The organism is Citrobacter sp. Cpo142 (assembly GCF_030332425.1).
Lineage (GTDB): Bacteria > Pseudomonadota > Gammaproteobacteria > Enterobacterales > Enterobacteriaceae > Citrobacter > Citrobacter portucalensis.
Genome location: NZ_JAOWHW010000142.1, coordinates 57,464 through 500,325, shown reverse-complemented (window position 1 = coordinate 500,325; position 442,862 = coordinate 57,464). Strand labels below are relative to the sequence as shown.

The 442,862-nt window shown below is 52.9% G+C and carries 400 protein-coding genes, 4 tRNA genes, 4 pseudogenes, 1 riboswitch and 1 other annotated feature (1 of these 410 cut by a window edge); of the genes and pseudogenes, 175 read left to right on the top strand and 233 right to left on the bottom strand.

The features are described 5' to 3' along the window. Positions 1-145 precede the first annotated feature (145 nt). The gene (gmhB, locus tag OGY18_RS23555) at positions 146-712 is read right to left on the bottom strand and encodes a D-glycero-beta-D-manno-heptose 1,7-bisphosphate 7-phosphatase (protein WP_126319180.1); all 567 of its coding nucleotides are present in this window, start codon (positions 710-712) and stop codon (positions 146-148) included. A gap of 189 nt (positions 713-901) precedes the next feature. On the opposite strand from gmhB, the gene metN reads away from it, so the two are divergent. The 6 genes from metN (at position 902) to proS (ending at position 6,496) form a co-directional block, all read left to right on the top strand. Next, positions 902-1,933, top strand: coding sequence for a methionine ABC transporter ATP-binding protein MetN (metN, locus tag OGY18_RS23550; RefSeq protein WP_149384432.1), 1,032 nt, complete (start codon positions 902-904; stop codon positions 1,931-1,933). Next, the gene (locus OGY18_RS23545; RefSeq protein WP_003018471.1) at positions 1,926-2,579 is read left to right on the top strand and encodes a methionine ABC transporter permease MetI; all 654 of its coding nucleotides are present in this window, start codon (positions 1,926-1,928) and stop codon (positions 2,577-2,579) included. Before metN ends, OGY18_RS23545 begins: the two co-directional genes overlap by 8 nt. A 44-nt stretch (positions 2,580-2,623) precedes the next feature. Then, positions 2,624-3,439 (top strand): methionine ABC transporter substrate-binding lipoprotein MetQ, encoded by an 816-nt coding sequence (metQ, locus tag OGY18_RS23540; RefSeq protein WP_003829145.1) that lies wholly within the window; start codon positions 2,624-2,626, stop codon positions 3,437-3,439. Positions 3,440-3,555: 116 nt separating this feature from the next. Beyond that, the gene (gene rcsF, locus OGY18_RS23535; RefSeq protein ID WP_003018477.1) at positions 3,556-3,960 is read left to right on the top strand and encodes an envelope stress sensor lipoprotein RcsF; all 405 of its coding nucleotides are present in this window, start codon (positions 3,556-3,558) and stop codon (positions 3,958-3,960) included. After that, positions 3,957-4,664, top strand: coding sequence for a tRNA (N6-threonylcarbamoyladenosine(37)-N6)-methyltransferase TrmO (tsaA, locus tag OGY18_RS23530; protein WP_003829147.1), 708 nt, complete (start codon positions 3,957-3,959; stop codon positions 4,662-4,664). The genes rcsF and tsaA overlap by 4 nt, the downstream gene beginning before the upstream one ends. A gap of 113 nt (positions 4,665-4,777) precedes the next feature. After that, positions 4,778-6,496 carry a proline--tRNA ligase gene (proS, locus tag OGY18_RS23525; RefSeq protein ID WP_003829149.1) on the top strand — a complete coding sequence of 573 codons (1,719 nt, stop codon included), beginning with the start codon at positions 4,778-4,780 and terminating at the stop codon, positions 6,494-6,496. Between the two features lie 44 nt (positions 6,497-6,540). Here the strand turns inward: proS and nlpE are convergent, their stop codons facing one another. Genes nlpE through OGY18_RS23510 form a run of 3 tightly spaced genes read right to left on the bottom strand, consistent with a single transcriptional unit; the run spans position 6,541 to position 8,234 of the window. Further along, on the bottom strand, positions 6,541-7,239 hold the full coding sequence (gene nlpE / locus OGY18_RS23520) for an envelope stress response activation lipoprotein NlpE (RefSeq protein WP_085951559.1): 699 nt from the start codon (positions 7,237-7,239) through the stop codon (positions 6,541-6,543). Between the two features lie 30 nt (positions 7,240-7,269). Next, the gene (gene arfB, locus OGY18_RS23515; RefSeq protein WP_032942412.1) at positions 7,270-7,692 is read right to left on the bottom strand and encodes an alternative ribosome rescue aminoacyl-tRNA hydrolase ArfB; all 423 of its coding nucleotides are present in this window, start codon (positions 7,690-7,692) and stop codon (positions 7,270-7,272) included. After that, positions 7,689-8,234 carry a YaeQ family protein gene (locus OGY18_RS23510; RefSeq protein WP_286554569.1) on the bottom strand — a complete coding sequence of 182 codons (546 nt, stop codon included), beginning with the start codon at positions 8,232-8,234 and terminating at the stop codon, positions 7,689-7,691. Before OGY18_RS23510 ends, arfB begins: the two co-directional genes overlap by 4 nt. 188 nt (positions 8,235-8,422) lie before the next feature. On the opposite strand from OGY18_RS23510, the gene OGY18_RS23505 reads away from it, so the two are divergent. Then, positions 8,423-8,623, top strand: a complete 201-nt coding sequence (locus OGY18_RS23505) for a YaeP family protein (protein ID WP_003018499.1) — start codon at positions 8,423-8,425, stop codon at positions 8,621-8,623. Continuing rightward, a complete protein-coding gene (gene rof, locus OGY18_RS23500) occupies positions 8,610-8,870 on the top strand; it encodes a Rho-binding antiterminator (protein ID WP_003018503.1) in 261 nt (86 codons plus the stop codon). The genes OGY18_RS23505 and rof overlap by 14 nt, the downstream gene beginning before the upstream one ends. A gap of 42 nt (positions 8,871-8,912) precedes the next feature. On the opposite strand, the gene tilS is transcribed toward rof, so the two are convergent. From tilS to rpsB, 20 genes are all read right to left on the bottom strand, one after another. Then, positions 8,913-10,208 carry a tRNA lysidine(34) synthetase TilS gene (gene tilS, locus OGY18_RS23495; protein ID WP_286554567.1) on the bottom strand — a complete coding sequence of 432 codons (1,296 nt, stop codon included), beginning with the start codon at positions 10,206-10,208 and terminating at the stop codon, positions 8,913-8,915. Between the two features lie 61 nt (positions 10,209-10,269). Beyond that, positions 10,270-10,659, bottom strand: a complete 390-nt coding sequence (locus OGY18_RS23490) for a VOC family protein (protein WP_008786273.1) — start codon at positions 10,657-10,659, stop codon at positions 10,270-10,272. Positions 10,660-10,725: 66 nt separating this feature from the next. Then, a complete protein-coding gene (gene ldcC / locus OGY18_RS23485) occupies positions 10,726-12,864 on the bottom strand; it encodes a lysine decarboxylase LdcC (RefSeq protein ID WP_191235746.1) in 2,139 nt (712 codons plus the stop codon). Between the two features lie 99 nt (positions 12,865-12,963). Beyond that, positions 12,964-13,923 (bottom strand): acetyl-CoA carboxylase carboxyl transferase subunit alpha, encoded by a 960-nt coding sequence (gene accA / locus OGY18_RS23480; RefSeq protein WP_003829164.1) that lies wholly within the window; start codon positions 13,921-13,923, stop codon positions 12,964-12,966. Positions 13,924-13,935: 12 nt separating this feature from the next. Then, the gene (dnaE, locus tag OGY18_RS23475) at positions 13,936-17,418 is read right to left on the bottom strand and encodes a DNA polymerase III subunit alpha (RefSeq protein ID WP_008786271.1); all 3,483 of its coding nucleotides are present in this window, start codon (positions 17,416-17,418) and stop codon (positions 13,936-13,938) included. Between the two features lie 24 nt (positions 17,419-17,442). Further along, positions 17,443-18,039, bottom strand: coding sequence for a ribonuclease HII (gene rnhB, locus OGY18_RS23470; protein WP_003018518.1), 597 nt, complete (start codon positions 18,037-18,039; stop codon positions 17,443-17,445). Beyond that, entirely contained in the window at positions 18,036-19,184 is a 1,149-nt protein-coding gene (lpxB, locus tag OGY18_RS23465) for a lipid-A-disaccharide synthase (RefSeq protein ID WP_286554564.1), read from the bottom strand. Before lpxB ends, rnhB begins: the two co-directional genes overlap by 4 nt. After that, positions 19,184-19,972 (bottom strand): acyl-ACP--UDP-N-acetylglucosamine O-acyltransferase, encoded by a 789-nt coding sequence (lpxA, locus tag OGY18_RS23460; protein ID WP_003018525.1) that lies wholly within the window; start codon positions 19,970-19,972, stop codon positions 19,184-19,186. The genes lpxB and lpxA overlap by 1 nt, the downstream gene beginning before the upstream one ends. A gap of 3 nt (positions 19,973-19,975) precedes the next feature. Next, a complete protein-coding gene (fabZ, locus tag OGY18_RS23455; RefSeq protein WP_003018528.1) occupies positions 19,976-20,431 on the bottom strand; it encodes a 3-hydroxyacyl-ACP dehydratase FabZ in 456 nt (151 codons plus the stop codon). Between the two features lie 103 nt (positions 20,432-20,534). Further along, the gene (gene lpxD, locus OGY18_RS23450) at positions 20,535-21,560 is read right to left on the bottom strand and encodes a UDP-3-O-(3-hydroxymyristoyl)glucosamine N-acyltransferase (protein ID WP_003018531.1); all 1,026 of its coding nucleotides are present in this window, start codon (positions 21,558-21,560) and stop codon (positions 20,535-20,537) included. Positions 21,561-21,563: 3 nt separating this feature from the next. Continuing rightward, complete coding sequence (skp, locus tag OGY18_RS23445) at positions 21,564-22,049, bottom strand: molecular chaperone Skp (protein WP_003018533.1); 486 nt, start codon at positions 22,047-22,049, stop codon at positions 21,564-21,566. A 122-nt stretch (positions 22,050-22,171) separates the two neighbouring features. Beyond that, complete coding sequence (gene bamA / locus OGY18_RS23440) at positions 22,172-24,583, bottom strand: outer membrane protein assembly factor BamA (RefSeq protein ID WP_003829172.1); 2,412 nt, start codon at positions 24,581-24,583, stop codon at positions 22,172-22,174. Between the two features lie 29 nt (positions 24,584-24,612). Beyond that, positions 24,613-25,965 carry a sigma E protease regulator RseP gene (gene rseP, locus OGY18_RS23435; protein WP_003829173.1) on the bottom strand — a complete coding sequence of 451 codons (1,353 nt, stop codon included), beginning with the start codon at positions 25,963-25,965 and terminating at the stop codon, positions 24,613-24,615. Positions 25,966-25,976: 11 nt separating this feature from the next. Next, positions 25,977-26,834: a phosphatidate cytidylyltransferase gene (cdsA, locus tag OGY18_RS23430; protein WP_003829174.1), complete on the bottom strand. Its 858-nt coding sequence runs from the start codon at positions 26,832-26,834 to the stop codon at positions 25,977-25,979. A 12-nt stretch (positions 26,835-26,846) separates the two neighbouring features. Beyond that, positions 26,847-27,605 (bottom strand): (2E,6E)-farnesyl-diphosphate-specific ditrans,polycis-undecaprenyl-diphosphate synthase, encoded by a 759-nt coding sequence (ispU, locus tag OGY18_RS23425; protein ID WP_008786266.1) that lies wholly within the window; start codon positions 27,603-27,605, stop codon positions 26,847-26,849. Between the two features lie 187 nt (positions 27,606-27,792). Next, positions 27,793-28,989 (bottom strand): 1-deoxy-D-xylulose-5-phosphate reductoisomerase, encoded by a 1,197-nt coding sequence (gene ispC / locus OGY18_RS23420; protein WP_003829176.1) that lies wholly within the window; start codon positions 28,987-28,989, stop codon positions 27,793-27,795. 183 nt (positions 28,990-29,172) lie between these two features. Then, on the bottom strand, positions 29,173-29,730 hold the full coding sequence (gene frr / locus OGY18_RS23415; RefSeq protein WP_286554561.1) for a ribosome recycling factor: 558 nt from the start codon (positions 29,728-29,730) through the stop codon (positions 29,173-29,175). Between the two features lie 139 nt (positions 29,731-29,869). Then, positions 29,870-30,595, bottom strand: coding sequence for a UMP kinase (gene pyrH / locus OGY18_RS23410; protein WP_003018549.1), 726 nt, complete (start codon positions 30,593-30,595; stop codon positions 29,870-29,872). A gap of 145 nt (positions 30,596-30,740) precedes the next feature. Next, a complete protein-coding gene (gene tsf / locus OGY18_RS23405; RefSeq protein ID WP_003018551.1) occupies positions 30,741-31,592 on the bottom strand; it encodes a translation elongation factor Ts in 852 nt (283 codons plus the stop codon). A 136-nt stretch (positions 31,593-31,728) separates the two neighbouring features. Then, on the bottom strand, positions 31,729-32,454 hold the full coding sequence (gene rpsB / locus OGY18_RS23400) for a 30S ribosomal protein S2 (RefSeq protein WP_003018553.1): 726 nt from the start codon (positions 32,452-32,454) through the stop codon (positions 31,729-31,731). Positions 32,455-32,903: 449 nt separating this feature from the next. Here rpsB and map point away from each other — a divergent pair, with 449 nt between their 5' ends. From map to OGY18_RS23380, 4 genes are all read left to right on the top strand, one after another. After that, positions 32,904-33,698, top strand: a complete 795-nt coding sequence (gene map / locus OGY18_RS23395; RefSeq protein ID WP_003829182.1) for a type I methionyl aminopeptidase — start codon at positions 32,904-32,906, stop codon at positions 33,696-33,698. Positions 33,699-33,811: 113 nt separating this feature from the next. Further along, positions 33,812-36,484: a bifunctional uridylyltransferase/uridylyl-removing protein GlnD gene (gene glnD, locus OGY18_RS23390; protein ID WP_003829184.1), complete on the top strand. Its 2,673-nt coding sequence runs from the start codon at positions 33,812-33,814 to the stop codon at positions 36,482-36,484. A gap of 31 nt (positions 36,485-36,515) precedes the next feature. Continuing rightward, positions 36,516-37,340 (top strand): 2,3,4,5-tetrahydropyridine-2,6-dicarboxylate N-succinyltransferase, encoded by an 825-nt coding sequence (dapD, locus tag OGY18_RS23385; protein ID WP_003829186.1) that lies wholly within the window; start codon positions 36,516-36,518, stop codon positions 37,338-37,340. 109 nt (positions 37,341-37,449) lie between these two features. Beyond that, positions 37,450-37,836, top strand: coding sequence for a DUF3461 family protein (locus OGY18_RS23380; RefSeq protein WP_003018562.1), 387 nt, complete (start codon positions 37,450-37,452; stop codon positions 37,834-37,836). A 93-nt stretch (positions 37,837-37,929) separates the two neighbouring features. On the opposite strand, the gene cdaR is transcribed toward OGY18_RS23380, so the two are convergent. The 3 genes from cdaR to dgt all read right to left on the bottom strand — a co-directional run bounded on the left by cdaR (position 37,930) and on the right by dgt (position 42,316). Further along, positions 37,930-39,087, bottom strand: coding sequence for a DNA-binding transcriptional regulator CdaR (gene cdaR / locus OGY18_RS23375; RefSeq protein WP_003829189.1), 1,158 nt, complete (start codon positions 39,085-39,087; stop codon positions 37,930-37,932). Between the two features lie 148 nt (positions 39,088-39,235). Then, on the bottom strand, positions 39,236-40,669 hold the full coding sequence (degP, locus tag OGY18_RS23370) for a serine endoprotease DegP (RefSeq protein WP_003018567.1): 1,434 nt from the start codon (positions 40,667-40,669) through the stop codon (positions 39,236-39,238). Positions 40,670-40,798: 129 nt separating this feature from the next. After that, positions 40,799-42,316, bottom strand: a complete 1,518-nt coding sequence (dgt, locus tag OGY18_RS23365) for a dGTPase (protein WP_148362425.1) — start codon at positions 42,314-42,316, stop codon at positions 40,799-40,801. Between the two features lie 83 nt (positions 42,317-42,399). Here dgt and mtnN point away from each other — a divergent pair, with 83 nt between their 5' ends. From mtnN to OGY18_RS23350, 3 genes are read left to right on the top strand one after another with little or no spacing between them, the layout of a single operon-like run. After that, a complete protein-coding gene (gene mtnN, locus OGY18_RS23360; RefSeq protein ID WP_003829195.1) occupies positions 42,400-43,098 on the top strand; it encodes a 5'-methylthioadenosine/S-adenosylhomocysteine nucleosidase in 699 nt (232 codons plus the stop codon). Next, positions 43,091-43,891 carry a vitamin B12 ABC transporter substrate-binding protein BtuF gene (gene btuF / locus OGY18_RS23355; RefSeq protein ID WP_003829197.1) on the top strand — a complete coding sequence of 267 codons (801 nt, stop codon included), beginning with the start codon at positions 43,091-43,093 and terminating at the stop codon, positions 43,889-43,891. The genes mtnN and btuF overlap by 8 nt, the downstream gene beginning before the upstream one ends. Before the next feature lie 36 nt (positions 43,892-43,927). After that, a complete protein-coding gene (locus OGY18_RS23350) occupies positions 43,928-44,551 on the top strand; it encodes a TRIC cation channel family protein (RefSeq protein ID WP_003829199.1) in 624 nt (207 codons plus the stop codon). Between the two features lie 119 nt (positions 44,552-44,670). On the opposite strand, the gene erpA is transcribed toward OGY18_RS23350, so the two are convergent. The 3 genes from erpA to clcA are packed head-to-tail and all read right to left on the bottom strand — an operon-like array spanning position 44,671 to position 46,518. Beyond that, the gene (erpA, locus tag OGY18_RS23345) at positions 44,671-45,015 is read right to left on the bottom strand and encodes an iron-sulfur cluster insertion protein ErpA (RefSeq protein ID WP_286554558.1); all 345 of its coding nucleotides are present in this window, start codon (positions 45,013-45,015) and stop codon (positions 44,671-44,673) included. Then, positions 45,008-45,073, bottom strand: a complete 66-nt coding sequence (yadW, locus tag OGY18_RS23340) for a small protein YadW (protein ID WP_122973801.1) — start codon at positions 45,071-45,073, stop codon at positions 45,008-45,010. The genes erpA and yadW overlap by 8 nt, the downstream gene beginning before the upstream one ends. Positions 45,074-45,096: 23 nt before the next feature. Continuing rightward, positions 45,097-46,518, bottom strand: coding sequence for a H(+)/Cl(-) exchange transporter ClcA (clcA, locus tag OGY18_RS23335; protein ID WP_126319194.1), 1,422 nt, complete (start codon positions 46,516-46,518; stop codon positions 45,097-45,099). 168 nt (positions 46,519-46,686) lie between these two features. Here clcA and hemL point away from each other — a divergent pair, with 168 nt between their 5' ends. Then, complete coding sequence (gene hemL, locus OGY18_RS23330; RefSeq protein ID WP_286554556.1) at positions 46,687-47,967, top strand: glutamate-1-semialdehyde 2,1-aminomutase; 1,281 nt, start codon at positions 46,687-46,689, stop codon at positions 47,965-47,967. A 113-nt stretch (positions 47,968-48,080) separates the two neighbouring features. Here hemL and fhuB read toward each other — a convergent pair whose 3' ends face one another. From fhuB to hrpB, 6 genes are all read right to left on the bottom strand, one after another. Next, positions 48,081-50,120: a Fe(3+)-hydroxamate ABC transporter permease FhuB gene (gene fhuB / locus OGY18_RS23325; protein ID WP_166465564.1), complete on the bottom strand. Its 2,040-nt coding sequence runs from the start codon at positions 50,118-50,120 to the stop codon at positions 48,081-48,083. A gap of 14 nt (positions 50,121-50,134) precedes the next feature. Continuing rightward, positions 50,135-51,025 carry a Fe(3+)-hydroxamate ABC transporter substrate-binding protein FhuD gene (fhuD, locus tag OGY18_RS23320; protein ID WP_063941132.1) on the bottom strand — a complete coding sequence of 297 codons (891 nt, stop codon included), beginning with the start codon at positions 51,023-51,025 and terminating at the stop codon, positions 50,135-50,137. Next, complete coding sequence (gene fhuC / locus OGY18_RS23315) at positions 51,025-51,822, bottom strand: Fe3+-hydroxamate ABC transporter ATP-binding protein FhuC (protein ID WP_003829206.1); 798 nt, start codon at positions 51,820-51,822, stop codon at positions 51,025-51,027. The genes fhuD and fhuC overlap by 1 nt, the downstream gene beginning before the upstream one ends. Before the next feature lie 47 nt (positions 51,823-51,869). Then, positions 51,870-54,119, bottom strand: a complete 2,250-nt coding sequence (gene fhuA, locus OGY18_RS23310; RefSeq protein ID WP_166465562.1) for a ferrichrome porin FhuA — start codon at positions 54,117-54,119, stop codon at positions 51,870-51,872. A 304-nt stretch (positions 54,120-54,423) separates the two neighbouring features. Continuing rightward, positions 54,424-56,964: a bifunctional glycosyl transferase/transpeptidase gene (mrcB, locus tag OGY18_RS23305; protein WP_048214900.1), complete on the bottom strand. Its 2,541-nt coding sequence runs from the start codon at positions 56,962-56,964 to the stop codon at positions 54,424-54,426. 135 nt (positions 56,965-57,099) lie between these two features. Next, positions 57,100-59,529 carry an ATP-dependent helicase HrpB gene (gene hrpB / locus OGY18_RS23300; RefSeq protein ID WP_286554553.1) on the bottom strand — a complete coding sequence of 810 codons (2,430 nt, stop codon included), beginning with the start codon at positions 59,527-59,529 and terminating at the stop codon, positions 57,100-57,102. A gap of 73 nt (positions 59,530-59,602) precedes the next feature. On the opposite strand from hrpB, the gene thpR reads away from it, so the two are divergent. The 18 genes from thpR to OGY18_RS23210 all read left to right on the top strand — a co-directional run bounded on the left by thpR (position 59,603) and on the right by OGY18_RS23210 (position 75,269). Beyond that, a complete protein-coding gene (gene thpR, locus OGY18_RS23295) occupies positions 59,603-60,133 on the top strand; it encodes an RNA 2',3'-cyclic phosphodiesterase (protein WP_126319202.1) in 531 nt (176 codons plus the stop codon). A gap of 15 nt (positions 60,134-60,148) precedes the next feature. Next, on the top strand, positions 60,149-60,853 hold the full coding sequence (gene sfsA, locus OGY18_RS23290; protein ID WP_003829219.1) for a DNA/RNA nuclease SfsA: 705 nt from the start codon (positions 60,149-60,151) through the stop codon (positions 60,851-60,853). A 177-nt stretch (positions 60,854-61,030) separates the two neighbouring features. Further along, positions 61,031-61,486 carry an RNA polymerase-binding protein DksA gene (gene dksA / locus OGY18_RS23285; protein ID WP_003829221.1) on the top strand — a complete coding sequence of 152 codons (456 nt, stop codon included), beginning with the start codon at positions 61,031-61,033 and terminating at the stop codon, positions 61,484-61,486. 70 nt (positions 61,487-61,556) lie between these two features. Next, complete coding sequence (gene gluQRS, locus OGY18_RS23280) at positions 61,557-62,453, top strand: tRNA glutamyl-Q(34) synthetase GluQRS (protein WP_286554550.1); 897 nt, start codon at positions 61,557-61,559, stop codon at positions 62,451-62,453. A gap of 71 nt (positions 62,454-62,524) precedes the next feature. Next, positions 62,525-63,922 (top strand): polynucleotide adenylyltransferase PcnB, encoded by a 1,398-nt coding sequence (gene pcnB, locus OGY18_RS23275; protein ID WP_204192014.1) that lies wholly within the window; start codon positions 62,525-62,527, stop codon positions 63,920-63,922. 51 nt (positions 63,923-63,973) lie between these two features. Next, positions 63,974-64,465, top strand: coding sequence for a 2-amino-4-hydroxy-6-hydroxymethyldihydropteridine diphosphokinase (gene folK / locus OGY18_RS23270; RefSeq protein WP_148362432.1), 492 nt, complete (start codon positions 63,974-63,976; stop codon positions 64,463-64,465). Positions 64,466-64,585: 120 nt separating this feature from the next. Continuing rightward, positions 64,586-65,377 (top strand): 3-methyl-2-oxobutanoate hydroxymethyltransferase, encoded by a 792-nt coding sequence (gene panB / locus OGY18_RS23265; RefSeq protein WP_057066628.1) that lies wholly within the window; start codon positions 64,586-64,588, stop codon positions 65,375-65,377. A gap of 11 nt (positions 65,378-65,388) precedes the next feature. Then, positions 65,389-66,243 carry a pantoate--beta-alanine ligase gene (gene panC / locus OGY18_RS23260; protein ID WP_126319210.1) on the top strand — a complete coding sequence of 285 codons (855 nt, stop codon included), beginning with the start codon at positions 65,389-65,391 and terminating at the stop codon, positions 66,241-66,243. A 94-nt stretch (positions 66,244-66,337) separates the two neighbouring features. Next, positions 66,338-66,718, top strand: coding sequence for an aspartate 1-decarboxylase (gene panD, locus OGY18_RS23255; protein ID WP_126319212.1), 381 nt, complete (start codon positions 66,338-66,340; stop codon positions 66,716-66,718). A 316-nt stretch (positions 66,719-67,034) separates the two neighbouring features. Then, positions 67,035-67,643, top strand: coding sequence for a fimbrial protein (locus OGY18_RS23250; RefSeq protein ID WP_126319214.1), 609 nt, complete (start codon positions 67,035-67,037; stop codon positions 67,641-67,643). A gap of 81 nt (positions 67,644-67,724) precedes the next feature. Continuing rightward, positions 67,725-68,468, top strand: a complete 744-nt coding sequence (locus tag OGY18_RS23245; RefSeq protein ID WP_126319216.1) for a fimbrial chaperone — start codon at positions 67,725-67,727, stop codon at positions 68,466-68,468. 69 nt (positions 68,469-68,537) lie between these two features. Then, positions 68,538-71,123 (top strand): outer membrane usher protein, encoded by a 2,586-nt coding sequence (locus OGY18_RS23240; protein WP_126319218.1) that lies wholly within the window; start codon positions 68,538-68,540, stop codon positions 71,121-71,123. Between the two features lie 27 nt (positions 71,124-71,150). Beyond that, entirely contained in the window at positions 71,151-71,747 is a 597-nt protein-coding gene (locus OGY18_RS23235; protein WP_126319220.1) for a fimbrial protein, read from the top strand. A 25-nt stretch (positions 71,748-71,772) separates the two neighbouring features. After that, a complete protein-coding gene (locus OGY18_RS23230) occupies positions 71,773-72,318 on the top strand; it encodes a fimbrial protein (protein WP_126319222.1) in 546 nt (181 codons plus the stop codon). A gap of 71 nt (positions 72,319-72,389) precedes the next feature. Further along, positions 72,390-72,989 carry a fimbrial protein gene (locus OGY18_RS23225; RefSeq protein ID WP_286554546.1) on the top strand — a complete coding sequence of 200 codons (600 nt, stop codon included), beginning with the start codon at positions 72,390-72,392 and terminating at the stop codon, positions 72,987-72,989. 25 nt (positions 72,990-73,014) lie between these two features. Continuing rightward, positions 73,015-73,578: a fimbrial protein gene (locus OGY18_RS23220; protein WP_286554544.1), complete on the top strand. Its 564-nt coding sequence runs from the start codon at positions 73,015-73,017 to the stop codon at positions 73,576-73,578. 18 nt (positions 73,579-73,596) lie between these two features. Further along, entirely contained in the window at positions 73,597-74,187 is a 591-nt protein-coding gene (locus OGY18_RS23215) for a fimbrial-like protein (RefSeq protein ID WP_286554542.1), read from the top strand. An 8-nt stretch (positions 74,188-74,195) separates the two neighbouring features. Then, positions 74,196-75,269, top strand: coding sequence for a fimbrial protein StkG (locus OGY18_RS23210; protein ID WP_286554540.1), 1,074 nt, complete (start codon positions 74,196-74,198; stop codon positions 75,267-75,269). A gap of 1 nt (position 75,270) precedes the next feature. Here the strand turns inward: OGY18_RS23210 and OGY18_RS23205 are convergent, their stop codons facing one another. The 4 genes from OGY18_RS23205 to OGY18_RS23190 all read right to left on the bottom strand — a co-directional run bounded on the left by OGY18_RS23205 (position 75,271) and on the right by OGY18_RS23190 (position 78,799). Continuing rightward, a complete protein-coding gene (locus OGY18_RS23205; protein ID WP_286554538.1) occupies positions 75,271-76,500 on the bottom strand; it encodes a polysaccharide deacetylase family protein in 1,230 nt (409 codons plus the stop codon). A gap of 61 nt (positions 76,501-76,561) precedes the next feature. After that, entirely contained in the window at positions 76,562-77,002 is a 441-nt protein-coding gene (locus OGY18_RS23200) for a PTS sugar transporter subunit IIA (RefSeq protein WP_286554535.1), read from the bottom strand. Between the two features lie 103 nt (positions 77,003-77,105). Continuing rightward, positions 77,106-77,876, bottom strand: a complete 771-nt coding sequence (locus OGY18_RS23195) for an ABC transporter permease (protein ID WP_003829467.1) — start codon at positions 77,874-77,876, stop codon at positions 77,106-77,108. Further along, complete coding sequence (locus OGY18_RS23190; RefSeq protein WP_003829469.1) at positions 77,873-78,799, bottom strand: ABC transporter ATP-binding protein; 927 nt, start codon at positions 78,797-78,799, stop codon at positions 77,873-77,875. The genes OGY18_RS23195 and OGY18_RS23190 overlap by 4 nt, the downstream gene beginning before the upstream one ends. A gap of 108 nt (positions 78,800-78,907) precedes the next feature. Here OGY18_RS23190 and can point away from each other — a divergent pair, with 108 nt between their 5' ends. Further along, positions 78,908-79,570 (top strand): carbonate dehydratase, encoded by a 663-nt coding sequence (gene can, locus OGY18_RS23185; protein ID WP_003018654.1) that lies wholly within the window; start codon positions 78,908-78,910, stop codon positions 79,568-79,570. A gap of 93 nt (positions 79,571-79,663) precedes the next feature. Here the strand turns inward: can and hpt are convergent, their stop codons facing one another. The 3 genes from hpt to cueO form a co-directional block, all read right to left on the bottom strand. Next, complete coding sequence (gene hpt, locus OGY18_RS23180; RefSeq protein WP_003018658.1) at positions 79,664-80,200, bottom strand: hypoxanthine phosphoribosyltransferase; 537 nt, start codon at positions 80,198-80,200, stop codon at positions 79,664-79,666. Positions 80,201-80,451: 251 nt separating this feature from the next. Next, positions 80,452-82,107: a methyl-accepting chemotaxis citrate transducer gene (gene tcp, locus OGY18_RS23175; RefSeq protein ID WP_286554531.1), complete on the bottom strand. Its 1,656-nt coding sequence runs from the start codon at positions 82,105-82,107 to the stop codon at positions 80,452-80,454. 184 nt (positions 82,108-82,291) lie between these two features. Continuing rightward, the gene (gene cueO, locus OGY18_RS23170) at positions 82,292-83,911 is read right to left on the bottom strand and encodes a multicopper oxidase CueO (RefSeq protein ID WP_286554530.1); all 1,620 of its coding nucleotides are present in this window, start codon (positions 83,909-83,911) and stop codon (positions 82,292-82,294) included. Between the two features lie 153 nt (positions 83,912-84,064). On the opposite strand from cueO, the gene OGY18_RS23165 reads away from it, so the two are divergent. Next, a complete protein-coding gene (locus OGY18_RS23165) occupies positions 84,065-84,412 on the top strand; it encodes a YacC family pilotin-like protein (protein WP_003018667.1) in 348 nt (115 codons plus the stop codon). A gap of 33 nt (positions 84,413-84,445) precedes the next feature. Here the strand turns inward: OGY18_RS23165 and yacL are convergent, their stop codons facing one another. Beyond that, the gene (gene yacL / locus OGY18_RS23160) at positions 84,446-84,808 is read right to left on the bottom strand and encodes a protein YacL (protein ID WP_003018670.1); all 363 of its coding nucleotides are present in this window, start codon (positions 84,806-84,808) and stop codon (positions 84,446-84,448) included. 174 nt (positions 84,809-84,982) lie between these two features. Continuing rightward, positions 84,983-87,580 carry a bifunctional aconitate hydratase 2/2-methylisocitrate dehydratase gene (gene acnB / locus OGY18_RS23155; protein ID WP_148362442.1) on the bottom strand — a complete coding sequence of 866 codons (2,598 nt, stop codon included), beginning with the start codon at positions 87,578-87,580 and terminating at the stop codon, positions 84,983-84,985. A gap of 448 nt (positions 87,581-88,028) precedes the next feature. Between acnB and OGY18_RS23150 the strand changes: the two genes are divergently transcribed. After that, positions 88,029-89,633, top strand: coding sequence for a DUF3300 domain-containing protein (locus OGY18_RS23150; protein WP_286554527.1), 1,605 nt, complete (start codon positions 88,029-88,031; stop codon positions 89,631-89,633). 10 nt (positions 89,634-89,643) lie between these two features. Further along, the gene (locus OGY18_RS23145; protein WP_286554525.1) at positions 89,644-90,438 is read left to right on the top strand and encodes a DUF2950 family protein; all 795 of its coding nucleotides are present in this window, start codon (positions 89,644-89,646) and stop codon (positions 90,436-90,438) included. Between the two features lie 121 nt (positions 90,439-90,559). Here OGY18_RS23145 and lpdA read toward each other — a convergent pair whose 3' ends face one another. The 4 genes from lpdA to pdhR form a co-directional block, all read right to left on the bottom strand. After that, positions 90,560-91,984 carry a dihydrolipoyl dehydrogenase gene (gene lpdA / locus OGY18_RS23140; protein WP_003829486.1) on the bottom strand — a complete coding sequence of 475 codons (1,425 nt, stop codon included), beginning with the start codon at positions 91,982-91,984 and terminating at the stop codon, positions 90,560-90,562. A gap of 175 nt (positions 91,985-92,159) precedes the next feature. Further along, entirely contained in the window at positions 92,160-94,049 is a 1,890-nt protein-coding gene (aceF, locus tag OGY18_RS23135) for a pyruvate dehydrogenase complex dihydrolipoyllysine-residue acetyltransferase (RefSeq protein ID WP_063941114.1), read from the bottom strand. Positions 94,050-94,063: 14 nt separating this feature from the next. Further along, positions 94,064-96,727 (bottom strand): pyruvate dehydrogenase (acetyl-transferring), homodimeric type, encoded by a 2,664-nt coding sequence (aceE, locus tag OGY18_RS23130; RefSeq protein ID WP_048214932.1) that lies wholly within the window; start codon positions 96,725-96,727, stop codon positions 94,064-94,066. 163 nt (positions 96,728-96,890) lie between these two features. Further along, positions 96,891-97,655: a pyruvate dehydrogenase complex transcriptional repressor PdhR gene (gene pdhR, locus OGY18_RS23125; RefSeq protein ID WP_003018699.1), complete on the bottom strand. Its 765-nt coding sequence runs from the start codon at positions 97,653-97,655 to the stop codon at positions 96,891-96,893. 564 nt (positions 97,656-98,219) lie between these two features. Between pdhR and aroP the strand changes: the two genes are divergently transcribed. From aroP to OGY18_RS23110, 3 genes are all read left to right on the top strand, one after another. Continuing rightward, positions 98,220-99,593: an aromatic amino acid transporter AroP gene (gene aroP, locus OGY18_RS23120; protein WP_008786209.1), complete on the top strand. Its 1,374-nt coding sequence runs from the start codon at positions 98,220-98,222 to the stop codon at positions 99,591-99,593. Positions 99,594-99,751: 158 nt separating this feature from the next. Next, positions 99,752-101,158 carry a glycoside-pentoside-hexuronide (GPH):cation symporter gene (locus OGY18_RS23115; RefSeq protein WP_003829494.1) on the top strand — a complete coding sequence of 469 codons (1,407 nt, stop codon included), beginning with the start codon at positions 99,752-99,754 and terminating at the stop codon, positions 101,156-101,158. Further along, a complete protein-coding gene (locus OGY18_RS23110; protein WP_126319236.1) occupies positions 101,158-102,108 on the top strand; it encodes a glycoside hydrolase family 43 protein in 951 nt (316 codons plus the stop codon). Before OGY18_RS23115 ends, OGY18_RS23110 begins: the two co-directional genes overlap by 1 nt. Before the next feature lie 92 nt (positions 102,109-102,200). Here the strand turns inward: OGY18_RS23110 and ampE are convergent, their stop codons facing one another. Continuing rightward, positions 102,201-103,055, bottom strand: coding sequence for a beta-lactamase regulator AmpE (gene ampE, locus OGY18_RS23105; protein WP_128611342.1), 855 nt, complete (start codon positions 103,053-103,055; stop codon positions 102,201-102,203). Further along, a complete protein-coding gene (ampD, locus tag OGY18_RS23100) occupies positions 103,052-103,615 on the bottom strand; it encodes a 1,6-anhydro-N-acetylmuramyl-L-alanine amidase AmpD (protein ID WP_126956884.1) in 564 nt (187 codons plus the stop codon). The genes ampE and ampD overlap by 4 nt, the downstream gene beginning before the upstream one ends. An 87-nt stretch (positions 103,616-103,702) precedes the next feature. Between ampD and nadC the strand changes: the two genes are divergently transcribed. The 4 genes from nadC to hofC all read left to right on the top strand — a co-directional run bounded on the left by nadC (position 103,703) and on the right by hofC (position 107,861). Further along, on the top strand, positions 103,703-104,596 hold the full coding sequence (gene nadC, locus OGY18_RS23095; RefSeq protein ID WP_003837454.1) for a carboxylating nicotinate-nucleotide diphosphorylase: 894 nt from the start codon (positions 103,703-103,705) through the stop codon (positions 104,594-104,596). Positions 104,597-104,839: 243 nt separating this feature from the next. Then, positions 104,840-105,277: a prepilin peptidase-dependent pilin gene (ppdD, locus tag OGY18_RS23090; RefSeq protein WP_286554521.1), complete on the top strand. Its 438-nt coding sequence runs from the start codon at positions 104,840-104,842 to the stop codon at positions 105,275-105,277. Positions 105,278-105,286: 9 nt separating this feature from the next. Further along, a complete protein-coding gene (gene gspE / locus OGY18_RS23085; RefSeq protein WP_286554519.1) occupies positions 105,287-106,672 on the top strand; it encodes a type II secretion system protein GspE in 1,386 nt (461 codons plus the stop codon). After that, the gene (gene hofC, locus OGY18_RS23080; RefSeq protein ID WP_286554514.1) at positions 106,662-107,861 is read left to right on the top strand and encodes a protein transport protein HofC; all 1,200 of its coding nucleotides are present in this window, start codon (positions 106,662-106,664) and stop codon (positions 107,859-107,861) included. The genes gspE and hofC overlap by 11 nt, the downstream gene beginning before the upstream one ends. A 60-nt stretch (positions 107,862-107,921) precedes the next feature. Here hofC and OGY18_RS23075 read toward each other — a convergent pair whose 3' ends face one another. Then, positions 107,922-108,965: a GMP reductase gene (locus OGY18_RS23075; protein ID WP_003829510.1), complete on the bottom strand. Its 1,044-nt coding sequence runs from the start codon at positions 108,963-108,965 to the stop codon at positions 107,922-107,924. Positions 108,966-109,190: 225 nt separating this feature from the next. Here OGY18_RS23075 and coaE point away from each other — a divergent pair, with 225 nt between their 5' ends. Genes coaE through yacG form a run of 3 tightly spaced genes read left to right on the top strand, consistent with a single transcriptional unit; the run spans position 109,191 to position 110,758 of the window. After that, the gene (coaE, locus tag OGY18_RS23070; protein WP_003829511.1) at positions 109,191-109,811 is read left to right on the top strand and encodes a dephospho-CoA kinase; all 621 of its coding nucleotides are present in this window, start codon (positions 109,191-109,193) and stop codon (positions 109,809-109,811) included. Beyond that, positions 109,811-110,554, top strand: coding sequence for a cell division protein ZapD (gene zapD, locus OGY18_RS23065; protein ID WP_003829513.1), 744 nt, complete (start codon positions 109,811-109,813; stop codon positions 110,552-110,554). Before coaE ends, zapD begins: the two co-directional genes overlap by 1 nt. Before the next feature lie 9 nt (positions 110,555-110,563). Continuing rightward, the gene (gene yacG / locus OGY18_RS23060) at positions 110,564-110,758 is read left to right on the top strand and encodes a DNA gyrase inhibitor YacG (protein WP_003018740.1); all 195 of its coding nucleotides are present in this window, start codon (positions 110,564-110,566) and stop codon (positions 110,756-110,758) included. A 173-nt stretch (positions 110,759-110,931) separates the two neighbouring features. On the opposite strand, the gene mutT is transcribed toward yacG, so the two are convergent. From mutT to leuO, 23 genes are all read right to left on the bottom strand, one after another. Next, positions 110,932-111,321: an 8-oxo-dGTP diphosphatase MutT gene (gene mutT / locus OGY18_RS23055; protein ID WP_063941107.1), complete on the bottom strand. Its 390-nt coding sequence runs from the start codon at positions 111,319-111,321 to the stop codon at positions 110,932-110,934. A gap of 56 nt (positions 111,322-111,377) precedes the next feature. Then, positions 111,378-114,083: a preprotein translocase subunit SecA gene (secA, locus tag OGY18_RS23050; protein ID WP_003829517.1), complete on the bottom strand. Its 2,706-nt coding sequence runs from the start codon at positions 114,081-114,083 to the stop codon at positions 111,378-111,380. A 60-nt stretch (positions 114,084-114,143) separates the two neighbouring features. Next, positions 114,144-114,650: a secA translation cis-regulator SecM gene (gene secM, locus OGY18_RS23045; protein WP_003829520.1), complete on the bottom strand. Its 507-nt coding sequence runs from the start codon at positions 114,648-114,650 to the stop codon at positions 114,144-114,146. Between the two features lie 283 nt (positions 114,651-114,933). Continuing rightward, positions 114,934-115,851, bottom strand: a complete 918-nt coding sequence (gene lpxC / locus OGY18_RS23040; RefSeq protein WP_006686706.1) for a UDP-3-O-acyl-N-acetylglucosamine deacetylase — start codon at positions 115,849-115,851, stop codon at positions 114,934-114,936. Positions 115,852-115,951: 100 nt separating this feature from the next. Then, complete coding sequence (ftsZ, locus tag OGY18_RS23035; protein WP_003018753.1) at positions 115,952-117,103, bottom strand: cell division protein FtsZ; 1,152 nt, start codon at positions 117,101-117,103, stop codon at positions 115,952-115,954. Positions 117,104-117,165: 62 nt separating this feature from the next. Beyond that, positions 117,166-118,428 (bottom strand): cell division protein FtsA, encoded by a 1,263-nt coding sequence (ftsA, locus tag OGY18_RS23030; protein WP_003018755.1) that lies wholly within the window; start codon positions 118,426-118,428, stop codon positions 117,166-117,168. Next, positions 118,425-119,258 (bottom strand): cell division protein FtsQ, encoded by an 834-nt coding sequence (ftsQ, locus tag OGY18_RS23025; protein WP_003018758.1) that lies wholly within the window; start codon positions 119,256-119,258, stop codon positions 118,425-118,427. Before ftsQ ends, ftsA begins: the two co-directional genes overlap by 4 nt. Before the next feature lies 1 nt (position 119,259). After that, positions 119,260-120,180, bottom strand: coding sequence for a D-alanine--D-alanine ligase (locus OGY18_RS23020; RefSeq protein WP_286554512.1), 921 nt, complete (start codon positions 120,178-120,180; stop codon positions 119,260-119,262). Next, positions 120,173-121,648, bottom strand: coding sequence for a UDP-N-acetylmuramate--L-alanine ligase (gene murC, locus OGY18_RS23015; RefSeq protein ID WP_048236139.1), 1,476 nt, complete (start codon positions 121,646-121,648; stop codon positions 120,173-120,175). The genes OGY18_RS23020 and murC overlap by 8 nt, the downstream gene beginning before the upstream one ends. A gap of 51 nt (positions 121,649-121,699) precedes the next feature. Then, complete coding sequence (gene murG / locus OGY18_RS23010) at positions 121,700-122,767, bottom strand: undecaprenyldiphospho-muramoylpentapeptide beta-N-acetylglucosaminyltransferase (protein WP_003829528.1); 1,068 nt, start codon at positions 122,765-122,767, stop codon at positions 121,700-121,702. Further along, complete coding sequence (gene ftsW / locus OGY18_RS23005) at positions 122,764-124,008, bottom strand: cell division protein FtsW (protein WP_003829529.1); 1,245 nt, start codon at positions 124,006-124,008, stop codon at positions 122,764-122,766. Before ftsW ends, murG begins: the two co-directional genes overlap by 4 nt. Beyond that, on the bottom strand, positions 124,008-125,324 hold the full coding sequence (murD, locus tag OGY18_RS23000) for a UDP-N-acetylmuramoyl-L-alanine--D-glutamate ligase (protein ID WP_003829532.1): 1,317 nt from the start codon (positions 125,322-125,324) through the stop codon (positions 124,008-124,010). Before murD ends, ftsW begins: the two co-directional genes overlap by 1 nt. Before the next feature lie 2 nt (positions 125,325-125,326). Beyond that, positions 125,327-126,409 carry a phospho-N-acetylmuramoyl-pentapeptide-transferase gene (gene mraY / locus OGY18_RS22995; protein WP_003018774.1) on the bottom strand — a complete coding sequence of 361 codons (1,083 nt, stop codon included), beginning with the start codon at positions 126,407-126,409 and terminating at the stop codon, positions 125,327-125,329. Continuing rightward, positions 126,403-127,761, bottom strand: a complete 1,359-nt coding sequence (gene murF, locus OGY18_RS22990) for a UDP-N-acetylmuramoyl-tripeptide--D-alanyl-D-alanine ligase (protein ID WP_191219574.1) — start codon at positions 127,759-127,761, stop codon at positions 126,403-126,405. The genes mraY and murF overlap by 7 nt, the downstream gene beginning before the upstream one ends. Then, on the bottom strand, positions 127,758-129,245 hold the full coding sequence (gene murE, locus OGY18_RS22985) for a UDP-N-acetylmuramoyl-L-alanyl-D-glutamate--2,6-diaminopimelate ligase (RefSeq protein ID WP_003829536.1): 1,488 nt from the start codon (positions 129,243-129,245) through the stop codon (positions 127,758-127,760). The genes murF and murE overlap by 4 nt, the downstream gene beginning before the upstream one ends. Next, positions 129,232-130,998: a peptidoglycan glycosyltransferase FtsI gene (gene ftsI / locus OGY18_RS22980; RefSeq protein WP_003829538.1), complete on the bottom strand. Its 1,767-nt coding sequence runs from the start codon at positions 130,996-130,998 to the stop codon at positions 129,232-129,234. Before ftsI ends, murE begins: the two co-directional genes overlap by 14 nt. Positions 130,999-131,013: 15 nt before the next feature. After that, positions 131,014-131,379: a cell division protein FtsL gene (gene ftsL, locus OGY18_RS22975; protein WP_000625651.1), complete on the bottom strand. Its 366-nt coding sequence runs from the start codon at positions 131,377-131,379 to the stop codon at positions 131,014-131,016. Next, positions 131,376-132,317: a 16S rRNA (cytosine(1402)-N(4))-methyltransferase RsmH gene (gene rsmH / locus OGY18_RS22970; RefSeq protein WP_003018789.1), complete on the bottom strand. Its 942-nt coding sequence runs from the start codon at positions 132,315-132,317 to the stop codon at positions 131,376-131,378. Before rsmH ends, ftsL begins: the two co-directional genes overlap by 4 nt. A gap of 1 nt (position 132,318) precedes the next feature. Then, positions 132,319-132,777, bottom strand: a complete 459-nt coding sequence (mraZ, locus tag OGY18_RS22965; protein ID WP_003018792.1) for a division/cell wall cluster transcriptional repressor MraZ — start codon at positions 132,775-132,777, stop codon at positions 132,319-132,321. Between the two features lie 612 nt (positions 132,778-133,389). After that, the gene (cra, locus tag OGY18_RS22960; RefSeq protein WP_003018794.1) at positions 133,390-134,394 is read right to left on the bottom strand and encodes a catabolite repressor/activator; all 1,005 of its coding nucleotides are present in this window, start codon (positions 134,392-134,394) and stop codon (positions 133,390-133,392) included. Between the two features lie 264 nt (positions 134,395-134,658). Further along, positions 134,659-135,150: an acetolactate synthase small subunit gene (ilvN, locus tag OGY18_RS22955; protein ID WP_003829566.1), complete on the bottom strand. Its 492-nt coding sequence runs from the start codon at positions 135,148-135,150 to the stop codon at positions 134,659-134,661. Between the two features lie 2 nt (positions 135,151-135,152). Next, positions 135,153-136,877, bottom strand: a complete 1,725-nt coding sequence (gene ilvI / locus OGY18_RS22950; RefSeq protein WP_020996230.1) for an acetolactate synthase 3 large subunit — start codon at positions 136,875-136,877, stop codon at positions 135,153-135,155. Positions 136,878-137,195: 318 nt separating this feature from the next. Further along, the gene (gene leuO / locus OGY18_RS22945; protein WP_020996231.1) at positions 137,196-138,143 is read right to left on the bottom strand and encodes a transcriptional regulator LeuO; all 948 of its coding nucleotides are present in this window, start codon (positions 138,141-138,143) and stop codon (positions 137,196-137,198) included. Positions 138,144-138,797: 654 nt separating this feature from the next. Between leuO and leuL the strand changes: the two genes are divergently transcribed. From leuL to leuD, 5 genes are all read left to right on the top strand, one after another. Further along, positions 138,798-138,884 (top strand): leu operon leader peptide, encoded by an 87-nt coding sequence (gene leuL, locus OGY18_RS22940; RefSeq protein WP_048998978.1) that lies wholly within the window; start codon positions 138,798-138,800, stop codon positions 138,882-138,884. Between the two features lie 90 nt (positions 138,885-138,974). Next, positions 138,975-140,546 (top strand): 2-isopropylmalate synthase, encoded by a 1,572-nt coding sequence (gene leuA / locus OGY18_RS22935; RefSeq protein WP_003829569.1) that lies wholly within the window; start codon positions 138,975-138,977, stop codon positions 140,544-140,546. Beyond that, a complete protein-coding gene (leuB, locus tag OGY18_RS22930; protein WP_003829570.1) occupies positions 140,546-141,637 on the top strand; it encodes a 3-isopropylmalate dehydrogenase in 1,092 nt (363 codons plus the stop codon). Before leuA ends, leuB begins: the two co-directional genes overlap by 1 nt. Before the next feature lie 2 nt (positions 141,638-141,639). After that, the gene (gene leuC, locus OGY18_RS22925; protein ID WP_063941101.1) at positions 141,640-143,040 is read left to right on the top strand and encodes a 3-isopropylmalate dehydratase large subunit; all 1,401 of its coding nucleotides are present in this window, start codon (positions 141,640-141,642) and stop codon (positions 143,038-143,040) included. Between the two features lie 10 nt (positions 143,041-143,050). Then, positions 143,051-143,656, top strand: a complete 606-nt coding sequence (gene leuD / locus OGY18_RS22920) for a 3-isopropylmalate dehydratase small subunit (protein WP_003829572.1) — start codon at positions 143,051-143,053, stop codon at positions 143,654-143,656. A 45-nt stretch (positions 143,657-143,701) separates the two neighbouring features. On the opposite strand, the gene idnR is transcribed toward leuD, so the two are convergent. The 5 genes from idnR to sgrT all read right to left on the bottom strand — a co-directional run bounded on the left by idnR (position 143,702) and on the right by sgrT (position 148,842). Next, on the bottom strand, positions 143,702-144,694 hold the full coding sequence (gene idnR / locus OGY18_RS22915; protein WP_126956898.1) for a DNA-binding transcriptional regulator IdnR: 993 nt from the start codon (positions 144,692-144,694) through the stop codon (positions 143,702-143,704). Between the two features lie 82 nt (positions 144,695-144,776). Beyond that, complete coding sequence (locus OGY18_RS22910; protein ID WP_286554506.1) at positions 144,777-146,060, bottom strand: MFS transporter; 1,284 nt, start codon at positions 146,058-146,060, stop codon at positions 144,777-144,779. Between the two features lie 58 nt (positions 146,061-146,118). Continuing rightward, positions 146,119-146,883: a gluconate 5-dehydrogenase gene (gene idnO / locus OGY18_RS22905; RefSeq protein ID WP_123268699.1), complete on the bottom strand. Its 765-nt coding sequence runs from the start codon at positions 146,881-146,883 to the stop codon at positions 146,119-146,121. A gap of 278 nt (positions 146,884-147,161) precedes the next feature. Then, on the bottom strand, positions 147,162-148,340 hold the full coding sequence (locus tag OGY18_RS22900) for a sugar efflux transporter (protein ID WP_149281215.1): 1,179 nt from the start codon (positions 148,338-148,340) through the stop codon (positions 147,162-147,164). Between the two features lie 373 nt (positions 148,341-148,713). Then, positions 148,714-148,842, bottom strand: coding sequence for a glucose uptake inhibitor SgrT (gene sgrT / locus OGY18_RS22895; protein ID WP_003829577.1), 129 nt, complete (start codon positions 148,840-148,842; stop codon positions 148,714-148,716). A 99-nt stretch (positions 148,843-148,941) separates the two neighbouring features. On the opposite strand from sgrT, the gene sgrR reads away from it, so the two are divergent. The 4 genes from sgrR (at position 148,942) to thiQ (ending at position 154,024) form a co-directional block, all read left to right on the top strand. Further along, positions 148,942-150,597, top strand: a complete 1,656-nt coding sequence (sgrR, locus tag OGY18_RS22890) for an HTH-type transcriptional regulator SgrR (RefSeq protein WP_191235767.1) — start codon at positions 148,942-148,944, stop codon at positions 150,595-150,597. Positions 150,598-150,644: 47 nt separating this feature from the next. Next, positions 150,645-150,742: riboswitch (TPP riboswitch) on the top strand. 30 nt (positions 150,743-150,772) lie between these two features. Further along, a complete protein-coding gene (gene thiB, locus OGY18_RS22885) occupies positions 150,773-151,756 on the top strand; it encodes a thiamine ABC transporter substrate binding subunit (RefSeq protein ID WP_008786184.1) in 984 nt (327 codons plus the stop codon). Then, the gene (gene thiP / locus OGY18_RS22880) at positions 151,732-153,342 is read left to right on the top strand and encodes a thiamine/thiamine pyrophosphate ABC transporter permease ThiP (protein ID WP_286554500.1); all 1,611 of its coding nucleotides are present in this window, start codon (positions 151,732-151,734) and stop codon (positions 153,340-153,342) included. The genes thiB and thiP overlap by 25 nt, the downstream gene beginning before the upstream one ends. After that, the gene (gene thiQ / locus OGY18_RS22875) at positions 153,326-154,024 is read left to right on the top strand and encodes a thiamine ABC transporter ATP-binding protein ThiQ (protein ID WP_003829583.1); all 699 of its coding nucleotides are present in this window, start codon (positions 153,326-153,328) and stop codon (positions 154,022-154,024) included. Before thiP ends, thiQ begins: the two co-directional genes overlap by 17 nt. 47 nt (positions 154,025-154,071) lie before the next feature. Here thiQ and OGY18_RS22870 read toward each other — a convergent pair whose 3' ends face one another. Together OGY18_RS22870 and araC are read right to left on the bottom strand one after the other, a co-directional pair. After that, positions 154,072-154,839 (bottom strand): DedA family protein, encoded by a 768-nt coding sequence (locus OGY18_RS22870; RefSeq protein WP_286554497.1) that lies wholly within the window; start codon positions 154,837-154,839, stop codon positions 154,072-154,074. A 119-nt stretch (positions 154,840-154,958) separates the two neighbouring features. Beyond that, positions 154,959-155,804: an arabinose operon transcriptional regulator AraC gene (gene araC, locus OGY18_RS22865; RefSeq protein WP_003829586.1), complete on the bottom strand. Its 846-nt coding sequence runs from the start codon at positions 155,802-155,804 to the stop codon at positions 154,959-154,961. 339 nt (positions 155,805-156,143) lie between these two features. On the opposite strand from araC, the gene araB reads away from it, so the two are divergent. From araB to rluA, 6 genes are all read left to right on the top strand, one after another. Continuing rightward, entirely contained in the window at positions 156,144-157,853 is a 1,710-nt protein-coding gene (gene araB, locus OGY18_RS22860) for a ribulokinase (protein ID WP_148362457.1), read from the top strand. Between the two features lie 10 nt (positions 157,854-157,863). Beyond that, positions 157,864-159,366, top strand: coding sequence for an L-arabinose isomerase (araA, locus tag OGY18_RS22855; RefSeq protein WP_003829590.1), 1,503 nt, complete (start codon positions 157,864-157,866; stop codon positions 159,364-159,366). Positions 159,367-159,471: 105 nt separating this feature from the next. Continuing rightward, entirely contained in the window at positions 159,472-160,167 is a 696-nt protein-coding gene (gene araD, locus OGY18_RS22850; RefSeq protein WP_126319269.1) for an L-ribulose-5-phosphate 4-epimerase, read from the top strand. A gap of 90 nt (positions 160,168-160,257) precedes the next feature. Beyond that, positions 160,258-162,609 (top strand): DNA polymerase II, encoded by a 2,352-nt coding sequence (polB, locus tag OGY18_RS22845; RefSeq protein WP_286554493.1) that lies wholly within the window; start codon positions 160,258-160,260, stop codon positions 162,607-162,609. 177 nt (positions 162,610-162,786) lie between these two features. Then, positions 162,787-165,693, top strand: a complete 2,907-nt coding sequence (gene rapA, locus OGY18_RS22840) for an RNA polymerase-associated protein RapA (protein ID WP_286554492.1) — start codon at positions 162,787-162,789, stop codon at positions 165,691-165,693. Between the two features lie 11 nt (positions 165,694-165,704). Next, positions 165,705-166,364, top strand: coding sequence for a bifunctional tRNA pseudouridine(32) synthase/23S rRNA pseudouridine(746) synthase RluA (gene rluA / locus OGY18_RS22835; protein ID WP_003018849.1), 660 nt, complete (start codon positions 165,705-165,707; stop codon positions 166,362-166,364). A gap of 95 nt (positions 166,365-166,459) precedes the next feature. Here rluA and djlA read toward each other — a convergent pair whose 3' ends face one another. Continuing rightward, complete coding sequence (gene djlA, locus OGY18_RS22830; protein WP_003829600.1) at positions 166,460-167,275, bottom strand: co-chaperone DjlA; 816 nt, start codon at positions 167,273-167,275, stop codon at positions 166,460-166,462. Positions 167,276-167,654: 379 nt separating this feature from the next. On the opposite strand from djlA, the gene lptD reads away from it, so the two are divergent. The 6 genes from lptD to apaH are packed head-to-tail and all read left to right on the top strand — an operon-like array spanning position 167,655 to position 174,400. Then, on the top strand, positions 167,655-170,015 hold the full coding sequence (gene lptD / locus OGY18_RS22825; RefSeq protein ID WP_286554491.1) for an LPS assembly protein LptD: 2,361 nt from the start codon (positions 167,655-167,657) through the stop codon (positions 170,013-170,015). Positions 170,016-170,068: 53 nt separating this feature from the next. Then, positions 170,069-171,355, top strand: coding sequence for a peptidylprolyl isomerase SurA (surA, locus tag OGY18_RS22820; protein ID WP_003829603.1), 1,287 nt, complete (start codon positions 170,069-170,071; stop codon positions 171,353-171,355). Next, on the top strand, positions 171,355-172,347 hold the full coding sequence (gene pdxA, locus OGY18_RS22815) for a 4-hydroxythreonine-4-phosphate dehydrogenase PdxA (RefSeq protein WP_126319277.1): 993 nt from the start codon (positions 171,355-171,357) through the stop codon (positions 172,345-172,347). The genes surA and pdxA overlap by 1 nt, the downstream gene beginning before the upstream one ends. Beyond that, entirely contained in the window at positions 172,340-173,161 is an 822-nt protein-coding gene (rsmA, locus tag OGY18_RS22810) for a 16S rRNA (adenine(1518)-N(6)/adenine(1519)-N(6))-dimethyltransferase RsmA (protein ID WP_286554488.1), read from the top strand. The genes pdxA and rsmA overlap by 8 nt, the downstream gene beginning before the upstream one ends. A 2-nt stretch (positions 173,162-173,163) precedes the next feature. Continuing rightward, positions 173,164-173,541 carry a Co2+/Mg2+ efflux facilitator ApaG/CorD gene (gene apaG / locus OGY18_RS22805; protein WP_003018867.1) on the top strand — a complete coding sequence of 126 codons (378 nt, stop codon included), beginning with the start codon at positions 173,164-173,166 and terminating at the stop codon, positions 173,539-173,541. A 10-nt stretch (positions 173,542-173,551) separates the two neighbouring features. Then, complete coding sequence (gene apaH / locus OGY18_RS22800) at positions 173,552-174,400, top strand: bis(5'-nucleosyl)-tetraphosphatase (symmetrical) ApaH (protein ID WP_003829612.1); 849 nt, start codon at positions 173,552-173,554, stop codon at positions 174,398-174,400. A gap of 96 nt (positions 174,401-174,496) precedes the next feature. Here apaH and folA read toward each other — a convergent pair whose 3' ends face one another. The 9 genes from folA to OGY18_RS22755 form a co-directional block, all read right to left on the bottom strand. Then, on the bottom strand, positions 174,497-174,976 hold the full coding sequence (folA, locus tag OGY18_RS22795; RefSeq protein WP_003018873.1) for a type 3 dihydrofolate reductase: 480 nt from the start codon (positions 174,974-174,976) through the stop codon (positions 174,497-174,499). A gap of 198 nt (positions 174,977-175,174) precedes the next feature. Next, positions 175,175-177,037 carry a glutathione-regulated potassium-efflux system protein KefC gene (gene kefC / locus OGY18_RS22790; RefSeq protein WP_149384469.1) on the bottom strand — a complete coding sequence of 621 codons (1,863 nt, stop codon included), beginning with the start codon at positions 177,035-177,037 and terminating at the stop codon, positions 175,175-175,177. Beyond that, positions 177,030-177,560: a glutathione-regulated potassium-efflux system oxidoreductase KefF gene (kefF, locus tag OGY18_RS22785; RefSeq protein ID WP_003829618.1), complete on the bottom strand. Its 531-nt coding sequence runs from the start codon at positions 177,558-177,560 to the stop codon at positions 177,030-177,032. The genes kefC and kefF overlap by 8 nt, the downstream gene beginning before the upstream one ends. 103 nt (positions 177,561-177,663) lie before the next feature. Continuing rightward, on the bottom strand, positions 177,664-177,897 hold the full coding sequence (locus tag OGY18_RS22780; protein WP_286554486.1) for a YgdI/YgdR family lipoprotein: 234 nt from the start codon (positions 177,895-177,897) through the stop codon (positions 177,664-177,666). A 91-nt stretch (positions 177,898-177,988) separates the two neighbouring features. Further along, on the bottom strand, positions 177,989-179,332 hold the full coding sequence (locus OGY18_RS22775) for an MFS transporter (protein ID WP_003829621.1): 1,344 nt from the start codon (positions 179,330-179,332) through the stop codon (positions 177,989-177,991). A 147-nt stretch (positions 179,333-179,479) separates the two neighbouring features. Beyond that, entirely contained in the window at positions 179,480-179,767 is a 288-nt protein-coding gene (gene fixX, locus OGY18_RS22770) for a ferredoxin-like protein FixX (protein ID WP_000203736.1), read from the bottom strand. Next, on the bottom strand, positions 179,764-181,050 hold the full coding sequence (locus tag OGY18_RS22765) for an FAD-dependent oxidoreductase (RefSeq protein ID WP_286554484.1): 1,287 nt from the start codon (positions 181,048-181,050) through the stop codon (positions 179,764-179,766). The genes fixX and OGY18_RS22765 overlap by 4 nt, the downstream gene beginning before the upstream one ends. Before the next feature lie 48 nt (positions 181,051-181,098). After that, on the bottom strand, positions 181,099-182,040 hold the full coding sequence (locus OGY18_RS22760) for an electron transfer flavoprotein subunit alpha/FixB family protein (protein ID WP_286554482.1): 942 nt from the start codon (positions 182,038-182,040) through the stop codon (positions 181,099-181,101). A gap of 15 nt (positions 182,041-182,055) precedes the next feature. Continuing rightward, the gene (locus OGY18_RS22755; RefSeq protein WP_003829693.1) at positions 182,056-182,826 is read right to left on the bottom strand and encodes an electron transfer flavoprotein FixA; all 771 of its coding nucleotides are present in this window, start codon (positions 182,824-182,826) and stop codon (positions 182,056-182,058) included. A 421-nt stretch (positions 182,827-183,247) separates the two neighbouring features. Between OGY18_RS22755 and caiT the strand changes: the two genes are divergently transcribed. From caiT to caiE, 6 genes are all read left to right on the top strand, one after another. Further along, positions 183,248-184,765, top strand: a complete 1,518-nt coding sequence (gene caiT, locus OGY18_RS22750; RefSeq protein WP_003829695.1) for an L-carnitine/gamma-butyrobetaine antiporter — start codon at positions 183,248-183,250, stop codon at positions 184,763-184,765. Between the two features lie 34 nt (positions 184,766-184,799). Further along, a complete protein-coding gene (gene caiA / locus OGY18_RS22745) occupies positions 184,800-185,942 on the top strand; it encodes a crotonobetainyl-CoA dehydrogenase (RefSeq protein WP_003018898.1) in 1,143 nt (380 codons plus the stop codon). 123 nt (positions 185,943-186,065) lie between these two features. Then, positions 186,066-187,283, top strand: coding sequence for an L-carnitine CoA-transferase (gene caiB / locus OGY18_RS22740; RefSeq protein WP_126319874.1), 1,218 nt, complete (start codon positions 186,066-186,068; stop codon positions 187,281-187,283). Between the two features lie 61 nt (positions 187,284-187,344). Next, the gene (gene caiC, locus OGY18_RS22735) at positions 187,345-188,898 is read left to right on the top strand and encodes a crotonobetaine/carnitine-CoA ligase (protein ID WP_286554478.1); all 1,554 of its coding nucleotides are present in this window, start codon (positions 187,345-187,347) and stop codon (positions 188,896-188,898) included. A 54-nt stretch (positions 188,899-188,952) separates the two neighbouring features. Beyond that, positions 188,953-189,738: a crotonobetainyl-CoA hydratase gene (gene caiD, locus OGY18_RS22730; protein ID WP_286554476.1), complete on the top strand. Its 786-nt coding sequence runs from the start codon at positions 188,953-188,955 to the stop codon at positions 189,736-189,738. 55 nt (positions 189,739-189,793) lie between these two features. Next, the gene (gene caiE / locus OGY18_RS22725; RefSeq protein WP_149335412.1) at positions 189,794-190,390 is read left to right on the top strand and encodes a carnitine operon protein CaiE; all 597 of its coding nucleotides are present in this window, start codon (positions 189,794-189,796) and stop codon (positions 190,388-190,390) included. Between the two features lie 76 nt (positions 190,391-190,466). Here the strand turns inward: caiE and caiF are convergent, their stop codons facing one another. The 5 genes from caiF to OGY18_RS22700 all read right to left on the bottom strand — a co-directional run bounded on the left by caiF (position 190,467) and on the right by OGY18_RS22700 (position 197,708). After that, positions 190,467-190,862 (bottom strand): carnitine metabolism transcriptional regulator CaiF, encoded by a 396-nt coding sequence (gene caiF / locus OGY18_RS22720; protein WP_003829705.1) that lies wholly within the window; start codon positions 190,860-190,862, stop codon positions 190,467-190,469. A 277-nt stretch (positions 190,863-191,139) separates the two neighbouring features. After that, the gene (gene carB / locus OGY18_RS22715) at positions 191,140-194,364 is read right to left on the bottom strand and encodes a carbamoyl-phosphate synthase large subunit (RefSeq protein ID WP_003829707.1); all 3,225 of its coding nucleotides are present in this window, start codon (positions 194,362-194,364) and stop codon (positions 191,140-191,142) included. Between the two features lie 17 nt (positions 194,365-194,381). After that, positions 194,382-195,530, bottom strand: a complete 1,149-nt coding sequence (carA, locus tag OGY18_RS22710; RefSeq protein WP_003018918.1) for a glutamine-hydrolyzing carbamoyl-phosphate synthase small subunit — start codon at positions 195,528-195,530, stop codon at positions 194,382-194,384. Between the two features lie 455 nt (positions 195,531-195,985). After that, positions 195,986-196,807 (bottom strand): 4-hydroxy-tetrahydrodipicolinate reductase, encoded by an 822-nt coding sequence (dapB, locus tag OGY18_RS22705; RefSeq protein ID WP_286554473.1) that lies wholly within the window; start codon positions 196,805-196,807, stop codon positions 195,986-195,988. A gap of 268 nt (positions 196,808-197,075) precedes the next feature. Beyond that, entirely contained in the window at positions 197,076-197,708 is a 633-nt protein-coding gene (locus tag OGY18_RS22700) for an alanyl-tRNA editing protein (protein WP_286554471.1), read from the bottom strand. 92 nt (positions 197,709-197,800) lie between these two features. Here OGY18_RS22700 and OGY18_RS22695 point away from each other — a divergent pair, with 92 nt between their 5' ends. After that, positions 197,801-198,709 (top strand): LysR family transcriptional regulator, encoded by a 909-nt coding sequence (locus OGY18_RS22695; protein ID WP_286554469.1) that lies wholly within the window; start codon positions 197,801-197,803, stop codon positions 198,707-198,709. Here the strand turns inward: OGY18_RS22695 and rihC are convergent, their stop codons facing one another. The 7 genes and pseudogenes from rihC to OGY18_RS22660 all read right to left on the bottom strand — a co-directional run bounded on the left by rihC (position 198,710) and on the right by OGY18_RS22660 (position 205,721). After that, positions 198,710-199,624: a ribonucleoside hydrolase RihC gene (rihC, locus tag OGY18_RS22690; protein ID WP_126319298.1), complete on the bottom strand. Its 915-nt coding sequence runs from the start codon at positions 199,622-199,624 to the stop codon at positions 198,710-198,712. 66 nt (positions 199,625-199,690) lie between these two features. Next, positions 199,691-200,641: a 4-hydroxy-3-methylbut-2-enyl diphosphate reductase gene (gene ispH / locus OGY18_RS22685; protein WP_003018925.1), complete on the bottom strand. Its 951-nt coding sequence runs from the start codon at positions 200,639-200,641 to the stop codon at positions 199,691-199,693. A 1-nt stretch (position 200,642) separates the two neighbouring features. Beyond that, positions 200,643-201,092 carry an FKBP-type peptidyl-prolyl cis-trans isomerase gene (gene fkpB / locus OGY18_RS22680; protein ID WP_286554464.1) on the bottom strand — a complete coding sequence of 150 codons (450 nt, stop codon included), beginning with the start codon at positions 201,090-201,092 and terminating at the stop codon, positions 200,643-200,645. Positions 201,093-201,208: 116 nt separating this feature from the next. Then, on the bottom strand, positions 201,209-201,706 hold the full coding sequence (gene lspA / locus OGY18_RS22675) for a signal peptidase II (protein ID WP_003018932.1): 498 nt from the start codon (positions 201,704-201,706) through the stop codon (positions 201,209-201,211). Then, the gene (gene ileS / locus OGY18_RS22670) at positions 201,706-204,522 is read right to left on the bottom strand and encodes an isoleucine--tRNA ligase (protein ID WP_003829724.1); all 2,817 of its coding nucleotides are present in this window, start codon (positions 204,520-204,522) and stop codon (positions 201,706-201,708) included. Before ileS ends, lspA begins: the two co-directional genes overlap by 1 nt. A gap of 37 nt (positions 204,523-204,559) precedes the next feature. Continuing rightward, positions 204,560-205,498 carry a bifunctional riboflavin kinase/FAD synthetase gene (ribF, locus tag OGY18_RS22665; protein WP_003829725.1) on the bottom strand — a complete coding sequence of 313 codons (939 nt, stop codon included), beginning with the start codon at positions 205,496-205,498 and terminating at the stop codon, positions 204,560-204,562. Between the two features lie 7 nt (positions 205,499-205,505). Next, positions 205,506-205,721 (bottom strand): annotated as a pseudogene (locus tag OGY18_RS22660) (DUF2575 domain-containing protein). A gap of 105 nt (positions 205,722-205,826) precedes the next feature. Here OGY18_RS22660 and rpsT point away from each other — a divergent pair. Next, positions 205,827-206,090: a 30S ribosomal protein S20 gene (gene rpsT, locus OGY18_RS22655; protein ID WP_003018940.1), complete on the top strand. Its 264-nt coding sequence runs from the start codon at positions 205,827-205,829 to the stop codon at positions 206,088-206,090. A 58-nt stretch (positions 206,091-206,148) separates the two neighbouring features. Here the strand turns inward: rpsT and nhaR are convergent, their stop codons facing one another. Then, on the bottom strand, positions 206,149-207,048 hold the full coding sequence (gene nhaR / locus OGY18_RS22650) for a transcriptional activator NhaR (protein WP_003829732.1): 900 nt from the start codon (positions 207,046-207,048) through the stop codon (positions 206,149-206,151). 38 nt (positions 207,049-207,086) lie between these two features. Next, positions 207,087-208,253, bottom strand: coding sequence for a Na+/H+ antiporter NhaA (gene nhaA / locus OGY18_RS22645; RefSeq protein WP_079937135.1), 1,167 nt, complete (start codon positions 208,251-208,253; stop codon positions 207,087-207,089). A gap of 248 nt (positions 208,254-208,501) precedes the next feature. On the opposite strand from nhaA, the gene OGY18_RS22640 reads away from it, so the two are divergent. Next, a complete protein-coding gene (locus tag OGY18_RS22640; RefSeq protein WP_191235781.1) occupies positions 208,502-211,831 on the top strand; it encodes a DEAD/DEAH box helicase in 3,330 nt (1,109 codons plus the stop codon). Positions 211,832-211,899: 68 nt separating this feature from the next. On the opposite strand, the gene dnaJ is transcribed toward OGY18_RS22640, so the two are convergent. Both dnaJ and dnaK read right to left on the bottom strand, forming a co-directional pair. After that, positions 211,900-213,033: a molecular chaperone DnaJ gene (dnaJ, locus tag OGY18_RS22635; RefSeq protein ID WP_003829737.1), complete on the bottom strand. Its 1,134-nt coding sequence runs from the start codon at positions 213,031-213,033 to the stop codon at positions 211,900-211,902. 85 nt (positions 213,034-213,118) lie between these two features. Then, positions 213,119-215,041, bottom strand: coding sequence for a molecular chaperone DnaK (gene dnaK, locus OGY18_RS22630; RefSeq protein ID WP_149281234.1), 1,923 nt, complete (start codon positions 215,039-215,041; stop codon positions 213,119-213,121). 383 nt (positions 215,042-215,424) lie between these two features. Between dnaK and OGY18_RS22625 the strand changes: the two genes are divergently transcribed. Together OGY18_RS22625 and satP are read left to right on the top strand one after the other, a co-directional pair. Next, entirely contained in the window at positions 215,425-215,829 is a 405-nt protein-coding gene (locus tag OGY18_RS22625; protein WP_003829741.1) for a DUF2541 family protein, read from the top strand. 364 nt (positions 215,830-216,193) lie between these two features. Continuing rightward, positions 216,194-216,760, top strand: a complete 567-nt coding sequence (gene satP / locus OGY18_RS22620) for an acetate uptake transporter (protein WP_003829744.1) — start codon at positions 216,194-216,196, stop codon at positions 216,758-216,760. Between the two features lie 34 nt (positions 216,761-216,794). On the opposite strand, the gene OGY18_RS22615 is transcribed toward satP, so the two are convergent. The 3 genes from OGY18_RS22615 to tal all read right to left on the bottom strand — a co-directional run bounded on the left by OGY18_RS22615 (position 216,795) and on the right by tal (position 219,878). Next, positions 216,795-218,102 (bottom strand): MFS transporter, encoded by a 1,308-nt coding sequence (locus OGY18_RS22615; protein ID WP_003829746.1) that lies wholly within the window; start codon positions 218,100-218,102, stop codon positions 216,795-216,797. 124 nt (positions 218,103-218,226) lie between these two features. Beyond that, positions 218,227-218,814, bottom strand: a complete 588-nt coding sequence (mog, locus tag OGY18_RS22610) for a molybdopterin adenylyltransferase (RefSeq protein ID WP_286554458.1) — start codon at positions 218,812-218,814, stop codon at positions 218,227-218,229. Between the two features lie 110 nt (positions 218,815-218,924). Beyond that, complete coding sequence (tal, locus tag OGY18_RS22605) at positions 218,925-219,878, bottom strand: transaldolase (RefSeq protein WP_003829752.1); 954 nt, start codon at positions 219,876-219,878, stop codon at positions 218,925-218,927. 273 nt (positions 219,879-220,151) lie between these two features. Here tal and OGY18_RS22600 point away from each other — a divergent pair, with 273 nt between their 5' ends. Both OGY18_RS22600 and yaaA read left to right on the top strand, forming a co-directional pair. Further along, positions 220,152-221,582, top strand: a complete 1,431-nt coding sequence (locus tag OGY18_RS22600; RefSeq protein WP_063941080.1) for an alanine/glycine:cation symporter family protein — start codon at positions 220,152-220,154, stop codon at positions 221,580-221,582. Positions 221,583-221,659: 77 nt separating this feature from the next. After that, a complete protein-coding gene (gene yaaA / locus OGY18_RS22595; protein ID WP_032942329.1) occupies positions 221,660-222,433 on the top strand; it encodes a peroxide stress protein YaaA in 774 nt (257 codons plus the stop codon). Positions 222,434-222,517: 84 nt separating this feature from the next. Here yaaA and thrC read toward each other — a convergent pair whose 3' ends face one another. The 6 genes from thrC to yjjY all read right to left on the bottom strand — a co-directional run bounded on the left by thrC (position 222,518) and on the right by yjjY (position 228,784). Continuing rightward, a complete protein-coding gene (thrC, locus tag OGY18_RS22590; RefSeq protein ID WP_286554456.1) occupies positions 222,518-223,804 on the bottom strand; it encodes a threonine synthase in 1,287 nt (428 codons plus the stop codon). Positions 223,805-223,807: 3 nt separating this feature from the next. Next, a complete protein-coding gene (gene thrB, locus OGY18_RS22585) occupies positions 223,808-224,737 on the bottom strand; it encodes a homoserine kinase (protein ID WP_008786144.1) in 930 nt (309 codons plus the stop codon). Between the two features lies 1 nt (position 224,738). After that, a complete protein-coding gene (gene thrA, locus OGY18_RS22580) occupies positions 224,739-227,201 on the bottom strand; it encodes a bifunctional aspartate kinase/homoserine dehydrogenase I (RefSeq protein WP_149384476.1) in 2,463 nt (820 codons plus the stop codon). A gap of 23 nt (positions 227,202-227,224) precedes the next feature. After that, positions 227,225-227,351: a sequence feature (Thr leader region), on the bottom strand. Continuing rightward, positions 227,281-227,346 carry a thr operon leader peptide gene (gene thrL, locus OGY18_RS22575; protein ID WP_032337689.1) on the bottom strand — a complete coding sequence of 22 codons (66 nt, stop codon included), beginning with the start codon at positions 227,344-227,346 and terminating at the stop codon, positions 227,281-227,283. (Overlaps the previous feature by 66 nt.) 206 nt (positions 227,352-227,557) lie before the next feature. Next, positions 227,558-228,244, bottom strand: a complete 687-nt coding sequence (locus OGY18_RS22570; protein WP_148362470.1) for a tRNA/rRNA methyltransferase — start codon at positions 228,242-228,244, stop codon at positions 227,558-227,560. 399 nt (positions 228,245-228,643) lie between these two features. Next, positions 228,644-228,784, bottom strand: a complete 141-nt coding sequence (gene yjjY / locus OGY18_RS22565) for a YjjY family protein (protein WP_042998021.1) — start codon at positions 228,782-228,784, stop codon at positions 228,644-228,646. A 95-nt stretch (positions 228,785-228,879) separates the two neighbouring features. On the opposite strand from yjjY, the gene arcA reads away from it, so the two are divergent. Further along, entirely contained in the window at positions 228,880-229,596 is a 717-nt protein-coding gene (gene arcA / locus OGY18_RS22560) for a two-component system response regulator ArcA (RefSeq protein ID WP_001194359.1), read from the top strand. A gap of 60 nt (positions 229,597-229,656) precedes the next feature. Here arcA and creD read toward each other — a convergent pair. From creD to creA, 4 genes and pseudogenes are all read right to left on the bottom strand, one after another. Continuing rightward, positions 229,657-231,017, bottom strand: a pseudogene (creD, locus tag OGY18_RS22555) (cell envelope integrity protein CreD). Positions 231,018-231,074: 57 nt separating this feature from the next. Further along, complete coding sequence (creC, locus tag OGY18_RS22550; protein ID WP_126319326.1) at positions 231,075-232,499, bottom strand: two-component system sensor histidine kinase CreC; 1,425 nt, start codon at positions 232,497-232,499, stop codon at positions 231,075-231,077. Next, the gene (gene creB / locus OGY18_RS22545; RefSeq protein WP_003829928.1) at positions 232,499-233,188 is read right to left on the bottom strand and encodes a two-component system response regulator CreB; all 690 of its coding nucleotides are present in this window, start codon (positions 233,186-233,188) and stop codon (positions 232,499-232,501) included. The genes creC and creB overlap by 1 nt, the downstream gene beginning before the upstream one ends. Before the next feature lie 12 nt (positions 233,189-233,200). Continuing rightward, on the bottom strand, positions 233,201-233,674 hold the full coding sequence (gene creA, locus OGY18_RS22540; RefSeq protein ID WP_003018998.1) for a protein CreA: 474 nt from the start codon (positions 233,672-233,674) through the stop codon (positions 233,201-233,203). Positions 233,675-233,885: 211 nt separating this feature from the next. Between creA and robA the strand changes: the two genes are divergently transcribed. Beyond that, complete coding sequence (gene robA / locus OGY18_RS22535; protein ID WP_003829933.1) at positions 233,886-234,755, top strand: MDR efflux pump AcrAB transcriptional activator RobA; 870 nt, start codon at positions 233,886-233,888, stop codon at positions 234,753-234,755. Here robA and gpmB read toward each other — a convergent pair. Then, entirely contained in the window at positions 234,752-235,399 is a 648-nt protein-coding gene (gene gpmB, locus OGY18_RS22530; protein WP_003019006.1) for a 2,3-diphosphoglycerate-dependent phosphoglycerate mutase GpmB, read from the bottom strand. The genes robA and gpmB overlap by 4 nt on opposite strands. A 52-nt stretch (positions 235,400-235,451) precedes the next feature. Between gpmB and yjjX the strand changes: the two genes are divergently transcribed. After that, the gene (gene yjjX / locus OGY18_RS22525) at positions 235,452-235,976 is read left to right on the top strand and encodes an inosine/xanthosine triphosphatase (protein WP_148362472.1); all 525 of its coding nucleotides are present in this window, start codon (positions 235,452-235,454) and stop codon (positions 235,974-235,976) included. Positions 235,977-236,065: 89 nt separating this feature from the next. On the opposite strand, the gene trpR is transcribed toward yjjX, so the two are convergent. Next, complete coding sequence (gene trpR, locus OGY18_RS22520; protein WP_032934222.1) at positions 236,066-236,392, bottom strand: trp operon repressor; 327 nt, start codon at positions 236,390-236,392, stop codon at positions 236,066-236,068. 90 nt (positions 236,393-236,482) lie between these two features. After that, positions 236,483-238,420, bottom strand: coding sequence for a murein transglycosylase (gene sltY / locus OGY18_RS22515; protein ID WP_198579537.1), 1,938 nt, complete (start codon positions 238,418-238,420; stop codon positions 236,483-236,485). A 211-nt stretch (positions 238,421-238,631) separates the two neighbouring features. Between sltY and ettA the strand changes: the two genes are divergently transcribed. Next, positions 238,632-240,299, top strand: a complete 1,668-nt coding sequence (ettA, locus tag OGY18_RS22510; RefSeq protein WP_003829940.1) for an energy-dependent translational throttle protein EttA — start codon at positions 238,632-238,634, stop codon at positions 240,297-240,299. Positions 240,300-240,411: 112 nt separating this feature from the next. On the opposite strand, the gene nadR is transcribed toward ettA, so the two are convergent. The 3 genes from nadR to serB all read right to left on the bottom strand — a co-directional run bounded on the left by nadR (position 240,412) and on the right by serB (position 244,164). Beyond that, positions 240,412-241,641, bottom strand: coding sequence for a multifunctional transcriptional regulator/nicotinamide-nucleotide adenylyltransferase/ribosylnicotinamide kinase NadR (gene nadR / locus OGY18_RS22505; RefSeq protein WP_003829942.1), 1,230 nt, complete (start codon positions 241,639-241,641; stop codon positions 240,412-240,414). An 88-nt stretch (positions 241,642-241,729) separates the two neighbouring features. Continuing rightward, complete coding sequence (radA, locus tag OGY18_RS22500; RefSeq protein ID WP_003829944.1) at positions 241,730-243,112, bottom strand: DNA repair protein RadA; 1,383 nt, start codon at positions 243,110-243,112, stop codon at positions 241,730-241,732. An 83-nt stretch (positions 243,113-243,195) separates the two neighbouring features. Further along, positions 243,196-244,164, bottom strand: a complete 969-nt coding sequence (gene serB / locus OGY18_RS22495; RefSeq protein ID WP_003829946.1) for a phosphoserine phosphatase — start codon at positions 244,162-244,164, stop codon at positions 243,196-243,198. A gap of 115 nt (positions 244,165-244,279) precedes the next feature. On the opposite strand from serB, the gene OGY18_RS22490 reads away from it, so the two are divergent. After that, entirely contained in the window at positions 244,280-244,921 is a 642-nt protein-coding gene (locus OGY18_RS22490) for a YtjB family periplasmic protein (protein WP_003829948.1), read from the top strand. Between the two features lie 37 nt (positions 244,922-244,958). Continuing rightward, positions 244,959-245,975, top strand: coding sequence for a lipoate--protein ligase (lplA, locus tag OGY18_RS22485; protein WP_003829951.1), 1,017 nt, complete (start codon positions 244,959-244,961; stop codon positions 245,973-245,975). A gap of 150 nt (positions 245,976-246,125) precedes the next feature. On the opposite strand, the gene deoD is transcribed toward lplA, so the two are convergent. From deoD to deoC, 4 genes are all read right to left on the bottom strand, one after another. Further along, positions 246,126-246,845, bottom strand: coding sequence for a purine-nucleoside phosphorylase (gene deoD, locus OGY18_RS22480; protein ID WP_000224864.1), 720 nt, complete (start codon positions 246,843-246,845; stop codon positions 246,126-246,128). Positions 246,846-247,049: 204 nt separating this feature from the next. After that, on the bottom strand, positions 247,050-248,273 hold the full coding sequence (gene deoB / locus OGY18_RS22475) for a phosphopentomutase (protein ID WP_286554452.1): 1,224 nt from the start codon (positions 248,271-248,273) through the stop codon (positions 247,050-247,052). Between the two features lie 51 nt (positions 248,274-248,324). Next, complete coding sequence (deoA, locus tag OGY18_RS22470; RefSeq protein WP_286554450.1) at positions 248,325-249,647, bottom strand: thymidine phosphorylase; 1,323 nt, start codon at positions 249,645-249,647, stop codon at positions 248,325-248,327. A 135-nt stretch (positions 249,648-249,782) separates the two neighbouring features. Continuing rightward, positions 249,783-250,562 (bottom strand): deoxyribose-phosphate aldolase, encoded by a 780-nt coding sequence (gene deoC / locus OGY18_RS22465; RefSeq protein WP_003019042.1) that lies wholly within the window; start codon positions 250,560-250,562, stop codon positions 249,783-249,785. Positions 250,563-250,823: 261 nt separating this feature from the next. Between deoC and OGY18_RS22460 the strand changes: the two genes are divergently transcribed. Both OGY18_RS22460 and OGY18_RS22455 read left to right on the top strand, forming a co-directional pair. Next, positions 250,824-252,374, top strand: a complete 1,551-nt coding sequence (locus tag OGY18_RS22460) for a YjjI family glycine radical enzyme (RefSeq protein WP_286554448.1) — start codon at positions 250,824-250,826, stop codon at positions 252,372-252,374. Beyond that, a complete protein-coding gene (locus OGY18_RS22455) occupies positions 252,346-253,209 on the top strand; it encodes a YjjW family glycine radical enzyme activase (RefSeq protein WP_149281244.1) in 864 nt (287 codons plus the stop codon). The genes OGY18_RS22460 and OGY18_RS22455 overlap by 29 nt, the downstream gene beginning before the upstream one ends. Before the next feature lie 130 nt (positions 253,210-253,339). On the opposite strand, the gene OGY18_RS22450 is transcribed toward OGY18_RS22455, so the two are convergent. The 8 genes from OGY18_RS22450 to holD all read right to left on the bottom strand — a co-directional run bounded on the left by OGY18_RS22450 (position 253,340) and on the right by holD (position 259,728). Continuing rightward, entirely contained in the window at positions 253,340-254,116 is a 777-nt protein-coding gene (locus OGY18_RS22450) for a metal-dependent hydrolase (protein WP_126319342.1), read from the bottom strand. After that, positions 254,113-255,186, bottom strand: coding sequence for a patatin-like phospholipase family protein (locus OGY18_RS22445; RefSeq protein WP_003829977.1), 1,074 nt, complete (start codon positions 255,184-255,186; stop codon positions 254,113-254,115). Before OGY18_RS22445 ends, OGY18_RS22450 begins: the two co-directional genes overlap by 4 nt. A 121-nt stretch (positions 255,187-255,307) precedes the next feature. Then, positions 255,308-255,469 (bottom strand): DUF1328 domain-containing protein, encoded by a 162-nt coding sequence (locus tag OGY18_RS22440; RefSeq protein ID WP_003019081.1) that lies wholly within the window; start codon positions 255,467-255,469, stop codon positions 255,308-255,310. Between the two features lie 127 nt (positions 255,470-255,596). Next, entirely contained in the window at positions 255,597-256,214 is a 618-nt protein-coding gene (osmY, locus tag OGY18_RS22435; RefSeq protein ID WP_003829980.1) for a molecular chaperone OsmY, read from the bottom strand. Positions 256,215-256,522: 308 nt separating this feature from the next. Further along, entirely contained in the window at positions 256,523-258,112 is a 1,590-nt protein-coding gene (gene prfC / locus OGY18_RS22430; protein WP_003829982.1) for a peptide chain release factor 3, read from the bottom strand. A 92-nt stretch (positions 258,113-258,204) separates the two neighbouring features. Beyond that, the gene (gene yjjG / locus OGY18_RS22425; protein ID WP_008786125.1) at positions 258,205-258,885 is read right to left on the bottom strand and encodes a pyrimidine 5'-nucleotidase; all 681 of its coding nucleotides are present in this window, start codon (positions 258,883-258,885) and stop codon (positions 258,205-258,207) included. Between the two features lie 14 nt (positions 258,886-258,899). Further along, positions 258,900-259,346, bottom strand: coding sequence for a ribosomal protein S18-alanine N-acetyltransferase (gene rimI, locus OGY18_RS22420; protein WP_286554445.1), 447 nt, complete (start codon positions 259,344-259,346; stop codon positions 258,900-258,902). Further along, on the bottom strand, positions 259,315-259,728 hold the full coding sequence (holD, locus tag OGY18_RS22415) for a DNA polymerase III subunit psi (protein WP_003829988.1): 414 nt from the start codon (positions 259,726-259,728) through the stop codon (positions 259,315-259,317). Before holD ends, rimI begins: the two co-directional genes overlap by 32 nt. A gap of 103 nt (positions 259,729-259,831) precedes the next feature. On the opposite strand from holD, the gene rsmC reads away from it, so the two are divergent. The 4 genes from rsmC (at position 259,832) to OGY18_RS22395 (ending at position 261,403) form a co-directional block, all read left to right on the top strand. After that, positions 259,832-260,863: a 16S rRNA (guanine(1207)-N(2))-methyltransferase RsmC gene (gene rsmC, locus OGY18_RS22410; RefSeq protein ID WP_003829990.1), complete on the top strand. Its 1,032-nt coding sequence runs from the start codon at positions 259,832-259,834 to the stop codon at positions 260,861-260,863. A 221-nt stretch (positions 260,864-261,084) separates the two neighbouring features. Beyond that, a tRNA-Leu gene (locus OGY18_RS22405) sits at positions 261,085-261,171 on the top strand. Positions 261,172-261,199: 28 nt separating this feature from the next. Beyond that, positions 261,200-261,285, top strand: a tRNA-Leu gene (locus OGY18_RS22400). Positions 261,286-261,317: 32 nt separating this feature from the next. Further along, a tRNA-Leu gene (locus OGY18_RS22395) sits at positions 261,318-261,403 on the top strand. Between the two features lie 39 nt (positions 261,404-261,442). On the opposite strand, the gene OGY18_RS22390 is transcribed toward OGY18_RS22395, so the two are convergent. Beyond that, on the bottom strand, positions 261,443-261,679 hold the full coding sequence (locus OGY18_RS22390; protein WP_003019100.1) for a DUF1435 domain-containing protein: 237 nt from the start codon (positions 261,677-261,679) through the stop codon (positions 261,443-261,445). 255 nt (positions 261,680-261,934) lie between these two features. Here OGY18_RS22390 and OGY18_RS22385 point away from each other — a divergent pair, with 255 nt between their 5' ends. Together OGY18_RS22385 and fhuF are read left to right on the top strand one after the other, a co-directional pair. Then, a complete protein-coding gene (locus OGY18_RS22385) occupies positions 261,935-263,011 on the top strand; it encodes a GGDEF domain-containing protein (RefSeq protein WP_003829994.1) in 1,077 nt (358 codons plus the stop codon). Between the two features lie 108 nt (positions 263,012-263,119). Then, positions 263,120-263,908, top strand: a complete 789-nt coding sequence (gene fhuF, locus OGY18_RS22380) for a siderophore-iron reductase FhuF (protein WP_126319346.1) — start codon at positions 263,120-263,122, stop codon at positions 263,906-263,908. Positions 263,909-263,937: 29 nt separating this feature from the next. Here the strand turns inward: fhuF and OGY18_RS22375 are convergent, their stop codons facing one another. Further along, positions 263,938-265,281, bottom strand: coding sequence for a PTS sugar transporter subunit IIC (locus OGY18_RS22375; protein ID WP_166465223.1), 1,344 nt, complete (start codon positions 265,279-265,281; stop codon positions 263,938-263,940). Continuing rightward, entirely contained in the window at positions 265,271-265,414 is a 144-nt protein-coding gene (locus tag OGY18_RS22370) for a hypothetical protein (RefSeq protein ID WP_003829999.1), read from the bottom strand. Before OGY18_RS22370 ends, OGY18_RS22375 begins: the two co-directional genes overlap by 11 nt. A 235-nt stretch (positions 265,415-265,649) precedes the next feature. Between OGY18_RS22370 and OGY18_RS22365 the strand changes: the two genes are divergently transcribed. After that, positions 265,650-266,108 (top strand): YbaK/EbsC family protein, encoded by a 459-nt coding sequence (locus OGY18_RS22365; RefSeq protein ID WP_126319350.1) that lies wholly within the window; start codon positions 265,650-265,652, stop codon positions 266,106-266,108. 57 nt (positions 266,109-266,165) lie between these two features. On the opposite strand, the gene bglJ is transcribed toward OGY18_RS22365, so the two are convergent. Both bglJ and OGY18_RS22355 read right to left on the bottom strand, forming a co-directional pair. Then, positions 266,166-266,843, bottom strand: coding sequence for a DNA-binding transcriptional activator BglJ (bglJ, locus tag OGY18_RS22360; RefSeq protein ID WP_286554441.1), 678 nt, complete (start codon positions 266,841-266,843; stop codon positions 266,166-266,168). Continuing rightward, positions 266,804-267,529, bottom strand: coding sequence for a helix-turn-helix transcriptional regulator (locus OGY18_RS22355; RefSeq protein WP_286554439.1), 726 nt, complete (start codon positions 267,527-267,529; stop codon positions 266,804-266,806). The genes bglJ and OGY18_RS22355 overlap by 40 nt, the downstream gene beginning before the upstream one ends. 463 nt (positions 267,530-267,992) lie before the next feature. Between OGY18_RS22355 and OGY18_RS22350 the strand changes: the two genes are divergently transcribed. The 6 genes from OGY18_RS22350 to opgB all read left to right on the top strand — a co-directional run bounded on the left by OGY18_RS22350 (position 267,993) and on the right by opgB (position 273,721). Next, positions 267,993-268,769 carry a threonine/serine exporter family protein gene (locus OGY18_RS22350; RefSeq protein WP_286554437.1) on the top strand — a complete coding sequence of 259 codons (777 nt, stop codon included), beginning with the start codon at positions 267,993-267,995 and terminating at the stop codon, positions 268,767-268,769. Then, entirely contained in the window at positions 268,760-269,233 is a 474-nt protein-coding gene (locus OGY18_RS22345) for a threonine/serine exporter (protein ID WP_003019127.1), read from the top strand. Before OGY18_RS22350 ends, OGY18_RS22345 begins: the two co-directional genes overlap by 10 nt. Before the next feature lie 124 nt (positions 269,234-269,357). Next, complete coding sequence (dnaT, locus tag OGY18_RS22340) at positions 269,358-269,897, top strand: primosomal protein DnaT (protein WP_149281667.1); 540 nt, start codon at positions 269,358-269,360, stop codon at positions 269,895-269,897. A 2-nt stretch (positions 269,898-269,899) separates the two neighbouring features. Continuing rightward, a complete protein-coding gene (gene dnaC / locus OGY18_RS22335; RefSeq protein WP_003019133.1) occupies positions 269,900-270,637 on the top strand; it encodes a replicative helicase loader DnaC in 738 nt (245 codons plus the stop codon). A gap of 70 nt (positions 270,638-270,707) precedes the next feature. Then, complete coding sequence (locus OGY18_RS22330; protein WP_003830016.1) at positions 270,708-271,199, top strand: YjjA family protein; 492 nt, start codon at positions 270,708-270,710, stop codon at positions 271,197-271,199. A gap of 230 nt (positions 271,200-271,429) precedes the next feature. Then, entirely contained in the window at positions 271,430-273,721 is a 2,292-nt protein-coding gene (opgB, locus tag OGY18_RS22325; RefSeq protein WP_286554434.1) for a phosphatidylglycerol--membrane-oligosaccharide glycerophosphotransferase, read from the top strand. A gap of 105 nt (positions 273,722-273,826) precedes the next feature. Here the strand turns inward: opgB and OGY18_RS22320 are convergent, their stop codons facing one another. Further along, entirely contained in the window at positions 273,827-275,272 is a 1,446-nt protein-coding gene (locus OGY18_RS22320; RefSeq protein ID WP_286554432.1) for a tagaturonate reductase, read from the bottom strand. A 13-nt stretch (positions 275,273-275,285) separates the two neighbouring features. Beyond that, positions 275,286-276,308 carry a zinc-binding alcohol dehydrogenase family protein gene (locus tag OGY18_RS22315; protein WP_079937173.1) on the bottom strand — a complete coding sequence of 341 codons (1,023 nt, stop codon included), beginning with the start codon at positions 276,306-276,308 and terminating at the stop codon, positions 275,286-275,288. A 137-nt stretch (positions 276,309-276,445) separates the two neighbouring features. Here OGY18_RS22315 and OGY18_RS22310 point away from each other — a divergent pair, with 137 nt between their 5' ends. From OGY18_RS22310 to OGY18_RS22300, 3 genes are all read left to right on the top strand, one after another. Beyond that, on the top strand, positions 276,446-277,360 hold the full coding sequence (locus tag OGY18_RS22310; RefSeq protein ID WP_003830023.1) for a GntR family transcriptional regulator: 915 nt from the start codon (positions 276,446-276,448) through the stop codon (positions 277,358-277,360). A 213-nt stretch (positions 277,361-277,573) separates the two neighbouring features. Next, the gene (locus tag OGY18_RS22305; RefSeq protein ID WP_003845612.1) at positions 277,574-278,935 is read left to right on the top strand and encodes an MFS transporter; all 1,362 of its coding nucleotides are present in this window, start codon (positions 277,574-277,576) and stop codon (positions 278,933-278,935) included. 52 nt (positions 278,936-278,987) lie between these two features. Beyond that, positions 278,988-279,503, top strand: coding sequence for a GNAT family N-acetyltransferase (locus tag OGY18_RS22300; protein WP_148362485.1), 516 nt, complete (start codon positions 278,988-278,990; stop codon positions 279,501-279,503). Between the two features lie 105 nt (positions 279,504-279,608). Here the strand turns inward: OGY18_RS22300 and tsr are convergent, their stop codons facing one another. Beyond that, entirely contained in the window at positions 279,609-281,270 is a 1,662-nt protein-coding gene (gene tsr / locus OGY18_RS22295; RefSeq protein ID WP_198579528.1) for a methyl-accepting chemotaxis protein, read from the bottom strand. A gap of 191 nt (positions 281,271-281,461) precedes the next feature. Between tsr and OGY18_RS22290 the strand changes: the two genes are divergently transcribed. The 4 genes from OGY18_RS22290 (at position 281,462) to yjiA (ending at position 285,714) form a co-directional block, all read left to right on the top strand. Next, positions 281,462-282,004: a hypothetical protein gene (locus OGY18_RS22290; RefSeq protein WP_003830032.1), complete on the top strand. Its 543-nt coding sequence runs from the start codon at positions 281,462-281,464 to the stop codon at positions 282,002-282,004. A 289-nt stretch (positions 282,005-282,293) separates the two neighbouring features. Further along, complete coding sequence (btsT, locus tag OGY18_RS22285) at positions 282,294-284,444, top strand: pyruvate/proton symporter BtsT (protein WP_003830033.1); 2,151 nt, start codon at positions 282,294-282,296, stop codon at positions 284,442-284,444. Positions 284,445-284,550: 106 nt separating this feature from the next. Further along, entirely contained in the window at positions 284,551-284,745 is a 195-nt protein-coding gene (locus OGY18_RS22280; protein ID WP_003830038.1) for a YbdD/YjiX family protein, read from the top strand. 12 nt (positions 284,746-284,757) lie between these two features. Next, positions 284,758-285,714: a GTPase gene (gene yjiA / locus OGY18_RS22275; protein ID WP_123268645.1), complete on the top strand. Its 957-nt coding sequence runs from the start codon at positions 284,758-284,760 to the stop codon at positions 285,712-285,714. A gap of 112 nt (positions 285,715-285,826) precedes the next feature. On the opposite strand, the gene OGY18_RS22270 is transcribed toward yjiA, so the two are convergent. After that, a complete protein-coding gene (locus OGY18_RS22270) occupies positions 285,827-286,129 on the bottom strand; it encodes a BrnA antitoxin family protein (RefSeq protein WP_003830041.1) in 303 nt (100 codons plus the stop codon). Continuing rightward, complete coding sequence (locus OGY18_RS22265; RefSeq protein WP_003830043.1) at positions 286,116-286,403, bottom strand: BrnT family toxin; 288 nt, start codon at positions 286,401-286,403, stop codon at positions 286,116-286,118. The genes OGY18_RS22270 and OGY18_RS22265 overlap by 14 nt, the downstream gene beginning before the upstream one ends. A gap of 353 nt (positions 286,404-286,756) precedes the next feature. On the opposite strand from OGY18_RS22265, the gene OGY18_RS22260 reads away from it, so the two are divergent. The 4 genes from OGY18_RS22260 (at position 286,757) to OGY18_RS22245 (ending at position 294,656) form a co-directional block, all read left to right on the top strand. Beyond that, positions 286,757-289,102, top strand: a complete 2,346-nt coding sequence (locus OGY18_RS22260; protein ID WP_286554428.1) for a type I restriction-modification system subunit M — start codon at positions 286,757-286,759, stop codon at positions 289,100-289,102. Continuing rightward, positions 289,102-290,409 carry a restriction endonuclease subunit S gene (locus OGY18_RS22255; protein ID WP_286554426.1) on the top strand — a complete coding sequence of 436 codons (1,308 nt, stop codon included), beginning with the start codon at positions 289,102-289,104 and terminating at the stop codon, positions 290,407-290,409. Before OGY18_RS22260 ends, OGY18_RS22255 begins: the two co-directional genes overlap by 1 nt. After that, the gene (locus OGY18_RS22250) at positions 290,406-293,663 is read left to right on the top strand and encodes a type I restriction endonuclease subunit R (RefSeq protein ID WP_286554424.1); all 3,258 of its coding nucleotides are present in this window, start codon (positions 290,406-290,408) and stop codon (positions 293,661-293,663) included. Before OGY18_RS22255 ends, OGY18_RS22250 begins: the two co-directional genes overlap by 4 nt. A gap of 69 nt (positions 293,664-293,732) precedes the next feature. Further along, positions 293,733-294,656: a DUF5655 domain-containing protein gene (locus OGY18_RS22245; RefSeq protein WP_181509595.1), complete on the top strand. Its 924-nt coding sequence runs from the start codon at positions 293,733-293,735 to the stop codon at positions 294,654-294,656. A 178-nt stretch (positions 294,657-294,834) separates the two neighbouring features. Here the strand turns inward: OGY18_RS22245 and OGY18_RS22240 are convergent, their stop codons facing one another. The 4 genes from OGY18_RS22240 to OGY18_RS22225 form a co-directional block, all read right to left on the bottom strand. Then, entirely contained in the window at positions 294,835-295,899 is a 1,065-nt protein-coding gene (locus OGY18_RS22240) for a DUF2955 domain-containing protein (protein WP_286554421.1), read from the bottom strand. Then, positions 295,889-296,956: an HlyD family secretion protein gene (locus OGY18_RS22235; protein WP_286554419.1), complete on the bottom strand. Its 1,068-nt coding sequence runs from the start codon at positions 296,954-296,956 to the stop codon at positions 295,889-295,891. The genes OGY18_RS22240 and OGY18_RS22235 overlap by 11 nt, the downstream gene beginning before the upstream one ends. 6 nt (positions 296,957-296,962) lie before the next feature. Beyond that, positions 296,963-297,427 (bottom strand): MarR family winged helix-turn-helix transcriptional regulator, encoded by a 465-nt coding sequence (locus OGY18_RS22230; RefSeq protein WP_286554417.1) that lies wholly within the window; start codon positions 297,425-297,427, stop codon positions 296,963-296,965. Between the two features lie 148 nt (positions 297,428-297,575). Continuing rightward, complete coding sequence (locus tag OGY18_RS22225) at positions 297,576-297,740, bottom strand: DUF1127 domain-containing protein (protein WP_008786105.1); 165 nt, start codon at positions 297,738-297,740, stop codon at positions 297,576-297,578. Positions 297,741-297,917: 177 nt separating this feature from the next. Here OGY18_RS22225 and OGY18_RS22220 point away from each other — a divergent pair, with 177 nt between their 5' ends. After that, positions 297,918-299,330, top strand: a complete 1,413-nt coding sequence (locus OGY18_RS22220) for an aminotransferase-like domain-containing protein (protein WP_103285806.1) — start codon at positions 297,918-297,920, stop codon at positions 299,328-299,330. A 51-nt stretch (positions 299,331-299,381) separates the two neighbouring features. Here the strand turns inward: OGY18_RS22220 and OGY18_RS22215 are convergent. Next, positions 299,382-300,319 (bottom strand): annotated as a pseudogene (locus tag OGY18_RS22215) (Rpn family recombination-promoting nuclease/putative transposase). Between the two features lie 230 nt (positions 300,320-300,549). Here OGY18_RS22215 and OGY18_RS22210 point away from each other — a divergent pair. From OGY18_RS22210 to mdtM, 3 genes are all read left to right on the top strand, one after another. Beyond that, a complete protein-coding gene (locus tag OGY18_RS22210) occupies positions 300,550-301,365 on the top strand; it encodes an AraC family transcriptional regulator (protein ID WP_286554413.1) in 816 nt (271 codons plus the stop codon). Positions 301,366-301,413: 48 nt separating this feature from the next. Continuing rightward, positions 301,414-302,064, top strand: coding sequence for a LysE family translocator (locus OGY18_RS22205; RefSeq protein ID WP_063941056.1), 651 nt, complete (start codon positions 301,414-301,416; stop codon positions 302,062-302,064). Positions 302,065-302,388: 324 nt separating this feature from the next. Next, positions 302,389-303,630: a multidrug efflux MFS transporter MdtM gene (gene mdtM, locus OGY18_RS22200; protein ID WP_286554411.1), complete on the top strand. Its 1,242-nt coding sequence runs from the start codon at positions 302,389-302,391 to the stop codon at positions 303,628-303,630. A 79-nt stretch (positions 303,631-303,709) separates the two neighbouring features. Here mdtM and metC read toward each other — a convergent pair whose 3' ends face one another. Continuing rightward, on the bottom strand, positions 303,710-304,900 hold the full coding sequence (metC, locus tag OGY18_RS22195; protein WP_149384493.1) for a cystathionine beta-lyase: 1,191 nt from the start codon (positions 304,898-304,900) through the stop codon (positions 303,710-303,712). Positions 304,901-304,930: 30 nt separating this feature from the next. Continuing rightward, entirely contained in the window at positions 304,931-306,163 is a 1,233-nt protein-coding gene (locus OGY18_RS22190; RefSeq protein WP_286554409.1) for a dicarboxylate/amino acid:cation symporter, read from the bottom strand. A 219-nt stretch (positions 306,164-306,382) separates the two neighbouring features. Here OGY18_RS22190 and OGY18_RS22185 point away from each other — a divergent pair, with 219 nt between their 5' ends. The 8 genes from OGY18_RS22185 to OGY18_RS22150 all read left to right on the top strand — a co-directional run bounded on the left by OGY18_RS22185 (position 306,383) and on the right by OGY18_RS22150 (position 313,290). Continuing rightward, positions 306,383-307,309, top strand: a complete 927-nt coding sequence (locus OGY18_RS22185; protein WP_003845596.1) for a LysR family transcriptional regulator — start codon at positions 306,383-306,385, stop codon at positions 307,307-307,309. A gap of 75 nt (positions 307,310-307,384) precedes the next feature. Beyond that, positions 307,385-308,665 carry a DUF445 domain-containing protein gene (locus OGY18_RS22180; RefSeq protein WP_286554407.1) on the top strand — a complete coding sequence of 427 codons (1,281 nt, stop codon included), beginning with the start codon at positions 307,385-307,387 and terminating at the stop codon, positions 308,663-308,665. A 13-nt stretch (positions 308,666-308,678) separates the two neighbouring features. Continuing rightward, positions 308,679-309,143, top strand: a complete 465-nt coding sequence (locus tag OGY18_RS22175) for a GNAT family N-acetyltransferase (protein WP_286554405.1) — start codon at positions 308,679-308,681, stop codon at positions 309,141-309,143. A 95-nt stretch (positions 309,144-309,238) separates the two neighbouring features. Beyond that, positions 309,239-310,390, top strand: coding sequence for a double-cubane-cluster-containing anaerobic reductase (locus OGY18_RS22170; RefSeq protein ID WP_003830073.1), 1,152 nt, complete (start codon positions 309,239-309,241; stop codon positions 310,388-310,390). A 9-nt stretch (positions 310,391-310,399) separates the two neighbouring features. Next, positions 310,400-311,167 carry a putative 2-hydroxyacyl-CoA dehydratase activator YjiL gene (gene yjiL / locus OGY18_RS22165; protein WP_003830076.1) on the top strand — a complete coding sequence of 256 codons (768 nt, stop codon included), beginning with the start codon at positions 310,400-310,402 and terminating at the stop codon, positions 311,165-311,167. After that, the gene (locus OGY18_RS22160; protein ID WP_003830079.1) at positions 311,164-311,415 is read left to right on the top strand and encodes a putative Se/S carrier protein; all 252 of its coding nucleotides are present in this window, start codon (positions 311,164-311,166) and stop codon (positions 311,413-311,415) included. Before yjiL ends, OGY18_RS22160 begins: the two co-directional genes overlap by 4 nt. 94 nt (positions 311,416-311,509) lie before the next feature. Next, positions 311,510-312,697 (top strand): MFS transporter, encoded by a 1,188-nt coding sequence (locus OGY18_RS22155; protein ID WP_286554402.1) that lies wholly within the window; start codon positions 311,510-311,512, stop codon positions 312,695-312,697. Between the two features lie 191 nt (positions 312,698-312,888). Next, positions 312,889-313,290 (top strand): hypothetical protein, encoded by a 402-nt coding sequence (locus OGY18_RS22150; protein WP_032942287.1) that lies wholly within the window; start codon positions 312,889-312,891, stop codon positions 313,288-313,290. A gap of 62 nt (positions 313,291-313,352) precedes the next feature. Here the strand turns inward: OGY18_RS22150 and OGY18_RS22145 are convergent, their stop codons facing one another. The 5 genes from OGY18_RS22145 to uxuA all read right to left on the bottom strand — a co-directional run bounded on the left by OGY18_RS22145 (position 313,353) and on the right by uxuA (position 319,081). Then, complete coding sequence (locus OGY18_RS22145; protein ID WP_286554400.1) at positions 313,353-314,360, bottom strand: porin; 1,008 nt, start codon at positions 314,358-314,360, stop codon at positions 313,353-313,355. A 193-nt stretch (positions 314,361-314,553) separates the two neighbouring features. Continuing rightward, positions 314,554-314,763, bottom strand: a complete 210-nt coding sequence (locus OGY18_RS22140) for a hypothetical protein (protein WP_079937193.1) — start codon at positions 314,761-314,763, stop codon at positions 314,554-314,556. Positions 314,764-315,390: 627 nt separating this feature from the next. Next, complete coding sequence (gene uxuR / locus OGY18_RS22135) at positions 315,391-316,164, bottom strand: Uxu operon transcriptional regulator (RefSeq protein WP_008786090.1); 774 nt, start codon at positions 316,162-316,164, stop codon at positions 315,391-315,393. 176 nt (positions 316,165-316,340) lie between these two features. After that, positions 316,341-317,816, bottom strand: a complete 1,476-nt coding sequence (locus OGY18_RS22130) for a fructuronate reductase (RefSeq protein ID WP_003830089.1) — start codon at positions 317,814-317,816, stop codon at positions 316,341-316,343. 80 nt (positions 317,817-317,896) lie between these two features. Beyond that, a complete protein-coding gene (gene uxuA, locus OGY18_RS22125; protein ID WP_003830090.1) occupies positions 317,897-319,081 on the bottom strand; it encodes a mannonate dehydratase in 1,185 nt (394 codons plus the stop codon). Between the two features lie 261 nt (positions 319,082-319,342). Between uxuA and gntP the strand changes: the two genes are divergently transcribed. After that, on the top strand, positions 319,343-320,686 hold the full coding sequence (gene gntP / locus OGY18_RS22120) for a gluconate permease GntP (RefSeq protein WP_003033260.1): 1,344 nt from the start codon (positions 319,343-319,345) through the stop codon (positions 320,684-320,686). A gap of 49 nt (positions 320,687-320,735) precedes the next feature. Here the strand turns inward: gntP and OGY18_RS22115 are convergent, their stop codons facing one another. The 4 genes from OGY18_RS22115 to dld all read right to left on the bottom strand — a co-directional run bounded on the left by OGY18_RS22115 (position 320,736) and on the right by dld (position 325,353). Continuing rightward, the gene (locus OGY18_RS22115) at positions 320,736-321,431 is read right to left on the bottom strand and encodes a LutC/YkgG family protein (RefSeq protein ID WP_286554398.1); all 696 of its coding nucleotides are present in this window, start codon (positions 321,429-321,431) and stop codon (positions 320,736-320,738) included. Further along, positions 321,424-322,851, bottom strand: a complete 1,428-nt coding sequence (locus OGY18_RS22110; protein WP_003830092.1) for a LutB/LldF family L-lactate oxidation iron-sulfur protein — start codon at positions 322,849-322,851, stop codon at positions 321,424-321,426. The genes OGY18_RS22115 and OGY18_RS22110 overlap by 8 nt, the downstream gene beginning before the upstream one ends. 10 nt (positions 322,852-322,861) lie before the next feature. After that, entirely contained in the window at positions 322,862-323,581 is a 720-nt protein-coding gene (locus OGY18_RS22105; RefSeq protein ID WP_001102107.1) for a (Fe-S)-binding protein, read from the bottom strand. Between the two features lie 74 nt (positions 323,582-323,655). Then, the gene (gene dld, locus OGY18_RS22100) at positions 323,656-325,353 is read right to left on the bottom strand and encodes a D-lactate dehydrogenase (protein ID WP_286554396.1); all 1,698 of its coding nucleotides are present in this window, start codon (positions 325,351-325,353) and stop codon (positions 323,656-323,658) included. A 436-nt stretch (positions 325,354-325,789) separates the two neighbouring features. Here dld and OGY18_RS22095 point away from each other — a divergent pair, with 436 nt between their 5' ends. Further along, the gene (locus tag OGY18_RS22095; RefSeq protein WP_000545263.1) at positions 325,790-327,343 is read left to right on the top strand and encodes an L-lactate permease; all 1,554 of its coding nucleotides are present in this window, start codon (positions 325,790-325,792) and stop codon (positions 327,341-327,343) included. A 500-nt stretch (positions 327,344-327,843) separates the two neighbouring features. Here OGY18_RS22095 and pdxY read toward each other — a convergent pair whose 3' ends face one another. The 8 genes from pdxY to OGY18_RS22055 all read right to left on the bottom strand — a co-directional run bounded on the left by pdxY (position 327,844) and on the right by OGY18_RS22055 (position 338,490). Further along, positions 327,844-328,701, bottom strand: coding sequence for a pyridoxal kinase PdxY (gene pdxY, locus OGY18_RS22090; protein WP_286554393.1), 858 nt, complete (start codon positions 328,699-328,701; stop codon positions 327,844-327,846). A gap of 11 nt (positions 328,702-328,712) precedes the next feature. Then, positions 328,713-329,978, bottom strand: coding sequence for an aromatic amino acid transporter (locus OGY18_RS22085; protein WP_003830097.1), 1,266 nt, complete (start codon positions 329,976-329,978; stop codon positions 328,713-328,715). Between the two features lie 190 nt (positions 329,979-330,168). After that, a complete protein-coding gene (locus OGY18_RS22080) occupies positions 330,169-331,539 on the bottom strand; it encodes a tyrosine phenol-lyase (protein ID WP_003830098.1) in 1,371 nt (456 codons plus the stop codon). Between the two features lie 819 nt (positions 331,540-332,358). Then, complete coding sequence (locus OGY18_RS22075; RefSeq protein WP_286554390.1) at positions 332,359-333,369, bottom strand: Ldh family oxidoreductase; 1,011 nt, start codon at positions 333,367-333,369, stop codon at positions 332,359-332,361. Positions 333,370-333,380: 11 nt separating this feature from the next. Then, on the bottom strand, positions 333,381-334,982 hold the full coding sequence (locus OGY18_RS22070) for an APC family permease (RefSeq protein WP_048227169.1): 1,602 nt from the start codon (positions 334,980-334,982) through the stop codon (positions 333,381-333,383). 11 nt (positions 334,983-334,993) lie between these two features. Further along, on the bottom strand, positions 334,994-336,601 hold the full coding sequence (locus OGY18_RS22065; protein WP_286554574.1) for an aldehyde dehydrogenase (NADP(+)): 1,608 nt from the start codon (positions 336,599-336,601) through the stop codon (positions 334,994-334,996). Between the two features lie 14 nt (positions 336,602-336,615). After that, a complete protein-coding gene (locus OGY18_RS22060) occupies positions 336,616-337,536 on the bottom strand; it encodes a dihydrodipicolinate synthase family protein (RefSeq protein ID WP_003830108.1) in 921 nt (306 codons plus the stop codon). Positions 337,537-337,674: 138 nt separating this feature from the next. After that, complete coding sequence (locus tag OGY18_RS22055; RefSeq protein WP_008786078.1) at positions 337,675-338,490, bottom strand: AraC family transcriptional regulator; 816 nt, start codon at positions 338,488-338,490, stop codon at positions 337,675-337,677. A 308-nt stretch (positions 338,491-338,798) separates the two neighbouring features. Between OGY18_RS22055 and OGY18_RS22050 the strand changes: the two genes are divergently transcribed. The 5 genes from OGY18_RS22050 (at position 338,799) to OGY18_RS22030 (ending at position 343,708) form a co-directional block, all read left to right on the top strand. Beyond that, positions 338,799-339,740, top strand: a complete 942-nt coding sequence (locus OGY18_RS22050; protein WP_286554388.1) for a 4-hydroxyproline epimerase — start codon at positions 338,799-338,801, stop codon at positions 339,738-339,740. Further along, a complete protein-coding gene (locus OGY18_RS22045) occupies positions 339,737-340,840 on the top strand; it encodes an NAD(P)/FAD-dependent oxidoreductase (RefSeq protein WP_286554386.1) in 1,104 nt (367 codons plus the stop codon). The genes OGY18_RS22050 and OGY18_RS22045 overlap by 4 nt, the downstream gene beginning before the upstream one ends. After that, positions 340,837-341,091 (top strand): (2Fe-2S)-binding protein, encoded by a 255-nt coding sequence (locus OGY18_RS22040; protein WP_286554385.1) that lies wholly within the window; start codon positions 340,837-340,839, stop codon positions 341,089-341,091. The genes OGY18_RS22045 and OGY18_RS22040 overlap by 4 nt, the downstream gene beginning before the upstream one ends. Further along, positions 341,078-342,334, top strand: a complete 1,257-nt coding sequence (locus OGY18_RS22035) for an NAD(P)/FAD-dependent oxidoreductase (protein ID WP_286554383.1) — start codon at positions 341,078-341,080, stop codon at positions 342,332-342,334. The genes OGY18_RS22040 and OGY18_RS22035 overlap by 14 nt, the downstream gene beginning before the upstream one ends. A gap of 501 nt (positions 342,335-342,835) precedes the next feature. Further along, positions 342,836-343,708 (top strand): phosphorothioated DNA-binding restriction endonuclease, encoded by an 873-nt coding sequence (locus OGY18_RS22030; protein ID WP_286554378.1) that lies wholly within the window; start codon positions 342,836-342,838, stop codon positions 343,706-343,708. A gap of 545 nt (positions 343,709-344,253) precedes the next feature. Here OGY18_RS22030 and OGY18_RS22025 read toward each other — a convergent pair. The 5 genes from OGY18_RS22025 to OGY18_RS22005 are packed head-to-tail and all read right to left on the bottom strand — an operon-like array spanning position 344,254 to position 347,957. Next, positions 344,254-346,587: a primase-helicase zinc-binding domain-containing protein gene (locus OGY18_RS22025; RefSeq protein ID WP_286554375.1), complete on the bottom strand. Its 2,334-nt coding sequence runs from the start codon at positions 346,585-346,587 to the stop codon at positions 344,254-344,256. A gap of 14 nt (positions 346,588-346,601) precedes the next feature. After that, positions 346,602-346,922 carry a DUF5375 domain-containing protein gene (locus OGY18_RS22020; protein WP_103283441.1) on the bottom strand — a complete coding sequence of 107 codons (321 nt, stop codon included), beginning with the start codon at positions 346,920-346,922 and terminating at the stop codon, positions 346,602-346,604. Further along, positions 346,919-347,146, bottom strand: coding sequence for a hypothetical protein (locus OGY18_RS22015; RefSeq protein ID WP_001216599.1), 228 nt, complete (start codon positions 347,144-347,146; stop codon positions 346,919-346,921). Before OGY18_RS22015 ends, OGY18_RS22020 begins: the two co-directional genes overlap by 4 nt. Next, positions 347,143-347,694: a host cell division inhibitor Icd-like protein gene (locus tag OGY18_RS22010; protein WP_103283440.1), complete on the bottom strand. Its 552-nt coding sequence runs from the start codon at positions 347,692-347,694 to the stop codon at positions 347,143-347,145. Before OGY18_RS22010 ends, OGY18_RS22015 begins: the two co-directional genes overlap by 4 nt. After that, a complete protein-coding gene (locus tag OGY18_RS22005; RefSeq protein WP_181022907.1) occupies positions 347,691-347,957 on the bottom strand; it encodes a helix-turn-helix transcriptional regulator in 267 nt (88 codons plus the stop codon). Before OGY18_RS22005 ends, OGY18_RS22010 begins: the two co-directional genes overlap by 4 nt. A 539-nt stretch (positions 347,958-348,496) precedes the next feature. Here OGY18_RS22005 and sid point away from each other — a divergent pair. From sid to OGY18_RS21985, 4 genes are all read left to right on the top strand, one after another. Continuing rightward, positions 348,497-349,240, top strand: a complete 744-nt coding sequence (gene sid / locus OGY18_RS22000; protein WP_286554351.1) for a capsid size-determining scaffold Sid — start codon at positions 348,497-348,499, stop codon at positions 349,238-349,240. 3 nt (positions 349,241-349,243) lie between these two features. Further along, the gene (locus OGY18_RS21995; protein WP_000468231.1) at positions 349,244-349,483 is read left to right on the top strand and encodes an STY4826 family bacteriophage gene regulatory protein; all 240 of its coding nucleotides are present in this window, start codon (positions 349,244-349,246) and stop codon (positions 349,481-349,483) included. A gap of 15 nt (positions 349,484-349,498) precedes the next feature. After that, on the top strand, positions 349,499-350,065 hold the full coding sequence (locus OGY18_RS21990; protein WP_286554349.1) for a phage polarity suppression protein: 567 nt from the start codon (positions 349,499-349,501) through the stop codon (positions 350,063-350,065). A gap of 342 nt (positions 350,066-350,407) precedes the next feature. Next, positions 350,408-353,161, top strand: a complete 2,754-nt coding sequence (locus tag OGY18_RS21985) for a TrlF family AAA-like ATPase (RefSeq protein ID WP_103283436.1) — start codon at positions 350,408-350,410, stop codon at positions 353,159-353,161. Positions 353,162-353,207: 46 nt separating this feature from the next. Here OGY18_RS21985 and OGY18_RS21980 read toward each other — a convergent pair whose 3' ends face one another. After that, positions 353,208-354,479, bottom strand: a complete 1,272-nt coding sequence (locus tag OGY18_RS21980) for a tyrosine-type recombinase/integrase (protein WP_103283435.1) — start codon at positions 354,477-354,479, stop codon at positions 353,208-353,210. A 163-nt stretch (positions 354,480-354,642) separates the two neighbouring features. Next, positions 354,643-354,727, bottom strand: a tRNA-Leu gene (locus OGY18_RS21975). Positions 354,728-354,957: 230 nt separating this feature from the next. Here OGY18_RS21975 and ahr point away from each other — a divergent pair. Beyond that, complete coding sequence (gene ahr / locus OGY18_RS21970; RefSeq protein ID WP_111466188.1) at positions 354,958-355,977, top strand: NADPH-dependent aldehyde reductase Ahr; 1,020 nt, start codon at positions 354,958-354,960, stop codon at positions 355,975-355,977. Between the two features lie 147 nt (positions 355,978-356,124). Then, a pseudogene (locus tag OGY18_RS21965) lies at positions 356,125-357,628 on the top strand (helicase HerA-like C-terminal domain-containing protein). Between the two features lie 102 nt (positions 357,629-357,730). Here the strand turns inward: OGY18_RS21965 and lptG are convergent. From lptG to OGY18_RS21950, 3 genes are all read right to left on the bottom strand, one after another. Next, complete coding sequence (gene lptG, locus OGY18_RS21960) at positions 357,731-358,813, bottom strand: LPS export ABC transporter permease LptG (RefSeq protein WP_003025875.1); 1,083 nt, start codon at positions 358,811-358,813, stop codon at positions 357,731-357,733. Further along, positions 358,813-359,913 carry an LPS export ABC transporter permease LptF gene (gene lptF, locus OGY18_RS21955; RefSeq protein ID WP_043018253.1) on the bottom strand — a complete coding sequence of 367 codons (1,101 nt, stop codon included), beginning with the start codon at positions 359,911-359,913 and terminating at the stop codon, positions 358,813-358,815. Before lptF ends, lptG begins: the two co-directional genes overlap by 1 nt. Positions 359,914-359,975: 62 nt before the next feature. Continuing rightward, positions 359,976-360,026 carry a hypothetical protein gene (locus tag OGY18_RS21950; protein ID WP_212723231.1) on the bottom strand — a complete coding sequence of 17 codons (51 nt, stop codon included), beginning with the start codon at positions 360,024-360,026 and terminating at the stop codon, positions 359,976-359,978. 153 nt (positions 360,027-360,179) lie between these two features. Between OGY18_RS21950 and pepA the strand changes: the two genes are divergently transcribed. The 4 genes from pepA to OGY18_RS21930 all read left to right on the top strand — a co-directional run bounded on the left by pepA (position 360,180) and on the right by OGY18_RS21930 (position 365,819). Beyond that, positions 360,180-361,691, top strand: a complete 1,512-nt coding sequence (gene pepA / locus OGY18_RS21945; RefSeq protein WP_003025870.1) for a leucyl aminopeptidase — start codon at positions 360,180-360,182, stop codon at positions 361,689-361,691. A gap of 119 nt (positions 361,692-361,810) precedes the next feature. After that, on the top strand, positions 361,811-362,254 hold the full coding sequence (gene holC / locus OGY18_RS21940) for a DNA polymerase III subunit chi (protein ID WP_003830256.1): 444 nt from the start codon (positions 361,811-361,813) through the stop codon (positions 362,252-362,254). After that, positions 362,254-365,109, top strand: a complete 2,856-nt coding sequence (locus OGY18_RS21935; RefSeq protein ID WP_008786064.1) for a valine--tRNA ligase — start codon at positions 362,254-362,256, stop codon at positions 365,107-365,109. The genes holC and OGY18_RS21935 overlap by 1 nt, the downstream gene beginning before the upstream one ends. Positions 365,110-365,315: 206 nt before the next feature. Next, positions 365,316-365,819 carry a GNAT family N-acetyltransferase gene (locus tag OGY18_RS21930; protein ID WP_275397725.1) on the top strand — a complete coding sequence of 168 codons (504 nt, stop codon included), beginning with the start codon at positions 365,316-365,318 and terminating at the stop codon, positions 365,817-365,819. 26 nt (positions 365,820-365,845) lie between these two features. On the opposite strand, the gene OGY18_RS21925 is transcribed toward OGY18_RS21930, so the two are convergent. The 3 genes from OGY18_RS21925 to rraB all read right to left on the bottom strand — a co-directional run bounded on the left by OGY18_RS21925 (position 365,846) and on the right by rraB (position 368,077). Beyond that, a complete protein-coding gene (locus tag OGY18_RS21925) occupies positions 365,846-366,676 on the bottom strand; it encodes a topoisomerase II (RefSeq protein WP_286554342.1) in 831 nt (276 codons plus the stop codon). A gap of 165 nt (positions 366,677-366,841) precedes the next feature. After that, the gene (gene miaE, locus OGY18_RS21920; protein WP_286554340.1) at positions 366,842-367,600 is read right to left on the bottom strand and encodes a tRNA isopentenyl-2-thiomethyl-A-37 hydroxylase MiaE; all 759 of its coding nucleotides are present in this window, start codon (positions 367,598-367,600) and stop codon (positions 366,842-366,844) included. Between the two features lie 51 nt (positions 367,601-367,651). Continuing rightward, the gene (gene rraB, locus OGY18_RS21915) at positions 367,652-368,077 is read right to left on the bottom strand and encodes a ribonuclease E inhibitor RraB (protein ID WP_003025845.1); all 426 of its coding nucleotides are present in this window, start codon (positions 368,075-368,077) and stop codon (positions 367,652-367,654) included. A gap of 98 nt (positions 368,078-368,175) precedes the next feature. On the opposite strand from rraB, the gene argL reads away from it, so the two are divergent. Both argL and argF read left to right on the top strand, forming a co-directional pair. Next, positions 368,176-368,271 carry a putative translational regulatory protein ArgL gene (gene argL, locus OGY18_RS27585; RefSeq protein WP_370867251.1) on the top strand — a complete coding sequence of 32 codons (96 nt, stop codon included), beginning with the start codon at positions 368,176-368,178 and terminating at the stop codon, positions 368,269-368,271. Further along, positions 368,241-369,245 carry an ornithine carbamoyltransferase gene (argF, locus tag OGY18_RS21910; RefSeq protein ID WP_003830265.1) on the top strand — a complete coding sequence of 335 codons (1,005 nt, stop codon included), beginning with the start codon at positions 368,241-368,243 and terminating at the stop codon, positions 369,243-369,245. The genes argL and argF overlap by 31 nt, the downstream gene beginning before the upstream one ends. Before the next feature lie 106 nt (positions 369,246-369,351). On the opposite strand, the gene OGY18_RS21905 is transcribed toward argF, so the two are convergent. Then, positions 369,352-369,804, bottom strand: coding sequence for a YhcH/YjgK/YiaL family protein (locus tag OGY18_RS21905; RefSeq protein ID WP_048215052.1), 453 nt, complete (start codon positions 369,802-369,804; stop codon positions 369,352-369,354). A gap of 238 nt (positions 369,805-370,042) precedes the next feature. Here OGY18_RS21905 and pyrL point away from each other — a divergent pair, with 238 nt between their 5' ends. The 5 genes from pyrL to ridA all read left to right on the top strand — a co-directional run bounded on the left by pyrL (position 370,043) and on the right by ridA (position 372,054). Then, a complete protein-coding gene (pyrL, locus tag OGY18_RS21900; protein WP_003025819.1) occupies positions 370,043-370,144 on the top strand; it encodes a pyr operon leader peptide in 102 nt (33 codons plus the stop codon). Continuing rightward, positions 370,125-370,178: a pyrBI operon leader peptide gene (locus tag OGY18_RS27385; RefSeq protein ID WP_106875647.1), complete on the top strand. Its 54-nt coding sequence runs from the start codon at positions 370,125-370,127 to the stop codon at positions 370,176-370,178. The genes pyrL and OGY18_RS27385 overlap by 20 nt, the downstream gene beginning before the upstream one ends. A gap of 2 nt (positions 370,179-370,180) precedes the next feature. Beyond that, positions 370,181-371,116, top strand: a complete 936-nt coding sequence (gene pyrB / locus OGY18_RS21895) for an aspartate carbamoyltransferase (RefSeq protein ID WP_003025818.1) — start codon at positions 370,181-370,183, stop codon at positions 371,114-371,116. 13 nt (positions 371,117-371,129) lie between these two features. Continuing rightward, positions 371,130-371,591, top strand: a complete 462-nt coding sequence (gene pyrI, locus OGY18_RS21890) for an aspartate carbamoyltransferase regulatory subunit (RefSeq protein ID WP_003025816.1) — start codon at positions 371,130-371,132, stop codon at positions 371,589-371,591. 76 nt (positions 371,592-371,667) lie between these two features. Next, positions 371,668-372,054, top strand: a complete 387-nt coding sequence (gene ridA / locus OGY18_RS21885) for a 2-iminobutanoate/2-iminopropanoate deaminase (protein WP_000047544.1) — start codon at positions 371,668-371,670, stop codon at positions 372,052-372,054. Between the two features lie 34 nt (positions 372,055-372,088). Here the strand turns inward: ridA and OGY18_RS21880 are convergent, their stop codons facing one another. From OGY18_RS21880 to mgtL, 8 genes are all read right to left on the bottom strand, one after another. Then, on the bottom strand, positions 372,089-372,457 hold the full coding sequence (locus tag OGY18_RS21880) for a hypothetical protein (protein ID WP_149281805.1): 369 nt from the start codon (positions 372,455-372,457) through the stop codon (positions 372,089-372,091). Then, a complete protein-coding gene (locus OGY18_RS21875) occupies positions 372,454-372,873 on the bottom strand; it encodes a hypothetical protein (protein WP_286554337.1) in 420 nt (139 codons plus the stop codon). Before OGY18_RS21875 ends, OGY18_RS21880 begins: the two co-directional genes overlap by 4 nt. After that, positions 372,866-373,540, bottom strand: a complete 675-nt coding sequence (locus OGY18_RS21870) for a hypothetical protein (protein WP_286554335.1) — start codon at positions 373,538-373,540, stop codon at positions 372,866-372,868. Before OGY18_RS21870 ends, OGY18_RS21875 begins: the two co-directional genes overlap by 8 nt. Before the next feature lie 191 nt (positions 373,541-373,731). Then, on the bottom strand, positions 373,732-375,018 hold the full coding sequence (locus OGY18_RS21865) for a TRAP transporter large permease (RefSeq protein WP_003830349.1): 1,287 nt from the start codon (positions 375,016-375,018) through the stop codon (positions 373,732-373,734). A gap of 30 nt (positions 375,019-375,048) precedes the next feature. Beyond that, positions 375,049-375,558 carry a TRAP transporter small permease gene (locus OGY18_RS21860; RefSeq protein ID WP_043018240.1) on the bottom strand — a complete coding sequence of 170 codons (510 nt, stop codon included), beginning with the start codon at positions 375,556-375,558 and terminating at the stop codon, positions 375,049-375,051. 62 nt (positions 375,559-375,620) lie between these two features. Then, positions 375,621-376,598 carry a TRAP transporter substrate-binding protein gene (locus OGY18_RS21855; RefSeq protein ID WP_048215053.1) on the bottom strand — a complete coding sequence of 326 codons (978 nt, stop codon included), beginning with the start codon at positions 376,596-376,598 and terminating at the stop codon, positions 375,621-375,623. A 375-nt stretch (positions 376,599-376,973) separates the two neighbouring features. Further along, positions 376,974-379,682, bottom strand: a complete 2,709-nt coding sequence (gene mgtA / locus OGY18_RS21850; protein ID WP_063941632.1) for a magnesium-translocating P-type ATPase — start codon at positions 379,680-379,682, stop codon at positions 376,974-376,976. A 144-nt stretch (positions 379,683-379,826) separates the two neighbouring features. After that, positions 379,827-379,880, bottom strand: coding sequence for a mgtA regulatory leader peptide MgtL (mgtL, locus tag OGY18_RS27380; RefSeq protein ID WP_223240846.1), 54 nt, complete (start codon positions 379,878-379,880; stop codon positions 379,827-379,829). 191 nt (positions 379,881-380,071) lie between these two features. On the opposite strand from mgtL, the gene treR reads away from it, so the two are divergent. The 5 genes from treR (at position 380,072) to nrdG (ending at position 387,429) form a co-directional block, all read left to right on the top strand. Continuing rightward, positions 380,072-381,019 carry a trehalose operon repressor TreR gene (treR, locus tag OGY18_RS21845; RefSeq protein ID WP_286554332.1) on the top strand — a complete coding sequence of 316 codons (948 nt, stop codon included), beginning with the start codon at positions 380,072-380,074 and terminating at the stop codon, positions 381,017-381,019. A gap of 157 nt (positions 381,020-381,176) precedes the next feature. After that, on the top strand, positions 381,177-382,595 hold the full coding sequence (gene treB / locus OGY18_RS21840) for a PTS trehalose transporter subunit IIBC (RefSeq protein ID WP_048215055.1): 1,419 nt from the start codon (positions 381,177-381,179) through the stop codon (positions 382,593-382,595). A 49-nt stretch (positions 382,596-382,644) separates the two neighbouring features. Further along, positions 382,645-384,297, top strand: a complete 1,653-nt coding sequence (treC, locus tag OGY18_RS21835) for an alpha,alpha-phosphotrehalase (RefSeq protein ID WP_286554331.1) — start codon at positions 382,645-382,647, stop codon at positions 384,295-384,297. A gap of 408 nt (positions 384,298-384,705) precedes the next feature. After that, positions 384,706-386,844, top strand: a complete 2,139-nt coding sequence (gene nrdD, locus OGY18_RS21830; protein WP_003830363.1) for an anaerobic ribonucleoside-triphosphate reductase — start codon at positions 384,706-384,708, stop codon at positions 386,842-386,844. 120 nt (positions 386,845-386,964) lie between these two features. Continuing rightward, on the top strand, positions 386,965-387,429 hold the full coding sequence (gene nrdG / locus OGY18_RS21825; RefSeq protein ID WP_148362526.1) for an anaerobic ribonucleoside-triphosphate reductase-activating protein: 465 nt from the start codon (positions 386,965-386,967) through the stop codon (positions 387,427-387,429). Positions 387,430-387,462: 33 nt separating this feature from the next. Here the strand turns inward: nrdG and OGY18_RS21820 are convergent, their stop codons facing one another. The 11 genes from OGY18_RS21820 to pmbA form a co-directional block, all read right to left on the bottom strand. Beyond that, positions 387,463-389,376 (bottom strand): BglG family transcription antiterminator, encoded by a 1,914-nt coding sequence (locus tag OGY18_RS21820; RefSeq protein ID WP_191221897.1) that lies wholly within the window; start codon positions 389,374-389,376, stop codon positions 387,463-387,465. 21 nt (positions 389,377-389,397) lie between these two features. Then, positions 389,398-390,138: a 2-dehydro-3-deoxy-phosphogluconate aldolase gene (gene dagF, locus OGY18_RS21815; RefSeq protein ID WP_191235831.1), complete on the bottom strand. Its 741-nt coding sequence runs from the start codon at positions 390,136-390,138 to the stop codon at positions 389,398-389,400. Continuing rightward, positions 390,135-391,253, bottom strand: a complete 1,119-nt coding sequence (locus OGY18_RS21810) for a DgaE family pyridoxal phosphate-dependent ammonia lyase (RefSeq protein WP_286554325.1) — start codon at positions 391,251-391,253, stop codon at positions 390,135-390,137. Before OGY18_RS21810 ends, dagF begins: the two co-directional genes overlap by 4 nt. After that, positions 391,237-392,370, bottom strand: coding sequence for an amidohydrolase/deacetylase family metallohydrolase (locus tag OGY18_RS21805; protein ID WP_286554323.1), 1,134 nt, complete (start codon positions 392,368-392,370; stop codon positions 391,237-391,239). The genes OGY18_RS21810 and OGY18_RS21805 overlap by 17 nt, the downstream gene beginning before the upstream one ends. 81 nt (positions 392,371-392,451) lie before the next feature. After that, positions 392,452-393,096 carry a DUF4310 family protein gene (locus tag OGY18_RS21800; RefSeq protein ID WP_003830379.1) on the bottom strand — a complete coding sequence of 215 codons (645 nt, stop codon included), beginning with the start codon at positions 393,094-393,096 and terminating at the stop codon, positions 392,452-392,454. A gap of 11 nt (positions 393,097-393,107) precedes the next feature. Continuing rightward, the gene (locus OGY18_RS21795; RefSeq protein ID WP_043018215.1) at positions 393,108-393,884 is read right to left on the bottom strand and encodes a DUF4311 domain-containing protein; all 777 of its coding nucleotides are present in this window, start codon (positions 393,882-393,884) and stop codon (positions 393,108-393,110) included. 22 nt (positions 393,885-393,906) lie between these two features. Next, entirely contained in the window at positions 393,907-394,206 is a 300-nt protein-coding gene (locus OGY18_RS21790) for a DUF4312 family protein (RefSeq protein WP_191235834.1), read from the bottom strand. A gap of 2 nt (positions 394,207-394,208) precedes the next feature. Continuing rightward, a complete protein-coding gene (locus OGY18_RS21785; protein WP_003830384.1) occupies positions 394,209-394,571 on the bottom strand; it encodes an SFCGS family glycine-rich protein in 363 nt (120 codons plus the stop codon). A gap of 10 nt (positions 394,572-394,581) precedes the next feature. Continuing rightward, complete coding sequence (locus OGY18_RS21780; protein WP_003025758.1) at positions 394,582-394,890, bottom strand: glycine dehydrogenase; 309 nt, start codon at positions 394,888-394,890, stop codon at positions 394,582-394,584. Positions 394,891-395,222: 332 nt separating this feature from the next. Continuing rightward, entirely contained in the window at positions 395,223-395,609 is a 387-nt protein-coding gene (gene cybC, locus OGY18_RS21775) for a cytochrome b562 (RefSeq protein ID WP_003025756.1), read from the bottom strand. Positions 395,610-395,695: 86 nt separating this feature from the next. Next, entirely contained in the window at positions 395,696-397,048 is a 1,353-nt protein-coding gene (gene pmbA / locus OGY18_RS21770) for a metalloprotease PmbA (protein ID WP_003830385.1), read from the bottom strand. A gap of 96 nt (positions 397,049-397,144) precedes the next feature. Here pmbA and yjgA point away from each other — a divergent pair, with 96 nt between their 5' ends. The 3 genes from yjgA (at position 397,145) to OGY18_RS21755 (ending at position 398,890) form a co-directional block, all read left to right on the top strand. Further along, a complete protein-coding gene (gene yjgA / locus OGY18_RS21765) occupies positions 397,145-397,696 on the top strand; it encodes a ribosome biogenesis factor YjgA (RefSeq protein WP_079939075.1) in 552 nt (183 codons plus the stop codon). A gap of 199 nt (positions 397,697-397,895) precedes the next feature. Then, complete coding sequence (locus tag OGY18_RS21760; protein ID WP_079939074.1) at positions 397,896-398,339, top strand: DUF2628 domain-containing protein; 444 nt, start codon at positions 397,896-397,898, stop codon at positions 398,337-398,339. A 185-nt stretch (positions 398,340-398,524) separates the two neighbouring features. Further along, positions 398,525-398,890 (top strand): hypothetical protein, encoded by a 366-nt coding sequence (locus tag OGY18_RS21755; RefSeq protein ID WP_286554321.1) that lies wholly within the window; start codon positions 398,525-398,527, stop codon positions 398,888-398,890. 31 nt (positions 398,891-398,921) lie between these two features. Here OGY18_RS21755 and mpl read toward each other — a convergent pair whose 3' ends face one another. Then, a complete protein-coding gene (mpl, locus tag OGY18_RS21750) occupies positions 398,922-400,298 on the bottom strand; it encodes a UDP-N-acetylmuramate:L-alanyl-gamma-D-glutamyl-meso-diaminopimelate ligase (protein WP_003830388.1) in 1,377 nt (458 codons plus the stop codon). A 175-nt stretch (positions 400,299-400,473) separates the two neighbouring features. Here mpl and fbp point away from each other — a divergent pair, with 175 nt between their 5' ends. Next, positions 400,474-401,472 (top strand): class 1 fructose-bisphosphatase, encoded by a 999-nt coding sequence (gene fbp / locus OGY18_RS21745; RefSeq protein WP_003830390.1) that lies wholly within the window; start codon positions 400,474-400,476, stop codon positions 401,470-401,472. Positions 401,473-401,548: 76 nt separating this feature from the next. Here the strand turns inward: fbp and OGY18_RS21740 are convergent, their stop codons facing one another. The 5 genes from OGY18_RS21740 to ytfQ form a co-directional block, all read right to left on the bottom strand. Continuing rightward, positions 401,549-402,661, bottom strand: a complete 1,113-nt coding sequence (locus OGY18_RS21740) for a methyl-accepting chemotaxis protein (protein ID WP_126319429.1) — start codon at positions 402,659-402,661, stop codon at positions 401,549-401,551. 103 nt (positions 402,662-402,764) lie between these two features. Then, positions 402,765-403,766 (bottom strand): galactofuranose ABC transporter, permease protein YjfF, encoded by a 1,002-nt coding sequence (gene yjfF / locus OGY18_RS21735; RefSeq protein WP_063941641.1) that lies wholly within the window; start codon positions 403,764-403,766, stop codon positions 402,765-402,767. After that, positions 403,753-404,775 carry a galactofuranose ABC transporter, ATP-binding protein YtfT gene (ytfT, locus tag OGY18_RS21730; RefSeq protein ID WP_008323019.1) on the bottom strand — a complete coding sequence of 341 codons (1,023 nt, stop codon included), beginning with the start codon at positions 404,773-404,775 and terminating at the stop codon, positions 403,753-403,755. Before ytfT ends, yjfF begins: the two co-directional genes overlap by 14 nt. 13 nt (positions 404,776-404,788) lie before the next feature. Continuing rightward, positions 404,789-406,291, bottom strand: a complete 1,503-nt coding sequence (gene ytfR / locus OGY18_RS21725; protein ID WP_016149467.1) for a galactofuranose ABC transporter, ATP-binding protein YtfR — start codon at positions 406,289-406,291, stop codon at positions 404,789-404,791. Between the two features lie 121 nt (positions 406,292-406,412). Then, complete coding sequence (gene ytfQ / locus OGY18_RS21720) at positions 406,413-407,369, bottom strand: galactofuranose ABC transporter substrate-binding protein YtfQ (protein WP_003025728.1); 957 nt, start codon at positions 407,367-407,369, stop codon at positions 406,413-406,415. Between the two features lie 309 nt (positions 407,370-407,678). On the opposite strand from ytfQ, the gene ppa reads away from it, so the two are divergent. From ppa to OGY18_RS21705, 3 genes are all read left to right on the top strand, one after another. Continuing rightward, the gene (gene ppa, locus OGY18_RS21715; RefSeq protein WP_003025726.1) at positions 407,679-408,206 is read left to right on the top strand and encodes an inorganic diphosphatase; all 528 of its coding nucleotides are present in this window, start codon (positions 407,679-407,681) and stop codon (positions 408,204-408,206) included. Between the two features lie 198 nt (positions 408,207-408,404). After that, complete coding sequence (gene yncE, locus OGY18_RS21710; protein WP_003830402.1) at positions 408,405-409,475, top strand: 7-bladed beta-propeller protein YncE; 1,071 nt, start codon at positions 408,405-408,407, stop codon at positions 409,473-409,475. A gap of 84 nt (positions 409,476-409,559) precedes the next feature. Then, positions 409,560-411,569, top strand: a complete 2,010-nt coding sequence (locus OGY18_RS21705) for a TonB-dependent receptor domain-containing protein (protein ID WP_148362535.1) — start codon at positions 409,560-409,562, stop codon at positions 411,567-411,569. A 57-nt stretch (positions 411,570-411,626) separates the two neighbouring features. Here the strand turns inward: OGY18_RS21705 and OGY18_RS21700 are convergent, their stop codons facing one another. The 3 genes from OGY18_RS21700 to tamA are packed head-to-tail and all read right to left on the bottom strand — an operon-like array spanning position 411,627 to position 417,480. Beyond that, a complete protein-coding gene (locus OGY18_RS21700) occupies positions 411,627-411,971 on the bottom strand; it encodes a gamma-glutamylcyclotransferase family protein (RefSeq protein ID WP_003025723.1) in 345 nt (114 codons plus the stop codon). Between the two features lie 2 nt (positions 411,972-411,973). Further along, positions 411,974-415,750: an autotransporter assembly complex protein TamB gene (gene tamB, locus OGY18_RS21695; protein WP_148362536.1), complete on the bottom strand. Its 3,777-nt coding sequence runs from the start codon at positions 415,748-415,750 to the stop codon at positions 411,974-411,976. Then, positions 415,747-417,480, bottom strand: a complete 1,734-nt coding sequence (gene tamA, locus OGY18_RS21690; protein WP_003025718.1) for an autotransporter assembly complex protein TamA — start codon at positions 417,478-417,480, stop codon at positions 415,747-415,749. Before tamA ends, tamB begins: the two co-directional genes overlap by 4 nt. A gap of 212 nt (positions 417,481-417,692) precedes the next feature. Here tamA and msrA point away from each other — a divergent pair, with 212 nt between their 5' ends. Together msrA and paeA are read left to right on the top strand one after the other, a co-directional pair. Beyond that, positions 417,693-418,331, top strand: a complete 639-nt coding sequence (msrA, locus tag OGY18_RS21685; RefSeq protein ID WP_003830412.1) for a peptide-methionine (S)-S-oxide reductase MsrA — start codon at positions 417,693-417,695, stop codon at positions 418,329-418,331. Between the two features lie 150 nt (positions 418,332-418,481). Further along, positions 418,482-419,822, top strand: coding sequence for a polyamine export protein PaeA (gene paeA, locus OGY18_RS21680; RefSeq protein WP_003830418.1), 1,341 nt, complete (start codon positions 418,482-418,484; stop codon positions 419,820-419,822). A gap of 66 nt (positions 419,823-419,888) precedes the next feature. Here paeA and OGY18_RS21675 read toward each other — a convergent pair whose 3' ends face one another. Next, positions 419,889-420,095 carry a DUF1107 domain-containing protein gene (locus OGY18_RS21675; RefSeq protein WP_003025710.1) on the bottom strand — a complete coding sequence of 69 codons (207 nt, stop codon included), beginning with the start codon at positions 420,093-420,095 and terminating at the stop codon, positions 419,889-419,891. 328 nt (positions 420,096-420,423) lie between these two features. Between OGY18_RS21675 and OGY18_RS21670 the strand changes: the two genes are divergently transcribed. From OGY18_RS21670 to OGY18_RS21655, 4 genes are all read left to right on the top strand, one after another. After that, the gene (locus tag OGY18_RS21670) at positions 420,424-420,981 is read left to right on the top strand and encodes a YtfJ family protein (protein ID WP_187259202.1); all 558 of its coding nucleotides are present in this window, start codon (positions 420,424-420,426) and stop codon (positions 420,979-420,981) included. A gap of 119 nt (positions 420,982-421,100) precedes the next feature. Then, positions 421,101-421,457 carry a DUF2207 domain-containing protein gene (locus OGY18_RS21665; RefSeq protein ID WP_286554318.1) on the top strand — a complete coding sequence of 119 codons (357 nt, stop codon included), beginning with the start codon at positions 421,101-421,103 and terminating at the stop codon, positions 421,455-421,457. Further along, positions 421,400-421,993: a TIGR04222 domain-containing membrane protein gene (locus tag OGY18_RS21660; protein ID WP_353622751.1), complete on the top strand. Its 594-nt coding sequence runs from the start codon at positions 421,400-421,402 to the stop codon at positions 421,991-421,993. Before OGY18_RS21665 ends, OGY18_RS21660 begins: the two co-directional genes overlap by 58 nt. Before the next feature lie 6 nt (positions 421,994-421,999). Then, positions 422,000-423,052, top strand: a complete 1,053-nt coding sequence (locus OGY18_RS21655) for a radical SAM/SPASM domain-containing protein (protein ID WP_087879117.1) — start codon at positions 422,000-422,002, stop codon at positions 423,050-423,052. 48 nt (positions 423,053-423,100) lie between these two features. Here OGY18_RS21655 and cysQ read toward each other — a convergent pair whose 3' ends face one another. Further along, the gene (gene cysQ / locus OGY18_RS21650) at positions 423,101-423,841 is read right to left on the bottom strand and encodes a 3'(2'),5'-bisphosphate nucleotidase CysQ (RefSeq protein WP_003830423.1); all 741 of its coding nucleotides are present in this window, start codon (positions 423,839-423,841) and stop codon (positions 423,101-423,103) included. Between the two features lie 188 nt (positions 423,842-424,029). Between cysQ and cpdB the strand changes: the two genes are divergently transcribed. Beyond that, a complete protein-coding gene (gene cpdB, locus OGY18_RS21645; RefSeq protein ID WP_286554315.1) occupies positions 424,030-425,973 on the top strand; it encodes a 2',3'-cyclic-nucleotide 2'-phosphodiesterase in 1,944 nt (647 codons plus the stop codon). A 47-nt stretch (positions 425,974-426,020) separates the two neighbouring features. On the opposite strand, the gene OGY18_RS21640 is transcribed toward cpdB, so the two are convergent. Next, on the bottom strand, positions 426,021-426,401 hold the full coding sequence (locus tag OGY18_RS21640; protein WP_032934267.1) for a winged helix-turn-helix transcriptional regulator: 381 nt from the start codon (positions 426,399-426,401) through the stop codon (positions 426,021-426,023). A gap of 90 nt (positions 426,402-426,491) precedes the next feature. Here OGY18_RS21640 and OGY18_RS21635 point away from each other — a divergent pair, with 90 nt between their 5' ends. From OGY18_RS21635 to OGY18_RS21625, 3 genes are all read left to right on the top strand, one after another. After that, the gene (locus tag OGY18_RS21635; protein ID WP_286554314.1) at positions 426,492-427,340 is read left to right on the top strand and encodes an SDR family oxidoreductase; all 849 of its coding nucleotides are present in this window, start codon (positions 426,492-426,494) and stop codon (positions 427,338-427,340) included. An 81-nt stretch (positions 427,341-427,421) separates the two neighbouring features. Continuing rightward, positions 427,422-428,246: an AraC family transcriptional regulator gene (locus tag OGY18_RS21630; protein ID WP_286554313.1), complete on the top strand. Its 825-nt coding sequence runs from the start codon at positions 427,422-427,424 to the stop codon at positions 428,244-428,246. Between the two features lie 76 nt (positions 428,247-428,322). Further along, positions 428,323-429,288 (top strand): DMT family transporter, encoded by a 966-nt coding sequence (locus OGY18_RS21625; RefSeq protein WP_063941648.1) that lies wholly within the window; start codon positions 428,323-428,325, stop codon positions 429,286-429,288. 68 nt (positions 429,289-429,356) lie between these two features. Here the strand turns inward: OGY18_RS21625 and OGY18_RS21620 are convergent, their stop codons facing one another. Further along, entirely contained in the window at positions 429,357-430,928 is a 1,572-nt protein-coding gene (locus tag OGY18_RS21620) for a methyl-accepting chemotaxis protein (RefSeq protein ID WP_003830435.1), read from the bottom strand. 244 nt (positions 430,929-431,172) lie between these two features. On the opposite strand from OGY18_RS21620, the gene ytfE reads away from it, so the two are divergent. Further along, entirely contained in the window at positions 431,173-431,835 is a 663-nt protein-coding gene (ytfE, locus tag OGY18_RS21615) for an iron-sulfur cluster repair protein YtfE (protein WP_286554310.1), read from the top strand. 158 nt (positions 431,836-431,993) lie between these two features. On the opposite strand, the gene cycA is transcribed toward ytfE, so the two are convergent. Both cycA and bamJ read right to left on the bottom strand, forming a co-directional pair. Then, positions 431,994-433,403 carry a D-serine/D-alanine/glycine transporter gene (gene cycA, locus OGY18_RS21610; RefSeq protein WP_003830438.1) on the bottom strand — a complete coding sequence of 470 codons (1,410 nt, stop codon included), beginning with the start codon at positions 433,401-433,403 and terminating at the stop codon, positions 431,994-431,996. 308 nt (positions 433,404-433,711) lie between these two features. Next, the gene (bamJ, locus tag OGY18_RS21605; protein WP_032934269.1) at positions 433,712-434,332 is read right to left on the bottom strand and encodes a BamJ family beta-barrel-assembly machinery protein; all 621 of its coding nucleotides are present in this window, start codon (positions 434,330-434,332) and stop codon (positions 433,712-433,714) included. A gap of 219 nt (positions 434,333-434,551) precedes the next feature. On the opposite strand from bamJ, the gene OGY18_RS21600 reads away from it, so the two are divergent. Further along, the gene (locus OGY18_RS21600; RefSeq protein WP_148362537.1) at positions 434,552-435,202 is read left to right on the top strand and encodes a LysM-like peptidoglycan-binding domain-containing protein; all 651 of its coding nucleotides are present in this window, start codon (positions 434,552-434,554) and stop codon (positions 435,200-435,202) included. 64 nt (positions 435,203-435,266) lie between these two features. On the opposite strand, the gene OGY18_RS21595 is transcribed toward OGY18_RS21600, so the two are convergent. The 6 genes from OGY18_RS21595 to OGY18_RS21565 form a co-directional block, all read right to left on the bottom strand. Then, positions 435,267-436,190 (bottom strand): DMT family transporter, encoded by a 924-nt coding sequence (locus OGY18_RS21595; RefSeq protein ID WP_148362538.1) that lies wholly within the window; start codon positions 436,188-436,190, stop codon positions 435,267-435,269. A gap of 142 nt (positions 436,191-436,332) precedes the next feature. Then, the gene (gene rplI, locus OGY18_RS21590) at positions 436,333-436,782 is read right to left on the bottom strand and encodes a 50S ribosomal protein L9 (protein WP_003025676.1); all 450 of its coding nucleotides are present in this window, start codon (positions 436,780-436,782) and stop codon (positions 436,333-436,335) included. A 41-nt stretch (positions 436,783-436,823) separates the two neighbouring features. After that, positions 436,824-437,051: a 30S ribosomal protein S18 gene (gene rpsR / locus OGY18_RS21585; protein ID WP_000135199.1), complete on the bottom strand. Its 228-nt coding sequence runs from the start codon at positions 437,049-437,051 to the stop codon at positions 436,824-436,826. Between the two features lie 4 nt (positions 437,052-437,055). After that, a complete protein-coding gene (gene priB / locus OGY18_RS21580) occupies positions 437,056-437,370 on the bottom strand; it encodes a primosomal replication protein N (protein ID WP_003025674.1) in 315 nt (104 codons plus the stop codon). Positions 437,371-437,376: 6 nt separating this feature from the next. Then, entirely contained in the window at positions 437,377-437,772 is a 396-nt protein-coding gene (gene rpsF, locus OGY18_RS21575; RefSeq protein WP_003025672.1) for a 30S ribosomal protein S6, read from the bottom strand. Positions 437,773-437,930: 158 nt separating this feature from the next. Next, complete coding sequence (locus OGY18_RS21565) at positions 437,931-438,695, bottom strand: TSUP family transporter (RefSeq protein ID WP_003830447.1); 765 nt, start codon at positions 438,693-438,695, stop codon at positions 437,931-437,933. A 299-nt stretch (positions 438,696-438,994) separates the two neighbouring features. Between OGY18_RS21565 and yjfY the strand changes: the two genes are divergently transcribed. Beyond that, positions 438,995-439,270 carry a DUF1471 family protein YjfY gene (yjfY, locus tag OGY18_RS21560; protein WP_003025668.1) on the top strand — a complete coding sequence of 92 codons (276 nt, stop codon included), beginning with the start codon at positions 438,995-438,997 and terminating at the stop codon, positions 439,268-439,270. Between the two features lie 131 nt (positions 439,271-439,401). On the opposite strand, the gene OGY18_RS21555 is transcribed toward yjfY, so the two are convergent. The 6 genes in view from OGY18_RS21555 to ulaA are tightly spaced (at most 15 nt apart) and all read right to left on the bottom strand, a layout consistent with a single transcriptional unit that may run on beyond the window. Continuing rightward, the gene (locus OGY18_RS21555; RefSeq protein WP_286554307.1) at positions 439,402-440,088 is read right to left on the bottom strand and encodes an L-ribulose-5-phosphate 4-epimerase; all 687 of its coding nucleotides are present in this window, start codon (positions 440,086-440,088) and stop codon (positions 439,402-439,404) included. Then, the gene (locus OGY18_RS21550; RefSeq protein WP_003830452.1) at positions 440,088-440,942 is read right to left on the bottom strand and encodes an L-ribulose-5-phosphate 3-epimerase; all 855 of its coding nucleotides are present in this window, start codon (positions 440,940-440,942) and stop codon (positions 440,088-440,090) included. The genes OGY18_RS21555 and OGY18_RS21550 overlap by 1 nt, the downstream gene beginning before the upstream one ends. Before the next feature lie 9 nt (positions 440,943-440,951). Then, positions 440,952-441,602, bottom strand: coding sequence for a 3-keto-L-gulonate-6-phosphate decarboxylase UlaD (ulaD, locus tag OGY18_RS21545; protein WP_286554306.1), 651 nt, complete (start codon positions 441,600-441,602; stop codon positions 440,952-440,954). Between the two features lie 12 nt (positions 441,603-441,614). Next, positions 441,615-442,082 (bottom strand): PTS ascorbate transporter subunit IIA, encoded by a 468-nt coding sequence (gene ulaC / locus OGY18_RS21540; protein ID WP_003830454.1) that lies wholly within the window; start codon positions 442,080-442,082, stop codon positions 441,615-441,617. 10 nt (positions 442,083-442,092) lie between these two features. After that, positions 442,093-442,398 (bottom strand): PTS ascorbate transporter subunit IIB, encoded by a 306-nt coding sequence (ulaB, locus tag OGY18_RS21535; protein ID WP_003025655.1) that lies wholly within the window; start codon positions 442,396-442,398, stop codon positions 442,093-442,095. Positions 442,399-442,413: 15 nt separating this feature from the next. Beyond that, positions 442,414-442,862, bottom strand: partial view of a PTS ascorbate transporter subunit IIC gene (gene ulaA, locus OGY18_RS21530; protein WP_003830456.1) — the end only. Its footprint extends 949 nt past the window's final position; the window shows 449 of its 1,398 coding nt (coding positions 950-1,398); its start codon lies off the right edge, out of view — the gene reads right to left on this strand; the stop codon is at positions 442,414-442,416.

Here is a 442,862-nt window from a genome sequence, read left to right as displayed (position 1 = left end):
GTTTTTCTCTTCAACCGAACCGGCTGTTTGTGTGAAGTGATTCACATCCGCCGTGTCGATGGAGGCGCATTATAGGGAGTCGACTCAGGAAGACAAGCGGAAAAATGCATTTTTGTTTCAACCGCTCACCTTTTATCCACAACGCTTACTTTTGCTGCTTTTTTATCGCCATTGGCAGGTCTGCCAGACTATTTATGACCAAATCTGCCGCATTTTCTGCTTCCGGCGTGACGGGTTTGCCTGTGCGGACCAATACCTTCGTGCCAACATTCGCAGCTGCCGCCGCCTGCATATCTTCAATTTTGTCGCCTACCATATAAGAAGCGGCCATATCGATGTGCAAGAAGTCTCGGGCGGAGATAAACATGCCAGGATGCGGTTTACGGCAGTCGCAGGCCTGACGATACTCTTCTACAGTACCCTGCGGGTGATGCGGGCAGTAGTAGATACCATCCAGCTCAACGTCGCGATCGGCCAGCGACCAGTCCATCCATTCGGTCAACGTTTCAAACTGCGCCTCAGTAAATTTACCACGCGCGATACCAGACTGGTTCGTCACGATAATAAGGGCGTAACCCATCTTTTTAAGTTCACGCATGGCATCAATAACGCCGTCGATAAACTCAAACTCGTCGATCTCATGTACATAACCGTGGTCCACATTAATGGTACCGTCACGGTCGAGAAAAATTGCGGGTACAGACTTTGCCACCTTTTATAGCTCCTGAATAAGGCATGTGACTCTAGTATCGCATGTTTCAGCGGGCAAGAAAGTGCTCATCGTGCAAAGCCCGATTGATTTAGACGTCTGGATGCCTTAACATCCATCTTGTTGACGGCTTCGACCGTACCTGACAGACGAAAATGCCACGGCTAACTTAATTACGATAATAAATAACCAATGATTAAACTTTCGAATATCACCAAAGTGTTCCAGCAGGGGACTCGCACCATTCAGGCGCTAAATAATGTCAGCCTGCATGTTCCTGCCGGGCAGATTTATGGCGTTATTGGCGCCTCCGGTGCCGGTAAAAGTACGCTAATCCGCTGCGTTAACCTACTCGAACGCCCTACCGAAGGCAGCGTTCAGGTTGGCGGTCAGGAGCTGACCACGCTTTCTGAGTCGGAGCTGACTAAAGCTCGCCGTCAAATCGGCATGATTTTTCAGCACTTTAACCTGCTCTCTTCCCGTACGGTGTTCGGTAACGTCGCACTACCGCTGGAACTGGATAACACGCCAAAAGAAGAGATCAAACGCCGCGTAACAGAGCTGTTGAAGTTGGTTGGTCTTGGAGACAAGCACGATAGCTACCCGGCCAACCTTTCCGGTGGACAAAAACAGCGTGTGGCGATCGCCCGTGCGCTGGCAAGTAATCCCAAAGTGTTGCTGTGCGATGAAGCTACCAGCGCACTCGATCCGGCAACGACCCGCTCAATTCTGGAATTATTGAAAGATATTAACCGTCGTCTGGGACTCACCATTCTGCTGATTACCCACGAAATGGACGTTGTAAAACGTATTTGTGACTGCGTGGCGGTCATCAGTAATGGTGAACTGATTGAGCAGGACACCGTCAGCGAAGTTTTCTCTCATCCGAAAACGCCGCTGGCACAGAAATTTATCCAGTCCACGCTGCACCTGGATATTCCGGAAGATTATCTGGAACGTTTAAAAGCGGAGCCGGAAGCCGACAGCGTGCCGATGCTGCGTATGGAATTCACCGGCCATTCGGTCGATGCACCGCTACTTTCTGAGACGGCCCGTCGCTTTAATGTGAATAACAACATTATTAGCGCGCAGATGGATTACGCCGGCGGCGTGAAGTTCGGCATCATGCTGACTGAAATGCACGGCACACAGGAAGATACACAAGCAGCCATTAGCTGGTTGCAGGAACACCATGTAAAAGTAGAGGTACTGGGTTATGTCTGAGCCGATGATGTGGCTGCTGGTTCGCGGCGTATGGGAAACGCTGGCAATGACCTTTGTGTCCGGTTTTTTTGGCTTTGTGATTGGTCTGCCGGTCGGCGTGTTGCTGTACGTAACGCGTCCGGGGCAAATTATTGAGAACGCGAAGCTCTACCGTACGCTCTCTGCGCTGGTGAACATTTTCCGTTCCATCCCGTTCATCATCTTACTGGTATGGATGATTCCGTTCACCCGCATGATCGTAGGCACCTCTATCGGACTGCAGGCAGCTATCGTTCCGCTGACCGTCGGTGCCGCGCCGTTTATCGCCCGTATGGTGGAAAACGCGCTGCTCGAAATCCCGACCGGGCTGATAGAAGCCTCTCGTGCGATGGGCGCCACGCCGCTGCAAATTGTACGTAAGGTATTACTGCCAGAAGCGCTGCCAGGACTGGTCAATGCGGCCACCATCACCCTTATCACGCTGGTTGGTTACTCCGCGATGGGCGGTGCCGTCGGTGCCGGTGGTCTTGGACAGATTGGCTATCAGTACGGCTATATTGGTTACAACGCTACCGTAATGAATACAGTACTGGTATTGCTCGTCGTTCTGGTTTATTTAATTCAGTTATCCGGCGATCGCATCGTCCGGGCTGTCACGCACAAATAACGTTGCACACAACACTAAAAACTCATTAAGAAAAGGAAATAAGCATGGCGTTCAAATTCAAAACCTTTGCGGCAGTTGGAGCCCTGATCGGTTCTCTGGCACTTGTGGGTTGCGGTCAGGATGAAAAAGATCCTAATCACATCAAAGTGGGCGTTATTGTTGGCGCAGAGCAGCAGGTTGCAGAAGTCGCGCAGAAAGTGGCAAAAGAAAAATACGGTCTGGACGTTGAGCTGGTCACGTTTAACGATTACGTTCTGCCTAACGAAGCGCTGAGCAAAGGCGATATCGATGCTAACGCCTTCCAGCACAAACCATACCTGGACCAGCAGATCAAAGATCGTGGTTACAAGCTGGTTGCTGTAGGCAATACTTTTGTTTACCCGATTGCGGGCTACTCAAAAAAAATCAAATCACTGGATGAGCTGCAGGACGGTTCCCAGGTCGCGATTCCAAACGACCCGACTAACCTTGGCCGTTCCTTGCTGCTGCTGCAAAAAGTGGGCTTAATCAAACTGAAAGACGGTGTTGGCCTGCTGCCAACCGCGCTGGACGTGATTGAAAACCCGAAAAACCTGAAGCTGGTTGAACTGGAAGCACCGCAGCTGCCGCGTTCCCTGGACGATGCACAAATCGCACTGGCGGTCATCAACACCACCTACGCCAGCCAGATCGGCCTGACTCCGGCAAAAGACGGTATCTTTGTTGAAGATAAAGATTCCCCGTACGTAAACCTGATTGTAACTCGTGAAGACAATAAAGATGCTGAGAACGTGAAGAAATTCGTTGAAGCATACCAGTCTGACGAAGTGTACGAAGCAGCAAACAAAGTCTTCAACGGCGGTGCTGTTAAGGGCTGGTAATTTTAGGCTGTTTACAGAATCTGTAATATCATCAGGACGGGCGCTTGCCCGTCTTGTCATTTATGCAAGCACCTGATTCAATATCTGACGTTTAGATCATTCATTGAGGAAATATTATGCGTGCTTTACCGATCTGTTTAGTAGCACTCTTGCTGAGCGGCTGTTCTATGTTAAGCAGATCCCCTGTTGAACCCGTTCAAAGCACCGCAACCCCGCCGAAAGCGGAGCCGGAAAAACCGAAAGCACCGCGCGCTACGCCGGTAAGAATCATTACTAACGCTGAAGATTTAGTAGGCAAACCGTTCCGCGATCTTGGCGAAGTTAGCGGTGAATCCTGCCAGGCTTCAAACCAGGATTCCCCTCCGAGCATTCCAACCGCACGCAAACGCATGCAGATTAACGCATCAAAAATGAAAGCTAATGCGGTATTGCTGCACAGTTGCGAAGTGACCAGCGGAACGCCGGGTTGCTATCGCCAGGCGGTTTGCATCGGTTCTGCACTGAACATTTCGGCGAAATGAGCCATTTTCAGTTCGAGCAAATAGGCGTTATCCGCTCACCTTATAAAGAAAAGTTCGCCGTTCCACGCCAGCCCGGTCTGGTGAAAAGCGCCAGCGGTGAACTGCATTTGCTCGCACCTTATAACCAGGCCGATGCCGTTCGCGGCCTGGAAGCCTTCAGTCATTTGTGGGTGATTTTTGTTTTTCACCAGACAATGGAAGGTGGATGGCGTCCGACCGTGCGCCCTCCCCGCCTTGGCGGCAACGCCAGAATGGGTGTCTTTGCCACGCGTTCAACGTTTCGTCCTAACCCTGTTGGCATGTCGTTGGTTGAGCTACGGGGCATCCGCTGCCATAAAGAGCACGTGATCCTCGAACTCGGTGGGCTGGATCTCGTTGATGGCACGCCAGTCGTAGATATAAAACCGTATCTGCCGTTTGCCGAATCGTTACCCGATGCTCGTGCCAGCTATGCTCAGGATGCCCCCCAGGCCAGCGTAGACGTGACGTTCAGTGAAGATCTCGCGGAGCAGCTACCGAAGCTCGAACAACGTTACCCGCATCTTCGTCAGTTTATTGCCGAAGTGCTGGCGCAGGATCCGCGTCCTGCCTACCGTAAAAACGAGGAAGAAGGCAAAACCTACGCCGTCTGGCTGCTGGACTTTAACGTCCGCTGGCGCGTCACGCCGTCAGGATTTGAGGTCTTTGCTCTGGAAGCCCGCTAATTTGCGTCGCGTACTCTTTTGACATCCCTTTCTCGCTGGTAAACTAAACCACTTTTGTTTTGTGCCAGGCTCGTTTTGAGCCTGTTCGATCGTTCAACTGGAACCGTAACAACATGCGTACTAGCCAATATCTGCTCTCCACTCTGAAGGAGACACCTGCCGACGCCGAAGTCATCAGCCACCAGCTGATGCTGCGCGCCGGGATGATCCGCAAGCTGGCCTCCGGGTTATATACCTGGCTGCCGACCGGCGTGCGCGTCCTGAAAAAAGTCGAAAACATCGTGCGTGAAGAGATGAACAACGCCGGTGCGATCGAGGTGTTGATGCCGGTCGTTCAGCCTTCTGAACTGTGGGAAGAGAGCGGCCGTTGGGAACAATACGGCCCGGAACTGCTGCGTATTGCTGACCGTGGCGATCGTTCGTTCGTCCTCGGCCCAACGCATGAAGAAGTGATCACCGACCTGATCCGTAACGAGCTGAGCTCTTACAAACAGCTGCCGCTGAACTTCTATCAGATCCAGACCAAATTCCGTGACGAAGTCCGTCCGCGCTTCGGCGTGATGCGCTCCCGCGAATTCCTGATGAAAGATGCATACTCTTTCCACACCTCTCAGGAATCCCTGCAGGAAACCTACGACGCGATGTACGCTGCGTACAGCAAAATCTTCAGCCGTATGGGGCTGGATTTCCGTGCAGTACAAGCGGATACCGGTTCTATCGGCGGCAGCGCCTCTCACGAATTCCAGGTGCTGGCGCAGAGCGGCGAAGACGATGTGATCTTCTCCGACTCCTCTGACTATGCGGCGAACATCGAATTTGCCGAAGCCGTTGCGCCGAAAGAGCCGCGCGCGGCAGCAACCCAGGAAATGACGCTGGTAGATACGCCGAACGCTAAAACCATCGCCGAACTGGTTGAGCAGTTCAACCTGCCTATCGAAAAAACCGTGAAAACCCTGCTGGTGAAAGCGGTTGAAGGCAGCAGCTACCCGCTGGTCGCCCTGCTGGTTCGTGGCGATCACGAGCTGAACGAAGTCAAAGCAGAAAAACTGCCGCAGGTTGCCAGCCCACTGACCTTTGCCACCGAAGAAGAAATTCGTGCGCTGGTAAAAGCAGGTCCTGGCTCGCTCGGTCCGGTGAATATGCCAATTCCGGTGGTTATCGACCGTACCGTTGCAGTAATGAGCGATTTCGCTGCCGGTGCCAACATCGACGGTAAACACTATTTCGGTATCAACTGGGATCGCGATGTGGCCACCCCGGAAGTTGCTGACATCCGTAACGTGGTCGCCGGCGATCCTAGCCCGGACGGCAAAGGTACGCTGATGATCAAACGCGGTATCGAAGTCGGCCACATCTTCCAGTTGGGTACCAAGTACTCTGAAGCGATGAAAGCCGCTGTTCAGGGCGAAGATGGCCGTAACCAGACGCTGACTATGGGCTGTTACGGTATCGGGGTCACTCGCGTGGTTGCCGCGGCTATTGAACAGAACTTTGACGATCGTGGCATCGTATGGCCAGATGCCATTGCCCCGTTCCAGGTCGCTATTCTGCCGATGAACATGCACAAATCCTACCGTGTGCAGGAGCTGGCTGAAAAGCTGTACGCTGAGCTGCGCGCGCAGGGTATCGAAGTGCTGATGGACGATCGTAAAGAGCGTCCGGGCGTGATGTTTGCCGATATGGAACTGATCGGTATCCCACACACCATCGTGCTGGGCGACCGTAACCTCGATAACGACGATATCGAATACAAATACCGTCGTAACGGCGAGAAAGAGCTGATTAAAACCGGCGACATCGTCGACTTCCTGGTCAAAGCCATTAAAGGCTAATACCAACAAAAAGGCCCTGATTATCAGGGCCTTTTTTCTATCGATTAATTACACGCTTTACCAGGGATAAATTTCGCGTCTTTATCCGCCATCAACGTTTTCACTTTCTCACCCGTATCCGGGTTTGACTCCAACGTGAAATGCGCCTCAAGCGTCAGCAGTACGGACTGTCCGTTTTCCGCACGAGCGGCTAAATAGTCGCGTTCAAGCTGAGCGTTATTCGCCACCGGCATCCGTTTACCCGTTGCGCAGTCGGTAAAGATTGCCGCGTCAGCCATATAGAAATACATGCCTCGCATCGGCATTGGCGTCACCGGTAAGCTGGCGGAAACCGGCTGGAGCGTGTAATTAAACTGTGACTCAATCGGGTTACCTTCACGATCGAGCATTTCCAGCGCCTCGCCTTTAGCCCGGTAGTACGACTTCTCACCTTTGCTGTCGGTCAGCACCAGTTTGTCGGCTGTACGCGCCCATGTGCCATAAGAGGCAAATGAAGACGGTTCATCCCGCACGCCCTGATAGCGTTCGTTCATCACCCATGTGCCGTCTTTTTCCAGAAACAGAGAGGTTTCAATCCCTTCGCAGTCCGCACAAGGTAAGATGCCACGCCAGCTTTGCTGCATCGGTTTTAATTCTGCCGCCCGCGTCGGCTGTAGTACTTCAACTTCAGTACGGTTATTACAGCCAATCAAGGAAAAAAGCGTGCATGCAGCGACCACGGACAATATTGCTGTTTTCACTATCAATTCCTTATTTATTTTTATTCCCGCTCGTCAGTCTTGCGTTCGACGAACTCTCCCGCGCAGTGCTTTCACTGTGGATTTTTGCGCCTTCGATGACAACCTGCGCTCTTTCGAGGCGCGCGTAGGGCGAGTTGCCTGTCGGCTTTTTTGCACCGCGGTTAATTCTTTTATCACCGCCACCAGTCGGGAGATTGCCGCTTCCCGATTGAGCTCCTGGCTACGGTATTCCTGCGCCTTAATGATAATAATGCCATCGCCGCTAATCAGATGATGGCTGGCAGCCAGCAGGCGTTCCTTGTAATACTCTGGCAGGCTCGAGGCCCGAATGTCAAAGCGCAAATGGATAGCCGTCGAGGTCTTGTTAACGTGCTGACCACCCGCGCCTTGTGCCCGAATCGCCGTGATTTCCAGCTCATTATCAGGGATAGAGACGTTTCGGGAGAGAACAATCATGAACGCGGCTGCCACGCGGTCAGATGAATTTCCAGATTGTTCTGAGAGTCGGACAGCCAAATAGCGCCGTCCTGAATAGTCGCCTGCAGCGCCATTGTACGACCAGTAAAATCACTCAGTTGCGCCAGCTGTTCATCATCCAGATACCACACGGTGAGATTTTTAAACTGCGCACATTTGTTCTGGTTTTGCTGCCACCAGATCTGAGCCGCACGGCTGTTGTAGGCAAACAGAGCAACCTCACCAGACTGGGTACAGGCTTTCTTGATACGGCGCTCATCCGGCAGACCCAACTCAATCCAAAGATCGATGCCCAGATGGTCGTTACGCAGCCATGCTTCAGGCTCGTCTTCCGCGCTCAGGCCACGCGTGAACTGCAGCCGCTCATCGGCATATTTAATCCAGGCAAGCAGGCGCAGCATCATGCGCTCCTGGGTTTCAGAGGGGTGACGCGCCAGCGTCAAGGCCGAGTCAAGAAACTGGTTGCGGTCAAGATCCGCTACGTTGACGACGGCTTTATAAATTGTCGCTTTAAGCGCCATGGGAGAACTCCTTTCGAATCAGGCGCACATTGTAGCGAAAACTGCGGCAAAAGGCTGCTAACTGCTCATCTATCAAGACGCTGATATTGCTTGAATGAGTATGGTATAGTCACCTTGCTAAACAGAGTTTATCTTCGTAGGCTTAGACTTGCATCCACGGTTAAGTCAGAGTGCTGACAGGAGGGCATGTGGAAAAATATTGTGAGTTAATACGCAAGCGGTACGCGGAAATCGCCAGCGGAGACTTAGGGTATATCCCGGATGCGCTGGGTTGCGTATTGAAGGTGCTTAATGAAGTGGCGGCAGACAGCGCCCTTCCAGAGTCGGTCAGGGAAAAAGCGGCCTATGCTGCCGCGAACTTACTGGTGAGCGATTATGTCAATGAATGAAACGTATCAACCCATCAACTGCGATGATTACGACAATCTTGAACTCGCCTGCCAGCACCATTTGTTACTGACGCTGGCGTTAAAAGATGGCGAAGTTTTGCAGGCGAAAGCGAACGACCTGGTTTCACGCAAAAACGTGGAGTATCTGGTCGCAGATGTCGCAGGTGAAACCCGGGAGCTTCGCCTCGACAAAATTGCCAGCTTCAGCCACCCGCAGATCGGTACTGTGGTGGTCAGCGAATCCTGATTATTTTGGTGCCGGATGACGGTGCAAAGCATCTTATCCGGCCTACTTTCCACGCCAAACCAGACTCACGCCTTCTTCATCTTCCGCCGCTCCCTCACGCGTCACGAAAACACCCGCAGCCGCAATCAACGTTTCGCCGTAAAACAGCAGCGGTGTGGTATCTCGTCGCCAGGGCGGGATCCCCTGCTCCTGCCAGATTTTCTTTAATTTCCGTCCACCGTTACGCCCGACAATATGCAATAAGCCTGGTGCTTTGAAACGAATGCTGACGGCTTCATCCTCTTGCGGCATGCGCAATTCACCCGCAGAGATTAACTGAACCGAACCCAATCCGGCAGGCAGCGCCAACGGTGTTTTCCACTCTAACCATGGGATAACGGTTTCGCTTTGCCCATCGACTGACTTCACCCACCACAGCTGTGACTGATAACGACGGACCTCGTACTCCCCAAGGCGAAAACAGGGTGAGGCATCTTCCCGCGCCAGCGCCACTTCCTGCCAGATACGTTCCAGTCCATCACGAGAAGGCATCGGCGCATTTAACCCCGCCAGCCAGCGACGAAGCAGCGCGGCACGACGCACGTCGCTCACCATCATTAACGGTACCAGTAACAATGTGCCGTGGGCTGTGATGCAATCGGCTAAATCGCTGGCCAGCAGTTCATCCAGTAAACTCTCCTGCTCAGCACACAGCGCGGCGCTGCGAGCTACGGCTTGCGCGAAGTGCGGCCAGCGCTGTTGCAGCAATGGGGTAACGCGCAATCTGAGGAAATTGCGATCGTAGGTATCATCCTGATTGCTTTCATCTTCAATCCAGCATAATTCATGCTGCCGCGCCCATGCTTCTAGCGCCTCTCGCGTTTGCGCCAGCAGCGGTCGAATCAGCTGGGTTCCGGCGAACGGTGAGTTTTCGCCCATGGCGGAAAGTCCGGCAGGACCACTACCGCGCTTAAGCGCCAGCAAAAAGGTTTCACACTGGTCATCGAGATGCTGGGCGGTCATCAGCACCTCGCCCGGTAGTAAGGTCTGCGCAAATGCCTGATAGCGCGCGCGTCGTGCCTGAGCTTCGATGCCCAGACCATCATCCTCAAGGTGTACCCGCTCAACCACCAGCGGCACCTGCCACTGCATACATACTGACTCACAGTGCTGCACCCAACTGTCTGCATGTGGGCTTAATCCGTGATGAATATGGATTGCGCGTAAAACGACCTCAGGATGCTGCGCTCGCCACTGCACCAGCTGATGCAGGAGTACGGTTGAGTCCAGCCCGCCGCTAAAGGCGACCAAAATCGATTGAAAATTCAGCAGTGAAGTGTTCAGCGTGAGTGTCGTCATGATGGTTACTTACAATGGCATTGCCCGGCACGTTACCGGGCTAACACCACAATGACAAGCCTTACATCTCGTACAGTTCGAGGGGCAATCCGTCCGGATCGTTGAAAAACGTAAAGCGTTTACCGGTAAATGGATCGATACGTATGGATTCACACTTCACGTGGTGTGCTTCCAGATGCGCGATCGACTTTTCCACATCCTCCACACTGAACGCCAGATGACGCAAACCGCAGGCTTCCGGTCGGCTCGGACGGCAAGGTGGAAACGGGAAAGAAAAAAGCTCAATCACATACTGGCCGTTCAATGCCAGATCGCCTTTCCACGAGTCTCTCTCTTCCCGATAGGCTTCGCTCATCAGTGTAAAGCCAAGCACATCGCAGTAAAATGCCTTACTCGCCGCGTAGTCCGTCGCAATAATGGCAATATGGTGAACCTGTTTTAATCCCAGCATAGCGTCATCGCCTCTTTCATTTTTCTGTCAGCACGTTACTCGTACGTCTTAGGGTCAGGCAAGTCGTTATGCCATTTTTAAGACTCTCACGCGATACACACCATCCTCGCCCAGTTTAGCGCCATGGATATCGGTTTCAAATCCCGGGTAGCGCTGCCCCACTGAACACAGCATCAGAAGAAAATCGAGGACAGCCCGGCTTTTGGCAGTGATCATTTCCCCGGGCATCAAGAGCGGCACGCCGGGAGGATAAGGCAGGATCATATTGGCGGACACGCGTCCTACCAGTTGATCAAGCGCCACGGTTTCCACCTCACCTTTGATCTGCCGCTGCCAGGCCTGGTGCGGTGTCATTTTCATTTCCGGCAAGGTATCAAATGCCCGCAGCATCAGTCCGGAGAGATCGTGCTGGCGGATCAGCTTATGGATCCCCTGTGCCAGATCCTGAATACGCATATTGCGATAGAAATCGGGATCTTCAGCATACAGATCCGGCAGCATATTTTTCACGCGTAAATTCAGATCGTACGAGCGCTTAAATTCCGTCAGGCCACGTAGCAGCCCCATCGCCCGGGTTTTATCAATGCCAATACTGAACAGGAACAACAGGTTATACGGTCCCGTTTTTTCGACGACGACGCCGCGTTCATCAAGGAATTTCGCCACCAGCGCCGCGGGGATCCCCTCTTCGCTCATATTTCCCTGTTCATCCATTCCCGGCGTCAGAATCGTGACCTTCACCGGGTCGAGGAACATGTGGTCGGCATCAGCATCAATAAATCCGTGCCAGTCTTCACCTGGTGCTACCGGCCAACATTCTGCTTCATCGACCTTTTCCGGCTGCCAGATATCAAAGAACCAGCCATCCGACTCTTCGCGCAGACGCTGCACTTCTTTACGGAAATGCAACGCCCGTTCCACCGAACGATTGATTAACCGCTTGCCGGAATTGCCACGCAGCATTGCCGCCGCCGTTTCTATCGACGCCACAATCGGATAGCTCGGAGACGTGGAGGTGTGCATCATAAAGGCTTCGTTAAACGTGTCTTCATCATAGTCACCCTTAATGTGGATCAGCGAAGCCTGTGACAACGCCGCCAGCATCTTGTGGGTGGACTGGGTTTCAAAAATCAGCTTTCCCGGTACCCGTTCGCCGCTCATCCCGCTTTTTCCCTGATAGATCGGATGAAAATGGGTATACGGCACCCAGGCTGAATCAAAATGGATGGAGGGCACATCCAGGGTTTGCTTGATCCAGTTGGTGTTATAAAGCAGCCCGTCATAGGTGGAGTTGGTGATCACCGCGTGTATCGGCCATTGCGCCTGAGTCGTCTCTTCTACCTTGCGTTCAATACTTGCGCGGGTAAATTCCCGACGGGGTATACCGCCGAGGATCCCCAACGCGTTACGCGTAGGCTTCAGCCAGATTGGCACCACATCGCTCATCATCAGCAAATGCGCCAGCGACTTATGGCAGTTGCGATCAATCAGTAGCGTACTGCCTGCAGGCGCAGCATACATGCCGACAATCTTGTTCGATGTCGAGGTACCGTTGGTCACCATATAGCTCTGCTCAGCACCAAAGGTGCGAGCGATGTACTCCTCCGCTTCGAGGTGTGGTCCGGTATGATCAAGCAATGAACCCAGTTCGGTTACGGAAATGGACACGTCGGCTTTCAGCGTATTGCCGCCAAAGAAATCATAGAACAGGCAGCCGACCGGGCTTTTCTGGTACGCCGTACCCGCCATGTGCCCGGGCGTACAGAAGGTATACTTTCCTTCCTTCACATAGGTAAACAGCGCCTTGGTGAACGGAGGCGTGATGTTATCGAGGTATTCGCTGGTGTACTGGCGAATGCGGGTGGCAATGTCTTCAGACTGACCCAGCGCATACTCAAAAAACCACAGCGCCATGCGCAGGTCGTGCGCACTGACATCCATCGTCGAATGGGTATTAATAAAGGCGTAGAGCGGGAGATACTCGTTGAGCTGGTTGATGTCACTGCACAGCTCCAGGCTATATTCATCCCAGTCAAAAATGACGCCGCAAATTCGCGGGTTGTGTTCGATAAACTTCAGCAGGTCAACGCTATTCTGCGGCCAGATAATCTGAAATCCCTGCTGTTGCAGCGCACGTTCAAGTTCCTTGATGGGCTCATCTTTATAAAAGACGCCATGCGGTCCCATGATGGCAATGATATTCATTCGTTCCTCCTGGAAAAACCTTAGTTAATCATAGCCTGGCCAAACCACAGGTAAAAAAAAGGGCCACAACGTTGTGGCCCTTTTCGGAATTAATGCAGTTTACGCGTAACCGTAGCTCATCAGACGCTGGTAACGACGGTTTTTCAGATCGTCTTTGCTTAACACGTCGAGATCGGCGAGATCGGCCAGCAGCTGTGCTTTCAGGGACGCAGCCATCACTTCCGGATTGCGGTGTGCGCCGCCTAACGGTTCCGGAATGATAGAGTCGATAAGCTTCAGCTCTTTCAGACGCGGGGCAACAATTCCCATCGCTTCTGCGGCCAGCGGTGCTTTGTCGGCGCTTTTCCACAGAATTGAAGCACAACCTTCCGGGGAGATAACGGAATAGGTGCTGTATTGCAGCATATTCACTTTATCGCCTACACCGATCGCCAGCGCGCCACCGGAACCACCTTCACCGATAACGGTACAGATTACCGGTACGCTCAGACGCGACATTTCACGCAGGTTGCGTGCGATCGCTTCTGACTGACCACGCTCTTCCGCGCCCACGCCCGGGTAAGCCCCTGGGGTGTCGATGAAGGTAATGATCGGCATGTTGAAACGCTCGGCCATTTCCATCAGACGCAGCGCTTTGCGATAGCCTTCCGGCGCTGGCATGCCGAAATTACGGCGAATCTTTTCTTTGGTCTCACGGCCTTTCTGATGACCAATGATCATCACCGGACGGCCATCAAGACGCGCGATACCGCCGACAATAGCTTTATCATCCGCATAGGCACGATCGCCCGCCAGCTCATCAAATTCATCAAACGCCAGGCGGACATAATCCAGGGTGTACGGACGCTGTGGATGGCGCGCCAGTTGGGCTACCTGCCATGCGCCAAGATCGGCGAAGATTTTACGCGTCAGTTCTACGCTTTTTTCACGCAGACGATGCACTTCTTCATCGATGTTAATATCCAGTTTCTCATCCTGACGGCTAACCGCAGTCAAAGAATCGATTTTTGCTTCCAGCTCTGCAATCGGCTGTTCAAAATCAAGGAAATTCAGACTCATAGTATTCCTGTATTAGTCAAACTCCAGTTCCACCTGCTCCGAACCAATAAGGCCACGGAGATCGTTTAGCAAACGATCGCTCGGAGAGACACGCCACGTCGCGCCAAAACGCAACCGCGCACGTGCATCCGCCCTCTGATAGTAGAGATGTACTGGAATTGTCCCCGAGCGGTGGGGTTCCAGAGACTGACGGAGTCGGTTTAAAAGCTGGTCATCAATTTGCCTGTCCGTCAGCGAGATAGCAAGCCCGCGAGCATATTTTTCCCGGGCTTCGTCAATATCCATGACTTCACGGGCCATCATTTTAAGCCCGCCGCTGAAGTCATCAAAGCTGACCTGTCCGCTGACGATAAGTATGCGGTCTTTTTCCAGCAATTGCTGGTATTTATCCAGAGCATCGGTAAACAACATAACTTCCAGACGTCCGGAACGGTCATCCAGTGTACAGATGCCGATACGATTGCCGCGCTTGGTGACCATTACCCGCGCAGCAATGACGAGCCCCGCAGCCGTGGTGACTTTACCACGTTCTGTCGGATGCATGTCTTTCAGCCTGTAGCCTCCGACATAGCGCTCAATTTCTTTTAAATACTGGTTGATGGGGTGTCCCGTCAGGTAAAGCCCCAACGTTTCACGCTCACCATCTAATACCACCTGCTCCGGCCACGGTTGGCAACTGGCATAGGATTGTTCAATTTGCTCCGGTTCTTCCGCCAGCACGCCAAACATATCGGCCTGACCGATGGCTTCGGCTTTTGCATGCTGATCGGCGGCTTTTAGCGCATCGTTGAGCGAATTCATCAACGCCGCACGATGCGGGCCAAGGCGATCAAACGCCCCGGACATAATTAACTTTTCCAGCACCCGGCGGTTAAGTTTTTTGATATCCGTGCGCGCACAGAGATCAAACAGCTCACGGAAGTAACCGCCTTCGTTACGCGCCTCAATAATAGCTTCAATTGGTCCTTCACCCACGCCTTTTATCGCGCCGATGCCATAAACAATCTCGCCATCATCATTCACGTGAAAATGGTAAAGCCCGGAGTTGATGTCCGGCGGCAGGATTTTGAGCCCCATACGCCAGCATTCATCTACCAGCCCGACCACTTTCTCAGTGTTATCCATATCGGCGGTCATTACCGCCGCCATAAACTCAGCAGGATAATGCGCCTTCAGCCACAGCGTCTGGTAAGAGACGAGCGCATAGGCTGCGGAGTGCGATTTGTTAAATCCGTAACCGGCGAATTTCTCCACCAGGTCAAAGATTTTCATCGCCAGTTCGCCGTCTACGCCGCGCTTTTTCGCCCCTTCTTCAAAGGTGCCGCGCTGCTTAGCCATCTCTTCCGGCTTTTTCTTACCCATCGCACGACGCAGCATATCCGCGCCGCCAAGGGTGTACCCGGACAACTCCTGGGCAATCTGCATAACCTGTTCCTGATACAGGATAATGCCGTAGGTCGGCTCCAGTACCGGTTTCAGACACTCATGCTGCCATTGTACGTCCGGGTAGGAAATCTCTTCGCGACCATGCTTACGGTCGATAAAGTTATCTACCATCCCCGACTGTAGCGGACCAGGGCGGAACAGAGCCACCAGTGCGATCATGTCTTCGAAGCAGTCAGGCTGCAGACGTTTGATCAGGTCTTTCATACCGCGGGATTCAAGCTGGAAGACAGCCGTGGTCTCCGAGCGTTGCAGCATATCGAAGCTTTTCTTGTCATCCAGCGGGATAGCCGCAATATCCAGCGGCGGCTCACCGTTCTTTTCACGGCGCGCGTTGATCATTTCCAGCGCCCAGTTGATGATGGTGAGCGTACGCAGGCCGAGGAAGTCGAACTTCACAAGACCGGCATATTCCACGTCGTTCTTATCAAACTGAGTAACCGGGTGCAGCCCCTGTTCATCGCAGTACAGCGGCGCAAAATCAGTAATTTTTGTCGGTGCGATAACCACACCACCGGCGTGCTTACCGGCGTTACGCGTGACGCCTTCCAGCTTACGCGCCATATCGATCAGCGCTTTAACCTCTTCATCTGCCTCATAGATTTCCGGCAGTTGCGGTTCGGCTTCAAAGGCTTTTGCCAGCGTCATGCCCGGATCGGGCGGCACCAGTTTCGAAATACGGTCAACGAAACCGTACGGATGCCCCAGCACGCGGCCCACGTCGCGGATAACTGCTTTTGCAGCCATCGTACCAAAGGTAATAATCTGCGAAACCGCATCACGACCGTACATTTCCGCCACGTGCTCGATAACCTGGTCGCGTTTCTCCATACAGAAGTCAACGTCGAAGTCGGGCATTGAGACACGTTCCGGGTTAAGGAAACGTTCGAACAGCAGGTCAAATTCCAGCGGATCGAGATCGGTAATTTTCAGCGCATAGGCGACAAGTGAGCCAGCGCCGGAACCACGTCCCGGGCCTACCGGTACGCCGTTATCTTTCGACCACTGGATAAATTCCATAACGATCAGGAAGTAGCCAGGGAATCCCATCTGGTTGATAACTTTAAGTTCAACTTCCAGACGTTCATCGTAAGGCGGGCGCTTCTGCGCACGAACTTCAGGGTCAGGGAACAAAAATTCGAGACGTTCTTCCAGACCTTCGCGTGATTTCGCCACGAGGAAATCCTCGGTGGTCATATCGCCGGTCGGGAACTGCGGCAGGAAATATTCGCCCAGACGCACCGTCACGTTGCAGCGTTTGGCTATCTCGACAGTGTTTTGCAGTGCTTCCGGAATATCGGAGAACAGCTCGCACATCTCATCTTCGCTGCGCATGTATTGCTGCGGCGAATAGTTACGCGGGCGTTTCGGGTCATCAAGGGTGAACCCGTCGTGGATCGCTACGCGGATTTCATGCGCGTCGAAATCTCCGGTTTCCAGGAAGCGGACATCGTTAGTCGCCACCACCGGTAGACCACGCGTTTCGGCCAGTGCTACGGCTGCGTGCAGATAATTTTCTTCATCTTGCCTGCCGGTGCGAATCAATTCGAGGAAATAGCAATTGGGAAAATGTTCTTCGTAAAACGCCACGCACTCGTCAACCAGTGCGCTATTGCCGCGCAGCAGGCTGCGTCCGACATCGCCCATGCGACCGCCGGAGAGCAAAATCAAACCTTCTTTTAGCTCGACCAACCAGTCCCGGTCGATAACCGGTCCTTCTGCGCCATAGCCGCGCTGATAGGCTTTCGAAATCAACAACGTCAGGTTCTGATAGCCGGTATTATTTGCGGCCAGCACGGTGAGCTGCGTGAGTTCATCGCCCAACAGCTCACTGCGGACATGAAAATCTGCGCCAACTATCGGCTTGATACCCGCGCCGTGACCCGCTCCGTAAAACTTCACCAGACCACACAGGTTGGTAAAATCGGTGATCGCCAGCGCAGGCATGCCTAACGCGGCCGCCTTTTTTACCAGCGGCCCGGTTTTCGCCAGCCCATCGATCATGGAGTAGTCGCTGTGCACCCGTAGGTGGACGAAACGTGGTTCAGACATCTTCAGATTCCTTCGACACAAGAATCAGGACGAGAGTCCCAGTGCGCGTTTGACGGGGCCAAAGCTGCGGCGGTGGTGCTCAGTCGCACCATGCAGTGCCAATTTTTCCAGATGAAATGCGGTTGGATAGCCTTTGTGCTGTGCAAAACCATACTGTGGAAAAACCGTATCCAGCGCCGCCATTTCAGCGTCACGGGTCACTTTTGCCAGAATCGATGCGGCGCTAATCTCCGCCACGCGGCTATCGCCTTTGACCACCGCCATCGACGGTACCGGTAATGCCGGGCAACGATTGCCGTCAATCAGCACGTATTCGGGCGCAATATGCAATCCCGCAACCGCACGCTGCATGGCCAGCATGGTGGCATGCAAAATGTTCAGCTCGTCGATTTCATGCGGTTCCGCCCGCCCCAGGCTCCAGCTTAACGCTTTTTCTTTAATTTCATCAAACAGCGCCAGGCGACGTTTTTCTGACAGTTTTTTGGAGTCATTAAGACCGATAATAGGGCGAGCCGGATCCAGAATGACGGCAGCAGTGACGACCGCACCGACCAAAGGGCCGCGCCCGACTTCATCCACACCCGCCACTAAATGCGTATGCGGATACACAAATTCAATCATTGCGCTAACTCCAGGACCGCATCCGCCGCCTGCTCATCAGCATTGCAACGGATCTGCTGGTGCAGTTCACGGAATGTGTCGTGCATCGCATGGCTGGTTTTACCATTTGCCAGCAACGGCAACAGCGCTTGCGACAGCGCCTGCGGTTCACACTCTTCCTGCAACAGCTCTTTAACCAGTTCTCTTCCCGCCAGCAGGTTCGGTAGCGAAACGTAATCCGTTTTCACCAGGCGCTTCGCCAGCCAAAAGGTGAAGGTTTTCATACGGTAGCCAACCACCATCGGGCATTTTGCCAGCATACATTCCAGCGCGGCGGTACCAGAAGCCAGCAGTGCGGCATCGCTGGCCACCATTGCTTCACGTCCCATCCCATTGAGCAGATGTACAGAAAGCTCCGGTGCAACTTCCGCTTTAATGAGTTCAAACTGCTCGCGACGTTTGGCATTCACCAACGGCACCACCACTTCGAGATCCGGATAATGCTGGCGTAATAGCTGCGCCGTTTTCAGAAAATCGGCGCTGAGCATTTCCACTTCTGCACCACGGCTTCCTGGCAGTAGCGCCAGGCAGTGAGCGTCATGAGGAATGCCCAGAACATCACGCGCCGCATTTTTATCCGGGTCCAACGGCATGGCATCTGCCATGGTATGACCGATAAAGCGGCACGGGACGTTAAATTTGTCATAAAACGCCTTTTCGAAAGGCAGAAAGGCCAGCACCATGTTGGTGGATCTGCCTATTTTGAAAACGCGTTTCTGTCGCCACGCCCAAACGGACGGACTGACATAATGAATGGTTTTAATGCCCTGTCTTTTCAAATTCCCTTCGAGGGTAATATTGAAATCAGGTGCATCAATGCCGACGAAAACATCCGGCTTTAAGTCGGTGAATCGGCGAGTGAGGTCGGCACGAATATGCAGTAAACGGCGCAGGCGTCCGAGCACTTCAACAATGCCCATGACCGCCAACTCTTCCATTTCGTACCAGGCTTCACAACCTTCGGCCTGCATCAGCGGCCCCGCAACGCCAACAAAGCGCGCATTGGGAACGCGAGCCTTGAGTGCACGGATTAACCCTGCACCAAGAATATCGCCGGAGGTTTCTCCGGCGACGAGGGCAATCGTTAAAGGACGCTGTTCAGTCATTAACGAATCAGGCCACGCGTTGAGCGCTCAAAGAAGTCGCTGAAAGCCTGAACTTCGGGGTACTGTTTCGCCAGTTCCGCGATTTCTGGTTTCACTTCTTCCAGCGTTTTACCGCTACGGTACAACGCTTTGTAGGCGTTACGAATCGCGGTAATCGCTTCGCGGGTGAATCCACGACGCTTCAGACCTTCGATATTGACGCCAAACGGCGTCGCGTGGTTGCCCTGGGCGATAACGTACGGAGGCACGTCCTGGGCTACACCAGAACAGCCGCCAACCATCACATGCGCACCGATGATGCAGAACTGATGCACCGCGGTCATGCCGCCGATGATAACAAAATCATCAAGCGAAACATGTCCGGCAAGCGTGGCGTTATTCGCCAGAATACAGCGGTTTCCTACCGTACAATCATGCGCGACGTGCGCATTAATCATCAATAAGTTATCGCTGCCCACCTTCGTCACTCCACCGCCCTGCACTGTGCCACGATGAATGGTGACGCTTTCGCGGATGCGGTTGCGATCGCCAATTTCCACACGGGTCGGTTCGCCAGCATATTTAAGATCCTGGTTAACTTCACCGATGGAGGCAAACTGATAGATCTCGTTATCGCGACCAATTTTTGTATGGCCATTCACGACAACGTGAGACTTCAGTACGGTACCCTCACCAATTTCAACATGGGGTCCAACAATACAAAATGGGCCAATGTGAGCATTGGCACCAATGCTGGCGCCCTCTTCTACAATGGCGGTCGGGTGAATAAAGGCGGATTTATCAATCACGTATCAGGCCTCCCGGCTACGGGCACACATCATCGTTGCTTCGCACACAACTTTACCGTCGACCAGCGCAACCCCTTTAAAACGGGTCAGGCCACGGCGCGTTTTCTCGAAAGTCACTTCCATGATCATCTGATCGCCAGGCACGACAGGACGCTTAAAGCGTGCTTCATCAATACCCGCGAAATAATACAGTTCGCCTGGTTCCAGTTTTCCTACGCTTTTAAACGCGAGGATACCGGTAGCCTGTGCCATCGCTTCCAGAATCAATACGCCAGGGAAAATAGGTTTACCCGGGAAGTGGCCCTGAAAGAAAGGCTCGTTAACGGATACATTTTTCACTGCGCGCAGAAAACGACCTTCTTCAAAATCCAGCACGCGGTCAACCAGCAGAAACGGAAAACGGTGCGGCAGAAGTTCTAAAATCTCTTCAATATGCAGAGTATGAGTGTTAGTAGTCAAAATACTCTTCCTGTCAAAATATACTAAAAGGCAATAATAACACGGCCTGTCGCAATCGTATGAATGGGACAGGCCGAAAAGTCAGACATGCAAAAACGGTGCTTTAGTCTTGTTGATTAACCTTGCGCTCAATCGCTTTGAGGCGCTTGCTCATATCATCAATATTCATCACCAGTGCAGCTGTTTTACGCCATACCTTGTTGGGTTGTAGCGGAATGCCTGAGGAGTAGACGCCAGGTTCAGTGATAGGACGCATCACCATACCCATGCCAGTTACCGTAACTTTGTCGCATATTTCCATATGCCCATTGATCACGCTGGCACCGCCAATCATGCAATAACGGCCAATCTTCAGGCTACCCGCCATAATGACGCCACCGGCTACCGCCGTATTGTCGCCAATCACAACGTTATGCGCAATCTGGCACTGGTTATCAATGATAACACCATTACCGATCACAGTATCGTCCAGAGCACCACGGTCAATGGTGGTACAAGCGCCGATCTCGACGCGATCGCCGATAATCACGCGACCAAGCTGGGGGATCTTCACCCAGTTACCACGATCGTTCGCGTAACCAAATCCATCAGATCCAACGACGGTGCTGGACTGGATCAGGCAATTTTCACCGATCTGGATGTCGTGGTAAATCGTCACATTCGCCCACAAGCGTGAACCTGCACCGATTTTGGTATTTTTTCCGACGAAACAACCTGCACCGATAACCACGTTATCGCCCAGTTCTACGCCAGACTCAATGACCGCATTTGCGCCCACAGAGACATTATTACCCAGCTTCGCCGTTGCATCGATCACTGCACTGGGTGCAATGTTCTGTGCAGGCTGAGGCGTGGTATCTAAAATTTGCGCCATACGTGCATAGGTCAGATAGGGATTCTTCACTACCAGCGCCGCACTCTTAGCAAAAGGAAGATCGTCCTGCGTCATCACAACGGCAGACGCCTGGCATACGCCTAAGTGTTCACGGTATTTAGGATTCACCATGAACGTGATATTGCCAGTTTGCGCAGATTGCATGGACGCTACGCCGGTGATGACGATATCGCCATCACCGTGTAATTCTGCATCCAACTGCTCTGCTAAATCAGCCAGTCGAATTGAAGGCATTACTTATTTAACCTGTTTCAGTACGTCAGCGGTGATGTCTTTTACATCGCTGCTGTTGTATGCAACGGTGTTTGCGTCAACGACCAGATCAATGCTCTGGCTGCTGGCGACAGATTTCACAGCTGTCTGGATACGAGTAACCAGTTTGCCACGTTCTTCGTTGGAACGACGTGCACGATCCTGCTCGAAAGCCTGAGCTTTCTGAGAGAAAGTCTGGCGCTGAGCCATAACGTCTTTTTCCAGCTTGGTACGATCGCTACCCGCTTTCATTGATTGCAGACGCTGCATTTTAGATTGCAGATCGGATTCCATACGCTGCAGTTCGCTGGCACGGCCTTTGAACTCGTTTTCCAGCGTAGCAGAAACACCCGTCTTCTGTGCAACCTGTTGGAACAGGCTACCCATATTGACGATTGCAATTTTGTCAGCAGCCTGTGCGGACGTTGCCATCGCTAAACCGAGACCTGCAGCTAATAACCACTTTTTCACAATTAACTCCTTACCATCCCATTTGCACCCGAAGGTGCAGTTCTTTGCGTGGCCAGGCGATCCCATGCAAGATCGCCTAAAGTCATCGCTACACTACCACTACATTCCTTTGCGAAGAATAGTTACCAGGTTTTACCAATGTTAAACTGGAACTGTTCCGCTTTGTCTCCATCGTACTTCTTGAACGGCTGGGCGTAGGAGAAAACCAACGGCCCCAATGGGGACATCCATTGTAACGCGATACCCGCTGACATACGGATATTGCTCGGATCACTATAGTCCGGCACATCCGACGGCGCAGATGACGGATCCCAGTTAGTATCCCAAACGGTACCCATATCCCAGAAGAAGGAAGTACGGACCGAGTTAGCATACTTATCGCTGATAAACGGCGTCGGGGTAATAAATTCCAGGCTGGCGACAGCCATGGCGTTACCACCTACCGCATCATCTGATTTACAGCCTGAATCCTGAGTACATTCTTCGTTATCGCCGTCATTCCAGTCTGTGCTAGCACCCTTTTTATAGACCGCTTTCGGACCAATGGTGTTGGACTGGAAGCCACGCACGGTACTGGAACCACCGGCGTAGAAGTTCTCGTAGAACGGCATCTCTTTGCTGCCAATGCCATCCCCATAACCTACCTTGGTACGACCCAGAACAACCCACTTGTGGTCGTCATCGATCGGCATATAGGTCGCGGTATCCATCGACAGTTTGTAGTATTCGTTGTCAGAACCCGGAATGGTGACTTTACCGTTCAGGTTGACACGCGAACCGTCTGTCGGGAAATAACCACGGTCTAACTTGTTGTATGTCCAACCGTAGTTAAAGGTGAAATCATCAGCGGCAAAACTGCTGGTATCAGCGGATTGTCCCATCGACTCAAGATAACGATCCATTGCGATCTGCGGCTGCATATTGGACAGTTTGTTATGTACATAACCCAGGCCCGCGCGCAACGTGTTGTATTCGTTGACCGGGAAGCCCAGCGTCACGTCTGTACCATAACTTTTGTTGGTATAGTCGGACAGGTCTGCATCATCCGCTTCAAAGTCGTTATAGAAGACGCGGCCACCAAGGCTCACACCATCAACGGTGAAGTACGGGTTAGTGACAGACAACTCAGTATAGGTCTGGTAATCGTTTTTGGTGCCGTTAATCCCGACAGAATAACCGGTACCTAACCAGTTATCCTGCTGAACGCCAGCCTGGAAGCTCACGCCGCTCTCGGTACCGTAACCGACGCCGAAGTTAAAGCTACCGGTGTTACGCTCTTTAACCTTGTAGACTACATCAACCTGATCCGGGCGGCCCGGAACACGCTGAGTATCAGTATCAACGGTTTCAAAGTAACCCAGACGGTTCAGACGCTCTTTACCCTGGTCGACAAGATCGCTGCCCAACCATGCGCCTTCCATCTGACGCATTTCGCGACGCAGAACGGAGTCTTTAGAAGTGTCGTTACCTTCAAAACGGATCTTACGCACATAGAAACGGTTACCCGCATCCACGTTTACACGCAATTTAACGGTTTTGTCAGCGTCGTTGATTTCAGGCTGCGACTGAACGCGCGGATAGGCATAGCCATAGCGACCCAGAAGCTTCTTGATGTCATCTTCCATTTTGGTCACTTTGGTGCCGTTATAGAGTTCACCTGGCTCGATCTTCGTCAGGGTCTCAATTTCGGCGGAGTGCCCGGCCAGGTTACCGCTCACCTGAACCCCAGAAAGCTTGTACTGCTCGCCTTCAGTGATGTTAACGGTGATGTAGATGCCTTTTTTATCCGGCGTCAGGCTGACCTGAGTGGAATCAATATTGAAGCGAGCATAACCGCGATCCAGATAGTAGCTGCGCAGGGTTTCAAGATCGCCCGCCAGCTTCTGTTTCTGGTATTTACGATCGCCCACCACGTTCCACCACGGCACTTCGTCACGCAACTGGAAGTGAGAGATAAGTTCGTCAGTCGAGAAGGCATGGTTGCCGACGATATTGATCTGTTGGATCTTCGCCGAAACACCTTCCTGGAAGACCAGCTTGAGGTCAACACGGTTACGCGGCAACGGCGTCACCACCGCTTTCACACTGGCGCTGTACTTACCGACGCTATAGTAGAAATCTTCCAGGCCCTTTTCGATATCGGCAAGCGTTGTGCGATCCAGAGACTCGCCAACACGCACGCCAGACGCCTCGAGGTTTTGCTTCAGCATGTCATCTTTCACCGATTTGTTACCGGAGAAAGTGATGCTGGCAATCGTCGGACGTTCTTTTACCTGAACCAGAAGGGTATCACCATCGCGCAGGACGCGGACATCCTCAAAGTTACCGGTGGCGAACAGAGCACGAATGGTATTACTGATGTCTTCATCATTAACCGTGTCGCCTGTGCGCACCGGCATACTGAGGAGAGCCGCACCAACGGCGACTCGCTGTAGGCCTTCGAAATGAATGTCCTTCACTACGAACCCTTCAGCACCGTATACGGTGGCGCTGCTAAACAGCAGCGACGCTATGAGCAACTTTTTCATCGCCATCGTTATTATGCGTTCTTCCTAACACTCTCTTACAACCGAGAGAAATCATTGAAAAGTGCAAGCCCCATTAACAACACCAGCAAGATAGAGCCAATGCGATAACTAAAGTCTTGAACCCGCTCGGATACCGGACCGCCCTTCAGCTTTTCAATCGCCAGGAACAGCAGATGCCCCCCGTCAAGAACGGGCAACGGAAACAGGTTGATTATCCCTAAGTTCACGCTGATAAGCGCAAGGAACATCAGGTAATAAATAATCCCGAACTCCGCTGACATCCCAGCCCCCTGGGCGATAGAAATCGGCCCACTGAGGTTGTTCAGTTTTACATCACCGGTAATCAATTTTCCCAGCATACTGACCGTCAGCTTCATCAACTGCCACGTTTTATCCGAGGCTTCGAGGATGGCGCTGAATGGCCCATACTGGCGTACAGTCTTATACTCATCAGGCAGAGGAATAACTTTAGGCACCACGCCCGCAAACCCTTCTGCCTTCCCGTTAACCTGTTTTGAATCTGGGGTTAACGTTAAAGACAAGGAACTTCCTTGTCTTTCAATATCTAGCGCTAACGGCGTATCCGGATTATCGCGCACCAGAGTCACGAACGTCATCCATTGCGTCAGTGACTGACCATTGACTTTAACGATCCTGTCGCCAGCTTGCAAACCTGCCTTACTTGCAGCGGAATTAACCTGCACTTCTGACAGTACCGGTTCAATCTGCGGACCACGCGGACGCATGCCCAAACTAGAGACAGGATCCTCTTTGTCTGGCTCAAATGCCCAATGGCGTAAATCCAGCGTTTTGTCCTGCCGCTGGTTGCTGCCAAACTGCGCCACGCTGAGGGTTGTATGCTCATCGCCGATTTTGGATACCAGTTGCAATCGCACTGCATCCCAATCAGGGGTTTCGATGCCATCAACCGCTTTTAGTTCCGTACCCGGCTGAATTTGCGCCTGTGCAGCAATCGAGTTGGGTGTTATTTCACCAACAACAGGACGAACGCCAGGGACACCAATGATAAACACCAGCCAATAAGCAAAAATAGCAAAAAGGAAGTTTGCAATCGGACCCGCGGCGATAATAGCAGCACGTTGTCCAACCGTTTTATTGTTGAAGGCGTAATGGCGCAATTCCGGTGCGACCGGTTCAGCGCGCTCATCCAGCATTTTGACGTAACCGCCGAGGGGAATCATGGCGATGACGTATTCCGTACCTGATTTATCGGTACGCCGCCAAAGCGCTTTTCCAAAGCCAATGGAAAAGCGTTCGACGCGGACTCCGCAGCGCCGCGCAACCCAGAAATGACCAAATTCATGCACGGTGATAAGCACACCAAGTGCGATGATGAACGCAGCCAAATTCCAGAGAATACTCAGCATAAGACCATCCGTTAGAGCGTCCTGAACACCAGTAACAACAGGCAGGCAAAGACCGGTACCGCAGCCGTCAGGCTATCAATACGATCCAGAATACCACCGTGTCCTGGAATTAAGTGACCACTGTCCTTAATACCTGCTTCACGCTTAAACATACTCTCGGTCAGGTCACCCAGCACGGAGGCCAGGGCTGCAACGATGGAGCAAATGAGCAAGGTGACAGGCGCAACTTCAAGATTCGCCCACATGCCATAACCCCATGAGATCACGGCCGCAGTGGCGAGTCCGCCAATAAAACCCTGCCAGGTTTTACCAGGAGAAACCTTCGGTGCCAGCTTATGTTTGCCAAACAGCTTACCAAACATATACGCACCAGAGTCTGCTCCCCAAACGAGGATCATGACATATAGCAGCCATAGCGCGCCACTATAATGATTCTCATCATAGTGCCATGCACGTAACGCCAGCATTCCCCAAAAGAACGGGACAATGGTTAACACGCCGAAAATTATGCGTAATGTTTTGGAATTACGCCAGACCGACGCAGACCCTGGGTAAAACAATACCAGTAATAGCGCTACGACCCACCAGCCCAGCGACGCCCACAGCGATACTTCAACCAGCGGTTGATGGATATCGCGATGGTATTCTGGCAGCAAAAATAGCATCAGTGCCAGCAATAGCCCGCACAAAACCGCCAGCCAGACTCGCTGCGTACGCGTGGTAAAACCGCTTAACTGTCCCCATTCCCAGGCGGCCAACATACAGACGACCAACGTAACAATGGCGAACCCCACCGGCGGCAGCAAAAACAGCGCCGCGATGACAACGGGTATTAAAACAAAAGCAGAAATCAGGCGATACTTCAGCAAAAGCGACCCCCATCAGGCTTTTTCATCACCGGGTTCGGTGCCGCCGAAACGACGCTCACGATTAGCAAAGGCATGCAGCGCACCTTCAAAGTCTTGTTCATCGAAATCGGGCCAGAGAACATCGGTAAAGTAAAGTTCGGCGTAGGCAATTTGCCACAACAGAAAATTACTAATTCGGTGCTCTCCCCCTGTCCTTATCACTAAATCCACAGGAGCCAGCTCATGCATACAAATTTGCTGCCCAAGCATCTCTTCATCGATTTGCTCAGGATGCAGCACACCGTCCTGCACCTGTTGTGCCAGTTGCCTGACTCCCTGGACAATATCCCACCGTCCACCGTAATTCGCTGCAATATTCAGCGTCAACCCGGTATTCTGGGCGGTAATCGCTTCTGATTTGCGAATCCGTTCTTGCAAACGTGAGTTAAATCGACTGATATCCCCGATAATACGCAGGCGTACGTTATGGCGATGCAGGTTTTTCACTTCGCTATCAAGTGCCCACACAAACAGTTCCATTAACGCGCTCACTTCCTGCGCAGGTCGGTTCCAGTTCTCACTGCTAAAGGCATACAGCGTTAACGCATCAATACCGTTATTTGCAGCAAAAGAGACAGCCCGGCGGACGGATTTTGCTCCAGCCTTATGCCCAAAGGCGCGAATCTTCCCTTGCTTTTTCGCCCAGCGGCCATTGCCATCCATGATAATTGCGACATGGCGACAACCATGTGCTGGCAAATTTTCGCTTAATGGTTTAGTTGCAGACAACATAACGCGTTATTAGTCCCTGAAAGGATTTACGGTACTCAGGAATACTGAAGCCTATCCACAAAAAAGCCGTGTCAAACCACGGCTTACCCGACCGAAAAAAAGCAAATACCCGCGATCGGGTGGCGCAGACTATATCACTGAAGCCCAACGCTAACAAATAGCACGATTCTCCGTAGAGGGATTATCATCAGCTTGAGAGTCGCATCACTTCTTTTCTGGCGACTTCCCGCGCGATGGCATCGACCTTCAACACGTCGTCAACGCTCTGTGGTTCCTGCAAATCCATCTTATCCAGTACGGATAAATTGAGATCGGCAATATCGGTAAATCGGATCTGCTGCGCCAGGAATGCGGCAACGGTAATTTCATTCGCGGCATTGAGTGCGGTCGTCGCCGCCTGACCTTGCTCAAACGCGTCCATCGCCAGTTTCAGGCACGGATAACGCTGGTAGTCAGGTGCGGAAAACGTCAACGCACTGAGTTTGCAAAAGTCGACAGGCTTAACACCAGACGTCACACGTTCTGGCCATGCCATCGTATGGGCAATAGGTGTACGCATATCAGGTTCACCCAACTGCGCCAGAACACTACCATCCTGATAACGGACCATCGAATGAATAACCGACTGCGGGTGGATCAGCACTTCCATCTGGCTTGCACTGGCATTAAATAACCAACGCGCTTCAATGTATTCCAGACCTTTGTTCATCATGGTGGCGGAATCGACAGAAATTTTTCGTCCCATCGACCAATTCGGATGACGACATGCCTGATCGGGGGTCATAGAGACCAGATCGCGCAATGGCGTTTCACGGAATGGGCCACCAGACCCGGTAAGCAGAACTGACATGACGCCGTTTTGCTCAAGGTCAGCGTATCCCAGATTGTGTTGGATAGGTTGCGGTAAACTCTGAAAAATCGCGTTATGCTCGCTATCTACCGGCAAAAGCTGCGCTTTGTGGCGTTTCACGTCGTCCATAAACAGACGACCGCAGGTCACCAGCGATTCTTTATTCGCCAGCAAAATGCTTTTACTCGCACGAATTGCCGCCAGCGTCGGCAGCAAACCCGCTGCGCCGACAATCGCCGCCATGACCTGATCAACATCATCCAGCGCAGCCATATCACAGGCAGCCTGCTGCCCGCTCATCACCTCGGTACGGCTACCCTGTGCCAAAAGAGCAGCTTTTACCTGTGCCGCGCTTTTTTCATCATCCATTACCGCATAGCGAGGCGCAAACTCCAGGCATTGCTCTACCATACGGGCAACATTTTTACCCGCCACCAACGCAGCAACACGAAATTTTTCCGGGTTATGGCGTACTACATCCAGCGTACTGCAACCAATGGAACCGGTTGATCCCAGGATGGTTAATTGCTTCATCGGACATCCAGAAGAATTTTACTCGTCATACTTCAAGTTGCATGTACGTTGGCTTTACTCGGCCTTTGGCGTCACCGCCTTCCTGCAACTTGAAATATTTAGAGTATGTAGACAGAAAAAAGCAAAACGCCGCCATCCAGCCTTCTCAGGCCTTCTAAGCGGCGTTTTTAGCGTACAGGCGAATCAGAACTGCATCAGTTCTGCTTCTTTCTCTGCCAGCGCCGCATCAATTTTCTTGATTGCTGCGTCAGTCAGTTTCTGTACGTCGTCCTGAGAACGGCGATCGTCATCTTCGCTGATCTCTTTTTCTTTCAACAACGCTTTCACTTTGTCGTTTGCATCACGGCGTACGTTACGTACCGCAACACGCGCGCCTTCAGCTTCACCACGTACGATCTTGGTCAGATCTTTACGACGTTCTTCGGTCAGCGGCGGCAGCGGAACGCGGATGTCAGAGCCCGCAGAGCTTGGATTCAGACCGAGGTCGGAAGCCATGATTGCTTTCTCAACGGCTGGACCCATAGAACGGTCAAATACGTTGATTTTCAGGGTACGGGAATCTTCAACCGTTACGCTTGCCAGCTGGCGCAGCGGAGTCGGCGTGCCGTAATATTCCACGACAATACCATCCAGCAGGCTAGGAGAAGCACGACCCGTGCGAATTTTGCTGATTTGGTTTTTGAACGCTTCGACGCATTTGTCCATGCGTACTTCAGCATCTTTTCTGATATCGTTGATCACGTTACGAATCCTTGAAAGCTTGTTTCAGTCAGACCATACCCGCCACGCAAGATGTGACAAGTATAGTCTTGATTAATTTTGAGGGACGTATCCCGCGACATTAAAGCGGAATATTACCTGCATTTAGCCGCAACGGGAATTATTCCGTGATTAACGTGCCTTCTTTTTCACCCATAACAACACGGCGCAGTGCACCTGGTTTGTTCATGTTAAAGACACGAATCGGTAATTTGTGGTCACGAGCCAGCGTGAACGCGGCAAGATCCATTACTTTCAGCTCTTTATCCAGTACTTCAGTGTAGGTCAACTGTTCGTACATAGTCGCCGTTGGATCTTTAGCCGGGTCGGCAGTAAATACGCCATCGACTTTGGTGGCTTTCAGAACCACATCCGCTTCAATTTCAATACCGCGCAGGCAGGCTGCAGAATCGGTGGTGAAGAACGGATTGCCGGTACCCGCAGACAAAATAACAACGCGGTTGTTACGCAGCAGGCTGATAGCTTCAGCCCAGCTGTAGTTATCACACACGCCGTTCAGAGGAATTGCGGACATCAAGCGAGCGTTCACATAGGCGCGGTGAAGCGCATCGCGCATCGCCAGACCGTTCATTACGGTGGCTAACATGCCCATGTGGTCGCCCACAACGCGGTTCATCCCCGCTTTCGCCAGACCAGCGCCACGGAACAGGTTACCACCACCAATCACTACGCCAACCTGAATACCCAGCTCAACCAGCTCTTTGATTTCCTGAGCCATGCGGTCGAGGATGCTTGCATCAATACCGAAGCCTTCTGAACCTTGCAGAGCTTCGCCACTTAACTTAAGCAGAATACGTTTGTAGACGGGTTTTGCATTGGTAGCCATGTTTCTTTCCTGAGACTGTCAACGAATGAGATGAGTTAATTCCGGCGACATTGTATGTCGCTTTTCAGCATGACCACTATAGCGGTTCGCTGAATTTACAAGCCAGACACAAAAAGAAGCCGCCCTCAGGCGGCTCCTTTAAAAATTAAGACTGCTTGGACATCGCAGCAACTTCTGCTGCAAAGTCAGTCTCAACTTTCTCGATGCCTTCACCCACTTCAAAGCGGATGAAACCCGTTACGTCAGCGTTATGCTCTTTCAGCAGCTGACCAACAGATTTGCTCGGTTCCATGACGAAAGGCTGACCGGTCAGAGAAACTTCGCCGGTGAATTTCTTCATGCGGCCTTCAACCATTTTCTCTGCGATTTCTTTCGGCTTGCCAGACTGCATAGCGATGTCCAGCTGAACCTGGTATTCTTTTTCTACCACTTCAGCGGAAACGTCTTCCGGCTTAACAAATTCTGGTTTGCTTGCAGCAACGTGCATTGCCAGCTGTTTAACCAGTTCTTCGTCAGCGCCAGTTGCAGCAACCAGAACACCGATACGAGCACCATGCTGGTAGTTACCCAGAACTTCGCCTTCCAGGGAAGCAACGCGACGGATGTTGATGTTCTCACCGATTTTAGCAACCAGAGCAACACGTTCTTCTTCGAACTGTGCTTTCAGAACTTCAACGTCAGTGATTTTGCCAGCAACGGCAGCGTCCAGTACTTTGTCAGCAAATGCCTGGAAACCAGCATCTTTAGCAACGAAGTCAGTCTGGCAGTTAACTTCCAGAATGAAAGCGATGTTGCCGTCGATTTTGGTTTTGATTACGCCGTCAGCAGCAACGTTGCCTGCTTTTTTCGCCGCCTTGATTGCACCGGACTTACGCATGTTTTCGATTGCCAGCTCGATGTCGCCATTAGCTTCAGTCAGTGCTTTTTTGCAATCCATCATGCCTGCGCCAGTACGCTCACGCAGCTCTTTTACCAGGGATGCGGTAATTTCAGCCATTCTAAAATCCTCGGAAGATTTGATCTGCCCGGCATGAAACCGCACAGATTTAAAAGTGAAAAAGGGGGCCATATACAGGCCCCCTAACCAAACGTGATACTACCTGGTCTATAAGGGCTCTAACGAGCGTGCCTTATTATTCAGCTTCTACGAAGCTTTCTTCCGCCTGGGAAGCCAGATCCTGAGAACGGCCTTCACGAACGGTAGTAGCTACAGCGCCCAGGTACAGGGTCACAGCACGGATTGCGTCGTCGTTACCCGGGATAACGAAGTCAACACCGTCCGGATCAGAGTTGGTATCAACGATAGCAAATACTGGGATACCCAGGTTGTTTGCTTCTTTGATAGCAATGTGCTCGTGGTCAGCATCGATTACGAACAGAGCGTCCGGCAGACCGCCCATGTCTTTGATACCGCCCAGGCTGTTTTCCAGTTTCTCAAGCTCACGAGTACGCATCAGCGCTTCTTTCTTGGTCAGCTTTTCGAAAGTACCGTCCTGAGACTGAGTTTCCAGATCTTTCAGACGTTTGATGGACTGACGAACGGTTTTCCAGTTAGTCAGCATACCGCCCAGCCAGCGATGGTTCACGAAGAACTGGTCGCAGCTGTTAGCAGCTTCTTTCACCGCTTCGCTTGCAGCGCGTTTAGTACCAACGAAAAGGATTTTACCTTTACGAGCAGAGATCTTGTTCAGTTCAGCCAGAGCTTCGTTGAACATCGGTACAGTTTTCTCAAGGTTGATGATGTGAACTTTGTTACGCGCACCGAAGATGAACGGCTTCATTTTCGGGTTCCAGTAACGGGTCTGGTGACCGAAGTGAACACCAGCCTTGAGCATGTCGCGCATGGAAACAGTTGCCATGATTAAAACCTCTATATATAAAAGTTGGGGTTAAGCCTCCACGCATCCCATATTACCGACCCCAAAGGGCACCCCGGAATATGTGCCGATACGTGTGTGTTGTTACACAAAGTGAGATTTGTCGCTCCCGTCCATCGTGTGTAGTCTTCGAATGGATCGGAAGTCCGGCGCGCTTTATACCACAAATACGCCACCGACACCAATAATTGTTGGCGGTCTGTACTGAATGAACGATGAATTTCGTGTTACAGGAAGGCGGCAAAATTTTGAATCCCCGGGAGCTTACAACCAGTAAGTGACTGGGGTGAAAAAATGTAGCCAACGCATTTGTGGCACGAAAGGCGAAGTTCAGAATGATTCTCAATTTGGCAGGGTACACCCCAGACTGATACCATTGACAGCACTTACACAATTATTGTCGAAATAATCGACACTGATGGACAGAATTTATGGCTATCTCAATCAAGACCCCTGAAGAAATCGAAAAAATGCGCGTCGCTGGCCGCCTGGCCGCTGATGTACTGGAAATGATCGCGCCGTTTGTTAAACCGGGCGTCAGCACCGGCGAGCTGGATCGCCTCTGTAATGACTATATCGTGAATGAGCAGCAGGCCATTTCCGCCTGCCTGGGCTATCACGGCTATCCGAAATCCGTATGTATCTCTATTAATGAAGTGGTGTGCCACGGGATCCCGGACGACGCCAAACTTCTGAAAGACGGCGACATCGTCAACATCGACGTAACCGTGATTAAAGACGAGTACCACGGCGATACCTCGAAAATGTTCATCGTCGGCAAACCTACTATTCTGGGCGAGCGTCTGTGCCGCGTCACACAGGAAAGCCTGTATCTGGCGCTGCGAATGGTAAAACCGGGCATTCGCCTGCGCACGCTGGGCGCTGCTATTCAGAAATACGCGGAAGGCGAAGGTTTCTCTGTCGTTCGTGAATACTGCGGTCACGGTATCGGTCGCGGCTTCCATGAAGAGCCACAGGTTCTGCACTACGATGCAGACGACGGTGGTGTGGTACTGCAACCGGGCATGACGTTCACCATAGAACCGATGCTGAATGCCGGTGATTACCGCATCCGCACCATGAAAGACGGCTGGACGGTGAAAACCAAAGACCGAAGCTTGTCTGCACAGTACGAGCATACTATTGTAGTGACGGAAAACGGCTGTGAAATTCTGACGTTACGCAAGGATGACACCATCCCGGCGATCATCACACACGGCGAATAATGTTTTGCCTGATGGCGATGCATTCGCATCTTATCAGGCCTACAAATTGTACTACTTAGTAGGCCGGATAAGGCGTTCACGCCATCATCCGGCTTTTTAATGGGTGGCGCATAATGAATACTCTTCCTGAACAGCACGCAAATACTGCCCTCCCCACCCTGCCTGGCCAACCGCAAAACCCAGGGACATGGCCACAGCAAGATCTCAACTGCTCCGGCATTAAAGCGCATATCGACACCTTCCAGAACTGGTTAGGCGAAGCGTTTGACAGTGGAATTTCCGCAGAACAGCTCATTGAGGCCCGCACCGAATTTATTGACCAACTGCTACAGCGTTTGTGGATAGAAGCTGGGTTCGGGCAAATAGCCGATCTGGCGCTGGTTGCCGTTGGCGGCTACGGGCGAGGCGAATTGCACCCGCTTTCCGATATTGACCTGCTGATCCTGAGTCGTAAAAAGCTGCCTGATGCGCAGGCCGAGAAAGTCGGTGAGCTGTTAACGCTGCTATGGGACGTGAGGCTGGAGGTTGGACATAGCGTGCGTACGCTGGAAGAGTGTCTGCTGGAAGGATTATCAGATTTAACCGTCGCCACCAACCTGATTGAAACTCGCCTGCTGATCGGCGATGTGGCGCTGTTTCTAGAGCTGCAAAAGCATATTTTTAGCGAAGGTTTCTGGCCTTCCGACAAGTTTTACGCCGCCAAAGTGGAAGAGCAGAATCAGCGCCACCAGCGCTATCACGGCACTAGCTACAACCTGGAGCCGGATATCAAAAGCAGTCCCGGCGGCCTGCGCGATATCCATACCCTGCAGTGGGTGGCCCGTCGCCATTTTGGCGCCACCTCACTGGACGAAATGGTCGGTTTCGGCTTTTTGACGCTGGCAGAACGTGCCGAGCTCAATGAATGTTTGCATATCCTGTGGCGGATTCGCTTCGCCCTGCATCTGGTCGTTAGTCGTTACGACAACCGCCTGCTGTTTGACCGCCAGCTCAGCGTGGCGCAACGGCTAAACTACGGCGGCGAAGGCAACGAACCTATCGAGCGGATGATGAAAGACTATTTCCGCGTCACCCGACGGGTCAGCGAACTGAATCACATGCTGTTGCAACTGTTCGACGAGGCGATCCTCGCCATGCCCGCCGATGAAAAACCTCGCCCGATTGATGACGACTTCCAACTGCGCGGCACGTTGATCGATCTGCGCAACGACGATCTGTTTATCCGCAAACCCGAAGCGATACTGCGGATGTTTTACATCATGGTGCGTAACAGCGCGATCAGCGGGATTTACTCCACCACGTTGCGCCATCTGCGTCATGCCCGCCGTCATTTAACCCAACCGCTGTGCTACATCCCGGAAGCGCGATCGCTGTTTCTCAGTATGTTACGCCATCCGGGCGCGGTGAGCCGCGGTCTGCTGCCGATGCATCGCCACAGCGTGTTGTGGGCCTATATGCCGCAATGGTCGCATATTGTCGGCCAAATGCAGTTTGACCTGTTTCATGCCTATACGGTGGATGAACACACCATCCGCGTAATGCTCAAGCTGGAAAGTTTTGCCAACGAAGAGACCCGTCAGCGCCATCCGCTGTGTGTGGATCTATGGCCGCGTCTGCGACAGCCGGAGTTGATTCTGATTGCCGCGCTGTTCCACGATATCGCCAAAGGCCGCGGCGGCGATCACTCGGTGCTCGGCGCTCAGGACGTGCTCAAGTTCGCCGAACTGCACGGCCTGAATTCCCGCGAAACGCAGCTGATCGTGTGGCTGGTGCGCCAGCATTTGCTGATGTCGGTGACCGCTCAGCGCCGCGATATTCAGGATCCCGAAGTGATCAAGCAATTCGCCGAAGAGGTACAAACGGAACACCGTCTGCGCTTTTTGGTGTGTCTGACCGTCGCGGATATTTGCGCCACCAACGAAACACTGTGGAATAGCTGGAAGCAAAGCCTGCTACGCGAGCTGTACTTCGCAACGGAAAAACAACTGCGTCGTGGCATGCAAAATACGCCGGATATGCGTGAGCGTGTACGCCATCATCAGCTTCAGGCGCTGGCGCTACTGCGAATGGACAACATTGATGAAGAAGCGTTGCACCACATCTGGTCACGCTGTCGCGCCAACTACTTCGTGCGTCACAGCCCAAATCAGCTGGCCTGGCATGCGCGCCATCTGCTGCAACACGATCTCAGCAAGCCGCTGATCCTGCTCAGCCCACAGGCCACGCGCGGCGGGACAGAAATTTTCATCTGGAGCCCTGACCGTCCTTACCTGTTTGCCGCCGTCTGCGCTGAACTGGACAGGCGTAATCTTAGCGTCCACGATGCGCAGATTTTCACTACCCGCGATGGGATGGCGATGGATACGTTCATCGTACTGGAACCGGACGGCAGCCCGCTGTCTTCAGACCGACATGAAGCGATCCGTTTTGGACTGGAACAGGCCATCACGCAGCGCAGTTGGCAGCCACCGCAACCGCGTCGCCAGCCGGCAAAATTACGCCACTTTACCGTCGATACTGAGGTCACCTTTTTGCCGACCCATACCGACCGAAAATCATTCCTGGAGCTTATCGCTCTCGACCAGCCCGGCCTGCTGGCGCGGGTCGGGCAGATTTTTGCCGATCTGGGAATTTCGCTGCATGGCGCCCGAATTACAACCATTGGCGAGCGAGTAGAAGATTTATTCATAATCGCCACCGCCGACCGGCGCGCCCTTAATAATGAGCTGCAGCAGGAAGTGCATCAACGGTTGACAGAGGCCCTCAATCCAAACGATAAAGGGTGATGTTTTTATTTATTATGGAAAGAGTTTAACAATGCAGCAGTTACAGAACGTTATTGAGTCCGCTTTCGAGCGCCGTGCCGACATTACTCCGGCAAATGTAGATACCGTAACCCGCGAAGCGGTGAATCAGGTTATTTCTTTACTGGATTCCGGTGCACTGCGCGTCGCAGAGAAGATTGAGGGTCAGTGGGTCACGCATCAGTGGCTGAAAAAGGCGGTCCTGCTCTCTTTCCGTATTAACGATAATCAGGTCATCGAAGGTGCGGAAAGCCGTTACTTCGATAAAGTACCGATGAAATTCGCCAACTATGACGAAGCGCGCTTCCAGAAGGAAGGTTTCCGTGTGGTTCCGCCTGCGGCCGTGCGTCAGGGTGCGTTTATCGCCCGTAACACCGTGCTGATGCCATCTTACGTAAACATTGGCGCTTATGTTGATGAAGGTACGATGGTTGATACCTGGGCGACAGTCGGTTCCTGCGCGCAAATCGGTAAAAACGTACACCTGTCCGGCGGCGTTGGCATCGGCGGCGTACTGGAGCCGTTACAGGCTAACCCGACCATCATCGAAGACAACTGCTTCATCGGCGCACGTTCTGAAGTGGTTGAAGGCGTAATCGTCGAAGAAGGCTCTGTTATTTCTATGGGCGTGTACATCGGTCAGAGCACCCGTATTTACGATCGTGAAACTGGCGAAGTGCATTATGGTCGCGTTCCGGCAGGCTCCGTGGTCGTCTCCGGCAACCTGCCGTCAAAAGATGGCAAATACAGCCTGTACTGCGCGGTGATTGTGAAGAAAGTCGATGCCAAAACGCGTGGCAAAGTGGGAATCAACGAGCTGTTACGCACCATCGACTAACAGCGATTTGAAAAAGCGGGCTTAGCCCGCTTTTTTTACATCTGCGAGTGGCATAAACAAGGCTTTTCGTTAATTATTCAATGGTTATAGTGAGCTTAAGGGTACCGCTATGTATGACAATCTGAAAAGTCTGGGCATTACTAATCCTGAAGAGATCGATCGTTACAGCCTGCGGCAAGAAGCCAACAACGATATCCTGAAAATATATTTCCAGAAGGATAAAGGCGAGTTTTTTGCCAAGAGCGTGAAGTTCAAATATCCCCGTCAGCGCAAAACGGTGGTTGCCGATGGCGTCGGCCAGGGTTACAAAGAAGTGCAGGAGATCAGTCCCAACCTGCGCTATGTGATCGACGAACTGGATCAGATCTGCCAGCGCGATCGCAGCGAAGTCGATCTTAAACGCAAGATCCTTGATGATTTACGTCATCTTGAAAGCGTTGTGACCAACAAGATCAGCGAAATTGAAGCCGATCTCGAAAAACTGACGCGTAAATAAGCCGTTTGTTGCCGGATGGCGGCGTCTTACGCCTTATCAGGCCTACAGGTATATCCTCGTAGGCCTGATAAGCTAGCGCCATCAGGCAATTAATCAATGCTGTTCATCCAGTTGTAACGCCACATACAGCAGCAGTCGGTCGTCAAAGTTCCCCAGATCCAGCCCGGTCAGTTCTGAAATACGATTCAGGCGATATTCCAGCGTATTGCGATGAATAAACAGTGCCTTTGAGGTCGCCAGTGGCTGGACGTTATGACGAAACCATGCCGCCAATGTCCGACGCAGCAACCCGTTGTTATCCATCGCCTTCAGCCTCACCAAAGGACGCGCCAGCTCATTGGCCTGCCAGCCACCGCGCAGGCTGTCCAGCAGCACTGGCAGCATCAAATCCTGATAGAAATAGCTACGGCTTTCCGGCATCCGCTGTTTACCGACCATCATGGTAGTGCGCGCCGTACGATACGAACGGGCAATGCTACCGGGCCCGGTAAAATAGTTGCCCAGCGATACGCGAAACCGCAGCTGTCCGTTCTCTTTCATACGGGCAATAAGCTGCTCAACGCGCTTACGATGATCTTCAGCGTCCCAGCGGCCAAACTGATTGAGCGCCGGTTTCAGCACCACCATCTCAGTCAGAGAAACAATCGCAATCAGATTATTACGTTCGGGCGTAGTCAACGCATTCTGCAATTGCTGTAGCTCCGCCATTGCACTGTCGACGCCAAGCTGGCCACTATCGACCTCCAATACCGCCACCACGCGCGGCTGGTTCAAATCAATGCCTAAACGCTGAGCCCATTCCATCAGCGCTGGCGTATTCTCTTCCGCCTGAATCAGGTTCATCACCAGCTCTTCACGCAGACGGCTATCCTGCGCTAACAGATGCATCAAGCGCGACTGTTCCAGCATCATCTCGGCGGTCATACACACTAACTCTCCGTATTTGCGCAGATGTTCCGGCTCGCCGGTAAGGCCGATAACGCCAACGATTTCGCCTTCCAGACGCAGCGGCAGGTTTATCCCCTGTCGTACACCGTGCAAGTGACGTGCAACCGCATCGTCGATATCGACCACCCGCCCTTGCGAAAGCACCAGCAGTGCGCCTTCGTGCAATTCACCAATACGTTCGCGATCGCCGCTGCCGATTATCCGCCCACGGGCATCCATTACGTTGATATTGGTATCAATGATGCGCATGGTACGCGCCACGATATCCTGCGCCATTTTGGTATCAAGATGCCAACCAGCCATAAAACCCTCCTGTGAGCAGAGCTCAAGCATAGGGAAGATAATAAGCGGCGACATTGTGCAAATGCACAAAGCGAAAGGGAGAAGTATGGAGTTGTGGGAAGTATCACAAAAAGAAACCCCTTCCTGTGCAGGAAGGGGTTCAGGGAGATTACTGCATCAACAGATAGATGGAGCTGTCACCGCGCTGAATGTTCAGCGCCAGCACAGCCGGTTTGCTGTCGAGGATTTTGCGCAGTTCAGCGATGTTTTTCACCGGTTGCTGGTTCGCGCCGATAATCACATCCCCTTTCTTCAGGCCAATCTGTGCAGCCGGAGAATTCGGTTTCACGTCGCTTACCACGACACCTTTGTCCTGGCCTTTGTTGCTCATATCGGCACCTTCGATGCCTTTAAAGATAGAGCTGGAGTCAACCTGAGTCTGGCTGCTCTGCTGCAATTCCAGGTTCACGGTGACCGGCTTACCGTCACGCAGCAGACCCAGGGTGATTTTGCTGCCAACCGGCATCGTACCTACCTGCGCACGCAGGGCGGCGAAGCTGCTGATCGGTTTGCCATTCAGGGAGGTAATCACATCCCCAGCTTTAATCCCCGCTTTCGCTGCGGAAGAGTTCGGCATCACCTGGCTGACGAATGCGCCACGCTGGGCGTCAACTTTCATCGCTTTCGCCAGCTCAGAGCTCAGCTCGGTACCCATAATGCCCAGCTCACCGCGTTTAACCTGGCCAAACTCAACCATCTGCGAGGTCAGGTTTTTCACCATGTTGCTTGGGATCGCAAAACCGATACCGATGTTACCGCCGTCCGGCGCGAGGATCGCGGTGTTAATACCGATCAGCTCACCGTTCAGGTTGACCAGCGCACCACCGGAGTTACCCCGGTTGATCGCAGCATCCGTCTGAATAAAGTTTTCATAGTTCTCCGCATTCAGGCCACTACGTCCCAGCGCAGAAACAATACCGGAAGTCACCGTTTCACCGAGGCCAAACGGGTTACCAATTGCCACGGTGTAATCACCCACGCGCAGCGCATCGGAATCTGCCAGCTTAATCGCCGTCAGGTTTTTCGGATCCTGAATTTGGATCAGCGCGATATCGGAGCGCGGATCTTTACCCACGATCTTCGCGTCAAATTTACGACCATCGCTTAACTGAACTTTAATCACCGTGGCGTTATCTACCACGTGGTTATTGGTCACGACATACCCTTTCGCGGCATCAATAATTACGCCGGAACCGAGTGCCATAAATTTCTGCTGCTGGCCGCCGCCGTTACCAGCGCCCGGTGCGCCGCCCTGGCAGAACGGTGAACTCTGGAACGGAGAACCGTCCTGGCAGAACGGTGAATTATCACCGAAGAACTGCTGGAAATTACGCGGCATGCGCGGCGTATTTACCGTCGTGCTCCCCTCGACGTTAATACTTACCACCGATGGCATCACTTTTTCGAGCATCGGGGCCAGGCTTGGCATCTGTTGGGCGGTCATTGCTGAAGACGACGTCTCAGCCGCTGTAGCAGACAGGGGGGACAACGCCAAACCTAAACTCAGAGCCAGTGCACTCATTGCTAATGTGGTTTTTTTCATGTGTTTCGTTCTCGATTAACAGGTAACGCAAAATTGCTGTATACGTCAGAGTCGTTTTATAACGCTAAGTTCCGGAATTGAGTTTAAGGAAAAAGTAAAATTTTATTGGCCGTCTTTACAAATGAGTATTTATTGTTCTACGGCCATCAAGCGACGATATTCATCCCAGGCATACAAATCTGTCATCCCGCTGATATAATCCTGGATCAACCGGCAGCGATAATAATATTCCAGAACCGAAGACTCGGCGCACCCCGTCGATATTTTACTAACCGCCTCAACATACGCAAGACGATGGCGGGTAGACAACTTCTGAAATAAACGGGACTCGATAGGAAAACGTTTTACTCTTTCATTGTCGACCAGTTCAGAAAAATCTGACTGAGACATTTTCAATAACGGTTGATAGATCTCCAGCAACCCGCTGATCACCCGATAGCCCTGTAATTCCAGTTGCTCAACATCCGGATGGCTAAATACATGTTTTACCGCCACATTTTTATAAACACCCAGTAACTGGCTGAAGCTACTGGCATCTTCTAACAGTGCATGATTAAAGCTGCCTTCATAAATCTGCGGCAAATTATCAATAAACCGCTGGGCCGCATATGGCACCAGTTTATTCAGCGTATTGACGCGTAAATACATAAAGAACTGATCTTCGGTACTCCGGCTTAATGTATTTGAACGTGACTTCTCCCAGGCGTTCTCAACAACCTGGCTAAACAGGGAACCTTTATCATGCTGCCCCCACGCCTCATGCAGGTGGTGATAAAGTTGCTCGACGCTAAAGATTCTTTTCTCAACGGCATCTTCCAGATCCGCCACGCAATAAGAGATATCATCGGCAGCTTCCATAATCCAGGTTAATGGAAAGCGACTGTAAGGCGCTAATGATAATTCTTTACGCAACCGCTCAATATACGGTTCTTCAGAAAGGTAATAACCCGGTTTCTTCATTAAATAGTTGTGCGTCTCGGGTGCACTGCCGCGCCACCACGCCGGACGGGTATATTTTAAAATACCGCCGACCTGCGCCCAGGTAAGGTTCATACGCATCAACGTATGCACAAGGCGAATACCCTGTGCATTGCCTTCAAAATGGCACAGGTCCTGGCGCACCTTGCGGCGAATATCATTCAGCGACTCCTCGCCTTCACGCAATCGTAATGCCGTCACCTGGCAACGGTCATCACTTAGGGGCTGGCTTTCTGCGTCTGCGGGATACAGTCGCTGGCGAAACCAGTCATTAATTGCCGCCTCCCCGAAATGGCCAAACGGCGGATTGCCAATGTCATGCATCAGGCAGGACATTTCGACAATACTCTCAAATGGCCCTGTCAGTTCATCCAGGCCATACTGCTCCAGCAGCTTTAGTTCTTTCAGTCGGCTGAGGATCTCTTTCGCGATATAGCGCCCAACCTGCTGAACTTCCATCGAGTGCGTCAAGCGCGTGCGTACTGCCGCATTACGCTCCAGCGGAAAGACCTGCGTTTTTTGTTGCAGTCGGCGAATGGCCGGTGAATTGATAATACGTCCGCGATCGCTTTCGAAAATACGCAGGATCTCATGCTCAGTCTTCACGCCCTGCGGCGAACGGTAACGACGATGCCAGTTTATTTTTTTTCGGAAATCGATCTGTGCCATGTCCTCTCCCGCCTGAGAAATGCGCTACCCCTTAAGCGCATGATAGACTATGCCCTCAAATCTGGCTTATCGCGAGTAAATCTATGAAAATCGGCATCATTGGTGCAATGGAAGAAGAAGTTACGCTGCTGCGTGACAAAATCGAAAACCGTCAGACCATCGCGCTCGGCGGTTGTGAAATTTACACCGGCCAACTGAACGGTACAGAGGTTGCGCTGCTGAAATCGGGTATCGGTAAAGTGGCTGCGGCACTGGGCGCTACGCTGCTGCTTGAACGCTGCAAGCCGGACGCCATCATTAATACCGGTTCTGCAGGTGGCCTGGCCTCTACGCTGAAAGTCGGGGATATCGTAGTTTCTGACGAAGCGCGCTATCACGACGCCGACGTCACTGCCTTTGGCTATGAATTTGGTCAGCTACCGGGCTGCCCGGCTGGTTTTAAAGCCGATCCTGCGTTGATTGCTGCCGCAGAGTCTTGCATCGCCGAACTCAATCTGAACGCCGTTCGCGGACTTATCGTCAGTGGCGATGCCTTCATTAATGGTTCCGTGGGACTAGCTAAAATTAAGCATAACTTCCCGCAGGCGATTGCCGTTGAGATGGAAGCGACCGCAATTGCGCACGTTTGCCACAACTTTAACGTGCCATTTGTCGTGGTTCGCGCTATCTCTGACGTTGCCGATCAGCAGTCCCATCTCAGCTTTGACGAATTCCTGGTGGTTGCCGCGAAGCAGTCAAGTCTGATGGTTGAAACGCTGGTACAGAAACTGGCGCATGGCTAAATTACTCTCCAGGGCGCTGGTCGCCCTGCTTTTCACTCTCCCGGCGTTCCTTTACGCCGCGCCGCGTGTTGTGACGCTTTCTCCTGCCAATACTGAACTCGCTTTTGCCGCTGGCATTACCCCCGTTGGCGTCAGCAGCTATTCAAACTACCCGCCAGAAGCCAAAAATATTGAGGAAGTCTCAACCTGGCAAGGGATGAATCTTGAACGTATTGTGGCGCTGAAACCTGATTTGGTTGTCGCCTGGCGCGGGGGAAATGCTGAGCGGCAGGTGAATCAACTGACCTCTCTGGGTATTAAGGTCATCTGGGTGGACGCCGTTACCATTGAGCAGGTTGCCGATGCGCTACGCCAATTAGCGGCATGGAGCCCCAAGCCTGAACAAGCTAAACAGGCGGCACAAACCATGCTTGATGACTATGCTTTACTTAAATCTCAGTATGCCAACAAACCTAAAAAACGCGTGTTTCTCCAGTTTGGCGCCAATCCCCTGTTTACCAGTGGAAAAGGTTCTATTCAGCACGAAGTTCTTGAGGTATGCGGCGGAGAAAACATCTTTGCCGGTAGTCGGGTTCCCTGGCCGCAGGTTAGCCGTGAGCAGGTCCTGGCACGAGCCCCCCAGGCTATTGTTGCCACAGGCGGTCCGGGTGAAACTCTGAAAATTGAGCAATACTGGGGAAACCAGCTAAAAATACCCATTATTACACTTAATAGTGACTGGTTCGAACGCGCGAGCCCGCGTATTATCCTCGCCGCAAAACAACTCTGTAATGCGCTTTCACAGATAAATTAGCGCCTGCCCCACCAGGTCTGTTGTGAGGATTTAAAAATGCTCGTCTATTGGCTTGATATTGTCGGCACCGCGGTATTTGCAATCTCTGGCGTATTACTGGCCGGAAAATTACGTATGGATCCGTTTGGCGTCCTGGTACTCGGCGTGGTTACCGCCGTTGGTGGTGGTACGATCCGCGATATGGCGCTGGATAATGGACCGGTTTTTTGGGTTAAGGATCCGACCGATCTGGTGGTGGCGATGATCACCAGCATGCTGACGATCCTGTTGGTACGTCAACCAAGACGCATACCGAAATGGATCCTTCCGGTGCTGGATGCCGTTGGCCTGGCGGTGTTCGTGGGTATTGGCGTCAACAAGGCATTTCTCGCAGGAACAGGGCCGTTGGTGGCGATTTGTATGGGAGTGATTACCGGCGTTGGTGGTGGGATCATTCGCGATGTGTTAGCTCGTGAAGTCCCGATGATTTTGCGCACCGAGATCTACGCCACTGCCTGTATTATCGGCGGGATCGTGCATGCAACGGCGTTTTATACCTTTGATGTTTCACTGGAAAACGCCAGTATGATGGGGATGATTGTCACCCTGCTGATTCGGCTTGCCGCCATTCGCTGGCATCTGAAATTGCCGACGTTTGCGCTGGATGATAACGGGCGTTGATGTGACGATACAGAACATGTAGGCCGGATAAGGCGTTTACGCCGCCATCCGGCACATTGCCCGGTGGCGCTACGCTTACCGGGCCTACACCATCAGACCATCGGTATTACAGACAGCAATCAGATGCTGAAAGAAGAACCACACCCGCAGGTGCTTTTCGCATTCGGGTTAGTCACAACGAAGCGGGAACCTTCCAGACCTTCGGTATAGTCAACCGCACCGCCCACCAAATATTGCAGACTCATCGGATCAACGACCAGACCAACACCTTGTTTTTCAATGGTCATATCACCTTCATTCACCTGGTCATCAAAGGTGAAACCGTACTGGAAACCGCTGCAACCACCGCCAGTGATATACACGCGTAATTTCAGATTCGGGTTTTCTTCGTCAGCGATCAAGCTTTTTACTTTATTGGCTGCTGCTTCAGTAAATTGCAGTGGCAGCACTACGTCATCACTCATATTTTGCTCCAAACGACATCGGCAATTGGGTAAATTTCAACCCAATATTTTGGGCCATTATCTAATACCCTGGTATTTCGTTCAAGTATTCTCGCCAGCGGCAGTCCCCTGGCTTTTCGCCGCCTGCTCCGCTTCCTGTTTTGCCAGCGTACGAGCCAGGATAGTCGAGTATAGCGGCTTTCCGCCCATAAATTGGGCTAATAGTGTTGCGCCAAGACAGGTAATAATCATTGGCAAAATGAGCTGATAGTTATCAGTCATCTCCAGCACCAGCACAATACCCGTGAGCGGCGCACGCACCGAAGCAGCCAACAAAGCCCCCATTCCGGCAATGGCAAAGGTTCCGGCCTCCAGGTGATACTGCGGAAAAGAGGCTGCCGCAGCCATACCGAACGCCGTACCAAGCAACGTGCCCAACGCCAGCATCGGGGCAAAGATCCCACCGGGCGCGCCGGATGAGAAGCACAGTAGCGTGGTGATCACCCGGGTGATAAATATAAACAGCAGTAGACCGACGCTAAAATTGCCTGCTGCGGCAATCGGGATCAGGTTAAAGCCACCGCCTGCCGCTTCAGGTTGAATTAATCCGAGGATCCCGCACAGGCCACCGATCGCGCCGCCCATCAGCACCCATTTTTTAATTTCACCGCCGTGAAAGCGCTGGAACATATCCTGGGTACGCAACACCATAGTGTTGAACAACGGCCCGACACAGCCAAAAATAAGTCCGAGCACCAGATACAGCCACAGTGTATTTACTGGCGCATTAGACAACTTTCCGACTTCAATAATCGGGGCTTCGCCGTTGAAAATACGAAACACAATGCTCGACATTATAACGCCGGTAAACACGGCTTTGATCGACACGAGGTTATAGCGAAACTGCGGGCGCATCTCTTCAATAATGAACAGGATCCCCGCCAGCGGAGCGTTAAACGCCGCCGAAAGACCCGCTGCCGCACCGGTAGCCAATAAGGTATGTCGCGCTTCTGCGCTACGCATACGGAAAATATCCAGCACCATGCGCCCGAGGTTACCACCAATCTGCACGGTCGGTCCTTCTCGCCCAAGCACCATGCCGGCTCCCAGCGTGCCCATGCCGCCAATAAATTTCACCGGCAGAACGCGCCACCAGCGCACCGGTCGCAGCTCTTCCAGCGCGCCTTCAATCTCTGGGATCCCCGAACCACCGGCTTCCGGCGCAAACTTACGCACCAGGAAATAGCCGACCATCGCCAGCAACGCGGAAAGAATAAACGCCAGCGGCCACAGCAGAATGGCATGGTCCGCAACCTGAGCCAGCGCGCCAATGCGCTGATTCTGCACCCAGGTCACCGCTTTCTCAAATGCCACGCCAACAAGCCCTGTCACTGTACCCACTACTGCAGCCATCAACAGGATCGCCAGCGGCGTTTTGTCTCGTTCCAGGAGTCGACGGATTTGATCCCTGCGGCGTAAACGCACAATTTGTTGTGCTTCAAAAGAGGGAGTGTCTGTCTTCATCAGATGATCATTAATTGGTAATACAAATACGGAATCGGCATTCTACTCGCACATTTCACGAAAATCCCCTGCAAATCGTATTGTTTCAAATGCGTAAAACTTTCATAACCTTCTCTGAATAACTAGAATAGCGGGCATTTACTTTTTCTACGAACCAGGACCCCATCCATGAGTAAGTCTGAAAATCTCTACAGCGCAGCACGCGAACTTATCCCAGGCGGCGTTAACTCCCCCGTTCGCGCCTTTACTGGCGTGGGTGGTACTCCGCTGTTTATCGAAAAAGCCGACGGCGCGTATCTGTACGATGTCGATGGTAAAGCCTATGTTGACTACGTCGGTTCCTGGGGACCGATGGTGCTGGGCCATAATCACCCGGCAATCCGTAATGCGGTGATTGAAGCAGCGGAGCGCGGTTTAAGCTTCGGCGCACCGACCGAAATGGAAGTGAAAATGGCGGAGCTGGTCACTGAACTCGTGCCGACCATGGACATGGTGCGTATGGTGAACTCCGGTACGGAAGCGACGATGAGCGCAATCCGTCTGGCGCGCGGTTTCACCGGTCGCGATAAAATCATCAAATTTGAAGGCTGCTACCACGGCCACGCCGATTGCCTGCTGGTTAAAGCCGGTTCCGGCGCGTTAACGCTGGGTCAGCCGAACTCTCCGGGCGTTCCGGCCGATTTCGCGAAACACACCCTGACCTGCACCTACAACGATCTCTCTTCAGTACGTGCGGCATTTGAACAGTATCCGCAGGAGATCGCCTGCATCATCGTTGAACCGGTTGCGGGCAACATGAACTGCATCCCGCCGCTGCCGGAATTCCTGCCGGGTCTGCGTGCCCTGTGCGATGAGTTTGGCGCACTGTTGATCATTGATGAAGTGATGACCGGTTTCCGCGTAGCGCTGGCTGGTGCGCAGGATTATTACGGTGTCGTGCCGGATCTGACCTGCCTCGGTAAAATCATCGGTGGCGGAATGCCCGTTGGCGCATTCGGTGGTCGCCGCGATGTGATGGACGCGCTGGCGCCGACCGGTCCGGTTTACCAGGCGGGGACGCTTTCCGGTAACCCAATCGCGATGGCGGCAGGTTATGCCTGTCTGACCGAAGTCGCTCAGCCGGGTATTCATGAAACGCTGAACGAACTGACGACACGTCTGGCGGAAGGTCTGCTGGAAGCTGCCGAAGAAGCGAATGTTCCGCTGGTAGTTAACCATGTGGGCGGGATGTTCGGGATTTTCTTCACCGATGCAGAAACCGTAACCTGCTATCAGGATGTGATGGCATGTGACGTTGAACGCTTCAAGCGTTTCTTCCACATGATGCTGGATGAAGGAATTTATCTGGCGCCGTCCGCATTCGAAGCGGGCTTTATGTCCGTGGCGCACAGTGAAGACGATATCAATAACACCATCGACGCCGCGCGCCGGGTGTTTGCGAAATTGTAAAAAAGAGAACGTGCAGATATGTAGGCCGGGTAAGGCGAAGCCGCCACCCGGCTTTTTTATTGCCGGATGTCGACGCAAAGCGTCTTATCCGGCCTACATAAAAGGGGTCAACCTCAGCGGCTCTGCTTTCTCAGCAGATAGATAAAGTACGGCGCACCAATAAATGTCGACAATAACCCCGCCGGGATCTGATACGGAAACAGCACCATCCTGCCGCACCAGTCAGCAAAGACCAGCAACACGCCACCCGCCAACGCAGAAATCAGCATATGCGGCATCGCCCGACGAAAACCCATCATACGGGCAATATGCGGCGCCATCAGCCCGACAAAGCTCAACGGTCCAATGGTCATGGTGGCTGTCGCCGTCAACCCTGCCGCCAGCAGCAGTAACCCCACGCGCGACGGCGTGATTGCCATACCCACCGCCCGAGCCGTATCGCCGCCGAGCGGTAAAATTGTCAGCCAACGGCGGCACAGCGGCGTCAGCGCCAGCAGAATCACCATCACAATCCCGGTACGCAGTACCTGCTCTCCGCTCGCGTTATAGGTTGAGCCGGAGATCCAGGTCAGCACGCCCGCCATGCGCGGATCGCCACTGGCCTGCAGCATCATCAGCAGCATAGTAAACGCCGTACTGAGCGCCATGCCGGCCAGCAGCATACGGTGCGGTGAAAAACCACCGCGCCCGGCGGCAATCATAATGATAAGCAGAGTAGCCGCGGCCCCGAGGCTTCCGGCAGGCAGCAGCCAGCCAAAAGCATTTCCGGGGACCAAAAACAGCATGAGCACCACGCCAAATGCCGCACCGGAGCTAATGCCCAGCACTTCCGGACTGGCCATCGGATTGCCCGTCAGACGCTGAATAATACAGCCCGCTACCGCCAGCATCACCCCCGCAATCAGGGCCGCCAGAATGCGAGGCCAGCGCCAGGGCATCAGCTCATCCAGCATCGCACCGCTGGCCCAAGTCCAGCCATGTGCGTCGCGGCCAAACGACAGCGCCACCACAAGGGTTAGCAGTAAAATTACGCCACCTGCCAGCGCAAACATCAGCACATTCTGACGTTCAGCGGCGATGCGATTACTGGCGTTCATATCCGGGGCGCTCATACTCCTTAAGCGCGGCAATAACCACAGCAGCAATGGCGCGCCAATCAGCGCCGTCACCGAACCGGTAGAGACTTCCATCCATACGCGGGTCAACCACAGAATGATTTGGTCGGATAGCCAGAGGATCAACGCACCAATCAGCGGAGCCAGCACCAGACGTGCCAGCAAACGACGCGCACCGAGCATTTTCGCCAGCAGCGGTGCAAACAGGCCAATAAAGCCGATAATACCTACCGCGTTAACCAGCAAGGCGCTGATAACAATGGCCAACGATAACGCCGCCAGACGTGCCAGCGACAGCGCCAGACCGAGGTTACGTGCCACGCCGTCATCCAGTCCCATCAGCGTCATTGGGCGTAATAACAACAGAGTCAGCATCACGCCGCCCAGCAACTGCGGCCACAGACGTTGTACGCCGCTCCAGTCGGTTTGCGTTAGCGTGCCGCTGCTCCATAAAAACATGCTTTGCAGCTGATCGTGATGGAAGATAACCATCAACTGGTTAATCGCCCCGCAGTACAGGCTGACCACCAGCCCGGCAAGGATTAACGTCACCGGAGAAAGGCGCTTGCCCCAGGCAACGCCAAACACCAGCGCCCCAACAACACATGCCCCTGCCAGCGCCGCAAATTGCGTGGTCAGCGCGCCTGGAATAGCCCACAGCGTGGTAACCGTAATGCCCAACTGCGCCCCGGTCGCAACACCCAGCGTGGTTGGCTCCGCCAGAGGGTTACGCAACACCTGCTGAAACAATACGCCGACCAGCCCCAGCCCGGCGCCGACCAGCAGAGAAATCGCCAGCCTCGGCAGCAGGCTATAGTGGAAAACCATCTGCTCAATGATGTCGATATCCGGTGACCAGATAGCCTGTTGCCACTGGCTGCGCGGTAGCGCAACGGAGAAGTTAACCCATGTCAGCCAGCAGGCAGCAACAAACAGCACCAACAACAGCAACGCCGGATGGCGGCTTCGCCTTATCCGGCCTACAAAGCGCCCAAACCGTAGGTCGGATAAGGCGCTTTTTGCGCCGCCATCCGGCATTTCAAGTTTCCTGCTCACGCTTTGCCTCCCAACGCATTATCTAGAATACGGGCAAAATGCATGGCCGATAGCGTTGCGCCATAAAACCAAACGGCAGGCACACGTTGAAAACGTCCGCTACGGACAAACGGCATCGCCTGCCATAATGGCGTAGACATCAGCGCAGCCATCTCTTTATCGTTGCCGTGATCAAAGCACAGCACATCGACATCCTTATAAGCAGCCAGACGGTCAATACTCACGGCAGTGCTACCCCAGAAGTTTGTTTCTCCCTGCCAGGCATTAGGGATCCCATATTCGTCCAGTACGTCCTGGAACAGGCTGTTTGAGCCAAACACCAGCATATGTCGCGAATCAAGCAAGGACGTAAGCAATACGGGGCGCGCGCCACGTTGAATGAAGCGCGGTTTCAGGCTGGCGATAAAACGATCGTACTCGGTCAGATGGCGTTCAGCAGAGGCTTGCAGATTGAACAATTGCGCCATTTCCTGCAGCGATTGTCGCGCAACGGCCAGCGGCTTTTTGCCATCGCTGAAGTTAAATCCCCGGCCAGGTGCAATCCGCGCCAGCTTTTCAGGGGAAGGACCATAGCCTGCCGACCAGAGCAGAAATGAGGGCTTCATTTCGGTCAGCAGTTCGAGATTGGGCTCCGTACGTAGCCCGACGTCAATCACCGAATCAGGCAGAGGAGGTTCACTGACCCACAGCTTGTAGTTAGGGATATCTGCGATGCCGTACGGCGTAATCCCCAGCGCCAGCAGCAGCTCTACCGGCAGCCATTCCAGCGCTACAATGCGCTGTGGATCAACCGCCGCGGCGTGCGCCGTATTCATCCGCCACAGCAGAGGCGACAGCGCCATCGCCGTAAGCAATCGCCGACGGGTAATATGATGTAATCCGATCATTAATAGACAAAACTCACGGGTGCGGCACCGGCCGGATGCGGCAAAATGCCCATCGGGATACCGTAAATTTGTTCCAGAGTTTCACTGCGCATCAGTTCAGCTGGCGTTCCTTGAGAAATCATCTCACCGCCGCGCAGCGCAACGAGGTAATCGCAGTAGCGGGCCGCCATATTGATATCATGCAGCACCGCAACCACCGTCAGCCCTCGCTGCTGGCTTAAGCGGTGCACCAGCGCCAGCACGTCAACCTGATGGGCGATATCCAGCGCGGAAGTCGGTTCATCAAGCAGCAGACAGCGGCTGTCCTGTGCCACCAGCATGGCAATCCACGCGCGTTGGCGTTCACCACCGGACAGGCTATCGACCAGACGGTGCGCCAACGGTTTTAAACCGACCAGCGAAATCGCTTCTTCTACTTTCTCTCTGTCGGCAACGCCAAAACGCCCCAGCGCTCCGTGCCATGGATAACGACCAATCGCCACCAGTTCACGCACTGTCATCCCTTCCGCCTGCGGTAACTGCTGCGGCAGATAGGCGACCTTGCGGGCAAACGCTTTGCTGCTCCAGCTCTCCAGCGGCTGTTCATCGAGCAGGATTTCACCTTCTGACGGCGGCTGATGACGTCCCAGCATTTTCAATAACGTCGATTTACCGGAACCGTTGTGGCCGATAAGACCAGTCACTTTTCCCACAGGAAAAGTTAATGAGAGAGGATGCAATAGCGTGCGGCCAGGCACACGAAAGGAGACATTACGCAACGCAAAAGTGGTGTCGGGATGGGATCTGTTTTCCTGCATAGCAGCCAACTTGTAAAACGGGCACGCAAAGCGTGCCCAAAGAGAAATTAGAAACGGAAGGTTGCAGTTGCAACGACCTGACGTTCTGCGCCCCAGAAGCAGCCATAGGTATTGAAGCAGCTGGCGACGTATTCACGGTCAAACAGGTTGTTCACATGCAGCGCCACGTTGGAGCCAGCCATACCTACACGCGCCAGATCGTAACGCACTAACGCATCTACCAGCGTGTAGCTTCCCACTTTGAAGGAGTTTGCCGGATCGCCATAACTGGAACTAGTATAACGAACACCCGTACCCAACGTCAGCCCGGAAAGCGCACCATCATAGAGGGTGTAATCCCCCCACAGTGATGCCATATGTTTTGGCACCTGGGCAGGCGTATTGCCTTTGTAGTTGGTGTCAGTGGTGTATTCCGCATCGGTATAGGTATAAGAACCAACCACGTTAACGCTGGCTGACAGCGCCGCTTTCGCTTCAATTTCTACACCACGTGAGCGAATTTCGCCGCCTTCAACTGACCAGATCGATCCATTCGGGTCGGCCATCAGGTTGTTGGTTTTGGTCAACTGGTAAACAGCACCGGTCAACACGATCGGACGATCGCTCGGTACGTACTTCACGCCCGCTTCGTACTGCTTACCTTTAGATGGCGCAAAGATATTACCGCTTTCCCCAACCTGAGAATTTGGTTCAAACGATTCGCTGTAGCTGAAATACGGGGTTACACCGTTATCGAACAGATAGTTAACACCGCCACGCCAGGTGAACTGTCGGTCATCACGGGAGTCCAGCACACCAGAAACTCGGTTCAGAGAGTCCTGCTTAGCCCAGTCGTAACGACCGCCCAGAGTGACTAGCACCTTATCCCACTGCATCTGATCCTGAGCGTACAGGCCCGTTTGTTCCTGTTTATTCAGAACGCGATAAGCTGCGCCAGGTCCAGGGTGCGAGCCAAAGTCAAAATCGCTACGGTCAAGATTATAGATATCAGACGGCGCTACCGAACCAGCCCAACCGAACCAGGAGTTGATATCGTTACGCATACGCATATAGTCAACGCCGGTCAGCAATGTGTGATCCAGGGAACCGGTGGCGAATGTGCTCTGCAACTGGGTATCAACAGAGAAATTCTGCAATTTTTCATTATCGTCAACGTACTGACGAGTCAGCGTGTGATCCCAATCAGACTGAGGGATGCTGGCGCAAGGGCTGTTAGCCGGATCTTTGGTATAGAGCGGATCGGAGCACATGCCGTAGCCGTACACGCTTTTCTGCGACACTTTGTTTTGCGCGTAGCGCAGGTTCTGACGTACGGTAAAGGTGTCGTTAAATTCGTGGTCGAAGCTGTAGCCCACCATCTTCTCGTTACGAGAGTAGGTATTGTTGTCCGCACCTTCGTTGAAATCGGTCGGCAGACGTGAACCATTTGGCAGCTTAGACACGGTCCCCTCTTTCGGCAACCAGCCGTAATAACCGGTTTCCGGCTCGTTCTGGAAGTAGGAGAGGAAGGTGAAATTCGTCTTATCATTCGGACGCCATGTGAAAGATGGCGCGATGGCATAACGTTGTTCTTCTGCGCCCTGCTGCTGCGCATTCGCGGAACGCGCCAGGCCGGTCAGACGGTATGAGTACACACCATCGTCATCCAGCGCATCGCTGAAGTCAAAACCGGTCTGGAACAGACTGTCTGTGCCCATTTTGAACTGAACTTCTTTCAGCGGCTCCGTTGTCGGGCGCTTGCTGACCATGTTCAACAACCCACCCGGGTTGCTCTTTCCGTACAGAACGGAAACCGGACCACGCATCACTTCAGCGCGTTCCAGCATATAGGGGTCGATAACCGCATCGTTGTAGAAGTTGCCCTGCATCTTCAGGCCATTCAGATAGTTATTCTGACTTTGGCCGTCGGCGGCAAATCCGCGAATAATCAGGTAGTCATAGGTATTAGAAGCACCACGCGTGCCCACGGCAACGCCCGGGGTGTAGCTGAGTGCTTCTTTAACCGATTTCGGCTGATGCAACGCCATCTCTTCGGCGGTGACCACTGAAATAGACTGCGGAACTTTCTGAATAGGAGTATCTGTTTTGGTCGCCGTAGCAGACTGTCGTGCAGCGATGGTTGCCGCTGGCCCCCATGCGCTTTCCTGCGGAGCAGGTGCAGCAGTTACGGTGATGGTTTCTTCTTTCGGGTCAACCGCCGCCTGTGCATAGACAGACATGCCGCTAACCGCTGTGGCTACCACTACTGCGATTTTACGCAGCGATGAACTTGGCTGAGCAGTTTTAAGACGCGCCATTGGTATTTCTCTGATGAAAGTGAATGATAACGTAAACGAGAATTATTATTATAACGGCAGCATAATATTCGAAACTCTGGCGAGATAGCAAGCAATACGCGTCCCTACTAAAACTGAGGGGTTAAGAAATAACCAGATGAAAAGAAAGGGTTAATAAATTAGGCTGAAATGTTTTAACGGATAACGTACCGGATGGCTGCCTTAATCCCGTAGGCTTGATAAGTGCAGCGCCGTCAGGTAAGGCAAGCTAAAACCAAATAGCGCAAAAAAGAAAAACCCGCCGAAGCGGGTTTTTAGGCAGGCGTTAGTTACCGCCAAACATCTCTTTAATCCAACCGGCCACGCCATCGCCGTCCTTCTTCTCCTGCTGCGGCGGTTGCTGCTGTTGAGGCTGCTGTTGCTGCGGCTGTTGGGAAGATTGATCGAACGGATTACCCGACTGCTGCAACATCTCACCTTGTTGACACAGTGAATCCGGATCGGTGGTCCATACTGGAAGCGTGCGCATACCCCCGCTGCAAACGAAGTTACCGTCGTAGTCTACGCCCATATCCACCACATCCTCCGGTGGCGTCAGCACCAGCGGTGTTGGCGTCTGGTTTGCCAGATAACGCTGATAAATCGACATCGCGCCGCTGGCACCGTACAGCTTGGTTGGCTGGTTGTTATCACGGCCTACCCAGGTGATGGTCACCTGGCTGCCGTCGATCCCGGCAAACCAGGTATCCACGTTGTTGTTGGTGGTCCCGGTTTTCCCTGCCAGATGCAAGCCAGGATATTTCGCGCCGAGCTGGCGACCTGTACCACGCTGAACCACCTGCTGCATAGTCCACAGCGTCATATACGCCGCCTGCGCCGGAACGGCACGCTCGGCCTGTGGGAAGCTCTGGTACAGCACGGTACCATCTTCGGCAATCACCGAACGCAGCGCCGACAGCGGCGCACGGTTCCCGCCGCTGGCGATAGTCTGGAACGCCTGAGCAACTTCGATTGGCGTCAGGTTCAACGCCCCCAGCAGCATGGCCGGAACCGGATTAAGCTGATCTTTCGGCGCGCCCAGCTTCAACCAGGTATCGGTTACAGCAGGCAGGCCCAGCGCCATCCCCAGATTTACCGTTGGCACGTTCATTGAACGCGTTAACGCATCCACCAGCATCACTTTCCCGCTTTCGCTATAGCGACGGTCATCGTTCTGCGGCGACCACACCTGGCCGTTCGGCTGACGCAGCGCAATCGGGGCGTCGGCAATCCAGGTATTCAGGCGGTACAACTTCGGCTGGCTGAGCGCGGTCAGATAGGTCGCAGGCTTGGCCAGAGAACCAATCGAACGACGCGCCTGCATCGCACGGTTATAGCCCGCAAACTGCGGTTCGGCTCCACCGACCATAGCGCGAACTTCACCGCTAAAGCGGTCAACCACCACAATTGCCGTTTCCAGATCGCTCAGCTTACGCTGTTTCTTCAGCACCGGAATACCTTCCACCGCCGCTTTTTCTGCAGCATCCTGCGCCACGGAATCAAAGGTGGTGAAAATCTTCACGCCAGAGAGATCTTTAACTTTATCGCCCAGCTTCGCCTGTAGCTCCTGACGCACCATCTGCATAAAGGCAGGCTGCGGGGAGATAACCCCACCACGCGGCTGTACGCCTAACGGACGCGCGCTCAGCATGTCGTACAGATCCTGGTCGATAATCTGCTGCTGCTGCAGCAAACGCAGAACCAGGTTACGACGCTCCAGCGCCAGTTTCGGGTTACGCCACGGGTTGTAGATCGACGCCCCTTTAACCATCCCCACCAGCAGCGCCTGCTGGTCGAGGCTCAGCTCTTCTACCGGACGGCCGAAATAATAGAGGCTCGCCAGCGGGAAGCCGCGAATCTCGTTATCACCGCTTTGTCCGAGATAGACTTCGTTCATGTACAGCTCAAGAATACGGTCTTTGCTGTAACGCGCATCCATGATCAGCGCCATATAGGCTTCGTTGGCCTTACGCCAGTAGGAACGCTCGCTGGACAGGAACAGGTTTTTCACCAGCTGCTGAGTCAGCGTACTGGCACCCTGTACCGTACGACCCGCCGTCAGGTTCGCCAGCACCGCACGACCAATGGAATAAAGGCTGATACCGTCATGCTCATAGAAGTGACGGTCTTCGGTCGCCAGCAGCGTGTCCACCAGCAGATCCGGGAAGCCGCTACGCGGAACAAACAGGCGCTGCTCGCCGTTAGGTGAAGAGAGCATGGTGATCAAACGCGGATCGAGACGGAAGAAACCGAACTGGCGGTTGTTATCCATATTCTCGATGGTATCCAGATGATCGCCGTCAAAGGTCAGACGCGCACGCACCTGCCCTTCTTTACTGTCCGGGAAGTCAAACGGACGACGAATCATCTCGATGCTCTTCGCCTGCACGGTAAATTCACCCGGACGCGTCATCTTCGTCACCTGACGGTACTGCGTGGCCTCCAGCAGCTTCACCATCTCGTTCTTGCCGATAGGCATTTCTGGCTCAAGGTTAACCATACGGCCATATACTGCCGCAGGAAGCTGCCAGACTTTGCCATCAATACGGCTACGAATTTTTTGGTCCAGATAAACACCATAAATGGCGATCAGCACCAAAAAGACAATCGACAGTTTTACCAGCAGCCAGAACCAGCCGCGCTTACCACGAGGCTTACGCCCTTTGCCTTTACCCTTACGCGGCATCGGTTCTTCATCCTCATAGTCATCATCATCATAATCGTCGTCATACTCTTCATCTCTGAGTTGACGACGGCTCACCTTTTGTTTCACCGGACGCGAGGGTTTCCCTTTACGTCCAATTGGCTCGCGGTCATTCCCCGCCATGCTTTTTCTCCGCAACATTCAGGCGCAAGGGCCCGATTCTCTGTTCTTCCGTCCTGCGACAGAAGAAGAAATCTCTCAATTATTACCGCTCTTTCGCCGGATGCGGCATAACGCCTTATTCGGCCTACCGTTACATTACGAATACTTTTTGGTACGCCGCGTTGGCGCGGTATTCGCCGGATCGTCCGGCCAGACATGTTTGGGATAACGCCCTTTCATCTCTTTTTGCACCTCGCGGTACGATCCCTGCCAGAACGCGCTCAGATCGCTCGTCACCTGTAGAGGTCTTTGGGCCGGAGACAGCAGCTCCAGCACCAGCGGCACGCGCCCCTGGGCAATGGTTGGGGTCTTTGCTTCACCAAACATTTCCTGCATCCGAACTGCCAATACCGGAGGATTATCCTCATGATAGCGAATGGCAATCCGGCTTCCCGTCGGCACAGTGTAATGCGCTGGCAGTTCACTATCCAGACGTTGCAGCATTGACCAATCCAGCAAACCGCGCAACGCCAGCCCCATATTGAGTGCTTTTAATGCACGTAACGAGTGTACACCGCTCATGTGCGGCAGCAGCCAGCTCTCCAGCGTCGCCAGCAGAGACTCCTCATCTACCGCGGGCCAGTCGTATTCTGGCAACCAGTTTGCCGCACATTGCAGACGCAGGCGAAACTGCTCGGCTTCCGGCGTCCAGTTGAGCACACTTAGCCCTTTATCGCGAATGCCGTTCAACATCGCCTGGTGCAACTCCTCTTCCGAAGGTTTGGCCAATGGCTGTACTTTTACCGTGAGCTGACCAATGCGCGACCGACGCAATGCCTTTAACGTTCCCTGGGTTTCATCCCATTCGATGGTGTCGGACTGTTGTAGCAGCTCAGGACATGCCTGCATCAGCGACTCGATATCCAGCGGCAGAGCCAGCAAGATACGCGCGTCTGGAGAAGCGCTGCCCTGCAACAAAAGTGGCGCTATCAACCATTCATGGCGTCCTGAGGCATCATCGGCATCCAGCATTGCGCCCATGCCATTCGCCAGTTGATAGCGTCCTTCCTGCCCACGTCGACGCGCGATCCGATCGGCAAACGCCCGCGCCAGCAACGGGGAGAGCAGCGTGCTGTCCGGCTGTCCGCTGCTAACATTAAGCCGTTTCAGCAACTGTTGACTGCGCTGCTGCCAGGCAGGCTGGTTTCGCGAAAATGCCACGGTTAGATCGGTACTGCCACCGCGCGGCGGCTCTTCCAGAATCGCAGCCAGTTTTGCCGCCGTAGCCGCTTCGGTATTATTTTTGGCACCGACCAGCATCGCCGCTAAACGAGGATCGTTACCCAACGCCGCCATTTTCTGCCCCGTGGCGCTAAGCCTGTCGCCCTCAAGCGCGCCCAGCATCTGCAACAGCCGTTTTGCCGCCTGCAGGTTGATGGCGGGCGGCGTATCCAGCCAGTTCAGTTGCTCAGGGTCGGTACATCCCCATTGCAGCAACTCCATCAGTAGCCCGGACAGATCGCTCTGCAATATTTCCGCTTCACCCTGCGCTGCCGCTCTTTCTGCCTGCTCTTTGGCAAGCAGATGCAGGCAAATACCGGGCTCCAGACGACCTGCACGTCCCGCGCGCTGAGTCATCGAAGCCTGGCTGATGCGCTGGGTAATCAGTCTCGTCAGACCGGTACGCACGTCATAGCGCGCCACGCGCTCCTGGGCGCAGTCCACCACCAGCCGGATGCCTTCGATCGTCAAGCTGGTTTCAGCAATATTGGTGGCCAGCACCACTTTGCGTTTGCCTTGTGGCGCCGGCACAATCGCCTGACGCTGCTCGGAAAGCGTTAACGCGCCATACAGTGGACACAGCACAACATCGCTGCCCACACGCGTAGCCAATTGTTCCTGTACGCGCAGGATTTCGCCCACACCCGGTAAAAATAGCAGCAGTGACCCGCTTTCATGGCGCAATAGCTCCGCCGTCGCTATCGCCACCGCTTCATCAAAACGCAAATGCGCCGCCAACGGCTGATACCGCCGCTCAACGGGAAATGCGCGGCCTTCAGAAACGATCGTCGGCGCATCGGGCAACATCTGCTGCAAACGCCCGTTATCCAGAGTGGCGGACATGATCAACAGTTTCAGATCGTCACGCAGCCCTTGCTGCACATCCAGCAATAGCGCCAGCGCCAGATCAGCCTGTAAACTCCGTTCGTGAAATTCGTCGAGAATCACTAACCCGACGCCCGCCAACTCAGGATCGCGTTGGATCATGCGCGTCAGGACGCCCTCTGTTACTACCTCCAGCCGGGTCTGCGGCCCTACGCAACTTTGTGCGCGCATGCGATAACCCACGGTTTCACCCGGCTTTTCGTTCAGCAATTCCGCTAATCGCTGCGCCACATTACGCGCTGCAAGGCGACGCGGCTCCAGCAAAATAATCCGCCCCTGGATACCGCGATGCTCAAGAAGCCGCAACGGCAACCAGGTCGATTTCCCGGCACCGGTCGGCGCCGTCAGCAGAACCTGCGACGAGGCATCAAGGGCGGTAAGCAGTTCAGGCACTACGGCGGCAACGGGCAACGACGTCACAAATGGCTCCAGAGGGTTAACATTCTTCGCGCTGCATTGTAGCATCGCGTTAATTCATAACCGAGTATCCATCATGTCTGAGCCAAAAAGGCTGTTCTTTGCGATTGAATTGCCAGGCGAGGTTCGGGAGCAGCTAATCCACTGGCGAGCCGCGCAGTTCCCCCCTGAAGCGGGTCGTCCCGTCGCCGCCGATAATCTGCATCTGACACTGGCCTTTTTAGGCGACGTCAGCGACGAGAAGCAACAGGCGCTGTCGCAGCTCGCGGGGCGTATTCGCCAGCCGGGTTTTACGCTCAAATTCGATGATGCCGGGCAATGGCTGCGCTCCAGGGTCGTGTGGCTGGGTATGCGTCAGCCGCCGCGCGGACTGCTGCAACTGGCGAATATGCTGCGGGCACAGGCCGCGCGCAGTGGATGCTACCAAAGCCCGCAGCCGTTTCATCCGCATATCACGCTGCTGCGCGATGCCGGTCACGCGGTGCCAATCCCGCCACCGGGCTTTGGCTGGTCATTTCCGGTCACGGAGTTTGCGCTTTATTCCTCCTCATTTGCACGAGGACGCACGCGTTATACGCCGCTGCAACGCTGGACGCTGACTGAATAATCAAAGGGACTGTTTATGCAATTTTCTCCACCTTTACAACCTGCAACGCTCATTCAGCGCTATAAGCGCTTTTTAGCGGATGTGATCACACCAGCTGGCACAGAGTTAACGCTACACTGCCCAAATACCGGTGCGATGACCGGATGCGCAATGCCAGGTGACACCGTTTGGTATTCGACATCAGAAAATACTAAACGCAAATATCCACATACCTGGGAATTAACGCAAACTCAATCCGGTGAATTTATTTGTGTTAACACGCTGTGGGCCAACAGATTAACGAAAGAGGCGATTCAGCAGGCGTTAATTTCGGAAGTTTCAGGCTACAGCACTTTGAAAAGTGAAGTAAAATACGGCGCCGAAGGGAGCCGCATCGACTTTTTGTTACAGGCAGATTCCCGACCTGACTGCTATATTGAAGTGAAATCAGTCACGTTGGCGGAAAAAGAACAGGGTTATTTTCCCGATGCCATCACTGAACGAGGTCAGAAGCATCTTCGGGAATTGATGAGCGTAGCGGCTGAAGGCAAGCGGGCAGTGATATTTTTCGCCGTGCTACATTCAGCCATTACACGGTTTTCACCCGCGCGCCATATCGATGCGAAATATGCGCAATTATTAGTTGAAGCACAGCTTAAGGGGGTAGAAATTCTGGTTTATAAAGCGGAACTTTCTGCCCACGGTATGACTCTTAAAGAGCCGTTGCCCATTACCTTGTAATGGTGTAAATATCTGGTCAATTAGTATTCCGGGCGCGTGGGCAAATACGCTTTTCCTCACAGGGTTGTCAAGTGTTACGTTTAGATAATTGCTATCCGGAAAAGCATCTGCTATTTATAGCGACCTGATTTTTCCCCCGAACATGGGGATCGATAGTGCGTGTTAAGGAGAAGCAACATGCAAGAAGGGCAAAACCGTAAAACATCGTCCCTGAGTATTCTCGCCATCGCTGGGGTGGAGCCGTACCAGGAGAAACCGGGCGAAGAGTATATGAACGAAGCCCAGCTGTCGCACTTCAGGCGTATTCTTGAGGCATGGCGCAATCAACTTAGGGATGAAGTCGATCGCACCGTAACTCATATGCAAGACGAAGCGGCTAACTTCCCTGATCCGGTGGACCGCGCCGCACAGGAAGAAGAATTCAGCCTTGAGCTGCGTAACCGTGACCGTGAGCGCAAACTGATCAAAAAGATCGAGAAGACGCTGAAGAAAGTAGAAGACGAAGATTTCGGCTACTGCGAATCATGCGGCGTAGAAATTGGTATTCGCCGTCTGGAAGCGCGTCCGACAGCCGATCTGTGCATCGACTGTAAAACGCTGGCAGAAATCCGCGAAAAACAAATGGCAGGTTAATTCCGGTCATTTTTACCACGTTTACTACAGGCGGGAGCTTCTCCCGCCTTATTATTTGTTAGTCCGCAAAATGAGCGATTCACACTATATAGGCCGCTTCGCCCCTTCCCCCTCCGGCGAACTGCATTTCGGTTCACTGATTGCCGCCCTCGGCAGTTACCTGCAGGCCCGCGCACAGCGCGGAATCTGGCGAGTACGCATTGAAGATATTGACCCCCCTCGTGAAGTTCCCGGTGCTGCAAATACGATTCTGCGTCAGCTGGAACATTACGGACTGCACTGGGATGGCGATATTTTATGGCAATCCCAGCGTCATGACGCCTACCGCGAGGCGCTCACCTGGCTGCATCAGCAGGATCTAAGCTATTACTGCACCTGCACGCGGGCGCGTATTCAAAGCGTCGGCGGTATTTACGACGGTCACTGCCGTGAGTTACGCCACGGACCAGAGCAGGCGGCAGTGCGCATCAAGCAACGCCATCCGGTAATGCAGTTTACGGACCAACTGCGCGGTGAGATTCAGGCTGACCCGCCGCTTGCGAGGGAAGATTTTATCATTCACCGTCGCGACGGGCTGTTTGCCTATAACCTCGCCGTGGTGGTTGATGACCACTTTCAGGGCGTAACGGAGATTGTACGCGGTGCCGATCTTATCGAACCCACAGTGCGGCAAATCTCTTTGTATCAGCAGTTTGGCTGGCAAGCGCCTGACTATATTCATCTTCCACTGGCGCTCAACGAACAAGGCGCTAAACTTTCAAAACAAAATCATGCACCTGCGCTGCCACAAGGCGATCCGCGCCCGGTGATTATTGCCGCGCTACGCTTTCTCGGCCAGCGTGCCGATATCCCGTGGCAGGAGATGCGAGTGGACCAGATCCTGACGTTTGCCGTTGAGAACTGGCGTCTGACAACAGTGCCTGAATCGGCGATCTTAAATCCGGCATTCTCAAATGCATCATGCTGAGCTATGATTAGCCGCTATTTTTACACAGCAACACTTGTTCTGATTGAAGTTTGACACTACCGAGGTGCACTATTTTTACCCGAGTCGCTAATTTTTGCCGCAAGGTGCTAAGCCGCGAGGAGCGCGAGGCTGAGCTCGCCGTCGCCCGTCCACATATGACGGTAATTCCGCGTGAGCAGCACTCTATCTCCCGCAAAGATATCAGTGAAAATGCCCTGAAGGTAATGTACAGGCTCAATAAGGCCGGATACGAGGCATGGCTGGTTGGCGGTGGTGTACGCGATCTTTTGCTGGGCAAAAAGCCGAAAGATTTTGATGTCACCACTAACGCAACGCCAGATCAGGTGCGCAAACTGTTTCGTAACTGTCGCCTGGTCGGTCGCCGTTTCCGTCTGGCCCATGTCATGTTCGGCCCTGAAATTATCGAAGTGGCGACGTTCCGCGGTCATCATGAAGGCAGCGAGTCCGATCGCACAACATCGCAGCGCGGGCAAAACGGTATGCTGCTGCGTGACAACATCTTCGGCTCCATCGAAGAAGATGCCCAGCGTCGCGACTTCACGATTAACAGCCTGTATTACAGCGTAGCCGATTTCACCGTACGTGATTACGTCGGGGGAATGCAGGATCTCGAAGAGGGCATCATTCGCCTGATCGGTAATCCGGAAACGCGCTATCGCGAAGATCCCGTGCGCATGCTGCGCGCCGTACGCTTTGCCGCCAAGCTCGACATGCGTATCAGCCCGGAAACCGCGGAGCCTATCCCGCGTCTGGCAACGTTGCTTAACGATATTCCTCCTGCACGCCTGTTTGAAGAAGCGCTCAAGCTGTTACAGGCGGGCTATGGGTACGAAACCTACAAAAAACTGCGTGAGTACAGCCTGTTCCAACCGCTGTTCCCAACCATTACGCGCTACTTCACCGAAGACGGTGACAGCCCAATGGAACGCATCATTGCCCAGGTACTGAAGAATACCGATAACCGCATTCACAATGATATGCGCGTTAACCCGGCGTTCTTGTTTGCTGCCATGTTCTGGTATCCGTTACTGGAAGCCGCACAGAAAATTGCGCAAGAAAGCGGTCTGGCCTATTACGACGCTTTCGCGCTGGCAATGAACGACGTGCTGGACGAAGCCTGTCGCTCATTGGCGATCCCGAAACGTCTGACCTCACTGACCCGCGATATCTGGCAGTTGCAGTTACGTATGTCCCGTCGCCAGGGCAAACGCGCCTGGAAGCTGATGGAGCATCCAAAGTTCCGCGCTGCTTACGACCTGTTAGCGCTGCGTGCTGAAGTCGAACACAATGCGGAATTGCAGCGACTGGCGAAATGGTGGGGTGAATTCCAGGTTTCAGCGCCGCCAGAACAAAAAGGCATGCTGAACGAGCTGGATGAAGAGCCAGACGCACGTCGCCGCCATCGTCGCCCGCGTAAACGCGCGCCACGCCGTGAAGGCTCCGCATGACCTATCACGTATACCCAACAAATTTCGAGTCGCATCAAGGTGGTGACACAGATGAAGCTTGAAAAACGACGGGTATATATCGCCCTCGGCAGTAATTTAGCCTCCCCTCTGGAGCAGGTTAATGCTGCCGTGAAAGCGATCGGTGAAATCCCTGACAGCCGAATCGTGGCTGTCTCCTCGTTCTACCGTACACCGCCATTAGGCCCACAGGATCAACCCGATTACCTGAACGCCGCCGTCGCGCTGGAAACCACCCTCGCGCCGGAAGAATTGCTCAATCACACCCAACACATTGAGTTACAACAGGGTCGGGTGCGCAAAGCCGAACGCTGGGGGCCACGAACGCTGGACCTCGACATTATGCTGTTTGGCGATGAAGTGATTAACACCGAACGTCTGACCGTACCGCACTACGACATGAAAAACCGTGGTTTTATGCTGTGGCCGTTATTCGAAATTGCTTCTGAACTTATTTTTCCGGATGGTACAAGCCTGCATCAGCACCTCACCCAACTTGGTGTTGCAAAACCTGCACACTGGTAAAGTATCCTTTCCCCTTTAGCGTTTACTGCTTTAGCGCCAAACGATTGCTTAAAACAATTGCCCCCCTGAATGTGACTGTTAGAATGCCGATAAATATGACTTTCATCATCAGGAAATGTTATGAAACCCACCACCATTTCACTGCTGCAGAAATGCAAGCAAGAGAAAAAGCGCTTCGCAACTATCACCGCATATGACTACAGCTTCGCGAAGTTATTTGCCGACGAAGGTATCAATGTGATGCTGGTTGGCGACTCGCTGGGCATGACGGTACAAGGGCACGACTCCACCCTGCCCGTGACTGTTGAGGATATCGCTTACCACACTCGTGCCGTGCGTCGTGGCGCGCCCAACTGTCTATTGCTCTCCGACCTGCCGTTTATGGCTTACGCCACCCCGGAACAGGCGTTTGAAAACGCCGCGGTGGTCATGCGTGCGGGCGCCAATATGGTCAAAATTGAAGGCGGCGCCTGGCTGGTCGATACGGTGAAAATGCTCACTGAACGCGCCGTGCCGGTTTGTGGTCATCTGGGATTAACGCCCCAGTCGGTGAATATCTTCGGTGGCTATAAAATTCAGGGCCGCGGCGATGCCGGACAAGTGCTGCTGGATGACGCGCTGGCCTTAGAAGCCGCTGGCGCTCAGTTGCTGGTGCTGGAGTGCGTACCGGTTGAGCTGGCGAAGCGTGTCACGGAAGCGCTGTCGATTCCGGTGATTGGTATTGGTGCCGGTAACGTCACCGACGGGCAAATTCTCGTTATGCACGACGCGTTTGGCATTACCGGCGGCCACATCCCGAAATTTGCCAAGAATTTCCTCAATGAAGCAGGCGACATGCGCGCCGCCGTGCGGCAGTATATGGCTGAAGTGGAGTCCGGCGTTTATCCGGGCGAAGAACACAGTTTCCATTAAGGAGCCTTGTTGTGTTAATTATTGAAACCCTGCCGCTGCTGCGCCAGCATATTCGTCGTCTGCGTCTGGAAGGCAAACGCATCGCATTGGTTCCCACCATGGGTAATCTGCATGACGGTCATATGAAACTGGTCGATGAGGCAAAAGCCCGGGCTGATGTGGTCATCGTCAGCATTTTCGTCAACCCGATGCAATTCGACAGACCGGAAGATCTGGTACGCTATCCGCGCACGCTGCAGGAAGATTGCGAAAAGCTGAACAAACGCAAAGTCGATTATGTCTTTGCTCCAGCCGTTGAGGAAATCTACCCGCAGGGACTGGAAGGCCAGACGTACGTTGATGTTCCGGGACTCTCTACCATGCTGGAAGGTGCGAGCCGCCCAGGCCACTTCCGCGGCGTTTCCACCATCGTCAGCAAACTTTTTAACCTAATTCAGCCGGATATCGCCTGCTTCGGCGAGAAGGATTTCCAGCAACTGGCGCTGATTCGTAAAATGGTCGCCGATATGGGCTACGACATTGAGATTGTCGGCGTGCCGATTATCCGCGCCAAAGATGGTCTGGCACTCAGCTCGCGTAACGGGTACCTGACGGCAGAGCAGCGTAAAATCGCCCCTGGCTTATACAAAGTAATGAGCCGCATCGGGGAAAAATTACAGGCTGGAGAACGCGACCAGGAGGAAATTATTGCCATTGCCGAGCAGGAGCTAAACGAAAAAGGCTTTCGCGCCGACGATATTCAGATCCGTGATGCCGACACGCTGCTTGAACTCACCGAAAACAGCAAACGCGCGGTCATTCTGGTCGCCGCATGGCTGGGACAGGCTCGTCTGATCGATAATCAAAGCGTTACATTAGCCCAGTAGACAGGGGTTAAAAATCGGGCAATACTGCCTGATAATTTCCAAAGCAGGCCACAATCGCCTGCTTAGCCAAGATAAACGACAGGGTATAGAAGTTATGATTCGCACCATGCTGCAAGGCAAGCTCCACCGCGTAAAAGTCACGCAGGCGGACCTGCACTACGAAGGTTCCTGTGCCATTGACCAAGATTTCCTTGATGCCTCCGGTATTCTGGAAAACGAAGCGATTGATATCTGGAACGTGACCAATGGAAAACGCTTCTCAACCTATGCAATTGCGGCTGAACGCGGCTCTAAAATCATCTCGGTCAACGGTGCCGCGGCGCACTGCGCTGAGGTTGGCGATATTGTGATTATCGCCAGCTTCGTCACCATGTCTGATGCAGAAGCCCGGACATGGCGCCCGAAAGTGGCCTACTTTGAAGGCGACAACGAAATGAAGCGCACCGCGAAAGCCATTCCGGTCCAGGTTGCCTGATATTTTTTTTAAGAATTCACTTGGTAAATACATTTATCAAGTGAATTTCAAAAATACAAAATAAAATTCACCTTTATTTTAAATAGCGCACCCATATAAATATATTATATTTAATGCAACCCAGATACCAATGTAACCTTATGTATACTATACAGTATTAGCGACACTTAATATCTATTTTATTTTTTATAACAACACCAGTCATTTCTTTTCATAACGACATTCGATAAACTCTCTTCGAATTAATTTAATTCAAAATACAACACGATACAATATGTGTCGTTTGTTTTTATTTAGCAAAAATATGGATATTAAAATGTCTTTTAAGAAATATAGTCTGGCAGCAGCAGTCGCATTAGTTATAAGCGCAGGTTCTGCAATGGCGGCAGATGTACCATCGGATACCGGTACTGTTACTTTCCACGGACTGGTGTCTAGCAATACCTGTAAAATTTCCGTCGATAACAAAATCGACCAGAACGGTAACGACTTCGACGTTAACCTGGACACCGTGTTTGTGAAAGACTTTGCTAACGCATTGGGCGCCAGCAGCACCTTAGGTGAAAAGAACTTCACGCTGAACCTGACCGAGTGCGATCCCGCAACTGTCACCAGCGCCTCTGCACAGTTTGACTCCTGGGGCGGTTCCAGCTCCACTTCTGAAGGTATGCTGGTGCCACCGGCAAACCTGCAAGATGCTGCTGCCAACGTAAACCTGGTATTGTCTAACAACGGCAATAGCAACACAGATCAGGTAAAAGTTGACCAGACCAATAACACCCAGATCGCGACTGTCACCAACGGCATTGGCAATTTATTCTACCGCGTAGCCTATACCCAAGGTCAGGGCTGGGATACAACAAACAACCCGGTAACCGCTGGTACCGTACAGGCACAGGTAGCATTTACCGTTATCTATAATTAAGTCCTGTTTTTTTAAGTATATAAAATCAACCCCTTAACATTGTTAGGGGGTTTTTAATAACATTCCAACAGGAAGTGGAAAATGATCAGCACAACATTTTATAAGGGATTAAAAACCACCTGCTTTGCCGCAGCAATTTGCGCCTCTCTCCCGGCCAGCGCCGATATCGTCATTTCCGGGACGCGTATTATCTATCCGCAATCCTCCAAAGACGTGATTGTTAACCTCGATAACCGGGGCAATAAGCCGCTGCTGGTGCAAACCTGGCTGGATGACGGGCGTGACGGAACCAATCCACAAGAACTCAAGCTGCCGTTTGTCATTACCCCGCCGGTTTCTCGTGTTGATCCGCAAAAAGGTCAGTCGGTGCGTATTACCTATATGGGTGGCGCTTTGCCGCAGGATCGTGAATCGCTGTTCTGGTTTAACGTTCTGGAGATTCCGCCAAAATCTAAAGCTAAAGAAGGTGAAAGCCTGAACCAGCTGCAGCTCGCGTTTCGTACTCGCATCAAGCTTTTCTTCCGCCCGGACAGCTTAAAAGGCACGCCAGGCGACGCCGCAGAGCATATCAAATGGTCGCAGAAAAAAGAGGGGAATACCCTTTCTCTGGTTGCCCAAAATGACGCGCCTTACAACGTTTCTATTTCCAGCGTCTCGTTTAAAGTCGGCGGCAAGAATTACGAAGTAGAAAGTAAATCTATACTGCCTTTTAGTAATATCAATATGCCGGTTAAAGGTTTAACAAATAACACCGGCGGAACCGTTATGTATTACACCATTAACGATAACGGCGGTTCTGAGAAACGCGAAGCCAAAATTAACTAATCTGAATAATTATTATTTGCGTCGATGTCGTGGGTAAGGAACTACCCACGCTAACTATGCGGGAATGCCATGCTTTTTAAACGTTCGCTATTATGTCTTGCCGTCAGTGCCGCACTTCCATTTTCTGTTTGCGCTGTGGAATCCGTACCGGAAACAGAAGAGACTGTAGAATTTAACGATCAATTCTTATTCAACAGCGGTACAAACATTGATGTCAGCCGTTTTGCGAATGGCAACCCGGTATTAGCCGGGGTTTATCGGGTTAAAATTAACCTTAATAATAATTTAAAAATCACCTCTGAAGTTACTTTCAAAGAAAATGGTACGTATCGCGCCAGCGCCTGTATTACGCCATTATTATTAGCACAAGCCGGCGTTGATACAAAAACAATTAGCAGTGATTACGCTGCTGACGATAATGCATCTTGTATAGATATTAAAAAATATTACCCCGGTGCATCTGCAAATTATGACACAGGTAAACAGGCGCTCGATCTGAACTTCCCCCAGATTTATATCCTGAAACGCCCTGCGGGCTATGTCGATCCCTCCCTGTGGGAAGATGGCGTCCCTGCCGCCCTCGTTTCTTATGATATGAACGCCTGGCATAGCGAAGGCAACGGCAGTACATCCGACACGGCATATATGGGCTTGCGTTATGGTCTGAATATGGGGCCGTGGCGTTTACGCTCACGCGGCAACCTGAACTGGGATAAAGACAACGGCAGCAAATACACCAGCCAGGATATCTATTTACAGCGTGATATTACGCCATTAAGCGCGCAAATGGTGCTCGGCGATTCCTACACCCGTGGCGATGCGTTTGACTCCTTCAGCCTGCGTGGCGCACGGATGTATAACGATGACCGTATGTTACCGATCGGCACCAGCAACTATGCGCCGGTCATTCGCGGTGTGGCGAACAGTAACGCCAAAGTTACCGTTACGCAAAGCGGCAATAAAATCTACGAAACTACCGTACCACCGGGTGCCTTTGAGATAAACGACCTCAGCACCACCGGTTACGGTAACGACCTGTTGGTTACCGTTGAAGAATCTGATGGCAGCAAGCGCACGTTTACCGTGCCCTTCTCCTCCGTGACTCAAATGCTGCGCCCCGGCGCTACGCGCTGGGATATCGGCGTCGGTGAGTTGAACAACGATTCTTACGCTGACAAACCGCAGGTCGGTTACGCCCAGTTTTACTACGGTCTGAATAATACCTTTACCGGCTATATCGGCGCGCAGTATACCGACATGGATTTCTATGCCGGGCTACTGGGGCTGGCCATGAACACCCGCATCGGCGCATTTGCTTTCGACATTACCCAATCTCATGCCGAAGTTGACGAGCTGGGGACGTTAAGCGGGCAAAGCTATCGCCTGACCTACAGTAAAATGGTCGAGGCGACGAATACCTCCTTTAACGTGGCGGCTTATCGTTTTTCAACCGAAGATTATCTCAGCCTGAACGACGCCGCTTCCCTTCGGGATAGCGTTAAGCGGCAGAAATATGAAAACCAGGCTTACCAGTCTAGCGCCGAACTCTATTCCGATTACCAGCGCACTAAAAATCAGGTACAGATCAGTATTAACCAGCCGCTACAGTCCAGCGACTCTACTTACGGATCGGTATACGTCAGCGGGACCTGGCAGGATTACTGGAATGGCGACAGCTCTACCTCCAATTACAGCCTCGGCTACAACAACAGTTTTGCTTACGGCAGTTACAGCCTGTCGCTACAACGTTCCTACGATCAAAACGGTGCCAAAGATGACAGCATCTATCTGAGTCTCAGCATCCCGCTGAACGTCTTCTCGAATAGCTACGATCGTTCAGGCGGGTTCAGCAATATCAATATGGGGCTGCACTCAGATATGAAGGGCGGTGCCAGCTTCAACTCAACGGCCAGTGGCAATACGAAAAATAACGATATCAGTTATTCCGTGAGTGCCTCCTCCAGCGGCGGTGGCAACTACGGCAACCTTAATCAGGTGAGCGGTTTTACCTCGCTGAACAGCAGTTATGGTCCACTGGGCGTTTCAGCATCGTATAGCGATGATAATAGTAAACAGTATTCAGCCACCTATAGCGGCGGTATGGTGCTGCACTCTGGCGGGGTAGCGTTCGCACCGGGCAGTATCGGTGATGCCGATGCGCTGGCGCTGGTGAAGGCCAGCGGCGCAGAGGGTGCTGGCATCGGCTACGGCAACAGTGAAATAGGCAAATCCGGCTACGGCATCATGCCGTATATGTCGGCTTACCGTGAGAACCGCGTATCGCTGGATATCAGCACACTGGAAACTGACGTTGAAGTGAAAAACACCAGCGCCGTGACCGTACCGCGCAGCGGTGCTGTGGTACTGGTGAATTTTGAAACCGATGAAGGCCGTTCACTGATTCTGGAATTACAGCGCAGCGATAAAGGTTTTATTCCATTGGGTGCAGATGTACTGAATGAAAAGAACGAGCCTATCGGCACCGTGGGCCAGGCGGGCCAGGCCTATGTGCGCGGCGTTGAGGATCAGGGCGTGCTGCGTGTGGTTTGGGGCAGCGGCAAAGAAAGTACCTGTACCGTTCATTATCAGGTAACAGGAAATACAACGAAAGCAGGGTTAACGCCGGTTCTGAGTGACCAGGTTTGCCAGATGTAACCTTAGGGAAAATCAGTGAGAGGGAATATGAAAAAAAATATGCTCAGACTGCCTGTTGTCGCTCTCATCGCGATGGCGGCCTCAGGAGCAGCGCTGGCGGGAGGGACTAACCTTGATGTCAACTTTACTGCCTCCGTGAACGAAACCACCTGCAATATGAAGCTACAGGGCGGCAGTGGCTCGGACACCGACCAGACGCTGAAAATCGGCAACGATATTGGCGTGCGGATTAGCGACTTTGGCACATCAGCCAACCGGGCTGGCAACGCAGCCGCACAGGGTAATTTCAAAATCATGATCGTGGAATGCCCGCCGACGCTGACGTCGTTAAAAACGAAAATAACCGGGAGTCAATCAGGTTATTTAACCACGGGCATTCTTAACGCCATTAAAAAAGAAAATGGCGGAGCCGACTATACCGCCGTGTCTATCGCACGTATGACAACGCCAAACGCACCGTTCGTGATCAACTCAACGGCCGCAGGCGAGAGTCTGATCTGGACAAACGATGAAATTAAAGCTGGCGAAGTGCCCCTGGTTGCCGTGTTACAGGCGACACAGGATGGCAGGGTAACCACTGGCACTTTTGAAGCCACCGCTACCTTTGAATTCAGCTACGAATAAATTGCGCAGAATACGGAGCACTATCATGAAATTGACCCCAGCTTTACTCGCGTTATCCGTTTCTGCCGTTCTCTTTTCGGGAGTAGCCAGCAGCGCCGTTATTTCCGGGACCACTTCGGCGAAGATGAAATTTACCTCGACCGTCGTCACCGGAACCTGCACGGCAAAAGTGGTAGACGGCAGCGGTGCCAGCACTGCCGAAATTAAATATGGCGATATTTATCGTTCGGATATCGGCAAAAGCACCGTCCCGCTTTCAATCCAGTTGAGCAACTGCTCCGGCGTGACCAGCGCGACGGTCGCCGCCAAACCGGGCTCAGGCGGTAAGTGCTCCGGTAAATCGTATGACGGCGGCCTGAAAACGGCGTTTGAAATCTGGAGCGGCGCGGTGGATACCGGCGTGCAGCTTTCCTGCACGACACCGCCAGCAGCGCAGGTGGTGACGATATCCAACGGAAGCGGGCAATACCCGATGCAGTCAAGGATTGTCGCTGCCGAGGGGCAAACTGCGGCGACTGTCGAGATGGGTAACGTTTCTGCCCCTGTCACCTTTGTTGTGACCTACCCGTAATTATCTGCCAAAGCTGGAGTGACGCTGTATTAGCAGCCATTTCATTGTGATTTTATGTTTAGGGAAAAACCATGAGAGTAAACAGAAATAAAAGCTATCTCAGCCTGCCTGTTGCCGCCTTTGTGTTAATAGCGGCCTCTGGCACCGCGTTCGCAGAAGAAAGCACCCTGGATGCCACCCTGACCGCCAACATTAAAGAAACCACCTGTGATATGAAGTTGGTGGGTGGGACCGGCAGTGACACCAAAAGAAATATAACAGTATCCATTCCTGGCCGTTCTAACAACTTTATCCCACTTGCTGATGGGCAAGCGGGTAAAGCCTCAGCGACATTTAAACTGGTGATTGTCGAATGCCCGGAGTCATTGACGTCATTAAAAACCACGATTAACGGAACGGCTGACAGCCGGTTAACCACCGGCCTGGCAAATCAAATTGCGAAAGCCGAGGGTGGCGCAGAATATGCGGCCCTTGAGATTGCCCGCAGCATAGCAATAGATTCTCCCTTCACCATTGGCGATAGCTCGGATACTGGCCGTCTGGTGTGGACACGAGACGAAATTGCTCAAAAAGAAGTGTCGCTGACGGCCACCCTGCGAGAGACACAGTCCGGTCTTATGACCATCGGCAAGTTCACGACGATTGCTACCTTCAACTTTAGTTATGAATAAGTTGCGCAGAATACGGAGCGCTTTGATGAAAAATATTAACTTTTTAACCGTCCTGTCTCTTTCTGCCATTTTATTCTCAGCAACGACAACGGCGGCCATTACAGGAACCGATGACGTCGAAATGACGTTTAACGCTACACTTACCAGCACCACCTGTAACGCTCAAATTATTGATATGGCAGGTGCCCCGACCAGCATCATTGACTATGGTGATGTGTTTAAATCAGAGATAGCCAATAAATCGCGGGTGGTACAATTTAAAATTAACTATACCGACTGTTCTGGCGTTGGCAGTATCGACATAAAAGCGAAGCCCGGTGCTGGCGGGACCTGTTCCGGGGTTAATGCCGACGGTAACTCCTATGCAGCTGGTAATAATGCCGCCTTTGAACTCTGGTATGGCAACGTTGACAGAGATGTCGAAATGTTATGCTCAGGAAAATATTATATTATGTCCTGGACTCCTCTCGAAGGAGCATCTTCGATGCTCTTCAGCTCCCGTATCGTCGTCGCCAAAGGAGAAGATATTACCAAGGTGGATCCTGGCGCAGTCTCCGCCCCTATCACCTTTGTTATAACTTATAAATAAAACCCAGGGGCCACACGAATGCACTCACTACCGTTTTTTCTACGCCGACGAGTCCTGACGCTGCTGGCTGGGTTATGTTGCCTGGTGAGTTTCAGCCATGCGGGAGAGTTAGATGCGAACCTCAATGCGACAATTGTTGATACCACCTGTAAATTCAGCGTGGAAAACGGCGATGATGTGTATCTGCCAACCGTAATGCGTAACTGGTTTTATAACGCCGACGGCAGCAACCGCTACACCCCCACCGACGAAGCGGGCGGCACGCCGTTTACTCTCCACGTTGATGAATGCTATGTCAGTAGCGGCATTAAACAACTGACGTTCAGCTTCAGCCCGCAGTCCGGGTTCTGGAACAACCAGAATCAGGTATTTAAAAACGACGCCACGGCAGGCGCGGCGGAAAATGTCGGCGTGGTGATATTTTCCAGCGACTATAAAACCAACGTACTGAACAGCGATGGCAGTTCAGCGGTGATGTACGATGTCTCGAACAAAAGCAGCGCACAGTATTTAACGGATTATCAGTTCTATGCGCGCTATCAGAATATCGGGGCAGTCACCGCAGGCATCGTCACCAGCAATGTCGTTGTAGACGTCAAATACGAATAAAAGGATTTATGATGAAATTGAGTCGTTTATCACTGGCACTGGTGATCCTGGGCGCATCGGGCGCAGCCCATGCGGCCTTTGAGTGTCGTTTCAATGATAACAATGCGCGACAGATTATGACGCCGGGCGTGCAACCGGTAATCACACCGCTGCCGCCGGGAACCATCACTGCGCCTACGCAAATAAGCACCACCATCCTGATGGAGATACAGCCTTCGTTAACGTCTTACTGTGATGTCGGCAATGACGGCGATAACGTTTACCAGAAGACAGATACCTCGCTAGTGTTGGGTTACGTGGAAAATAAAGCCATGTTCAGAACGAACATTCAGGGTATTTATTACGCCATTGCGATCTACCCTGATGATAACCGCATCGCGGCCTGGTTCCCGCCTGGTACAGGGGGATGGACTCTCACCGGTGACATCCATGAAGATGAAGGCATTGTTGACGACCAAATCTGGCGTGCACGGATGGAGATTTACCAGTATCCCGATTTTAACGGCGTACCGAGCGGTACGACCATGCTAACCGCCATCGGCGGCCCGCTGGGGGAAATAGTGCTGGGCAATCCGATGACGGGAACAGTCGATGATCACCCCCGCCCGCTGATCAACATCTCGGAAATGTCGTTTAATATTCCCTTAAACGAGCCGACCTGCGCGTTACGCGCGCCCACCACCGTTGACCTGGGAGACTGGTATCGTTCCGATCTGGAAAACGACAGCACCAAAGAGGTGTCGTTTCAGATTACCGGCACCTGCGTTAATACTATGGCGGTATACTCCACCATTAGCTCCTCGCACACCACGGCGGATAAAGGCTATTTTACTAATGCTATCACCAGCAATTCTGCCATTACCGCCGCGGGTGGCGTTGGGGTACAACTCAGTTCGGAAGCAAGCCATCATCTGTACGCCAATGGCTCCAGATTTACCCTGGCGATGGGTGAAATAGCCTATCAGGATCCGGTCAATATCGTCGATTACACCATGAAGGCGAAACTGGTGAAAACCGGCTCTGAACCGGTGACTGCGGGCGTTTTCGGCACCACGGTGACTTTCCAGGTCACCTACGAATAAGCTACCCCTGCGGCTGATTGCTAATCAGCCGCGACATCGTTTCCAGCGAATCCGTGCGTAAAATATACAGCCTTTTGAGCAGCATCGGATTATCTCCCGGCTTCACCTTCCCTCTCACCGTGGTCACCGCCATGTGGAATCCCGCATCGCCCGCCGCTTTTACCGCCGTGGCGTTATACCCACCAAACGGGTAAGAAAGATACAGAACGTGGGAATTGAACTGGGACAGCGCCCGACGCGAACGGGCAAAATCGAACAGAATATTGTGATAGCTGCGACTCAGCAGGATCGGCCGGTGATTGGCATCCACACGGTGCAGGAAATGAGTATGCGACTGGAAGTCGAACACGTCGCGGATCCCATTCAGTTCAGAGACGCTCATAAACTGTAGCGATTTCGGATCCCACTTCTGCGGGTGGCGCTTAATGCGTGACGAGATAATAAACGCCGTCGCCTTCATACCGTTCTGTTTCAACACCGGATAAGCATAACGACTCACCGACTTCAGGCCATCGTCGAACGTCAGCACCACCGCCCGCGCCGGGAGGTTCATATTGTTGCGTACATAGCCTTCCAGTTGATACATCGTCAGCGTCGTGTAGCCGCGGTCCTGGAGCCAGGCCATCTGGTTACTGAAGGCACGTACGGAGGTCGTCGTGGAGGTGTGGCGAAAGCGGGTGTTCTCTTCATCGCGAAGAATATGGTGATACGTTAACACCGGGATGCCGTTGTCTTCCTGCGCATCCAGAGCACTGATATAAGCCAGTCTGCCGCCAATGCGGATCTGGAACCACGTCTGGTTGAGTCGGTCTTTAAGCTTACTGATAATGGGATAGCGCAGATTATCTGCCAGCACGCCAAACGGCGCGCTACCGACATCTGGGGCATTATAAACCGGTGTATCTTTCCAGGTAATCAGGCTTTGATTGCTGAGCGGTTTATTGAGATCGCCCAGACCATCGTCAACTTTCTGCCGCCCCTGAACAGGCTCCAGATGTCCCTTATCAATAAATCCGGTGCCAAAGCCAAAGGTAAATTCGTAATAGTCTGCCGCGATGGGCTCAACGGCAAGGATCTGCCCGGCGCGAATATTCCCGACCGTCACCATCTTATTGCCAATCTGCGCCCATACGGCGGCCGCTTCGGTGGTTTGCATATAGCGAGCAGGCAAAGCCGCGGCGACGCTGCCAGAGAACAGGAGCACTACAACAAGCAGAACGCGCATAACCATATGAGATAACCGAGGCGAGAAACCTCGGTTATTGTAGCAAAAGCATCATCAATACCAATGATTAATACTCATACAAATCATGCTTCAACACGAAGGGGGGATTTTTTTGTTGTTGATGCCAGAGGCTGGAGACTTCGGGGCCGCCAAGCGCGACGATGCAATCGCGAAACGCAGAACTGCTCAGCGATTCCCGTGACGAAATCATTCGCTCAAGCAATGGATAGCTGATACCTGAAATCACTTCACACTGGGGGTGTTTGTGGCTCATTAACGAGGCCACGCGGTACGGCGCGGCCCCTGCGGTATCCGTCAGGAAGATCACGCCCTCGCCTGAGTCGGTGGCATGCAGGGCATGGCACATCATGCGGCTTAACATATTCGAGCTGAGCCCACGCCAGAAACTTACCGCCTGACATTGCTCCAACGGACCGTACTTTTTCTCCAGACGATGCAGCATATCCTGTGCCTTATCGTCATGACAGGTAATTACCCAACCTAACATTGCCTACCTCCTTAGCAGGCAAGTAGTTTATCAGTGTGATAAATCCATAATGGTGATAAGCATCAAAAGTCTTCCTCTCCCGCACAGAGAGAGGAAGAAAGTATTAGCTGCGCAGGCCGCGTCCACGCTGGATCAGGTACCAGCACAGCAAATAAAACGCCGCAATGAACACCACCAGCACGCCAAACGTGGTGACCAGCGGAACATCATGAATACCCAGGAAGCCGTAGCGGAAGCCGCTAATCATGTAGACAATTGGGTTCAGATGCGACAGTCCCTGCCAGAACGGCGGCAGCAGCGTTAACGAATAGAACACGCCACCCAGATAGGTCAGCGGCGTCAACACGAAGGTGGGGATCAGGCTGATATCATCAAAGGTTTTTGCAAAGACTGCGTTCAACAAACCGGCCAGCGAGAACAGTACTGCCGTTAGCACCAGCGTGAGCGCCACAAAGACCCAGGAATGCACCTGGAACGGCACGAAGAACAGTGAAATAGCCGTCACCAGAATGCCTACGCACAGGCCACGCGCCACGCCGCCGCCGACGAAACCGGCAATAATCACGTGCGTCGGCACCGGGGCGACCAGCAGCTCTTCAATATTGCGTTGAAACTTGGCGCTAAAGAACGACGAGGCCACGTTGGCGTACGAGTTGGTGATCACTGCCATCATAATCAGCCCCGGCACAATAAACTGCATGTAGCTAAAGCCATGCATTTCGCCGATACGCGAGCCAATCAAATTACCAAAAATAATAAAATAGAGCGTCATGGTGATGACGGGAGGCACCAAAGTCTGGACCCAGATACGCATAAAGCGATGGATCTCTTTCGCCCAGATGCTTTTCAGCGCAACCCAGTAAAGCTGCATCATGCGCGATCTCCTTGTTTTTCATGAACCAGAGAAACAAATAGTTCTTCCAGTCGGTTCGCTTTGTTACGCATACTCAATACCTGAATGCCCTGCGCGCTGAGCTGTGAGAAGACGCTGTTGACCCCTTGTTCACGCAGAACCTCCACTTCCAGCGTGGAAGTGTCGACCAGCCGGTACTGATAACCTTCCAGTTTCGGCAGCGGGCTTTTCGGCGCCAGATCGAGGATAAAAGTCTCGGATTTCAGTTTGGAGAGCAGGCTCTTCATCGAGGTGTTTTCCACCAACTCACCATGCTGAATAATGCCGATATTGCGACACAGCATTTCCGCTTCTTCGAGATAGTGGGTGGTCAGAATAATAGTGGTGCCTTTATCGTTTAAATCCTTTAAAAAGCCCCACATTGAACGACGTAACTCAATGTCGACGCCCGCCGTTGGTTCATCCAGGATGAGTAATTTTGGCTCGTGCATCAGCGCACGGGCAATCATCAGACGCCGTTTCATCCCGCCGGAAAGCATGCGCGCACGCTCGTTACGTTTTTCCCATAAATCGAGCTGCTTTAAATATAATTCGCTGCGTTTGACCGCTTCTTTATGCTCAACACCGTAGTAACCCGCCTGGTTGACCACGATCTGCTGCACGGTTTCAAACGGGTTAAAGTTAAACTCCTGCGGCACCAGACCAAGCTGACGTTTAGCATTAACCGTGTCTTTTTCGAGATCGTATCCGAAGACGCTCACCCGTCCGGAGGTTTTATTCACCAACGAGCTGATTATCCCAATGGTGGTGGACTTTCCTGCGCCATTCGGTCCCAAAAGCGCATAGAAATCACCCGCTTCGACTTGCAAATCTATGCCGCGTAGCGCCTGCACGCCACCGGGATAGGTTTTCTTAAGTTGTTGAAGTTCCAGAGCAATGGTCATGGTTTTTTACTTACCTTACGTTCTGACATTTTATATATAGTTTAATTAATGCTGGAGTTACCCTATATTAGCCCATCGAATTTATCTGGCTTCGGGTCGTACAACTCCATGAAAGACATAGATACACTCATCAGCAACAATGCACTATGGTCAAAAATGCTGGTAGAAGAGGATCCCGGATTTTTTGAAACGCTCACGCATGCCCAGAATCCGCGTTTTCTATGGATTGGATGTTCCGATAGCCGCGTTCCCGCTGAACGTTTAACCGGTCTTGAACCGGGTGAACTGTTTGTTCACCGTAATGTTGCTAATCTGGTTATTCACACCGATCTGAACTGTCTCTCAGTCGTTCAGTATGCGGTGGATGTGCTGGAAGTGGAACATATTATTATATGCGGCCACTATGGATGCGGCGGAGTCCAGGCGGCAATTGAAAATAAAGAACAGGGGCTGATTGATAACTGGTTACTGCACATCCGCGATATCTGGTTCAAACACAGCTCACTGCTGGGCGAAATGCCGCAGGAACGTCGCATGGACACCCTGTGCGAACTGAATGTGATGGAACAGGTCTATAACCTGGGCCACTCAACCATTATGCGTTCAGCCTGGAAGCGCGGTCAGAAAGTCACTATTCACGGCTGGGCTTACGGTATTCATGACGGTCTGCTGCGCGATCTTGACGTCACCGCCACCAGCCGCGAAACGCTGGAGCAGCGCTATCGCCAAGGGTTGTCTAACCTTAGTCAGAAACACAGCAACCATAAATAATGTGACATTGCCGGGAGGCGGCTACACCTTACCCGGCCTACAAACCTACGCCGTAGGCCTGATAAGCGAAGCGCCATCAGGCACTCCAGTTAATTACTCATCCAGCAGCACCACTTTGCCAACGTACGGCAGATGGCGATAACGCTGGGCATAGTCGATGCCGTAACCAACAACAAACTCATCCGGAATGGAAAAGCCGATAAACTCGACCGGAACATTCACTTCACGGCGAGACGGTTTATCCAGCAGCGTACAGATAGCCAGGGATTTCGGCTCGCGCAGGCTCAGAATTTCACGCACTTTGGACAGCGTATTGCCGGAGTCGATGATGTCTTCGACAATCAGCACGTCCTTGCCACGAATATCTTCATCCAGGTCTTTCAGGATTTTAACATCACGCGTAGTAGACATTCCGCTGCCATAGCTGGATGCCGTCATGAAATCGACTTCGTGGGAGACATGCACTTCACGGCACAGATCCGCCATAAACATAAATGAGCCACGTAACAGACCAACCAGCACCATATCGCTGCCGCTGTCCTTGTAACGTTCATTAATCTGGCGCCCCAGTTCAGCAATACGCGCTTTGATCTCCGCTTCCGGGATCATCACTTCAACAGTATGTTTCATAAACCCTATAACTCACTGATTTTTATCAGTTGACACATCATGCAGATCGAAAGAAAGCGCTTACGTTGATACACCGACTGACAGACGGCGACCCGCTCTAACCACAAAACTTGCGACAGCATACAAACAATTCAGTTGATGAAGTATACCAGTAAAGAGAGCGGGTTCCTCTGATAGTTCACAGGAGAACCCGTTTGCGGCGTTTTTTGTACGCTTATTAATCAACACCAGGAGCGCACGGCTGACTGTGGCTAAAACGTTTCCCAGTGTGGGTCTTGTGGCGAACTCCCCGCGGAGGTCGCTCGTGGAGTATCCTTAGGTGGTTTTCGATGCTCACTGTTGGAGGCATCGCGAGTGATGCGAAATGCCGCCACGGCCAGGCGTAACTGTTCAGCTTGTTGTTCCAACGAAGCGGCGGCGGCGGCAGACTCTTCTACCAGCGCGGCGTTTTGTTGTGTGACACTGTCCATTTGCGAGACCGCGAGGCTCACCTGCTCAATCCCCCGACTCTGTTCTTCCGAGGCTGAGGCGATTTCCCCCATGATGTCCGTCACGCGGGTAACCGCAGCGACAATCTCTTTCATTGTTTTACCCGCGTCCGACACCTGCTGAGATCCCATCCCCACACTGTGGGTTGAGTTATCAATCAACGCCTTGATCTCTTTGGCTGCCTGAGCGCTACGGCTTGCCAGGGTACGGACTTCGCCCGCCACAACAGCAAATCCGCGGCCCTGCTCTCCTGCTCTGGCAGCCTCAACCGCCGCATTGAGCGCCAGGATATTGGTCTGGAAAGCAATACTGTCGATGACGCTGGTGATCTGCGCAATTTGCTGTGAACTACCGGCAATTTCACTCATTGTATGCACGACAGTATCAACAACCCGTCCACCACGTGCGGCAGTATCAGACGCATTCTTAGCCAGTTGAGTTGCCTGTTTCGCATTGTCCGTATTTTGCTTCACGGTCGCGGTAAGCTGTTCTATGCTGGCGGCTGTCTCTTCAAGTGAAGCGGCCTGCTGCTCGGTACGCGAAGACAGATCGTTGTTACCTGATGAGATTTCCGCTGCACCGCTATGAATCGTTTCTGAGCTGTTACGCACCGACGTGACTGTCGAAATCAGCGACTGTCGCATTTCATCTAAGCCCGTCGCCAAACGCCCCATTTCATTACGTCCCTGGACGTCGAGTTGATGGGTCAAATCACCACGGGTAATAATGCGAATATGCTCCATAATCTGCGCCAGGGGTTTAAGCAGCATATGCTGCAACCCGCTCCAGATCATGCCCAGAACGATGAGCACAGCGACGACAATTGCCCCTAATGTCCATTGCATGCGGGTAAAGCTGTGCTGATTCTCCGCCGCCGCGTGCTGAAGCAGCGCGTTATTTTCGTTACGCCACTGGTCATAGCTGGCTTCCATCTCATCCTGCGCCTTCTGAGCATCAAGATCGCCATAGGCTTGATAGTTATTCGCGCGCAGATACTCTATCGATAACGCCATCACGTCGTGCATCTGCCGATACTGTTTTTCTATTTCAGATGCAATTTGCGGATTCTGCCCCGACACCTGCGGCAATGACTGATAATGCGCGAAGTATCCCTCAGCCTTCTTCATTGACTCACTCGCCGTTTTCAGCAAAGTATCAATTGCCGCCAGTGAGGCCGGATCGCGTTGGTTCTTTAAGAAACGAATTGCTACACGGGTTACCGTTACCCGGGTTTTAATCAGCGTATTGACGCTATCACTCAGATTTTCCTGTTGGGCGTTCAGGGTGCCTGAGTTCTGGAAATTATGGCGATCATTGTTTACCGCAGAATAAAAAAAGCTTCCTGTCACGACCTGTAGCAAACAGAAAATGGCGAGAACCAGAAGAATACCGGTAATAACGCGCACATTTTTAATCATAGTATTTCATCCATTGAACTCACATTGGGTACCCAATGATTATCGGCTTCAAAGGCGATTACTTTATGTGCAATAGCAGAATTTGCAGGAGGAGGGAGTCGTGCGATGAAACGCTGTAAAGAGACTGTGTTTTATCCGGCCTACGAGAGATTTCTGCAGGCCGGATAAGCACAACGCGATTTTTTTAGACAGTGAAGCCGAGCATCATCCCGGTATCTTCATGCTCTAGCAGATGACAGTGCGCCATATAGGCATGCTCTTTTGGCGCGTCGTGGTCAAACTTCACCAGCACCTCGCTCACGCCGCCTTCTACCCGCACCGTGTCCTTCCATCCCGCGCGGTGTGCGGCTGGCGCTTTGCCGTTCTCAGACAGAATGCGGAACTGCGTGCCGTGAATGTGGAACGGATGCAGCATCATGTCGCCCTGACCGGAAATCACCCAGCGTTCATGCTGCCCTTTCGCCGCGGCAAACATCGGTTTATTCATATCAAACGCCTGACCATTAATCCGGTTGGCGTTATGGAAATCAAACGATCCGCCATGCTTCATGTTGCCCATATCACCATGCTGCATATTCCCCATCTCACCGTGGTTCATATTGCCATGATTCATATTGCCGTGGCCCATATTGTCATTATTCATATGGCCCATCATCTTCCCATGATCCATACCCGCCATGGCCTGAGCGCCGTATTTCTTCATCAGCATTTGCATGCCCATCATATCGAGCATCGGATCCATCGACAATTGCAGTTTGCGCACCGTCAGCCCTTCCAGTGACGGCAGCGATGGCATGGATATCAGAGAATCTGGCAGCGTGCCGGAAGCGCTAATCAGCAGCGGCTGAACGCGCATCACCGGGTGCGGCTTATCAAATGGCGCAACTGCCATGCCCATCTGGCTGACTGGCAGAGTGACCAGATCAAAAGCTTTGCCGTCACTGACATCCACCAGCACTTCAAAGCGCTCACCCATCAGCATAGGAAGCTCGGTCGCTTTTACCGGTTCCGCCAACAGTCCACCGTCGCTGGCAATGACGTACAAAGGACGATTGTCGCTGGCCGCAATGTTCAGTGAGCGTGCGTTACAACCATTCAGCAGGCGTAGACGCAACCAGCCACGCGGTGCGGCATGCTGAGGATAAATCGCCCCATTGGTCAGCAGCGTATCGCCAAACCAGCCGACGGCGGCGGTCATGATGTCCAGTTGATAATCAACCTGCCCATCAGCAGAGAACTGTTTGTCCTGAATAATCACCGGTACATCATCAATGCCCCACTGCTTAGGCAGCATCAGCTTGCGAATCTCTTCATCTTCAATCAGCACCAGTCCGGCCAGTCCCATCGCTACCTGACGACCGGTCTTTCCATGCTGATGCGGGTGGAACCAGCATGTTGCCGCCCGCTGATCCGGCGTGAAGGTCACTGAACGTTTCCCGCCCGCCGGGATAATGCCTTGCGGCCCACCGTCGACTTCACCGGGGATTTCCAGACCGTGCCAGTGCAACGTCGTCTCTTCGGCAAGCTGGTTATGGATATCCACGGTCACCGATTGCCCTTTGTTCAGCTTGACCGCAGGTCCGAGTAAATTGCCGTTATATCCCCAGGTCGTCGCTGTTTTACCAGCAAAGCTCGATTTTCCGGCTTGCACCACCAATTGCATACGGTTTGAGGCATCCGCGGTTAGCAGGTCAGGAATGGGCAATGCAGGGCGGTCTGCGGCAAATACGCTCCGGCTCCACAGAGGTAACGCTGACGCGACGCCCAGCGCCACGGAGTACTTTAAAAAGTCACGACGTTGCATAATCACTTCCTTATATTCAGCAGCTTAAGCAGGCTATCTTTTAAGCATAAGCCTTCCCCTTACGGGAAGGTCAAGTGAACGGCTAATAATAAAGGTCGTCGCTTCGCTCGCAGTATGCTAACGTTTAAATTCCGTGATGCAGTGGTAGAAGCAATGAAGACGTTTTTCAGAACAGTTTTGTTCGGCAGCCTGATGGCCGTATGCGCAAATAGCTACGCGCTCAGCGAGTCCGAAGCCGAAGATATGGCCGATTTAACGGCAGTTTTTGTTTTTCTGAAAAATGACTGTGGATACCAGAATTTGCCTAATGGGCAGATTCGTCGCGCACTGGTCTTTTTTGCCCAGCAAAACCAGTGGGACCTGAGTAATTACGACACCTTCAATATGAAAGCGCTGGGTGAAGACAGCTACCGCGATCTCAGCGGTATCGGCATCCCAACGGCAAAGAAATGCAAAGCGCTGGCACGTGACTCTCTGAGCCTGCTGGCCTACGTTAAATAGATAGTTTTGCGGAGCCCTCAGGCTCCGCATGAATTAACGCTGTTGCACAAATTCGCGGTATGCCGCCACAACCTGAAGAAAGTCCTCTACACCACAGAGCGAAAAACTTTCTTCGTCGTAGTAGCTCATCCCCTCTTCCATCTCATCGCCAGAGAACTCCAGCTGATTAGCGCGGACCATCACTTCTTCGCCATCCAGCCAGAGCGTGTATTCATGCCCTGCTCGCTGCCAGGAGCGCTCACTGCCCTTAACCGCACGCGCTGCCTGTTCCACTTCATCAAGTAAGGCCAGGTTTTCTTTCACTTCCTCATTAAACCAGTGCCCCACCACCTCGTGGCCCATGGACATACGCACTTTTACCACTCCGGTAATATCGCGCAGAAATTCGTAATCCATAATGTCTTCCTCTGCTCCCGGCAATGCGCCAATACCGCATTGCGCCTTGCTGTAATTATCGCAGCAGCGCGGCAGAAAAAAAGCGTAGCGGGTATAAGGAATAGAAATAAAAATGCCCGGAGAAGCTGACTTCTCCGGGCATTGATGTGTTTTTACACAAAACGCGTTAGCGCATTACACCGCGGTCTGGAAAATCACACCATCGGCTTTCTCGGTATACTGAGACAGCTGGTCGAAGTTCAGATAACGGTAAGTATCTACGGCCGTTTTATCTACCTGCGCCACATAGGTCTGGTACTCTTCCGCCGTCGGCAGTTTGCCGATCAGTGCCGCAACCGCCGCCAGCTCCGCAGAAGCCAAGTAGACGTTCGCCCCGGTACCTAAACGGTTCGGGAAGTTACGGGTAGAGGTCGACACCACCGTTGCGCCGTCGGCTACACGCGCCTGGTTACCCATGCACAGAGAGCAGCCTGGAATTTCGATACGCGCACCGCTCTTACCGAATACGCTGTAGTAGCCTTCTTCAGTCAGCTGAGCGGCGTCCATACGGGTTGGCGGAGCCACCCACAGACGCGTCGGCAGCTGGCCTTTGTGCGCATCCAGAAGCTTACCAGCGGCACGGAAGTGCCCGATGTTAGTCATGCAGGAGCCGATGAACACTTCGTCAATCTTCTCGCCCTGTACGTCAGACAGCAGACGCGCATCGTCCGGATCGTTCGGTGCACACAGGATTGGCTCTTTGATATCCGCCAGATCGATGTCGATCACCGCCGCGTATTCTGCGTCAGCGTCGGCTTCCAGCAGCTGCGGATCCGCCAGCCATTTTTCCATGCCCTGCACACGACGTTCCAGCGTACGACGATCGCCATAACCTTCTGCGATCATCCACTTCAGTAGAACGATGTTAGAGTTCAGATACTCAACGATCGGCTCTTTGTTCAGCTTGATGGTACAACCGGCAGCGGAACGCTCAGCGGAGGCATCGGTCAGTTCGAACGCCTGCTCCACTTTGAGATCCGGCAGACCTTCGATTTCAAGGATGCGGCCAGAGAAGATGTTTTTCTTACCTTTCTTCTCAACGGTCAGCAGACCCTGTTTGATCGCGTACAGCGGAATGGCGTGAACCAGATCGCGCAGGGTGATGCCCGGCTGCATTTTGCCTTTGAAACGCACCAGAACGGATTCCGGCATATCCAGCGGCATCACGCCGGTCGCCGCAGCAAACGCCACCAGACCAGAACCTGCCGGGAAGGAGATCCCGATAGGGAAACGGGTATGGGAGTCACCACCGGTGCCAACGGTATCCGGCAGCAGCATACGGTTCAGCCAGGAGTGGATAACGCCATCGCCCGGACGCAGGGAGACACCACCACGGTTCATGATGAAGTCTGGCAGCGTATGGTGCGTATTGACGTCCACCGGCTTCGGATAGGCCGCGGTGTGGCAGAAGGACTGCATCACCAGATCAGCAGAGAAGCCCAGGCACGCCAGGTCTTTCAGTTCGTCACGGGTCATTGGGCCAGTGGTATCCTGAGAACCGACGGAGGTCATCTTCGGTTCGCAGTAAGCGCCCGGACGGATACCTTTCACGCCGCAGGCGCGGCCAACCATTTTCTGTGCCAGAGAGAAGCCACGGCTGCTTTCCGCCACGTCTTTCGCCTGACGGAAGACGTCTGAGTGCGGCAGACCCAGCGCTTCACGCGCCTTGGTGGTCAGGCCACGACCGATGATCAGCGGAATACGGCCACCGGCGCGTACTTCGTCGATCAGGACTTCGGTTTTCAGCTCAAAGCTTGCCAGCAGTTCGCCGGTTTCGTGGTTGCGTACTTCGCCTTTGAACGGGTAAACGTCAATCACGTCGCCCATGTTCATGTTCGACACGTCCACTTCAATCGGCAGTGCGCCCGCATCTTCCATGGTATTGAAGAAAATAGGTGCAATTTTGCCGCCGAGGCACAGGCCACCGCCGCGCTTGTTCGGTACATGAGGAATGTCGTCACCCATGAACCACAGCACGGAGTTGGTCGCGGATTTACGCGAAGAACCGGTACCAACAACATCACCCACATAAGCCAGCGGGTAACCTTTTTTCTGCAATTCTTCGATCTGTTTGATCGGGCCAACCGCGCCCGGTTGATCCGGTTCGATACCTTCACGGGCGTTTTTCAGCATCGCCAGCGCGTGCAGAGGGATATCCGGACGAGACCATGCATCCGGTGCCGGAGAAAGGTCATCGGTGTTGGTTTCACCCGTCACTTTAAAGACGGTAACGGTGATTTTTTCAGCCAGGGCAGGACGGTTCAGGAACCATTCGGCATCAGCCCAGGATTGCATTACCTGCTTCGCATATTCGTTGCCCGCTTTGGCTTTTTCTTCTACGTCGTAGAAGTTATCGAACATCAGCAGTGTTGAAGAGAGCGCTTTAGCGGCAATTGGCGCCAGTTTTGCGTCGTCCAGCGCGTCGATCAGCGGATGAATGTTGTAACCACCCTGCATAGTGCCCAGCAGTTCAATGGCTTTTTCTGGGGTAACCAGCGGGGAGGTGGTGTCGCCTTTCGCGACAGCGGCGAGAAAACCAGCTTTAACATAAGCGGCTTCATCTACGCCAGGAGGAACGCGGTTGATCAACAGGTCTAACAGGAATTCTTCTTCGCCCACAGGCGGGGTCTTCAGCAGCTCGACAAGTGCAGCCATTTGGGTTGCGTCTAAAGGTTTTGGCACAATCCCCTGGGCAGCACGCTCAGCTACGTGCTTACGGTATTCTTCTAGCACGACGATATCTCCTCGCTCTCATTGTCATAATGCGGCGCTTTTGTAGATGGGCGATTCTCTTCACGCTCCTGTGAGACAGTAGTTAGTAGGGTAAATGCCCGGTACCGCATAAGGCACAATAACAGGATTTTCACTAAGTGTTAATCCGTTTACAAAAAAGCAACATAAAAAATTGGCTGAATCGTTAAGAATGGTATAGCGACAAGGCGCAACGCAATTTAGGCTGCCTGAAACCTCCCTGAAACGGTTGATTTTTAAGCGCGATCGGCTGAATATTCCAGCGATTTTCCCGCCATCAGATATAATTGTGTAATAAATCTTCACACTCTTTTTCCGGACTTACCGGGCGAATCCCCAATAAAAGTCAAAACTGTCTAACACGGGTGAATAATACTCGCGGCAACAGGAACGCCTCACGGCACAGCGCTTGTCTCGTTGGAGTCATTTTATGAAGTTGCCCCTTAAGCCACATCTGCTTGTCCTTTTGTGCAGTGCCGGACTGTTTGCCGCCTCTGGCGTGATGTTCGTTAAAAGTCGCACAACGGAACCTGCAGCTCCGGCTCCCGTTGCACAGCAACCGTCAGCATTGGCTCCAGCTCCCGTAGCGGCCCCTGCCCCGGCCGACCAAACAGCACCCGCCGCGACACCAACCTACTCGGCAGCACAAATCGATCAGTGGGTTGCGCCTATCGCGCTCTATCCAGACTCGCTGCTGTCGCAAATTTTGATGGCCTCAACCTATCCGGCTAACGTTATCCAGGCCGCACAGTGGTCAAAAGACAATCCCAAAATGCAGGGCGATGCCGCCATTCAGGCCGTTGCCAGCCAGCCCTGGGATCCCAGCGTGAAATCGTTGGTTGCCTTTCCTCAGTTGATGTCGCTGATGGGTGAAAATCCGCCGTGGGTACAAAGTCTGGGCGATGCTTTCCTCGCACAGCCGAAAGACGTCATGGATTCCGTTCAACGTCTGCGCGCGCTGGCGCAACAGACCGGTGCGTTGCAATCAACACCGCAACAGACCGTCACTACCGTGACCAAAGCGGCGCCAGCTAAAACCGTCACCAGCGAGTCGACGACCAGTTCAGCGACCACAACAGCCACGACCACCTCAACAAGCCCAACGGTTATCAAGATTGAATCCGCCGATCCGCAGGTGGTGTACGTTCCAACCTATAACCCGAACACGGTTTACGGTACCTGGCCGAATACCGCCTATCCGCCAACCTATCTGCCACCAACGCCCGGCGAGCAGTTTGGCAACAGCTTCGTTAACGGTTTAGGCTTCAGCCTCGGTGTTGCCACAACCTATGCCATCTTCAGCAACATCGACTGGGATGACGACGATGATCACCATCATAATGATGACTGGGATAACCATGGCGGCTATAACCGTAATGGTGATAACAACATCAACATTAACGTTGATAACTTCAATAAAATCAGTGGGCAACGGCTGACAGATGCCAACCGTACCTGGCAACACAACCCGGCCTATCGTGAGGGTGTGCCATACCCAAATAACCAGCTCAATAACCGCTTCCACTCCACTAACACGGCTACGGGCTTAAGTTCAACCCAACAAAGACCGGTCAACCGTGATAGCCAACGCCAGGCTGCGATGAGCCAGATGGAAAAATCAACGGGGAAAACATTCCCGCAGACAGCGCGCACGGGCACCAAAGACGCCCAGCGTCAGGCATCCAGCCAACAGCTGAAGCAGATTTCCCAGCGTAATAACTACCGCGGTTACGATACCAAACCGCAAACCGCAAAACGGACAAGCACACAGCAACGTGAGAATCGTCAGGCAGCCGCCCAGCGACAGGAGAAACGGGTCACGCAACCGGTGCAGCAACGCAATGTGCAACAGCGCAATCTTCAGCAGCGGACCAGCCAGCCACGCGCCAATGCGCTGAGCGGTAACGACAGCCGCTCCGCCAACTGGCAGGCACAGCAACAGCGAGGTGCCCAGAGCCGGCAGGTCGCCCGTAATCAGCCATCGCGCCAGCCTTCTGGCGGGCGTGCTGAGCACCGTGAATTCCGTCATCGTTAAGGGAACCAACATGAAAAATAAACTACTCAGTGGAATGGTGTTGTTCATGGTTTCGGCCACCGCGATGGCACAACAATCCTTCAGTACACCAGACCAGGCAACCGATGCGCTGGCAAACGCGATCAGTGAGCAAAATGAAAGTGCAATGAGCAATCTGCTCGGGGAAAACTGGCGTGATTTTCTGCCGCCAGAAGGCGTCGATCCTGATGCGGTTGACCGCTTCCTGCGCGACTGGAAGGTTCGCCATAGCACCGTTATCGACGGCAATACGGCGCATCTTGTGGTTGGGGACAGCGACTGGCAACTGCCAATCCCGGTCGTCAAAAACGCTTCAGGCTGGCAATTTGATATCAAGGAAGCGGCCGAAGAGATCCTGACCCGTGAGATTGGACGCAACGAACTTGCTGCCATCGAGGCGTTGCACGCCTATGTGGATGCTCAGCAGAGCTATTTTGCGATGAACCAGAAATACGCGCAAAAGATTGTCAGTTCTGAAGGGAAAAAGGATGGTCTGTACTGGCCTGTTTCGCCCGGCGAAGCGCCAAGCCCGCTTGGCCCAGCCTTCAGTCCACAGGAGCCGGGCATGGGCTATCACGGCTATCACTTCCGAATCCTTCCCGATAAAACCAGCGGTTTTGCCATGGTAGCCTGGCCCGTTAGCTACGATCACACCGGCGTGATGAGTTTTATGATTAACGGTGATGATAAAGTCTATCAGGCCGATCTCGGCGTTAAATCACAGCAGAAAGCACAAGCGTTAACCACATTCCATCCGGATAAAAACTGGCAACCCGTAGCACCGTAAAGCGAGGTTAAGCCGTAGGCCGGGTTAGCACTAGCGCCACCCGGCATGTTGCCCGAAATAACGGGTAGCTTCAGGCAAAAAAAAACGCCTCCGAAGAGGCGTTTTCACAAAAGGGAGAAGATTACTTCTTCTTCGCTTTCGGGTTTGGCAGGTCGGTAATGCTGCCTTCAAAGATTTCTGCCGCCAGACCCACTGACTCGTGCAGAGTCGGGTGCGCGTGGATGGTCAGCGCGATATCTTCAGCGTCACAACCCATTTCGATCGCCAGACCGATTTCGCCCAGCAGCTCGCCGCCGTTGGTACCGACAATCGCACCACCGATAACACGGTGAGATTCTTTGTCGAAAATCAGTTTGGTCATACCGTCTGCACAGTCGGAAGCGATAGCACGGCCAGAAGCAGCCCACGGGAAGGTGGCGGTTTCGTAGCTAATGCCTTTTTCTTTCGCTTCTTTCTCGGTCAGACCAACCCATGCAACTTCTGGTTCAGTGTATGCAATGGATGGGATAACTTTCGGATCGAAGTAGTGTTTCTTGCCGGCGATAACTTCAGCGGCAACGTGACCTTCATGAACACCTTTGTGTGCCAGCATCGGCTGACCGACGATATCGCCGATAGCAAAGATGTGCGGCACGTTGGTGCGCAGCTGTTTGTCAACGCGGATGAAGCCACGGTCGTCAACTTCCACGCCAGCTTTGCCCGCGTCGAGGTTTTTACCGTTCGGTACACGACCGATAGCGACCAACACAGCATCGTAACGCTGAGCTTCGGCAGGGGCTTTTTTACCTTCCATGGAAACGTAGATACCGTCTTCTTTCGCTTCAACGGCGGTCACTTTGGTTTCCAGCATCAGGTTGAATTTCTTGCTGATGCGCTTGGTGAAGACTTTAACCACGTCTTTGTCGGCAGCCGGGATAACCTGGTCGAACATTTCAACCACGTCGATCTCTGAACCCAGCGCATGGTACACGGTACCCATTTCCAGACCGATGATACCGCCGCCCATTACCAGCAGGCGCTTAGGAACAGTTTTCAGTTCCAGTGCATCGGTGGAATCCCATACGCGCGGATCTTCATGCGGAATAAACGGCAGTTCGATCGGACGGGAACCCGCCGCGATGATTGCGTTGTCGAAGTTGATCACGGTTTTGCCGTTTTCGCCTTCAACTTCCAGGGTGTTTGCCCCGGTAAATTTACCCAGACCGTTAACCACTTTCACTTTACGGCCTTTGGCCATACCCGCCAGACCGCCGGTCAGCTGAGTGATAACTTTTTCTTTCCAGGTACGAATCTTGTCGATATCGGTTTTCGGCTCGCCAAAAACGATACCGTGTTCAGCCAGTGCTTTGGCTTCTTCGATAACTTTTGCTACGTGCAGCAGCGCTTTAGAAGGGATACAGCCGACGTTCAGACAAACACCGCCAAGGGTGCTGTAACGTTCTACGATGACGGTCTCCAGACCTAAATCTGCGCAACGGAAGGCAGCAGAGTAACCTGCAGGGCCTGCCCCAAGTACCACGACCTGAGTTTTGATTTCAGTGCTCATCATGACCTCTTAATTTATACCCGTCGTCCAGCGGGTCGTTCTATCCGCCCGTATTTTACAAAATTGTTAACAATTTTGAAACAACAAACGGCAACCGATTTGTCTTTCGCACAATAACCTCACTGACTTCATGAGATTACCAGAAAAAAGCCGGCCGTCGGGCCGGCTTTTTCGCTTACATCACCAGGCGGCGAATGTCAGACAGCATGTTGTTGATGATGGTGATAAAGCGCGCACCATCCGCACCGTCAATTACACGGTGGTCGAAGGAGAGCGAAATCGGCATCATCAGACGCGGCATAAACTCTTTACCGTTCCACACTGGCTCCATAGAGGACTTGGAGACACCGAGGATAGCCACTTCCGGCGCGTTCACAATCGGCGCGAAGTGGGTAGTACCCAGGCCACCGATGCTGGAGATGGTGAAGCAACCGCCCTGCATTTCGCCAGCGGTCAGCTTGCCATCACGCGCTTTCTTGGAGATCACGGTCAGTTCACGAGACAGCTCGGTAATGCTCTTCTTGTTCACGTCTTTGAAGACCGGAACAACCAGACCATTCGGAGTATCAACCGCTACACCGATGTTGATGTATTTCTTCAGGGTCAGGCGCTGACCGTCTTCAGACAGGGAGCTGTTGAAGCGCGGCATCTGTTCCAGAGCTGCGGCAACGGCTTTCATGATGAAGACTACTGGGGTGAATTTCACGTCCAGTTTACGTTTTTCAGCTTCGGCGTTCTGCTGTTTACGGAACGCTTCCAGATCGGTGATATCGGTCTTATCGAAGTGAGTAACGTGCGGGATCATCACCCAGTTACGGCTCAGGTTAGCACCAGAGATTTTCTGGATACGGCCCAGTTCCACTTCTTCGATTTCACCAAACTTGCTGAAGTCCACTTTCGGCCAAGGCAGCATACCCGGGATACCGCCACCTGCTGCTGCAGCCGGAGCCGCTTCAGCACGCTTGATAGCGTCTTTCACGTAAGCCTGAACGTCTTCACGCAGGATACGACCTTTACGGCCAGAACCTTTCACTTTCGCCAGGTTCACACCGAATTCACGCGCCAGGCGACGAATCAGCGGCGTTGCATGAACATAAGCGTCGTTTTCAGCAAACTCAGATTTGCCTTCCGCTTTTGCGGCCGGAGCTGCGGCTTGCGCAGGCGCTGGTGCAGCGGCCGGAGCCGGAGCAACTGCTTGTGCAGGAGCGGCTGCAGGTGCTGCGCCTTCGACTTCGAAGACCATAATCAGAGAACCGGTTTTAACTTTATCGCCGGTGCTGATTTTGATTTCTTTCACGGTACCCGCGAACGGTGCCGGAACTTCCATCGAGGCTTTATCGCCTTCAACGGTGATCAGTGACTGCTCAGCGGCAATTTTATCGCCCACTTTAACCATCACTTCAGTGACTTCAACTTCGTCACCACCGATATCCGGTACGTTAACTTCTTTCGAGCCGGAAGCAGCCGGAGCCGCCGCTGCTGCTGGAGCAGCCGCCTGAGCCGGTGCAGCAGCAGGCGCTGCGCCCGCCACTTCGAAGACCATTATCAGGGAACCGGTAGACACTTTGTCACCCGTGTTGATTTTGATCTCTTTAACGGTACCGGCGAACGGCGCCGGAACTTCCATAGAGGCTTTGTCACCTTCAACGGTGATCAGAGACTGTTCAGCCGCAACGGTATCGCCCACTTTAACCATGATCTCGGTAACTTCTACTTCGTCACCGCCGATGTCAGGTACGTGTACGTCTTTCGCCGCAGAGGCAGCAGGTGCTGCTGCCGGAGCTGCTTCTTTCTTCTCTTCTGCCTGAGCAGGTGCAGCTGCTGCTGCACCGTCGGCGGAATCGAAAATCATGATCAGTTTGCCGGTCTCAGTTTTGTCGCCAACAGAGACTTTGATCTCTTTAACGATACCCGCCTGAGGGGACGGAACTTCCATAGAGGCTTTGTCGCCTTCTACGGTGATCAGCGACTGTTCAGCTTCAACTTTGTCGCCTACTTTGACCAGGATCTCGGTGATTTCAACTTCATCAGCCCCGATGTCCGGTACATTGATTTCGATAGCCATTATTCTTTTACCTCTTACGCCAGACGCGGGTTAACTTTATCTGCATCGATGTTGAATTTGATGATTGCATCTGCAACCACTTTCTTATCGATTTCGCCACGTTTAGCCAGTTCGCCCAGGGCCGCTACAACCACGTAGGAAGCATCAACTTCGAAGTGGTGACGCAGGTTTTCACGGCTGTCAGAGCGACCGAAACCGTCAGTACCCAGTACGCGATAATCATCAGCCGGTACATAAGTACGAACCTGTTCCGCAAACAGTTTCATATAGTCAGTAGATGCTACTGCCGGAGCGTCGTTCATCACCTGAGCGATGTACGGAACGCGCGGAGTTTCCATCGGGTGCAGCATGTTCCAGCGCTCACAATCCTGGCCATCACGCGCCAGTTCAGTGAAGGAGGTTACGCTGTAAACGTCAGAACCTACACCGTAGTCGTTCGCCAGGATCTGTGCTGCTTCACGCACGTGACGCAGGATAGAACCGGAGCCCAGCAGCTGAACTTTACCTTTCTTACCTTCGAGGGTTTCGAGTTTGTAGATACCTTTACGGATACCTTCCTCGGCACCTGCTGGCATTGCCGGCATGTGGTAGTTTTCGTTCAGCGTGGTGATGTAGTAGTAAACGTTCTCTTGTTTCTCACCGTACATACGCTCCAGACCATCGTGCATGATGACCGCAACTTCGTACGCATAAGACGGATCGTAAGAGATACAGTTCGGGATAGTCAGAGACTGAATATGGCTGTGACCATCTTCGTGCTGCAGACCTTCACCGTTCAGCGTAGTACGACCAGAAGTACCACCAATCAGGAAGCCACGAGCCTGTTGGTCGCCTGCCTGCCAGCACAGGTCACCAATACGCTGGAACCCGAACATGGAGTAGTAGATGTAGAACGGGATCATCGGCAGATCGTTGGTGCTGTAAGAAGTCGCAGCAGCCAGCCAGGATGCGCCTGCACCCAGTTCGTTGATACCTTCCTGCAGGATCTGACCTTTCTCGTCTTCTTTATAGTAAGCAACCTGCTCACGGTCCTGCGGGGTGTACTGCTGACCGTTCGGGCTGTAGATACCAATCTGACGGAACAGACCTTCCATACCGAAAGTACGCGCTTCGTCAGCGATGATCGGAACCAGACGATCTTTGATCGACTTGTTCTTCAGCATCACGTTCAGGGCACGAACGAAAGCGATAGTGGTGGAGATTTCTTTGTTCTGCTCTTCCAGCAGCGCACCGAAGTCTTCCAGAGCTGGCAGTTCCAGCTTCTCGGTGAAGTTCGGCTGACGAGCTGGCAGGTAGCCATGCAGTTTCTGACGCTGAGCGTGCAGATAAGTGTGCTCTTCAGAACCTTCCGGGAAGGTGATGTAAGACAGGTTTTCAACCTGCTCATCGGTCACAGGAACGTTGAAACGGTCGCGGATATAACGCACGCCGTCCATGTTCATTTTCTTAACCTGGTGAGCGATGTTTTTACCTTCAGCAGTGTCACCCATGCCGTAACCTTTGATGGTATGGGCCAGGATTACAGTTGCTCTGCCTTTGGTTTCCTGCGCTTTTTTCAGTGCAGCATAGACTTTCTTCGGATCGTGACCACCACGGTTCAGAGCCCAAATCTGCTCGTCAGTCCAGTCAGCAACCAGTGCTGCGGTTTCCGGGTATTTACCGAAGAAGTGCTCACGTACGTATGCGCCATCTTTGGATTTGAAGGTCTGGTAGTCGCCGTCAACGGTTTCGTTCATCAGCTGGATCAGTTTACCGCTGGTGTCTTTACGCAGCAACTCATCCCAACGACCGCCCCACATGACTTTGATAACGTTCCAGCCAGCGCCCGCGAAGATGCCTTCCAGTTCGTTAACAATCTTGCCGTTACCGGTTACCGGGCCGTCAAGACGCTGCAGGTTACAGTTGATAACAAAGACCAGGTTGTCCAGTTTTTCACGGGTCGCGATGGTGATCGCACCTTTAGATTCTGGCTCATCCATCTCGCCGTCGCCCAGGAAGGCGTAAACGGTCTGTTTAGAGGTATCTTTCAGGCCACGGTGTTCCAGATATTTCAGGAATTTAGCCTGGTAGATAGCACCGATTGGGCCCAGACCCATAGATACGGTCGGGAACTGCCAGAATTCTGGCATCAGTTTCGGGTGCGGGTAGGAAGACAGGCCTTTGCCATGTACTTCCTGACGGAAGTTGTTCATCTGCTCTTCAGTCAGACGACCTTCCAGGAATGCGCGTGCGTAGATGCCCGGAGAGATGTGACCCTGGAAGTACACCAGATCGCCGCCATCTTGCTCGTTGCGTGCACGGAAGAAGTGGTTGAAGCAAACATCATATACCGTTGCGGAGGACTGGAAGGATGCCATGTGGCCACCCAGCTCGAGGTCCTTTTTAGACGCGCGCAGTACGGTCATGATGGCGTTCCAGCGGATAGCAGAACGAATACGACGTTCCAGCTCCAGATTGCCCGGGTATTCCGGTTCATCTTCAACGGCAATAGTGTTTACATAATTGCTGGCCCCTGCACCTGCCGCTACTTTCACGCCGCCTTTGCGAGCTTCTGAAAGCAGTTGGTCGATCAGATACTGAGCACGCTCAACACCTTCTTCACGGATGACCGATTCGATCGCCTGTAGCCAGTCGCGAGTTTCGATCGGATCCACGTCATTTGGGAAACGTTCTGACATGGGGGTATTCCTTATCTATCTAATACGTTGAGTTATCTGGAACCTGTCCCATTGCGTTCTCGCCAGAGAACGCAATAAGACAGGTTCTGCGTTTAGTTGCCGCGCACTTTATATGGCGCTTGATTTACAACATCTTCTGGTTAACGTTCTACCAGAAAAATCACTAATTCTTTCGTTGCTCCAGACGGCGTAAGGCGCGTTCACGACGGCTTTCCTCACGGCTTCTGTCCAGCAGGATCTCTTCGATAAACGCCAGGTGACGGTGGGACGCTTCACGCGCCTCTTCCGGCTTCCCGGCAATAATTGCTTCAAAAATACGGGTACGGTGACTGCTAACCAGTGGCAGCATTTCACGACGCGCATACAGCAATTCGAAGTTTTGCCGAACGTTCTGGGCCAGCATCGGCTCCATACACCTTAGCAAATGGAGCAGCACCACATTGTGTGCCGCTTCGGTGACAGCAATTTGATACTGGAGTACCGCATCAGATTCGCCGTCAAGATCGCCGGACTGTTGAGCAAGCTCGATCGCATGGTGGAGTTCACGGATACGCGTTTTGTCTTCATCCGTGCTGCGCAGTGCAGCGTAATAAGCCGCAATACCTTCCAGCGCATGGCGCGTCTCAAGCAGGTCAAACTGGGATTCAGGATGGTCGGAGAGCAGCTCTACCAGTGGGTCGCTAAAGCTCTGCCACAGGCTGCTCTGAACAAAAGTGCCACCGCCCTGACGACGAAGCAGTAAGCCCTTCGCTTCAAGGCGTTGGATCGCCTCGCGTAAGGAGGGGCGGGAGACGTCGAACTGTTTTGCCAGCTCGCGTTCCGGTGGGAGTTTTTCTCCGGGGCGAAGTGTCCCCTCAAGAATTAAAAACTCCAGCTGCTGCTCAATCACATCGGAGAGTTTTGGTTGGCGGATTTTGCTGTAGGCCATGATTTCCTGTCTTAAGCCATTTGCCCGGAGTCAATTGGTCTTACCAATTTCATGTTCTTGACGCTAAAGTAACAAAGTATTCACCTTCTGTCCATACAGGTTTTGATTGAAATCAGTAAAGGAGGCATATTTTAACAACATTACAGAAATAACGTTTCAAACATGTAACTATGCACAAATGTTAAATTTACCCACCCCGGGGTAGTTTTAACGGAATTGAAACGAAAGATTATCTCATCTGAACCGATTCACCTGCTTATTTATCGATATATCAACCACTATTATTGAATAGAAATTCAAAATGGAAATTTTGTGGTAGATAAACTCGCATTTACAAATGGTTTCTTTTTATTCAACTCGTCATCTTCCCCGCATAAAGCAGGTGCATTCGCGCTCGCATATCATTATTCTGATCAAGACAAAAGTATTAAGGCAACATTTCATCAAAAGCATCTGTAAACAAATTAATACAACAAACGGAATTGCAAACTTACACACGCATTGCTGCGTAGTTCAAAAAATAAGCACTCGAAATATGAAGAGTAAAACCACACACGAGGTTTCATGATGGAAAGTCAACAGCATGGCGATCAGCTCAAGCGCGGCCTTAAGAACCGCCATATACAGCTAATCGCGCTGGGTGGCGCGATTGGTACCGGGTTATTCCTTGGTAGCGCATCCGTTATCCAGTCTGCAGGACCGGGTATTATTCTGGGTTACGCTATTGCCGGCTTTATCGCCTTTTTGATTATGCGTCAGCTAGGTGAAATGGTGGTTGAAGAGCCCGTTGCAGGCTCATTTAGTCACTTTGCTTATAAATACTGGGGCGGTTTCGCGGGGTTCTCTTCCGGCTGGAACTATTGGGTGCTGTACGTGCTGGTTGCCATGGCTGAGCTAACTGCCGTAGGTAAATACATCCAGTTCTGGTACCCGGAGATCCCAACATGGGTGTCTGCGGCTGCCTTCTTTGTGTTGATCAACGCCATCAACCTGACCAACGTGAAAGTGTTTGGTGAGATGGAGTTCTGGTTCGCCATTATTAAAGTCATTGCCGTCGTAGCGATGATCCTGTTCGGCGGCTGGTTACTGTTTAGCGGTAACGGCGGCCCGCAGGCCAGCGTCAGCAACCTGTGGGACCAGGGAGGCTTCCTGCCGCATGGCTTCACCGGTCTGGTGATGATGATGGCTATTATTATGTTCTCTTTCGGTGGGCTGGAGCTGGTCGGGATCACCGCAGCAGAAGCGGATAACCCGGAGCAAAGCATTCCCAAAGCGACCAACCAGGTTATCTACCGTATCCTGATTTTCTATGTGGGTTCGCTGGCGGTTCTGCTTTCCCTGATGCCGTGGACGCGTGTCACGGCCGATACCAGCCCGTTTGTCCTTATTTTCCACGAGCTGGGCGACACCTTTGTTGCTAATGCCCTGAACATCGTAGTGCTGACTGCCGCCCTTTCTGTCTATAACAGCTGCGTATACTGCAACAGCCGTATGCTGTTCGGTCTGGCACAGCAGGGCAATGCGCCGAAAGCGCTGATGAACGTAGATAAACGCGGTGTACCGGTGAACACCATTCTGGTTTCCGCACTGGTGACGGCTCTTTGTGTGCTGATCAACTACCTGGCACCGGAATCCGCCTTTGGCCTGCTGATGGCGCTGGTGGTTTCCGCACTGGTGATCAACTGGGCAATGATTAGCCTGGCGCACATGAAGTTCCGCAAAGCCAAACAGCAGCAGGGTGTTACCACCCGCTTCCCGGCGCTGCTCTATCCGCTGGGTAACTGGGTGTGCCTGATTTTCATGGCTGCAGTACTGGTGATTATGCTGATGACGCCGGGCATGGCGATCTCGGTATACTTAATCCCTGTATGGATTGCCATTCTTGGCATCGGCTACCTGTGTAAACAGAAAACGGCCGGCGCGGTTAAAGCGCATTAATCCCCCCTCCCCCCACCTGCGTCAGGTGGGGGTTGTTACCTGTCTCACACTTTCCCACTCACGACTGTTTAGTCCATATCAGCGGCGTTATCCTGCAACGCAAAAACACCAGTGCCGGACAATAATTCTCTCCATATCTCATTAATGGAGAGCAGTTGATGGAAACCAGTAAGCTCACGGTGAAAGAAAAGATCGGCTATGGAATGGGCGACGCCGGATGCAACATCATCTTTGGCGCCATCATGTTGTTTGTTAACTATTTTTACACAGACATTTTTGGTCTGGCACCTGCACTGGTCGGCGTATTACTGCTCTCAGTACGCGTTATCGACGCCGTTACCGACCCTATAATGGGCGCGATGGCCGACCGCACCCGCAGTAAATATGGTCGATTTCGTCCATGGCTTTTGTGGATGGCTTTCCCGTACGCATTATTCAGCGTACTGATGTTTACCACCCCAGAGTGGACCTATAACAGCAAAGTTATCTATGCGTTCGTTACCTACTTCCTGCTCTCTATCACCTATACGGCGATCAACATTCCCTACTGCTCGCTCGGCAGCGTCATCACCAACGATCCGAAGGAACGCGTCGCCTGCCAGTCATATCGTTTTGTGTTGGTAGGCATTGCAACCCTGCTGCTGTCCCTCACCTTGCTGCCAATGGCCGACTGGTTCGGCGGGGAAGACAAAGCCAAAGGGTATCAGATGGCGATGGCGGTTCTGGCTTTCATCGGCATGTGTATGTTCCTGTTTTGCTTCGCTACGGTCCGTGAACGCGTACGCCCTGCTGTCCAGACCAATGACGATTTAAAAGCCGATCTGAAAGACGTGTGGAAGAACGATCAGTGGGTAAAAATTCTGCTGTTAACACTGTGCAACGTCTGTCCGGGCTTTATTCGCATGGCTGCCACCATGTACTACGTGACCTGGGTTATGCAGCAAAGCACGCAGTTCGCAACGCTGTTTATCAGTCTTGGTGTGGTCGGCATGATGATCGGCAGTATGCTGGCGAAGGTATTAACCGATCGCTGGTGCAAACTGAAAGTCTTCTTCTGGACCAATATTATCCTGGCGATTTTCTCTGCCGCGTTTTACTTCTTCGATCCGAAAGCAACCATGATGATTATGGTGCTCTACTTCCTGCTCAACATCCTGCACCAAATTCCTTCTCCGCTGCACTGGTCGCTGATGGCGGATGTCGATGACTATGGCGAGTGGAAAACCGGTAAACGCATCACCGGAATCAGCTTCTCCGGTAACCTGTTCTTCCTGAAACTAGGCCTGGCGATTGCCGGAGCGATGGTCGGCTTCCTGCTCTCCTGGTACGGCTACGACGCTGGGGCGAAAGCGCAAAGCGACTCTGCCATTAACGGTATTATGCTGCTGTTTACCATCATACCGGGCGTAGGCTACCTGATTACCGCAGGCGTGGTTCGTCTGCTGAAAGTTGACCGCGAGTTTATGCAACAAATCCAGACAGATTTAGAAAAGCGCCGCGCCAACTACCGTGAACTGAATGAATACCACGATATAAAAACGACTGAAACCGTAAGGAAAGCCTAATGAATCAGTGGCCAAATCCCTTTATTGAACAGCGTGCCGATCCGTTTATCTTACGTGATGGTAGCCACTATTATTTCATTGCTTCAGTACCCGAATATGACCGCCTGGAGATACGCCGGGCCGACTCGCTGGAAGGGTTGCGCACCGCCGCCCAGGTTGTCGTCTGGCGCAAACCAGAAAGCGGCCCCATGAGCCAACTCATCTGGGCACCCGAAATCCATCATCTGGCAGGCAAGTGGTACATCTATTTTGCTGCCACCCATACACAGTCGCTCGACAAGCTGGGGATGTTCCAGCATCGCATGTTTGCGCTCGAATGTGCCGACGCCGATCCGCTGACCGGCCAGTGGACTGAGAAAGGTCAGATTAAAACGCAGTTTGATACCTTTGCGCTTGATGCCACCACCTTTAACCATCAGGGAAAACAGTGGTACCTCTGGGCGCAGAAGTCTCCCGATATCGCCGGAAACTCCAATATCTATCTCGCAGAGCTGGAAAATCCATGGACGATTAAAGGCGAGCCGATCATGCTAAGCCACCCTGAGTATGACTGGGAATGCCGGGGTTTTTGGGTCAACGAAGGTCCTGCCGTCATGGTTCATGGCGATAAGCTGTTTATCAGCTATTCCGCCAGCGCCACCGATGAGAACTACTGTATGGGATTATTGTGGATTGACCTCAACGCCGATCCGCTCAACCCACAGAACTGGCACAAATCACCGCGCCCGGTCTTTACCACCAGTTATGAAAACCGCCAGTTTGGGCCAGGACACAACAGCTTTACACAAACGCCGGAAGGTGAAGATGTGCTGGTGTATCACGCGAGAAACTACACCGAAATCGAGGGCGATCCGCTGTACGACCCAAATCGCCACACTCGTCTGAAGCTCGTGCGTTGGGACGAAAACGGCATGCCAGATTTTGGCGTGCCGCCTGCTGATACGAACTAAACCGTTGCACTGCCCGGTGGCGCTAACGCTTACCGGGCCTACACGTTTTTTCATTGTAGGCCGGATAAGCGTTAGCGCCATCCGGCACAACGCTATACTAATGCCCCATAAATGGTGAGCACCGCAATAACCACCACCACCACAAACGAGGTTTTCTTCGCCAGCGAAACGGCGGCTTTTGGCGTTTCGACTTTATCGGTGTGCGGTTCACGCGCCAGCGAGAACTGCGCCAGACGCGTAAGCACCTGATATTGCGATGTGTGCAGATCCGCAAGCGAGGCAAACCAGGCCGGCAGCGCTTTCTCGCCGTGTCCCAGCAACGCATAGACCACGCCCGCCAGACGCACCGGGATCCAATCCAGCACATGCAGGATCGCATCAATACCTGATTGCAGACGCTGGTGCGGTGTCTGATAGCGCGCCAGCCAGGACTGCCAGGCACGTAAAAAAGCATAACCAACCAGCGTCACAGGTCCCCACGGACCACCGACAATCAGCCAAAATAACGGTGCCAGATAAAAGCGGAAGTTGTTCCATAACAGCGCGTTCTGCAGTTCGCGCAAGAATTCACGCTCATCGCAGTCCGGCGGAACCCCATGGATAAGCGTCAGCTCGCTGGCCATCGCATCACGGGCGTGAGCATCATCGCGAGCAGCAGCGTTCAGGTAAGCGTGATAGTGAAGGCGCGCCTTGCCAGCACCGATGCACAGCAAGCCAATTAAGATCCACGCCACCAGCAACGGAACATTAAACAACAGCCCATGAAGTGCGCGCAGTAGCAGAAATGTCACTCCCATCGCAATAAGAGTCATGCCTACCGTACGCATCATCGAGAAATGCTTAGTCCGGCGAAAAAAAGCTTCAATCCGGTGATCAAGCTGCCAATGCTCACCCAGCTTAAACAGGCGTTCAACAATCAACACCAATAATGTTGTAAACAGCGTCATGTCATCTCCTTGTGCGACGAGGGGGTGACCAGGGCGCGGAACCTTGCCCAGTCAAAGGACGGCCCGGGATCGGTCTTACGCTCGGGCGCAATATTGCAATGTCCTGTCATGTTGTTAGCAATGGCCGGATAACGCGTAACCAGAGTATTCGTCACGGCAGCCAGTTGCTGATACTGCGCATCGGTATAGGCCAGCGTATCCGTCCCTTCCAACTCAATACCAATTGAAAAATCATTACAGCGTTCTCGCCCTTGATAGCTCGACACACCCGCATGCCAGGCGCGTTTATCAAAAGGCACATATTGCACGATTTCACCGTCACGGCGAATCAAACAATGGGCCGAAACACGCAGATGGGCGATCCCGGCAAAATAAGGATGGGCGTTGGGATCAATCGTGCCCGTAAACAGCGCGTCTATCCACGGGCCGCCAAACTCGCCGGGCGGCAGGCTGATATTATGCACCACCAGCAGAGAAGGGTTTTCGTCATCCGGGCGGCAATCGTAATGCGGAGAGGGAACGCGTCGCGCCTCTGCCAGCCAGCCCTCGTCTAACAACATGCAGAATCTCCTTATTGGTGGTGCTCATATCTGGTTCAGGGTAGCATGTTTCCACCTTATGATTCGTTAGCTATTTGGAGTTTTATCATGCCGCCTCGCCGCTATAACCCTGACTACCGACGTGACGCGCTGTTGGAACGCATAAATCTGGATATCCCTGCCGCTGTAGCTCAGGCGCTGCGTGAAGATTTAGGCGGAGAAGTTGATGCCAATAACGATATCACCGCGCAGCTTTTACCCGAAGACATGCGCTCCCATGCCACCGTAATCACCCGCGAAGATGGCGTTTTTTGTGGAAAACGTTGGGTGGAAGAGGTCTTTATTCAGCTGGCTGGCGATGATGTTAACATCACCTGGCATGTCGAAGATGGCGACAGCATTAAGGCCAATCAGCCGCTGTTTGAACTGGACGGCCCTTCCCGCGTTTTACTGACCGGTGAACGTACTGCGCTGAATTTTGTGCAGACGCTTTCAGGTGTAGCGAGCGAAGTGCGTAAATACGTCGACCTGTTAGCGGGAACCAAGACCCAACTACTGGATACGCGTAAAACACTGCCGGGACTGCGTACCGCGCTAAAATACGCCGTATTGTGCGGCGGCGGCGCGAATCATCGTTTGGGGCTGTCCGACGCCTTCCTGATAAAAGAAAACCACATTATTGCTTCCGGCTCGGTACGTCAGGCCGTCGAAAAAGCCTTCTGGTTGCACCCGGATGTGCCGGTTGAAGTCGAAGTAGAAAGTCTGGATGAGCTGGACGACGCGCTGAAAGCCGGGGCCGACATCATCATGCTCGATAACTTCGAAACTGACCAAATGCGCGAAGCGGTAAAACGCACCAACGGCCAGGCGCGTCTGGAAGTGTCGGGCAACGTCACCCATGAAACGCTGCGAGAATTTGCCGAAACCGGTGTCGACTTTATCTCCGTTGGCGCACTGACCAAACATGTTCGCGCACTCGATCTCTCCATGCGATTTCGCTAATTGCTGATTGTATTGCCCGATGACGCTTCGCTTATCGGGCCTACTACACAAGTTTATTCTGTAAGCCGGATACGGCATTTACACCACCATCCGGCAGTTTCTTCGAGTCTCTTCGCAAATACATTGTCTGACTCTGTAATTTCGTAAAAATCCTCTGAACCCGCTTTCCCGTTTTGTTTTTTGTCTCTCGTCGTCCTCCCGTCGGTTTGCCAAAGTAGCGCCAGCAAACTCAAGGAGCGAACGATGAACAAGCAACGAGGCTTTACACTTATCGAACTTATGGTGGCAATTGGCATTATTGCCATCCTTAGCGCCATCGGCATTCCGGCATATCAAAACTATCTGCGCAAAGCCGCGCTGACAGACATGCTGCAAACCTTTGTCCCCTATCGCACGGCGGTTGAGCTCTGTGCACTGGAGCATGGCGGAACAGATACCTGCGATGCCGGAACGAATGGTATTCCCTCTCCAACAACTACCCGTTACGTCTCAGCCATGAGCGTTGAAAAGGGAGTTGTCAGTCTTAGTGGGCAGGAAAGCCTGAACGGACTAAGCATCACCATGACGCCAGGTTGGGACAATGCCAACGGCATTACCGGTTGGAACCGAAACTGCGTCATCCAGAACGACAGCGCATTGCAGCAGGCCTGTGAAGACGTTTTCCGCTTTGATACCCACTAAGGAACAGAGATGAACACCACCCAACTTACGGCGCTATGCCAACGTTATCAGGCAATATTACTGGATGCAGACAATGAAGTGGTGCATATCGCCGTCGTAGACGCCCCATCACACGAGCTGCTGGATGCGCTGCATTTTGCCACCACCCGGCGCATCGACATTGTCTGCTGGACACGTCAGCAAATGGAAGGCCACACACATACACCGCAGACAATGCTCCCGGCAGTGGTCACGAAAAGCAGCGCCAGCGCAGCAGACTTGCTGAATCAGACGTTTCATTCCGCTCTGACGCAACGGGCTTCTGATATTCATTTTGAACCCGAGGAAAATCACTATCGAATCAGATTACGCGTAGATGGCGTGCTTCACGCTTTACCGGAAGTCACGACCGAGATGGGCATTGCCATCACCGCAAGGTTAAAAGTATTAGGCAGCCTGGATATCGCCGAGCATCGGCTTCCACAAGACGGACAATTTACCGTTGAGATTTCAGGAGAGCCGGTCTCGTTTCGCATCGCCACCCTGCCCTGTCGCTACGGCGAAAAGGTCGTGTTGCGGCTACTTCATCAGGTCGATCAGTCACTGGAGATCGCCGCGCTGGGAATGCAAGACGCGCAGCTGACCGCATTTTCGCAAGCCTTGCAGCAGCCTCAGGGGCTGATTCTGGTTACCGGGCCTACCGGAAGCGGCAAAACGGTCACGCTGTACAGTGCGCTGCAAACCCGAAACACCCCGGATGTGAATCTTTGTAGCGTGGAAGATCCGGTAGAGATCCCGATCGCAGGCCTCAACCAGACGCAAATTCACCCACGTGCCGGCCTGACTTTTCAGGGAGTCTTACGTGCTCTGCTGCGCCAGGATCCCGACATTATCATGGTGGGTGAAATCCGCGATGGCGAAACGGCCGAAATAGCCCTTAAAGCCGCGCAAACCGGCCATCTGGTTCTTTCTACGCTGCATACCAATTCCACCAGTGAAACGCTGGTGCGCCTGCAACAAATGGGTGTCGCACGCTGGATGATCGCCTCCGCGCTGACGCTCGTTATTGCACAGCGGTTGGTCAGAAAGTTGTGCCCCCATTGCCGACAACGTCAGAGTACGCCTATCACGCTCCCAAAAGCTGTCTGGCCTACACCAGTACCGAATTGGCAGGCCCCTGGCTGCAAACATTGTTATCACGGATTTTATGGTCGTGCGGCATTGTTTGAAGTGCTCCCTGTTACTCCGGCATTACGTCAGAGTATTGCCAGTGGCACATCCGTAGACGAAGTGGAGTCTGATGCTCAGCAATCAGGAATGAGAACGCTATTCGAGAATGGCTGTCAGGCCGTCGAGCAAGGGTTAACGACATTTGAAGAGCTGATTCGTGTACTGGGCATGCCTCATGTCCACTAAACAGCTTTGGCGCTGGCAAGGTATTAACAACGAAGGTAAATCGCTGGAAGGCACACTATGGGCCGATACCCGACCGTCATTAATGCTGGCTCTTGAGAAACAACAGATTACGCCGCTGCGCATTAAACGTATGCGTGTCAAAACCTCGCACTGGAGCCGTACAAGAAGTGCCGAAACCATACACCAGTTGGCGACATTACTAAAGGCAGGGTTAACGCTCTCAACAGGGCTAGCTCTGCTTGCTGAACAGCATCCCAGCAGTCAATGGCAGGCGCTACTGCGTACGCTGGCTTACGATATGGAACAGGGCATTACCCTCTCCACCTCGTTATCACAATGGCAACACGTTTTTCCGCCCCTTTACCAGGCAATGATCCGTACCGGAGAACTTACGGGTAAGCTGGACGACTGCTGTTTTGAACTCGCCCACCAGCAAAAGAAACAACAGCAACTTGCTGATAAAGTTAGAAAAGCCCTGCGCTATCCGATCATCATCATAACAATGGCAGTGATGGTCGTATTTGCGATGCTGCAGTTTGTACTCCCTGAGTTTGCCGCTATCTACCAGACGTTCAACACCCCGCTACCGGCGCTCACTCAGTGGATTATTACCATCGCACACTGTAGCAGCCAATGGGGATGGCTGACGGTAGCACTTGTCCTGGTAGCAGTTGCCACACATCATTTGATAAAGCAGAAACCGTACTGGCTCATTCTGCGCCAGAAATTGCTGCTCAGCCTCCCGGTCATAGGGCCGATGGTGAGAGGGCAAAAACTCACGCAGATATTCACTGTTCTGGCGTTAACGCAAAATGCGGGCATTCCCTTTTTGCAGGGTCTTGAGAGCGTTACCGAAACGCTGGCTAACCCTTTCTGGTCGCAACGTTTAGCACTGGTTCAGCAGGATATCAGCGCTGGAAAACCGATCTGGTTAGCGCTTAAAAATAGTGGTGAATTCAGCCCATTGTGTATACAGCTGGTCAGAACTGGTGAAGCTTCCGGCTCGCTGGATGCAATGCTGCGCAATCTTGCGCATCACCATGGCGAGAAAACCCTGGCTCAGGCTGAGAATTTGGCTGCATTACTTGAGCCTGCGTTGCTGATCATTACGGGGCTTATCATCGGTACCCTAGTCGTCGCGATGTATTTACCGATTTTCCATTTGGGAGATGCGATGAGCGGAGTGTGATAAATTCAAATGCCGGATGGCGGCGTAACGCCATCAGGCATTTCACAGAACTAGCTGTTCTTACAGGCTATTGAAAACACGGTTTTCTTGTTCCTGTACACGAATAAACGTTGTACGTTTGGTCAGCTCTTTCAGACGGGATGCGCCCACATAGGTACAAGCAGAACGCAAACCGCCGAGGATATCGCGAGCGGTATTATCAACCGGGCCGCGCAGTGGCAGCTTGACGGTCTTACCTTCTGCAGCGCGGTACTGTGCAACACCACCTACGTGACGCGTCATTGCAGATTCAGAGCTCATACCGTAGAACAGCATGAATTTCTCACCGTTCTCTTCAACAATTTTGCCGCCACTTTCTTCATGACCAGCCAGCATGCCGCCGAGCATCACGAAGTCTGCGCCGCCACCGAACGCTTTTGCCACGTCACCCGGCATTGTGCAACCGCCGTCGCTGACAATCATGCCACCCAGACCGTGGGCTGCATCGGCGCATTCAATAACCGCAGAAAGCTGTGGATAGCCAACGCCGGTTTTTACACGTGTGGTACATACTGAACCTGGGCCAATGCCGACTTTGACAATATCAGCACCGGAGAGCACCAGCTCTTCACACATTTCACCGGTGACCACATTGCCCGCACAGATCGTTTTTGTCGGCCATGCTTCACGCGCTTTCGACACGAACTGAACAAAATGCTCTGAGTAGCCATTGGCCACATCAATGCAGATAAAGTTCAGCGCGGGGTTGAGCGCCAGAATCTGTTTAGTTTTTTCGAAATCTGCATCAGACGTACCGGTTGAAACCATTACGTGTTTGAGCACATCGGCAGAGCTCTCTGCGATGAAGGCGGCCCAGTCTTCAACAGAATAGTGTTTGTGCACAGCGGTCAGGATGTCGAAGGATGCCAGTGCCGTTGCCATGGCAAACGTCCCGACAGTGTCCATGTTCGCGGCAATAATAGGTACGCCGGACCAGGTCTGACCTGAATGCTTAAAGGTAAATTGACGTTCCAGCTCAACATCGGAACGGCTTTTGAGAGTAGAACGCTTAGGGCGGATAAGAACGTCTTTGAAACCTAACTTCAGATCTTCTTCGATACGCATGTGCGGATTCCTGGGGTTAATGGCGAAAAATCGAAACTCACAACTCCAGTGACGCTATCATACGCACTAATCAATGCCGCGCAAGACTGCGAAATTCTCTTTTTTTACGCTACAATCCCATAAATTTACCTGGCGAATAGTAGGTTAATCCTGCAGCAGCCTCGCCTTCGCACGCATAACTTTTAACTGTTTGATAATCAAACTTAAACTCCAGGATCGGCATCTATGAGGTATACGGTAGCCTTAACCGGCGGCATTGGCAGTGGTAAAAGCACCGTTGCAAATGCGTTCGCTGACCTCGGAATAAACGTCATTGATGCAGATATTATTGCGCGCCAGGTGGTTGAACCCGGCACACCTGCTCTTAAGGCGATCGAAGAACATTTTGGTTCCGACGTTATAGCCGCAGACGGATCGTTGCAGCGACGCATTTTACGCGAACGCATTTTTTCCAATCCTGAGGAGAAAAGCTGGCTGAATGCCCTGCTCCATCCGCTTATTCAGCAGGAAACGCAGCGTCAGTTTCAGCAAGCAACCTCTCCTTATCTGCTATGGGTTGTCCCTTTGCTGGTGGAAAATTCGCTGTATAAAAAAGCCGACCGCGTACTCGTGGTGGATGTCACCCCCGAAACCCAGCTCAGACGCACCATGCAGCGTGATGACGTCACGCGTGAGCATGTTGAACAAATTCTTGCTGCCCAGGCAACGCGTGAAGCGCGGCTGGCCGTGGCAGACGATGTTATTGATAATAATGGCGCACCGGAAGCCATCGCCTCGGATGTCGCCCGCCTGCACGCGCTCTATTTGCAATGCGCGTCGCAGTTTGTCTCACAGGAAAAACCGTAATGCACACCCAGGTCCTTTTTGAACACCCTCTCAATGAGAAGATGCGCACATGGCTGCGCATTGAGTTTTTAATCCAACAGCTCTCCGTTAATTTGCCCATTGCTGACCATGCCGGCGCTCTGCATTTTTTCCGCAATATCGGAGATTTACTGGATGTATTTGAACGCGGCGAAGTCCGCACCGAACTCCTCAAGGAACTGGAACGACAGCAGCGTAAACTCCAGGCCTGGGTCGAAGTTCCCGGCGTTGATCAAAGCAGAATCGACTCTTTGCGTCAGCAGTTAAAAAGTGCAGGTAGCATTCTGATTTCTGCCCCGCGTATTGGACAGACGCTGCGCGAAGATCGTCTGATTGGTCTCGTCCGTCAGCGTTTAAGTATTCCTGGCGGGTGCTGCAGTTTCGATCTGCCGACCCTGCATATCTGGTTACACCTGGCACAGTCGCATCGTGACGCGCAGGTTGAAACCTGGCTTGCCAGCCTGAATCCGCTCAATCAGGCGCTGTCGCTGGTACTGGATTTAATTCGCAACTCAGCGCCGTTTCGTAAGCAAACCAGCCTGAATGGTTTTTATCAGGACAACGGCGAAGATGCAGATCTGCTACGCTTGCAGCTGCCGCTTGATTCGCTACTTTATCCGCAAATTTCTGGTCATAAGAGCCGTTTTGCCATCCGTTTTATGCCGCTGGATAGCGAGAATGGTCAGGTGCCTGAGCGCCTCGATTTTGAACTGGCGTGCTGTTAAGGAGTCAACATGTCTGAACAAACCATCGTCAACTGCCCAACCTGCGGCAAGCCTGTAGTATGGGCTGAGGTCAGTCCGTTTCGCCCATTCTGCAGCAAGCGCTGCCAGTTAATCGATCTGGGAGAGTGGGCCGCAGAAGAGAAACGCATCCCAAGCTCTGGCGATCTGTCAGAAAGCGACGACTGGAGTGAAGAACAGAAGTAATTCTGCTAAAACGGTGGGTCGGATTAGGCAACGCCGCATCCGGCATTTTATGTTGTTTTGCCTGATGGCGCTGCGCTTATCAGGCCTACGAACTAAAACGTAGGGCGGGCATGCGTAGCGCCCCCGCCATAATTTGCCGGATGCGGCGTTGCCTTATCCGGCCTACAGCACCATTAGCCAGCTATCAGCTTTTCAATGACCGGTGCATTCGCAGGCGGGAAATCCTGCGCATTCAGAGCATCTTGCGCAATCCACTGCGCCGGTTGCCCCTCTTTTCCCCACGGCTCGCCTTCCCAGCTTTCAACCAGCCAGAACCACAGAGTGATATGCCTGTCCGGAAACTGATACTCCAGCTTTTCGAACAATGAGCTTTGAGTCGGCGTGATCCCCACTTCTTCCTGTAGCTCGCGAATCAGCGCCTGCTCCGGTGTTTCGCCCGCTTCAATTTTCCCGCCGGGGAACTCCAGCTTATTGGCCATGTGGGCATCAGCCGCACGCTGGGTGATAAAAATTTCATGTTGATGATTACGAATAATCCCGACGGCGATTTGCAGTATTTTCATCTTTATCGTCCATAAAAAAGGCGCAGAATTCTGCGCCTTTTCAGTAAGTTATTTTCTTAGCTCAGACGGCCGTGGCACTGTTTGTATTTTTTGCCAGAGCCGCAAGGACACGGATCGTTACGACCCACTTTACGATCGCCAGTTTGTGCTGCCAGCTCTTCTGCCGCGGCAGAATCGTCGCCTTTATGGCTCAATTGCTGCATCTGCGCTAAGCGCTCAGCTTCTTCACGACGCTGCTGCTCCATAGCTTCGACTTCTTCAGGCATACGCACCTGAACTTTGCTCAGGGTGCTGATCACTTCGTATTTCAGTGATTCCAGCATTGACGCAAACATAGAGAAAGATTCACGCTTGTATTCCTGCTTCGGATCTTTTTGCGCATAACCACGCAGGTGGATACCCTGGCGCAGATAGTCCATCGCAGCAAGGTGCTCTTTCCACAGGGAGTCGAGAGTTTGCAGCATCACGCCTTTTTCGAAGTGACGCATCATCTCCGCGCCCACAACTTCCTCTTTACGCTGATAAACTTCGATGGCGTTTGCCAGGATACGTTCACGCAGCGTTTCTTCGTGCAGCTCAGGCTCTTTATCCAGCCACTCTGAAATCGGCATCTCAAGATCGAAGTCGTTTTTCAGACGTTCCTGCAGACCCGGGATATCCCACATTTCCTCCAGAGACTGCGGCGGAATATAGGCATCAATAGTTGCTTTGAAGACATCTTCGCGGATGCTGTTGATGGTTTCGCTAACATCAGTTACGTCCAGCAGTTCGTTACGCTGGGTGTAGATAGCACGACGCTGGTCGTTGGCGACGTCATCATATTCCAGCAACTGCTTACGAATATCGAAGTTGCGGCTTTCCACTTTACGCTGCGCGTTAGCAATTGCTTTGGTCACCCATGGGTGTTCAATGGCTTCGCCAGGCTTCATACCCAGTTTACGCATCATGCCTGACACGCGGTCAGAGGCAAAAATACGCATCAGCGCATCTTCCATCGACAGATAGAAACGGGAAGAGCCCGCATCACCCTGACGGCCCGAACGACCACGCAGCTGGTTATCGATACGGCGAGATTCGTGACGCTCGGTACCGATAATATGCAAGCCACCGGCTGCTAATACCGCGTCATGGCGAACCTGCCACTCGGCTTTAATCTGCGCGATTTGTTCCGGAGTTGGGTTTTCCAGCTCGGCAACTTCCGCCTGCCAGCTACCGCCCAGCACGATATCGGTACCACGACCGGCCATGTTCGTCGCGATAGTCACGGCTGACGGATAACCCGCCTGGGCGACGATTGCAGCTTCGTTGGCGTGGAACTTGGCGTTCAGAACGTTGTGTTTGATACCCGCTTTGCTCAGCTCGTTAGACACTACTTCCGATTTTTCAATGGAGATAGTACCTACCAGTACCGGCTGGCCATTTGCAGTACGCTCTTTAATATCTTCAATGATCGCCTGAATTTTTTCCGCTTCGGTCATGTACACCAGATCCGGTAAATCCTTACGGATCATCGGACGGTTGGTCGGCACAACCACGGTATCCAGTTTGTAGATGGAGCTAAATTCAAACGCTTCAGTGTCGGCTGTACCGGTCATACCGGCCAGTTTTTCGTACAAACGGAAGTAGTTCTGGAAGGTAATAGATGCCAGCGTCTGGTTCTCGTTCTGGATCTCTACGCCTTCTTTAGCTTCAACAGCCTGGTGCAGACCATCGGACCAGCGACGCCCCTGCATGGTACGACCAGTGTGTTCATCGACGATGATAACTTCGCCGTCTTTCACGATGTAATCTACGTCGCGGGTAAACAGCACGTGCGCACGCAGTGCGGCAGTCACGTGGTGCATCAGCATAATGTTACCAGGAGAGTACAGTGACTCGCCCTCGTCCATAATGCCTTCGTTAACCAGCAGCTCTTCAATCAGTACCAGACCACGCTCGGTCAGGTTAACCTGGCGCGCTTTCTCATCAACAGAGAAGTGGCCTTCGCCCTGGAACGTGTCGGAATCTTCCTTCTCCTGACGGATCAGGTGCGGGATGATTTTATTAACTTTTTTGTACATTTCCGAGCTGTCTTCAGCAGGGCCGGAAATGATCAGCGGCGTACGCGCTTCATCGATCAGGATGGAGTCGACTTCATCGACCAGCGCATAGTGCAGTTTACGTTGAACACGCTCTTCCGGACTAAACGCCATGTTGTCACGCAGGTAGTCAAAGCCGTATTCGTTATTGGTACCGTAAGTAATATCGGCGTTATAGGCTTCACGCTTGGCTGGCGCAGGCAGGCCAGACATGTTGATACCAACGGTCATGCCGAGGAATTCAAACAGCGGGCGGTTATTTTCGGCATCACGCTGAGCCAGATAGTCGTTCACGGTAACCACGTGTACGCCCTTCCCGCTTAATGCGTTCAGGTAGGCTGGCAGCGTCGCGGTCAGGGTTTTACCTTCACCAGTACGCATTTCCGCGATGCAGCGATCGTTAAGCACCATACCGCCCAGCAGCTGAACGTCGAAGTGACGCATACCGAACACGCGCTTACTCGCTTCACGCACTACTGCGAACGCTTCCGGGATCAGGCTCTCAACGCTGGCACCTTTTTCCAGACGGGCGCGGAATTCAGCGGTCTTCGCTTTCAGTTCATCATCGGAGAGTTTTTCCATCTCCGGTTCCATCGCGTTGATGACATTGACCACTTTACGCATACGACGCAGCGTACGCTCGTTACGGCTACCGAATACTTTCGTTAATAATTTGATTAGCATAATAAAATCTCAAACGCCCCGCGGTGCGGAGTCAAAAATTATAAGTTGGAAGGTTCTTTTTTAGCTGAGGCGTTGAGGACCAGCGCGGATACCCTGCAGCTGGCTAATCCAGACCGGAACGCTAAACGCGGCCTGAGAGGTAAAGTGTGCGTATGTCACGCGACTTACTGTCGCGGGCGGAGTGCCTTCTTGCGTCAGCATCGCGCTGAGCGTATTCAGTAACGCAAGATGGTGCGCCTGGATTGGCAATGGCTCTTCGGCAACGGGCAACGCCTGAGGTGCCATGGCAAAAGAAAGATGGCGGATAACCGTACGAATGGCATGTTGATGCCAGTAATCGACGGTAAAATTTGGGCGCCGATTGGTCGCTTCCAGCAAAGCAAGCTGGCTAAAGTTAACTTTAGCACCTTGATCGTGATTGCTGGCGGTCGCCTTCGCGGGAGTATTAGGTTCAGCAGCATTACCGAGCGCGGGCAGGCCAAAACTAGCCGCGACCATCCCCAACAGGAGATGCGGCCAGAAGTACCGTCTGCCTAACTGTCGCCAGCGCGTCAGTATTCCACTCACGTTATTGCCACCTGATATACCCTGCGTTTGGGGTTACAAATGCAAAACCATTTTTTGCGCACAAATCTTACCATTAATGCGTTCGCACCACAGCAGTAATGACAGCAAGTCGCGGGTAAATATGCTTAAGAAAGCAGCGATCGAACGGTATTTTAATCTACCTGTGGGGAAAAAGTCGCTTCATATAAGGTGGTTTGCACTCGGAAGATAAAAAAACGACTGGCTCACCTGGCCGGAGAGAGTGCCAGATTTACCAGTCGAATTTATGCGACAGCGTATGTCGTTATGCCAGTACGGTCGATGGTGCTTTGAACGCCAACGGCAGTTCTGCATCGTCCTGGAAGGTCACATATTCCCAGGCTTCCTGTTTTGCCAGGACCGCCTGCAGCAGTTTGTTATTCAATGCATGACCGGATTTATACGCGGTAAATGCACCAATAATGTTGTGACCACACATGAACAAGTCACCGATCGCGTCGAGCATTTTGTGACGAACGAATTCATCTTCAAAACGCAGGCCGTCTTCGTTCAATACGCGATAATCGTCAACAACGATGGCACAATCGAAGCTGCCGCCCAGGCACAGGCCGCGGGACTGCAGATATTCGATATCACGCATGAAGCCGAAAGTACGCGCACGGCTGATCTGACGCATGAACGCATCCGCAGAGAAGTTCATCGCGTAGCGCTGCGTGCTGGAGTCGATCGCCGGATGGTTAAAGTCGATGGTGAAATCCAACGTAAAACCATTATACGGCTTAAACTCAGCCCACTTATCGCCATCTTCGACACGAACGGTCTCTTTGATGCGAACAAATTTTTTGGCGCTGCTCAGTTCTTCAATACCTGCATCAAGCAGCAGATAAACGAACGGAGCGGCACTGCCATCCATGATCGGGATTTCCGGTGCGTTAACTTCAATAACGATGTTATCGATACCTAAACCCGCCAGAGCAGCATTAAGGTGCTCTACGGTTGAAATCCGTACATCATGCTCATTGACCAGACACGTACAGAGCATGGTATCACGCACAGATTTGGCATCGGCCGGGAAATCTACCGGAGGATTCAAGTCGGTGCGACGATAGATGACCCCGGTGTTGGCCGGCGCAGGGCGTAATGTCAGGGTGACTTTTTTGCCGGTATGCAAACCGACGCCAGTCGCCTGAACGATACGTTTAAGAGTCCTTTGTTTGATCATCGTATAATCTCGCCAAATTACCTATCCAACCGAAGTGTACTATACATTCGGTGGGCCAGTTTAGCACAAAGAGCCACAATTCCCAAATTCCAGCTAATTCTTAATCAGCTTGCTTACGCAGGAATGCTGGGATATCCAGATAATCCGGCTCTTTGGTGGTTTGCGGCGTATTGTCGTTAACCACTTTCGCTACCGGTTTCTGCTCTTGCGTCAACGGCGCCATGCCGTGCTGCTGGTAACGATCCATTACCGGCTGCTGTACCTGCTTGTTGGTCACCAGAGTGATTTCAGGACGTTTGTCCATACCAATTCCAGTCGCAACAACGGTGACGCGCAGTTCGTCGTTCATATCCGGGTCCAGGGAGGTACCGATAACCACGGTCGCATTATCCGATGCAAAGGCACGAATCGTGTTACCGACGGTTTCGAACTCATCCAGACGCAGGTCGAAGCCCGCAGTAATGTTGACCAGCACGCCGCGCGCGCCAGACAGATCGATGTCTTCCAGCAGCGGAGAAGAGATAGCCATTTCAGCCGCTTCTTCTGCACGGTCTTCACCGCTTGCCACGCCTGAACCCATCATCGCGTAGCCCATTTCGGACATCACGGTGCGCACGTCTGCAAAGTCGACGTTCATCAGGCCCGGACGAGTAATCAGTTCAGCGATACCCTGGACTGCGCCTTTCAGCACGTCGTTCGCTGCGCCAAACGCATCTAGCAGGGAGATTCCGCGACCCAGCACTTTCAGCAGCTTGTCATTCGGAATAGTGATCAGAGAGTCCACATGTTTGGACAGCTCGGTGATACCCTGCTCCGCGAATGCCATACGCTTCTTGCCTTCAAAGTTGAAAGGCTTAGTCACGACAGCAACGGTCAGAATACCTAAATCTTTTGCTACTTCAGCAACCACTGGCGCTGCACCGGTACCGGTACCGCCGCCCATGCCAGCTGCGATAAACACCATGTCTGCCCCGTCAAGCGCTGCACGCAGAGCTTCACGATCTTCGTCTGCCGCATTACGGCCTACTTCCGGGTTTGCACCCGCGCCCAGACCTTTGGTGATGCCGCTACCAATCTGAATGGTCTGTCCAACCGCCGTTTTACGCAACGCCTGAGCGTCGGTATTCACCGCGAAGAATTCAACACCTTCGATGCGCTCGCGCACCATGTGTTCAACGGCATTACCGCCGCCGCCGCCGACGCCGATGACTTTAATCACCGCGTCATTGGTTAGTTCCATAGGTTCAAACATAGTTTCTCTCTCCGTTGTGCCTGTCGCCTGAGACCGTTAATGTGCGTTGGTCTCTTTAAAAATTAAAACTCTTTTCGCAGCCAGCTATTGAGTCGTTTGATCCACGAGCCAACTGATGCCGTAACGCGTTTTTCAACTTCAGCCTCACCACTCAAATGGGATTCTTTCCCGTAGTGAAGCAGCCCCACTGCCGTTGAATAATAAGGCTCCTGGGCATAATCCGTCAGACCAGTGATATTCAGCGGTGCGCCAATACGTACTTGCGTATGGAACACGCGCTGTGCGCAGGCCGCAAGACCTTCAATTTGCGCAGCGCCACCGGTTAACACAATCCCCGCCGCCAGATGATGTTTCACACCCTGCTGGCGAAGCTGTTCTTGTAATTGCAAAATTTCTTCGTTGACCAGGTTGAGCAGCTCGGTATAACGCGGCTCAATGACCTCTGCCAGGGTCTGACGTTGCAGGCTACGCGGTGGACGACCACCTACGCTTGGCACTTCAACGCTTTCGTCTTTACCCACGATGGAGCCCAGCGCGCATCCATGACGCACTTTGATGGCTTCAGCATCGCTCGGCGGCGTACCAAAGGCATACGCGATATCGCTGGTCACTACATTCCCTGCATAAGGGATCACTTTAGTGTGGCGCAACGCCCCGCCAGTATAAACGGCGATGTCCATTGTACCACCACCAATATCCACCACGCAGACACCCAGCTCACGTTCATCTTCCGTCAACACGGAATAACTGGCTGCCAACCCGGCAAAAATCAGTTGGTCAACTTTCAGACCACAACGTTCAACGGCTTTGACAATGTTCTTCGCCATGTCGTTGTGGCAGGTAATAAGATGGACTTTTGCCTGCATACGCACGCCGGAAAGACCGACCGGATTTTTAATGCCTTCCTGGTAGTCGATGGCGTATTCCTGCGGAATAACGTGCAGAACACGATGTTCATCGCGAACGCGTACGGATTTTGCCGTATGTACTACGTTTTCCACATCTTCCTGCGTCACTTCCTCTTCGGAAATGGGCACCATACCAATTTCATTTTGACAGCTAATATGTTTACCGGAAAGTGCCAGATACACCGAGGAAATCTGGCAATCTGCCATCAGTTCAGCCTGGTCAATGGCGCGCTGTACGCACTTCACCACTGACTCAAGGTCATTCACCCCGCCTTTATCCATACCTCGCGATGGGCAACTGCCCACGCCAATGATATTGACCATACCGTCGGGCAGAACTTCCCCTACTAAAGCGGCTACCTTCGCGGTGCCAATCTCCAGTCCAACTACCAGTTTTCTGTCCGTCGCCTTGATCATTGTTGTTCTGCCTGTGCCTGATTCTGTTGCTGATTAGATTCCTCAGGAGGCAAGGGAACCCAGCCTACTGCCGCTCCTGAGTCATAACGCAAATCAACGTAGCTAATCCGTTTGCCATCGGTTTGCGCCTGCTGCTGTAAAACCGGGTAGAGTTCCACAAAGCGAGCCAAACGTTTTATCGTATCGCCCCTGCCCAGGTTCAGCTTAATATCGTTATTCAGCGTCAACTGCCAGGAACGACGAGCGGTCATCGCCGCTTCCTTCAGGGTGAATCTATCCTTAGCCAGCACCTGCCCCATATCGCGGAACCCTTGCAACACTTCACTTGCGCTGCCTTCCGGTCCATACAACATGGGTAATACCTGCTTATTGGCCCGACCGGTTGGAACACTGAACGTATTTCCTTCAGCATCCACCATATGTTGGTCATTCCAACGCGCAATGGGCACATATTCAACCAGATGAATCTTCAATTCATCGGGCCATTGCTTTCTGACGCTCGCCTGTTTAATCCAGGGGAGGCGTTCAATTTGACTCTGAATGATGTTCACATCCTGAGTCATAAAGGTTCCCGGAGCGCCCAGCGCCAGAATGGACTGACGAATATCGTCATTGCGCGTGTAATGCCGTTCGCCGGTTAACACCAGTTTCGATAAAGGCAAACGTTGCGCATCTTCCATCCATCCCAACACTACCCAGCCGCTGACAAACACGGTGCACAGCACTGTCAGCAGGAACAATATTCCTGCAAGACGCGTTCCATTATTGCGGCGTGAGGAGTTTACTTCTTCTTCATCACCGTTTCGCGTGTTCAGCGCAGCCTGCGACATATCAGTCCGCCAACTCCAGAATTCTTACCACCAACTGCGAGAAGCTCAGGCCCGCCTGACGCGCCGCCATCGGCACCAGACTGTGGCTGGTCATACCCGGAGAGGTATTCGCTTCCAGCAGATAAAACTGGCCATCGCTGTCCAGCATGACGTCAATGCGACCCCAACCTTTACAGCCCAATGCGGTCCACGCTTTCAGGACTAATTCCTGTAAACGTGCCTCTTGTTCGACTTCCAGACCGGCAGGGCAGAAATATTGTGTTTCATCAGAGAGATACTTCGCCTCATAATCATAGAAGGTTCCCGCGGGTTGGATACGTATTGACGGTAAAATTTCTTCACCAAGTATCGCAACTGTAAATTCCGGGCCACTGAGCCATTTTTCGATCAGTACTTCTTCATCATGCTGAAAAGCCAATGCTAATGCACCCTGCAAAGCATTTTCTTCTTCAACTTTTGACATTCCTACGCTTGAGCCTTCACGGCTTGGCTTCACAATCAGCGGCAAACCTAGCGCAGAAATTTTTGTAACTGCTTCATCGCTAAGACCTTTTTCGAACTCAGCGCGGGTCAATGCAACCCAAGGCGCGACGGGTAAACCTGCGCCCTGCCACAGCAACTTGCTGCGCAGTTTGTCCATCGAAATTGCGGAAGCCATGACGCCGCTGCCGGTATATGGCAGGCCAATTTGCTCCAGCATGCCCTGCAACGTGCCATCTTCCCCGCCACGGCCATGCAGCGCAATAAACACCTTCTGAAAACCCATAGATTTCAGAAGAGTGACATCAACCTCTTTAGGGTCAACCGGATGGGCATCGACACCACCTTCGCGTAACCCTGCCAGTACGGCCGCGCCGGAATTCAGCGAAACGTCACGCTCTGCGGAGGTTCCTCCTAACAGGACCGCGATTTTATCAGCCATGTTGTTCTTCCTCCGGGTTTTGCGGCTTCAGTTTGATTTCAGCTAAGGAACGCGCGATTTTGCCGATATTTCCAGCGCCCTGCACCAAAATCAGATCGTTGCCGGTTAATACCGGCGCCAACATGTCTGCCACCTGAGCCGGATCGGATACCAGAATCGGGTCGATCTTACCGCGACCACGGATCGTACGGCACAGCGAGCGACTGTCAGCCCCCGGAATCGCAGCTTCACCCGCGGCGTATACATCCAGCATCAACAGCGCATCGACCTGAGTCAGCACGTTGGCAAAGTCGTCATACAAATCGCGTGTACGCGTAAAGCGGTGCGGCTGGAACAGCATTACCAGATTTTTGTCCGGCCAGCCCGCGCGAGCAGCTTTAATCGTGGCATCCACTTCCGTTGGGTGATGACCATAATCATCCACCAGCATCGCCGTCCCGGTTTTACCGTTTACCGGCTCCAGCGGGAATTCACCGAGGAAGTCAAAGCGGCGTCCGGTGCCCTGGAAACTTTCCAGCGCGCGCAGAATTGCGTCGTCTTCAATGCCTTCTTCTGTTGCCACTGCCACCGCCGCCGCTGCGTTCAGCGCATTGTGACGGCCCGGTGCGTTCAACGTCACGCGTAAATCGGCCATCCCCTGACGCAGCAGCGTGAAGTGCCCTTGTGGGCCAATCTGCTGATAATCTTCGACGCGCACATCAGCATCATCGCTGAAACCATAGGTTGTGGTTTGACGACCAACTCGCGGCAACAACTCGCGGATCACCGGATCGTCAACGCACATCACCGCACGACCATAAAACGGCAAGTTATGCAGGAAATTAATAAACGTCTGCTTTAAATTTTCGAAGTCGCCATGGTAGGTATCCATATGATCGGCTTCGATATTGGTAACAATCGCCACCATCGGCTGCAAATGCAGGAACGACGCATCGCTCTCATCCGCCTCAGCAATTAAATAACGGCTATGACCCAGACGCGCATGGACGCCTGCAGCCTTCACCAGACCGCCGTTGACAAACGTCGGATCCAGCCCCGCTTCCGCGTAGATGCTGGAGACCATCGCTGTGGTCGTGGTTTTACCGTGCGTCCCGGCAATGGCGATACCGTGACGAAAACGCATTAATTCAGCCAACATTTCAGCACGACGGATCACCGGAATACGTGCTTCATGCGCCGCAACAATTTCCGGGTTATCCGCAGAAATCGCGCTGGATACCACCACCACGCTCGCATCACGCACATTTTCAGGGCGATGGTTGAAGAAAATCGTGGCGCCCAGATTCGTCAACTGCTGCGTCACCGGGTTCGGCGCCAGGTCAGAACCACTGATCTGATAACCTTCGTTGGCCAAAACTTCGGCAATACCGCCCATACCAGCACCACCGATGCCGACAAAGTGAATGTGCCGAACGCGACGCATTTCGGGCACGATGGAACGCAGTTTTGCCAGTTGTTGTGTATTCATTCTTTAGCCATTAACTTCTTAGTTCATGCGATGCAAAAGGCATCACCACAATTACGCCCGGGCAGCCCGGCTCACTTCATTAGCAACACGCTCTGTGGCATCCGGTATGGATGCGGCGCGCGCACGTTCTGCCATGGTTAATAAGGTTTCTCGCGACCACCCGGAAAGGGTGTTCGCGACGGCATCCACAGTAAACTGCGGCTGCTCAAGAATTTTAGCGGCGCCCGCTTTCTCAAGCGGCAGCGCATTCCAGTACTGCTGTCGGTCTTTGTGCTGGAAAGGCACAAACAGCGCAGGCAAACCCGCAGCGGCAATTTCGCTTACCGTCAGCGCGCCGGAGCGACAAACTACAACATCCGCCCACGCGTAGGCGGCTGCCATATCATCAATAAACTCAGTGACCTTGTGCTGCGGTTGTCCCGCGTCGGCATACGCCTGTTCAACGGTTTGCTGCGCGCCTTTGCCACTCTGATGCCAGATAGTCACCGCGTCACCAAGCTTTGCGGCAACCTGCGGCATCGTCTGGTTCAATACGCGTGCGCCCTGAGATCCCCCGACGACCAGCACGCGAACCGGGCCTTCACGCCCCGCCAGACGCGCTTCGGGCAACGGCAGCGCCAGAACGTCGGTGCGTACCGGGTTACCCACCACTTCCGCATTCGGGAAAGCGCCAGGAAAAGCCTGCATCACCTTCGTTGCAATCTTCGCCAGCCACTTGTTGGTTAATCCCGCAATGCCGTTCTGCTCATGCAGGACAACCGGGATGCCTAATGACCAGGCAGCCAGACCGCCAGGGCCGGACACATAGCCGCCCATCCCCAGCACCACATCAGGCTTAAACTGCTTCATAATGGCGCGCGCCTGACGCCAGGCATTAAAAATACGCACGGGGGCGGCAAGCAGCGCGTTGACACCTTTGCCACGCAAACCGGAGATGCGAATAAAGTCAATTTCAATGCCATGCTTCGGCACTAAGTCCGCTTCCATACGGTCGGCGGTGCCCAGCCAACGAACCTGCCAGCCCTGGGCCATTAAATGGTGCGCGACCGCCAGCCCCGGGAACACATGCCCACCGGTACCGCCTGCCATCACCATTAACCGCTTCGGTTGACCACTCATCGTGCACCTCGTGTAAACGCCTGGGCTTTTTCCAGACGCGTTTCATAATCAATACGTAACAAAAACATGATGGCCGTCGACATAATCAACAAACTGGAACCACCATAACTGATCAGCGGTAACGTCAGACCTTTTGTTGGCAGCATACCTGCTGCCGCGCCGACGTTTACCAGGGCCTGGAAGCTGAACCAAATCCCGATGGAGCAGGCTAAAAAGCCTGAAAAACGGTGGTCAATTTCCAGTGCTTTGCGACCGATCGACATCGCGCGAAAAGCGACGAAGAATACCATTAAAAGTGCCAATACCACACCGATATAACCCAGCTCTTCCCCAATGATGGCGAAGATGAAGTCGGTGTGCGCTTCCGGTAAATACTCCAGTTTTTGCACTGAATTACCTAACCCCTGACCCCAAACCTCACCGCGACCAAAAGCCATCAGCGATTGCGTTAACTGGTAGCCGCTGCCAAACGGATCTTCCCATGGGTTCCAGAAAGAGGTTACGCGGCGAATACGATACGGTTCGGCAAGGATCAGCAGCACCACCGCCGAAATCCCCATGCCGATAATGGCAATGAACTGCCACAGTTTCGCACCAGCGAGAAACAGCATCGCCAGCGTCGTGACAAACAGCACCACTACCGTACCAAGGTCAGGCTGCGCCAGCAGTAAGACTGCCAGCACCAGAATCACACCCATCGGTTTTAAGAAGCCGCGCAGGTTGTTACGCACTTCATCGACTTTACGCACCAGGTAGTTAGCGAGATAACAGAACAGCGACAGCTTGGTGAATTCCGCAGGCTGAATACGCAGCGGCCCCAGCGCGATCCAGCGCGATGCCCCGTTAACGGAGCTCCCCACCACCAGAACGATCAACAACATGATGATCGAGGCGATCAGCATCGTCGTGCTGTACTTCTGCCAGAACTCCATCGGCAGACGCAGCGTCACCATCGCCAGACAGAACGCGAGGAAGATATACAGCGCGTCACGCTTAGCAAACAGGAAGGGATCGCCCGCCAGACGTTGCCCTACGGGCATTGATGCCGATGTCACCATCACAAAACCGATCGCTGCCAGACCAAAAGTCAGCCACAGCAGCATGCGGTCATACATGATCAGGCTGTCCGCGTCTTTATCACGCGAAGCCATCACCCAGCCTTTAAGTGCCGCGAAGATCCACGCCAGGACACCCAGTCCCGGTACGCGCGGCATTTTCAGACGAGGGAGAGAGAATCGCATCAACCCAACTCCTTCGCTAAACGGGTAAAGACGTCACCGCGTTGCTCAAAGTTCTTGAACTGGTCAAGGCTGGCGCAGGCTGGCGACAGCAGCACCATATCACCCGACTTCACACGCGGTGCGAGCAGACGCATTGCCTGCTCCATGGTTTCAGTGTGTTCCGCAACCTCAGGACGCAGAGCGGCAAGCTGCGCGCCATCGCGACCAAAGCAGTACAGACGAATGTTGTTGCCAGTCAGGTAGCGTTGCAGCGGCGTAAAGTCGGCCGATTTCCCATCGCCGCCCAGCAGCAGGTGCAACGTACCGTCAACGTGCAGACCATTCAGTGCCGCTTCTGTGCTGCCAACGTTGGTGGCTTTTGAATCGTTAATCCAACGCACACCGTTATGATTCAGTACCAACTGGAAACGATGAGCCAGACCGGTAAAGGTAGTCAGCGCTTTCAGGCTGGATGCCCGCGGCAGACCCGCAGCATCCGCCAGCGCCAGCGCAGCCAGTGCGTTGGTATAGTTATGCTGGCCGGTAAGCGTCATCTCTTTCACGTTCAGGACTTTTTCGCCCTTCACCCGCAGCCAGGTTTCACCCTGCTGACGATTGAGATGATAGTCACCCATGTTGATGCCAAAGCTCACGCAGCGCTCATCCGCCCCGCGAATCGGCATGGTCAGCGCATCATCGGCATTAACCACACACACTTTTGCATTCTCATAGACGCGCAGTTTGGCCGCACGGTACTGCTGCAAGCCAAACGGATACCTGTCCATATGATCTTCGGTGACGTTCAAAATGGTGGCGGCTACAGCCTGTAAGCTGGAGGTTGTCTCCAGCTGGAAGCTCGACAGCTCCAGTACATACAGCTCACGTTCGTCATCCAGCAGCATCAGCGCGGGCAGGCCGATATTTCCGCCAACACCCACGTTCACACCAGCCGCTTTCGCCATTTCTCCCACCAACGTGGTGACGGTGCTTTTCCCGTTGGAACCGGTGATCGCGACGATCGGCGCCTGCGCTTCACGACAGAACAGCTCGATGTCACCGACAATTTCGATCCCTGCATCAGCAGCGGCGCTCAGCGAAGGATGCGCCAGGGCAATACCAGGGCTGGCGACGATGAGATCGGCGGCCAGCAGCCAATCATCATTCAGGCTGCCAACATGACGCTCAACCGCTTCCGGCAATTTATCCAGGCCAGGTGGCGTTGCGCGGGTATCCATCACACGCGGCGTCACACCACGCGCCAGAAAGAAATCCACGCAGGACAGCCCGGTCAATCCCAGACCGATAATGACGACTTTTTTACCCTGGTAATCAGCCATGATTAACGTACCTTCAGCGTTGCCAGGCCAATCAGCACCAGCATCAGCGAAATAATCCAGAAGCGCACAATTACGCGCGGTTCCGGCCAGCCTTTCAGTTCATAGTGATGGTGAATCGGCGCCATACGGAAGATGCGCTGTCCGCGCAGCTTAAAGGAGCCAACCTGCAAAATGACCGACAGCGTTTCCACAACAAATACGCCGCCCATGATTACCAGCAGGAACTCCTGACGCAGCAGCACGGCAATAATGCCCAGCGCGCCGCCCAGCGCCAGCGAACCGACGTCGCCCATAAAGACCTGCGCCGGATAGGTGTTAAACCACAGGAAGCCTAACCCCGCGCCGACAATCGCCGTACAGACGATCACCAACTCACCGGCATGGCGTAAATAGGGAATGTGCAGATAGTTGGCAAAGTTCATGTTACCGGTCGCCCATGCCACCAGCGCAAAACCCGCTGCCACGAACACGGTCGGCATAATCGCCAGACCATCCAGGCCATCGGTGAGGTTTACCGCGTTGCCAGTACCCACAATCACGAAGTACGCCAGCAGCACGTAGAACAGCCCCAACTGCGGCATGACATCTTTAAAGAACGGCACCACCAGCTCGGTAGCCGGGGTATCTTTACCGGCGAGGTACAGCGCAAAGGCTACACCCAGCGCAATCACCGACATCCAGAAGTACTTCCAGCGAGCAATCAGGCCCTTGGTATCTTTTCGCACCACTTTGCGGTAGTCATCGACAAAACCGATAATGCCGTAGCCAATCAATACCACCAGCACGCACCATACGTACGGGTTCGACGGATATGCCCACAACAGAACGGAGATAACAATCGCGGTGAGGATCATGATCCCGCCCATGGTTGGCGTACCACGTTTACTAAAGTGCGATTCAGGACCGTCGTTACGTACAACCTGTCCAAAGGACATTTTTTGCAAGCGGGCAATCATGCGCGGGCCCATCCACAAAGAGATGAACAGCGCGGTCAGCAGGCTGACGATGGCGCGAAACGTCAGATAGGAAAAGACGTTAAAGCCTGAATAATATTTGACCAAATGTTCGGCCAGCCAAACTAACATGTCCCAATCTCCTGTAATGCGCGTACTACCTCTTCCATGGCGGCACTACGTGAACCCTTCACTAAAATCGTCATGACCTGATGTTCTGCAATCAATGCTTTAAGATGCGCGGCCAGCGCGCTTTTATCCGCAAAATGTTCGCCAACGCCACTGGCGTCGCTAATTGCCTGACTCAGTTTTCCTGTACTCAGTACACGGTCGATACCTGCTGCTTTCGCAGCAACACCTACCTGTACATGGCATGCTTCACTTTCTGCGCCAAGCTCTGCCATATCGCCAACGACCAGTACGCGATAGCCCGGCATTTCAGACAGCACCTGCACCGCTGCGGTCATCGAACCGACGTTCGCGTTATAGGAGTCGTCCAGCAGCAGCTGATTTTCTGCGAGTTGAATCGGGAACAGACGTCCTGGTACCGCCTGCAGATCTTTCAAACCCGCTTTGATCGCCTCGTGCGTCGCGCCAACCGCCATAGAAAGCGCCGCCGCCGCAAGGGCGTTAGCGATATTGTGGCGACCCGGCAACGGCAGCAGGACATCAATGCTTCCGGTCGGCGTTTGCAGAGAAAATTCCGTGCCATGCGAGGTCACATGAACGTTGGTCGCAGAAAAGTCGCTGTTGGCCGCATTCGGGGAGAAGCGCCAGACTTTGCGATCGCCGATGATGCTTTGCCAGTTCAACCAGTCGTTGTTGTCGGCATTCATAATGGCGATACCGTTCGCAGACAGGCCGGTAAAAATCTCACCTTTTGCCTTCGCAACGCCCGCCAGAGAGCCGAAGCCTTCCAGGTGCGCGGCGGCCAGGTTGTTCACCAGCGCCGCTTCCGGACGCGTCAGGCCGACGGTCCAGGCGATTTCGCCCTGATGGTTGGCGCCGAGCTCAATCACGGCATAGTCGTAATCGTTGTTTAAGCGCAGCAGCGTCATCGGTACGCCGATGTCGTTATTCAGATTGCCCGCGGTATATAGGGTGTTACCACACTGGCTCAGAATGGCAGCCGTCATCTCTTTGACGGACGTTTTACCGGATGAGCCGGTCAACGCGACAACGCGCGCCGGAACCTGAGCGCGAACCCACGCCGCCAGTTCACCAAACGCCAGACGCGTATCTTTAACAATCAGCTGCGGCAGGTTGGTGTCCAACGGGCGGCTGACCAGCAGCGCACCCGCCCCGCTCTCTTGCGCTTTGTCTGCAAAATCATGGGCATCAAAGCGTTCGCCTTTCAGCGCCACAAACAGGCAGCCCGGCGTCACTTTACGCGTATCGGTTGTTACGGCATCAAGGGTCAGATCGGCCCCTTTCAGTTCGCCACGGAGGATCTCCGCCAGTTGGCTGAGCGTTACGCTAATCATGCGATAACCCCCAGCAGACGCGCTGCGGTCACGCGGTCAGAATAGTCGAGACGCTGCGAGCCAACGATCTGGTAATCTTCGTGACCTTTCCCGGCCACCAGCACCACGTCGTTTTCTTTCGCCTGCATAATGGCGTTTGTCACGGCTTCTGCGCGCCCTTCCATCACCTTCGCCTGTCCGGCATCCAGCATACCCGCCAGAATGTCGTTAATAATGGCGCGCGGCTCTTCGGTACGCGGGTTGTCATCGGTCACCACGACAACATCTGCAAACTGCTCGGCGATTGCGCCCATCAACGGACGTTTGCCTTTGTCGCGATCGCCGCCGCAGCCAAAGACGCACCACAGTTTGCCTGTACAGTGCAAACGTGCCGCCTGCAGCGCTTTTTCCAGCGCATCTGGCGTATGGGCGTAATCAACCACCACGGTGGTTTTACCCGGCGCGCTGAACACTTCCATACGTCCGCAAACCGGCTGCAATTGTGTCGCCGTTTTCAGTAAATCAGCTAACGGATAGCCCAGTGCCAACAGCGTTGCCAGCGCCAGCAGAAGATTGCTGACGTTAAACGCCCCCATCAGGCGGCTTTCAATTTCGCCGTCGCCCCATGAGGAGGTAAAACGAATCGTTGCCCCGCTGTCGTGATACTTCACGTCAACCGCTTTTAACCAACGACCATGACAGTTCGGGTTGATGTGGTCTTCCATCGAAACGGCAACCGCATCCGGGAGTTTCGCCAGCCAGCGACGACCGACGTCATCATCCGCATTGACGATGGCCTGACCGCAATGGTGCGTGGAATACAGCAGCCATTTCGCGGCTTCATAATGTTCCATGTCGCCGTGGTAGTCGAGATGGTCACGGCTTAAGTTAGTAAATACTGATGCGGCAAACTTCAGCGCCGCCACGCGATGCTGAACCAGACCGTGTGAAGAGACTTCCATCGCGCCAACCGTTGCGCCCTGCGCTGCCAGCCCCGCCAGCACATGCTGGACATCAACTGCTGAACCGGTGGTATTTTCCGTCGGGATCACTTTGCCCAGCAGGCCATTGCCTACTGTTCCCATTACCGCGCTGGTTTCGCCAAGCAGTTGGCTCCACTGTGCCAGCAATTGGGTGGTGGTAGTTTTACCGTTGGTCCCGGTCACACCGACCAGACGCATTTTCTCAGAAGGCTCATGGTAAAAACGGCCTGCCAGTGCAGATAAACGTTCGTTAAGCTGACTGAGATAGATGACCGGAACGCCGTGCATTTCACGGATTTCACCATCAGTAGCTTCATCTTTTGCTTCTGCAATAATGGCAGCCACACCTTGCGCTATCGCCTGCGGGATATACCGACGCCCGTCCGCCTGATGACCCAATACTGCGACAAAGAGATCGCCCGATGCAGCCACACGGCTGTCAAGCGTCATCTCCCGCAGTGCTCGCTCCGGTGCACCCGGCACCCATGGAGCAAGAAGGTCGCGCAAATTACGATCTGCCACCTGTTGCCTCGCCTTGATTATTCACAAATTCATTTTTATCGCCCGTTGTCAGCGCATCCGGCTCGATGTTCATGGTACGCAGTACGCCGCCCATGATGGCACCAAAGACCGGCGCGGAAACGGCGCCACCGTAGTATTTACCCGCCTGCGGATCGTTGATAACAACAACCAGCGCGAAGCGCGGCTGACTCGCAGGCGCAACACCTGCGGTATAAGCAATGTATTTGTTGATGTAGCGGCCATCTGGCCCTACTTTTTTCGCTGTACCGGTTTTAATGGCGATACGATAGCCTTTAATCGCCGCCTTCACGCCGCCGCCGCCGGGCAGCGCCACGCTTTCCATCATATGCACGACGGTACGCACGGTATCTTCCGGGAAGATACGCTCGCCCGGAACAGGAGGGTCAACTTTGGTAATCGACAGTGGACGATAAACGCCGTAGCTGCCGATCGTTGCATAGACTCGTGCTAACTGTAACGGTGTTACCATTAGCCCGTAGCCGAAAGAGAAGGTGGCCCTCTCTATGTCAGACCACCGTTGTTTTTGAGGATATAAGCCACTGCGTTCTCCGACCAACCCCAAATTGGTCGCTTTTCCCAGCCCAAAACGTGAGTAAGTATCTACTAACGCTGAGGACGGCATCGCTAACGCCAGCTTGGAAACACCGACGTTACTCGACTTCTGCAAAACCCCGGTGAGGGTTAATTCGCTATAACGCGCCACGTCTTTGATTTCGTGACCATTAATTCGGTAAGGGATAGTGTTAAGGACGGTATTTTCGCGTACCACGCCACGCTGCAGCGCGGTCATCACCACCATCGGTTTAACGGTAGAACCCGGTTCAAACACGTCGGTGATGGTACGGTTACGCATCGCGTCTTTTGGCGTACCGGTGAGATTGTTCGGGTTGTAGGACGGACTGTTGGCCATGGCCAACACTTCACCGGTGTTTACATCCACCAGTACCGCACTGCCTGACTCCGCCTTGTTGAACGCCACGGCGTTATTCAGTTCGCGGTAAACCAGTGCCTGTAAACGCTCATCAATGCTCAACGCGAGGTTATGCGCCGCCTGGCTGTCGGTAGAGGAGATATCTTCAATGACGCGGCCATAACGGTCTTTACGTACAATACGTTCACCCGGTTGTCCGGTGAGCCACTTATCGAAGCTCTTCTCAACGCCTTCAATCCCCTGGCTGTCAACGTTAGTAAAGCCTATGAGGTGAGCAGTCACTTCTCCGGAAGGATAGTAACGGCGGGATTCTTCGCGCAGGTGGATACCCGGCAGCTTCAGTTTCTTGATGTAGTCGGCCATGTCAGGGTTTACCTGACGCGCCAGATAGATAAAGCGCCCTTTCGGGTTAGCGTTAATGCGGGAAGCCAGTTGATCGAGCGGGAGATTCAGCGCGGTTGACAGCGCTCTCCAGCGTTCGCCAACGCTCACGCCGCCTGCATCATGTACTTCTTTCGGGTCGGCCCATATAGCTTTAACCGGAACGCTCACCGCCAGCGGGCGACCAGAGCGGTCGGTAATCATTCCGCGTGATGTAGACACTTCCTGGACGCGTAGAGAGCGCATATCACCCTGACGCACCAGCATGTCCGGCGCGATGATTTGCAGCCAGGCAACGCGCCCCAGCAGAAAACCCAGTGCCAGCAAAATACAGCCGCACAGTAACGCAAAACGCCAACTGATAAAGTTGGCTTGTTCTTCCTGGCGTTTTGGTTTGTGCGTTTTTGCCGCTGCTTTCATGCGTCGCGTTTATCCTTATTTTTGTACTACGATATTTTCTTGTGAGGGATCGACATGCTGCATTTGCAGCTTTTCCGTTGCGATCCGTTCAACACGGCTATGGTCGCCGAGCGCGTTCTCCTCAAGGATCAAGTTACGCCATTCGATATCCAGCGCATCTCGCTCCAGAACCAGCTGCTCACGCTGCGCGGTCAGTAACCGCGTATGGTGGGCTGTTGTCACGACGGTAACCGCCGTCAAAATAATGCAAATGAACAGGCAGAGTGGCAGCTTCCCAAACCGCAAAAGATCGTCACCGATCACGCCAGGCAAGGCATGGCGCTCGTTGCTTCCTATCGATCCTTTAACTTTGCTTAGGGCTTCTGTCACTCTGCTGATCATGCGTTCGTCCTCTCTGCAATACGCAGAACTGAACTACGGGCACGAGGATTCTCAGCTACCTCTTCTTCACCCGGCATCATCTTGCCTAGTGCTCTTAACTCACGGCCGCCCAGCTTTTTGATCTGCGCTTCGGTCATCGGTATTCCAGCCGGTACCTGAGGACCACGGCTTTGTTCACGCATAAAGCGTTTCACAATGCGGTCTTCAAGCGAATGGAAACTGATGATCGAAAGGCGACCACCTGGAGCCAGCACACTGAGCGAGCTTTTTAGCGCCTGCTCTATCTCCTCCAGTTCACTGTTCACCCAAATGCGCACCGCCTGGAAGGTACGGGTCGCGGGATGTTTGAATTTGTCCTTCACCGGCATTGCCGCCGCAATGACTTCCGCCAGTTCTTTGGTGCGGGTCATCGGTTCGATGCGGTTGCGCTCGACGATGGCGCGCGCAATGCGTTTGCCGAAGCGCTCTTCGCCAAAGGTTTTAATCACCCAGGCAATGTCTGCTTCATCGGCGGTTTGCAGCCATTCGGCCGCTGACTGACCGCGTGTTGGGTCCATACGCATGTCTAACGGACCGTCACGCATAAACGAGAAACCGCGCTCTGCGTCATCGAGCTGCGGTGAAGAAACGCCCAGATCGAGTAGAATCCCGTCGATCTTACCGGTCAGTCCACGCTCGGCGACATAGTCAGCCAGCGCAGAGAAAGGTCCATGTACGATGGAGAAACGGGGATCGGTAATCGTTTTTGCAACGGCAATAGCCTGCGGATCGCGATCGATTGCCAGTAAACGTCCCTCTTCGCCAAGCTGGGAGAGGATCAGACGTGAGTGACCACCGCGACCAAATGTCCCGTCAATGTAGATGCCGTCTGGACGAATATTCAGGCCGTTTACGGCTTCATCCAGCAACACCGTTGTATGTTTATAATTTTCCGTCATTTTATAGAGACAAATCCTGCAATCGTTCCGACAACGCGCCAGTAACAGACTGCTCAGCGTCGATATCTTCCTTGACCTGTTGATACCAGGTCGTTTCATCCCACAGCTCAAACTTATTGAACTGCCCAACCAGCATCACTTCTTTCGTTAGCCCTGCGTGTTGCCGCAGAATGGGCGCTATCAGTAATCGACCAGCGTTATCCATCTGACATTCGCTGGCATGACCCAGCAATAAGCGCTGTACGCGACGCTCAACTGGATTCATGCTCGACAGACGCGATAGCTTCTGCTCGATTATTTCCCATTCAGGCAGGGGGTACAGCAGCAGGCACGGGTGATGGATGTCAATGGTGCAAACCATTTGACCGGTAGCGCTCTCAAGCAGTTGATCCCGATAACGGGTAGGCACGGATAAGCGCCCTTTACTGTCGAGATTAACTAACGTTGCTCCCCGGAACATGCCAGCCTCCCCCCAATTACCACTTTATCCCACAAATTCCCACTTAAAGGAGTTTACGGAGCGGAGGAAAACCTTGTCAAGCAAGTCACGGCGCTTAGCGGAGCAAAAAACCCATTGTTTACGGCTAATATCAGCGTTGAACAAATTCCGTACAGCAAACGAAGCAAATTAACGTCATGAATATTTGTAAGAAAAAAATCCAACAACTCATCATTGTTTAAAACAACTGAATATCATCCAAAGAAAATATAAAGTGTCAGTTTGCGACGCGAGCGGCATTTTAGGACAATATGCAGCGAGTTAACAGTACCAGTTAATCGGTCTGTACGCCGCGCAGAGTCGAGGTAAGCACCAGATGGCCGCAATACGAGAGCAAAGTGTTTGTTAATTCGGCAAATCCATACAAGCATGTAACAAAATAATACAAGCGTAACGCGTCGTTACGTATCAATAACCCAAAAATGGATAGTTGCATTTTTAATTCGGGGTATTTCAAGAATGAATTTCAGATAATTCTAAAGAATATTCTTAAATATAATGCGGTTATTTCTGAGAATAGAAAAATTGAAGACGTCAGAGGCTTATCCCGCCGACGTCATCAATTGAGGAAACTTAGTTACGGCTGAGAATACCACGACGGTACAGATTACGCCGTATACGCGTTAAACCTGGTTTTGGTTTACGCGGTTCGTCCAGACTTGCCAGTACAATCTCCAGCACGCGTTCTGCGACATCGCGATGGCGCTGTGCCACTGCCAGTACCGGGCACTGTAGGAAGTCGAGCAGTTCGTGATCGCCAAAAGTCGCAATCGCTAAATCAGACGGCAGTTGCCCATCACGACGCAGGGTCACATCCATCACGCCCTGCAACAGGGCAAACGACGTGGTAAACAACGCCTGAGGCATTGGGTGCGTTTCCAGCCATTTATCAAACAACTGCGCAGCTGCTTCCCGCTCATAGCTGTTGGCGTACAGGAAATGGACTTCACGCGGATCGTCCTTCCACGCGGTACGAAAACCCTGCTCGCGCAGGAAACTGACGGATAATTCAGGAAGCGCGCCCAGATAGAGGACGGTTTCAGCAGGGAATTTGCGTAACTCCTCTGCCAGCATTTCCGCATCATCCTGATCCGCACCCACAACGCTGGTAAAATGTTCGCGGTCCAGTGCACGGTCCAGCGCCACAATCGGGAATGAACTGTTTGCCCAGCGTTGGTAGAACGGATGCTCAGGCGGCAAAGAAGTCGACACAATAATGGCATCGACCTGGCGCTGTAAAAGATGCTCAATACAGCGCATTTCGTTATCCGGCTGATCTTCAGAGCAGGCAATCAACAGCTGATACCCACGCTGACGCGCCTGGCGTTCCAGATAGTTTGCGATCCGGGTATAGCTTGTGTTCTCAAGATCCGGGATCACCAGCCCGATAGAACGTGTGCGTCCAGCACGCAGCCCGGCCGCCACGGCATTCGGGTGGTAATTATGCTCACGCACCACCGCCATGACTTTTTCAACCGTTTTGTCGCTTACGCGATATTGCTTTGCTTTGCCATTAATAACGTAGCTTGCAGTCGTTCGCGAAACGCCGGCCAACCGAGCGATTTCATCCAGTTTCACAATTGCCCCTTGCGTAAAATGTACAAACCATAACCTTTTAGATGGCATGGGTTAAACTTCTTAACATCTAAGCGCAGAATAATGACTGCGGCAACCGCTTTTGTCTCTGGTTACTGCTGATTTCGCAAAAAAAAGCGCAGCAGGTAGCATCAGCGCAAACGGGTACGTTACATGTAGGCCGGATAAGACGTTTATGCCGCTATCCGGCATGACCTCCACGATGAGGTCTGATATCGCTGTGCTTACCAGGCCTACGGTTGACGATTAGCGCATAATTTTATCGCCACGGGAGAGTCCCACCACACCGGAACGAGCAACTTCCACAATTTTGGCGACTTCACGTAGGGTTGCCAGAAACGCATCCAGCTTGTCGCTGGTGCCCGCCAGTTGTACGGTGTAGATAGACGGCGTCACGTCGATGATTTGCCCGCGGAAAATCTCCGTGTTGCGTTTCACCTCCTCCCGGCCATAACCGCTGGCCTGGATTTTCACCAGCATGATTTCTCGTTCAACGTGGGCACCCTGCCCCAGCTCGCTAACGCGCAGAACATCCACCAGTTTGTGGAGCTGCTTTTCGATCTGCTCAAGGACTTTCTCATCCCCTACCGTCTGAATCGTCATCCGCGATAAGGTCGGGTCGTCGGTCGGCGCGACGGTCAGGCTTTCAATGTTGTAACCACGCTGGGCGAAGAGGCCAATCACCCGCGATAATGCACCCGACTCGTTTTCCAGCAATACTGATAATATCCGGCGCATAATCAGGTCCTCTCCGTTTTGCTTAGCCACATTTCATCCATCCCACCCCCACGAATCTGCATCGGGTAGACATGCTCACTGCCGTCGACGGTGACGTCGACAAACACCAGGCGATGGTTACGCACATGCTCCAGCGCTTCACCCAGCTTGCTCTCCAGTTCATCTGGATGATTAATCTGGATACCGATATGCCCATAAGCCTCAGCAAGGCGCACAAAATCGGGCAGCGACTGCATGTAAGACTGAGAGTGACGCCCGGAGTAGATCATATCCTGCCATTGTTTGACCATGCCGAGATAACGGTTGTTAAGGTTGAGCACCAGCACCGGCAGTTCATACTGCAGCGCCGTCGACAGCTCCTGGATATTCATCTGAATGCTGCCATCCCCGGTGACGCACACTACCGTTTCATCCGGCAACGCCATTTTCACCCCTAACGCCGCGGGTAAACCGAATCCCATCGTGCCGAGGCCGCCTGAGTTAATCCAGCGACGCGGTTTATCGAACGGATAATAAAGTGCGGCAAACATCTGATGCTGGCCAACGTCAGAGGTCACATACGCCTCCCCTTTCGTCAGACGCCAGATGGTTTCAATCACCGCCTGCGGCTTAATGCTTTCGCTTTGCGTGTCATATTTCAGACACTGACGGGCGCGCCAGTGCTCAATCTGTTGCCACCAGTCGCGGTTATCATCCAGTGGCTGCTGTGATTTCTCCTGCTCCAGCAGTTCGAGCATTTGATCCAGCACCAGACGGGCATCACCCACAATCGGAATATCCGCAGTAACGGTTTTAGAAATAGAGGTCGGATCGATGTCGATATGCAGCACGGTCGCATTCGGACAATATTTTGCCAGGTTATTCGTCGTTCGATCGTCAAAGCGAACGCCGACAGCAAAGATCACATCGGAATGATGCATGGTCATATTCGCTTCGTAGGTACCGTGCATCCCTAACATACCCAGCGCCTGACGATGCGTGGCCGGAAACGCGCCCAACCCCATTAGCGAGGAGACAACCGGCAGATTCAGCGCTTCAGCAATCTGAGCTAACTGCTCATGGCAAGCAGCATTGACCGCTCCACCGCCCACATAGACAACCGGTTTCTTCGCCGCGACCAGCGTCTGTAGCGCCCGTTTGATCTGTCCCTTATGTCCCGTCGTCGTCGGATTATACGAGCGCATACTCACCGAGTCCGGCCAGCTATAAGGCAGTTTCTTCGCCGGATTCAGAATATCCTTCGGCAAATCCACCACCACCGGTCCTGGGCGACCGCTTGCTGCCAGCCAGAAGGCTTTTTTCAGCACCTGTGGGATATCTTCCGTTTGTTTGACCAGGAAGCTGTGTTTTACCACCGGGCGGGATATACCTACCATGTCGCACTCCTGGAAGGCATCGTAGCCAATCAGCGACGTTGCGACCTGTCCGGAGAGGATCACCAGCGGAATGGAATCCATGTAAGCCGTTGCGATTCCGGTAATCGCGTTGGTCGCCCCCGGTCCGGAGGTAACTAATACAACACCCACTTCTCCCGTGGCGCGCGCAAGGCCATCAGCCATATGTACCGCAGCTTGTTCATGGCGAACCAGCACATGATCAATACCGCCGACCGTATGCAGCGCATCATAAATATCGAGAACGGCCCCCCCGGGATAACCGAATACCTGCTTCACACCCTGATCGATGAGCGATCGGACGACCATCTCGGCTCCAGACAACATCTCCATGGCTTGCCTCACTCTTATAATGAATTACGGTTTAACAACACATTAACCGCTGACGATGACGCATGGCAATTGACTCCGAAGGGGTGGCACTGGAGTAAATAAGAATAAAAAGGAGGAAAGACGCGAATAAACGGAGAATTAAACCAGCATAAGCAATCAGTATGATAAAAAATCGCTTAAAAATGGGAGCTTACAGCAATTACTCTATTTTTTGACACTTTTGGACAGACGTAAAAAATAGAGTTCAGCATAAAATTTCAGTTATAAACTTAAAAGCAGAATAAACAGGATGTACCGCCCGGTTTACTCTGCCAAATGCTACTGCTTACAAACGGAGACTAACAGCTCTTCCATCCATTGATGCCCTTTATCCCGGCCTGCGGCTTCATGCCATGAAAGATAGCATGTGCGGCTGTTCAATTTTAACGGTAAAGGCAAGATCTGTAGTTCTAAAGAATCGGCAAATTCTTCTGCTAACCAACGTGGCGCAATAGAGACCAAATGCGTTTGCGACACAATATTAAGAACGCTAATTAATGCCATGCCCTGATAAGCCACGCAGGATTGTTTATCCGGTGTGTCATACCACGGTTGGCTGAATGATGCGAAGCGATCAAGTGACACCACCGCATGCTGTTCATTATAGACATCACTTTCCAGTAAAGGGCCGCTAATGCGCGGATGCTTTTTACTTGCCACTAACACCATTTCGTCATTGAATAACGGAATACTAGTAAATTCAGGACGTCGGAACTCTTCATAGCTAATAACGAATTCAGTTTCCTGGTAACGTAATTGATGCTCTGTATTTTGATTGAGTGAAGATTTAAATACGACATGAATGTTTGGTGCAACTTGCTCAACCCGATTATAAATCAATGACGTCAGGATATTATCCAATGGGCTGCACACGCAAAGATTGAATACGCGTTCGCTGCTGGCTGGTTCAAAGCCCGATCCAGGCAGTTCATTTTGCACTAATTGCAATGCCTGGCGAACAGAACCAAATAGCTGGAAGGCTCTTGCTGTCGGCTGGATACCGCGTCCATAACGAACAAAAAGCTCATCATTAAACATCACTTTCAGGCGCGCGACCGCATTACTGACAGCGGGTTGCGACATCCCCAAAGTATGCGCGGCACGGGTAATGTTTTGTTCTTGCATCACCGCATCAAAGACGGTTAATAAATTAAGATCAACCATGCGAAGCTGTGGCTTCCCCATATCTATAATATTTGTTTTATCTATTATTTTTACTTCTGGCATATTTAACTCCACTGTCACTCTAAACTCCCTTTTCCCAGACGGAGTGAAGAAATAATCTCCGTTAATATGATTTACCATACATATAAGATGAGAAAAAGAAAAAACATTAAAATTAGGAAAACATAAAGGCACAAACCTAAATGAACAAAAGACCAATGCGAGCGCAGTGTGGCAGGTGTCACTGCACGGTGATTCATATGTTTAAATTTCAAAAACAATATAACCATAAGCGCGGCGAATACACAATCATACATACAGTGAATGTATATTTAAGTTTTAATTAAATGTTTATATTATTAATACATTAAAAGTTAACATTAATTTATCAATTATGTGGTATCACACCGTTCCAACCCATTCATAGTCACTATAAAAACAAATAAATCATGAGGATAAAAAATCCCAGAGGCGGAGTTTTCTCCAGTTCGCCGTTACAATAAATGCAAATAATTATGCTCAAATATGTCAAACCATGAAAAACATGTACAACCATCAACTGATTAATTTTATGTACCCAAAAAAATTCAGCACAATTCGCTTAAGTTTTGCCGAAACTTCCCCCCTCAAGTGAGGCATTTGCCAGGGTGAGGGTTGACATCAGTCTTCATATCCAGTACCACTAAAAGCATATCGCATTCGCCTGGAGCTTAATTGATGACTTACATTGCTCGTTTCAACGGTCTACTACTACTAAACGCATCTTCATTGCGCGGTAGACTGGTGGACGACATTCAGCATTAAGTCAGCTCCAGTTAAGACAAAAACCCGCGCCGTTGCGCGGGTTTTTTTATGCTCGAAGCAAGGCGCCCTAAGAAACCAAGGACCTAAACCATGAGCCAGCAAGTCATTATTTTCGATACCACCTTACGCGATGGTGAACAAGCGTTACAGGCAAGCCTGAGTGTGAAAGAAAAACTGCAGATTGCGCTGGCCCTTGAGCGTATGGGCGTTGACGTGATGGAAGTGGGTTTCCCCGTTTCTTCACCGGGCGACTTTGAGTCAGTTCAGACCATTGCTCGTCAGGTTAAAAACAGCCGCGTTTGCGCCTTAGCACGCTGCGTAGAAAAAGATATCGATGTTGCCGCAGAATCGCTGAAAGTTGCTGAAGCTTTCCGTATTCATACCTTTATCGCCACCTCGCCGATGCACATCGCGACGAAATTACGCAGTACGCTGGATGAGGTCATTGAGCGCGCGGTCTACATGGTTAAGCGTGCGCGTAATTATACCGATGACGTGGAGTTCTCCTGCGAAGATGCAGGCCGTACCCCTATCGCCGATCTGGCTCGCGTGGTTGAAGCTGCCATTAACGCGGGTGCCAAAACCATTAACATCCCCGATACCGTCGGTTACACCATGCCTTTCGAATTTGGGGCAATCATTTCTGGCCTGTATGAACGCGTACCAAATATCGATAAAGCCATCATCTCCGTACACACCCATGATGATTTAGGTTTAGGCGTCGGCAACGCACTGGCAGCCGTTCACGCTGGAGCACGTCAGGTGGAAGGCGCGATGAACGGTATCGGCGAACGCGCCGGTAACTGTTCACTGGAAGAAGTGATCATGGCGATCAAAGTGCGTAAAGATATCCTGAATGTACAGACCCGCATCAATCACCAGGAGATCTGGCGTACCAGTCAGTTAGTCAGCCAAATCTGCAACATGCCTATTCCGGCAAATAAAGCCATTGTCGGTAGCGGCGCCTTTGCCCACTCCTCCGGCATCCATCAGGACGGCGTACTGAAAAACCGTGAAAACTACGAAATCATGACGCCTGAATCCATTGGTCTGAACCAGGTACAGCTGAACCTGACCTCCCGTTCCGGACGCGCCGCGGTGAAACACCGTATGGACGAGATGGGATATAAAGAAAATGAATACAGCCTGGACAACCTGTATGACGCATTCCTGAAACTGGCGGATAAAAAAGGTCAGGTATTTGATTACGACCTGGAAGCGCTGGCCTTCATTAATAAACAGCAGGAAGAGCCAGAGCATTTCCGTCTGGATTACTTCAGCGTGCAGTCCGGCTCAAACGACATCGCCACCGCCTCCGTCAAGCTGGCCTGCGGTGAAGAAGTTAAAGCCGAAGCGGCGAACGGTAACGGTCCAGTCGATGCTATTTATCAGGCTATCAACCGTGTAACTGAGTACAACATCGAACTGGTGAAATACAGCCTGACCGCCAAAGGGCACGGTAAAGATGCTCTGGGTCAGGTGGATATCGTTGCCAACTATAACGGTCGTCGTTTCCACGGCGTCGGTCTGGCGACAGATATCGTCGAATCTTCTGCTAAAGCGATGGTGCATGTGCTGAACAACATCTGGCGCGCCGAAGAAGTCGAAAAAGAATTGCAACGCAAAGCTCAGAACAACGAGAACAACAAGGAAACCGTGTGATGTCGAAGAATTATCATATTGCTGTTTTGCCGGGTGACGGTATTGGCCCGGAAGTGATGGCGCAAGCCCTGAAGGTACTGGACGCAATCCGCAACCGTTTTAACATGCGCATTACCACCAGCCACTACGACGTGGGTGGTGCCGCGATCGATAACCACGGTCAGCCGCTGCCACCTGCAACGGTTGAAGGCTGTGAACAAGCTGACGCCATTCTGTTTGGCTCCGTTGGCGGCCCGAAATGGGAAAACCTGCCGCCAAACCAGCAGCCAGAGCGTGGCGCGCTGCTGCCATTGCGTAAGCACTTCAAATTATTCAGCAATCTGCGCCCAGCTAAGCTCTACCAGGGGCTGGAAGCGTTTTGCCCTCTGCGCGCAGATATTGCCGCGAACGGTTTCGACATCCTGTGCGTACGCGAACTGACTGGCGGGATTTACTTCGGTCAACCAAAAGGCCGCGAAGGCAGCGGACAACATGAAAAAGCCTTTGATACCGAGGTTTATCACCGTTTCGAGATCGAACGTATTGCACGTATCGCGTTTGAATCCGCTCGCAAACGTCGCCGTAAAGTTACGTCGATTGATAAAGCTAACGTACTGCAAACGTCTATTCTGTGGCGCGAAATCGTCAATGAAATTGCTAATGAATACCCAGACGTTGAACTGGCGCATATGTACATCGACAACGCGACAATGCAGTTGATTAAAGATCCATCCCAATTCGACGTGTTGCTGTGCTCTAATCTGTTTGGTGACATTCTGTCCGATGAGTGCGCCATGATCACCGGTTCGATGGGCATGTTACCGTCCGCCAGCCTGAATGAGCAGGGTTTTGGTTTGTACGAGCCTGCTGGCGGTTCAGCTCCGGACATCGCCGGGAAAAACATTGCCAACCCTATCGCCCAGATCCTGTCGCTGGCGCTGCTGCTGCGCTACAGCCTGGATGCCAATGATGCGGCAACCGCAATTGAGAGCGCCATCAACCGCGCATTAGAAGAAGGCATTCGCACCGGTGACTTAGCCCGCGGCGCTGCCGCAGTCAGTACCGATGAAATGGGCGACATCATTGCCCGTTACGTCGCAGAAGGGGTGTAATCATGGCCAAAACGTTGTACGAAAAATTGTTTGATGCGCACGTCGTCTTTGAGGCGCAAAACGAAACCCCACTGTTGTACATCGACAGGCATCTGGTGCATGAAGTGACCTCTCCGCAGGCGTTTGATGGACTGCGCGCGCATGGCCGTCAGGTACGCCAGCCAGGTAAAACCTTTGCCACCATGGATCACAACGTCTCTACCCAGACCAAAGACATCAACGCGTCGGGTGAGATGGCGCGCATCCAGATGCAGGAGCTGATTAAGAACTGTAACGAATTTGGCGTCGAGCTGTACGACCTGAACCATCCGTATCAGGGTATCGTTCACGTGATGGGGCCAGAACAAGGCGTGACGTTGCCGGGTATGACCATCGTCTGCGGCGATTCCCACACCGCTACACACGGCGCGTTCGGCGCACTGGCGTTTGGCATTGGCACCTCTGAAGTTGAACACGTTCTGGCGACGCAGACCCTGAAACAGGGGCGCGCCAAAACCATGAAGATTGAAGTCAACGGTAAAGCAGCCCCTGGCATTACCGCCAAAGATATTGTGCTGGCTATTATCGGTAAAACCGGTAGCGCAGGCGGTACCGGACACGTGGTTGAGTTTTGTGGCGAAGCCATCCGTGCATTGAGCATGGAAGGCCGGATGACCCTGTGCAATATGGCCATTGAAATGGGCGCCAAAGCGGGTCTGGTCGCACCGGATGAAACGACATTTAACTATGTTCAGGGTCGTTTACACGCACCGAAGGGCGAGGATTTTGACCACGCGGTTACATACTGGAAAACCCTGAAAACCGACGACAACGCGACGTTTGATACCGTCGTTACCCTGCAGGCAGAAGAGATCGCTCCGCAGGTCACCTGGGGAACAAACCCGGGTCAGGTCATCTCGGTGAACGATAATATTCCCGACCCGGCGTCATTTGCCGATCCCGTTGAGCGTGCATCAGCTGAAAAAGCGCTGGCGTATATGGGGCTGAAACCGGGTATTCCGTTAACGGAAGTGACTATCGATAAAGTGTTCATCGGTTCCTGCACCAACTCGCGTATTGAAGATTTACGCGCCGCGGCAGAAATCGCCAAAGGGCGCAAAGTTGCGCCGGGTGTGCAGGCACTGGTGGTGCCGGGCTCTGGTCCAGTGAAAGCGCAGGCGGAAGCAGAAGGTCTGGATAAGATCTTTATCGAAGCCGGTTTTGAATGGCGTTTACCGGGCTGTTCCATGTGCCTGGCGATGAACAATGACCGCCTGAACCCAGGCGAACGCTGCGCATCCACCAGCAACCGTAATTTTGAAGGTCGTCAGGGCCGCGGTGGTCGCACGCATTTAGTCAGCCCGGCCATGGCCGCCGCTGCCGCCGTAACCGGTCATTTTGCCGACATTCGCAGCATCAAATAAGGAAACTACCATGGCAGAGAAATTTACCCAGCATACCGGCCTGGTTGTCCCACTGGATGCCGCCAACGTTGATACCGACGCAATTATCCCTAAACAGTTTTTGCAGAAGGTTACGCGCACCGGTTTTGGCGCCCATCTGTTTAACGACTGGCGTTTCCTGGACGAAAAGGGCCAACAGCCGAATCCTGAGTTCGTTTTAAACTTCCCGGAATATAAAGGGGCATCAATTCTGCTCGCACGGGAAAACTTTGGCTGCGGCTCTTCACGCGAACATGCGCCGTGGGCACTGACCGATTACGGCTTTAAAGTTGTTATCGCACCAAGCTTCGCCGACATCTTCTACGGCAACAGTTTCAATAACCAACTGTTGCCGGTGACCCTGAGCGACGCGCAGGTAGATGAAATGTTCGCGCTGGTGAAAGCCAATCCGGGCATTAAATTTGAAGTGGATCTGGAAGCGCAGGTGGTGAAAGCAGGCGATAAGTCCTACAGCTTTAAAATTGACGACTTCCGCCGTCACTGCATGCTGAACGGTCTGGACAGCATCGGGCTGACGCTGCAGCATGAAGCGGCCATCACCGAGTACGAAGACAAGCAGCCAGCGTTTATGCAGTAATCTCTTCCGCTGGTCACCGCACTGTGGCCAGCCCTTTCTCTTCGCCTAAAGCGTATCGCCGTAATAGATTTGGTAGCCAAGATTGACGCTGCCCGGCGCAGCTTTCCCGTTCAAACGCTTAATCAGAATATCCGCCGCCGTTTTGCCAATCTCAAAGCGTGGCGTAATCACACTGGCGATTTTTTGCAGCCGCGCACGGCCAATTTCCAGCCCGTGGAAACCGGCAATCGCCATTTTTCCCGGCACATCGTACTGCTGTGCCTGACACTCCAGCAGCGCGCCAACCGCCAGGTCATCGTTGGTACAGAAAATAGCGTCAATATCCGGCTTTTCCCCCATCGCCTGCTGGAACATCTTGCGTCCCAGCGCCACCGACGAAATAGTTTTTGGCGCCAGGTGGTACGCTTCCAGTCCCTGCGCCGCCAGCGCTTTCTCGGTGCCGCGAAAACGGCTGAGGTCTCGGGGGTCATCCATCGAGCCAAAGAAAGCAATGCTGCGTTTACCGCTGTCAATAAAAGCCTGCGTCATTTCAAACGCGGCTTTTTCGTTATCAAACCCAACCTGTATATCAAGATACTGGCCGCTAATATCCATCAGTTCCGCCACCGGTACGCCGCTGGCGCGCACGTACTGGATCATCCGCTCGGTATGCAGCTTTCCCGTGAGGATCAGGCCGTCGATATTGTAAGAGAGCAAGTTCAGCACCTCACGTTCTTCACGCTCGGCATCATATTCGTAGTTGGCGATCAGCGTCTGGTACTGGCAGGCCGAGGTGACGGATTCAATCCCCGCCAGCACGTCGGCAAAGATCTGATTACGAAACGAGGGGATCAGCACACCAATGGTTTTGCTGCGTGCGTTGAGCAGAATTTCCGGGGCGCGGTTGGGGATGTAGTTGTTCTCTTCCATCACTTTCGAAATCAATTCGCGGCTGCGTTGCGACACCTGATTCGGGTCACGCAGATAACGGCTGACCGTCATCTTATTCAGCCCGGCCAGATTAGCGATATCCTGTAATGTCATCCGATTGTTTTTCATGAGGTTCTCTACGACCAACAGCCCATTATGCTCGCAGAGAACCTTATCACAGCCGGTTAGCGACTGCACTCCTCGCTCAACCTTAACGCGTAGCCATCTCAGCCGACGGCGACGTGGTTTCATTTTGCGCACGAACGCAGTACATCAGCACCACCGACGCCAGCAGAGCAATCGCCATGAAGGTGTAGGAGACGCCCGGCCCGCCGGTCACGCCATTGAGGTAACCCACCAGCCACGCGCCGAGGAATGCCCCTAACGCGCCAAAACTGTTGATCATCCCCATCGACACGCCGGAGACGTTGCGTGGCAGCAGTTCGGGGATCAGCGCAAAGAACGGTCCGTAAGGCGCATACATACAGGCGGCGGCCACAACCAGCAGCGCGTAGGAGAGCCAGAAGGACTGGTTGCCCAACAGCCACGAGGCAAAGAACGCGATAGCGGCAATCAACAGCAGCGGCCAGATAAACAGTTTACGGTTCTGGAACTTATCGGACAGCCAGGAGACTGTCAGCATCAGGCAAATCGCCGCCAGATATGGCACCGCTGCCAGCCAGCCCACCGCCACGATGTCCATCTGCGCCGCATTTTTGAGGATTGACGGCATCCACATCATGAAGCCATACACCCCGATGCTCCAAAGCGCATGCACCGCGCAAAGCATAATGACGCTGCGTGAACGCATCGCTTCACCGTAGTTACGCATCGGTTTGATGTCACGCTGCTCGCGATCCATCGCCTGCTGTAATGCCTGTTTCTCCTGCTCGCTCAACCAGCCCGCATCCGCCGGTTTGTCGCGTACCAGAATCACCCAGCAGAACGCCCAGATCACCGCCGGGATACCTTCGATAATAAACATTTCGCGCCAGCCCCAGGCTTCAATCAGATAGCCGGAGACTATCGACATCCACAACACTGTGACCGGGTTACCGAGAATTAAAAAGGTGTTGGCGCGCGAGCGTTCAGTTTTGGTAAACCAGTTGCTGATATAAATCAGCATCGCGGGCATCACCGCCGCTTCGACGATGCCGAGAATAAAGCGGATCGCCATCAGCGTTGGGATATTGCTGACAAAGCCGGTCGCCGCGGCACAAAGCCCCCAAAGGATCAGGCTGTAAAAAATCATTTTGCGCACGCTATGCTTAACGGCGTACATCGCACCCGGCACCTGGAAAAAGAAGTAGCCAAGGAAGAATAACGCGCCAATTAACGATGCAGTTCCCTGAGTAATCCCCAAGTCATGTTCAATACCCGCGGCAGCGGCAAAGCCGTAATTGGCGCGGTCGAGATAAGCTAAGCTGTAGGTAATAAAAATAATCGGCATTAAATACCACCAGCGACGCGCTGGCAGTTTTGCGAGCATATCCATACTCACTCCTTGGATTATTGTTTTATCGCTCAGGCCGCGCGTTGCGGCCCATTATTGTTCAGACCGCAGCCAGCATGCCGCCGTCCACAAACAGAAGATGCCCATTCACAAAGTCAGAAGCGGGCGCGGCAAGATAAACCGCCGCGCCGATCAGCTCCTCCGGGTTACCCCAGCGAGCGGCGGGCGTGCGCTGGAACAGCCAGGCGGAGAATGCTTCATCGTTGACCAGCGCGGTGGTCATGTCGGTGGCGAAATAGCCAGGAGCAATGCCGTTGACCTGAATATTGTATTCAGCCAGTTCCACGCACATGCCACGGGTTAACATTTTGACCGCACCTTTTGACGCCGCGTATGGGGTAATGGTTTTACGACCTAATTCGCTTTGCATTGAGCAGATATTAATAATCTTCCCGCGGCGGCGTTGCACCATGTAGCGGGAAACCTGCTGCGACACCAGAAAGACCGATTTCTGGTTTACATCAATCACTTTGTCCCATTCAGCCTCCGGAAATTCGGTGAAGGGATAACGACGCTGGATTCCGGCGTTGTTAATTAAAATATCAATGGCCCCAACTTCCTTTTCGATTTGCGCGATGGCGCGCGCCACCTCTTCCCCGTTGGTGACATCAAATCCATAGCCAACAGCGCGATAGCCTTCGGCCACCAGTTTGTCCGCCGCCGCCTGCGCCCGCTGCTGGGTGATGTCGTTAATCACAATCTCAGCACCGTGCGCCGCCAGACCGCTGGCCAGCAGGTTACCAATGCCCTGAGCGGAACCGGTAATCAACGCGCGTTTGCCGGTAAGGTCGAATAGGTTTTTCATAAAAAACTCCTTTTTTAATAACTGTTACGCGTAACTGTATACGCGTAACAGTAGAAAAAAGAAGATCCAGGAAGAGGAAAATGATCGTTATGTGATCAACATTACATTTACGTGCAAGATGAAAAAAAGAGGGATAGACCTGATAAGCGTAACGCGATCAGGCCGTAAGGACAGGTTACCGGATGGCGGCGTAAACGCCTTATCCGGCCTACAAAAACGACAAAAGCGAATACGAAATGTCGTCCGGTCGAGCACAGCGACGCCGGGATTGCACCGGACTAAACATCCTTCACCCGCCCGGTCATCCACAGCGTCACCACTGAAATCACCGCAATTACCCAATAGACGGCATAGTGACCGTAGCTTTGCGCAACAGCCCCCTGAATCACCCCTGCCAGAATGACTCCCGTTGAAATACTGTTGGTAAATAATGTGGTCGCTGATCCCGCACGTCCGGGCATCAGATCCTGAAACCACAGCATGCCTATCCCGGCGATAATACCGATAAATACCGCGTTAAACAGTTGCAGCACCAGCAGCGCCGTACGGCTGTGAAAGAAGATCAAACCAAGATAAAACAGCACACCTGCCGCTACGGCCGCGATCATCATTCGCCGTTTGCCAAAGCGCTTCACGTAATAGCCCGCAAGAATCATCGCCGGAATTTCCAGTCCAGCTGCCGTCCCCATTAGAATCCCGGCCAGCTTGTCCGGCAAGCCCAGTTCGAGGCTTATCCACAGCGGCATATCGATGATGTACATGGTGTTGCAGGTCCACATCAGCGTGGAGGCAATAAACAACATACGCACATTTTTGTCCTGCCAACCGCCGGTCTGTTCCAGCGGCACATCTACAGGCTGCTCCACCCGAGCAACTGACGGCAGTATCAGCGCAATCAGCACCAGGCTAATGGCAAAAATCCCTGCGGCAATGGAAAACATCGCCGTAAAGCCGTAATTCAGCGCCAGCATAAAAGCCAGCGGTGGGCCAATTACCCAGGCCAGTGAAAGCTGCGCACGCATCACCGAGCTAAACATCACCACTTCACGCGCGGAGTTATCAGCATATTCCCGCGCCAGCGCAAACAGCTGCGGCATGGCGGTGTTCGCCAGCGAGGCCAGCAGCACACCGCAGGTGATCAGCGTAAGATAGTGACGATTAAAGGCAAACAGCAACGCATTGCCAATTGCCATCAGGCAGCAGAACATGATCAACTTACGTCGATCGCCCTGGTTGTCAGATCGTTTCGCAAGGCCAAGGCTGACTACGATCCCGACAATCGCATTGACGGTGTAAAACAGCCCGACCCAAAATGGCTGCGCCCCGACTTCACGGCTCAGGAACAGACTCAGCGTGGGTGCCTGCAATGCCCCCGCCACGCCCATCATAAAAGCGACCAGCATAAATGCCGCGTAAACGCCGTTGAGGCGCCGTCCCATGGTCATAATCCAGAGCATATCTTTCCTTTTAAGCGCAGCTGAAACGAAAAAAGCCAGCAGATAATACCTGCTGGCGGGTGAACGAGGCTGTATCCTGCCATTATATCTGGCATCGACGCTGGGTAAAAAACGCATAATCCAGGCGGAGGGCGCTGGGTATAGAAATCTATTCCCAAGCCTGACAACGCAGAGTATGCGTTTTTTACACGCGTCCCGGAGGGCTGGGGCCATTTTTTCACATAGCTGTGTTGCTCACACCTTATTTGGTCCACCAAATTTCACTGTTCGCGCCTTGCCATGTGAAAAAATTGCCACCAGCGATGCTCAGAGATAATGGCAGGATACAGCCTGCACCAATACTCAGTCACACATGATGTCTGCAATTTCCAATTCAGGAGTCAGATGTCATCTCCCACTGCATCAGCTCTTCGAGCATCTTTAAGCGCTGCGGGGCACTCGGGCAAGCCAACCAGGACGATTTTTCTGTCGCGGTAAAGTACTTCAACCAGAACTGACGCATAGATGACCCCTTCGTTGTCTCATCGCTTCATCGGAATCTATTATTGGCTTAATATAGGGATTATAAAATTGCTGAGTTTTCCGCAGGAGTTCCCCTTTTATGTCTTCTGGTCGTTTGCAACAACAGTTCATCCGTCTGTGGCAATGCTGTGACGGTAAGACGCAAGACACGACGCTCAACGAGCTGGCGGATCTACTGAGCTGCTCGCGTCGCCATATGCGTACGCTGCTTAATACCATGCAGGATCGTGGCTGGTTGACGTGGGAAGCTGAAGTTGGACGAGGTAAACGCTCGCGACTGACATTCCTCTATACCGGGCTGGCGCTCCAGCAGCAGCGCGCGGAAGACCTACTGGAACAGGATCGTATCGATCAACTGGTGCAGCTTGTCGGTGACAAAACGGCCGTCCGGCAAATGCTGGTCTCCCACCTTGGCCGCAGCTTTCGCCAGGGTCGGCATATCATGCGCGTTCTCTATTATCGCCCGATGCACAACCTGCTCCCCGGTACGGCATTACGCCGCTCCGAAACCCATATCGCCCGCCAAATCTTCAGTGCCTTAATTCGGGTAAATGAGGAAAATGGGGAACTGGAAGCGGACATTGCCCATCACTGGCAGCAAATTTCACCTTTGCATTGGCGATTCTTCCTGCGCCCGGGGATCCATTTTCATCATGGCCGCGAGCTGGAAATGGAAGATGTTATCGCCTCGCTGAGGCGCATTAACACCCTGCCACTGTACTCACACATCACGCAAATAGTTTCTCCCACGGCCTGGACGCTGGATATCCATCTGGCCCAGCCAGACCGCTGGCTTCCCTGGCTATTGGGGCAGGTCCCGGCCATGATCCTGCCGCGAGAATGGGAAACGCTAAACAACTTTTCCAGCCACCCGATTGGTACCGGTCCGTATGCGGTAATGCGCAATACCAATAACCAACTGAAAATTCATGCATTTGATGATTACTTTGGCTACCGGGCGCTGATCGACGAAGTTAACGTTTGGGTATTACCCGACATCGGAGAAGAGCCTGGCGGCGGGTTGACGCTAAAAGGTCCCACAGAGGATGAAAAGGCGATCGAAAGCCGCCTCGAAGAAGGCTGCTACTACCTGCTGTTTGATGCGCGTAGCCACCGTGGCGCTAATCAGGAGGTCCGTGAGTGGGCAAGCCGCGTTCTCTCGCCAACGAATTTAATCTGCCACGCCGATGAACAGTACCAGCGGTTGTGGTTTCCCGCCTACGGTTTGCTTCCCCGCTGGCACCACGCCAAACCTGGCCATGGTGAAAAACCCGCCGGGCTGGAAACGCTGACGATCACCTACTATCGCGATCATATCGAACACCGGATTATCGCGCAGATCATGAAAACGTTGCTGGCGCAGCATCAGGTACAGTTGAATATTCAGGAGATCGACTACGATCAATGGCATGCAGGTGAAATCATCAGCGATATCTGGCTCAACAGCGCCAACTTTACCCTCCCGCTGGACTTCTCACTGTTCGCCCATTTGTGCGAAGTCCCTTTGCTGCAAAACTGTATCTCGCGGGACTGGGAAAACGATGCGGCTCGCTGGCGAACGGGCGAAATGAGCCTGGCAGCATGGTGCCAACAGCTGCTCGCCACAAAGGCCATTGTGCCATTAATCCACCACTGGCTGATCATTCAGGGACAGCGCAGTATGCGCGGGCTGCGCATGAATACCCTCGGCTGGTTTGATTTTAAATCGGCGTGGTTTGCGCCGCCGGATCCATAAGAGCCAGCTCTTAATTGCTGCCCGGCAACAAAATCACTACACTAACGCCGTTCTCAACGGGGTGCTATGCAATATGCTGGCTGAGAGATACCCGTCGAACCTGATCCGGATAATGCCGGCGAAGGGATTTGAGGCTTATCTCAAGTCCTTTGCCACCCAACTCTTGAGGTGCAAAGTGTTTAAAAAATGTCTTCCACTTTTACTGCTGTGCGCAGCGCCTGCCTTCGCTAAACCTGTACTGACCGTCTATACCTACGACTCGTTCGCAGCTGACTGGGGCCCGGGCCCGACAATCAAAAAAGCCTTTGAAGCTGACTGCAACTGCGAGCTAAAACTGGTCGCGTTGGAAGATGGCGTCTCGCTGCTTAACCGCTTGCGCATGGAAGGAAAAAACAGCAAAGCCGACGTCGTGCTGGGTCTGGATAACAACCTTCTGGAAGCCGCCACACAAACCAAACTGTTTGCCAAAAGTGGTGTTGCAAACGACGCCGTTAACGTGCCCGGCGGCTGGAAAAACGATACCTTCGTTCCGTTTGACTATGGCTATTTCGCCTTCGTTTATGATAAGAACAAGCTGAAGAATCCGCCCAAAAGCCTGAAAGAACTGGTAGAGAGCGACCAAAAATGGCGCGTCATTTATCAGGATCCGCGTACCAGCACGCCTGGATTGGGTCTGCTGCTATGGATGCAGAAAGTCTATGGCGATAAAGCGCCAGAGGCGTGGCAGAAACTGGCAGCCAAAACCGTCACCGTCACCAAGGGCTGGAGCGAAGCCTACGGCCTGTTCCTGAAAGGTGAAAGCGATCTGGTGCTCAGCTACACCACCTCTCCGGCCTATCACATCATCGCCGATAAAAAAGACAACTACGCCGCAGCCGACTTTAGCGAAGGCCACTATTTGCAGGTGGAAGTCGCCGCCCGTACTGCGGCCAGCAAGCAGCCGGAACTGGCCGAGAAATTCCTGAAGTTTATGGTGTCCCCGGCATTCCAGAATGCGATTCCGACCGGCAACTGGATGTATCCCGTGACGCAAGTCGCCCTGCCGCCAGGATTCGAGCAACTGAATAAACCGGCCACCGCGCTGGAATTTACGCCGCAGCAGGTTGCGGCTCAACGTCAGGCATGGATTAGCGAATGGCAACGCGCCGTCAGCCGTTAATCCCCGTCTGGTTGGTTCCAGGGCTTACCGCCGCCACGCTGATGGTGGCCGTTGCCCTGGCCGCATTTCTGGCACTGTGGTTTAACGCCCCGCAGGGAGAGTGGCTCTTGCTGTGGCAAGACGACTACCTGTGGCACGTGGTGCGCTTTTCTTTCTGGCAGGCTTTTTTATCCGCTGTGCTGTCGGTTGTCCCGGCGATTTTCCTCGCCAGAGCGCTCTATCGTCGTCGTTTTCCAGGACGTCTGGCGCTACTGCGTCTGTGCGCGATGACGTTAATCCTGCCGGTGCTTGTCGCGGTATTCGGTATTCTTAGCGTCTACGGCCGCCAGGGTTGGCTGGCCTCGCTCTGGCATACATTCGGGCTGGAGTGGACGTTTTCGCCATACGGTTTGCAGGGCATTCTGCTGGCGCATGTCTTTTTCAATCTGCCGATGGCCAGCCGCCTGCTGTTACAGTCGCTGGAGAATATTCCCGGCGAACAGCGGCAGTTAGCCGCTCAGTTGGGTATGCGTGGCTGGCATTTCTTCCGTTTTGTTGAATGGCCGTGGCTGCGTCGTCAGATCCTGCCCGTCGCGGCACTCATCTTTATGCTGTGCTTCGCCAGCTTCGCCACCGTTCTGTCGCTTGGCGGCGGGCCACAGGCCACCACCATCGAGCTGGCTATCTATCAGGCGCTGAATTTTGATTACGATCCTGCCCGCGCAGCCATGCTGGCGTTGATCCAGATGGTTTGTTGTTTGGCGCTGGTGCTCCTCAGTCAACGTCTGAGCCGCGCGATTGCTCCCGGTGCTACCCTGGTACAAGGCTGGCGCGATCCCGACGATCGCCTGCACAGCCGACTGGCTGATGCAATCCTGATTATTCTTGCCCTGTTGCTGTTACTGCCGCCGTTGCTGGCGGTGATTATCGATGGCTTAAACCGCCATGTTCTGGATGTACTGATGCAGCCAGTGCTGTGGCAGGCGCTGGGAACCTCGCTGCGCATCGCATTAGCAGCAGGAGCGTTATGCGTCGTACTCACCATGATGCTGTTATGGAGCAGTCGTGAACTTCGTGCCCGACAGCAACTGCTGGCAGGTCAGATGCTGGAGTTGAGCGGCATGATGATCCTCGCCATGCCGGGCATCGTGTTAGCTACCGGCTTCTTTCTGCTGCTCAATAACACCATTGGGCTTCCCGAATCTGCCGACGGTATTGTTATTTTTACCAATGCGTTGATGGCGATCCCTTATGCACTGAAGGTGCTGGAAAACCCAATGCGTGACGTCACTGCGCGCTACAGTATGTTGTGTCAGTCGTTAGGCATTGAGGGATGGTCGCGCCTGAAAGTGGTTGAACTGCGCGCCCTGAAGCGCCCGCTGGCGCAGGCGATGGCGTTTGCCTGCGTCCTGTCGATTGGCGATTTTGGCGTAGTGGCGTTATTTGGTAATGAGGATTTCCGTACCCTGCCATTTTATTTATATCAGCAGATTGGCTCTTATCGCAGTCAGGATGGCGCGGTTACGGCGTTATTACTGCTGATCCTGTGCTTTACGCTGTTTACCGTTATTGAGAAATTGCCGGGTCGAAATGTTAAAACTGATTGATATCACATGGCTTTATCATCATTTGCCTATGCGCTTTACGCTGTCGGTCGCGCGCGGTGAGCAAATAGCTGTACTCGGGCCCAGCGGCGCCGGGAAAAGTACGCTTTTGAATCTGATTGCCGGCTTCCTCACGCCCGCCAGCGGTACCATGATGATTGACGGTGAAGATCACACCACCACGCCGCCCTCACGCCGTCCCGTTTCCATGTTGTTTCAGGAAAATAACCTGTTCAGCCACCTGAGCGTGCAGCAAAACATCGGCCTGGGCCTGAATCCGGGATTGAAGCTGAACGCATCGCAGCGGGAGAAAATGCACCACATCGCCCAACAAATGGGGATCGACTCACTGCTGGAGCGACTCCCCGGCGAGCTTTCCGGCGGGCAGAGACAGCGCGTGGCGCTGGCGCGTTGCCTGGTGCGGGAACAACCTATTTTACTGCTTGATGAACCATTCTCTGCGCTCGATCCTGCGCTGCGCCAGGAGATGCTAACGCTGGTCGCCGAGGTCTGTCGCGAGAAGCAGTTGACGTTACTGATGGTTTCTCACAGCGTAGAAGATGCGGCGCGAATTGCGTCCCGCTCAATTGTAGTCGCCGACGGGCGCATCGCCTGGCAGGGCAAAACGGACGATCTGTTAAGCGGCAACGCCAGCGCCTCGGCGCTATTGGGCATTAAAGCATAATGCGTTGCCGGGTGACGGCGTGAATGCCTCATCCGGCAAAGGTATCGTCAGTAACCCACCACTTTGCGCAGAATATCGATATACACCGGCATCAGCGGATGACGCAGCAACGCCACCAGCGCAACCACGCCGATCCCGAGCGTCAACGGCGCCAGATACAGCAAACGGCTGCGGGGGAAATACGCCGTTAAGCGATCGACAGCCGCTTTGCCACTGCGCCACAGGCGCCAGCACAGCCAACCACCGACCCATAGCAACACCGCCGTCGCCAGCAGCAACCATTTAAAATCCCCGCTCTGCATATCAGAAGGGATATCAATTGCCGCTCCCGCCAGGATCCCCGGCAGGAAGTAGAACGGTGGCCACAGCACGCAGCCAATAATATTCGGGACGATAAATTTAGCGACAGGCAGATCCAGCATGCCTGCAACCATCGGCACCAGCGGGCGCGTCGGTCCGACAAAACGCCCCACCAGAATAGTAAACATGCTGTGCTGATGCAGGGCGTGCTCGGTTTTATCCAGCAACGCCTTGTTCTTTTTCATGAACGACCAACGGTGCAATGGCTTTTTAAAGCGCCAGCCCAACCAGAAGGAGATCCAGTCCCCCAACAGACAGCCGACGATGCCCGCAAGCCAGGCATGCCAGAAGTTCAGTTCGCCGCTGCCAATCAGCGCGCCCAACCCCGCCATCATCACGGTCCCGGGCAGAATCAGACCAACCAGCGCCAGCGACTCCAAAAAAGCCACCAGAAGTACGGCGATCAGAGAGTACAGGGCGGACTGGAGAATAAAGTGTTCCAGCAATGCTTGCATAATGTGTCCGTCAAATTTACGAAGCAGGGATTTTGATAACCCCTCTCAACTTCGTCAAGCCATCAATTGTCTGAATAAATTGCGAGTTATGACAACTTTCAGGATACATCATTCACTTTTTATTCACATCCTGCACGAAACTCGCTCGGACTGGCACCGGTACATTTTTTGAAAACACGAGAGAAATAGAGCTGATCGTCAAAGCCAACATTGCGACCTACGGTGGCGATAGGCATACGTGTGGTACTCAGCAGTAACTTCGCCTGGCTGATGCGCTGATCCTCGCGCCAGCTCAAAACGCTGATACCCAGCTGCTGACGGAACAGATGCGACAAACGGGAAGGCGACAGGCAGACGTGCTGCGCGACGCTGGCGATATCAAAATTGCTGTCCGCCAGGTGATCGCTGATGTACTGACAGGCATCGCGGACGCGGTTGTCCATGGGAGGGTGTAGCGATTCATTGATGGCTTCCATACGTCGGAGCAACAACTGTTCCAGTAAATTAATCGCCAGCAGTTCGGAATAGCGGCCTTCTCCCTGCCCGGCGTTAATTATCTGCCCAAACAGCTCGTTAAAATGCGGCTGATGTGCTTCATCCGGGCGGAAAAAACCGGTCTGGCCAAAAATGGCCGGCCAGGTCAGCCACTCCTGCCAGTAGGCGCGCGGGCGAAAGTAAACCCACTGGTGATACCACTCGCTGGCATCAGGATGGCGCCCGTAGTGGTGAATTTCTCCAGGTGGAAACAACAGAATATCGCCAGGCCGGCAGACAAACTGCTTGCCCTGATTATTGATAACCCCTTCGCCACGGATGGTGAGATTGAGGATATAACCCTTCATACCCAGCGGCCTGTCGATAAAAAAATCCAGGTATCCGTTCGCCTCAATGGGGGTTAATCCGGCCACCAAATGCGCGTTAAACGAATAACCTGGCAACAGGGGATCGTTTTGCGTTTCAGCCATAATTTCAATACTCCCTACGTCCTGCCAAGAAACAATTTGTCCATATTACGCCAGACATCATCGCTGTCGCCCCTGCGGGCCGCTGTATTTGCGGCAATGGACCACCAACCCCGCTTGTGAAAAGCTCTTTGTAAAAAACATGTACTACGCCAACGTCAAAATCGGCTAACAAAAGTGTCTATAACTACGGCAGAAATGTCCACATTGATTATTTGCACAGCGTCACACTTTGTGATGCAACAGCATTTTAGTCCATAAGATTAGCGGATCCTGCCTGACGGTTTTTATCGCTACTCACTACTGTTTATCCATACCCGTATTTTTGGATGGAGTAAGACGATGGCGATTGCAATTGGCCTCGATTTTGGTAGTGATTCAGTACGCGCTTTGGCGGTGGAATGTGCCACCGGCGAAGAGATCGCCACCAGCGTTGAGTGGTACCCACGTTGGCAGGAAGGGCAATATTGCGATGGCCCAAACAACCAGTTTCGCCATCATCCGCGCGACTACATTGAATCCATGGAAGCGGCGCTGAAAACCGTACTGACCGAACTGAGCGCTGAGCAGCGCGCGGAAGTGGTCGGTATTGGCGTTGACAGTACCGGCTCAACCCCGGCCCCCATCGATGCAGACGGTAATGTACTGGCGCTGCGTCCGGAGTTCGCGGAAAACCCGAATGCGATGTTTGTCCTGTGGAAAGATCACACCTCAGTAGAAGAAGCCGAAGAAATCACCCGCCTGTGCCATACACCGGGCAAGATCGATTACTCCCGCTATATCGGCGGCATTTATTCCAGCGAATGGTTCTGGGCCAAAATCCTGCATGTAACTCGTCAGGACCACGCAGTTGCCGAAGCTGCGGTTTCGTGGATTGAGCTATGCGACTGGGTTCCGGCCCTGCTCTCCAACACCGTACGCCCACAGGATATTCGTCGCGGTCGCTGCAGCGCCGGGCATAAATCTCTGTGGCATGAAAGCTGGGGTGGTCTGCCGCCAGCCAGTTTCTTTGACGAACTCGACCCCATCCTCAACCGCCATCTGCAATACCCAATGTTTACCGATACCTTCACCGCGGATCTGCCGGTTGGCACCCTGTGCGCCGAGTGGGCACAGCGTCTTGGACTACCGGAAAGTGTGGTGATTGCAGGCGGTGCTTTTGACTGTCATATGGGCGCGGTCGGCGCAGGTGCACAGCCTAACACGCTGGTGAAAGTCATCGGCACGTCAACCTGCGACATTCTGATTGCCGATAAGCAAAGCGTTGGCGAGCGTGCGGTGAAAGGCATTTGCGGCCAGGTTGATGGCAGCGTGGTGCCGAATTTTATTGGCCTCGAAGCTGGTCAGTCTGCATTCGGTGATATCTATGCCTGGTTTAGCCGCGTGCTGAGCTGGCCGCTGGAACAGCTTGCCGTACAGCATCCGGAACTGCAGACCCAGATTAAAGCCAGTCAAAAACAGCTGCTGCCTGCACTCACCGAAGCATGGGCGAAAAATCCATCACTGGAGCATCTGCCGGTCGTGCTCGACTGGTTCAACGGTCGCCGTACGCCCAATGCCAACCAGCGTTTGAAAGGGGTGATTACCGATCTGAACCTGGCAACCGACGCGCCAGCGCTGTTCGGTGGTCTGATTGCCGCCACCGCCTTTGGCGCGCGCGCCATTATGGAATGCTTCACCGAACAAGGCATTGCGGTTAACAACGTGATGGCGCTTGGCGGTATCGCGCGCAAGAACCCGGTCATCATGCAGGCCTGCTGTGACGTGCTGAACCGTCCGCTACAGATTGTCGCTTCAGACCAGTGCTGCGCACTCGGTGCGGCTATCTTCGCCGCCGTTGCCGCGAAAGTACACGCCGATATCCCTGCCGCTCAACAGCAGATGGCAAGCGCCGTGGAAAACACGCTGCAACCTCGCCCAGAGCAGGCTCAACGTTTTGAACAGCTTTACCGCCGCTATCAGCAGTGGGCAGTAAGCGCTGAACAGCAATACCTTCCGACTGCCGCTCCGGCGCAACAAGCCCCGGTAGATCTGGCAACCCTGACACATTAAGGACACGACAATGACGATTTTTGATAACTATGAAGTGTGGTTTGTGATTGGTAGCCAGCATCTGTATGGCCCTGAAACCCTGCGTCAGGTAACCCAACATGCCGAGCACGTCGTTAACGCACTGAATACTGAAGCCAAACTGCCCTGCAAGCTGGTATTAAAACCGCTAGGCACTTCCCCTGATGAGATTACCGCTATCTGTCGTGACGCAAATTACGACGATCGCTGTGCAGGGATGGTGGTCTGGCTGCATACCTTCTCCCCGGCAAAAATGTGGATTAACGGCCTGACTATTCTCAACAAGCCGCTGATGCAGTTCCACACCCAGTTCAACGCCGCCCTGCCGTGGGACAGCATTGATATGGACTTTATGAACCTGAACCAGACTGCGCACGGCGGTCGTGAGTTCGGCTTCATCGGCGCGCGTATGCGTCAGCAGCATGCCGTGGTCACCGGTCACTGGCAGGATAAACAAGCGCACGAACGCATTGGCTCCTGGATGCGCCAGGCCGTGTCCAAACAGGATACCCGCCACCTTAAAGTCTGCCGTTTTGGCGACAACATGCGTGAAGTTGCGGTCACCGATGGCGATAAAGTCGCTGCGCAGATCAAGTTCGGCTTCTCGGTAAACACCTGGGCCGTGGGCGATCTGGTGCAGGTAGTGAACGCAATTAGCGACGGCGAAATCAACGCGCTGATCGATGAGTACGAAAGCACCTACACCATGACTGCGGCGACGCAAGTCCACGGTGAAAAACGTCAGAACGTCCTGGAAGCGGCCCGTATTGAACTGGGGATGAAGCGCTTCCTGGAACAGGGCGGATTCCACGCCTTCACTACCACATTTGAAGATTTACACGGCCTGAAACAGCTCCCTGGTCTGGCCGTACAGCGTCTGATGCAGCAAGGCTACGGCTTTGCGGGCGAAGGCGACTGGAAAACCGCCGCTCTGCTTCGCATCATGAAGGTGATGTCAACCGGTCTGCAGGGCGGCACCTCATTTATGGAGGATTACACCTACCACTTCGAGAAAGGCAACGATCTGGTGCTCGGCTCGCACATGCTGGAAGTGTGCCCGTCCATCGCGGTGGAAGAGAAACCGATCCTCGACGTACAGCACCTCGGCATTGGTGGTAAAGACGATCCTGCCCGTCTGATCTTCAACACCAAAACCGGCCCGGCAGTGGTTGCCAGCCTGATCGATCTCGGCGATCGCTATCGCCTGCTGGTTAACTGCATCGACACGGTACAAACGCCGCACTCCCTGCCAAAACTGCCTGTCGCTAACGCGCTGTGGAAAGCTCAACCGGATCTGCCAACCGCTTCTGAAGCCTGGATCCTGGCCGGTGGCGCGCACCACACCGTGTTCAGCCACGCGCTGGATCTGAACGATATGCGCCAGTTTGCTGAAATGCACGATATCGAGATCGCGGTGATCGATAACGATACCCGCCTGCCGGCCTTTAAGGACGCGCTGCGCTGGAACGAAGTGTATTACGGCTTCAAACGTTAACAACTGCCGGATGACGGCGTAAACACCTTATCCGGCCTACAAGAATGTGCGATTTGTAGGCCGGATAAGCGTAGCGCCATCCGGCAAGATTCATCGGAGAGCATCATGTTAGAAGATCTCAAACATCAGGTACTGGAAGCCAATCTGGCGTTGCCTAAGCACAATCTGGTCACCCTGACCTGGGGGAATGTCAGCGCCGTCGATCGCGAGCGCGGCGTGTTTGTGATTAAACCTTCGGGAGTCGATTACAGCGTAATGACCGCCGACGATATGGTGGTAGTCAGTATCGCCACGGGTGAAGTTGTTGAAGGTACGAAGAAACCTTCCTCAGATACCCCAACACACCGTTTGCTGTATCAGGCATTCCCGACCATTGGCGGTATTGTTCACACCCATTCGCGTCATGCAACCATCTGGGCGCAGGCGGGTCAGTCGATTCCGGCAACGGGGACCACCCATGCGGACTATTTCTACGGTTCGATTCCCTGCACACGGAAAATGATCGACGAAGAAATCAACGGCGAATATGAATGGGAAACCGGCAACGTGATCGTTGAAACCTTTGAGAAACAAGGTATTGACGCCGCGCAGATGCCTGGCGTGCTGGTGCACTCTCACGGTCCGTTTGCCTGGGGAAAAAATGCCGAAGACGCGGTGCATAACGCCATCGTGCTGGAAGAAGTCGCCTATATGGGGATCTTCTGTCGCCAGCTCGCGCCGCAATTGCCGAATATGCAGCAAACCCTGTTAGATAAACATTATCTGCGTAAACACGGTGCTAAAGCGTATTACGGGCAGTAACCTCTTCTGAGCATGACAACTGTATAAAATCACAGCTAATCTATCAGAACCAGGCTATAATAATGCCTGGTTTTTTGATGGATACGCAGCGTGGCGCAAGCAGGTTTTATTTTAACCCGGCACTGGCGGGACACCCCACAGGGAACTGAGGTCTCATTCTGGCTGGCTACAGACAATGGGCCGCTGCAGGTCACGCTCGCACCTCAGGAGTCGGTCGCGTTTATTCCCACCAGTCAGGTTCCTCGCGTGACGTCATTATTACGCACTGAAAACGGCTATCGCCTGACGCCGCTGCAATTGCAAGACTTCCACCGCCAACCCGTTTCCGGACTGTATTGCCGCTCACATCGCCAGCTCATGCGGTTGGAAAAATTGCTGCGCGAAAACGCAGTCACCGTCTATGAGGGCGACGTACGCCCACCTGAGCGGTATCTCATGGAGCGCTTTATCACCTCCCCTGTTTGGGTCGAAGGCGACAGACATAATGACATGCTGGTCAATGCCCGCCTGAAGCCGAACCCTGACTATCGACCACCGCTAAAATGGGTATCGCTGGATATCGAAACCACGCGCCACGGCGAACTCTATTGCATCGGTCTGGAAGGCTGCGGGCAGCGTATTGTCTACATGCTCGGCCCGGCAAACGGCGACGCCTCTACGCTGGATTTTGAACTTGAGTACGTTGCAAGCCGCCCGCAGTTGCTGGAAAAACTCAATGACTGGATTGCCCGTCACGATCCTGATGTGATAATCGGCTGGAACGTCGTGCAATTCGATTTACGCCTCCTGCAACAGCACGCCGAACGTTACCGCATTCCCCTGCGTTTTGGCCGTGATAGCAGCGAGCTTGAGTGGCGCGAGCATGGCTTCAAAAACGGCGTATTCTTCGCTCAGGCTAAAGGCCGCCTGATTATCGATGGTATTGAGGCACTCAAATCCGCATTCTGGAATTTCTCGTCATTTTCACTGGAAACAGTGTCACAGGAGCTGCTGGGCGAAGGGAAGTCGATTGATAATCCGTGGGACAGAATGGACGAAATCGACCGCCGATTTGCCCAGGATAAGCCCGCGCTTGCCACCTACAATCTCAAAGACTGTGAACTGGTCACGCGCATTTTTCACAAAACCGAGATCATGCCATTTCTGCTGGAACGATCGACGGTCAACGGTCTGCCGGTCGACCGGCACGGTGGTTCAGTTGCCGCCTTCGGACATCTCTACCTGCCACGAATGCACCGGGCGGGTTATGTGGCGCCGAATCTGGGTGAAGTCCCCGCGCACGCCAGTCCCGGCGGCTACGTGATGGACTCACGCCCAGGCTTATACGACTCGGTACTGGTGCTGGATTACAAAAGCCTGTATCCCTCAATAATTCGTACTTTTTTAATCGATCCGGTGGGGCTTATCGAAGGGATGGCGCAGCCGAATCCGGAACACAGCACCGAAGGTTTCCTTGACGCCTGGTTTTCACGCGAAAAGCACTGCCTGCCTGAAATCGTTACTCAGATCTGGCACGGGCGCGAAGAAGCAAAACGCCGTGGCAATAAGCCACTCTCGCAGGCGTTGAAAATCATCATGAACGCATTTTACGGCGTGCTGGGCACCACTGCCTGTCGCTTTTTCGACCCGAGACTGGCCTCGTCCATTACCATGCGCGGCCATGCGATCATGCGCCAGACCAAAGCGTTAATTGAGGCTCAGGGTTACGATGTCATTTATGGCGATACCGACTCGACCTTTGTCTGGCTGAAAAAGGCGCACTCAGAAGACGATGCAGCCCGAATTGGTCGGGAACTGGTGAGCTATGTCAACACCTGGTGGGCGCAATCGCTGAAGCAACAAAATCTGACCAGCGCGCTGGAACTGGAATTTGAAACCCATTTTTGTCGCTTTCTGATGCCGACCATTCGCGGTGCAGATACCGGCAGTAAAAAACGCTATGCGGGGATGATTCAGGACGGTGCTGAGCAACGTATGGTGTTTAAGGGACTGGAAACGGTACGAACCGACTGGACGCCGCTGGCCCAACAGTTTCAGCAGGAGCTATACCTGCGAATTTTTCGTAACGAACCTTATCAGGAGTTTGTTCGCGAGACTATTGACCGTCTGATGGCCGGTGAAATGGATGAACAACTGGTGTACCGCAAGCGCCTGCGTCGCCCGTTAAGTGAATACCAGCGAAATGTTCCACCACACGTTCGCGCTGCGCGGTTAGCCGATGAGCAGAATGTAAAGCTGGGGCGTCCGCCACAGTATCAGAATCGCGGAACCATAAAATATGTCTGGACGGTCAATGGCCCAGAACCTGTTGATTATCAGCTATCTGTGCTCGATTACGAGCATTATCTGACCCGCCAGATCCAACCCGTTGCCGAGGGAATTCTTCCCTTTATTGACGATAATTTTGCTACACTACTCACAGGACAACTGGGGTTATTTTGACGCGTGACGAAACCGCCGCCATCCAGTACCATAGCGCCCTTTCCATTCCTGGACCCATTTAACACCACTACCACTGATTTATTAGCCTGGTAGCGGGGTCGTATGCTCTCAATAACGGGGACTAGCCCGGAAAATGACGAGTATTGCCTGCAATTAAAGATATAGAGCCGAACATATATGCCTTTTACACTTGGTCAACGCTGGATCAGCGATACAGAAAGCGAATTGGGACTTGGTACTGTTGTCGCCATGGATGCGCGAACCGTCACTTTACTTTTCTCATCGACGGGCGAAAACCGTCTGTATGCGCGCAGTGATTCCCCCGTGACCCGCGTGATGTTCAATCCTGGCGATACGATAACAAGCCATGAAGGCTGGCAACTGCATGTCGATGAAGTAAAAGAAGAAAACGGCCTGCTTGCCTATATCGGAACCCGCCTGGATACTGAAGAAACCGGTGTCACGCTGCGTGAAGTACTGCTCGACAGCAAACTGGTATTCAGTAAACCACAAGATCGCCTGTTTGCCGGCCAGATTGACCGTATGGATCGCTTTGCTCTGCGCTATCGCGCACGTAAATTTCAGAGCGAACAATACCGTATGCCGTGGAGTGGTTTGCGTGGTCAACGTACCAGCCTGATTCCTCACCAGCTGAACATTGCCCATGATGTTGGCCGTCGTCATGCCCCTCGCGTTTTACTGGCAGATGAAGTGGGTTTAGGTAAAACCATTGAAGCCGGGATGATCCTGCATCAACAACTGCTGTCCGGCGCCGCAGAGCGCGTGCTGATCATCGTCCCAGAGACATTACAGCACCAGTGGCTGGTCGAAATGCTGCGCCGCTTCAACCTGCGTTTTGCACTGTTTGATGATGAGCGTTATGCAGAAGCGCAGCACGACGCCTACAACCCGTTTGAAACCGAACAACTGGTCATCTGCTCGCTGGACTTTGCCCGTCGTAATAAACAGCGTCTGGAGCACCTGTGTGACGCCGAGTGGGATCTGCTGATTGTCGATGAAGCCCATCACCTGGTATGGAGCGAAGACGCGCCCAGCCGCGAATATATGGCCATTGAACAACTGGCAGAACGTGTGCCGGGCATCCTGCTGCTAACCGCTACACCGGAACAGCTGGGCATGGAAAGTCACTTCGCGCGCCTGCGCCTGCTGGACCCGAGCCGTTTCCACGATTTCGCCCAGTTTGTTGAAGAGCAAAAAAATTATCGTCCGGTCGCCGACGCCGTCGCGATGCTACTGGCAGGCAACAAGCTGAGTAACAATGAGCTGAACATGTTAGGCGACATGATTGGCGAGCAGGACATTGAGCCGCTATTGCAGGCGGCAAACAGCGACAGCGAAGACGCACAGAGCGCGCGTCAGGAGCTGGTTTCGATGCTGATGGACCGCCACGGCACCAGCCGCGTCCTGTTCCGTAACACCCGTAACGGCGTGAAAGGCTTCCCGAAACGCGAGCTGCACACCATCAAGCTGCCGCTGCCGACCCAATACCAGACGGCGATTAAAGTCTCCGGCATTATGGGCGCGCGTAAAAGTGCAGAAGACCGGGCGCGCGACATGCTCTACCCGGAACAGATTTATCAGGAATTCGAAGGCGACACCGGCACCTGGTGGAACTTTGACCCGCGCGTGGAATGGCTGATGGGCTACCTGACCAGCCACCGCTCGCAAAAAGTGCTGGTTATCTGCGCGAAAGCCACTACCGCGCTTCAGCTGGAGCAGGTTCTGCGCGAGCGCGAAGGTATCCGCGCCGCCGTATTCCATGAAGGGATGTCGATCATTGAGCGTGACCGCGCCGCAGCATGGTTTAGCGAAGAAGATAGCGGTGCCCAGGTAATGCTGTGCTCTGAAATCGGCTCCGAAGGGCGTAACTTCCAGTTCGCCAGCAATCTGGTGATGTTTGACCTGCCGTTCAACCCGGATCTGCTGGAACAGCGTATTGGCCGTCTGGACCGTATTGGTCAGGCGCATGATATTCAGATTCACGTTCCGTACCTGGAAAAAACCGCGCAATCTGTGCTGGTGCGCTGGTACCACGAAGGTCTGGATGCGTTCGAACACACTTGCCCGACCGGCCGTACCATCTATGACACGGTCTATAACAATCTGATCGGCTACCTGGCTGAACCAGAAAATACCGAGGGCTTTGACGATCTGATCAAAACCTGCCGCGACCAGCATGACGCGCTGAAAGCACAGCTGGAGCAAGGTCGCGATCGCCTGCTGGAGATCCACTCTAACGGCGGCGAAAAAGCGCTGGCACTGGCTGAGAGTATTGAAGAACAGGACGACGATACCAGCCTGATCGCCTTCGCCATGAACCTGTTTGATATCGTCGGTATTAATCAGGATGACCGTGGCGACAATTTGATCGTGCTGACGCCGTCCGATCATATGCTGGTGCCGGATTTCCCTGGGCTGCCGGAAGATGGCTGCACCATTACGTTCGAGCGCGATGTCGCCCTGTCGCGTGAAGATGCACAATTTATTACCTGGGAGCATCCGCTGATCCGCAATGGTCTGGATCTGATCCTCTCCGGCGACACCGGAAGCAGCACTATTTCGTTGTTGAAAAACAAAGCATTACCTGTTGGTACACTGCTGGTTGAGCTGGTCTATGTTGTTGAAGCGCAAGCACCGAAACAACTGCAGCTAAACCGCTTCCTGCCACCAACGCCGGTACGCATGCTGCTGGATAAAAACGGCAATAACCTTGCTGCACAGGTGGAGTTCGAAACCTTTAACCGTCAGCTCAGCGCCGTTAACCGCCACACCGGCAGCAAACTGGTCAACGCCGTGCAGCAGGATGTTCATGCCATTCTGCAACTCGGTGAAGCGCAGGTGGAAAAATCAGCCCGCGCGCTGATCGACGCAGCGCGTAAAGAAGCTGACGAGAAGCTGACGGCAGAACTTTCCCGTCTCGAAGCGCTGCGTGCCGTTAACCCGAACATCCGTGATGACGAACTTAGCGCAATCGAAAGCAACCGTCAGCAGGTGATGGAAAGCCTGGATCAGGCGGGCTGGCGTCTCGATGCCCTGCGCTTGATCGTCGTGACGCATCAGTAACGGAGCCATACATGGGGATGGAAAACTACAATCCGCCGCAGGAACCCTGGCTGGTCATCCTGTATCAGGATGAACACATTATGGTGGTCAACAAGCCGAGCGGCTTGTTGTCTGTGCCAGGTCGTCTGGATGAGCACAAAGACAGCGTGATGACGCGTATTCAGCGCGATTATCCGCAGGCTGAATCCGTGCATCGTCTGGATATGGCCACCAGCGGCGTGATTGTAGTCGCGCTAACCAAAGCGGCAGAGCGCGAGCTAAAACGCCAGTTTCGCGAGCGCGAACCGAAAAAGCAGTATGTTGCACGCGTCTGGGGGCATCCCGCTCCGGCCGAGGGTCTGGTTGATTTGCCGCTGATTTGTGACTGGCCAAACAGGCCAAAGCAAAAAGTGTGTTATGAGACCGGGAAATCGGCGCAGACAGAGTATGAAGTCGTGGAGTTCGCAGCGGATAACACCGCCCGGGTGGTGCTCAAACCCATTACCGGACGCTCCCACCAGCTGCGTGTGCATATGCTGGCTTTAGGGCATCCGATCCTGGGCGACCGCTTCTATGCTCCGCCGGAAGCTCTGGCGTTAGCGCCGCGCCTGTTGCTGCATGCAGAGATGTTAACCATCACGCATCCCGAATACGGCAACAGTATGACGTTTAAAGTCCCGGCGGATTTTTAAATTCTGAGCCAATTTATGCCGGGGGCGCTTCGCTTGCCCGGCCTACATTCATTAACGTAGGCCGGATAAGGCGCTAGCCGCATCCGGCAATTCAATCACTTGAATCCTTTTTGATCCTTAATCAGCTCGTAAGCTTTTTGGATTTCCTGCGCTTTTTGCTTCGCCATTTCCATCATCTCTGGCGGCAGACCTTTCGCAACCAGTTTGTCCGGATGGTGCTCGCTCATCAGCTTACGGTAAGCCCGCTTTATGGTAGTCGCATCGTCGGTCGTTTTCACACCCAGCACATTGCAGGCGTCTTCCAGCGTCGGTCCACGTTGCGCCTGCTGCCAGCCACCGCTGCCAGACTGCTGCTGATATCCGCCGCCAAACTGTGCGCCGCCCTGCATCATGCGCAGGAACTGATCAAATTGGGTGCGTGAGATCCCCAACTCCTCAGCAATCACATACAGCACTTCACGTTCGTTAGGATGCAACGACCCATCGGCAAATGCCGCCTGGATCTGAATCTCCAGAAACATGCGGATCAGATCGAATCGACCAAAACAGACGCTGCGAAACTGACGCATCTTTTCACGTAATGGGTAATTATCCGATTTTCCTACCCGGAAGGCATGTTGTGCTGCCGTTCGCGAGTCACCGTGCAAATTCATCCGATCCATCAACTGGCTGGCGATATGAATATCGGCTTCCGTGACGCGACCTTTGGATTTGGTCAGATGTCCCATCACCTCAAAAGTGGTGGCAAAAAACAGCGCCTGGCGTTCACGTTGGTTGGCAAACCACGCCATTTTGCGCATGCGGGCTTTGTCGAACATGTGGCCAACTAACAGCCCCAGAACCACACCCCAGAAGCCGCCGCCCATCATTAAGGCCACGGCTACACCAATTATCTTTCCCCAATACTGCATAGACTCCCCAAATCTTTCCGCTCTCAGCCAGGCTATGTCCCACAATATAAGGTGCTTTTACCGATTTACGGCTGCGGTCAATTGTGGGACATCGCCTATAATTTGCATTATCATACCTGTCATTCAATGCCGTGCCTAACACCACAAACGCTATACCCGTTGGATTTCGAGTTGCAGCAAGGCGGCAACGTAGTGAGTCCCCTGGAGCTTACCCATGTAAGTGACTGGGGTGAACAAGGAAGACAACGAAGATGCAGCTTGAAAGGTGGCAGGTATAAAATGGGCAGGATTAATACTAGCGAAGTGAAGATGAGATAAGTTAGGCTGTGACCGTTTGTCACGCGCGACGCTACTGATGATGGAACAATAAATACAACGTATGAAAAAACGTATTCCCACTCTTCTGGCCACCATGATTGCCAGCGCCCTCTATAGCCATCAGGGCCTGGCAGCCGATCTCGCCTCACAGTGTATGCTGGGCGTGCCGAGCTATGACCGTCCTCTGGTACAGGGCGAGACTAATGAGTTACCCGTCACCATCAATGCCGACAACGCAAAAGGGAATTATCCCGATGACGCGGTGTTTACCGGCAACGTGGATATCGCACAGGGTAACAGCCGCCTGCAGGCCGACGAAGTGCAGCTTCATCAGAAGCAGGCTGAAGGCCAGCCGGAGCCAATTCGTACCGTCGATGCGCTGGGCAATGTCCATTATGACGACAATCAGGTTATTCTGAAGGGACCGAAGGGCTGGTCTAATCTGAATACCAAAGATACCAACATCTGGGAAGGTGATTACCAGATGGTCGGCCGTCAGGGGCGCGGGAAAGCTGACCTGATGAAACAGCGTGGGGAAAACCGTTATACTATTCTGGAAAACGGTAGCTTTACCTCATGTCTGCCGGGTTCCGATACCTGGAGCGTCGTCGGTAGCGAAGTTATCCACGACCGTGAAGAACAGGTCGCAGAGATCTGGAACGCCCGTTTTAAACTGGGTCCGGTTCCGGTCTTTTATAGTCCTTATTTACAGTTACCCGTCGGCGATAAGCGCCGTTCCGGTTTCCTGATCCCGAACGCAAAATATTCCACCAATAACTATTTTGAGTTCTACCTCCCGTATTACTGGAACATTGCGCCCAATATGGACGCCACCATCACGCCGCACTATATGCACCGTCGCGGCGGGATCATGTGGGAGAACGAATTCCGCTACCTCACCCAGGCGGGTGCGGGCTTGATGGAGTTCGACTATCTGAATTCCGATAAAGTGTACGAGGACGAACATCCGAATGATGACAATTCACGTCGCTGGCTGTTCTACTGGCAGCACGCCGGTGTACTGGACCAGGTGTGGCGTTTCAACGTCGACTACACCAAGGTCAGCGACACCAGCTACTTTAACGATTTCGATAATAAATACGGTTCCAGTACCGACGGCTACGCCACGCAGAAATTCAGCGTCGGCTACGCGGTACAAAACTTTGACGCCACGGTATCGACCAAGCAGTTCCAGGTCTTCGACGCACAAAACAGTAATAGCTACTCTGCGCAGCCGCAGTTAGACGTCAACTACTACCAAAACGACGTCGGTCCGTTTGATACCCGGATTTATGGTCAGGCGGTCCATTTCGTCAATACCAATGACAACATGCCGGAAGCCACGCGTGTTCACCTTGAACCGACGATCAATCTGCCGTTGTCGAATAACTGGGGCAGTATCAATACCGAAGCGAAGCTGCTGGCAACGCACTATCAGCAGACCAATCTGGATTGGTACAACAACAACCCGAGTAACGTTAACAAGCTCGACGAGTCAGCCAACCGCGTCATGCCGCAGTTTAAAGTTGACGGCAAAATGGTATTCGAGCGCGACATGCAAATGCTGGCACCGGGCTATACCCAGACGCTGGAGCCGCGCGCGCAGTACCTGTACGTCCCATATCGTGACCAAAGTCATATCTATAACTATGACTCCTCCCTGCTGCAATCTGACTACAGCGGCCTGTTCCGTGACCGTAGCTATGGCGGCCTGGACCGTATTGCTTCTGCCAACCAGATGACGACCGGGGTCACATCTCGCGTTTATGATGACGCAGCCGTTGAACGTTTTAATATTTCTGTGGGTCAAATCTACTATTTCACCGAGTCTCGCACTGGCGATGACAACATTAAATGGGAGAATGACGACAAAACGGGCTCACTGGTATGGGCAGGCGACACCTACTGGCGCATCTCCGATCGTTGGGGTTTACGCAGTGGGATCCAGTACGACACGCGTCTGGACAGCGTTGCAACCAGCAGCAGCAGTATTGAATACCGTCGCGATGAAAACCGGATGCTGCAATTGAACTACCGTTACGCCAGTTCGGAGTATATCCAGGCTACTTTGCCGTCTTACTACTCTACGGCAGATCAGTATAAAAACGGGATTTCGCAGGTGGGCGCGGTAGCAAGCTTCCCGATTGCTGAGCGTTGGTCGATTGTCGGTGCTTACTACTTCGATACCAACGTGAACAAAGAAGCAGATTCAATGTTGGGCTTACAGTACAACTCCTGCTGTTACGCCATTCGCTTTGGCTACGAGCGTAAGCTGAACGGTTGGGATGACAAAATGCAGCACGCGATTTATGACAACACTATCGGCTTTAATATCGAACTCCGCGGCCTGAGCTCAAACTACGGTCTCGGCACGACTCAAATGTTACGTTCGAACATTTTGCCGTATCAAAGCGCTTTATGATCTGATTGATTTACAACGTAATCCGCATTGCGGTTAATTGAAATGGAAAAAGTATGAAGAACTGGAAAACGCTGCTTCTCGGTATCGCCATGATCGCGAATACCAGTTTCGCTGCCCCACAGGTAGTCGATAAAGTCGCAGCCGTCGTCAATAACGGCGTCGTTCTGGAAAGCGACGTCGATGGCTTAATGCAGTCAGTAAAACTGAATGCAGGTCAGGCAGGTCAGCAATTACCGGATGACGCCACGCTGCGTCATCAGATCCTGGAACGTTTGATCATGGATCAAATCCTCCTGCAAATGGGTCAGAAGATGGGGGTGAAAATCTCTGACGAGCAGTTGGATCAGGCTATTGCCAACATCGCCAAGCAGAACAACATGACGCTGGATCAGATGCGCAGCCGTCTGGCACAGGATGGCTTAAGCTATTCAACCTATCGTAGCCAGATCCGCAAAGAGATGACCATCTCTGAAGTGCGTAACAACGAAGTTCGCCGTCGCGTCACTATCCTGCCTCAGGAAGTGGATGCCCTGGCGCAGCAGGTAGGCAACCAAAACGATGCCAGCACCGAGCTGAACCTGAGCCACATTCTGATCCCATTACCAGAAAACCCAACGTCCGACCAGGTTAACGCGGCTGAAAGCCAGGCGCGCTCTGTTGTTGATGAAGCGCGTAACGGTAGTGATTTCGGAAAACTGGCTATTACTTATTCCGCTGACCAGCAGGCGCTGAAAGGCGGTCAGATGGGTTGGGGACGTATTCAGGAGCTGCCGGGTATCTTTGCCCAGGCGTTAAGCACTGCGAAAAAAGGCGATATCATTGGCCCAATTCGTTCCGGTGTCGGCTTCCACATCCTGAAAGTCAACGATATGCGTGGCCAAAGCCAGAGCATCTCCGTGACTGAAGTTCATGCTCGCCACATTCTGCTTAAGCCGTCGCCGATCATGACCGATCAGCAGGCGCGTCTGAAGCTGGAACAAATCGCGGCAGATATTAAGAGCGGTAAAACTACCTTCGCGGCAGCCGCTAAAGAGTTTTCTCAGGATCCAGGCTCTGCCAACCAGGGCGGCGATCTGGGCTGGGCTGCAGCGGATATTTTCGACCCTGCTTTCCGCGATGCGCTGACCAAACTTAACAAAGGCCAGATGAGCGCCCCGGTGCACTCCTCTTTCGGTTGGCATCTGATCGAACTGCTGGATACGCGTAACGTTGATAAAACTGACGCAGCGCAGAAAGACAGAGCTTACCGTATGCTGATGAACCGTAAATTCTCGGAAGAAGCAGCAACCTGGATGCAGGAACAGCGCGCCAGCGCTTACGTTAAAGTTCTGAGCAACTAATGACTCGTGCTCAACGCGTTGTTATCACTCCCGGCGAACCCGCCGGGATTGGCCCGGACCTGGTGGTTCAACTCGCCCAGCGCGAGTGGCCTGTAGAACTCGTTGTCTGTGCGGATGCAGCACTCCTCAATGACCGGGCAGCGATGCTCGGTTTACCGCTTTCACTCCTCCCATACTCTCCAGATACCCCAGCCAAACCGCAATCAGCAGGCACATTGACGCTGTTACCGATTGCGCTGCGGGCACCTGTTGTCGCGGGTCAGTTGGCGGTAGAAAACGGGCAATATGTGGTGGATACGCTGGCTCGCGCCTGCGATGGTTGTCTGCAAGGTGAGTTTGCGGCGCTGATCACCGGCCCGGTTCACAAGGGCGTTATCAATGACGCTGGCGTCCCGTTTACCGGACATACCGAGTTTTTTGAAGAGCGCTCACAGGCAAAGAAAGTTGTTATGATGCTGGCGACCGAAGAGCTGCGCGTTGCCCTGGCAACCACGCATTTGCCGCTCAGAGCCGTTGCCGACGCCATTACGCCCGCCCTGCTTCAGGAAGTGATCGGCATTTTGCATCATGATTTACGCACCAAGTTCGGCATTGCCGATCCGCATATTCTGGTGTGCGGTCTTAACCCGCATGCTGGTGAAGGCGGTCATATGGGAACGGAAGAGATAGATACCATCATTCCGGTACTCGATGAACTGCGTGCGCAGGGAATGAAATTAAACGGTCCGCTGCCCGCAGATACGCTGTTTCAGCCCAAATATCTCGACCACGCGGATGCCGTGCTGGCAATGTACCACGATCAGGGTCTCCCCGTGCTAAAATACCAGGGATTTGGTCGCGGTGTGAATATCACGCTGGGCCTGCCCTTTATTCGCACATCCGTCGATCACGGCACCGCACTTGAACTCGCGGGCCGTGGACAAGCAGATGTCGGCAGTTTTATTACGGCGCTTAATCTCGCCATCAAAATGATTGTTAATACCAATGAATAATCGAGTCCATCAGGGCCATTTAGCCCGTAAACGTTTCGGGCAGAACTTCCTCAACGATCAGTTTGTGATCGAAAGTATTGTCTCTGCTATCAACCCGCAGAAAGGTCAGGCTATGGTCGAAATCGGCCCGGGTCTGGCGGCATTGACCGAACCAGTAGGCGAACGTCTGGACAAGCTCACGGTCATTGAACTCGACCGCGATCTGGCAGCACGCCTACAGACACACCCGTTTTTAGGGCCTAAGCTGACGATTTATCAGCAAGATGCCATGACCATGAACTTCGGCGAACTGGCACAAACGATGGGACAGCCGCTGCGCGTATTCGGCAACCTGCCGTACAACATCTCCACGCCGCTCATGTTCCATCTTTTTTCCTATACTGATGCCATTGCCGACATGCATTTCATGTTGCAAAAAGAGGTGGTCAATCGTCTGGTTGCAGGGCCAAACAGTAAAGCGTATGGTCGATTAAGCGTCATGGCGCAGTATTACTGCAATGTGATCCCGGTACTTGAAGTACCGCCTTCCGCATTTACGCCAGCGCCTAAAGTTGATTCAGCCGTTGTGCGTCTGGTCCCTCATACGACGATGCCGTACCCGGTTAAAGATGTTCGTGTGCTGAGCCGTATTTCCACCGAAGCGTTTAATCAGCGCCGTAAAACGGTACGTAACAGTCTCGGCAACCTGTTTAGCGTTGAAGTACTGACAGAGCTGGGCATTGATCCGGCGATGCGAGCGGAAAATATCTCTGTCGCGCAATACTGCCGGATGGCTAACTATCTGTCAGAAGACGCGCCATCGAAGGAGAGTTAAACATGATCAATTCGCCCCGAGTGTGCATTCAGGTACAAAGCGTCTACATTGAGGCGCAATCCTCACCTGATGATGAACGTTACGTTTTTGCTTACACCGTAACTATCCGCAATTTGGGGCGAGCGCCTGTGCAGCTATTGGGGCGTTATTGGTTGATCACTAATGGTCATGGCCGCGAAACCGAAGTTCAGGGTGAAGGCGTGGTTGGCGTCCAGCCCCACATCGAACCCGGCGAAGAGTACCAGTACACCAGCGGTGCGGTGATTGAAACACCGCTGGGCACCATGCAGGGTCATTACGAAATGATCGATGAACAAGGCATCGCCTTTACCATCGATATTCCCGTATTCCGACTCGCCGTTCCAACACTCATTCATTAAAACAATAACTATGGCGACATACCTTATTGGCGACGTTCACGGTTGTTACGATGAACTGGTAGCCTTGCTGCATCAGGTAGACTTTAATTCCGAAAAAGACACCCTATGGCTCACCGGCGATCTGGTCGCTCGTGGACCGGGCTCGCTGGACGTTTTGCGCTACGTGAAATCACTGGGCGACAGCGTGCGGTTAGTATTGGGTAATCACGATTTACACCTGCTGGCCGTATTCGCCGGTATCAGTCGTAATAAACCTAAAGACAGGGTCACATCGCTGCTCGAAGCACCGGATGCCGACGAATTACTTAACTGGCTCCGCCGTCAACCGCTGTTGCAGGTAGACGAAGAGAAGAAGCTGGTGATGGCGCATGCCGGTATCACCCCACAGTGGGACCTGCAGACGGCAAAAGACTGTGCTCGCGATGTTGAAGCCGTGTTGTCGAGCGACTCGTATCCCTTCTTCCTTGATGCGATGTACGGCGACATGCCCAATAACTGGACCCCGGAACTGACCGGGCTGGCGCGCCTGCGTTTTATTACCAACGCCTTTACCCGCATGCGTTACTGCTTCCCTAACGGTCAGTTGGATATGTACAGCAAAGAGTCACCAGAAGACGCACCTGCTCCGCTGAAGCCGTGGTTTGCCATTCCTGGACCTGTCAGTGAAGCGTACAGCATTGCATTTGGGCACTGGGCATCGCTGGAGGGTAAAGGCACGCCAGAAGGTATTTACGCGCTGGATACGGGGTGTTGCTGGGGAGGCGATCTCACCTGTCTGCGCTGGGAAGACAAACAGTACTTCGTGCAGCCGTCAAATCGCCATCTGAATCTGGATCCTGGCGAAGCGGTCAACGCCTGATAGGTTTATGCCTGATGGCGCTACGCTTATCAGGCCTACATCTGGCACAAAAGTAGGCCGGATAAGGCGTTTCACCGCCATCCGGCACTTACAGTATTAACGACGTTCCAGAATCTCGAAGCAGTAGCTGTGAGAGTTTTGCGCGTCGGCATCGTGGAATTCACTGAACACCGACTCCCAGTCATCCGGTTCGTAGTCCGGGAAATGCGTATCCCCTTCCACTTCCGCATCAATATGCGTCAGATACAGTTTCTGCGCTTTTGGCAGGAACTGCTCATACACACGCCCACCGCCAATTACCATAATTTCAGGTTCATCGCCGCAGGCCGCAATTGCTTCATCCACAGACTTCACCCACTGCACGCGATCGTCGGTGCCTGGCTTACTGCTGATGACGATATTTTTACGCCCAGGTAACGGTCGCCCGATGGATTCCCAGGTGTGGCGTCCCATGACAACCGGCTTGTTTAAGGTATTACGTTTAAACCAGGCGAGATCGGCAGGGAGGTTCCACGGCATGGCGTTCTCCATACCGATGACGCGATCTACCGCTAACGCCGCAATCAGACTGATCATTGAATATTTCCCGGATACAAAAAAATTGTCGCCACTATACGGAAAGCGCAATCTTTCGTCGACTGGCGGAAAGAGGATGAACAGGAAAATTTTCCGTTCTGCTGGCGAACCGACCTATTTAAGGTGGTACGCCAGCATTACAGTAGTTCAAAAACAGTCAATTAGCAGTAAAGTTTGCAGAACATCACATTTTTTACCCTATGCTGACGGTTTCACTTCCGGCTCATCGGCGACGTCGCCCGTATGCTTACCTTCATCCGTGCCTTGCCAGCCATGGCGTTGAATTAACGATAAGTGCTGACGATCTTCCGCAATAATTTCACTCAGCATTGCGCTGGTGCGTTTATAAACGGCCGCGCGGGAAGTCGCGTCATTTTCCCCTCTCACCATCTCCTCTACCATCATGGTATTGAATCGGCGGAATACGTCAGCCCGCTCACGTGCCTCATAGCGCCCAAGCCCGAGACCTTCCAGCGCCAGACGTCCGGTCTTCAGTGCACCTTCAAAGGTTTCACGTTCCGGCATATCCACGCCCGCCTGGCGCAGGCGAATGTAATGATCCACGTCGCGCGCACGAGCAATAATTTGCAGATGAGGGAAATGCTCTTTTACCATTTCGGTTAACTGCAGACTGGTTTGCGGATCGTCAATAGCATTAATAATGACTTCAGCTTTCGCCGCCCCGGCAGACTCCAACAGATCCATCCGGGTCGCATCGCCATAGAAAACCTTCATGCCGAATTTACGCAGCGTTTCGATATGGTCCGGGTCATGATCAAGAACCACCATTTTGACCCCGCTCGACAACAACAGACGACCGGTTATCTGGCCAAATCGCCCAAATCCGGCGATGATCACCCGCGGTTGCTCCTCATCGATTTCATCGGCTTCCCGCTCTTCCTCAGTCGCCGATTTTTCCAGACGCGTCAAAATCACCAGCAAAATCGGCGTAGCCGCCATCGACAACGCCACCGCCAGCGTCAGCGATTTCGCCCAGTCAGGATCGAGCACATTTGCCATTTGCGCCGCGCCAAACACCACAAAGGCAAACTCACTGCCCTGTCCTAATAATACGGCAAACCAGCGACGCTGCTTGTTCGGCACCTGCAACGGTTTCGCTATCAACCACAGCATGACGGTTTTGATAACCAGGAAACCGACCAGCAAAATGATAATGCGTAAGGGATTATCAATCAGCGTACCAAAGTCGATAGACATCCCCACACCGATGAAGAATAGTCCCAGCAGCAGTCCTTTAAACGGCTCAATGTCACTTTCCAGCGCGTGGCGATACTCAGAGCTCGCCAGCAGCACCCCGGCCAGGAATGCCCCCATCGCCATCGACAATCCAACCTCTTCCAACAGCAGACCGAAGCCAAACACGAGGAACAGAGCAACGGCACTGAACACTTCCCGCAGGCCCGAACGGGCGACAAAACGCAAGGCCGGACGTGTGACATAACGCCCCAACACCACCACCAACACCAGTGCGCCCGCTACCTTAAGGGCAGACAATGCAAACGCCCCAAGCGTTGTTGATGCGCCACTCGCTGCCAGTAATGGGATCATCGCCACCAGTGGAATGGCCGCGATATCCTGGAACAGCAGCACGGCAAACGCGCTGCGGCCCATTTGCGAAACCATCAGGTTACGTTCATTCATTGCCTGCATAGCGATGGCTGTAGAGGAAAGCGCCAGTGTCATGCCGATCAGCTCCGCTACCTGCCAGCGCAGACCGAGGAACATACAGAACACACCAATCAGGCCTCCGCAAACCACCATTTGCAATGCGCCGCCGCCGAACACCGAGGCTCGCAGTTTCCACAAACGTTGCGGATCCAGTTCAAGGCCGATAACAAACAGCATCAGCACCACACCGATCTCCGCAAAATGCAGGATGGATTCGGCGTCCGTTACCAGCCTCAGGCCCCATGGGCCGATAATGCACCCGGCGATAAGATACCCCAGTACAGACCCGAGTCCCAGCCGTACGGCGATGGGGACAATTAGTGCCGCCGATCCGAGATAAATCAGCGCCTGTATCAGCGTATGGCTATCCATGGTGTGCCTCCTGCCATTCCATCAGACGCTGTTTGTAGTGACGCGCCTGCGCTTGCAGGGTTTCATCATCACAGATAAACGTACAGTGCATCGCAAACGGCGGTAGCCATTTGAGGCCACAATAAAGTGCCGTCGCCTGTAAGGGTTGAGAAAGCACATCAAATCCGGGATGGGAGCCAATATCGAAGTGGTTTTCACCGCCGCCGGTCGTCACCGCCCACAGCAGATGTTTACCGTGCAGCGCAGTACCGCCATGGCCATACGCCCAGCCGTGCGAAAGGACTTTATCCATCCACAGCTTGAGTAATGGAGGTGTGCTGTACCACTGCATCGGATGCTGCCAGATGATCAAATCAGCGCGTGCCAGCGCATCCTGTTCAGCGGCAATATCGATATTGAAGTCGGGGTAGAGCTGGTAGAGCGAGCGGATCTCCACGCCCTCCAGCGTCCTTGCCTGTTCAAGCATCCGCTTATTCGCATGCGAGTGCTGCGGATAGGGATGCGCATAAATGATGAGGATCATGATTAGCCTGTTTCACTGCATTATTGTAATAACAGTGAGTTTAGTCAGTTAATCCGCAGGCTAACAGTCAATATTATTGAGTAGATGAATGGAAAAAACTGGGTTAGTTGTCCAGCTCACTCATATCCTTAACCTGATCGCGGTTAATCTGTTCCGTCTTACCCGTTTGCGCATTTTTATACGACACCAGGCCAGTATCATCATCGACTTGCGGTTTGCCGTCAGTGACGATTGTTTTGCCATCGGTGGTTTTAACCGCCTGGTTTGAGGAACAACCGGCTACGATAAATAGTGCTGCTGCGGTAAAAATTGAGGTGATCAAGATATGTTTTTGCATGGTGTTCTCCCTGCTTTTCAGTTGTTTTCAGTGATATACCCAGTTAACTGTAGGCTAACTGACTGAGTTGCAGGGAAAATACAGAACACTCCTAATAACTCGCCCTGGTCACGGGCTTACTGCGAATCGTCATTTGACTGGTTTGCGCCAGCGTCAGACCTCGCGTTTCCGGGGCGAAAGCGATGGACACCAGCAGGCCAATCAGCGAAATTCCTGCGCCCATCAGCATGACATTGCTGATCCCGTATTTGGTAATGAACACCGGCAGCGCCCAGGTTGAAACAATGGTGCCGATGCGGCTTAAGGACATAATCACCCCGACGGCAGATGCGCGAATGTCGGTAGGGAACAGTTCATTTGGGTACAGCCACTGAAGATTTCCCGGTCCCCCCGAGAAAAAGGCGTACACGGCAAACGCCAGCACCACCAGCCACGCTCCCATATCAGGAATTAACCCCAGCACGGCCAGCGCCAGCGTCATCATAATAAAGCTGCCAATTAACAATGGCCGACGGCCCGCGCTATTGAGCCAGAACATGGGTGGAATGCACCCCAGCATAAAGCACAGGCTTATCACCACATTGCCCAACGCCGCGCTTTTCCCGGCACCAAGCCCCAACAGTCCAACAATCTGCGGACCAAAGGTATAAATGGCGAACATCGGGATCACCTGACAGGTCCAGATAGCGGCAACAAACAGGACAAACGGGAAATGACGGCGGTTAAACAGCTGTAGGAAGCGCGTCTCCTGCGGCGCCTCTTCGTCGAACACCACCGGTTCGCCGAACAGCTTGATCATCATCGCTTCACACTCTTTCACCCGACCTTTACGCAGCAGCCAGCGCGGCGATTCAGGAAGATCGAAGCGCCCAATCAGGATCAAAATACAGGGGATCACCGCGCTGCCCAGCATCCAGCGCCATCCGCCCTCAACATCATACAGCCAGTAACCGACCAGATCGGCACAGGTGGCGCCGACATACCACATCGCGGCGATAAAACCGATGGAGAAAGCGCGCTGGCGGGTATTGGAGAACTCGGTAATCATCGAGGTAGCAATCGGATAATCGGCACCAATCACAATGCCGATCAACACGCGCATCACCAACAGCTCAACGGGTGAGGAAACAAACATGGTTGCCGCCGATATCACGCCAATGGCGATAATATCGATGATGAACATTTTTCGCCGCCCGACCTTATCGGAAATGTAGCCAAACAGCGACGTCCCCACAAACAGACCGGCGAGCGTGCCGGCCCCCAGCAGACCAATCCACTGAGCGTCCAGTTTCAACGCTGGCGTGAGCTGTTCCAGCGCCACGCCAATCATCACCAGCACATAACCATCCAGAAATGGCCCACCGCTTCCCCACAGCATTATCCGGCGGTGAATAGAGGTAAATTTGATGTCATCAAAGTTCCTGGGCTGCTGCATAGCGACTTCCTGTTTCAACACGGGCAAAGCGTCATCTGTAGGCCGGATAAGGCGTTTACGCCGCCATCCGGCATTGGCGCCACATGATTGCCGGATGGCGACGCTACCGCGTCTTATCCGACCTACGGGTGCACAACCTCATACTTATTAGCCGTAGCGAAACTCCACGCCAAATGTCCCGCGCGGGTATTCCCATTTTTCCAACGCTGTATCAAGTCCGAGAATGCGGCACGTTCCGCACTCCAGGCATCCGGCGTAATCAAAACGAACGCTGCCGTCGTCCTGCTTTTTATACAGTCCGGCTGGACAAGCCTTAATCAGTACTTCCAGCGCCTGTTTATCAGGATCGGTTTTGAGAATGATGTGCGGGCTGTCTTCATCCACATTGAACTTATTGACGCCCAGTTTGACGTCCACATTGACGGGAGATGTCATAATACGGTCACTCCTTTCAGGCCATCTTTCATCAGGTTGATGAAGCCCACTTTCTTCGCATGACGCAGGATTTTTTTGCGCATTGGCACCGGAGCAGAGCCATCTACGGTGAACAGGTCGCGCGCGATACTGACCGCCATTTCGGGATAGGCGGTAAACATGCGTGGGTTATCAAGGAAAGCTGGAAGCTTCTGATACATGCGCATATCGCGCATTGGACCATTATCGAGATGCTGACGGTATTCGCCCAGCGACTGCTTGCTGAAGTCGTCGCGCTTCATCGCGGAAAGCACCGTTTTCGCCGCCGCTTCGCCTGCGGATATGGCGAGATCCATACCGCGGATGGTAAAGCCGAGGTTCATACACATTCCGGCAGCGTCACCGGCAATCAGCACTCCGTCACCCACCAGTTCAGGCTGCATATTCATACCGGCCTCCGGTACGACGTGCGCGGCATATTCCACCAGCTTGCCACCAGCGATCAGTGGGGCAACCGCCGGATGATGTTTGAAATCTTCCAGCATTTGTGGGACCGATTTTTTAGCATCTTTCAGATGATGAAGACCGCAGACCAGCCCCAGAGAAAGGGTCGTTTCATTAGTATAGAGGAAGCCCCCGCCCATCAACCCATCGGTTGGCGAACCGGCAAACAGGCAGGCTGCGCCTTCGTTCCCCTGTAACTGGAAACGATCTTCAATCACCGATTTTGGCAATTCGATCAGCTCTTTTACGCCAACGGCAACATGCGATGCCTCAACGCGCTTTGCCATGCCCAGTTTTTCTGCCAACAAAGAATTCACCCCGTCAGCGAGGATCACCACTTTGGCTTCCAGAATATCGCCGTCGGCTTCCACGCCCACGACTTTGCCTTCGCGCTGCACAACGTTATCCACACGAATACCGGTGATCAGCTGGGCTCCCGCCTCCTCGGCTTGCTCCATCAGCCAGGCGTCAAATTTGCTGCGTAAGACGGAATAAGAAACCTGCGACGATGCAGCCTCTTCACCATTGCAATAGTCGATGGTCATCGCCCCTTTGTCGGTCATAAAGGCGAGTTTTTCGTGGGTGATAATGCGTTCAATGGGGGCCTGCTCAGCAAAGCCGGGAATGATGCGTTCCAGGCTATGCGCATACATGCGCCCACCGGTGACATTCTTCGCGCCAGCAGAATTGCCGCGCTCGATGACCAGCACCTGTGCACCTTCCCGAGCCAGCACCAGCGCCGCAACCGAACCGGCCAGACCTGCACCCACGATGATGGCATCAAAGATATCTTCGGACATACGTACTCCTGTCAGTGGCAGGATACTTTCGCATCCTGCCCGAATGGTTTAACACGCCAGAGCCGCCGTCAGCGCAGGCAGGATCTTCAGCGCATCGCCAACGATGCCAAAATCTGCGTACTGGAAGATCGGCGCATTTTTATCTTTGTTGATGGCGAAAATCGTCTGCGCGCCGTTGGCGCCGACCATATGTTGGATCTGTCCGGAGATCCCCACGGCCAGGTACAGTTCTGGTTTGAGCATCAGGTTGGAAATGCCGACGTAGCGTTCGTGCTCCATCCACTTCTCGTTTTCCGCCACTGGACGGGAACAGGCCAGCTCAGCGCCAATCGCCTGGCACAGCGCTTCGGCCAGCGAGATATTTTCTTTGCTACCAATACCGCGTCCCACGCTGACCACCAGACGGGCTTTGTCGAGATCAACGCTATTGCTCTGACGCGCCTGAGTGGCCGTACGGGTCACGGCGATAGCCGGAGCCTGCCACTGGACGGTGTGCACCTCGCCGCTGCGAGCGGTATCCGGTTGCTGCGCGTCAAACGTTCCGCTGCTGAGCGTGATCACGGCAAACGGTGAAGCGATTGTTTCTGCTCCCATCGCCAGGCCGCCGTAGACCATATGTTTGACCGCCGCTTTTCCGTCCTGTACTTCGACTGCGCTGGCGTCGTTTGAAACCGCAGCCGACAAGCGAAAGCCCAGCTTTGCCGCTAACAGCTTGCCCCGACGCGTATTCGGCAGCAGCACCGCGCCGCCCTCGCTGTGCTGACGAATGGTTTCGGCCATCGCATCGGCGTAGTCTTCAACCATACGGTCTTCTGGTTTGCCGCTGAGCAGCCAGACATGATCCGCCCCTAAATGGCATGCCGCCGCGCTGTCCTCATCGCTGAGCACAAACGTGTTAACGTTTTCACCTAAAGCCTGCGCACCATTCATCAGTTCCGGCAGACGAGAAGGGGTATCGCTGAATACCCAGACACTGGAAAATTTGTTCATAACATCCCCTGATAATTAAATGATTTTGCGAAGATTCTCGACAAACGCAGCAATCTGTTCTTCACCGTCACCTTCAATCACAACGCGCTGACGCTCGCGCTGCTTCGGTGCGGCAACCTGTTGTTCGGAATACGCTTGCGCGCCGTTCATCCCAATGTCCGCAGACGACCAGACCTGAACCGGTTTTTTCGCCGCGCCAAGAATGGCTTTCATGGAAGGGATTTGAGGGGTGTTGATGTCGGTAGAGACCGCGATCACCGCAGGAAGCGGGATACTCAGGGTTTCAACTTCATCTTCCAGTTCACGCTCTACCGTCAGCGTGCTGTCGGTAAGAGAGAGGATTTTACTCACGCCGTTAATCGCCGGCACGTTCAGCATTTCGCCCACCAGCAGACCAACCTGCTGAGCATAAAGATCGGAAGAACCGTCGCCGCAAATAAGCAGATCAAAACCTGATTTTTGTGCGGCGGCAGCCAGCGCAGTGGCGGTTTGTTGCGGCAGCGCCTGTTCAAATTGATCGTCAATGACAACAATCAGTTCATCAGGGCCACGGGAGAGCACATCTTTGCGCCCTTTTGCATTGGTCAGCGCTTTGCCGCCGACGCTCATGGCCACAACCTGAGCCTCTCCCACCTGCTGTTTTAACTGGCAAGCCGCTTCGATCGCATTCAGATCATATTGGCTGATTTTGCCATCCGCTTTGCTGAAATCGAGTGTTCCATCAGCATTATTAATCGCAATATCCTGCTCATCAGGTACGCATTTGTAGCAAGTAATTATCTTCATTGCATCTCCAGAAATCATGAAGGAAACGTATTTATATCGGCGGTGTTAAATACAGATATCACGCTCTTTAATTCGGAAATAAAACATTAATCACCAATATTGAAAGAAACATGTCAATTACGAAAATTTTCAATATTGTTTGCTGGTTCAACAATATTGAACGCCAGTCACTTAAAAAAGTTAAAAAATCAACATTAACATTATGATTAATAAAAGAATTATTTGGATTTTCAGACAAAATAACCAGCATAAAAAAGTGTGACACAGATAACAGAATAGCCGGAAGTGAATACCCATTATGAGTTACTCACTGAGGCGCCCCAGAGGTTAAAAAGTTATCAACAAATCATTAATAACAAATAAACAAACAATCACATACGGGCACGCTAAATAAATTTCGTTTTCACACTGGAATTCAATTATGAAAAATGAAAAGAGAAAGTCGGGAATTGAACCGAAGGTTTTTTTTCCGCCATTAATAATTGTTGGGATACTTTGTTGGCTAACAGTAAGAGATCTTGATGCCGCTAACGTCGTTATTAATGCGGTATTCAGTTATGTCACCAACGTCTGGGGTTGGGCATTCGAATGGTATATGGTCGTCATGCTCTTCGGCTGGTTCTGGTTAGTCTTTGGCCCATATTCGAAAAAGAAATTAGGCGACGAAAAACCCGAGTTTAGTACCGCCAGCTGGATTTTTATGATGTTCGCCTCCTGTACATCCGCCGCGGTGCTGTTCTGGGGTTCCATCGAGATCTACTACTATATCTCTACCCCGCCTTTTGCTCTCGCCCCCAACTCCGTTGGCGCAAAAGAGATAGCTCTGGCGTACAGCTTGTTCCACTGGGGACCGCTGCCGTGGGCAACCTACAGCTTCCTTTCAGTCGCGTTCGCCTACTTCTTCTTTGTACGCAAAATGGACGTTATCCGCCCCAGTTCCACACTGGTGCCGTTAGTTGGCGAGAAGCATGCTAAGGGCTTGTTCGGCACCATCGTCGATAACTTCTATCTGGTGGCGCTGATCTTCGCGATGGGAACCAGCCTCGGTCTCGCTACCCCGCTGGTAACCGAGTGTATGCAATGGCTGTTCGGTATTCCGCATACGCTGCAACTCGACGCCATCATCATTACCTGCTGGATCATATTGAACGCCATTTGCGTGGCCTGCGGCCTGCAAAAAGGGGTCAAGATCGCCAGCGACGTACGTAGTTACCTGAGCTTCCTGATGCTCGGCTGGGTGTTTATCGTCAGCGGCGCCAGCTTTATCATGAACTACTTCACCGACTCGGTCGGCATGCTGCTGATGCATCTGCCACGCATGCTGTTCTACACCGATGCCATCGGCAAAGGCGGCTTCCCGCAGGGCTGGACTGTTTTCTACTGGGCGTGGTGGGTTATTTACGCCATCCAGATGAGTATCTTCCTGGCGCGTATTTCTCGTGGTCGTACCGTACGTGAACTGTGTTTCGGGATGGTACTGGGCCTGACCGCTTCGACCTGGATCCTGTGGACCGTCCTTGGCAGCAACACGCTGCTGCTGATGGATAAAAACATTCTCAACATCCCACAGTTGATTGAACAACACGGCGTGGCGCGCGCCATTATCGAAACCTGGGCTGCTTTACCGCTTAGCACCGCCACCATGTGGGGATTCTTTATCCTCTGCTTTATTGCCACCGTCACGCTGATTAACGCCTGCTCCTACACCCTGGCGATGTCCACCTGTCGCGAAGTTCGTGATGGTGAAGAACCGCCGCTGTTGGTGCGTATCGGTTGGTCCGTTCTGGTCGGCGTCATCGGCATCGTTCTGCTGGCGCTGGGTGGGTTGAAGCCCATTCAGACCGCAATTATCGCCGGGGGATGTCCGCTGTTCTTCGTCAACATCATGGTGACGCTGTCCTTTATTAAAGACGCCAAAGTGCACTGGAAAGACAAGTAATTCTTATTAACCCAATTGATCAAGAGGCTGAAAGATGGATTTCAACTTAAATGACGAGCAGGAACTGTTTGTCGCCGGTATTCGTGAACTGATGGCCAGTGAGAACTGGGAAGCTTATTTTGCCGAGTGCGACCGCGACAGCGTCTACCCTGAACGTTTTGTAAAAGCGCTGGCGGATATGGGCATCGATAGTCTGTTGATCCCGGAAGAACACGGTGGTCTGGAAGCGGGATTTGTCACCGTTGCCGCCGTCTGGATGGAACTCGGACGTCTTGGCGCACCGACTTACGTGTTGTACCAATTACCAGGCGGTTTTAACACTTTTCTGCGTGAAGGTACCCAAGAGCAAATTGATAAAATCATGGCGTTCCAGGGGACCGGTAAGCAGATGTGGAACTCGGCGATCACCGAACCGGGAGCGGGATCGGATGTTGGCAGTCTGAAAACCACTTATACACGCAAAAATGGTAAGGTTTATCTTAATGGCAGTAAGTGCTTTATCACCAGTAGCGCCTATACCCCGTACATCGTGGTGATGGCGAGAGATGGTGCATCGCCGGATAAACCTGTTTATACCGAGTGGTTTGTTGACATGAGCAAGGCGGGTATCAAGGTCAACAAACTGGAGAAACTCGGTCTGCGCATGGATAGCTGCTGTGAAATCACCTTTGATGACGTTGAACTGGACGAGAAAGACATGTTCGGTCGGGAAGGTAATGGCTTCAACCGTGTGAAAGAAGAGTTTGACCATGAACGCTTCCTCGTCGCGCTGACCAACTACGGTACGGCAATGTGCGCTTTTGAAGACGCAGCGCGTTATGCCAACCAACGCGTACAGTTTGGCGAAACGATCGGCCGTTTCCAGCTGATCCAGGAGAAGTTCGCGCACATGGCGATCAAACTGAATTCCATGAAAAACATGCTGCTGGAAGCCGCATGGAAAGCGGATAACGGCACCATTACTTCGGGTGATGCGGCAATGTGCAAATACTTCTGCGCCAATGCCGCGTTCGAGGTGGTAGACACCGCCATGCAGGTACTGGGAGGTGTTGGTATCGCGGGCAACCACCGCATCACGCGTTTCTGGCGTGACCTGCGCGTTGACCGTGTTTCTGGTGGTTCTGACGAAATGCAGATCCTGACGTTGGGTCGTGCGGTACTCAAGCAATACCGCTAGAACGACGCAACCTGTAGGCCTGATAAGACGCCATAGCGTCGCCATCAGGCACTCAATGCCGGATGGCGGCGCGAGCGCCTTATCCGGCCTACATGGACACCCATAAATGCCAGGAGAAAAATGATGAATCATTTACCAATGCCAGCCTTCGGCCCGCTTTCCGGGGTACGCGTTGTCTTTTCAGGGATCGAAATTGCCGGTCCTTTCGCCGGACAGATGTTCGCCGAATGGGGCGCCGAGGTTATCTGGATTGAAAACGTCGCATGGGCAGATACCATCCGCGTGCAGCCTAACTACCCGCAGCTCTCACGCCGTAACCTGCACGCCCTGTCGCTGAATATTTTCAAAGATGAAGGCCGGGAAGCGTTTCTGAAGCTGATGGAAACCACCGATATTTTCATTGAAGCCAGTAAAGGCCCAGCCTTTGCCCGCCGCGGTATTACCGATGAAGTGCTGTGGGAACATAACCCGAAACTGGTTATCGCCCACCTTTCCGGCTTCGGCCAGTTTGGAACCGAGGAGTACACCAATCTTCCGGCGTATAACACCATCGCACAGGCGTTCAGCGGCTATCTGATCCAAAACGGCGACGTGGATCAGCCAATGCCCGCCTTCCCGTACACCGCCGATTACTTCTCCGGGATGACCGCAACGACAGCAGCGCTGGCAGCCCTGCACAAAGTGCGCGAAACGGGTAAAGGTGAAAGCATCGATATCGCTATGTACGAAGTGATGCTGCGCATGGGTCAGTATTTCATGATGGATTACTTCAACGGCGGCGAAATTTGCCCACGCATGACCAAAGGCAAAGACCCGTATTACGCTGGCTGCGGCCTGTATAAATGCGCCGATGGCTATATCGTCATGGAGCTGGTCGGCATCACGCAAATCAACGAATGCTTCAAGGATATTGGCCTCGCCCACATTCTTGGCACACCGGAAGTCCCGGAAGGCACCCAGCTTATTCATCGTGTGGAATGCCCTTACGGCCCGCTTGTGGAAGAGAAACTGGACGCCTGGCTGGCAACGCACACCATCGCCGAAGTCCAGACGCGCTTTGCTGAGCTGAACATCGCCTGCGCGAAGGTGCTGACTATTCCTGAACTGGAAGGCAACCCGCAGTACGTTGCCCGTGAATCTATTACTCAGTGGCAAACAATGGATGGCCGCACCTGCAAAGGGCCAAACATCATGCCGAAATTTAAAAACAACCCGGGGAAAATCTGGCGTGGCATGCCGTCACATGGCATGGATACTGCCGCCATTTTGAAAAACATTGGTTATAGCGAAGCAGACATAAATGAGCTGGTCGGCAAAGGCCTGGCCAGAGTTGAGGAATAAACGCGACGCGCTGACCGCTCGTTGGTTAGCGCTCACGCCTGATTTCAGTGGATAAAGCAATATGGATATCGTTGGCGGACAAAACTTACGTCAGATGTGGGACGACCTGGCCGGGGTGTACGGAGATAAAACGGCGTTAATTTTCGAATCCTGCGAAGGAGTCGTTCGGCAGTTTAGCTATGCCTCGCTCAATGAAGAGATTAACCGCACGGCAAACCTGTTCCATTCCTTAGGGATCCGCAAGGGCGACAAGGTCGCATTGCATCTGGATAACTGTCCGGAATTCATTTTTTGCTGGTTTGGGCTGGCAAAAATTGGCGCCATCATGGTACCGATCAATGCCCGTTTGCTGGGTGAGGAAAGTGCCTGGATCCTGCAAAACAGCCAGGTAAGCCTGCTGGTCACCAGCGCCCAGTTTTATCCTATGTACCGCCAGATACGGCTGGAAAATAGCACCCCACTTAATCATATCTGTCTGATTGGCGAACAGTTTCCGGCTGATGACGGCGTGAGCCACTTTACCCAACTGCAATCCCGCCAGTCCGCCACGCTGTGCTATACACCTGCGTTATCCACTGACGATACGGCGGAAATTCTGTTTACCTCAGGTACTACCTCACGGCCTAAAGGCGTGGTAATTACCCACTACAACCTGCGTTTTGCGGGCTATTACTCTGCCTGGCAAATTGCTCTGCGTAATGATGACGTCTACATGACGGTGATGCCCGCTTTTCATATCGACTGTCAGTGTACCGCCGCAATGCCCGCATTCTCCGCTGGCAGCACCTTTGTGCTGCTAGAGAAGTACAGTGCCAGGGCGTTCTGGAATCAGGTACATAGATATAAGGCGACGGTTACCGAATGCATTCCGATGATGATCAGAACGCTAATGGTGCAGCCCGCTGCACCAACCGACAAACAGCATCACCTGCGTGAAGTGATGTTCTACCTCAACTTATCCGAGCAGGAAAAAGACGATTTTACCGAACGCTTTGGCGTCAGGCTGCTGACCTCCTACGGTATGACTGAAACCATCGTCGGTATTATCGGCGACCGTCCCGGAGACAAACGACGCTGGCCCTCCATTGGCCGCGTGGGATTTAGCTATGAAGCCGAAATCCGTGACGATCACAACCGTCCCCTGCCCGCCGGAGAAATTGGCGAAATCTGTATTAAAGGCGTGCCGGGCAAAACCATCTTCAAAGAGTACTACGCGCAGCCGGAGGCTACCGCCAAAGCGCTGGAGCCCGGGGGCTGGTTACATACCGGTGATTCAGGATATCAGGATGAGGATGGCTATTTTTATTTCGTCGACAGACGCTGCAACATGATTAAACGCGGCGGGGAAAATGTCTCCTGCGTCGAGTTGGAAAATATTATTTCTGCGCATCCGAAAATTCAGGACATTGTGGTTGTCGGTATTAAAGATTCAATCCGTGATGAAGCCATTAAAGCGTTTATCGTCCTTAATGAAGGTGAAACATTAAGTGAAGCCGAGTTCTTCAGCTTCTGCGAAAACAATATGGCGAAATTCAAGGTTCCCTCTTTTATGGAGATAAGAGCCGACCTGCCGCGCAATTGTTCAGGAAAAATAATCAAAAAAAATCTGAAATAACCCTTCCGACAGGAACTCCTCCTGCCGGGAAATCTATTTATCTGGAGATGAACTATGAGTGAATCATTACATCTGACCCGTAACGGCCCGATCCTGGAAATTACCCTCGACCGACCTAAAGCCAATGCCATTGACGCCAAAACCAGCTTTGCCATGGGTGAAGCGTTTCTTAATTTTCGTGACGACCCGGAATTACGCGTAGCGATTATCACCGGCGGCGGTGAGAAATTCTTTTCTGCGGGCTGGGACTTAAAAGCGGCGGCTGAAGGTGAAGCGCCGGATGCCGATTTTGGCCCAGGCGGCTTTGCCGGTTTAACCGAAATTTTCGACCTCGATAAACCGGTCATCGCTGCGGTAAACGGCTATGCGTTTGGCGGTGGTTTTGAGCTGGCGCTGGCGGCGGATTTTATCGTCTGCGCGTATAACGCCAGCTTCGCACTACCGGAAGCCAAGCTCGGGATCGTGCCAGACAGCGGTGGCGTACTGCGTCTGCCTAAGCTGCTGCCACCGGCAATCGTCAACGAAATGGTGATGACCGGCAGACGAATGAGCGCCGAAGAAGCGCTGCGCTGGGGCATCGTCAACCGCGTTGTCAGCCAGAGCGAACTGATGGATAGCGCGCGTGAACTGGCGCAGCAGTTGGTGAATAGCGCCCCGCTCGCGATCGCCGCACTGAAAGAGATTTACCGCACCACCAGCGAAATGCCGGTGGAAGAAGGCTACCGCTACATCCGCAGCGGCGTGCTGAAGCACTATCCATCTGTACTGCATTCGGAAGATGCGCTTGAAGGTCCGCAGGCGTTTGCCGAAAAACGCGACCCGGTGTGGAAAGGTCGTTAATGAGCCGATGCCGGATAGCGATTCGCTGATCCGGCAATAAAACCGAGATAAAACGATGAGCTACTACGCCTTTGAGGGCCTGATTCCGGTGGTACATCCGGATGCCTTTGTCCATCCCAGCGCCGTGCTGATTGGCGATGTCATAGTGGGTGCCGGAGTTTATATTGGCCCCCACGCGTCATTGCGCGGTGACTATGGTCGCTTGATCCTGGAGGCTGGTTCTAATTTGCAGGATGGCTGCATCATGCACGGCTACTGTGACACCGATACCATTGTGCATGAGAACGGACACATCGGCCATGGCGCAATCCTGCACGGTTGCGTGGTGGGCAGAGATGCGCTGATCGGCATGAACAGCGTCATTATGGACGGCGCAGTGATTGGCGAAGAGAGCATTGTCGCCGCCATGAGCTTTGTCAAAGCCGGATTTCAGGGAGAGGCAAGGCAGATGCTGGTTGGCTCACCCGCTCGCGTATTGCGTGAAGTCACGGACCAGGAACTGCACTGGAAACGGCTAAACACCAAAGAGTATCAGGATCTTGCAATCCGCTGCCACACAGGTCTACACGAAACACTGCCCTTAACGCGGGTCGAAGAAAACCGGCCACGCCTGAAAGGCACAACGGACGTAAAACCCAAATCAGCACAGTAATTGATGCCGGATGCGCTCACGCTTATCCGGCCTACGCGTCAATCACCGTTTATGCCGCCATCAGGCAAACTGATTATTAGCGACGCATACTCTTGGAGAGCATCATCTGCCATTTCTGCTCACGGTTGAGCTCTGTTGGAGGAACGGCAGACAGGCGTGGCGTTTTCGCCATGCTCACCTTTTTCTCCTGCAAATTGTGATTCAGTCGGCTGTAGAGATGAGAGTCAATACTCACGACTTTCACCAGACGCTGGCACTGACAACCCCGACCGGCAATCTGATTAGGGATCATCTTAACTTCACAAACAATTTCTCCCACTTCCGACAGAATATAAGAGAGCGTATTAATTGCTTTGCAGTGCTCGATATCAAAATGGCGGGAAATTTCCTTTGCGGTGATCCAACGATCCTCGGCCATCATCCAGTCAGCAATTAACAAATAAAGCGGTCTTTCAACATATTTTTCACACATAAGCACACCATTTTCACAAATTAAAAATCTGGCTACGGCCTGTCCAAATTAATAAAAACTAAGCCATATTAAAATTGTGGATATAAAGGATAGTATGCGACTTGAATGTTGATTAGTGTGAGCAATATCGTGCTTATTACATTGAAAATGTGGTTACGGAAACGGACTTGTCCAGGAATGACCTTACGCAAGACAAAAAAAGGGTTTCTTTACAGAAACCCTTTCAAAATTATATTACAGGTCTGGTTAGAGCAATATTCACCGGACCTTTTGTTTATTACTTTTTGATCTGCGCGTGCATTTCCTGCACCGATGTTACCTTCTCGGTGGCATCGGCATTCAACGCCATCGCTGTGGCGAAACCGCCGTTCAGCGTAGTGTCATAATGCACTTTGTACTGCAGCGCGCTGCGGCGAATCAGCTTGGAGTCTTCAATCGCCTGACGACCTTCGGTGGTGTTGATGATATAGGTGTACTCACCATTCTTGATACGGTCCTGAATGTGCGGACGACCTTCATGCACCTTGTTCACCAGACGTGGATTGATACCCGCTTCACCCAGCACAATCGCGGTCCCGTGCGTCGCATCCAGCTCGAAGCCAAACTTCAGCAGTTTCGCTGCCAGGTCCACCACGCGCTCTTTATCGCCTTCGCGAACGGAGAGCAGCGCACGCCCCTGTTTTTTCATGGTGGAGCTGCTGCCCAACTGTGCCTTGGCGAACGCTTCTGCGAAGGTACGGCCCACGCCCATCACTTCCCCGGTAGAGCGCATTTCTGGCCCTAACAGCGGGTCAACGCCCGGGAATTTGTTGAACGGCAGCACCACTTCTTTTACCGAGTAGTACGGAGGGATTACTTCTTTGGTTACGCCCTGCTGTGCCAGCGTTTTTCCGGCCATCACGCGCGCCGCGACTTTCGCCAGCGGTACACCAGTTGCCTTGGAGACGAACGGAACGGTACGTGCCGCACGCGGGTTCACTTCAATCAGGTAAACTTCGTTATTCTTCACCGCAAACTGGACGTTCATCAGACCGCGAACCTGCAGTTCGAAGGCCAGTTTCTGCACCTGTTGGCGCATCACATCCTGAATTTCCTGGCTCAGGGTGTAAGCAGGCAGAGAACATGCGGAGTCACCGGAGTGCACGCCCGCCTGTTCGATATGCTCCATGATGCCGCCAATCAGCACCATTTCACCGTCGCAGATAGCGTCCACGTCCACTTCAACCGCGTCATCAAGGAAACGGTCCAGCAGTACCGGCGCATCGTTAGAAACGCTGACTGCGGTCTGGAAGTAGCGACGCAGGTCGGCTTCGTCGTAGACGATTTCCATCGCGCGACCACCGAGAACATACGACGGACGCACTACCAGCGGGTAGCCAATCTCTTTCGCCTTCTCAACAGCCTGTTCGATAGCCGTTACGGTAGCGTTCGCCGGTTGTTTCAGCTTCAGACGGTCAACCGCCTGCTGGAAACGCTCGCGGTCTTCCGCGCGGTCGATGGCATCCGGGCTGGTACCGATAACCGGTACACCTGCCGCTTCCAGCGCACGCGCCAGCTTCAGCGGGGTCTGGCCGCCGTACTGTACGATGACGCCCTTCGGCTTCTCGATACGCACGATTTCCAGTACGTCTTCCAGCGTGACCGGCTCGAAGTACAGGCGGTCTGAGGTGTCGTAATCAGTTGAAACCGTTTCCGGGTTACAGTTGACCATGATGGTCTCGTAACCGTCTTCGCGCAGCGCCAGCGAGGCGTGTACGCAGCAGTAGTCAAACTCAATACCCTGACCGATACGGTTTGGACCACCGCCCAGCACCATGATTTTATCGCGGTCAACGGACGGGTTCGCTTCGCACTCATCTTCATAGGTGGAGTACATGTAAGCAGTGTCGGTGGCAAATTCTGCCGCACAGGTATCCACGCGTTTGTAGACCGGGTGCAGATTGTACTGGTCGCGCAGTTTGCGGATTTCCGCTTCGCGAACGCCGGCCAGTTTCGCCAGACGCGCATCGGCGAAGCCTTTACGCTTCAGTACGCGCAGGAAGTCAGCGTCGAGGCCGTTGATGCCAAGGTCGGTGACTTTTTCTTCCAGACGTACCAGCTCTTCAATCTGCACCAGGAACCAGCGGTCGATGTTGGTCAGGTTGAACACGCCATCGACGGACAGGCCAGCACGGAAGGCATCGGCGATGTACCAGATACGCTCAGCGCCAGCGTCTTTCAGCTCGCGACGGATTTTAGTCAGTGCTTCCGGGTCGTCCAGGCTTACTTTCGGGTCGAAGCCGGTCGCGCCCACTTCCAGACCGCGCAGCGCTTTCTGCAACGATTCCTGCTGGGTACGGCCAATCGCCATCACTTCACCGACAGATTTCATCTGCGTGGTCAGGCGGTCGTTAGCACCAACGAATTTCTCGAAGTTGAAGCGTGGTATTTTCGTCACAACGTAGTCGATGGACGGTTCAAACGAGGCCGGAGTACGGCCACCGGTGATGTCGTTCATCAGTTCATCGAGGGTGTAACCTACGGCCAGCTTGGCGGCGACTTTCGCAATCGGGAAGCCGGTAGCTTTGGACGCCAGCGCCGAGGAGCGGGATACGCGCGGGTTCATTTCGATGACAATCAGGCGACCATTTTTCGGGTTTACCGCAAACTGGACGTTAGAACCGCCGGTTTCCACGCCGATTTCACGCAGTACCGCCATCGAGGCGTTACGCATGATTTGATATTCTTTGTCGGTCAGCGTCTGGGCAGGTGCTACGGTGATGGAGTCACCGGTATGGATGCCCATCGCATCGAAGTTTTCGATGGAGCAGACGATGATGCAGTTGTCGTTTTTATCACGCACCACTTCCATTTCGTACTCTTTCCAGCCAATCAGTGATTCATCAATCAGCAGCTCGTTGGTTGGGGAAAGATCCAGACCGCGTTCGCAGATTTCTTCGAACTCTTCGCGGTTGTAGGCAATACCGCCACCGGTGCCGCCCATGGTGAAGCTAGGGCGGATAATGCACGGGAAGCCAACGTCAGCGGCAACCGCCAGCGCTTCTTCCATGGTGTGAGCGATGCCTGAACGTGCGGTGTCGAGACCAATCTTCTTCATCGCGATATCGAAGCGACGACGGTCTTCCGCTTTATCAATGGCATCCGCCGTTGCGCCAATCATGGTCACGCCGAACTCAGCCAGTACGCCCTGGCGTTCCAGTTCCAGCGCACAGTTCAGCGCTGTCTGACCGCCCATGGTTGGCAGCACCGCATCCGGGCGTTCTTTCTCAATAATTTTGCGTACCACTTCCCAGTGAATCGGCTCGATGTAAGTGGCATCGGCCATTTCCGGGTCGGTCATGATGGTTGCCGGGTTGGAGTTCACCAGAATAACGCGGTAACCCTCTTCACGCAGGGCTTTACACGCCTGCGCGCCGGAATAGTCAAACTCACACGCCTGACCGATAACAATCGGACCCGCGCCCAGAATCAGGATACTTTTTATGTCTGTACGTTTTGGCATGGCTCTTTTACTCCTGATTATTTCGCGGACTGACGGTATTGCTCAATTAACTCGATAAAGTGGTCGAACAACGGTGCAGCGTCGTGCGGACCCGGACTCGCTTCAGGGTGCCCCTGGAAGCTAAACGCCGGTTTATCGGTACGATGAATCCCCTGCAAGGTGCCGTCGAACAGTGACTTGTGGGTCACGCGCAGGTTGGCAGGCATGGAGGCTTCATCTACAGCAAAACCGTGGTTCTGTGCGGTGATCATCACGGTGTTGTTATCAATATCTTTTACCGGATGGTTGCCGCCGTGGTGGCCAAACTTCATCTTAATGGTCTTCGCGCCGCTCGCCAGCGCCAGCAGTTGATGGCCGAGGCAGATGCCAAATACCGGAATATCGGTTTCGAGGAATTTCTGAATCGCGGTAATTGCGTAGTCGCACGGCGCCGGGTCGCCAGGGCCATTGGACAGGAAGATACCGTCCGGATTCATCTTCAGAACGTCTTCTGCAGAGGTTTTCGCCGGTACAACCGTCAGGCGGCAGCCGCGGTCCGCTAACATACGCAGAATGTTACGTTTGGCACCGAAATCGTAAGCCACAACGTGGAACGGCAGCTCATCAGCGGATTTTGCTTCCGGCAGGTCACCGGCTAGCGTCCAGCTCCCCTGCGTCCAACTATAAGGCTCCGCGGTAGTCACTTCTTTCGCCAGATCCATACCGTTCAGGCCCGGGAAGGCTTTCGCTTTTTCCAGTGCCAGCGCCGCATCCGGGTTATCTCCCGCGATGATGCAGCCGTTCTGTGCGCCCTTTTCACGCAGCAAACGCGTCAGCTTACGGGTATCGATATCAGCAATCGCCACAATGTTATGGCGCTTGAGGTAAGAAGAGAGGTCTTCAGTATCGCGGAAGTTGCTGGCAATCAGCGGCAGGTCGCGGATGACCAGGCCTTGCGCATGTACCTGAGAAGATTCTGCATCGGCTTCATTGGTGCCGACATTACCGATATGAGGATAAGTAAGAGTGACGATTTGGCGGGAATAGGAAGGATCAGTGAGGATTTCTTGATAACCGGTCATTGAAGTATTGAAAACGACTTCCCCAACCGCCGAACCTGTTGCCCCTATGGCCCGACCGTGAAACTGGGTTCCGTCTTCCAGAACCAATAGCGCTGACTTAATCAAAACACCCTCCAGAGAATATTCACTCACTTTATTTGCATATTAATTCATTAACACCTCATGAATCAATGCAAATTTGCTTACCTATGGATTTCTGGCAAACGGCGGCATTCTAGAGATAGCCCACGTAAAAGTCTACCCAAAAGGGCAATTTTTATTATTATTTTGCGCCACTGGGATAAATCACATGATTTAACAGGCAAAAAGATCAGCTAACTCGGGGTGGAAAACGCTTGCGGCAGGCAAAGAGTGTAAAAACAGAATGCGGGAGAGAAAAAAGTGGACCATTTGGTCAAAATTTACATTGAGATAACAGAATCACCCAACAAAATACGGAAAAATAACCAATAAAAAGAAAAAACACATTCAGAAGCTAAAAATAAAAGGGCAATAAAATATTGCCCTATGTAATCAAACAATTATGATTACAATAACCACATCACGAAGGGTAATTAAAGCTATAAACTGCGTAAATCAAGCACATCTTTCATATCAAAAAGACCATTTGACTTTGATTTTAGCCAAATTACCGAACGCACTGCGCCATTGGCAAAAGTCATGCGGCTGGACGCTTTATGCGTGATCTCAATACGCTCGCCAATATCAGCAAACATCGCGGTGTGCTCACCGACGATATCCCCCGCCCGCACCGTGGCAAAACCGATCGTGCCCGGTACGCGCTCACCGGTGTAACCTTCACGCGAATAGACGGCGCACTCTTTTAAATCTTTATCCAGCGCACCGGCAATTGCCTCGCCCATCGCCAGCGCAGTGCCTGACGGCGCATCAACTTTATGGCGGTGGTGGGCTTCAATAATCTCGATATCGGTGTAATCGCCCATCACTTTCGCCGCCTTCTCCAGCAGCTTAAGCATGACGTTAACGCCAACGCTAAAGTTCGCGGCGAAAACGATAGCAATCTCCTGCGCAGCATCGCGAATAGCCTGTTTACCGGCGTCATCAAAGCCGGTGGTGCCAATCACCATCCCTTTACCGTGCTGGCGGCAAAACGCCAGATGCGCCAGCGTGCCTTCCGGGCGGGTAAAATCGATGAAAACATCGAAATCATCTTTTACCGCTTCAAGGCTGCTTTGCACGGTAACGCCCGTTTTCCCGGCTCCCGCTAACTCTCCGGCATCACTTCCCAGTAAGGACGAGCCTTCGCGCTCTAACGCGGCACCCAATTGAACACCTTCCATCGCCATGGCGGCCTGGATTAACTGCCGTCCCATGCGGCCACCGGCGCCGGCAATTGCGACACGGATTTGTGCTTCATGCATAGCTATTCTCTTTTATAAAAATTGCGTAAACCGTTTTCAGAGTAACCAGCGCGCCCGGAGGCCGCTAGCTGAAAACACCCATAATTAGAATTTAATGATAAACAGAGGGGAATATCAGTAAAAGACATGATTCATCCCGCAGGATGAATCATTGCTGGAGCACAGGAAAGAAGTCAAACTTACTCAGTATGGCGCAAAATGATGGGAAAACGACGGAAATACGAGCACAAACCAGCCAGTCTGCGTAGATATTTTCGCGAGTGTGGTTTTATGGCACGAGCATGTAGTTGACGATCATTTGCCCTTTTTTCATCTTCACCTGAGTAATCGTCACCGGCCCAATCTCAGAGAGATGCGCAACATGCGTCCCTCCGCAGGGATAAGCAAGGAGATGACCAAATCCAACCTGCCGCAACCCATCGGTGAATGTCACTTGTCTGGAGAGATTGTCTGCCTGCCAGGCGTTGATTTTCTCCTGCAGCGATAGCGTATCCGGTAACGTGCCGTTTTCACCGGCGGCGAAAGTAATGCGCCCCTCATTGGGCCAATGGTGTGCTTTCACCGGGAGCCAGCCGAACACTGTACCCGCCAGGCCGATAAGATGTCCTGCCGAGTGCAGGCGGGCGTGCAGTTGACGCAGCGCGGCATCCACACGCAGGTTCACGATGCCGGGGAGGAGCGGTTTTGCCACGATGTGCACCACATCGTCACCGCGCGCGAGGACTGTTTCAACCCGCTCATCATCAATCCAGCCCGTATCCGCAGGCTGCCCGCCTCCCTGCGGGTGAAAAAGGGTTCTATCCAGTACCACCGCGTACCGTCCATCCGGCTCAGCCGAGCAACTCAGTAAGTTAGCCTGGCCTTCAGTGTTATCGCTGGTGTAATAAAGACGTTCAGTCATGATTGCTCTCCTTTTGATGGAAAGAGTATATTCACTTTACTGACGGCGATAATCCTGCGCTGGTTCAATGCATCTTTGCCTGGTACGCACAAATGAATCCTAACCTTCTTCCCGACCTTGCCACCTTTGTGTTGATTATCGAGCAAGGGAGCTTCTCCGCCGCCGCCAAAGCCTCGGGTGCTACGCCTTCCGCTATTAGCCGCAGCGCTTCACGTCTCGAGAAGGCGTTGGGCAGTAAGCTGCTGCACCGTACGACGCGCAAGTTGGCGCTCAGCGAAACGGGCAAAATTGTGTATGCACACGCGCAGGAAATGATGCATGCGGCACAAATGGCTGTCGACTCAGGCAGCAGTCGACAAACCATCGCGCAAGGGCAACTGACCCTCAGCGTGCCGAAAGCGGTGGGGCGATTTGTCATTCATCCGCTGATGGCCGAATTCTTTGCGCGCTACCCGCAAGTGGACGTCTGCCTTCGGCTGGAAGACCGGTATATGGATTTAATCGACGACGGCGTCGACCTTGCACTGCGCATCAGCCAGTCGCCCTCCCCGGGCCTGTACGGGAAACCGCTGATGCCGGTCAGTCATGTGATATGCGCAACCCCCGAATACTTATGCAAGCACGGTACGCCCGAGCATCCGCAGGCACTGCGCGAGCATAGCTGTATCAGTCTTGGCGAGACACCTGCGGATTCACGTTGGAAGTTTCGACGCGGTGAGCGCATGGAGACCATTCAGACTTATGGCCGTTACGCCGCCAACCACACCGGTGTGCGTCTGGACGCGGTAAAAAAGGATCTGGGAATCGGCAGCCTGCCACTGTTCACCGCCAGCGAGGCACTCGCCAATGGCGAGATTGTCCAGGTACTGCCAGAATGGGAATTTATCAGCGACTACAGCGGGGAACTGTGGCTGCTATGGACGCGCAATCAACATATGCCCGCCAGAATGCGGGCGATGATTGATTATCTCAGTGAGAAGGTGCCGTTGCACAACACCTGATTACAGCGCGCGGGCAAATACCTCTGCCACCCACTGCTGGAAACCTTCAACGTTCAGGCCCAGCGCAACCTGCGCATTTGCCGGATGCCCCAGGCGCCCTTCGATGTCCACCACCGTCGTACCCGAGGTATATTCGCCCTGGGTTTCAACCGCCACGAAACACGACTGCAGGGTAAACAGTTCCGGGCGCACCAGCCAGGCAATAGCGCACAGATCGTGCATTCGCAGCCCCGTATTCATACTGCCGCTACGGTAATGGCTAAACAGCGCATGCAGCATTTTCCCCGTCTGGTTAAGCTGGGGGAGCGTCGCCAGATAGTCCGGGGCGAGCATAGCCTGATTAGTGACATCCAGCCCACACATCACAATCTCCAGCCCACTCTGGAAGACTTTCGCGGCGGCCTCGGGATCGATAGCAATATTAAACTCGGCGTTGGGTGTGAAGTTCCCGCGCCCGGCAGAGCCGCCCATAATCACCAGACGCTGAATGTTGAATACGCATTCAGGATAATGAGTCAGCAGCAGCGCAATGTTGGTCAGCGGGCCAATCGCTACAAGCGTCACGGGCTGCGGGGCATGCATCAACGCATCGCGAATCGCCTGGAAAGCGGGTTTTGCCATCGCCTGGCGGTCGTGTTCGACAAATTCATACCCTTCCATACCGGACTCGCCGTGCACGGAAGCGGCATCACGCAGCGGCCGTACCAGCGGCATTGATGCCCCCTGCGCCAGCGGAACATCCGCATTCCAGAAGTGCAGCAACTGCAACGCATTACGGGTGGTTTTTTCCACAGACACATTGCCTGCTACCGTGGTCATCAGTTGCAGATCCAGCTCAGGGGCAAACAGCGCGGCGGCAATGGCGGCGGCATCATCAATGCCGGGATCGGTATCAAGAATGATCGGTAAGCGCATGGTTTCTCCATAAAAAAATGCCAGACGTTAAGTCTGGCATCTTCTCATAATCGTAACCGGAAAGACTTACTCTACTTCACGAACATCCACACGCAGCTCTTTCGGCACTTCGAAAACGATGTTCTCTTCGCGGCCTTCCAGTGGGATCGCTTCCCCACCGCCAAGCTCTTGCAGGCGAGCAATCACATTTTGCACCAGGATATCCGGCGCCGAGGCTCCGGCCGTCACGCCCACACACTTCGCTTCTTTCACCCACGCTTCCTGGATGTCGGTCGCATCGTCAATCAAATACGCAGCTTTCCCCATGCGCTGGGCCAGTTCAGCCAGACGGTTGGAGTTAGAGGAGTTCTTCGAGCCGACCACCAGCACAACATCAGCCTGTTCCGCCAGCGCGCGAACCGCTTCCTGACGGTTGGTGGTGGCATAACAGATATCGTCTTTGCGCGGCCCGACAATTTTCGGGAAGCGTTGACGCAGCGCGTCAATAACGTCAGAAGTGTCGTCAACGGAAAGCGTTGTCTGCGTCATGAAGGATAATTTGCCTTCATTTTTCACATTCAGTTTCAGCACATCATCAGGTGATTCCACCAGATACATTCCCCCTTGCGGGTTGCTGTACTGGCCCATTGTGCCTTCAACTTCCGGGTGCCCGGCGTGACCAATCAGAATGGATTCTTCGCCACGACGGCTGGCGCGGGCAACTTCCATATGCACTTTCGTTACCAACGGACAGGTTGCATCAAAAACCGTGAGGTCGCGGCCTTTGGCTTCGTTACGCACCGCCTGAGACACGCCGTGAGCGGAAAAAATCAGGATCGCGCCATCCGGCACTTCGCTGATTTGCTCAATAAAAATAGCGCCGCGCTCGCGCAGGCTATCCACCACATAGCGGTTATGCACCACCTCGTGACGGACATAAATCGGCGCGCCATAAATAGCCAGCGCGTTTTCCACAATGCTGATAGCGCGGTCTACGCCAGCGCAAAAACCGCGCGGGTTGGCCAACAGGATCTGCATTTTACGCCTCCAGTGCCGGTTCGATTTCCAGCACTTCAATATCAAAATGAACGGTATGCCCGGCCAGCGGATGGTTGAAATCAACCGTGATCGAGTCACCGTTGATTTCGCGGATCACACCAGGCATCTCACTGCCGTCCATTGCGGTAAAGAGCATGATAGCGCCAATTTCTGGCTCGCCCGCGTCCATAAATTCCCGACGCGAGAAATACTGAATTAAGTCCGGGCTTGACACGCCAAAGGCGGCATCCGGTTCCAGAGCAAAAGTGGTTTTATCACCTTCTTTTAGCCCCAGCAGGTGTTGTTCCAGTCCTTCAGACAGAGAACCGTCACCCAGGCGAAACAGCGCAGGCTTGCCGTTATTGCGGGTTGACTCTGCGGTTGAGCCATCTTCGAGCTTAAGGGTGAAGTGCACCAGCACCGCACTGTTACTCTGTACTGATTTAGACATGCAGGTTGCTCTTTAAAATTGCTGCCGCCTGTTTGCCCGGTGGCGCTACGCTTACCGGGCCAACAAGGATCGCAGTATATTGTAGGCCGGATTAGCATAGCGCCATCCGGCATTTTTTATGCGGCTTTTTTCTCTTTCGACGGCAGGAAGCCTTCGAGCACAATCAATGCCGCGCCGATACAGATAGCAGTATCGGCCAGATTGAAGGTCGCGAAATGCCAGTCGCCGACGTAAAAGTCAATCATATCAACCACGAAGCCGTGCCACAGGCGGTCGAACAAGTTGCCCAGCGCACCGCCAATGATTAACGCATACGCGATGTTGTTCAGCTTCTGCGTCGCCTTCGAGCGATACATCATCACCATCAGGATGACGCAAATACCGATGGCGATGCCGGCAAAGAACCAACGTTGCCAGCCGCCGCTGTCAGCTAAGAAGCTAAACGCCGCACCGTAGTTACGCGCGTAGTGCAGATTAAGCGACGGAAACAGCGACACCGTATCCCCCAGAGCAAAGTTCTGGAGGATCAGGTATTTGCTGCCTAAATCGATAATCAGCACGACTACCACCAGCCACAGCCAGCGTAGTCCTGTTGAACAAAGAGGCTTACTCATCAGGCAAACTTACGTTGTTCGCCATCACCGGCGATGTTGCTGACACAGCGTCCGCAGATATCTGCATGTTCCGCCACCTGGCCGACGTCGGTAGTGTAATGCCAGCAGCGCGGGCATTTCTCACCTTCGGCTTTGCTCAGTACGATTTTCAGACCTTTGAGCAGTTCGCTCTGCTGAGCATCAGCAGGAGCCGCTGCATAATCCGCAACCGTCGCACCAGAGGTCAGCAGTACAAAACGCAACTCTTCGCCCAGCGCGGTCAGTTTCGCCGCCAGCTCAGGTTCAGCGTACAGGGTCACTGCCGCTTCCAGAGAACCACCGACTTTCTTATCCGCACGTGCCTGTTCGATGACTTTGTTCACTTCGCCACGCACTTTCAGCAGCTCGTCCCAGAAGGCATCGTTCATCGCCTCGGTTTCGCCTAAGCCAAACAGACCTTCGTACCATTCACCGGTAAAGACATACTTCTCACGATCGCCCGGCAGGTAGCCCCAGATTTCATCGGCGGTGAAGGACATGATCGGCGCCATCCAACGAACCAGCGCTTCAGCGATATGGAACAGCGCAGTCTGGCAGCTACGACGCGCCACGCTGTCCGCTTTCGCGGTGTACTGACGGTCTTTGATGATGTCGAGGTAGAACGAACCCATTTCGACGGAGCAGAAGCGCATCAGGCGCTGTACCACCTCGTGGAAGTCATAGGCTTCATAGGCTTTCAGGATTTCGTCCTGCGCCGCTTGCGCACAACCTACCGCCCACCTGTCCAGAACCACCATCTCTTCCGGTTTCACCATGTCTTTTACCGGATCGAACCCGTTCAGGTTCGCCAGCAGGAAGCGCGCGGTGTTACGGATACGACGATAGCTGTCGGCAGCACGTTTCAGAATTTCGTCAGAAACGGCCATTTCACCGGTATAGTCGGTTGAAGCCACCCACAGACGTAGAATATCCGCGCCCAGTTTGTTCATCACATCCTGCGGAGAAACGGTGTTACCGATAGACTTGGACATCTTACGGCCCTGACCATCAACGGTGAAACCGTGGGTCAGTACCTGGCGATAAGGTGCTTTGCCTTTCATGGCGGTGGAGATCATCAGAGATGACATGAACCAGCCACGGTGCTGGTCAGAGCCTTCCAGATACATATCTGCCGCATGGCCTGCAAACTCAGGACGCACGTCCACGACGGAGGAGTGGGTTGAACCAGAGTCGAACCACACGTCCAGCGTATCCGGGACTTTGACATACTGGTCAGCTTCGTCGCCGAGGATATCTTTCGGATCGAGATCCCACCACGCCTGGATGCCGTCAACTTCAACGCGTTTAGCCACTTCTTCCATCAGTTCGATAGCGCGCGGATGCAGCTCTTCGGTGTCTTTGTGAACAAACAGAGACATCGGCACACCCCACGTACGCTGACGAGAGATACACCAGTCAGGACGGTTAGCAACCATCGATTCAATACGCGCCTGGCCCCAGTCCGGGATCCACTGCACGCCTTTGATCTCTTTCAGCGACTGTGCGCGCAGGCCTTTTTGATCCATGCTGACGAACCACTGTGGGGTCGCGCGGAAGATGATCGGTGACTTGTGACGCCAGCAGCATGGGTAGCTGTGCTGCATCTTCTCAACGTGCAGCAGCGCACCTTTTTCGCTCAGCAGCGCAACGATTTTGTCGTTGGCTTTAAAGACGTTCACGCCGTCCAGATCCGGATAGGTACCCGCCAGGTATGCGCCGTCCGGGCCAACCGGGTTAGCGATTTCCAGACCGTATTTCTGGCTGATGACGTAGTCATCCGGACCGTGACCGCCAGCGGTATGAACCGCACCGGTACCCGCATCCAGCGTAACGTGATCGCCAAGGATAGCCGGTACATCGAAGCCCATAAACGGATGGGTAAAGCGCAGCAGTTCCAGCTCAGCGCCTTTAACGGTGCCGAGAATGGTGTATTCAGCCGCGCCAATACGCTGCATAACGCTTTCAACCAGATCTTTCGCCAGAATCACAGCCTGGCCGTCAATCTGCACCAGCGCATAGTCAAAATCAGGTGCCAGAGAGATTGCGCGGTTCGCCGGTAACGTCCACGGGGTAGTGGTCCAGATAACCAGAGAGATCGGGCCGTTGACGTCAGAAACGCCAAATTTCGCTTTCACCGCATCCTGATCGGCAGCGTGGAACGCTACGTCGATGGACGGGGAGGTTTTGTCATAATACTCAACTTCCGCTTCCGCCAGCGCGGAACGGCAGTCAACGCACCAGTGCACCGGCTTCGCACCTTTGTGCAAGTGACCGTTGCCGATGATTTTACCCAGCGCACGAATGATGTTGGCTTCGGTTTTGAAGTCCATAGTCAGGTACGGATGCGACCAGTCGCCCAGCACGCCAAGACGGATAAAGTCTTTACGCTGACCGTCAACCTGGGTCGCTGCGTATTCACGGCACTTGGCACGGAACTCAGCGGCGGTGAACTTCTCGCCCGGCTTGCCGTATTCCTGCTCCACTTTCAGCTCGATCGGCAGACCGTGGCAGTCCCAGCCCGGAACGTAAGGCGAGTCATAGCCCGTGAGTCCTTTGGACTTCACGATAATGTCTTTCAGAATCTTGTTAACCGAGTGACCAATATGAATGCTGCCATTCGCATAAGGAGGGCCATCATGCAGAATGAAGGTTTTTTTGCCTTTTTTGGCCGCACGAATGATGCCGTACAGGTCATCATCAGTCCAACGCGCCAGCATTCCCGGTTCGCGCTTGGCGAGATCGCCGCGCATCGGGAACCCTGTTTCCGGCAAATTCAGGGTTGATTTATAGTCACTCATCAGATTCTCGGTTCCGTATTTAAAACTCGTATAGGCATTAAGCCGGTTTTGTTAGCCCAAAAAATTCACGGGCAGTCAACTCATCACGCGCAATCTGCGCTTTTAGCTCATCCAGCGAGGCAAATCGCTGTTCGCTGCGTATTTTTTTACGCAGTACTACATCTATATGGCGACCATACAGGTCCATTACAACGTCCAATAGATGCACTTCCAACTGTTGGCGTACGCCTGCTACCGTCGGGCGGGTGCCGATGTTGGCGACGCCGGGTAAAGGTTTGTCACCCAGTCCCATCACTTCAACTGCATAAACCCCTTTCACCGGAGAAACCTGGCGACGCAGCGGTAAGTTTGCCGTCGGAAAACCGATGGTGCGCCCTAATTCATCACCGTGAACGACACGTCCTGAGATAGTAAAAGGATGCCCAAGCAGGCTTTCGGCCAGTTGCAGGTTATCTTCTGCCAGCGCCTGACGTACCGCGGTGCTGCTAATGCGCACACCGCCTTCGCAGAAGGTTTGGGTGCTGGTGATATCAAAACCATACTCAGCGCCCGCTTCCTGTAATAACAAGAAATCGCCCGCACGGCTAGCGCCAAAGCGGAAATCATCACCAACGGCAAGAAATTGTACACCAAGGCGCTTAACCAGCAGATCGCTGATGAAGGTCTGCGCCGTTAATGCCGCAAAGCGCCTGTCAAAACGCACGCACAGCACGTAGTCCACGCCGCATTCCGCCAGATAACGCAGTTTTTCGCGCAGGCGAGTGAGGCGCGCAGGTGACTTGTCGGTCGCAAACAGCTCTAGCGGCTGCGGCTCGAAAATCATCACCATCACCGGTAAATTGCGTTTGCGCCCTTCTTCCCGTAAACCCTGCAGCAACGCACGGTGACCACGGTGCACGCCGTCGAAATTACCAATAGTCAGCACACACCCATGCGGGGCCTGACTGAGATTATGTATGCCTCGTATCAGCTTCATGTCTGGCTCAAAACAGTGAAAATCGTGAAAGTATACCCTGTACCGCGGTCAACGTTAACCGGCGATTGTTTCTACGAAACAGAAAGAGGATTGTTTTCATTGTTATGAAACAAATTGCAGACCTTCACGGGCACGCCAATGCAATTTTTCTCGTGGAAAAGCTGTATTCACGCCACGCAAGCTGGTAGAATCCTGCGCCATCACTACGCAACGAGTGCTGCAATTTAAACGGCGCTTATTTGCACAAATCCATTGACAAAAGAAGGCTAAAAGGGCATATTCCTCGGCCTTTGAATTGTCCATATAGAACACATTTGGGAGTTGGACCTTGGCTAATATCAAATCAGCTAAGAAGCGCGCCGTTCAGTCTGAAAAGGCCCGCAAGCACAACGCTAGCCGTCGCTCTATGATGCGTACTTTCATCAAGAAAGTATACGCAGCTATCGAAGCTGGCGACAAAGCTACTGCACTGAAAGCATTTAACGAAATGCAACCAATCGTGGACCGTCAGGCTGCTAAAGGTCTGATCCACAAAAACAAAGCTGCACGTCATAAAGCAAACCTGACTGCACAGATCAACAAACTGGCTTAATCGCCTGCTTGTTGTCGCTTTGTGAAAAAACCCGCGCAAGCGGGTTTTTTTATGTCTGTCATTTGTTCGTTGGCGTAAAGAGCGCCGAGTAGTCCGCATTGCAAATACGCTGCACCGCCGGATGCTGGATCATCCTTTCCGCAAATATGGCGTGATACTCCTCCATCACATTCTCTACGCGTCCAATTTCAACAATAGAATCATCGGCATAGAAATTGTGCGAATACAGCGTAGGCGCAACGAAAATGGCATTATGCGTTGCGCCAAACGCTTTCATCAGCGCAGCGTCGTCAAACTCGCCGAGGATCTCGACATTCAATCCTTGTGAGTTGATCCAGTTCAGCAACTTACGTCCGAGCATCGAACGGCGCCCTGGGATCAGCAACCGACGCTCCTCAAGGCAGGCCGGGAATGGTTTTTCAGGCAGCGGTTTGGTGCACCAAAAACTCACGCTGCACTCGCCTATCCGCACGGAGAACAACCCTTCCTGCTGCGTAGAGTCGATCGGGCAGTCGGAGATGATCATATCCAGCTTATGTTGGCTGAGTTGATCCAACAGCATCTCATGCGTTGATTCAAAACAACGCAGATGGATTTGTTCATCTTCAACCACAGCGGCATCCAGTACGCTACTGACCAACTGCTTCGATAGCGCATCCGCCACGCCGACATCGAACAGCAAATTAGACTCTTTGCGGTAGTTCACGATATCCAGCATTTCCTGGCTTAAGGTGAACATCTTATCCGCGTAACGAAAAACCAATTCGCCTAACTCACTGGGCTCCAGCCCACGCCCCTTGCGCTTGAACAGCTTTCCCTGCAAGCGTTCCTCAAGCGCTTTAATCTGCCCGGTAATGGTCTGCGGTGTCAGATAAAGCGCTTCTGCTGCACCAACCACCGAACCTTCTTTATAGACATGCCAAAAGTAGTACAGGTGGTTGTAGTTTATATGAGACATACTCTCTCCCTGAAAATTGTCACAAAAGGGTTATCCCGTCAGGCTGACGCGTTCAACCGGGTGCGTAACCAGCTGTAACCAATAACCGCCGACAGTAAGGAGCCAATCAGGATCCCCAGTTTCGCCCAGTTAATCAGCTCAGGATCGACGTTGCCAAACGCCAGGCTGGCAATAAAAATCGACATCGTAAAGCCAATGCCGCAAAGAATACCGACCGCCATAATCTGCTGGAAATTCGTTCCTTCCGGCAATTGCGCCACCTTGAGGCGTAACGCCAGCCAGCAAAACAGACTGATACCCAACGGTTTGCCGATCAACAGGCCGGCAATGATCCCCAGCGGTAATATCGAGGTCAGTCCATCAATAGTGACGCCCTGCAGTGAAACGCCTGCGTTAGCGAAGGCAAACAGTGGCAGGATCAGGTATGCCACCCATGGATGCAGAACATGCTCCAGTCGCTTCGCCGGTGAACGTCCGTGTTTTTCCTTCAATGGAATGAAGAAGCCCACGATCACGCCCGCCAGTGTTGCATGCACGCCAGACTTCAGTACGGCAGTCCACAGCACTACGCCGACCAGAATATAAATACCGGTGCGTCTCACTCCGCACAGATTCAATGCCGCCAGAACGAGGATCGCGCACGCGGCAACGCCCAGCGACAGCAGCGAGAGATCGCTGGTATAGAACAGTGCGATGATGACGATAGCGCCGAGGTCATCAATAATCGCCAGCGCCATCAGGAAGATTTTCAACGCCAGTGGTACACGACTGCCCAACAACGCCAGCACACCTAACGCAAAAGCGATATCCGTTGCCGCCGGGATCGCCCACCCTTCACGGGTGATGGGATCGGCATAGTTGAATGCCAGGTACAGCAGCGCCGGGACAATCATGCCCCCGATAGCAGCAATGATCGGGAACGCCGCCTGACGCAGACTGGCCAGCGAACCTTGCATTAACTCGCGCTTTACTTCCAGACCAATCAACAGGAAGAACACCGCCATCAACGCGTCGTTGATCCACAGCAGCATATTTTTGTTGATCTCAAGCGCGCCAACCCGCAGTTGAACGGGCGTTTCCAAAAAGGCGTGGTACCATCCGCTGGTAACCCCGATATTTGCCATCAGCATAGCGACCACGGCTGCGATGATCAGAATGATGCCCCCCGAGGCGTCACTACTAAAAAAACGATGCAGATGTTTCACTTTTATTCTCTCTATTGGGTGAATACTTCGTAAATACTATCTTACACCCTCAAAAAGCTCGTTAAAATTAGATTATTCATTATGGATAGATCGGATTTTACGAGTAAAAATTTCAGCAATCATCAAGATGTTCTGCCTGTGCCATTACCGCCAGAGAGAATGATTCCTCCTCTCAGATCTTCAAAAATTCTTGGATCAGAGTATTCTCGTATTCATTGATATATTGGGATAATAATCAAAGAGCTAAGATGGACTCGACACCTCTCCCGCAAGAAATATTGAGAACCTGGCAACGCATAGAATTTTTTCAGCCTTATACGCTTGAAAGAAAAGATAAAAGCCTGCTGATCCCACTAAAAAAACTCATTACATTAGGTGATGCTTCACTTCCGTGGCATTCAGAGAAATTACGCCAGCAATATGACATTCCGCCGAAGGCATCATTTATTGTTCACGTAGGGCTATTTGAGAAAAATATCGTCAGCCGTATTAGTCAGGAGGTTCTTGGAACAAATGAGGAAAATGACGACGAATGCGAACAGCGCTTGGATCAGGAAGGGACAACCTGTTTTGCTAAGATGCAGTTGAACGGAGAAGGTGTACCCACGAGAGATAAACTGTCGGTAAGTTCGCTACCCTGGGCGTTGGGCCATCTTAAAAAACGTCAATTCCACAAACTCGACTCATCAGTCTTCGCGGTCGATTGTATGCATCTTGCCGATACATTCAATGATTTCTGCGTTACGTTAGAGCCCGTAAGGGAAAAAGGCCCGGGAGTATTGCGCGCAAGCAATATTCTCACGCTGCTCGACACTCATTTAACATCATGGGCGGACTTTGCACCTGAATGGCAATATGCAATACAAATTGACTGGTTTAACGGCAACAATGAGAGCCAGGACACGGAACAAGAAGAAGCTAGCGAAACGGAAGACCTCATAAGCGACAATGAAAAGGCATTAGTACTTCCCATCTTAAATAGCTTCTTTTTTGAGGATATTGAAGATGCAATGTCATCATTGGAAGACACTCGATGCCGAACACTCAATACTTACCTCACTCACCTTGTTCACAGAAACCCGGATCTCTATTCTCAGAAAGGACTAACAGCCATTATCGATAAGCTGCATCCGACTAAAATGCCTCTGGGGCGTTGGCCTTCAGAGCCAGAGCACGCGATGTCATTAATGCAGCAGTTTGCAATAAATACGGCGGTAGAAGAGCTTGCTGAAGGTGGATTACTATCAGTAAATGGGCCTCCGGGAACGGGGAAAACGACGTTGCTGCGTGATTTAGTTGCGCATAATGTCGTTGAACGAGCGAGAATCCTTGCGGGCTTCAGCAATGTGGAAGATACGCTTACCCATGAAGGCTTTATCGTCCCGGAACTGACCGGTTTCGAAATGATTGTGGCCTCATCCAATAATGCAGCCGTAGAAAATATCTCTAACGAATTACCGCAAAAGAAATCGCTGGCCGAAGAATTTCGTTCTCTTGACTATTTGTCACCGACCGCAAATCAAGTTGCAGCAAAATCCCTGCCCAAATCTGCGCATAAAAGAGATAAAGATGGAAAAGGAACTGAGCGTAATTACCATCTCTTTCGTCCTCTTGCGACAGAAAAACAGTGTTGGGGATTAATTTCAGTAGCTCTTGGAAGAAAAACAAATCGTACAAAATTCGCCCAAAGATTACTGTTTGATGAGCATTTTTTACGCGACACATCAGTCGAAATGGCTAGACCGGACAACGAAAACTTTCTCAGCCTTTGGCGCTGGAAGTCTTGCCACAATAAACTCTCTTTTACCGCAGCAAAGCAGCATTTCATTCACTGCCTGAAAACAACAGAAGAGCTGCAAAAACAGTTAGCAGAATTAGCCGAACTGCTGGCAAAAAAACCTTACTGTTCATCTGATGTTTTGTCTTCGGACATGGCAAAAGCGGCAGTGCGATGTCAAGAGCGGCTTAGCGCACTTAAGGAATTTGAAGCTGAGCAGGACGTAATTGAAAAACAGATTCAGCATGCCAAGCAACAGCAAAAAATAGAAGAAGCCGATGCACCTGGCCTGCTGACTCGTTTGCTCAATCGTAAAAAGGTACAGACTTACCAGACATCATTACGTAACACACAACAGCATCTTTTAACGCTTAGCGCATCATTAATACACAAAACACAGCTCATTTCTGAACAGCGTAAACAACTGAATGAGGCAGACGCCCAAAAACGCCGCTTACAGCAAGAAATAGACAGGATTGCCCTGCAGCGCGAGGAAATAGAACAAAAATTGCGGGGCCTGAAGGATAAGTTTTCAGGAATAGCTCTACCTGATAGCCATAAACCCATCGATAATGCTGGCTTACAGCGCACCGCATTCTGGCAAAACGCTCAGATCAACCGCCAACGCTCACTGTTGTTTATGGCTGCGATGGATCTTCATCAAGCCTGGCTTTACGAGGCAATGGGGAGCGTTGATCGCTTTAGAGAAATGTTCCTGCTCCGCCTGAGGAATTTTTTAAATTCCCCTCATCTTGAGCCCACGCCACTCCCCTGGTGGCAAACGTTATGCATGTTTGTCCCGGTACTCTCTACAACCTTTGCCTCAGTGGGACGTATGCTGCATGGAGTAAAAGGCGGCGAGCTTGGCTGGGTAATGATCGATGAAGCTGGCCAGGCATCACCTCAACAGGCCGTCGGCGCTATATGGCGCGCCAAACGCGTACTCGTTGTGGGCGATCCGTTACAGATTGAGCCTGTATTCACCACCTCTCCATCACTGGTTAGGCACCTTTGTCAGGACCTTCTACACGAGCATGCTGAAAAGTGGAATCCAGAAAAGCTCTCAGTCCAACAGGTTGCCGATCGCGTCAATCATTGGGGCTGCAAATTAGAGATGATGAACAATAACATCTGGATTGGGATCCCATTATGGGTACATCGCCGTTGTATCGAACCCATGTTCAGTATTGCTAATAAACTGGCATACAATAACCGGATGATTCACGGGCTTGATACAGACAAAATCTGTAGCCGTCTTGTCAATGGCGAACTTGAAAACCACTGGTTGGTTTCAAGAGGCGGTTTGGGAGACAAGCAGTACCGAGATAGTCACGGTCAAAGCCTGATTACGCTGCTGGACCGTCTACTCACGGAAAATATAGATCTGGGGTCTATTTACGTTATTACTCCATTCAAGGCTGTTAAATATGCTTTGTTGGAACTGATTGAACAAAGAGAGCTGGCCAGCTGGCAACAATACTCACCGCGACTAAAACATAAAGAAATTAAAGAGTGGCAAAAAAGCTGTGTTGGTACAGTCCATACTTTTCAGGGGAAAGAAAACGACATCGTTATTTTTGTTCTTGGATGTGATGTACACAATCGCGGCGGCGCAGAATGGGCTTCGAGCAAACCTAATCTTCTGAACGTGGCCCTTACCCGTGCTAAAAAACACATTTTTGTTATTGGAGACCCATTGGTATGGAAGACATTACCCGGATTTGCAAGTGTCGCACATACCTTGCCGGAGAAAGCAGAGACAAATATCGTTGTTGAACAGGTAAGCCTGGAGTGGAAGTGAGAACAGAACCAAAAATAAAAGCCTGAGATTTTCCAATTTCAGGCTTTTTAGAATATACGGCAGTAAGCTTAGCGCGTCAGATCGTCAAAGAACTTCTTCACACCGTCGAAGAAGCTTTTGGAGCGCGGACTGTTTTGTTCGCCGGTCGGGCCGCCAAAGCTGTCCTGCAGATCTTTGAGCAGTTGCTTCTGCTTGTCGTTCAGGCCCACAGGGGTTTCAACCACCACGCGGCACAGCAGGTCGCCCTGAGCGCCACCGCGTACAGACTTGACGCCCTTTCCACGCATGCGGAAAAGTTTGCCAGTTTGCGTTTCGCCCGGAATTTTTAGCTTCACGCGACCGTCCAGCGTTGGGACTTCAATCTCGCCGCCCAGCGCTGCCATCGCAAAGTTAATCGGTACTTCGCAGTACAGGTTATTGCCTTCACGTTCGAAAATTGGGTGCTGTTTTACCTGCACCTGAACGTACAAATCACCTGCTGGTGCACCATGTTCACCGGCTTCACCTTCGCCCGCTAAACGAATACGGTCGCCGGTATCAACCCCTGCCGGGATCTTAACGGACAGCGTTTTGCTTTTCTCAACACGACCATGACCGTGGCATTTGTTGCACGGATCTTTGATCAGCGTACCGCGACCCTGGCAGTGTGGACAGGTCTGCTGTACGGCAAAAAAGCCCTGACGCATCTGTACCTGACCAGAACCATGACAGGTTGGACAGGTCTGCGGCTGAGTACCTGCCTTCGCACCGCTACCGTGGCAGACGTCACACTCTTCCAGAGTCGGAATACGGATCTCTTTGGTGACGCCACGCACGGCTTCTTCCAGAGTGAGATCCATGTTGTAACGTAAATCAGCACCACGTGAGGCGCGCTGACGACCACGACCGCCGCCAAAAATATCGCCAAACACGTCACCAAAGATATCGCTGAAGTCAGCCCCGCCGCCAAAACCGCCGCCACCGCCCATGCCGCCTTGCTCAAACGCAGCATGACCGTACTGATCGTAAGCCGCACGTTTTTGCGCATCGGTCAGGATTTCGTACGCTTCTTTGATCTCTTTAAACTTGGCTTCGGCCTCTTTATCACCCTGGTTGCGGTCCGGGTGAAATTTCATGGCCAGGCGCTTGTAGGCCTTTTTGATTTCACGCTCTTCCGCTGATTTGGAAACGCCTAAAATCTCGTAATAGTCTTGCTTAGCCATCTCTTTTTATCTGCCCCTAACATGCGTGCACGGGCGGAGAGGAAACCTCTTCGCCCGTGCCAGTAATTACCCGTTCAAAGGGCGATTATTTTTTGTCTTTCACTTCTTCAAACTCGGCGTCGACAACGTCGTCATCTTTCGCGTTGTTTGCAGAAGCATCAGCGCCTGCTGCGCCAGCCTGCTGCTGTGCGTGCTGCTGCTGAGCGATTTCCATCAGTTTCTGGGAAACCTGTGCCAGCGCCTGCATTTTCGCTTCGATATCCGCTTTGTCTTCGCCTTTCAGAGAAGTTTCCAGTGCGGTCAGTGCAGACTCGATGGCAGTTTTGTCATCAGTTGGCAGTTTGTCGCCTGCTTCTTCAACCTGCTTACGAGTGCTGTGCAGCAGATGGTCACCCTGGTTACGAGTCTGAACCAGCTCTTCAAACTTACGGTCAGATTCTGCGTTCGCTTCTGCTTCGCGAACCATTTTCTGAATTTCTTCTTCGTTCAGACCAGAAGAAGCCTTGATGGTGATCTTCTGCTCTTTACCGCTGTTTTTGTCTTTCGCGGAAACGTGCAGGATACCGTCGGCATCGATGTCAAAAGTAACTTCGATCTGCGGCATACCGCGCGGAGCCGGGCTGATACCATCCAGGTTAAACTGACCCAGATCTTTGTTATCAGCGGCGCGTTTACGTTCACCCTGCAGCACGTGGATGGTTACCGCAGACTGGTTGTCTTCAGCGGTAGAGAACACCTGGCTGTGCTTGGTCGGGATAGTGGTGTTTTTCGCGATCAGTGGAGTCATCACGCCACCCATGGTTTCGATACCCAGAGACAGCGGGGTAACGTCCAGCAGCAGCACGTCTTTCACATCACCGGTCAATACACCACCCTGAACGGCAGCACCGATTGCCACTGCTTCGTCCGGGTTAACGTCTTTACGCGGCTCTTTACCGAAGAACTCAGCAACTTTCTTCTGTACCATCGGCATACGAGTCTGACCACCGACCAGGATAACGTCCTGAACGTCGGAAACAGACAGACCAGCATCCTGCAGAGCAACTTTCAGCGGCTCGATAGAACGGTTAACCAGGTCTTCAACCAGGCTTTCCAGTTTCGCACGGGTCACTTTGATGTTCATGTGTTTCGGACCAGTCGCGTCTGCAGTAATGTACGGCAGGTTCACGTCGGTCTGCTGAGCGGAAGACAGTTCGATCTTCGCTTTCTCAGCGGCTTCTTTCAGACGCTGCATCGCCAGCGGGTCATTACGCAGATCGATACCCTGATCTTTCTTAAATTCGTCAACCAGGTAGTTGATCATACGGCTGTCGAAGTCTTCACCACCCAGGTGGGTATCACCGTTGGTTGCCAGAACTTCGAAGGTTTTTTCGCCGTCAACTTCGTCGATTTCGATAATAGAGATATCGAAAGTACCACCACCGAGGTCATAAACCGCGATAGTACGGTTGCCAACTTCTTTATCCAGACCGTAAGCCAGTGCCGCTGCGGTCGGTTCGTTGATGATACGTTTTACTTCCAGACCTGCGATACGGCCAGCATCTTTGGTTGCCTGACGCTGAGCATCGTTGAAGTATGCAGGTACGGTGATAACCGCTTCAGTTACCGGTTCGCCCAGGTAATCTTCAGCCGTTTTCTTCATTTTTTTCAGCACTTCAGCAGAAATCTGCGGCGGTGCCATTTTCTGACCTTTTACATCAATCCATGCATCACCGTTGTCAGCACCGATGATTTTGTACGGCATGATGGCTTCGTCACGCTGTACTTCTTCGTCCTGGAAGCGGCGGCCAATCAGGCGTTTAATCGCAAACAGGGTGTTTTGCGGGTTTGTCACTGCCTGACGTTTAGCCGGCTGACCAACCAGAGTTTCACCATCCTGGGTATAAGCAATGATAGAAGGCGTGGTGCGATCGCCCTCGGCGTTCTCCAGCACACGTGCAGTAGTGCCATCCATAATCGCTACACAAGAGTTGGTAGTACCCAGGTCGATACCAATAATTTTACCCATCTAAACGTCTCCACTAAAAATTCGGTCATCATGTGGTTGTGAATCTGTAATAAGGGCGAAACGTGCGGTTTCAACTACCCTGAATCGTTTTTTTTCAGACTCACCACTGCGGTTGTCTACAAGATGGGGTCGTAACCCACGTCATCAAGGGGGGCATGAAAATTTTTTTTAGCACAGTGGCGATAAAATCGCAGAAAAAAGGCTAAAAGATTAAAAAATGAATAGTCCCAGATCAAAATTAATTCATAAAACAGATTAAATCAGCAAAGCCATTCACATAAAAATTGTAATAAAAAGAAAAGATTACGACCATGAAACGGTTTCCCGTCGGCGGTAAGATGGTCTGATGTCACACACTTTTACAGCCGTCAAAGAGAATTTCCATGAAATCCGTGTTAACCCTTTCCACCAGCCTGCTTATGGGCCTGCTGCTGAGCAGCGCCGCACACGCTAACGATCATAAAGTTCTGGGTATGGTTGCGATGCCCCGCAACGCAACCAACGACCTCACGCTGAGAATTCCCGTTTGCCGGGTTGTGAAGCGCATTCAGCTCACCGCCGATCGCGGCGATATTAAACTTAACGGCGCATCCGTCTACTTCAAAGCAGTACGCACTTCCAGCCAAAGCCTGAACGTCCCGTCATCCATTAAAGAGGGACAAACGACCAACTGGATCACTATTAATAGCGACAACGACAATAAACGTTGCGTGTCTAAAATCACCTTCTCGGGCCAGTCAGTAAACTCCTCTGACATGGCAACGCTGAAAGTTATTGGCGACGACTAATTCCGCACATTTTGATTCAGAAGCCATAGAAAACATGCGGGGCAGACACGCGGTTGATGCGAAAGCCTTTGAACTGGAATAACCACTGCCGCGCGCATGAAGCAGCGCCATCTGGCTATGGGTATTTCTCACCAGATCGTCCACCAAATCCCTTAGTTCCCGGTGGTACTTCAAATCGTCTGTCTTAGCAAAATGATCAACCATGCGTAAGCGTGATGCCCATCACAGGGAAAATAATTCATTTTCCCTTCGTTAGATCATAGACAGTGCCCTCTCCCCTGATTATCATGCCGCGCCCCGAAGACAGTGATCGTTATTTGGGGAAACTATTTCACCATTCAATCAATGATGATTTTGAGGAATTATGGGCAACACTAAGTTGGCTAATCCGGCACCGCTGGGCCTGATGGGCTTTGGCATGACCACCATTCTGCTTAACCTGCACAACGCGGGTTTCTTCGCCTTTGACGTTATTATTCTGGCGATGGGCATTTTCTACGGCGGTATCGCGCAAATATTTGCCGGTCTGCTGGAATATAAAAAAGGCAACACCTTCGGTTTAACCGCCTTTACCTCCTACGGTTCGTTCTGGCTGACGCTGGTTGCAATCCTGATCATGCCGAAAATGGGCCTGGCGGATGCAACCAATGGTCAGTTCCTGGGCGTGTACCTGGGTCTGTGGGGCGTGTTCACACTGTTCATGTTCTTCGGCACGCTGAAAGCTAACCGCGCGTTGCAGTTTGTCTTCCTGAGCCTGACAGTGCTGTTCGCACTGCTGGCGGTTGGCAACATTGCAGGTAACGAAGCGATCATTCACGTTGCTGGTTGGATTGGCTTAGTGTGTGGCGCAAGCGCCATTTACCTGGCGATGGGTGAAGTGCTGAACGAACAGTTTGGCCGTACCATCCTGCCAATTGGTGAAGCGCACTAATCTGACGCTATCCCCCCGAACGGGGGGATATTCCTTACAAGCGCTGTAACTCTCCCTGTACACTCGTATCGCGATGATAAATATCCTGTCGCAGCCAAATCCCCAGACCTAACCCCACCAGCGATAACGCCAGCACATACCAGGCCGGAGCCATTGGCGACACGCTCATTAACATCGTCACGGCGATTGGCGTCAGACCACCAAAAATGGCGTACGACACGTTGTAAGAAAAGGAGATTCCGGTAAAGCGGACCTCTGCCGGAAACGCCCGCACCATCACATAAGGCACTGCTCCCACCACACCAACGCACAACCCTACCAGCCCGTATAACAAGAACAAGTGCTGAGGATGGCTGCCGGTCAGGTGATAGAAAAACCAGCTCGAGCAAGCCAGCAGCAGGCTACCGACAATAAAAGTTTTGCTGGCGCCGACCCGGTCGACAATAAACCCGGCCAGCAGACAACCGACGCACAGCATAATGGTAGCGACACTGTTAGCCTGTAACGTTAGCGCGGGTGCAAAGCCATACTGCTTCTGCAACCAGACTGGCGACATCAGGATCACCACCACAATCCCGGCCGATAACAGCCAGGTCAGCAGCATGGAAATGACCACCGCTTTTTTATGTTTGCTCACCACCGACTTCACCGGTAGCTCTTGCGCCAGCGCTTTACGCTGCTGCATTTCGAGGAAGATGGGCGTTTCCTGCAACCAGCGACGCAGGTACATCGCCACCAGCCCAAACACGCCCCCCAGCAGGAACGGGATACGCCAGCCGTAGTCATGCACCGCCTGCTGCGTCAGGCTGGTATTCACCAGCGTTGCGACCACCGATCCCAGCAGAATCCCCACCGTCAGCCCGGCGGTCAGCGTGCCACAGGCAATGCCGATGCGGCGCTCCGGTACGTGTTCCGCAACGAACACCCACGCGCCCGGCACTTCTCCACCGATGGCAGCGCCTTGCAAAATGCGCATCAGCAGTAACAGCAGCGGCGCGAGGATCCCCATTGAGGCGTAGGTAGGCAAAAGACCAATCGCCAGCGTCGGTATCGCCATCAGCAAAATGCTCAGGGTGAACATTTTCTTACGCCCGACCAGATCGCCAAAGTGCGCCATGATGATGCCACCCAGCGGACGCGCCAGATATCCGGCGGCAAAAATGCCAAAGGTTTGCACCTGACGTAGCCATTCAGGAATGTCTGCCGGGAAGAAGAGTTCGCCGACAACAGCGGCAAAGAAGACGAAGATAATGAAATCATAAAACTCAAGCGCACCGCCGAGGGCAGCAAGCGTAAGAGTTTTATAATCCTGGCGATTCAGCGGTCGAGTGTGTTGTGACATAGCAAACCATGAGTCAGTGGAGTTATTGAATCTGTCTTTCGATATATGTAAAGCAAAAATTACTATATCGTAAACAATTCAACACTCCACTATCATTGGCACTTATGTCACGATCGAGCTACTTTCAGGCGTTTGTATCGCGAACTGCGCTTTTAGGACGAAAAGATGCTACTACAGCCGGCGCGGTTTCCACATACGGCCCATCCAGCAACTGTATACAATACGGTACACTTGCAAATATACCCGGCACGATAACCTTACCGTCAGCATCTTTCACGCCTTCCAGCGTTTCTTTGATCGATTTTGGCTGCCCAGGCAGATTCAGAATCAATGCCTGTTTACGAATCACGCCAACCTGGCGGGAGAGAATAGCCGTTGGCACAAAGTGCAGGCTTATCTGGCGCATCTGCTCACCAAAGCCCGGCATCTGGCGGTCGGCTACGGCAAGCGTGGCATCAGGCGTCACGTCGCGACGGGCCGGACCCGTTCCGCCGGTAGTCAGCACCAGATGACAGCTCATTTCATCCACCAGCTCGCATAAGGTCTGTTCGATGATCGCCTGTTCATCCGGGATCAACCGCGTTTGCAGCTCAAAAGGGGTGGTAAGGGCAGATGCCAGCCACTCTTCAAGGGCCGGGATACCTTTATCCTGGTAAACGCCGCTGGAAGCACGGTCAGAAATGGAAACCAGGCCAATGCGTAAAGTATTCATGATTATTCCGTTTAAACAGTCTCGTTAAACAGAATGATACACTGCGAAGGGAAGGACAGACAGGTTTCAGAAGAGGTAGCGTGACCCCTGTCAGGGCCACGCGTTAATGATTACAGCAGATCGCCGATCATTTTTTCCAGTTTACCCTGGTCTACAGCAAACTTACGGATACCGTCCGCCAGTTTGTCTACAGCCATCGGATCCTGGTTGTGCTGCCACAGGAACTCAGCTTCAGTGATACGTGCAGGGCGCGCTTTCACTTCGCCGGAGAAGGACAGTTTACGTTCGATAGTGCCTTCGCTTTCCGCCAGCTCTTTCAGCAGTGCCGGAGCAATCGTCAGACGATCGCAGCCTGCCAGCTCAATGATTTCGCCGACGTTACGGAAGCTCGCACCCATCACCACGGTTTCGTAACCGTGCTGTTTGTAGTACTCGTAGATTTCCGTTACGGAAACCACACCCGGATCTTCTGCCGGTGCATACTCTTTCTTGTCAGTGTTGGCTTTGTACCAGTCCAGAATACGACCAACAAACGGAGAAATCAGGTATACGCCAGCTTCTGCACATGCGCGCGCCTGCGCGAAGGAGAACAGCAGAGTCAGGTTACAGTTGATACCTTCTTTTTCCAGCTGCTCAGCGGCACGGATGCCCTGCCAGGTTGAAGCCAGTTTGATCAGAATGCGATCGTTGCTGATGCCAGCATCGTTGTACATTTTGATCAGACGTTTTGCTTTCGCGATGGACGCGTCGGTGTCGTAGGACAGACGAGCGTCAACTTCAGTAGAAATACGACCCGGGACCAGTTTCAGGATCTCCAGACCGATATTTACTGCCAGTTTGTCGGTCGCGTCGACGATCTGCTGTGCGCGGTCGTTGCTCTGCTGCTTAGCCCAGGCTACAGCATCATCAATCAGCTTGCGGTATTCTGGGATCTGCGCTGCGTTAAGAATGAGAGAAGGGTTAGTTGTGGCATCCTGAGGCTGATACAGCTTCATTGCCGCGATGTCTCCGGTGTCGGCCACTACTGTGGTGAACTGACGAAGGGAGGTCAATTTGTCCGTCATGATAGCGATTCTCTTTAAACAGCTTGTTAGGGGGATGTAACCGATCTTCCCTGATGATAGCACGACGCACTCTCAGCGCAACCGCCTGGATTGTCCGACCCGCCGCTCAGCCCTGATTACGCATCTCACAGCTCGTGATGCGCAATTAAGGATATACCCATTGTTATGGTAAACTCCCGCAATCAATCACCTTATAAGGTATATACTGGTCGATAATTGGTAGCGCTTACACGGGATTATTCGCGCTTACCGGCATCAACAAGAGGGATGTTAATGCCTGATTTTTTCTCATTTATTAATGAAATACTCTGGGGATCGGTGATGATCTACCTCCTGCTTGGCGCAGGATGTTGGTTCACCTGGCGTACAGGGTTCGTGCAGTTCCGCTATATTCGCCAGTTTGGCAAAAGTCTTAAAAACAGCATCAGCCCGCAGCCGGGCGGTTTAACTTCCTTTCAGGCATTGTGCACCAGTCTTGCCGCGCGCGTCGGTAGCGGAAATCTGGCAGGTGTGGCGTTGGCGATCGCCGCCGGCGGCGCGGGAGCCATTTTCTGGATGTGGGTCTCGGCGGTCATTGGTATGGCAACGTCATTCGCCGAATGTTCCCTTGCCCAACTGTATAAAGAGCGCGACAGCAAGGGACAGTTTCGCGGCGGTCCTGCATGGTATATGGCCCGTGGGCTGGGCATGCGCTGGATGGGCGTGCTGTTTGCCATCTTTTTGCTTATTGCCTATGGCCTGATTTTTAACAGCGTTCAGGCGAACTCGGTCTCTCGTGCGCTGGATTTTGCTTTTGATATCCCTCCCCTCTTCTCCGGTATCGCACTGGCAATCGCGTCATTAGTGGTCATCGTCGGCGGCATTAAAGGCGTCGCCCGCCTGATGCAATGGTTTGTTCCGATGATGGCGCTGCTGTGGATCGGTTGTAGCCTCGTCATCTGCCTTTGGCATTTCGGACAGCTCCCCGGCATTATCATGACCATCATAAAAAGCGCCTTTGGCTGGCAGGAAGCCGCGGCCGGTGCCGCCGGATATACGCTAAGCCAGGCCATTGCCAGCGGTTTTCAGCGCGGTATGTTCTCTAATGAAGCCGGAATGGGCTCTACCCCGAACGCAGCTGCCTCGGCAGCATCCTGGCCGCCACACCCTGCAGCACAAGGCATTGTGCAAATGATTGGTGTATTGGGCGATACGCTAATTCTTTGTACGGCCAGCGCAATGATCATTTTACTGGCGGGTAATGGCACCACTTATGTGCCAATGGAAGGCATCCAGTTGCTGCAAAGAGCCATGGTCTCGCTGACGGGTGAATGGGGAGCCGGATTCGTGGCTTTTATTGTGATTCTGTTTGCCTTTAGCTCTATCGTCGCCAACTACATTTATGCGGAAAACAACCTCGTTTTCCTGAAGCTGGACAACATCCGCGTCATCTGGCTATTACGTATCGCTACCGTGAGTACCGTTGTTGGGGGAACGTTAGTCAGCTTCCCACTCGTCTGGCAGTTGGCCGACATCATTATGGCTTGTATGGCCATCACTAACCTGACGGCGATTCTGCTGCTTTCTCCGGTTGTCCATACCATCGCCAGCGACTATCTGCGCCAGCGTAAACTCGGGGTGCGCCCAGAATTCGATCCGCGCCGTTATCCTGATATCAGACAACAGCTTGCGCCCGATAGCTGGGATGAAACGCCGCGCGAATAGCGCGGCAATCGCAACCATCGATCAATTCAGTCGTTTTTTTTGCTAAAGTCGCAGTAAATTTCCTGCAAGGACTGGATATGCTGATTCTGATTTCACCTGCAAAAACGCTCGACTACCAAAGCCCGCTGGCAACGACACGTCATACGCTGCCCGAGTTGCTGGATCACTCTCAGCAGCTTATTCACGTGGCACGCCAGCTCTCTGCACCTCAGATTGGCAAGCTGATGGGGATTAGCGACAAGCTGGCGGATCTGAACGCCACCCGTTTCCATGACTGGCAGCCTGACTTCACGCCGGACAATGCACGTCAGGCCATCCTGGCGTTTAAAGGCGACGTCTATACAGGGTTGCAGGCTGAAACCTTCAGCGAGGCGGATTTCGACTTCGCTCAACAGCATTTACGGATGCTGTCCGGGCTATACGGCGTTTTACGTCCGTTGGATTTGATGCAGCCTTACCGTCTGGAGATGGGCATTCGTCTGGCCAATGCGAAGGGTAAAGATCTCTACCAGTTCTGGGGAGATACCATCACCGATAAACTTAACGAAGCGCTGGAAGCGCAAGGCGACAGCGTGGTGATCAACCTCGCCTCGGATGAGTATTTTAAATCCGTGAAGCCGAAAAAACTCAACGCTGAGCTTATCAAACCAGTCTTCCTCGACGAGAAAAACGGCAAGTTCAAAGTCATCAGTTTCTATGCCAAAAAAGCGCGCGGCCTGATGAGTCGCTACATTATTGAGAACCGCTTAACGCAGCCGGAACAATTGACCGCATTTAACAGCGAAGGCTATTTCTTTGATGAAGAAGCATCAGGAAACGGCGAACTGGTATTTAAACGCCACGAGCAATAGTAAAAAGGCCGGATGACGGCTAACGCCTTATCCGGCCTACAGGTTTTGTTGGCCCGCTAAGCAAAATGCCAGCGGGCACAACCGTTATCCGCGGGTCATCATCAGCTTACGCAGCGCAGCAAAATCAGCAGGCAGGTGATGAGAAAGCAGCGGCAGATCCGCGCGTTCAGCCAGTTCTTTTGGCAACGCCAGCGTCAGGTCAAGAATCTCTTCAACGCTTTCTTTAAACTTCGCCGGATGCGCAGTACCAAGGAACAAGCCGTACTCGCCAGGGTTTAGCTGGTCACGCAGCGCGCGGTAAGCCACCGCCGCATGCGGTTCTGAGGTGTAGCCCATCTCATGTAACTCACGCATCGTGTCCTGAGTCGTGGCATCGTCAACGGCGGCATAACCCAACTCATTCAGACGCCAGATTTTACGGCGGAACAGTTCTTCCACGCGCGGCCAGTTGTTCGGCTGGCTGACATCCATCGCATTCGACAACGTCGCCTGAGTCGCTTTCGGTGCCCACTCACCTTCTGCAAGGAAGCGCGGAACCGTATCATTAACGTTAGTCGCCGCGATAAAACGCTTCACCGGCAAGCCCAGTGATTTCGCCAGCAGCCCGGCAGTCAGATCGCCAAAGTTACCGCTGGGAACGGAAATCACCAGTTGATTACGCGCCTCTTGCGGCAGTTGAGCCACAGCCTCAAAGTAGTAACAGATTTGCGCCAGCAGACGGCTAATGTTAATTGAGTTAGCCGAGTTCAGTCCCAGAGCCACCTTCAGCTCTTCGTCATCAAACGCCTGTTTCACCAGCGCCTGGCAGGCATCAAAATCGCCATCAATAGCCACAGTTTCAATGTTACCGCCCAGCGTACAGAACAGTTTTTCCTGTAATGGGCTGATCTTGCCGTTCGGGTAGAGGATCACCACGCGCACATTTTTCAGGCCATAAAAGGCATGCGCAACGGCCGCCCCGGTATCTCCGGAGGTCGCCGTCAGAATCGTTACCGGTTTGTCGCCACTAATGTGCGTCAGCATCTGCGCCATAAAGCGCCCGCCAAAGTCTTTAAATGCAAGCGTTGGGCCGTGGAACAGTTCCAGACAGCCGACATCCGCGGCAACCTGAGCAACCGGTGCCGGAAAGGCAAATGCCGCGCGCACGCGTTCTTCCAGAATCTCCTGAGGGATCTCATCACCAATAAATGCAGACAGGATCTTCGCGCTGCGGCTAACGAAGTCCTGGTTCAGCATCTCATCGATTTCTGTCAGATTGAATTCCGGTAGATCGTGCGGAAAAAACAATCCCTGATTCTTGCCAAGCCCTTGCGTGACGGCCTGTGCAAAGCTGACCTGTTCGTTGTGATCTTTCAGATTATACAGTTTCATTGATTATCCCAGTACCCGTGCGCCCGCCGTGTCCAGCCGGCAAATATGAACAAAGCCTTCCTGATTTTGCAGGTAATTTTTACCCAGCCAGTCTGCTACGCGCTGCGCCGTATCCGGCTTATCGCACAAGGCGAACAGCGTCGGCCCTGACCCAGATATACCGCTGGCCAGCGCGCCAATTTCGGCTACCGCCTGACGCGCCTGGCTAAAGCCTGGCAGCAAGCGGGTACGATACGGCTCAGCAATGACATCTTTCATCAGCTTCGCGGCCAGAAGAGGCTGACGGGAATAGCAGGCATGGATGAATCCCGCCAGATGCCGCCCGTGAGCGATACAGTCCTGACGGCGATACTGCGCTGGGAGAATCGCCCGCGCTTCAGCCGTCGACACTTTAATCCCTGGATACGCCAGTACCCACAGCCACTCATCAAAGCCTGGCACCTGCTGGCTAATAATGCCGTTTTCTTCAATCATTAACTGCATACCGCCCAAAAAGCACGGGGCGACGTTATCGTAATGAATACTGCCGGAGATACGTCCTTCAAGTTCGCCCATTATCGCTAACAGGCGCGTATCGTTGAGCGGCTTACCGCAATGTTCGTTCATAGCGACTAACGCCGCCACGACGGAACAGGCGCTGGAGCCTAACCCGGAGCCAATCGGCATATTTTTTTCCAGCGTCATCGCCACCGGAACGGTTTTACCCAGCTCCTGGCAGAATCGCTCCCAGCACTGGTAGACAATATTTTCACGTGGCTCGGACGGCAGCTTATTGGCAAAGCGCCCAAGGTTGTTCAGGCTAAACTGGTCAGCCGCCTCAACGGACACCACATCACCCAACAGCGAACCATCCACCGGAGTTACCGCCGCACCGAGGACATCAAACCCGACGCTCATATTGGCACTGGAAGCCGGGGCATAAACTCTCACCATGTCAGACTCCTAACTTCCATGAAAGGGTGCGTAGCAGGTCGGCAAAGACGCCCGCCGCCGTCACATCGTTACCCGCGCCATATCCGCGCAGAACCAACGGTAACGGCTGATAATAGTGGCTATAGAACGCCAGCGCGTTTTCACCGTTTTTCACTTTAAACAGCGGATCGTTGCCGTCTACTGCATCAATTTTCACGCGACAAACGCCGTCCTCTTCGATATTGCCAACATAGCGCAATACTTTTCCCTCATCACGGGCTTTCGCCACGCGCGCGGCAAAGACGTCATCCAGCTGCGACAATTTCGCCATAAACGCGGAAACATCACCGGAGTCATCAAACTCTTTTGGCAGGACCGGCTCAATGACAATGTCAGAAAGCTCCAGCTCACGACCGGTTTCACGGGCCAGGATCAGCAGCTTACGCGCCACGTCCGTACCGGAAAGATCGTCACGCGGATCGGGTTCGGTATAGCCCATCTCACGCGCCAGGGTGGTGGCCTGCGAGAAGCTCATGCCTTCATCCAGCTTGCCGAAAATAAACGACAGTGAGCCAGAAAGGATGCCTGAAAAACGTTGCAGTTCATCACCTGCGCTAAGCAGATTTTGCAGGTTTTCAATAACCGGCAGGCCCGCGCCCACGTTGGTGTCGTACAGGAATTTACGACGTGACTTCGCGGCGGCAAAACGCAGCTGATGGTAGTAATCCATCGACGACGTGTTGGCCTTTTTGTTCGGCGTAACCACATGGAAGCCTTCGCGCAGGAAGTCGGCATACTGGTCTGCTACCGCCTGGCTTGACGTACAGTCGACAATCACCGGATTGAGCAGATGGTATTCTTTCACCAGACGAATTAAGCGCCCAAGATTGAAAGGCTCTTTCGCGCTCTCCAGCTCCGACTGCCAGTTTTCCAGATTCAGACCGTGGACGTTGGTCAGCAGCGCCTTCGAGTTCGCCACGCCGCACACACGCAGATCGATATGTTTCTTTTTGAGCCAGGTTTGCTGACGTTTAAGCTGCTCCAGCAGCGCACCGCCCACGCCACCTACGCCAATCACAAACACTTCAATCACCTGGTCGGTGTTGAACAGCATCTGATGGGTAACGCGTACGCCGGTGGTCGCGTCATCGTTATTCACCACCACCGAAATAGAACGCTCAGACGAGCCCTGGGCGATCGCTACAATATTGATGTTCGCCCGAGCCAGCGCGGCAAAGAACTTCGCCGAGATGCCGCGCAGGGTGCGCATACCATCGCCAACGACCGAGATGATGGCCAGACGCTCAGTCACCGCCAGCGGCTCCAGCAGGCCTTCTTTCAGTTCGAGATAGAATTCATCCTGCATGGCGCGTTGCGCACGCGCGCAGTCGCCCTGCGGGACGCAGAAGCTGATGCTGTATTCAGAAGAGGATTGGGTGATCAGCACTACCGAGATGCCCGCACGCGACATTGCGGCAAAAACGCGCGCCGCCATGCCCACCATACCTTTCATTCCAGGGCCGGAAACGCTAAACATCGCCATGTTATTGAGGTTAGAAATACCTTTTACCGGCAAATCATCGTCATCACTGCTGGCACCGATCAGCGTGCCGGGCGCTTGCGGATTGCCGGTATTTTTAATCAGGCACGGGATCTGGAACTGGGCAATAGGGGTAATGGTGCGCGGGTGCAGCACTTTAGCGCCGAAGTAAGAAAGCTCCATCGCTTCCTGATAAGACATCGACTTCAGCAGTCGGGCGTCGGGTACCTGACGCGGATCGCAAGTATATACGCCGTCGACATCGGTCCAGATTTCACAACAATCGGCACGCAAACAGGCGGCCAGTACAGCGGCAGAGTAGTCAGAGCCGTTACGCCCCAACACCACTAACTCACCTTTTTCATTTCCAGCGGTAAACCCTGCCATCAGAATCATGTGGTCCGCAGGAATACGGCTGGCGGCGATGCGGCGCGTAGATTCGGCGATATCAACGGTAGATTCGAGGTAATGGCCGACAGCCAGCAATTTCTCCACCGGGTCGATGACCGTCACGTTATGCCCGCGTGCTTCCAGCAGGCCGGCCATGATAGCAATCGACATTTTTTCACCACGGCAGATAAGCGCGGCATTGATGCTGTCCGGGCACTGTCCCAGCAGGCTGATGCCGTGCAGGACGTGCTTAATCTGGGCAAACTCTTGTTCAACAAAGGCTTTGAGCTGCGCCAGCGGGAAACCCGGCTGTGCGGCGGCAAGACCCACCAGCAGCTCAGAGAAAATGCGTTCGGCATCGCTGATATTGGCTAAAGCATCCTGACCACCGATGGTCTTCTCAATCATTGCCACCAGATGGTTGGTAATTTTTGCGGGGGCAGAGAGAACGGTCGCGACCTGCCCCTGTCTGGCATTGCTTTCCAGAATATCGGCAACCCGCAGAAAGCGCTCTGCATTTGCCACTGATGTACCGCCGAACTTCAACACTCGCATGGTTTACCTCATTGCCTTTGGTCGAAAAAAAAGCCCGCACTGTTTAGGTGCGGGCTTTTTCTTGTGTTTCCTGTACGCGTCAGCCCGCACCGTTACCTGTGGTAATGGTGATGGTTGTGGTAATAGTGATGCTGATGCGTTTCATGATGTTGTGTGCTCTGTAATTATTATCTGTCTGTCTTGTATTCTTTTAGGGTTAAAGTATCTGCTGACCTAAGTCAATAAATTTTTAAATTGATCACATTCCGAAACTTGTTCATGAGCAACTGCTTGCCCTTTTACTTTCAACCAATACAGCATGTCGAGCCCACTTGAACCAAGAACAAAACACTACACAACAAAAACTGTTCGAAATTTTATTTTGTGATGTTTTTTTCAATATCATGTAAAAAACGATGCAACATTGCCGTGTCTCGCTGCCCCAACAGACCCATTCGCTGTTGCAACCAGTCCGTGAGTTTGATGTCGTCAGAAACGTTCAGCGTGGCTAATAAACGCAAAACGCGTGCGCGCAATGCCTGGAGCTGAAGCTCATCTGTCACCTCAACGTTTTTAGCCGGTTGTTGTATTAAACCTGCTAATTGATAGCAATACACCATCACCGCCTGCCCCAAATTGAGTGAAGGATAGTCAGCGACCATCGGTACACCAGTGAGTACATCTGCCAGCGCTAATTCTTCGTTGGTCAGCCCAGAATCTTCACGACCAAATACCAGCGCAGCATGATCCATCCACGTTGATTTCTCCTGTAACAGGGGAACCAGTTCGACCGGGGTGGCGTAATAATGGAACTTCGCTCGGCTACGCGCGGTGGTCGCAATAGTAAAATCAACGTCGTGAAGCGCCTCGGCCAACGTTGGAAAAACGTTAATATTATCAATAATGTCGCCCGATCCATGCGCGACCCATCGCGTGGCGGGTTCCAGATGCGCCTCGCTGTCAACGATACGTAATTGAGTGAATCCCATGGTCTTCATCGCACGGGCAGCCGCGCCAATATTTTCCGCTCTGGCAGGGGCAACCAGAATAATTGTTAAACGCATTTCGATACTCTTTTTGGTCAGTCTGCAAGTAATAATGTGACGCACATCAACATATTACGCAGCGCAAATTTACATTTTTTTAACAGAAGTCACTGAAAAAGGATTTCGCATCCGGTAAAAAATGCTAAACTATTTCCAAACTGTACTATTGCTTTTTATGTTAACAGAAGTTGTATATCCCTCTGTTTATCCATGATAATTTATTTTAAAATGGATCGCATTGGTTGGATTCATTACATTTATTAATTAGCTCGTGCAACTAGTTGTAATATTGCAATTTTGTGATGAAAGCAAACATTTGGATACGTTGATTTCATCAAACTGTTAACGTGCTACAATTGAACTTGATATATGTCAACGAAGCGTAGTTTTATTGGGTGTCCGGCATGTCTTAGCCTGTTATGTTGCTGTTAAAATGGTTAGGATGACAGCCGTTTTTGACACTGTCGGGTCCAGAGGGAAACTACCCACGACCAAGCTAATGATGTTGTTGACGTTGATGGAAAGTGCATCAAGAACGCAATTACGTACTTTAGTCATGTTACGCCGATCATGTTAATTTACGGCATGCATCAGGCAGGTCAGGGACTTTTGTACTTCCTGTTTCGATTTAGTTGGCAATTTAGGTAGCAAACATGCAGACCCCGCACATTCTTATCGTTGAAGACGAGTTAGTAACACGCAACACGTTGAAAAGCATTTTCGAAGCAGAAGGCTATGATGTATTCGAAGCGACAGATGGCGCGGAAATGCATCAGATTCTCTCTGAATATGACATCAACCTTGTGATTATGGATATCAATCTGCCTGGGAAAAATGGCCTCCTGTTAGCGCGCGAACTTCGCGAACAAGCTAACGTTGCGCTGATGTTCCTGACGGGCCGTGATAACGAAGTCGATAAAATTCTCGGCCTCGAAATCGGCGCAGACGATTACATCACCAAGCCGTTTAACCCGCGCGAACTGACTATCCGTGCTCGTAACCTGCTGTCCCGTACCATGAACCTGGGTACTGTCAGCGAAGAACGCCGTAGCGTCGAAAGCTACAAGTTCAACGGCTGGGAGCTGGACATCAACAGCCGCTCTCTGATTGGTCCTGACGGCGAGCAGTATAAACTGCCACGCAGCGAATTCCGTGCAATGCTTCACTTCTGTGAGAATCCGGGCAAAATCCAGTCTCGCGCAGAACTGCTGAAAAAAATGACCGGTCGCGAACTGAAGCCGCATGACCGTACCGTTGACGTGACTATCCGCCGCATTCGTAAACATTTCGAATCTACGCCGGATACGCCAGAAATCATCGCCACCATTCACGGTGAAGGCTACCGTTTCTGCGGCGACCTGCAGGATTAATTCAATCCTTACAGGTAAAAAAACGGCGCATTATGCGCCGTTTTTCATTTCACCACAGCCCTATTTCCATAAGCGAAACTCGTCACTCTGCGCAGGCTGAGGCTTCGGAATTTCTGTCGGCTTTGGTTTTGGCTGTGCCAGCGAGTGCCAGTCAAGATGACGCGTCAGGAACATCACGCCACACAACGCCACCAACAGCACGCCGGTTCCCAGCAGTAAAGAGCTGTCCTGTGAACGTAGCAGCACCCACATCACCCCATCCAGCCCCAGTAGCGCCACGGTGAACAAAATACTGTTCCGCCAACTCTGTAATATCGCCTGCAGATACACCCCGTTCATCAACGCCCCCACCAGGCTTGCCGTAATCCACGCCGCCGTAAAACCAATGTGCTCAGACAATGCCAGTAGCAGCAGATAAAACATCACCAGCGATAGCCCCACCAGCAGATACTGCATCGGGTGCAGACGCAGGCTGGTCATACTTTCAAGCACGAAGAAAGACATAAAGGTCAGTACAATCAGCAGAATGGCATATTTGGTGGCTCTGTCCGTTAACTGATACTGATCCGCTGGTGTGGCGACGGCAACGCTAAATGCAGGCATTCCCTTCCAGCCAATCTTTTCGCCATCAAAGCGTTCGCCGAGGTTATTCGCAAACCAGCTGCTCTGCCACTGGGCCTTAAATCCTGATTCGCTGATTTCGCGCTTCGCCGGGAGGAAATCCCCCAGAAAGTTGGGATGCGGCCAGTTGCTGGTTAAAGTCATTTCACTGTTACGGCCAACCGGAACAACGGAGAAATCTCCTGTTCCGCTCAAATTCAACGACAGCGCCATGCTCAGGTTTTGCTCCGCCCAGCTCGCGTCAGGTAGCGGAATGTGGATCCCTTGAGCCCCTCCATCCAGCCCCGTCCCTGGCTCAACAGCCAGTGATTCCCCATTGATCTGCGGCGCTTGCACCACACCGATCCCGCGCGCATCCCCCACGCCAACCACGATAAACGGTTTGCCGACGCTGACGTTGGGATGGTTTAAATCACGCAAACGTTCAGCGTTAAACTCGGCCTTCACCGAGAGTTCATTGTGCCAGACCTGGCCCTCATAAATGCCGATTTTACGCGCTTCAACGTTCTGATTCCCCTCAACCACCAACGACTCCGGCAGCCAGAAATGGATATAGCTGCGCTTACGCTGGATCTGTTTGTCGCCTTCCAGCTCGATATACAGTTCCGTCACCGGGACGGCAATCAGCGGCCCGACCATCTTTTGCGCCCGCTGGTACTCTGACGAATAGCATCTTCGACTTCATCACGATAATCCGATCGCTCAACGATTATCTGCCTGACCATCGTCAGTGGTATTAACAGCAGTATTATGGCGCCGCCTAAGGTGACGATTTTCCAAAACAGGGGTGATTTAAACATAGCGTTCTCCTTTGCAATATCAGCAAGGTAGAACAGCTATGTGCGGAGAATTTGAAGTTATGTGAAGTAACGGTGAAGCGTAAACGAGGCCTGTGCGCCGCCCTCTGGTCGGTTAGATAATGTCACCGTACCTTCATGCAGTCGTGCAACTTCACTGACAAACGCCAGCCCCAAACCGCTGCTCTTGTGTCCATTCTCGCGGGGCAGCGAGTAGAAGCGCTCAAAAATACGCGGCAATGCAAAATCAGGGATGCCGCTACCGCTGTCGGTAACCTGCAATGTGACCCGCTCCTCCTGCTGATGCGCGCTCAGCGTAATCGTCCCGTCCTGTGGCGTGAAGTCGATAGCATTGTCGAGTAAATTCCCCAACGCCTGCTCCAGTAACGCAGGGTCGGCAGCGACGCTAAGCGATGAAGGCAAAATGGTCAGCGTGATGTTTTTTGCCGCCAGCTGCACGCTACGCGCCTCTTTGAGCTGAGCAAATAGCGTATCTACCTCCACCGCCGTCAACGTAACGTCCTGTCGATTCTCCAGTCGCGCCTGGCGCAGCAAAGTTTCGACCAGCGCCTGCATACGCGCATTTTGCGTCAGAATATTATCGGTAAAACGCGCTACCACGTTTGGCGGCGGGCCTTCTCGCAATATCTCTGCCGCGCCACGAATGGCCGCCAGCGGACTTTTCAGCTCATGCGTTAACGCGTAGACATACTGCTCAATGTAGTTCTTGCCTTCGAGCTTCAGACGCATACTTTCCAGCGCCTGCGCCAGTTTGCGTAACTCGCTGCTGCCTAAATCAGGCAGTGGGACGGGGCGATTCTCGGTAACGGAGTCGGCATAACGCGCCAGCCGGGCAATAGATCGGTTTATCCACCATACCATCCCGAAGCCAATCACCAGGGCAATGCCCAGCAATACGGCGCTGGCCCACAGCATTCGCCGTTCACTGCGTTTAATCACCGGTGCCATCGCCGCATTTGGTTTGCCGACACTGAGCACGCCGATAATACGCCCACCGTCTACGATCGGCGCGGCAACGTACATCACCGAGCTTTCCGGATCGTTCGGGTTTTGCGGCGTACTGCGGGCGCCATACTCACCACGCAGCGTTAACCACACGTCGTTCCAGCGGGAATAGTCCTGACCGACGGCCTGGTTGGCGGAATCAAACAACACCTTGCCCTGCGCGTCGGTCATGTAGACATGGTATTCGTTACGCACTTTGTTAATGCCACTGATGTTGGCGTTAAATGGGCGGTTATGCAGCTGCGCAAATGCCTGCGCCAGCTTGCCGTTAGCCGGTGAGTCAGAGAGCACGTCATCACGCGCCAGTGCAGCCAGCAGCGTGGCGGTATCAATTAAAGTACCTTCGGTCGCCCGACGGACGCCTGGCTTAATTTCCTGCACAAAGATAGACAGAACAAACCAGGCGGCGACCGCAACAATCAGAAAATAGCCGAGCAGCAAACGCATGCCAATGCGCATCAGCAATTCCTCAGGCTGTATCCCATACCGCGATGTGTATTGATGGGGGAAAGCTCCGGATTGATAGCCCGCAGCTTGGCGCGCAGCGTTTTGATGTGAGTATCAACCGTTCTGTCAAAGGTATCCTGCGCATCTGCCCAGACTAAATCCATCAGTTGCTGGCGAGAGTAAATACGTCCCGGCGACATCAGCAATGTTTTCAGCAGCAGGAATTCATAACGCGTCAGGTTCAACGGCATGCTGAACCAGGTAATCTGCGCGGCCAGCTCATTAAGTTCAAAATCCCCACAGCGTGTCATCGATGAAGGCGTGGAGAATTTTTGCACCCGCCGCAGCAGCGTACGCACACGAGCGCACACCTCGCGCGGCGAGAAAGGCTTGGCAACATAGTCATCTGCGCCAATTTCCAGCCCCAACAGGCGATCCACTTCATCGCTGCGCGCGGTCAGAAAAAGGATCGGCAGCGCCGGGTGGCGTTCCAGTAAACGTCGGCACAGTTCAAAACCGCTGATATCCGGTAGCCCGACATCCAGAATGATGGCATCAGGGCATTGCTGGCGAGATTTCTCCAGCACGGGAAATCCGCGCTCAAACGCCTCTACGCTAAACCCTTCCTGTTGCAGCATGTAGATAAGCGTATCAGCGATTCCCTGCTCATCCTCAACCAACCAGATCAACGGCTGTTGCATTGTGCTTCCTTGTTATTGCCGCCACGGCATGATGGGTACCGCACTGATGGCATTTTTGGGCGATCCATCGACAACTTTATCTGAATAGGCCAGATAGGCCAGCGCATTACGTTTCGCATCGTAAAAACGCACGACCTGTAAAGATTTAAACACCAGCGAGGTACGTTTCTTAAATACCACTTCGCCCTGAGCTTTACCGTTCTTGATTCTGTCGCTCAGTTCTACCGGCCCAACCTGCTGGCAAGAGATGGCGGCATCGGAAGTATCTTCCGCCAGCCCCAGTCCACCTTTAATGCCGCCGGTCTTCGCACGACTCACGTAACAGGTCACATTGGTAACATCCGGATCGTCAAACGCTTCGACCACAATTTTATGATCCGGCCCAAACATTTTGAACACTGTATCGACAGATCCAATCTGCTCCGCATGGGCGACCTGCGCCAACATCAGCAGAATTGAGGAAATGACTAAGCTCTTATATTTCATATTGTTACCATTCTTAAAAGTTGTTCTGCGTGATTATTAAACATTTTAAGATAAAATGTATACAGATCACAGGATTACAATAATCACGCTTTCGTATGTCCGAAAAAAGCACTTATGAGCAAAAAAAACACTGAATGCTAAAACAGCAAAAAATGCTATTATCCTCATACCTGACGTCAGGTACTCGTTGTTGAAAGGATGAGGATATTTTATGGATCAGGCTGGCATTATTCGCGACCTATTAATCTGGCTGGAAGGTCATCTGGATCAGCCTTTGTCGCTTGACAATGTGGCGGCAAAAGCGGGCTATTCCAAGTGGCACCTGCAGAGAATGTTTAAGGACGTGACGGGCCATGCTATTGGCGCCTATATCCGCGCCCGTCGTTTATCGAAATCCGCAGTGGCGCTGCGCCTGACTGCGCGTCCAATTCTGGATATTGCGCTGCAATATCGCTTCGACTCTCAACAAACTTTTACTCGCGCATTCAAGAAACAATTTTCGCAGACACCAGCGCTGTATCGCCGTTCACCGGAATGGAGCGCATTCGGTATTCGCCCACCAATGCGACTGGGGGAATTTACGATGCCTGCGCACGAGTTTGTCACCCTGGAAGATACGCAACTGCTCGGCACCACGCAAAGCTATTCCTGCTCGCTGGAACAGATTTCAGATTTCCGTCATGAAATGCGTATTCAGTTCTGGCGCGACTTCCTTGCTCAGGCTCCGGCGATCCCGCCAGTGCTGTACGGGCTTAACGAAACGCGTCCGAGCATTGAAAAAGATGACGAACAGGAAGTGTTTTACACCACAGCACTGACGCCGGAACAGGCCAATGGCTATGTGCCGTCGGCGCAGCCTATCCTGTTACAGGGTGGCGAGTACGTGATGTTTACCTACGAAGGGCTGGGAACCGGTGTGCAAGAGTTTATCCTGACGGTTTACGGCACATGCATGCCAATGCTGAACCTGACGCGCCGTAAAGGACAGGATATCGAGCGATACTACCCGGCAGAAGATGCCAAAGCGGGAGATCGCCCGATCAACCTGCGCTGCGAATTCCTGATTCCGATTCGCCGCTAGCGCTGCAGTTCATCCAACGCAGGGGCGTCCAGATGTGAGATGTCCCCTGCCGTTTCAACGACCCATCCCGGCGCCAGCCATAAGCTTTCCTGGTAATCAACTCGAGAAATAGAACAGTTGCGCAGACGCAAGCGACGTTCAGCCCATGCCGGTAATCCCAGAATTGTGCTCACCAGGCAACCCAGCGCGATACCGTGACTGACCAGCAGCGGACGACTTCCCGGCGGCAATTCCAGACAGGATGCCAGCGCCGCGTTGACGCGATCGCTCAATTCCTGCATCGATTCCCCTTCCGGGATACGACCATCCACCGTGCCGTTCACCAACTGGCGACGCCAGCCCTCTTCCTCTGGCGTCAGCGTATCGATGTGACGTTTTTCCAGCACTCCCATATTTAGCTCGCGCAGACGGGAGTCATAGGTGATATCACAGCCACAGGCCTGGGCGATGATTTCTGCGGTGCGTCGTGTACGACCAAGATCGCTACTGATGACATGCGTAATACCAAACGAGCGGGCGCGTTCACCCACCTGCATGGCTTGTTGTTCACCTTTAGCGGTTAGTGGGCTGTCTGACTGGCCTTGAATACGTCGCTCGGCGTTCCACTGCGTTTCGCCATGGCGAACAAGGTATACCTGTAACATGCTTTTTTTCCGTTATACTGCGATGCGATGAATTTTCAAACTGAGCTTAATTATGCACAAGGTTATCTCTGCGACCACCAATCCTGCCAAAATTCAGGCAATTCTGCGGGCATTTGAAGAGATTTTCGGGGAAGGATCCTGCCATATTGAACCCGTCGCCGTCGAGAGTGGCGTGCCGGAACAACCTTTCGGAAACCAGGAAACGCGCACTGGCGCACGAAATCGCGTTGTTAACGCTCGCCGCCTGCACCCGCAGGCTGATTTCTGGGTCGCCATTGAAGCAGGAATTGACGATGACGCCACCTTCAGTTGGGTGGTGATTGATAACGGCATTCAGCGCGGTGAAGCCCGTTCAGCCACGCTGCCATTGCCGACTGTCATTCTCGACAGAGTCCGCAAAGGTGAAGCACTCGGCCCGGTGATGTCGGACTATACGGGTATTGATGAAATTGGCCGTAAAGAAGGCGCAATCGGCGTTTTTACCGCGGGCAAGCTGACGCGCTCAAGCGTCTATCACCAGGCGGTGATTCTGGCGCTCAGCCCGTTTCATAACGCGATATACGATAAGTCATTGTAATTTGTAGGCCTGATAAGCGTAGCGCCATCAGGCAAGCAGCGCGCACCATTGCCGGATGGCGGCTTCGCCTTATCCGGCCTACGAGAGAATCAGACACTTTTTAGCAGTACCTGCTCCAGCCACTGACGCAGATCCACCGGTGCGGATTTGAGGCTGTTCGACCCCCGCGTGATAGTGGCAATTCCCGCCCCGAGCTCATTTTTAAGCTCACGTTGGCTCATCTCACCGCGCAGCAGTTCTTCAATGATACGCACACGCGTACCCAACGCTTCACGCTCATCCGGCGTTAACATCAAATTGAGCAGTGGCAGGTGTAAATCTTGTTCGTAGGCGTGTTTAAGCAGATCGACAAAACGTAACCACTCCTGGTGACGTTGTTCTGCCATCTCTGCTGAATAGGGTGATTGCTGAGTCATAAGATATCGCCATCGTTGCGGGGGAAGCGTGCTTGCCTCCCCCCTTTTGTACTCTTTAACGAGTACGATAGCATAACACAATCGACACGATCAGTAACGACGTTGCCATTCTGCCTCGCTCATCAACTCCGGTTTATCGCCGAGGAAATAGCGATAGTACGCATCATAAGCCAGCACATTCTTCACGTAACCACGCGTCTCTGAGAATGGAATGCTCTCGACAAACGCGACAGCATCAATGCGGCCAGCGCTATTGCCAAGCCAGGTGCGAACGCGCCCCGGACCGGCGTTATAGGCTGCTGATGCAAAGATGCGGTTATTGCCGAATTGCTGATATACGTACTGCAAATAGCTGGTACCAATGTTGATGTTGGTATCAGGATCCAGTAGCTGGCCCGGACTGCTGTAACCTGGAATCGAGAACATTTTCACCGTATGCGTCGCCGTGCCCGGCATAATCTGCATCAGCCCGCTGGCGCCGACCGGTGATTTCACTTTCGGGTTCCAGGCGCTTTCCTGACGCGCTATCGCCATCGCATAGCTTGGCTGAATATCCTTGCCGCTGGTGTAACGGGTAAACAGATCTTTATAGGCCAACGGGAAACGCTCTTCCAGATGATCCCACAGCTTACCGGCGATCGTCGCCTGAACGCTAAGATCCCACCAGTGATTGTTGAACGCGTAACGCGCCAACTGAGCCTGCTCGGACTTGGTACGGCTGGTGACCAAATTTGCCCATTCACTGCGCGCGGTATTATCCATGTTCCAGTACATTAGCTCGCGTACGCGTGCCATTTCTGGCCCCTGAGTCAGCGCAGAATCAACGTTCGCTGGCGCTTTATCCACTTTCAGCTCGTACTCTTCGCCCAGGCGCTGTGCCGCCACCATCGGATAGAAACCGCGTTGCTGCATGAGCTGGTGCAGGATCTCTTTGGCTTCCGCATCACGTCCGCGCTCCAGCAGCAGATCCGCCTGCCAGTAGCGCCACTCGTCTTTTTCTTTTGCTTCCATTGGCAGACGCGCCAGCCAGGTATTCAGGCCACGACGATCGCCGGTTCCCAGCGCCATGCGCACCCGGCGCTCCACAAGCGAGGTGGAATTGGAGCGCATAATCGCATCATCACGCCATTTGGCCTGCTCGTCGGTGACATCATTGCCCATCAGACGCCAGGCAACAATATCGCGCAGCTCCTGGGTTTGCTCATCATTAAGCTGTTGCGCCTGCACCAGGGACGGGATCATCAGGCGGGCGTTTTCCACATCCTGACGCGCCACGCTGGCAAAGGCGACCGCCGCCATCTGTCGGGTGAAATCCGTGGCGCCGGTGGTACGTGCAAAAGTCATCACCGAATTCGGATCGTTGGCCAGCGAGATGATCGCAGAGGCAATGGTTTGGTATTGCGCGGGCATCTGTCCGGCTAGCGCCGTCACCAGACCGGTATTCCCGGCTTTCATCGCCAGACGAATACGCTCCAGATACGCCAGCGGATCCTGAGTGCCTGAGGCGCGCCATACGCCAAATAATTTGTCACAGGCGTTCGGCTGACTTTTCCCGGTCAACCACAGCTCTTTCGCGCCCTGCCAGGCTTCTTCGGTTTGCCCGGTACTCCATTTCGCGAAGTAATAGTTACATTGCGCTTCCGTGGTACCCGGTTTTTCCGGGCTGAACGCCAGCAGTCCACGCCAGTCTTCGCGGCGCGCCAGTTCATTCACGAAACGCGATTGCAGCGTACGCGCAGGGGGCAGTGTCGGATTGGCACGCACAAAATTGGTAACGGTAATGGTGGGCTGATTCATCAGATCGTCAGTGATCTGACGATATTCCAGATACGGGTACAGAGGATAGTTCTTCAGGCCGGGCATCATCTGCTCTACGACATCCATCTGTCGGCTGTCCCAGGCTTGCTTGATTTGCGCATAACGATTGCGCTGCTCATCCAGAGAGTCGGCTCGCGCCACCTGACTGACCGTCAGCAGACATACGCTGGCTGCCAGCAGGCGCCAGGTAAATTGATTGGCTTTGTCCACAAGCTCTTCCTCTTCTCATGTTACGTCTGTGCAGCATCATGCCGCTTAATTAATTCATGCTAACCAGACATTGCAGAATGCGCCACGTCACGGACACTTTTTTACTTTTGTTGCGAGTGGGATCTGCTGGCTGGGATTGGGCAATGAAAAAGGCTACACTTCGCCTTTGATAACTATTCATCATCACGATAAACATAGAGGCGAGTCCAACGTGGCCCAATTCGTTTATACCATGCATCGTGTCGGCAAGGTCGTTCCGCCGAAACGTCATATTCTTAAAAACATCTCACTGAGCTTCTTCCCTGGCGCCAAAATCGGTGTTCTCGGTCTGAACGGTGCGGGTAAATCTACCCTGCTGCGTATCATGGCCGGTATTGATACCGATATCGAAGGTGAAGCTCGCCCACAGCCAGGCATTAAAATCGGTTACCTGCCGCAGGAACCAAAACTAAACCCAGAGCATACCGTTCGTGAATCCGTTGAAGAAGCGGTTGCCGAAGTGGTTAGTGCGCTGAAAGGTCTGGATGAAGTGTACGCCAAGTACGCCGAGCCGGACGCCGACTTCGATAAACTGGCCGCACAACAGGGCAAGTTTGAAGAAATTATCCAGGCGCACGACGGCCATAACCTGAACGTGCAGCTTGAGCGTGCCGCTGACGCCCTGCGTCTGCCGGACTGGGACGCTAAAATTGAGAATCTCTCCGGTGGTGAACGCCGCCGCGTTGCGCTGTGCCGCCTGCTGCTGGAAAAACCAGACATGCTGCTGCTCGACGAACCGACCAACCACCTGGATGCGGAATCCGTCGCGTGGCTGGAACGCTTCCTGCACGACTTCGAAGGCACCGTAGTGGCGATTACCCACGACCGTTACTTCCTCGACAACGTTGCGGGCTGGATCCTGGAGCTGGACCGTGGTGAAGGTATTCCGTGGGAAGGTAACTACTCTTCCTGGCTGGAGCAGAAAGATCAGCGTCTGGCCCAGGAAGCCTCTCAGGAAGCGGCTCGCCGTAAATCTATTGAGAAAGAGCTGGAGTGGGTACGTCAGGGCGCTAAAGGCCGTCAGTCTAAGGGTAAAGCCCGTCTGGCACGCTTTGAAGAGCTAAACAACACCGAATACCAGAAACGTAACGAAACCAACGAACTGTTTATTCCACCTGGAGCACGTCTGGGCGATAAAGTTGTTGAAGTCACCAATCTGCGTAAATCCTACGGCGATCGCGTTCTGATCGACGATCTGAGTTTCTCCGTACCGAAAGGTGCAATTGTCGGCATCATCGGTCCGAACGGCGCGGGTAAATCTACCCTGTTCCGTATGATGTCCGGTCAGGAACAGCCTGACAGCGGCACCATCACGCTGGGTGAAACCGTCAAACTGGCCTCCGTTGACCAGTTCCGTGATGCGATGGACAACAGCAAAACCGTGTGGGAAGAAGTTTCCGGCGGGCTGGATATCATGCGTATCGGCAACACCGAGATGCCAAGCCGTGCCTACGTGGGCCGCTTCAACTTCAAAGGTGTGGATCAGGGCAAACGCGTAGGCGAGCTGTCCGGCGGTGAGCGTGGTCGTCTGCACCTGGCGAAGCTGCTGCAGGTTGGCGGCAACATGCTGCTGCTCGATGAACCAACCAACGACCTGGATATCGAAACCCTGCGCGCGCTGGAAAACGCCCTGCTGGAATTCCCGGGTTGCGCGATGGTTATCTCGCACGACCGTTGGTTCCTTGACCGTATCGCGACCCACATTCTGGATTACCAGGACGAAGGTAAGGTTGAGTTCTTCGAAGGTAACTTTACCGAATACGAAGAGTACAAGAAACGTACGCTGGGCGCCGATGCGCTGGAGCCGAAACGTATTAAGTACAAGCGTATTTCTAAGTAATTAGCGTTAAGCGCCGGATGGTGGCGTTACGCCTTATCCGGCCTACGAGGTTAGTGCGACTTGTAGGCCGGATAAGCGCAGCGCATCCGGCATTAAAACCTACCTCTAAAACCTACCTCTGCTCACCCATCAACTCTTTCACCAACTCCACGCAGCGCAGGAAGCGACCGTCGTAGTCAGGCTCCTGAACGTGCACAAAATTGATATTGTTTTCCTGCAGCATCTCGACCAGCAGTGTCTGAAACGCTTTTCTGTCAACTGAGCTTCCAAGGCTGCGTAAGCCATCCGCCACCCACGGGGTATTGTTTTCCAACAGGATCACAAGGTCGAAGCGATACTCGTCAATCAGCGCTTGCACAAACGGGTGTTCACGCCCTTCATACTTTTTACAGAAGGCCTGAGTGGTCACGAAATCGGTGTCGATGAACGCCACTTTATTGGCGTACTTAACAGCAAAATCAATGTATTGCGCTTGTCCCAGGGCAATTTTATCGTAGTCAGAATACTGTAACGCCATCTCATCGCCGCCCAAATGGGAGAAAACATAATCACGCCCATATTCCCACGCACTGGTGGTGTTAAAGATATTGGCAAGCTTGTTCACCAGCGTCGATTTGCCGCTCGACTCCCCACCGAGGATCGCCACGGTGCGCACGAAAAACGGCTTCACTTCGGTCGGAATATACTCCCAGTAGCGAAACGGGTTTTCACGAATTTGCCCACCGCTAATGCTCATAAACGTCCGCTTGGGATCCACCAGCACGGTTTCGATCCCCAAATGTTCGAGATACTGCGGGGCATCTGATTCTTCAGAGGTGTAGATCCAGTTTGGCTGGATCCCTTTCTCCTGCATAAACGTTTTGATCCCGTTGCTCCACACGTCCCAGCCGTGCGGATACGGCTCCATGCCTTCTTCGTTGAAGGCATGAATACGGATATTTTTCTGATACTTAAAGGTTTGCAGCAGCCAGCGTAGACGATCGGGCACCGTCGGCTGTTGCGACATGGCGCTGTCTTCAAACAGGCTGCGATCGCGCGTATCGTCATAGCCCATGATGATATGCAGTTCATCGACCTGACTACAGGCGCGCTGGATAAGATAGATATGGCCGGTGTGCAGCGGATAAAACTTGCCGAATACCACACCGATATTTTTCTGCTGGCGCGGAAACTCCAGCCCGAGAAAACGGTGCAACGCCTCCAGCTTCTGCGCGCTGGGGCTTTTGATTTTGGCATTCAGCAGTTGGCTTAGGTATCCCTTGGTCATGCCACTGGCATCCGCCACCTGTTGCAGGGTACAGCCCTTTTGCTTTATGGCGGTTTTCAGATATTCAAATGACACAAGAGCCTCCTGCTGGAAAAATCGCGTAACACTGCCTGATGGCGCTTCGCTTATCAGGCCTACAAAATCAGTACGTACGGGTATTTGATTATAGGTCGTCAAACACGCTTAACGCATCCGCAAGCTTCTTAACGCCAAAGACCTGCATCCCTTCCGGTACTTTTTTCGGTACGTTAGCGGCAGGGACAATCGCCCGGCGAAAGCCGTGCTTCGCCGCTTCCGAAATACGCTCCTGGCCGCTGGGTACCGGACGGATTTCGCCCGCCAGCCCCACTTCGCCAAAGACCACTAAATCCTGCGGCAGCGGCCTGTCGCGCAGACTGGAAACCATTGCCAGCAGCAACGCCAGGTCGGCGCTGGTTTCGGTGACTTTTACGCCGCCGACTACGTTAACGAACACGTCCTGATCCGCCATCTGCAAGCCACCGTGACGATGCAGCACCGCCAGCAGAATCGCCAGACGGTTCTGTTCCAGACCGACCGCCACGCGACGCGGGTTCGCCATCATCGAATGATCGACCAGCGCCTGAATCTCTACCAGCAGCGGGCGCGTGCCTTCCCAGACCACCATCACCGAACTGCCGGAGGTGACCTCATCGCCACGGCTTAAGAAGATAGCGGAAGGGTTGCTGACTTCACGCAGACCCTGTTCGGTCATGGCAAAGACGCCCAGCTCATTCACCGCACCAAAGCGGTTTTTATGGCTACGCAGAGTACGGAAACGGGAATCGGCGTCACCGTCGAGCAGTACCGAACAGTCAATACAGTGCTCCAGCACCTTCGGCCCGGCCAGCGAGCCATCTTTGGTGACGTGGCCGACCATGACAATCGCCACGCCGCGCGTTTTGGCAAAGCGCGTCAGGTAAGCCGCCGTTTCGCGCACCTGCGCCACGCTGCCCGGCGAAGACTGAATATCCGCCATGTGCATTACCTGAATGGAGTCGATCACCATCAGTTTCGGCTGTTCTTCTTCGGCAATCAGGCAAATTTGTTCAATACTGGTTTCCGACAGCATGTTCAGATTCGCCGTCGGCAAGCCAAGCCGGTGCGCGCGCATCGCCACCTGTTGTAGCGACTCTTCGCCAGTAACGTACAGGGTTTTCATCTGCTCAGCGAGCTTACACAGCGTTTGTAGCAGCAGCGTTGATTTCCCCGCGCCGGGATTACCGCCAATCAGGATAGCGCTGCCGGGTACCACCCCGCCACCCAGCACGCGGTCAAACTCTTTAAATCCAGTGGAAAAACGCGGCAGTTCTTCAAGGCTGATGTCAGACAGCTTCTGCACTTTTGCCACGCCCGCATTCCCGGCATAGCCACTGAGCCGCTCGTTACGCGCCACCGTTGGCGATGCGGCAAGGCGCACCTCGGTAATGGTATTCCAGGCCTGACAGGCGCTGCATTGCCCCTGCCAGCGCGGGTAATCGGCCCCGCATTCATTACAAACAAAGGCGCGTTTAGGAGCTTTTGCCACGTTTTACCTCTTTCGTTAACGCTTTTGCCGGATGGCGTGGGTGCTTATCCGGCCCACGGACACCTTGCCACCGGGCAATTTAATCATTTCTGGTTCATGCTGCCGGAGAGAATGCAGAACACGCCCATCAGGTCAGCGTGGCGGATAGTAATCTCCGTCTTTTCATTCACTTTCGGTTTAGCATGATACGCAATACCCAGTCCGGCCGTTTTGATCATCGGCAGGTCGTTGGCACCGTCGCCGATCGCCACCGTCTGCGCCATCGGGATCTCATATTCTTGCGCCAGGCGGGTCAGGGTATTGGCTTTGTACTGGGCATCGACGATATCGCCGATCACGTTGCCGGTAAATTTACCGTCCATGATCTCCAGCTCGTTTGCTACCGCCGCCGTCAGACGCAGTTTATTACGCAGGTAATCGGCAAAGAAGGTAAAACCGCCAGAGGCAATAGCCACTTTCCAGCCGAGCGTTTCCAGTTTTAACACCAGTTGAGTCAGGCCGGGCATCAGCGGTAGCGTTTCGCGCACCTGGTGCAGAATATTGGCATCAGCGCCCTTCAGCGTCGCCACGCGGCTACGCAGGCTGGCGGTAAAGTCCAGTTCGCCACGCATTGCGCGTTCCGTGACTTCCGCAACCATCTCACCGGTTCCAGCCAGTTTAGCAATTTCATCAATGCATTCGATCTGGATTGCCGTTGAGTCCATGTCCATCACCAGCAAACCCGGCGTGCGCAGATGCGGAATTTTGCCTAACGGGGCAACATCCAGTTTGGCATCATGAGCCAGTTTTGCCGCGCGCGGCGTTAACGAACCCGCCAGGCGAATCACCTGATAATCCTCGACGCACCAGGCAGCAACAATCACCATCGCCGCGCCCAGTTTGCTCTGGTATTGCGTTAAACGTTGTTTATCCAGACCACGACCGTACAGCAGCCAGCCACTGCGGCCCGCGTGGTAGTCCAGCGGCATGACTTCATCGCCACTTAAAGAGAGAGGCAGACCTGGCCACAGAGAAACATCTTCAGGTAGATCGCACCAGGTTATGTTAGGCATTAAAGCTCCTGTAAAATCGTTCGGGTCGGAATCATCAGGGGAAAATAACGCATGAGGCTACCCTGTAACCAGCGCTTCTGGCAACATTAAGTCTCAAATTTTCAGCAGGTGGAATATGGCTCGCGCAAAACTGAAATTCCGACTTCATCGTGCAGTGATTGTATTGTTCTGTCTTGCGCTGCTCGTCGCCCTGATGCAGGGCGCATCCTGGTTTAGTCAAAGTCACCAGCAGCAGCGTAATCCGCAGCTCGAAGAGCTGGCCCGTACGCTGGCCCGCCAGGTGGCGCTAAATGTTGCTCCGCTAATGCGTACCGAAACGCCGGATGAAAAACGCATCAAAGCGGTACTCACACAGCTGACGGAAAGTAGCCGTATTCTGGACGCTGGCGTGTACGATGAACAGGGAGACCTGATTACGCGTACCGGCGAGAGCGTCAACGTTCGTGACCGACTGGCGCTCGACGGCAAAAAAGCCGGGGGTTATTTTAACCAGCAGATTGTCGAACCCATTCAGGGGAAAAATGGTCCGCTGGGCTATTTGCGCCTGACGCTGGATACCCACACCCTCGCCACCGAGGCGAAGCAGGTAGATAACACCACCAATATCTTACGCCTGATGCTGCTGCTGGCGCTGGCGATTGGCGTCGTGCTCACCCGTACATTATTGCAAGGCAAGCGTACCCGCTGGCAGCAATCCCCTTTCCTGCTGACCGCCAACAAACCGGTGCAGGAAGAAGACAACGAGAAAAAAGAGTAAAAGCAGTAAAAACTGTAAAACAGAAGGGAAATCAACCATGACTACACTACGCCTGCTTATCTCAGACTCTTACGATCCGTGGTTTAATCTCGCGGTCGAAGAGTGCATTTTTCGCCAGATGCCCGCCACGCAGCGCGTCCTGTTCTTGTGGCGTAACGCCGATACGGTGGTGATTGGCCGGGCGCAAAACCCGTGGAAAGAGTGTAATACCCGCCGTATGGAGGAAGACAACGTGCGGCTCGCCCGCCGTAGCAGCGGCGGCGGCGCGGTGTTCCATGACTTAGGCAATACCTGCTTTACCTTTATGGCCGGTAAACCGGAGTACGACAAAACCATTTCCACCGCGATTGTCCTCAACGCATTGAATTCTCTGGGTGTGACGGCGGACGCCTCCGGGCGTAACGACCTGGTTGTGAAAACGCCAGACGGCGATCGCAAAGTTTCAGGCTCTGCTTACCGGGAAACGAAAGATCGCGGCTTCCACCACGGCACGCTGCTGCTAAATGCCGATCTCAGCCGCCTGGCAAACTATCTCAATCCCGACAAAAAGAAACTCGCAGCAAAGGGGATTACCTCTGTCCGCTCACGGGTGGCGAATTTGACGGAGCTGTTACCGGGCATCACCCATGAACAGGTCTGTCAGGCCATCACGGAAGCCTTTTTTGCTCATTATGGCGAACGCGTTGAAGCGGAAGTGATCTCACCGGATAAAACGCCGGACCTGCCAAATTTTGCCGAAACCTTTGCCCGCCAGAGCAGTTGGGAATGGAATTTTGGTCAGGCACCTGCTTTCTCGCACCTGCTGGACGAGCGTTTCACCTGGGGCGGTGTTGAGCTGCATTTCGACGTCGAAAAAGGTCATATCACGCGCACACAGGTGTTTACCGACAGTCTCAATCCCGCGCCGTTAGAAGCGCTGGCAGAGCGGCTACAGGGCTGCCAGTATCGCGCCGATGTTTTACAGCAGACTTGCGAAGCGCTGGTTACGGAATATCCGGATCAGGAAAGCGAGCTGCGTGAACTGGCGGCGTGGGTGGCGAAGGCCGTGCGGTAAGCGATTAGTGGCGAATTGCCGGATGGCGGCTGCGCCTTATCCGGCCTACAAGACCGCTCCTGTAGGCCTGATAAGCGAAGCGCCATCAGGCATTAATAGCGGCATTCCCGTAGGCCCGGCCAGCGCAACGCCACCGGGCCACAACAACCCTTACTCTTTATCGCCCAGCAGAACGGATTCCAGCGCGATTTTGATCATGTCGTTAAAGGTCGTCTGACGTTCAGCGGCAGTGGTCTGCTCGTGAGTACGGATATGGTCGGAAACGGTGCAGATGGTCAGCGCTTTTGCACCAAATTCCGCAGCAACACCGTAGATGCCCGCCGCTTCCATTTCCACGCCCAGCACGCCGTATTTTTCCATCACGTCGAACATTTCACCGTCCGGAGAGTAGAACAGGTCAGCGGAGAACAGGTTGCCCACGCGCGCGTCTACACCCAGTGCTTTTGCCGCATCAACCGCGTTACGCACCATGTCGAAGTCAGCGATAGCAGCGAAGTCATGATCTTTAAAACGGATACGGTTAACTTTGGAGTCGGTGCAAGCGCCCATACCGATAACCACGTCACGCAGTTTAACGTCCATACGCACAGCGCCGCAGGAGCCTACGCGAATGATTTTCTTCACGCCGAAATCGGTGATCAGCTCTTTGGTGTAGATGGAGCAGGACGGGATACCCATACCGTGACCCATAACGGAGATCTTACGGCCTTTGTAAGTACCGGTAAAACCTAACATGCCGCGAACGTTGTTCACTTCACGAACATCTTCGAGGAAAGTTTCAGCAATATGCTTTGCACGCAGCGGGTCGCCCGGCATCAATACGACGTCAGCGAAATCACCCATTTCTGCATTAATATGTGGAGTTGCCATTTTTTGTCCTTATTTCGTTGTTATTGCCTGATGGCGGCTACGCCTTATCAGGCCTACAAAACGTATGCAAAACAGTGAAATACCTTAAGGATTTCGCGTTGTAGGAAGGCGACGAATTCGTGAATCCCCGGGAGCATAGATTCACTATGTGACCGGGGGGAGCGAATGAAGTCAACGCATCTACAGCGCGAAAGACAACGGGTATTACAGCATGTTTTTACCGTAGTCCATCGGTGACGTACCAAAGTAGCTCGCCAGCGTCTGACCGATATCAGCGAAGGTTTCACGGTGACCTAACGAACCAGGTTTCACTTTCGGGCCGTAAACCAGTACCGGGATGTGTTCACGGGTGTGATCAGTGCCGGTCCAGCTTGGGTCGCAGCCGTGGTCAGCGGTCAGGATCAGAATGTCATCTTCACCCACCAGCTCCATCAGCTCAGGCAGACGGCGGTCGAACAGTTCCAGGCCCGCTGCATAACCGGCGATATCGCGACGATGTCCCCAGGAAGAGTCGAAATCAACGAAGTTGGTGAAGACGATGGTCTTATCACCTGCTTCTTTGATCTCTTTGATGGTGGCGTCGAACAACGCATCCAGACCGGTGGCTTTCACTTTTTTGGTGATGCCGCAGTTAGCGTAGATATCCGCGATTTTACCGACGGAAACCACGTGACCGTCTTTTTCGTCGACCAGTTTCTGCAGCACGGTCGGTGCTGGCGGCTCAACGGCCAGGTCGTGACGGTTACCGGTACGCTGGAAGTTACCGGCTTTATCACCGATAAACGGACGTGCGATAACACGACCGATGTTGTAACCACCTTCGGTCAGCTCTTCACGTGCGATTTCGCACAGCTCGTAAAGTTTATCCAGGCCAAACGTCTCTTCGTGGCAGGCAATCTGGAACACGGAGTCAGCGGAGGTATAGAAAATCGGCTTGCCGGTTTTCATATGCTCTTCACCCAGTTGATCCAGGATCACGGTACCGGAAGAGTGGCAGTTGCCGAGGTAGCCTGGCAGGTTGGCACGTTTTACCAGTTTATCCAGCAGTTCCTGCGGGAAGCTGTTTTCATGATCGGAGAAATAACCCCAATCAAACAGAACCGGGACACCCGCGATTTCCCAGTGGCCAGACGGCGTGTCTTTCCCGGAAGAAAGTTCATGCGCCCATGCGTAGGCACCAATCACTTCCGCGTTACCGTCCATACCAGCAGCAATTTTACCGGTAGAACCTTCGTGAGCTTTCACCAGGCCCAGACGGGTCAGGTTAGGCAGATTCAGTGGACCTTTGCGACCATTGTCAGCTTCACCTTTCGCACAGGCTTCTGCAATGTGTCCCATAGTGTCTGAACCTACGTCGCCAAAGCGATCCGCATCTTCAGTCGCACCAATACCAAAGGAGTCCAGCACCATAATAAATGCACGTTTCATCTTGTTCTCCATACATCTGCGCCGCAAAAAAGCGATCAGATCAGTATACAGTTATTCGGTAATACGACGATAGACTGTCGGTGTAATTTCTGGCGCTTTATCGTCAAGGCTAATTGCCGCTTTGACCGCTTTCGCCGCTTCCTGCCAGCTGGCTTCGTCTTTCGCGTGGATCACCGCCAACGGGCGTTGTCCGTCTACGCTGTCGCCCAGACGCGCCATATCGCTAAAGCCAACGCTGTAATCAATGGTGTCCGAAGCCTGACGACGACCGCCACCCATGGAAACGACCGCCATCCCCAGCGCACGGGTATCCATCGCGCTGACAAAACCTTCGGTATCAGCATATACCGCTTTGCTGAGCATTGCCGTCGGCAGGTACTTCGCATAATTTTCGACGAAATCGGTCGGGCCTTTTTGCACCGCAACCATGCGACCAAAAATCTCTGCCGCTTTACCGTTGTCCAGCACCGCCTGCAATTTCGCACGGGCTTCGGCGTCATCTTTCGCCAGATTGCCGGAGATCAGCATTTCCACGCACAGCGCCATGGTGACGTCTAACAGACGTGGATTACGGTATTCACCGGTCAGGAACTGCACCGCTTCGCGGACTTCGACCGCGTTACCTGCGCTGGAGGCCAGCACCTGGTTCATATCGGTTAACAGCGCGGTGGTACGTACACCCGCACCGTTTGCCACGCCGACAATCGCCTCAGCAAGGGCTTCAGAAAGCTCGTAGGTCGGCATAAAGGCGCCGCTGCCCACTTTCACATCCATCACTAGCGCATCCAGCCCTTCCGCCAGTTTTTTCGCCAGAATGGAACCGGTAATCAGCGGGATGGAATCCACCGTCGCGGTAATATCGCGGGTGGCATAAAAACGTTTATCCGCCGGTGCGAGCGAGCTGGTTTGCCCAATAATCGCCACACCCACGTCTTTAATAATTTCACGGAAGCGCGCGTCGTCCGGGAAGATGTCAAATCCAGGAATCGCTTCCAGTTTATCGAGTGTACCGCCGGTATGCCCCAGGCCACGCCCGGAGATCATCGGAATATAGCCGCCGCACGCTGCGACCATCGGGCCTAACATCAGTGACGTTACGTCACCTACACCGCCGGTAGAGTGTTTATCCACAATCGGGCCGTTCAGCTGCAGGCTTTTCCAGTCCAGCACGGTTCCTGAATCACGCATTGCCATGGTCAGCGAAACTCGCTCAGGCATTGTCATATCGTGGAAGAAAATGGTCATCGCCAGGGCGGCGATTTGCCCTTCAGAGATGGTGTTGTCGCGAATACCATTGATAAAGAAACGAATTTCTTCATCGCTCAGCGCATGACCATCACGTTTTTTACGAATAATTTCTTGTGCGAGAAACACGGTAACCCCCAGGGGAAAAGAGTAGAAGGCCGTTGTAGGCCGGGTAAGCAACGCGCCACCCGGCAGTCGTCTTAATGCCGGATGGCGGCTACGCCTTATCCGGCCTACGTCGCTACAGCTCCGGCAATATAAGGCTTAGTAGCTGCTTGCGCTCTTGCCGTCGCCGTGACCCAGCGCTTTCAGCAGACTCGCCAGCAGGCTGGATGCGCCAAAACGGTAGTGACGAGAATCAGCCCAGTCAGCGCCAAACAGTTCATCGGCAATCGCCAGGAACTGCTGTGCATCTTCTGCAGTGCGTACGCCACCAGCCGGTTTGAAACCTACAGTTTTAGAAACACCCATGTCGCGGATCACTTCCATCATGATGCGTGCGCTTTCCGGCGTCGCATTGACCGGCACTTTACCGGTAGAAGTTTTGATGAAATCAGCACCGGCTTTGATGGAGATTTCAGATGCTTTGCGAATCAGCGCTTCTTCTTTCAGCTCACCGGTTTCGATGATCACTTTCAGCAGCACGTTTGCCGCCGCACACGCGTCTTTGCAGGCTTTAACCAGATCAAAACCAATCTGTTCGTTACCAGCGATCAGCGCACGGTACGGGAACACCACGTCGACTTCATCGGCACCGTAGGCGATCGCCGCACGGGTTTCCGCCAGCGCAATTTCGATGTCGTCGTTGCCGTGCGGGAAGTTGGTGACGGTTGCAATGCGGATGTCCGGCGTGCCCTGCTCTTTCAGGGTCTTACGCGCAATAGGGATGAAACGCGGATAGATACAGATTGCGGCAGTGTTGCCAACCGGGGTCTTCGCCTGATGACACAGCGCGATCACTTTTTCATTGGTGTCGTCGTCATTCAGAGTGGTCAGGTCCATCAGTTTCAGTGCACGCAGGCTGCTTGCTGTTAAATCGGTCATAACATTCTCCAACGGCATCGCCGTATAAAATTTCACCTTGCGAGTTTGTTAGTATTCTAACATCCGCTCGCTATTACACTTCGATATACATCACAGTTAATGAAAACCACATACAGATTTGCATTACTATAATGAGATCTACTTCAAATAAATCACCTTTTCTAAAGGGATGCGGTGGCATCAGGCGCATCCGGATCAAAGGTTGTGGCGGCGTTGCTTTCTACAATGGCGTTACACCTTCGGGACAAAAAGGAATCAACGATGCCCACTTCAAGCGAACTCGCGCTGCAACAGCGTTGCCAACAAATCGTGACCAGCCCGGTGCTCAGCCCTGAGCAGAAACGCCACTTTCTGGCGCTGGAAGCTGAAAACGCGCTGCCTTACCCGCAACTGCCTGCACAGGCACGTCAGGCGCTGGATGATGGGGTAATCTGCGATATGTACGAAGGTCATGCCCCGTTCAAACCGCGCTATGTTTTACCCGATTACGCGCGTTTTCTGGCCAATGGTTCATCGTGGCTGGAGCTGGAAGGCGCCAGGGATCTTGATGACGCGTTATCCTTACTCACTATTCTTTACCACCATGTTCCGTCAGTGACGTCGATGCCGGTCTATCTCGGTCAGCTCGATGCCCTGTTGCAACCGTATGTTAGAATTCTAACACAAGAAGAGATCGATATTCGAATAAAACGTTTCTGGCGTTATCTCGACAGAACCCTGCCAGACGCGTTTATGCATGCCAATATCGGCCCTGCAGATACACCAGTCACCCGTGCAATTTTACGCGCAGATGCAGAGTTAAAGCAGGTTTCGCCTAATCTGACATTCATTTATGATCCACAAATTACACCTGACGATCTGCTGCTTAACGTGGCGCAAAATATCTGCGAGTGCAGTAAGCCACATATTTCCAACGGACCTGAAAATGATAAAATTTTCACAAAAGGTCAGTATGGCGTCGTCAGTTGTTACAACTCTTTGCCGCTCGCCGGGGGTGGAAGCACGCTGGTCAGGCTTAATCTGAAAGCCATCGCAGAGCGCAGCACCTCTGTCGATGACTTCTTTACGCGCACCCTACCGCACTACTGCCAGCAGCAAATCGCCATCATTGATTCACGATGTGAATTCCTCTATGAGAAATCACATTTCTTTGAGAATAGCTTCCTCGTGCAGGAAGGGTTGATTGATCCCGAACGTTTTGTGCCTATGTTTGGCATGTACGGCCTGGCGGAGGCGGTGAACCTGCTGTGCGATAAGGCGGGACAGAATGCACGCTATGGGAAAGATGAGTTCGCCAATCAGCTCGGCTATCGCATCAGCACCCAGCTGGCGGAATTTGTAGAAAACACCCCGGTGAAATATGGCTGGAAGCAGCGCGCGATGCTGCATGCACAATCAGGGATCAGTTCGGACATCGGCACCACGCCGGGCGCACGCCTGCCTTATGGCGATGAGCCGGACCCGATCACCCATCTGCAAACCGTCGCGCCACATCACGCGTTTTATCACGCCGGGATCAGTGACATTCTCACGCTGGATGAAACCATCAAGCGTAACCCTCAGGCGCTGGTGCAGCTGTGCCTCGGGGCGTTTAAAGCCGGAATGCGCGAGTTTACCGCCAACGTGAGCGGCAACGATCTGGTTCGCGTTACGGGTTATATGGTGCGGCTGTCGGATCTGGAAAAATATCGCGCCGAAGGGTCTCGCACCAACACCACCTGGCTGGGCGAAGAAGCCGCGCGCAATACGCGCATTCTGGAACGACAACCTCGCGTGATTAGCCATGAACAGCAGATGCGCTTTAGTAAGTAAGCTAATTCCTTTCTCCTGCGTCGACGGGCCGGGCAGTCGCCTGGCTCTGTTTCTGCAAGGATGTAATCTGCGCTGTAAGAATTGCCACAATCCGTGGACGATGGGACGCTGCAACGACTGCGGGGAGTGTGTGCTGCATTGCCCGCATGAGGCGCTGAGCCTGAGCGCGGGGAAAGTGTGGTGGCAGTCCGATGTGTGTCAGCAGTGTGACACCTGCCTGCATATGTGCCCCCAGCAGGCCACGCCGATGGCGCAGAGTATGAGCGTTGATGAAGTGCTGCAACATATTCGTAAAGCGTCACTGTTTATCGAAGGGATAACCGTTAGTGGCGGTGAAGCGACTACTCAACTCCCCTTTATTGTGGCGCTATTTACCGCGATAAAAACCGATCCGCAGTTGCAACACCTGACCTGCATGGTCGACAGCAACGGCATGCTGAGCGAAACCGGCTGGCAGAAGCTGCTGCCGGTGTGCGACGGCGTAATGCTGGATTTAAAAGCCTGGGACAGCACGTGTCATCGGCAGCTTACCGGCCGCGATAACACGCTGATTAAACAAAGTATTACCTTTTTGTCCGGGCAGAGAAAACTGGCGGAACTGCGCCTGCTGGTTATTCCTGGTCAGGTGGATTATCTACAGCATATTGATGCGCTGGCGGCGTTTATCATACGTACCGGTGACGTACCTGTGCGGCTGAATGCCTTTCATGCGCACGGGGTGTATGGCGAAGCGAAGGACTGGCCGAGCGCCACGCCGGAGGATGTGGAACAGCTGGCGCAAAGATTGCGCGAACGCGGGGTGGATAATTTGATTTTCCCGGCGCTGTACCTGTGATTGCCGGATGCGACGACATCATCTGTAGGCCGGAAAAAACACAGCTGCCATCCGACGAAGTTATGCCTGATGCGCTTCGCTTATCAGGCCTACGGAGCGCACACATTTGTCGGCCGGATACGCCATCCAATCACACATTAAACAACGCCGTGGTATTACGATACAGCGCGTCAGCGATCACGTCCGCAGGTTCCGGGCGCAGTTCGCATAAGACGTCGAAGACTCTTACTACCTGCTCCGGCCGGTTAGGCTGTCCCTGAAAGCCATTGAGCGGCATATCCGGCGCGTCGGTTTCCAGCAACAGCGATTCCAGCGGTAATTGCGCCATTACCTCGCGGGTTTTACTGGCGCGCGGATAGGTAATGGTGCCTCCCACGCCAATTTTGTATCCCAGTTGCACAAAGCGCTCTGCCTGCTGCACGCTCCCGGAAAAACCATGCACCACACCTGTTCGTGGCAAAGCATGGCGTTTCAGGTGCATCGCCAGTTTGTCATGAGTGCGCCGCGAATGCAGGATCACCGGCAGTTCGTAACGCTTCGCCAGCTTTAGTTGCGCTTCCAGCACCCACTCTTGCTTATCGAATTGCGGATCGTCCCGATACAGATCCAATCCAATCTCGCCTAGCGCCACCAGCTTTCGTGGGCGCTTATCCAGCTCCTGTTGCAACTGGTCCAGGCAGTCATCGCTATGTTGTTCAATAACAATGGGATGCAGACCAAGCGCGGCAAACAATGGAGGATAATTTTCCGCTAGCGCCAGTACGCGGGGAAAATTCGCCGCCTGTGTGGCCGGAACGATAATGCTCTGTACACCAACCTCCACCGCGCGCTGAATGCTGGCAGATTCATCGCCGGTAAACGGCGGGAAATCAAAGTGACAATGCGTATCGATAAAACGATAACTCACGCCAAATCCTCATTATCAAACGTCGTGTCGTTCGCCTGAGGCGCATTGGTCACCACTGGCACATGGGCATCGTTGGCCACCGGCGCAGGAGGAACTACCACCGGCCCCGGCACCACAATCTTCGGCGTCTGACGAGGCAGCGGCGCATTTTTCGCCAACAGTTTGCCGACTGTCGCCAGAAAGTAACGACCGCACAGGCGTCCGGTTTTGTAATCTTCCCGCAGTGCCGGAATACGGCTGCCCAACGCCATGCTATGGAGTGGTTTTGGCGGATAGATCTCAAAAATACGCAGCTTGCCCGGCGGCTTCTCAATAAAACTCTGGATAGCACGATAGCTGGTCTCATGATGCTGCACCAGATTCAGAAACGGTTGCAGGCTACTTTCACCCAACCAGCGCTCCATACGTTTGAACCACTGCGGGGTGTAGTACATTTGCGAAGGCACAGTGCGAATCACTACCAACGTTTTTGCCCCCTGCTTCGCTGCCTCCTGCACAGGTATGGCATCACTAACTCCTCCATCCAGATAGTTCACGCCGTCCAATACAACCCCTGTGCGGTAGAACCCGGGAATCGCGCTGGAGGCTCGAATGAGGTCGAGCCAGTTTTGCCGGTTCGGCGAAAAATAGCCGGGCGTGTAATCATCGCCCCGACAGGCGCACATATAAAATGCTTTCCCTGCGGCAAACAGGCGCTCGGCGTTGTCCATCGCCAGCGGCATATGCGTTGCAGTCGAATCCACCAGCCAGTCGAGATCGATCAAGTTTCCCCCGCGCACAAAACGCACCGGGTCAAAAAATTCGCGTCGGGTGGTGTAACGCATAATAACTTTGCGGCCGTAACCGGGCTGGTTACAGAGATAGGCTGAAAGGTTTTGCGCGCCAGCCGACGTCCCATAGTAGAGATCAAAGGGATTGAACTGCGCGCGCATGAACTCATCCAGTACGCCGGCGGTGAAGATGCCTCTTTGTCCCCCGCCCTCGCACACCAGCGCCACACTGCCTGGTTGAAATGGACGTAACGATAACGGCGCAATATTACCGAGCGTGACGGGTATTCTCTGCCCCACCTCTGCCTTCCTGTTGTTTTTGTAATAGAGCAACAAAGTAACGCAAATTGCCTGACGCTAAAACCGTAAAAGCCAGTCCAATGGACTGGCTTAGTAGCAATTTTTCTTTACGGTTTACGTACTAGGGTCGTTTACGCCCGGTAAACAGGCTGACCAGGAACAAAATGATCCCCACCACAAACACAATTTTCGCTGCGCCGGCTGCAGTACCCGCCAGTCCACCAAAACCGAGTGCGGCGGCAATTAACGCGATAACCAGAAATATGATGCCCCATCGAAACATATGCTTCTCCTTTACCATAGTTAATTTCACCGCTTGATATGAGCGCTCAGGCTGCCCATCGGCGATATTTTCAGTGTGGTGCACAACACGCCTCCCGACAAACGTCAGGAGGACGAATTAAGTCTAATTACTGAGTTTTGAGATCGTTTTTGACGCTTTTCACGCCATCAATCGCTTTGGCGATGCTCTCAGCACGATCGCTTTGAGCCTGTGAGTCGACGGTGCCTGAAAGTTGCACAACGCCATCGGTGGTCTCAACTTTCACCTTGCGGGAAGGGACAATATCATCGGCCAGCAGCTTGGCTTTTACCTCACTGGTGATTGCCGTATCGCCCGCATAGCCTTTAACGGAGGTTTCTTTACTATCACGCACATGCAGTTTGTCGCTAACGGAGGTCACGCCCTCAACGCCTTTCGCCACTTTCACCGCTTCTTCGGCCTGTGCCTGGCTTTCAACAAACCCGCTTAGTGTCACCACCTTTTGATCTGTTTTGACGGAAATATCGGTGCTCTTAATGCTTTCGTGGTCCACCAGCGCGGCTTTTACTTTCGCGGTGATGGTGCTGTCATCCATGAAATTACCGACTTTGTTCATAGAGCTATCGACTTTCTGCCCCGCACTTTCGACGCCGGATTGCGCTTTATCCATCGTAGCGTTTTCTGCATAAGCAGAACCCGTTGCAACAGCGGAGGTCAGCATCACGGCCAGCAGCGTTTTAGAAATCTTAAGTCCTGTCATTGTCATCGATGTATTCCTGTATGTTTTGCTAAAAGCTATGCTCTGCCGTTACACGGCCTGAACCAGCAACTAATCTTGTAAGTGGAATAAATATCAGCAATAGACGCTGCAACAGGCAGCCTAAAAAGCATTAAACGCCGATATTTATGTCATCACATTGTTAAATATAGTTCACGATTTCGTGATCGCAGTCAGAATTGATTAAAAAACAGGCAAACAAAAGAAAAACGCGAGGTTTTAAGAACATTCCGCAAGGGATTTAAAAGACAGGAAAAGTTGCAGGACACGGCGGATACCGTGCCCTGGAAGGTCGATTAGTGTTCGCGTGTTTTACGGAACTGAACGTCCGGGTAACGTTCCTGGGTGAGATTCAGGTTAACCATGGTTGGTGCGATATAGGTGAGGTTATCGCCGCCATCAAGAGCTAGCTGAATTTCGTTCTTACGCTTAAATTCTTCGAATTTCTTCACGTCAGAACATTCTACCCAGCGCGCAGTCGCTACGTTGACAGATTCATAAATCGCTTCAACGTTGTACTCGCTCTTCAGACGTGAAACCACCACGTCAAACTGCAGCACACCCACCGCGCCCACGATCAGATCGTTATTGGCGATCGGACGGAATACCTGTACTGCGCCCTCTTCTGACAGCTGAACCAGCCCTTTCAGCAGCTGTTTCTGCTTCAATGGATCCTTCAGGCGAATACGACGGAACAGCTCCGGTGCGAAGTTCGGAATACCGGTGAACTTCATCATTTCGCCCTGGGTAAAGGTATCGCCGATCTGGATAGTGCCGTGGTTATGCAGACCGAGAATATCGCCCGGATACGCTTCTTCCACATGAGAACGGTCACCGGCCATAAAGGTGAGTGCGTCGGAGATCACCACGTCTTTACCAATGCGCACCTGGCGCATTTTCATGCCTTTCTCATACTTGCCGGATACCACACGCATGAACGCCACGCGGTCACGGTGTTTCGGGTCCATGTTGGCCTGAATTTTAAACACGAAACCGGTGAACTTCTCTTCTGAGGCTTCGACGACGCGGGTGTCGGTTTTACGCGGCATCGGCGCAGGCGCCCACTCCACCAGGCCGTCCAGCATATGGTCAACGCCGAAGTTACCCAGCGCGGTACCGAAGAAGACCGGGGTGATTTCGCCCGCGAGGAACAGCTCATGGTCGAACTCGTTGGACGCGCCCTGCACCAGCTCCAGCTCGTCACGCAGCTGCTGCGCCAGGTCTTCACCCACGGCAGCATCAAGTTCCGGGTTGTTCAGACCTTTAACAACACGCACTTCCTGAATGGTGTGGCCTTTACCGGTCTGATACAGGTAAGTTTCATCTTTATAAAGGTGATAGACACCTTTGAACAACTTACCACAGCCAATCGGCCAGGTGATTGGCGCACAGCCGATTTTCAGTTCGTTCTCGACTTCATCCAGCAGCTCCATCGGATCGCGGATGTCACGGTCGAGTTTGTTCATAAAGGTCAGGATCGGCGTATCGCGCAGACGGGTAACTTCCATCAGCTTACGGGTACGATCCTCGACGCCTTTTGCGGCATCGATAACCATCAGGCAGCAGTCCACCGCCGTCAGAGTACGATAGGTATCTTCGGAGAAATCTTCGTGCCCCGGGGTGTCCAGCAGGTTCACCAGGCAGTCATGATACGGAAACTGCATCACAGAGGTGGTAATGGAGATACCACGCTGCTTTTCCATTTCCATCCAGTCAGATTTTGCATGCTGGCTGGAGCCACGGCCTTTTACCGTACCGGCGGTCTGAATGGCCTGTCCGAATAACAGTACCTTTTCAGTAATTGTCGTTTTACCGGCATCCGGGTGAGAAATAATGGCAAAAGTGCGGCGTTTGGCCACCTCTTGCAAATAAGGAGACAACGTCATAGTCAAATCTTCTTAGGTAAGCACGGCAACGGGCCGGGCAAGTTGAATACAAAAAATTGCGGCTATTTTACCCATCAACGGGGGGGAGGCAATCAGTGTTTACACAGGAGCTGCTCCAGTTCGCTTAATGACGCTACGGTCCAGGTCGGCTGAATGCCCGCTGGCTGCTCGCGGTGGTGCGTATTTAGCCAGCAGGTGGATAGCCCGGCGTTAATGCCGCCAAGAATATCGGACTCTGCGGTGTCACCCACCATCAGCACGCGAGAACGGTCAGGATTACCCGCCTGCTCCAGCGCATGGTCAAAAATACGGGGGTCGGGTTTTGCCACCCCAACCTGCTCAGAAATCACCAGCAGGTCGAAATAGTCGCGCAGCCCCGTCCGCTCAAGGCGGATTTGCTGCAACGCGGTAAAGCCGTTAGTAATGATGCCGATTTTCGTTTTATCACGAATCGCATTGAGCAGAGAAACCGCCCCCGGCAACGGTGAGCAGATCTCCGCCATCGCATTGATGAATGCGTCATTAAGCTGGCCCGGTTCAACCTTCAGGCGTTCGGCCCAGCTCTGAAAACGGGCATGCTGCAGTTGTAATGAGGTAATCGCGCCGTTTTGGTAATCCACCCACAGCGGTTTATTCACGGCCTGGTAGTCCTGAAAATCTTCAGCGGTAAAGGTAATGCTATAGTCGAGAAACATCCGCTGTAAGCCGGTAAACGAGTCAAACGTAAACAGCGTTTCGTCGGCATCAAAGAAAATCCAGTCCCACTTCTTCATCATTACACCTTATCTTACATGCTGATTGGCAACGCCATGATGATGGCGTCTTCGTGACCATCGGCCGTTGGATAGTAGTTGCGACGGATCGTCGCCTCGTTAAAGCCTAAGCTTTCGTACAGCACGATAGCGGCCGCATTCGAGGCGCGCACTTCAAGCCACAGGGTCAAAATGCCACGCTTTTCCAGCTCATCGATCAGATGCTCCAGCAGCTCACGCCCCAGGCCCCGGCGCTGAAAGTCAGGATCGACGGCGATATTGAACAACGTCGCTTCATCCAGTACGACCTGCGTAATTGCAAAGGCGGCCATCACGTCGTCAACCCTCAACTGAAAATTGAGGTAGCGATCGCCCTGGTTGCTGGCAAATGTTTTTTCACTCCACGGAAAAGCGTGGGCGCGTTTTTCAATCTGAAATGCTGCGGGTAAATCAGTCGGCTCGAGGGAAGAAATCGTGTTCATATGCGCAGATTTGTTGCCATAGCGCGGCGCGTGCCGCTGGGTTTTCCCGTAATTCATTAAACGCAGGACTCTCGACCTGAGCGCCCTCCAGCAGCAGCGGCTCTTCGGTTCCCAGCCGCCAGCTATTACAGCGACTGCCTTGCGGCAGCATGGCGACACGGTCAGGCGTCAGTTGTAAAACCTGATCCGGGCTAACGGTTAATGCGCGTAAAATATCGCTGATCAACGGTTCGGTTAGCGCGGGTAACTGTGCAGCAACCATCACCAAACGGACATGCGCAGGAATGGAAATCGCGATCTCGCCCTGCAGTGCGCCAGGACGACGCAACGACCACTGCGTAATGCCCAGTTGCTGTAACTGCCAGTCTCGTCGGGATGTCATAGCGAAACACTCCTGTCTATCAGGGGCGCAAATATAGCAAATTTGTCGAATCCGTGCCATCAAACAACTATAATCCCCCGCTGTACAATTTAAGGAGCATTCCATGTCTGCTTTTACCCCGGCAAGTGAAGTCTTGCTGCGCCACAGTGATGATTTCGAACAAAGCCGTATTCTGTTTGCCGGTGATTTGCAGGATGACCTGCCTGCCCATTTTGAAAGCGCCGCCAGCCGTGCGCACACCCAGCAACTTCACCACTGGCAGGTGCTTAACCGCCAGATGGGCGACAACGTCCGCTTCAGCCTCGTCGCGCAGGCCGATGACGTTGCCGATAGCGATACGCTGATCTACTACTGGCCGAAGAATAAGCCGGAAGCCCAGTTCCAGTTGATGAACATTCTGTCGCTGTTACCGGTGGGCACCGATATTTTTGTTGTCGGTGAGAATCGCAGCGGTGTACGTAGCGCAGAGCAGATGCTGGCCGAATACGCACCGTTAAACAAAGTCGACAGCGCACGTCGCTGTGGCCTGTACCACGGTCGTCTGGAAAAACAGCCGGTCTTTGATGCAGAAAAATACTGGGATGAATACCAGACAGAAAATCTGACCATCAAAACGCTGCCGGGCGTCTTCAGCCGTGACGGCCTGGATGTTGGCAGCCAACTGCTGCTCTCCACGCTGACGCCGCACACCAAAGGCAAAGTGCTGGATGTCGGCTGTGGCGCAGGCGTTCTCTCCGTCGCCTTAGCCAGCCACTCGCCGAAAGTGCGCTTAACCCTGTGCGATGTTAGCGCCGCCGCCGTTGAAGCCAGCCGCGCAACGCTTGCAGCCAACGGCATTGAAGGTGACGTCATCGCCAGTAACGTCTTTTCTGACGTGACGGGTCGATTTGATATGATCATCTCCAACCCGCCGTTCCACGACGGTATGCAGACCAGCCTTGATGCAGCACAAACGCTGATTCGTGGCGCAGTGCGTCATCTGAACAGCGGTGGTGAACTGCGCATTGTGGCGAACGCCTTCCTGCCTTATCCGAAGGTACTGGATGAAGTGTTTGGCTTCCACGAAGTTATCGCGCAGACCGGGCGCTTCAAGGTCTATCGCACCATCATGACGCGTCAGGCGAAAAAAGCCTAACTGCTCCAGGCCAGATAAGGCGTTTACGCCGCCATCCGGCGTGACACCGAGCAACGCCGGATGGCGCTATCGCTTATCCGGCCTGCATAAAACACCAAAGCCGAAGAAACGCCTTTTTTTTCGGCAATCACGTTAAGTTCGATAATTAACAGTTGACGCCCTGCATAAAATCTCTAAAATCCGCCCCCGTGGTAACGATACTTTTTGAGTGTCGATGGTATGCGAAGGTGGCGGAATTGGTAGACGCGCTAGCTTCAGGTGTTAGTGTCCTTTCGGACGTGGGGGTTCAAGTCCCCCCCCTCGCACCATAATCCACGTTGATATTGCTCGCACTGGGCGAAGGTGGCGGAATTGGTAGACGCGCTAGCTTCAGGTGTTAGTGTCCTTAGGATGTGGGGGTTCGAGTCCCCCCCCTCGCACCAACGAGGCGATATCAAAAAAATAAGATGACTGTGCGAAGGTGGCGGAATTGGTAGACGCGCTAGCTTCAGGTGTTAGTGTCCTTAGGATGTGGGGGTTCGAGTCCCCCCCCTCGCACCAATTATCTTATTTCCCTCTCGATTTCCTTCTCTGTTTTGTTCATCCCTGATTCCAGTTCATCATTACCAAAACAATGCCACCAATCAGTGCCGCGCATGAAGGTAACAAAACAAAGTGCCGTAAACGTTTGTGGTACAGCATGAGCGAAGTCAGCAGTAATCCTAATACAATCATCACCTTCCATACGTAGACCGACAGGTCGCTATATGCCATCCCGGCAATCAGCATTCCCGGCAGCAGAACACCCCATCCACTGCCCAGCGTACGTTGCAACATGATTTCACCTATGACATTGATAATGATAACCAATATCATATGATAAAATTTCTCATTTGTCAGCTGTGAAGCACTATCAATTATATGAGTTTTACTTAACGATTGATGACATGAATAATCCAAGGTGATAAATTGCTCACCGGTTAGCTCTTCAACTAAAAACAATAAAAACCTCTGCGAATGATACCCCGTTCGTTATTTGTTTTATTTACCAACACACCTTCGTACATTGCAGATAACTAACAATATTTACCTATGACAGTACAATCCTGGCGAACTCTGCGCACAAAAAAATACCAACTCTCTTTACGACTGTTTCTACTGCTCAACGCAGTCTCCGCGCTGTTTACGCTTTTTTTCCCTCTGTTTGCGGTCAAAGCCTTATCAGTACCGGCGTTGCTGATGCTGGTGATGAGTACACTGCTGCTGGTATGGCATGGGAAATACGCGGATAAAAGAATTAATCTCCCTTTTATTTCAATCGTTTTTGGCTTGTTATGGGCGTTACATATATTCTTGAAATATAACGCTCTAGGTCAGAATGATTATTATTTCCTGTTAATAGCGCTGCTCAGCGTACTGTTTATTGGCTCTATCGCTTTTGCCAATAATATCATCGCGTTTACGCTCCACTCACTCCCCTCCGTCGCCGTTTGTTTATGGCTTAACGGCAGCGAACATGGTTTGCGGATTTTCTATTTTATGGCGCTGCCTATGGCCGGTATCGCCATCCAGCATGTGATACAAAAGCGCTACGATGGATTCGCTCAGCAACTGATGTACAAACTGCTGGAGGAGAGGGAAACCCTGAACGGGCTCAGCATGCTCGACCCGCTAACCGGTTTGTATAATCGCCGGGGGCTGCAACACCGGCTCGATACGCTGTTGGCTCTGAGTAATTCGAGGCACTTCGTTCTGCTGTTGGATATCGACCATTTCAAATCCTATAACGATCATTACGGACATATGATGGGCGACCAGGCGTTGATCCGTGTTTCTGCCGCCATCCGAGACTCCGTACGCTCCCGGGATGTAGTGGCGCGTTTTGGCGGTGAAGAATTTATGATTTTGCTGACCGCGGTCGATCCACAGCAGGCCCAGGCTGCCGCCGAACGTATCCGCCAGAAAGTGTACGACCTTAAAATCCCTCACATGTTTAATGAGAGCGTGGCAACCAACGTAACCGTCAGTATCGGCATTGCACCTCTGGTAGAACAGGATATCGATGCTGCTATCGCCAAAGCGGATAAAGCCCTTTACGAGGCCAAGAATCTTGGGCGTAACAATACCCTGGTCAGCGATGAGCTGCGGGTAAACTGCCCCTCTACCTGAGCTTTCTGTGCGCTGCCGCTCGGGATGGCGACAAAGATCTTGCCATCGCTCAATGTCAATTATAGGATTAGCAATCATTATCATTAAGATTAACATCCTTATATCGACATGGCTTATCGTTCCGCACCGATCGTTGAAGATGTCATCTGGCGTAGCCATCTCCCCTCAGAGATGCCCTCGCTGGCTGCTGCCGTACGCGCAACGATAGCCAAAACTCGCGAGCACCTGCTGGACTTCATTCGTCTTGACGAAACGCCTGTGCCAGGTGCAATGACGCTGCATGAATGGACACAACCGGCGACGCTTAGCTCGTTGCTGGCCGTTTATTCAGACCATATCTATCGCAACCAGCCCACGCTACCCCGCGAAAAAAAGCCCCTGATTTCTCTTTGGGCGCAATGGTATATCGGCCTGATGATGCCTCCGTTAATGGTGGCCCTACTGACGCAAAAAGAGGCTATCGACGTCTCTCCTGAACATATGCGCGTAGAGTTTCACGAAACGGGCCGTGCGGCCTGCTTCTGGATCGACGTCCATCAGGATCACCAGGCAACAGCTCTGTCCCCTCAACAACGCATGGAAACGCTGATTCTCTCAGCGCTGACGCCGGTTGTGCAGGCGCTGGAAGCGACGGGCGAGATCAACGCGAAGCTTATCTGGAGCAACACCGGATATTTAATTCACTGGTATTTAACGGAAATGAAGCCGTTGCTAGGTGAGGAACTGCTGACCACGCTGCGCCAGACCTGCTTTTTTGAGAAACAACTCTCCTGCGGTCAGGATAACCCTCTGTGGCGAACCGTTGTTCCGCGCGAGGGGCTGTTAGTACGCAGAACCTGCTGCCAACGCTATCGCCTGCCTGACGTTCAGCAATGCGGAGACTGCACGCTGAAGTAAGCGAGGAGCCGTAGCCCCTCGCCAGATATTTATGCAACCTGCTGGTTTTCCTCTTCCATACGCTGCGCTTCTTCTTTTTCCTGCGCCAATAGCTGCTTTTCGTAGACTTTAAAGAACGGGAAGTAGATAACGGCCGACACCAGCGCCAACAGCACCACCAGAATAGCCGCACGATAATCCCAGCCTAATGCCCATGCCGCGCCAACCGGTGCCGGTGCTGTCCAGGGAACCACTGAAATGACCCGCCCAATTAAATCCAGTTTCATCGCCGCCCAGGCCAGTACCGCATTCACCATTGGGGCCAGCAGGAAAGGGATAAAAAACACCGGGTTCATGACAATCGGCGTACCAAAAATCACCGGTTCGTTAATATTAAAAATGCTGGGGACTACGCTCAAACGTCCAATCGAGCGTAGATGAGCGGAACGACTACGCAGATAGCAAATCACCAACCCCATCGTCGCGCCGGAACCACCCACCACAATGAAGAACGTCCAGAACGCTTCCATAAAGATATGTGGTAACGGCGCGCCCTGCGCCAGCGCTGACTGGTTCATCCCAAGATTAGTTAGCCAGAACATTTGCAGCATTCCCGACACAATTGCCGCGCCGTGAATACCCGCAAACCACAATAGGTGGCCAATCAATACCGCCAGAAGTATCGCCGGCAGAGAATCTGCAGCCGACACCAGTGGTTTAAAGATGGACATAATGGCCTGCGGGATCAGCATGTCAAACTGCGACTGTATCACCAGACTCAGCGGGTAAAGCGTCAGTACTACCACCAGCACCGGGATCAGCAGATCGAAAGAGTTTTTGATCATCGGCGGCACCTGATCGGGTAAACGGATGCCGATGTTGTGCGCCTTCAGGAAGCGCATCATTTCAACACAGTAAATGGCCACCAGGATGGCGGTGAAAATCCCCGTTCCTCCCAGGCTATCAACCGGCATTGTGCCTTTGGTTTTTGGCGCGGCAATCAGCAAAAAAGCCATGATTGATAGCATCGCACACATAAACGGATCTAACTGATGCGACTTCACATAGTGCTTACCCAGGTTATAAGCAATAGCCGCACATATGTAGACCGACATAATCCCCATCGTCATATCAAACGGGGTGAGAATTTGGCCTTCAAACTGTTTTGCCAGATCCAGCCACACGCGGGCGAATCCCCAGGTGGTATCCGGAGAAAAAGGCGGGTAGGCAAAAACCAGCAGAAAAGAGCCTACAATCATAAAAGGCATCGCCGAAATAAAACCGTCGCGAATGGCCATTACATGTCGTTGCGAAGAGATGCGCCCGGCGACAGGACTAACGTAATTTTCAACAAAACGGAAAATCACGTTAAACACAACATGGTTAGTAGACATAGCCGTTCTCCCGTTGTGCAAAACCCTGCAACGGTGCTGGCATCAACACCGCCACCACGTAAAGCCCATTACCACTTTTCGCAACCGTGCCGGGAGGAACACCAGCGCTACCGCTTTTCGAGTTAAGTTTCATAGATGGCTCTTATTATGTGATACAGAGGAAGTGACAACTTCAGTATTAATCGTCATTTCAGCATTCTGCAACCGGTTACTGTAACCGGTTTCTTTGATTGTGAAGAAGATCGAAAAACTGCTAATGTTGCTATGTTGTTACAATAAAATATTTACAGTGTGGTTGCCCCTATGACAAATTACATCCTGCAGTTTTCTGCTGTGCAGGGCTATCTGTAAGCGATAGGGAGAGAAGAATGAGTTTGCAATCAGTACGCCAATTCCTGGCGCAACATGCACCAGATATCGAGATCATCGAATTAAACCAGAGCACAGCAACCGTTGATCTGGCAGCAAAAGCCCATAACGTTGAACCTGGCCAAATAGCGAAAACACTTTCGCTAAAGGTGAAGAACGATATCATCCTGGTCGTAGCAAAAGGCGATGCCCGACTGGATAATAAAAAGCTAAAGAGTACGTTCGGTGCCAAAGCCCGAATGTTAAGTAGTGATGAGGTCGTGAACGCGACGGGGCACCCCGTTGGCGGCGTTTGCCCCTTCGGATTAGAAACACCGATATCAGTGTACTGTGATGTTTCTCTGAAACACTACGCTGAAGTGCTGCCTGCCGCAGGTGCCATCCACAGCGCGGTTCGCATCACGCCTGAAAGGATGGCTGAACTGGCTTCTGCCACCTGGGTTGACGTGTGTCAGTAATGTTTCACACGCTAAACCTGCGGCCAAACCCGGCAAGAAACACGTCAACGTTGCCCGTCACGAAACCGCCTGCATAAAAGGCGCTGGCTCTCCAGCACGCAGATACAGCAGGATATCGGCCGCATCCAGTAACCCGGCATCCGAGCTGACCCCCAGTTTGGACATCACATTAAATTTGTGTGCCCGAATGGTTTTGATGTTCCGTTCAAGCTGAACAGCAATCTGTGGCATCGAATAGCCATTCGACATAAAGCGCAGTATTTCTCGTTCTGTCGGACTGAGCATACGGCTTTGATTAATATACCAATGGTTTTTCGTGCCTTCGGTTCCCCGGCCAGGGCTGCTTAACGCCGTAAATAACGCGTCCTGCAACACCGTTAACGAAGAAGCTTTACTCACAACGCCATCTAACGGCAAGGGGGACAGGGAACCAATTAAACGCGCTTCAGCGTCATCATCGGCAATCACCACACGGCGAATCCGCGGATAATTTATCGCCAGCTCCGTTAAATAGGCCAACCCTGCTCTGCGATCGCTTCTGATTGCAGAGAGGGAAAAAATAACTGCCGAAAACGACATCTTTAACATTGCCTGGCTAAAAGCGGGCTGGTTTGAAAAGAGATGAAGTTTATATTGGTCATCCGGTATGGTATTAAATAAACTCTTAATACCCACGCTGCTCATCGTGCACTTTTCTACCAGTGCAACGTTTCTTTTGATGATTCTGCTTTCCATTCCGTGGTTTCTCCATAAACTGAAGGTAAATTAAGTTCTCGCGATCCTTGAGAACTATTTATCCAGGCATACATTTCTGCATTGCTATTTATCGACAAGCGACGCATAGCGCTATTCTTTTGGGCACTTATTGTTTTATTGCTTTTTTTCAGCAACGCCGCAATCTGATTGATTCCCCAGCCTTTCCCAAGGAGGCGCAATACTTTCCTTTCAGAGAGAGTGAGAACGATAGATCGTGCGCTATGATCTAACAATTGTGGCATAGCGGGCGGAGAGAGCAGCGCCTTGCTTATTCTCTCTGCGCGTGTATTTCCCGCGTGAATGACATTCACTAAACTTTCAATCGGCTCTGCGTCAGAGAGCAGCGAACTGACAGGACACATCAGTAGTTCAACAGCCAGAGGATAAAAAATACGAGATACGAGAAATACCCAGTGAATATCACGATATTGAGATAATAAAGAATAATATTGTTCGCAGACTGAACGAGGATAATTGCAGTCTCCGGTTAAATCAGCAATCACCAAATCAGCACACCGTAGCTGTAATAACGTCAGTTCTTCAACAGAACGACAGTAGGTAAGTTCGTAATCGGCGAACTGCGCCTGCATTACACCTTTAAGTCCGGTTTGTATAATCGGTGATTTACTAATAATAATTGCGTTTTTGCAGCGTCCTGGCAACATATCCCCTCCACACTCACCAGTCCGTAATCGTACTTAATTCAAATTTCCCAATAAAATTAATAGCTATTAATTCACGGGAAAATACTCCGAACAATAAACGGGGTGAATTGCTTATCCTTGGTATTTTCTAAAATAAAAGTATTGGTACTACAATCCAAATAATGCAAAACTGGCAAGCTATTATTACATAATTGCGCATGAATACATTATTTGTACAATTAAAATAACTACAATAGATCGTTAGCATGGCTTACGTATTTGCCATACGGGAAAATAACGCTACATTTCAAACATGCCTCCCCCTCGTACCTTAACTAGCGGGGGAGTTAAGATGCCATAACTGTATCATCTGCGTCTTTTTTCGACACAAAGATTGATCTTAGCCAGAGCCAGCGTGCTCATGCTTCATGATAAAAAGAAGATATTCGTCACTCAAAGAGATCCTTTTCAGTCAGAGCGAGCCATGCAAACAGAGCAGTCGTCACAGCGAACGGTTACACGGTTATGTATTCAATGCGGACTTTTTTTACTTCAGCATGGGGCAGAAAGCGCTCTGGTTGACGAGTTATCCAGCCGCCTCGGGCTGGCACTTGGCATGGATAGCGTAGAAAGCGCCATCTCCTCTAACGCTATCGTCCTGACCACCATTAAAGACGGGCAATGCCTGACATCAACGCGAAAAAATCAGGATCGCGGCATTAATATGCACGTCGTGACGGAAGTGCAGCACATTGTCATTTTGGCGGAACATAAACTGCTGGATATTAAAGGAGTAGAGAAACGCTTTAGCCAGATTAAGCCGCTACGCTATCCAAGATGGTTGGTCGCCTTTATGGTCGGTTTGTCCTGCGCCTGCTTTTGTAAACTCAATAACGGCGGATGGGATGGTGCGGTGATCACCTTTTTCGCCAGCATGGTGGCGATGTATATCCGCCAGATTCTGGCGTCTCGGCATTTGCACCCACAAATCAATTTTTGCATCACCGCCTTTGTGGCGACCACCATTTCAGGTTTGCTGCTGACGTTGCCGACCTTTAGCAATACTCCGACTATCGCGATGGCCGCCAGCGTGCTGTTGCTGGTTCCGGGCTTTCCGTTGATCAACTCCGTCGCGGATATGTTTAAGGGACACATTAATACCGGCCTTGCTCGCTGGGCTATTGCCAGTCTGCTTACGTTGGCGACCTGTATTGGCGTGATCGTATCGATGACCTTATGGGGGCTGCGCGGATGGGCGTGATCGATTTCATACTGGCGCTGATGCAGGATATGATCCTGTCGGCGATCCCGGCGCTTGGCTTTGCCATGGTATTCAATGTCCCCCATCGGGCGCTCCCATGGTGCGCATTACTCGGCGCACTCGGTCACGGCTCACGAATGGTGATGATGACCGCAGGGTTTAATATTGAATGGTCAACCTTTATGGCGTCGCTGCTGGTCGGCTGCATTGGGATCCAGTGGTCGCGCTGGTATCTGGCGCATCCGAAAGTCTTCACCGTCGCAGCAGTAATCCCGATGTTCCCTGGGATCTCCGCCTACACCGCCATGATCTCAGCCGTAAAAATCGGCCATTTTGGTTACAGCGAAGTGCTGATGATTACCCTACTGACCAATTTCCTGAAAGCCTCATCGATTGTCGGTGCGCTCTCCATCGGTCTGTCCGTGCCAGGATTATGGCTGTATCGCAAACGCCCACGCGTTTGATGGTGTACTTTCTTTAATACCATGCAGAGAGGGGAATCTCCCCCTCACCTGCTGCTCTCCTTCTTCTCTGTGTTACTATAAAAGCAGTCCCCTTCTCGGTTGTTGTTCAGTATTGAGAAACATTATGCCCTGCAAAATTTTGACGCCGGACGTCACGAGCATTGACGCCTTACTACACGATCACCACGCCGTGCTGGCCAGGTCTGCGGGTGGCGCCGTAGCCGTATTCGCTAACAATGCACCAGCGTTTTACGCGGTGACGCCTGCGAGACTGGCTGAGCTGTTGGCGCTTGAGGAGAAACTGTCACGCCCGGGAAGCGATGTGACATTGGATGATCAATTTTATGAAGATCCGCAAGCCGCTCCCGTTGCCGTGCCAATGGGGAAATTTGCAATGTACGCTGCCTGGCAGCCTGATGCCGACTTTCAGCGTCAGGCCGCTTTATGGGGCGTAGCGTTGCGAGAGCCGGTCACCGCTGAAGAACTGGCCTCATTTGTTGCCTACTGGCAGGCTGAAGGCAAAGTCTTTCACCATATTCAGTGGCAGCAAAAACTGGCGCGCAGCATTCAGATTGGACGGGCCAGCAATGGCGGAATGCCAAAGCGCGATGTGAACAGCGTCAGTGAACCTGACAGCCACATTCCACCGGGTTTTAGAGGATAACGATGAAAAACGTTGGCGACCTGATGAAACGTCTGCAAAAAATGATGCCACCTAATGTCGAACCCGCCTTTAAAACGGGCGAGGAACTGCTGGCATGGCAAAAAGAACAAGGTGAAATTCGTGCCGCAGCGCTGGCCCGCGAAAACCGGGCCATGAAAATGCAGCGCACATTCAACCGTTCCGGTATCCGTCCGCTGCATCAGAACTGCTCGTTCGAAAACTATCGGGTAGAGTGCGAAGGTCAGATGAACGCCCTGAGCAAAGCCCGCCAGTACGTTGAAGAGTTTGACGGCAACATCGCCAGCTTTATCTTCTCCGGCAAACCCGGCACCGGCAAAAACCATTTAGCCGCCGCCATCTGCAACGAACTGCTGCTGCGCGGTAAGTCAGTGCTGATCATTACCGTGGCCGATATCATGTCGGCGATGAAAGAAACGTTCAGTAATCGTGAAACCAGCGAAGAACAGCTGCTCAACGATCTGAGCAATGTGGATCTGCTGGTGATCGACGAGATCGGCATGCAGACCGAATCCCGCTATGAAAAAGTGATCATTAACCAGATTGTCGATCGCCGTTCGTCCTCAAAACGTCCGACCGGTATGTTAACTAACAGCAATATGGATGAAATGAACAAGCTGCTCGGCGAGCGCGTGATGGATCGTATGCGCCTTGGCAACAGCCTGTGGGTCATTTTTAACTGGGAAAGCTACCGTAGTCGGGTCACCGGTAAAGAGTATTAACGTATTAGGACCACTCCTGAGACCGCCAGCGCTATACTGCGCTGAAAAGGCATAACACGAGTTGCATATAATGATGAAAACTACCAAACGTCTGCTGTGCTGTGCGCTTGCCGCCAGCACGCTCATCTCTACCAGCGTTTTCGCCGCCTCCTGGCAGGATTCGCTCTCCAGCGCGGCCAGTGAGCTGAGCAAACAAAGCTCCGGCTCGCAAAGCAGCTCGTCGCTCTCTTCCCTGACCAGCCTGCTGAATGGCAGCAATCAGTCGTTGACCTCCAGCAGCATGAATAACGCCGCCGGGATCCTGGAATATTGCGCGAAACAGAAGCTGGCCTCGGTCACCGACACGCAAAACGTCAAAAATCAGGTGCTGGATAAACTGGGCCTCAGCGCGCCAGAACAGAAACAAGATACCAACTATATGGATGGTATTCAGGGTCTGCTCAACGCCAAAGATGGTCAACAGCTGGATCTGAACACAATTGGCAACAGCTCGCTGGCGAAGCAGGTAAAAACCAAGGCCTGCGATCTGGTGTTAAAACAGGGTATGAACTTCATTTCCTGACGCACGACATGCCGCGTATAACCTGCGCGGCATCTACTGATTTTCGCTAATACATTCACATTCCAAATAAATAGTAATTCCCCACAAAAACGCGCATATCTAAACCAATTCTGAATAACAACGTAATTTAATGTCACTACAATTGCAGCAATGTAACAACGCTATTACATTGTGCTTTCCCCTAATGATTAGCCTGCCAGGCAATTGCCCGGTTTACTGAGGATCGACCGTTGTCAGAATTAATCTCCATCACTCTGTTTCTCGCTTCAGTGCTGATTTACGCCTGGAAAGCGGGTCGCAACACCTGGTGGTTTGCCGCCACGTTAACGGTGCTGGGGATTTTTATTGTCTTGAATATCACGCTGTACGCCAGTGACTATTTCACCGGCGACGGGATCAATGACGCGGTTCTCTATACGCTGACCAACAGCCTGACCGGTGCAGGTATCGGCAAATATATCCTGCCGGGCGTTGGGATCGCGCTGGCGCTGACGACCGTTTTTGTCGCTCTCGGCTGGATCCTGCGCCGCCGTCGCCATCATCCACATCATGTGGGTTACAGTCTGCTGGCCCTGCTGCTGGCGCTGGCTTCTGTTGACGCCAGCCCGGCGTTTCATCAGATAACCGAACTGGTGAAGTCGCAGTCGCGCGATGGCGATCCGGATTTCCCAACGTATTACAAAGAGCCGTCGAAAACCATTCCCAACCCGAAGCTGAACCTGGTGTATATCTACGGTGAGAGCCTCGAACGCACCTATTTTAATAACGACGCGTTCCCGGATCTGACCCCGGAACTCGGTGCGTTGAAAAATGAAGGTCTGGATTTCAGCAACACCATGCAGCTGCCGGGTACGGATTACACCATCGCTGGCATGGTCGCCTCCCAGTGCGGTATTCCGCTGTTTGCGCCGTTTGAAGGCAACGCCTCGGCATCAGTTTCCAGCTTCTTCCCCAACAATGTCTGTCTGGGCGATATCCTGAAAAACTCCGGCTATCAAAACTACTTTGTGCAGGGTGCCAACCTGCGCTTTGCTGGCAAAGACGTGTTTCTGAAATCTCACGGCTTTGATCATCTGTACGGTGCAGAAGAGTTAAAAAGCGTAGTGGCGGACCCGGCCTATCGTAACGACTGGGGATTCTACGACGATACCGTGCTGGACGAAGCGTGGAAAAAATTCGAAGAGCTTTCACGTTCGGGCCAGCGTTTTTCACTGTTTACCCTGACCGTGGATACCCATCATCCGGATGGATTTATCTCACGTAGCTGCAACCGTAAACGTTATGACATCGACGGAAAAGCCAACCAGTCGTTCAGCGCGGTCAGCTGCAGCCAGGAAAACATTGCCGAATTTATCAATAAAATCAAAGAATCGCCGTGGTTTAAAGATACCGTTATAGTGGTATCTTCCGATCATCTGGCGATGAACAACACCGCGTGGAAGTATCTGAACAAGCAGGATCGCAACAACCTGTTCTTCGTACTGCGCGGCGACCAACCGCAACAGGACACGCTGGCGGTAAAGCGTAACACGATGGATAACGGCGCAACGGTACTGGATATTCTCGGCGGTGATAACTTTATCGGCCTTGGCCGCAGCAGCTTGTCGAGCGAATCCGTGTCGGAAGTGTTCCTGAACATCAAAGAAAAAATGCTGGCGTGGAAGCCCGATATCATTCGCCTGTGGAATTTCCCGAAAGAGATGAAAGAGTTCACCGTCGACCAGGACAAAAATATGATCTCTTTCTCCGGCAGCCATTTCCGTCTGCCGCTGCTGCTGCGCGTCTCGGACAAACGCGTTGAGCCGTTGCCGGAAAGCGAATACTCGGCTCCACTGCGCTTCCAGCTGGCGGATTTCGCCCCGCGCGATAACTTCGTCTGGGTCGATCGCTGCTACAAAATGGCACAACTGTGGGCACCGGAGCTGGCGCTCTCTACCGACTGGTGCGTATCGCAGGGGCAGCTGGGCGGACAGCAAATCGTACAGCACGTCGATAAAGCTAAGTGGAAAAGTAAAACCGTATTTAAAGACACGGTGATCGACATGGAGCGCTATAAAGGTAATGTCGATACGCTGAAAATTGTCGATAACGACATTCGCTACAAAGCAGATAGCTTCGTTTTCAACGTGGCGGGTGCGCCGGAAGAGGTCAAACAGTTTAGCGGCATATCACGCCCCGAATCCTGGGGACGCTGGTCTAATGCGCAACTCAGCGAAGAAGTAACGATTGAGTACAAAGCTCCGCTACCGAAGAAATTCGATCTGGTCATCACCGCGAAAGCTTTCGGCGACAATGCCAATCGCCCTATTCCCGTGCGCGTTGGCAACGAGGAACAGACGCTGGTGTTAGGCCATGACGTCACCACCACCACCTTACATTTCGATAACCCGGCGGATGCCGATACGCTGGTAATTGTTCCACCCGATCCGGTCGCCACCAACGAGGGTAATATTCTCGGTCACTCACCGCGTAAGCTGGGGGTCGGGATGGTTGAAATCAAAGTAGTGGCTCAGGGTTCGTAACATGAAAGGCCTGATAGCGCTTTGCTTATCAGGCCTATCGTGAACCAAATGTATTGTCTGAAAAAAAACAGCGCCCAACACCACACCGGGCGCTGCATGGCAACCTTATTCCAGACCGTTCACCGTCTGGCGCATACCCTGCACCAGAATCATCTCCAGATTGGCCGTGACCTGCCCGGCAAGGCCAGGTAACAACGTCAAATCCTCTCCCCAGTGCGCCGCATCGCCAAGCACGGCATCCACCAGTTCACGCAGCGTTAAATCATTGCCAACTCGCGGCCACAGGCTGGCATAGAGGCTTACCCACTGCTCATCATCCTGTATTGGATAGCGTTCCCCGTCGCGTTCTGCACGATAAAACGCCAGCAGCGCAGCGAGGGCAAACGTTAACCGCACGGGCCAGCGCCCATTGTGCTGACCCGCCAGCAGCTGCGGCAAAATTCGGGTGCGGAATTTGGTCATCCCATTAAGCGCAATGGAAAGCAACTGGTGGCGAATGTAGGGGTTCTGAAAACGCCCGCTCACCGCGTCGGCAAATTCACGCAATTCGTCCGCCGGGAGATCCAACACCGGAATAATCTCCTCACTAATCGCTCGTTCGACAAAGCGGCGGACATCAGCATCCTGCATCGCCTCACCAACGGTCTCCAGCCCGCACAGCCACGCGACCGGCACCAGAGCCGTATGCGCACCATTGAGGATAGCGACCTTGCGCTCTTTGTACGGTTTGATATCGCTCACCACCCGGATATTCAGCGGACACTGCGCCAGCTTCAGCTCCTCTGCCAGCCACTGCGGCCCCTGGATCACAAACAGGTAAAAATGCTCCGCGGTATCGAGAAACGCATCGTGATAGCCTAGCGTAGCCTCCAGCGCAGCGGCTTCTTCACGCGGATAGCCGGTGACAATACGGTCGACCAGCGTGGAACAGAACGTGTTTGCCGTCTCCACCCAGTCGGCAAATGCCGGAGGAAGTTGCCACTCCTGCGCATACCGCAGCACCAGCGTTTTGAGCGCCTCACCGTTATAGTCGATAAGCTCGCACGGGATAATTACCCAGCCCTTATCCACCGCGCCCGCAAAGTGGTTAAAGCGCTCCAACAGCAGGCGTGTCAGCTTGGCCGGAAAACTCACCGGCGGCGCATCATCCACACGGTCCGCTGCGTGATAGCTAATTCCGGCTTCGGTGGTATTCGAAAACACAAAACGGATGTCCGCATTGTGCGCCAGCGCCAGATACGCCGCGAAATCCTGATACGGATTGATTTCGTTATTCACCGAACGGATAAGCCGCGCCTCACTCACCGCCTCGCCCTGCTCGTTTAGCCCGCGAATAAGCGTGGTATACAGCCCGTCCTGGATATTCAGCGACGGCGGAAAATCGGTATTGATCGGGCGAACGATGGTCACGCCAGCGTTCAGATCGGTTTGCTCGTTGAGGATATCCAGTTGCCAGTCAACAAACGCCCGCAGGAAGTTACCTTCACCAAACTGGATCACGCGCGTTGGGTAGCTGGCCCCCGGAAAATCACGTCGATTCAATGTCTTCATCGCATTTCCCCTCTCAGAACGTGATCACGCCTTTAATCAGTTCACGGTTATTAATCACATCCCGTTCGTAGATTTCTGCCAGTGTGGCAAACGCGTAACGGTGCGTGAGCATCATGTCGGCGGTCAGTTTACCTTCCGACATCAGACGGCCCACTTTGGCGAAATCTTCCGGCGTGGCGTTGCGACTGCCCATCATGGTGGTCTCTTTCTTGTGGAACTCAGGGTCAGAAAACTGCAAATCACCTTTGAACAGCCCAACGAAAACAATGCTGCCGCCATGACGAATCAAATTCACCGTGTTATTCATCGCATGCTGATTCCCCGTGGCATCAATGACCTTTTGCGCCAGCGAACCGCCAAACTGGTCACGCAGTTGCGCATCAAAATCTTCAGCGGATGGGTCGATAACCGGGAGTCCCAACCGGGAAGACACGTGCTCCCGGCGTGCTGGACTGGTATCGGCGACCACCACCTGTGCGCCATCGGCTTTGGCAATCGCTGCCGCCCCCAGACCAATCGGACCAGCGCCGACCACCAGCACCTGCTCACCCGGAGCCACCGCCGCCCGGCGTACCGCATGCGCGCTGATGGCATAAGGCTCAATCAGTGCCGCCGCCTGCGGGTCAATCCCCTGCGCATCCAGCAGGTTGGTCACCGGAACGGACAGATATTCACTGAAACCGCCATCCTGGTGCACACCAATCACTGAAATCTTCTCGCAGCAGTTAGTGCGCCCGCTCAGGCATGCCGGACACTGCTGGCAGGCCACGTAAGGAATAACCGCCACCTGCTGACCATTTTTCAGATTCTGTATATTCTTACCCAGACCGACAATTTCCCCACATATTTCATGCCCTAATACACGCGGGTAGCTGAAAAAAGGCTGATTGCCACCCCAGGCGTGAATATCGGTACCACAAATCCCTACCGACTTAATTTTAATTAATGCTTCACCCTCACCCGGAATAGGTATTTCGCGCTCTTTCCAGACTAATTTTTTAGGTTCCTGGCAAATCAACGTATTCATCGTAGACATGATTCTGCTCTCCTGTTTTTTTGTTGCCTCAGATATCAACGAAAATAAAAAAGACGGAGAAAGCAGAAATACAATCTGTGAATCCCAGCGCATAAAAATGTTTTAAATCGGGTTTTAATAGATAAAAAGGAGAAGCCATGAGCCGTTCGCAGAACTTACGCCACAATGTGATTAACCAGATAATCGATGATATGGCGCGTGGTCATATCCCTTCCCCACTCCCCTCACAAAGCGCACTGGCGGAGATGTACAACATCAGCCGCACCACCGTGCGCCATATGCTGAGCCACTTAGGCGAGTGCGGCGTTCTGACCCAGGTCGGCAGCCACTACGTCATCGTGCGAAAACCCGACCATGACGATGGTTTTGCCTGCACCACCGCCTCCATGACCGAGCAAAACCGGATTTTTGAACAGGCGTTTTTCACCATGATCAACCAGCGACAGCTGCGTGCAGGCGAGAGCTTCTCCGAACTGCAGCTTGCCAGAGCTGCAGGCGTCAGCCCGGTGGTAGTACGGGAATATCTTTTAAAATTCGAACGTTACAACCTGATTAAAAACGAAAAACGCGGCCAGTGGAGCATGAAGCAGTTCGATCAGGCCTATGCGGAACAGCTGTTTGAACTCAGAGAGATGCTGGAAACGCATTCTCTGCAGCATTTCCTCAATCTGCCTGACGATGACCCGCGTTGGTTGCAGGCTAAAACGCTGCTGGAGCGCCATCGGATCCTACGCGACAGCATTGGCAGCAGCTTTCGCATGTTCTCGCAGTTAGATCGTGAGTTCCATGCTTTGCTACTCTCTGCTGCCGATAATGTATTTTTTAATCAATCACTTGAAATCATCTCCGTGATTTTCCACTTCCACTATCAGTGGGATGAGAGCGACCTCAAGCAGCGTAACATCATTGCCATTGATGAGCATATGACCATCCTCAGCGCGCTAATATGTCGCAGCGACCTGGATGCCACCCTCGCGCTCTGTAACCATTTGAATTCAGCCAAACAATCGATGATTCGCTCCATCAACCAGGGTTGTAACGTCGCTCATTAAGTACCGATAAAAAACAGCAAATCATTACCGGGAGCACGATTTTATAAAAATAAAAACGCCTGAAAAATACCTCTTGCCTATGCTCACGCTAAGTCGACTGCATTAAAAATTTTTGTGAGCAGTGATGAGCAAATTGATTCATCACTGGTATTTTTTCAATACTGCACAGTCCTGCTGTGTGAAAAATAAATTATTGAGGTTCAGGAGTCCGGCGTGGAAAAAAATAATATTACCCTCGACCCAAGTTCTTCGTTTGGCACGTCGTCATCTGCGGATATTAATGTTCCGCCTGAGGGCATGGTGCAACGCAGTAGCCGAATTAAACGTATCCAGACCACAGCAATGATTTTATTATTTTTTGCTGCGGTGATTAATTACCTCGACCGCAGCTCACTGTCGGTCGCCAACTTAACGATTCGTGAAGAACTGGGGTTGAGTGCCACGCAAATCGGCGTGCTGCTGTCGGTATTCTCTCTTGCTTACGGTATTGCGCAACTGCCCTGCGGTCCGCTGCTGGATCGCAAAGGTCCGCGCATTATGCTGGGACTGGGGATGTTCTTCTGGTCGCTGTTTCAGGCGATGTCCGGCATGGTACACAGCTTCACCCAGTTTGTGTTGGTGCGTATCGGGATGGGGATCGGCGAAGCGCCAATGAACCCGTGCGGCGTCAAGGTCATCAACGACTGGTTTAACATCAAAGAGCGCGGTCGCCCGATGGGATTATTCAACGCCGCCTCCACCATCGGCGTTGCCATTAGCCCGCCGATTCTGGCTGCTATGATGCTGGTAATGGGCTGGCGCTGGATGTTCATCACCATTGGCGTGCTGGGTATTTTCCTCGCCATCGGCTGGTACATGCTGTATCGCAACCGCGAGCAAATTGAGTTGAGTGCCACGGAACAAGCCTACCTGAACGCTGGCAGCGTTAATGCCCGCCGCGATCCGCTGAGCTTTGCCGAATGGCGCAGCCTGTTCCGCAACCGTACCATGTGGGGCATGATGCTGGGCTTTAGCGGCATCAACTACACCGCATGGTTATACCTGGCCTGGCTGCCGGGCTACCTGCAAACCTCCTACAACCTGGATTTAAAAAGCACCGGATTAATGGCGGCGATCCCATTCCTGTTTGGCGCAGCCGGCATGCTGATTAACGGTTTTGTCACCGACTGGCTGGTGAAAGGCGGCATGGCGCCGATTAAGAGCCGTAAAATTTGTATTATCGCCGGGATGTTCTGCTCCGCAGCCTTCACCTTCGTCGTGCCGCAGGCCACAACGTCGATGGCCGCCGTGTTACTGATCGGTATGGCGCTGTTCTGTATCCACTTCGCCGGTACCTCGTGCTGGGGTCTTATCCACGTCGCTGTCGCCTCACGTATGACCGCTTCCGTGGGCAGTATCCAGAACTTTGCCAGCTTTATCTGCGCGTCGTTTGCGCCGATCGTCACCGGGTTTATTGTTGATACCACCAACTCTTTCCGCCTGGCGCTTATCATCTGCGGCTGCGTCACCATGGTGGGTGCCCTCGCCTACATCTTCCTGGTTCGCCAACCCATCAGCGATCCGCGTAAAGATTAATCCTCCAGATGCCCGATAACACCGTGCTTATCGGGCATGTTATGCTCCTCGTATGAACATCACCTTGCGCGCCACTACCCTGGCAGATACTGCCGCTCTTCCCGCCATCGAACGATCTGCGGGGCAACGTTTTTTACTCATCCCCGAACTGGCGTGGATTGCTGAAGACCAGATTTTATCGGCTGCTCAGCATCAGGCTTTTGCCGCCGCAGGCATGAGCTGGCTGGCGCAGGTCGATGCGCTTCCGGTCGGTTTTTTGGTTGCCGAAACGCTGGGGTCATCGCTGTTTATTGCTGAACTGTCGCTGCATCTGGAGTGGCAGGGAAAAGGAATTGGCCGCAGATTGATTGAGTATGTTGCCGAACAGGCGCGCGCGAAAGGTTACACGTCGCTCACGCTGACCACCTTCCGCGATGTGCCGTGGAATGCGCCATGGTACGCGCGACTGGGATTTGAAATACTGGCTGACGAGACGCTGCCTGCAAAGTTGCGCCAGAAAAGAGAAGAGGAAGCAGCGCATGGACTGGCATTTGAATCGCGCTGCGCCATGCACCTGATGTTGCGCTAATTGCCCGATGGCGGCTACGCCTTATCGGGCCTACGTAACATTTCCGGCAACCACGTAACTTTCCCGTAGGCCGGATAAGCGACAGCGCCATCCGGCATCACAGGCTTAGAACGTTTCCCAGTTATCCCCGGAATCCGTTACCGCGGCTTTGCGCGGCTGGACCGTTGAAACCGGTTTTGCTGTCGCAACATCGCGAGCACGCTGTTGGTCATGCTGAATACGGAACACGGCAACGGCCTGAGTCAGGCGGCTGGCCTGCTCTTCCAGCGCCGCAGCGGCGGCGGCGGATTCTTCCACCAGCGAGGCGTTCTGCTGCGTCACGCGATCCATCTCGGCAACGGCCAGACCAACCTGGTCAATACCGCGGCTCTGTTCATCAGAAGCAGAGGCGATTTCACCCATGATATCGGTCACGCGGGTTACCGCATTGACGATCTCATCCATGGTTTCACCGGCGCTTTCAACAAGCGTTGAACCGACATCCACACGGCTGACCGAGTCTTCAATCAGGCTCTTAATCTCGCGCGCGGCCTGCGCACTACGCTGGGCCAGGTTACGTACTTCACCCGCAACTACCGCAAATCCACGGCCCTGCTCACCTGCACGTGCCGCTTCTACCGCAGCGTTGAGCGCCAGAATGTTAGTCTGGAAGGCAATGCCGTCGATGACGCTGATAATGTCGGCGATTTTCTGCGAACTGGATGCGATGTCACGCATGGTTTGCACCACGTTATCCACCACTTTGCCACCTTTCTGCGCGGTTTCAGAAGCACTCAGCGCCAGATGGCTGGCCTGACGCGCGTTTTCGGCGTTCTGCTTAACGGTCGCCGTCAGTTGTTCCATGCTGGCCGCAGTTTCTTCCAGGGAAGCCGCCTGCTGCTCGGTACGGGAGGAGAGATCGTTGTTGCCCATCGCAATCTCGCTGGCACCGCTGTAAATCGCGTTGGCACCGTTACGCACGTCACCCACGGTATTCATCAGCTCACCCTGCATGTGACGCAGGCTTTCCGCCAGTTGCCCAATCTCGTTGGACCCTTCCACTTCAATACGTTTCACCAGGTCACCGCTGGCGATATGACGAATGCTGTCGATCAGACGGTTCATTGGGGAGATAAGGGTCAGCTTGATACCAAACCACACCGCAATAATCGCCGCCAGTACGGTAATCAGCACGCAGATCAGCACCCACATCGCCTGGCTGTAAGAGCTGTTGTTATCTTCCACCGCGATGTCATACAGGCGATCATTCTGCTGCATGTAACTCATGTACTGCTTCTCAAAGCCATCCTGATAGCTCTGCGTCGGTTGATCAAAGAATGCGTTGATCTTCCCGTCACCCAGTAACTGGATCAGCTCCGCCAGCGCACCATGATAGATGTCATAGGTGCGGTTGATCTCCTGGAAAGCGGCTTCGCTTTGGCGCGGATCGCGCGGGAGCGACTCGTAAATCGCCCAGTTTTTTTCCGTCAGCTTCAGCGCCGTACTCGCCACCTGCATCAGCTCGGCAACGGTCGCGCCGCTACCGATATTGCTCTGATCCATCATGTAGCGAATGCCTGCCCGGTTCAGGGTGTTACGCGTTTGCAGCAGCTCAACCCAGGTGGCGTTCAGCGCAGACTGTTGCTGGCGAATGGTTTGCAGAACGGTAAAGTTCTCTTTGTCATTCTTAAGTGAGTTAAAAAACAAGCCGCCCGAGGCGAGCTGTAAAAGGCCAAATAGCGCCAATACCAGCAGTAAGCTGGTAACAATCTTCATTCGTTTTAACATGTTTTCTCTTTCCGCTAGACAGATACTCTGGTTTTCGGCCTGGAAAGAGAAAACTTTATGGTGCCAGCAATTGCCACAGAATTATCGTTTTCACATTAAATACCGTTCCCTATGACAAATTACGCAAAAAATTAGTCGTTCCATTACGTCTTAGGTGTAGGATTCCGGTTTTTGAAGGAAAGGATGCTTCTATGTTAAATCGCGATTTTGATCACCTATCCACCCTCGCACACCACTTTTTTGAACGTGAAGATATTCGCCAAAAGCTCAATATCATCGATCAGTACAACATCTCCGGTTGGGAAGTCTGGATGCAGATAGAATTTGCCAATCTGCTGGCTTCGACGGGTCATGAATGGTGGCGTGAACAAACTCTTGCTTGCGATCTCCGGAAAAATCCACAGCGTTTGTCAGTGCGTGCAGATTTCTTGTTGCGGAAAAAAGGCTGGACGCAAGATAGCTACATTGCGCTTGAACTCAAACAGAACCAGGATCCGACAAGCTGCGTCAGAAATATGATTGCTGATTTGGTTAAAAGCGCAAAAATCAAACGTTCGGAATTAGAGCTGCGTAGCTTCTGGACGCTGGGGGTAACGCCCCGCATAGATAAAGAGCGTCTCGATGAACTCATTGACTACTATCTGGATGAAAAATATTACCTGACTAAATCACGTAAGAAACATGTGTTGCTCAGAGACATCGAACATACGCCTTACTGTTATATCGTAATCTGAGTCTCTCAGTGAGGTGCTTTGTCAGTGAGAAAACACGGCATGTAGACAGGCAAACGCTATAATGCCGTGATCTCAATCACATAAATTTCCCCGTTAACCCCTACTGCTTACCGCTCACTGACACTTGAGACCGCTTAAGCTGACATACAACCGCTCACTTATTTACCTTACTTTACGCGCGTAATTCTCTGGCAAGATCCCCCCAACATAGCAGTCAATTTACCTCCTCAAACACAAGATCAAACCCACGCGGCTTCGGCCAATTATTAATTAGATACCAGGTTTTACTATGGATACGAAAAAGATATTCAAGCACATACCCTGGGTGATTCTCGGAATCATCGGTGCATTCTGCCTCTCGGTAGTGGCATTACGTCGGGGTGAACACATTAGTGCCCTGTGGATCGTGGTCGCCTCAGTTTCTGTTTATCTGGTGGCCTATCGTTACTACAGCCTGTACATCGCCCAAAAGGTGATGAAACTTGACCCAACGCGTGCCACGCCGGCGGTCATCAACAATGACGGTCTGAACTACGTTCCAACCAACCGTAACGTCTTGTTTGGTCACCACTTTGCCGCTATCGCAGGTGCAGGTCCGCTGGTTGGGCCGGTACTGGCCGCGCAGATGGGCTACCTGCCCGGTACGCTGTGGCTGCTGGCAGGCGTCGTGCTGGCCGGTGCGGTACAGGACTTCATGGTGCTGTTTATCTCTTCCCGCCGTAACGGCGCATCTCTGGGTGAGATGATCAAAGAAGAGATGGGCCCGATCCCGGGAACCATTGCGCTGTTCGGCTGCTTCTTAATCATGATCATCATCCTCGCAGTACTGGCGTTGATCGTAGTGAAAGCGCTGGCAGAAAGCCCGTGGGGTGTGTTCACCGTCTGCTCAACCGTACCTATCGCGTTGTTCATGGGGATCTACATGCGATTCCTGCGACCGGGACGCGTGGGCGAAGTGTCGGTGATTGGTATTGTGCTGCTGGTAGCTTCTATCTACTTCGGCGGCGTGATTGCGCACGACCCGTATTGGGGCCCGGCGCTGACCTTTAAAGACACCACCATTACCTTTACCCTGATCGGCTACGCATTTATCTCTGCGCTGCTGCCGGTATGGCTGATCCTCGCCCCGCGCGACTATCTGGCTACCTTCCTGAAAATCGGCGTTATCGTCGGTCTGGCGGTGGGGATTGTTATCCTCAACCCGGAACTGAAAATGCCAGCGATGACCCAGTACGTTGATGGTACCGGTCCGCTGTGGAAAGGCGCTCTGTTCCCGTTCCTGTTCATCACCATCGCGTGTGGTGCGGTATCTGGCTTCCACGCGCTGATTGCTTCCGGTACCACACCGAAGCTGCTGGCCTGTGAAACCGATGCGCGCTTTATCGGTTACGGCGCGATGCTGATGGAATCCTTCGTCGCAATTATGGCGCTGGTTGCCGCGTCTATCATCGAACCAGGTCTGTACTTCGCGATGAACACCCCGCCTGCGGGCCTTGGCATCACCATGCCGAACCTGCATGAAATGAGCGGCGAAAACGCACCGCTGATTATGGCGCAGTTGAAAGACGTCACCGCACATGCGGCAGCGACCGTCAGCTCCTGGGGCTTCGTCATTTCGCCTGAGCAGATCCTGCAAACCGCGAAAGACATCGGTGAACCGTCCGTTCTGAACCGAGCAGGTGGCGCACCGACGCTGGCCGTTGGTATCGCTCACGTATTCCACAAAGTGCTGCCGATGGCTGATATGGGCTTCTGGTACCACTTCGGTATTCTTTTTGAAGCGCTGTTCATCCTGACCGCACTGGATGCCGGTACCCGTTCTGGCCGCTTTATGCTGCAGGATTTACTGGGTAACTTCGTGCCGTTCCTGAAGAAAACCGATTCTCTGGTTGCGGGTATCATCGGTACTGCGGGCTGCGTAGGCCTGTGGGGTTACCTGCTGTATCAAGGCGTTGTTGACCCGCTGGGCGGCGTTAAGAGCCTGTGGCCGCTGTTCGGTATCTCTAACCAGATGCTGGCTGCCGTGGCACTGGTTCTCGGCACAGTGGTACTGGTTAAAATGCAGCGCACCAAATACATCTGGGTTACCGTTGTTCCGGCAGTATGGCTGCTTATCTGCACCACCTGGGCGCTGGGTCTGAAACTGTTCAGCACCAACCCGCAGATGGAAGGCTTCTTCTTCATGGCTAATCAGTACAAAGAGAAGATTGCTAACGGCGGCGAACTGACCGCACAGCAGATTGCCAACATGAACCACATCGTCGTCAACAACTACACCAACGCAGGTCTGAGTATTCTGTTCCTGGTGGTGGTGTACAGCATCATTTTCTACGGGTTCCGTACCTGGCAGAAAGCCCGCGCCATCAACGGTCGCTCTGATAAAGAGACACCGTATGTACCGGTGCCGGAAGGCGGCGTGAAGACCTCTTCACACCACTAACCTGAAGCCGGGTGGCGAACTGCGCTCCCGGCCTACAAAGTAAAGTTAACGTAGGCCGGATCAGGCGCAAGCCGCCATCCGGCTTTATTCATTAACAGGGCGTTCCATGTTTGGTACTTTAGGTCAGGCAAAAAAATATCTCGGTCAGGCGGCGAAAATGCTGATTGGTATTCCGGACTACGACAACTACGTCGAGCACATGAAGACCAACCATCCCGATAAGCCGTACATGACCTACGAAGAATTCTTCCGCGAGCGCCAGGAAGCCCGCTACGGTAGCGGCGGAAGCAGTTGCTGTTAGAAGGAGAAGTGAATGACCCCGATTGCAGTTACCCTACTCACCGGTTTTCTTGGCGCGGGTAAAACCACCCTGCTGCGCCATATTCTCAACGAGCAGCACGGTTACAAGATTGCCGTTATCGAAAACGAATTCGGCGAAGTCTCGGTGGACGATCAGCTGATTGGCGATCGCGCTACGCAGATCAAAACCCTGACCAACGGCTGCATTTGCTGTACCCGCTCCAGTGAGCTGGAAGACGCACTGTTAGACCTGCTCGACAACCTCGACAAAGGCACCATCAATTTCGACCGTCTGGTGATCGAGTGCACCGGCATGGCCGACCCCGGCCCGATTATTCAGACCTTTTTCTCCCATGAAGTGATTTGCGAACGCTACCTGCTGGACGGCGTAATTGCGCTGGTTGACGCGGTACATGCCGACGAGCAGATGAACCAGTTCACCATCGCCCAGTCGCAGGTGGGCTATGCCGACCGCATCCTGCTGACCAAAACCGACGTCGCGGGAGAAAGCGAAAAACTGCGTGAGCGCCTGGCGCGCATCAACGCCCGCGCCCCGGTGTATACCGTGACGCATGGCGATATCGACCTCTCCCTGCTGTTCGATACCAACGGTTTTATGCTGGAAGAGAACGTGGTCAGCGCCAAACCGCGCTTCCACTTTATTGCTGACAAGCAAAACGATATCTCCTCGATCGTCGTCGAGCTGGATTACCCGGTAAACATCAGCGACGTGTCGCGAGTGATGGAAAACCTGCTGCTGGAATCCGCCGAGAAGCTGCTGCGCTATAAAGGCATGCTGTGGATTGAAGGCGAGCCGAACCGCCTGCTGTTCCAGGGCGTCCAGCGCCTGTACAGCGCCGACTGGGACCGCCCGTGGGGCGACGAGCAACCGCACAGCCAACTGGTGTTTATCGGCATTAATTTGCCGGAAGACGAGATCAGAGCGGCATTTGCGGGATTGAAGAAGTAATCCCCTGCTGAATTGCCCGGTGGCGCTACGCTTACCGGGCCTACTAATGGCACTTTCCCGTAGGCCGGATCAGGCGCAGCCGCCATCCGGCACTTACTGCCCCAGTATAAGGCTATTTCTTGTTTTGCTCTCTCAGCATAGCCTCGCGCAAAATAGCATTCAGCCGTGTCTGGTAACCCTTCCCGGGGCGCTTTAGCCACTCCATCACATCGGCATCAATGCGCACCGATGCCTGCGTTTTCAACGGACGGAAAAACTTACCGCGATGAGCCTCTGACCACTGCTCATCTTCGGTCACGGGAACGTCGCTGTAATCAATATCATCATCCGGTTTATTCGCCAGCGCCTTCAGTTCAGCCTCATGCTGAGCACTCAGCGCGGATACGCTGCCGCGTTTATGTTTAACCATGCTCATAACGATTCCTCTCTTTACTGTCTGCCTTTCTGGCACTGATGATACGAATGACTTCAAAGCCACTTTCAAACCTAACGCTATGGGCAACCAGAATAACCACAATGCCATGAACGAGACCGATGGTCTGCCACCGATACTCACCGTTCTCATAACGATCCTGTCTGGACAAATGCCGGGGATCGTCGAAAACCAATACTGCGTCCTCAAAGCGAACACCATGTTTACGGTGGTTACTTTGTGCTTTGTTTGCATCCCATTCAAACTCCATTGGCATGTATTTCATCCCTAATTGTATATACAAAAACGTATATACAATTATCTTGCAATTATACCTCGGTTGTTGGAAATAGCTTCACAATTTGACGATCAGGAATTGAATTTTGTAGGCCGGATCAGGCACAGCCGCCATCCGGCATATCTCCCCAACCGTTTATCGCATTCTTGCAGAGCGAGAATGCTGTTTTTCCTCTCTCCCAAAAACATTCATTAAAATGATCTTTAGCGGTAAATGATCACTATAAATTATAAAAACTCGTTATAAATGATCAACTTACAAATTTCTGGTAAAAAGGAGACTATCTACCCGAAGAAAAAATAAGCCTCTTCACAGAGGCCAGGACAGTATTTATGACATCAGGAAATTTCACCCAGACGGCCGCTTTTCTTTGGTCGGTCGCCGACCTGCTGCGCGGCGATTTTAAACAATCACAGTATGGCCGCATTATTCTCCCCTTCACCCTGCTGCGCCGACTGGAGTGTGTGCTCGAAGACAGCATAGAGGCCGTACTTGCTCAGGCAGAAAAAATTAAAGCACTCAATTTGCCGGAAGAAGCGCAAGAGAAGATGCTCCTGCGCGCCGCAGATGGCCTGACTTTCTTTAACACCTCGCCTATGGATCTCAGCAAGATGGGGCAAAACGGCATCAAAGCCAACCTGGAAAAGTACGTTCAATCCTTTTCAACCGATGCCCGTGAGATTTTCGACCACTTCAAGTTCAGCGAGTTTGTCAGTCAACTGGAAGAAGCCAATCTGCTGTATAAGGTGGTGCAGAAGTTTGCGACGGTGGATTTAAGCCCGAACGCCATTTCCAACCATGATATGGGGCTGGTGTTTGAAGAGTTAATCCGCCGCTTTGCCGAAGGTTCGAATGAGACAGCCGGTGAGCACTTTACCCCGCGTGATATCGTGCGCCTGACCACTTCGCTGGTATTCATCGGCGACGACGATGCGCTCACCAAAGACGGTATCATCCGCACCATCTACGACCCAACGGCGGGCACTGGCGGCTTTCTCTCCTCCGGGATGGAATACCTGCACGAGCTGAACCCCAATGCGGTGATGCGCGCTTTTGGCCAGGAGCTAAACCCGGAGTCATACGCTATCTGTAAGGCCGACATGCTGATCAAAGGCCAGGACGTCAGCCGCATCAAGCTCGGCAATACGCTTTCAAACGATCAGTTACCCGCCGAGAAATTCGATTACATGCTCTCCAACCCACCGTTCGGCGTGGACTGGAAAAAGATCGAAGGGGAAATCGGCGACGAGCACGCACAGAAAGGTTTTGACGGGCGCTTTGGCCCCGGCCTGCCGCGCGTCTCCGATGGATCGTTGCTGTTCCTGCTACATTTGATCAGTAAAATGCGCGACGCCCACAGCGGCGGCGGGCGCATCGGCATCATCCTTAACGGCTCCCCGCTGTTTACCGGCGGCGCGGGCAGCGGCGAAAGCGAGATCCGCCGTTACATCCTCGAAGCTGACCTGCTGGAAAGCATCATCGCCCTACCAACCGATATGTTCTACAACACCGGTATCGCCACCTACGTGTGGATCCTCTCCAACAAGAAAGCGCCGGAGCGCAAAGGCAAAGTCCAGCTCATTGATGGCAGCAACCTGTGCGGCAAAATGCGCAAGTCGCTGGGTTCAAAGCGTAATCTGATGGGCGAAGACGATATCCGGCTCATCACCCGAACCTTCGGCGATTTTGAGGCGGTAGAGACCACCACGCTGGAAGCACTGGGCCTGGAAAAAGCACCAGAGCAAAAATCTGGTCGTGGTCGTCAGTCTACAACCGCGAAAAGCGAAGCGCCGAAAACCTTCGCCAGCAAACTCTTCAACAGCACCGATTTTGGCTATCGTCGCCTGACGATTGAACGCCCGCTACGCCTGTCGGCACAGGTTACCGATAAGGCCATCGCCACTTTACGTTTCGCGCCTAAGCCGTTTAAAGCGCCGATGAAATGCCTGTTTGATGCGTTTGCCGCCCAGTGGCAGACAGATAGTTATGGTGATTTCTCTGCGTTAGAAACCGAAGCGCGAGCGATTATCAAAGCCGAATTTGCCGAGCTGAAAGAAAAACAAATCAAAGATCTGCTCGACAGCAAACTGTGGCTGGCGCAGCGCGGATTAATGGAAAAAGCCCGGCATATTCAGGCCGCATTTGGCGACAAGTCTGGCGGCATTTCCAGCGTCAGCAATGACTTCAATCAGTTCCAGATTGACTTGAAAAATGCGCTAAAAACCGCCGGTGTGAAGCTGGATGCCAAAGAGAACAAGCAGTTTATCGATGCCGTGACCCGCAAAAACCCGGACGCCGAGCCAGTGGTGAAGAAGATATTAAAAGAAGACGCCCAGCCGCTCTACGGCGCGTTTGCCTATCATGGTCAGGTGGTCGAATTTGAGCAGGACGGCGATCTGCGTGATAACGAAAACGTGCCGCTCAACCCCGCCGTTTCCACCAGCGATTTGATCGAGGGCTACTTCAAGGCGGAAGTGTTGCCGCACGTGGCGGACGCGTGGATCAACGCCGATAAGCGCGATGCGATTGACGGCGAGATCGGCATTATCGGCTACGAGATCCCGTTTAACCGTCATTTCTATGTGTATACGCCGCCACGATCGCTGGAAGAGATTGATGCTGATTTGGATGCAGTAAGCGCCGAGATTATGCAGTTGCTGCGGGAGGTACATTCCTGATGGCGAAGTATAAGGCGTATTCGGAATATAAAGATTCTGGGGTGGAGTGGTTGGGGGCAGTTCCCAATGATTGGCATATTATTAAGTTAAAATATATGGCAGATTTATTAACTGCAAAGCCCTCTCATCCAGACGAATTATTTGTCGGATTAGAAAACATATCGAGCGGAGATGGAAAATATATATCCAAAGAGGAAACTATAGCCGATTGCGTAGCTATAACATTCAAAAAAAATGACATTTTATTTGGAAAATTACGCCCTTATCTCGCCAAATCTTGGTTGGCAACATTTTCGGGAGTGTGTTCTTCCGAGTTTTTAGTTCTTCGCACAGTTAAATCACACCCGAAATTTCTGAATTACTATTCATTAACAAATAAATTTATAGAACAGGTTAATTCATCGACCTATGGTTCAAAAATGCCGCGAGCAAGTTGGGAGTTTATTGGTTTATTACCTGTACCAACATGTTCTTATACATTGTCTGAAAAAATTGCTACATTCCTCAATTACGAAACAGCAAAAATCGACAATCTTATAGAAAAACAACAACAACTCATTGAACTATTAAAAGAAAAACGTCAGGCAGTGATTAGCCATGCTGTAACCAAAGGGCTAAATCCTGATGTGCCGATGAAAGATTCAGGTATTGAGTGGTTGGATTCTATCCCCTCGTCATGGGAAGTTAAACCAACGTATGCCATATGTTCAGCTTCTACCGAAAAAAACACTGATGGTTTAGAAAATAATGTACTTTCATTAAGTTATGGCAATATTATAAAAAGAAAAACTGATACAAATTTCGGATTATTACCTGACTCATTTAACACTTATCAGATAGTAAAAGATGGAGATATAATACTAAGGCTAACTGACTTACAAAATGATAAAAATAGTTTACGGGTTGGACTAGTGACCCAGAGTGGAATTATTACACCGGCTTATTTAAAGCTTAGCGTAAAACACGCTATAACACCATCATTTTCATATTACCTACTTCATACCTATGATATTTTTAAAGTGTTTTATGGCATGGGCGGAGGCCTGAGACAATCAATGAAATTTGAAGATTTTCGTAGATTACCACTGCTAATACCATCGAAAATAGAACAAGAGAGTATCGTCACTTTCATTGATAAAAGAATCATCAAAATCGACATCCTAATCGAAAAACAACTCCAGCAAATCGCCCTCCTCAAAGAACGCCGCACCGCCCTTATCTCCGCCGCCGTCACCGGCAAAATCGACGTCCGTCACTGGCGCGCCCCCAATGAGCAAACCACAGACGAAGCGGAGGCCGCCCAATGACCTCCGACATCACCCGCGAAATCAACCTGCAAAACGACATCATCCACCAGATGTCCGTCAACGGCTGGGTTGTCGGCAAAAGCGACGGCTACGATCGCGAACGAGCGCTCTACGTGCAGGATATGCTGCAATTTGTGCAAACCACCCAGCCGCAGGAGTGGGAAAAATTCGCGAAGGTTTACCCCAACGACACCGAACGTCATTTTCTCGATAACCTGGTTATTCAACTGCAAAAAGCCGACATCAACGCCACTGATATGCTGTCGCGCAGCTGGGGCACGCTCGGCGTACTACGCCATGGCCTGAAGATCCGCAACGCCCGCTTTTTTCTCTGCCAGTTTAAACCAGAGCACACGCTCAACCCGGACACCCTCGCAAGCTATCTGCAGAATATCTGCCGTATCGTGCCGGAACTGGTCTACAGCCCGTACGCCAGCACAGCCAATGACAATGAACTGAAAGCGAAACGCTGGCGTATCGATCTGGTGCTATTTATCAACGGCCTGCCGGTTGCCACGCTGGAGCTGAAATCCGAGTTTAAGCAGGCGGTGCAGAACGCCATCACGCAATATAAGAAAACCCGGCTGCCGAAAGACCCGGCCACCAATAAACCCGAGCCGCTGCTAACCTTTAAGCGCGGGGCGCTGGTGCACTTCGCCGTCAGCCAGTTCGATGTCTATATGGCGACCAAACTCGCGGGCGACGACACCTTCTTCCTGCCGTTCAACAAAGGCACAAAAGTAGGCGGCGCGGGCAATGATATCCCGGAAGACGCGGGCCGCTATGCGACCGACTATCTGTGGAACGAAGTGCTGCAACCGGATAACCTGCTGAAAATCCTCGCCAGCTTCGTGCATCTGCAAATCGAAGAGAAAGAGGACTGGAACGGACAGAAGTACAAAAAAGAGAGCCTGATCTTCCCGCGCTATCACCAGTGGGATGTGGTCAACAAACTGCTGCAGGCCGCGACGGTCGAGGGGACCGGCAATAAATATCTGATCCAGCACAGCGCCGGTTCCGGTAAGTCGAACTCCATCGCCTGGACCGCGCACCAGCTTTCTCGCCTGTATGATGACAGCGGCGAGAAACAGTTTCACTCGGTTATTGTGGTCACCGACCGCACGGTGCTCGACGATCAGCTGCAGGACACCATCTACCAGTTTGAACATGCCGACGGCGTGGTCGGGCGCATTAATAACAAAGAAGGCGATGGATCCAAGTCGGAAAAGCTGGCCAGCGCGCTGGAACACTCGCAGCCGATTATCATTGTCACCATTCAGACCTTCCCGTTCGTGCTGAAAGCGATTGAAAACAGCGTCAGCCTGAAACAGCGTAAATACGCGGTGATTGCCGATGAAGCACACTCGTCACAAAGCGGATCCACGGCGCGGCAGCTAAAAGAAGTGCTGATGAGCGAAGAGCGGGCTGACGACACGCTACTGTCGTCAGAAGACAGTCTCAACGCTACCATTGCTGCACGTCGCAACAGCGGCAACCTGAACTATTATGCGTTCACCGCCACGCCGAAGGCCAAAACGCTGGAGCTTTTTGGTCGCCTCCCGCACCCAGGCGAACCGGCATCGGCCACCAACAAACCAGCGGCATTCCACGTATACACCATGCGTCAGGCCATCGAGGAAGGCTTTATTCTCGATGTACTGAAAAACTACACCAGCTATAAAGTGGCGTATCAGCTGCTGCAAAAGCTGGAAGATAAAGACCGCGAAGTGGACAGCAATCGAGCCAAGGTCAGGCTGAACCAGTGGGTGACGCTGCACGATTACAACGTCTCGCAGAAGGTGAAAGTGATCGTCGAGCACTTTCGTAAGCATGTGATGAACCTGCTCGGCGGGCAGGCAAAAGCGATGGTGGTCACCAGTTCACGCAAGGCGTCGGTACGTTACAAACAGGCATTTGATAAGTACATCACCGAAAACCGCTATGCAAAAATCAGCGCCATGGTGGCGTTTTCCGGCGAAGTCGAGTTTCAGGAGAGCGACCCTAACAGCGACGCATTACTGAACCAGAAATTCACCGAAACCAACATGAATCCGGGGCTGAAAGGCCGGGATATGCGCAAAGCGTTCGATAGCGATGATTATCAGGTGATGCTGGTCGCCAATAAGTTCCAGACCGGTTTTGACCAGCCTAAGCTGTGCGCTATGTATGTCGATAAAGCCCTCGGCGGCGTTGAGTGCGTGCAGACGCTTTCGCGGCTGAATCGCACCTACCCGGGCAAAGCGGAATCAGGTACTTTTGTGCTCGATTTTTATAACGAGCCGCAGGATATTCTGGATGCCTTCCAGCCCTATTATCAGACCGCCGAGCTGACCGACGTCAGCGATCCCCAGCAGGTATTTGATCTGTTTGAGAAACTGCGTGCCAGCCAGATTTTCCAGTGGAACGAGGTGGACCAGTTCTGTGACGCGTTTTTTACGAAAAACAAATCCAACGCCACCATCAGTAATATCTGCCGCCCGGCCGTCGAGCGCTGGCAGAAGCGTTATGCCCTCGCCGTCGACGCTTATCTGACCGCCAAAGAGATGTTTGAAAGAACCAAAAAAACCGGTGATGTGGTGCTAATCACCAATGCCGAAAACAGCTTCAAAGCCTGCAAGCAGGAAAAAGATCGGCTGGAGATTTTCAAGAAGGATCTCGGCAGCTTTGTGCGCTTCTACGAGTTTATGTCGCAGATCGTCGAGTACGATGACAAAGATCTGGAAAAGCTCAGCCTGTTCGCCCGCCATTTAAGACCTTTGCTGCACGAACAGCGACTGGAGGAAGATGAGATCGATCTCAGCAACGTGGAGATGAGCCACTATCGCTTATCGAAGATCCACGAACAGCATCTGAAATTACAGGAAGATGCTGCGGAATATACGCTCGATCCCAGTAACGACGTGGGTACGGCAAAACCCAAAGACAAGAAAGAGGAATTTCTGTCGCATATTTTGTCGCGCATGAATGAGCTGTTTATCACCGATCATCTGACGGATAAAGATATGCTCAGCAGCGCAATGACCGTGTTTAATAAAATCACTGAGAATGAAACCGTGATGAAACAAATAAAAAATAACAGCCCTGAGCAGGCAATATTAGGCGGTTTTTTCAAAGCGGTGGACGATGCGGTGATGGACAGCGACGAAGCGCGACAAGAATTTATGCTGCAGTATTTATCAAACCCGCAGTGCGCTAAGGGCTTTGCCCGCCTGATGTTTGATATGGCGACGGGTCATTTAGCGTTGCCTGCATAAGGTGTTTATAATGTGTAAGCCGTTCGCGAGTAAGCGATAGCATATGCAGAAAAATAACAGGAAGGATCCATGAGCGATATACAACTGTTCCGCCACTGCGCTGGAAGAGTACAAGAACTACCGGGCAAGGCCGCGGCTGTCGAAAAAGATCTGCAAAGGCTGATTGAATCACATATGGAGACCTTTCTTGGCGTTCGGTTTCTCGACACTGAATACAGTACGGGTAAAACACACCGTGGCCGGATTGATACATTAGGTCTCGATGAAAATAGCTGTCCGGTTATTATCGAATATAAACGACATAGCAATGAAAACGTGATCAATCAGGGCCTATTTTATCTCGACTGGCTACTCGACCACAAAGCGGAGTTTCGCTGGCAGGTGATGGAGAAAATGGGTAAAACTACGGCCGAAGCCATCGATTGGTCAGGCACGCGATTAATCTGTATTGCTGCTGATTTCAATAAATACGATGAACATGCTGTTCAGCAAATTAACCGTAATATCAGTCTGATTCGCTACAAGCTATTTTCCAGCGATCTGTTGATGCTGGAACTGGTGAATGCCGTGGTAGAAAATAGCCCTCAGCATAACGTGCAGGACATCCCAGCCAGCAGCAATGGGAAGCGTCATACTCGCACACAGCGCGAACAGCTATCTTCTGCTTCTCCAGCACTACTTTCACTCCACGAGCACCTAAAAAGCTATGTGCTGTCGCTTGGCGATGAAGTCCAATATAAAGAGTTAAAACTCTACGATGCCTTCCGTCGTATCCGTAACTTCCTGTGCGTTGCGGTTTACCCAATAACCGATCCCCACCTTCGCCTGTGGCTGAAGATAAGCCCGCAACATGTCCAGTTTGAAGAGGGATTTAGTCGGGATGTGACCAATATTGGTCATTGGGGAACTGGTGATGTGGAACTCATCATTCGTAATGAATACGATCTTGATAAAGCTAAGCTTTTGGTTGAGAAAGCATATCAGGAAAATTAAGCGACTTTACCCAATACATCGCCACATTGAACGCCCGTTTTCACCAGATAGGCCAAGCCTCGGACACAGGCAATATTGTTCTGATGCCAGGTGGCACCAACGCTTACCGGGCCTACAAATGGCACTTTCCCGTAGGCCGGATCAAGCGTTTACGCCGCCATCCGGCACTTGCCCCCACTCATTCGGTAATCACAAACCGCGTCGCGGCAAAGCAGTTCAACACCCGGTGTACCAGAAACACCATGGTGAGCGTTGCCACCAGCGCGGCGGTGACGGAGGTGATGCGGTACAGATCGCTGAACACGAGGTCCTGATCCGGGTGCAGGTTCTGGCCAAACATAATGCCGATAGTAGTGATACTGGCAAAACCCACGCCCGCGCCGACTTTTTCCATTACGTGCAGGCGGGCGCTGAACGCCAGCCCGAGGCCAATCAGCGGCATCATCAACAGCATATGGTTGCTGAAATCATAGATAAGCAGCTGCACCAGCAGAATATACAGGCAGGCCAGCACCACGCCGACCACGCGCCAAATCGAGCTGATCACCGCGCCGCGGTAGTGCATCGGAAACAGGATCAAAATGCCGGCCATCAGCGCCGACAGCGAATCACTCAAATCGCAGATCTGGAAGACCACAAAAATCATCGTTGCCACCGTACCGGAAAGCAGCGACTCGTGGCGAACCCGGGCGGCATCTTTCTCAATGCGCGGCGGTGGCTGGCGGGGTTCCACGTCCGGGATCAGATAATGCAGCAGCGCGCTCAGCGCCACCGCCATGACGCAGGCTTCCATATTGGAGAACATCAGCGTATGCCAGTTGGTGGTGGGATAGCTCATAAAGTTGAGCATCGTGCTCTGGCACACCACGCCCATCGAACCGAGCAGAAACAGCGGGCCTTTGCTCATAAAACTAAAACGCATCACGTACAGGCCGAACACCACCAGTGTCATAACCAGCGGCCACTGCGACAGATAGCCGACGATCAGCACCATTTCGACACAGTTCACCGCCGCGCTGAACACAAACTGTGTTGCCACATGGCGGTTGAATACTGGCACCAGCGACAGCAGCATCAGCGGATAAACCACAAAAAATACGCCGTACTGCACGTTGTAGAATGTCGAGATACTCAGCGCGATTGTCCCGGCAACGGAGATACGCAGGGTCTGGCGAAAATCATTGGCGGTGTAGACAATGTTCCCGTGCGGCGTGAAGACGTGGGCCAGCGTGTTAATAGACATAATGCAGCCAGCTAACGAGATGGATCTGCGCTCCGGCAAAGGTGCGGGCGAACATCCCCTCGCTGTTATACAGCTGTACCGTGGCGCGCGCCCCGGTCGGTAACGGCGTGTCGAGCGGTTCGTTTAGCGCGACGTGAATACGCATACGCTGGGCATCGCGCACCCAGCGGGTAGACTGTTCCGGTTGCGACAACTGGCCGTTAACCAGCTCCTGACCCGCCAGAATACCGGCATCGCTGCTGGTGACGCGGGCAGAGAAGACCTTGCCCGGCATGGCATCGAACACCACGGCGGCATCGGTATTTACCCGAGTGTGGCGCAGGCTTTTCTCGCGAAAGTCGGCCACGATATCGGTCTGATGGCTGACCAGCGCCAGCAGCGGCGTGGCCGCGGTGGCGTAAAGCCCTGGGCTAAGCTGGAGATTACTCACCGTACCGTCGGTCTGGGCATATACTTTGCTCCAGCCGAGGTTCAGTTGCGCCTCTTCCAGCGCGTTACGGTATTTTTGCAGCGTCACGTTACGCTTGTCATCGCGCTCGCCGCGCTGGATCAGCAGGTTCTGAATACTGGCATTCAGCGCCGCCACCGACTGCTCGCTGGTCTGCCAGGCGGTACGCACCTTGTCGAGATCGGATTGCGACACGTTCTGCATGGCGCTCAGGCGCTGATAGCGGTCAAGGGTGGTCTTATCGTTATGGGCGTTGAATTGCGCAGTGCGCAGGTTGGCGCGCGCGGAAGCTATCTGCGCATCCAGCTGTTGATTGCTCAGCTTCGCCTGCTCAAGGGCAATTTGCGCAGCCTCGACCTTATTGATAAATGGCGTCGGATCCAGTTCGTACAGCAAATCGCCCTTCTTCACCTGGCTATTATTGTGTACATGCACCTGCGAGACGTAGCCGGAAACGCGTGAGGAAACGGGCGTTACCACACGCATCACCGTGGAGTCCGGCGTCAGCGGGATCCAGATATCGGCAACGATAAACCAGGCGAATATTACCAGGAAAGCGGCAATACTCACCCTTACCCAACGGGCAAATTTTTGTTCTGGGGTCATCATAGTTTTTTAGATCTTGTTATCTTCTTCGCGGATTGTCCGCAGATTGCAGGCGATTTGATTGAGCGTGGCGCTGAAGGAAGCGAGTTCCGCCTCAGGGATGGTGCAGGTGACGCGATGTTGGTATGTCTCTATCACCCGGTTGAGTTCGTCCAGCCTTGCGCGGCCTTGCGCGGTCAGCGTTAGCAGGCGGATGCGTTTGTCATAAGGCGATGTGGAACGCAGCAGATAGCACTGCTTTTCCAGCTGCGAGAGGGTGCGCATCAGCGGCGGCAGTTCGATGCCCTGCATTTGTGCCAGTTCACTGACTGAGACGTTGTCTCCCAGTTGATACAGTTGCATCAGTACCGTCCAGCTGGACTGCGTCAGGCCTGTATCGGTGATGGCAGCATCAATAATGGCCCGCCACTGGCGCACCACCATTGCCATGCGCATCCCCATTGGTCGGCGGGCAAACAGTTCATCTTCAGTCATCTTATTTTCCCCTCATCGCTGAAAAGAAAATAATACTTATCAGGATAAGTATCAAGGAACAGGCTATCCAGAAGCATGAATTGATAAATATCGTGAATATAAAAGAGGCCGGGACGATAACCCCCCAGCCTCTGTCGATGAAAGAAAATCACTCCACCTGATCGCGTCGCAGCCCGACGTCCCGCAGCCGCTCATCGCTCATCTGTTGCAATACGCGCCGCGTTTGCGCTCGAAGCCGCCACGCCTTGTATGCCCGCCAGATCAGTACAAACCCAATAAACGGCTGTTTTGCTTTATTCTCGTGAAATTCCATACCTTGCCTCCCCGCCTTGCCAGAGGCTTTATCTTCACGGATCTGGCCTAAAACAATACAGACTCACAAAGTACTTTTATTTAACATACAGATTGGTTAAAAAGAGTTCTGCATCGCTTTTTTCACGCCAATCTGTACTGATTTTTTAATCTGTATGGTACCCATGAGGGATACAGCATGACGCGTTACCAACATCTGGCCAATCTGCTGGCCGAACGCATTGAGCAGGGGCTGTATCGCCATGGCGAAAAACTGCCCTCGGTTCGCAGCCTGAGCCAGGAGCATGGGGTCAGCATCAGCACCGTCCAGCAGGCGTATCAGACGCTGGAACAGCGCCAGCTGATCACGCCCCAACCACGTTCCGGTTATTTTGTCGCGCCACAAAAAGCGCAGCCACCCGTGCCACCGATGTCGCGTCCGGTACAGCGTCCGGTCGAAATAACACAGTGGGATCAGGTGCTGGATATGCTAAAGGGCAACGCGGACAAATCGATAATCCCGTTTAGCAGCGGCGTGCCCGATATTAATCAACCCAGCCTGAAGCCGCTGTGGCGCGAGCTCAGCCGCGTGGCACAGCATAATCTGCGCGCGATACTGGGCTACGATGAAATCTCCGGATGCCGTGAACTGCGTCAGCAGATTGCGCGGCTGATGCTGGACGGCGGTTCGGTGGTTAATGCAGATGATATTGTGATCACCAGCGGTAGTCAGAGCGGAATGTCGCTGGCGCTGCTGACGGTCTGCCAGCCCGGAGATATTGTCGCCGTTGAATCACCGGCCTACTACGGCACGATGCAGCTACTGCGCGGCTTAGGGATCAAGGTGATTGAGATCCCAACCGATCCGGATACCGGGATCAGCATTGAAGCGCTGGAGCTGGCGCTGGATCAGTGGCCGATCAAAGGTGTGCTGCTGGTTCCCAACTGCAACAACCCGCTCGGATTCATTATGCCGGATGCGCGTAAACGGGCGGTGCTCGCCCTCGCCCAGCGTCACGACATCGTCATTTTTGAAGACGATGTGTATGGCGAGCTGGCCACAGAGTACCCGCGCCCGCGCACGATCCACTCCTGGGACAGCGACGGCCGCGTAATACTCTGCAGTTCGTTTACCAAATCCGTCGCCCCCGGTCTGCGCGTGGGTTGGGTGGTGCCCGGTCGTTATTACAACAAACTGCTGCACATGAAGTACGCCGTCATTGGAACTAACGTTCCCGCTACGCAACTGGCAGCGGCTTCCTTTGTGCGCGAAGGTCATTATCATCGACATATTCGTCGTATGCGCCAGATTTATCAGCGCAATATGGAGATCTACACCTGCTGGGTACGGGAATACTTCCCCTGCGGGATCTGCGTCACCCGACCAAAAGGTGGCTTTATGCTGTGGGTCGAGCTGCCGCTCCAGGTCGATATGGTCTGTGTCGCTAAGCAGCTCTGTCGCCTCAAAATCCAGGTTGCACCGGGTTCTCTGTTCTCCGCATCGGGGAAGTATCGCAACTGTGTGCGCATCAACTGCGCATTGCCGCCAAACGATAAGCATCGGGAAGTAATGCAGAAGCTCGGAGAGGCGGTAAAAACGGCAATAGAGTAGATCGAGCTGCCCGGCGCTTCCGGGCAGGCAATTAGGCAGTTTAAGCTATATCTAATGTCTTAAACCCTGAATATCTTCAGCGGAAAGTCGGGTGATTTTTTGTACCGTGCTGATATCGATGCCATCTGCCAGCATGGTGCGGGCAATACGCAGTGCCTCATCACGTCGCCCCTCTCGAAGCCCTTCCAGCCTGCCTTTTTGTAGTCCTGCCTCATGTAATCTGTCCGCGATCGTCATCAATTGCTCCTTGTGCTGCGGTGAACGTTCGGCAACCCCGCGAATAAACTCACTGAATCGAGGTGCATCGCCAGTTCGTAAAATATAATTAAACAGCGTCTTTATCTGAGTGTCATTAGTCAGTCCGGTAAGTAGCAGGGAAACAATTTGCTCGACCAACCCCATAAGATCGCGTTGACGGATATGTTTTTGGATTAACTCCAGCAGCGCCATACGTCGATGCTGCACAATTTCGTCATCCGGAATAACCGTAATATCCACCAGCGGAAACGCCGCAGCATACAGCTGACGAGCCAGCTTCGGGTTGGCAAACTCATCCAGCCAGCACAGCGAATAAGGGTACGGGCTTTTAGCGCCGTGATAAAACAGCATCGGCACCACCAGCGGCAACTGCTGATGCCCGGCATCTAAATGTTTCTGCATGGCCGCTACCGCATAGCGCATCAGTCTGAATGCCATATGCGCATCAGTCTGAATGCCATATGCGCATCCGGTGTGCTTTGGTGTTCAATCACTACATAAATATATCCATCCCCATCCGTCGTTTTCACCGACCACAGCACATCGGAATAGTACGCACGTAAATTCTCTTCGATAAAACTGTCTGACTCGAGTTTAAGCGTCCGAAGATCGCAAAGCTCGCGCAGCGAAGCGGGAAGATGTATTTGCAGAAAATCCCGTGCAGTCTCAGGGTGACGTAAAAATGTTTTAAAAACCGCATCATGCGGTGTTAAAGCGGAAGCTTTGTTCATGGCGATCCTTCACCTGAAAATAAGATGCCATGACAGTAGCGCCGGAAAACCACATCCTCACCTGCAATTTTCTCTCTTTACGAGGCGATTTCCGGGATAACAACGCCCTTATGTAACGTCTGCATTTGTCTGGAACACGTCACGCAAAATCGCCATCTCAATGCGCATTCCCACTTTTTCACCACTCGGCCTGTGCTATAACAAATCATCACTTTCAGCGAGGACACGATGTGACGCATACCCGGAATATTCCACAATCGTTCTGGCGTGATGAGCAGTTGCCGTGGCTGGAACTGCGCAGCACCTGGCAGAGCCAGCAGGCCTATAAGCGGCATCACCACTCTCAGCTCTCGATTGGGGCAATTCTCGAGGGGGAAACGTGCTGTCAGTGCGATGGCGAGGAATACCATCTGCAGGTGGGCGACCTGATTGTGATACCGCCGCTGGCACCTCACAGCTGTAATCCTGTTAACGGACAGTTTCGTAGCTATCATATGCTTTATCTTGATGCCCAGTGGTGTCTTGCTAATCTCCCTGCACAGAACACCAATCAGCGGCTTTGCACGCCTGCTCGCGTTATCCGCGATGCGCAATTATTCCAGCGTTATATGCACCTTGTGACGCTCATGCTGCAACGCCAAACCGCGCAAATAACGGATGCCGCGCAAGCATTGCTTCACTCGCTGCCGTTGCAGTCGGTCGCACCAGAAAACTCAAGCGCCACCAGCCAGTATCTGCGCGAACGGTTGCAGTCCAGCCTGCTCGTGCCGCCCTCACTCGATGAGCTGGCACATGAGTGTCACATGCGTAAAGAGACGCTGATCCGTACCTTTAAGCAAGACACCGGGCTGACGCCAGGAAGTTATCTGAACATCATACGGATTGACTATGCTCGCCAGCGGCTGCGGGCCGGAGACGAAATTGCCGATGTCGGATACCAGAGCGGGTTTGCCGACCAGAGCCATTTCCATCGCACCTTTGTTCGCTACACCGCCGCCACACCGCGCCAGTACGCGTTGGGACGATCAATATCAGACAATAATTAGCGCTGCGTCAGGCGTACGGTGCTCTCAGATTCATTCTCTGAGGTCGCTATGTCGCTGCTTTCTGTACTTTTTCCTTCTGCTTTTCCCGCGCTGGCGCTGGCGCATTTCGTCGCATTGCTTAGCCCCGGGCCGGACTTCTTTTTACTGGTCGGTTACGCCGCACGATACCGGATGCGCGGCAGCGCCGGGTTGTGCGTGGGGATCGCTTTCGGCAACGGGCTGTATGTTCTGCTGGCAATTATCGGTTGGGGGATCCTGCGCCAGCTTCCCCTGTTGTTTACGGTTATTGAGCTGCTGGGCGCGCTTTATTTATTGTGGATTGGCAGCCTGCTGGTACGCAGCCGCCCGCAAACGCTGACCGGAACAGACACCCAGTCTACCTGTCCAGGATTTGGCAAACAGCTACTGCTGGGATTGGGTTCGTCACTGCTCAACCCAAAAAATGCGCTGTTCTATCTGGCGCTAATGACCGCCCTGCTCGGCCCGTCGGTGACGCTGCTGCAACAAACCATGAGCGGGATCTGGATGACCAGCGTAGTGCTGTGCTGGGATCTGCTGATCGTGATGTTCATCGGTTTACCGCAGATCCAGCGACGGTTATCCAGAGGGATATTATGGGTAGAACGTATCGCTGGGGGTGTATTGATTATCTTCGGTTGTGCCATCGCGCTGCGGTTTTTGCCGAGCATCGTAGTCTGATTTCCAGGGCGATTTTCTGCACATAAACCGGATAAACTCGTTTAATTAATATCCAATCCGCATTACACTGCGGATGGTTATTACCCGTTCAACTTACTCTTCCTGAGGTGCGATGTGCTGATTGTTACCTGTAATCGTTACGTTTTCTGACCCCGCGTCAGTGAGCGTATCTTCTGTTTGCGCTTCGCGCAGACAGCGTTTTTGATTACATGAAATTCAGTACATTTGCAGTCTGCTTTTTTCTGTCATCGGTCTGACGTCTCAAAGACGGTATTGAATTTCGCTATTCCCGTTGAGGGTTTTCTCCCGACAAGGAGCTGTTTTATGCAACGGATTCTCGCGTTTTTCTCCCAACGCGCCACAACGCTATTTTTTCCTGTCGCGTTGATTTTATATGACTTCGCCGCCTATCTGTCGACGGACCTGATCCAGCCTGGCATCATCAATGTGGTACGTGATTTCAACGCCGATGTTAGCCTGGCACCCGCCGCGGTGAGCCTCTATCTGGCGGGCGGCATGGCGCTGCAATGGCTGCTGGGGCCGCTTTCCGACCGAATTGGCCGTCGACCCGTGCTGATTGCGGGGGCGTTAATCTTTACCCTCGCCTGCGCTGCCACGCTGTTCACCACCTCAATGACGCAATTTCTGGTAGCCCGATTTGTGCAGGGCACCAGCATCTGCTTTATCGCGACCGTTGGCTATGTCACGGTGCAGGAGGCGTTTGGGCAAACGAAGGCCATTAAGTTAATGGCGATAATCACTTCCATTGTGTTGGTTGCACCGGTTATCGGCCCGCTCTCCGGGGCCGCGCTGATGCACTTTGTACACTGGAAGATCCTGTTTGCCATCATTGCCGTCATGGGGCTTATCGCCCTGATTGGGTTAATGTTAGCCATGCCGGAAACCGTCCAGCGCGGCGCGGTGCCGTTCAGTGCCCGCGACGTAGTGCGTGATTTCCGCGACGTTTTCCGCAACCGGGTGTTCCTGTTTGGCGCAGCCACGCTGTCGTTAAGCTATATCCCGATGATGAGCTGGGTGGCGGTCTCACCGGTTATTCTGATCGATGCTGGCGGCATGACCACATCGGAGTTTGCCTGGGCACAGGCCCCGGTGTTCGGCGCAGTGATCGTCGCCAATATGGTGGTGGTTCGTTTCGTGAAAGATCCGACCCAACCACGCTTCATCTGGCGGGCCGCACCTATACAGCTGAGCGGGCTGGCAGTGCTGATTGTCGGCAATTTACTGTGGCCGCACGTCTGGCTGTGGTCGGTGCTGGGGACCAGCCTGTATGCGTTTGGTATTGGGATGATCTTCCCGACGCTGTTCCGCTTTACACTGTTTTCCAACAACTTACCGAAGGGTACGGTTTCCGCATCGTTGAATATGGTGATCCTGACGGTGATGGCGGTTTCTGTCGAAATTGGGCGCTGGCTATGGTTTAACGGCGGCAGGATTTCGTTTCATCTGCTGGCGGTTGCGGCAGGGCTCGCTGTCGTGTTCACGCTGGCAGGTTTACTCAAACGGGTACGCCAGCATGAGGCAACGACGTTAGCCACTGAAAACTAACCTGCCCGCTTATCCGGCCTACGACAACTATGTAGGCCGGATAAGCGCTTGCGCCGCATCCGGCTACGCTCACCTCACCTTACGCAATGCGTGCAAATCCCGCTTCCAGATCGGCAATCAGGTCGTCGATATCCTCAAGGCCGATATGCACCCTGACCAGCGTACCGCTGAAATCCACCTCTCCAGCCGGGCGAATGCTGTTCAGCTCTTCCGGCTGGTTCGCCAGAATGAGCGATTCAAATCCGCCCCACGAATAGGCCATATGGAACAGCGAGAAGTTATCGAGGAAATTCGCCATCTGTTCGTCGGTCAATCTCTTTTTCAGCACAAACGAGAACAGGCCTGAGCTTCCGATAAAATCACGCTGAAAATACTCATGGCCCGGACATTCCGGTAATGCCGGATGATTCACCCGTGCCACTTCCGGCCTTGCCGACAGCCAGCGGGCAATATGGATGCTGCTCTCCTGATGCTGCTTAAGGCGTACCGCCAGGGTGCGCAATCCGCGACTGCCATTGTAGGCCGTATCGGCGTCCAGCGTTTGCCCCATCAGATAGGAGTTCTCGCGCAGACGATCCCAACAACGGGCGTTCGACACCGCCGTGCCCAGCATGCCGTCCGAATGACCGATGGTGTACTTCGTTCCCGCCTGAATGGAAATATCCACGCCATAATCCAGCGCTTTGAACAGCACGCCCGCCGCCCAGGTGTTGTCGATCATAATAACAATCTCCGGATTCACCGCGCGGATAGCCTTCACCATCCCCGGCACGTCCTGGACTTCCATGGTGATAGAACTTGGTGACTCAAGGAATACCACCTTCGTTTCCGGACGCAGAAGATCGACGATACCTGCACCAATCAGCGGATCGTAATACGTTGTTTCCACTTTGAATTTACTCAGGATCTTATTGCAAAAATCCTGGGTTGGTTCATAGGCCGCGCCCGTCATCAGAATATGATCACCACCCTGAACAAACGCCAGAATCGCGTTAGTCACCGCCGCAGCGCCGCACGGGTACAGCGCGCAGCCAACGCCGCCTTCCAGCTCGCTCATTGCCTTCTGAAAGGCAAAGTGGGTGTAGGTTCCGCGACGACCGTAAAACAGCTCGCCGTTCGCGCGATTGGCGGTGGCAAATTTCTTGTCCTTCACGGTATCAAATACCAGTGAAGAGGCGCGTTGGATAACCGGATTCACCGCTCCCTGGGTGTAGCGTTTGTCACGACCAGCAACAACCAGGTGCGTTTCAAGCTTCATTGCGTCTTTCATAACATCTCCTGTTCTTAATCCGTGTGAGACCTATACCACCGCAGCAGTAGAGTTTATTTCAGTGTTGGTCTGCTTTTTTCCAGCGAACCGTTCAACAATCTGCGCCGCATTCAAATCATGGATAACGTTAATCAGTGTGGCCGGCGCATCGGTAATGGTGCCCAGCACCACCAGCATCGGGATTGCTTCCATCGGCAGACCCTGCGTGGTGACGATAAAGATTTCACCGAGGAACGCCCCGCCCGGTACGCCACCAACGATAATGGCGGAGAGCACCGCAATCAGCATCGTCAGGAAGAAGGTTTCGGTGGTGAATTCCATGCCCAGTACGGAATAGATAAAAACAATTTTTAGCGCGGCAATCATCGCCACGCCGCCTTTGTTGAGGTTAACCAGCAGCGGAATAGAGACATCAACGATTTCCGGGTTGATCCCCATCGCCTTACCGGCACGCAGCGTCACCGGCAGCGTCCCCAACGAAGAGCAGGTCCCTAGCGCGGTCGCAGACGGTTCAATCGCGTTACGCCAGAAGGCTTTGACCGCCGGAACACCGCCGCCAATATATGAATAGAGAATCGAGCCAAAAACAAAATAGACCAACGTGGCAACCATAAACAGGCCGATAGCACGGGCAAAGGTTAACAGTAGTGCAGAGTCCTGACTGGCCATGGTGGCGGCAAAGTAGCAGCCCAGACCAATCGGCGCGACCTTCATAATGATCGACACGATCTTCATGATCACGGTATTGGCGTCTTCCAGCAGCGACGCAATGCGTTTACCGGCCTGATCCGACTGACCAATTGCCACACCGGCGATGATCGCCATCACGATCAGCGCCAGAATATTGGACTTAGAAAACAGTCCGATAAAGTCGCTGGTGGTGATCATACTGACAAAATCCATCTTGCCGCTGCCCGCCTGCACCGACTGCGAGAGATCGATAGTGACGCCCTGCGCCGGGTTATACCAGAGCGCCAGCGCGACGATCCCGGCCGCCGGAATAAAGGCCATGGCGATCGAAACAATAAAGATAATCGCCATAATGCGCCCCAGCCTTTTCAGATCGGTCATACTGGCGATCGAAGACATAACGCTGATCCCCACCAGCGGCACAATAATCATAAATAACAGGTTCAGGAAAATCTGACCTATTGGCTGGAGTTTACTTGCAAACGATGGGGCATAAATACCTAATAAGCCGCCAATCACCAGAGCAACTAATAAAATAATCGACGATCTGTAGGGTTCGAGTCGTGACCACATAATCGGTACCTTTAGAATAATAATTAATGAGATTAAATTCACAATGTGATGAGTTTCCGTTTCGCCTCCTTTTATTTTGTGACGTAACTCACCTAAGTTGTTATTTTTTCATTTTGCCAGCAAGTTGTTTCCTGTGATTCAATAGTTGCATGTTTAAAACGCGAATGTAACGGCCTATTCGTACCGTTTTTGCAAATCACTTGTGAATTAAAGGAAACTATGAGTACGCCGATTTCACTCAAGCATCTGGAATTTTTTACTAAAATCGTCGACTGCGGAGGATTGTCAGAAGCCGCGGCACAGCTCAATGTATCGCCGTCTGCGGTCAGCAAAAGCCTGGCCGCGATGGAAGACACGCTGGGCACGACATTAATTAAACGCACCACCCGCAGTATTACCCTGACCGACGCCGGGCAATATCTCTTCAACCGCGCTAATAAGCTTTTGAAAGAATTCGATGAAACGCTGAATACCACTTCCGGTTATTACCACAGCCCGCAGGGTGAATTACGCATAACCTGCTCAATTGCGTTTGGTTATTCCCGGCTGGTGAACCTGGTGGATAAATATCGCTCCCAGTTCCCGGATGTGAATCTGTATATCGATCTCAACGATAACTTTGTGAATCTGAACGAAACAGATTTCGACATCGCCCTGCGCATCTCCACCGCACCGCCACAAAACTATGCGATGCGCAAGCTGGTGCCTGTTCGCTGGGCGTACTGTGCCTCACCCGGCTACCTCGCCAAAAAAGGCATGCCCCAGCGTCGAAGCGATCTGGTGGATCATGATTGTCTGGTTTATCCCGGCCTCACACCGGTGCTGAAAGTGGCGGATGAACAGGATCGTCTGCATCAGTTGAAACTGCATATGCCGATCCAGGCCAACAGCAGTCTGGTATTGCTGAAGTCAGTGTTAGAAGATCAGGGAGTGGCGTATTTGCCCACCTATCTGATTGGCGATCATATTCAAAAAGAAGAGATAACGCCGCTGATGCTCGACGGCACTATCACCTGTGAAACTCACGCCCTGTATGCGCTGTACTTTCCCAGCAAGTACAGCAATCCGAAGGTGCGATCGTTTATCGATTTTCTGGTGGCGGAACTCGGCCCCTTACCCGCCTGGGACAACTGGATCCCGGAGTAAGCCCAGCCCACCTGAAAATGGGAGGCGCTCCACATTTTTTGCGCGATCCCCCCGTCTGGCTCTATCCTTAAGCCTATGAATAAAATTGCTGAACTCAAACGCGCCAAGCGACTGGCGCTCTCATTGCTGCTGATTGCCGCTGCCACTTTCGTCATCACGCTGTTTCTGCCGGCTAACTTTTGGGTGCTTGGGATCAAAGCGATCGCCGAAGCGGCGATGGTCGGCGCGCTGGCGGACTGGTTTGCCGTGGTGGCGCTTTTTCGCCGGGTGCCGATCCCGTTTATCTCGCAGCACACGGCGATTATCCCGCGCAATAAGGATCGGATCGGCGAAAATCTCGGGCAATTTGTGCAGGAAAAATTTCTCGATACCCAGTCGCTGGTCGCGCTGATCCGCCGCCATGAACCGGCGCTGTTGATCGGCAACTGGTTCAGCCAGCCGGAAAACGCCCAGCGCATCGGCCAGCATCTGCTGCAAATTATGAGCGGTTTTCTCGAACTGACCGACGACTCGCGCATTCAGCGGCTGATCAAGCGGGCGGTGCACAAGGCCATCGACAAGGTCGATCTCTCAGGTACCAGTGCGCTGATGCTGGAAAGCATGACCAAAAACAATCGCCATCAGGTGCTGCTCGACACGCTCATCGCCCAACTGATCGCCCTGCTTCAGCGCGACAGCTCGCGAGCGTTTATCGCCAGACAGGTCGTGCACTGGCTGGAAACCGAACATCCACTGAAAGCGAAGATCCTGCCGACCGAATGGCTGGGCGAGCACAGTGCCGAGCTGGTGTCTGATGCCGTTAACTCCTTGCTGGATGACATCAGCCACGATCGCGCGCATCAGATCCGCCATGCCTTCGATCGCGCCACGTTTAAGCTCATCGATAAGCTCAAACACGATCCGGAGATGGCCGTGCGGGCCGAAAGTCTGAAAAGCTATCTGAAGGAAGATGAAGCCTTCAACCGTTATCTTGGCGAGCTGTGGGCAGACCTGCGTCAGTGGGTGAAAACCGACATTAACGCCGATGATTCCCGCGTGAAGCAGCGCATCGCCAGCGCCGGGCAGTGGTTCGGCGAAACGCTGGTAGCCGACAGCGCCCTGCGCGCCTCACTGAATGGGCATCTGGAACAGGCCGCGCATAAAGTAGCGCCAGAGTTCGCCACCTTCCTGACGCGCCATATCAGCGACACGGTGAAAAGCTGGGATGCACGCGATATGTCGCAGCAAATCGAGCTGAACATCGGTAAAGATTTGCAGTTTATCCGCGTCAACGGCACGCTGGTTGGCGGTTCTATTGGGCTGGTGTTATATCTGTTGTCGCAAATTCCTTCCCTGCTGACGCTGGCGAATTTTTAAGGAGAAAAATTCAATGACGATGAACATCCGCATTTTTTCCCTGCGCGAAACACCGGAAAAACTGCACGAGGTCACCGCTTACTTTCAGCAACAATGGGCCTCAGAAGACTCCGTGAAGGTATACGAAGATGCGCTGCATCGTTGCATTGGCGCAAAGAACCCGCTACCGCAGTGGTACTGGCTGCAGGACGGCGACAGCATTGTTGGCTGCGCCGGATTGATCACTAATGATTTTATCAGTCGCGGCGAACTGTGGCCGTGGCTATGCGCACTCTATATCGATCCTCGCTATCGTGGTCACGGTCTGGCATTTCGCCTGATTGAACATCTTGCGCAACAGGCCAGACAGTTAGGCTTTATGCAGCTCCATTTGTGTACTGACCTGGAAGGCTTATACGAGAAAGCGGGATTTTACTTTGACGGGCCGGGCTATCATCCGTGGGGGGAAGTCTCACGGGTCTACAGTCGTAATCTGTAAGCGCACAATTGTTGTACATCAATAAAGCCAGATAAATTGCATGGTTATAATGCGACGTCTTTTTACTGTCTCCCGTGTTACGGGGAAGGAAAATCATGTCGCTAATCACCGATTTACCCGCCATTTTTAATCAATTCTCCGACGCCCGTCAGAAAGGTTTTCTCACCGTAATGGATCTTAAAGAGCAGGGTATCCCGCTCGTTGGGACCTATTGCACCTTTATGCCGCAGGAGATAGCGATGGCGGCAGGCGCGGTCGTCGTTTCGCTATGCTCAACCTCTGATGAAACGATTGAAGAGGCCGAAAAAGATCTGCCACGAAACCTGTGTCCACTGATCAAAAGCAGCTACGGGTTTGGTAAAACGGATAAATGTCCGTACTTCTACTTCTCTGACCTGGTGGTGGGCGAAACGACCTGCGATGGTAAAAAGAAGATGTACGAGTACATGGCTGAATTTAAAGCGGTACATGTGATGCAACTGCCCAACAGCGCCAGTGATGCGGCTTCGCGGGCGCTGTGGAAAGCCGAGATCCTGCGTTTGCAGCAGGTAATCGAAGCCCGTTTTGGCACCCCGATAACCGAAGCCGCGCTACGTGAAGCCGTCATTCTAAAAAACCAGGAACGTCGTGCACTGGCAAACTTCTACCGCGTTGGTCAGCTCAACCCACCCGCACTCAGCGGCAGTGACATTCTGAAAGTCGTCTACGGTGCAACCTTCCGCTTTGATAAAGCAGCGCTGATCGACGAGCTTAATAGCATGGCCGAGCGGGTACATCAGGAATGGCAGGCCGGGAAACGTCTGGCATCGCGTCCACGCATACTGATAACCGGCTGCCCCATCGGCGGCGCGGCAGAAAAAGTGGTTCGTGCCATTGAAGAAAACGGCGGTTGGGTGGTGGGCTATGAAAACTGCACCGGGGCGAAAGCCACTGAACAGTGCGTGGAGGAAACTGGCGACGTCTACGACGCGCTGACCGATAAATACCTCGCCATCGGCTGCTCATGTATTTCCCCTAACGATCAACGTCTGAAAATGCTCAGCCAAATGGTTGAAGAGTACCAGGCTGACGGCGTCGTCGATGTCATTTTACAGGCTTGCCACACTTACGCCGTTGAATCACTGGCCATTAAACGCCACGTCCGCCAGCAGCACAACATTCCCTATATCGCTATTGAAACCGACTACTCCAGCGCGGATATCGGCCAACTTAGCACTCGTGTCGCCGCGTTCATTGAAATGTTGTGAGGAACAGGGATGACATACTCAATAGGGATCGATTCCGGCTCCACGGCGACTAAAGGTATTTTGTTGGAAAGGAACGTCATCAGACGTCGCTTCCTTTGCCCAACACCTTTTCGCCCTGCCGAAGCGATCGCGCAGGCATGGGAAACGCTGCAAGCGGGGCTGAACGATAGACCATTTTTAACCCTCACTGGCTACGGACGGCAGCTCGTGGATTATGCCGACAAACAGGTCACTGAAATTTCCTGCCACGGGCTGGGGGCGCGCTTGCTGGCTCCCGGCACCCGCACAGTGATTGATATCGGCGGTCAGGACAGTAAAGTCATCCAGTTAGATGATGATGGCAACCTCAGCGATTTCTTGATGAACGACAAATGTGCGGCAGGGACCGGACGATTTCTGGAAGTCATCTCACGCACGCTCGGCGCCAGCGTAGAGCAGCTAGATGCGATTACCGCTGGCGTCGAACCACATGCCATCACCAGCATGTGTACGGTTTTTGCCGAGTCAGAGGTTATCAGCCTGCGCTCTGCGGGTGTCGCGCCGGAGGCCATTTTAGCAGGTGTGATCAACGCGATGGCCCGACGCAGCGCGAATTTCATCGGACGGCTTTCAGGGCAGGCTCCACTGTTATTTACCGGGGGAGTAAGCCACTGTCACGCCTTTGCTCGTATGCTTGAAGGCCACATTGGCATTCCCGTACACACGCATCCCGACGCGCAGTTTGCTGGGGCGATTGGGGCCGCGTTAATTGGTCAGCGTCAGGGGAAACGTGAGTGAAGGAAACACTGTTCTTGTTTCATACTACCCTCGGCGTCATCAAAACGCGTAAAGCGCTACAGGCTGCGGGTATGTGCTTTCGGGTGGCAGATATTCCCCGCGAGCTACGCGGTGGCTGCGGGCTGTGCATTTACATCGACTGTGTTGCTGGCAAGGAGGATGAGTGGATAATTCCGGGTCATACCGAATCTATCTACCGTCTTGAAAACGGAGACTGGCGCTGCCTTGCCACTTTTCCTCCTTCCTGAACGTGTCAGGGGACTTAGTTTTATTTTACTTTTCATTATCATTTACACATGTAATATAACAATTATCAGCTAACAGCGCGAAATGAGAGTCCGTATGTCCCAGGGAAGCCCAGATTCAAATCGTCATGCCATCAGCGTCGCGCTTTTTGGCATGCTGGTCTTAACACTGGGTATGGGAATTGGGCGCTTTCTGTATACACCAATGCTGCCGGTGCTGCTATCGGAAGGTCAATTTACGTTTGACCAACTCTCCTGGATTGCCAGCGCCAACTACGCCGGGTATCTGGCAGGAAGCCTGCTCTTCTCCTTCGGGCTCTTCCATCTTCCCTCACGCTTACACCCGATGCTGCTAACGTCCGCGCTCGCTACCGCAGGGCTGATTCTGGCGATGGCCAGCTTTACGCAGCCCGCGCTGGTGATGCTGATCCGCTTTCTGGCAGGCGTCGCCAGTGCCGGTATGATGATCTTTGGCTCAATGATCGTTCTGCATCATACCCGGCACCCCTTCGTGATCGCGGCGTTGTTCTCCGGCGTTGGCGCAGGCATTTTGCTGGGCAATGAATATGTCATTAGCGGTCTGCATTTTGCGCTGTCCTCACATACGCTCTGGCTGGGCGCGGCGGCAGCCTCGGCTCTGTTCTTTGTGCTACTGGTTATACTCCTGCCATCTCGCGACCACGTGCTCCCCGCCGCGGCCACGGTAAAAACAGAGCATCAGCCTATGTCCTGGTGGCTGCTGGCGCTGCTGTACGGGCTGGCCGGATTTGGCTACATCATTGTCGCCACCTACCTGCCGCTGATGGCGAAAAGCGCCGGTTCGCCGCTGTTGACTGCCCATCTGTGGTCGCTGGTCGGCATATCAATAATTCCGGGGTGTTTCGCCTGGCTGTGGGCCGCCCGACGCTGGGGTGTATTGCAATGCCTGACGGCGAATTTGCTGATTCAAAGCGCCTGCGTGGTCATGACGCTCGCCAGCGGCTCCTTGCCGCTGCTGGTGATAAGCAGCATGGGGTTTGGCGCAACGTTTATGGGAACCACTTCACTGGTGATGCCGCTTGCCCGACAACTTAGCGTACCGCGCAATATTAATCTGCTGGGCCTGGTCACTCTGACTTACGGCATTGGGCAAATACTTGGTCCGCTATTAACCAGCCTGCTGGGAAGCGGCGCACAGGCGATCGTTAACGCCACGGTGTGCGGCGCGGTCGCGTTGTTTATTGCGGCAATTATCAGCCTCACGCAATTATACAAACAGCGTTTCGCCTCGCCCAAAAGGGTATAACCGGCTAACGTCTAAAGAAGATATATTCGGATTAGTCCACAATTAAATGTCAGCATTTAATAAACCGCAAATAATCGGCAATTACCCGTCAGACAATTTATAATTCCCGGCAGTTCATTTATGAACTCAATTTAAAATGCGTAAAAATGGACATATTAATTCAACATCAACACCATCTTCGGGAAAGGCACATGTCGTGGTTTAAAAAAATACTACTGGGGTTAATTATTTTGGCGGGTTTAATTGGCACGCTAAAGGATTATAAAGACTTTGGCCTGTTTGGCGCACTGGGATTGTTTATTATCTTCCTGTTATCAACAACATTCTTATGGCAATGGGCCTCTGGCAAGTTACCGGAGATAACAAAGTTACATGCCATACTTATTTTACTGGCCAGCGCGGTGGCCTCTATTTTTGTTATCAATATGGCAATTGCCGGAAATTTGCATGTGGATTTAATGGAAGTCATGCGCGTTACCATTACCCATAATCCGCTTTTTTATCTGATCCTCTGCGTGGTCGCATGGGTAAAAGTGGGCATCTGGCAATGGCTGTTTAGCGGTGTACAGATGAAAGAGAGTCAGCCGGTTTAAACTCCAGCAGATGTAAAAAAGGCGTCTTAACCAAGACGCCTTTTTCGTACTAGTATAACTACTTAGAACTGATAGGTCAGACCCGCAACAACCTGATTGTCGCCGTCTTTGCCATCGAGCAGGTTAATTTTGTAACCCACATCAGCAACCATGTTTTTGTTGAAGTAGTAGTCTGTGCCCAGCGCAACGTATTCGGTCAGATCGTTATTGTTGTTGTCACGCGTATGGACGTAAGCCACGTTCGGACGCAGACCGAAATCAAACACATAGGCCGCCATCGCTTCAAAGTGCTCAGCTTTGTCCGCATCCTGAATCAGGTTGTGGGACTCGCCGTACATGGTCGCTACGTAAATAGCGTTCGCATCATATTTCAGGCCAGCGCCCCAGAACTCTGCGTTTTCGCCATCCCAGCCATTTTTTTTCTGCTGAGCAGTCACCGCGCTGGTTGTGTAGGCCGCAATGGCAGATACGCCAGAATCTGCAATATTGTCATAGCCCAGCGAGAAGCCGTAGCCATTACCGTGCTGTTTGGTCGGATCAGTATTGGTATCGTCCTGCCCCTGATATTGCGCACCAACGTTCAGACCATCAACGGCACCAAACAGATTTTTGGTACGGAGTGTTGCAACGCCAGAAGTGCGTGTAGTAAGGAAGCGGTCAGTATTTTCAAAGGAGTCACCGCCGAACTCTGAAAGAGTGTCAGTGTAAGCTCCCACGTCGTAAGCGATACCGTAGTTACGACCGTAGTCAAAACTAACGTCATGGCCGTAATCCAGGCCAGCAAACGCCAGACGTGTGTTAACGCCATTCTGAGAACCTTCTGCTTTAGAGGCATCAAACTGACTTTCAAATTGGCCATAACCGGTCAGTTGATCGTTGATTTGTGTCTCACCGCGAAAACCCAGACGCGCGTAGGTACCATCGGCATCGGTGCCGTCAGTCCATGAATGGACCGCTTTTACTTTGCCGTACAGATCCAGTTTGTTGCCATCTTTATTATAAATTTCCGCTGCATGAACGGAGGTTACCCCTAATGCCATTACAGCTAATGCCACTACTGTCTTTTTCATGTTGTTACTCACTTTTAATTGTGAATTTTGCTATCAACTTTGTTATGAAGGCGGAATGCCCACATAAAAAAGTCCCCTCCAGATAAGGGGAAACACCAATAACACACCAAAAAAATATACCAATAAAGGCAATAATGAAGTGGCAAGATATATTTCAACTTTGGGTTTTAAATAAAACCCGAACAGAGAGTAATTACTTAGGTTCTTCGTTTGTGCTCTCATTAATAGAGCGATGCAACATTAATGCCTCGGCAATAATGTCTTGTTTACTTTTACGGGTTTCAAATGCCAGTGTCCGAACATATTCCCATAGAGAAGTATCGACACGGGCACTTAATAGAACCATATCTTTTGATCGGGTTCCCCTGGCTTTTCGGATATCAGGGTAATCTCGAGAGGGCATAGTCATCTCCTGAACGCAAACACGCTTATGGCGATGAAATATGCAGTCAGTGTAAAAACATGTCAACGGCAAAATACAGTCACAATAGTAATAAAACTGTTAATAAAGAACAAAAAACTGGAACGTCATTTCAAATGAAAGATAACTTGATTATAGAATAATGTGTAATGTTAGCTTTACATATATCCGTTTTTATTCATATGATTAAAAAGCCACGAATCACTCACGTTAATAATGATACGCAATCAAAACATCACTACAGACAATGAGTTACATGCCGTTATTAATGCCTACTTTTACGCAAATCACCTGTTTTTATGCGCTGTTATGCCTGGCGGCCCTGCACTATCTGCAGCGGAAATCACTTTGATTCTCACTTAATACAGACCTGTATTGTCTAAAAATAAGCACAAAAAGGTAAAAATAAGGTAAATAGCGCATTTTTTCGCAAGCAAAAATAAGTTGTTTTTAATTGATGAAAATCAATTTACATCACACAGGAGCGGCGAAAAAAATGATCATTGAAGACTATGGAAACCATTTTTTACATGAGGTTTAAGACGTGAAAAGAAAGGTTGTTATGCAATACCGAGCGGGCCGGAACAGCCCGCGTGAGAGGTGGTAAAATCAGGCGTTAACTTTATCCAACGGCCAGGAGTCAAACAGATAGCCATCGAAGTCGATGTCATCAACATTTGAAAACTCCAGCAGGCGCTGTTTGACGTTTTCCAGATGCTGCCACATCGCCAGCTTGGCCGCGCGAGCGTCCTTTTTGATTAACGCCGCCAGGATCTGTTTATGGTCACCCATCCACTCTTTACGATAGTGGGTATCATCGAGATGGCTATGAAGCTGGATCCACATCGGGTTGTTCTCGCGCCACTGCCATGACTGGCGGAACAGCTCCACCAGCATGCTGTTATGCGTGGCCTCGGCGATAGCGAGATGGAACTGCATGTCACCGCTTTCAGAACCGTTCGGTTCACTGGAAGCCAGCTCCCGCTCTTCCAGTTGCAACGCCTGGCGCATTTTGACGATATCTTCGCGGGTGGCCTGCAGCGCGGCAAATTCTGCGATGTTGCTTTCCAGCAACTGTCGCGCCTGGAGCAGTTCAAACGGGCCAGCATCATTGCAATGATTCACATCCGAACTGTCGATAGTCTGAGCTTCTGCATTGTCGAGCACATAGATCCCGGCGCCACGACGCACGTCCACCAGACCTTTAATTTCCAGCATGATTAACGCTTCGCGCACCACCGTGCGAGTAACATTGAGTCTCTCGGCGATTTCACGTTCTGGCGGCAAACGCTCACCGGGCTGGTACGGCGTCTGGACAATCAGATCGCGGATCATTGCACCCACTTCCTGGTAGGGTCTTTGCTGAGAAGTGTTCGATTTCATCGTGTTATGTCCGTCAGATGCGTCAATTCAGAATCCGGAGGCTGGATGACTGCGCACACCTTATCCGGCCTACCAATAACGTTTTTTTCGCCTGAACTATAGCATTTGCGGGAAGCCAAAAACAGAAAACGGGTCAACCAAATTAGTATTTTGATTGACCCGTCATACCTGGAAGGTTATGCGTCAGCGCTTAACGCTGCAACGCACTCACGTGCGCCGTGTTCACACAACTGTTGATACTCCGCGATAATCGTTTCCACAAAATCGGCGTTTTCCGCCAGATCGTGACCAAAAATGCCGCTTAACCCCAGCAGCGCCGTCACCCGTTCGGCTCCCTGGAACTGTTGGTTAATGCGCTGGAATTCGGCCTGCATTGGGTCGACAACATCAATGACCTGCCCCTGTTCATCCACACCATGGGTGTAGCGCATCCAGCCCGCGATGCCCAGTGCCAGATGACGCCAGCCGCTGCCGTTTTGCAGATGCAGACGCACCGGATCCAGCAGACGCTGTGGCAGTTTCTGGCTGCCATCCATCGCAATCTGCCAGGTACGGTGGCGCAGAGACGGGTTGCTGAAACGCTCGATCAGCAGCGTCGCATAGGCACTGAGATCGGTGCCTTCCGGCATCGACAGCGTTGGCGCTTGCTCCTGCATCATCAGTGCAAACGCCGCTTTGCGGTACGCTGGATTGGTCATGGTGTCAGCGATGGTTTCATAACCGCCAAGATAGCCCAGATAAGCGAGGAAAGAGTGGCTACCGTTGAGCATGCGCAGTTTCATCATTTCAAACGGTACTACGTCGGCAACAAACTGTGCGCCGACTTTGTCCCAGTCAGGACGACCGTTAACAAAGTTGTCTTCAATCACCCACTGGCGGAACGGTTCGCAGGCGATAGCGCACGGATCGTAAACGCCCAACTGGTCGGCAATCTCCTGCAACGTTTCTGGCGTTGCCGCCGGAACAATGCGGTCGACCATGGTGCAAGGGAAAGTGGCGTTTGCTTCAATCCACTGCGCCAGCTGCGGGTCACGCGCCTGCGCCAGGCCCAGCACCGCGACTTTCGCCACATGCCCATTTTCACGCACGTTATCGCAGGACATCACGGTAAAGGCCGCCAGTCCCTGCTCACGACGCAGATGCAGCGCCTGTACGATGTAACCAATCGCCGATTTCGGCGCGGCCGGATTCGCCAGATCGTGTTTAATCAGCGGGTTATTGAGATCTAACTGGCCGCTGGCGGCATCGGTGCAGTAGCCTTTTTCCGTGACCGTCAGCGAGACAATTGCCGTCTGCGGGCGCGCCATGGCCTGTAAAATACCATCACAGCCATCAAGCTCCGGGTGCAGGGCTTCTTTCATTGAGCCAATCACTTTCAGCACGGTATTGTCCGCGCCTTTTTCCGCCACGGTATACAGCAATTGTTGCTTGCGCAGGTTTTCAATCAGTATGCAGTCATTACCCGGCATCAGGTTAACTTCACAGATACCCCAGTCGCTGTCGGTGGTTTCCAGCAGATGGTGGGTGTACAGCGCCTGATGCGCGCGGTGAAAAGCGCCGCATCCCAGGTGAACAATGCGGGATTGCAGACGAGAGCTGTCCCATGCGGGGCGTGCAACCGGCAGGTTGCTATTGGCAATTGTCGTTGTCATCGTGAACTCCAGATCCCGTCGGAAAGACCAACGGAGAGAAAAGAAAAAAGCCGGCCAGACAGGCGACCGGCAACACTGCTTTAGCGGCTAAAGAAAGCGCGCTGGATAGCCATCTCAACGCCACGTACTTCCGCCAGGCCTTTCAGGCGACCAATCGCGGAGTAACCTGGGTTGGTTTTCTTTTTCAGGTCGTCAAGCATCTGGTGACCGTGGTCCGGGCGCATAGGAATCAGATCCTCTTTGCCCTCGGCTTTACGGCGCTGTTCTTCCTCAACGATCGCTTTCACCACTTCGTACATGTCGACGTCGCCGTTAAGATGCGCCGCTTCATGGAAAGTTTTCGGGTTATCTTCACGCAGCGTGGAGCGCAAATGGGTGAAGTAAATGCGCGGGCCAAACTGTTTGATCATGTCGACCAGGTCGTTATCCGCACGAACGCCGTAGGAGCCGGTACACATGGTGAAACCGTTCGCCATGCTGTTGACCGTATCGACCATCCACTGCATGTCTTCCACGGTGGAAACAATGCGTGGCAGGCCAAGGATTGGGCGCGGCGGATCGTCCGGGTGTACCGCCATGCGCACACCGACCTCTTCTGCTACAGGAATAATCGCCTTCAGGAAGACGGCAAAATTCTCACGCAGCGCAGCTTTATCGATATCCTTATAGCGTTCAAGATGCTGGCGGAACTGGTCGAGCGTGTAGCCCTCTTCCGCGCCCGGCAAACCGGCGATGATATTGCGGGTCAGACGTGCTTTGTCTTCTTCGCTCATGGTGGTGAAGCGTTCATGCGCCTGCGCAATCTCTTCGGCGGTGTAGTCCGCTTCCGCGCCCGGGCGTTTGAGGATATGCAGCTCAAAGGCGGCAAATTCAATTTGATCGAAACGCAGCGCTTTGGAGCCGTCCGGCAGGACGTATTCCAGGTCGGTACGGGTCCAGTCGAGAACCGGCATAAAGTTGTAGCACACGGTACGAATGCCGCACTCGGCCAGGTTACGCAGGCTTTGCTGGTAGTTGGCAATCCACTGCTGATAGTTGCCGGAACGGGTTTTAATGTCTTCGTGGATCGGTACGCTTTCGACGACCGACCATACCAGGCCCGCCTGCTCAATAATGGCTTTGCGTTTTAGGATCTCATCAACCGTCCACACTTCCCCGTTCGGGATATGGTGCAAGGCGGTAACAACGCCCGTAGCACCCGCCTGACGTACATCCGCTAAGGTGACCGGATCGTTAGGACCATACCAGCGCCATGTCTGTTCCATGTTTTATTCCTCATTTACGTTATGGACTCGACGATATGGCACATAAATTCCTCCTTTTGGTATTACATGTCAACCTGAAGCGCTAAATTGGTTAACCAAATCACGATACTTGCTGATTAGATCGCCTTTTTACGTCCAGACAACCCAGTATTAATGTAAACATGTAACGCAATGTGACATCCATCGCATCATAGGTTGACCAATATATGTAACATCTCAACCAAAACCATAATAGTTCAACCAAAGTAAGGTAGACGTTATATGCACGTTCTCAATATTCTGTGGGTTGTATTCGGCATCGGCCTGATGCTGGTGCTCAATTTAAGATTCAAAATAAACTCGATGGTCGCCCTGCTGCTGGCGGCACTCTCGGTCGGTATGCTGGCGGGAATGGATTTAATGGAACTGCTGCATACCATGAAATCCGGCTTTGGCAGCACGCTGGGTGAGCTGGCGATTATCGTGGTATTCGGGGCAGTCATCGGTAAGCTGATGGTTGACTCCGGGGCGGCGCATCAGATTGCCCATACGCTGCTGGCGCGACTCGGTCTACGTTACGTGCAGCTGTCGGTGATCATTATTGGTCTGATCTTCGGCCTGGCGATGTTCTATGAAGTGGCGTTTATTATGCTGGCACCGCTGGTGATCGTCATTGCCGCGGAAGCGAAGATCCCGTTCCTCAAGCTGGCGATTCCTGCGGTTGCCGCCGCCACCACCGCTCACTCACTGTTCCCACCGCAGCCGGGTCCGGTCGCGCTGGTTAACGCCTACGGCGCTGACATGGGCATGGTCTACATCTACGGTATCCTGGTGACCATTCCGAGCGTGATCTGCGCCGGGCTTATTCTGCCGAAATTCCTCGGCAACCTCGATCGTCCAACGCCGTCATTCATGAAGGCCGACGTACCGGTTGACCAGAACAACCTGCCGTCCTTCGGAGTTTCTATCCTGGTGCCGCTGATCCCGGCGATCATCATGATCTCCACCACCATCGCCAACATCTGGCTGGTGAAAGGGACGCAGGCGTGGGAAGTGGTCAACTTCTTAGGCTCCTCGCCGATTGCAATGTTTATCGCCATGGTTGTCGCCTTCGTGCTGTTTGGTACCGCGCGCGGTCATGACATGCAGTGGGTAATGAACGCCTTTGAAAACGCGGTGAAAAGCATCGCCATGGTGATCCTGATCATCGGCGCGGGCGGCGTACTGAAGCAAACCATTATCGATACCGGTATCGGCGATACCATCGGCATGCTGATGTCGCACGGTAATATTTCTCCCTACATCATGGCGTGGTTGATAACCGTGCTGATTCGTCTGGCAACGGGTCAGGGCGTGGTCTCAGCCATGACGGCCGCGGGGATTATTAGCGCAGCAATCCTCGACCCGGCAACCGGTCAACTGGTGGGCGTCGACCCGGCGTTGCTGGTACTGGCAACAGCGGCGGGTTCCAACACACTGACCCATATCAACGATGCTTCGTTCTGGCTGTTCAAAGGCTACTTTGACCTGTCGGTGAAGGATACGCTGAAAACCTGGGGTCTGCTGGAGCTGGTAAACTCCGTGGTTGGCCTGATTATCGTGTTGATCATCAGCATGATTGCATAACGTCGATACCGCTCTGGCCTATAGCGCCAGAGCGGTTTTCCATCCTGCCTCAACAATCCTCAATAATCAGATACACCGCCTTCACCGGGCCATGTACCCCAACCACCTTGATAAGCTCAATATCCGCCGTCGAGCTGGGTCCACTGATGATATTAATGCACGATGGCATACGCTCACCGGCCTGTGCTTTCTGATGCAGTTTTTCTGCCAGCTGCGCCACGCGCGGCAGGATGGTGCTTTTACGCAGCACGAAAATCGAGGACTCCGGCAACAGGCTCAGGGAACGCCCGCGCTCCGGTGCGGAAAACAGCACCACGCCGCCGGACTCGGTCAGGCCATATTCGGCATACACTACGCCGACTTTCGCCTGCTCGGCCTGGGTAATATTTTCGCTACCACGCGCCGGATCCCAGACCACGGCGTTGCATTCCTGCTGCAAGCGTTCGGTGATACCCAGCTCCACCAGCCGGCTGTCGCCGCTCAACATCACTGGTTGTCGACCCAACTCTTCACACAGGCGTAACGCCGCGTCTGCGGCCAGGTCCTCGCGAGTCAGCTCGCAGCGAGCCAGCATCACTTCGCTGGCGAACTGGATAAATGCAGAGCAGCGCTGCTCGGGGCTAAGCTCGGTCAGGCGCTCGTTGGCATAGTTGTTAACCGGCGCGGCATCCGCTTGCGGTTCGAAACGCAGCGGGCGACCCAGCGCCTGGGCGATGGTGTTTAAAAACGCGGTACGGTTATCCATTCTTTTTCTCCTGCGCCTGATGTTTTTTAAACCAGCTACGGAAGCTCTCGCCGTCAGCATCAGGCAGGTCGCGCGCCTCCATCCAGTCACCAATCGCGCCAACCTTGAGCGGGGTTTTGCCGCCATTGATAAACCAGCTCGCCGCATGCGCGCCCGCCATCATCCCCACTTTCCACAGCCCCGGATGGCTATTGGCATAAGCGAACATTTTGATCGCCCGTCGCTCAGCTTTCGGCGTAATGCCCTCCTCGGCCATCACCCGGCGATGACGCAGGATCAGTTTTGACAGAGGAATGCGCACCGGGCAGACGCTGTCACAGGCCGTGCATAAAGAACAGGCGTACGGCAGGTCTTTAAAATCTTTATAGCCGCCGAGCAGCGGAGAAATCACCGCGCCGATAGGTCCTGGATAGATAGAGCCATAGCCGTGTCCGCCGATGTGGCGGTATGCCGGACAGGTGTTCATACAGGCTCCGCAGCGGATGCAGCGCAGCACATCGCGAAACTCTGAGCCCAGCACCTGCGAGCGACCGTTATCGACAATCACCAGATGGAACTCTTCCGGTCCGTCAACGTTATCCGCCTCGCGCGGGCCGGTCAGCCAGGTGTTGTAGCCCGTCAGACGTGCACCCACGGCGCTGCGCGCCAGCATGGTGATCAGCACATCCACCTCGGCAAAGGTCGGCGCGATACGCTCCATGCCCATCACCGCAATGTGCGTTTTCGGCAGCGTGGTGCACATGCGCGCGTTGCCTTCGTTGGTCACCAGACACACCGAGCCGGTTTCCGCCACGGCAAAGTTACAGCCGGTAATACCGATTTCGGCACTGAGGAAATCCTCACGGATCTTCTGACGAATGAACAAGGTCATGGCTTCCGGGGTTTCCGGGCCGTCATACCCCAGACGTTCGTTCAGCACGCGGCGGATCTGATAGCGATCTTTATGAATCGCCGGGACCACGACGTGCGAAGGCGGATCCTGATCCAGTTGCAGGATATATTCCCCGAGATCGGTTTCGATCACCTGGATTCCGGCATCCTGCAGCACATGGTTGACGCCGATCTCTTCGGTCACCATCGACTTGGACTTCACCACCTTCTGCGCATTTTTACTTTGCGCAACCTGCAAAATGTAGCGAGTGGCGTCTTCTTTGGTTTTGGCGAAATAGACGTGTCCGCCGTTTTCCGTCACTTTCTCGGAGAGTTGGTACAGGTAAGCGTCGAGGTTGCTCAGAACGTGATCGCGGATCTGACTGGCACGATCGCGCCAGTCTTCCCAGTGGCCTAACTCATCGACCATTTTTTGCCGATTTGCGCCGATACGCTCCTGCGCATTAGCCACGGCTTTGCGCATGATCGGATCTTCTATCTGCTGACGAATGCGCAGTTTAAATTCTACATCGCTGGTTTTTATCGACATCTCTTTCCCCTCAGCGGCTCATCAGCACTTCAGCAATATGCATCACTTTGACCGGCTGGCCTTCCCGTTGCAGTCGGCCGCCAATGTTCAGCAGGCAGCTGACGTCTGCGCCAATCAAATATTCCGGCTTTGCGTCCATCAGATGTAAGACTTTCTCTTTCACCATTTCACCGGATATCTCGGCCATCTTGACCGAGAACGTCCCGCCAAAGCCGCAGCAGGTATCCTGATCGGCAAACGTCAACAGCTCCAGTCCGCGCACGTTTTTCAGCAGCGTAAGCGGCTCTTCCTTCACCCCCAGTTTGCGGGTCAGGCTACAGGAAGGATGATACACAGCGCGCCCCTGCAGGCTGGCGCCAACGTCCACCACGCCCAGTTTGTTGACGATAAAGGAGGTGAGATCCTGCATACGCGCGGAAACTTTCTCAGCACGTAGCGCCCATTCCGGTTCATCGGCCAGATACGTCGGGTAGCTTTTTACCGCGTAGGTGCAGGAGCCCGCAGGGGAGATAATCGGATCGTCGTTGTCTTCCAGCGCGGCGATCAGGTTTTTCATCCCAGGGATCGCCTCTTTGATGTAACCGCTGTTGATGGCTGGCTGACCGCAACACCCTTGCTTCTCGGGGAAATTCACGCGACAACCCAGTTTTTCCAGCAGCAATACGGAGTCTCGTGCCATCCGTGATTTCAGTGCGTCACCAATGCAGGTAACAAAGAAATTTACATTCACAATAACTACTCCATTGCTTCATTTCTGTTTATTGCGCTTGATATCGCGATATCAAACAAATGTTCATTCATATTTCATGCCCAGTTTTTCTGTTTACTGGTTTTACCAATGCCTGGGTTCATAGTGTTGGTCGGATCATTCTCCTGATAAAAACGCGCCAAATTTTCCGGCGCTTTATACAGATGACCGACATTGTGTTCCGCCGGATATTGCGCTCCGCGTTGGCGCAGTAATTCCAGCATCTGTTCTTTTAACGCGTGGGCATCTACGCCTTTTTTAACGATATAATCCTGATGGAAGACATAGCACATAAAATGACCGTAATAGAGTTTATGCACCAACTGACTATCAATTTCTGCCGGTAAATGCTCATACCATTCGGTATCATTACGGCGTAATGCAATATCCAGCGCGAGAATATCCTCAACCTCATCGGAATGAACGGCCTGATAACGAATGGCAGCGCCCGCAGCGGCAAAACGATGCAGAAACGCCTTACTGCCCTCTTCCGCGGTACAGGTAAAGAACGCGCCCTCGGCCGATTTAAAATAGTCCGTTAACCATGCCTGGGCTTCGGCCACACCATCGCCTGACATTTTCAGCATTAGATGGTGTTCATAGTTATCGCGCCAGGTCTTCATCCGCGCCGGGAGATGGCTCGGGAACAGATGGCTAAAAGCCTGCATAGCGCGGTCGGTAAAGTGCGGACGAAAAATCTTCACCTTCTCAAGTATGGCCTCGGTACGCCCCTTCAGGTTGAAGAAGAACGGCATTTTGTCCGTACCAAGTTTGTCGATCATCAGGAAGGTATCTTTGCTGTATTTCTCTGCAATATCATAGATATCGCGGTGCATATACTCCCCAGCTACCGGCAGGTTTGTAAAATTCGCCAGGATGTGGCGGCGAATCTCGGTCAGGACATCAGTCTGATTGGTACCGATATAAAAGACCTGCTGGTTCTTCTCGGCTTCAAAGGTATCCAGACGTACGGCAAACACCGCTAACTTGCCCGCGCAGCCAGAGGATTCAAACAAGCGATCCGGGTCAGCGTTGTAACGTGCTGGCGTGTCGGCATTGATGTCCCGCACGCGGCTAACATAGTCGTGATCGTGCGCGTGACGCCCGTCATGGTTGACGAGCGCGGCTTCAATCGCATTGTTATCCAGCCGGGCAAGGATTTGCTCTGGCGTCTGACCTAGCTCAATGCCAAGGTGATTGACCAGCTGCAAGCGTCCCTGTTCATCAATGCGGGCAAACAGCGACATCTCGGTGTAAGCCGGGCCTCGCTGGACCAGAGAACCGCCCGAGTTATTACAGATACCGCCGATAACCGACGCGCCGATGCACGAAGAGCCGATCACCGAATGCGGCTCACGGCCAAACAGCTTCAGCGCCTTTTCCAGCGAGTACAGCGTGGTGCCAGGATAAGCCAGCACCTGCTTGCCCTCATCCAGCACATGCAGACTGTCCAGCCGCAGCGTGCTGATAATGACGATCTCGCGGTCGTAGTCATTACCATTTGGCGTCGAACCCTCGGTCAGGCCTGTGTTCGACGCCTGCATCAGGATTATTTTATCGGCCTCAACGCAGGTGCTGAGGACTTTCCAGAGTTCAAGCAAAGAGCCGGGGATAACCACCGCCAGAGCATCACCCTGACCCGAGCGGAATCCCTTACGGTAACGCGCAGTTTTTGACGGTTCGGTGAGGATATGAGCAGGGCCAACCAATTGGGTAAGAGTCGTCAAAAAGGTCTTATTATCAGTATGTTTCATGGAGGGCGGCTCTCCGCTCCTTATATCAGGGCCAGTGAAAATGGCTATAAGTTCATTTGTATGACAAAACAGAATATTCCCTCAATCAATATCCACATGCAATACCCCATTTTATTTCTTTCGGTACCGCTCACATTTTTTTAATGAAATTACCACCGCCATATAATTCATACCTCGCCCTTTGAGGGGATGCCAAAACACTTATTTCATTTATTGCAAAGATCATCTCATACCTATTAATGATTAACTCTAATGGGTGTTGTAATATTTAGTGGTTATTCATATTTAATAAAAAAATAACATTATTTATACAATTATTAACCTTTATAACTTTATTTCACTGAAGCGATTCAGTTTGCATTTTTTATTTTATTATTCAGGTAGCTTCCTTCCCCCTAAATATAGTTCAGTCTAAAAAAGTAAATCGGGAATTGTAATGCACGAATATTTAATGTTTGCTCTGGCACTCTCTCCTTTGCTGCTGATGGTATTTTTAATACTGAAATTAAAAATGCCCATCCATTATTCCGTACTGATCTCTTTGGTATTCACCGCTGCACTATCGGCAATATTCTGGGAAATGCCCGTACAAAATCTGAAAGCCGCGATAGGGTATGGCGCACTGAAGGGACTATGGCCGATCGTGATTGTGATCCTCGGCGCTATTTTCAGTTATAACGTCATGCAGGCGACCAAAGCGCTGGATATTTTGCGCGATATTCTCGCCAGCATTAGCGAAGATAAGCGTATTCAGGTGCTGCTGATTTCATGGTGTTTTGGTGGATTTCTTGAAGCCGCAGCGGGCTATGGCACGGCGGTCGCTATTCCGATCGGCATTCTCATTGCGCTGGGATTCAACCCGTTGAAGGCGGCGATTGCCTCTCTCGTGGCAAATACAGTTCCTACCGCATTCGGCGCGGTCGGGATCCCGGTTTCTATTCTGGCTGAACAGGTTAATCTGCCGGTTTATACCTTAGGCGGAACCATTATTTTGCAGCTCGCGTTGTTTAATATCCTGCTGCCGTTTGTGATTGTCTGCATTATTGGCGGTGGCCTGAAAGCCATTCGCGGCGTATTTCTGATCACGTTGATTTGCGGCATTTCCACGCTGATTCCGCAATATTTTGTCGCCATCCATCTTGGCGCGGAATTACCCGCTTTTGCCGGTAGCCTGGTCAGCCTGTTTGCCGTGGCGATGGTCAGTCGCCTGCGCAAAGGGAAAACCGATCCAGAGTGGCGCATTGAGGTCAGCCATACCCGCGAAACCACGCCGCGCTCGGCAAAAGTGCTGTTCCGCGTGGGCTCTATCTATCTGTTTATTTTTGTGTTTATCCTGCTGTGTTCGCCGCTGTTCCCGACAATAAAAGGCGCGGCGTCCCAACTGGCTTCGGTGCTGCATTTCACGTTGGCTGACGGCAAAACGATGGCACTGAAAGTTGAATGGGTGACCACACCAGGGATGCTGATTATCTTTGCGACCATTATCGGCGGTTTTATTCAGGGAGCGTCCGCACGCGGGATGCTGGAAGTATTTATCAAAACGATTTTCCAGCTTAAAAACTCTATCGTGGCAATTATGGCGATCGTCGCGCTGGCCACGGTGATGGATCTCAGCGGGATTATCTCCACGCTGGCGCAGTCGATTGTCGATCTGACCGGCAGCTCGTACGTCTTCCTCGCCCCGGTGATTGGCGCGCTGGGCACGTTCGTTACCGGCAGCGATACCAACTCGAACATTCTGTTCGGCAAGCTGCAAACCATAGCTGCCAGCAAGTTACATATCGATCCCAACTGGCTGGCGGCGGCCAATACCTCTGGCGCTACGGGGGGCAAAATGATTTCGCCGCAAAGCATCGCCATCGCGGTTTCTGCCACCAAAATGGACGGTCAGGCCAACCAGATTATGTCTGGCACCATGAAATACTGCTGCGCCTACATTGTGATCCTCGGCCTGAAAGTCGGTCTCTTTTATTACTGGTTTATGGCGTAAGCCATTGTCAACCCCGTCAAATTCGCGGCAATCGTATTTGACGACACAGTGACCAAAAAGGTTTACACCGTCCCAGGAACGGAACAAGGCGACAGGCTTTACGATTTGTCGGCGCTGACTAAAATAGCGCCGATGTTTCAAATCGAGGATTGTTGTTATGTTGTTCTGGAAAAAGATGGTGAAGAAGTTCGACGCCTTTTCCGCGTTGATTCCACCACGCTACTTCCGCGTGTAATACCTGGCGCTTATGCCTGATGGCGCTTCGCTTATCAGGCCTACATTTCACACTCATTTGTAGGCCTGCGTTTCACGCTCATTTGTAGGCCGGATAAGGCGCGAGCCGCATCCGGCAGCAACAGCAGCGTATAATACTCACCCCTTCCTCTTACGCAGACCGCATGCTCTTAACACCGCCACCCACAGACGAAGCCACGCGAAACGGTAGACCAGAGGATGCTGAAGCCGCAGCAATGTCAGAAACATAGAGCCCCCTCGTGGCGCTACAGTACCGCTGCCCGATAGCGAATTTGCGGATCCATTATCTGGTGACGCGCATCTATCAGCCGCAGTTCATACGAATCATGCTCTTTTGTCAGTCGCATCACCGCATCGACGACACTGGTGGTCCGCTCCAGCGCCTGCTTGTCCTCATAACCATTGAGCAGTGAAGCCAGCATCACGCTGCAAATCAGATCCCCAACGCCCACCGGCATTTTGGCAAAGGTATACAGCGGCCGGGCAATGTGTAACGTCTGTTCCGGCGTCACCAGCAGCATTTCAAACGCCTGTTTGTCCCGCGAACAGTCGCCGAGATGCTTCACCAGCACCTTCTTCACACCCCACGACACCAGCTGCTGCGCAGCTTCCACCACCTCGTCAAAACCACGCAGTTGTCTGCCCGTCAGCACGCCCAGTTCATAGAGATTCGGTCCCATGATGTCGGCCAGTTGAATGGCATCATCGACAAAAAAGGACTCTACGCCCTGCGCGACAATGCAGCCTTTTTGCGGGGCGCCCATCACCGGATCGCAAAAATAGAGCGCCTGCGGATTACGCTGACGAATGGTGGTGACCGCGTGCTTCACCTCTTCACAATGCCGTTTATCCCCGAGATACCCGGACAGCACGGCATCGCATTGCGCCAGCTTTTGCAGGTCATCCAGCCCGCTGATGATGGCACTCAGCTCGCCGTGCGGCATCGCCATGCCCTGCCACATCCCGTACTGGGTGTGGTTGGAAAACTGTACGGTGTAAAACGGCCAGACATCGATCCCCGAAAGCTGCATCGGCAGCACAGCGGCTTTATTTCCGGCATAGCCATAAACGACTGACGACTGAACAGACAACACGTTTTTCATTTTGACTCCGTCTAACGAAACGTTGGCAGCAGACCAAATACGTCCAGAACAACCGTCAGATAGACAACCGCCCCACAGACAATCACCAGGTTAAGTACGGTGTTATTACAGGGCGCGGTATAGCTGGCGGTCGGAAAACGTTTCCGCGCGGCTTTCACCAGGAACGGCGGCAGGATCACGCTCCAGATGGTAAAGGCCAGACCGGCGTAGCCAATCGCGTGCACAAAACCGTTCGGGAAGAAGAAGCACACGGCGGCTGGCGGGAAGTAGGTCACCAGCGCGGTTTTCAGTCGGCCCATGCCGTCATCCGGGAAGTGAAACAGGTCGGCGATGTAATCGAACAAGCCAAGCGTCGCCGCCAGCAGAGAACTGGCTACTGCGAAGTTGCCGAAGAAGGTCAGGATCAGATCCATATACCGGCTGGTGAACAGCTCGCTGATGGCCTCAACAAACACGTCGATATTGCCGCCTTTGGCGATAATTGGCGGGAACGCGGAACGGCTGATGTTACCCATCGTGACGCCCAGCCAGAAGATGTACAGCAGCAGGGCAAACAGCGTACCGATGATAATCGAACGCGTGATATTCGGGACCCCACTCTTGCCATACAGCTTGACCAGGCTCGGCACGTTACCGTGAAAACCAAACGAGATAATACAGAACGGCAGCGTCATCAGAATGTAAGGCAGGTACTGTGAGTTGGGCAGCGCCACCGCCACGCTGTCGACAAGTTTCGCCACCTCAATATGACCAACCAGCCCGGAGAAAGTAGCAAAGAACGCAATAAACTTACCGATAATCAACACGGTAGTGATACGTCCGACCAGCAAGGAGCTATACCAGGCAATCGCGCCGACCAGCATACTGACGATCACCACCGAGATATTCGCCGGAAAGCGCACGCCGCTGTATTTGAACACGGTTTGCGCCATCACCGCTGACGATCCGGAAATATAGGCATAGGTCAGAATATACAGCACAAAGCCGAAAGCGATACCGACAACGATATTCCACTTACGGCCTAATAAATCCTGAGTAAAAGTATTAAAACTGGCACCAGCACCATAATGCAGGTTGACTTCAACCAGCATCAGACCGGTTAATAACATCATGATGGCGATAAACAGAAGAATAACAGACGCACCGGGGAACCATACGCCGGCCATCGCAATCGGCAGGGAGAACATCCCGCCACCCACTACGGTTGCGATAACCAACATGGTTCCGCTAATCAGTCCGGGGGTACTACTCTGTCGCTCAATGGCATTAATATCCATGATAAATGTTCCTGTAGACTATTCGTTATAATTACAGCTGTCATTTGTACATCATGCGGATAATAAAAATGTCGGAGTCAGGGTTAACTTTTTTTTAGTTATGTCACGGTAACGAGCACCGCAAAGGCTTCCTGTTCATGGAAAAGGAATACAAAAAAGCCCCATCATGTGATGGGGCCATAACTATTTTTTAGATGTAATCAAAGCGTGCAGTAAAGAAACGTAACTGCTTCGGCTCGTAAATAAACTTCAGCCCGCGAATATCTTCTTTGTGCTGGTAAAGTTTAATAATACCGTCAGCCACGACATCCATATGTGCGTAGGTATAAACACGGCGTGGAATAGTCAGACGCACGGTTTCCAGTTTCGGTCTGTGGTGTTCACCGGTCACGTTATTACGGCCCGCAGAGATAATTCCGCGCTCCATACTGCGCACGCCGGTTTCCACATAGATGCTGGCGGCCAGACTTTGTGCCGGGAACTCGTCCTGCGTCAGGTGCTCGCAGAAGCGACGCGCATCGAGGAATACCGCGTGACCGCCCACCGGTTCAACAATCGGTACGCCAGCGGCTTTCAGCTTATCGCCCAGGTAGCGAACCTGCTTCACGCGGTGCTCGATGTACTCGTACTGCATGGCTTCACGCAGGCCAATCGCCATGGCTTCCATGTCGCGTCCGGCCAGGCCGCCGTAGGATGGCATACCTTCGTAAACCACGACTAACTCTTTGGCAGAAGAGAACATTTCGTCATCGTTCATGCACAGGAAGCCTCCGATGTTCACCAGACAGTCTTTTTTACCACTCATGGTACAACCGTCAGCGTAGCTGAACATCTCATGCACGATCTCGGCGATGCTCTTGTTCTCAAAACCCTGCTCTTGCTCTTTGATAAAGTAGGCGTTTTCCACGCAGCGGGTAGCGTCGTAGAACACTTTAATGCCGTGTGCTGCCGTCAGTTCACGCACCGCACGCATGTTCGCCATCGAGACCGGCTGGCCGCCCGCGAGGTTAACCGTCACTGCCAGGCAAATATACGCAATATTCTCTGCGCCTTTTTCATCAATCAGCGTTTGTAATTTTTTAAGATCGATATCACCTTTAAACGCAATATTCAGACCGGCATCGTGCGCTTCGTCACGAACGATATCGACAAACACCGCACCATTTTTTTCCTGGTGATAACGGGTAGTAGTGAAATACATATTACCAGCAACATATTGCCCTGGTTTAATAGCCAGTTGTGATAATAAGTTTTCTGCGCCGCGGCCCTGGTGAGTCGGAACAATATGTTTAAAGCCGAACAGTTCCTGCACGGTTCTTTCCAGATGATAGAAGTTTTCGCTGCCCGCGTACGCTTCATCACCCATCATCATTCCGGCCCACTGCTTGTCGCTCATTGCGTTGGTGCCACTGTCGGTCAGCAGGTCAATATAAATATCTTTCGAATTTAACAGGAAAGTATTGTAACCCGCTTCTTGCATTTTCTTAAGGCGCTCATCACGCGGGATCATAGATACAGTTTCAACGCTTTTAATACGGAAGGGTTCTGCCGGATAATTCATTTTGTTTCTCCAGTAACAGTGGTCATGTACGTATTAATGTGAAGTAAATCATACCTGGTTCATCAATAAAGTCTGATGAAATATAACTATTCGCCTCCTGATCCAGGGGGAGAAATAATGTGGAGGCACTATGCAAGATTTGATTGATTATGGAAATAGCCCGGTCAACATTAATCACTGGCAATAATTTAAAAAGCTGTAAATGTGAGTGATGCAAATCACACGTCTTTTTTTTACCCGTTCATATTCAACAAGTTTTTTTTTGCGTTTCGATTTGCCATTCGGCGTAGTGTGTCTGCGGAGAGTGGAAATACTGAAAACTTAACTTTCCAGGCTGTGCTCGTAATGTATTGCTGAATGAGTACACCTCATTTTGTGAGAGTCGGATCACTTCATGGAGTGACATTTGTGATTTACATCACTAAAAGTGTAAAGCAAAGTGTACAAAACGGTGTTGTTTCAGAGTTTGCTATTTGCTTCAGTGAGTTAGATCGCATTTTTGGTCTGATGCAGAGGAGCGCTATTTTCTGGAAATGGCCGTATTTGGCGGACTGGAGGGGAATGGATTTATACGGTGAATAATACCGGATTTATTGGGGTGAAGGCGTTTTCTATTTATTCCGAAAGCGTGCTATTCGCGCTTATTTCATCTTATTTACATCTGGACTTCCCCCAGTTTACTGGCGTAATTTACAGGGGTTTTATTAGCGCGATGCGAAGGTGCGCCAACACCTGCGCATCGCTAATCGCAGTAACTATTTATATAAACGTATAACAGGAGGGACATCATCCCTCCTGTTATCGCGATAATGCCAATAATTATTTCACTAACGCGGATATATCCTTGAACAGAGAATGGGCTATTTCCACACCATCACGAGTTGTACGCGTACGGGAATGGTAGCGGCGCTCGCCCGGTAAACGCGCCCCTTGCCGCTGCATATCGGCAAAGAGTCTCTCGGCACGTGCCAGATGCTGCGGAGCCTCCAGTCCCAGAAAGCGGGCCGGGTCCAGGGCCAGAATCAGCTCGCCACCATAGGGCAACCCGCCAGCCCCCTTATCCCACGCCAGCGATTCCGCGCTGGTCATATCGCCGATGAGCGGTCCGGCAAGCAGTTCCACCATTGCCGCCAGTGCCGACCCTTTATGCCCGCCAAACGTCAACATCGCGCCGTCGAGGATCGCCTGCGCGTCGGTGGTGGCCTGACCGTCACCGTCAATCCCCCATCCTTCCGGCACCGCTTTTCCCGCCCGTTGATGGAGTTGGATCTCTCCCCGTGCCGCCGCACTGGTGGCCATGTCGAAGATAAACGGTTTTTTTTCTTCACGCGGCCAGCCAAATGCTATTGGGTTAGTGCCAAAAAGCGGCTGCGTCCCGCCTGCGGGAGCAACCCACGCATGGCTGGGCGTCGTCGCCAGCGCCACCAGCCCTGCCTCGGTGAGCGGCTCAACGTCGGCAAACAGCGCCGAAAAGTGCACACAGCGGTTAATCGCCAGGGCTGCAATACCGCTGTGGCGCGCCTTTTCTATCAGCAGTGGAAGCGCGCGCTCGAATGCCAGCAGGGAAAATGCCCCACCGGCGTCCACCTTCACAATGGCCGGCGCGGTATCGGTGATAACCGGCTCAGCGTCAGGTGACACCTTTCCTTTACGTCGCGTCTCCACAATCCCCAGCAACCGCCACAAACCATGCGAGGCACAGCCATCACGCTCACCGTGGGTCACGTTTGTCGCGATCGCCACGGCATGCGCTTCACTGAATCCGTTCCCGCGCAGCACCTTATATGCCAGCGCATAAGCCTCTGTTAACGAGAGGTTTACCATCTCCATGACCGACTCCTTTACTCTTCTTCATCACCGGTAAAGTTAGCCCGCGGCAGACAGGTTCGCTCACCCCAGTAGTAAATTCCCAGCGACATCACCGCTACCACCACCGTATCCCACGGATGACCAATCACCCCTGTGCCCCCAAAACTACCCAGCCAGGAGAAGAGCATAATCAGCGCGTAGAAGGCGATAAGCCACAGAGACGATTTCACCTGCTGCGCCAGACTCACGGTGTGTACCGGCACTTTTGATTTGCAAAGCACATAGACGACAAACATCACAATCTGCAGTCCCAGCAGCCATGACAGCGTGCCCCAGCCAGACCAGAATACAATCAGTGCCGAAATCACAAACGACACCGGACCGATAATCCCGAAGGCACGCACACGGAATGGGCGCGGCAAATCCGGTGCATTACGACGTAGCCCCGCCGCCGTGACCGGGGCAATGGCGTAGCTCAGTACCAGCGCCGCCGACACCACGCTTATCAGCTGTTCCCATGACGGGAACGGCAATGTCCAGAAGATAGACAATGCAAAGGTCAGCCACAGCGCCGGACGCGGAATGCCAGACTCTTTATCGATGTGGGTAAACGTCTTAAAGAAGGTGCCTGCTTTCGCCCAACCATAAATCACGCGCGGCGTGGCGTTCATGTAGATATTGCCGGTACCACTTGGGGAGACAATCGCGTCGCACACCACCATAAACGCCAGCCAGCCCATACCGAGCGTAATGGCGATATCCCGGTACGGCAGCGAGAATTGCTTGCTGATCTCCGCCCAGCCGCCACCCAGCATATCGGTCGGAATACTGCCAAGAAATGCCAGTTGCAACAGCACGTAAATAATCGTCGACAGCACCACGGATAAAATCAGCGCCACCGGGATGGTACGCTGCGGATTCTTAACTTCACTCGCCACAGAAATAATTGGCGTCAACCCCAGGTAGGCGAAGATGATCCCACCGGCGCTAATCGCAGCCTCAACGCCCGACATACCAAAGGGTGCAATCCCCTGAACGTGCAGGTTCTCAGGTTTGAAAAAGGTAAATAGCGTTACAACGACCGCTAACGGCACCAAAAATTTCAGAATACTGATGATGTTATTGGAACGGGCAAACGTTTTTACGCTGTAGTAATTCAGCCCGAAGAACAAACACAGCAGCAAAAACTGCACTACCCATCCCAGCAACGTTGGGTCGCTTGAACCAGTTTGAGTCAGCATCGGGAACCATGCTGCCGCATACTGCCGTGCAGCAACAATCTCTATGGAGATGAGGCTTGAAAACGCAATCAGCGTAATAAATCCAAGCAGATACCCCATCAACTCACCGTGGGAAAAGACCGGATAACGGATAATCCCCCCGGCACGAGGCAGTGCCGCGCCCAGCTCACAATAGACAATCCCCAACAGCAAAACGGCAATTCCGCCGATGACCCACGAGGCAATGCCCGCAGGTCCGGCAATCGATGCCACATGGCTTGCGGCAAACAGCCAGCCGGAACCGAAGATAGCCCCAAGCCCAATAAACGTCAGGTCGGTTAGCGTTAGCTGCTTTTTAAATTTACCCACCTCAGCAACGCGGGCCTGTGTTTGGTGCGTAGAGTGAATCGTCATGGTCATGCCCTTCAGTCAACAGAGGGGGAAATGGCTTCCCGGGTCCACTGCCCGTTAATCAGGCGCAGCAGGTTCAGAGGGTTGTCATCCTGGACAGCAGGCGGAAGCAGCGCGGCAGGCACATTTTGCAGGCATACCGGGCGTAAAAAACGGTCGATGGATTGCGTCCCTACCGAAGTACCGCGAGCATCGGTGGTGGCAGGCCACGGACCGCCGTGCACCATGGCATCACAGACATCAACGCCGGTCGGATAACCGTTAAACAAAACGCGTCCCGCTTTTTCAGTGAGGGCTGGCAGTAGGCGCTGTGCCAGCGGCCCATCATCAGATTCGGCGTGCACGGTTGCCGTCAACTGGCCTGGAATCACGCGCAAAATGGACTGCAACTCCGCCTCATCGGCCACCTCGACCAACACCGCCAGCGGGCCAAACACTTCCTGCTGTAGCAGTGGATCCTGTGCCAGCAGCAGCGAAGCCGGAGCCTGATACAACCGGGCCTGCGCGCGGCCGATAACCGATTCATCAGACCCTGCCAAACGCTGAATATGCGGATGTGCCTCAAGCGCGCTGACACCCTCTTCATAATGGGCAAGCGTTGGGGCATTCAGCATGATCTGTGCCGGTGCCAGGTCAACCGCGACCTTCAGTGCCTGCGTGAAGCGGGACATACCCTCGCCGCGTAAGACAAGGATCAGCCCCGGCTTGGTACAAAACTGTCCACATCCCAGAGTGAAAGAGGACACCAGCTCATTGGCCAGCGTTTCTGCCCGCGTGGCGACGGCCTGCGGCAGAATAATCAGCGGGTTAATGGCCGACATTTCCGCAAAGACGGGGATCGGCTGCGGACGCTGCTGCGCCAGCTGCCAGAGCGCCTTACCGCCGCGCAGCGAACCGGTAAAACCCACCGCCTGAATCGCCGGATGGCGAACCAGATCCGCGCCAATATCGGTGCCGAAAATCATGTTAAAAACGCCCGCAGGCAGGCCAGATGCCGCGACCGCACGCACCATCGCCTGGGCAGTCAATTCCGCCGTCGCCATATGCCCGGGATGGGCCTTAACTACCACCGGACAACCCGCCGCCAGCGCGGATGCGGTATCGCCCCCTGCCGTAGAAAAGGCCAGCGGAAAATTGCTGGCCCCGAACACCGCCACCGGGCCAAGCGCGGTCAGATACTGACGCAGGTCCGGGCGCGGCAGCGGCTGGCGGTCAGGGAGTGCGGTATCAATACGTACGCCAAAGGCATCGCCCCGACGCAGCACCCCGGCAAACATGCGCAGCTGATTACTGGTACGGGTACGCTCTCCCTGTAACCGCGCCAGCGGCAGCGCCGTTTCCTGGTGGGCTATGGCGAAAAAATCCTCGCCGAGCAAATCCAGCTCGTCGGCAAGGGTGTCGAGAAAGCGGGCTCGTACATCCGGCGCTGTCTGCGAATAAACAGGAAACGCCTGGTCAGCCGCCTCCGCCGCGGCGGCGGCCTCCTCACGAGAGGCCGGGTAAAAATGGTATCCGGTCAGCTTGCCGTCAGCGGCACGCAGGCTTGGCAGCGTCGCCTCACCGCTTGCCACGCGACGTCCGGCGATAAACTGCTGACCCGAAACAGAGAGAGGTAGCGTCATCATCACTCCTTTACTTAAAGGCCGACATCCGGCAGCTGTGGACGGGTCGCCAGCGCCTTCTCAACAATCGCCACCACTTGCGCACGGGTATCCCCTTCCAGCGCCAGACGCGGTGGACGGGTAATGGCGCTGCCGCGCCCCAGCAATTCTTCACAAAGCTTGATGCACTGCACCAGATCCGGGCGCGCATCCAGATGCAGCAACGGCATAAACCAGCGGTAAAGCGCCATCGCTTCCTCATAACGCTGTTGTTTCGCCAGGCGGAACAACGTCTCCCCTTCACGCGGGAAGGCGTTCGACATTCCGGAGATCCAGCCTTCCGCCCCAACGGCAATGCTCTCGACCACCACATCATCCAACCCAGCGAACAGCACAAAGCGGTCGCCAACAGAGTTACGCAGGTCGATAAAACGGCGAGTATCGCCGGAGGAGTCTTTGAAGCAGACGATGTTGTCGCAGTCGGCAAGCGTCGCCAGGATATCCGGCGTCACGTCGTTTTTGTAAATCGGCGGGTTGTTGTACACCATGATAGGCAGGTCGGTAGCTGTAGCCACACTGCGGAAGTGGGCCGCTGTTTCATGCGGTTTTGAGGAATACACCAGCGCAGGCATCACCATAATACCGTCGACGCCCACGCGCTCTGCCTCTTTCGCCATCTTCTGTGCAAACGCGGTGGTGAATTCAGCCACCCCCGCAATGACCGGGATCTGACCGCCCGCAGCATCTTTCGCTACTTCGATGATCTGCAGCTTTTCCTGCGTGGTCAGAGAGGTATTCTCCCCCACGCTGCCGCACACCACCAGGCCAGAAACACCATCCTTGACCAGGTTTTTCATCACCGTGTGGGTGGCATCCAGATCCAGGGAATAATCGCTACGAAACTGGGTGCTGACTGCCGGGAATACACCGCTCCAGTGAATGGCTTTCTTGCTCATGTTCGGTTCCTTGTCGTCAATTTGTTAATTGAAAGTGAATGAATGGTGAATATTCACTGACAGATTGACGTTTCAGGCGACCGACTGCTTGGTGGTTTTCTTCCTCTTTGATGACGAAATTAGCACAGTGAGTGTGTCTTACCCGGCAAGCGTAATGCGAAAATCACGCGGCGTAGAGCCCGTCATCGCCTTAAACTGGCGGCTAAACGCGCTGTGATCGGTATAACCGCACTGCAACGCAATATCGGTAATCGGCGTATCGCCCGCCAGCAGTTCGGTAGCTTTTTCCAGCCGAACTTTGTGGATCATCTGGCGCGGAGTGAGATGAAAAATACGCTTACAGTAGCGCTCAATTTGCGCCACCGACATGCCGCTCAGGGCGGTTAGTTCTTCCATCGCGATGGGACGGTGATAATGGTTGCGGATATGATCGTCGACGATCGCCAGCCGCTGCCACGCCGGGTGACGCGCCTGCGCTTCCTGCAGATCGTGTGAAATCCCCGCCATACCGATGACCTGGCCCTGCGCATCCCGCAGCGCCAGCTTCTGGGTCAAACACCAGCCGCGTTCACGACCGTTGTAGAGATGCATTTCCAGCTGATCGCGTAGCGTTACCCCTTCGCGCAGCACCCGCATATCCTGCTCGGTATAGCCCAGCCCAAGCGCTGAAGGGAAAACATCAGCAGAAGTTTTACCCAGCAGAGAAACCACCGTCTTAAACCCGCAGCGTCGTGCCAGGGTCATATTGACCATCAAATAGCGGGCCTGCACATCTTTGATAAAAAAAACCACATTCGGAATGGCATTGAGCAGCGGCGCAATCAATGCCATCGCATGGAGCAACGTCTGGATATTGTCCGGACGCTGACGCGCCAACCCCTCACATATCTGGCTAAGTTCAGCCACTTCCGGCACCGGCGACGGGGCCCGCACATCATTAATCACACAGGACATCATGCTTCCTCCCGATTAGTGACCTGAATATTTATTAACTTTTTGTTAACCGAGCAAGCATCCTTACTGCGTTTTGCGATCCTGCCGTAGATTTATAACTTCCCCTTTTCCAGCCACTGGCGCGGTTGCCTTTTTTGGTTTACCACACCACTAACGAAATGATTAATAACAAATAAATATGATACCGACTTAACGATGACAGCGGCCATTATGCTGATTTCGTCATTTGCGGTGACGAAAGCGATCAAGCCGGGACGCAAGGCTTGCGTCAGCATTTAGCAACAAAATATTAACTTTCCGGAGATCCTATGACAGCGCAGTACAGTGAACTGAGAGTGATTGATTCTCACACCGGCGGTGAACCCACTCGCCTGGTCATCGACGGCTTTCCGGATCTGGGTACGGGGAGCATGAGCGAGCGTCGGGAGCGCTTTTCCCGCGACTACGACGACTGGCGTAAAGCCATTATTCTTGAGCCACGCGGTAACGACGTTCTGGTCGGTGCATTGCTCTGTGAACCGGTTTCGCCACAGGCCACGGCGGGAGTCATCTTCTTTAACAACTGCGGCTTTCTGAACATGTGCGGTCACGGCACCATCGGGCTGATTGCCTCGCTGGCATGGCTTGGGCGCATTCAACCCGGTAAACATCTGATTGAAACGCCGGTGGGCGATGTGACCGCCACGCTGCACGAAGACGGCAGCGTCTCGGTCGAAAACGTGCCGGCCTACCGCTGGCGTAAGCAGGTACAGGTTGAAACCGTCCACGGTACGGTAACGGGTGATATCGCCTGGGGCGGCAACTGGTTTTTCCTCGTCAACGATCATCCGTTCGCGGTCTCGCCGGAAAAGATCCCTGAATTGACGGAGTACGCATGGGCAATCCGTGAAGGGTTAGATCGTGCAGGCATCCGTGGCGAACACGACGGCATTATCGATCACATCGAACTGTTTGCAGAAGATGATCGCGCGGATAGCCGCAGCTTTGTACTCTGCCCCGGTAAAGCCTGGGATCGATCGCCCTGCGGCACCGGCACCAGCGCCAAACTGGCCTGTCTGGCAGAGGACGGAAAACTCAAATCCGGAGAATCCTGGCGGCAGGCGAGCATCATCGGCAGCGAATTTACGGCGCATTTCGTGCCGCATGGCGACAAGATCGTCCCGACGATCCGCGGAGAGGCATGGGTCTGTGGCGACAACCGGCTGATCCTCAATCCTGAAGATCCGTTCTGTTGGGGGATCTCGCTGTGATCGAAAGTGACGTCATCGTCATCGGTGCCGGGATTATCGGGGCCGCCTGCGCCTGGCAACTGGCCGCTCGCGGGCAGCGAGTCACGCTGGTCGATGACGGCAATGCGGGCGCGACGGCGGCGGGTATGGGTCACCTGGTGTGCATGGATGACGATCCTGCGGAGCTCGCACTCTCTGCCTGGTCTCTGGAGAGCTGGCGCAAACTGACGCCCCGGATGCCGGAAAGCTGTGCCTGGCGCGGATGCGGCACGCTGTGGCTGGCGGAAACGCCGCAAGAGCTTGCGCTGGCAGAAGAAAAAAAACAACGAATGGCACAATACCAGGTTATCAGCGAAATGCAGACCCGCGATCGGCTTGCCGCGCGCGAACCGCTGCTCACCACCGGACTCACTGGCGGGCTGTGGGTCCCCGGTGACGGGATAGTTTACGCCCCAAACGTCGCCCGCTGGTTTATTAACGATGCCGATGTAACGCATCTTCGGGATAGCGCCCTCTCTGTTGATGCCCCTTACGTCACCCTACACAGCGGCAAACGACTGCGCGCACGCGCCATCGTCATCGCCAGCGGTCTGGGGGCCAATACGCTGCTGGGTGAAAACTGGCTCAGACCCAAAAAAGGCCAGTTGGCGATCACCGACCGCTACGGCCCCTTGCTCAGCCACCAGCTGGTAGAGTTGGGGTACGGTGCCAGCGCCCATGCAGGCGGCACCTCAGTGGCCTTTAACATTCAGCCACGCCCCACCGGACAGTTGCTGATTGGCTCCTCTCGCCAGTTTGATAACACCGACCGCGAGGTTGACCTCCCTCTGCTGGCACAGATGCTGGCGCGCGCGCGCCATTTTTTACCCTCTCTTGAGGCACTTAATATCATTCGTTGCTGGAGCGGTTTTCGCGCGGCATCGGCTGACGGCAACCCGCTGATTGGCCCACATCCTGCGCGTCCGGGTATCTGGTTGGCGCTGGGACATGAAGGACTGGGCGTCACAACCGCGCCAGCAACCGCCGAGTTACTTTGCGCCCAGATCCTTGGCGAGCGTCCGGCGGTGTCCCCGGATGCCTGGCTCCCCTCTCGCCTGCACAAGCAGGAGGCCATCGCATGACAACCCTGAAGGTAATTATCGACGGCCAGACCTGTGAGGTTCCCGTCGGAATGAGTATTGCAGCAGCACTGGCCCTGGTGGGCAACGGCGTGACCCGTCGTTCGGTGAGTGGTCAACTGCGCGCACCCTTCTGCGGAATGGGGGTGTGCCAGGAGTGCCGCGTCACGGTGAACGGACACCGGGTGCTGGCCTGCCAGGCGGAATGCCAGCCCGAAATGGTGATTGAAAGGAGCCATCATGCAAAGCGTTGACTGTGAGATCCTGATCCTTGGCGCAGGGCCAGCCGGGTTGTCGGCGGCACTGGCTGCCGCACGCTGTGGAAAATCAGTGATAATCCTTGATGATAACCCGCGCCCCGGCGGGCAAATCTGGCGCGACGGGCCGCAGGTCTCACTCCCCCGGCACGCCAGACGGCTTCGTCAGGCGGTAGCTGAACATCCCAACATCACACTGCTGAGCGGTGCCCGGCTAATTGCCCGCCCCACCCCACATTCCGTAGTCTTCGAAACCGCAGACGACTGCGGCGAAATCCGCTGGCAGCGGCTGATTTTATGCTGCGGCGCCAGAGAACTCTCGCTGCCTTTTCCCGGCTGGACACTACCCAATGTGACGGGGGCCGGAGGCCTGCAGGCGCAGATAAAACACGGCCTACAACTCAAGGGGGAACGCGTGGTCATTGCAGGCAGCGGTCCTCTTCTGCTGGCGGTCGCCAGTACGGTGAAACGCGCTGGCGGGAATATTGTCGCCATTATCGAACAGGCCCCGATAACCGCACTGGCCCGTTTCGCAACCGGGCTCTGGCGCTGGCCTGAAAAATTGCGTCAGTTCGGCGAGCTCTTTCCAGCCCGTTATCATCCGGCAAGCCAGGTCATCCAAGCGCAGGGTACTCCCTGTCTTCAGTCAGTGACCGTGCGCCACCAGGGACAAACCCGGGAGATCGTCTGCGACAGGCTGGCCATTGGCTATGGGCTGGTACCGAATATAGAACCTGGCGCAATCTTTGGCTGCAAAACAGAAAATCAGGCTATTTGGGTCGATGCGGAGCAACGCACCAGCGTGCAGGATATCTATGCGGCAGGAGAATGCACGGGCTTTGGCGGCAGCGAGCTGGCGTTAGCCGAGGGAGAGATTGCTGGCTATGCCGCCGCAAATTGTCCGCAAAAGGCCCAAAGCGCCATCTCCGCGCGCGCCCGCTGGCAGCGTTTTGCCCACGCGCTGCATACGACTTTTGCATTGCCGGAGTCGCTAAAAGCCGCGACCACCGCAGATACGCTGCTCTGTCGTTGTGAGGATATTCGTTGTGGCGACGTGCAAAACGCCGAAAGCTGGCAGGCGGCAAAGCTCGCTTCACGCTGTGGAATGGGGGCTTGTCAGGGGAAAGTCTGCGCCACCAGTGCCCGCTGGCTGTACGGCTGGCCGCTGCCGCAGCCGCGCGAACCGCTCTCCCCTGCGCGTATCGACACGCTTATCCATCTAGCAAAACCTGAGGGGTGATGGTCAGGTATAAAGGCGCCCACTGGCGCCTTTTTTGATGTGGTGTATCCGTAGACCATTTCGTCAAAGGGAATAATTTTTATCTTCACCCATATCTATTTCGCTCTGTGTATTGGGAACCGAGCGTCCTATTTATGCCAAACATTCAAAAATATAAAGGGAATGTCATGCATGTTTAAAATATGATAAACCCAACACTTCAAATTACCGATATTGCTTTTATTAACAAGCAGAAACCAGCATAACACCCCAGGAAATAACCTTTTCTTTCCATATAGTTAGAAAAAATAACACTTACTAAAGCAAGGTTTATTTTTATAAAACACCCCTATGAATGAGCATGAATAACTTTAAAATAATATGGCGAAAAAAGTGTTTTATTTAATCTGCGAATTCGATAATGAATATTATTTTTAGTGTTGGCCGTAATAGACACAGCAACGCTTGATTAAGTGATATTTTGCGAGCATCATCGCAATTATTTACCCGAAAATGAAATCAATGACTTCCAGTAAATCCCTGCAACAGGCAATTGCTGACATCACCATCTGGCGTAAAGGCGAACAACGCGCGCCGCACAAGCCCCTACTGCTGCTTCACGTGCTGGCGGGGTATCAGCAAGGCCATGACCGCCTGTTTGATTACGGTTCAGAAGTTCGCGACCCCTTGCATAGCCTGCTGGAGCAATTTGGACCACAGCGCGCGCAGTACCGCCCGGATATGCCCTTCTGGCGCTTACAGGGCGATGGATTCTGGGAGCTCCAAAACGCCGAGCATTGCTCAACATCCGGCAGCAGCAAACAGCCCCCCGCCGGAGAACTGGTGACGCATAACGTTGCGGGAGGTTTTGATGAACAGCATTTTGCCCTACTGAAAAAGAGCAAAAACCTCATTAACACCCTGGCACAGCAAATTCTCGAGGCTCACTTCACCGAAAGCATCCAGGAAGAGATCGCGGATGAACTGGGGTTTGATATCCTGCAAATCCGCAAACAGCGGGACCCATTGTTCCGCCAGCAGGTTCTGCGTGCCTATAACTATAAATGCGCCATTTGTGGCTTCAATATGCGCCACGACAGCACTTCGGTTGCCCTGGAGGCCGCCCATATTAAATGGAAACAGCACGGCGGTCCGTGCGAGATTTCAAACGGCCTGGCGCTGTGTGCAATCCACCATAAAGCATTTGATAAAAGTTCGATTGGGCTGGATGAGAGTATGCGAGTTCAGGTGTCACCCGCAGTAAATGGCAGCGGCATGGTGGGCAGACTATTCTGGGATTTCGACGGTAAATCGATAGCGCTGCCAATGATGCGCGAGAATTATCCAAAAGAAGGTTTTGTGGAGTGGCACAGGAAGGAGGTGTTTAGAGGGTGAGTGCGAAGGCCGGACTCAAAACACAATGTAATAAACTGAAAACAAAGAAAATAAAAAAGAACACATGTTTATGTGCCCCCTTTTGTGCCCCCATGGTTTTTTAAGCCCCTTAAGTTCACAACTGATTGGTATTCAAAAGGAAATTGATATTTTCCCCATCGGTTAGGTTCCGATATACGGATCCTAACCGGGGTAATATTGAACATCAGTAAAATTCTTTTTTTCCATATAACTGTTCACACTGTTCACCTTTTCATTTTTCTTTTTAATATCATAACGATAAGTGGTGAATGGTTGGTGAAGAGTGAACAGTCGACTCTTCACCTTTGTGATTTGTGCTCGTTCTGGAACCGTCCGCTCAGGCGATGTGAGGGGTGATAAAAAGTTTTTTCAGGTTTTACTGTTCACACTGTTCACCTCTGTTTTTTTATCAATAATTTCATGGTGATACAGGGTGAATATACGGTGAAGGGTGAACAGTGGATTGTTCACCCTGTGGCAATGGCCAGAAAGGAAAAGACCGGCTGTTGCCGGTCTGAGGTAGGTTATATCGCTGTGGGTTCGTCGCACTTAGGCAGCCAGTCGCCGTAGCTTTCCTCTTTCAGCGACAGGTTAGTCTGTATCCCCTGCTTGGTGTGCCGCTTCTCATAATTCAGGCCGTACTCTTTCAGCATCATGGGCAGCCCCAGCCCGAACATTTTCAGGCTGAGCACGTTCCTGTAGCCGTTAGCCTCCATATAGGCCAGATACGCGTGATAGAGATATTTACGATAATTACGCGGGATGATGCTGGCATTCCCCATAAACATCCCACTGGTCTGCGGGAGCATTTCCAGATAGCCGCAAAAATCAAACGTCGGGTCTGCATCACGCTTAATGCTGAGCGCCTCGTCGGAGTTCTGCTGCGACTGGAGCAGTGCGCGTGCAGTCATCGGGTCGCTGAACTTCTGCATAAGCTGGCGCACAATCACGGCCAGCTCGCGCGCAATTTTATCCCTGAGCTGCGGGTCGCGTTCCTCCGGGGCAATCTGCTCCGGGAAATGAATAATCACCCTGCGACGGGAGACGCCGCCGCTGCGGTCGGTGAAGCGCATGGGGTTATTGTTCACGGCCAGAATCACCGCCGGAATATGCGTTGAGTACGGATTCTGGTATTTCGGGTCAACTGAAACTGCATCGCCGCCGGTGATGGCCTTGAGTCCTGCGCCGTCACCGCTCCATTTTTCCTGGTCTGGCAGACGGATAAGCGAGAAGCCAATCAGGGAGGCACGCTTGCGCGGGTCTTCCAGTGTGTCGATATCGGCTGACGTGGCATTATCTTCCCCGGCGAGCAGGGTCGCGATTTCGGCCAGAATACTTTTGCCGCTCCCGCCGGGACCGGTGACTTCGAGAAAGAGCTGCCAGTCGTAACGGTTCGCCAGTACCATAAACAGCGCAGCGAGTATCACGTCGCGCTTTTGTGGATTTTTACCGGCCGCCCGGTCGAGCCAGCGCCAGAAGTTCGGCGCGTGGGTTTCCAGCATTTCGCCTTCCACCGGCGGGGTGAAATCCACATCACACAGCGTGCGCAGCCAGTGCGATTTGTGGTGCGGGCTGAATACGCCGCTTTGGGTATCGAGTACCCCGTTGCGAAAACCAATCAGACGGCGCGCCGGTGTATCCTGCTGCGGAATAATCAGTTTCAGGGTCTCCACCACCGAGGCAATTTTCCCGGATGAGAACGGGGCGCGTAAGCGCTGGAATAAATCAGCCACATTCCGTGAAAAAGTGGCGGCAGGGATATTTTTCCAGATGCCGTTTTCATAGCGGGACAGGAGCTGGCCGTTTGCATCCACCGCCAGCGCTTCGCCGTAATGCTCATGCACCCGCAAAGCCTTGTCGCTGGCGCTCATGGCGGTAAATTCCGCCTCACTCATGGTATCAAACGGACTTTGTGCCGGAGGCCGGATAGCGTCATAAATGGCTTTGCGCGTGGCTTCCTCGCCGTACTGTATAAACGCATCATTCCAGTCACCGAACACCGGCGGCAGGGCAACAATGCCCTCACAGGCATCTGCGGCCGCAGCGGCTTTACTCTGGCCGTCGCCGTTAAGGTCACGGTCGGCGGCGAGGACAATCTGACAGGCCGGGGACTTCTGACGGGTAAGGCTCGCCAGAGAAAGGAGGTTCACGGAGGACAGCGCCACCATGACGGTTTCCCCGGTCAGGTGATGCACGGTGAGCGCGGTCGCATAACCTTCCGCAATCCACAGGCGTTTTCCGGCCTGTTTTTTCCCTTCGATGATATGACACGCCCCTTTGACCTGACCGCCTTTCAGGGTGCGTTTGAGACCATCAGCATTGATAAACTGAAGGTTAACCAGTGCGCCGGTATCGTCATACAGCGGGACAACCACATCCCCGGCGCGGAACGTCACGCCGCCGGTTTTATGCATGGCGGTGAGCGTCAGACATTCCAGAGCGGGGAAACCCTTGCGGGTGAGGTAGGCGTTGCCGGTGGCCGGTCGGGTTTTCTCCATGAGCCTGACGGCCAGCGCGGCCGCCGCTTTGCGGTCGGCCACAGTTTCGGCCTCTGCGGCCGCAATCACTTCCGGGGCAACCGGCGACAGATTGCCGGTCACGGCGTTCACCTTCCCGGCAGCTTCTGACGGGGTCACGCCAAACACTTTCTCTACCAGCTTAAGCCCGTCACCTGCGCCACACTGATTGCAGAACCACGTCCCGCGCCCTTCTTTATCGTCAAAGCGGAAACGGTCAGAGCCACCGCACACCGGGCAGGACTGATGGCGGTTTTTAATCACCTTCACACCCAGCGCAGGGAGAATGCGCGGCCAGTGGCCGCACGCCTGTTTTGCCGTTTCTGTTACGTTCATTTTCATGGTTGTTTTCTCCCTCAGTGCAGTACCGGTGCGGTGATATGACGGGCGCAAAGCTCATCCATCACGGCCAGCCCGAGAAAGGACAGCGACGGCGCGGATTTGAGTGGTCCGGCTTCCATTAAATCTTCCAGTAGTGCACAGGCTATCTGGCGGCCTTTTTCTTCGCCGTGCTGGCGCAGGTAGAAGCCCTCCAGCTCGGCGGCAATGGCGCTTTCCAGCGCGTCGAGGGTGAGGTGCGGGTAGCGGTGCTGGCGTTCGCACAGGGTCAGCCATGCACAGGCCACGGCGCGACGATACAGCGCGGCGCGTAATACGGGCGGTAATGGCTTTTTCATACGTTACCCTCCCCGGTCAGCCACTGCTGATTGCAGCGTTCGACCACGCCGTCGAGCTGGGCGGTCATGAGGTAAATCACGGAGGTGAGCTGTAACTGCTGCGCAGGGTCACGACGAACGGTGGCGCAGTCCTGCACCTGCATCAGGTCGCCGACGAGCTGGCCGACGTTGCGCATATGCTCCAGACATTCGAGGTCACGGGCAGTAATGGTGGTGTGTCTCATGCGCGCACCTCCGCAACCGGCAGACGGCCAGCGAACGAGAGGATGTAATCACGAACGAGGGAACGACGTGCAGCGTGTTCATCACCGGCAACGGTGCGGAGCATACAGATACGGGGTTTACGGTCTGCGCGACGAACAGCGGCAAACACAAAGACAAACTGCGGGTGTGACGGGGTGAGGGTCGTAGCCATAAGGGCAACCTCCTTGAAGTAGCGGTTATTGCCACCACCGGAGCTGCAAATCTCATGGGTGGTAGCCCGGACGGGGTTTGCAGTACCGGCCTTCAAGGAAACCGGCCAGCCCGAAGGCTGCCCCGCCCGGACCACCATTATCTGACAGGAGCCAAGGTGTAAGCACCACAGCCCGAAAAATAGGTGTGCCTGAGCAACGACATAAAAAAACACGCTCGGCGCGTGTTGTGTCGCCTTGAAGTTACACGGGCTGCAAATCCCGGCTGCCGATTTTGCGACAGCGGGAAAACTATACCTGGAAACGGCGAAAAGAAGCAAGCCAGAAAAAGGGGCTGTTTGCTGAACGATCATCATCATGCGTCATAGCCCCGGTTACGTTCGGCAATGCGATCTGCCATCCATGCGGTGATTTCAGACTGCGCCCACGCCACGTTTTTCCCACCGAGGGAGATTTGTTTCGGGAAAGATTCCCGGCTGATGAGGTCGTAAATGGTCGAGCGGGACAGGCCGCACAGATGCATCACTTCGGGCAGACGGATAAAGCGCTCGTGAACGGTATCAGAAACCGGCATCAGCGGCGCGGCAGGGGCAGAAGACGGGGAAGAAAAAGCAGTGTGCATCGGGCTACCTCACAAAGTCCATACAGTGCCGGGCGTGTCCGTCCGGCTTCGGGTAGCTCTCTATTTTGTGAATATTTTCCTTCAGGGCAACAAGTCATTTTGTATTACTCCACCACACAACAGAGCGATTTTTATACAGTGGCAAACAGTGACAATTGTTGACAATCTCTGATAACAAAATGGCAAACCGATAATTACTTTTATTTATATATTTATTATTTTTAATCACTAAAAAGTCTAAGTGGCTGACTGGCTGAAAAAACTGAAGGGTGAACAGTGGTGAACAGACGGTGAACAGTCAGACCTTCAACTGTTCACCCTTTAACTTACTGTATTATTTATCTTTTTATTTAAGGTGAACAGTGGTGAATAGTTATAAGTAAAAAAACAAACGGTGAGTAAGGTTTTCCTGCGACCTTTCTCTGGCCAGCCTGATTTTAAGGTCTGTTTGTGCCAGCACTCTGACAACGGCAATGAATCGTGTTGTTGTGCAGGAGGCGTCAGAATCATTTCAGGTTGAACACACGGAGAGCCTGAACATGAAACCCGAACTCATTATAAAAGCCATGCAGACCGTTATCAGTAAACAGGATGAAGGCGCGGAACAACGTATTGCCGGTGCGCTGGCCGCACTTAATGAAGCAAAAGACGCACACACGACCAGCATGGGTAAACTCAGCGACATTGAGGCTTCCATTCAGCGTTGTGAGCAGGAACGACAGACCGCCCTCAGTGAAAGTGCACAGGCCGAACAGGACTGGCGCAGCCGCTTTCGAACTCTGCGCGGCAACCTCACTCCTGAACTGAAAGCTGAACACAGTAAACGTATCGCCAGCCGCGAACTGGCTGATGAGTTCACCGGTCTGATTACCGAGCTGGAGAAAGACAAAAGCCTCGCCATGCTTGGTGCATGCTCCTCCGGTACGGCTTATATCAGCGCCCATGAAAAAGCGTTCACCACTTACGCCAACAGCGAGTGGAAGAAGGCGCTGACCGGTATCAGCCCCGCACTGTTACGTGCCTTTCTGTTGCGTATACGGTCGCTGGAAATGAGCGGAGAAACCTCGCCGCGTGCGACCGTGACCCGTGAGCTGGGTGATGCCCTGAATATGCAGTCAGCCCTGTATCATTTTGATATGGAGCAGGAGCCGGTCCTGTCCGTAACGGGCATGAATCGCCCGGTCATAACCGGGGTTGATATGGCGCTGTTAAGAAGCCCGGCCAGACGGATGAAGCTTGCCGCTGAACTGGCCGCAAAAGACCACGAACAGGCAGAGGGCTGAATTATGTTTCACTGTCCGTTCTGCAAAAAGACCGCGCACGTCCGTACCAGCCGGTATCTGTCGGAAAACGTCAAACAGCGTTATCACCAGTGTACCAATATCGAATGCTCGGCCACTTTCCGCACCATCGAGTCGGTTGACGGTGTGATACGTGCCGCACCGGAAAAAACCGACCCCGCACCGGTGACGCCACCGCCGCCGCGTAAAGTACAGGGCTGCTACAGCTCGCCGTTCCGGCATTAATCAGGAGAGAGACACGTGACCACTGTGACATTGCAGCAGGCCTTTGAGGCCTGTCAGACGAACAAAAACACCTGGCTGAAACGTAAAGCCGAACTGGCCGACCTTGAACTTGAATACCGTGAACAGTTCCTTGCCGGTGACGAACAAATCCCGCGCAGAATGCAGGATTTGCGCGACAATATCGACGTGAAAAAGTGGGAGATTAATCAGGCCGCCGGTCGCTATATCCGCTCACATGAGGAGGTACAGCACATCAGCATCCGCAACCGGCTCCATGACTTTATGCAGCAGCATGGCGCAGAGCTGACCGCCACGCTGGCACCTGAGCTGATGGGATATCACGAACAAATTTCCGCAGTAAAACAGAGCGCCATGCAGCACTCGGTTGATTATCTGCGTGAAGCCCTGTCGGTGTGGCTGGCCGCAGGTGAAAAAATTAATTATTCCGTGCAGGACAGCGACATTTTAACGGCCATCGGATTCAGGCCTGATGCGGCTTCGCGGGATGATAATCGCCAGAAATTCACCCCGGCACAGAACCTGATTTACACCCGCCGACGTGCAGAACTGGCCGCACGGTAGCACGCAAAAAAATCCCCGAAAATTCCGCTATTTTTCCCGAAAAAAGCCATGCATCCATAAGGTGCATGGTTTTGCATGCAAATCCCCGTATTTTTTATCCCACGCAACACCAGTACCGGCGCGGCCTGAGGCCGTTCATGCACCTGCATTAAAAGCGACCTCTTAAGCGGGCAGGCGTGGCGGGGAGAGCATTGCGCGCACGTGCGTATTACTTTTTTTTTCTATATTTTTGGTAGGAAGCATTAAGTGGTAGATAGGAGTAGAGTAGATAACAAGTGAACCCTCAGGGTACCTACTCAAATAAAATAAATACTATCAACGGGTTAAGAAAAGGAGTTTTCTATGCAGCAAATAGGTTCAAAATGGTGGAAATTTGACTTCCACACACACACTCCTGCGTCAATGGACTACGGTAAAGCTGATCACCAAATAAAACAAACCATGACCCCGAGGGGGTGGTTATTGGATTACATTAGCCATGGTATTGAATGTATAGCTGTCACTGATCATAATTCAGGAGCATGGATTGATCTTTTAAAATTAGAGGCAGAGAAATTAAGAGATGAAGGGAATTCAATATATATATTTCCCAGCATAGAAATCACTGCTCATGGCAACATACATATATTAGGCATTTTTGACCCAGAGAAAACATCAAGCCATATATCACAACTCATCGGTGCCATTAATTATACTGGTACAGAAGGAGACAGTGATGCAGTAACTGAAAGTAGCCCGCAGCAAGTTATAGACATAATAATTGATCGTGGCGGCGTAGCTATTCCAGCACATATTGATAAAGCTAGTGGTCTTTGCACAGTTCATTCATCGGGAGCAACATTAAAGCAAATTTTAACAAATGCATCTGCTGTTGAAGTAATTAGAACTCATGATGAATATGAAACTATTCAACCTGGTTCGAGCCCGCTACAAGGATATGTTTCACTGAATACTAGCCTTTCAGAAATACTTGGCTCTGACTCTCATCACCCAAACACAGTTGGTAGAGCATTTACTTGGATAAAAATGGGGACGCCTTCCATTGAAGGATTAAAACTCGCCTTATTTGATGGTATCGACTCTTTAAAAAGATCTGATCAATTCCCTGACTCACCGAATGTTTTTGCGGAAAACCGAATTATATCAATTAAAGTTAATAAAACTAAGTACTGTGGCCGAAGAAATGAATTTTCAATACAATTTCATCCTTGGTTAAACTGTATCATCGGCGGGAGAGGTAGTGGTAAATCAACAGTTTTAGAGTTTATGAGAACTGCTTTAGGAAGAGAAAATGAGCTTGAACAACTATCTTCCAATAAAGAAATGTACAGCACTTATCAAAAGCTTGCTAAAAAAGCAAAAAACCGAGAGGATGATGGTGTTTTTCTCGATGACAGTAGTATTCAAATAGAATATTTAAAGGGGGGGAATAAATATCGTTTAGATTGGACTTATGCTCGTCAGCAAGTATCCATAAATCGTATAGACGATCAAAATATAATCCCAGAAGAAGGAGATGTAATATCTAGATTCCCTGTAAAAATATTTAGTCAAAAACAAATATATGAAATCTCACGCTCCCCAAATTATCTTTTAAATCTTATTGATGAGTCTAGCATTGTAAATATAAATGACTGGCAATATACTTGGGGAAATGAAGTTAACACACTCTCTCAGCTAAGAAGAGAGGTCAAAGATCTCAGAGCCAATATATCTACCAAGACACACTTAATTGGACAACTAAGTGATGTTAATCAAAAGATAACCTCTATTGAGAGATCTAGCCATGCGAGCATTCTCGCAAACTATCAAAAAACATTAAATCAAGAAAGTACTATTAATGACTTCACTTCAAAAAACATTGAATTCTTTGAAGGTCTAATAGAGCATATTACACAATCAAAGCCTAATTCTTTTAGTGCAATCCCATTACTTTTCAGCAATATAAATGAATTAGAAGTGCAAGGTAAAATCCTTGGTATACAACAAAAAATTGAAGATGCAATTCAAGCTGTTAATAACGTAGTCGAAATAACAACAAAAGAAATTACAGATTTACTTGAGTGGTATAGTTCCTGCTCACTTAAACAAGAGGTTACGGCTCATCAAAGCCAATACTCTGCACTAATGGCCACTTTACAAATCAGCGGTGTTAATAACCCTAATGAATATGATTCTCTGATCACTACGAGAAAGCAACTAACAGAACGATTAGATAAGATAAGTGCTGATGAAAAAACCATTGAGACAAAAAAGGCAGAAACAACAGAAAGTTACAAACGATTAGTAGAACTACGAAAAGAACTTACATCTCGCAGAAGACAGTTCCTCATAGATATAAATAATAACAATACTAACTTCAAAGTTAGTGTGGATTTTTGTGCAGATAAACAATTCCTCGAGAGCAGTTTCAGGAACTCCATTGACAAGAAAGACACAACATTTAGCAATGAAATCTATAATGAGGATGAAAATGGTTTTTTAAATTTATTAAACACTCAAATCAAAGAAATATCAGAGAATATGGATGGAATAATCCAAAAAATACAAAAACTAAAAAATGGTTTTTTTGATAAAAGCTCAAATACTATTCTTGATGTAAAATTAAGCAAACGATTTTTTGATTTTAAAAATGAACTAACAGATGAAGTAATTACATCTCTTATCTGCTGGTTCCCTAGTGATGCAATTACTGTAAAATATAATGATGGAAGAAGATTTAAAGATTTATCACAAGGCTCTGCTGGCCAAAAAGCAGCAACTGTTTTAGCATTCTTGCTCTCATATGGTGATGATCCAATAATTTTAGATCAACCTGAGGATGATTTGGATAATCAATTGGTTTATGAACTTATTGTAAAAAAAATAAAAGAAAGTAAAAATAAAAGACAAATACTCATCATCACTCATAATCCTAACATTGTCGTTAATGGGGATTCTGAACTAGTCATTTCATTAAGTCAGCAATCGGGTACTACGGACTTCCTTTCTCTGGGCGGTCTACAAGAACGTGAAGTAAGAAAAACAATTTGTGACATTATGGAGGGAGGTAAAGACGCATTTAGCCAACGTTATAGAAGAATTATAACAGCTTAATGCATGGCTCCCCTCTTATTTTTAAGAGGGGAGCTGTGGCCAATTCTTATACATTATGTGAGTTTTTATTTTTTGCAAAATCATATGGTGTAATTAGTACATTATTATTCGCATCAAGATAATCAGCCCACCACTGAACCATAAGTCTGCGCTCATCCAAATGCTCTGAAGTATGAATATATGCCGCCCGAACATTATTACGCTCAGAGTGGCTTAACTGACGTTCTATAGCATCATCACTCCACAACCCTGACTCACCCATAGCACCACGCGCCATCGTTCTGAATCCATGCCCGCAAACTTCAGTTTTCGTGTCATAGCCCATCGCACGCAATGCGCTGTTTACCGTGTTTTCACTCATAACCTTAGTTGCGTCATGATCCCCCGGGAACAGCAGCTCTTTATCACCACTAATTTGCTTGAGCTGCTCTAATAAAACCATCGCCTGCCGACTGAGAGGAACAATATGCTCCTCTTTCATTTTCATGCCACGATACGAGTAACGCACGCCCTTAATTTCTTCTCGCTTTGCAGGTATACGCCAAAGAGATTTATCGAAGTCGAACTCATCCCAGCGCGCGAAACGCAACTCACTGGAACGCACAAAAGTTAGTAAGGAAAGCTCAACCGCGATCCGTGTCATTACACGGCCACGATATGCAGCAAGACGTGCAAGAAACTCAGGGAACCGGCTAGAGGATAAAGCGGGGTAATGTCGCGCTTTGGTTGTCGATAGCGCACCGGCCATATCACTGGCTGGATTTGAGTCGATGTAATCGTTCTGTACTGCATAACGCATGATAGCCGTGACACGCTGCTGAAGACGCTGCGCGACGTCATGCTTACCACTTGCATCAACTTTTTTAATCGGGGCTAACAGGTGGCTAGTCTTGAGCTGGCGAATGTCGGACGAACCAATATGAGGGAAGATATAAAGCTCAAGATAGCGAAGAACGCGCGATCGATGGTCTTCACTCCAGCGCTTGTTACTGGCGTGCCATTCACGAGCAATGGTTTCGAAAGTATATGCCCCCGAATTCTCGGCCTGAGCTTCTTTCTGCTCGGCTTTTGGGTCAATGCCCTGCACTAGCAGCTTTTTAGCTTCATCGCGCTTTGCTCTTGCCTGAGCAAGCGTCACAGTAGGCCAAACACCAAAAGCGAGGCGATCCTCTTTTTTGTCTGAGGGGCGTCTGTATTTCATGCGCCAGTATTTAGAACCCTTAGCCGAAATCTCGAGATACAAACCGCCGCCATCGGCCATTTTGTAGGTTTTTTCTTTTGGCTTTGCGGTCTCGACCTGTCTGGCGTTGAGCTTCATTTGGGGGCACATTTCTAATCGAAGTTAAGATGCCCCCAATTATGCCCCCAATGGCATCCGGATTTCAACGGACGACCTCGGACGACTCAGGACGTAAAAATCGCTGCAAGCATTGATTTTTAAGGGATAATTGGACTTTCTCGGATGGTCTTGGAAGTGCTAATGGTGCCGAAGGCCGGACTCGAACCGGCACGTATTTCTACGGTTGATTTTGAATCAACTGCGTCTACCGATTTCGCCACTCCGGCACGGAAGGGATGCGGAAAACGTTGTGGATTATACCTGTCATGCGCCACCATGCAAGCGCCAGCGTGTGTCTGGCTCGCTAAGTGTTGAAAATTTCAGCATTACCTTTCGTACCTGCAATCAACATCACGGTTTAGCCCACGCAATAACCGCCTTAATCCCCCCTTCTGCGAAGCGTCCCGTTTCCCCATGCTCTACACTTCCAGTTCAACACCATACTGAGGGAAACACGATGTCGATGATAAAAAGCTACGCCGCAAAAGCGGCGGGCAGCGAACTCGAACTCTATGAATATGATGCGGGCGAGCTTAAGCCGGAAGATGTCGAAGTCCAGGTCGATTACTGCGGTATCTGCCATTCTGATTTGTCGATGATCGACAACGAATGGGGATTCTCTCAGTATCCGCTGGTTGCCGGGCATGAGGTGATTGGCCGTGTGGCAGCACTCGGCAGCGCGGCACAGGATAAGGGCCTGAAGGTTGGTCAACGCGTCGGCGTTGGCTGGACAGCGCGCAGCTGCGGGCACTGCGATGCCTGTATCAGCGGTAATCAGATTAACTGTCTGGAAGGGTCTGTTCCCACAATTCTTAATCGCGGCGGCTTTGCCGAGAAGCTGCGGGCCGACTGGCAGTGGGTGATCCCGCTGCCGGACAGTATCGATCTGGCGGCAGCTGGTCCCTTACTGTGCGGCGGCATCACGGTGTTCAAACCGCTGCTGATGCACCATATCACCGCCACCAGCCGCGTCGGGGTGATCGGTATCGGCGGCCTGGGGCATATCGCCATTAAGCTGTTACACGCGATGGGCTGCGAAGTGACCGCGTTCAGCTCCAATCCGGCGAAAGAGCAGGAAGTGCTGGCAATGGGGGCGGATAAAGTGGTCAATAGCCGCGATCCGGATGCGCTAAAAGCGCTGGCGGGCCAGTTCGATCTCATTATTAATACGGTTAACGTCGATCTCGACTGGCAGCCCTATTTTGAAGCGCTGGCCTACGGCGGTAACTTCCATACCGTCGGCGCGGTGCTGAAGCCGCTGCCGGTTCCGGCGTTCACCTTAATAGCCGGCGATCGCAGCATCTCCGGTTCGGCAACAGGTACGCCGTTCGAGCTGCGCAAGCTGATGAAGTTTGCCGGGCGCAGCAAGGTGTCGCCCACCACCGAACTGTACCCGATGTCGCAAATTAACGAAGCTATCCAGCACGTGCGTGACGGTAAGGCCCGCTACCGCGTAGTACTTAAAGCAGACTTCTGATCGTCTTTGCCGGGTGGCGTAAGCTTCCCGGCTATTCTCCCCGCTATTCCAGACAGGTTAAATTCTCCTCACAATCTCCGCAATTTAGCGGTGAAGAGTGCGTCACGGTTGCCTATACTCCAGGCAGGATAAATGGAGGAAATCTCAATGAGCGCACCCCTGCTAATTGCCCGCACGCCGGACACCGAACTGTTTTTACTGCCAGGCATGGCCAACCGTCACGGGCTGATTACCGGCGCGACCGGGACCGGTAAAACCGTCACGCTACAGAAGCTGGCCGAATCGCTGTCCGAGATTGGCGTTCCGGTATTTATGGCCGATGTGAAAGGTGACTTAACCGGCGTGGCCGAGGAAGGACAAGCCTCTGAAAAGCTGCTCGCCCGCCTGAAAAATATCGGCATTACTGACTGGCAACCGCATGCTAATCCGGTCACGGTGTGGGATATCTTCGGCGAAAAAGGTCACCCCGTGCGGGCCACGGTATCAGACCTCGGACCGCTTCTGCTGGCCCGTCTGCTGAACCTCAACGACGTGCAGTCCGGCGTGCTGGATATTATCTTCCGTATTGCCGATGACCAGGGTCTGTTGCTGCTCGATTTCAAAGACCTGCGGGCCATCACCCAGTACATTGGCGATAACGCTAAATCCTTCCAGAATCAGTACGGCAATATCAGTAGCGCCTCGGTCGGGGCTATCCAGCGCGGGCTGCTGTCGCTGGATCAACAGGGCGCGGCACACTTCTTTGGCGAACCGATGCTGGACATCAAAGACTGGATGCGTACCGACGCCAGCGGCAAAGGGATGATTAATATCCTCAGCGCCGAGAAGCTCTATCAGATGCCCAAACTGTACGCTGCCAGCCTGCTGTGGATGCTCTCCGAACTGTACGAACAATTGCCGGAAGCGGGCGATCTGGAGAAGCCAAAACTGGTGTTCTTCTTCGATGAAGCGCACCTGCTGTTCAACGATGCCCCGCAGGTGCTGCTGGATAAAATCGAGCAGGTGATCCGCCTGATCCGCTCGAAAGGGGGTCGGCGTGTGGTTCGTCTCGCAAAACCCGTCGGATATTCCGGACAACGTGCTTGGTCAGTTGGGGAACCGCGTGCAGCACGCCCTGCGCGCGTTCACCCCGAAAGACCAGAAAGCGGTGAAAAGCGCGGCGCAAACCATGCGCGCCAACCCGGCATTTGATACCGAAAAAGCCATTCAGGAGCTGGGAACTGGTGAGGCGCTGGTGTCGTTTCTGGACGCCAAAGGCAGCCCGTCGGTGGTTGAACGGGCGATGGTGATTGCGCCATGCTCACGGATGGGACCGGTGACGGACGACGAGCGCAACGGGCTGATTAATCACTCTTCGCTGTACGGCAAATATGAAGAAGATATCGACCGCGAGTCCGCCTATGAACGTTTACAGCAAGGCGTGCAGGCCAGTACCGAGCAGCAAAATACGCCCCCCGCCAACGGTAAAGCTGTCGATGTGGATGGCGGTATTCTCGGTGGGTTGAAGGATATTCTGTTTGGCAGCACCGGACCGCGTGGCGGTAAGCGCGATGGCGTGGTGCAGAGCGTGGCGAAAAGCGCGGCGCGACAGGTTACCAATCAGATAATCCGCGGTATGCTGGGGAGTTTGATGGGCGGGAGAAAACGCTAGCCCGTGTTACGTTGCCGGATGGCGGCGTAAACGCCTTATCCGGCCTACGGGTCCGGAGTAGGCCTGAAAAGCACAACGCCATCAGGCCTACGATTACTGTGATTACGACTTACGCAGCATCAGCCACAGGCTAATCAGGAAGAAGCTGGCGCTTGGCAGCAGCGCACCAATAATCGGCGGAATGCCGTATACCAGCGTTAACGGGCCAAAGATTTGGTCCAGCACATAGAACACAAAGCCAAAGCTAATCCCTGTCACCACGCGCACGCCCATCGGGACGCTACGCAGCGGACCAAAGATAAACGACAGCGCCATCAGCATCATGACCGCTACAGACAGCGGCTGGAAGACTTTGCTCCACATATTGAGCTGGTAGCGTCCGGCGTCCTGGCCGCTCGACTTCAGGTATTTCACGTAGTTATGCAGACCGCTAATTGACAGCGCGTCAGGATCCAACGCCACGACGCCGAGCTTGTCGGGCGTCAGGTTGGTTTTCCAGGTGCCGCTCACCGTCTGCGAACCGGTGATTTGTTTCGGATCGGTCAGGTTGGATTCATCCACCTGCGACAGACGCCAGACCTTCTGCTCCGGGTCAAACGTCGCGCTTGCGGCATAGCGAACGGACTGCAGACGGCGCTTGTCGTTAAACGAGTAGATGCTAATCCCTCCTAACTCGGCCTCGCCTTTCACCCGCTCGATGTAGACAAAGCTGTCACCGTCTTTCGCCCACAAACCCTGCTGGGTAGAGAGCAGCGAACCGCCGTACATCTGCTGTGCACGGTAGTTACGCGCCATCTGCTCACCCTGCGGCGCGACCCATTCACCGATGGCCATCGTCAGCAGCACCAGCGGAATCGCGGTTTTCATCACCGACAACGCCACCTGCATACGGGTAAAGCCAGAAGCCTGCATCACCACCAGTTCACTACGCTGGGCCAGCATGCCCAATCCCAGCAATGCCCCCAGCAGCGCCGCCATCGGGAAGAAGATCTGGATATCTTTCGGCGCACTGAGCAGGGTATACAGCCCGGCGCCCATCGCATCGTAGCTCCCCTGCCCGGCTTTTTTCAGCTGGTCGACAAACTTGATGATCCCGGAGAGCGACACCAGCATGAACAACGTCATCATGATGGTGGTGAAAATGGTTTTACCGATATAGCGGTCAAGTACACCAAAAGGCTGCATTATACCGCTCCTTTACGCATAAAACGGGCACGCAAGCGGCGCATCGGCACCGTATCCCAGAGGTTAAGCACAATCGCCAGCGCCAGATACGCCAGGTTAACCGTCCACATCCAGAACACTGGATCCAGCTTACCTTTACCACCGTTCGACTTCAGCGACGTTTGAACCAGGAAGAACAGCAAATAGAGCAGCATTGCTGGCAGCATCGACAGCACGCGACCCTGACGCGGGTTCACCACGCTCAGCGGTACGACCATCAGCGCCATCATAAATACGGTGAATACTAACGTGATACGCCAGGTCAGCTCCGCGCGGGCACGATCGGTGTCGGTCGTCCACAGCGTACGCATGTTCATCTGGTCGGTATCGTTTGGATCCAGTGCCACGGCCTGATGACCGATAATCGCCTGATAATCCTGGAAGTCGGTAATGCGGAAATCGCGCAGCAGCGCGGTACCTTCAAAGCGCGTGCCCTGGTTCAGCGTCACGATCTGAGAGCCATCGCGCGTCTGAGTAAGATGTCCGGAATCCGCTACCACCACCGAAGGACGGGCGTTACCTTTCGGGCGGATTTGCGCGAGGAACACATCTTTGAAGTTGCTGCCGTCAACGCTTTCGATAAACAGCACCGAACCGCCGTTGGTCGCCTGCTGGAATTGCCCCTGAGCAAGCGCCGCCATACCGGGGTTCGCTTTCGCCTCCGCCAGGACTTCGTCCTGATGTCTGGAGGACCACGGCCCGGCCCACATCACGTTAACCGCCGCAATAATACTGGTAAACAACGCCAGCACCATCGCCGCTTTCACCAGCACTGCCTTGCTCAGCCCGCAGGCATGCATAACCGTAATTTCGCTTTCGGTATACAGTTTGCCCAGCGTCATCAATAGCCCGAGGAACAGGCTTAAGGGCAAGATAAGTTGCGCCATTTCTGGCACGCCCAGCCCCAGCAGCGAGAGCACCAGATTTGCCGGGATATCACCGTCAACCGCCGCACCAAGGATCCTGACCAACTTTTGACAAAAGAAGATCAAAAGCAGGATGAATAGGATCGCAAGTTGGCTTTTGAGCGTTTCCCGAACCAGATATCTTATGATTATCACTTTAAATACGCCCGTAAAAACCCGTCTTTTGCCGGAATTTAGCTTGTTTCATGGCTTAAACGTCATTTATTCTCTTGAGTCGTCGAAATCGTCGCTAAGATCATTATACTCAACGGATCCACCTCTCAGAAATTGTTCTGACGTGCCAATGCCGTAATAACGTTAAGATTAACACGAAGTCACCGCAACAGCGGGTATGAGTTACGAAAGCTTGCAATTCTATCCGTAGCCACCGCCGTTGTCTTTAAGATTCAGGAGCGTAGTGCATGGAGTTCAGTGTAAAAAGCGGTAGCCCGGAGAAACAGCGGAGTGCGTGCATCGTCGTGGGTGTCTTTGAACCACGCCGCCTCTCTCCGATTGCAGAGCAGCTCGACAAGATCAGCGACGGGTACATCAGCGCACTGCTGCGTCGCGGCGAACTGGAAGGCAAACCGGGTCAAACCCTGTTGCTGCACCATGTTCCTAACGTTCTGTCTGAGCGAATTCTCCTCATTGGGTGTGGCAAAGAGCGCGAACTTGATGAGCGCCAGTACAAGCAGGTCATTCAGAAAACCATCAATACGCTGAATGATACTGGCTCAATGGAAGCCGTCTGCTTTCTGACTGAGCTGCACGTCAAAGGGCGCAATAACTACTGGAAAGTGCGTCAGGCCGTTGAGACGGCACAGGAAACGCTGTACAGCTTTGATCAATTGAAGACCAACAAAAGCGAGCCACGTCGCCCGCTGCGTAAAATGGTCTTCAATGTGCCGACCCGCCGCGAACTGACCAGCGGTGAGCGTGCGATCCAACACGGTCTGGCAATCGCCGCCGGCATTAAAGCGGCTAAAGATCTTGGCAACATGCCGCCGAACATCTGTAACGCCGCCTACCTGGCCTCTCAGGCGCGCCAGCTGGCAGACAGCTACAGCAAAAATGTTGTGACCCGCGTGATCGGCGAGCAGCAGATGAAAGAGCTGGGCATGCACTCTTATCTCGCCGTCGGTCACGGCTCGCAGAATGAGTCGCTGATGTCGGTCATCGAGTACAAAGGCAATCCGTCCGAAGACGCGCGTCCGATTGTGCTGGTCGGTAAAGGGTTAACCTTTGACTCCGGCGGTATCTCCATCAAACCAGCCGAAGGCATGGATGAGATGAAATACGACATGTGCGGCGCGGCTGCGGTATATGGCGTGATGCGCATGGTGGCCGAGCTTCAGTTGCCCATCAACGTTGTCGGCGTACTGGCGGGTTGCGAAAACATGCCAGGTGGCCGCGCATATCGCCCAGGCGATGTGCTGACCACCATGTCTGGACAGACCGTTGAAGTGCTCAATACCGATGCCGAAGGCCGTCTGGTGCTGTGCGACGTGTTAACCTACGTCGAGCGGTTTGAGCCAGAAGCAGTGATTGACGTTGCGACCCTGACCGGCGCGTGCGTAATTGCGCTGGGCCATCACATCACCGGCCTGATGTCGAACCACAACCCGCTGGCGCATGAGCTGATCGGTGCGTCCGAGCAGGCTGGCGACCGCGCGTGGCGTTTGCCGCTGGGTGATGAATACCAGGAGCAGTTAGAGTCCAACTTTGCGGATATGGCGAACATCGGCGGACGTCCTGGCGGTGCCATTACCGCGGGCTGCTTCCTGTCACGCTTTACCCGTAAGTACAACTGGGCGCACCTGGATATCGCCGGTACCGCATGGCGTTCAGGGAAAGCCAAAGGCGCAACCGGTCGTCCGGTCGCGTTGCTGTCGCAGTTCTTGCTCAATCGTGCCGGTTTTAACGGCGAAGAGTGATGTAAAACGCCGGGTGTCGGCTTCGCCTTACCCGGCCGACTACATCACTCAACCGTAGGCCGGGTAAGCATAGCGCCACCCGGCTTTGCATTTAAATCCACAACAAGAAGCCCCATATCATGAGAAACGCAACGTTCTATATTCTGGACAATGACAACACCGTCGATGGCTTAAGCGCCGTTGAACAACTGGTGTGTGAAATTGCCGCAGAACGTTGGCGTGCTGGCAAGCGCGTGCTGATCGCCTGTGAAAACGAAAAGCAGGCTCTTCGACTGGATGAAGCTCTGTGGGCAAGGCCGGCAGAAAGCTTTGTTCCGCATAATCTGGCGGGCGAAGGTCCCAGAGGCGGCGCGCCGGTAGAAATTGCCTGGCCGGAGAAACGCAATAGCAGCCCGCGCGACCTGCTCATCAGTTTGCGCGTTGGCTTTGCAGATTTTGCCACCGCTTTCACAGAAGTGATAGACTTCGTTCCTTACGAAGATTCTTTGAAACAATCGGCACGCGATCGCTACAAAGCTTACCGCGTGGCTGGTTTTAACCTGAATACGGCAACCTGGAAATAATGGAAAAGACATACAACCCACAAGATATCGAACAGCCGCTTTACGAGCACTGGGAAAAGCAGGGCTATTTCAAACCTAACGGCGATGAAAGCAAAGAGTCCTTCTGCATCATGATCCCGCCGCCGAACGTCACCGGCAGTTTGCATATGGGTCATGCTTTCCAGCAAACCATCATGGATACCATGATTCGCTACCAGCGCATGCAGGGTAAAAACACCCTGTGGCAGGCCGGTACCGACCACGCGGGTATCGCTACCCAGATGGTGGTTGAGCGTAAGATTGCCGCTGAAGAAGGTAAAACCCGTCACGACTACGGTCGCGAAGCGTTTATCGACAAAATTTGGCAGTGGAAAGCGGAATCCGGCGGCACCATTACCCGTCAGATGCGCCGTCTCGGCAACTCCGTTGACTGGGAGCGCGAGCGCTTCACTATGGACGAAGGTCTTTCCAATGCCGTGAAAGAAGTCTTTGTTCGCCTGTACAAAGAAGATCTGATCTACCGTGGCAAGCGTCTGGTCAACTGGGACCCGAAACTGCGCACCGCTATTTCTGATCTGGAAGTGGAAAACCGCGAGTCTAAAGGCTCCATGTGGCACATCCGCTATCCGCTGGCCGACGGCGCGAAAACCGCAGACGGTAAAGATTACCTGGTCGTCGCCACCACCCGTCCGGAAACCGTACTGGGTGATACCGGCGTGGCTGTGAACCCGGAAGATCCGCGCTATAAAGATCTGATTGGCAAATTCGTTGTTCTGCCGCTGGTTAACCGCCGCATTCCGATCGTCGGTGATGAACACGCCGACATGGAAAAAGGCACCGGCTGCGTGAAGATCACCCCGGCACACGACTTTAACGACTACGAAGTCGGGAAACGTCACGGCCTGCCGATGATCAACATTCTGACCTTTGACGGTGACATCCGTGAAACCGCGGAAGTGTACGACACCAAAGGCGAAGAGTCCGACGTTTACTCCAATGAAATCCCGGCTGAGTTCCAGAAGCTGGAACGTTTTGCTGCGCGTAAAGCGGTGGTTGCCGCCGTTGATGCGCTGGGCCTGCTGGAAGAAATTAAACCGCACGACCTGACCGTACCTTACGGCGACCGTGGCGGCGTGGTTATCGAACCGATGCTGACCGACCAGTGGTACGTCCGTGCCGACGTGCTGGCAAAACCGGCGGTTGAAGCGGTTGAGAACGGCGATATCCAGTTCGTACCGAAGCAGTACGAAAACATGTACTTCTCCTGGATGCGCGATATTCAGGACTGGTGTATTTCCCGTCAGCTGTGGTGGGGTCACCGTATCCCGGCATGGTATGACAACGACGGCAACGTCTACGTTGGCCGTACCGAAGACGAAGTGCGCCAGGAAAACAACCTCGGTGCCGACGTTGCGCTGCGCCAGGACGAAGACGTTCTCGATACCTGGTTCTCTTCTGCACTGTGGACCTTCTCTACCCTCGGCTGGCCGGAAAACACCGACGCGCTGCGTCAGTTCCACCCAACCAGCGTGATGGTTTCCGGCTTCGACATTATCTTCTTCTGGATTGCCCGCATGATCATGATGACCATGCACTTCATCAAAGATGAAAACGGCAAGCCGCAGGTTCCGTTCAAGACCGTCTACATGACTGGTCTTATCCGTGACGACGAAGGCCAGAAGATGTCCAAATCCAAGGGCAACGTAATTGACCCGCTGGATATGGTCGATGGTATCTCTCTGGCAGAACTGCTGGAGAAACGTACCGGCAACATGATGCAGCCGCAGCTGGCTGAGAAAATTGCCAAGCGTACCGAGAAACAGTTCCCGGACGGCATCGAGCCGCACGGCACCGACGCCCTGCGCTTCACCCTGGCAGCGCTGGCCTCTACTGGCCGCGACATCAACTGGGATATGAAGCGTCTGGAAGGTTACCGTAACTTCTGTAACAAGCTGTGGAACGCCAGCCGCTTCGTGCTGATGAATACCGAAGATCAGGATTGCGGCTTCAACGGTGGCGAAATGACCCTGTCGCTGGCGGATCGCTGGATCCTCGCTGAATTCAACCAGACCATCAAAGCGTACCGCGAAGCGCTGGACAACTTCCGCTTCGATATCGCCGCGGGCATTCTGTACGAGTTCACCTGGAACCAGTTCTGCGACTGGTATCTGGAGCTGACCAAGCCGGTCATGAACGGCGGTTCCGAGTCTGAACTGCGCGGCACCCGCAATACGCTGGTTACCGTGCTGGAAGGTCTGCTGCGCCTGGCACATCCGATCATCCCGTTCATCACCGAAACCATCTGGCAGCGCGTGAAAGTGATTTGTGGCAACACTGCAGATACCATCATGCTGCAGCCGTTCCCGGAATATAACGCAGCGCAGGTTGATGAAGCCGCGCTGGCCGATACCGAATGGCTGAAGCAGGCGATCGTTGCCGTACGTAACATCCGTGCGGAAATGAACATTGCCCCGGGTAAACCGCTGGAGCTGCTGTTACGTGGTTGCAGCGCTGATGCGATGCGTCGTGTGAACGACAACCGTAGCTTCCTGCTGAACCTGGCGCGTCTGGAAAGCATTACCGTGCTGCCAGCCGATGACAAAGGTCCGGTCTCCGTGACCAAAATCATCGACGGCGCCGAACTGCTGATCCCGATGGCGGGCCTCATCAACAAAGAAGATGAGCTGGCACGTCTGGCGAAAGAAGTGGCGAAAATCGAAGGCGAGATTGCCCGTATCGAAGGCAAACTTTCCAACGAAGGTTTCGTTGCCCGCGCACCGGAAGCGGTTATCGCCAAAGAGCGTGAGAAGCTGGATGGTTACGCAGAAGCCAAAGCGAAGCTGATTGAACAGCAGGCGGTCATCGCCGCGCTGTAATTGCCTATGCCGGATAGCGCTGCGCTTATCCGGCAAACGGGCACCGTCATCGTAGGTCGGATAAGCGTAGCGCATCCGACACCACAGACGATAAAGCCTCTGACGCATAGGCTCAGAGGCTTTTTATTGAATTATCCTCGCTTGCGCTTCCCCTCGCCGCAGTGGTATTAACTGCATATGTCTCACTTTTATGTCATGAGTTCGCTATGAGTGCCATTACCTCCGTCGCGGCAACGCTGCGCCGAATTTCTGCCGATGATAACGCCGCCATTGCCCGTGTTATCCGCAAAGTTTCCGCTGAATACGGGCTTACCGCCGATAAGGGCTATACCGTTGCCGACCCTAATCTGGACGAACTGTTCCAGGTTTACAGCCAGCCGGGCGCGGCCTACTGGGTGGTTGAGCAAAACGGTGAAGTCGTGGGCGGCGGCGGTGTTGCACCGTTAGGATGTAGTGAACCAGACATTTGCGAGCTGCAAAAGATGTACTTCCTGTCGAGCGCGCGCGGTCAGGGGCTGGCGAAAAAACTGGCGCTGATAGCGCTCGAACATGCCCGCGAGCAGGGTTTTAAACAGTGCTATCTGGAGACCACAGCGTTTCTGACTGAGGCAATCCGCCTGTATGAGCATTTAGGCTTTGAGCATATCAGCGAAGCGCTGGGCTGTACCGGGCACGTAGATTGTGAAGTGCGGATGTTAAAGCCCCTCTGACCTTACGCCGAGAGGCTTTAGCCGCGTTACTGCATCTCGGCTGAGAGCATCAGTCGAATAACGCCAGCCGCGCGGGCGGTTGGCAGCTTCAGCACCTGAGACCAGAGATCCTGCACTATCTCACAGGCAATCTTCTCTTTGCCGATCGCTTTAGTCGGATCGGCCATGATCTGAATATCCGGCCCATAGCGCTGTACTAACCCAGGGCTTATTGCTTGCAGATCCTGCAACGCCAGCTGTTTCTCTTCTGCCGTGACCGTATGTTTGTTCGGACCATAGGCAGCACGCATCATACTCATATCACTCGCCATACGACGGTTCATGATCTCATGCGGAACCAGACGTGCCGGGTTAATCCCCCCTTTCACTGCCGGAAACAGAAAGCGGAAGCATTCGTCATCACCGATTTTGGCCACAGCAGCGATCTGCTCAAGGTTAATTTTCATATATTCAATGACATTGGCATCTGGCGCCTGCTGCAATCTTGCCATTTGCAACTGAAGAATTTGCGGCTGTATCGCGTCGATAACCTGCTGTTCGCTACTCCCTGCTTTCTTCATCTGCGCTGCCTGGCTGATAATTTTTTGTGTCAGCTCAGGTTCCTGCTCCTTAATCACCTGAAACGCCGGATTGGAGAGCATCGCCTTTTCAAACTGCTGCTCTTCGGTCAGACCATAATCCGGGCTTTCGCGTGGGATAAGGTAATGCACATCAAACAGATTCCACGCGATAATCGCCACCACAAAAACCACCGCGCCGGAGATCTTGCCCAGCCAGCCTCTTTTGCGAAACATGCCGACGACGATAGCAATCACCGCCCCGATATAACCTGCCAACAAAACGTGTGCCCAGTTCATTAACCATCCTTATGCCAAATCATCTCTGTTACGGGGATATATTTCCCCTTCGTGTGTTTTGATTATTACGGCAGCAGCGAGCGATTTCCAGCCACCAGATTTTGCTAACAGAAACAGGAAGGATTAAACCGCGCGGCGATGAGCACCGCGCGTCAAAGAAAGGATTTAAACTGGCACACCGCTGTGGAAGCGGAATTCATCGTCAGGAGAGGTGATCAACGCGGCTTCTACTTCGCCAAAAAACCGCACCCGGCTACTGATATCATCGGCTGAAACCTGCTGCGCCAGCGCCAGGTAATCCTGATAGTGTCGGGCCTCGGATCGCAATAGCGACAGATAAAACGCCTGCAGATCATCATCCAGATACGGCGCCAGCGCGGCGAACCGTTCGCAGGAACGCGCCTCAATGTAAGCCCCGCAAATCAGTTTATCGATTAGCGTTAAAGGCTCATGGGTGCGTACCTCTTTGAGCATGCCTTTGGCGTAACGGCTGGCGGTAATCTTGATATAGGGAATGTTGCGGCTCATCATCGCCTCACGCACCTGCCAGAAATGATGCAGCTCTTCTTTGATCAGCAAAACCATGCTGTCGATAAGCTTGCGTCCCCACGGGTCGTCGGTTTGCGGCATCACGCTTTTGCTTATCTGTTTATTCAGCGCGATAAAATCCGGCTCATCCCCTTCTCTGAAAGCAAACGCTTCATAGGGCTTCAGCCAGTCCAGCAGCGCCTGCGATCCCTGTTTATCCGCGACATACTTACGCACCAGCAGCATCGCCGTTTGCGCCGCTTTCAGCTCACAGACGAGGTGATCGGTCAATAACAGAGGCAGATTCGCTGGGTCTCGCGCTTTATCAAGCCAGGCCTGGGGCGTTTTACAGTGCAGGAAGTTGTAGATCGGGGAAAGTATTTGCAGGTAATCCATACGTTGTCCTTGGCCTGCGGCAGCCTGGGCTACCGCAGGTCAGTAGATGACTTAGTGACGCACGCCGTCATCATCTTCGTCGACGAGGTCTTCATCGTCGCCGTCTTCACCTTCTTCGCCGTTCGGGTCTTCAAAATAGGTACCCCAACCGTCGTATTCCACATCATATTTTTCAGCCAGGTTCATCAGTTGCTCAACCTGAGCATCAATCAACTCCGCATTCAGTGCACATTCGCTCAGAATGTCACAGCAAATAACCGTGTCGCCTTCTTCCACTTCCAGCTCTTCCGGCTCGGTCACTTCATAACCCAGCTTGAAGGCTTCTACTGCCGCTTTTTCCAGGGTTTCGAAGTCATCCGCGGAAAGGTGATGCTCGATGGTGTACAGCGCATCTGGATCGCTGCCATCTTCGAGTAGCTCTTCAATAATCAAGCGCGTTTCTTCACGCTGTTCTTCCAGTAGTTCCGGGTTTGCCATGGCTCGTTCCTCATAATGTCCTGCCGATACTCTTATTGTCACATACCGCTGTCATTGCCTCCACCTTTCCAGGAAAGATTTGTTAAACAAGGTTGCAAATGAATAAACATCCATATAAATTGAATTTTAATTCAATAAATGGCCTAAGCCATGTGAGGGAACCATGTCTGCGTTTTATCAGAAACATTTTTTGAAACTGCTTGATTTCACCTCTGCTGAACTCACGTCACTGCTCCAGCTCGCCGCGCAGCTGAAGGCAGATAAGAAAAACGGCACTGAAGTCGCTAAGCTCACCGGTAAAAATATCGCGCTCATCTTCGAAAAAGACTCAACCCGTACCCGTTGCTCTTTCGAAGTTGCCGCATACGATCAGGGCGCGCGCGTGACGTATCTCGGGCCAAGCGGCAGCCAGATTGGTCATAAAGAGTCGATCAAAGACACCGCCCGCGTGCTCGGCCGCATGTACGACGGTATTCAGTATCGGGGTCACGGTCAGGAGATTGTCGAGACGCTGGCGGAATATGCCGGAGTTCCGGTGTGGAACGGATTAACCAACGAGTTTCACCCCACTCAACTGCTGGCGGATCTGTTAACTATGCAGGAACACCTGCCGGGTAAAGCGTTTAATGAGATGACGCTGGTCTACACCGGTGATGCCCGCAACAATATGGGCAATTCCATGCTGGAAGCCGCCGCGTTAACCGGGCTGGATCTGCGCCTGGTCGCACCGCAGGCCTGCTGGCCGGAAGAAAGTCTGGTTGCGGAGTGCAAAGCGCTGGCGCAGAAAAACGGCGGCAATATTACGCTGACTGAAGATGTCGCCACTGGCGTGAAAGACGCGGACTTCATCTATACCGACGTCTGGGTATCAATGGGCGAAGCAAAAGAGAAGTGGGCCGAACGTATTGCGCTGCTGCGTAAGTACCAGGTTAATAGCGCGATGATGGCGTTGACCGGCAATCCGCAGGTGAAATTCCTGCACTGCCTGCCCGCGTTTCATGACGATCAAACCACGCTTGGCAAACAAATGGCACAGGAATATGGTCTGCACGGCGGAATGGAAGTGACCGATGAGGTCTTTGAATCCCCCGCCAGTATCGTATTTGATCAGGCGGAAAACCGGATGCACACCATCAAAGCGGTGATGGTGGCGACGCTGGCGAAGTGAGGGCATGGATGAAAAGAATGCCGGATGGCGATGCTAAGCATCTTATCCGGCCTACAACCGCGCTCCCGTAGGCCGGGTAAGGCGAAGCCGCCCCCGGCAAATACGCTTATGCCACCCGCATTTTCACCACGGCTTTGCGTACCAGCGCTGGAGCACCGACCGCGCACAGCGGTTTATGCACTTCGCCCGGATAAAACACCACGAAATCACCTTCGTTCAGCACCACCGTTTTCTCCTGTACCCCTTCCGGCAGGAAGGCGATATCTTTATCCGCCAGCCAGTCAGTTTCCGGCGCGCCCGCAGGCTGCGTGCTGAAGGTCATGCCTTCCTGACCTTTGAGCAGGATCTGAATATCCAGATAGCGCGCGTGATACTCGGCGCGGCGCTGTGCAAACGGCTCCGTCATATCTTCAGCAATCAGATAAAACAGACGATCGCCGTCGATGTCGTGCTTACCTTTTTCCGTCTCATCCGTCACATGCGCTTTAATGTGTTCAATCGCCTGACGCAGCTCTTCCGGCAGCCAGGCATCCAGGTTGTGAATATTGCCGACAATCATCTCAAACCCCTTAATTAAAACATCGTTTCATTTTAGTTGTTATACGAAAAAATGGTCTGCCATACTACTGCTATTTGCCGATATTTTGCGTCAACGCATGTTTATCTCATTGTTACTGTTTGGCATTCAGGGTGAATGAATATTCATGAGAATCGTTTGCGATGAATAATTTGTGCATTTTTCGCTTGATCCCATAACGGAGCTGAGTATAATCGCGGACAATTTGCCGGGAGGATGTATGGTTCAGTGTGTACGACATTTTGTCTTACCGCGTCTGAAAAAGGACGCTGGCCTGCCGTTTTTCTTTCCGTTGATCACCCATTCCGAGCCCCTCAATTGAGGGGCTTTTTTTTTGCCCAGGCGTCAGGAGATAAACATGGCTAATCCGCTCTATCAAAAACACATCATTTCCATAAACGACCTCAGCCGCGATGACCTCAATCTGGTCCTCGCAACGGCGGCGAAATTAAAAGCTAACCCACAGCCGGAGCTGTTAAAGCATAAGGTTATCGCCAGCTGCTTCTTTGAAGCCTCAACCCGCACCCGTTTATCCTTTGAAACCTCCATGCACCGCCTGGGCGCCAGCGTGGTGGGTTTCTCTGACAGCAGCAACACCTCTCTGGGCAAAAAAGGTGAAACATTGGCCGATACCATTTCCGTCATCAGCACCTATGTCGACGCCATCGTAATGCGCCATCCGCAGGAAGGCGCCGCGCGTCTGGCTACGGAGTTCTCCGGTAACGTTCCGGTACTGAACGCAGGCGACGGCTCCAACCAACATCCCACCCAAACGCTGCTGGATCTGTTCACCATTCAGGAAACTCAGGGTCGCCTGGACAATCTTCACATCGCCATGGTGGGTGACCTGAAATATGGCCGCACCGTCCATTCCCTGACCCAGGCGCTGGCGAAGTTTGAAGGTAACCGTTTCTACTTCATCGCCCCGGACGCGTTGGCCATGCCGCAATATATTCTGGATATGTTGAATGAAAAAGGTATCGCCTGGAGCCTGCACGGCACTATTGAAGAGGTGATGGCGGAGGTCGATATCCTCTACATGACCCGCGTACAAAAAGAGCGTCTGGACCCGTCCGAATACGCCAACGTGAAAGCGCAGTTTGTTCTGCGCGCCAGCGATCTGAACGGCGCCAGAGCAAACATGAAGGTACTGCATCCGCTGCCGCGTATCGATGAGATCACCACCGACGTCGACAAGACGCCGCACGCCTGGTATTTCCAGCAGGCTGGCAACGGCATCTTCGCCCGCCAGGCGTTACTGGCACTGGTACTGAATAGCGAACTGGCACTGTAAGGGAGAAAAAGAGATGACACACGATAACAAACTGCAGGTTGAAGCCATCAAACGTGGCACCGTGATTGACCATATTCCCGCACAGGTTGGTTTTAAGCTGCTGACGCTGTTCAAACTGACGGAAACCGACCAACGTATCACCATCGGTCTGAACCTGCCGTCAGGCGAGATGGGCCGTAAGGACCTGATTAAAATTGAAAACACGTTCCTGACCGATGAGCAGGTAAACCAGCTCTCCCTGTACGCCCCGCAGGCAACGGTAAACCGCATTGACGATTACGACGTGGTGGGTAAATCACGTCCGAGCCTGCCTGAGCGTATCGACAACGTACTGGTTTGCCCGAACAGCAACTGTATCAGCCATGCTGAACCAGTATCTTCCAGTTTTGCAGTGAAAAAGCGCGCTGATGACATCGCACTCAAATGCAAATACTGTGAAAAAGAGTTTTCGCATTATGTGGTGCTGGCCAACTAATTGGGGTTGGTTATGAGATCCCGGCTCCCTATAATGAGCGGGAACATTCTACTACCGCTGTAATTCAGGAGAAATCATGAGCAAGACTATCGCGACGGAAAATGCACCAGCAGCAATCGGCCCATACGTTCAGGGCGTTGACCTGGGTAGCATGGTAATCACTTCCGGTCAGATCCCGGTCGATCCGAAAACCGGTGCCGTAGCGGAAGACGTGTCCGCTCAGGCACGTCAGTCGCTGGAAAACGTAAAAGCTATCGTTGAAGCAGCAGGCCTGAAAGTGGGCGACATCGTAAAAACGACCGTTTTCGTTAAAGACCTGAACGATTTCGCAACTGTAAACGCGACCTACGAAGCATTCTTCACCGAACACAACGCGACCTTCCCTGCGCGTTCTTGCGTAGAAGTTGCCCGTCTGCCGAAAGACGTGAAAATCGAGATTGAAGCGATCGCCGTTCGTCGCTAAGTCTTATTAGAGAGCCCTGCTCTGGCAGGGTTCCTTAAGTATTGCAGCCTATAACTGAAAAAATCAATTCTCTTCCATTATTCTTTAAGGTGATGGTTTCATTTTCGATTATCCCCACACCCCAATTATATAATTCCATTTCCCCTTTTTGCTGTGATTCTATATTCTCTGAGAAACAGGTTTGTCCTAAAACCCAGTTCAACCTTGAACTATAAATATTAATTTTAAGATCATCATCACTATCATTCTTCATCTTTTCCAATGTATAAACTATCTTATTGTGAATTTTAAAACTAACAATATTGTTATATCTTTCAACTGAGTTAATAGAAAAAATACAGATAAACATTATAATTAGTAAAAAAAATATTTTTATAGTAGCTCGTCTTATAAAAGTGTTCATTGGCCATGTCTCCATAAAAAAGAATAACCAGATGAACCAATGAGCGCTTTATTTTTTTCCTGACACTTAATTACCCCCCATTTCTCTGCGACCAAGGATATATCATTTTCATGTGCAATTTTACGGTAAACGTACCGATAAGGCTGAAATGGATCGTGTAGAGGAGTGTTCATTTCCCTTACAATAATATTCCCAGACGATTTCTCCAAATAAACATATAAACCATGCCAGGATAAATTCTTTGCATAGTGGGTATTTGAATCATCGTTACGGCACCATTGTACAACCAGAAGATAATGACTTTCACGTACGGGTAACCAGCAAACCAAAATAATATACAGCATATAACAAAAGGCACAAACTAAAGCGAAAGTAAGTATTTTTTCCATGTAAAATAAAGTGCCATGCTCAGTCATGCCATTTTACCTCTGACTCAATGGCACCAAAAATATTGTACTCTCTGGCCAGACACTCCTGATGAAACCTCCCCATAAAAGTATCATTCACAGGAACGATACTACCTAAACGAACTCCAGAATTTGCGACACTAACATTCCAGTTATACCTGTCAAAAAACTTAAACTGAAATGTCAAATTATAACTACATAGTCTACTACCATTGCTCATTGTATTTTTATACTTATCTTCGGTAATTTGCACTCGACCTTTGCCCCAGTATTGATAACCTCCTATAGCATAAAACAAGTCTGGATCGCTAGAAATAAAATCATCAGTATTAACATGTGCAGAAGTAAACTCATGCTGACCTGGCGGCAATGTTTTACAAAAACTCTTTGCTGCATCCAATAATTGCACATAATTATCCCTTAACTGGGCTGATTTCCCCATCATATCAGTTAAGTTAATATGTATGTCTTCACCCGTATTTTGCAAATAGTGCAGTAAATTTTCTCGTGCAAAAGGATATCGATACTTTAAATATAAGCTCCCATCAATCAACCGCTCCAGGTAATATTTATAATAATAAAATTGATCTGAAAAATGCCCCGCGCTGCACCATTCACCACTTCCAACATCAATACTATATTCAGGTTCCTCTCTCCCAAATATATAAGCGTTCATAATGCCTCCTGAGAATGATTAACATGACAAGATTTTAACATTTATAATCTAGCGTATTCTGTTGGAAGACACTGGCAATGCCATAATTCAGAAAATATTTAGCTGTATTGGGTGAAACACAAAAAAACGGGCATGGAAGCCCGGAATGAATTTAGGTAGGCCCGGTAAGCGCGAGCGCCACCGGGCATTTATCACATCACACCAAATAGTTTCGGCAGGAACAGCGAAATCGCCGGAATGTATGTCACGAGCATCAGCACCAGGAACAGCACGAGGTAGAACGGCAGCATCGCTTTCACCACCTGCTCTATTTTCTGCTTACTCACCGCACTGGCCACAAACAGCACCGACCCTACCGGCGGCGTAATCAGGCCGATCCCTAAGTTCACCAGCATGATCATACCAAAATGGACCGGATCAATGCCGAGCGCGTTGGTCACCGGCAGCAGAACCGGCGTTAGGATCAGGATCAGCGGCGCCATATCCATTAGCGTACCGATCAGCAGCAACATGATGTTAATGCACATCAGAATGACGTATTTGTTGTCCGAGATGCTGGTGAAGGCTTCGGTGATACGCATCGGCAACTGCATATAGGTCATGACGGCGCCGAATGCAGCGGCAAAGCCTATCAGGATCATGACGATCGTGACCGTTTTCACCGTGCGGAACATCAGCTTCGGCAGCTCAGACCATTTATAGTCACGATAGATAAACATGGTGACAAAGAAGGCCCACAGGCAGGCAATTGCTGCAGACTCCGTTGCGGTAAAGATACCTGACAGGATACCGCCCATGATGATCACAACGGTCATCAGGCCCCACAGCGTATCGACGAAAATCTTCAGCGCCTGGCGAAACGGTACACGTTCTCCTTTTGGATAACCGCGCTTGTGCGCGAACGCCACACACATCACCATCAGGCTGAGGCTTAACAGCAGCCCCGGCAGGATCCCGGCGATGAACAGCGCGGCAATCGACACCGTGCCACCGGTTGCCAGCGAGTAGATAACCGAGTTATGGCTGGGCGGCGTAAGAATCGCCTGCACCGAACCGCTGGCCGTTACCGCTGCGGCAAAGTCACGCGGATAACCTTTTTTATCCATCTCCGGGATCATTACCGAACCGATGGACGCGGTATCCGCCACGGACGATCCGGAAATAGCGCCAAAAAAGGTTGATGCCACAATATTTACCAGCGACAGTCCGCCGCGGATAAAACCAACAAAAATATAGGCAAAGTTCACCAGTCGCCGCGCAATTCCCCCTTCGGCCATAATAGCCCCGGCCAGAATAAAGAATGGGATCGCCAGCAGCGAAAACTTATTCACCCCACTGGTCAGTTGGATCATTACCGCTTCCAGCGGAATATCTATGTACCAGGCCCCAATGATGGCGCTAATGCCAACTGCGTACGCTACCGGTACCCCAATCGCCAGCATAATGCCGAGCGTAAAGACGAGAATAAATGCATCCATCTGCTTTCCTTTCTGAAATGGGGGCGGTAACTAGCTGGTCGATCCCAGCATAACAACGGGACGTTGGTACTGCGGTCCACGGAAAATCTTTTCTGCGATAAACAGCAGCGTTATGGCAGAGCCAATTGGCAACGGAAGATAGTTTTGCCCGGCGCTTAAAAGCGGGAATTCCGCCACGGGCTGGTCCCACAGTTCAAGACAGAGATTGGTTCCGTACCAGAGGATAAACAGGCTTATCGCCACCAACATAACGTCTGCGATTACCGAGCAATAACGGCGGGAAGCATCCCCCAGACGGTCAGTCACCATGCTCACCGCGATATGCGAGCCTGCACGATAGCTCACCGCCGCGCCAATAAAGGTGAATGTCACCATACAGAGAATAGCGACGGGTTCAGGCCATGACAGGGCGTTATTCAGAACATAACGCGCGAATATGCCAATGGGGATAATGGCGACCATGACCAATAATGCGATACCGGCAATCCACATTGACACCCGATAAAGAAAATCCATTACCGATGAATAGCATTCACCCATAATTATCACCTCGAATTAATCAAAAGATTCAGGCGGAGGGTTGATATCCTCCACCTGATGAATTACTTCACATCCTGAATACGTTTGATCAAATCCTGGTGGTCTTTACCGTAATTATCCCGCACTGACTGCGTGGCTTTATAGAAATAGTCCGTATCAATATCGTGGAACTGAACGCCGTTGGCTTTCATGGTCTCCAGTGATTTCGCATTATAATCCTGCCAAAGTTTTCGTTGCTCTATCTGTGCTTCCTTGGCGAGTTTAATAATGAGATCCTGATCTTCTTTTTTCAACTTATCCCATTTAGCTTTCGAAAACAGAAAAAGCTCAGGAATAATAAAGTGTTTGCTCCAGGTATAGTTTTTCACGACCGGCAAATAGTTATGCGCAACAAACGTTGGCGGGTTATTTTCCGTGCCATCAATAACGCCGGTCTGCATGCCGCTAAATACTTCACTGACGCCCATGACAACGGAGTTAGCGCCCATCGCTTTCAGGGTATCCAGCGCTATTGGACTTCCTTGAACGCGGATTTTCATACCGTGTAAATCTTCCGGTTTCACCACCGGATTTTTGGTGATCAGGTTACGCGTGCCGGCATCCATCCAACCGAGAAACACCAGCCGCGATTTGGTATTGGCCGTCAGACGGTCGCCAATTTCCTGACCGATCATGCCATCGAGAACCTTATGCAGATGGTCCTCATCGCGGAAAATATATGGCAGGGTAAACACGTTAATTTCAGGGAGAATAGCGGCAACAGGCGTCATTGAGACACGAATAATATCGATAGCGCCTAATTGCGCCTGTTCAATCATCTGTTTTTCATCGCCTAACACGCCACCCGGAAAGGTTTTAATCTCCAGACGACCGTCGGTCGCAGCGCTAAGTTTTTCCCCCATATGTTTGACAGCAACAACGTTCGGGTAATCAGCCGGATGCACATCTGCGGCGCGAAAAGTTTGTGCCAGCGTTGCATGACTCGCCAGGAATACAGACGCGCCAATACACAGACTTAACAGGTTTTTTGTCAGTTTCATTTGTCCTTCTCCAGAAGTTCATAATATCCATTAACAGGAATAGCTTGCAGAGCAAATGACTGCCGGAATTAAAAACGGGCAGCGAGAAACTTTCTTAACGACGTTACCTGCGCAGACTAACTGGTGTAACAATTTATTTCGATGACTGCGTTCACAAAAAATCGCAGATGCTTAAAATTTTTAGCACACTGTTTCATTTTTGCAATGCAGATCGTTTTATTGATACAAAAACAACGCAAAGAAGGCGATTTGATACTAATAACACCCGTTAGCATTTCAATAAAAATAAAACACTAATATTTTGGGAGAATATCTTTCGAATGAAAAAGAGAAATGCAGGATGGTATTAACACCATCCTGCAGAGACGTTGAGGATTACTGCCAGCCGTAGCGACGGCTATAAAAACCTTTCACAAGCTGGGTTAATGTCATGTAACCCGCCAGAATCGCAATCAGCCATGGGAAGTAGCTCAGCGGCAGCGCCTGCAATTGCAGGTAGCTGGCCAGCGGCGAGAACGGTAATGCAATGCCCACCACCATTACCACCAGCGTCATCAGCATCAGCGGCCATGCGGCGCGGCTCTGGATGAACGGCACGCGACGGGTACGGATCATATGCACAATCAACGTTTGCGACAGCAGGCCCACCACGAACCAGCCAGACTGGAACAACGTCTGATGTTCAGGCGTATTGGCATGGAAGACGAACCACATCAGGCAAAAGGTCAGAATATCGAAGATCGAGCTGATCGGTCCAAAGAAGATCATAAAGCGGCCCAATTCGCTGGGATTCCAGCGCTGCGGCTTTTTGATCTGCTCTTCGTCGACGTTATCAAACGGAATCGCCACCTGGGATACATCGTACAGCAGGTTCTGAATCAGTAAGTGCAGCGGTAACATCGGCAAGAACGGTAAGAAGGCGCTCGCCACCAACACGCTAAACACGTTACCGAAGTTCGAACTGGCCGTCATTTTGATGTACTTCAGCATGTTAGAGAAGGTACGGCGTCCTTCGATCACCCCTTCTTCCAGCACCATCAGGCTCTTTTCCAGCAGGATGATATCCGCCGCTTCACGTGCAATATCTACCGCGCCGTCAACGGAGATACCAATGTCCGCCGCGCGCAGCGCCGGGGCATCGTTTATACCATCGCCCATAAAGCCGACCACATGGCCTTCGCGCTTGAGCAGCGTGACAATGCGCTCTTTGTGCATTGGCGTCAGACGGGCAAACAGCGTGGTGCGCTGAGCAAGCCGAGCCAGCTCATCATCGCTTAACCCTTCAATGCTGCTACCGATAACCACATCACCCGCATCCAGGCCCACTTCATGACACACTTTCGCCGCCACCAATTCGCTATCGCCAGTGAGGATTTTCACCGTAATACCGCTGGCTTTCAGCGCTTTAAGCGCAGGTGCGGTGGTCTCTTTCGGCGGATCGAGGAACGCAATATAGCCTTCGAGGATCAGATCTGATTCATCAATACGCTGATAATCACCTTCACGCGCTGGCAGGTATTTCGTCGCCACCGCCACCACGCGCAGCCCCTGGCGGTTCAGCGTGTCCGTGACGCGTTTCACCCGACGCAGCATGTTGTCATCTAACGGGACTATCTCACCGTTGTGACGCACCTGGGTACAGACGTTGAGGATCTCCTGTAGCGCCCCTTTACAGACCAGTTGGTGTACATCGGTTTCTTCTGCCACCACTACCGACATGCGGCGACGTTCAAAATCAAACGGGATCTCATCGATTTTCTGCCAGCGAGTCGAGAGCTGGCGGGCTGATTCTTCGTCCACGCCTTCCAGCACCGCCGTATCCAGCAGATTCTTCAGCCCGGTCTGATAATGGCTGTTCAGCCACGCAGAATGCAGGACATGTTCGCTGGGCTTTCCAGAGATATCCGTATGATTCTCAAGTACAATTTTATCCTGAGTCAGGGTGCCGGTTTTATCGGTGCACAGGATATCCATCGCGCCAAAGTTCTGGATAGCGTCGAGGTGTTTAACGATAACCTTTTGTTTTGACAGCTTCACCGCCCCACGCGCCAGCGTTGAGGTGACGATCATCGGCAGCATTTCCGGTGTCAGTCCCACCGCCACAGACAGGGCAAACAGCGCCGCTTCCCACCAGTCGCCTTTAGTGTAGCCGTTGATGATAAGCACGATGGGCGCCATCACCAGCATAAAGCGGATCAGCAGCATGCTGACGCGGCTGATCCCTTTCTGGAAGGCATTCTGCTCGCTTTCCTGCTCGCTGACGCGGCCTGCCAGTTGCCCGAACCAGGTATTGGCGCCGGTTGAAATCACAATGGCCTGCGCCGTGCCGCTCACTACGTTGGTGCCCATAAAGCACAGGGTATCGCATTCCAGCGGGTTGCTTTGCTGCGGATCGCGACTGGTTGCCACTTTCTCCACCGGCAGCGATTCACCGGTCAGCGAAGCCTGGGCCACGAACAGGTCACGAGCCTGCACCACGCGCAAATCGGCTGGGATCATATCCCCTGCCGCCAGCTTGATGACATCGCCGGGAACCAACTGGTCGATCGGCAGTTCAACCCAGCCGTTCTCCCCTTTCTCGTTGATAACGCGCAGCACCGTGGCGGTGTTGCTGACCATCGCTTTCAGCGCATCAGCCGCTTTGGTGGAACGCGCCTCTTGCACAAAATTCAGCAGCGTAGAGATGACGACCATCAGGGCGATGACCCCAGCGGCAAACAGATCTTCGGTGGCATAGGAAATCGCCCCAAGAATGGTCAGCAGTATATTAAACGGGTTGCGATAGCAGACCCACAGATGCACCCACCAGGGCGACGGCTTCTGCGCCGGCAACTGGTTCTCGCCATGTATTTCGCGGGCGTTTTCGACTTCTGCGGCGTTTAAGCCTTCCGGATGAGCGCCGAACGTTTTCCACAGCGCTTCTTCGTCCATCAGCGCCATTTTCAGGCAATGTTCGCTCAGCGATGGCGGGATCGGCGTGCTGGCAACGGTCTGAGCATTCGGCAATGGATCACGATGCACCAGACGATGCGGTAAATGGCGGTTTAGCCGGGCAAACAGCTGGCGGGTTATATTTTTGAACATAGGCAGTCCCTCTGCACCAGTATAAACAGGCGCAGTAAATCCTTCAGGCGTGGCAAAGCCTTGCCTGGTGGCAATATTAAAATCACAACAGGGACGTCAGAACGTCACTGTCTTACAGTTCCGGTAAGACAGTGAAAGACAAGCTTACCGGAAAGGGTTGTTTCTCCATCTCGGGAGAGGGGTGGGATCGGGATCCATATAGCCTCCGGTAAGTGAATGATTTGCGCTGCGGATTATACGCAGAAAACCATAAGGTTTGTGGCAATTATGGCGGTATGATAAACCATGGAAACTAAACCAAACATATACCAGACTTTGCCCATTGCACTGTGCTTGAGTAAAGTTATTCTCTATTTGGCATAACTTCACACGCAACATGGGAAAACAGGATGCAAAATCGGCTGACCATTAAAGACATCGCCCGCTTAAGCGGTGTGGGAAAATCAACCGTTTCCCGTGTGCTCAACAATGAAAGCGGCGTGAGTGAACGTACCCGCGAACGCGTTGAGGCGGTGATGAATCAGCACGGTTTTTCCCCTTCCCGCTCCGCACGCGCCATGCGCGGACAAAGCGACAAGGTGGTGGCGATTATCGTCACGCGTCTGGACTCGCTTTCGGAAAATCTCGCCGTGCAGACCATGTTGCCCGCCTTTTATGAACAGGGCTACGATCCGATCATGATGGAAAGCCAGTTCTCGCCCGGGCTGGTTGAAGAACATCTCGGCATGCTCAGACGCCGTAACATTGATGGCGTGGTGCTGTTCGGTTTTACCGGCATTACTGAAACCATGCTCGCCTCCTGGCAGGATTCTCTGGTGCTGCTGGCAAGAGATGCAAAAGGCTTTGCCTCCGTCTGCTATGACGATGAGGGTGCCATTCGTACCCTGATGCAGCGTTTATACGAACGCGAGCATCGCCATATTAGCTTTCTTGGTGTTCCGCATAGCGATGTGACCACTGGTAAACGCCGCCATGAGGCCTACCTGGCATTCTGTAAAAAACATAAACTGCATCCTGTGGCAGCGCTACCTGGTCTGGCCATGAAGCAGGGCTATGAACAGGCCGCCAACGTCATCACCCCGGAAACCACCGCCTTAGTCTGTGCGACGGATACCCTTGCCCTTGGCGTCAGCAAATACTTGCAGGAGCAGCGAATAGAGAACCTGCAGTTGGCAAGCGTGGGCAGCACGCCGCTGATGAAATTCCTCCATCCGGAAATTATCACCGTCGATCCAGGATACGCCGAAGCCGGGCGACAAGCGGCCTCGCAGCTGATCGAACAGATCAACGGCCGTAGCGAACCACGACAAATCGTTATTCCTTCCACCCTCTCCTGATCGCTTTCTGAGCATTAATTTGTGATCTTCGCTGCGTTTCGGGAACGTTCCCATTTTTAAAAATTCATCGAAGATATACTCTGGCGTCAACAACGAGAGAGTTGCCGAATGACGACGCAACAGCGTCTTTTCCGGTCTACGGGGAACACACACCATCATGAGCAAAATAAAACAAGCAGACATCGACCGGCTGATTGAGCTGGTTGGCGGGCGCGACAATATCGCTACGGTGAGTCACTGCATTACTCGCCTGCGTTTTGTCCTGAATCAGCCAGCGAACGCCAGGCCGAAAGAGATCGAATTGTTGCCAATGGTCAAAGGCTGCTTCACCAACGCCGGGCAATTTCAGGTGGTAATTGGCACCGAGGTGGGCGATTACTACAAAGCGCTGTTGGCGACCACCGGACAAGCCAGTGCCGACAAAGAGCAGGCAAAGAAAGCGGCGCGGCAGAACATGAAGTGGCACGAGCAGCTGATTTCTCACTTCGCGGAGATCTTCTTCCCGCTGCTGCCAGCGCTGATTAGCGGCGGCCTGATCTTAGGTTTCCGTAACGTGATCGGCGATCTGCCCATGAGTAACGGGCAGACGCTGGCGCAGATGCATCCTTCGCTGAAAACCCTCTATGACTTCCTGTGGCTGATTGGCGAAGCGATCTTCTTCTATTTGCCGGTCGGGATCTGTTGGTCGGCGGTGAAGAAAATGGGCGGTACGCCGATCCTCGGTATTGTGCTGGGCGTGACCCTGGTTTCTCCGCAACTGATGAACGCCTATTTGCTCGGTCAGCAGGTGCCGGACGTGTGGAACTTCGGCCTGTTCAGCATTGAGAAAGTGGGCTACCAGGCGCAGGTCATTCCGGCACTGTTGGCCGGGCTGGCGCTCGGGTTTATTGAAACACGCATGAAGCGCATCGTCCCGGATTACCTGTATCTGGTGATCGTCCCGGTGTGCTCGCTGATCCTTGCGGTATTCCTTGCGCACGCCTTTATCGGTCCATTTGGCCGCATGATTGGCGACGGTGTCGCGTTTGCGGTCCGTCATCTGCTGACCGGCAGTTTTGCTCCGATTGGCGCGGCGCTGTTCGGCTTCCTGTACGCCCCGCTGGTGATTACCGGCGTGCATCAGACCACGCTGGCTATCGATATGCAGATGATTCAGAGCATGGGCGGCACGCCGGTATGGCCACTGATCGCCCTGTCGAATATCGCTCAGGCCTCTGCGGTGGTCGGGATCATTATCTCCAGTCGCAAACACAACGAACGTGAAATCTCCGTTCCTGCCGCGATCTCCGCTTATCTCGGGGTAACCGAACCAGCGATGTATGGGATCAACCTGAAATACCGCTTCCCGATGCTGTGCGCGATGATCGGTTCCGGTCTCGCCGGACTGCTGTGCGGCCTGAACGGTGTGCTGGCGAACGGGATTGGCGTCGGCGGTTTGCCGGGCATCCTCTCCATCCAGCCGACTTACTGGCAGGTCTTTGGCATGGCGATGGTCATTGCGATTGTCATCCCAATGGTACTGACCTCATTCGTTTACCAGCGTAAACACCGTCTGGGCACATTACAGATTGTCTAACTTTTCTTCGGGGCGCAGTTGCGCCCCAGCGTATTTCCAGGAAACAACCATGAATATTCCCCACTGGTGGCAAAACGGCGTTATCTATCAGGTTTACCCCAAGAGTTTTCAGGACACCACCGGCAGCGGCACCGGAGATTTACGCGGCGTGACGCAGCGCCTCGACTATCTGCAAAAGCTGGGCGTTGATGCCATCTGGCTGACGCCGTTCTATATTTCGCCGCAGGTTGATAACGGTTACGACGTCGCAGACTACACGTCTGTCGATCCGGCCTACGGCACGCTGGAAGACTTTGACGAACTGGTGGTGCAGGCGAAAGCACGCGGCATCCGTATTATTCTCGACATGGTGTTTAACCACACCTCAACCCAGCACGCCTGGTTTCGTGAAGCGCTGGATAAAGACAGCCCGTATCGTCAGTTTTATCTCTGGCGCGACGGCACGCCAGACTGCCCGCCGAATAACTGGCGTTCCAAGTTTGGCGGCAACGCCTGGGGCTGGCACGCCGAAAGCGAGCAGTACTATCTGCACCTCTTTGCTCCGGAGCAAGCCGACCTGAATTGGGAAAACCCGGCGGTCCGCGCCGAGCTAAAAAAAGTCTGCGAGTTCTGGGCCGATCGCGGCGTGGACGGACTGCGCCTCGACGTGGTGAATCTTATCTCTAAAGACCAGGACTTCCCGAACGATCCCGACGGCGATGGACGGCGTTTTTATACCGACGGCCCACGCGCGCATGAATTTTTGCGTGAGATGAACCGCGATGTTTTTACCCCACGCAACCTGATGACGGTCGGCGAAATGTCATCCACCACGTTGGAACATTGCCAGCAGTACGCCGCACAAGATGGTAGCGAACTGTCGATGACCTTTAACTTCCACCACCTGAAAGTGGATTACCCCAACGGCGAGAAGTGGACGTTAGCAAAACCCGACTATATGGCGCTGAAAACCCTGTTCCGCCACTGGCAGCAGGGCATGCACAATCAGGCCTGGAACGCATTATTCTGGTGTAACCACGATCAGCCGCGCATCGTGTCGCGTTTTGGTGATGAAGGTAAATACCGCGTTCCGTCGGCCAAAATGCTGGCGATGGTGCTGCATGGCATGCAGGGCACCCCCTATATCTACCAGGGTGAAGAGATCGGTATGACCAACCCGCACTTCCGCCAGATTACCGATTATCGCGATGTGGAAAGCCATAACATGTTTGCCGAGTTGAACGGCCAGGGACGCGATGCGCAAGAACTGCTGGCGATCCTCGCCAGTAAATCACGCGATAACAGCCGCACGCCGATGCAATGGGATGCCAGCAAACACGCGGGCTTCACCCGCGGCGAGCCATGGATCAATCTGTGTGACAACGCGGCAGACATCAACGTGGCGGCTGCACTGAACGATACTGACTCGGTGTTCTACACCTATCAGAAGCTGATCGCATTGCGCAAAGCGGAGCCGGTTATCACCTGGGGCGACTACCAGGATCTGCTACCGGACAGCCCGCATCTGTGGTGCTATCAACGAGAGTGGCAAGGGCAGCGGCTGCTGGTCATTGCCAATCTGAGCGATACCTTCCAGAGCTGGCAGCCAGCCCAGACCGACGGAAACTGGCAGGTGCTGATGCACAACTATGCCGAGGTTGCCAGCCAACCTGGGGACATGACACTGCGTCCTTTTGAGGCCGTCTGGTGGTTGCAAAAATAGCTTGCAATTATGTTCAGGCCCGGTACGCATAGCGCTACCGGGCGTTGCTATATACGCTTAGCTTAGCTTCCTGTTTTTGTTGAATAATTAATCAGAATTTTCTGCCCACAATTTACAATCGCTGTACTGCCCGTCATCTGTACGCTCCGATTTTTACTTTGCGCTACATCAAATAAATCGTAAACATCCTTGATGCAAATCACTACATATAGAACTTAAAATGCACGCCGACCCAATATGTTGTATCAATCGACTACAATTGCTACAACTACAGTGCACCGTTTAACGGTGGAATTGTGGATAAAGTGGGTCAGGATTGCGGGAAGTCATTGGCCAGATAGATGAATAAAGCCATGGCCGCTTCTCCAACCTCTGTGGATAACCTGTTCTTATAAATATGGAGTGATCATGACACCGCATGTGATGAAACGAGATGGCTGTAAAGTGCCGTTTAAATCAGAGCGCATCAAAGAAGCCATTCTGCGTGCAGCTAAAGCAGCGGGAGTCGATGACGCAGATTACTGTGCCACCGTCGCAGAAGTCGTTAGTAGCCAGATGAATGAGCGCAGCCAGGTCGATATCAACGAGATCCAGACAGCGGTAGAAAACCAGCTGATGTCTGGTCCGTACAAACAACTCGCCCGTGCGTACATCGAATATCGCCACGACCGTGATATACAGCGTGAAAAACGTGGCCGTCTGAACCAGGAAATTCGTGGTCTGGTTGAGCAAACCAACTCTGCTCTGCTGAACGAAAACGCCAACAAAGACAGCAAAGTGATCCCGACCCAGCGCGACCTGCTGGCCGGTATCGTCGCCAAACACTATGCGCGTCAGCACCTGCTGCCGCGTGATGTCGTTCAGGCGCACGAGCGTGGTGATATTCACTATCACGATCTCGACTACTCTCCGTTCTTCCCAATGTTTAACTGCATGCTGATCGACCTGAAAGGTATGCTGACGCAGGGCTTTAAGATGGGTAACGCGGAGATTGAGCCGCCAAAATCCATCTCCACCGCAACCGCCGTCACCGCGCAAATTATCGCGCAGGTTGCCAGCCATATTTATGGCGGTACCACCATTAACCGTATTGACGAAGTTCTCGCACCATTCGTGACCGAGAGCTTTAATAAGCATCGCAAAACCGCTGAAGAGTGGCAGATCCCAGATGCCGACGGTTATGCGCATTCCCGTACCGAGAAAGAGTGCTACGACGCATTCCAGTCCCTTGAGTATGAAGTGAATACCCTGCATACCGCCAACGGTCAGACGCCGTTCGTTACCTTCGGTTTCGGCCTGGGAACCAGCTGGGAATCGCGTTTGATCCAGCAGTCCATTCTGCGTAACCGCATTGCCGGCCTGGGTAAAAATCGTAAAACCGCCGTGTTCCCGAAACTGGTGTTTGCGATTCGTGACGGTCTGAACCACAAGTTTGGCGATCCGAACTATGACATCAAGCAGCTGGCGCTGGAGTGCGCGAGCAAGCGTATGTATCCGGACATCCTGAACTACGATCAGGTGGTTAAAGTGACCGGCTCGTTCAAAACGCCGATGGGCTGCCGCAGTTTCCTGGGCGTATGGGAAAACGAGAACGGCGAACAGGTCCACGATGGCCGTAACAACCTCGGCGTTATCAGCCTTAACCTGCCGCGTATCGCGCTGGAAGCTCATGGCGATGAAGCCACCTTCTGGAAACTGCTCGACGACCGTCTGATCCTGGCGCGTAAAGCGCTGATGACCCGCATTGCGCGTCTGGAAGGCGTGAAGGCCCGCGTTGCACCGATCCTGTATATGGAAGGGGCCTGCGGCGTGCGTCTGAAAGCAGACGATGACGTGTCTGAAATCTTTAAAAACGGCCGCGCGTCGATTTCTCTGGGTTACATCGGCATTCACGAAACCATCAACGCGCTGTTTGGCGACAAACACTTGTACGACAGCGAGCAGCTTCGCGCTAAAGCTATCGCCATTGTGGAACGTCTGCGTCAGGCGGTCGATCAGTGGAAAGACGAAACCGGCTACGGCTTTAGTCTGTACAGTACGCCAAGTGAAAACCTGTGCGATCGTTTCTGCCGTCTGGATACCGCCGAGTTTGGCGTGGTGCCGGGTGTTACCGACAAAGGTTACTACACCAACAGCTTCCACCTCGACGTGGAGAAAAAGGTTAACCCGTACGACAAGATCGATTTTGAAGCGCCGTACCCGCCGCTGGCGAACGGAGGCTTCATTTGCTACGGCGAGTACCCGAACATTCAGCACAACCTGAAAGCACTGGAAGACGTCTGGGATTACAGCTATCAGCACGTGCCGTATTACGGGACCAACACGCCAATCGATGAATGCTACGAGTGCGGCTTTACCGGTGAGTTCGAGTGCACCAGCAAAGGCTTTACCTGCCCGAAATGTGGTAACCACGACGCCGCACGCGTGTCGGTCACCCGCCGCGTATGCGGTTATTTAGGCAGCCCGGACGCTCGTCCGTTTAACGCCGGTAAGCAGGAAGAAGTGAAGCGCCGCGTTAAGCATTTAGGTAATGGGCAGATAGGTTAATTTCCGTTTGCAAAGGCCGTAGGCCTGATAAGACGCAATCGCGTCGTCATCAGGCATCACAATGTTGCCGGATGCGGTGCAAGCACCTTATCCGGCCTACATGCTTTCTGGACACCCGCTATGCGCTACCATCAATACTATCCCGTCGATATCGTTAACGGCCCCGGCACTCGCTGCACCCTGTTTGTGTCGGGATGCGTGCATGAATGCCCTGGCTGCTATAACAAAAGCACCTGGCGACTCAATTCCGGCCAGCCGTTTACCAAAGAGATGGAAGACAAGATCATTGCCGATCTGAACGACACGCGAATCCCTCGCCAGGGTATTTCGCTGTCCGGCGGCGATCCGCTGCACCCGCAAAACGTGCCGGATATTCTAAAACTGGTACAGCGTATTCACGCGGAGTGTCCGGGAAAAGATATCTGGGTGTGGACCGGCTACAAGCTTGATGAACTCAACGCCGCACAAATGCAGGTGGTGGATCTCATCAACGTGCTGGTCGATGGTAAATTTGTGCAGGATCTTAAAGACCCAGCGCTGATCTGGCGCGGCAGCAGCAACCAGGTTGTACATCATTTGCGTTAATTTCCAGGCGGTAAATATTCTGTTTTCCGCCTCTCAAAAACGGCTCACACACTCCATCGCAACCGCTTTGAACTCGGTGAAATTGCGACACGCGCAGAGTCGCGTCATCGCGCGTTCGCGCAGGAAGGTGACGAAGATATCGTAGATAGCCATCGCCTCTTCGTATTCACTCTTGCTGATAGCGAGCAAGAAGATCACGTGGGCCGTTTCATCGCCCCAGGCGATACCCTGTGGGGCGAGGATGGTGTAGACCACCGTTTTCTTTGCCAGCAGACCAAGGGCGTGCGGCAAGGCAATGCTGTCACCCAGCATGGTGCTGACGATGGCCTCACGCTCAACCACCGAATCAAGAAACTCCGCGTCGACAAAACCTTCATCCTGCAACTGACGGCATAAGGTTTTGAACAACGTTTGTTGATCCATTGGCTCGTCAACCACACGAAAATGGGCGGCATCGAAGAATTTGTTCAACATCCACGGACGGGTTCTGTCGACCAGCACCAGTTTGCCAATCTGCTCCAGCTGATAATCGGTAGGGAACGGCGCAATCATCACCACCGGCTTATCTTTTTCACCGATCCGCGCGGTTGAGATGACAAAATCTTCGCTGATGCTTTCCCGCTGTTCGTAGTCGCGAAGCGTTACGGTATCGACGATCTCTATCTGCGGATACTTACGCGCCAGTACCGCTTCAATCATCCGCGCCATCGCATTTCCGGCATCGCATACCAGCAGAACCTTCGGCTGTCTCTGGTAACCGATGTTGTAACTACGCTCCAGCCCGACGCCAATATGCAGCACAAGGAAGCCAATCTCATTTTCACTGATGGTGTACGGCGTATATTTTCCCCATCCCGAGACGGCGGCCAGCGTCATGTCCCACGCCATGGGGTAGTGCTGTTTAATATTTTCCAGCAGCGGATTGGGGATCATTATCTGGTAACGCACCCGGGTGATCATCGTCTTAATATGCGTCAGCAGGTCAGCATGTAACTGTTTGTCATTCAACAGGTTGTAGTTGTACTGGCTGTTGATAAAACGCAGGATGTAATTAACCAACGCTTCATCATCATCCGCATTGATAGCACTGGGCGCGATCTCTTGTACCTGGCGGGCAGCAATATGCACCTGTAGCCAGTTTTCTTCGGAAACGGAAAGCGGTTTGTCTGCCAGGCGGTGCAATACCGCCGCGATTTCCCGCGTGGCCAGGCACACCGATTGATCGGCCTCTTCTGCGGCAAAATCCGGGAGTGGATACCCTTCGCTAATCCGCCGTACCGCCACCGCGCAGTACAAGCGTAAAAACAGCTCGCCCTCATCGGTCAGACGAATATGGAAACGGGCAAAAATGTCCTGCAAAACGGGTTGCAGTTGCTCAGGAAGCCCCGCATTCAGCGCTTCTTGCGTGACTAACGGGTGCTGCGGATCCTGCTGCGCCAGCGTCCACAGCAGATCGGTCAAACAGGCGCGGATCGCCATTTCACTGCCGAACAGCTTCATGCCGTGACGGGGACGCGTTTCCAGCGTCAGATGATAGCGTTGCAGATGCTCGCGCACCTCAGCCATATCGTTTTGCAGCGTCGCGCGACTGATAAACCATTCATCAGCCAAATCTTCAAGCTTCAGCGAGAAAGCCGACGTCAGAAAACGCACCACCAGCCAGTGTATCCGTTCCTGGCTGGTGCGTGGGATGCGCAGCAACGTATTGGGCTGCTGCGTTTGCAGGGTGTGAAAGCTTGCCGGGTCGTCAATTTTGAGCTGATAACCATTACCCCGACTGAGGACAAACTGTGCGCCGTACTGGGTGAGCAGCGCGTTTAGCGCGGTGATATCCGCCCGTACGGTGCGTGTGGAAACCGACAACCGCTGCGCCAGCTCGTCCTGTGGAAGCGCTTCGTTTTGCAACATGTCAAACAGCTGTGCTAAACGTTGGTTGGGGAATCGCACGTCAGTTTCCTCATCTGTCAGTTAGCCTACGCAGGCCCGGGTCATCGCCATCAGCTGGCGTACGTCGTCCGGACGAGTGTTACCACTCACCTTATCAATAATCGAACTATAGATGTGAGGAATGATTTTACCCACTCCGGCATCGAGGGCAATTTGCAGGATTTCAGTGAAATTATCCAGATCGATACCGCCGGTTGGCTCCAGCCAGAAGTCATGACGGGCGCAGGCCTGCGCGACCGCAATGTACTCGTCACGGCATTTCAGGCCGCCCATCGGGAAGTATTTAATTGAGCTACCGCCCATGTCTTTGAGCAGCGCAATCGCGGTTTCTACCGGCACAATACCGTCCGGCGTCTGGCTGCTCAACGGACCAGTGGAGATTTTCACCTTGCCCGGCGTGCCGGTTGGCGAGACCAGACCGTTGACCACTGTCTCCTGCTGGCCCAGCAGCGCGCGACTGGTGGCCACGCCGGTAAAGACCTGATTAACATGCTGGGGCTGCACCTGACGGGAGATTTCACTGACCATCGCCGACTGGTTAGGATCGCCCGCCCCCAGCCCCACGGAGAGCGCATTGTCGATAAGGGCCGCGTATTCACGCATATCCGCTACTGCGCTTGCGACATCCGGATAATTTTTTGACAACACGCCAACCAGCACGTGTCCTTCCGCCGCCGCGTAAATATCCCGGGCATTTTCTTTGGAGCCTGCCAGCACGTTCAGGCAGACGCGGTCGCGATAAAAGTTAGGGGTCAGTTTCATGCGTTTTTCTCCTGCGAAATCACTTCACCAATTCGACGGGCCACAATCTCCAGCTGCGCGCGATCGACACTGCGCACATCGGCTTCGATAATGCCTTCATTGGCTTTGTAACCACGGAAGTAAATCGCGTACTCCCCCTGTTTCAGCGCGTCGACCAGTTCCCCCGTGGCGATCCCGGTTACCGCTTCATCAAACTTAATTTCCGTGCGTGCGATGTCGCGCCCTGCACTATCCCACACCACGCGGGCGCTCACGCCGTTAAGCTGGTTCAAGGCATTAATGAACGGCGTCATTTTCTCGACCATCTCCACGCCGCTCTCTTTCTGCGCGTTCAAATACAGTTCGATGGCGCAGGTCAGTCCAAGAATTCCCTCTTTGCCCACCTTCATCGCCCGGCCAATTCCCGCCGTCTGGCGCTTCACCCACTCAACGTACTGGGTTTTACCTATCACCAGACCGCTGGTTGGTCCTTCTATCGCCTTGGCGCCACTATAAATCACCAGATCTGCACCAACCCGGTAATAGCACTGCAAATCCTCTTCCGCCGCCGCGTCCACAATCAGCGGTAGATTATGCGTACGCGCCACCACCGCAGCCTGCTCCACGCTGAGCATACTTTTCTGGACGCAGTGGTGAGATTTGATATACAGAATGGCCGCCGTACGCGGTGTAATGGCCGCCGCCAGCTGCGCCGCGGAACATTCGTTGGCATAACCGGCTTCCACTAACTTACCGCCGCCAAGCGCCACCATGGTGCCTACCGGAGCGCCAAAGTTGACGTTGTGACCTCTGGGCAGCACGATTTCGTTGTTCTCGATGGGCGTGACGTGCAGATTCTCCAGCAGCCAGTCGCTGTCTTTAACCAGTACGCCAGCCACCGATAGGGCGATCCCCGCCGAGGCGCAGGAGACAACGGTTGCCCCTTCCACTTCCAGCAATTTCGCGATGTAGTCGCCAGTTTTATTGACCAGATCTTTCATCTCGAAATAGTGGTTCATCCCCGCCATCGCCGCTTCAACCACTTCTGGTCGCGGCGTGGAAACGCCAAGCGCCGTCATGCGGCCTGAGGTATTAATCACCTGTTTTAAATCGTATTTCTCAAAAATCGAAGGCATGTTCCGCGCTCCCTTGTTCGGTCATATAGCCCTTGCCCGCACGTATTGCGGCAAGCGGCACCAGCAGTTGTTCAGCCTGCAGGCTGTCGTTTTCTGCATCTACCAGCACGGTTGGCTGGCGCTTAAGCGTAAAGAGGGTTAAATCGGCATCCAGACCGACCTGCAGCCGCCCCTTCTGTTTCAGGCGCAGACCATCGGCGGCATTGGCGGTAACGCATTCAATGACCTGCGGAAGCGACATCCCAATGGCGAGGAATTTCGACATCACATTCGCCAGGGAATGTACCGGGCCGCTGATACGGTTGCGGCAATAAATATCGGAGCTGATGGTGTGCGGCAAAATGCCCTGGCCGATAGCGCGTTTTGCCACCGCAAAGCTCAGGCTGGCGGTGCCATGCCCAACGTCCAGACGCACGCCGCGTGAAATCGCCCGCGTCACTAACGCCCGCAGCTCGCCTTGCGGCGTCAGAATGCGATTCGGCTTACCGTTGTAGCAGTGGGTAATAATGTCGCCCGCGCTCAGGCGCTCGGCGATATCATCGAGATTCGGCGGGTTGTTGCCGATATGCACCATCAGCGGCAGGTCGCCGTTCTGTGCTTGCATCGCTTTGGCGCGATCCAGCGGCGTGATGCCATTTTCACCGACTACGCTGCTGCTCATGCGCGCCTTCAAACCGACGATAAAATCAGGGTGGCGTTTCACCGCCTCTCGCACCGCATCAGCGTCAATATTGGCCATGTTGGCCAGCTCGTTCTGGGCGATAAGCCCTACGCGGGAGATGTTCAGCAACGCATACACTTCGGTCGCAGCTTCCCGGGTCAGGGTGTAAAAATCGTCGATGTCATCCGCCCCGGTGCTGCCCGCATCCACCACGGTAGTGACGCCGGTCGCAATACCGACGCTATCCGGCTGGTCGTGATAAATCGGGGATTTCGGGTAGCAATGAACGTGGGAGTCAATCCAGCCTGCGCTGACGTAGCACTCACCGCCCAGCTCGATGGTTTTCAGCGCCGGACCATCAACGTCACCCAACGCCGCGATCTTGCCGTCTTTGAGCGCAATATCGCTCACCGTATCGTCAACGAGGCGCGCACGGCGCAGGAGTAAATCAAACATGTCTCTCTCTCCTGTTGAAATGGGGGCGGTCGTGTAGGCCTGATAAGGCGCAGCCGCCATCAGGCCTACAACGACACACCATCAGCTAATAGCAATCGGGAAGATGGACCCGAGGATCATTGCGCCGAGGATCGCCCCGCCGGTAATCGGTTTTTGCCACAGATAAAACAGCAGCGCGCCCGCCAGAGAACCGATTCCGATAGGAATAGAAGCCGTCATCGCGCTAAGGATAATCAACGGTCCGAGGAAGCGGCCGGAGGCGTTACCGGCCCCCATCATGACGTCCGCACCGTAGGTTGAGTCGCTCTGGTTGATGGTGAACTTACGCGCCAGGATGATGATGTAGCCAATCGCTAGACCAATCACCAGACCGGTGACCAGCGAGGCGGCGAAGTTGGCGACCGGGAAGATAATGCCCGCGCCCAGCAGCAGCGCCGGAACACCTAACCCAACCCCGGTTTGAATCGCCCCGCCGATATCCAAAATCCCCACCAGCGAACCTTCAATGATGCGGGCAAACAGGAAGCTTGCGCCAAATGCCGCCACCGCTCCGTAGGAGCCGGTATCCATTCCCGCCTTCAGCATCGCCACAAAAGCCACTTCGTTAAATGCGCCAATACCGTACAGGTAGTACATGTGTGTTCCGGCAAATACGCCAGAGGAGAGCAGGCCCACGAAGATCGGGAACGACCAGTCAGCGAACCAAAAACCTTTATTCTGTTCCATGATGACCTCCGTTATTTGCCGCTGAGCGAGTTGTGGATAAGTTCGAGCCAGTTAGGCACGGTCAGATGGAAGGATTCGATCATCTTCATGTCGAAACCGCGGAAGAAGCCGCTCAGGACAAACAGCGCGACGATAGCTACCATCATCACTTTCGTGACGTGGTTCCAGCCGCTCTCTTCAACACCTTTGCCGATCAGAATGCCGAGCACCAGACCCGGAACGGCGTTGCCCATAATCAGCTGCGCCGCGCCGCCAAAAACGGTGGCCCAGAAGCCGGATTTCTTACCAGCGTCGATCGCCGCCAGCCAGAAGATTACTGGCATCACGGTGTTAACCAGCAGGTTAGCCGCGGGCACCAGCACCTTGACGGCGGTAACCTGCAACGCTTCCGGTACGGATGATGCGGTGAGGTTCAGGAAGGTCACCACGATCATCCCGATAACGCCGCAGGCAATTGCCATGCGTTTGGGGTCGTGCAGCGTTTCACCGACGTTGCGATTTTTAATCATCAGCGCGGCGGCGCCCCAGTTAGGGATGATGCGATGGTCGACGTCCTGCGTGAACGCCCCCGCCGCAACGGAGGAAGCCCAGGCATTAAAGAAGAAGCCCAGGCCGAACGAGAAGTGAGAAGCTGGATCTCCTTCGCAGGAATTCAGTTCTCCCAGAGTACGAAACGCGCCCATCCCTTGAGTGGTAGGCGCATGAAACATGCGTGCAGCCCCAGCGCCGACACCAACGCCAACGAGGCCGCCGATGATGAGCGATTTTATTAATATTATCAGGAACATAATTATGCCTTTTAATAGAAAATCAGCGTTGCGTAACGAAATCCACCTTGTCGAGATTGATGGCAGTCACGTTGACGGTCACGTCCAGCTCCACGCTGAAGGTGTGTCTTTCCCGGCGCAAAAAGAGGAATAGAAACGCCTCTTTGCGCACCGATTCACGCGCTTGAACAACCTGCACATCCTGTGGCTCAATACGCAGTAAGATATGCGGCGACGCTTTCATCACCGCCGCCTGAACGTGGTTCAGGGCATCGGCAAAGGCGCGAGCTTTGGTCTCGCCCTTACCCGTGACTCTCACCGTGGTGGTGAATTGCTCTTTCATGCTTAAGCGCCGTGTTTCTTTTGCCACGCCTGCACCAGGCGCTCACCGAGCTCTTCTTTGTCCATAAAGCCGAATCCCAGTACGTTGCACCCTTCGTTGATGGCGGTTACCCCTTCATCGACCGAGCGCATGCCGTATTTCGCCTTGTAGCCGTATTTGGTCTGCGCGGTAATCGCACCCGCACCACCGCTGCCACAAAACGAGATACCAAAGGTGGCGTTTTCCGCTTTCATCACGTCACCCAGCTTCATATCTGCTGCAACGCCCGGCACCACAACGGCACGGCCACCCGCTTTCTCTACGCCTGCCGCCACTTTCTGGCCTTTACCCAGACGATCGCCAATCACTACGGTAATCTGTTCCATCTTTTGCTCCTTAAAGGTTGTCTTTCGCGACTTCGAAGTGCACCGACAGCAGCCAGGCCTCTTCCTCAGGAAGATTGCCAAACTCGGCGACCACGTCGCGGGCAAGCGCCATTGATTCGGCAGAAATTTCATCAAACAAGCTGGCATCGACTTCTGGTAAGGGTTCACCCGTTACCGAGCGGTGCGCCATGGCGCGAACATGCGACGTCAGCATCTGTTCCTGTACGGCGTTGGGAATAATGTTGCGTTCACGCAGCAAGGCATACACCTGCGCCAGCATGCGGTCGGCCAGTTCCACCGATTCCCCCATGTCATTCATTACAGCTCCGTTATTCACTCGTCTTACCCCGTTAATGTCTCTGAGGGTAAATTAGCGACGGAGGTTATAAGTTTGTAGCGAGTTGTTTTCCACTTCGAAGTGGAAAGGCGTGCAGCGATAGTGATCTGTGCCGCAAAAAGGGCTGGAACCACGATTTATCACTGGAAGAATGTGATTGAGATCGCAAGAGCGAGCAGCAAAATGGAAGGAAGTGCGAACAATGAATGGACGATAAAAATGAAAAAATGTGATGGGGATAGCGTTTACTTATGGGGCGTGCAGTAACGGGGTATTTTATCCGGCCTGCGGGTATGCAGGCCGGATAGCGTAGATTAACGGAACTTCTTGTGGTTTTCGTTGCGCGTGGTTTTCAACTCTTCCGCAACGGCTTTCGCCTCTTTGACTTTACCTTCGTTCGCCAGCTTCAACGCACCGTCAATCTGGCCGATCAGCGTGTCAAAGCCGTGGCGAAAATCCTTCATCTCCGGGCTGTCCGGGGATTTGTTTTCCAGCTTCGGCGGCGTTCCCTTTTGCGCGTCCAGCGCGGCTGCACGCATTTTGGTTAACGCATCTTTCAGTTCAGTCGCATTATCCGTTTTTTCGACGATTTTCAGGTTGTCGTTGAGGATCCCCATATCGTCTTCAAGATCGGCTGCAAACGCAGAAGAACCAAGAACCAGCGTTGAAGCTGCGACGATCGCTAACAGGTGTTTACGCATTGCTCACTTCCTTTTTTATTATTCAAAAATAAACAAACGCCAGATACCCTCAATAATTCACGCCACAGCTTGAAGTATGACGGATATTATTGCCCGGCGATCTTCATCTCCGGCAACAGGACCGAACCACACTGAATATTACTGCGCGTTTCAATATCGTTGCCGACGGTGACGATATTACGCCACATCTCTTTTAAGTTACCGGCGATGGTAATTTCACTCACCGGGTACTGAATTTCGCCGTTTTCGACCCAGAAGCCCGCCGCGCCGCGCGAGTAATCGCCGGTAATGCCGCTTACGCCCTGTCCCATCAGCTCGGTAACCACAAGACCTGTGCCCATCTCTTTAAGCAACTGCTCGAAGCTTAGACCCTGTCCCGGAATTCGCCAGTTGTGGATCCCGCCTGCATGACCGGTGCTCTTCAGCCCCAGCTTACGTGCGGAATAGTTGGTCAGCAGCCACTGAGTCAGCACGCCGTCTTTAATAATGTCGCGGCGTTCGGTCCGTACGCCTTCGCTGTCGAACGGCGACGACGCCAGCCCTTTCAGCAGGTGCGGATGTTCTTCAATGGTCAGCCATTCCGGCAGAATTTGCTTGCCCAGCGAGTCGAGCAGGAAGGTGGATTTGCGGTACACCGAGCCACCAGCAATTGCGCCAACCAGGTGTCCGAACAGTCCGGTCGCCACTTCATTGGCGAAAATCACTGGTGCTTTCATGGTGGAAAGTTTACGCGGAGACAGGCGAGATAAGGTACGGCGAGCACAGTCAGCCCCCACCCACTCCGGCGTTTGCAGATCGCCCATCGCCCGGCCAATGGTGTAGGCGTAATCACGCTCCATATCGCCATTTTCTTCTGCGATTACGCAGCTGGAAAGGGAATGGCGCGTGGAGCAGTAGCCCTGCAGCATACCGTGGCTGTTGCCAAATACTTTGATGCCATAGTGGCTGTTAAAGCTGCCACCTTCGGTGTTGGTGATACGCTTATCGGCCTGCAACGCCGCCTGTTCAGCTCGGGCAGCCAGTTCGATAGCTTCGTCAGGGGAAACTTCCGCCGGGTGGAACAGGTCCAGATCGGGCGCATCAAAGGCCAGCAGTTCTTTATCTGCCACACCCGCACACGGGTCCGGCGAAGTGTAACGTGCAATGTCCAGCGCGGCCTGCACGGTGCGTGCAATCGCCTGCGGGCTTAAATCGGTGGACGATGCGCTGCCTTTACGGTTTTGATGGTAAACCGTAATCCCCAGTGCACCATCGCTATTGAATTCGACGTTCTCCACTTCACCATAACGGGTGCTGACGCTAATACCCGTGGTCTTGCTCACAGCGACTTCCGCGCCATCCGACTTACCTGACGCTAATTCCAGTGCCGTCGAGACTGCTTCTTCCAGAATCTTACGCTGCGCTTCAACTTGTGAGATTACTTTCATCGCAAATGCCATAATGTAGAGAGAGTTTCTCTGAAGTCTAACAGAGAACCGTTTTTCAGTGCGCATCTTAACTGGTAACATTAGCCTCTTTTTTTTAAGGAGCCTGACATGACTAAGCAGCCCGAAGACTGGCTCGACGACGTTCCCGGTGATGACATCGAAGACGAAGACGATGAAATTATCTGGGTCAGTAAAAGTGAAATAAAACGTGACGCCGAGGAGTTAAAACACCTTGGTGTGGAACTGGTTAAACTGGGGAAAAACGCGCTGGACAAAATCCCGCTCGATGCGGATTTACGTGCCGCGATTGAGCTGGCCCAGCGTATTAAGATGGAAGGTCGCCGTCGTCAGCTGCAGCTGATTGGCAAAATGTTGCGCCAGCGCGATGTTGATCCTATCCGTCAGGCGCTGGACAAGCTGAAAAACCGTCACAACCAACAGGTCGTTGTCTTCCATAAGCTGGAGCAACTGCGTGACCGTATGGTTGACGGTAGCGATGAAGCTATCGAAGAAGTGATGAACCTGTGGCCTGACGCCGATCGTCAGCAACTGCGTTCGCTGGTGCGTAACGCCAGGAAAGAAAAAGCGGGCAACAAGCCGCCAAAATCTTCCCGCCAGATCTTCCAGTATCTGCGCGAACTGGCGGAAAACGAAGAGTAATTCTTCGGCTATGACTCTTATAAGGGTAATAAATTACCCTTATAAGACATTTATATTATCAATATAATAATCAACACTATTCTTTCTAGCTATTTTTAATAGTACTCAAATATTGTTGCAGTCAGCACCCGAAAGTGATTGAATCTAAATTCTGAACGGAAGCGCTTCGGATAATATTTATATTCACAAGGATTATAAAATGGAGAAAAAATCAATTAATGAAAAATGGCGAGAACGTTTTGACTTTCTGAGCACACATGGATTACCAGGAACATCATCTTATAAAAAAATTTATAGAACAATGAAGTTTGGACAGAGGATAAGTATAGGAGCCAACTTATATGCTTTTTTCTTCGGTTTCGTCTACTTCTGCGTCCTGGGCTTATGGAAAAAGGGACTGGTATTATTTTTGGGCGTAGCGGCCATACAGGCCGCACTGATCGCAATAGAAACTGTGGCAGATATTGATATGAATGCCTTTGCCAAAGTCATAAATATTGGATACTCCTGTGTATGCTCTTATTTAGTCAATACTGCCTACTACCTGCGCATGGTGAAAGGTGTTGAAAGTTGGAATCCGTTCCAAGGGTTAACCCGAAAAAGCGCAGAAGCGGTGTCGAACCTGCCATCACGTCAGTATTAATCTCACAGGGAGCATATTTGGCTCCCTGCTATTATTAAAAAGCAAATAATAATGTAGTAGATATGTACATCGCAGCTGATAAGCAGGTGATAATGAATGCACAAAACGCCTTTAAACGATAATTTGACGATATCATTCCGGCAATACTCATCGAAAAACCAATAACAAAAAAGAGTATTCCAACCATGACGAAAAATATCGCCATACCATCACCATCATCAATACCTGCGGTTATGAGATACAAGAAAAAGCAAATTGCAAGAATTAACCCAATGAAACTTACCCATAGAGAAACCGTTACTATCTCTCTGTTACCATCGCATGAAGAGACTATACTCGCTATCATATTAATGAGACTGATCCTTGTATTGAATATTAAAATAACGTTTTCAATATGCAGAAAAATTATATTTATTGCAATGACCTATCAGAACAGGAAAAAGAAAGCTGACGACATTAGTTTTCTTTTTTATTTAGAGAAACAAAGTTTAGCGAAACGAGCTTGCCGGGTGGCGGTGCAAATACCTTATCCGGCCTACGATCCGTTGTAGGCCCGGTAAGCGTAGCGCCACCGGGCATTTTTTACTCTTCTTCCGCCTGAGCTTTCTTCGCCAGACCATCCAGCAGTTTTTGATGAATGCCGCCAAACCCGCCGTTGCTCATCACCAGAATGTGATCGCCAGGCTGTGCGGTTTTCACCACCATATCTGCCAGTGCATCCACATCGCCGCTCCAGTGTGCCGGCTGAACGCAGGCTTCAGCGACTTCTGCTACCTGCCACGGAATGTGCGGGGGTTGCAGCAGGAACACTTCGTCTGCACGCCCTAACGACGGCGCCAGGTCATCTTTGCACAGGCCCATTTTCATGGTGTTCGAGCGAGGTTCCAGCACAGCGATGATGCGCGCCGTGCCGCCCACTTTACCGCGCAGTGCCGCAAGCGTTGCCAGAATGGCCGTCGGGTGATGGGCAAAATCGTCATACACCGTCACGCCATTGGCTTCACCGCGCAGCTCAAGACGACGACGGGCGTTGATGAACGAGCCCAATGCATTGGCCGCATCCGCAGGTACGACGCCAACATGACGCGCGGCTGCAATCGCCATCAGGCCGTTGTGCATGTTGTGTTCGCCGACCAGGCCCCACTTCACTTCGCCGACTTTTTCACCGTCCAGCCACACTTCCCACTCGGAAGCATCGGTGGTCAGTTTTTTCGCCTGCCAGTGACCTTGTTCGCCCACCAGCTCTTGTTCGCTCCAGCAGCCCATCGCCATCGTCTGTTTCAGATTGATGTCGTTTTCCGGGTAGATGATGCGTCCCTGGCCCGGCACGATACGCACCAGATGGTGGAACTGTTTCTGAATAGCTTTCAGATCGTCAAAGATATCCGCGTGATCGAACTCAAGGTTATTGAGGATCAGCGTGCGCGGGCAGTAATGCACGAATTTAGAACGCTTGTCGAAGAACGCACAGTCGTACTCATCCGCTTCAATCACGAAGAAGTCGCTCTCGCCGAGGCGTGCGGAAACCTCAAAGTTGCCCGGAACGCCGCCAATCACAAAGCCAGGTTTATAGCCGCAGGCTTCGAGGATCCAGGTCGCCATCCCGGCGGTGGTGGTTTTGCCGTGCGTACCCGCAACCGCCAGTACCCAGCGATCGCGCAAGACAAAGTCATGCAGCCACTGCGGGCCAGACATGTACGGAATGTTCTTTTCCAGCACCGCTTCCACGCACGGATTACCACGGGTCATGGCATTGCCGATGATCACCAGGTCCGGCTGTGGGTCGAGCTGGCTGGCATCATAACCCTGAATCAGATCAATGCCTTGCTTCTCAAGTAAGGTACTCATCGGCGGATACACATTGGCGTCCGAACCGGTTACTTCATGACCGAGCGAGCGCGCCAGCATCGCCAGACCGCCCATGAAAGTGCCACAAATTCCCAAAATATGAATGCGCATACGTCACTATCCTTTTTTAATCTGGGGGCCATTTTACGCACATGTCCGGCAAGTGAGAAACGCATTTCAGGATATTCCGCAGTTTGCTGGCGCGATTCACCTAAGCGCAGCAATGGAAATATTTGTTAATATTGTTGCGGTCGCTTTACTCCACATAAATTGCAGGGAAAGTGTTATGAAAACGTTAGGTGAATTTATTGTCGAAAAGCAGCACGAGTTTTCTCATGCTACCGGTGAGCTCACTGCTTTGTTGTCGGCAATAAAGCTGGGCGCCAAGATCATCCACCGCGATATCAATAAGGCCGGTCTGGTCGATATCCTGGGTGCCAGCGGTGCTGAGAACGTGCAGGGAGAGGTTCAGCAAAAACTCGATCTGTTCGCAAACGAAAAACTGAAAGCAGCACTGAAGGCGCGCGACATTGTGGCGGGCATTGCCTCAGAAGAAGAAGATGAAATCGTCGTCTTTGAAGGCTGTGAACACGCTAAATACGTTGTGCTAATGGATCCGCTGGATGGCTCATCCAACATCGATGTTAACGTCTCTGTCGGTACAATTTTCTCTATTTACCGCCGCGTAACCCCAGTCGGTACACCGGTCACGGAAGAGGATTTCCTGCAGCCGGGCAACAAGCAGGTTGCTGCAGGTTACGTGGTTTATGGTTCTTCCACCATGTTGGTGTATACCACCGGCTGTGGCGTACACGCCTTCACCTACGATCCTTCTCTGGGCGTATTCTGCCTCAGCCAGGAACGTATGCGCTTCCCGGCGAAAGGCAGCACGTACTCCATTAACGAAGGCAACTACATCAAATTCCCGAACGGCGTGAAGAAGTACATTAAATTCTGCCAGGAAGAAGATAAGCCAACCCAGCGCCCGTATACCTCGCGCTACATTGGCTCTCTGGTTGCGGATTTCCATCGCAATCTGCTGAAAGGCGGGATCTACCTGTACCCAAGCACCGCCAGCCACCCGCAAGGGAAGCTGCGTCTGCTGTACGAATGCAACCCGATGGCCTTCCTGGCCGAACAGGCGGGCGGCAAAGCCAGCGATGGTAAAGAACGCATTCTGGATATCACCCCAGAAAGCCTGCACCAGCGCCGCTCCTTCTTCGTGGGTAACGACCACATGGTTGAAGATGTAGAACGCTTTATCCGCGAGTTCCCGGACGCGTAAGTATTATTCATCGCACAGACGTAGGCCGGATAAAGGCGTTTACACCGCCATCCGGCCTACAAAATCCATCGTCCGGTTACGCTTTCTGTAGCTTAAATACGGCCATGGCTTCGATTAGCGCTGAAGACTGTTCTTCCAGCGAGCGGGTGGCTGCTGAAGACTGCTGTACCAGCGCCGCATTTTGCTGCGCCGTTTCATCCATCTGAATCACCGCGATATTCACCTGCTCTATGCCGCGACTCTGTTCCTGGGACGCACTGGCAATTTCACGCATCAGTTTGGTCATGCGCATCACTTCATTGGCAATCTCATCCATGGTTTCGCCCGCCTGCTGCGCCAGCTCACTACCTTCCCCTACGTGGGTGTGTGAATCACTGATTAACGTGCGGATCTCTTTGGCCGCCTCGGCGCTGCGGCTGGCCAGATTACGCACTTCACCGGCGACAACCGCAAAGCCCCGCCCCTGCTCACCAGCTCGCGCCGCTTCAACGGAAGCATTGAGCGCCAGGATATTGGTCTGGAAAGCAATACCGTCGATTACGCTGAGTATGTCGGCGATTCGGCTGGAACTGCCGGAAATATCGCGCATTTTCTCGATCACATAGCACACCATTTCGCTGCCGCGATCGGCGGTATCCGACACCGATTTTGCCAGCTGGTGCGCCTGTTCCGCGTTCTGCGCATTCTGTTTCACCGTCGCCGTGAGTTCTTCCATGCTGGCGGCGGTCTGCTCCAGCGAAGTGGCTGTCGATTCAGTGCGTTGCGCCAGATGCTGGTTCCCGGCCGTCAGTTCACGACTGCCAATATCAATTTGCGAACTGGCATCGCGTACGCGCTGTACCGAGTCGCCCAGCGCATGGCGCATTTCATCCATTGCCGTGTTCAGGCGGTTAAATTCAGCGCTGGCCGACAACGCGGTAACCGGTGATAAATCCCCCGTTGCCAGACGTTCCAGTTGCTCAACCATGTTATCCAACGGTTTGAGAAACTTATTTCGCAGCATAAACCAAATGACCGCCAGCAATGCGATAGCAGCCAACATCGCAGAGCTCATAATACCGTGATAAATCAACGATGTAATGACACGGGTAGAAGCATATAGCCCCATACCACCGGTCAGTAACAGAAGGAACGTCAGCAAAGACAATAACACCAACAAACTTGATCGAATTGAAAGGGATTTTGGCATCGTTATATTTCCGGTTGTAGGGTTAAAACAGACCTGTACAGAACCTATCGACTACAACCGGAAAAAGTTTAGGTATTTAAATGTTTTGTGCAAAATCAGGATGTTACTTTGGTGTTGCCGCCGTACCCACTCGGGTCACCGGCGAGCTTTGACGATTTTCCCAAAGCACCGTCAGACCGCGTTGTAACGCTATAAATATAAACAATAAAATGCCAATCGCGATCTTCGTCCACCAGGAACTTAATGTGCCGTCAAAATTAATGTAGGTCTGGATCAGCCCCTGAATGGCGACGCCAAACAACGTCCCTAACACTGTACCGACCCCACCGCTGAGCAGCGTTCCGCCAATCACCACTGAGGCTATCGCATCCAGTTCGACGCCAACGCCCGCCAGCGCATAGCCCGCCTGGGTGTAAATGGAAAAGACAATGCCGGCAAGCGTCGCAAGCCCGGTAGACAGCATATAAATGCGGATGGTGGTGCTGCGAGTTGAGATGCCCATCAGGTTGGCAGAGGTGGCGTTGCCGCCAATCGCGTAAACCTGATTACCAAAGCGCGTACGGTGCGCCAGGAATATGCCGATGACGACAACCGCCAGCATCAGCAATCCCATCGCGCTCAGGCGACCACCGCCGGGAATTTTCCATGCCAGGCTTGAGAGCGTGTCATAAACCGGATGATTAATTGGGATAGATTCTTCAGAGACCAGATAGCTGACGCCGCGCAGGAAGAACATTCCCGCCAGGGTGATAATAAATGCCGGGATCTTCAGCGCATCAATCAGTAACCCCATAAACGCACCAAACGCGCAGCCCATCAGCAAAACCAATGGGAACGCCAGCAGCGGGGAAATGCCCCAAAAACCAATGGCCTTTGCCAGAAATACGCCGGTAAAGGCGATCACCGAGCCAACGGAAAGGTCGATCCCGCCAGAGAGGATCACGAAGGTCATGCCTACGGCAATGATGCCCAGAAAGGCGTTATCGGTCAGGATATTGCAAATGACCCGGGTGGAAGCAAAAGCGGGAAACTGCGTCAGGCAGTAGAGATAACCCAGCACAAACACGCCGAGGGTGATCATCAGCGGTAAATTACGTTTTATCATGACCACGCACTCCTTTTATCAGGCTGATAAAGCGTTGCGACTGCACGACCAGCACACACAACACCACCACGGCTTTGACCACCTGATTCAGTTCCGGCTGGAAGCCCGACAGCAAAATCCCGGTGTTCATGCCCTGAATAATCAACGCGCCTACCACCGACAGCAGCAGGTTAAAGCGCCCGCCCATCAGCGAGCCGCCGCCGATAACCACCGCCAGGATGGCATCCAGCTCCAGCCATAATCCGGCGTTATTGGCATCTGCCCCCCGGATATCCGCCGTGACGATAATGCCAGCGATAGCCGCACACAGGCCGCTCAGCACATAGGTGAGCATCACGATAATGCGGGTGTTCACCCCGGCGTTTTTTGCCGCACGAATGTTGATACCCACCGCTTCGATAAACATACCCAGCGCCGTTTTCCGCGTCAGCAGCCAGAACACCACCAGCGTGAGCAGTGCAATAATTACCGGCGTGGGGAATAGTAAAAGCGAGCCGCTGCCAAACCATGACAGTTCGGGCGAGTTAAAGGTGACGATCTGCCCGGAAGTGATAAGCTGCGCCACCCCGCGCCCGGCCACCATCAGGATTAGCGTGGCGACGAACGGTTGAATCTTGAGGATGGCCACCAGAATCCCGTTCCACAGCCCAGCCAGAATGCCGGAGCCTAAGGCGGCAAGCAGAACCACCGGCAGACTGTGCCCGGCCACCGTCATCGCCGCAGTAGTGGCGCCAGCAATAGCCATGACGGCCCCCACGGAAAGGTCGATGCCACCGGTAGCAATCACCAGCGTCATACCAATCGCCAACAGCGCCACGGGAGCGGCGCGGTTGAGAATATCAATCGGGCTACCGAACAGCCGACCATCCTGCAAAATCACCTGGTAGAAATGCGGGGCGACCAGGCTATCCACCAGCAGCACCAGCAGTAACGCCACCAGCTGTGGCATCCCCTTTGGCCAACGGAACCGCCGTTTAGGCGGATTGGATTGAGGGAGAGATTGAGGCATCACCATAGTCTCCTTAGGCCGCAATGGCGTTCATGATCGCCGGTACGGACAGTTCAGCCAGTGGGATCTCGGCCACCTGCTTGCGATCGCGCATAATAATGACCCGATCGGCATAGCCCACTAACTCTTCCAGTTCGGATGAAATGACCAGCAGCGCCAGACCATCCGCGCACAGCGTTTCGATCAGGCGGATGATCTCCGCATGCGCGCCGACGTCGATCCCACGCGTGGGTTCATCAAGGATCAGGAACTGCGGTTTGGTCAGTAACCAGCGCGAGAGCAATACTTTTTGCTGATTACCGCCGGAGAGAAATTCGATCGGCTGCTCAGCGTTGGGGGTACGAATACCAAGCTGGCGGATAAACCGCTCGGCAATCTCGTTTTGTTCTTTCCGTGGGATAGGCCGCAGCCAGCCGCGCTGTGCCTGCAATGCCAGAATGATGTTTTCCCGCACCGAAGCGGCGGCGATAATGCCATCCGTTTTGCGATCCTCCGGACAGAAACCGATCCCCAGACACGAAGCCTGATGCGGCGATCGCAAGGTCTGCGGTTTGCCTTTGATCAGCGCACTTCCGCTGTCGGCGGGTTTAATACCAAAGATCACCTCCGCCGTTTCCGTTCGCCCGGATCCCAGCAGTCCGGCGAGACCGACGATCTCACCGGGACGCACCTGTAGATCAAACGGCGCGATGGTGCCTTTTTTGCCAAAATCACTGAATGCCGCCACCGGTTTATCACTCAGCAAGGTGCGGCCCGCACGCTGTAGTGCATGGGTATCCAGTTCGCGGCCCAGCATCATTTTGACCAGTTCGATCTGAGGCAGCTCGCGGGTTTCACGGCAGCCAACGAAGCCGCCGTTACGCAGGACGGTAATGCGATCGCTGACCTGATAAACCTGATCGAGAAAGTGGGTGACGAAGATCAGACTGACGCCGCGATCGCGCAGATGTCGCATCAGACCAAACAGCATTTCAACTTCCTGGGTATCAAGGCTGGCAGTCGGCTCATCGAGGATCAGCACTTTCGCGGAGAGATCGATCGCCCGACAGATGGCGACGATTTGTTGCATCGCCACGGAAAAGCGGTTCAGCGGCTCGCGCACGTCGAGGGAAAAACCGTATGACGCCATCAGCTCCGTCGCGCGTTTTTCCATCTGTTTGCGCTGGAGCAGGCCAAAGCGCCGCGGTTCACGACCAATAAATAAGTTATCGGCAACCGACATATTGGGCAGCAGGTTCACTTCCTGGTACACGGTGCCAATCCCCAGTTGCTGGGCATGGGCGGTGTTTTTGGGGGAAATCGGTTGGCCTTCGAGCCAGATAGTGCCACGATCGGCATGGTAAACGCCGGTCAGCGCTTTGATGAGCGTCGATTTGCCGGCTCCGTTTTCTCCCAGCAGCGCCATAATTTCACCGCGACGCAAACTGAAATCCACGTTATCCAACGCTTTGACGCCGGGAAAGAATTTGCTTAATCCTTCGGTGCGGAGGATTTCCTGATGTTGGTCGGTGGTCATGGCATTCCTCCGGTACGAGGTCACGGCGTTTCGTAGGCCTGATAAGCGCAGCGCCATCAGGCAACAAATGCCGGATGGCGGCGTAACGCCTTATCCGGCCTACGGAAGACCGACAGAAAAACTAGTAGCCCATGTTTTTCTTCTTCTCTAACTCTTCTTTCGCCGTATCCGGCAGATAGAGGATCGACTTGGTAATGGTCAGCTTCTCAGGCATCGTGCCGTCTTTTTTGAATTTCTCCAGCGCGTCGAATGCCGGGCCGGCCATATTCGGCGTCAGTTCGACGCTAGCGTTGGCTTCGCCGTCAATCATCGCTTTGTAGATATCCGGTACGCCATCGATAGAACCGGTGAGAATATCTTTGCCAGGTTTCAGGCCCGCTTCTTTGATCGCCTGAATCGCACCGATCACCATGTCATCGTTGTGGGCGTAAACCATACAGATGTTCTTGCCGTTGTTTTCCGCTTTGATAAAGCTCTCCATCACTTCTTTCCCTTTACTGCGGGTGAAGTCACCGGACTGAGAGCGAATAATTTTGATGTTTGGCGCACTGGCAATGGCTTCAGCAAAGCCTTTCTTACGATCGATCGCCACGCTGGCCCCAACGGTCCCTTGCAGCTCAACGACGTTACACGGCTTGCCGTCCACTTGTTTAATCAGCCAGTCGCCGATCAATTTACCTTCCAACACGTTGTCGGCGGTGACGGTGGTCATATAGAGAGATTTGTCTTTTACATCGATGGAACGATCGAGCAAAAAGACCGGAATGTCGGCATCTTTAGCTTCTTTTAAAACCGGCTCCCAACCCGTTGCCACGACTGGCGCAATAAAGATGGCGTCGACGCCCTGCGCAACAAATGAGCGGACTGCTTTAATCTGGTTTTCCTGCTTTTGCTGGCCATCAGCGATTTTCAGCGTAATTCCCCGCTTTTCGGCCTCGCTTTTCGCGACGTTGGTTTCTGCGGCGCGCCAGCCGGATTCAGAGCCAACCTGCGAAAATCCTACGGTTAAAGGGGCTGCCATTGCCATAGACGACATGGCTGCCGAAACTGCTGTGACTAAAAGTAAGCGCTTCCACATAAGTGCGTCCTCGTAGGGTGATTATTGTTGGTTAATTAACCGTTGCGAAAAAACTATAGACAATTGAGCATGTAACGGATTGCGTTACATCACACTTCAAAAAAGTAAATAAAACGTTAATCACAACTTTGTAATCGCTTTCATCTCACTATGAAAAATGCGGCTAAAGATATGGATTTTTCTGTCACTAGAGAGAGGTAAAAAGAAGAAAATGCACGCAGAGAAAGCGAAAACAAGCGGAGACATTCCGCGCGAGTTGGCTATAATACCCGCCACTTGTTTGCCATAGCTTATTTAAAGGAAACAGACATGAGCTTACTCAACGTCCCTGCCGGTAAAGACCTGCCGGAAGATATCTACGTTGTTATCGAGATCCCTGCGAACGCAGATCCGATCAAATACGAAGTTGACAAAGAGAGCGGCGCCCTGTTCGTTGACCGCTTCATGTCCACCGCGATGTTCTATCCGTGCAACTACGGTTACATCAACCACACCCTGTCTCTGGATGGTGACCCGGTAGACGTTCTGGTCCCGACTCCGTACCCGCTGGAGCCAGGTTCAGTGATCCGCTGCCGTCCGGTTGGCGTACTGAAAATGACCGACGAATCCGGTGAAGATGCGAAACTGGTTGCTGTACCGCACACCAAGCTGAGCAAAGAATACGATCACATCAAAGATGTGACCGATCTGCCGGAACTGCTGAAAGCGCAGATCACCCACTTCTTCGAACACTACAAAGATCTCGAAGCGGGCAAATGGGTGAAAGTTGACGGTTGGGACAACGCTGAAGCTGCTAAAGCTGAAATCGTTGCTTCCTTCGAGCGCGCGAAGAAGTAAGTTCGCGTTAGCTTAAAGCCCTGAACGCCAGCCCCTGGTTAGTAAGGGTTTTTTAATTTCTACTTTCTTTTCCCCCTCCCCTTCGCTGTTTTCTTTTGACCTACCAGATTGGGTAGTCACATTTCATTTATGTTAATTGCGAATGAGATTAGATCTCATTATCATTCTCGGCATGTAAATAAATGTGAATAAAAGTCAATGAACCTCCACAATGTGAAGTCCCTGAAACGCTATTCCTGCGTGGCTCTCGCCATAGCACTGTTATTTACCAGCCTGTCCAGCGTGGCACAGACGCTACCTGAGAAAGATTTTCTGACCCGCGACGTTGGCAACGGCGTGTATGAACTGGCGGTTGATAGCCAGCAGAATGCGCTTTTTGCTGCCTCGTCGCCGTCGTTTGATAAAGATAAAACCAGCGGGCTTATCTATAAACTCGATCTGGAGAAACTCACCACGACTGAAGTTATCGAAACCAGCCGTCGTGCCTTTGCCACTGCCCTGGATGAAGAAAATCAGGTGCTGTACGTGGGTAACACGCTGGAGGGTTCCGTCACGCTCATTGATACCCGCAGCGGTAAAGAGCTGGCGATACTGCAACTGAGCGAAGCCAAAAACCCGAAAGAAATTGTCCATACCCGCGAAATGGTGCTCGATAAACAGCATCACCGCCTGTACGTTTCCGGCGTGGCTGAAAAAGGCATTGTCTGGGTGGTGGATACGCAAAAGCGCGAGAAAATCGCTACCCTTGAAAACATGGGCCAGTATCCGACCGGCATGGCCGTCGATGCAAATAAGAACCGCCTGTATGTCGTAAATGGCCGCAACGAACTTATTACACTGGATACCACCAACCATCAAATTATTAGCCGCTTTAGCATTGAGCCAGGCAAAAAACATTTTTTCCTGAATATTGCTTTGGATGCAAAAAATAATCGCGCATTCCTGACCGATCCTGATTTAGCGGATGTACTGGTTGTTGATATTAATACCGGTAAGGTTATTGCCCCCATTAAGGTTATCAACTCGCTGGCGGTGATATATAACGAAAAACGCCAGGAAGTGTATATCACCCACCGAAATGCAAAACGCATCAGCATTGTGGACAGCAAGACTTATCAGGTAAAACAAAGCATTGAAACCAATGCGTTACCTAACAGCCTGGCGCTCTCGTCTGATGCCAACACCCTGTATGTCAGCGTCAAACAGCCGGAAAAAATGGCAGGTGTGAAGCCCGACTACGTGCTGAAAATCGACCTCTCCAAATATTAATAATTAAAAACGCTTCTGACACCTTGCAGCTTTTCTGGGCTGCAAGGTGATGCTTTTATTTTTTACTTTTCAGGTGTCTATATTATGAAAACGCGTCAACTTATTACGCTGACAGGGATCGTTGCATTCTCAGGCGGTGTTATTTTCCCCACTCAGGCAGAAGAACTCACCGAAACCTCACGCAATAGCGAAGATGAAATGGTGATCACCGCATCCGGGTTCTCGCAGCAAAAGCGCGAAGCGCCAGCCACCATTTCCGTTATCGATCGTAAAACGCTGGATATTCAGCCGGACCGTAGCATTGGTGAAGCGATTAAAAACCTTCCTGGCGTCTCGGTCACTAACAGCAGCGGCATGAACGCTGGCAGCATTATGATCCGCGGCATGGACCCGTCCTATACCGCGTTTATGGTCAACAGCGTCAAACAAAATACCGGTGAATCTCGCCCTTACGGGCATGACATCGGTACTGAAGCCAACTTCTTACCGCCGATGGAGGCCATTGAGCGTATCGAAGTTATCCGCGGGCCCATGTCCTCGCTGTACGGCTCAGATGCCATCGGCGGTGTGGTCAACGTGATTACCAAAAAACCGTACGGCGCAAAAGAGTGGACGACGGCAATTGCCGCCAATACCTGGCTTCAGGAGCACCAGTATTTGGGTAATACCAGCCAGATGAACTTGTTTACCATGGGACCGATTGTGCCCGATGTTCTCGGCCTTAGCGTAGCGGCCGACTGGCTCGACCGTCGCGATGACGATCGCAATAACTATTTCGGCAAACACAACCGTAAATCCGTTGATATGACGCTGGGCCTGGCCGCTAGCGAAAATAACCTGTTCGACCTCAATGTGGTCACCGGTGAGCAGGAGAAAAACCGTACCCAGAAGCGCGGCGCGCCGTGGTCATGGCTGTTCGATCGTAACGCCGCCACCCTAACGCATACCGGCTGGTATGCCGACGACACCATCGCAACGACCAACTACATAAACTATGAAAAAGGCCGTTCGAAGTACGTTTATGACAGCCAGTCGCCGCAGTATGTGCAGATGGAGAACTACGTCGCCAATTCGCAAACCACCTTCACGCTCGACAACCATAAACTGACCGTTGGGGCGAATTTCACCCGCGAAGAGCTGAATGACCGCTTCGATGTGGCCAACAAAACGCTGCCCGGATCTGAGCCAGTGACAAAAATCAGCCGTAACGGTTGGGCATTGTTTGCTGAAGACGGCTGGAGCATTGACGACTTCATCCTGACCACATCAGCGCGTATGGACCAGGATGATAACTTTGGCACACATATTACGCCGAAAATGTACGGTAACTGGGCCTTCAGCAATGACTGGGCGCTGAAGGGCGGCGTTTCCGCAGGTTATAAAAAACCTGAGCTGCGTGCGACATCCAGCGACTTTGTCACCCCATACGGCTCGACTGTACCTTATCCCTTCCTGACCGTCGGTAACGACGATCTGAAACCAGAACAAAGCGTTAACTCTGAGCTGGGCCTCTACTGGACGGGGAATGCGCTGTCACTGGATAGCACCGTCTTCTATACGCAGTTCAAAGACAAAATTGCTGAACAAACCATTTGCGAAACCACATCGACGAATCAGTGCTCCGTGAATGGCTACAAGGCGGACTCCGTCAGTAAATACTTCAACGTCAGCAAGGCGGACGTGTACGGTATAGAACTGAATGCCGACTGGCAGATTAGCGCCGATGTGAAAGCCAACGCTAACTACACCTGGAACCACAGCGAACAGAAAAGCGGCGTAAACAAAGGCTACGCGCTCAACGATTATCCGCGCCATATGGCGAACCTGTCGCTGAACTGGGCGGCAACGCAGAGTCTGGACGTATGGAGTACGGTGAATTACCGCAGCAGTAACCGCAACAGCGGCAATAACTATAAGTATGATGACTACACGATGGTCGACGTAGGCGTACGTTATAAGCTCAATAAGCACACGCAGCTGATGGCAGGAGTCTACAACGTGCTGGATGAGGATCCGAAACTGACGACTGCATGGAATGAATCCGCGCAGGTGGAAGGCCGCCGCTATAACCTCGGCGCGCGCGTGGAGTTTTAAGCCTTTAATAAACAACGCCACCCGAAGGCGGCGTTGTTTATTCTGGTAGGCGATATATCAGTACTGGTCTCTGTCTAACCAGTTACCGCTTTCAATCAGCGTTAAGCCATCAACCGGACGTTGGTACACGTACATCCATGCACTTCCGTACGGCGTTTGAATTAACTGGCGTGCGTATTCACCGCCGCGGGTACGCAGAGCGTCAAGCTCTGCCAGCGTGGCGTTATCAATACGATAAACTTCCCCGTGTACTGTTCCATTTCCCGGAACCGCGCCTGGATAGTGGCCCAGGCTGTACAACTGGTAGTTATCGATACTGAAATTTCCCAGCAACAGGGCATTGGTCATCCAGTGGCTGTTGCCTTGTTTGGTTCGTAAACTGCCGTAGACAAATATTCGCATTGCTAAAACTCGAACTGATAGAGCAAATCAAGTGCCTGATCTACGCCAGACACTGCTTCCAGATATAGCTTAGGCATCAGACGATAACGTAGCGTGAGTGTCGCTAAGGAGTCAAATATACCCACACCATATTTCACCTGCAGACCTGGCAGTACGTATCCGCTGACAACCACCTGAGATGAGTCGCCCACCCCTTGCGTGTCCAGTGCCAGATTGCTTACGCCAAATGTCTCCCCGATTTTACCCACAACCTGACCACTTTGTGCAACCCCCAGACCAATAAGCATTGAAGTCATCGCTGCGCTATCGCTTTGTTCGCTATCCAGCCCTTGTCCACGTAGCAGGTAGGAAAGCGCCATTTGCTGCGACATTGCCGGGTCGGAGAAGATCTCCGCCTTCGGTTCATCGGCGGTACCGGTGACGCGAACGCCAGCGATCACATCGTCTTCGGTGGCATCTGGGTTACGAATCGCTTCGATGTTGAGCAACGGCTGATCCGGCGGACCGGAGAACAACAGCTCGCCCTTACGCACAATCAGATCCTGACCATAGGCGTGGAAGCGACCGCTCGGGATATTAATTTGCCCGTTAAGCCCCAGACCTTGCTTATCTTGCACCACTTTCAGATCGCCCGTCAGACGCGCTTTCAGACCAAAGGCGTCAAGACGCACGTTGTTACCAACGTGGATGTTCAGGTTGCTGTTGATCGGAATACCGGCGGTCTGCGGTTTCTCGGGCTGCAGATTGTTGTTAAGCATGACCATATCGCTGGAAACCCCAACCGCGCTTTCCGGCAGGTCATGTACCACGATACGCGCCCACGGCACATCCACGTTGCCATCGAGAGTAAACAGGCTTGGTGTAGCTTCAAAGACCACGTCCGGCGATACATCCAGGCGGACCATCGGCGGTACGGTAATACGTACCCTGCTGCCTTTAGCCGCAACGCGCGCCCGCCAGTTGTCTATCTGACTCCAGTCGGCATCGCCGCTCAGGTTAATTTCGCCCTGCTGCGTACGCACCACGCCCGCCAGCGTTGAGCGTGTTCCGGCAAAGTTAACAGCTAACTGGCTTGGCTGCATGTCAAACGGCATAAAGTTACCGTCAATATCCAGACCACTCAGTTGCAGCTGTCCGAGTAACTGCGGGCTTTGCACATCGCCGCCCAGCCGCAGGTTGGCGTTGATCATCCCTGCCGCTTTTTCACCGCGCGAGAAGATGGGGTTCACCATCGCCAGATTGAAGTTGCGAATATTGACGTTACCGCCCAGATTACGACGCCCTTGCGGGTCCGTTACCTGCACCTGCCCGTCAAACTGCCCGTTGTTGGTCAGACGAATCAGCCAGCCCAACTCGGCACGGTTATTGTGCAGGTCGGCGGTCAGATTCAGCGTTTCAAACGCTACGGGGAGCGGGGCATCATTCACGCTTTGCGTGACCTTGACGTTACGTCCGCTCAGGGTGACCTGCCCCTGTGGCAGCCCCTCTTTGGTGGTGTCCCAGCTCACATCAGCTTTGCCGGTGAACACACCGCTGGCCTGGGTTGTCTCCGGCATAAACGGTTTTAGCATAGCCAGGTCGAAGCGGTTAAGGTTCACCACCGCGCGACCTTCTGCACCGGCATCAATGGTTTGTGGTACGCACAGCTCCGCATTCGGGTTGTTCCAGCAGTGCGGCCCGATACTAATTTTCTGTTCCTGATTACGATAATCCAGCGCGATAGCCCGGTTGAGCGACCACGGACCGACCGGCGTCTGGAAACGGGTATTGCTTAACTCTCCTTTCCAGCGCTGTTCTTTGCGATCAAAGCTCCCGGCAAGATCCAGTTGCCCGGAAACCGGCTCACCCTGAATGCGTAACTGCAGCTCATGCTGCTTTTCACTGCCTTTGGCGTTGAGCGTCACCAGACCAATATTCACGTCAGGTTGTACAATCCGCTCTACGCGAACGTTGAGATTACCGGCGATTTGCTCGGCCGATTTCACATCGCCTTCGACGCGCACCTGAGCAACGGAAAGTTCCTGCCAGCGCAGACCACGGGCGGTAATATCCGCCAGCAGCTGTGGTGCTTCAACCGTACCGCGAACTTTTACCAGCCCTTTCGCCGTACCGCCCAGCCCCGGCAGCGCGTTATCCAGGCTTGGGGCATCAATCGTCGCGTCGAGGTTAAGGTCTTTAACCCCCAGTTCGCCTTTTACGTCCGCACTGTTACGTCCCAGCTCCAGATGCAGGCCCGGGATCGTCCACTGCAGGTAGCTATTCCCCTTCAGCGAACCGTTCACATTGACCTTGTTCTGCTTCACGTTGCCGGTCAGCTTCAGCTCCGGAACCTCCATCTGCCAGCTTCCGCCGTACAGACTGCCGCGCGTTTTCACCAGGCCATTCAGTTTTGACGGCCAGTCCGGGATCGCTTTCACGGTATTGATACCATCCAGCGTTAGCTCCCCGCGCCAGCTGATCGCCTGCTGCCAGTCCACCAGCGCTTTCAGCTCAGTTTTCCCTTCCAGCGCCGCAACGCTGAGTTTATCGAGATTGATCTGTTGCTCGTTGCCTTTGGCGTCCAGCGTGATAATAGCCGGAGGAATATCCTGACCTTTCACGGCGGTACGCATCGACAGCGTATAGTCGGTCATCTTGCCGGTCAGTTTGAGCTTGATGTCATCGGCCTGGAACTGTTTCTCACCGGTAAACGGCCAGTAAACCTGCTTACTCACCACCTCAATGTTGAGCGGCAATCCGGCTTCCGCCAGACGCGTCTGCGCACGCAGGTCCATATCCACCGGACCAGACAGATTGACGCCGACTTCCAGCTGTTCGCGCAGCGCGCCGCCGACCTTCAGCTTCACCTTTTCGCCTTTTAACGGGTCGATGTTTAGCGTGCTGTTTAACGTAATATCAACCGGCCACGTGTCGGTCAGTTGCGCCGTGCCGCTGGCTTTTACCGTTCCCTGATTCGAGTCGATATCCAGCGCGTCGAGCTTCATGTTGCCGTCTATGCTGCTCACTTTCAGCAGCATGCTATGTACCGTTAAATCCGTATCCCCAGTCACGCGCAGCTGCTCGCCGCGAAACTCTTCAATATTGAGATTGAGCGGCAGATGGACATCGGTCATTTCCGGCAGTACCGGCTTTGAGAACAGATCTTTTAGCGTTTCGCCGAGCGGCTTTTCATCCGGCTGCGGGTTTTGAATCTTCGGTTCGACAACCTCTTCCTGTGCCACTTCCGCCACTTTAGGCAGAGCAATCAGCAGCCCCTGTAATGACGTTGGCTTCAACGTCAGCGTTTTTTCCTGCCAGTTCAGGCCGGAAGTAAAATCCAGCACTGAAACCGTGGTGTCATCGATTTTGATATTGATGTTGTTCAGCGCCACGCGCGAAAGCGTGATGGGGTAAGGCGTGGAAAGATTAAGCGGACCGCTCTCTTCTTCCTCTACCGGCGCGGATGGCGGCATCTTTTTGCTGTCGATCGCCACGTTGATGTTTTTCAGCGCCAGATCGTTGACGCACAGGCTGCTGTCCCACAGACAGTTAAGCCCCACGGCCAAATGCACTTCACCAGCATTCACCGCCACGCCAGGCTGGTCGTAGCGAATATTTTTCAGTGATAGATCCCGCCAGCCGCCGGTGACCTGACCAATTTCCAGACCCGGAACCCACCGATTAGCTGCTTTGAAGATCAGATGCAGGCCCGAGGTGGTACCGACGAGGAACGCCACCGTGCCTAACAACAGCAGGATAAAAATCAGCACGCCGAGGCTTATCTTCTTCCATAAACTCATAATTCAGGCCCCAGACCGATGTAAAACTGTAAACCATGTTCATCTTTGTCGCCGACCGGGACGGCAAAGTCGAGCTTGATAGGTCCCACTGGTGATTGCCAGCGTACGCCGACCCCGGCACCGGTTTTGAAATCGCTTCGGCGAATATCGCTGACCGCTTCACCGCTATCGACAAACATCGCGCCCCACCATTTACCGGTCACGTTGTACTGGTATTCCAGCGAGCCAGTTGCCAGCTTAGAGGCCCCTTTCAGCTTGCCGTCGCTGCCTTCCGGCGAAATAGATTTGTATTTGTAGCCGCGAATACTGCGATCGCCCCCGGCAAAGAAACGCAGGTCCGGCGGTACTTTGTCGAAGTCTCCGGTTTCAATCCAGCCGAGGTTGCCGCGCATCACAAAGCGATGCCTGTCGTACAGCGTGCGGATCCAGACGTTTTGCGCCTGGAAGACGGAGAAATCAACGTCTGAACCCCAGGCCGTGTTGGAGTAATCAATGGAATAACGCTGAGAGTCGCCCCAGACAGGCATCAGGCCGCCGCGTGAGCGCGTCCGGCTGATCATCACGCCCGGATAGAGCAGCATAGTGGTGTTGGTGACGTTACCCTGGGTAAAGTGGTCGAGGCTCCAGCGCAGGTTAATCGCGCGCTGCCAGCCGCTGGAGAGGTCCCAGTAGCGGGAAACCGCAAGCGTTGTGGAATCCTGCTCGGTGTCGTTTAAATCGGTACGCTTAAAGCCGCCCTGTACCAGGTAATACTGTTCCAGCGGGTTCTTTAACAGCGGCATTTTATAGCTGAAATCAAGCACCTGCTCTGGCGCCGAGATACTGGCGCTGGTCGTCAGGCTATGGCCGTAGGAGTTCATCCACGGCTTTTTCCACGAGGTCTTCACCCGTGGCCCGACGTCAGTTGAATAACCGACCCCGGTTTCGATGGTGTTTTCGGTTCGCGGTGAGACCACGCCTTTCAGGGGTAGCACCTTGGTTTTGCGGGCTTTATCAAACTCCGGTGCGACGACCACGGAATTAAACCATCCGGTCGCCGACAGACGACGGTTCAGTTCGCCCAGATCTTTCGACTCGTACTCTTCACCTTCTTTAAAGGGCACCAGATTTTGCAGATACTCATCGCGAATTTGCGAGCCTTCAAAGGTGACATGCCCAAAGCGATAGCGTTCGCCGCTGTTGTAATCGATATCCCAGAACGCCTGGCGACGCTCAAGCGCTATTCCAAGCTGGCTTTTATTAAATTCACTGTCGAAATAACCTTTACGCAGCGCCACGCTGGTGAGTGACTTTTTGAAGTTGTCATAGTCCCCCTGATTCAGCACGGTGCCGATTGCCGGGCGCGTTTTCAGCAGATCCAGATAATCTTTATCCGTACGCGCGCCACCGCGCAAAATCACCTCAGTGCCACCAATCAGCACCGGCTCGCCGGGGGTCACTTTGGCAATCAGCACCTGGCGGCCTTTCGCCGGCGGTGGACGCAGTTCAAAATCAATGGTCGGCTCAAAGTAGCCCAGCGCTTTTAGCCCTTCGCGGATGGCATCATCAACGCGCGCACGAAAGCGTCGGTCTGGAGTGACTTCATCACTTTGAATCGTGGACAGCTGCGCACGGACGTTTTTCTCCAGCGGTCCTGATAATCCTTCGACCTGTAAGCGAACATTCGCGGCGGCGGCGGAGCCACTTAAGCACAGTAATCCCACCCAACATAACTGACGGATATGTGGCACATTTTCTCCTGAATATCCTTTTTTCCCACCCCTGGAAAAAAATACTATGCCGTTCCTCGGCTTAACAAAAAATCAACAATAAGAGTTGAAAAACAGACGACAACCCAAATATTTCTTATGTTTAACTCTAGACGTATTCACGCCGTTTATTGTGGGCAAAGACGCGTCTCGTTACAACCTTAACCCAAATGACTGATTTCGGGAGAACGGCCATGAGTTTATTTGATAGAAAGCATCTTGTTACTCAAGCAGATGCGCTACCTGGACGCAACACCCCGATGCCAGTGGCAACGCTGCATGCGGTTAACCAACATTCGATGACCAATGTGCCCGACGGTATGGAGATAGCTTATTTCGCCATGGGATGCTTCTGGGGCGTTGAGCGTTTATTTTGGTCATTGCCAGGGGTCTACAGCACGGCGGCCGGGTACACCGGCGGCTACACCCCAAACCCAACCTATCGGGAAGTGTGTTCTGGCGATACCGGGCATGCCGAAGCGGTACGCATCGTCTATGACCCGCATGTTATCAGCTACGAACAACTGCTGCAGGTGTTCTGGGAAAATCACGACCCGGCTCAAGGCATGCGTCAGGGGAACGACCAGGGCACGCAGTATCGCTCCGCCATTTACCCGTTAACGCCGGAACAAACCGCCGCCGCACAGGCCAGCCTTGAGCGTTTTCAGGCAGCAATGACCGCCGCAGGCGACGAGCGCACCATTACCACGGAAATCACTACGGCAACCCCGTTCTATTATGCCGAGGACGATCACCAGCAGTATCTGCACAAAAATCCTTACGGATATTGTGGCATTGGTGGTATTGGTGTTTGCCTGCCGCCACAAGGATAATTTCCCCCTCTGGCGACTTTACAGTGCCTTACGCTATACTAGCTTCTGAATTTACCGGCTCACTTCCACGAGCCGGTTTTCAATGTGTATTTCACACGGATTTATCAACTTCTCCCTTCCGAGGATCTGACCTGAACGGTCGGATAAGATATGTTAAACAGTATTTTAGTCATTCTCTGCCTGATCGCCGTGAGTGCGTTTTTCTCGATATCTGAGATCTCGCTTGCTGCATCACGCAAAATAAAACTTAAACTGCTTGCCGATGAAGGCAACGTAAACGCACAACGTGTTTTGAAGATGCAGGAAAACCCCGGCATGTTTTTTACCGTCGTGCAAATTGGCCTTAACGCGGTCGCCATTCTCGGCGGTATCGTCGGTGATGCAGCATTCTCCCCGGCGTTTTACAGCCTTTTCTCGAAGTACTTCACTCCAGAGCTGTCCGAGCAGTTAAGCTTTATTCTGTCATTCTCGCTGGTTACTGGCCTGTTCATCCTGTTCGCGGATTTAACCCCGAAACGCATCGGTATGATTGCGCCAGAAGCTGTGGCTTTGCGTATCATCAACCCGATGCGCTTCTGCCTGCTGGTCTTCCGCCCGCTGGTATGGTTCTTTAACGGTCTGGCAAACAACATTTTCCGTCTGTTTAAGATCCCAATGGTGCGTAAAGATGACATCACCTCGGACGACATTTACGCCGTGGTCGAAGCGGGTGCGCTGGCGGGTGTTCTGCGCAAGCAGGAGCATGAGCTGATTGAAAATGTATTCGAACTGGAATCCCGTACCGTCCCGTCTTCAATGACCTCGCGCGAGAATATTATCTGGTTCGATCTCCATGAAGATGAGCAAAGCCTGAAAAACAAGGTGGCGGAACATCCTCACTCCAAATTCCTGGTGTGTAACGAAGATATCGACCACATCATTGGTTATGTTGATTCAAAGGATCTCCTCAACCGCGTACTGGCGAACCAAAGCATGGCGCTGAACAGCGGAGTACAGATCCGCAATACGCTGATCGTCCCGGACACGCTGACGCTCTCTGAAGCGCTGGAAAGCTTCAAAACCGCAGGCGAAGACTTTGCCGTCATCATGAACGAGTACGCGCTGGTGGTGGGGATTATCACCCTCAACGACGTTATGACGACGCTGATGGGCGATCTGGTAGGTCAGGGTCTGGAAGAGCAGATTGTGGCACGTGATGAAAACTCATGGTTAGTCGACGGCGGTACACCGATTGATGACGTGATGCGCGTGCTGGATATCGACGAATTCCCGCAGTCTGGCAACTATGAAACCATTGGTGGTTTTATGATGTTCATGCTGCGTAAAATCCCGAAACGCACCGACTCGGTGAAGTATTCAGGCTACAAATTTGAAGTGGTGGATATCGATAACTACAAGATCGATCAGCTGCTGGTGACGCGTCTGGACAGCAAACCTACTGTTCTGGTACCAAAACTGCCAGATGCAAAAGAAGAGGCAAAGGCGTCTTAACGCCCTACAGAAACATCAACGGCTCCCATCAGGAGCCGTTTTTTTAACTACTGCATAGCACTTTGATCAAGCCATCTCAGTTTGCAGACGCAAGACCTGACGGTTAACTTCGGACATCACGGAAAAATGCAGTTTGTCCTTCACTTTTGGGATAAGAATCTTACCCTTATCAAATTCAAAAGCGCCTACATCCTTGATATATAACCGTCCACGAAACAGGATCTTCACGTACTTCGCCACCTGCAGCGGGTTGTATCGTTGGAAAATTTTCATTGTTGTCTCCTGCTGAGCATTACGCCTTTGCGGTACCACAATCGGTCCGACAATCCTCAGGCGCAAATTTTAATGCCCTATGACTATAGACTATCTCGTTGATGTTTCCAGCGTGTATAAGTTTATTTACCTTCAAGTTACAATTATTCAGAATTATCTTTTCAACGCTTCGCTGTCTTCAGTATAAGCCTTCATTTTTCGCAGGATTTGTGCGCCCGTCCGCAAACTGGCATCGCGCTTGCGGGAAAAAGCATCATTCGCACATATGATTAAATTCCAGACCCAAGTGGTCGGATCACCTGCAAAATAAAAGAGAGAAGGAAAAACTATGACCTTACGAAAACTGCTGGCGCTGTCGTGCCTGCTACTGCCGATGATTGCCTCCGCACATAAGTTTGAGACTGACCAGCGCGTACCGCCGGTGGGGATCGCCGATCGCGGCGAACTGATTCTCGATAACGATAAGTTTAGCTACAAAAGCTGGAATAGCGCGCAGTTGCCAGGCAAAGTGCGAATTGTGCAACACATTGCCGGACGCACCTCCGCCAAAGAGAAAAATGCGACGCTGATCGAGGCAATCAAAGCCGCCAACCTGCCGCACGACAAATACCAGACCACCACTATCGTCAACACAGATGACGCCATTCCCGGCTCCGGTATGTTTGTGCGCAGCAGTCTGGAGAGCAATAAGAAGCTCTACCCGTGGTCGCAATTCATTGTCGACAGCAATGGCATTGCGCGTAAAGCCTGGCAACTTGATGAAGAGAGTTCAGCAATTGTCGTTCTCGACAAGGACGGACGCGTGCAGTGGGCAAAAGATGGCGCATTAACGCAGGAAGAGGTGCAGCAGGTGATTGCCCTGCTGCACAAATTGCTCTCACAATAAATAAATTTCATACATACTGTCCTTTATTCCTCTTTCTCCGCCAATAACTGGCGGAGAAAGAAACTGCGTGATATAACCCTGACCAACAAACAGCATTAAATCACTAAGGATTAATCATCATGACATGGAGTCTGGGAGCTAACCCAATTATTTCACTGAGTGGCGGTCACTTTTTACTTTTCTATTACACAATAATCATAACATCGCGATATTTTCTTATTTTATATAAGAAAAGTTTACATAAAAAACAATCCAAATCCTTAAATGTCAATGAAGACCCATTTTTTATCGCATGGCTAAAAGATCCCACAATGGGGATCACCAACATGGTGATGGGACCACTGCTTGATGAAGGCTACATTATCAGAAAAAATGATCAACATTATCAAATAACTAAAAAGAAAAAACGAACACCACGATCTATGAAAGACACATACTTGCATACTTCAGGAAGCCAAAGAGCTTATTCAGGATAAACAAAGTGTTCACTGGGAAAGATGAAAGTCATCTTAAAAAAGCAGAGAGCATGTGTTTGGTTTATAGTAAAAAAGATAAACATAAAATAATAAAGAGACATAGAATATATTTATTATCACTAATAGCACTTGGTTTATATAAACTCATAATTGCCATGAATACAGGACACGCTAATATTGGCTATCTCATCTTAACCATATTTGTTGTTGTCCCTGTCGTATTTGCCAGCAGAATAAATATGAATGCCGTCACTCTTACCCCCTGTGGACAAGAGTACATTCGGCTTTATCATGACACGTTATTAAACGTCACGAACAAAAATCTGCAGCAGGAATGGTTAAGTAAAGTGCTTATCGGCAGCGCTGCTATCACGGGTCTTTATACCGCACAGGTTGCAGCTTCAGATTATGATAATAACAGTTTTATTCACGACACTAGCGGTAGCAGTGGTTGTGGCGGAAGTAGCTGTAGCGGCAGTAGTTGTAGCGGTAGTAGCTGCGGAGGAAGTGGATGTGGCGGATGCGGCGGTGATTAATCAAAAATGGTAGCGAATTTTCGTCCCCAACATTTAACAGTCCAGTGGCACATCACGGATAGCTGCAATTTACGCTGTCAGCATTGTTATCAACCCGGGTATGAGGGGAAACGCAATTCGCTCGCTGAACTCAAGGAAATAGCCGAGCAAATATTGCATTTCCACCAGCAGCTGGCGGGGCCCTCGCCCTTACCTTTTTTGCTCACGCTAACTGGCGGTGAACCCTTCGCTCATCCAGACTTCATCAAATTACTTCAGTTTCTGGATGAGCATCTGCAGCGCCCGAACATCGCCATCCTCACAAACGGGACGCTACTCACCGAAACGCGTTTAAAACTTATCGCCCCAATACGCCTGGCTTTTATTCAGTTAAGCGTGGACGGAGATAGCAGCATCCATGACGAAATCCGCGGCACTGGCAATTTCTCTCGCGTACTGGAGACAACAAAACGGTTAAAAGCTGAAGGCCGACGTGTGCTCTGGTCTTTTACGGCACACAAAAAAAACATCAGAAGTTTTGCCACTGTTGCAAATATGGCCAGACGCTATGCGGTAGACCGTCTATGGTTCGATCGTCTGATCCCTTGTCGCGACAACATACCCGACATTTTGGATCAAGCAGAAACTCAGGATTTCTTTCAATTTGCGGCACAGATTAAAAAGAAAATAGAACGTCCCAGTTTTATGCATCGTTTTTTAAAACCTCAGAGCAAAACTGAAATCTCAATGCTGCGCGCGTTACAATTTCAGCATCATGAATCCGCACCTTATCGCTGCCAGGCAGGAGCAGGGTTAATCACCATCATGCCCAATGCCGACGTGTATCCTTGTCGTCGTTTGCCCGTTGCAGTAGGGAATATGCTGCAGACACCGCTAACAGAGATATATCAAAACGCGCCTCTTTTTCGTCAATTGCGCGAATTCACCTGGCCCGCAGCCTGCGGTAAATGCCTTTTTAAAACGCAATGCCGTGGCGGCCTTCGATGTCTGGCATGGGCAGTTAATCATGACGCTTTCACCGCCGATCCTGGCTGCCAGTTCGCTGCCCTATCAGAATGAAAAGAATGGAAGAGGTGCAGCAGGTGATTGCCCTGCTGCACAAATTACTCAGTAAATAGAAACGCGGAAGCCGGGGTTGAGGAACGATTCACGTGGGGTGTAATCCAGAGGTTTCCCCTGCCAGTCGTGAACGTGCGCTCCGGCTGCGGCGGCAACGGCATGGCCAGCGGCGGTGTCCCACACGTTGGTTGGCCCAAAACGCGGATACAGCTGTGCGTGCCCTTCCGCCACCAGGCAGAACTTCAGCGATGAGCCAATCGAGGTGGTCTGGTGCTCACCCAACTGTTGCAGATACTCTTTTAACTCATTGTCGGCATGCGAGCGGCTAATGACCACCAGCGGCGGACGCGCGTCACGAACCTGAATTTGTTTGCGTACGCCGCACTCTTCTTTCCACGCTTTACCTTCTGCTGCGCAGTACATCACTTTCATTACCGGCGCGTAAACCACGCCCAGAACCGGCTTTCCTTTCTCGATTAGCGCAATATTGACGGTAAATTCACCGTTACGCTTAATGAACTCTTTGGTCCCGTCCAGCGGGTCCACCAGCCAGTAGCGCTGCCAATGCTGGCGAACATCCCAGCCAGGAGGCGCCTCTTCAGACAGAACCGGAATATCCGGCGTCAGCGCCAGTAATCCTTCGAGGATCACCGTATGCGCGGCGATATCTGCCGCCGTGACCGGAGAATCATCCTGCTTGCTGGTAATCTCCATCGGTTTGATTCCATCGTAGACCTGCATAATGGCATCGCCCGCGTTCCGTGCAAGCTGGCATACATGTTCTAGCATTCTCCACCTCGTTTCTGTCAGTGGTGTTAACTCGTTGTTTTACTTATACCCGATCGTCAGGGGATCCGCCAACTGTGATAGCGTCTGCGGTTTTAAACGCTATATTCATGTCATGATTCACAGTTCTGTAAGCAAGAAGATTTATATACATTTTCTTTTGTGGCTTAGATCTTAAAAGGATGCCCCTGATGATTAAGTTTAGTGCAACGCTTCTGGCAACGCTGATTGCAGCCAGCGTCAATGCCGCGACCGTCGATCTGCGTATAATGGAAACCACTGATTTGCATAGCAATATGATGGATTTCGATTATTACAAAGATACACCGACTGAAAAATTCGGTCTGGTACGTACGGCAAGTCTGATCAACGCTGCGCGTGGTGAAGTCAAAAACAGCGTGCTGGTTGATAATGGCGATCTGATTCAGGGCAGCCCGCTCGGGGATTACATGGCGGCCAAGGGGCTGAAAGCGGGCGAAACACACCCGGTATATAAGGCGCTGAATACCCTGGATTACGCGGTGGGTAACCTCGGCAACCATGAATTCAACTACGGTCTGGAGTATCTGCACAACGCGCTGGCCGGGGCGAAATTCCCTTACGTTAACGCCAATATCATCGACGTTAAGACCAAGAAGCCGCTATTTACGCCTTACTTGATCAAAGACACTGAGGTGGTCGACAAGGAAGGGAACAAGCAAACGCTGAAGATTGGCTATATCGGCTTTGTGCCACCGCAGATTATGACCTGGGATAAAGCCAACCTCAGCGGCAAAGTCACGGTGAACGACATTACGGAAACTGCACGCAAATACGTTCCGGAAATGCGGGAAAAAGGCGCCGATGTCGTGGTGGTGGTTGCTCACTCCGGGCTTTCTGCCGACCCATATCAAACGATGGCGGAAAACTCCGTTTATTACCTCAGTGAAGTACCGGGCGTGGATGCCATTATGTTTGGTCACGCTCACGCCGTCTTCCCGGGTAAAGACTTTGCCAATATTAAAGGCGCAGATATCACAAAAGGTACGCTGAATGGGGTTCCTGCGGTGATGCCGGGTATGTGGGGCGATCACCTGGGCGTGGTGGATTTAGTGCTGAATAACGACAGCGGTAAATGGCAGGTCACTCAGGCGAAAGCCGAGGCGCGCCCGATCTATGACGCCGCAGCAAAAAAATCACTGGCAGCAGAAGACAAAAAAATCGTTGAGATCCTGAAAGCCGATCACGACGCCACGCGTGAGTTTGTCAGCAAACCGATCGGTAAATCCGCCGACAACATGTACAGCTATCTGGCGCTGGTACAGGATGACCCGACCGTACAGGTGGTGAACAACGCGCAGAAAGCCTATGTGGAACACTTTATTCAGGGCGATCCGGATCTGGCAAAACTGCCGGTACTTTCCGCCGCCGCGCCGTTTAAGGTCGGTGGACGCAAGAACGATCCGGCAAGCTTCGTAGAAGTCGAAAAAGGTCAGTTAACCTTCCGTAACGCCGCTGATTTGTATCTCTATCCCAACACTCTGGTGGTGGTGAAAGCCAGCGGTAAAGAGGTGAAAGAATGGCTGGAATGTTCCGCCGGGCAGTTCAATCAGATTGATATCCACAGCAGCAAACCACAGTCGTTGATTAACTGGGATGGCTTCCGTACCTATAACTTCGACGTGATTGACGGCGTGAATTATCAGATTGATGTTTCACAACCCGCCCGCTACGACGGTGAATGTCAGACCATTAACCCGAAAGCGGAACGTATTAAAAATCTGACCTTTAACGGCAAACCAATCGATCCGAATGCCACCTTCCTCGTCGCGACCAACAACTACCGCGCCTACGGCGGTAAGTTTGCCGGAACCGGCGACAGCCACATCGCGTTTGCCTCTCCGGATGAAAACCGCTCGGTGCTGGCGGCGTGGATTGGTGCAGAGACGAAGCGTACCGGTGAAATTCACCCGGCGGCAGATAACAACTGGCGTCTGGCGCCAATTCATAGCGACACACCACTGGATATTCGCTTTGAAACATCACCGTCTGATAAAGCCGCGGCATTTATTAAAGAGAAAGGCCAGTATCCGCTGAAGAAAGTCGCGACCGATGACATCGGTTTCGCTATTTATCAGCTGGATTTAAATAAGTAATTTTCATGCCGGATGAGGCGCAATAGCGTCTTATCCGGCCTACAAAACTACGCAGCCCGTTCGTCCCGCTGCGCTAAAACCTGCGGCAAATTCAGTTCTATCCAGTCCGCCAGCGCGGCGACTTTATCGCTCACCTGCTCACCCAACGGCGTCAGGCTATACTCCACGTGCGGCGGTACCACCGGATACGACACCCGATTGATAAACCCGTCATGCTCTAACGCTTGCAGGGATTGCGCCAGCATCTTTTCACTGACCCCGCCCATCTTACGGCGCAAATCGCTGAAACGGTGCGTACCGTCGCGCAGCGCCACCAGAATCAACACGCCCCAGCGGCTGGTGACATGTTTTAACACCTCGCGGGAGGGACACTGTTCGGCAAACAAGTTGCCATCGCGTAACTGCTGGGAGAGCGTCGAAGCTGTCATTTTCATACTAACCTTTTTGTGCGTACTTACTAAAAGTAAGTTTAGGTGTTAGCGTGATTAAACACAAGACCAATACCAAGGAGTCACTCCATGATCGCAATTACCGGCGCCACCGGCCAACTGGGCCAACATGTTATTGAATCTCTGCTGAAAACCGTTCCTGCCAGCCAGATTGTGGCAATTGTGCGTAATCCCGCTAAAGCGACGGCGCTTAGCCAGCAGGGCATTACCGTTCGTCAGGCGGATTACAGCGATGAAGCCGCCTTGACGGCTGCCTTACAGGGTATCGACAAGCTACTGCTAATCTCCTCCAGCGAAGTGGGACAACGCGCCTCGCAGCATCGCAACGTGATTAACGCAGCGAAAGCCGCGCACGTGAAATTCATCGCCTACACCAGCCTGCTGCACGCCGACACCTCCCCGCTGGGGCTGGCTGATGAGCATGTGGCAACCGAGAAGATGCTGGCTGAATCCAGTATCGCATACGCGCTGCTGCGTAACGGCTGGTACACCGAAAACTATCTCGCCAGCGCACCGGCTGCACTGGAACACGGCGTGTTTATCGGGGCTGCAGGTGAAGGCAAAATCGCCTCAGCGACCCGCGCCGACTATGCCGCTGCCGCCGCGCGCGTCATCAGTGAAGACGTTCATTCCGGTAAAACTTATGAGCTGGCGGGCGACGCAGGCTGGACCCTGAGCCAGTTGGCTGCCGAGCTGGCAAAACAGAGTGGTAAAAAAGTGGTGTATCAGAACCTGAGCGAAGCAGATTTTGCCGCCGCACTTAAAGGTATAGGCCTGCCTGCCGGGCTGGCGGACATGCTGGCTGACTCAGACACTGGCGCCTCCAAAGGCGGTCTGTTCGACGACAGCCATACGCTGAGCAAACTGATTGGTCGCCCGACCACCTCGTTGGCTGACAGTGTCAAAGGCATCGTGTAAGTGTTAAAAATTAGTTAATTGTGGTGGCATCCCCGCGCATCCTCTCTGATAATGACAGGATGATGCGTGGGGAGAGAAAACGTGCAAGGTGTACCTGAGCAGTTTATTGATGAGAAAGACAGCGCCCGCTTTCGCCATCTGGCGCAGGTGCCGGGCGTTGAGCTGTATCATGCGCACATCTCACGTTACGCCTTTGAGCCGCACACCCATGAAGCGTTTGGCATTGGCGCGATAGAAGCCGGAGCCGAACGTTTTCGCTATCGCGGCACGCAGTACGTGGCCCCCGCCCATTCCGTCGTTACCATGAATCCCGATGAGCTGCATACCGGCGAAGCTGAAACTGCCGACGGCTGGCGCTATCGGATGATTTATCTTGAACCCGATCTTCTGGAAGAGGTCACCGGGATCCGCCACTGGTGGTTTCATGACGTAACGCGTCACGATCCGCTGCGCTCGCGCCAGATCTGCTCGCTGATCCACAGCCTGTGGAACACGGAAGATCCGCTGGCGCAAAAAGGACTTCTACTCGATCTGATCGACACGTTCCAGCCACTGGCCCGCCATGCGCCGGTATTGACGGAGGGGGCGCATCGCTTTGAACGGGTACGCGAGTATCTGCACGATAATTATATGCATCCGGTCACGCTCGACGAGCTGGCGCGGGTTGCATCGCTGAGTCCCTGGCATTTTCAGCGCCAGTTTAAATCTCATTTCCACGTCACGCCGCACCAGATGCTGATGGCGATCCGCCTATGGCGAGCCAAAGGTTTTCTCACTTACGGTATGCCCGCCGCAGAGGTCGCCGCCGCAACCGGCCTCACCGACCAGTCGCATCTCACCCGCGCGTTTACCCATCGCTACGGCATTACGCCGGTACGTTATCAGAAACAAGTCGTCCGGCGTTGATCAGCAATCTCATACAATACGGCGGCATTTTTCCTGCCTACACTCGACTCATTGTTAAACGATGTGGATGTCAAAAATGATTAGCGGTGTGTTGTATGCCCTGTTGGCCGGGCTGATGTGGGGATTAATTTTTGTTGGACCGCTGATCGTACCGGAATACCCGGCGGTATTGCAGTCGATGGGGCGTTATCTGGCGCTGGGGCTGATCGCATTGCCGATTGCCTGGCTGGGACGTGCGCGCCTGCGTCAACTTGTGCGGAAAGACTGGGTAACTGCGCTGACGCTAACAATGATGGGGAATCTGATTTATTACGTTTGCCTGGCAAGCGCCATCCAGCGCACCGGCGCACCGGTCTCCACGATGATTATTGGTACATTACCGGTGGTGATCCCGGTCTTCGCTAACCTGCTCTACAGCCAGCGTGACGGCAAATTATCATGGTGGCGTCTGTCGCCTGCGCTGGTATTGATTGGTATAGGACTGCTGTGCGTGAATATCTCGGAGCTGAATCAGGGGTTACCAGACTTTAGTGGCTGGCGTTATGGTTCCGGCATCGCGCTGGCGCTTGTCTCGGTGGTGTGTTGGGCATGGTATGCGCTGCGTAATGCCCGCTGGCTGCGCGAGAATCCGGATAAGCACCCGATGATGTGGGCGACGGCCCAGGCTCTGGTAACGTTGCCTGTTTCTCTGGTCGGTTACATTGCCGCCTGCCTGTGGCTTAACGGGCAAACGCCGGACTTCGCTCTGCCCTTCGGTCCGCGTCCGGGCGTGTTTATCGGTCTGATGATAGCCATTGCGGTATTGTGTTCGTGGGTTGGCGCATTGTGCTGGAACGTCGCCAGCCAAAAATTACCGACGGTGATCCTCGGCCCGCTGATTGTCTTCGAAACGCTGGCTGGCCTGTTGTACACCTTTATTCTGCGCGAGGAATTTCCACCTCTGCTGACGGTTAGCGGAATTGCGCTGCTGATGGTTGGGGTGGTGATAGCCGTCAGAGCCAAGCCACAGAAACCGAGCGTCGTGGTGGTTTCACAATCATAATGTGCCGGATGGCGCTGCTTATCCGGCCTACAAGGATTGTACGATCTCATGTAGGCCGGATAAGGCGTTTACGCCGCCATCCGGCGCGACACTTTAAACACCGCTACCGTCTGGTTCAACCGCGCGGCCTGCTCTTCAAGCGCGGCAGCGGCGGAAGCGGACTCTTCGACCAGCGAGGCGTTTTGCTGGGTCACGCGATCCATTTCGGCAACCGCCTGGCCTACCTGATCGATACCCCGACTTTGTTCATCAGAAGCTGAGGCAATCTCCCCCATGATGTCGGTCACGCGGGTCACGGCGCTAACTATTTCCGCCATCGTTTCGCCCGCTTCATGCACCAGCGCCGTGCCGGCATTGACCCGATTCCCCGAGTCATCAATCAGCGCTTTGATCTCCTTCGCCGCCTGAGCGCTACGCTGCGCCAGCGTCCGAACCTCGCCTGCGACCACGGCAAATCCGCGTCCCTGCTCGCCCGCACGCGCCGCTTCCACCGCCGCGTTTAGCGCAAGGATATTGGTCTGGAAGGCAATGCCGTCGATAACATTGGTAATTTGCGCGATTTTGCTGGAACTGGTGGCGATTTCATCCATCGTACGCACCACACCATCGACCACGTTTCCGCCTTTTTGCGCCGTTTGTGAAGCATTTTTTGCCAGACTGGTCGCCTGACGCGCGTTATCTGCGTTCTGTCTCACGGTTGCGGTAAGTTGTTCCATGCTGGCAGCAGTCTCTTCCAGAGAGGCGGCCTGCTGCTCGGTACGTGAAGAGAGATCGTTACTGCCTGCGGCGATTTCACCCGCGCCGGTATAGATGGTATCGGCCCCGTCACGCACCACGCTGACCGTATTCGCCAGCGCCTGCTGCATGTCACGGACGTTGCTTGCCAGCAGCGCCATTTCATTACTGCCATCGGCGCTGATGGGGTGCGTCAAATCGCCTGCGGCAATGTGGCGAATATGTCCCATCACCTCGTGGAGCGGCTTGAGCAGCACTCGCTGCATCGCCAGCCAACTGGCGATAATCACGGTGACGACAATCAGCATCACCGCGGACAGCAGCCAGATTATCTTCTGGTAATCACTCTCATTGTCCTGCACTCCGGCAGTGGCCAGCGCCGTTTGCGCACTACGCCATTGCCGATAAACTTCCTGCATGGCCGTTTGCTTTTGCTCGGCATTCTGCTTGAACATCTCTTCCAGCTTTCCTTCAGCCAGCAGCACGTTCATTTTTGCCAGCGTCGCAGAATAGATGCCGTACTGCTCTTCCAGTCGATCGGCCAGATGCTCATCCAGCCCAGGCGTTTCCGGCAGAGCGTAGTATTTATCGTAATGATCTTTCGATTCGGCCAACAGGCGATTTGCCGTGTTCACCAGCTCCTGCAACTGACCGCCGTTAATCTCGCTGGCCATCGTTCCCTGTAAACGCAGCATGCCCCGGTTGAGCGTGACGCGAGCCTGGTTCAGGCTAATCCACGCATCGGTAAACTCGGCCACGTTCTGGCTGGAAAGTTGAGACACGTTAAAGTTCTGCTTATCGTTATTGAGTGCGCCAATAAAGACGCCCGCGGAGATGAGCTGCATTGCGCCCAGCGCGAGTAACACGGTGATAAGTAAGGTTATCACTTTGATTCGTTTGAACATCTGTAGCCTTTTATTATGCAGGTATTGTCTGAGGTCTAACTATCGGCAGCGGCGTGCGCTTATTTAATCCTGTCGTGCGGCTTTTTTCACCGTACCTCTCCTTTCCAATAAGATTCAGCATCTTAACGAGATAAGAAATTTTCGTGACGTCCATCACAAAACACCCCACCCCGAAAGGGTTATATCCTTTATCATAAGTTGCATTTAAAATACATCTTATATTATTGAGAATGAGGTAACGGCAATGTCATATCGCGATCAACCTTTAGGTGAACTGGCGCTCTCTATTCCTCGCGCTTCGGCCCTGTTTCGTAAATACGATATGGATTACTGCTGCGGCGGTAAGCAAACGCTGGCACGCGCTGCCGCGCGTAAAGAGCTGGATTTAGACATTATTGAGGCGCAGCTTGCGCAGCTGGCTGAACAGCCGCTGGAGAAAGACTGGCGTACCGTGGCTCTGGCTGAAATCATCGACCATATCATCGTGCGTTATCACGACAGACACCGCGAACAGCTGCCGGAGCTGATCCTGCAGGCCACTAAAGTTGAACGCGTTCACGCAGACAAACCGAACGTACCGCGCGGTCTGGCGAAAAACCTGACCATGCTGCATGAAGAGCTGTCCAGCCACATGATGAAAGAAGAACAGATCCTGTTCCCGATGATCAAACAGGGCATGGGTAGCCAGGCGATGGGGCCAATCAGCGTGATGGAAAGCGAACATGACGATGCTGGTGAACTGGTGGAAGTGATCAAACACATCACCCATAACGTAACGCCGCCACCAGAGGCCTGCACCACCTGGAAAGCCATGTATAACGGCATTAACGAGATGATCGACGACCTGATGGAACACATCAGCCTGGAAAACAATGTTTTGTTCCCGCGTGCCCTCGCAGGTGAATAAAAAAAGGCGCCCGAGAGCGCCTTTCTGAAGTCCGAATTCGGCCACTGCATATGTGGCCTTTTTTGTGTCAGAACGTAGACCTGATAAACGCAGCGCCGGCGGCATATGCCGGATGCGGCGTAAACGCCTTATCCGGCCTACATCTCACTGCTTAGCGATTATCGCGTACCTGCCATACGTTTCTTACCGATGAACAACCAGCCCAGACCCAGCGCGATGAACCACAGCGGCGTGACGATCAGCGCCTGACGGGTATCATCTTCCAGCGTCAGCAGTACCAGTACGAAGACGAAGAACGCCATACATACCCAGCACATCAGCTTGCCTAACGGCATCTTGTAGATTGATTTTTCATGCAGGTGAGGACGCTGCTTGCGGTACACCAGGTATGAGCAAAGAATGATGGTCCAGACGAACATGAACAGAATCGCCGATACGGTGGTGATCATGGTGAAGGCGCCAATCACGCTCGGGTTCACGTACAGCATCACCACGCCGCCCAGCAGACAGATACAGGAGAAGGTTAAACCCTTCGCCGGAACTGCGCGTTTAGACAGCTTGGCAAACGCTTTAGGCGCAACGCCTTCCTGCGCCAGACCGAACAGCATACGGCTGGTAGAGAACACGCCGCTGTTTGCAGAAGAGGCAGCTGAAGTCAGCACCACAAAGTTGATCAGGCTCGCCGCAGCAGGCAGACCAACCAGCACAAACAGTTCAACGAATGGGCTCTTGGTTGGCACTACCGAGCTCCACGGCGTAACGGACATAATCACGATCAGCGCGAACACGTAGAACATGATGATACGGATTGGAATCGAGTTAATGGCGCGCGGCAGCGATTTTTCCGGATCCTTGGTTTCCGCTGCGGTCGTACCCACCAGCTCAATACCCACAAACGCGAACACCGCTATCTGGAAGCCGGCAAAGAAGCCGCTCAGACCTTTCGGGAACCAGCCACCGTCATTCCACAAGTGCGTGAACGATGCCTGAACGCCGGTTGGCGACTGGAAGTGCGTCAACACCATCACCAGACCGACGACAATCAGGCCGATGATGGCAACGATTTTGATCATCGCAAACCAGAACTCCATCTCACCGAACATTTTTACGGTGGCGAGGTTGAGGCTCAGCAGCAGCACGATCACCGCCAGCGAGGCGACCCAGTCTGACAGTTCGGGGAACCAGAATTGCGCATACGCGGTAATCGCGACAACGTCTGCCATTCCGGTAACGACCCAGCAAAACCAGTAGGTCCAACCGGTAAAATACCCGGCCCATGGCCCGAGCAGGTCAGAGGCGAAATCACTAAACGATTTGTACTCCAGATTCGAGAGCAGCAATTCACCCATTGCACGCATCACGAAAAACAGCATAAAACCGATGATCATATACACAAAGATGATCGACGGTCCGGCGAGACTGATAGTTTTACCGGAGCCCATAAACAGGCCGGTGCCGATAGCGCCACCAATGGCAATAAGTTGAATATGACGGTTTGTGAGATTGCGCCGTAGCGACTGTTCAGACGACGCCTCTTCAGCGGTGTCGACTTTTACCTGATCTACCATGTTTTTTCTTCCTGTACCTGTCTGTGTTGTTCAGGCTCTACGGCCTTTAGTGTGTCTATGATACGACGATCCTGTTATCAGGACTCATCGATATTAGGTAAGAATTGGCGGGATGAATACTAAGATTTAGATATAATGTTAATTTAATGTTTAAAGTGAGTGTCATATCACTCTGATAGCGCGAATCAGCTCACAAAAATACACGCTGATGGGGCATTTGCAAGATAAAATATCGACAACGACGTAACTATAGCTTTTCACGCTATTTTTTTGCTCCCCCCGGCTTCGGGGGGAACAGAAGTCACTGCTTACAGGATCTCAAGCAGCTCAACTTCGAACACCAGCGTGCTGAATGGAGGAATGGACGCACCAGCGCCACGCTCGCCGTAAGCCAGTTCCTGAGGAATAGTCAGTTCCCATTTGGAACCTACCGGCATCAGGGTCAGCGCTTCAATCCAGCCTGGGATTACGCCGTTAACCGGGAATTCAGCTGGTTCGCCACGTGCGACAGAGCTGTCAAACACGGTACCGTCGATCAGCTTACCGGTGTAGTGCACGCGAACGCGGTCAGTACGTGCCGGAATAGCACCTTCACCCTGGGTCAGAACACGGAACTGCAAACCAGATTCAGTGCTGTTCACACCGTCTTTCTCACGGTTTTCTTCCAGATATTTGACGCCATCAGCCGCCATAGCCTGGAAACGCTCGCGACGAACTGCATCAGCACGTTCGTGGATTTCACGCAGTGCGCGATGCACAACATCAACCGGCACTGCCGGGTGCTTACCTTCCAGCGCGTCAGCGATACCCGCTACCAGCGCTTCAGGCAACAGTCCTTCCAGTCCGGATTCGCTCAGCTGTTGTCCTACCTGCAAACCAATGCCGTAGCTTGCTTGCGCTTCGATAGTGTCAAAAGTCGGGTTAGCCATCATATTTCCTTTCATCGGATGTAAAGTAGCGGGCAGCATATCAGCCATGCCGCATCCGGTAAAACTTTGTCTCGGGAACAGATGACAAATCGCGAGGAAACATAAACAATAGGAATATCCCGCGTTGACGTCACGAAAGCGGGTAATATGACGAACATCATAGCGTTAGCCATCTATACTCTATGATCGAGGAACGAGACGCGGAGCAGGAGGAAAGCCATGCCCGGGCGCTTTGAATTAAAACCAACCCTGGCGAAAATCTGGCATGCACCGGACAATTTTCGCATTATGGACCCGCTACCGCCTATGCACCGCCGCGGCATTATTATTGCTGCTATTGTGTTGGTGATAGGTTTCCTGCTCCCTTCCAGTGACACCAGCGATGCCCCTGTGGTGACGCGTACTGCCCAGCTGGATTTACAGTCACAGTCGCAGCCACCGACCGAGGCTCAGCTGCAGGCACAGCTTGTCCCGCCGCAAAACGATCCCGGCCAGGTCGCTCCGGTTGCGCCAGAGCCAATCCAGGAAGGAGAACCTGATGCGCAGCCTCAGGTCCAGCAATCTCAGCCGCAGACACAACCTTTCCAACAGGATAGCGGAATTGACCAGCAGTGGCGCTCCTATCGCGTAGACTCAGGTAAAACGCTGGCGCAGGTATTCCGTGACCATAACCTCCCGCCAACCGATGTGTATGCGATGGCACAGGTTGAAGGCGCCGGAAAACCACTGAGCAATCTGAAAGACGGTCAGATGATACAGATCAGGCAGAATGCCAATGGCGTGGTGACGGGATTAACCATTGATACCGGGAATGGTCAGCAAGTACTGTTTACCCGCCAGCCTAACGGCAGTTTTATCCGCGCCCGTTAAGCGCTGTGACCCCGCGATTCCAGGCCTGATAAGCGATAGCGCCATCAGGCATCAAGGTGAAACGTCAGCGTTTCACCTTGTTCACCCACCAGATCCCCGAACACACCAGCACCAGCGCTACCGCATATTTCCATTCGAGAATGTTTTCACCGAGGAATATTGCCGACAGTACTGCTCCCGAAACCGGGATCAGGAAGTTAAACGGCGCAATCATCCCCACGCGATTATGCTTGAGCAGAATACTCCACAAGGCGAAAGCGACCGAAGAGAGTAACGTCAGGTAGCCGAGAATCGCCACCGAAGATGCACCGTGTACGGTTAGCGTGCCGCCATAAGCGTAGCCGCCGATAACCAACGCCAGGCCGCCACCGCCCAACTGGTACCCTGTCATTACCGTCGGGTCCACCGTCTGAGAAATACGTTTTCCATATAGCGTGGCAGCAGAGAGAATAAAAGCTGCCATCACTACTGAGCCGTCACCTAACAGGCTGAAGCTAAAATCCATTCCGCTGCTAAAGTTCACCACCATTACGCCGGTAAAGCCGAGAATACAGCCCAGCGCTTTGTTGTAACTCAGTTTGTCGTTATGGTAGATAAAATGGGCCAGCAGCACGCTGAAGAAGGTCCCGGTCGCATTCATGATGGACCCTTTCACTCCCGTCGTGAACGCCAGGCCAATGTAGAAGAAGATGTATTGCAGCGAGGTTTGCGTTAGCCCCAACAGCGTGAGTTGGCCGTACTGACGCGGACTTAACCGGCCAATCGGTTTACGCTGCGCTACCGCCAGCAGTAGCAGCAATAATCCCGCAAACAGAAAGCGATATCCGGCAAAGACAATCTTTGAGGGAATGTCATCCGTGGCAATCTGGAAGATCTCATATCCGCTTTTGATCGCCGGATAGGCACTCCCCCACAGCAGGCAGCAGAACGCCGCGCTCAGGTAGACAACATTTTTACGCGCAAACAGAGGTTGGTGCGTTGGTTCCATTCCATCACCACTTTGAAATAATGTTTTATTTTTTTGATTATCCCGAAAAGGATAAAGAATAGCCAGAGAGAAAAGCGGGGGAACAGAAAAGCAAAACGCCGGCACAGGGCCGGCGTTTTTACGCGGTCATCAGAATAAAAACTTATTCTGCAACTACGTTTACAGTCAGCTTAGCAAACACTTCGCTGTGAACCTGGAAGCTCACTTCGTGCTCGCCAGTGGTACGCAGAACGCCGTTCGGCAGACGAACTTCGCTCTTAGCTACTTCAACGCCAGCTGCAGTTACAGCGTCAGCGATGTCGCGAGTACCGATGGAACCGAACAGTTTACCTTCGTCGCCAGCTTTAGACGCGATGGTTACGGTTTCCAGTGCGTTGATTTTCTCAGCACGAGCTTCAGCAGCGGACAGAACGTCAGCCAGTTTAGCTTCCAGCTCAGCGCGACGCGCTTCGAAAAATTCAACGTTTTTCTTGGTAGCAGGAACAGCTTTACCCTGTGGTACCAGGAAGTTACGAGCATAGCCCGCTTTAACGTTAACCTGATCACCCAGGCTACCCAGGTTTGCTACTTTATCAAGCAGAATAACTTGCATTACCTTATCCTCTCAAAGTCGTATTAATGGACCGTGACCGATTACTGATGACGATCAGTGTACGGCAGCAGGGACAGGTAGCGAGCGCGTTTGATAGCGCGAGCCAGCTGACGCTGGTATTTTGCACGGGTACCGGTGATACGGCTTGGGACAATCTTACCGCTTTCGGTGATGTAGTTTTTCAGCGTAGCGATATCTTTATAGTCGATCTCTTGAACGCCTTCCGCGGTGAAACGGCAGAACTTGCGACGACGGAAATAACGTGCCATATGGCTAGTCTCCAGAATCTATCAATTCAATCTGCTCGGCATGCAGAACCATTTTGCTCAGGCCGTTCTTTGCTTTGTGGCAAGAGATGAACCCCTGAACGGTCACTGCGCTACCGACCGTTATACTGTGAGTAATGGCCTGGTTTTCGTGTCCGCTAATAATAACGGGCATTTGGCACCACGCCTGCCGGTGAAACCCGGCTTCCTCCTGCACAGAACGATGCTCAAGCACGAACTGGCAATGAGGAATTCCTGATGGACTGACCTTTCGAAGGGGGGCCCTGCACACAGTGCCGGACAACGCCAGACGGTTGGTCATCAGAAATTACTCTTCAGAATCCCCAGCTTCAGCATCATCTGCGGTTTCGTTAGCGAAATCATCGCGACGTTCACGACGCTCGTCTTTCGCTTTAACCATCGGAGATGCTTCGGTAACAGCGTGTTTAGTACGCATAACCATGCTGCGGATAACGGCATCGTTGAAGCGGAAGGTAGTTTCCAGCTCATCGATCACTTCCTGCGGCGCTTCAACGTTCATCAGAACGTAGTGAGCTTTGTGCAGTTTGTTGATCGGGTAAGCCAGCTGACGGCGGCCCCAGTCTTCCAGACGGTGGATCGTGCCTTCTGCACCAGTGATGGCAGCAGTGTAGCGTTCGATCATACCCGGAACCTGTTCGCTCTGGTCAGGATGGACCATAAAAACGATTTCGTAATGACGCATCGAATTGCTCCTTACGGATTATTCAGCCTCCTGTCTGGGTCAGCCGAGGCCCATGGAGGCAAGGAACGTGTTAAAGGTCGGCTGAAAAATGACGCGTCATAATACTGGCGTCAGCAGGTAAACTCAAGGTGCTTGTACGATTATTTATCATGTCGCTATTAATACATATCCAGCAGCATTTTGATGCTGATACAAATGGAGACAATGACAATCATGGGTCGGATGACTTTCTTACCGCGCGTCAGTACGACTGTCGCACCAAGACGTGCGCCAAGGGATTGCCCTGCAAACATCACCAGCCCAAGCGACCAGATCATTTTACCACCGAAAATGAAGAACAAAATCGAGGCGATGTTCGACGCCAGGTTAATAAAATTCGAGTGGATTTGCGCTTTATCAATACTGTATCCCCACAGCAGAATATAGCTGAGGGTATAAAAGGAACCTGCCCCAGCACCGAGAAAGCCATCATAAAAACCAATACATCCCCCACCGATCAACGAGAAGAGAAACAGGGATACCTGCTGCTTTCTTTTCGGTTCGCTAAGGTTTGGCGCAAAAATAAAGTAAATGGCGACTGCGATAATCAGGATTGGGAGCAGTTTCTTCAGCAGTTCCGGTTCAATGAACTGGATAAGCGTCGTTCCCAGCGCAGAACCGATAAAGGCAGATAAAAACACATACTTGTGCTCCTGCACGTTGATATGTCCCCGGCGTAAAAAGTAAATTCCAGAGGTCAGAGAGCTACCCAGAGCCTGAATTTTATTGGTTGCCAGCGCATTAGCCGGGGGTAAACCAGAAATTAAGAGTGCGCCAATAGAGAGAAATCCACCACCGCCCGACACCACGTTAATAAAGCCAGCCACCAGCGCGACCATAAACATAACCACGAAATAGCTGAAATCCATGAATGAAGTATCCATAAGTTTTTGCCTTATTATCATAAAGTTATATTACTTATCCGGCTCACTATAAACGGCGTACTCACCCGATTAAATTGACTATTTGGTAAGAGCTTATGCGCGAAAGGCAGGTATTTTTTCACCGCAGCGGTATACACCAGCAGACTGTTAATTAAAGAAAAGATGGCTATGCGGTAATTTTTTGAACAACTGCATCAGAAATGGTCGCTATCGACTGCGCTGGTAGCGGTTAAAATTACATCAGAAGTTAATCACTCACAGGAGAGAGGCAACCAGAGACCGCAGTCGAGGAGGTACATATGCGAGCCCGTGTTTTGACCCTTCTGGCTGTGCTTTTGCTCAGTGCAAATGCAACGGCAGCCATCAAAATTGATAACCATCAGGCCAGGAACATGGATGATGTGCAGAGCTTAGGCGTCATTTACATAAATCATAACTTCGCCACTGAAAGTGAAGCCACTCAGGCCCTGAATGAAGAGACCGATGCGCAAGGCGCAACCTACTACCACGTGATCCTCACCAGGGAACCCGGTAGTAACGGAAATATGCACGCCAGTGCAGATATTTATCGTTAACACCAGAAATAACCAACGAGAACATTGCCACAGTTTAACTTGCCCCCTTCACTGGGGGCTTTTTTTGCAAAACAATCCCGAAGCCAGACCGATCTCATCCCCATGAAGAGTTGGCTCCGGAACGTTTATTCCTACTTCTGCCCGTAATAGGCATTTGGGCCGTGCTTACGCATGAAGTGCTTATTCATCAGATAACTGTCGATGGGGCTGAGCGCCGGATTAATACCGCGCGCAATCCATGCCATTTTTGCCACCTCTTCCATCACCACCGCGTTATGTACCGCGTCGTGAGCATCTTTGCCCCAGGCAAACGGGCCATGCTGGTACACCACTACGCCTGGCGTATGCAAAGGTTCCACCTCCCCCAGCGTTTCAACAATCACTCTGCCGGTATTCAGCTCATACTCATCCTGAACTTCCGCTTCAGTTAACGCCCGGGTGCAGGGAATATCACCAAAGAAGTAGTCCGCATGCGTCGTACCGAGCGCGGGTATTGCCAGACCTGCCTGCGCCCATGCCGTCGCGTGGGTTGAGTGGGTATGCACCACGCCGCCAAGAGAGGAATAGCGACGAAACAGCGCCAGATGGGTGGCGGTATCGGAAGAAGGACGATAGCGTCCTTCCACCACGTTGCCGTGCAGATCCACAACTACCATGTCGTCCACTGTCATTGTATGGTAGTCGACGCCGCTGGGCTTAATCACCACCAGCCCGCGTTCGCGGTCGATGGCGCTGACATTACCCCAAGTAAACGTCACCAGCCCGTAGCGCGGCAGATCCATATTGGCCTCAAAAACCTGCTGTTTGAGTTTTTGCATTATACCGCCTCCACCAGACCGGCGCTGGCCATACGCGCTTTCACCCAGTCGCGCGCCTTCACCACTTCACGTGCCGGGTCGTCCGACGTTTCACTCCACATCTCAATCAGGTATGGCCCGCAATACCCACTCTGTTTGAGCGTCGCAAAACAACGTTCGAAATCGACAACCCCTTCACCAAACGGCACATTTTTGAATACACCGGGTTTGGTATCTTTCACGTGTACGGCAACGATATGACCCATTCCCGCCTGCAGCTCCATCTGCACATCGTTGTCCCACGCCGACAAATTGCCGATATCGGGATACAGCTGGAACCACGGATTGTTGAGATAGTGGGCGTATCCCAGCGCCTTACTGATCGAATTCATCAGTGGATAATCCATGATTTCCATCGCCAGCGTCACCTGTGCACGGCTCGCCATCTCTACGCTTTCTTTCAGCCCATCGCGAAACCGACGACGCGTTTCGTTATTGGCCTGCTGGTAATAAACGTCGTAACCCGCCAGTTGAATAACGCGAATACCGATATCCTGCGCAAACTGAATGGCTTTACGCATGATCTCCAGCCCCTGTTCGCGTACCGCATCATCTTCACTACCAAGCGGGAAACGACGATGAGCGCTCAGGCACATGGACGGTACCCGTATCCCTGTCTCGGCGATAGCGGCCACCAGCGCCAGTCGCTGCTCGCGGTTCCAGTCAAGACGCGCCAGGCGAGCGTCGGTTTCATCAACCGACATTTCGACAAAGTCAAAGCCCAGTTCCTTCGCCAGCTGCAAACGCTCCAGCCAGCACTCCCCGCCGGGGAGTGCCTTTTCATAAATACCGAGCGGGACCTGTTTCGACAACATAGTCGCTCCTTATCCCCACAGCTGGGCGATAGAACGTTTGAACTGACGGGCCGCCTCCACCGGAGAGGCGGCATCGCGAATGCTGCGACCGGCAATAAATACGTGAATCGGAATTCCCTGAAACAGCGGCAGATCTTCCAGCGCCAGACCGCCGGTGACGGTGACTTTAAAGCCCATCTCGGACAGGCGTTTGATCGCGCTGATATCCGCTTCTCCCCACGCCACGCCCGCCGCCTGCGCATCACGACTGCGGTGATACACAACTTGCCCAATCCCTGCGTCACGCCATTCCTGGGCCTGCTCCCAGGTCCAGTAACCGGTCAGTTCAATCTGCACGTCGCCGTTAAATTCTTTCGCTACCTCCAGTGCCCCCTTGGTGGTGTTGATATCCGCACAGCAGATGACGGTGACCCAGTCAGCGTTGGCTTCGAAACACATGCGGGAGAGGATTTTTCCCGCATCGGCAATTTTGGCGTCCGCCAGCACAATTTTATGCGGATAAAGCGCCTTCAGATCGCGAACGGCGCGCACACCCTCTGCCACGCAAAGAATAGTTCCCACCTCAATGATATCGACCTCTTCGGCAATCAGACGCGTCGTTTCATACGCAGAAGACATTGATTGGTTATCCAGCGCAACCTGCAACATAGGTAATAACATTTTGGTATCCTTTTAAACAGCCGCCGCAGTGGCGTTATCAATTAAATCCAACACTTCCTGCGCGGTGCGACAGGCGCGTAAACGGTCGAAATTGGCTTCGTCATCAAAGAGATTCACGATCTGCATGATGCCCACTTCCTGATGTGTGTTGGCGTCAACTGCCGCCATCGTTATCAGAATATCGACCGGGTCGTTATCTTCGTGGTTAAACACCAGCGGTGATTTCAGCGTCACCAGCGCAAAACCGGTTTTCTTGACCCCTTCCTCCGGACGGCCGTGCGGCATTGCCAGGCCAGGCGCAATCACAAAGTACGGGCCAAACTGCTCAACGCCATCAAGGATGGCCTGGTAGTAGCGTGGTTCAACCACATCGGCCTTAACCAACAGATCCACACCAAGCTTTACCGCTTCCTGCCAGGTACTGGCCTCGGCTTGCAAAAGGATGGAATTATTGTCTGTTAGCGAGTCACGTAATTTCATATGCCGCCCCTTACTTCACGTCCTGCGGGAAATGCGCTTTGATCACTTCCAGCAGTTTTGGCCCAAAATCGGCAGGAGACAGCATGTTGCGTACGCCAACGACATATTTATTGCCAGAAACGGTAATCTCACCGGCGATATGCGTAGAGGCGATGATGATATCCGCGCCGCTCAGTTCACTTTTGTATTCACCCACGGCGCAGCTGTTTACCGTATGGTCAATATTTGACTGGGTTAAAAACTGGTCCACCTTCATTTTCATGATCATGGAACTGCCCTGCCCATTGCCACACACAGCCAGAATACGTACGGTCATAATCGGAACTCCTTATTAAGCAGAGTGTTCTGCCAGTTGTTTTTCTGCGTCTTCCTCAGCGCGCAACGTGCGTCCTGCGAAAAACATATAAGCCAGTGCAATCAGAATAATGACGGCCATAAACACAATGCCGATGGAGGCAAAGCCTTGCATCATCGGCGGTGCCAGAATTGACCAGTCCGCCATGCCCATCCAGGCGCTCATACCGGTGAGTTTCACCGCCCAAACGCAGCCGAAGATTTCGATCATCCCCATCACCAGGCAAATCTTGAGCGCCGCGCGCCAGCCGCCAAAGTGGTTAGCAAATACGCCAATGGTGGCGTTCGAGAAGAACATCGGGATAAAGCCAGGGATAATCAGGATGGAAGAGCCGCAGGCAACCAGAATACCTACCGCAATCAGTTGGCCGATGGTGCCCCACATAAAGCCCCAGACCACCGCGTTGGGGGCAAAGCTGTAAATGG

Excerpts from the sequence above, each read along its gene's own strand:
- panD (WP_126319212.1), top strand. The coding sequence starts at position 66,338 with ATGATTCGCACCATGCTGCAAGGCAAGCTCCACCGCGTAAAAGTCACG.
- OGY18_RS21855 (WP_048215053.1), bottom strand. The coding sequence starts at position 376,598 with ATGAAACTGACAAAAAACCTGTTAAGTCTGTGTATTGGCGCGTCTGTA.
- aroP (WP_008786209.1), top strand. The coding sequence starts at position 98,220 with ATGATGGAAAGTCAACAGCATGGCGATCAGCTCAAGCGCGGCCTTAAG.
- kefC (WP_149384469.1), bottom strand. The coding sequence starts at position 177,037 with ATGGATAGCCATACGCTGATACAGGCGCTGATTTATCTCGGATCGGCG.
- caiF (WP_003829705.1), bottom strand. The coding sequence starts at position 190,862 with ATGTGTGAAAAATATGTTGAAAGACCGCTTTATTTGTTAATTGCTGAC.
- yjfY (WP_003025668.1), top strand. The coding sequence starts at position 438,995 with ATGCGAGCCCGTGTTTTGACCCTTCTGGCTGTGCTTTTGCTCAGTGCA.
- OGY18_RS21600 (WP_148362537.1), top strand. The coding sequence starts at position 434,552 with ATGCCCGGGCGCTTTGAATTAAAACCAACCCTGGCGAAAATCTGGCAT.
- OGY18_RS23075 (WP_003829510.1), bottom strand. The coding sequence starts at position 108,965 with ATGCGTATCGAAGAAGATCTGAAGTTAGGTTTCAAAGACGTTCTTATC.
- OGY18_RS23165 (WP_003018667.1), top strand. The coding sequence starts at position 84,065 with ATGAAGACGTTTTTCAGAACAGTTTTGTTCGGCAGCCTGATGGCCGTA.
- OGY18_RS22330 (WP_003830016.1), top strand. The coding sequence starts at position 270,708 with ATGATGAAAACTACCAAACGTCTGCTGTGCTGTGCGCTTGCCGCCAGC.
- holD (WP_003829988.1), bottom strand. The coding sequence starts at position 259,728 with ATGACATCCCGACGAGACTGGCAGTTACAGCAACTGGGCATTACGCAG.
- deoC (WP_003019042.1), bottom strand. The coding sequence starts at position 250,562 with ATGACCGATTTAACAGCAAGCAGCCTGCGTGCACTGAAACTGATGGAC.
- leuA (WP_003829569.1), top strand. The coding sequence starts at position 138,975 with ATGAGCCAGCAAGTCATTATTTTCGATACCACCTTACGCGATGGTGAA.
- OGY18_RS22240 (WP_286554421.1), bottom strand. The coding sequence starts at position 295,899 with ATGTCTATTAACACGCTGGCCCACGTCTTCACGCCGCACGGGAACATT.
- gluQRS (WP_286554550.1), top strand. The coding sequence starts at position 61,557 with ATGAGCGATTCACACTATATAGGCCGCTTCGCCCCTTCCCCCTCCGGC.
- OGY18_RS23145 (WP_286554525.1), top strand. The coding sequence starts at position 89,644 with ATGAAAAATAAACTACTCAGTGGAATGGTGTTGTTCATGGTTTCGGCC.
- deoB (WP_286554452.1), bottom strand. The coding sequence starts at position 248,273 with ATGAAACGTGCATTTATTATGGTGCTGGACTCCTTTGGTATTGGTGCG.
- arfB (WP_032942412.1), bottom strand. The coding sequence starts at position 7,692 with ATGATTGTTCTCTCCCGAAACGTCTCTATCCCTGATAATGAGCTGGAA.
- tamB (WP_148362536.1), bottom strand. The coding sequence starts at position 415,750 with ATGAGTTTATGGAAGAAGATAAGCCTCGGCGTGCTGATTTTTATCCTG.
- OGY18_RS23220 (WP_286554544.1), top strand. The coding sequence starts at position 73,015 with ATGAAAAATATTAACTTTTTAACCGTCCTGTCTCTTTCTGCCATTTTA.
- nadC (WP_003837454.1), top strand. The coding sequence starts at position 103,703 with ATGCCGCCTCGCCGCTATAACCCTGACTACCGACGTGACGCGCTGTTG.
- hofC (WP_286554514.1), top strand. The coding sequence starts at position 106,662 with ATGTCCACTAAACAGCTTTGGCGCTGGCAAGGTATTAACAACGAAGGT.
- glnD (WP_003829184.1), top strand. The coding sequence starts at position 33,812 with ATGAATACTCTTCCTGAACAGCACGCAAATACTGCCCTCCCCACCCTG.
- ftsW (WP_003829529.1), bottom strand. The coding sequence starts at position 124,008 with ATGCGATTCTCTCTCCCTCGTCTGAAAATGCCGCGCGTACCGGGACTG.
- pyrI (WP_003025816.1), top strand. The coding sequence starts at position 371,130 with ATGACACACGATAACAAACTGCAGGTTGAAGCCATCAAACGTGGCACC.
- mraZ (WP_003018792.1), bottom strand. The coding sequence starts at position 132,777 with ATGTTCCGGGGAGCAACGTTAGTTAATCTCGACAGTAAAGGGCGCTTA.
- OGY18_RS22140 (WP_079937193.1), bottom strand. The coding sequence starts at position 314,763 with ATGCCCTCTCGAGATTACCCTGATATCCGAAAAGCCAGGGGAACCCGA.
- OGY18_RS23200 (WP_286554535.1), bottom strand. The coding sequence starts at position 77,002 with ATGTTAGGTTGGGTAATTACCTGTCATGACGATAAGGCACAGGATATG.
- pyrH (WP_003018549.1), bottom strand. The coding sequence starts at position 30,595 with ATGGCTACCAATGCAAAACCCGTCTACAAACGTATTCTGCTTAAGTTA.
- OGY18_RS22460 (WP_286554448.1), top strand. The coding sequence starts at position 250,824 with ATGCCCACTTCAAGCGAACTCGCGCTGCAACAGCGTTGCCAACAAATC.
- OGY18_RS23250 (WP_126319214.1), top strand. The coding sequence starts at position 67,035 with ATGTCTTTTAAGAAATATAGTCTGGCAGCAGCAGTCGCATTAGTTATA.
- araB (WP_148362457.1), top strand. The coding sequence starts at position 156,144 with ATGGCGATTGCAATTGGCCTCGATTTTGGTAGTGATTCAGTACGCGCT.
- carB (WP_003829707.1), bottom strand. The coding sequence starts at position 194,364 with ATGCCAAAACGTACAGACATAAAAAGTATCCTGATTCTGGGCGCGGGT.
- ampD (WP_126956884.1), bottom strand. The coding sequence starts at position 103,615 with ATGTTGTTAGACGAGGGCTGGCTGGCAGAGGCGCGACGCGTTCCCTCT.
- ytfQ (WP_003025728.1), bottom strand. The coding sequence starts at position 407,369 with ATGTGGAAGCGCTTACTTTTAGTCACAGCAGTTTCGGCAGCCATGTCG.
- leuO (WP_020996231.1), bottom strand. The coding sequence starts at position 138,143 with ATGCCAGAAGTAAAAATAATAGATAAAACAAATATTATAGATATGGGG.
- rluA (WP_003018849.1), top strand. The coding sequence starts at position 165,705 with ATGGGGATGGAAAACTACAATCCGCCGCAGGAACCCTGGCTGGTCATC.
- trpR (WP_032934222.1), bottom strand. The coding sequence starts at position 236,392 with ATGACTCAGCAATCACCCTATTCAGCAGAGATGGCAGAACAACGTCAC.
- OGY18_RS22265 (WP_003830043.1), bottom strand. The coding sequence starts at position 286,403 with ATGCCAATGGAGTTTGAATGGGATGCAAACAAAGCACAAAGTAACCAC.
- OGY18_RS22490 (WP_003829948.1), top strand. The coding sequence starts at position 244,280 with ATGGCTCGCGCAAAACTGAAATTCCGACTTCATCGTGCAGTGATTGTA.
- murD (WP_003829532.1), bottom strand. The coding sequence starts at position 125,324 with ATGGCTGATTACCAGGGTAAAAAAGTCGTCATTATCGGTCTGGGATTG.
- OGY18_RS21795 (WP_043018215.1), bottom strand. The coding sequence starts at position 393,884 with ATGTTCCTGATAATATTAATAAAATCGCTCATCATCGGCGGCCTCGTT.
- aceF (WP_063941114.1), bottom strand. The coding sequence starts at position 94,049 with ATGGCTATCGAAATCAATGTACCGGACATCGGGGCTGATGAAGTTGAA.
- ppa (WP_003025726.1), top strand. The coding sequence starts at position 407,679 with ATGAGCTTACTCAACGTCCCTGCCGGTAAAGACCTGCCGGAAGATATC.
- gntP (WP_003033260.1), top strand. The coding sequence starts at position 319,343 with ATGCACGTTCTCAATATTCTGTGGGTTGTATTCGGCATCGGCCTGATG.
- yjjG (WP_008786125.1), bottom strand. The coding sequence starts at position 258,885 with ATGAAGAAGTGGGACTGGATTTTCTTTGATGCCGACGAAACGCTGTTT.
- robA (WP_003829933.1), top strand. The coding sequence starts at position 233,886 with ATGGATCAGGCTGGCATTATTCGCGACCTATTAATCTGGCTGGAAGGT.
- rplI (WP_003025676.1), bottom strand. The coding sequence starts at position 436,782 with ATGCAAGTTATTCTGCTTGATAAAGTAGCAAACCTGGGTAGCCTGGGT.
- OGY18_RS21930 (WP_275397725.1), top strand. The coding sequence starts at position 365,316 with ATGAGTGCCATTACCTCCGTCGCGGCAACGCTGCGCCGAATTTCTGCC.
- fkpB (WP_286554464.1), bottom strand. The coding sequence starts at position 201,092 with ATGTCTAAATCAGTACAGAGTAACAGTGCGGTGCTGGTGCACTTCACC.
- gspE (WP_286554519.1), top strand. The coding sequence starts at position 105,287 with ATGAACACCACCCAACTTACGGCGCTATGCCAACGTTATCAGGCAATA.
- map (WP_003829182.1), top strand. The coding sequence starts at position 32,904 with ATGGCTATCTCAATCAAGACCCCTGAAGAAATCGAAAAAATGCGCGTC.
- sid (WP_286554351.1), top strand. The coding sequence starts at position 348,497 with ATGAAACCCGAACTCATTATAAAAGCCATGCAGACCGTTATCAGTAAA.
- ulaC (WP_003830454.1), bottom strand. The coding sequence starts at position 442,082 with ATGAAATTACGTGACTCGCTAACAGACAATAATTCCATCCTTTTGCAA.
- leuD (WP_003829572.1), top strand. The coding sequence starts at position 143,051 with ATGGCAGAGAAATTTACCCAGCATACCGGCCTGGTTGTCCCACTGGAT.
- tal (WP_003829752.1), bottom strand. The coding sequence starts at position 219,878 with ATGACGGACAAATTGACCTCCCTTCGTCAGTTCACCACAGTAGTGGCC.
- ileS (WP_003829724.1), bottom strand. The coding sequence starts at position 204,522 with ATGAGTGACTATAAATCAACCCTGAATTTGCCGGAAACAGGGTTCCCG.
- OGY18_RS22255 (WP_286554426.1), top strand. The coding sequence starts at position 289,102 with ATGGCGAAGTATAAGGCGTATTCGGAATATAAAGATTCTGGGGTGGAG.
- OGY18_RS22110 (WP_003830092.1), bottom strand. The coding sequence starts at position 322,851 with ATGTCGATAAAAACCAGCGATGTAGAATTTAAACTGCGCATTCGTCAG.
- OGY18_RS22310 (WP_003830023.1), top strand. The coding sequence starts at position 276,446 with ATGAGCCGTTCGCAGAACTTACGCCACAATGTGATTAACCAGATAATC.
- OGY18_RS22765 (WP_286554484.1), bottom strand. The coding sequence starts at position 181,050 with ATGTCCGAAGATATCTTTGATGCCATCATCGTGGGTGCAGGTCTGGCC.
- ilvI (WP_020996230.1), bottom strand. The coding sequence starts at position 136,877 with ATGGAGATGTTGTCTGGAGCCGAGATGGTCGTCCGATCGCTCATCGAT.
- OGY18_RS21760 (WP_079939074.1), top strand. The coding sequence starts at position 397,896 with ATGGAGAAAAAATCAATTAATGAAAAATGGCGAGAACGTTTTGACTTT.
- dapB (WP_286554473.1), bottom strand. The coding sequence starts at position 196,807 with ATGCATGAAGCACAAATCCGTGTCGCAATTGCCGGCGCCGGTGGCCGC.
- lpdA (WP_003829486.1), bottom strand. The coding sequence starts at position 91,984 with ATGAGCACTGAAATCAAAACTCAGGTCGTGGTACTTGGGGCAGGCCCT.
- rpsB (WP_003018553.1), bottom strand. The coding sequence starts at position 32,454 with ATGGCAACTGTTTCCATGCGCGACATGCTCAAGGCTGGTGTTCACTTC.
- holC (WP_003830256.1), top strand. The coding sequence starts at position 361,811 with ATGAGAAACGCAACGTTCTATATTCTGGACAATGACAACACCGTCGAT.
- OGY18_RS22220 (WP_103285806.1), top strand. The coding sequence starts at position 297,918 with ATGACGCGTTACCAACATCTGGCCAATCTGCTGGCCGAACGCATTGAG.
- OGY18_RS23235 (WP_126319220.1), top strand. The coding sequence starts at position 71,151 with ATGAAAAAAAATATGCTCAGACTGCCTGTTGTCGCTCTCATCGCGATG.
- gpmB (WP_003019006.1), bottom strand. The coding sequence starts at position 235,399 with ATGTTACAGGTATACCTTGTTCGCCATGGCGAAACGCAGTGGAACGCC.
- rpsF (WP_003025672.1), bottom strand. The coding sequence starts at position 437,772 with ATGCGTCATTACGAAATCGTTTTTATGGTCCATCCTGACCAGAGCGAA.
- ispH (WP_003018925.1), bottom strand. The coding sequence starts at position 200,641 with ATGCAGATCCTGTTGGCCAACCCGCGCGGTTTTTGCGCTGGCGTAGAC.
- djlA (WP_003829600.1), bottom strand. The coding sequence starts at position 167,275 with ATGCAGTATTGGGGAAAGATAATTGGTGTAGCCGTGGCCTTAATGATG.
- lptG (WP_003025875.1), bottom strand. The coding sequence starts at position 358,813 with ATGCAGCCTTTTGGTGTACTTGACCGCTATATCGGTAAAACCATTTTC.
- dnaC (WP_003019133.1), top strand. The coding sequence starts at position 269,900 with ATGAAAAACGTTGGCGACCTGATGAAACGTCTGCAAAAAATGATGCCA.
- OGY18_RS22130 (WP_003830089.1), bottom strand. The coding sequence starts at position 317,816 with ATGACAACGACAATTGCCAATAGCAACCTGCCGGTTGCACGCCCCGCA.
- OGY18_RS22315 (WP_079937173.1), bottom strand. The coding sequence starts at position 276,308 with ATGTCTACGATGAATACGTTGATTTGCCAGGAACCTAAAAAATTAGTC.
- cysQ (WP_003830423.1), bottom strand. The coding sequence starts at position 423,841 with ATGCTAGAACATGTATGCCAGCTTGCACGGAACGCGGGCGATGCCATT.
- serB (WP_003829946.1), bottom strand. The coding sequence starts at position 244,164 with ATGCCTAACATAACCTGGTGCGATCTACCTGAAGATGTTTCTCTGTGG.
- folK (WP_148362432.1), top strand. The coding sequence starts at position 63,974 with ATGAAGCTTGAAAAACGACGGGTATATATCGCCCTCGGCAGTAATTTA.
- cybC (WP_003025756.1), bottom strand. The coding sequence starts at position 395,609 with ATGCGTAAACACCTGTTAGCGATCGTCGCAGCTTCAACGCTGGTTCTT.
- OGY18_RS22440 (WP_003019081.1), bottom strand. The coding sequence starts at position 255,469 with ATGTTTCGATGGGGCATCATATTTCTGGTTATCGCGTTAATTGCCGCC.
- OGY18_RS23350 (WP_003829199.1), top strand. The coding sequence starts at position 43,928 with ATGCTCGTCTATTGGCTTGATATTGTCGGCACCGCGGTATTTGCAATC.
- ftsZ (WP_003018753.1), bottom strand. The coding sequence starts at position 117,103 with ATGTTTGAACCTATGGAACTAACCAATGACGCGGTGATTAAAGTCATC.
- rimI (WP_286554445.1), bottom strand. The coding sequence starts at position 259,346 with ATGAACACGATTTCTTCCCTCGAGCCGACTGATTTACCCGCAGCATTT.
- degP (WP_003018567.1), bottom strand. The coding sequence starts at position 40,669 with ATGAAAAAAACCACATTAGCAATGAGTGCACTGGCTCTGAGTTTAGGT.
- panB (WP_057066628.1), top strand. The coding sequence starts at position 64,586 with ATGAAACCCACCACCATTTCACTGCTGCAGAAATGCAAGCAAGAGAAA.
- btsT (WP_003830033.1), top strand. The coding sequence starts at position 282,294 with ATGGATACGAAAAAGATATTCAAGCACATACCCTGGGTGATTCTCGGA.
- OGY18_RS21550 (WP_003830452.1), bottom strand. The coding sequence starts at position 440,942 with ATGTTGTCGAAACAGGTCCCGCTCGGTATTTATGAAAAGGCACTCCCC.
- tsr (WP_198579528.1), bottom strand. The coding sequence starts at position 281,270 with ATGTTAAAACGAATGAAGATTGTTACCAGCTTACTGCTGGTATTGGCG.
- araD (WP_126319269.1), top strand. The coding sequence starts at position 159,472 with ATGTTAGAAGATCTCAAACATCAGGTACTGGAAGCCAATCTGGCGTTG.
- mrcB (WP_048214900.1), bottom strand. The coding sequence starts at position 56,964 with ATGGCGGGGAATGACCGCGAGCCAATTGGACGTAAAGGGAAACCCTCG.
- OGY18_RS21665 (WP_286554318.1), top strand. The coding sequence starts at position 421,101 with ATGACATGGAGTCTGGGAGCTAACCCAATTATTTCACTGAGTGGCGGT.
- sgrT (WP_003829577.1), bottom strand. The coding sequence starts at position 148,842 with ATGCGTCAGTTCTGGTTGAAGTACTTTACCGCGACAGAAAAATCGTCC.
- OGY18_RS22900 (WP_149281215.1), bottom strand. The coding sequence starts at position 148,340 with ATGCTCTGGATTATGACCATGGGACGGCGCCTCAACGGCGTTTACGCG.
- OGY18_RS21980 (WP_103283435.1), bottom strand. The coding sequence starts at position 354,479 with ATGAAGCTCAACGCCAGACAGGTCGAGACCGCAAAGCCAAAAGAAAAA.
- pmbA (WP_003830385.1), bottom strand. The coding sequence starts at position 397,048 with ATGGCATTTGCGATGAAAGTAATCTCACAAGTTGAAGCGCAGCGTAAG.
- yaaA (WP_032942329.1), top strand. The coding sequence starts at position 221,660 with ATGCTGATTCTGATTTCACCTGCAAAAACGCTCGACTACCAAAGCCCG.
- OGY18_RS22290 (WP_003830032.1), top strand. The coding sequence starts at position 281,462 with ATGTTAAATCGCGATTTTGATCACCTATCCACCCTCGCACACCACTTT.
- OGY18_RS21595 (WP_148362538.1), bottom strand. The coding sequence starts at position 436,190 with ATGGAACCAACGCACCAACCTCTGTTTGCGCGTAAAAATGTTGTCTAC.
- yjjY (WP_042998021.1), bottom strand. The coding sequence starts at position 228,784 with ATGACTAAAGTACGTAATTGCGTTCTTGATGCACTTTCCATCAACGTC.
- lpxD (WP_003018531.1), bottom strand. The coding sequence starts at position 21,560 with ATGCCTTCAATTCGACTGGCTGATTTAGCAGAGCAGTTGGATGCAGAA.
- OGY18_RS22050 (WP_286554388.1), top strand. The coding sequence starts at position 338,799 with ATGACAGCGCAGTACAGTGAACTGAGAGTGATTGATTCTCACACCGGC.
- pyrB (WP_003025818.1), top strand. The coding sequence starts at position 370,181 with ATGGCTAATCCGCTCTATCAAAAACACATCATTTCCATAAACGACCTC.
- nrdD (WP_003830363.1), top strand. The coding sequence starts at position 384,706 with ATGACACCGCATGTGATGAAACGAGATGGCTGTAAAGTGCCGTTTAAA.
- OGY18_RS21810 (WP_286554325.1), bottom strand. The coding sequence starts at position 391,253 with ATGCCTTCGATTTTTGAGAAATACGATTTAAAACAGGTGATTAATACC.
- bglJ (WP_286554441.1), bottom strand. The coding sequence starts at position 266,843 with ATGGAAAGCAGAATCATCAAAAGAAACGTTGCACTGGTAGAAAAGTGC.
- OGY18_RS22080 (WP_003830098.1), bottom strand. The coding sequence starts at position 331,539 with ATGAATTATCCGGCAGAACCCTTCCGTATTAAAAGCGTTGAAACTGTA.
- btuF (WP_003829197.1), top strand. The coding sequence starts at position 43,091 with ATGGCTAAATTACTCTCCAGGGCGCTGGTCGCCCTGCTTTTCACTCTC.
- nhaR (WP_003829732.1), bottom strand. The coding sequence starts at position 207,048 with ATGTCTCATATAAACTACAACCACCTGTACTACTTTTGGCATGTCTAT.
- murC (WP_048236139.1), bottom strand. The coding sequence starts at position 121,648 with ATGAATACACAACAACTGGCAAAACTGCGTTCCATCGTGCCCGAAATG.
- OGY18_RS22250 (WP_286554424.1), top strand. The coding sequence starts at position 290,406 with ATGACCTCCGACATCACCCGCGAAATCAACCTGCAAAACGACATCATC.
- fhuA (WP_166465562.1), bottom strand. The coding sequence starts at position 54,119 with ATGGCGCGTCTTAAAACTGCTCAGCCAAGTTCATCGCTGCGTAAAATC.
- paeA (WP_003830418.1), top strand. The coding sequence starts at position 418,482 with ATGTTAAACAGTATTTTAGTCATTCTCTGCCTGATCGCCGTGAGTGCG.
- deoD (WP_000224864.1), bottom strand. The coding sequence starts at position 246,845 with ATGGCAACTCCACATATTAATGCAGAAATGGGTGATTTCGCTGACGTC.
- OGY18_RS21640 (WP_032934267.1), bottom strand. The coding sequence starts at position 426,401 with ATGACAGCTTCGACGCTCTCCCAGCAGTTACGCGATGGCAACTTGTTT.
- dnaJ (WP_003829737.1), bottom strand. The coding sequence starts at position 213,033 with ATGGCTAAGCAAGACTATTACGAGATTTTAGGCGTTTCCAAATCAGCG.
- OGY18_RS21805 (WP_286554323.1), bottom strand. The coding sequence starts at position 392,370 with ATGTTTGATTTACTCCTGCGCCGTGCGCGCCTCGTTGACGATACGGTG.
- mpl (WP_003830388.1), bottom strand. The coding sequence starts at position 400,298 with ATGCGCATTCATATTTTGGGAATTTGTGGCACTTTCATGGGCGGTCTG.
- rseP (WP_003829173.1), bottom strand. The coding sequence starts at position 25,965 with ATGCTGAGTATTCTCTGGAATTTGGCTGCGTTCATCATCGCACTTGGT.
- thiQ (WP_003829583.1), top strand. The coding sequence starts at position 153,326 with ATGTTAAAACTGATTGATATCACATGGCTTTATCATCATTTGCCTATG.
- argF (WP_003830265.1), top strand. The coding sequence starts at position 368,241 with ATGTCTGCGTTTTATCAGAAACATTTTTTGAAACTGCTTGATTTCACC.
- OGY18_RS22010 (WP_103283440.1), bottom strand. The coding sequence starts at position 347,694 with ATGATGATGATCGTTCAGCAAACAGCCCCTTTTTCTGGCTTGCTTCTT.
- OGY18_RS21905 (WP_048215052.1), bottom strand. The coding sequence starts at position 369,804 with ATGATTGTCGGCAATATTCACAACCTGGATGCCTGGCTGCCGGAAGAG.
- OGY18_RS22375 (WP_166465223.1), bottom strand. The coding sequence starts at position 265,281 with ATGTCTACTAACCATGTTGTGTTTAACGTGATTTTCCGTTTTGTTGAA.
- OGY18_RS21670 (WP_187259202.1), top strand. The coding sequence starts at position 420,424 with ATGACCTTACGAAAACTGCTGGCGCTGTCGTGCCTGCTACTGCCGATG.
- OGY18_RS21655 (WP_087879117.1), top strand. The coding sequence starts at position 422,000 with ATGGTAGCGAATTTTCGTCCCCAACATTTAACAGTCCAGTGGCACATC.
- caiD (WP_286554476.1), top strand. The coding sequence starts at position 188,953 with ATGAGTGAATCATTACATCTGACCCGTAACGGCCCGATCCTGGAAATT.
- arcA (WP_001194359.1), top strand. The coding sequence starts at position 228,880 with ATGCAGACCCCGCACATTCTTATCGTTGAAGACGAGTTAGTAACACGC.
- cdaR (WP_003829189.1), bottom strand. The coding sequence starts at position 39,087 with ATGGCTGGTTGGCATCTTGATACCAAAATGGCGCAGGATATCGTGGCG.
- OGY18_RS22280 (WP_003830038.1), top strand. The coding sequence starts at position 284,551 with ATGTTTGGTACTTTAGGTCAGGCAAAAAAATATCTCGGTCAGGCGGCG.
- lpxB (WP_286554564.1), bottom strand. The coding sequence starts at position 19,184 with ATGACTGAACAGCGTCCTTTAACGATTGCCCTCGTCGCCGGAGAAACC.
- miaE (WP_286554340.1), bottom strand. The coding sequence starts at position 367,600 with ATGGATTACCTGCAAATACTTTCCCCGATCTACAACTTCCTGCACTGT.
- OGY18_RS22230 (WP_286554417.1), bottom strand. The coding sequence starts at position 297,427 with ATGACTGAAGATGAACTGTTTGCCCGCCGACCAATGGGGATGCGCATG.
- OGY18_RS23205 (WP_286554538.1), bottom strand. The coding sequence starts at position 76,500 with ATGGTTATGCGCGTTCTGCTTGTTGTAGTGCTCCTGTTCTCTGGCAGC.
- OGY18_RS23490 (WP_008786273.1), bottom strand. The coding sequence starts at position 10,659 with ATGCTGGGATTAAAACAGGTTCACCATATTGCCATTATTGCGACGGAC.
- OGY18_RS22185 (WP_003845596.1), top strand. The coding sequence starts at position 306,383 with ATGAGTACGCCGATTTCACTCAAGCATCTGGAATTTTTTACTAAAATC.
- clcA (WP_126319194.1), bottom strand. The coding sequence starts at position 46,518 with ATGAAGACAGACACTCCCTCTTTTGAAGCACAACAAATTGTGCGTTTA.
- creA (WP_003018998.1), bottom strand. The coding sequence starts at position 233,674 with ATGAAATATAAGAGCTTAGTCATTTCCTCAATTCTGCTGATGTTGGCG.
- erpA (WP_286554558.1), bottom strand. The coding sequence starts at position 45,015 with ATGAGTGATGACGTAGTGCTGCCACTGCAATTTACTGAAGCAGCAGCC.
- dagF (WP_191235831.1), bottom strand. The coding sequence starts at position 390,138 with ATGAAACTGACCCCTAACTTTTATCGCGACCGCGTCTGCCTGAACGTG.
- OGY18_RS22365 (WP_126319350.1), top strand. The coding sequence starts at position 265,650 with ATGAGTTTGCAATCAGTACGCCAATTCCTGGCGCAACATGCACCAGAT.
- dnaK (WP_149281234.1), bottom strand. The coding sequence starts at position 215,041 with ATGGGTAAAATTATTGGTATCGACCTGGGTACTACCAACTCTTGTGTA.
- sgrR (WP_191235767.1), top strand. The coding sequence starts at position 148,942 with ATGTCTTCTGGTCGTTTGCAACAACAGTTCATCCGTCTGTGGCAATGC.
- tsaA (WP_003829147.1), top strand. The coding sequence starts at position 3,957 with ATGAGCCATTTTCAGTTCGAGCAAATAGGCGTTATCCGCTCACCTTAT.
- caiE (WP_149335412.1), top strand. The coding sequence starts at position 189,794 with ATGAGCTACTACGCCTTTGAGGGCCTGATTCCGGTGGTACATCCGGAT.
- pdxY (WP_286554393.1), bottom strand. The coding sequence starts at position 328,701 with ATGAAAAACGTGTTGTCTGTTCAGTCGTCAGTCGTTTATGGCTATGCC.
- OGY18_RS21705 (WP_148362535.1), top strand. The coding sequence starts at position 409,560 with ATGAAAACGCGTCAACTTATTACGCTGACAGGGATCGTTGCATTCTCA.
- OGY18_RS21620 (WP_003830435.1), bottom strand. The coding sequence starts at position 430,928 with ATGTTCAAACGAATCAAAGTGATAACCTTACTTATCACCGTGTTACTC.
- OGY18_RS22015 (WP_001216599.1), bottom strand. The coding sequence starts at position 347,146 with ATGAGACACACCACCATTACTGCCCGTGACCTCGAATGTCTGGAGCAT.
- OGY18_RS22005 (WP_181022907.1), bottom strand. The coding sequence starts at position 347,957 with ATGCACACTGCTTTTTCTTCCCCGTCTTCTGCCCCTGCCGCGCCGCTG.
- thpR (WP_126319202.1), top strand. The coding sequence starts at position 59,603 with ATGTCTGAGCCAAAAAGGCTGTTCTTTGCGATTGAATTGCCAGGCGAG.
- mog (WP_286554458.1), bottom strand. The coding sequence starts at position 218,814 with ATGAATACTTTACGCATTGGCCTGGTTTCCATTTCTGACCGTGCTTCC.
- OGY18_RS21880 (WP_149281805.1), bottom strand. The coding sequence starts at position 372,457 with ATGAACACTTTTATAAGACGAGCTACTATAAAAATATTTTTTTTACTA.
- osmY (WP_003829980.1), bottom strand. The coding sequence starts at position 256,214 with ATGACAATGACAGGACTTAAGATTTCTAAAACGCTGCTGGCCGTGATG.
- OGY18_RS21565 (WP_003830447.1), bottom strand. The coding sequence starts at position 438,695 with ATGGATACTTCATTCATGGATTTCAGCTATTTCGTGGTTATGTTTATG.
- uxuR (WP_008786090.1), bottom strand. The coding sequence starts at position 316,164 with ATGAAATCGAACACTTCTCAGCAAAGACCCTACCAGGAAGTGGGTGCA.
- cycA (WP_003830438.1), bottom strand. The coding sequence starts at position 433,403 with ATGGTAGATCAGGTAAAAGTCGACACCGCTGAAGAGGCGTCGTCTGAA.
- OGY18_RS23545 (WP_003018471.1), top strand. The coding sequence starts at position 1,926 with ATGTCTGAGCCGATGATGTGGCTGCTGGTTCGCGGCGTATGGGAAACG.
- OGY18_RS23195 (WP_003829467.1), bottom strand. The coding sequence starts at position 77,876 with ATGATGCAGCTTTACTGGGTTGCGCTGAAAAGCATCTGGGCGAAAGAG.
- araC (WP_003829586.1), bottom strand. The coding sequence starts at position 155,804 with ATGGCTGAAACGCAAAACGATCCCCTGTTGCCAGGTTATTCGTTTAAC.
- ldcC (WP_191235746.1), bottom strand. The coding sequence starts at position 12,864 with ATGAATATCATTGCCATCATGGGACCGCATGGCGTCTTTTATAAAGAT.
- OGY18_RS22910 (WP_286554506.1), bottom strand. The coding sequence starts at position 146,060 with ATGGATATGCTCGCAAAACTGCCAGCGCGTCGCTGGTGGTATTTAATG.
- metC (WP_149384493.1), bottom strand. The coding sequence starts at position 304,900 with ATGAAAGACGCAATGAAGCTTGAAACGCACCTGGTTGTTGCTGGTCGT.
- OGY18_RS22150 (WP_032942287.1), top strand. The coding sequence starts at position 312,889 with ATGTCGTGGTTTAAAAAAATACTACTGGGGTTAATTATTTTGGCGGGT.
- surA (WP_003829603.1), top strand. The coding sequence starts at position 170,069 with ATGAAGAACTGGAAAACGCTGCTTCTCGGTATCGCCATGATCGCGAAT.
- rsmC (WP_003829990.1), top strand. The coding sequence starts at position 259,832 with ATGTCTGCTTTTACCCCGGCAAGTGAAGTCTTGCTGCGCCACAGTGAT.
- hpt (WP_003018658.1), bottom strand. The coding sequence starts at position 80,200 with ATGAAACATACTGTTGAAGTGATGATCCCGGAAGCGGAGATCAAAGCG.
- lplA (WP_003829951.1), top strand. The coding sequence starts at position 244,959 with ATGACTACACTACGCCTGCTTATCTCAGACTCTTACGATCCGTGGTTT.
- OGY18_RS22145 (WP_286554400.1), bottom strand. The coding sequence starts at position 314,360 with ATGAAAAAGACAGTAGTGGCATTAGCTGTAATGGCATTAGGGGTAACC.
- mgtA (WP_063941632.1), bottom strand. The coding sequence starts at position 379,682 with ATGTTCAAAAATATAACCCGCCAGCTGTTTGCCCGGCTAAACCGCCAT.
- ytfR (WP_016149467.1), bottom strand. The coding sequence starts at position 406,291 with ATGACCACCGACCAACATCAGGAAATCCTCCGCACCGAAGGATTAAGC.
- thrB (WP_008786144.1), bottom strand. The coding sequence starts at position 224,737 with ATGGTGAGAGTTTATGCCCCGGCTTCCAGTGCCAATATGAGCGTCGGG.
- ftsI (WP_003829538.1), bottom strand. The coding sequence starts at position 130,998 with ATGAAAGCAGCGGCAAAAACGCACAAACCAAAACGCCAGGAAGAACAA.
- ridA (WP_000047544.1), top strand. The coding sequence starts at position 371,668 with ATGAGCAAGACTATCGCGACGGAAAATGCACCAGCAGCAATCGGCCCA.
- lpxC (WP_006686706.1), bottom strand. The coding sequence starts at position 115,851 with ATGATCAAACAAAGGACTCTTAAACGTATCGTTCAGGCGACTGGCGTC.
- OGY18_RS23245 (WP_126319216.1), top strand. The coding sequence starts at position 67,725 with ATGATCAGCACAACATTTTATAAGGGATTAAAAACCACCTGCTTTGCC.
- caiC (WP_286554478.1), top strand. The coding sequence starts at position 187,345 with ATGGATATCGTTGGCGGACAAAACTTACGTCAGATGTGGGACGACCTG.
- fhuF (WP_126319346.1), top strand. The coding sequence starts at position 263,120 with ATGGCTTATCGTTCCGCACCGATCGTTGAAGATGTCATCTGGCGTAGC.
- OGY18_RS23225 (WP_286554546.1), top strand. The coding sequence starts at position 72,390 with ATGAGAGTAAACAGAAATAAAAGCTATCTCAGCCTGCCTGTTGCCGCC.
- OGY18_RS23115 (WP_003829494.1), top strand. The coding sequence starts at position 99,752 with ATGGAAACCAGTAAGCTCACGGTGAAAGAAAAGATCGGCTATGGAATG.
- pdxA (WP_126319277.1), top strand. The coding sequence starts at position 171,355 with ATGACTCGTGCTCAACGCGTTGTTATCACTCCCGGCGAACCCGCCGGG.
- satP (WP_003829744.1), top strand. The coding sequence starts at position 216,194 with ATGGGCAACACTAAGTTGGCTAATCCGGCACCGCTGGGCCTGATGGGC.
- OGY18_RS21995 (WP_000468231.1), top strand. The coding sequence starts at position 349,244 with ATGTTTCACTGTCCGTTCTGCAAAAAGACCGCGCACGTCCGTACCAGC.
- OGY18_RS22205 (WP_063941056.1), top strand. The coding sequence starts at position 301,414 with ATGTCGCTGCTTTCTGTACTTTTTCCTTCTGCTTTTCCCGCGCTGGCG.
- ppdD (WP_286554521.1), top strand. The coding sequence starts at position 104,840 with ATGAACAAGCAACGAGGCTTTACACTTATCGAACTTATGGTGGCAATT.
- OGY18_RS22260 (WP_286554428.1), top strand. The coding sequence starts at position 286,757 with ATGACATCAGGAAATTTCACCCAGACGGCCGCTTTTCTTTGGTCGGTC.
- OGY18_RS22320 (WP_286554432.1), bottom strand. The coding sequence starts at position 275,272 with ATGAAGACATTGAATCGACGTGATTTTCCGGGGGCCAGCTACCCAACG.
- OGY18_RS21740 (WP_126319429.1), bottom strand. The coding sequence starts at position 402,661 with ATGCCAAAATCCCTTTCAATTCGATCAAGTTTGTTGGTGTTATTGTCT.
- OGY18_RS22040 (WP_286554385.1), top strand. The coding sequence starts at position 340,837 with ATGACAACCCTGAAGGTAATTATCGACGGCCAGACCTGTGAGGTTCCC.
- mutT (WP_063941107.1), bottom strand. The coding sequence starts at position 111,321 with ATGAAAATACTGCAAATCGCCGTCGGGATTATTCGTAATCATCAACAT.
- thrA (WP_149384476.1), bottom strand. The coding sequence starts at position 227,201 with ATGCGAGTGTTGAAGTTCGGCGGTACATCAGTGGCAAATGCAGAGCGC.
- accA (WP_003829164.1), bottom strand. The coding sequence starts at position 13,923 with ATGAGTCTGAATTTCCTTGATTTTGAACAGCCGATTGCAGAGCTGGAA.
- ulaD (WP_286554306.1), bottom strand. The coding sequence starts at position 441,602 with ATGTTATTACCTATGTTGCAGGTTGCGCTGGATAACCAATCAATGTCT.
- coaE (WP_003829511.1), top strand. The coding sequence starts at position 109,191 with ATGAGGTATACGGTAGCCTTAACCGGCGGCATTGGCAGTGGTAAAAGC.
- fhuC (WP_003829206.1), bottom strand. The coding sequence starts at position 51,822 with ATGCAGGAAAACAGATCCCATCCCGACACCACTTTTGCGTTGCGTAAT.
- OGY18_RS21555 (WP_286554307.1), bottom strand. The coding sequence starts at position 440,088 with ATGCAAAAACTCAAACAGCAGGTTTTTGAGGCCAATATGGATCTGCCG.
- OGY18_RS22170 (WP_003830073.1), top strand. The coding sequence starts at position 309,239 with ATGTCGCTAATCACCGATTTACCCGCCATTTTTAATCAATTCTCCGAC.
- OGY18_RS22035 (WP_286554383.1), top strand. The coding sequence starts at position 341,078 with ATGCAAAGCGTTGACTGTGAGATCCTGATCCTTGGCGCAGGGCCAGCC.
- OGY18_RS23510 (WP_286554569.1), bottom strand. The coding sequence starts at position 8,234 with ATGGCGCTTAAAGCGACAATTTATAAAGCCGTCGTCAACGTAGCGGAT.
- OGY18_RS22345 (WP_003019127.1), top strand. The coding sequence starts at position 268,760 with ATGGGCGTGATCGATTTCATACTGGCGCTGATGCAGGATATGATCCTG.
- pepA (WP_003025870.1), top strand. The coding sequence starts at position 360,180 with ATGGAGTTCAGTGTAAAAAGCGGTAGCCCGGAGAAACAGCGGAGTGCG.
- ulaB (WP_003025655.1), bottom strand. The coding sequence starts at position 442,398 with ATGACCGTACGTATTCTGGCTGTGTGTGGCAATGGGCAGGGCAGTTCC.
- OGY18_RS22370 (WP_003829999.1), bottom strand. The coding sequence starts at position 265,414 with ATGAAACTTAACTCGAAAAGCGGTAGCGCTGGTGTTCCTCCCGGCACG.
- OGY18_RS21755 (WP_286554321.1), top strand. The coding sequence starts at position 398,525 with ATGACGAAAAATATCGCCATACCATCACCATCATCAATACCTGCGGTT.
- creB (WP_003829928.1), bottom strand. The coding sequence starts at position 233,188 with ATGCAACAGCCGTTGATCTGGTTGGTTGAGGATGAGCAGGGAATCGCT.
- mdtM (WP_286554411.1), top strand. The coding sequence starts at position 302,389 with ATGCAACGGATTCTCGCGTTTTTCTCCCAACGCGCCACAACGCTATTT.
- OGY18_RS23380 (WP_003018562.1), top strand. The coding sequence starts at position 37,450 with ATGTATGACAATCTGAAAAGTCTGGGCATTACTAATCCTGAAGAGATC.
- pdhR (WP_003018699.1), bottom strand. The coding sequence starts at position 97,655 with ATGGCCTACAGCAAAATCCGCCAACCAAAACTCTCCGATGTGATTGAG.
- OGY18_RS22625 (WP_003829741.1), top strand. The coding sequence starts at position 215,425 with ATGAAATCCGTGTTAACCCTTTCCACCAGCCTGCTTATGGGCCTGCTG.
- OGY18_RS22760 (WP_286554482.1), bottom strand. The coding sequence starts at position 182,040 with ATGAACAAATTTTCCAGTGTCTGGGTATTCAGCGATACCCCTTCTCGT.
- bamJ (WP_032934269.1), bottom strand. The coding sequence starts at position 434,332 with ATGGCTAACCCGACTTTTGACACTATCGAAGCGCAAGCAAGCTACGGC.
- apaH (WP_003829612.1), top strand. The coding sequence starts at position 173,552 with ATGGCGACATACCTTATTGGCGACGTTCACGGTTGTTACGATGAACTG.
- lptD (WP_286554491.1), top strand. The coding sequence starts at position 167,655 with ATGAAAAAACGTATTCCCACTCTTCTGGCCACCATGATTGCCAGCGCC.
- mraY (WP_003018774.1), bottom strand. The coding sequence starts at position 126,409 with ATGTTAGTTTGGCTGGCCGAACATTTGGTCAAATATTATTCAGGCTTT.
- priB (WP_003025674.1), bottom strand. The coding sequence starts at position 437,370 with ATGACCAACCGTCTGGCGTTGTCCGGCACTGTGTGCAGGGCCCCCCTT.
- caiB (WP_126319874.1), top strand. The coding sequence starts at position 186,066 with ATGAATCATTTACCAATGCCAGCCTTCGGCCCGCTTTCCGGGGTACGC.
- OGY18_RS22615 (WP_003829746.1), bottom strand. The coding sequence starts at position 218,102 with ATGTCACAACACACTCGACCGCTGAATCGCCAGGATTATAAAACTCTT.
- OGY18_RS21800 (WP_003830379.1), bottom strand. The coding sequence starts at position 393,096 with ATGGAACAGAATAAAGGTTTTTGGTTCGCTGACTGGTCGTTCCCGATC.
- murF (WP_191219574.1), bottom strand. The coding sequence starts at position 127,761 with ATGATTAGCGTAACGCTCAGCCAACTGGCGGAGATCCTCCGTGGCGAA.
- fhuD (WP_063941132.1), bottom strand. The coding sequence starts at position 51,025 with ATGATCGGATTACATCATATTACCCGTCGGCGATTGCTTACGGCGATG.
- OGY18_RS22755 (WP_003829693.1), bottom strand. The coding sequence starts at position 182,826 with ATGAAGATAATTACTTGCTACAAATGCGTACCTGATGAGCAGGATATT.
- OGY18_RS22060 (WP_003830108.1), bottom strand. The coding sequence starts at position 337,536 with ATGAGCAAGAAAGCCATTCACTGGAGCGGTGTATTCCCGGCAGTCAGC.
- OGY18_RS23230 (WP_126319222.1), top strand. The coding sequence starts at position 71,773 with ATGAAATTGACCCCAGCTTTACTCGCGTTATCCGTTTCTGCCGTTCTC.
- kefF (WP_003829618.1), bottom strand. The coding sequence starts at position 177,560 with ATGATCCTCATCATTTATGCGCATCCCTATCCGCAGCACTCGCATGCG.
- yacG (WP_003018740.1), top strand. The coding sequence starts at position 110,564 with ATGTCTGAACAAACCATCGTCAACTGCCCAACCTGCGGCAAGCCTGTA.
- OGY18_RS22030 (WP_286554378.1), top strand. The coding sequence starts at position 342,836 with ATGACTTCCAGTAAATCCCTGCAACAGGCAATTGCTGACATCACCATC.
- caiA (WP_003018898.1), top strand. The coding sequence starts at position 184,800 with ATGGATTTCAACTTAAATGACGAGCAGGAACTGTTTGTCGCCGGTATT.
- secA (WP_003829517.1), bottom strand. The coding sequence starts at position 114,083 with ATGCTAATCAAATTATTAACGAAAGTATTCGGTAGCCGTAACGAGCGT.
- dapD (WP_003829186.1), top strand. The coding sequence starts at position 36,516 with ATGCAGCAGTTACAGAACGTTATTGAGTCCGCTTTCGAGCGCCGTGCC.
- OGY18_RS23150 (WP_286554527.1), top strand. The coding sequence starts at position 88,029 with ATGAAGTTGCCCCTTAAGCCACATCTGCTTGTCCTTTTGTGCAGTGCC.
- pyrL (WP_003025819.1), top strand. The coding sequence starts at position 370,043 with ATGGTTCAGTGTGTACGACATTTTGTCTTACCGCGTCTGAAAAAGGAC.
- OGY18_RS21925 (WP_286554342.1), bottom strand. The coding sequence starts at position 366,676 with ATGAACTGGGCACACGTTTTGTTGGCAGGTTATATCGGGGCGGTGATT.
- OGY18_RS23240 (WP_126319218.1), top strand. The coding sequence starts at position 68,538 with ATGCTTTTTAAACGTTCGCTATTATGTCTTGCCGTCAGTGCCGCACTT.
- OGY18_RS22085 (WP_003830097.1), bottom strand. The coding sequence starts at position 329,978 with ATGGATATTAATGCCATTGAGCGACAGAGTAGTACCCCCGGACTGATT.
- metN (WP_149384432.1), top strand. The coding sequence starts at position 902 with ATGATTAAACTTTCGAATATCACCAAAGTGTTCCAGCAGGGGACTCGC.
- fixX (WP_000203736.1), bottom strand. The coding sequence starts at position 179,767 with ATGACATCTCCCGTCAATGTGGACGTCAAACTGGGCGTCAATAAGTTC.
- tsf (WP_003018551.1), bottom strand. The coding sequence starts at position 31,592 with ATGGCTGAAATTACCGCATCCCTGGTAAAAGAGCTGCGTGAGCGTACT.
- rapA (WP_286554492.1), top strand. The coding sequence starts at position 162,787 with ATGCCTTTTACACTTGGTCAACGCTGGATCAGCGATACAGAAAGCGAA.
- ampE (WP_128611342.1), bottom strand. The coding sequence starts at position 103,055 with ATGACGCTGTTTACAACATTATTGGTGTTGATTGTTGAACGCCTGTTT.
- argL (WP_370867251.1), top strand. The coding sequence starts at position 368,176 with ATGAATAAACATCCATATAAATTGAATTTTAATTCAATAAATGGCCTA.
- OGY18_RS22300 (WP_148362485.1), top strand. The coding sequence starts at position 278,988 with ATGAACATCACCTTGCGCGCCACTACCCTGGCAGATACTGCCGCTCTT.
- OGY18_RS22455 (WP_149281244.1), top strand. The coding sequence starts at position 252,346 with ATGAACAGCAGATGCGCTTTAGTAAGTAAGCTAATTCCTTTCTCCTGC.
- OGY18_RS22775 (WP_003829621.1), bottom strand. The coding sequence starts at position 179,332 with ATGCAGCAGCCCAGGAACTTTGATGACATCAAATTTACCTCTATTCAC.
- ytfE (WP_286554310.1), top strand. The coding sequence starts at position 431,173 with ATGTCATATCGCGATCAACCTTTAGGTGAACTGGCGCTCTCTATTCCT.
- idnO (WP_123268699.1), bottom strand. The coding sequence starts at position 146,883 with ATGAAAAACCTATTCGACCTTACCGGCAAACGCGCGTTGATTACCGGT.
- OGY18_RS22780 (WP_286554486.1), bottom strand. The coding sequence starts at position 177,897 with ATGCAAAAACATATCTTGATCACCTCAATTTTTACCGCAGCAGCACTA.
- rnhB (WP_003018518.1), bottom strand. The coding sequence starts at position 18,039 with ATGATTGAATTTGTGTATCCGCATACGCATTTAGTGGCGGGTGTGGAT.
- OGY18_RS21875 (WP_286554337.1), bottom strand. The coding sequence starts at position 372,873 with ATGACTGAGCATGGCACTTTATTTTACATGGAAAAAATACTTACTTTC.
- rraB (WP_003025845.1), bottom strand. The coding sequence starts at position 368,077 with ATGGCAAACCCGGAACTACTGGAAGAACAGCGTGAAGAAACGCGCTTG.
- folA (WP_003018873.1), bottom strand. The coding sequence starts at position 174,976 with ATGATCAGTCTGATTGCGGCGTTAGCGGTAGATCGCGTCATCGGTATG.
- cpdB (WP_286554315.1), top strand. The coding sequence starts at position 424,030 with ATGATTAAGTTTAGTGCAACGCTTCTGGCAACGCTGATTGCAGCCAGC.
- aceE (WP_048214932.1), bottom strand. The coding sequence starts at position 96,727 with ATGTCAGAACGTTTCCCAAATGACGTGGATCCGATCGAAACTCGCGAC.
- caiT (WP_003829695.1), top strand. The coding sequence starts at position 183,248 with ATGAAAAATGAAAAGAGAAAGTCGGGAATTGAACCGAAGGTTTTTTTT.
- OGY18_RS23215 (WP_286554542.1), top strand. The coding sequence starts at position 73,597 with ATGCACTCACTACCGTTTTTTCTACGCCGACGAGTCCTGACGCTGCTG.
- can (WP_003018654.1), top strand. The coding sequence starts at position 78,908 with ATGAAAGACATAGATACACTCATCAGCAACAATGCACTATGGTCAAAA.
- rcsF (WP_003018477.1), top strand. The coding sequence starts at position 3,556 with ATGCGTGCTTTACCGATCTGTTTAGTAGCACTCTTGCTGAGCGGCTGT.
- fbp (WP_003830390.1), top strand. The coding sequence starts at position 400,474 with ATGAAAACGTTAGGTGAATTTATTGTCGAAAAGCAGCACGAGTTTTCT.
- metQ (WP_003829145.1), top strand. The coding sequence starts at position 2,624 with ATGGCGTTCAAATTCAAAACCTTTGCGGCAGTTGGAGCCCTGATCGGT.
- mtnN (WP_003829195.1), top strand. The coding sequence starts at position 42,400 with ATGAAAATCGGCATCATTGGTGCAATGGAAGAAGAAGTTACGCTGCTG.
- yjgA (WP_079939075.1), top strand. The coding sequence starts at position 397,145 with ATGACTAAGCAGCCCGAAGACTGGCTCGACGACGTTCCCGGTGATGAC.
- OGY18_RS23190 (WP_003829469.1), bottom strand. The coding sequence starts at position 78,799 with ATGACCATTGCTCTGGAACTTCAACAACTTAAGAAAACCTATCCCGGT.
- tcp (WP_286554531.1), bottom strand. The coding sequence starts at position 82,107 with ATGATTAAAAATGTGCGCGTTATTACCGGTATTCTTCTGGTTCTCGCC.
- OGY18_RS21790 (WP_191235834.1), bottom strand. The coding sequence starts at position 394,206 with ATGAAAGAGCAATTCACCACCACGGTGAGAGTCACGGGTAAGGGCGAG.
- creC (WP_126319326.1), bottom strand. The coding sequence starts at position 232,499 with ATGCGCATTGGCATGCGTTTGCTGCTCGGCTATTTTCTGATTGTTGCG.
- OGY18_RS22055 (WP_008786078.1), bottom strand. The coding sequence starts at position 338,490 with ATGTCCTGTGTGATTAATGATGTGCGGGCCCCGTCGCCGGTGCCGGAA.
- OGY18_RS23020 (WP_286554512.1), bottom strand. The coding sequence starts at position 120,180 with ATGGCTGATAAAATCGCGGTCCTGTTAGGAGGAACCTCCGCAGAGCGT.
- msrA (WP_003830412.1), top strand. The coding sequence starts at position 417,693 with ATGAGTTTATTTGATAGAAAGCATCTTGTTACTCAAGCAGATGCGCTA.
- leuC (WP_063941101.1), top strand. The coding sequence starts at position 141,640 with ATGGCCAAAACGTTGTACGAAAAATTGTTTGATGCGCACGTCGTCTTT.
- OGY18_RS21860 (WP_043018240.1), bottom strand. The coding sequence starts at position 375,558 with ATGGGTGAATGCTATTCATCGGTAATGGATTTTCTTTATCGGGTGTCA.
- OGY18_RS22390 (WP_003019100.1), bottom strand. The coding sequence starts at position 261,679 with ATGTTGCAACGTACGCTGGGCAGTGGATGGGGTGTTCTGCTGCCGGGA.
- OGY18_RS21870 (WP_286554335.1), bottom strand. The coding sequence starts at position 373,540 with ATGAACGCTTATATATTTGGGAGAGAGGAACCTGAATATAGTATTGAT.
- rsmA (WP_286554488.1), top strand. The coding sequence starts at position 172,340 with ATGAATAATCGAGTCCATCAGGGCCATTTAGCCCGTAAACGTTTCGGG.
- nrdG (WP_148362526.1), top strand. The coding sequence starts at position 386,965 with ATGCGCTACCATCAATACTATCCCGTCGATATCGTTAACGGCCCCGGC.
- idnR (WP_126956898.1), bottom strand. The coding sequence starts at position 144,694 with ATGAAAAACAATCGGATGACATTACAGGATATCGCTAATCTGGCCGGG.
- ytfT (WP_008323019.1), bottom strand. The coding sequence starts at position 404,775 with ATGCCTCAATCTCTCCCTCAATCCAATCCGCCTAAACGGCGGTTCCGT.
- OGY18_RS23110 (WP_126319236.1), top strand. The coding sequence starts at position 101,158 with ATGAATCAGTGGCCAAATCCCTTTATTGAACAGCGTGCCGATCCGTTT.
- OGY18_RS22355 (WP_286554439.1), bottom strand. The coding sequence starts at position 267,529 with ATGTTGCCAGGACGCTGCAAAAACGCAATTATTATTAGTAAATCACCG.
- treB (WP_048215055.1), top strand. The coding sequence starts at position 381,177 with ATGAGCAAAATAAAACAAGCAGACATCGACCGGCTGATTGAGCTGGTT.
- apaG (WP_003018867.1), top strand. The coding sequence starts at position 173,164 with ATGATCAATTCGCCCCGAGTGTGCATTCAGGTACAAAGCGTCTACATT.
- OGY18_RS22600 (WP_063941080.1), top strand. The coding sequence starts at position 220,152 with ATGCCTGATTTTTTCTCATTTATTAATGAAATACTCTGGGGATCGGTG.
- OGY18_RS22695 (WP_286554469.1), top strand. The coding sequence starts at position 197,801 with ATGAATCCTAACCTTCTTCCCGACCTTGCCACCTTTGTGTTGATTATC.
- OGY18_RS21865 (WP_003830349.1), bottom strand. The coding sequence starts at position 375,018 with ATGGATGCATTTATTCTCGTCTTTACGCTCGGCATTATGCTGGCGATT.
- OGY18_RS22020 (WP_103283441.1), bottom strand. The coding sequence starts at position 346,922 with ATGAAAAAGCCATTACCGCCCGTATTACGCGCCGCGCTGTATCGTCGC.
- ahr (WP_111466188.1), top strand. The coding sequence starts at position 354,958 with ATGTCGATGATAAAAAGCTACGCCGCAAAAGCGGCGGGCAGCGAACTC.
- prfC (WP_003829982.1), bottom strand. The coding sequence starts at position 258,112 with ATGACGTTGTCTCCTTATTTGCAAGAGGTGGCCAAACGCCGCACTTTT.
- leuB (WP_003829570.1), top strand. The coding sequence starts at position 140,546 with ATGTCGAAGAATTATCATATTGCTGTTTTGCCGGGTGACGGTATTGGC.
- murG (WP_003829528.1), bottom strand. The coding sequence starts at position 122,767 with ATGAGTGGTCAACCGAAGCGGTTAATGGTGATGGCAGGCGGTACCGGT.
- rihC (WP_126319298.1), bottom strand. The coding sequence starts at position 199,624 with ATGCGCTTACCGATCATTCTTGATACCGATCCCGGCATTGATGATGCC.
- OGY18_RS22350 (WP_286554437.1), top strand. The coding sequence starts at position 267,993 with ATGCAAACAGAGCAGTCGTCACAGCGAACGGTTACACGGTTATGTATT.
- yjiL (WP_003830076.1), top strand. The coding sequence starts at position 310,400 with ATGACATACTCAATAGGGATCGATTCCGGCTCCACGGCGACTAAAGGT.
- OGY18_RS22270 (WP_003830041.1), bottom strand. The coding sequence starts at position 286,129 with ATGAGCATGGTTAAACATAAACGCGGCAGCGTATCCGCGCTGAGTGCT.
- ispU (WP_008786266.1), bottom strand. The coding sequence starts at position 27,605 with ATGTTGTCTGCAACTAAACCATTAAGCGAAAATTTGCCAGCACATGGT.
- OGY18_RS21635 (WP_286554314.1), top strand. The coding sequence starts at position 426,492 with ATGATCGCAATTACCGGCGCCACCGGCCAACTGGGCCAACATGTTATT.
- treC (WP_286554331.1), top strand. The coding sequence starts at position 382,645 with ATGAATATTCCCCACTGGTGGCAAAACGGCGTTATCTATCAGGTTTAC.
- ftsA (WP_003018755.1), bottom strand. The coding sequence starts at position 118,428 with ATGATCAAGGCGACGGACAGAAAACTGGTAGTTGGACTGGAGATTGGC.
- OGY18_RS21625 (WP_063941648.1), top strand. The coding sequence starts at position 428,323 with ATGATTAGCGGTGTGTTGTATGCCCTGTTGGCCGGGCTGATGTGGGGA.
- OGY18_RS21700 (WP_003025723.1), bottom strand. The coding sequence starts at position 411,971 with ATGCGAATATTTGTCTACGGCAGTTTACGAACCAAACAAGGCAACAGC.
- OGY18_RS22570 (WP_148362470.1), bottom strand. The coding sequence starts at position 228,244 with ATGCGTTTAACAATTATTCTGGTTGCCCCTGCCAGAGCGGAAAATATT.
- dld (WP_286554396.1), bottom strand. The coding sequence starts at position 325,353 with ATGAAACATACTGATAATAAGACCTTTTTGACGACTCTTACCCAATTG.
- OGY18_RS21985 (WP_103283436.1), top strand. The coding sequence starts at position 350,408 with ATGCAGCAAATAGGTTCAAAATGGTGGAAATTTGACTTCCACACACAC.
- thiP (WP_286554500.1), top strand. The coding sequence starts at position 151,732 with ATGGCAACGCGCCGTCAGCCGTTAATCCCCGTCTGGTTGGTTCCAGGG.
- zapD (WP_003829513.1), top strand. The coding sequence starts at position 109,811 with ATGCACACCCAGGTCCTTTTTGAACACCCTCTCAATGAGAAGATGCGC.
- yjfF (WP_063941641.1), bottom strand. The coding sequence starts at position 403,766 with ATGATAAAACGTAATTTACCGCTGATGATCACCCTCGGCGTGTTTGTG.
- tilS (WP_286554567.1), bottom strand. The coding sequence starts at position 10,208 with ATGACGACACTCACGCTGAACACTTCACTGCTGAATTTTCAATCGATT.
- ispC (WP_003829176.1), bottom strand. The coding sequence starts at position 28,989 with ATGAAGCAATTAACCATCCTGGGATCAACCGGTTCCATTGGTTGCAGT.
- treR (WP_286554332.1), top strand. The coding sequence starts at position 380,072 with ATGCAAAATCGGCTGACCATTAAAGACATCGCCCGCTTAAGCGGTGTG.
- rsmH (WP_003018789.1), bottom strand. The coding sequence starts at position 132,317 with ATGACGGAAAATTATAAACATACAACGGTGTTGCTGGATGAAGCCGTA.
- rof (WP_003018503.1), top strand. The coding sequence starts at position 8,610 with ATGTCAATGAATGAAACGTATCAACCCATCAACTGCGATGATTACGAC.
- OGY18_RS22175 (WP_286554405.1), top strand. The coding sequence starts at position 308,679 with ATGACGATGAACATCCGCATTTTTTCCCTGCGCGAAACACCGGAAAAA.
- sfsA (WP_003829219.1), top strand. The coding sequence starts at position 60,149 with ATGCAATTTTCTCCACCTTTACAACCTGCAACGCTCATTCAGCGCTAT.
- dgt (WP_148362425.1), bottom strand. The coding sequence starts at position 42,316 with ATGGCACAGATCGATTTCCGAAAAAAAATAAACTGGCATCGTCGTTAC.
- ftsL (WP_000625651.1), bottom strand. The coding sequence starts at position 131,379 with ATGATCAGCAGAGTGACAGAAGCCCTAAGCAAAGTTAAAGGATCGATA.
- OGY18_RS22115 (WP_286554398.1), bottom strand. The coding sequence starts at position 321,431 with ATGGATAACCGTACCGCGTTTTTAAACACCATCGCCCAGGCGCTGGGT.
- yjjX (WP_148362472.1), top strand. The coding sequence starts at position 235,452 with ATGCACAAGGTTATCTCTGCGACCACCAATCCTGCCAAAATTCAGGCA.
- uxuA (WP_003830090.1), bottom strand. The coding sequence starts at position 319,081 with ATGGAACAGACATGGCGCTGGTATGGTCCTAACGATCCGGTCACCTTA.
- dksA (WP_003829221.1), top strand. The coding sequence starts at position 61,031 with ATGCAAGAAGGGCAAAACCGTAAAACATCGTCCCTGAGTATTCTCGCC.
- OGY18_RS23210 (WP_286554540.1), top strand. The coding sequence starts at position 74,196 with ATGATGAAATTGAGTCGTTTATCACTGGCACTGGTGATCCTGGGCGCA.
- OGY18_RS22065 (WP_286554574.1), bottom strand. The coding sequence starts at position 336,601 with ATGACGCTACCTCTCTCTGTTTCGGGTCAGCAGTTTATCGCCGGACGT.
- OGY18_RS22025 (WP_286554375.1), bottom strand. The coding sequence starts at position 346,587 with ATGAAAATGAACGTAACAGAAACGGCAAAACAGGCGTGCGGCCACTGG.
- ilvN (WP_003829566.1), bottom strand. The coding sequence starts at position 135,150 with ATGCGCCGGATATTATCAGTATTGCTGGAAAACGAGTCGGGTGCATTA.
- OGY18_RS21935 (WP_008786064.1), top strand. The coding sequence starts at position 362,254 with ATGGAAAAGACATACAACCCACAAGATATCGAACAGCCGCTTTACGAG.
- thrC (WP_286554456.1), bottom strand. The coding sequence starts at position 223,804 with ATGAAACTGTATAATCTGAAAGATCACAACGAACAGGTCAGCTTTGCA.
- OGY18_RS22700 (WP_286554471.1), bottom strand. The coding sequence starts at position 197,708 with ATGACTGAACGTCTTTATTACACCAGCGATAACACTGAAGGCCAGGCT.
- ftsQ (WP_003018758.1), bottom strand. The coding sequence starts at position 119,258 with ATGTCGCAGGCTGCGCTGAACACGCGAAACGGTGATGAAGAAGAAGTA.
- OGY18_RS22180 (WP_286554407.1), top strand. The coding sequence starts at position 307,385 with ATGAATAAAATTGCTGAACTCAAACGCGCCAAGCGACTGGCGCTCTCA.
- cueO (WP_286554530.1), bottom strand. The coding sequence starts at position 83,911 with ATGCAACGTCGTGACTTTTTAAAGTACTCCGTGGCGCTGGGCGTCGCG.
- OGY18_RS21675 (WP_003025710.1), bottom strand. The coding sequence starts at position 420,095 with ATGAAAATTTTCCAACGATACAACCCGCTGCAGGTGGCGAAGTACGTG.
- OGY18_RS22385 (WP_003829994.1), top strand. The coding sequence starts at position 261,935 with ATGACAGTACAATCCTGGCGAACTCTGCGCACAAAAAAATACCAACTC.
- leuL (WP_048998978.1), top strand. The coding sequence starts at position 138,798 with ATGACTTACATTGCTCGTTTCAACGGTCTACTACTACTAAACGCATCT.
- yncE (WP_003830402.1), top strand. The coding sequence starts at position 408,405 with ATGAACCTCCACAATGTGAAGTCCCTGAAACGCTATTCCTGCGTGGCT.
- OGY18_RS22190 (WP_286554409.1), bottom strand. The coding sequence starts at position 306,163 with ATGTGGTCACGACTCGAACCCTACAGATCGTCGATTATTTTATTAGTT.
- OGY18_RS22235 (WP_286554419.1), bottom strand. The coding sequence starts at position 296,956 with ATGATGACCCCAGAACAAAAATTTGCCCGTTGGGTAAGGGTGAGTATT.
- bamA (WP_003829172.1), bottom strand. The coding sequence starts at position 24,583 with ATGGCGATGAAAAAGTTGCTCATAGCGTCGCTGCTGTTTAGCAGCGCC.
- araA (WP_003829590.1), top strand. The coding sequence starts at position 157,864 with ATGACGATTTTTGATAACTATGAAGTGTGGTTTGTGATTGGTAGCCAG.
- dnaT (WP_149281667.1), top strand. The coding sequence starts at position 269,358 with ATGCCCTGCAAAATTTTGACGCCGGACGTCACGAGCATTGACGCCTTA.
- rpsR (WP_000135199.1), bottom strand. The coding sequence starts at position 437,051 with ATGGCACGTTATTTCCGTCGTCGCAAGTTCTGCCGTTTCACCGCGGAA.
- proS (WP_003829149.1), top strand. The coding sequence starts at position 4,778 with ATGCGTACTAGCCAATATCTGCTCTCCACTCTGAAGGAGACACCTGCC.
- OGY18_RS21785 (WP_003830384.1), bottom strand. The coding sequence starts at position 394,571 with ATGGAACAGATTACCGTAGTGATTGGCGATCGTCTGGGTAAAGGCCAG.
- yjiA (WP_123268645.1), top strand. The coding sequence starts at position 284,758 with ATGACCCCGATTGCAGTTACCCTACTCACCGGTTTTCTTGGCGCGGGT.
- OGY18_RS22075 (WP_286554390.1), bottom strand. The coding sequence starts at position 333,369 with ATGGAGATGGTAAACCTCTCGTTAACAGAGGCTTATGCGCTGGCATAT.
- lspA (WP_003018932.1), bottom strand. The coding sequence starts at position 201,706 with ATGAGTAAGCCTCTTTGTTCAACAGGACTACGCTGGCTGTGGCTGGTG.
- OGY18_RS22095 (WP_000545263.1), top strand. The coding sequence starts at position 325,790 with ATGCACGAATATTTAATGTTTGCTCTGGCACTCTCTCCTTTGCTGCTG.
- dnaE (WP_008786271.1), bottom strand. The coding sequence starts at position 17,418 with ATGTCTGAACCACGTTTCGTCCACCTACGGGTGCACAGCGACTACTCC.
- OGY18_RS22070 (WP_048227169.1), bottom strand. The coding sequence starts at position 334,982 with ATGACGATTCACTCTACGCACCAAACACAGGCCCGCGTTGCTGAGGTG.
- OGY18_RS22870 (WP_286554497.1), bottom strand. The coding sequence starts at position 154,839 with ATGCAAGCATTGCTGGAACACTTTATTCTCCAGTCCGCCCTGTACTCT.
- OGY18_RS22155 (WP_286554402.1), top strand. The coding sequence starts at position 311,510 with ATGTCCCAGGGAAGCCCAGATTCAAATCGTCATGCCATCAGCGTCGCG.
- OGY18_RS21780 (WP_003025758.1), bottom strand. The coding sequence starts at position 394,890 with ATGAATGACATGGGGGAATCGGTGGAACTGGCCGACCGCATGCTGGCG.
- OGY18_RS22245 (WP_181509595.1), top strand. The coding sequence starts at position 293,733 with ATGAGCGATATACAACTGTTCCGCCACTGCGCTGGAAGAGTACAAGAA.
- yacL (WP_003018670.1), bottom strand. The coding sequence starts at position 84,808 with ATGGATTACGAATTTCTGCGCGATATTACCGGAGTGGTAAAAGTGCGT.
- fhuB (WP_166465564.1), bottom strand. The coding sequence starts at position 50,120 with ATGCCGGATGGCGGCGCAAAAAGCGCCTTATCCGACCTACGGTTTGGG.
- ribF (WP_003829725.1), bottom strand. The coding sequence starts at position 205,498 with ATGAAGCTGATACGAGGCATACATAATCTCAGTCAGGCCCCGCATGGG.
- OGY18_RS22225 (WP_008786105.1), bottom strand. The coding sequence starts at position 297,740 with ATGGAATTTCACGAGAATAAAGCAAAACAGCCGTTTATTGGGTTTGTA.
- OGY18_RS22640 (WP_191235781.1), top strand. The coding sequence starts at position 208,502 with ATGGACTCGACACCTCTCCCGCAAGAAATATTGAGAACCTGGCAACGC.
- hemL (WP_286554556.1), top strand. The coding sequence starts at position 46,687 with ATGAGTAAGTCTGAAAATCTCTACAGCGCAGCACGCGAACTTATCCCA.